Origin of the sequence: Streptomyces anthophorae, from assembly GCF_049310305.1 — a bacterium.
Classification (GTDB): Bacteria; Actinomycetota; Actinomycetes; order Streptomycetales; family Streptomycetaceae; genus Streptomyces.
This window is the reverse complement of record NZ_JBLWQQ010000001.1, coordinates 4,256,051-4,703,698: the sequence shown is the minus strand read 5'-3', so window position 1 is coordinate 4,703,698 and position 447,648 is coordinate 4,256,051. Positions and strand designations below refer to the sequence as shown.

The following is a 447,648-nucleotide window of genomic DNA, read 5'->3' as shown; positions in this document are numbered from 1 at the left end:
GCGAACGACGCCTGGTAGGCGGCGAATTGAGCGCGCTCCTCGTCGACGAGCGCGTGCCCGTCCGCGTACACGTTCTCGAAGATCGCCATGAGGTCCGGGTCCGGCATGGCCCGTACGACATCGCGTACTCGCTTGCCCAACGCCTCGCTCTCGGCGTCGAGTTCCGCGAAGAATCCCTCATCCGTGTCGGTCTGGGACTCCAGGTACGCGCGCAGGCGCAGGATCGGGTCCTTCACCTCCCAGGCCACGCGCTCGTCGTCGGACCGGTACTTGGACGGGTCGTCGGACGTGGTGTGCGCGCCCATGCGGTAGGTGAACGCCTCGATGAGCGCGGGGCCCTCGCCCTGCCGCGCCCGGTCGAGGGCCCAGCGGGTCACGGCGAGGCAGGCCAGCACGTCGTTGCCGTCCACGCGCACGCCGGGGAAGCCGAAGCCCTGTGCGCGCTGGTACAGCGGTACGCGCATCTGGCGCTCGGTGGGCTCGGAGATCGCCCACTGGTTGTTCTGGCAGAAGAACACGACCGGGGCGTTGTAGACGGCCCCGAAGTTGAAGGCCTCCAGGACGTCGCCCTGGCTGGAGGCGCCGTCGCCGAAGTACGCGATCACCGCGCTGTCCACGCCGTCCTTGGCGACGCCCATCGCGTAGCCGGTGGCGTGCAGGGTCTGCGAGCCGATGACGATCGTGTACAGGTGGAAGTTGTTGCTGTTCGGGTCCCAGCCGCCGTGGTTCACGCCGCGGAACATGCCGAGCAGGTTGGTCGGGTCGACCCCGCGGCACCAGGCGACGCCGTGCTCGCGGTAGGTCGGGAAGACGTAGTCGTCCTCGCGGGTGGCCCGCCCGGAGCCGATCTGGGCCGCCTCCTGGCCGAGCAGCGACGCCCACAGGCCCAGCTCGCCCTGGCGCTGGAGGGCCGTGGCCTCGGCGTCGAAGCGGCGGGTGAGGACCATGTCGCGGTACAGGGCGCGCAGCTCGTCGCCGGTGATGTCGGCGACGTACTTGTCGTACTCGGGGTTCTCGACCCGCTCGCCCTCAGGGGTCAGCAGCTGCACCAGGTCGCTCTGCGGCGCGGCGGCCTCGGCGGCCTTCTTGGCCACCCGCTTGGCGGGGGCCTTGGCGGCGGCGGTCTTGCCGGGGGACTTCTTCGCAGACTTCTTCGCAGCGGTCCGCTTGCGCGGCGGCTGTGCCTTCTGCGCTGCGGCAGTGCTGTCGGCACTGTCTACGGTCACGTGTGCTCCTCCGTCGGTCCGGCCCCGGGATTGCCGGATGGCCAGTCGGCTCGGCTCGCCTGATCCGTCCACGCACGGGGTGGGTGCGAGGTGCCGGCGACAGGCGTGACAAATGCTCCGGCAAGCACCCTTCACCCAGCACGTTACCCAGTGGGTCACACATCTGCGAAACCCCATCTGACCTGCGATTTTGCTTGGATTTCCAAGTAGTTCGTTGGTTGGATTTCCTAGTATCGCGAGGGAAGACGAAGCGTCGCAGGTCACAGCTGTGCGACCAGCCCTGAGTCTCAGCCTGGCAGGGGGCCGGAACACCGGCACGTTATCCCGGTCACCCCACGATCATCTAGGGCGCGGTCAAGGTTGATATGTGAGACTGAGGGCGTGCGCGAAGACGGAAAAATCCATGTATTTCTGCTCGACGACCACGAAGTGGTCCGCCGCGGCGTCCATGAGCTGCTGTCGGTCGAGGACGACATCGAGGTGGTCGGAGAGGCCGGAACGGCCGCCGACGCCCTGGTGCGCATCCCCGCGACCCGGCCGGACGTGGCGGTGCTCGACGTGCGCCTGCCGGACGGCAGCGGGGTGGAGGTGTGCCGGGAGATCCGCTCCATGGACGAGTCGGTCAAGTGCCTGATGCTGACGTCGTTCGCGGACGACGAGGCGCTCTTCGACGCGATCATGGCCGGCGCCTCCGGCTACGTCCTTAAGGCGATCCGCGGCAATGAGCTGCTCACCGCCGTACGCGACGTCGCCTCCGGGAAGTCGCTGCTCGACCCGGTCGCCACGGCCCGCGTCCTGGAGCGGCTGCGCGACGGCGGCCGCAAGGACGACGACAAGCTCTCCGGCCTCACCGACCAGGAACGCAAGATCCTCGACCTCATCGGAGAGGGCCTGACGAACCGGGTCATCGGCGAGCGGCTGCACCTCGCCGAGAAGACGATCAAGAACTACGTCTCCAGCCTGCTGTCGAAGCTCGGCATGGAGCGCCGCTCCCAGGCGGCCGCGTACGTGGCCCGTATGCAGGCCGAGAAGCACTGACGGCTCCCCCAGGAGCCCTCCCGAGCCTCCCCTGGTGCCCGCCCGCACAGGACCTATGTCACGCGTCCTGGGGGCGGGCTCCTCTGTTCCGCGGCGGTGCGCACGGCGCACAGTGGTGACATGCCCACCGCTCCGCAGCAGGATCCGCAGGACCAGGACCGCGCCTTCGAGCTGCTCGCCCGCGTGCCCTACGGCCGCGTCGCGACCAGCATGCGCGCCCTGCCCTTCCTCGCCGTCACCCGCCACGTCGTGGCCGACGGCCGCCTGCTGCTGCGCATGCACCGCGGTTTCGGCTACCACGAGGCGTGCATCGGCAGCGTCGTCGCCTACGGGGCGGACAGCCTGGGGCAGGAGCGGCCCGGGGACGAGGGCCAGTGGTCGGTGCAGTGCGTCGGCACCTGCGAGCAGATCGAGCCGACCCCGGCCGAGCTGGAGCTCTTCGGGCCCGCCCCGCGCACCGCGGACGGCGAACCCTTCGACCCGGTCCACCTGTGCGTCGCCCCGCAATTCGTGACGGTGCACGAATTGCGGGGCGGGTCGAGCGATTCAAGCCCGCTCTGAGGACGAGAGCCGGCGGGGTCCGGGGCGGAGCCCCGGGGCGCGGCCGGCGGGTTACTCGCCGCCGGTGGTGTCGCCGCCGGTGTCGCCACCGATGACCCCACCGTCTCCGCCGTCCGGCGGACTGTTCTCGCCACCACCGGGAGTGGTCTGCGTCGGCGTCGGGGTCGGCTTGTTGCTCGTCTGCGTCGGCGACGGGTTCTCGCTGGTCGGCTCGTCCGTCGGCTCCTCCGACTGCGTCGGCGACGGGTTCGTCGTCGTCGGCTGCTGCGACGGCGTGTAGCCGGTGTCGCCGCCCGTGCTCGTGCCCGGCTCCTCCGTCGCGCCCTGCGACGCGTCGTCGTCGGCCGACTTGCTGGGCTCCGAGGACTTCTCGGACTTGGTGGCGCTCGGCGACTTCTTGTTGCCGGGGTCCTTGTCGCTGCCGTCGCCCCCGCTGAGCGCCCAGGCGACGCCCACCGCGATCGCGATGACCGCGAGCACGGCGACGATCCACAGCTTGCCGCGGCCGCCTCCCTTGCCCCCGTTCCCGTTCCCGTCGAAGCCGCCGTCGTCGCCGCCCGGCGGGCGCAGCATCGGCTGCTGGGCCGTGCCGGAGTCGCCGGGGTGCTGCATCGCCGTGGTGGCGGCGACGCCCATCGCGGGCGTGGAGCCGCCCTCGTGCGCGTCGAGGGGGCCGGTGTTCCAGGTGCCGGTGTGGCCACCCTGCTCGTACAGCATCTGGAGCGCGTACTGGACGAGGCCGCGCATCTCCTCGGCCGTCTGGAACCGGTCGTCCGGGTCCTTGGCGAGGGAGCGCATGACGAGCCCGTTCAGCTCCGGCGGCACCTCGTCCAGGACCTCGGAAGGCAGCACGGGGGTGTCCTGGACGTGCTGGTAGACCACGGAGAGCGGGGTCTCACCGGTGAACGGCGGGCGCAGCGCGAGGAGTTCGTAGAGCAGGCAGCCGACGGCGTACAGGTCGGAGCGGTGGTCGACGGCCTTGCCGAGGGCCTGCTCGGGCGAGAGGTACTGCGGGGTGCCCATGACCATGCCGGTCTGCGTCATGGTCGACTGCGCGCCGTGCAGGGCGCGCGCGATGCCGAAGTCCATCACCTTGACCGCGCCGGTGTTGGTGATGATCACGTTCGCGGGCTTGATGTCGCGGTGCACGATGCCGTGCTGGTGCGAGTACGCGAGCGCTTCCAGGACACCCGAGACGATGATCAGGGCCTGTTCGGCGCCCGGCGCCTCGGCGCTGAGCAGGAGGTCGCGGATGGTACGACCCTCGACCAGCTCCATGACGATGTACGGGACGGTGCTCCCGGCGACGACGTCCTCGCCGGAGTCGTAGACCGCCACGACCGCGTGGTGGTTGAGCCCCGCGACCGACTGGGCCTCGCGGGTGAAGCGGGCCTTGGACACCGGGTCCTCGGCAAGGTCGGCACGGAGCAGCTTGACGGCGACGGTGCGCCCGAGGCGTACGTCCTCCGCGGCGAACACCTCCGCCATGCCACCCCGGCCGAGTCTGCCGGTGAGGCGATACCGCCCATCCCCGACGAGCCCGCCGTTACCCCAGTTCTCCGGCGCATCTGACATACCGCCGCCAGTCGCCTCGGGGTCGGACGGGCCCTGAGCGCGCTGCTGCTGTGCCATCAGTCCTCGCCGTCGTTTCTGTCCGTGCTGCCGGATCCATCCATCGGAGTACGCGCGGTTGCGAAATACCGACTCCGTCGGGCCACGCTACAGGCATCGGCCGTGTCGCCGTTCCGAGATGGATCGGACATCCAACCCGTTGCTGTGCAGGCCTTGCAAATCGTGAGCAGCATATTTGTGGGCGCCCGGGGACGATTTCGTGATCACTTGGGGCGATCAGCGCCTGCCGCACGGTGTCCAAGTTCACGCACACGTAGGGGCCCGTCCTGTGACGGGCCCCTACGTGTGTGCCTGTTGAGCTGTGTGTTGACCAGAGGTACGGACCGCCGACCAGCGGTACAGACCACCGCTGCCTAGAGGTACGGACCGCCGGAGCGGCCGCCCGCGCGCGGGTCCTCGCCCTCTTCCTCGCCGCCGCCGACGCCGGGCGGCAGGGCCCGGCGCATCTGCTCGAGCTGGGCGCGGGCCGCCATCTGCTGGGCGAACAGCGTCGTCTGGATCCCGTGGAAGAGGCCCTCGAGCCAGCCCACCAGCTGGGCCTGCGCGATGCGCAGCTCGGCGTCGCTCGGGGTCGCCTCCTCCGTGAAGGGCAGGGAGAGCCGCTCCAGTTCCTCGACGAGTTCGGGGGCGAGTCCGTCCTCCAGCTCCTTGACCGAGCTGGAGTGGATCTCCTTGAGGCGCTGTCGGCTCGCTTCGTCCAGGGGAGCCGCGCGCACTTCTTCGAGCAGCTGCTTGATCATGCTGCCGATGCGCATCACCTTGGCGGGCTGTTCCACCATGTCGGTCACCGGGATCTCGCGGGACTCGTCGCCGCCACCGCCGCCAAGCGCCATGCCGTCCTGGCCCACGACCAGGACCTGCGGGTTCTCCGGCGACTGTTCGTTCCTCGGCATCTCCATGCCGCCATTCTCTCGTACGTCGCTGTCACATCTCGGTGGTGCCCCCGTTCGGAGCTGATCCACCATGCCAGGCGGGCCGAAATCCGGCGTGCCTGTTTTATCCGGCTATGTGAGGCTTGGCACAAGCATCTGGACGAACCGGGAGCGGAAGGGGCTGGGGATGGGGCGGCTTCGCTGGGCGACCGGGCTTCTCTTCTCCGTGGCGCTGTTCCTGGCGGTGCCGGTGGTTCCGGTGCTGCCCGCGGCCCCGTCGTACGCCGCCGAGCCCTCGCCGCACGGCTCCCTCGCGGGCAGCCGCGCGGGCGTGGGCAAGACCCCGCCGGGGCGCGAGCTGCCCACGCCGGACACCACAGGGGCCGTACTGCCCCCGGCCCCCACCGAGCACCCGCCGCCCGTCTCCCAGGAGCCGCGCCCCGAGCGGACCGCCCCCGAGCGGCAGGCCGTGGGCGAGCCCGGGGCCCGGCCCCTGGTGAACGTGCTGCCGCTGGGGGCCGGGCTGCTGCTCACCGGGCTGGGGCTCGGGTTCCTGGCGCTGCGGCTGCGCCGGTGACGCGCGGCGGCTACTCGTTGGTGAGCAGGACCTTGCCGATGTGACCCGACTCCTCCAGGACCCGGTGCCCCTGCGCGGCGTCGCTCATCGGCAGCGTGCGGTCCACGATCGGCCGCACATGGCCGCCCTCGACCAGCGGCCACACGTGCTCGCGCACGGCCGCGACGATCGACGCCTTCTCGGCCTGCGGGCGGGCCCGCAGCGTGGTCGCGGTGATGGCGCCGCGCTTGCCGAGCAGCGTGGCGATGTTCAGCTCGCCCTTCACCCCGCCCTGCATGCCGATGATGGCGAGCCGGCCGCTGGTGGCCAGGGCGTCGACGTTGCGGTTCAGGTACTTGGCGCCCATGTTGTCGAGGATGACGTCGGCGCCCGCCCCGTCCGTGGCGTTCTTGATCTCTTCGACGAAGTCCTGCTCGCGGTAGTTGATGAGGATGTCCGCGCCGAGCTCCGCGCAGAAGTCGAGCTTCTCCTTGGTTCCGGCCGTCACCGCGACCTTGGCGCCGACCGCCTTCGCCAACTGGATCGCCATGGTGCCGATGCCGCTGGAGCCGCCGTGCACCAGGAAGGTCTCGCCCGGCCGCAGGTGGGCGATCATGAAGACGTTGGACCAGACGGTGCAGGTCACCTCGGGCAGCGCGGCGGCCGTGGCCAGCTCGATGCCCTGCGGCACCGGGAGGAGCTGTCCCGCGGGGACGGCGACCTTCTCGGCGTAGCCACCGCCCACGAGCAGCCCGCACACCTCGTCGCCGACCGACCAGCCGGAGACGCCCGCGCCGAGCGCGACGATCCGGCCGGCGCACTCCAGGCCGGGATAGGGGGAGGTGCCGGACGGCGGGTTGTAGAAGCCCTGCCGCTGGAGCAGGTCGGCGCGGTTGACGGCGCTGGAGACCACCTCGACCAGGACCTCGCCCTCGCCGGGTACGGGGTCGGGGACCTCCGTCCAGACGAGCGCCTCGGGTCCGCCGGGTTCCGGGATCGTGATCGCATGCATGGCCGCGAGGCTACTCCCGTGGATCAACCTCGGGGAGGTGGCGGAGCGACCGCGCGCCCCGCGGTTCTCCGCGGGCCCTCAGCTGCGGGGCGTCGGCTTCATGTCCGGCGCCAGCTGGGTGTGGGGCGTGACACGGGTGATCGTGATGAGCCGGTCCGTCAGCTTGAGGGAGCCAACGGCCGAGTCGTCGTAACCGAGCACCCGGTGCCCCCGGATGACGCTGACGACCAGGTCCTCCGTCTCCTTCGGCTGGAGGCCCACCTCGGCCTTGGTGACCGGCCGCTCGACCAGATCGAGGCCGGAGCCCTTCTGGATGAGGTCCTCCATGACCATGCCCGCGTGCGGGCTGAGCACCGACAGGCCGAGCAGCCGGCCCGCCGCACTGGCGCTGGTGATGACGGCGTCGGCGCCGGACTGGCGCAGCAGCGGCGCGTTCTCCTCCTCGCGGACCGCGGCGACGATCTTCGCCCCACGGTTCAGCTGTCGCGCGGTGAGCGTCACCAGGACCGCCGTGTCGTCCCGCTGCGTCGCGATGATGATCTTCCGCGCCCGCTGCACCTCGGCCTGCAAGAGCACCGAGCTGCGCGTGGCGTCGCCCGTCACACCCGCGTATCCATGGGCGTTGGCGCTCTCGACGACCTTGGGGCTGGGGTCGACCACGACGACCTGCTCGGGCTTCAGTCCGCTCGCGCAGACGGTCTCCACGGCGCTGCGGCCCTTGGTCCCGAAGCCGACGACGACAGTGTGGTCACGCAAGGTGGACCTCCAGCGTTTCAGGCGCCATTCCTCCCGCGTCCGCTCGGTGAGGACTTCGAGCGTGGTGCCGACCAGGATGATCAGGAAGAGCACACGCAGCGGCGTGATGACGAAGATATTGGTGAGCCGCGCCGCGTCGCTGACCGGCGTGATGTCGCCGTATCCCGTGGTCGAGAGCGTGACGGTCGCGTAGTAGAACGAGTCGAGCAGGTCGACATGGCCATCGGAGTTGTCGTTGTAGCCGTCTCTGTCGATCCACACGATCAGTGCGGTGACGACGAGCACGGTGAGCGCTATCAGCACGCGCCGGGCCACTTGGAGGAGCGGACGCTCGACGACCTGTCGCGGGAGTTTCACCCGGTAGGTCGCGGTCCGCTCTTCCTCTTGGCGCGCGATGGCGTCATCGCCGGCCAGTTTCACGTGAAACACCCTTCGTTTCCCGCCGGGTTGAGGCCGGGCAGGCCGGGGTTCCAGGACCACGGCAGGTCGAGGATCTCCACCTCCTGGCCTTCCTTGGCGCCGCCGGGCGGGATGACGGCGAGGCCATCGGCGGCCGCGATGCCGCGCAGCATGGCCGGACCGTTGTAGTGCAGCGGCACCGCCCACTCGTGCCCGCTGCCGTCGTCCTGCCTCAGCACGATGGGGATGAGGCGGGTGTCGTGGGGGTGGCCGGGGGCGGCCGCGTGCAGGGGGGCGGTGTACGCGTCCACGTTCCGGCCGCCGTCCTGGGCTTGGCGCTGGGCGGAGCTGTGCGTCTGGTCCTGGGCCCGGCCCGAGAGCACCCGCAGCAGCGGCTCGGCGAGCGTGAGCAGGCCGGAGACGGCGGCCAGCGGGTTGCCGGGGAGGCCGACGAGGTGCTGCCCCTCGTTGAGGCGGGCGAGCAGCATCGGGTGGCCGGGGCGGACGGCGACCCCGTCGACGAGCAGTTCGGCGTCGAGGGCGCGCAGGGTGGGGTGCACGTGGTCGACGGGCCCGGACGCGGTGCCGCCGGTGGTCACGACCAGGTCGGTGCCTGCTTCGCGGACCGCCTTGAGGAGCGCCTTCGCGTCGTCGCCGAGCCTGCGCACGGCGGTCACCTCGACGCCGAGCGCGCGCAGCCAGTGCGGGAGCATCGGGCCGAGCGCGTCCCGGATGAGGCCCTCGCGGGGGAGTCCGGCGGTGAGCAACTCGTCGCCCAGGATCAGGACTTCGACCGTCGGCCGCGGGACGACGGTCAGGGTGTCGTAGCCCGCGGCGGCGGCGAGGCCGAGGACGGCCGGGGTGACGAGGGCGCCCGCGGGCAGCAGCAGGTCGCCGCTGCGGCACTCCTGGCCGCGCGGGCGGATGTCCTGGCCGTGGGCGACCTCGCGCAGCGGATGCAGCTGGCCGCCCCCGTCGATGTGGCCGTGCTCGCTGCGGATGACGGCCGTGGCGTCCGGGGGCACGCGGGCGCCGGTCGCGATCGCCGCGGCCTCGCCGTCGGCCAGCGGGGCGGGCGGCTCGTGCCCGGCGAGCAGCCCTTCGCCGCCCACGGCCCAGGGGCCCGGGCCCGCGACGACCCAGCCGTCCATCGCCGAGGTGTCGAAGGAGGGCAGGTCCGTCAGGGCGGTCAGCGGGGCGGCGAGGACCAGGCCGAGCGCCTGGTCGAGCGGGACGCCTCTCGCTCCGCGGGGGCCGCGTTCGGCCCGTGCGGCGGTGCGCCGGGCGGCGGACCAGGAGGTCGCGGCGTGGCGGGGTTCGGGGCGGGGCGGCGGAGCGGAGGTGCCCGGGGCCGTGGGGGCTTCCGAGGCTTTCGAGGCCTGCGGGGCGGCCGGGTCGGGGTGTCGGCCGCCGGTCCGGGAGCCGGCCCGGTCGTCGCCGGGACGAGGGCCGCCGGGACGGTTGTCGTTCGCCAGGGCGAGCGCCTCGTCCACGTCGACGTCCATCGGGTCGACGCCCGCCGGGGCGGCCTGCGCCGACCGCCCGCTCCGGGCGCTCATCCCGCGTCCGGCGAGGCGGCGTCGCCCGGCTTGGCCTCGGCCCCCTGCTGGAAATCGGCCTCCTGCGCCCAGCGGTTCGCGAGCTCGGCCGCCTTGGCCGCGGCGGACGCCACGGCTTCGGGGCCGCCGCCCGCCTGCGCCGCCGCGTATCCCACGAGGAACGTCGTCAGCGGCGCCGCGGGGCGCGCGACGCCGTGCGCGGCGTCACGGGCGAGGTCGAGCAGGACGCCGGTGTCGACGTCCAGTTCGATACCCAGTTCGTTCTTGGCTGCGGTGATCCATTCGTCAAGCACTCGTCCATGCTCCCTGATACGTGACCGGGCGGCGGCGATGTCGTCCCAGGTGTCGCAGTCGAACGACGCGACGGGGTCGGTGATGCGGGTGAGGCTGAGATTACGGGTGAGCAGACGCAGTGGCAGTCCGTCGAGGTCACCGTGTTCGGCCTTGAGTTCGCCGAGTGCCCGGCGCAGCGCCGCGTACCGGTAGGCGGCGACGAGCGGCTGGTCGCGGCCGTCGCCGTCGGCGAGCAGGGCGCCGTCGGCCGCGTCGCCCTCCAGGGCGTCGAGGAGCCGTCGTACGGTCGGCTCCCCCAGGAACGGCAGATCGGCGGAGAGCACGAGGACGCTCTCCGCCACGGGGCCGCGCGGGGTGTCCAGGCCCCGAACTCCCGCCTCCAGCGCGGCGAGCGGGCCTCCGCCGGGCGGTTCCTCGCGGGCCCAGACGACGGGGCGGTCGGTGTCGCGCGGCTCGGCGACCACCACGGTGGCGCGGGCCCCGGCACACGCGTGCAGGACACGGTCGAGCAGCGCCCGGCCGCCGACCCGGACCCCGGGCTTGTCCGCGCCGCCGAGTCGGCGCGCGCCGCCCCCGGCGAGGACGATGGCGTCGTACGCGTTCATCCCCCGAGTATGGGCGTACGGGCGATCAATGCCACCAGGCGGGCGGGCGAACCTTGCCACCCGCCGCGCCTGGCGCACCGGTCACAGCGTGCGCAGCAGCACCGCCGGGTTCTCGACGCAGTCCGCGACGTACCGCAGGAAGCCGCCCGCCGTGCCGCCGTCGCACACCCGGTGGTCGAAGGTGAGCGAGAGCTGGACGACCTGGCGGACGGCCAACTCCCCCTGGTGCACCCAGGGCTTGGCGGCTATGCGGCCGACGCCGAGCATGGCGGCCTCGGGGTGGTTGATGATCGGGGTGGAGCCGTCGACACCGAACACGCCGTAGTTGTTCAGCGTGAAGGTGCCGCCGGTGAGCTGCGCGGGGGACAGCGTCCCGGACCGCGCGGCCTCGGTGAGCCGGGCGAACTCGGCGCTCAGCGATTCGGCGCCGCGCGTGTGGGCGTCGCGTACGACGGGCACGACCAGGCCCCGGTCGGTCTGCGCGGCGAACCCGAGGTGCACCTCGTCGAGCCGGACGATCTCGCGCCGCTCGGTGTCGACCGTGGCGTTCAGCTCCGGGTAGCGGGCCAGGGCCGCGGTGCAGATGCGGGCGAGGAGCGCGAGCACGGAGATCTTGGGACCCGAGGAGGGGCCGGTCGCGGAATTCATCGCCACGCGTGCGTGCATGAGTTCCGTGGCGTCGGCGTCCACCCAGCAGGTCGCGTCGGGTATCTCGCGACGGCTGCGGGACAGCTTGTCGGCCACGGCGCCGCGAATGCCGCGCAGGGGGGTGCGGTGTTCCTGCCGGGCGGGGGCAGGGGGCTCGGTCGGCGCGGGGGCGGCGGGTGCCTCGGTGACGGCGTTCGCCGCGTTCACGGTGCCCGCCGCGTTCGCCGCCTTCGCCGCCTTCTCCACGTCTCCCCTGAGGATGAGCCCGTCGGGCCCCGACCCGGTCAGCTCTCTGAGGTCCACGCCGCGGTCGCGGGCGAGCTTGCGGACGAGCGGGGAGATCACGGGCACGGGGCCCTGGGCGCGCGGGGCGCTCTCCGGTGCGGCCGGCACGCTGTCCAGCGGCGCGGGCCGCACCCGCCGGCGCCGGGTCGGCGCGGCGGTGGTTCCGTACCCCACCAGCACGTTCCCCGAGCCCTCGGCCTTCTCCGCCTTCTTCGCCTCCTGCGCCTCCTGCGCCTTCTCAGGAGCCTCCTGCCGGGCCTGCGCGGGCTCTTCCGCCGCGGTGGCCGACGACGGCGCGGGGACGTCCGAGAGCGGCACGTCCGAAGGCGACTGCGCGCCCACGGCCACCATCAACAGCGGCGCCCCGACCGGCAGTTCGCTGCCCTCGTCGCCGAAGCGCGCCGTGACCACACCGCCGTACGGGCACGGCACCTCGACCATCGCCTTGGCGGTCTCGACCTCGACGACGGGCTGGTCGACGGCGACGACGTCGCCGACTCCCACCAGCCACTGGACGATCTCCGCCTCGGTGAGCCCCTCCCCGAGGTCGGGCAGCTTGAACTCGAGCACCTGCGCCATTACCCCACCGTCCCTCACTGATCCCATTGCAGCCGCGCCACCGCGTCCAGCACCCGGTCCACTCCGGGCAGATGGTGCCGCTCCAGCATGGGCGGCGGATACGGAATGTCGAAACCGGCCACCCGCAGCACCGGTGCCTCCAAGTGGTGGAAGCAGCGCTCCGTCACGCGCGCGGCGATCTCCCCGCCGGGCCCGCCGAAGCCGCCCGACTCGTGCACGACGACCGCGCGTCCCGTGCGCCGGACGGACTCGGCGACCGTCGCGTCGTCGAACGGCACCAGCGAGCGCAGGTCGACCACTTCAAGATCCCACCCCTCCCCTCGGGCCGCCTCGGCCGCCTCCAGACAGACCGGCACGGACGGGCCGTACGTGAGCAGCGTGGCACTGGTGCCGGGGCGGCGAACCACTGCCGTACCTATCGGAAGAACGTCTTCCGGTGCCTCGGGGTTCCACGAATCCTTGGTCCAGTAAAGGCGCTTGGGCTCCAGGAAGACGACCGGGTCGTCGGAGGCGATGGACTGCCGCAGCAGCCCGTACGCGTCCGCGACCGTGGCCGGCGTGACGACGGTGAGGCCCGGCGTCGCCATGTAGTACGCCTCGGAGGAGTCGCTGTGGTGCTCCACGCCGCCGATCCCGCCGCCGTACGGCACCCGCACGGTGATGGGCAGCGGCATCGCGCCGCGCGTGCGGTTGCGCATCCGCGCGACGTGCGAGATCAGCTGCTCGAAGGCGGGATACGCGAACGCGTCGAACTGCATCTCCACGACGGGCCGCAGGCCGTACATCGCCATGCCCACGGCGGAGCCGAGGATGCCCGCCTCGGCGAGCGGGGTGTCCGTGCAGCGGTCCTCGCCGAACTCCTTCGCGAGCCCGTCGGTGATCCGGAAGACACCGCCCAGGGTGCCCACGTCCTCGCCCATGACGTGCACGGAGGGATCCTCGGCCATGGAGTCGCGCAGCGCGCGGCCGAGGGCCTGCGCCATGGTGGCGGGCTTGGTCTTCGGTGGCCGGGCCACAGTGGTCATGCCTGGCCACCTTCCGCCTCTGCGTCCAGCTCGGCCCGCAACAGGGCCTCCTGCTCTCTCAGTTGGGGTGTCCGCTCGGCGTACACGTCGCCGAACAGGTCCATCGGGTCGAGAGCGGGGTCCTGGTTCATGCGTGCGCGCAGCTCGGCCGCCTGTTCCTCCGCGCCGTCGCGCACGGCCCGGATGCCGTCCTCGTCGATGAGCCCGCGTCCGGTCAGCTCCCGCTCCAGGAGCAGGACCGGGTCGTGCGCGCGCCACATCTCGACCTCGGCCTCGCTGCGGTAGCGGGTCGCGTCGTCGGCGTTCGTGTGCGCGTCCATCCGGTACGTCACGGCCTCGACCAGCGTCGGGCCGCCGCCCCCGCGCGCGCGGGCCACGGCGTCGCCGAGCACCTCGTGCACAGCCGCCGCGTCGTTCCCGTCCACCAGGCGGCCCGGCATCCCGTACCCGACGGCCTTGTGGGCCAGGGACGGTGCCGCGGTCTGCTTGGCCAGCGGCACGGAGATCGCGAACCCGTTGTTCTGCACGAGGAAGACGACCGGGGCCTGCCACACGGCGGCGAAGTTCAGCGCCTCGTGGAAGTCGCCCTCGCTGGTCCCGCCGTCGCCGACCATGGCGAGCGCCACCACATCGTCGCCCTTCAGTTGCGCGGCATGTGCGAGGCCCACGGCGTGCGGCAGCTGTGTCGCGAGCGGGGTGCAGAGCGGCGCGATGCGGTGCTCGCGCGGGTCGTACCCGGTGTGCCAGTCACCGCGCAGCAGCGTGAGGGCCTGGACGGGGTCGAGGCCGCGGGCGACGGCGGCGAGGGTGTCGCGGTAGCTGGGAAAGAGCCAGTCCCGCTCCTCGAGGACCAGCGCCGCGGCGACCTCCGCGGCCTCCTGGCCGGTCGTCGAGGGGTACACGGCGAGCCGGCCCTGCTTGGTCAGCGCGGTCGCCTGCGTGTTGTACCTGCGGCCGCGCACCACCTCCTCGTACAGGCGGCGCAGCAGCTCGGGGTCGACGCGGGCGGCCGCGTCGGTGCCCAGGACCCGGTGGGGCTCGGCATCGGGCAGCAGCGGCGCGGGATCCGTGCGGGGCTGCCAGGCGGGCGGCGGGACGGGCCTGCCCTCGCGCGCGGCCCGCTGGTCCATGACCGTCATGACGACACCTCCTCGTGGGAGCGGCTCGGACGGCGCGTCGGATGTGATGCGCCTCACCTACCGATTGTTCGGTCGACGGCACATTTTGGCTACAGGCACCTCCAGGCTGTGGACAATCGGTTCTCCACAGCCTGAGATGAATGCAGTACGTCCATGGTAAGGAGGCGGGGGCGGATGGCATCTGAACAAATGGCCGAGGGCTCCGGGAGCCCGGTGCCCGACCCCGCGGCCCGCCCGCTGGACGCCATCGACCGGGACATCCTGCACATGCTCCTGAAGGACGGGCGCGCGTCGATACGCTCCGTGGCCGAGCAGGTCCATGTGTCCCGGGCGAACGCCTACGCGCGGATCAACCGCCTCATCGAAGACCGCGTGATCCGCGGTTTCGGCGCCCGCGTCAACCACGAGCGGGCGGGCCAGGGCGCCTCCGCCTACATCACGCTCAAGATCGTCCAGAACACCTGGCGGACCGTGCGCGAGCAGCTGCGCAGACTGCCGGAGGCCTCGCACATCGCGCTGGTCAGCGGCGATTTCGACGTCCTGATCCTGGTGCACACGGAGGACAACAGGGCGCTGCGCGAACTGGTCCTCACCAAGCTCCAGTCCATCCCCGAGGTGCTGAGCACGCGCACGCTGCTGGTCTTCGAGGAGGAAGACCTCGAAGCGAGCGCCCCGGACTCCTGAGAGCCCCGAGGGCGCTCGGGCTCAGCCCGCCTTGCGCAGCCCCTGGAAGACCAGCTCGACGACCGCGTCCGCCACTTCGCGGTCGCCGAGGCCGCCGCCGTCCGGCCGGTACCACTCCACCAGCGAGTTGATCATCCCGAAGACGAGCCGGGTCGCGAGCCGCACCTCGATGTCACCGCGCACGTCCCCGTCGGCCGCGGCCGCCCTGAGCAGCTGGGCGACCTGGTGGTCGAACTCCCTGCGCCGCTCCATCGCCCACCGCTCGGTGTCGGTGTTGCCGCGCACCCGCAACAGGAGCGTCACGTAGGGCAGTTCGCCGGTGAGCACCTCGACCATGCGCCGCGTGACGTACTCCAGGCGCTCGATGGCGCGTCCCTCGCGCGCGGGCTGCTCGTCGAGGATCGCGAAGAGGCCGTCGAGCGCGCGGCTCACGGCGCGGCGCAGCAACTCCTCCTTGCCCGCCACATGGTGGTAGATCGACGACTTGGAGATGCCGGCCGCCTTGGAGAGGTGCTCCATGGACGTGCCGTCGTAGCCGCGCTCGTTGAAGACGGTGACCGCGACCGCGAGCAGGCTGTCGGGCGTGTAGGTGTCGCGGCGCGCACCCGTGTCCCGTCGGGCGGTGGTCATGCGGAGCCCTCCCGCTTCTTGGGGGTGTACGAGTGCCGGAAGAGGGCCAGGGACGGCGCGTGCCGCCCCGAGGGGTCGCGTTCGTGCAACTCCTCGAGCAGCCCGCAGGCCCAGCCGCGGCCGAGCCTGCGGCCCCACTCCAGGGGCCCCAGCGGGTAGTTGACGCCCAGGCGCATCGCGGTGTCGATGTCGCCCTCGGTGGCCACCCCGCGCGCGAGGGCGTCGTGCGCCAGGTCGACGATCCGCGCCACGGTGCGGGCCACGATCATGCCCGGCACGTCGCCGATGACGCTGACCTCCTTGCCGAGCGCCTGGAACAGCCCGACGGCCTCCGCGAGGGTGCGCGGGTCGCCTTCCTGGCAGGTGGCCAGGGCGATGCGGGTGGCCTTGCGGTAGTCGAAGGCGAGGTCGAAGTAGACGACGTCGCGGAACTCGACGGACGTCTGCCCGTCCGCCTGCACGAGCTGACCGCCACTGGGCAGCACGATGCGCGTGCCCTTGTCCTCGTCCTCCTGGACGACCTCGATGCCCGCCTCGCGCATCATCGGGATCAGTTCGCCCGCGGACTCCAGGTCGCCCTCGACCGTCACGCGCGCGGGCGGGCGCGCAGGACCCGCGGTGTGCGGCTCTGGACGCTCGGCGTCCTCCCCGTACGCGTACCAGCCCCGGCCCGACTTGCGGCCCAGGCGGCCGGCCTCCACCAGGCGGCGCTGGGCCAGCGAGGGCCGGAACTTCGCGTCCTGGAAGAAGCCCTCCCACACGGAGCGCGTCACGGCCTCGTTGACGTCCTGCCCGATCAGGTCGGTGAGTTCGAACGGCCCCATTCTGAAGCCGCCGCTCTCGCGCAGCACGGCGTCGATGGTGGCGGGGTCGGCGCCCTGCTCCTCGTAGACCGCGAATGCCTCGGCGTAGAAGGGCCGCGCGATCCGGTTGACCAGGAAGCCGGGGGTGTCCGCACAGGCCACCGGGGTCTTGCCCCAGGCGCGGGCGGTCTCGTACGCGCGCGTGGCCGCGGTGACGTCGGTGGCGGCGCCGGAGACGACCTCCACCAGCGGCATCAGGGGCGCCGGATTGAAGAAGTGCAGCCCCACGAAGCGGCCCGGCCTGCGCAGCGCCCCGCCGATCGCCGTCACGGACAGGGACGAGGTGTTGGTCGCGAGCAGACAGTCCTGCGCGACGACGTCCTCCAGCTCGCGGAACAGCTCCTGCTTGACGTCCAGCCGCTCCAGGACGGCCTCGACGACGAGCGTCGCGGGCGCCAACTCGCCGATGGTCTGAGCGGGTTCGAGCCGGTCCACCGCGGCCGCCCGCTCCCCGGCGGCCATGCGGCCCTTCTCGACGAGCCGGTCCAGGCGCGCGGCGATCGCCTCGGCGGCGCTCCTCGCCCGCCCCGGCACGGCGTCGTACAGCCGGACGGGATGCCCCGCGACCAGGGCGACCTGGGCGATGCCCTGGCCCATGGTGCCGGTGCCCACCACGGCAACGAGCCGGTCATGTGCTGTCATGCACGTGATCCTCCCGCACCCGGCCGGTCCCCGGGGCCCGGGGGCTCACACGGCCGATTCCGTCCGGCATTTCCTCCGGCTTTTCCACAGCTTTTCCGCACCCCCTTGTCCCGACCGATCGTTCGGTTACTCTAACTCTGTTGGTTCGTTCCTGCCCAGCCCAGCCTGCACAGATCCGTCCAGTCCCGCCCAGCTCGCCGGCTCGACGAGGAGCCGCAGCCCAGGAGGAGTTGGTCCCCCATGGCCGCCGCCGAACTCACCGCGCACGACCTGATCGCCAAGCACCGGCCGACGCTCGACCAGGCGCTGGAATCGATTCGTACGCGCGCGTACTGGTCCCCGCACCCGGAGCACCCCAAGGCCTACGGAGAGGGCGGGAGCCTGAGCATGCCCGAGGGCAAGGCCGCCTTCGACGCCCTGCTCGGCACCCGCCTCGACCTCGGCCAGCCCGGTACGGACGATTTCGTGGGCGGCGAAGTGTCGCCGTACGGGATCGAGTTGGGTGTCACGTATCCGCACGCCGACATCGACGTGCAGCTGCCTGCCATGCGCGCGGGCATGCGCGCGTGGCGCGAGGCGGGCGCCGAGGTGCGCGCGGTGACCTGCCTGGAGATCCTGTCCCGGATCAGCGCGCGGACGCACGAGTTCGCGCACGCGGTCATGCACACCAGCGGCCAGGCCTTCATGATGGCGTTCCAGGCGGGCGGCCCGCACGCGCAGGACCGCGGCCTGGAAGCGGTGGCGTACGCGTACGTGGAGCAGGTGCGGACCCCGGACACGGCGGAGTGGTCCAAGCCCCAGGGCAAGCGCGATCCGCTGGTCCTGACCAAGGAGTTCACGCCGGTGGCCCGCGGCGTCTCACTGCTGATCGGCTGCAACACCTTCCCTACGTGGAACGGGTATCCCGGCCTGTTCGCCTCCCTGGCCACCGGCAACCCGGTCCTGGTGAAGCCGCACCCGCGCGCGGTGCTGCCCCTCGCGCTCACCGTGCAGGTGGCCCGCGAGGTCCTCGCCGAGGCGGGCTTCGACCCGAACCTGGTGGCGCTGGCGGCCGAGCGGCCCGGGGAGGGCATCGCCAAGACCCTGGCCGTGCGCCCCGAGGTCAGGATCATCGACTACACGGGGTCCACGGCCTTCGGCGACTGGCTGGAGACGAACGCCCGGCAGGCCCAAGTCTACACGGAGAAGGCCGGCGTCAACACCGTCGTCATCGACTCGACGGACGACTACAAGGGCATGCTGGCGAACCTGGCGTTCTCGCTGTCCCTGTACAGCGGCCAGATGTGCACCACGCCGCAGAACCTCCTGGTGCCGCGCGCGGGCATCGGCACGGACGAGGGCCCGAAGGCGTACGACGAGGTGGTGGCCGACCTCGCGAAGTCGGTCGGCGGCCTGCTCGGCGACGACGCCCGGGCGAACGGACTGCTCGGCGCGCTGGTCAACCCGGACGTGAAGGCACGGCTCGACGCGGCCCCCGGCATCGGCGAAGTCGCCCTGCCCTCAAGGGAGATCAGCAACCCGGACTTCCCGGACGCCGTCGTCCGCACACCGGTGATCGTGAAGCTGGACGGGGCCAAGCCCGACGCGGAGGCCGCCTACATGAGCGAGTGCTTCGGCCCGGTCTCCTTCGCGGTCTCCGTCGACTCGACCGGTGACGCGGTGGACCTCCTGCGGCGCACGGTGCGCGAGAAGGGCGCCATGACGGTCGGCGCGTACACCACCTCCGACGAGGTGGCACAGGCCGTCGAGGACGTCTGCCTGGAGGAGTGCGCGCAGCTCTCGCTCAACCTGACGGGCGGGGTGTACGTGAACCAGACGGCGGCGTTCTCCGACTTCCACGGCTCGGGCGGCAACCCCGCGGCGAACGCGGCGCTGTGCGACGGCGCCTTCGTGGCGAACCGCTTCCGGGTGGTGGAGGTGCGCCGAGAGGCCGCCTAAGGCGCGTTCGTGCTGTGCGCGCTCCAGTGGAAGAGCGTCATGCCGACGCTGGTGGCCAGGTTGTAGCTGGAGACCTGGGGCCGCATCGGCAGCGACACCAAGTGGTCGGCACGCGCGCGCAGTTCGGCGGAGAGGCCGCTGCGCTCGGAACCGAAGGCCAGCAGGGCGTCGTCGGGCAGCTTCAGCCCGCGGATGTCCGCGCCTTCGGGGTCGAGCGCGTACAGCGGCCCGCTCGGCAGCTCCTCGACCGCGAGCCGCTCCACGGCGGTCGCGAAGTGCAGCCCCGCCCCGCCCCGTACGACGGTGGGGTGCCAGGGGTCGAGGTCCCCCGTGGTGACGACCCCGGTGGCGCCGTAGCCGGCGGCCAGGCGGATCACGGCGCCCGCGTTGCCGAGGTTGCGCGGGTTGTCGAGGACGACGACGGGGGTGCCGCGCGCGGGGCGCCCCAGGGCAGCCAGCTGGCCTGCCCGCGCCGGACGCCCGGCGAGCGCGGCGACCCCGGTGGGATGCAGCCGTGGCACGAGGCCGCGCAGCACCTCGCCCGGCACCTCCACGAGGAGCCGCGCCAGGTCCCGTACGACGTCGGGGGCGAGTTCCTCGGCCAGGGCGAGCGCGGCCGCCCGGTCGACGGCGAGCGCCACGGGGACGTCGGCGCCGAAGCGTACGGCGTGCTTGAGGGCGTGGAACCCGTCGAGCAGCACCGCGGAGTCCGCGAGCCGCCGCCAGACGCGCAGGCAGTCCTCGGCGGTCCCCGCGCCCTGTGGGCCCTCGGTCCGCTCGTCCCGCATGCCGTCCGCGCCGTCCGCCGTACTCGTCCCGTTCACGGCAGGAAGCCTACGTGCGCACGGCCGACTGCTCCGCCGCCACCGCTTCGCCGTCGGCCTCCACCAGCGGGCCGGTCGCGGCCGGCGCCTTCGTAGCGGAGAAAACGCGACTACGCGCGCGTGCGACCCAACCGCCGATGCGCACCAAGAAGGACGTCGGCAGGAACACCGCGTCCGCGGCGATCATCGCGAGCGAGAAGAAGGGCAGTCCGAGCACGACGGCGATGACCGCGTGCTCCAGCATCATGAACACCAGCAGGACGTTCTTGAGGCGCCGGTTGAAGACCGTGAACGGGAAGGCGACCTGCACGGCCACGGTCCCGTACGTCACGAGCAGCACCATCGGGCCGAAGGTGGTCAGCAGATCGCCCAGGGCGGGCCAGGGCGAGAAGTAGTCCAGGTGGAGCGGGTAGTAGACCGCGGTGCCGTCCTGCCAGCGACTCCCCTGGATCTTGTACCAGCCCGCGGTCGCGTAGATCAGACACGCCTCGACCATCACCACGAGCAGTCCGGCGTTGTGCATGAGGTTGGCGACGACGTCGCACAGGAGACGGGAATCGCCCTGCGGATCGCGGCGGTTCACGGACCACCACAGCGCCTGTGCCGCCCACATTCCCCAGAAGAACAGCAGCCAGCCGCCGCCGACCTTCCCGGTGAACGTGATCGCGGCGAGGACGAGCCCCATGACCCACCACAGCACGATCCCGAACCGGTCCTCGGCCCCCCGGCGCGCCCTGCGGGCGTCCAGCGACCAGACCTGACCGCACCGGGTGAAGACGAGGTAGATCGACATGAGGTGGATGACGTTGTCGCCGCCGTCCCCGATGAACACGCTGCGGTTTTGCAGGGACAGCACACCGATCATGAAGACGACCGACATGGTGCGGGTCCGCCAGCCCAGCATCAGCAGCGCGGACGACACCACGGCCACTATGTAGACCAGCTCGAACCAGCCCTGCCCGTCGGACCACATGAGCGCGCTGAACGCGTGGTTGTCCGCGGTGAGCTGCTGCGCCATGCCCCAGCTCCACGGCCCGTTCGGGCCGTACATCTCCTGGCGGTGCGGGAACTCGCGCAGCAGGAAGAGCAGCCAGGTCGCGGAGAACCCGATGCGGATCACGGCGCTCTGATACGGGGCGAGCGCGGACGCGGTGATCCACTGGAGGCCGTCGCCCAGCCTCTGCTGCATGCGGTCGATCCGCCCCACGGAAGGTGCGCCGTTCATCGGTCACCGCCCGTCGAGGAGTCGGCAGCGGAGTCCGCCGAGGACTGCGCCCGCACGCGCGTACCGCTGTCGAGCGGCGCGTCGCTGGAGGTGACCGTCCACCACGGCACCTGCCGGTACACCGGCTTCTGGTTCACCTTCTCGTCACTCCACTTCGGGGGCGCGACACTGGTCGTCTTCGAGCGGATCTGGACGCGCTCGACGGCCTCGCCCTTGCCGGCGGCGCCGAGCCGGTCGAGGCGCAGCACGAGGATGCGGCGCAGGTACTGCTCGGACAGGGTGCCGCGCAGCCCGTTGGGCCGGTTCCGCGCGTCGTGGGTGCCCGTGTAGATGTCCCAGGCGCGGCGCAGCTCGTTCTGCTGCGTGTGGCTGGGCAGCAGGTTGCCGTCGATGGCGGCGCCGTCCTGCGCGGACAGTCCGTACCAGCGGGTCGCGCGCAGCTCGCCGTCGGGCGTACGCACCTCGGCGCGGGCCTCCACCGCGATGTTCTGTTGCAGCGGGTTCGGCGCGAACAGCTTCCAGTTCTGCTCGAACTCCGGGTAGACCCACGCGCTGACCAGCGCGCCGTGCTGCTTGCTGAGCGTGTTCGACGGCGCGACGTGCAGGAACACCATGAGGATGTGCACGCAGGTGACGAGCGCGACGCCGATGAGCGCGAGGACGGCGGTCAGCTGATGGCCGGGGGAGAGCGCCGCGATCCCGCGCCGCCCGGACGCCGCGGGCCGGGGCCCACCCGGCTCCGGGGCGGCTTCCGTTTCCGCTGCCTGCGACTCGGGCCGCGGGCCCGACGGCTCGGCCCCTGGCCCCGATGGCTCGGACAGACGGGGTCGCGGCGGAGCCGCTGGCTCCGTCGTGAGCCGGGCGCCCTCGTCCGCGGCGCCTGCTTCTGTCTCCATCGGTACTCCCCGATCCCGATCCGGTTCTGCCGGCGCCTGGTCCGTCCGCCGCTCGGCGCCCCCGCGACGAACCGGTTCCGAGCCGTCGCCGCGCGAGACGACGCACCGGAACCGTACTGGGGAGCGCCCGCACGGCACAGACGTCCGAGGTTATCCACAGGCCGACCGCACAGGGTTGACACCTTACGGCGCCGAGACCCACCATTGAATCCGACGAACCGAACGATCGGTCGGGAGCGCGAAGCCCCCGTCCGAGGTCGGGCACCCAAAGGTCGAGGGGGACCGGGCATGGCGACAGCAACCCCGCACCACCGCGCAGCCGAGGCACGGGCGGACGGCACCGCCGAGCCGGGCGACGCCGCGTTCCAGGCCGCGTTCGACGCGGCGGTGGCGGCGGACGAGCGCATCGAACCCCGCGACTGGATGCCCGACGCCTACCGCGCGACGCTCGTGCGCCAGATCGCCCAGCACGCCCACTCCGAGATCATCGGCATGCAGCCGGAGGCGAACTGGATCACGCGCGCCCCGTCCCTGCGCCGCAAGGCGATCCTGATGGCGAAGGTCCAGGACGAGGCGGGGCACGGCCTCTACCTCTACAGCGCGGCGGAAACCCTCGGCACGGGCCGCGACGAGCTGCTCGACAAGCTGCACAGCGGACGCCAGAAGTACTCCTCGATCTTCAACTACCCGACGCTGACCTGGGCCGACGTGGGAGCGATCGGCTGGCTCGTGGACGGCGCGGCGATCACCAACCAGGTGCCGCTGTGCCGCTGCTCGTACGGTCCGTACGCGCGGGCGATGGTGCGCGTCTGCAAGGAGGAGTCCTTCCACCAGCGCCAGGGGTACGAGCTGCTGCTCGCGCTCAGCCGCGGCACCGAGGCCCAGCACGCGATGGCGCAGGACGCCGTGGACCGCTGGTGGTGGCCCTCCCTGATGATGTTCGGCCCGCCCGACGACGAGTCCGCGCACTCCGCCCAGTCCATGGAGTGGAAGATCAAGCGCCACTCGAACGACGAACTGCGCCAGCGCTTCGTGGACATCTGCGTCCCCCAGGCCGAATCCCTCGGACTCACGCTCCCCGACCCGGAGCTGAAGTGGAACGAGGAGCGCGGGCAGCACGATTTCGGACCGATCGACTGGTCGGAGTTCAAGGCGGTCCTCAAGGGCAACGGCCCGTGCAACGAACAGCGCATCACCCAGCGCAGGCGCGCCCACGAAGAGGGCGCCTGGGTGCGCGAGGCCGCCGCGGCCCACGCGGCCAAGCACTCCCCATCCGGCACGGTGACATCCGGCACGGCGACGCGAGAAGGCAGGGCGGCATGAGCGACACCCCGAACAGCGCCACCGGCGGTGCCTCCGGCACCGCGGACTGGCCCCTGTGGGAGGTCTTCGTGCGCTCCCGCCGCGGCCTCTCCCACACGCACGCCGGCAGCCTGCACGCCCCGGACGCCGAGCTGGCCCTGCGCAACGCGCGGGACCTCTACACCCGCCGCGGCGAGGGCGTCTCCCTGTGGGTCGTGCCGTCCGCCGCGATCACCGCCTCGTCGCCGGACGAGAAGGACCCGTTCTTCGAGCCCGCCGCCGACAAGCCCTACCGGCACCCGACGTTCTACGAGATCCCGGAAGGGGTGAAGCACCTGTGACGCAGCCCGACACGACTCGGCCTCCCGCCCAGGGGACGTCGGACACCGCGTCCGCCGCCCTGGCCCTCGGCGACGACGCCTTGGTGCTCTCGCACCGCCTGGGGGAGTGGGCGGGCCACGCACCGGTCCTCGAAGAGGAGGTCGCCCTCGCGAACATCGCCCTCGACCTGCTCGGCCAGGCCCGCGTCCTGCTGAGCCTGGTGGGCGACGAGGACGAGCTGGCGTACCTGCGCGAGGAGCGCGCCTTTCGCAACGTGCAACTGGTCGAGCAGCCCAACGGGGACTTCGCCCACACCATCGCCCGGCAGCTCTACTTCTCGGCCTACCAGCAGCTCCTCTACGCCGAACTGGCCGGGGCGGACTCCGAGTTCGCTCCCCTGGCCGCCAAGGCGGTCAAGGAGGTCGCCTACCACCAGGACCACGCCCGGCAGTGGACGCTGCGCCTCGGCGACGGCACCGAGGAGAGCCACGGCCGCATGCAGCGCGCGGTCGACGCGCTGTGGCGGTACACGGGCGAGCTGTTCCAGCCGGTCCCCGGCCTGGGCATCGACCCGCAGGACCTGCGGGCGAGGTGGACCACGACCATCACCGGCACTCTGCAAGAGGCGACGCTGACCGTGCCCGAGGGCCCGCAACTCGGCGCCTGGAGCGCGGGAGCCGGCCGGCAGGGCGTGCACACCGAGTCCTTCGGCCGGATGCTCGCCGAGATGCAGCATCTGCACCGCAGCCACCCGGGGGCGTCATGGTGACCACGGCGCACGCCCACCAGGACCCGGCCGAGCGGGAGACGCCGCTCGAAGCCGAACTGTGCCGCCTTGCCGGGTCCGTGCCCGACCCCGAGCTGCCCGTCCTGAACCTGGAGGAACTCGGCGTACTGCGCGCGGTGCACACGCGCGGGCCCGGCCGCGTGGAGGTCGAGCTGAGCCCCACCTACACCGGGTGCCCCGCCATCGAGACCATGTCGGCCGACATCGAGCGGGTGCTGCACGAGCACGGCATCGCCGAGGTCACCGTCCGCCCGGTGCTCTCCCCGGCCTGGTCGACGGACGACATCACGCCCGAAGGCCGCCGCAAGCTGCGGGAGTTCGGCATAGCGCCGCCGCGCACCACACGCGAACCCGCGGGCCCGGTCGCCGTGTCCCTCGGCCCCACCCGGCACACCGCCTCCCGGGCCGCCGCCTCCGAGCCCACCGCGGAGCCTCTCGCCTGCCCGCACTGCGGGTCGACGGAGACCGAACTGCTGAGCCGGTTCTCCTCCACCGCCTGCAAGGCGCTGCGCCGCTGCCTGTCCTGCCGCGAACCCTTCGACCACTTCAAGGAGTTGTGATGGCGAACGAAGGGGGACGGGCCCGCTTCCACCGGCTCCGCGTCGCGGCGGTCGACCGGCTCACCGACGACTCCGTGGCGCTGACGCTCGCCGTGCCGCCAGAGCTGCGCGAGGCCTACCGCTTCACGCCGGGACAGCACCTCGCCCTGCGCCGCACCGTGGACGGAGCGGAGATCCGGCGCACGTACTCGATCTGCTCGACCGCCCCGGCGCACGAGGCACCGAGCAGCCTCCGGGTCGGCGTCCGCCTGGTCGACGAGGGCGCCTTCTCCACGTACGCGCACAAGGAGATCGCCGTCGGGGACGAGCTGGAGGTGATGACCCCGGCCGGCCGCTTCACCCTCGACCCCACGCCCGACACCGCCTCCGCGCACTACGCCGCGGTGGTCGGCGGCAGCGGCATCACACCCGTCCTGTCCATCGCCGGCACCCTCCTGGAGCGGGCGCCGCACGCGCGGTTCTGCCTGATACGCAGCGACCGGACCACCGCGTCGACGATGTTCCTGGAGGAGGTGGCCGACCTGAAGGACCGGTACCCGGACCGGTTCCAGCTGGTCACCGTCCTCTCCCGGGAGGATCAGCAGGCGGGCCTGGCGTCCGGCCGGCTCGACCAGGAGCGGCTCGCGGCGCTGCTGCCCGCACTGCTGCCGGTGGAGCGGGTGGCCGGCTGGTACCTGTGCGGACCGTACGGGCTCGTGCAGGGCGCCGAGCGGGCGCTGCGCGCACTTGGTGTACGGCGCGAGCGCGTCCACGAGGAGATATTCCACGTCGACGACGGCCCCTCGGCCCGGGAGCCGCGGACCACCGCGACCACCGACCCGTCGGCCCCCGCGCACAGCACGGTGACGGCGCAGCTCGACGGCCGTTCGGGCAGCTGGCCCGTCCAGGACGGCGAGTCCCTCTTGGAGACGGTGCTGCGCAACCGGCCGGACGCGCCGTACGCCTGCAAGGGCGGCGTCTGCGGGACCTGCCGCGCGTTCCTGGTCTCCGGCTCGATCCGCATGGACCGGAACTTCGCGCTGGAGGCCGAGGAGACGGAGGCGGGCTATGTGCTGGCCTGCCAGTCGCATCCGACCACGGAGAAGGTGGAGCTGGACTTCGACCGCTGAGCCCGGCACCCCACCGGGCCACCCCACCGGACCACCCGACGGGCCGGCCCACTGGACCACCCCACCGGGCACTGTTCCCTTCTCGTAGAACCTGTTCTATCTTGACGACCCGTCAGATCGCGGCGCGGTACGGCAGGAACGGCAGCAACGGGAGGAAAGGCCAGTGGACTTCACCTTCTCCGAGGAGCAACAGGCGGCCGTCGAGGCGGCACAGGCGGTGTTCGGTCCGGTCGCGCCGGACGGTGTGCCCAGCCCCTCGCTCACCTCGGGCGCGGTCGCCGAGGACTTCGACCGGGCGCTGTGGGCGAAGGCCGCCGACGCCGACCTGCTCAGCCTGCTGGTCGGTCCCGAACACGGCGGAGCGGGGCTCGACGCCATCGCGCTCTGTCTGGTGCTGCGCGAATCGGCGAAGGTACTCGCCCGGATCCCGCTGCTCGAACACAGCGCGGCGGCGACGGTCGTACAGGCCTGCGGTGGAGCGGAGTTGCGGCAGGAGATCCTCCCCCGCGCCGCGCGCGGCGAGCTCGTGCTGACCGTCGCCTCCGCGGGCCGCACCGGACACGACCCGGCCGAACTGGCCGTCACCGCACGCAAGGAGACCGACGCGGGCCCTGAGACCTGGGTGCTCGACGGTGTGCAGACGGCCGTGCCCTGGGCCTTCGGCGCCGACCGGATCCTCGTCCCGGCCCACACCGGCGAGGGCGAAGCGGTGCTCGCGGTGCTCCCCGGGCCGTTCTCCGACGTACCCGGGCTCACGCTCGCCGAGCAGATATCGACGACCGGCGAGCGCCAGGCCGAGCTCCGTCTGGACGGCGTGCGCGTCGAGGCGCGGCACCTCATCGAGGACGCCACGGCCTGGTCCCGGCTGCACGACCTGCTCGCCACCGGCACCTGCGCGCTCGCGCTCGGCCTCGGCGAGGGCGTGCTCAAGATGACCAGTGACTACGCGGGCAAGCGCGAGCAGTTCGGCCACCCCATCGCCACGTTCCAGGCGGTGGCCGTGCAGGCCGCCGACCGCTACATCGACCTGCGCGCCATGGAGGCCACGCTGTGGCAGGCGGCCTGGCGCATCAGCAGTGGAGCGAGCGGCCCGCTACCGGTCGCGGGGGACGTGGCGGTCGCCAAGACCTGGGCATCCGACGGCGTACGCCGCGTCGTGCAGACCGCCCAGCATCTGCACGGCGGCTTCGGCGCGGACACGGACTACCCGCTGCACCGCTATCACGCGTGGGCCAAGCACCTGGAGCTCTCGCTCGGCCCGGCCGCCGCCCACGAGGAGGCACTCGGCGACCTGCTGGCCGCGCACCCCCTGGGCTGATCGGCCCGGAGATCAGCTCTCCGGGCCGATCACGGTCGAGCACGGTCGATCGCCCCGGAGATCGGCCCTCAGGCCACGCCGCCCGGCTGCCCGTTGTCGTCCACGACGGGGCGGCCGGCGGCCTCCCAGGCCTGCATGCCGCCGTCGACGTTCACCGCGTCGACGCCCTGCTGCGTCAGATACATCGTCACCTGGGCGGAGCGCCCGCCGGAGCGGCAGATCACGTTGACCCGGCCGTCCTGCGGCGCCGCCTCGGTCAACTCGCCGTAGCGGGCGACGAATTCGCTCATCGGAATGTGCAGCGCGCCCGCCGCGTGACCCGCCTGCCACTCGTCGTCCTCACGGACGTCGAGGAGGAAGTCCTCTTCCTTGAGCTCGTCGACAGCGACCGTGGGCACACCAGAACCGAAAACCATGCCCCCGACGCTACCCCTCGGCCCCGGGCCCCGGCACCACCGGCCTCAGGAAGAAGCCTCAGGAAGAAGCGGTCAGCCGCTCCAGCTCGGCCTCCTGCTCGGCGACCTGCGCGAGCAGTTTCTCGGCGATCTCGTCGAGCAGGGTGTCCGGATCGTCGGGGGCCATCCGCAGCATCGAGCCGATCGCGCTCTCCTCCAGCTCCTGCGCCACCGCCGTGAGCAGTTCCTTGCGCTGCGCCAGCCACTCGAGGCGGGCGTACAGCTCCTCGCTCTCGGACGGCTGCTGCTCGGCCGGGGCAGGGCCCTTGTCCCACTCCTCGGCCAGCTCGCGCAGCAGCGCCGCGTCACCACGCCCGTACGCCGCGTTCACCCGGGAGATGAACTCGTCGCGCCGCTCCCGCTCCCGGTCGTCCTGCGCCAGGTCCGGGTGCGCCTTGCGGGCCAGCTCGCGGTAGAGCTTGCGGGCCTCCTCGCTGGGCCGCACCCGCTGCGGCGGCCGCACCGGCTGATCGGACAGCATCGCGCTGGCCTCCGGGAACAGCCCGTCCCCGTCCATCCACCCGTGGAACAGCTCCTCGACGCCGGGCATCGGCATCACCCGCGCCCGCGCCTCGTCGGCCTTGCGGCGGTCCTCGGGGTCACCGCTGCGGGCCGCCCGCGCCTCCGCGATCAACGCCTCCAGCTCGTCGAGCCGCGTGTACATCGGCCCGAGCTTCTGGTGGTGCAGCCGCGAGAAGTTCTCCACCTCGACCCGGAAGGTCTCCACGGCGATCTCGAACTCGATCAGCGCCTGCTCGGCAGCGCGCACGGCCCGCTCGAGGCGCTCCTCGGGCCGCTCCGCCGCCTGCTCGGCGCTGCGCTGTTCGGCCCGCTCGCTGAGGCGTTCCTTCAGGCGGTCCTTGAGGCGCTCCCGAGGTTGCTCCTCCGGCTGCCCTGCCACATCGTCGGTCTCCGGGGTCGTCACACGACCAGCGTAGGGCACGGTGTTGACCGCGCCGGAACGGCCGCGGCGGCCCGCTCCTCAGACGCCCGCCTCGGCCGCCACCCGCCCCTCGCGCACGGCCCGCACCAGCTCCCCGTGGTCCGCCTCCGTCCGGTCCGCGTAGGCGACGGCGAACGCGGCCACCGCCTCGTCCAGCTCCTCGTTCTTTCCGCAGTACCCGGCGACGAGCCGCGGGTCGGCGCTGTGCGCGTGGGCGCGGGCGAGCAGGGCGCCCGTCATCCGGGCGTAGTCGTCTATCTGGTCCGCGGCGAGGGCGGCCGGGTCGACACTGCCCTTGCGGTTCCTGAACTGCCGCACCTGGAACGGCCGTTCCTCGACCGTGGTCCAGCCGAGCAGGATGTCGCTGACGACCTGCATGCGCTTCTGCCCGAGCACCACCCGCCGGCCCTCGTGCTCCACGGGCTCCGCCGCGAACCCGGCCGCCGCCAGGTGCGGGAGCAGCGCCGAGGCCCGCGCCTCCTTCACCTGGAGCACGAGCGGCTCGCCCCGGTGGTCGAGGAGCAGCACCACATAGGAGCGGGTGCCGACGCTGCCGGTGCCGACGACGCGGAACGCCACGTCATGGATCGCGTACCGCCCGAGCAGCGGCAGCCGGTCCGCGGACAGGGTGCCCAGATAGGGGCCCAGCGCGCTCGCGACCGCCGCGGCCTCTGCGTCCGGCACCGAGCGCAGCACCGGCGGCGCGTCCACGAACCGCCGCCCGCCGCCTTCCACCTCGACCGTGGACTTGGCCGCGAACCGTCCGCTGGTGTTCCTGCTGGCCTTCTCGGAGACCCGCTCCAGGGTGCCGAGCAGGTCGCGGGCGTTCGCGTGCGAGACGAGCTCCTCGTCGGCGATCGCGTTCCACGCCTCCAGGGTGGGGAGCTTCGCGAGGAGCCGCATGGTGCGCCGGTAGGCGCCGACGGCGTCGTGCGCCGCTTCCTCGCAGGTGTCCTCGTCGGCCCCCGCCTCCCGGCCCGCGAGCACGAGCGAGGTGGCGAGCCGCTTCAGGTCCCATTCCCAGGGGCCGTGCACCGTCTCGTCGAAGTCGTTCAGGTCGATGACGAGGCCGCCGCGCGCGTCCGCGTACAGGCCGAAGTTGGCCGCGTGCGCGTCACCGCAGATCTGGGCGCCGACTCCTGTCACCGGGGTGCGCGCGAGGTCGTACGCCATGAGCCCCGCGGAGCCGCGCAGGAACGCGAACGGGGTGGCGGCCATGCGGCCGACGCGTATCGGGGTGAGCTCGGGGATCCTGCCGAGGTTGGACTCCTCGACGGCCGCAGGACCGTCCGGCCGGTCCGGGTCCGCCGCGAAGTCCCGGTGCGCGCTCCGCGGCACCTTCTCGCGCAGCGCCTTGCCCGCCGCCTTGGGCGAGACGCCCGATTCCCCGGCAGCCGCCGCGAATCCGGGCACCCGCGGCAACCGCCGCGCCCCGGCCTTCTCGGCCTCCGCCGCCCCGCCCTGCCGCGGCACCGCCACGTGCTCCAATCCGCCCACGAGCGACCGCCTCCCCCGTCCCGTACGAACGTCGCGCACGGGGCCCGACCCCGCACGTCGCCTGTCATCGGCACGACCGTACCGCCGGTCCGGAAAACCCGTCAGGGCCTGTGGAAAACCCTCAGCACGTGCACAACTCGATCACTCCGCGGGCCCACCGTCTGCGTCCCCACCGGGTCCCACCAGACCCAGCACACCCCCGGCAGTCCCCTACTTACGGAACTCCTCCGGGCACGTCCCGCCCTCGGCCCCCAGGTACTTCCCGGCCCAGTCCCCGAGCTCCCGCAGCGACGCCTGCAACGCGGCGCCCGCCGCCGAGAGCCGGTAGGAGACCCGCAGCGGCGGCCCTTCGTCGACCTCCCGCACGACGAGACCGGCAGCGCCGAGCTCGGTCAGCCGGTCGGAGAGCATGCGTTCGCTGATGCCGGGGATGGCCCGGCGCAGATCCGCGAAGTGTCTCGGGCCGCTCATCAGGACGGACACGATCAGCCCCGTCCAGCGCTTGCCCAGTAGTCCGAAGACGCGCGTCATGCCGATGTCGACCGTCGAACACCTCTGGGGTTCGTGGGTCACGGCGTCTCCCGCGCACGCCTCGCTCATGTCTTCCCCGTTGCCCACCATGCCTCCAGGGTACTGCGTTCTCGTATGGGGATGAAAAAAAGTAAGCCCCTGTGCTATTACTAGTTACATACTCAATTACCGCGCCCTCAACCCTCGCGGGGCGCCCTCACTCTCACGGGAGAGAACCATGGCCACCCTGCTCCACATCGACTCCTCCGTCTTCGACGGCCAGTCCTCCGCGTCCCGCGCCGTCACGGACGCCTTCCGCAAGGCCTGGCAAGAGCAGCACCCGGAGGGCACCGTCGTCTACCGCGACCTGGCCGCGAACCCGGTGCCGCACATCACCGCCGACGCCCACCTGGCCGGCTTCGTCCCCGCCGACGCCCACACGCCGGAGCAGGCCGCCGCCTTCGCCGAGCGCGTCAAGCTCATCGAGGAGCTGGAGCAGGCGGACGCCGTCCTGATCGGCGCCCCGATGTACAACTTCTCGATCCCCTCCACGCTGAAGGCGTGGCTGGACAACGTGATCCTCATGGGCCGCACCTCGGGCCCCGAGACCCAGTCCGCCAAGGGCACCCCGGTCACCGTCGTCGCCAGCCGCGGCGGCTCCTACGCCCCCGGCACCCCGCGCGAGGGCTTCGAGTACGTGCAGAACTTCCTGGGCGCCGCCCTGCGCGACGGCCTCGGCCTCGACCTGGACTTCATCGTCCCGGAGCTGACCATGGCCCCGCAGAACCCGGCCATGGCCGAGCTCGTCCCGCTCTACGAGGCCTCCCGCACCAAGGCCCTCGCGGACGCCGAGGAGAAGGGCAAGGCGCTCGCCTCCCGCTTCGCCGCCTGAGCACGCGCGCGTACCGAAGCACACGCACGCGAGAGCACACGCACGCGAGCACGCGCGCGTAGTGGCGTGACATAACCCACAGGGCCCCGCGACCGGTCGGTCGCGGGGCCCTGTGGGCATGCGCACCCACCCACGGCAGGCAACGCAAAAGCCCCGCAGATCCGAGGATCTGCGGGGCTTTTCGCTGTGCGCGAGGGGGGATTTGAACCCCCACGTCCCGAAGGACACTGGCACCTGAAGCCAGCGCGTCTGCCGTTCCGCCACTCGCGCAATCGAGTGTGTCTTCCGAACCCTGCGCCCTTGCGGGCCCTGTGCCTTCCGACGAACAAAACATTAGCACGCTGGAGAGGGTGGATTCACATCCGTTCTGGCGGGCCCTCAACGGGCACCCGAGGCCTGGATCGCCCACGGCCCACAGCCGCGTACGGGACACTGTCCGGAGGCCACCTCTACGATCCCCAGACAAGGGGCCCGGTTGAGGGGCTGTGAGCGTCGACACTCATCGAGCAGGCGGACAGGGGGAACCAGCCGATTTCCCGACGCGTGGATACGATCAGTAAGCAGTACCAAGTAGGCAGGACGGCAAAGAAGGAGGAGGTGCCCCATGGGAGTCCTGAAGAAGTTTGAACAGCGCCTGGAGGGGCTGGTCAACGGCACCTTCGCCAAGGTCTTCAAGTCCGAGGTGCAGCCCGTCGAGATCGCAGGCGCGCTTCAGCGCGAGTGCGACAACAACGCCACGATCTGGAACCGGGACCGGACCGTCGTCCCCAACGACTTCATCGTGGAGCTCAGCGCGCCCGACTACGAGCGGCTGAGCCCCTACTCGGGCCAGCTCGGTGACGAGCTGTCCGGCATGGTGCGCGACTACGCGAAGCAGCAGCGCTACAGCTTCATGGGCCCCATCAAGGTGCACCTGGAGAAGGCGGACGACCTGGACACGGGTCTGTACCGGGTACGCAGCCGCACCCTCGCGTCCTCCACCAGCCAGGACAGGCCCCAGCAGCAGCGCCCCACCCCGGCCGCCCGGCCCAACCAGGCACCCGGTGGCTACGGATACCCGCAGCCCGCCGCGGCCCCGCCGATGCCCTCGGCACCGCCGCCGGGCCGTCCGGCGCACGCCCCGCAATCGGCGCCCGCGGCACAAGGACAGCAGCCCGACGCGGGCCCGCTGCCCGGCGCCCGCGTGCGTCACTGGATCGAGATCAATGGCACACGCCACCAGATCTCGCGCGCCACCCTCGTGCTCGGCCGGTCCACCGAGGCCGACGTGCGGATCGACGACCCCGGCGTATCGCGCCGGCACTGCGAGATCCGGACCGGAACGCCCTCGACGATCCAGGATCTCGGATCCACCAACGGCATCGTGGTGGACGGGCAGCACACCACCCGCGCTACGCTCCGCGACGGCTCGCGGATCGTCGTGGGCCAAACCACCATCGTTTACCGGCAAGCCGAAGGGTGAAGCGGGGGCAATGTCAGAGCTGACCCTGACGGTCATGCGGCTGGGTTTCCTGGCCGTTCTGTGGCTGTTCGTGATCGTGGCCGTCCAGGTCATCCGCAGCGACCTGTTCGGTACGCGCGTCACCGCACGCGGCTCGCGCCGTGAGAGCGGGCGCTCGCAACAGGCCGCACGACAGGCCGCCGCTCCTCCGCAGCAGCGGCAACAGCAGCAAGGGGGCGGTGGCCGCCAGCGGCGCGGCGCCCCCTCCAAGCTGGTCGTCTCCGAAGGCACGCTCACCGGTACGACGGTGGCGCTCCAGGGGCAGACGATCACGCTCGGCCGTGCGCACGACAGCACGATCGTGCTCGACGACGACTACGCGTCGAGCCGGCATGCCAGGATCTACCCGGACCGGGACGGCCAGTGGATCGTCGAGGATCTCGGGTCCACCAACGGCACGTATCTCGACCGGACCCGCCTCACGACGCCCCAGCCGATCCCGCTGGGCGCGCCGATCCGCATCGGCAAGACCGTCATCGAGCTGCGGAAGTAGTGCTACGTCATGAATGAGCGCGAGCGGAGCGAGCGGGCCGACGCGGACGTCCGGGGCCTTGCCGGCCCGGACACCGGCGCGCTCCCGACCGGAGGGTGGGCAGTGTGGTTCGACACGACCGGCTGTACCCGGAGTCTGAGCCAGCTGGGCAGGTGCGCATGAGTCTGTCACTGCGCTTCGCCGCCGGATCACACAAAGGCATGATCCGCGAGGGCAACGAGGACTCCGGCTACGCCGGCCCCCGGCTGCTCGCGATCGCCGACGGCATGGGCGGCCAGGCCGCCGGTGAGGTCGCCTCGTCCGAGGTGATCTCCACCATCGTCGCGCTCGACGACGACGTGCCCGGTTCGGACATCCTGACCTCGCTCGGCACCGCCGTGCAGCGGGCCAACGACCAGCTCCGGATGATGGTCGAGGAGGACCCCCAGCTCGAGGGCATGGGGACCACCCTGACCGCACTGCTGTGGACGGGCCAGCGGCTCGGCCTCGTACACGTCGGCGACTCGCGCGCATACCTGCTGCGCGACGGCGTGCTCACGCAGATCACCCAGGACCACACATGGGTGCAGCGCCTCGTCGACGAGGGCCGCATCACCGAAGAGGAAGCCACCACGCACCCGCAGCGCTCGCTGCTCATGCGCGCGCTGGGCAGCGGCGACCACGTCGAGCCCGACCTCTCCATCCGTGAGGTCCGGGCCGGCGACCGGTACCTGATCTGCTCCGACGGCCTGTCCGGCGTCGTCTCCCACCAGACGATGGAGGAGACGCTCGCCAGTTACCAGGGCCCGCAGGAGACGGTCCAGGACCTGATCCAGCTGGCGCTGCGCGGCGGCGGCCCCGACAACATCACCGTGATCGTCGCGGACGTCCTGGACATCGACAGCGGGGACACCCTCGCCGGTCATCTCTCGGACGCACCCGTGATCGTCGGCGCGGTCGCCGAGAACCAGCAGGCGCTGCACGAGGGCAACGCCATGGAGACGCCCGCGGGCCGCGCCGCCGGACTCGGCCGCCAGGCCCCCGGCGGAGCCCACGGCGGTGGCGGCGAGTTCGGCCCGCCCGACAGCGGCGCCGTCGAGGGCTTCTCCTACTCGGACGAGGACTTCGTCAAGCCGCGGCCCCGCCGGAGGTGGCTCAAGAGATCCCTCTACACGGTGCTCGCGCTGGCCGTCATCGGCGGCGGACTCTACGGCGGCTACCGCTGGACGCAGACGCAGTACTACGTCGGCACCAACGAGGAGCACGTTGCGCTGTACCGCGGCATCAGCCAGGACCTCGCCTGGGTGAGCCTGTCCGACGTGGCGAAGGACCACCCGGAGATCCAGCTCAAGTACCTGCCGCCGTACCAGCGCAAGCAGGTCGACGCGACCATCGCGGAAGGCGACCTGGCCGCCGCACAGGACAAGATCCAGGAACTGTCCGCGCAGGCCACCGCATGCGAGAAGCAGGCCGCACGGGACAAGGCCGAGAACGAGAAGAACGCGAAGACCGGCGAGGGCGAAGCGGGCGGAACCTCCACGGGAGGCACGGCGTCCAAGGCGTCGTACCGCACCGCCTCACCCACGCCGACCCCGTCGAAGCCGTCCTCTTCGCCGTCCGGCAAGTCCAAGACCTCTCCCACGCCCACCCCTGGCCCCACTCTCTCCGAGGAAGAGCAGCAGCTGGCCAAGGCGTGCGCACAGCAGTAGAAGCCGTTGGGGGCCTCAGCACGCCATGAGTAGTAACTCCACGACCCATACGTCGACCATTGGAGCGATCGGAGCACCCAGCCGGCGCAACACCGAGCTGGCACTGCTCGTGTTCGCCGTGATCATCCCGGTGTTCGCGTACGCCAATGTCGGCCTCGCCCTCGACGGCGAGGTCCCCGCGGGCCTGCTCGGTTACGGGCTCGGCCTCGGCCTGCTCGCGGGCGTCGCCCACATCGTCGTACGGAAGTTCGCGGCGTACTCGGACCCCCTGATGCTGCCGCTGGCCACACTGCTCAACGGGCTCGGCCTGGTGGTCATCTGGCGGCTCGACCAGTCGAAGCTGTTGCAGTCGATCGACCAGGCGGGCAGCGCCGCGCCCAAGCAGCTGATGTACACGGCCATGGGCATCGCGCTCTTCATCGTCGTCCTGATCTTCCTCAAGGACCACCGCGCCCTCCAGCGCTACACCTACATCTCCATGCTCGGCGCCGTCGTCCTGCTGCTGCTCCCACTGGTTCCGGGCCTCGGCCAGAACATCTACGGCGCCAAGATCTGGATCCACGTCGGCGGCTTCTCCATCCAGCCCGGCGAGTTCGCGAAGATCGTTCTCGCGATCTTCTTCGCCGGCTACCTCATGGTGAAGCGGGACGCCCTGGCGCTCGCCTCGCGCCGCTTCATGGGCCTGTACCTGCCGCGCGGCCGCGACCTCGGACCGATCCTCGTCGTCTGGGGGATCTCGATCCTCATCCTGGTCTTCGAGACGGACCTCGGTACCTCGCTGCTGTTCTTCGGAATGTTCGTCATCATGCTGTACGTCGCCACCGAGCGGACCAGCTGGATCGTCTTCGGTCTGATGATGTCCGCGGTCGGCGCCGTCGGCGTGGCCACGTTCGAACCGCACATCCAGCAGCGCGTCGACGCCTGGCTCGACCCGATGAAGGAGTACATGCTCAGCCGCCAGGGCGTGGCAGGGCACTCCGAGCAGGCGATGCAGGCGCTGTGGGCCTTCGGTTCCGGCGGCACCCTCGGCACCGGCTGGGGCCAGGGCCACTCCGAACTGATCCGCTTCGCCGCGAACTCCGACTTCGTCCTCGCCACCTTCGGCGAGGAGCTGGGCCTCGCCGGCCTGATGGCGATCCTGCTGCTCTACGCACTCATCGTGGAGCGCGGCGTGCGCACCGCGCTCGCCGCCCGCGACCCCTTCGGCAAGCTGCTCGCCGTCGGCCTGTCCGGCGCCTTCGCGCTCCAGGTCTTCGTCGTCGCGGGCGGTGTGATGGGCCTCATCCCGCTGACCGGTATGACGATGCCCTTCCTCGCGTACGGCGGTTCCTCCGTCATCGCCAACTGGGCGCTCATCGGCATCCTGATCCGGATCAGCGACACCGCGCGGCGGCCCGCCCCGAGCCCGACGCCAAGTCCCGACGCCGAGATGACCCAGGTGGTCCGACCGTGAACAAGCCCCTGCGCCGTATCGCGATCTTCTGCGGCCTGCTCATCCTGGGCCTCCTGATCCGGGACAACTGGCTCCAGTACGTGAAGGCCGACTCGCTCGCCTCCGACAAGGAGAACCGCCGCGTCGCCATCGAGCGGTACTCCACGCCACGCGGCGACATCATCGTCGACGGCAAGTCGATCACCGGCTCCAAGGCGACGACCGGCACCGACCTGAAGTACAAGCGGACCTGGAAGGACGGGCCCATGTGGTCGCCCGTCACCGGCTACGCCTCGCAGGTCGTCGGCGCCAGCCAGATCGAGAACCTCGAGGACGGCATCCTCAGCGGCAACGACGACCGCCTCTTCTTCCGCAACACCCTCGACATGATCACGGGCAAGCAGAAGGAGGGCGGCAACGTCGTCACCACCCTCAACGCCGACGCACAGAAGGCCGCCTACGACGGCCTGAAGAACCGCGGCAAGGGTGCCGTCGCCGCCATCGAGCCGTCCACCGGCAAGATCCTCGCGCTCGCGTCCACACCGTCGTACGACCCGTCGGCCTTCGCCGGCAACTCCACCGAAGACGGCAAGACGTTCGCGCAGCTCGACAAGGACAAGGACAAGCCGCTCCTGAACCGCGCGCTGCGCGAGACGTACCCGCCGGGTTCGACGTTCAAGCTGGTGACGGCCGCCGCCGCACTGGAGAGCGGGAACTACGACCCGGACAAGGCAACGGACACCCCGCTGCCGTGGACCATGCCGGGCACCACCACGCCGCTGAAGAACGAGGGCAACATCCCTTGTAAGAACGCGACGCTGCGCAACGCCCTGAAGGTCTCCTGCAACACCGTCTTCGGCAAGATCGGCTCCGACCTCGGCGTCGACGCGATGCGCGAGGAGGCCGACAAGTTCGGCTTCAACAAGGAGCAGTTCATCCCGGTCCGCTCGAACGCGTCGAACTTCGACAAGGACATGAACAAGTCGGAGACCGCGCTCTCCTCGATCGGCCAGTTCAACACCGCCACGACCCCGCTCCAGATGGCGATGGTCGCCTCCGCGGTCGCCAACGACGGCAAGCTCATGGAGCCGTACATGGTCGACGAGCTGAAGGCCCCGAACCTCGACACCATCGAGAAGACGGACCCGAAGGAGATGAGCCGCCCGCTCTCCGAGGAGAACGCGCAGAAGCTCCAGTCGATGATGGAGACGGTCGTCAACGACCCGGGCGGCACCGGCTCCAACGCCAAGATCCCCGGCGTCACCGTCGGCGGCAAGACGGGTACCGCCCAGCACGGCGTCGACAACAGTGAGAAGCCTTACGCCTGGTTCGTCTCCTACGCCAAGACCAGCTCCGGTTCGCCGGTCGCCGTGGCCGTGGTCGTCGAGGACAGCGCCGCCAGCCGTCAGGACATCTCCGGTGGCGGCCTCGCCGCGCCCATCGCGCGAGACGTGATGAAGGCGGTCGTGGACAGCAAGGAGTGACCCGAGAGAACCCGGCTTCACCACCCCTTGTGAGCCCGGTCACTCGCCGTTCACATAGATGCACGTGGCGATACCGGTCCTGTCACGGGTCACGGTGGTGGCCAGGTCACGTTGAGCGAGCCGGGTACCGTATGGCCCGGACAGCACACCGCCCGACCCGAACGGGACGGTCGGGACCGACGGAGAGGGCTGGTAGGTAATGGAAGAGCCGCGTCGCCTCGGCGGCCGGTACGAGCTGGGCCAGGTGCTCGGCCGTGGTGGCATGGCGGAGGTCTATCTCGCCCATGACACCCGGCTCGGCCGCACCGTGGCGGTGAAGACGCTGCGGGTGGACCTCGCGCGCGACCCGTCGTTCCAGGCCCGGTTCCGCCGGGAGGCCCAGTCGGCCGCCTCGCTCAACCATCCCGCGATCGTGGCGGTGTACGACACCGGCGAGGACTACGTCGACAACATCTCCATCCCGTACATCGTGATGGAGTACGTCGACGGCTCCACACTCAGAGAGCTGCTGCACTCCGGCCGCAAGCTGCTGCCGGAGCGCGCCATGGAGATGACCGTCGGCATCCTCCAGGCCCTCGAGTACTCGCACCGCGCGGGCATCGTGCACCGCGACATCAAGCCGGCCAACGTCATGCTGACCCGCACCGGCCAGGTCAAGGTCATGGACTTCGGCATCGCCCGCGCGATGGGCGACGCCGGCATGACGATGACGCAGACCGCCGCCGTCATCGGCACCGCACAGTACCTCTCGCCGGAGCAGGCCAAGGGCGAGCAGGTCGACGCGCGCTCCGACCTGTACTCCACGGGCTGCCTGCTGTACGAGCTGCTCACCGTGCGGCCGCCGTTCGTCGGCGACTCCCCGGTCGCGGTCGCGTACCAGCACGTCCGCGAGGAAGCCCAGGCCCCGTCGGTCTTCGACTCCGAGATCACGCCCGAGATGGACGCCATCGTCCTCAAGGCGCTGACCAAGGACCCCGACTACCGCTACCAGTCGGCCGACGAGATGCGCGCCGACATCGAAGCCTGCCTCGACGGCCGGCCCGTCGCCGCCACCGCCGCCATGGGCGCGGTCGGCTACGGCGGGGGCCACCCCGACGACCAGCAGACCGCGATGCTGCGCCCGCAGAACGGCGCGGGGCAGACGTCGATGCTGCCGCCGACCAACCCGGACGACGGCGGCTTCGGCTACGACGAGCGGGGTGACCGGCGCCGCCAGGGCAAGAACCGCACGTCGACGATCTTCCTCGTCCTCGCGGGCATCCTGGTGCTCGTCGGCGCCATCCTGATCGGCAAGTGGATCTTCGGTGGCGACAGCGTCGGCAACGAATCGTTCAAGGCCCCGAACTTCGTCGGCAAGACGGTCGGCGAGGCCGAGAAGATGGCCGAGAACCGCGACCTCAAGCTGGACTCCAGCAAGTCGGGCCCCTGCGAGGACTACCCCAAGGGCCAGATCTGCTCGCAGGACCCGAAGTCCGGCACCACGGTCGAGAAGAACGACACGGTGACGGTGTCCGTCTCGACGGGCGCGCCCAAGGTCTCCATCCCGGACGTCACGGGCCTCTCCTACGACGAAGCCCGCTCCGAGCTGAAGAGCAAGGGCTTCGAGAACATCAACAGGGAGACCGAGGAGTCCGAGCGGACGCCCGGCACGGTCACCAAGCAGGACCCCTCGAGCGGCAAGGTCGAGAAGGGCACCGAGATCACCCTGACCGTCGCCAAGAAGAAGGCGCTCGTCACCGTCCCGAACGTGGCCGGCGGCAACCTCTCCTGCGACGAGGCCACCCAGCAGCTCAAGGACAGCAACCTCGAAGCGACCTGCACCGAGGAGGAGAGCACCGCGGCCGAGCCCGGCAAGGTCTTCGCCCAGAGCCTCCCCGCGGACAGCCAGGCGGAGCCCGGCTCCACCGTCACGCTGAAGGTCGCCAAGGAAGGCGCGCAGACCCCGGTCCCGAACGTGGTCGGCCAGACGGTCAAGGACGCCAAGAAGATCCTGAACGACGCCGGCTTCAAGAACGTCCAGTTCGCCGACGGCGCCGACCAGGGCGACGACGCCCGGGTCATCACCCAGGACCCGGCGGCCAACACCGCGTCCGACCCCGCCAACACCACGGTCACCCTGACCACGGTCGGCGGCGGCGGAAACGGCAACGGCGGCAACGACAACGGCGGCATCTTCGGCGGCAACCTCGGCGGCTGACGCCCCGCCACCCGCTTACGGCCGGAGCCCCGGCCCCCTCCACGCGAGGGGGCCGGGGCTCCGGCCGTTCGGCATGTGCGGCAATCCGGAGGAACAATCACACGCGGTTGCGAATATCGACCGTATCTTCATATGTCCTGATTCGTTGATCGAGGTGCGGTGGAGTGTCCGAACTCCCCGCGACGAAAGGACACTTGAGGTGATCAACGAATCTGCTCTGCTGGAATCCAAATCCCTGCGTCACAGCGTCCTCGACCGCACGGATGTACTCGACAAGGTCAAGGCCCTGTCGCTGCTGCCGGACGGGATGCATGTGACGACGGCGATGATCGCCGCCTACTTCGGTGTCACCACCGAAGTCATCCGGCAGCTCAAGCGTCGACACCACCAGGAGCTGACCACCAACGGAATGATCACGCTTCAGGGCTCTGAACTGGAAGAATTCAAGCGTGACACCCTGTCACGCTATCCAACGAGTTATCCACAGCCCCGTTCCAGCCTGACCCTCTACTCCCGCCGAGCCGTCCTCAACGTCGCCATGCTCCTGCGCGACAGCGACGTCGCCCGCCAAGTCCGCGCCTACCTCCTCGACATGGAATACCTGGCACGCACCCAACCAGCCGACGCTCAGGACACGGCAGGCAACGACGCGCTCGACGCCCGCATCGACCAACGCATCGACCAACGCATCGCCGACACCCTCGGCAAGACCGTCGTCCCCATGTTCAACGCCCTGATCGAAACCTCCGGCGAACACCGCCGGGAACTGATCGACCTCCGCGCCGGGATCCAGCACGTCGAGCACCGGATCCGCCGCCACCAGGCCCGCCTCCAGAGGCTGGAGGCATCCCTGGCTAGCAGCACCCCCACCGTCACCATGGCGGCCATGGACGCAATGAACGGCTCGGAGTTCGAGGACCACGTCGCCGCCCTGCTCCGCCGCGACGGCTGCACCGATGTCGTCGTCCGAGGCGGCCGTGGAGACCGCGGCGTCGACATCACCGCCGTCACTCCTGATGGCCGCCGTGTCGCCGTCCAGTGCAAGAGGTTCGCCCCCTACCTCTCGGTCACCAGCGCAGACATGCAGAAGTTCATCGGCGGCTCCAAGGTCCTTCGCATCTCCGACGTCTCGCTCTTCGTGGCCACATGCCGCTTCACCACAGAGGCAGTCGACATCGCCGCGGAGACCGGCGTCACGGTCGTACCCCGAGGCCTGCTGGAGGAATGGAGCACAGGAGCTCCACTCACCATCCTGAAGTGATCTCGCCGGACGTCGGCACCGCAGAAGACAAAGGGCCCGAAGCCGCAAGAGCAAGTTGCGGCTTCGGGCCCAGCCCTTATCGGGAGTGACGTCCTGTCACTCCCGCAGCTCCTTCGGCGGCGTCCGGTCCGCGTCCACCTTGTCGACCCGCTCCAGCTCGCCCCACACCACGTACCGGTACGTGGACGTGTAGACCGGCGTGCAGGTCGTCAGGGTGATGTACTTCCCGGGCTTCTTCCTGCCCGACTCCTCGGGGACCTTGTCGAGGACGTCCACGTTGTACTTCGAGGTCTCCGGAAGGATGTCGTAGACCTTGTAGACGTACCAGTCGTCCTTCGTCTCGAAGACGATCGGGTCGCCCTTCTCGATCTTGTCGATGTTGTGGAACTTGGCGCCGTGCCCGTCCCGGTGCGCGGCCAGCGAGAAGTTGCCGTTCTTCCCCGTCGTCGGCAACGTCGCCTTCACCGGGTCCGTGTAGTAGCCGGCGACACCATCGTTGAGGATCTTGGTGTCGGTGCCCTTCTCGACCAGCACCTCACCACCGCTCATCGCGGGCACGTGCAGGAAGCCGATGCCGTTCTTGGTGTCCAGCGCGCCGGGACCGCTGTTGCCCTTCCACTGGTCGCGAATCTTGTCGCCCTGCTTGCCCGCCGCACGATCCGCGACGACGTTGGTCCACCACAGTGAATAGGCGACGAAGAGACCGAGGATCACGCCCGCGGTGATGAGCAGTTCACCGAAGACACTGACAGCGGTCGCGATCTTGCCGCGCCGGGGCGCGGGCGCGGGCGAGGGGTCCTTCGGTGCGGCTTCTTCCCCATGGTCGGTCGTCGCTGCCACTGCGTCATGCCCCGTCTCTGTGCGCCGTACTGCCCGATGCCTGGTGCCCGGTGGTCCCCGGTTATTCGACGAGCGCGTCCGGCTTGCCCTTGCTCCGCGGACGCTCCTCGACCATCTTGCCCCAGACGATCATTCGATACGTACTGGTGAATTCCGGAGTGCACGTCGTCAGAGTGATGTATCGCCCCGGCTTGGTGAATCCGGAGCCGACCGGGATCGGGTTCAGCACGGCCGTGTTCGACGGCATCGTCTGCGGAAGGATGCTCGCCATCTTGTACACGTAGTACTTGTCCTGCGTCTCGACCACGATCGGGTCACCCGGTTCGAGACGGTTGATGAAGCGGAACGGCTCGCCATGGGTGTTGCGGTGCCCGGCGACCGCGAAGTTCCCCTTCTTCGCGTCCGGCATCGCGGTCGGAATGCTGTCCTTGTCGTAGTGCCCGACCATGCCCTTGTCGAGGACCTGCGGCTTGCTGATGCCCTCCGCGATCGGCACCACGACATCCAGCTTCGGAATGTAGAGGATCGCGAAGCCCTGCCCCGGCTCGAACGCGCCGGGCTTGCGCTTCCCGTTGGCCCAGTCGTCCTCAAGGCTGTGCCGGGCACTGCCGGCAATGTCGTGGGCCCTTATGTTCGACCACCACAGCTGGTAGGTGACGAACAACAGCATCAACACCCCGATGCTGATGAAGACTTCACCGACCGCCCGGCTCGCGATCACCCCGGCACCCGGCTTGGCGGCACGCGCCGCGGCCCGCGCCTCGACCCGGGTCAGCGGTTTCCCGTCCGCCCCCGTCTCCGAGCCCTGCTCCTGCTCGCTGGCGGTCGCGGCCGAATGCCGTCCGCCGCCCCGCTTGGCGGCCTTCCTGCGCGCGGCCCGGCCACCGGTGACCGGCGGCGTCCCGGCTATTCGCCGGGTGTCCGCGGTACGCAGGGCGACGGTCTCGTCGTCCCGCACCGGCTCGGGCTCCGGCTCATCCCGTACGGGAGTGTGGACCGGCTCAGGGGCCTGCTCAGGAGTGTGCCGCACGACCGCTGGGGCCACGGGCGCCACGGGCGCCGGCTCCGGGGCCTGCTGCCGCGCGCCGCCGTACCAGTCCTGGGCGTACCCCTGCGGGTCGTACCACTCGGGCTCCGGCTCGATACGGCGCTTCGGCCCCTGCGCCCGCGGCTGCCCCTGCTGAGGCGCCGGCTGCGGTTCCTGCTCCTGCGCTCCCGTCGGCCGGAACCACGGCGACGGATGCTGCCCCGGCAACGGGTCGTTCAGCGGGTCGTCGAGGCGACGCACGGCGTCCTCGAACCCGCCGGCCTCACCGTCCTGCTCGGGGCGCAACGCGGTCACGCCGAGGCCCTGCCCACGACCGGCGCGAGCCCGGCCGATCTGGCCACGGCGCCCGCGTCCCCGCACTCGACGAGCCAATTGGCGAGCATCAGGTGCCCGTGCTCGGTGAGCACCGACTCGGGGTGGAACTGCACACCCTCGACCGGCAGTTCACGGTGGCGCAGGCCCATGATGATGCCGTCCTCGGTGCGCGCCGTGACCTCGAGCTCCTCCGGGACGGTGCCGGGCTCCGCGGCCAGCGAGTGGTAGCGGGTGGCCGTGAACGGGTCGGGGAGGCCCGCGAAGACCCCCTTGCCCTCGTGCCCGACGAGCGAGGTCTTGCCGTGCAGCAGCTCCGGAGCGCGGTCCACGACGCCGCCGTACGCCACCTGCATCGACTGCATCCCGAGACAGACGCCGAAGACCGGCACACCGGTCGCCGCGCAGTGCCGCACCATCTCGATGCAGATACCGGCCTGTTCGGGGGCGCCCGGGCCCGGGCTGAGCAGCACGCCGTCGAAGCCGTCCTGCGCGTGCGAAGTCGTCACCTCGTCGTTGCGCACGACCTCGCACTCGGCACCCAGCTGGTACAGGTACTGGACGAGGTTGAAGACGAAGCTGTCGTAGTTGTCGACGACGAGAATGCGGGTCTTGCTGGTGCTCACTGGCCGTTCACCGTCACATCGTTGAAGGGCAGCAGCGGCTCGGCCCAGGGGAAGACGTACTGGAAGAGGACGTACACGACCGCCAGGACGAGCAGGACGGAGATCCCCGCCCTCACCCAGGTGTTCCCCGGCAGATGCCGCCAGATCCAGCCGTACATGCCGGGCTCCCCTTCCACCGTTCTGCGATTACGGCACCAGACTAACGGCGCAACGCTTTCGGTTTGCCTGCCTCCACAGGCTGAGTGGCATCGAGATGCGCCCAGACGATCAGCCGGTGGCTGTGGCCCCACTCCGGCTCACAGGTCGTCAGCGTCAGATAGCGACCGGGCTCCTTGTAACCGGACTTGCCCGGCACCGGGTCGATCACTCCGACGTCGCTCGGCAGCGTCTTGTACGGCTTGGTGTCGATGACGTACGTGAACCAGGTGGTCCCGTCGGTGAGCACGACCGGGTCGCCCGGCCTGAGCTTCGGGAAGTCCTTGAACGGGTCGCCGTATGTACGCCGATGCCCGGCGACCGCGAAGTTCCCCTTCTCCCCGAGCTGGGCCGTGCCCGCGTAGTGCCCGAGCCCCTTCTTGAGGGTGTCGACCTTCGTGTTCTGGAGCACGGGCTTGTTCCACGTGAAACCGAGCCGCGGGATGTACATCACACCGAAGGGCTTGCCGTCCTTGTACGGGCCCTGCTTCGGCGGCGCCGTACTGGTACCGCCGTCGGGCGCCGCACTGGCCACCGGCCGCTTCGCCCACTGGTCCTGGAGGTCGTCGATCTGACCGCCCATCGCACTGTCGGCCTTCACACCGGTCCAGAACAGCACGTACGCGACGAACAGCACGATCAGGGCGCCGCTGGTGATGCAGACCTCGCTGAATGTCCTGATGACGACACGTACCGACACAGGCCCCCCAGTACGGCGGCTACTCCATGGCTAGTTCACGGGCTTCGCGTAGTGGAGATCCACTGTGCCCGAGTAACCGGGAAGAGTCATCGCCCCGTCGTCCTCGACTTTCCAGCCGAGCCCGTACGCGTTGACGTACAGCATGTAGTTCTGGATCTCGGGCGAGGCCGCGACCGCCTGCTTCAACTTCTCCGGGTCCCCGACCGCGGTGATCTTGTACGGGGGCGAGTAGACGCGGCCCTGGAGGATCAGGGTGTTGCCGACGCAGCGGACGGCGGACGTGGAGATGAGGCGCTGGTCCATGACCTTGATGCCCTTGGCGCCGCCGTGCCACAGGGCGTTCACCACGGCCTGCAGGTCCTGCTGGTGGATGACCAGGTCGTTGGGCTGCGGGTCGGGGTAGCCGGGGAGCTTGGGGGCGGCGTTCGGCGGGGCGTCGTCGAGTGTGACGGAGATCGCCTCACCCTTGACCTTCTTCGTCCCGGACGCCTTCTCCAGGCCGGACAGCTTCTCGTCGTCGGCCTTCGTGGAGCCGTTGTCGCGCTCGGCGAGACGCTCGACGTCGCCGCGGACCCCGCTGTTGACCGCTTCCAGGTCCTTGTTCTTGCGGCTGCGCTCCTGGATGAGATCGGAGAGCTTCAGCAGGGACCCGTCCGTCCGGATATTGGTGCCCTTGGCCGTATTGAAACTGGTGAAGAAGATGAGGCCGGCGAGCGCGAAAACGCCGACGGTGAGCAACCGCACGGGCCGCAGGCGCCCACGAGCGGAACTCTTGGCAGAGTCGGCGGAATTGCTCAACGTACCCTTATCTCCTTCGACGCCACGGAAGCACTACGCTAACGGACGCCCGGAGGAGCACGGGGAATCCCCACAACTTCCCCTTGTACGCTGCTCCGGAGCCAGCCCACGTACTCTGCGCGGCCACGCAGCGCATCGACAGGAGAGACCCTCGTGCCGAAGTCACGTATCCGCAAGAAGGCCGACTACACGCCGCCGACGGCGTCGAAGCAGGCAGCCAATATCAAGCTGACCAACCGCGGCTGGGTGGCACCAGTGATGCTGGCGCTGTTCCTCATCGGGCTCGTCTGGATCGTCGTTTTCTACGTGGCCGACGGCACGCTGCCGATCAAGGCGCTCGGCAACTGGAACATCGTCGTGGGCTTCGGCTTCATCGCCGGCGGCTTCGGCGTCTCCACCCAGTGGAAGTAGCTGTGGCAGTACCTCTGCCCTGAGCTATCCACTGAGTTATCCACAGACTTGGATTGATTTTCCACAGCCGTGGAAAAGGTCGCATGATCTGTGGATAACCCACCGAGCGTTGACGCCGGTGTGACTGCACCAACCCCGCTCGACCACCTGTTCGCCCCTTGTCTCTCCTGGTCAAACCCGGGTTGATGACGAGGGGCACAGCTGTTCCCCACAGGATGCACAAGATCCACCACCCGCTGTGGACAACCTTGCTCAACATCCGTGGACAACCGGGCTCAGGTGAGCTGCGCGGTCCTGACGACGACGGTGACCAGGACGGCGAGCAGAACAAGCGCACAGGCCCCGTACTGCACGAGCGCGCGACGCTCTCGCGGGGCGTGGACCATGGCGTAGCCGACGATCAGGCCGCCGACGAGGCCGCCGATGTGCGCCTGCCAGGCGATGTTGAAGGCCGGGTTGAACGTGAAGATCAGATTGATCACGAGCAGCGCGATGACCGGCCGCAGGTCGTAGTTGAGCCGCCGCATCAGGATCGCCGTCGCACCGAACAGACCGAAGATCGCGCCGGAGGCGCCGAGCGAGGGCTGGTTCTGGGCGGCGAGCAGATAGGTCAGCGCGCTGCCTGCCAGTCCCGAGACGAGGTACAGCGCGATGTAGCGGGCGCGGCCGAGCGCCGCTTCCAGCGGGCCGCCGATCCACCACAGGCTGAGCATGTTGAAGGCGATGTGGACATAGGAGCCGTGCAGGAACATCGCCGTGAGCAGTCGGTACCACTGGCCTTCCGCGACGCCCTCGAGGCCGCCGAGGTCGGGCACCCAGGCGAGGCCGAGCATCTCGAACCGCTCGGTGAACCGGTCGCCGACCGTCATCTGCACCACGAACGCGGCCAGACAGATCCCGAGCAGCACCTTGGTGACCAGGCGCGGGTCGGAGGTGATCGTGCCGCCCGCCATGGTCCTCGGCTGGTTCGCGCTCGGTGCGTGTCCGGTTCCCGAGCCGCTGCGCACGCACTCCGGGCACTGGAATCCGACGGAGGCGCTGACCATGCACTCGGGGCAGATGGGCCGTTCGCAGCGGGTGCAGCTGATGCCGGTCGGGCGGTCCGGGTGCCGGTAGCAGCCGGGCAGGCCCTGGGTGTCCTTCGGTTCCTGCGGGCTGCCGGGCGCCTGGTCCATGGCGGTCGTCCCCTCGGGTCTGTGGTCGAGCGGTCGGATGTGCGTACGTCGTCGTTGCGCGGCCGCGCAGCGCACCGCCCCGCCCCCGTGCCTACGAACTGGCGACGGACGGCGGGGCGCATTGGTTCCCTGTGGGACTACCGGGTCTCTACGGAGACGGTCTCGATCACGACGTCGTCGACCGGCCGGTCGGTGCGCGGGTTGGTCCGCAGGCCGGCGATGGCGTCGACGACCTTCTGGCTGGCCTCGTCGACGACCTCACCGAAGATCGTGTGTTTGTGGGTCAGCCAGTCGGTGGTCTGCACGGTGATGAAGAACTGCGAGCCGTTCGTGCCGGGGCCCGCGTTGGCCATGGCCATCAGATAGGGCTTGTCGAAGGCCAGGTCGGGGTGGAACTCGTCCTCGAACTGGTAGCCGGGGTCGCCCGTGCCGTTGCCCAGCGGGTCGCCGCCCTGGATCATGAAGCCGCCGATGACGCGGTGGAAGATCGTGCCGTCGTAGAGGGGTGCTGTGGACTTCTCCCCGGTCTGCGGGTTGGTCCATTCACGCTCGCCCTTGGCGAGCTCCACGAAGTTCTTGACCGTCTTGGGGGTGTGGTTCGGCAGCAGCCGGACCTCGATGTCGCCCTGGTTGGTCTTGAGAGTGGCGTACAGCTGCTCGGCCACGATCTGCCTTCCGTTGACATGTGTGCCCCCCGATCCTCGCACGGCGCACTCTCGGTGGGCCCGGACGGACTTGTCGGGGTCGTGCGGGGGTTTCAGCAGCAGAAAACCGGTCTACTCGCAGTCGAAGAGGCGCGCCCCGCCACGATCCGTGGCATTGTCGTCGCCAAGTCCCTTTATCAAGCCGTACCAAGCCTTACCACCGCATTGACGCTCCCTGCAGGCATGATCCGCGAAAGGGTGGAAAGGTGAAAAACCTGTACGCCACCGAGGAGGAGGATCCCGTGACCCGCATCGACAGCGTGCGTGCCGCGACCGGCTCGGCGAAGGACAGCGTCCTGCACGCCGCGGAAGTGGTGGCGCCCTACGCCGAGTCGGCGAGGGACCGTGCCACGACGTACGCGCAGGAGGCGCGCGTCGCGCTCGGGCCCAAGGTTTCGCAGGCCGCGCACCAGGCGCGTGCCCAGTACGACACGCATCTCGCTCCGCGCCTCGAGCAGGCGCGGACACATGTCCCGCCGAAGCTCGACCAGGCCGCGCACGACGCGGCGGCCCGCACCCGCGAGGCTGCCCGGCAGGCGGCGGCCTATTCGAAGCCGCGCATCGAGTCCGCGGTCGCCGCGTCCGAGCCGGTACGCAGGGAGGCCGTGGCCCGCGGCAGCGCCGCGTACTCCGGACTGCGCGGCGACGTCTCGCCGAAGGAGATCCGCAAGCTGGTGCGCAAGCACGAGCGCCGGGCGCGCTCCGGCCGTCTCGCCAAGCGTCTCGTCGTGCTCGGCATCCTCGCGGGTGGCGCGTTCGCCGCGTGGAAGTGGTGGGACAAGCAGGCGAACCCGGACTGGCTGGTGGAGCCGCCGGCCGCCACCGAGGTCCCCGACAGCGCCCCGCTGACGTCGGTCGACGGCAGCGGGCGGGACATTCTCGACCCCGAGGTGCAGGCGAAGCAGGCCGAGGCCGATACCTCCGTGGAGGACGAGCACTGAGGTCCGATACGGCGAAAGCCCCTCCGACCAGGGAGAACCTGGTCGGAGGGGCTTTCTGCTGTGGAGCCTAGGGGAGTCGAACCCCTGACATCTGCCATGCAAAGACAGCGCTCTACCAACTGAGCTAAGGCCCCGAAAACGATGCGTCCCACCGGAAGTTTCACGTTCCGGTTCGGCACCGCAGACCAGAGTACCGGGTCACCCCCTGAATCCTGCAAAAAGATTGGGGGTCCCGGCGGGCGACCACTCTCCGTAAGATGCCCCACGTGCTTCGCGGCAGCGAAGGACCGTACTTGGGGAAGCGATGGGGAGACGCAATGGATGCCGCACAGCAGGAAGCCACCGCAAGAGCCAGGGAGCTCCAGCGGAACTGGTACGGGGAGCCGCTGGGGGCGCTCTTCCGTCGGCTGATCGAGGACCTGGGGCTCAATCAGGCCCGCCTCGCGGGAGTGCTCGGGCTTTCCGCCCCCATGCTGTCGCAGCTGATGAGCGGTCAGCGCGCGAAGATCGGCAACCCCGCTGTGGTGCAGCGCGTGCAACTGCTCCAGTCCCTCGCGGGTCAGGTCGCCGACGGCAGCGTCAGTGCGGCCGAGGCCACCGAGCGGATGGACGAGATCAGGAAGTCGCAGGGCGGGTCGGTACTCAGCAACACGGGGCAGGCGTCGAACAGTTCGGGCGCGCCGACCGTGAAGCGCGTGGTGCGTGAGATCCAGTCGCTGCTGCGCTCCGTCTCGGCCGCGAGCGACATCATCGAGGCGGCGGACTCGCTCGCCCCCAGCCATCCCGAACTGGCAGAGTTCCTCCGGGTGTACGGCGCGGGGCGCACCTCCGACGCGGTCGCCCACTACCAGTCGCACCAGAGCTGACCCCGGTCTGGCGCGGCACTGTGTCCGGCTCCGGGAGGGGAGCGACGCACGACGATGGGTGAGGTCTTCGCCGGCCGGTACGAACTGGCCGATCCGATCGGCCGTGGGGGAGTGGGCGCGGTCTGGCGCGCCTGGGACCACCGGCGCCGTCGCTATGTGGCGGCGAAGGTCCTGCAACAGTCCGACGCCCACACTCTGCTGCGCTTCGTGCGCGAGCAGGCGCTGCGCATCGATCACCCGCATGTCCTGGCCCCGGCCAGCTGGGCGGCGGACGACGACAAGGTCCTGTTCACCATGGACCTGGTCGCCGGCGGTTCGCTCGTCCATCTCGTCGCGGACTATGGGCCGCTGCCGCCCCAGTTCGTCTGCGTCCTTCTCGACCAGCTCCTGTCCGGGCTCACCGCCGTGCACGCCGAGGGCGTGGTGCACCGCGACATCAAGCCGGCGAATCTCCTGCTCGAGGCCACCGGTACGGGGTTGCCGCATCTGCGTGTGTCCGATTTCGGCATCGCGATGCGCAAGGGCGAGCCGCGTCTGACGGAGGCGGACTACGTGGTGGGTACTCCGGGGTACTTCGCGCCCGAACAGGAGATGGGCGCGGAACCCGACTTCCCCGCGGACCTGTTCGCCACGGGGCTCGTGGCGCTCCATCTCCTCGAGGGCGCCAGGCCCGACTCCAAGGCGTTGATCGAACACTTCGAGGAACACGGCACCCCGCGGGCTCCGCAGGGCGTGCCGGGGCCGCTGTGGGGCGTTCTCGCCGGGCTGTTGCAGCCGGACCCCGATACGCGGTTCCGCACCGCGACCGGCGCCCGCAAGGCCCTCCTCGCCGCCGCCGAACTCCTCCCGGATCCGGGCCCCGACGACGAGCTGATCGAGGTCTTCGACCAACTCGGCCCCCTTCCCCCGGGCTTCGGCCCCGGCGGCCCTGCGGTACGGGGCCGCCGGGCCCGGCCGGTGAGCGGGGCGGGCACCCCTGCGGCCGGACCCGATGTGCACGAGCAGTCGACGGCAGGGCGGGGCCCCGCCTCCCCGGCTCACGGCCCTGTCCCGACCGGCCAGAGGGCGGCCTCGCCGACCCCGAGCGCGAGCGCGAGCGCAAGCGGGCAGGGAGCGGCCCCGCCGATCCCGAGCACGAGCGCGAGCGGACAAGGAGCGGCCCCGCCGGTCCCGAGCGAGCAGGCAGCGGCCTCGCCGGCCCCCGGGCCTGGAACGGGGACAGTGCCACCGCACGCTCCGCCACCCCCCACCAACTCCCCTCTCCCGCCACGCCCTTCGACCCCACCTGAGCCGCCCTCGGCGCCCCGGGAGGAAACGGCACCGCCCGACCCGTTCCACGAGGGAACGCCACCCGCCGAGAACACGCCGTACCCACTGGGCATGCAGTCCCCCCAGGCCGCGGCGTCCCCCCAGGGCGTGGCATCCCCGGGTTCCCTGGCTCACCGCCAGGGTGCGGAGCTCGGCCCCTGGGCTTCTCCCGGTCCCTCCCGATTCCCTGAGGGAGCGGCCTCGCCCGAGGAGACACCGTTCCCGGGAGCGTCGTTCCCCGATTCCTTGGCTTACCCCGAGGAGACGGCACCCCCCGAGGGCTCGGCTTCCCGTGAGGGAGCGGGGGCCCCCGAGCGCATGGCGTTCCCGGAGGGTGCGGCTCCGCCCGCGCCCCAAGTGCCCCCGGCCCCGCAGGCACCTCCCGTGCCCCAGGCGCCCCCAGTGCCCGAGATGCCGCCTGCGCCGCCGACCGGTCTCACCCCGCCGCCGGTCAGCCGCGCCACGCCACCGGCCGCGCACACGCACACGCGCACCCCGTCGTCGGCCGGGCCCACGCCGCCACCGCTCCACCCGGAACCGACGCCCGCCCGCGAGCCCGTACCCGTACACGCTCCGGAACCGGACCCCGAACGACCGCTTCTCGCCCCTCACCCGTCCGCCCCCTCCCCGCTCGACCCTCCCCAGGCCCGTCACTCTCTGTACGCATCCGGCGACGGAGAAGTTCCCCAGGCCCGGCCAGGACCACCCGCGAGAGTGGCGATCCCGGTGCTGCTCCTGGCTCTGGTCTGTTTCGCGGTGGGCATCTGGGCGCTGACCCGCCCCTGACCGCTCCGGCCGAGCCCGGGGCGCGCGCCCCGCTCACCCCTGTGCCCGCCGCACCTTCCGCACGGCGACCATCCGCCACACCCCCAGCCACAGCACCAGCGCACTCCCGGTCCCGACCCCGGACACCCCCACCACCGTCATCAGGTGGTCCCCCGGCGCGGCGGACGAAGCGACCGCGCCTCCGGAAGCCCCGCCACGGCCACTCGCGGAACCCGCCTCAGAACCCGCCTCAGAACCGGGTCCACCCCCCGAACCCGACCCCGGAGCGGACCTGGAGCCGGACCCGAAGTCCCATTCCGCCCCGCCCTCTCCCCGCTCGGCGGCTGCCAGGTCCTCGGACGTCACCTGGAACTCCCCCGGATCCCGCACATAGTCGGGCGCCTGCTTCGCGTCCCCGTCGACGGCCACCCGCACCGTCATCCCGAGGCCCCCACCCCCGGCCTTCCCCGCCATCGCCGGGTTGAGCGTGACCTTGAGCCAGTACCAGCCGGCGAGCCCCGTGGCCGCCTCGTCCCCGCGCGACAGCAGACGGTTCCCGTACGCGACGGGCGGCAGCGGATCGAGCACGGCCGACGCCTCGCCACCCGTGTACGTCGCGCCCTTCGTCGCCACCGGCGCCCGCGCGGGGTTGTACAGCTCCATGTCGAGCGCCCCCGGGACCGTCCCGCGGGCCCCGTCCCCCGTCGCACCGTCCAACTCGGCACCGAGGGCGAGTTGTTGCCCCCAGTCCACCGGAACCCGGTAGAAGTGGCTCTGCCCCGGCCCGATCCGGTCCTTCCAAGTGCCGGACGTCAGCGCCCTCGCATCGTTGAACCCGGTGCCCCCACTGCGCCGCGCGCCCGCCCCCGAGGGCAGCGCCGCCGGTTCCGAGGGCCAGGACCGCGTTCCCGCGCTCGGGGCGGCGGACACAAGCCCCGGCTCGGTGGCCACCCGCAGTTCGAGCCCCCAGTCCCGTTGACTCGACCCGGCCGCCGCCGTCCGCTCCACGACCACGTAGTACGTCCCCGCCGACTGGCACCGCAGCCCACCGGGACGTACGGGACGCTCGACCGCCGCCGCGACCGGCCGCGGATAGGAGCCGGAGCGGAACGTCGCCCGCTCGGCATCGCACTGATTCCCCTGGCTGTCCCGCAGCGACACCGCGATGCCGTCCGCGGCCGTCGCCTTCACCCCCGAACCCAGCGGCGGCACGGCCACGACGGAGGCGTACGCGGTGGCGGCCCCGTCCAGTTCGACGCGGTAGTAGGCGGTGGCGCCGTCCCCCGCCGCGAGTGAACTCCGGTAGGTCGCGCCCGTCTTGAGCTGCGCCGCCGTCGCACCACTGCGCGCCCCGTCGACGCTCTGAGCGCCCTCGGCGAACTCGTACGGATTTCCGTTCCCCGCCGCCGACGCCGCCCCCGGCAGCGCCAGCACCAAGGCCGCGAACAGCCCCGCCCCGGCAGCGCCTCGCGCCGGGCCCCGACCGCGCCGCCCCTTCCTCAGCCGCCTCAGGAGTCTCCCCATGGACGGCCATCCTGCCGTTCCACTCAGTGCGGTGTCCGGCGTGCGACGGATTCCCGCCACGCAATCGCACAGGTAAAGACGTCCCCTAGGCGTCCCCTAGGCGTCCCGGACAGCACAAAGCCCCGGCCGCTGCTGCGACCGGGGCCCTATGAAGAGACTGTTGTCGATACTCACGAACCCGTGGGCACGGAGTCAGTCGCCTCCGTCCACAGATCCTGCTCGGCGCGATCCGCCTGGATCTGGCGGTACACGAGGAGCCCGCCGATGGCGGCCAGTGCGACCAGGAGAAGCTTCTTCACCGCGCGACCTCGTCTTTCCTTGACGTAGGGGACTTCTGGCGCCCGACTATACACACCGATCGATACCGATCGGTGACCTGGATCCACCTCAACTCGGCCCCTGAGGACAGCAGTAGAAACGGCCCTTTGCGCCCATCCGAGTGGTGTTCATCTGAATATCGACGACCCGCGAGCGTCGGTCCCCCACTCGCGAGTCCCCATCCACATCATGAGGAAAGTACGCAAATCGCCCAACCTGAAAGTGAGGGGCCATGACCAAGCAGAAGGTCATGACGGTGTGGACCGTCATCATCTCGGCATTCATCGCGCTGTTCTCGGCGCTCGGACTCACCTCCCCGGCCACCGCGGCCGCTCCGGCCCAGCAGACGGAGAAGACCCAGACAGCGGCGGTCAGCGCCCCCGTCCCCGCGGCGGCCCGCCCGTACTGGTCGCTCAAGCGGTCCCTGCCACCGACGATGAAGCAGCGGATCCGCGCCGAGGCCCATGGTTCCTCCCCGAGCGTCCGCCACCGTCCGCCGGCCGACACGGAACAGCGCAACGCCGACAGCCACCTGGCGGCCGAGACCCTCGCCACGCAGCTGTAGCCCTCACCACGCAGCAGACGTAGCCGCACAAGAAGTAGACGTAGAAGAAACAGCGGCACAGACGGAACAGCACCACGGACAGACCAGCACCACAGCGAGACCCAGCACCACAGCCAGACCTAGCACCACAGCCAGACCTAGCACCACAGCCAGATCCAGCACCACAGCCAGACCTAGCACCACAGCCAGATCCAGCGCCACAGACAAACCAGCACCACAGCCAGATCCAGCAGCACACGCAGATCCAGCAGCACAGGCAAGCCAGCAGCACAGACAGACCAGCCGGGCGGTCAACCACGCCCGGAGACGGCAACACCGCACAACAGAAGAGCAGGACTGTCGAACGAGGCCCCAGCCATCTCCTACGGCTGCGAGGGCCCATCGGCATGTCCGCACACAGCCCCGCACCGCGAACAGCAGAAGACCCCCAAGCGTTTCCGCTTGAGGGTCCTCATCATGTGGGGCTAACAGGATTTGAACCTGTGGCCTCATCCTTATCAGGGTGGAGCTCAAGGCGAACGATCTTCGCAGGTCACCTGACCTGCGGGTTTCCCCTCCATCTACGCCCCGCTCCCCTGCCCGTACCCTCCCCACCCCGGCACGGCACAGTTGTCCCCTGGGGTAGTTCTGGGGTAGCCACGGGACGGGTCATGCAGCAGGCACCACCTGGAGCCGACGCCGGTTGCCCCTGCTCGGCTTGCCCGGCTTCCCGTCCTCCAGCGCCGCGAGGACCTGGCCCGCGTAGTCCGCGGCCGCGTGCGTATAGATCCACGTCACCTTGCCCCCGCGCTCGTGCCCGAGGATCTCCTGCGCGATCACCTCCGGCACACCGATCGCGTGCAGCCGCGAGGCGTACGCATCCCGGGTGTCCGAGAATACCGGCCACCAGTCGACGCGATCGACGAGCTCCTGGCGGCGGCGCCCCGTTGCCTCGTCCGTCACGGTCGCCTTCACCTTGCGCGTGACCTTGCGCGCGACGCCGGCCGCCTGGATCGCCGCGACCCACAACCGACGGAACGCGGACCGCCGCAGCGGCGCACGGTACGCCTCGCCTCCGGAGCCGTTCCTCTTGGACCCGCGCCGCACCTTGTTGCGTCCGTGGAAGACCAGCTCGTTCTCACACAGCCCGTCGGCCGGATCGGACACGGCCCGGCTCGGGCTGCCCTCTTCGCTCTCCTTCGCCCACAGCTCGCGCAGCACCCGGACCGCGAGCCCGGTCAGCGGCACCGTGCGCAGACCGGCATCACTCTTGGGGTACGCCTTCCGCTTGATCTTGCCGCGCGGCTCGACCAGGACCTCGCGCACGTGCAGGCGCCGGCCCTCGAAGTCGATGCGGCACCACCGCAATCCGGCGAGCTCCTGAAACCGGAGGCCGGTCTCCTGGGCCACGATCAGCAGGGCGTGGAAGTACGCGGGCAGCTTCTGGCGGACGAGCCACAGCTGTGCGTAGGACGGCGGCCGCCGGTCCTCCGGGTGCTTCTTCTTGATAGTCGGCAGCTTCACGCCGTCGGCCGGGTTGAAAGGGAGACGCCGGTCAAGCTTGGCCGCGGTGAGCATCCGGTCCAGGACCTGGAAGCACTTCGTGACCGAGGCCGCGGCGAGCGGCCCCTTGTTCTCGTCGTGCAGAGAGTTGACCCAGGTCTGGATCTCCAGCCACGACAGCTCGAAGAGCCGGTAGCTGCCGAACGCCGGCTCGATGTGGTTACGCCACATCCCGTCGTCGCGGAGCTGCGGCTGCGTCCAGTGCTCGATCCGCATCTCGTTCTTCGTCTGCGTCGGCCACCACAACCGGTGCCACGCGCACAGGGTGATCTCTGCCCTGGCCGGGTCCACCCAGGTCCGCAGGCGCATCTCGGTACGGGTCTGCTCCAGGAAGGCCACGGCCTCTTTGTATGTGGGCTTGGTCTTGCTGCGTCCCCGGCCGGCGGGGTCGGTGTAGCGGGCCTCCCACGACCCGGTGTGTTCCTCGGTCGGGGTCCGGTCACCGGGGAACCGCGTGAGGCAGGTCGGGCAGCCGCAGCGCATCGAGGGGTTGGGTCGGGGGTTGGCCTGGTCAACGGCCGTCTTGCGCACCATGTGGGAGTGCTCCTGATCAGAGAGTCGGCGATGCGCCGGCGTGCTGTGGGACGGGGAGCTCGGGGAGCTCTACGCGCGTACCGCAGAAGCAATGGAGTCCGGCGCTGTGGTCAGGTGCGCCGAGGTCGACTGTCAGGATCGCGTGGAGTTCTCTGATCAGGTCGTGTGGGTGGGTGCCCCGTTGGACGAGGATCGTGATGTCGTCCGGGTCCCAGATGGCGATCTCTGGTAGATCGTCGGCGACGGCGATGCGGATGCACACAGGTTTCCCCCCAGGGATGCGCGATGCACGGCGGAGTGATCCGCTCCGGGAGGACAGCGGTTGCTGAAGGCTACCTGTGTGTGCGGGAGTTGTGGAGGTGATCTGTCATATGCGCGGGGCGAGATTGGATCACACCCCGTGTGTTCCGATTCCTCCCCTCAATTAGGCAACCCTTAGTGGGAGTTGCTAGGCGCGGCTCGCCGCTTCCATGTCCTCGGCGATGCCGATAAGCGAGCGCTGCTGTCTCGCGGAGAGACCGCGGTAGATCTTCAGCAGCCGGGCCTCGCGTTCGGCGTCGGTCGGCCCCGGCACGGGTCGGCCGGCGGACTCGAAGACCTGCTTCGTAGTGACGTCGCCTCCCCAGCCCCGCAGCGTGTCGGCCAGGGCGCGCAGCGGCTCGGGGGCCACGCGGGATGTGCCGCGCGTGCGGTTCATCCACGCGTTGAGTGTCTGGTACTTCACGCCGCTGGCTTCGGCGAGTTCCTTCTGGTTTCTCTGGGTCTCCTCGAGGAGGCGCGCGATAAGGGCCGCCAGGTCCTCGCCTGTGGGGGCGCGGTCCTCGGCGGGGCCGCCCTCGCCGGGGTCGTTCTGGTGGCTAGTCACGTACCGAGCATCGGCTATCTGCATCTACATCCGCAAGTAGATCCAACGAGGTATGACCTGTTGTTGACGGCGCGGGGGCGCATCTACATAACCCCCATGCACCCCGGCTCACCACATCTGCGCCCCTAGGCGACACGCTTGACTCGATATGCATCTACATGCAGACTGTAGATATCGCTGGTCATTCGGACCGGCGGAACCCCTACTCGGCTACGCGCCGGAGGTTTCCCATGCGACGACGTGATCGAGGTGCCCCGCTGCGGGCCGCCATGAAGGCGGCCGGGCTGGACATCCCGGGCCTCGCCGCCAGGACGAAGGAAGTCGACGGCAAGGGCGAGGGTCTGTCCCGCGCACTCGTCGGCTTCCTCGTGGGTGGCGGCAAGAGCGCCCGCGAGGAGTGCAGCGACCGGGCCGCCGAACTGATCGCGGCCGCACTCGACCAGGAGGTCATCGACTTCTTCGAGCCGGTCGTTTTCACGCTCCGAGAATCTACATCTACACAGAGATCGGGATCAGGTGAACCGGCAAAGTCGGACCTCCCCGAGCGGCTGATGAATCAGCGCGAGCTCGCCGAGTTCCTGCGCAAGTCCATGAGCTGGATCGATGCGCAGATCCATGAGGCGAGCGATCGAGGCGAGACCTGGCCCGGCCTGATCTACGTCGGTCGGTCGCGCCGCTTCAACGTGGCCGCCGTGCTCGACGCGATGCGCCGGCAGCGCGCGGCATGACGCGAGAAGGGGCCGCCCGGATGCGACCCGGACGACCCCGCACAACCCACTCCACCCCTACGTCAAAGAGAAGGACAGGCTGTGAAACCACAGGCTAGCCGCAAGATCACACCGCCAACAGCGGCCGAGGTGAAGGTCGTGGCCGCCGCACGTGCCGGTGACCCCGACGCGTTCGCCATCCTCTACAACGAGCACCACGACCGGGTGTTCTCCTACGTGGTCGGGCGCACCCGGAACCGGCAGCTGGCCGAGGACTTGACGCAGGACGTGTTCGTGCGGGCGCTGCGCCGGCTGGAGACGTTCAGCGACCACGGTCACGAGATCGGGGCGTGGCTCTACACGATCGCCCGGAACATCGTGATCGACCACTACAAGGCGAGCCGCACCCGGCACGAGGTGCCGACCGGCGACATGGCGGACGAGGACAGGTTCGTGACCACGGCCGAGGCCGGGGCGCTGCGTCACCTGGACATCGTCGAGGCACGGGAGACGATCAAGGTCGCGATGCGGTCGCTGACGGCCGATCAGCGGGCGTGCGTGCTGGCGCGGTTCTTCGACGAGCTGGAGATCGACGAGGCGGCGGTCGTGCTGGGGCGGAAGCCGGGCGCGGTCAAGACGCTCCAGTACCGGGCCGTCGAGAAGCTGCGTGAGGCCCTCGCCCACGAGGCGGTGGCCGCATGATCAGCATCAGCGCCACGGCGCACCTCAACGCGGACACCCCCATCGAGCTGAAGACCTTCCCGAACGGAATGGGCGGAGCGTTCGTCTCCGTTGAGATCGGATCCCGCGGCGGTTCCGGGCTCGGCCTGTTGGCGTCCGAGGGGCAGGCGGAAGGGCTGCGCCGCCTCGCGCAGGTCGCCCTCGAAGGGGCCGCCGAGCTGGACCGCCTGGCGGAGAACGGCGGCGACGCATGAACAAGAACCTGCCGCACGCGGTGAAGATCGTCCGGGAGGCCATCGCCTCGTCCGGCTCCGACCCGGCCGCCGCCATCGTCCACGCCCTCAACGACGCCCGCCTGCTCGTCGACCCCGAGAAGTCGTTCGGCACCGTCCTCTACAGGACGGCCGCCGGAGTCGCGAAGCGCCGCCCGCTCACCGACCTGGAGAAGCAGGCCGCCGCCTGGGACGCATCGATCCAGCGCGCCGCCGCCCTGGTCGTCCAGATCGAGGGGAAGTTCGGCAGCGAGCCCGGGTTCCAGCGGGTGCGCGCCGACGGCGACCAGGTCACGGTCGGCTACTCGTGCACGGCCATCGAGCAGTGGCACCAGCTCCGCATCTACTTCGGGATCACCGAGGACCACGTTCAGGCGACGGAGTACGCGTTCGTTGGCCGGGGCCACCGTGAGGGTGTCGCCGTGACGGTCGTCGCGTACGACGTGCCGCAGCTCGGCGTCGACGCGGGCGCCGAAGCGCTCCGCCCGTACCGGCATGACGGGGTCGTGTACGACCTGGCGCTGCCGCACCTCGACATCACCGGGGAGACCTGGTTCTTCCACGGGGAGGTGACGGCGGAGGGGATGCCGTTGCTCGCGGTGGACTGCCGGCCGGAGCGCTGCTCGCTCGCGAGCGTCGTCGAGTTCGTCGGCCCGCTGACGCCCGTCAGGGATGCCGCGACGCCCGTCACCGAGGGCGGTGAAGTCGCGTGAACACCCGCGCCGTCAACGTCGCTGCCCGGATCATCCTCACTGCCATCCGGCAGAACCGCGTCCCGGCTGGCATCGCGACCGCGCTCGACAACGCCGGGCTCCTCAATACGCCGGAGCACGCCGCCGAGTTCGTGAGCCTGCGCGAGCGCGTCGCCGAGCTGGACAGCGCGGCCGGGAAGGACACCCCCGCCGGGGACGAGTCCACCCAGGCCGAGTTCTTCCGGGCCGATCGCGAGTACACCACGGGCGACGGCTGGACCGCGCCCGAGGAGACGCTCTTCTTCCGGTGCGCGCACGTCACCACGACGCCGACCGGCGACCGCATCGCCTTCGGGTTCATCCGGTACGGCGACACCACGGAGTGGACGCCGACCGGCCTCGGCACCCGTCAGTGGTTCCACGAGCACGGGTGGCACGTGCGCGGACCGGAGGGGGACGCGCTGTGATCGTCCCCTCGATCACCGCTGTCGCCTTCATCCGCATCGCGAACAGCGAGGACCCCGAGAAGTTCCAGCGCATCGTCATGGTCGACGAGGTCGATGCCGGTCGCGGCGTTGACCTCGCGGCCGTCGCCGACTCCGCGTGGAACACCACCGACCCGGTGCGCCTCGCGGCCGAGCTCGAAGTGCTGGCTGGCCTCCGCCGCATCGGCGCGGCCGCCCACCCGACGAGCTGCTGGTGCGACGCCTGTCGCGTCCGCCGTTCGCTCACCCCGAAGTTCCAAGGGGGTGCGGCCTGATGACCGCGTACAGCGATGCGTTCCGCGCTCTCACCGACGGCCGCGCGCTCCGCCCGGCCGAGGCGTCCCGGCTGCTGGCGGCCGTCCGCGACGAGCACGCGGCCGAGCTCGCCGAGCAGATTCGCAACGAGGCCAAGCGCCGCTGCCAGCCCGCCGACAGCGACTCCCACGCGATCGACCGGCGCAAGAGGCGCCGCTTCGGCGGCATGCAGTCCGCCGCCTCCCTGATCGACCCCGCCCACCGACGGGCCACCCTGCCCGACCAGCGCGACCGGAGTACGTCATGACCTTCACGTTCACGCCCGCTACCCGCGAGCAGGCCCGCGCCCGCATCGGGCTCCAGGGCCCGGCCGGGTCGGGCAAGACCAAGACCGCGTTGCGTATGGCCGAGGGCCTGGCCAAGGGCGGGCCGATCGGGCTCGCCGACACAGAGCGCGGCTCCGCCCTCAAGTACGCCCCCGTGCCCGGCCGCGAGGACCTGGGCGGGCACGAGTTCCTGCACCTGCCGATGGACCGGCACGACCCCCGCGACCTGATCAAGGTGGTGCGCGCCGCCGAGGAGCAGGGCCTGGCCGTGCTGATCGTCGACTCCTGGTCGCACTTCTGGAACGGGCGCGGCGGACTCCTGGAGATCGTCGAGCAGGCCGGGTCGGAGCGCGGCGGGGGCGGCACCTTCGGCGGCTGGCGCACTGGCAATCCGATCGAGCAGGAGATGCTCGACGCGCTGCTGAACTTCCGTGGCCACCTCGTCGTCACCATGCGCACCAAGGGCGATTACGTGATCGAGGGGAAGAAGGTCACGAAGGTCGGCGTGCGCGCCGTGCAGCGCGAGGGCGCCGAGTACGAGCTCGACGTCGTGATGGACATGGTCGAGGGCACGGCCACCGTGACCAAGACCCGATACGAGCTACTCGACGGGCAGGTCATCCACCACCCCGGCGAGGACATCGCGGAGATGATCCTGGAGCAGCTCGGGCAGGGCGTCGACCCGGCGCAGATGATCGTCGACGAGTTGGTGAAGGACGGGCTGACGTACGACCAGGCACTCGCCCTGCACGCCCAGGCCAAGAACCGGGACGTCCTCGGCGCTGAGCGGCCGCACCCGAAGACGGGTGAGGTGACCAAGCTCGGGGAGCTGATCCGGGAGTACGGGCAGGCGGTCAAGCCGAAGGAGCCGACGCCCGTCAGCGCCCCGTCAGCGCCCGCCACTCCGCCGCCCGGCGAAGCGACCCTGGAGGCCGTCGCGCTCGACGCCGCGTCCGCCCGGATCGACGCCCCGGCCCCGTCCGGCGAACGAGTCACGGCGCCGCAGATGCGCATGATGCATGCCCTGTTCACGAAGGTCGGGCTCGGCGACAAGGACGACCGCCAGCAGCGGCTGCACGCGACCGCGCTCATCATCGGCCGCGCCATCGAGTCGGCGAACGACCTGACGGTCGACGAGGCGAAGACCCTGCTCGACACCCTCACCAACTACGGCGACCGGGAGTCGGCGGCCGTCGACTTCGCCGCCATGGTCGAGGGCCTGGAGTCCGATCGCGCCCAGGCCCCCGACCAAGCCGCCGAGCAGAGCGCCGCCTGATCCACCACTGAACCGCGGGCCCCGCCCTGTCCTTCCCCATCGGGGCGGGGCCCGCACTCCCCAGAGAGGAGGTGCGCCCCAGTGGTGAACCCCACCCCAGAACAGACCGAAGCCATCGCCGCGTACGGCGACGGAACGGACCTCGTCCTCCAGGCCGGCGCCGGGTGCGGCAAGTCGAGCACGTTGAAGCTGATCGCCCGCTCGGACCCGCGCGCCCGCATGACGTACGTCGCGTACAACAAGGCGATTGCGGACGACGCGAAGCGCAGCTTCCCGATGTCCGCGCAGTGCAGCACGGCGCATGGGCTGGCCTTCGCCGGGATCGGCCGCCAGTACGCACACCGGCTGTCCGGCCCCCGACAGACCGCGCACCAGGCGGCGCAGGCCCTGAACGTCCCGCGCATCCTGGGATACCCGACAGGCACGCCGTTCGTCCTGAACGACGCGGGCGAGAAGATCGCGTTCCCGTCGAAGAAGATCATGCGGACCGCGCTGGAGACCGTCACCCGCTGGTGCTACTCCGCCGACCCCGAGCCCACCGCCCAGCACGTCCCGCGCCGCACCGGCATGAAGGCCCGCGAGACGATCGAGCAGATCGCCGAGCTCGTGCTGCCCGTGGCCCGCGCCGCATGGGGCGACCTGCGCAAGGCCGACGGAGTGCTGAAGTTCCAGCACGACCACTACCTGAAGATGTGGCAGCTCGGCGGCCCGAAACTGAACACCGACGTCGTGCTCCTCGATGAGGGGCAGGACACGAACGACGTCGTCGTGGACGTGATCCAGCGCCAGGAGCACGCACAGCGCATCGTCGTCGGCGACTCCGCCCAGCAGATCTACGGCTGGCGAGGCGCGAACGATGCGCTCGCCAAGTTCTCGGCGACGGGCGCGCAGGAGCGGATGCTGTCGCAGTCGTTCCGGTTCGGCCCGGCCATCGCCGAGGCAGCGAACGCCTGGCTCTACATCGTGGGCACCGGACTCCGGCTGACCGGCTTCGAGCCCGTCCCGTCCACAGTCGGCCCCGTCGACAACCCGGACGCGGTGCTCTGCCGCACCAACTCCGGTGCGATGCAGGTCGTCGTCGATGCCCTCGGGCGCGGCGTGCCCGTCGCCCTGGTCGGCGGCGGCACCGACATGAAGCGCCTGGCACAGGCCGCAGAAGCGTTGCAGCAAGGACGCGACGTCGACCACCCCGAGCTCGTCGGCTTCCCGTCCTGGGACGCCGTGCGCCAGTACGCCGACGAGGAAGCAGACGGCGCCGACCTCCGCGTCCTGGTCGACCTGATCGACGAGTACGGCACCGCGGCCGTCATCAAGTCGGCTGACGCCCTGGTCGCCGAGGACAAGGCCGAGCTCGTCGTGTCGACCGCGCACCGCAGCAAGGGCCGCGAGTGGGACAGCGTGCTGATCCACTCGGACTTCCGTGCCCCGTCGCCGGACCCGTCCACGGGCCTGGTGACGATCCAGCGGGAGGAGGCCCGGCTGGCGTACGTCGCCGTGACCCGCGCCCGCCTGCTCCTCGATGACCGGGCCCTCGACTGGCGCGACGAGATCAAGGCCGTGGCGTCATGACGGCCGTCATCGCCGTCGGCGGTACGGCGCTGTGGCTGCTCGCGTTCGTCTTCTACCTCGGCGCCCCGCGCCGCCCCATCGTGCGCCCACCGAGCCCGTGGGGGCCGTCGGACTACGACGAGGGCGCGGAGCGGCTACGCGCGTCAATCGCCGGCGCGTACAGGGAGACGACGCCCGGCCCGCCGTCGCAGGACCTCATCACCTGCTGGTCGATCTGGTCCGACCCACCCGGCGGCGACGACGTCCAGGACGACGACCCGGACTAACCCCCGTGGCCTGGCGGATGAGACCGGCCGCCAGGCCACGGCCACAGCACCACTGCACACCGCACTGAGGGAGCGTCATCTGTGGGAACCCGCCTGGTCGTCGAGGTCGTGAACGCGGCTCCGACGACGCTCACACACCGCGAGGCGTGGGTCCTCGCGGTGCTGGCGGGAGACGCCGACGACGACACCCGCACCACACAGTCGAGCGTCGAGGCCACGGAGCTGCTGCGGCAGGCCCGAGTGTCTCGGGCACAGATGTACGCGGTACTGCGGGAGTTGATCAACAAAGGCGTGTTGAAGCGGACAGCGGCCGGACACCGGAACGGTGCCGCGCGGTACGAGCTGCTGCCGCTCGACGCCACCACCCCGGCCCCGGCCCCAGCGCCGAGGGCCCCCATCCGCAAGGCCCCGCGGCCCGCACCGCCGCCGCGCCGCGAGCGCCCCGATGCACGGGCCTCGCCGCCCGACGGGTTCGACGAGTTCTGGGACGCATACCCCCGCAAGGTCGCCAAGGGCAACGCCCGCACCGCGTACGCCAAGGCGATCAAGCGGGGCGCCGACCCGGCCGCGCTCGCGACGGCCGCCGCCCGGCACGCCGCCCAGTGGCGCGCAGCGCACACCGAACCCCGGTTCATCCCGCACCCGGCGACCTGGCTCAACGCAGAGCGCTACGACGACGAGCCCGAACCCCAGCCCGGTCACCAGCAGCCACGGCTCCCCGGCTCTGGCTACCAAGACCCGACCGAGAAGGGCATCTTCTGATGACCACTCCCCACCCGCCCGACGAGTTCGAGCGGACCCTGCCGAACGACCTCGGCGCCGAGCAGGCGTACCTCGGGGCCCTGTGCTACGCCCGTCATGACGCCCGTCGGGTGCACAAGCTGGTCGCCTCCACCGAGTTCTACCGGCCCGCCCACGCGACGATCCACGCAACCGCCGGCCAGCTCCTGGACGAGGGCGAGCCCGTCGACCCGATCACGCTGAACGCAGCGCTCCAGGCGGCCGGAGCCCTGTCGCGGGTGGGCGGTGCTCCGTACGTCTACCAGCTCGCGCAGTCCGTGGGGCTCGCCGGGAACGCCGAGCACTACGCCGAGATCATTCGCGAGCACGCGCAGCGTCGGGCTCTGATCGTGGCCGGGCAGGAGATCACCCAGCGTGCCTTCGACCCGGCGTCGGGCGACCCGAGCGACCTCGCCGAGGAGGCCGTCGCCCTGACGCGCGGCGTACGGGACGCAGGCCGCGCCGCCGACGACACCCCGGTCACGGACATGCACGACTTCCTGACCGTGGTCGACACGTATGACTGGGTGGTGCCGGGCCTGCTGGAGCGCGGCGACCGGCTCATGCTCACGGCCGGGGAGGGCGGCGGTAAGTCCGTGCTCCTGCGGCAGATTGCCGTCGCCGTCGCGGCCGGGGTCAACCCGTTCACCATCGTTCCCTCGGAGTATGGGTCGCAGCGTGTCCTCGTCCTCGACTGCGAGAACTCCGCGCCCCAGTCCCGCCGCCACTACCGGCACCTCATGAACGCGGCGCAGAACGCGCACCAGCCGGTGAAGCGCGGCCAGCTCCATATCGACGTCCGGCCCGAAGGCGTCGACCTCACCCGCGGCTCGGGCCGGTCCTGGTTGATGCGCCGAGTCGAGACGGTGATGCCGGACCTGCTGGTGATCGGCCCGGTCTACCAGCTCCATACCGGGGACCCGTCGTCGGAGGACCATGCCCGCCGCGTCACGACGGCGCTCAACGAGGCCCGTGTCACGGCGAACTGCGCCATGGTCATGGAGGCGCACGCCCCGCACGGGAGCGGGTTCGGGCCGCGCTCGCTCCGCCCGGCTGGCTCGTCGCTGTGGATGCGGTGGCCCGAGTTCGGGTTCGGGCTCCGCCCCGTCGAGGACGAGAAGTCAGCCGAGGAGGACCGGGCCCGGCGCCTGGTGCCGTGGCGCGGCCTGCGGGACGAGCGCGCCTTCCCGCCGTTCCTGCGGCAGGGCCAGCGCGGCGGCTGGCCCTGGGTCCCGTACACACCGATCGATACCGACATCCGCGGCTACTCCTCTACCGGGGCCACCGGGTGAGCGCGTGCCGGGTGTGCGGTCGCCGTCTCCGTTCGGAGAAGTGGGCAGCGCTGGGTGTGGGCCCGGTCTGCGCCCGCGCCACGGGCGTCATCACCCCCGCACCGCCCCACCCGTTCCGCACCGTGACCGCCTCGCCGACGGCCCCCGCGCCGGTTCCCGGCCAGACCACCATCCCAATCCAGCCCACCCTCTGGAGTCGAACATGACCAACCCGAATTCCACCTACCGCGTCCTGCGCCAAGTGCTTGCCGAGCGCGCCCGCCAGGACATCAAGTTCGGCGAACAGAACCACCCCGACGGCACCGGCAACAAGAGCCAGCAGGAGTACGCCGAGTCGGCCCGCAACTGGTGCCAGTCGGCATTCGGCGCTGGCTATGGCACGTGGGCCGACGTGCTCGCCGAGGAAGTCGCGGAAGCCAAGGCCGAACGGGAGCCGTCCCGACTACGCGCCGAACTGGTTCAGGTCGCCGCCGTCGCGGTCGCCTGGATCGAAGCCATCGACCGTCGCACCACCAGCACCAGCACCATGAAGGAGAACTGATCATGTCTCTGCCCTCGATGACGGGCGTCGGACGCCTCGTCGCCGACCCCGAACTCCGCTTCACCGCCAACGGCAAGGCCGTCGCGAACATCCGCCTCGCCTTCAACTCCCGCCGCCTCAACCAGCAGACCCAGCAGTGGGAGGACGGCGACACGTTCTGGGTCAACGGCTCCGCATGGGAGCGGCTCGCCGAGCACGCGACCGAGACCCTTTCCCAGGGGATGGAGGTCGTCGTCACGGGTGAGCTCCGCACCGAGCAGTGGGAGAAGGACGGGCAGAAGAACAGCCGCCCCGCCTTGCTGATCCGGAGCATCGGCCCGAGCCTGGCGTACGCCACGGCGACCGTGACGAAGGCGAACGCGCAGCAGCAGGGCGGCGGGCAGCAGCAGCGGCCGGCCGCGCCCCAAGGGCAGGCGCAGTACCATCAGGGCCCGCCGCAGCAGAACGACCAGTGGGCGACCGGCCCCGGCAGTAACGAGCCCCCGTTCTAATGGCCGCGGTCCTCCGCTTCCCCGGCGGTACCGATGACGTCGCCGAGCTCGTCGAGGCGCTGCTCACTGCCGCCGACGTGAAGGAGACGAAGGCGCCGGAGCTCGCGCTCCGGTGGCGGTGGCTCGCCGACGACATCGGTGATGCCCTCGATCAACTCCCCACACCACAGCAGTAGATCCACCCCGGAGCAGGGGCCCCTCGAAGGGCCCCACCCGGCACCACCTGGAGCCGATCATGTTCCGCATCTTCCGCCGCCCCCGGCCTGCGCCGCCCGGGCCCGAGGCCGCGTACGTCGAGCGTCTCGCCGCCCAGCTCGCCGAGCAGCTGGAGCGCTGGCAGGGGCACGCTGACAGCTACGCGAAGCAGGCCACCGCCGCCGAGCGCTACCGCGACTCCGTCCTTCGCGACCGCGCGCACCTGCTGGCCTGGATCTCCGCCCTCCACCCCGCGACCACCGTCATCACCCCCGCCGCCGAGGGGGACGACGCTGGCTGGCACGTGCTCTACCTCACCGCCGGCGGCTGGCAGATGAGTTGGCACATCGCGCCCGCCGAGGTGCCGCTGTTCGCCCACGTCGAGCGCGTCGAGCCGACCGACCCGCGCGCGCAGTGGGACGGCCACGGCGACACCCAGAAGCACCAGCGAATCCGGCAGCACGTCCGGCTCCTGGCGCTCGAGGACGGGGCGTTGACGCCCGTCACGCCCGAGCAGCGCAGCGCCTGACCGCGCCAGCCCGTCGCCCACCCCGGAGGTACCCATGACCAAGCCCGCTGATCGCTGCGGCGCCCGCCTGCCTCAGCTCATCGCGAACAGTCCTCAGACCGAATGCGTACTGCCGCCCAACCATCAGGGCAGCCACGCTGACGAGAACGACACACGTTGGTGGCCGTCGCTCACCGCGGCCACCGAGCCGCTCGCCGCCGAGTTCGCCGCCTTCGGCCGGGCCATCACCGCCCTCGGTCAACGGGTGGTGCAACGTGCCATCGGTGCACGGCAGGAAGACTTCGCCCTCACCGACCAGCCTCCCGCCGAGTTCGAGCTGCGCGGCACCACGGAGATCCGGGCCATCGCGTATCGCGACGCTGCCGACATCGCGATGAACGAAGCCTCACGCCTGTACGACGACATGGGCCAGGAGGCTGCGGCCGGAGCGCGCGCCGTCGCGGACCGCCTGCGCCGCATGGCCGACGAGGCGCAGCAGGCCGAGCCCGCGCTCGAGCCCGCCGTCACCATGCACGCCTGCCCCGGCCCTGACGACAACGGCATCAGCCCCTGCTGTAACCGGCCGCCGTTCGAGTTCCGCGGCGAGCGCCTCACTCGTGACCTCACCCTCGTCACCTGCGTCGGCGCGCCGAAGGCACAGCAGCCGTGACCGCCAGCCCCACCGACGAGGACGAGCAGCCCTCCACCCACCAGCCGCTCGCCCCGGCCCGCCTCGCCCAGATCAAGGCGATGAAGTTCACGACCGGAATCAACCCGGCCTGCGGCGTCTTCGCCACCGACACCGAGCAAGAGCTGTACTTCCTCGCCGCCCGCTGCTGGAACGCCCTCCAAGAAGTCCTCGCCGACCACGCGCACCTCACCACCGCACACGACGAGGTCACCACCCGCCTCGCCGACTGGGAAGGACACCCCAACTGATGAGTGCAGCCGACGACCTCGACACGATCACCGAACGCTGGTCCGCGTTGGCCGAGGCCGCCGGCACCCGTCCCGTCACCGGCTGGCCCCCGATCATGGGCGTCGCCCGGATCCTCGACGACGAGGAGCGCGAGCAGTACGCGGCCGAGCGCGCGGACTCCGCGCCGGACGCCCCGGGCCCGCGGCCCACCCCCGTGGACGTGGACGTGCTCGACGTGATGAACACGATCGAGCAGGGCCTGTGTACGACGGCGGACTGGCTGGCGTCCCGTGTGCAGCGGCCCGTCATGACGGTGCCGACGGGGCGCGGCTGGTCCGACGAGGCGCACCGCCAGGCCGTGCTCGCCGCAGCCAAGGACGCCGCGGACCCGCGCCGCTGGAAGTACCAGGGGGAGCGGTCAGCACTGTCCGCCGCGAGCTGGCTGGCGCATCGTCTCGCCGAGCGGCCGGGCCCGTTCCGTGCTCTCGACGGCGGCGAGCGCGACGCCGTCGCGAAGGTCGCGGCGATGGGTGCCGAGCTGCTTCGCAAGACGCTCGGCGAGGAGCGCCGCACCGAGCCCGTCCCGCACCCGTGCCCGGGCTGCCGGGGGCAGCTCGTCGTCGCGGGCGGGGACGGTCTGCCGCCCGTCGTCCGCTGCGAGGACTGCGGCCGCTCATGGCGGGAGCGCGGCAATGACGTCGCGTGACCCCACTCACACGCGCCGGGGTTGTACGGGCCCTCGACGTATTTGCCATACGCCGTGCAGGGATAGCCCCATCGAGCACCCACCGCAACGTGCGTTCAAGTTTGAACCACTTCACCCCGCACAGCCCTTCGGGCTGATGCACTCCCATACGCATCACCACGAGCAAACCCCAGGGGGATATGCAATGTCCGACAACAGCCAGCTCGCCCAGACCGGCATCGGCACGGTCGTCATCGGCGGCACCGCCTACTACGTCGGCGGATGGATGATCGCCGCCGCCGCAGCCGCCGTCATCCTCGGCGTCGTCTGCATCCGCCTCGGCTTCCGCCGCAACAGGCGCATCGGCCAGAGGTGACCGGCCGACGCCGCCGCAGGCCGGTGCTGGCAGCCCACCAGCACCGGTCGGGCACCGTCCTCATGGGCATCGTGGTCATGGCACTCGCCGCCGTCTGGGCAGCCCACCACGTCCTCGTCTCCTCCGACTGGGACTCACGCACCACCAGCCGCCTCGGCATGGTGTGGCTGGCCCTGTTCTTCGTGTTCATGGCGCAGACCTTCATGTACCACCTGGAGCGGCCACGCAAGGTGACCGCCCGTCAGCAGCGCCAGCTCGACGAGCTGCACGTCGCGATCCTCGTGCCCGTCTACAACGAGGACCCCGGCTACCTGCGGCTCGGCCTTGAGTCGTTCCTGCGCCAGAGCCGGCTGCCCGACTCCGTGCACGTCGTGGACGACGGGTCGACGAGCTCCGACTACCGCGAGGTGCGCGCCTGGTGGGAGCGGGCCGCCGCCGCGGCCGGCGTCGTTTCGACGTGGCAGCGCGTGCCGAATGGCGGGAAGCGGCACGCCCAGGCCGTGGCCGTCCGCGTCAGCCCGGAGGCGGACATCTACGTCACCTGCGACTCGGACTCGTGCTTCGCGCCGAACGCGCTCGCCGAGGTGATTGCCCCGTTCACGCGGCCGCGCGTGCAGTCCGTCGCCGGGATCGTCATCGCGACCAACAACCGGGCGAACTGGATGGTGCGGATCACCGACTTGTGGTTCACCACGAGCCAGCTCGTCGACCGCTCCGGGCAGTCCGCCGTCGGCGCGGTCATGGTCAACTCCGGTCCCATCGCCGCCTACCGGGCGGCCGTCGTACGGGACAACCTCGGCAGCTACCTGAACGAGACGTTCATGGGCAGGGCGGTGATGTTCTCCGACGACTCGCTGCTCACCCTGTACGCGCAGGAGCGGGGCCTGACCGTGCAGCAGCCGTCGGCGATCTGCTTCACGGCGATGCCGGAGAAGTGGTCGCACTTCTGCCGCATGTACCTGCGGTGGATGCGCGGCTCGACCATCCGCTCGGTGTGGCGGATGCGCTACCTGTCCCCGGCCCGGCCCGCGTTCTGGCTGCACATGCTGCGCTGGTTCCAGATGTTCCTGATCCAGATGGTCATGCTGTGGCTGCTCCTGGTCGAGCCGGTCGCGTACTCCAACCTGCCGCCGGCGTCGATGCTGTGGGTGCCGTTCCTGATCGGGTGGGCGCAGGGCCTGCGCTACCTCGGTGTCATCCGCAGCGATGAGCGGATGCGGTCGCGGGCGGTCACGTGGCTGATGATGCCGTTGGCGATCGTCCTTGCGTGGACGGTGCTGCGGTGGCTGCGCTGGTACGGCGTCGCGACCTGCGCGCGGACCGGGTGGGGCACTCGGCAGAACGGCGCCGAGGTGTCACTCGGCGGGGCGCCTGCCGCTCCCGCCGTCGCGGTGGCCCCGCCCGTGGCGAAGCTGTACGACCCGGACACCGAGGGCACGCTGCAGATTGCGGTGCCGTGGCGGTGAGCGTGGTCAGCCGAGCCAGCCGACGTCGAGGATCTCGATGCCGTCGGTGTGTGCGATGTACGTGATCCAGGCCCGGTCGGTGAACTCGTCGCCGAGGTCCCATGTGCTGGCCTGTGGCCAGGCATCGGGGTCCTCGGCGACCAGGTCGATGAGCGCCAGGACGTGCTCGTGCGCCTGGTCGTCGAGGTCGGTCAGGACCTCGTCGGCTTTCCTCGCGAGGTCGACCCTGTGCCTGTGCATAACGCCCCCTTGTGATCCACAGGGGAGTGAGGTTATGGCCGTAGCACCAAGATCGTTTGCTCCTGTGGATAACTCGCCCCGGGGTGTGGATTGCGAGGTGTCGCCTTGCCTCGGAAATCGAACACGTGCTCTATTGAAAGGACCCTGCTCAGGCACACCAGGAGGTGGGATCGATGGCCCTCACATCACAGCGCTGGGAGCCGGCCGCCGTCCGGCAGGCAGCGATCGAGCGCGCACATCGCGAATGGCTCCTCCAGCACGGCATCGAGCCGAACGTGCGTGAACTCGCCGACGCCGTGGGGGTCTCCCCATCGACCGTCAGCCTCCAGCTCAAGAAGATGCGTGCCCGCGGCATCACCATCCGCACGCGCGGCTGGCGCTCCAGCAGACACTGCCCGCACTGCGGCGGCGACCTGTGATCCACGAGCCGCCCGGCCGCTATCACGTCGCCCTCGACCGCGACGGCGCCCGGATCCTGGACGGCTGGTGGGACAACCCCGACACCGCCGACCGGAAGTTCGACGGACTCAAGGCGCAGCACGAGGAGCACGCAGGCACGCGACTGTTCGTGACCGAATGGCACGGCGGGCGGGAGTGGCCGCTCCGCGAGTGGCCTACTCCTCCGACTGCGAAGGGTGCCGGGTAGCCTGCCGGAGCTGCTTCTCGACGTCGAACCGGTTGAGGGCGGCGTCCCGCGCGTACGCGGTGACTGCGGCCTGCGCCTTCGCCGCGGCATCGAACCAGACCTCACGCTGCTTCGCGAGATCGTCGCCGTCGAGGTGCGCCAGCTTCCGGCCCTCGTCGTCGGCCGCACGCTGCAAGTTGATCAAGTCGTCAGGTAGTTCGATCGCCACAATCGGATCTTAAGCCGCCGAGCTCCGCCCGGCTCGGCGCCCACACCCTGCACCGTGACGCCCGTCAACCCCCCGTCACATCTGGACGAACCCCTCCCGCACCCACCCACGAACGCGCTACCGTTCAAGAGCGGCAGATGCCCCCCGTAGGGCGTCACCCTCCCCAACATGAGGCGAGCCCCGGCAAGGACGATTGCAGCGTCCACCGAGGCTCTGACCACAGGAGAGTGACCCTCCTATGGCTGAGCTGCACACTAGTGCGCCCACGTCACCGCCCAACACCCCAACCCCACGCTGGGTTTCCTGGCTCACCGACTTCGGCCGCCCCATCGTCGCCGCCTGGGTGATGATCATGTGCGCGCCCGGCGAGCACCACCTCGGCCGCCTCGCGGGCTGGTCTGATCACCTCGCCTGGGGCATGGCCGGAGTCCTCGCCGCGTACGCCGGCATCGCCGCGGCCGTCGCGAGCAAGCGCCCCAAGGGAGCGCCCGGCAAGACGTCCGCCGTCGCCGGCGCCTGGCTGTCCCTTGGCACCGCCATGTCCGCACAGCCCGTGTCCCACATGTTCGTGACCGGGCACTGGACTGCCGAGCCGCGCCCGCCCGTGTGGCTGGTGGTCGCCGTGTCGTGCGTCCCGCCGCTGGTCCTCGGCCACCTGCTGCACCTCGCCGCGACCCCGGTCCCGGCCGCCCCGGTGACGCCCGTCGAGGTACCCGTCACAGAGCAGCCCGCAGCGAGCACCGCGACCGCACCCCCGGCGATCACGTACTCGGATCCCCGCTGCGAAGTGATTCGCCCGCTGTACGTCGCGGGCACGCGGCCCGGCACGAAGGCGATGCGCGAGGCCCTGGTCGCCGCGACCGGCGAGACGCCATCGGACGGCGTGATCCGTGGCCAGCTCCGCGCCGAGATCGAGATGCGAGAACCGCACCTGGCGCAGCTCCCACCCGCCCCGGTCGCCATCGCCCCCTGACGTACGCCCGCCCTCGCGCGGCCGCGTACGACCGCGCCCTCATGCTCTGGGGAACCCATGACCGACACCCGCCCCGGCCCCGACGAAGCCGAGCTGTCCATCGCCGACACGCTCCGCAAGATGGGCGTAGGCCCTGACGCCGAAACACCACCGCTCCCGGCCGCTCCCGCGCACCTGCCCGACGGGTTCGAGCCCGCGGCCCCGGCCGACTGGTTCACCGAGCTGTACGGCCCGGACGGAGCATCGCCGATCGAAGCCCCGGCAACCCCTGCGCCGGTCGCGCAGCCGGAGCCCACGCCCGCCCCCGCCCCCGAGCCGGAACCTGAGGCGGAGCCGGAGCCGGAGCCCGAGCCCGAGCCCGAGGACCTCGACCAGGTCGAGGAGCAGCGTGCCCCACGGAAGCGGCTACGTCTCCGCGCGGACAAGGAGCGCGAGGCCAAGTACGCCCATAAGAAGGCCGAGGCCGGGGCGCACCCGGCGGTCGCCGATCCACGCAAGTCTTTGATCGAGGCCATCGACGGCGTGCCACCGCGTATCCGACGCCTCGCCTCCAACGTCGCGGCAGCCAGCCTCGGTTGGTCACTGGGCTGGGTCGACTTCACGGAGGAAGTCGTCGTGTGGATCCACGCGCACGGCCCCACCGACTGGCAGTCGATCTTCTGGTTCTTCGTCGGGTTCGTCTGCCTGAACCTCTACCGGATGTCGCGCAGCTTCCTGTGGCCGCTCTCGTGGTTCGCAACCGTCCCCGCCGCGTCCGCCCTCGCTGGCGTGCTCCTGTACGCCCCTACCGCTTAAGGATCATCGCGTGTTCGGAGACCTTGGCCCCGTCGGCATCGCGCTCGTGCTGACCGCGCTGCTCATCTTCGGCATCCCCGGCGGCGGCAAGCTCAACCCGCTCGGCTGGTGGACGACGCTGCTCGTCGCGATGCTCGCGGCCAGCGCCTACAAGGCGGCGGGCAGCATCTTCACCATCGTTCCGGACGCTGCCGGGACCGTCATCGACTTCCTGCGAAGCCTGATCAAGGGCGCGACCATGCCCGCGCTCACGCTCACCGTGGCGATCTTCATCCTCTACAAGAAGCTGTCCACGAAGCAGCTCGGCATCGTCGCGCTGATCTTCTTCTACCTCGCGCAGGGCGCAGGCGGGAACTGGACCTACCTCGCCGACGCGATCGAGAACGCGCGGATCGGACTTCAGTGATGCACATCAGCCTGCGGAAGAAGCCCGCCCCCGAGCCCGAGGCGGAGCCCGTCGAGGAGACCGAGCCGGACGACGTCGAGGAGCCGGAGCCCGTGGACGACGGCGCGGCCCTCTCCCTGCGGGCCGCCCTGGTAGTCGCCGTGAAGGCATGGTTCGCCTGGTCGAAGAACAAGCTCGGCGCCACCGCCACGTACTGGGGCCACGCGCTCGCCGTGTGGGCCTGCGCCTACTACCGCGGGTGGATCCTCCTCACCGTGCCGGCCGTCTTCCTCCTCGCCGTCGGCCTGTTCATCCCCCGCCCCGCCATCGACCGGTTCACGGCACGCGTCGAGGCCCTCCACACCAACCGCCGGACAGCCGAGCCGGACCCTACCGAGGAGGCGCCGACGGACCCGCTCGTCGCCCTGCTGTGGCACCACATCGGGGACGCCCCCGGGGTGCACCTCAAGACCCTCGTCGAGCGGCTCGCGAAGGGGGCTGCGGAGGCGGGGCAGGAGCCCCCGACCCGGGCCGAAGTTGAGGCCAAACTCGCGGCCCTCCGCATCCCCCTGCGGGCCTCTGTACGGAACACCGCGGAGCGTGTGAATCGGGGAGTGCACCGGGACGACCTCACGGCCGCGCTCGCCGCTTCCCCCGAGCCGACCGGCAGTACCGCCCCCGATGTGTAGCTACCGCCGTAGCTACACCCCTGACCAGCCCTGTAGCAACCCCCGCTACGCCTGTAGCGGCCCGTAGTAGCAGCCCACTTGGAGCCTCCGTGCCGTACCTGTACCGCTGCGCCCAGTGCCGCACCGAGGCGCCCACAAGGCGCGACAACAAGGCGGAAGCGGAAGGCGACCAACAGGCCCACCGCGACGCCGCGCACGGCGGGCACCGGCCCGTCGACGGCGACGGCATCGACCACGTCCACGCAGCCGGCCGCGGCGACGGCTGGCTCCCGAACGGGAGCTGCTTCGCGGTACTCGTGCTGCTCGCCCTGCTCCTCGCGAACTGCTGGGGCCGATGACGAACCACACCAGGGAGATCCACATGAAGACCGTCGGCACCGAGCCGCGTCGCGACAGCCGGACGTGCGGCTACCAGCTGTCCACGAACGGGTGGGACAGCCGTGCCTCGTTCTGCGCCGAGCCGAAAGCGCGCGGCCTCTACTACTGCCAGGTGCACCACGAATGGGTGGCCGCCGACACCGAGGACGGGGTCATCCGCATGGCTCCCGGCAACGTCAAGGGCCGTTGAGCCCAACCCATAAGCCCCGGGGCGGCCGACTGCTGCCAGGCGCCCGACCGCCCCGGTTCCCATCCCGAACACGAGACAGGAGCCCCATCGTGGCATTCCTCCGCCGGTCCGAACCCACAGCGACCGAGACTCTCCGCGCCACCGTCGCCGAGCTGCCGTCCGACCCGCGCGACTGGTCCGACGAGCAGCGGTCCACCCATCACGAGCAGTCCAACCAGGCCATGCGCGAGCAGGCCGCCCAGTCGAGCAACCAGAGCTGAGAGGATCCACCCCATGAGCGAGCGCGTGAACGTGAAGGTGCTGCTGGTCGTCGGCGACCAGGCCGAGATCGTGGCCGACGTCCCGGCCGAGGAGCGAACGGAGCCGGTCCGGTACGCGGCGGCGGAGATCGCGGAGGCGGTCGGCCTGACGGTGCAGGACCTGCCCGGCCTGCGCCTGACGGCCGACGTGTGCGACGATGATCGTCTGAGCGGCTGGCACCTGGCCTGACGCCTGGTCATAGCCCTGATCCCGTCGTGTGATTGGGGCTATTTCCTTCCCCAGAAGTGTTGCCTTTGGATGCACCAGTGGGGCATAATAGAGACCAAGAGGGAAGGGGCCGCGAACCCCGACCCACCACCCACAAGAAGGGAAGCCGAAATGGCCGACTCCAAGGACCTCAACACCGAGGACCTCGCCAAGAAGCTCAGCCTGACCTACCAGGCGCTCGCTCTCTGCTGCGAGCAGCTCCCGCTGCCGATCGCGCTCCCCCGTCGGGGCGCGACCAACGTGGAGGCCGAGCCCGCCGTCCGCCGGGTCGTCGAGCTCGCCGCTGACCAGCCGATGCCCGAGGAGCAGCAGGCGCACCTCTTCACCGCCGCGATCTTCTGGCTCACCGGCCTGGACGTCTTCCGCGTCCTGGTCATGGACGGCTGGAACGAGGTCCGTGCACTCCAGCTGCTCAGCATCCTGACCATGACCCAGGACGCGATCCAGGACCTCGTCGACTGGATCATCGAGCAGATCTAACCCACCCGTCGCCCCCGGCAGCCAGCCGGGGGCGACCCCATTACAAGATCAGAAATAGAACGACCGGCGGCCCCAGGCCGAAGCCCAGACACCCCGAAGGGCGCTCGCGAAAGACCGCCGGTCCCACCCAGCCGAAAGGGCCGGACCACCATGGTAGAGCCGACCGCCGAGGGCGAGACCCTCGCCCAGATCGCCGACCGGTACGGCCGCGCGTACAACACCATCCGCAACAAGTGGGCCCGTCACGACGCGTGGCCCGCCCCGATCGACAAGCGCGGTCGCCACAACGTCTACGACCCCGCCGCCGTCGACCAGGCCGTCCGCAAGCACTTCATCCGGCCCGCCGCCGAGCTACAGCCACGCCGCCTCTACACCGCCCGCGAGATCGAAGAGACGACCGGCGTCACCGCCGCCACGATCCGCGCCGACGTTTCCAAGGGCCGTTGGCCGGCACCTGACGACACCTCGGGGCGCGCGCACCGCTGGTACGGGCAGACCGTCATGACGGCCGTCAACGCCCGTCGGGGCTACCGGCGAAGCACAGAGGCATGAGCGAGGAGCAGCACGCCCCAACCGACGCCATCACTTCTCGAGTTCGCCGCACGCCGCCCTGCCGGTAACCGTAGGCTCCCGCATCCGCCTGACCCAAGGAGCCGTGCAATGGAGTCGATCCGCAACTACCAGGGCGAGGTGCGCCTCTGCGCCTCGTGTGGGCAGCCCTGCTACCTCGGGCCCACCGCCGAGTTCGGCGAGCTGTGGCAGCACTTCCGTGAGCAGTGGGACGGCATCCACTGCGACCGATTCCCGCTCCCGCCGGAAACGATCGAGATCGCCTGGAGCCCGATGTCGTTGCAGGACCTGAAACGCACCTACCCGGACGCCCACCGGAAGGGGCAGCCGGTGGCATCCGCCTGACCTCAGATCAGCTCGCCGGGCAGTCACAGCACACCGGCACGGCCGCATACCCGCCCGATAAACGGGCACCCGGCTCATAGAGCCCCGTCGTGCATTCCCCCGTCGCGACGGGGCTTCGGCATGCCCTGACGATCTCTTTCGGGTGGATCTTCCCGCCCGTTCAGTGTCCCGGAATCCCGGACACTGACGTGACGTAAGTGTCCCGGAAAACCGGACACTGACGCCCTCTCAGTGTCCCGGAAAACCGAACCCTAGACCTTGGTTGAGGGTCCCGAAATCCGGGACACTGAACCCCCTTCAGTGTCCCGGAAAACCGGACACTGAACCCGCCCCAGTGTCCCGAAAACCGGGACACTGAACACCACCCCCACCACACAAACCCGCAGCTCAGCGCACATCAACCGTTCAGTGTCCCGGAATCCGGGACACTGAAAACGCGTGTATGTATGTAGTTAGAAGCTCTTCAAGAACACACACACCGCGCGCAACACGACGTCATTGATCCACTGCGCCCCGCGAACCTGCTACCTTCTGTGCCAAGTCCGGCGTGCCCGGACATAGAAGCCCCGCCACCGCGCGGGGCTCACGCATTTACACGGGAGGTGAGCCCGTGGCCGGTATCCGCAACGGACGCCGCTACCGCCGCCTCTGCGCCACAGTCCGCGCCCAAGGCGACCCCTGCTGGATCTGCGGCCACAACATCGACCTCACCCTCGACCCACGCGACCGCTGGTCCTGGACCCTCGACCACGAGACCCCACTCAGCCGCGGCGGAAGCCTCCTCGACCCCGCCAACGCCCGCTCAGCACACCGGAAGTGCAACAGCGCGCGCGGCAACCGAATGCCCGGCACACAGCCACTCAGAGCCTCGCGAAGATGGTGATGCTGGAATGAGTGAGCCCACCGAGGTAAGGGTGTGCTGTCGCTGGCCTCTGGCTTGCGACGCACCCGGACCGTGCCCCGGATGCCACTGGGCGGGAACAGACCCCGGATGCCGTACCTGCCAAGCACGAGCACGAGCACGAGCGCGAGAACGAGAGAGCCACGACCACCGGAAGCGGTGACCATGCGTTACCACTACCGAACCGAATGCCGCACCGCCGCCGAGTACTGGCTGCGCTTCGCCCTCGCCGAACCCCACGAGTTCGCCTACGTCGTACCCCGCCGCATCGCCTGCCGCCTCCTCGGCCGCCACAACCCCACCTGCGCCGGACGACCAGCACCCCACCCACGGAGGTGGTGACCATGAGGCCAGAGCCGACTGCCACCCTCGCGCAGTGCCCCGACTGCCACGAACCCCTGATCATCCCCGTGCGATACCGGCACGCATCCCGAACCGTCGTAGCGGTTCACCTCGACCTGGCCCAGGCCCGCCAGCACCTGGCCACCCACTCGGCCACGTTCACCACGGACCTACCTCCCACCGTGAGATGACCCCGTGCTCTACGTCGTGACAGGCCCACCCGCCGCAGGCAAGAGCTCATGGATCACAGCACGAGCCAGACCGACGGACATCGTCATCGACCTCGACCGCATCGCCCTCGCCCTCACCGGCCCCGACGCCCCCAGCTGGACCCACACCGACACCCTGCTCCGGGTGGCACACCGTGCACGGTTCGCCGCCATCGACGAAGCGATCAAGCACCGAGACACAGTCGATGTCTACCTGATCCACACCATGCCAAGCACCAAAGCGATCAAGCGCTATCAACGACTCGGGGGGACCATCATCACCGTCGACCCCGGCCGCGAGATCGTCCTCCAACGCATCCGCGACATGCGATCACCCGGACTCCTCGCCACGGCAACCACCTGGTACCGGCGGCGCAGTCGACTGCCCCAGGCCACCGGTCGGCAGTCCTCCCGCGACTGGTGATCACGACGGGGAGGGGGGCCCGAACCCATCGTGAAATTCGGCCGGCGGGCGACCCAAACGCCCTTGGCGCCCTGTTTTGCGCGTGATCATGGTGAAAGATCATTTGGATCTTGGTCTGCTAATTCGGCGAAGCGAACGCTAGCGATTTAGCGAACCCCCACCCCTGTCACACTGCGTCACATGACGCTCCGTCACATCCGGGGGTGATCATGAACGAGCCGAAGACACTCGCGGAGATCGAAGAGCTCGGCGTCGCTCAGCTCGCCCCGGGACTCTCCGAGATCGCCCTGTCGCTCGCCCGGCAGCTCGACGAGTGCGAGGCTCCGACCTCGGCGGCCGTCGTCGCCCGCGAGCTCCGCGCAACCATGCTGGAGCTACGGAAGATCGCCCCGGCGAAGGCCGCGGCCGCCGACCCGGTCGACGAGCTGATGAAGCAGCGGAAGAAGCGCCGCGGTGCCTGAGCGTGACGGGCGCTGGTACGGCGATCAGCGGCCGCGGATCGAGACGGTCCCACCGTTCGTCTCCAGCTCGGGGCAGGAAGCGGTCGAACTCGCGGCCTCCGCCGGCCTGGTCCTCGACCCGTGGCAGCAGCACGTCTTGAACGTCGCCCTCGGTGAGAAGCCCGACGGCGGCTGGTCCGCCTTCGAGGTCGCGGTCAACGTGGCCAGGCAGAACGGCAAGGGCGCGCTCATCGAAGCGAGGGAGCTCGCCGGGCTGTTCCTGCTCGACGAGGCCCTGATCATCCACTCGGCGCACGAGTTCAAGACCGCCATTGAGGCTTTCCGCCGGATCGAGTCGCTGATCGTGAACAGCGACCACCTGCGGAAACGCGTCGCACGCGTGCGGCGCACGACGGGCGAGGAAGCGATCGAGCTGCTGGGTGGGCAGCGGCTCCGCTTCCTCGCCCGCTCCGGTGGCTCTGGCCGCGGGTTCACCGGGAAGACGCTCATCTTCGACGAGGACATGATCCTCGGCGCCGATGCCATGGGCGCCATGCTGCCGACGCTGGCGGCCGTGAAGGATCCCCAGGTCTACTACTTCGGCAGCGCCGGTATCGGGCCGCAGAGCGCCCAGCTGGCGCGGTTGCGGCGGCGCGCCTTGGCGGCGGTCGAGTCGGGCGTACCGGACCCGTCGCTGGCCTATCTGGAGTGGTCCATCAGCCCGCACGTGCGCGAGTGCGCGGCCGGGTGCACCGATCACGACGATCCTGCCGCGCCGGAGTCTGTGGCGCGCGCGAACCCGGCGCTCGGCTACCGGCTGAGTCTGGAGCACACGGAGCGGGAGCGGGCCACGATGAGCGCGGAGATCTATGCCCGTGAGCGGCTCGGTGTGGGCGATTACCCGTCCGAGGAGGGCGAGGCGTGGGCGGTCATCGGGCGGGATGCCTGGGACGCCCTGGAGGACGGCGACAGCAGCCCGCAGGACCCGGTCGCGTTCGCCATCGACGTCACCCCGGAGCGCAGTCACACGAGCATCTGCGTGGCGGGCCCGGCGCAGGGCGGCGGCGTCCACCTGGAGGTCGTCGACAACCGCCCTGGCACTGCGTGGGTAGAGGCGCGGATCGAGGCGCTGACGCGGAAGTGGGGGCCCCGGTGCTGGGTCCTCGACGAGGCATCGCCCGCCGGGTCCCTGCTGCCGGCCATCAAGCGGGCGCTGCGCCGTGCCCTGCTCGAAGAGGGCGCGGAGCTGGACCAGGACGAGGACCTGGAGCAGGACGAGGAGCCGAAGCTGGCCGCGCCGATCGTGGCGCTGAAGGCGCGTCAGTACGCGCAGGCCTGCGGCCAGTTCTACGACGCGGTCGCGGCCGGGCAGGTCGTGCACCTGGGGCAGGCCCCGCTCGCTACGGCGCTAGCGGGCGCCCGTAAGCGCGATCTCGGGGATGCGTGGGCGTGGGCCCGCCGGAGCGTCGGTGTGGACATCACGCCGCTGGTGGGCGTGACGAACGCGAAGTGGGGCCTGGAGGCCGAGATCGAGGAACCGGAAGAGGAGGTTGAGCCGTGGGTCGACTTCGACTGACCCGTGCCGCGCGGGCTCGCGCGGGCGTCATGACGGGCGGCGCGATGGCGGCCGCGGGCGCCGGCCTCGGGCTCGGCCTGGCCGTCGGCTTGGTGGTCGGCGGCGTGTTGCTCGTGGCGTACTGCCTGCTGCTGACGGACGTCGACGGGCGTCATGACGGGGGTGGCCCGTGACGAGCCTGTGGAGGGCCTCCCGCGGCCACACCGAGCAGCGGGACATCAGCAGCATCGACGACTACGCGCTCGCGCTACAGCAGTCCCTCGGCTACAGCGGATGGTCGGCGCTGGGCATCACGCAGACGCAGCCGGGCCAGGCCGCGGAGAAGGCACCCGGGGACCTTCCCGGGTACGCCAAGCTGTTCGCGACGAACCCGATCATCTGGTCGTGCATGACGGCCCGCCAGTTCGTGTTCAGTGCGCCACGGTTCACGTGGCAGCGCCTCAACCAGGGCTCGCCGTCTCAGATGTTCGGGACGACGGAACTGCATCTGCTGGAGAAGCCCTGGCCGGGCGGAACGACGCAGGACCTGCTCTCGCGGGTGATCCAGGACGCCGACCTGTCGGGGAACTCGTACTGGACGCGGGACGGCGACGAGCTCGTGCGGCTGCGCCCGGACTGGACTTTCATCGTCCTGGAGCGCCGCCAGTTCCGAGGCGGGCACCTGGGCTGGCGCAAGCTCGGGTTCGTCTACCAGGAGCCCGGCGAGGAGCCGGTGCCGCTGCTCGCCGACGAGGTCGCGCACTTCGCCCCGGTGCCTGATCCGCTCGCGACGTACCGCGGTATGTCGTGGCTGACCCCGGTGATCCGGGAGACGCAGACCGACGGGCTGATGGCCCGGCATAAGGCCAAGTTCTTGGAGAACGCGGCCACCCCGAACATGGTCGTCCGGCTGGCACGCGAAGTCTCACCCGAGGCGTTCGCGAAGTTCAAGGCCAAGATGGAGACCAACCACCGCGGCGTAGAGAACGCGTACAAGACGCTGTACCTGGGCGGCGGCGCCGACGTGACGGTGGTCGGCTCGGACTTCAAACAGCTCGACTTCGCGACGGTCCAGGGCGCCGGAGAGACCCGGATCGCCGCGGCCGCCGGGGTCCCGCCGATCATCGTCGGCCTGTCCGAGGGCCTGAAGGCCGCGACCTACTCGAACTATGGGCAGGCCCGCCGGCGGTTCGCCGACGGCACGATCCATCCGCTGTGGCAGAACGCGGCCGGCTCGTTCGGCCCGCTCGTGACTCCGCCAGGCGGCGGGAGCTCCGGCGCCGTGCGGCTCTGGTACGACGCCCGCAACGTGCCGTTCCTGCGCGAGGACGCCCGGGACGCGGCCGAGATCCAGGGCGTCGAGTCCCGGACGATCCGGACCTTGGTCGACGCCGGGTACACCCCGGAGTCCGTCATGGCCGCTGTGACCGCCTCGGACTGGTCCCTGCTGGTCCACACCGGAATGTTCTCCGTTCAGCTGCAAAGGCCCGGCGAGACCGGGCGGCCTGCGCTTCCTGCTCCGACCGAAGGGGGCTCCTGATGCCTGCCCTGTCCACCGTGGCGCGAGACCTGGAGAGGTCGGCGCCGTTCCAGCTGGTCCGCGCCGACGGCGAGGAGGAGGGCGACGGACGGACTCTGTCCGGCTACGCGGCTCTCTTCGGCCATTCGACCGAGATCGACTCATGGGAGGGGGCGTTCACGGAGAAGATCCGCAAGGGCGCCTTCAAGAAGACGATCCGCGAGCAGACCCCGGTCATGCAGTTCGACCACGGCCGGCACCCGCTCATCGGCTCCATTCCGATCGGCACCATCGCCGACCTGCGCGAGGACGAGCAGGGCCTGTACGTCGAGGGCCGCCTCACCGACAACTGGCTGATGCAGCCCGTACGGGACGCCATCGCCGAGCAGACCGTGAACGGGATGTCCTTCCGGTTCGAGGTCGTGCGCGAGGAGTGGCGCGACGTCAACGGCAAGCTGGTCAAGCCCGAGGAGGTCTACGACCTGCTCTGGATGCCGGGCGATCGTGGGCCGTTGCAGCGCGAGCTCATCGAGCTGAAGTGCCGTGAGCTCGGCCCGGTCGTCTTCCCGGCCTACGCCGGTACCAGCGTGTCCGTACGGGCCCGGGACGTCGCCGACGGCCTGGCCCTCGACGACGAGATGACGCGCCGGATCCGGCACTCGCTCGCGCGGGACGCCGCCGCACCGTCCGTGCCCGAGGATCCCGAGCTGCGCCGCGAGGTCGCTACCGCGCTGCTCTACCAGCGTTCGGGCGACCCGCTCGGAGGCCGGCAGATCGTTCTCGACCTCGGCGACACCACAGACCCGGAGGGCGTTGCACGCATCGTGCAGCAGGCCATCCGCAGCACCACCAAGGCCGCGCCGCTCCTCGAGGAGCACCCGGCCGACGAACGCACCGAAGGCGCGCCGCTCGATGAGCACCCGCCCACCCCCAGCACTACCGACGCGCCGCCCGCCGCAGGGCACCCGTCGCCGCCCTCTGGCCAGGTCGCCCTCCGCGAGCAGATCCGTGAGATCACCGCGCTGATGGACGAGCGCCTGGCGCACATCGACGACGCAAAGGAGCAGAGCTGATGGAGCTCTCGCACCCGCAGGCGGTGATCCGCCTTCAGGACATCAAGGCCGAGCTGGAGAGGCTCGGCGAGAAGACCGACCTCACGGTCGACGACGAGAAGCAGTTCGACGAGCTGACCCGCGAGTTCGCCGAGGTCGACGCTCACCGCCGGCAGCTGGAGCGCAAGGCCGCGCTGGAGCGCGTCCGCTCCGCGTCGACCGTCACCGAGCGCCGCGCGCCCGCGGCGACCGCGATCCAGGGCGGCACGTCCTACGGCAGCTCGGGCACGTACGACGCTGACCCGATCCTCAACCCCGACTCCGTCGAGGACCGCCGGTTCCGCAACCCGTGGGACCTCGGCGAGATGCGCACCTTCGACCGCTCCCCGGAGCAGGTCGGCCAGGAGCTCCGCGCCCGCGCTCTGTGCGCCGTCGACAAGATGGCCGGAGCCAACGACCGCATCCGGTCCGCGGCCACGGACATCATCGAGGCGTGGGACGACAAGCGCGGCACCATCGCCCGCATGTGCCTGGCGACGTCGTCGCCGGAGTACATGCGCGCCTGGTCCAAGCTCGCGGCCGGCAAGGGACACATGGTGTCCCCCGAGGAGCAGCGCGCCCTTGAGCGCGCGATGTCGCTGACCGACTCGGCGGGCGGCTACCTCGTCCCGTTCCAGCTCGACCCGACCGTCATCATCACGGCGAACGGATCGATCAACCAGATCCGCCAGGTGGCCCGCCAGGTCGTCGCCACGGGCGACGTGTGGAACGGCGTCTCCGCTGGTGCGGTGTCGTGGCGGTGGGCTGCTGAAGGGTCCGAGGCGGGCGACAACGCGCCGACCTTCGTCCAGCCGACGGTCCCCGTCTACAAGGCAGACGGTTTCGTGCCGATCTCCATCGAGGCGATGGACGACGAGGCGAACGCGACCATGGAGGTCGGCCGCCTGCTGGCTTTCGGTAAGGACACGCTGGAGGCCGCGGCGTTCGTCAGCGGCAGCGGAGTGGGGCAGCCGACCGGCATCGTCACCGCGCTGACGGGTACGAGCTCGATCGTGACCAGCACGACCACCGACACGTTCGCGTCCGGTGACGTCTACAAGACCGACACGGCGCTGCCCGGCCGGTACCGGCCGAACGCGTCCTGGCTGGCCAACCGCGGCATCTACAACGCAATCAGGCAGTTCGACTCGTCGGGCGGAACGAACCTGTGGGAGCGCATCGGCGCCGACGTTCCTCCGCAGCTCCTGGGCCGCAGCGCCCTGGAGGCCGAGGACATGGACGGCACGGTCAACGCCACGCAGGAGAACTACGTGACGGTGTACGGCGACTTCAACAACTATGTGATCGCCGACCGCATCGGCATGAGCATCGAGTTCCTGCCGCACCTGGTGGGCGCCAACCGCCGGCCGACCGGTCAGCGCGGCTGGTACGCCTGGTACCGGGTCGGCGCCGACTCGGTCAACGACGGCGCGTTCCGGATGCTCAACGTCACCTGATCCGCCCGCATTTCGGCCGGAGCCTCACACGGGGCTCCGGCCGTTCGCATCCCCCAAGGGAGTCACACCATGAGGCAGAGCCTCTACAACGTGGCGCGGGCCAAGGCGACGCTGGCCATCGCGCTCCGCACCAACGGCACCGTCAACGGCACGGCCGTCGACCTGCACGAGAACAAGGACGCCAGCCGGTCGGCGATGCTCATCGTCCACACCGGCACCATCACGGACGGCACGCACGCCGTGATCCTTCAGGAGTCCGACGACAACTCGGCGTGGGGCACGGTCGCCGCAGCCGACCTCCAGGGGTCGGCGCCGTCGGTCACGTCCACCGACGACGACGCCCTGTTCGAGCTCGGATACAAGGGCTCGAAGCGCTACCTGCGCGCGTCCGTCACCACGTCCGGCGCGACCACGGGCGGCACCCTCGGCGCGACGATCGTCCGCGCCTTCCCCCGCCGCACCCCCATCGCGCACAGCTGAGGAGCCACTGTGAAGCGCTGCACCGAGTCCTTCAGCATCTGGCAGGACGGCGCCCCCGTCGCCTTCACCGCCGGGCAGCTGGTCGACGACAAGCACCCCATCCTCAAGACGCACGGGCACCTCTTCGCCGAGCCTGTGACGTCGCCGCCGGCTGCCCGGCCGCTTCGGGCCACCGAGCAGGCGACCGCCGACCCGGGCGAAGCACGCACCCTGGCCCCGCCCGCTCCTGCGACGACGGGGCCGACGGACGCAGAGCCCGAGGACCAGGGCGACGAGCCGTACGACCCGAGCGCCCACACCGGTCCCGAGGTCATCGAGTATCTGAAGACCGCCGACGCCGACGAGCGCGCCCGCGTCCTGGAGGCCGAGGCCGCCGACCAGAAGCGCAAGGGCGTCATGGCCGCCGCCAAGGCCGAGTAAGGAGGCGTCGGTGCCGTACGACCTCGGCGCGACCGTGCGCCTGATCGCGGAGTGCCGGGACCCCGGCGGCATCCTCGCCACCGCGGCCACCTCCGCCGTCACGGTGACGCTGCCGGACGGGACGACCGCAACGCCGGTCACCACGGAGGTGTCGCCGCTCGGCACCTACCAGGCCGACCTCGTCACCACGGTCGCCGGTCGGCACACGGTGCGCTGGGTGTTCACCGGCCCGGCGCACGCGTACACCGACAGCTTCGACGTACGCGAAGCTGCCCCGCCGGGGCTGCTATCCCTTGAGGACGGCAAGGAGCACCTGAACATCAAGTCGTCGCGGCACGACGCCGAGGTCCGCGAGTGGATCGAGGCGACGACGCGGGCGGTCGAGGTGTTCACGGGCCCGGTCGTCGTCCGCCAGGTCGTCGAGGACCACCGGGTCGGGGCGGCCGCCGAGCTCGCGCTGTGGCAGACGCCGGTCGTCGCGTTGACGGCCGTCGACTCGCTCGCCACGGGCGGCACGGCGTACGCGGTCGAGGACCTCACCTTGGACGCGATGACGGGCGTCATCGCCCGTCACGACCGGGGCCCGCTGTACGGGCCGCTGCGGGTGACGTACGAGGCGGGGCGGAACATCGTCCCGGCGAACATCACCGCCGCAGCGAAGATCATTCTTCAGCATCTGTGGCGCACCCAGCAGGGCCCCGGCCGACCCCAGGTCGGTACGGGCGACTTCGACGTCAGCGAGCCCATCCCCGGGCTGGGCTACGCCATCCCGAACAGGGCCGTGCAGCTGCTGGAGCCGGACCGTCTACCGCCGGGGGTGGGGTGATGACGACCTCTGCTGTTCCCGGCGCCATCACGGCGCTGCTGGAGATCCTGCGGGCCGCGCCCGGCATGACGGGCGTGGACGTCGTCGACGGGCCGCCGCTCGGCGACCAGGCCGACCAGGACCTCGTCGCGGTCGGCTGGTCTCCCAACGGCGACCAGGCCGTCGAGATCGCGCAGAACTTCAACGCGGCCGGCGCCCGCAGCCGGGATGAGGACTTCAGCATCACGGGCTGGATCGACTCGTGGGCCGGCGACCTTGAGGTCGCGGTAGTTCGGGCCCGCGTCTTCGAGCTGCTCGGCGTGATCGAGCAGGCCGTCCGTGCTTCGGGGACGAACCCGACCGCCCCGACCTTGAACGGCGCCGTGCTGTGGGCGCACCTCACGCGCGGGCTGCTGCGGCAGGCGCTGACCGAGCAAGGCGTCAAGGCCAGCTTGGAGTTCACGGTGTCCTGCCGTGCCCGTATCTGATCCACCACCACCCGAGGAGTACCCCATGGCGCGTGTGCGTCTGATCGGGCCCGAGGCCGTTGTCGTCCCTGAGCTGGGCGGCCGGACGGTTGAGCCCGACGAGATCGTTGAAGTTCCCGACGAGCGGTTCGAGGCGTACGTCTGCCAGACGGCGACGTGGGAGCCGGTCGAGGAGCCGAAGCCTGTGGCTGTCACGACCACGGCGAAGAAGGCGGCCAAGCCGCAGAAGGACGAGGTCTGACATGGCGATCGGGTCCGGGCTCGGCGCCCAGCTCAGCATCGGTGCGGAGACGACGTACGGCACGTACGTGGCGCCGTCGAAGCACATCGAGTTCACGAAGGAATCGCTGGTCCTGAAGAAGACCACCGCGCAATCCGCGGGCATCGCGGCCGGGCGCCTGGTGCCGCTGTCGTCGCGGCGCGTGGTCACCCAGCGCGAAGCCAACGGGTCGGTCGACCTCGAGGTCACCAACAAGGGGATGGGCGTCTTGCTCCAGGCACTGATGGGCACGACGGTCACGCCAGTCCAGCAGGGCGCCGGACCGGCGTACCTCCAGACGCACACCCTGGCGGACACCGCGGGCAAGAGCCTCGTGATCCAGAAGGGCGTGCCGCTCACCACAGGATCGGTGACCGACAAGACGTTCGTCGGCTGCAAGGTCACGTCGGCGGAGTTCTCGTGCGAGGTCGGCGGGATGCTCACCGCCAGCTTCGAGTTCGACTGCAAGGACTGCGACGAGACGCAGACGCTGGTCGTCGCGTCGTACGCGTCGATGACCCCGTTCCACTTCGGGCAGATGGCGCTCAAGGCCGGATCGTTCGGCGCAGAGACGGCGCTCGACGGTATCCGCAAGGTGTCCGTGAAGTTCGAGCGCCCGCAGGCGGTGGACAGGTTCTACGCGGGGCAGGCCGGGCTCAAGAAGGAACCCATCTCCAACGACCAAGTGAAGATCACCGGGTCGATCGAGATGGACTACGTCGCGACGACGCTCGACGACCTGCACACGAGCGACGCCGCGACCAGTCTCGTGTGGGAGTTCATCGGCCCCAACATCGCGTCGACCTATTTCGAGACGTTCCGGATCAAGGTCCCGGCGATCCGGGTCGACGAGGCGCCGCCGTCCATCGAAGGCTTCGAGGTCGTCAAGCCCACGATCAGCTTCACGGGCCTGTACGACGGGACGAACCAGACCGCCATCGAATACATCAGCACCGACAGCACCCTGTAGGTGCACGGTGCGCGAGGTACGCATCCTCAACACCGGCAGCCTGCTGGAGCTCCAGAGGCGTCTGCGGGCTGCCGGTAACGAGAACATCCGCTCGTCCATGCAGCGCCGCGTACGCCGCGCCGCCGAGCCGCTGCGCGACGACCTCCAGTCGACGATCCGCAACCTCGACATCCGGTCGGACGGCCGCAAGCCCAACCGCCGCGGCGTCGTACCGCACGGCGGCCCGTCGCCGACCACACGGCCGCTGCGCGCCACCATCGCCGAGGCCATCCGCATCAGCGTGCGCACCACCTCGGGCGGCGCGGGCGCGAAGGTGTGGGTCGACCGGGCGCGGCTGCCCGCCGACCTGAAGAACATGCCGAAGGTCCTCAACGAGGGCCCGCCGCCTGGGCGCATCCGTCACCCGGTCTTCGGCAACCGCAGCCGCTGGGCGAGCCAGTACGTGCAGCCCTATTGGTGGGACAACACGGTGCGGTCCCACACCCCACGTATGGAGCGGGAAGTGCAACGCGTCCTGGACGACGTGCGCCGCCGCCTGACCTGAACTGGAACCCACATGATCATCGAGTTCACGCCCCAGGGCGGCCAGACAGAGATTCTCGACGCGGGCCGTATGCGCGCGTCCGAGGTGCAGATCATCGAGCGCACCGCCGACATGAAGTGGGGCGACGTGCTCAGCGGCATGGAGGACGGCGACATCACGCCCATCCGCGTCGTGGGCTGGGTGCTCAAGAAGCGCAACAACCCGTCGCTGCGGCTGGTGGAGTTCGACCCCTTCGATGACGAGGTGCGCGTGCGCCTGGACGCGAAGGAAGTCCCCCGGTACGCGGCCCTGCTGGTGGCCCGCCTCGGCGATCAGCCTGACGAGCTGGCGGACGCGTTCGACGAGCTGCGTGACGCGGCGTTCGACCGTGAGGCGTGCGAGCTGGCCATCAAGGACGCGACGGCCCCAAAAGTCCCGGCCCCCAGCCCGGAGCCGGAGCCGACGACGGCGGATGGTTCACCGACCGACGGCTGACCTACCTGCCGCTGTTCGGCCTGTACCTGCACTACACCGCACGCGACGTCGACGAGCTGACCCTCGACGACTTCGACTACCTCGCGCGGTGGATCGACCAGCACGAGGCCCGCCTGCGGGCCGCCTCAACTGAATAGCCGCGGGCCGCCGCCCGCCCTGAACGAAGGGGGCGGGCTGTGGCTGAGCGCCTGCGTTTCATCCTCGACGGCGACGACCGCCTGTCCCCGGTCCTCAACCGGGCCGGGGACTCGTCTGCCCGGCTGCACCGCCGCCTGGCCGACGACAGCCAGGCCAGCTCGCGTGCGATGCGCGCGTTCACCCGCGACGCGAACGGGCAACTGCGCGACCTTGAAGGCCGGTTCGTATCCGTCGCCCACGCCTCCCGGCTGATCCAGGACAGCAACGGTAGGTGGAGGGACCTCAACGGAAGGTTCATCGCCGGTTCCACGGCCGCCCAGCGGATGGCCACGGTCACCGCCGGGCTACCGCCCGTACTGCGGCAAGCGGACCAGGCGGCAGCGAGCGTCAACGGTCGGCTGCGGGACTCGAACGGCCGGTTCATCAGCGCAGGCCGTGCCGCCGGTGTGCTCGGCAGCGCGGCCGACGAGGCGTCCTCGGCGCTGGACGAGGGCGGCGGCCTCGGCGGCAAGCTGAAGCTCGTCGCCGGCCTGGCCGGTGCGTCGCTGCTGCCGGCGCTCGGCGCGGTCGTCCCGATGATGCTCGGGGCGGGACTCGCCGCGGGCACCATGAAGTTGGGCTTCGCCGGTGTCGGCGACGCCATGGAGGCCGCGGGCAAGGGCAAGAAGGAGTACGCGGCCGCCCTCAAGAAGCTCTCCCCGGAGGCCCGGTCCTTCACCAAAGAACTCGTCTCGCTGAAGAAGGAGTTCTCGGGCGTCGGCCGGGACGTCCAGAAGGCGATGCTGCCCGGCTTCACCTCTGCGGTGAAGTCGGCGTCTCCGCTGGTCAAGATCCTGGGTCGGAACATGACCGACTTGGGCGGCACGTTCGGCGGCCTCGCCCGCAAGGCCGGCGGAGTCTTCCGCGACTCCGGGTTCCAGCGTGACCTCCAGACGAACCTGACGCTGGGCAAAAGATTCGTCGTCGACCTGGCGACCGGGGTCGGCCGGCTCGGCCGCAGCTTCCTGGATTTCGGCGCGGCGTCGAAGCCGACCTTGACGGCGTTGTCGTCCGGGATCGGCGATCTTCTGGGTAAGGCCCTGCCGGGCATGTTCTCGGGGCTGAAGGTCGGTATCGGCGGCAGCGCGTCGATGCTCAACGGCCTGTTCGACATGCTCAACCGGGTGCTGCCCGCGATCGGCCGGTTCTCGGGCGAGGTCGCGCGCTCGCTGGGGCCGCTGTTCGGGGAGGCATTCCGCAGCGCGGGGCTCTCTCTGTCGGGCGGGCTGGACATCCTGGGCCAGGCCGCGAAGGCGCTGGCACCAGTCTTCAAGGATCTCGGCTTCGGCTTGAAGTCGATCATGCAGATCATGAAGATCGTCGGCCCCGTCGCCCAGGACACCGCGAGTGCGATCGTCGGCAGCCTGCTCCCGTCGTTCTCACGGATCAACGAGGCCCGCGGCCCGCTGCAACGGCTCTCGGATGCGATCGCCGACAACAAGATCGGGATCATGGAGTTCGCCCGCCGGGGCGGCGAGGCAGTCCTGACGTTTGTGCAGGGCGCGGTCCAGGCACTGCCGCAGGTCATCCACGGATTCCGCATCATGTCGACCGGGATCGTCGGCGCGCTCGGCGGCATCCTGCACGGCGCGGCCTCCGCGTTCGGCTGGATCCCTGGTCTCGGCGACAAGCTGAAGACCGCGGACCGCAGGTTCAAGGACTTCAGCACCGCGTACATCACAGGGCTGAAGAGGGCCGAGGACAAGGCCAGCGGGTTCGCCGCCTCGGTCGGTCCGAAGCTGACGGCGGGGAAGCTGAAGCTGAACATCAACAACTGGCAGTCCCAGTTGGAGGAGGCGAAGCGGAAGCTCAAGAGCGTGCCGCCGTCGAAGCGGTCGGCGCTGCTCGCGAAGATCGACGACTTGCAGGCCAAGGTCCGCACGGCCAAGGGCCAGCTTGCGGGGATCAAGGACCGCAAGCCCACTATCCGGGCGTATGACCTGGCGTCTCGCACGGCCCGCAACGTGGTCGCGCAGCTCAACAGGGTCCAGTCGAAGACGGTGACCATCACCGTCCAGAAGCGCATGCAAGCGGGGCTGGACGCCGTCAGCAGGCTGGCCGGGTTCGCCAAGGGCGGCCGCCCCAAGGCAGGTTGGGCGGTGGTCGGTGAAGAGGGTCCCGAGCTGGTCAAGTTCCGTGGCAGCGAGACGGTGTTCAGCAACCCCGACTCGCGCGCCATGGCGGCCGGCGCTCACATGGACTCGCCGACCGGGGTCGGCCTGGCCGCAGGGCAGGGCCTGACGTCGGGACTGCTCGGCTCGATGGGGTCGATCGGCGGGGCCGCGCGCTCGGCGGCCGGCCAGATCATCACGGCGATGAAGGCGGAGCTCCAGATCGCCTCTCCGTCGAAGCGCACCCGGGCGCTCGCCAAGGACGTCGGCAAGGGGCTGATCTCCGGGCTGACCGGGTCCAAGGACAAGATCAAGGCCACGTCCAAGGACTTGGCCAAGGACATCTGGTCCGCGTTCACCGGCAGCAAGGACAACCGCCTGGTCGCGTACGTCAACAAGCACACGAAGACGCTCACCAGCCTGGCCGGGAAGCGCGACTCGATCGCGGCAACGATCAAGCGGGCGAAGGACTTCGCCGAGACCACCCGCGTCGGGGCGAAGCAGTCGGCCAGCTTGGGCGGCATGTTCGAGGGCGAGGAGCAGGTCTCTGCGTCCGGCATCAACTCCAAGTTGCAGCAGCGGCTCGCCAAGATGAAGACGTTCACCTCGTACATCAACACCCTCAAAAAGAGGGGGTTGAACAAAACGATGTTGAGGGAGATTTTGACGATGGGTCCGGAGGAGGGCTACGCCTACGCCTCCGCGCTCGCGGGTGCCTCGTCGAAACTTTTCAAAGACATCAACTCGACGCAGTACAAGGTGAACTCGCAGGCCGAGACCCTGGGCCGCGCGGGCGCCGACGCCCTGTACGACTCGGGCAAGGCCGCGGGGCAGGGCTTCCTCAAGGGGCTGTCCTCGCAGCAGAAGGCCATCGAGAAGCAGATGCTGAAGATCGCCAAGGGGATGCAGAAGGCCCTGCGGCGGGCCCTCGGTATCCGGTCGCCCAGCCGCGTGATGCACGGAGACGGCCGCCACACGATGGCCGGCTACATCGGTGGCATCGATGCGAGCCTGCCCGCACTCCGCCAGTCCATGGGCGCGGTGGCGGACACGGTCTCCGGAATGCGCCCTGCCATCCGTCGGCCTGCGGTCGCGACCGGAGCGGGCGGTGGCATGGTCGTCAACGTCAACATCGCCTCGGCGATGGACCCTGTGGCCGTGGCCCGCGAGGTGCAGAAGGTCATCGTCCGATACGGCCGTGCCCAGGGCACGGCCATCACATTGCAGGCGGGGTGATCGCGTGCCGTTGCTCGTCGAGATGGGATGGGGCGGTCTGATCCTGGCCCCATCCACGATCACGTGGACGGACATCACCCAGTACGTCGACGTGAAGAACCAGGGGGTGGCCATCACCCGGGGCGCGTCCGACGAGCTGTCGGAGACGCAGCCGGGCACGGCGACCCTCACCCTCGACAACTTCGACGGGAGGTTCACGCCGGGCAACAGCGGCTCGCCGTATTACCCGTTCGTGCGGCGCAACGCGCCGATCCGGATCAGCGTGGCGGTGATCCCGCAGCGCACCGGGTCGGCGCCGTACCCGCTGGCCATGCTTGGCGACGACTTCGACGACAACCGGATCGACAGCACGCTGTGGCCCAACAGCTACGGCGGCGCCACCGAGGTCGGCGGCCGCGCCCGCGTGCCGGTGGGGCCCGGCCTGTTCGCCGCGTACCAGACCGCCCGCCAATGGACCTTGGCGAACAGCCGGTTCACGGTGAAGCTCGCCACCCTGCCCGCCGCAGGCGGAAGCTCGAGCGCCGCGGTCAGCATCATGGCCAACTCCACGACCGACGGCACCCGCGCCGGGTTCACGTACAACCCGGTCGCCGGCACCCTCCGCCTGGTCAGCGAGGTCGGCTACTTCGACGCCGGGGCCACGTCGCTCACGTTCAGCGCCATCGACCACATGTGGCTCCGCCTGCGCGAAGCCGCGGGAACCCTGTACTGGGAGACCAGCCGCGACGGCTTCTCGTGGACGACGCGGCGCACCCTGGCCACCCCGGCATGGGTGACCGCACAGCAGGTCCTCGTCGAGATGATCGGCAACCGCACGGGCGGCGTCGGCGACTTCGTCGAGTTCGACCTGGTCGGCGCCACCGTTCGCCCCCGATTCCACGGCACGGTCAATGAGTTCCCGATCGGCTGGGAGGGCCTCTACAGCTCGGTGCAGATCAGCTGCACCGACATGTTCAAGCGGCTCAACAAGATGCCGAGCTTGCGGTCCATGGTCGGCGAGGAGATCCTCGTCGGAAAGCCGCTGCTGTACTACCCGCTCACCGAGGACAGCGCGTCGACGAGCGCGGGCGACCTGTCGGGCAGCGGGCTCGCCGCCCTGCCCATCACCCAGGCCGGCGCCGCGGGCAGTGGCACCCTCGCCCTCGGCAGCGCCGAAGGCCCAGCAGAGACCGGCGAACAGGTGGCCGCGCTCACGCCCGTATCAGCGACCGCCGGCAAGTACCTGACCGCCGACCTGGGCCCGCAGTTGCCCAGCCTCATGGGCAACTATTTGGCGACCGAGGTGTGGATCCAGACCAGCACGGCGAACCGGGCGATCCTCGGTTTCCACCGGCCGGACCTGAGCTATCAGCTGGTGATGTCGCTCAACTCGTCCGGCGCCCTCCAATTCGAGATGATCAGCGACGGGTTCACCACGACGCTCACACCGTCCGGGCCGTCCAATCTGGCGGACGGCGCGTGGCACCACATCGCGTACGACGAGTACTCCCACACCCTGCGCATCGACGGTGTGGTCACCGACAGCTCGGTGTTCGCGGTGTCGGTCCGCGACATGCGCATGCTGCACGTCGGCGGCTACCGGGGCGCCCGCCTGTGGAACGGCAACATCGGCCACGTCGCCTGTTTCACCGCCGACTCCGTGTCGTTCGGGCCGAGCCAGGCCACCCGCTACGACGCCGGGACGACCGGGCACGTGGGCGAGGCCGCGGACACCCGCATGCTGCGCCTGTCCTACTACGCCGGGCTCCTGGACATCACGGTGGCGGGCAGCACCCACGACCCGATGGCCAGTCAAGGCCCTGCGGGCAGCACCGTGATGGCCCGCATGCGGGAGGTCGAATCCACCGAATCCGGCCGGGTGTTCGCCGACCGAGACTGGTACGGACTGACCTATCAATCCCGTGACGTCAGGTACAACCCGTCGCCAGCCGCGGAGACCTTCACGGTCGACTACGCCGACCTCGAACCCGGTATCTCCCTGGCGGACGACGACCAGAAGATGGTCAACATGGTCACCTCCACCAGGCCCAACGGCGCAACACAGCGGGTCACCGCCTCCTCGTCGATCCTGGCGTTCGGCGAGTACCCGCAGGACCTGAACATGCTGAAGACCTCGGACAACTCGGTGCTGGACGCCGCGTACTGGCTGGTGTCCCGCTACGCCAACCCGATGCCCGAGCTGCGCGAGGTGCCGATCGAGGCGTACACGCTGTCGTACTACGTGGACATCTTGGACGCGGAGATCGGCTCGTACTTCTCCGTCTACAACCTGCCGAGCCAGGCGCCGTCACCTTCGATGCGGGTCACGGTCGAGGGCTACAACGAGGTCATCAAGCACAACTCGCACGTGATCACGTTCCACACCTCGGCGTCGGCGACCGACTCGGTGTGGGTCCTCGACGATCCGGTCTACGGGGTGCTCGGCTCCACGACCCGCCTCGCTTACTGACAGGAGCAGTCCCGTGGCCATCGCCGTTGTGCGCGCCGAGAACTACTACGTGCCGCCGCCGCCCATGCCCGCCGACGCCTGGGCGGGCACGCCGCTCGCCGAGCTGGTCTACGTGTGGACCGAGTACCGGCTGAGCCGCCGCGTCACCATGCCGGACGGCGTCCTCGATGGAGAGCCCGCGCTGTACGCGCGCGTGGACGCCAACCGGTGGCTGGTGCAGTGCGTGTGCGGGTCTGCCGACATCGTCTCCCCGGCTGACCCTCGGTGGGCGTGCGTCACCTGCGGCTACGGCTGGGTGCCCATCGTCGTGCCCGCCGCCGAGGAGGTCACGGCGATCGAGGCCGAGCTGCTCAAGCAGCCCCGCCCGAACCGCCGCTTTTGGTGGCACCCCGACGACCCGGCCAACCCGAGCCGGCCGACCGAGGCCCCGGTCCCACCGGTCGAACCGGGCGAGGCCGAACAGGAGGTGCCACAGTGACGTTCGCTCCCCGCACGTGGACGACCGGCGAGGTCGTGACGGCCGCGATGATGAACACCGAGGTGCGCGATCAGTTCAACTCGTTCTTCGGCGCCTGGTCCTCGTACACACCCACCTGGCAAGCCGAGGGCGGGGCCAATCCGACGCTCGGCAACGGCACGATCGTGGGCCGCTACCTGAAGATCGGCCGCACCGTGGACTGGGTCGTGCAACTCACCTGGGGATCTACGACCGCAGCGGGCGGGGGCGGCGGCGCAGAGAACTGGGCGATCGGCCTGCCCGCAGTGCCAGCCTCCGGGTTTACGCAGCGCATCATCCTGGTCGACGCGTTCGACACGTCCAGCTCGCTGCACTACAGCGCCACCGCCATCTACAGCACCACCCTGGGGGGCTGCTTCAAAACGATGGTGTCCAACCGCGCCGACAACACAGGCATCTGGGACTCCGTCCTCCCGTTCACGTGGGCCGCCGGCGACATCCTGTACGCGTCCGGCCGGTACGAAGCTGCCAGCTGAGCCGCCCCGGCTCGCCCGACCTCAAGGAGCCCGCCATGGCCACCGTCTGCAAGCTGTACCGCAACGAGAAGCCGCTGCTCATCCCGCCCAACGAGTGGACGCTGCTCACGTTCGAGAAGGCGCTGAGCAACGACCGGAAGATGGCCACCAACCTCTCGCTGATCACGCCTCCCCAGGACGCCGATTTCCTGTGGGCGCGCAACCTCCGTTGGGGAGCCATCACGCTTCCCGCCGGCGACTGCCGGCCGCGTCAGGTCATGTCCAGGTTCATCCGCGACCCGCACGGCAAGCCCGACGACACCGGCGCCGACGACCGGCTCGCGACGCCGGGCCGGACTTGGCAGACCGTGGCCTGGCCGTTCAAGGGCCAGGCGGGCATGCCGGTGGGCGTCGAGGTGTGGCACGACCACCACGAGGCGTGGGCCCTCGAACATGCCCAGTTCGTCGGCGAGACCAGCGACTACTAGACCGACCCATCCTCTGAGCCCCGCGCCTCTGGCCGGGGCCTTTCCCATGTCTGGAGACCTCATGGCAGCAGAGATCCACCCAGCCACCCAGGCTGTACTCCGGCACTTCAGCTACGACCACTTGCCCGCTCACCTCCAGGAGGTGAGCAAGCCGTTCCACGATCTCGCCCACGACCTGGCCGGGAAGCTGTCCGGGCCGGAGCTCACGACCGCACTCGGCCACCTCTTCGACGCGAAGAACTGGGCGGTCGTCGCCGGATTGCAGTGCCTTCAGGGGGTGGACGGCTGATGGCGTCTCCACTGTCCGCAGCCCGCTTCATTAAAGCTCTGCGCGACGAGGGCCTGGTCGTCGTCGAGGTCGGTGACTGGGAGCACCACAACCGTGCGGGGCACGGAGCTTGGGGCCCGCTGAACGGCGTGATGATCCATCACACCGTGACGTCCGGTAGTTCCCGCACCGTGGCCATCTGCCGCGACGGTCACAGCAACCTCCCCGGGCCGCTGTGCCATGGCGTCATCACGAAGGACGGCCGCGTGCATCTCGTCGGCTACGGCCGGGCGAACCATGCGGGCCTTGGCGATGACGACGTCCTGCGCGCCGTCATCAACGAGACCGAGCTGCCCGGCGACAACGAGGCCAACACCGACGGCAACGCCCGCTTCTACGGCTTCGAGTGCGAGAACCTCGGCAACGGTGACGACCCGTGGCCCGCCGCGCAGTTGCTCGCGATCGAGAAGGCCGCGGCCGCGCTCTGTCGGGCGCACGGCTGGAGCGCGCGCTCGGTGATCGGGCACCTGGAGTGGCAGCCGGGGAAGGTTGACCCCAAGGGCTTCACGATGGCGTCGATGCGGTCGCGGATCGCGAAGCGCCTCGGGACGGCGGCGCCGTCCGAGCCGCTGCCCGAGCCGAAGCGTCCGGTCGTCGACCTGTCGCAGCTCTCCGCTGCGGCCCGCTCGAACCCGAAGGCCAAGGGCCAGCCGGTCACGTACGCGGGTGTCCGCACAGTCGAGGCCGCGCTGGTCGACGAGGGCCTGCTCTCGAAGACGTACAGCGACGGCCACTACGGCACAACCACGGTGACCGCGTACGCCGCGTGGCAGCGCCGCTGCGGCTACTCCGGCGCGGCCGCCGACGGCATCCCAGGCAGGACCACGCTTGCCCGTCTCGGGGCGAAGCACGGCTTCGACGTGAAGGAGTAGCCCATGTTCACCGTCTCTTTCTGGAAAGCAACTGGCGAGCGTGCCGTACGCACAGGGGCTCAGGTCCTCGTCGGCTCGCTCGGCCTGGACCAGCTCGGCATCATTCACGCGAACTGGAGCGAGGGCCTGGCGCTCGCGGCCGGCGCCGCGGTGCTCGCCGTGCTCACGGCCGTGGCCACGCCCAACGGTCCCGGGATCACGGAGAGAATCGAGTGACGCCTCCAGAGTCGACGCAGGTCGCGGTGGAACTGGAGCGGCTGCGCGGTGCCGTGGACACGGGGTTCGCCACGCTCAACGGCCGCCTGGACGTCGCGTTGCAGAGGACCGACCAGACGGAGAAGGACATCAGCGACCTGGAGCAGCGCTTGTCCGCGCTGGAGCGGGCGCGGTGGCCGCTGCCATCGGTGGCCGCACTCGTCAGCGTCCTCGCCCTCGGGATCGCCATCTACGAAGCCCTCGGGAAGTGACATCTGCGCCCTGTCCCGCCCCCGTGGCGGGGCAGGGCGCGCACGGGCGGGCCGCGAATCGCTCACACCCCGGGCGCGCCCTTGGCGTGACCAGCTCAGAGGATGCCCCCCAGGAGATCAAGGTCGCCTGCCGCTCCGGCCTCGTCTGCCGTCTTCGCCCCCAGGTCGGCGAGGTGGCCATCGAGGTCATTGACGTTCGCCGGGTGCGCACCGATCAGGCCGCTGGGCTGAGGCGGCTTGGGGCCATCGATCGGCCCGGCGTCGGCGCTGGCAGCGGTGGCGCCAGCGAACACGGCGGTCATGGTGAGCGCGGCAGCAGCCAGCACGGTGCGACGAGACATGGGCTTCCTCTTGGGGAGACAGCAGTTGATCAACCAGCTAAAGAGCAAGCGCTGGCAGGCGTAACGGGTAGCTGACGAACATCACGCACACGGACGGCCCCCCCCTCTCGCCTTCGGGCGGGAGGGGGCTTTCGTCATGCCCTGTCGAGCAGCTGCTTCGCCTCGCGCAGCGCCACGTCCCAGGGGTACGCCTTCGGCTTGCCGCTGCCGGGCGGATTCGGCGTGAACCCGCCTTCGCCGTACAGCATGGTGACGCCCTGTTCCCGCAGCTCAGAAATGCTTCTGTCCAGGGCGCGGTGCTGGGCATAGGCCGCGTTCACGCACGGCATCGCCACGGTCGGGATGCCTTTGCCGATCCCTTCGGCAACGACGCCCACGACGAACGACGACGTGAACCCCGCCGCCCAGCAGTTGATCGAGTTGAAGGTGGCCGGGGCGAACAGGATCACGTCGGCCTTCGGCCACACGTCGGGCTCGCCGGGCAGCTTGTACTCGCTGCGCACCGGGTGCCCTGTCAACGCCGCCAGTCCGTCCAGGCTCTCGTCGATCCAGCGTGCCGCCGTGGGCGTCAGTCCCAGGCAGACGTCCCACCCGTCGGCCTGCGCTGTCTCGATGACCTTCGCGACGTCGAACACGGGCGGTGCCGCCGACGCGAACAGGTACAGGGTCGAGGTCATGCCCTCACCCAACCTGCGCGGTTGATCTCACGCAACCGCCCCCGTCCTGACGGAGCGGGGGCGATCGCCGGTCCAGCGCCATGGAGCGCGGGTACCGTTCCAAGTGGTGAGCCAGGAACGGAGTTCCAGTATGCCCGGAGACGACCATGCAGGCGCCAGGATCGCGGAGCAGCGCAAGCTCGCAGGATTCACCCAGCGCGGGTTTTCGCTACGCATCCCGTACTCGTACAGCTATCTGCACCAAGTCGAGCGCGGCCACAAGTCCGCCACCCCCGACTTCATAGCGACGTGCGCCAAGGCACTGCACATCGACGTCACAGCCTTGACGGGACAGCCGTACATGACCGAGCTCCAACAAGACCGGCTCGCCGGACTCATCCGCCCAATCCGAGAGTCCCTTGACCTGTACGACCTCGGCGCCGACCCCGACCTCGTCACACGAGGACCCGTTGAACTCGTGCAGGACGCCGACGCGTTGTGCCAGCACGTGCGCGCCGCGCGGCTCAACGCCGCGGCCGAAGCCCTGCCCCGGCTGATCGCCGAGCTCACCACCGCCGCACACCGCCATCCCTCGACGGAGCTGTGGCGCGCCCTCGCGTCGGCGTACCGCACCGCCCACGACGTCGCCGTGAAGCTCGGCTTCCTCGACCTGTCGACGATCGCTCTCGACCGGATGGACTGGGCCGCCCGGCACGCCTCCGACCCTCTGCTCGCCGCGGTCCGGCAGTACATGCGCGGCCTGGTGTATTTCCGCGAGGGCGAGCACACCATCGGCCTGCGCCTGGTCGCCGCCGGCCACGATGTCTTGGGCCAGGCGGAGCCGACCGCCGAGGCGCTCGCCGTCGAGGGCCAGCTGCACTTGGGCGCGACGGTCATCGCCGCGCGTGCCCGCGACGCCGCCACAGTGGAGCTCCACCTTGAAGAAGCTCGGGCCATTGCCGGGCGGACCGGCGATGCGAGCGAGGTGCACTGGTTGTCCTTCGGGCCGGCCAATGTGGCGGTGCACGAAATTTCCGCGCTCGGCGAGCTGCGGAAGTACGGGCAGGCCGTGGAGAAGGCGCGGCACGTGACGCTGCCCACGACCTGGGCGACTTCTCGCCGGGCGCACTTCCTCATCGACCGGGCCCGCTCGCAGATGGAGACGGGACGGTGCGACGCCGCGCTGAAGTCCCTGCTCCAGGCCCGCGAGGTCGCGCCGCAGCAGACGCGCTACCACCCCGGTGCGCGCGAGACGATCCAGGGACTCGTGCACCAGCAGCGCCGCACGCCGGACACCCTCGGGCACATGGCCGCCTGGGTCGGCCTGTGACTGTCACACGGGCTGTCACCGAAGAGTGACAGTTAGCCCCTTCGCTGATCACCAACCTGGTCTCAAGGACCAAACGCGATGACAGCAGGGGGACCAAGTGGAAGCCCAGGCGCCGAACGTATCGGCAAGCCGTGCCCCGTCGGCCGAGGAGCCCATCGACTACCGGCTCGTGCGTGACGTGGCCCGCCAGGTCGAGGAGCTGGTGCTGGCCGAGACGAACCGCGCCGACCTCGACCAGGAGGTGGCGCTGCTGACGGAGCTGGTGCAGCGCATGGTTCGGGAGGACTACCCCAACGCCCTGCCCCGGACGTCGGTGGTGTTCCGGTCGGCGTACCGGGTGCTGGAATCTCCGACCAATCCGACCAGCGCCGACAGCGACTACCTCGTGTACGCGCACGTGAAGAACCTCGGGCGCGCGGCCGGCGCTCTCGCCGACGTCCTCAACCCGCCCAACACGGTGCTGGGATTCGTGGCCCGCCCTGGTCTGCCGCCCGAGCGGCGCACATCCCCCTGAGTTCCCGTCGCGCGTCTTTCCCCTGCATGGATCGGGACGCGCGGCGGGTCTGGCGGGTGCCTCGGTGATATAGCCCGCCTTCCCCTGGCCTGGCCGTGACCAGCACCTCGGGCCAGGGAAGGGGGCGGTCCTGCACGTCGGGCCGCCCCTGCAAGTCCCCGTCGCCCTAGACCCCGGTGACGGAAGCGGCGGCCGCCCAGCCTCCCCGCCGGGCGGCCGCCATACGCAGAGGAGAGAACCTGTGAGTACACCTGGTGAACCGCCTCCCACGCCCGGCCCGCCGAACGAACCGCCCATACGGTCCGTACCGGCCATGGCGCGCATGCTCATACCCGACGCGGTGTTCGCGAGCTGCCGCGGCACGGTGATGGACGCCAACCCGGACATGGCCGAGGAGATGGCTGGCCGGATCGTCGAGGAGGCGATCAAGTTCGTGGCCGCGTGCGCGAAGAACCCGGACACGGGGCTCGCGCCGTCGCGGATCGTGGACGAGGGGTGGCACGCGCTGCTGCTGCACTCTGCCGCGTACGCCGAGCTGTGCGAGCAGCTCGGCGGCGGGATGGTGCATCACTATCCGGGCTATGACCCCACGAACTACGACCCGGCGATCCTGAACCGTACGCGGGCGACGATCGGCGTCCTGGGGTGGGAGCCGGACGCGGAGCTGTGGTCGGCGCCGTCGGACGAGACGCTCGTGTCGGTGGCGGCGCAGTGCCAGCACGCGCCTGAGTGCACGATCCGGCCCATGCCGCAGCCCGAGCCGCCCGTACGCCCGTAGGCTGACGGCGGAGGTGACACATGGCCGAGTGGACTGATCCCCGGTACGCGGAGCTGGTCGCAGAGTGGAAGCGCTCGCAGCAGCCGACCTCGCGTGCCCCGGAGCCGAAGCCCGTCCGAGGCTTCGTCCTCCCGAAGAAGGGCTGATGTCAGGGCGCCCGGCCCGTGCCGGGCGCCGCAGCCCGGTCTCTGTCGCTACCGCCGCACGAGATGCGGGGGCAGTGTGATGCGCGTCCGCTGTTCCCGCAACGTGCTCGGCGAATCTGGCTGAGCACAGGCGCCCCGCCCTTCGTATGAAGGGCGGGGCGTTTTACTGTGTGCAGACGCCCCCCGCCGACTCAATCGGCGGGGGGCGCCCTTCCGGCCGGGGGCCTCCCGAGCACCCCGACCGGGCCTTGCTTGGGGCTACGCGTCAGACGGAACCGGGGGAATGGGAGTCCGTCTCCCCACCTTCGAGACTAGCGACGCCGTGCCCTGTCCACAGGCGCTCCAGGTTCTGTGCACAGGACATCAACAAGGTGATCACATCAGGCGGCGTCCTCGCGGGCGCGCTCGCTGCCCCACCAGGCCATCAGCTGGTACATGGTCACGCCGCCGCGTGCCTCGCGGAGTTCGGCGAGTTCCTTGGCGACGGTGCGGCGGGCGAGCCCGAGGCGCGGGCCGACCTGGTCCTGGGTGGCGCCGTAGTACAGGGCGTCGAGGATCTCCCGCTGCCGGGCGGTGACGACTTCCTGGCCCTCGCGGTCGACGACGTCGCGCCACGGTGTTGCCCGGTCCCAGAACGCGCCGTAGATCATGCGGCCCCAGGCGACGGAGCCGAGGTCGGTGATGTGGACACCGGAGTCGGGGGCGTCGTTCTCGTCGAGGCAGTTGTCGACGAACAGGTGCCGGCGGTCGACGAGGATCATGCGGGGGAAGCGGCCGGGCAGGGCGCGGACTTCGGCGCCGGCTTCGGCGATGGCGCGGATGTGCTCGCCGGTCTGCGGGTGGAGGACGGCGACGGTGTTGTAGAGGCAGCGGATGTGGACGCCGCGGTCCAGGGTTTCGAGGACGCGCTTCGTGCCGAGGCGGACGTTCTCGGGGTCGCGGTCGGCGGGTTCGCCGGGCTGTGCGGTGAATGCCTCGATGCTGGCCTGGCTGGAGACTTCGCCGATCCGCTGGTTCATCTGGGTCAGGGTGAACAGGAACTCGGAGGCGGGGCCGCCGTTCCAGCGGTTCGGGTTGAAGTGGGCGCTCAGCCGGGCGATGTCGGGGAGTTGCTCGATCTTCCCGACGGTGGCGACGAGCTCGGTCAGGGCTCCGGTCAGCAGGCGTTGGACGGCGCCGCGCGGGTCGTGCGGGATGTGCTGGTCCGGGTTGCTGGGTGACGGGCTGATGAGCCCGAGCTGGACGAGGCGGTCGACGGCGGGGCCGTCCACGTCCTCGCCGTAGGCGATCCGGCGGTAGGCGTCTGCCTCGTGCTCGCCGAAGGTTGGTTGCTGTGTGTCCATGGTTCCCCCCGTTGTGCATGTTCGTGCGGGTGCATGAACGTGCGAGGGGCTAATCCTGGATTGCGTGGGGTGTGCGTGGCAATGTTCTCCATGCAACCACTTACCGGATGCGCGTTCGATTTTATGTCGCGTCCAGCGAAAGGTCAGCCCATGACGAAGTTCCGCCTCACCATCGCAGCCGCCGCACTCGCCGCCGCGGGCCTGCTCGGCGGAGCCTCCGTGGCCGCCGCCGACGAGCCCGCCCCCGCGGCTCCCGCCACCTCGGAGGTGCCGGCGAGCACGCCTGCGGCGGACGCCGCCGCAGCGGTACCGAACGACCTCGCCTGGGGCTGACCCCCGCCACCCCATAGACCCCGGCCCGACCAGCTCGGGAGGCGATGTCGGCCGGACACACACCGAGCCCCCTGCCGCAGCATTCGGCAGGGGGCTCGGTGCTGCCCAGACAGTAGACCGGACGCTCAGGTTCCGGCAGTCGCAGCTTCTGACATCAGTTGGCGTCTACCTGACATCGGCTCCGACCAGGAAGTTACGGGGTAGTACCGGGATAACAAGATCAACAAATGTAGACGGCCGGTAGATTCTGAGAATCTACCGGCCGCCTGACCTGGCGTCATGCCACTGTGGGGCTAACAGGATTTGAACCTGTGGCCTCATCCTTATCAGGGATGCGCTCTAACCAACTGAGCTATAGCCCCGCCGCGCTCTGCGGTGTGTGTCCCGCGCGCTGACTCCTGAAGATTAGCGCACTGGGGGGCCAGTCCCAAAATCGATAGTCCTGGCCCGCCCACCAGCGGGTCTTGCAGGCCTCAGGGAGCCGGGGGAACGGTCACTCGTCCTCTGCGAGCGTGAGCTCGACGCCGCCGACGAAGCCGGCGGAGAGGTTGTAGATGAACGCGCCGAGCGTCGCCAGGGCCGTGGCCAGGACGACGTCGATGACGGCGATGACCGTCGTGAACATCAGGACGCGCGGCAGCGACAGGAACGACTGCAGGTCGAAGCCGTTGGACTCGTTCGAGCCCGTGGCCTCGGAGATCGTGCCGCCGACCGTGGAGAAGACACCCATGGCGTCCATGACCATCCACAGCACGGCGGCCGCGATGATCGTGCAGATGCCGAGCGCGATGGACAGCAGGAAGCTGACCTTCATCACCGACCACGGGTCCGCCTTGGCGACCCGCAGACGGGCCTTGCGCGTACGCGGGGTGGTGCGCGCCCCGGTGCGCGGCCTGCGGGCCCCGTCCGGTGAGTTCTGGTACGCCTGCGGCGGGTGATACGGCTGGGCCGGCTGCTGCGGCCTCTCGCCCGGCAGGGCACCGCTGCCACCGGCCGCGTACTGCTGGGTCTGCGGACCTCGGGTGTCCGTCACAGTTCCCCCCTGGGATCCATGAGACTCGTTCGAGTCGGTCGAGTCGGTTGAGCCTTTGACGTCATCGACGTCGTGAGCGGAGCCACGGCCGCTCTCGGTTTCCGTACCGGTGGATGTCCCGGTAGAGCCTGCGCCCGTGGCTCCGCTCACGATGACTCACTCCTCGCGCTACTCGGCCGAGGACTGTCCGCCCTCGTCCGTTCCGACGGCCGTCTCTCCCGCGGTGGAATCGTCGGTCTCGGCGCCGTCCGCGTCCTGCGGTACGTCGCCGTCGACTTCCTCCGCCTCACGGCCGGCCTCGGCGTTACGTGCGATGCCGACGACGGCATCGCGCTTGCCCAGGTTGATCAGTTGGACGCCCATGGTGTCACGGCCCGTCTCCCTGACCTCGTTGACTCGCGTACGAATCACACCGCCGGACAGCGTGATGGCGAGGATCTCGTCGGTCTCCTCGGTCACCAGGGCGCCGACGAGCTCGCCGCGGTCCTCCACGATCCTGGCGGCCTTGATACCGAGGCCACCACGACCCTGGACGCGGTACTCGTCGACGTTGGTCCGCTTCGCGTACCCACCGTCGGTGGCGGTGAAGACGAACGTACCGGCACGCACGACATTCATCGAGAGCAGTTCGTCTCCCTCGCGGAAGCTCATGCCCTTGACGCCGGACGTGGCACGCCCCATGGGACGCAGTGCGTCGTCCGTGGCGGTGAACCGGATGGACTGCGCCTTCTTACTGATGAGCAGCAGGTCGTCCTCGGAGGAGACCAGCTCGGCACCGATCAGCTCGTCGTCCGAACCGTCCGCCGTCTCGCGGAGGTTGATGGCGATGACGCCACCGGAGCGCGGCGAGTCGTAGTCCTTCAGAGGCGTCTTCTTGACGAGGCCCGCCTTCGTGGCGAGGACCAGGTAGGGCACCGCGTCGTAGTCGCGGATCGCGAGGATCTCGGCGATCGACTCGTCCGGCTGGAAGGCGAGCAGGTTCGCGACGTGCTGACCACGCGCGTCACGGCCGGCGTCCGGGAGTTCGTACGCCTTCGCTCGGTAGACGCGTCCCTTGTTGGTGAAGAACAGCAGCCAGTGGTGCGTCGTCGACACGAAGAAGTGGTCGACGATGTCGTCTTCCTTGAGCTTCGTGCCGCGCACGCCCTTGCCGCCGCGCTTCTGGGAGCGGTAGTCGTCGGTCTTGGTGCGCTTGACGTACCCGCCACGCGAAATGGTGACGACGATGTCCTCTTCGGCGATGAGGTCCTCGACGGACATGTCGCCTTCGAAGGGCACCAGCTTGGTGCGGCGGTCGTCGCCGAACTTGTCGACGATCTGCTGCAACTCCGAGCTGACGATCTGCCGCTGCCGCTCGGGCGAGGCCAGGATCGCGTTGTACTCGTTGATCTTCTGCTGGAGCTCGTCGTGCTCCTGGACGATCTTCTGGCGCTCCAGGGCGGCCAGTCGGCGCAGCTGCATCTCGAGGATGGCGTTCGCCTGGATCTCGTCGATCTCCAGGAGCTCCATGAGGCCCCCGCGCGCGACGTCGACGGTGTCACTGCGCCGGATGAGCGCGATGACCTCGTCGATGGCGTCCAGGGCCTTCAGGAGGCCGCGCAGGATGTGGGCACGCTCCTCCGCCTTGCGCAGCCGGAACTTCGTCCGGCGGACGATGACCTCGATCTGGTGCGTCACCCAGTGGCGGATGAACGCGTCGAGCGAGAGCGTGCGCGGCACACCGTCGACGAGCGCCAGCATGTTGGCGCCGAAGTTCGTCTGAAGGTCCGTGTGCTTGTACAGGTTGTTCAGGACGACCTTGGCGACCGAGTCCCGCTTCAGGACGATGACCAGGCGCTGGCCGGTACGGGACGACGTCTCGTCGCGGACGTCCGCGATGCCGCCGACCTTGCCGTCCTTCACGAGGTCGGCGATCTTCTGGGCGAGGTTGTCCGGGTTGACCTGGTAGGGCAGCTCCGTGACGACCAGGCACTGGCGGTTCTGGATCTCCTCGACCGCGACGACCGCGCGCATCGTGATGGAGCCACGGCCGGTGCGGTAGGCCTCCTCGATGCCCTTGCGGCCCACCACGAGGGCGCCGCTCGGGAAGTCGGGGCCCTTGATGCGCTCGATGAGGGCGTCCAGGAGCTCCTCGTGCGAGGCCTCCGGGTTCTCCAGGTACCACTGGGCGCCGGCCGCGACCTCGCGCAGGTTGTGCGGCGGGATGTTGGTGGCCATGCCGACCGCGATACCGGCCGAGCCGTTGACCAGCAGGTTCGGGAAGCGGGCCGGCAGGACGGTCGGCTCCTGGGAGCGGCCGTCGTAGTTGTCCGTGAAGTCGACGGTCTCCTCGTCGATGTCACGGACCATCTCCATGGACAGCGGCGCCATCTTGCACTCGGTGTAGCGCATGGCGGCGGCGGGGTCGTTGCCCGGAGAGCCGAAGTTTCCGTTGGAGTCCACCAGCGGCATGCGCATCGACCACGGCTGGGCCAGGCGGACCAGGGCGTCGTAGATCGAGGAGTCGCCGTGCGGGTGGTAGTTGCCCATGACGTCGCCGACGACGCGGGCGCACTTGTAGAAGCCCTTCTCGGGCCGGTAGCCGCCGTCGTACATGGCGTACAGGACGCGGCGGTGGACGGGCTTGAGGCCGTCGCGTACGTCGGGCAGCGCGCGGGACACGATGACGGACATCGCGTAGTCCAGGTAGGAGCGCTGCATCTCCGTCTCGAGCCCGACGGGCTCGATCCGCATCGCGATGGCGCTGCCGTCCTCGTTCTCCTCGGGCGGCGGCGTGGGGGTGTTCTCGTCGGCCATTGCTGGTCAAGATCCTTTCTGTGCGGTCAGCTGAGACCGACTCAGATGTCGAGGAAGCGGACGTCCTTGGCGTTTCGCTGGATGAACGAGCGCCGGGCCTCGACGTCCTCGCCCATGAGGACCGAGAACAGGTCGTCGGCCTGGGCGGCGTCGTCGAGCGTGACCTGGCCGAGCACGCGGTGCTCCTGGTCCATGGTCGTGACGCGCAGCTCCTCGGCGTTCATCTCACCGAGACCCTTGAAGCGCTGGACCGAGTCGTCCTTGATGCGCTTGCCGGCCTGCCGGCCCATCTCGATCAGGGCGTCGCGCTCACGGTCCGAGTACGCGTACTCGAAGTCGTCACGGCCCCACTTGATCTTGTAGAGCGGCGGGCGCGACAGGAAGACGTGACCGGCTTCGACGAGCGGACGCATGAAGCGGAACAGGAAGGTCAGCAGCAGCGTGTTGATGTGCTGGCCGTCGACGTCGGCGTCCGCCATCAGGATGATCTTGTGATAGCGGAGCTTCTCGATGTCGAAGTCCTCATGGACTCCGGTGCCGAAGGCCGAGATCAGCGCCTGGATCTCCTGGTTGTGCAGGATCTTGTCGATGCGCGCCTTCTCGACGTTCAGGATCTTGCCTCGGATCGGCAGGATGGCCTGGTACATCGGGTCACGGCCGGACTTGGCCGAGCCGCCGGCGGAGTCACCCTCGACGATGAAGATCTCGCACTTGGTGGGGTCGTTCGACTGGCAGTCGGAGAGCTTGCCCGGCAGGGACGCGGTCTCCAGGAGGCCCTTGCGACGGGTCAGGTCGCGGGCCTTGCGGGCCGCCACGCGCGCGGTGGCCGCCTGGATGGCCTTGCGGATGATGTCCGTGGCCTCGACGGGGTTGCGGTCGAGCCAGTCCTGGAGGTGCTCGTAGACGACCTTCTGGACGAAGGTCTTCGCCTCGGTGTTGCCCAGCTTGGTCTTCGTCTGGCCCTCGAACTGCGGCTCACTCAGCTTGATCGAGATGATCGCCGTCAGACCCTCGCGGATGTCGTCGCCCGTGAGGTTGTCGTCCTTCTCGCGCAGCAGCTTCTTGTCGCGCGCGTACCGGTTGATGAGGCCGGTCATCGCGGCGCGGAAACCCTCTTCGTGGGTGCCGCCCTCGTGCGTGTGGATCACGTTGGCGAAGGAGTAGACGCCCTCGCTGTAGCTGGTGTTCCACTGCATCGCGACCTCGATGGAAAGGAGCTTCTCCTTGTCCTCGGCCTCGATGTCGATCACGGAGGGGTGAACGACCTCTCCCTTGCGGGAGTTCAGGTACTTCACGAAGTCGACGATGCCGCCTTCGTAGTGGTACGACACCGAACGCGGCTCGAAGGCGGTGTCGTCGCCCGCCTCGTTCGTGTCCGCGCCGGCCGTCGCCTTCGCGATGTCGCGCTCGTCCGTGAGGTTGATCCGCAGGCCCTTGTTGAGGAAGGCCATCTCCTGGAAGCGCCGCGACAGCGTCTCGAAGGAGTACTCGGTGGTCTCGAAGATGTCGCCGTCGGCCCAGAAGGTGACCGAGGTGCCGGTCTCGTCCGTGGCCTCGTGCTTGGCGAGCGGGGCCGTCGGGACGCCGGCCTTGTACTCCTGCGTCCAGCGGTAGCCCTCGGTCTTGATCTCGACCGAGACCTTCGTGGACAGCGCGTTGACGACGGAGACGCCCACGCCGTGCAGACCACCGGAGACGGCGTAGCCGCCGCCTCCGAACTTGCCGCCCGCGTGCAGGACGGTGAGCACGACCTCGACCGCGGGCTTTCCCTCGGAAGGGATGATGCCCACGGGGATGCCACGGCCGTTGTCGACGACGCGGACGCCGCCGTCGGGCAGGATCGTGACGTCGATCGTGTCCGCGTGGCCTGCCAGGGCCTCGTCGACGGAGTTGTCCACGACCTCCTGCACCATGTGGTGAAGGCCACGCTCACCGGTCGAGCCGATGTACATGCCGGGTCGCTTGCGGACCGCGTCCAGCCCTTCGAGGACGGTGATCGCACTGGCGTCGTACGAGGCCTCTGTGGCCCCGCCGTGCTCTTCGGCGTCGGTGGACGGGATGTTCTCGTTGGGGTTGCCGGAATCGGCCACGAAGCGCCCTTTCTGGCACAGCACAAGCCAAGCTCCCGGTTGGTGGCCGGAGCGGCTGCGGCGTGTTTGTTCGGTAAGCCCTGATCAGCGTTGCTCGGTGCGTCCCACAAGTGGGGCGGGATTGTCTCCCAGTGTACCGGTAGCTCGGACATAGATGGGGGTTTGGCGGTGCCTGAGTCCTCATGTGCCGCCCTCAACCGGGATCGTCCGACTCCCCCTATGCGGAGCGGGGCTCCAAGAGGCTCACAGCGGCACTCAGCGCTTCGGGGTGTGAACCACCAGCTACGGCGGCCGATCGGTCACCCGTAGGTGTCGCCGGGACCCGTGCTTCCGGGGGCTCGCAAGGGGCCGTAGCGGCGGGGGCCGCCCCCGGGATTCTTGATGTCGATGCGCCGCACTGCGCCGTGCCCGAGATCCTCGTTCAACCGCCTGACCAGCTGCGGAGCCAGCATCCGCACCTGCGTCGCCCAGGCCGTCGAATCGCACTGCACCACCAGGACCCGCTCGTCCTCGTCGTACGTCTGCGGAACACAGTGCTTGGCGAGGTCCTCGCCGACGATCTGCGGCCAGCGCCCCATGACACCGCCGACCGCGGCCGGCGTCTCCCAGCCGCGCTCCGTGATCAGCCGGTTGATGGCGGGGCCGAGCCCCATCGGGTCCCGCCCGTCGGAGCGCGCCCCGGACCGCAGTCCGCCGCCGCGCCGCGCCTGCTTCTTCTGCTGCACGGAGTCACCACGCGCGCGTGCCGCCTCTTTCGCAGCACGGAGGGCGACGCGCGCCAGGTCGACACCAGAAGGCTCGGGATCGCCTTTTGGTTCCCGCGGACCCTTCGCACCTTCGGGGGATTCTCCGGCGCTCACAGCCGCTCCACCGTGCCGTCCGACACCGCGTAGCGGGTGCCCGCGAGTATCCCCGGTACGTCGTCGTCGACGGCGGCCGTGACCAGAACCTGCTCACCGGGCGCCACGAGCTCCGCCAGGCGCTCCCTGCGGCGCGCATCCAGCTCGGCGAAGACGTCGTCGAGGACGAGCACCGGCTCGTTCCCCTCGGCCCGCAGCAGGTCGTACGAGGCCAGGCGCAGCGCCAGCGCGTACGACCAGGACTCGCCGTGGCTCGCGTAGCCCTTGGCGGGCAGTTGGCCGAGCTTGAGGACCAGTTCGTCGCGGTGCGGGCCGACGAGCGTGACGCCCCGCTCGATCTCCTGCTTGCGCGCCCCTTCGAGGGCGGCGAGGAGCTGCTCGTAGAGCTCCTCGCGCGCGTGCCCGACGATTTCGGGGGACGAGGGCTTGTACTCCAGGGCGATCGGCCCGCCGCCCGGCGCCAGCTGCTCGTACGCCTTGTCGGCCAGCGGCTGCAACGTCGCGACCAGGTCGAGCCGCTGCGCGAGCAGCTCCGCGCCCGCGCGCGCGATGTGCTGGTCCCACACGTCGAGCGTGGACAGGTCCATGGAGCGCCCGCCGTGCCGCCGCGCGAGCGCCGCGGTCTTCAGGAGCGTGTTGCGCTGCTTCAGAACGCGGTCGTAATCGGAGCGCACGCCCGCCATCCGGGGCGAGCGCGCGGTGACCAGCTCGTCGAGGAAGCGCCGGCGCTCGCCGGGATCGCCCTTCACCAGGGCCAGGTCCTCGGGCGCGAACAGCACCGTCCGGACGATCCCCAGCACGTCACGCGGCTTGACCTGCGAGGACCTGTTGATCCTCGCGCGGTTCGCCTTGCCCGGGTTCAGCTCCAGCTCGACGAGCTGCTGGCGCTCGCCCTGCCGTACCTGCGCCCGGATCACGGCGCGCTCGGCGCCCATGCGCACCAGCGGGGCGTCCGAGGAGACACGGTGGCTGCCGAGCGTGGCCAGGTAGCCGACGGCCTCGACGATGTTCGTCTTGCCCTGTCCGTTCGGGCCCACGAACGCGGTGACGCCCGGGTCGAGTGCGACCTCGGCCCGGGCGTACGAGCGGAAGTCGGCCAGCGACAGATGCGTGACGTGCATGGTCGTGGGCCGACCTCCCCCAGAGTTCTGAACAGCGGTTTTCTACAGGTGTCGCTTACTTGGACTCGACGGCGTGGCCGCCGAACTGGTTGCGCAGCGCCGCGATCATCTTCATCTGCGGCGAGTCCTCCTGGCGGGAGGAGAAGCGGGCGAACAGCGACGCGGTGATCGCGGGCAGCGGCACCGAGTTGTCGATCGCGGCCTCGACCGTCCAGCGGCCCTCACCGGAGTCGGCGGCGTAACCGCGCAACTTGTCGAGGTGCTGGTCCTCGTCGAGGGCGTTGACGGCGAGGTCGAGCAGCCAGGAGCGGATGACCGTGCCCTCCTGCCAGGAGCGGAAGACCTCGCGGACGTTGTCCACGGAGTCGACCTTCTCCAGGAGCTCCCAGCCCTCGGCGTAGGCCTGCATCATGGCGTACTCGATGCCGTTGTGGACCATCTTGGAGAAGTGCCCGGCACCGACCTTGCCCGCGTGGACGTAGCCGAAGTCGCCCTCGGGCTTGAGCGCGTCGAAGACCGGCTTGACCTTCGCGACGTTCTCCTCCGAGCCGCCGACCATCAGCGCGTAGCCGTTCTCCAGGCCCCACACGCCGCCGGAGACGCCCGCGTCGACGAAGCCGATGCCCTTGGCCGCCAGCTCCTCGGCGTGCTTCTCGTCGTCCGTCCAGCGCGAGTTGCCACCGTCCACGACGATGTCTCCCTCGGAGAGCAGCTCCCCGAGCTCGTCGATCGTGGACTGGGTCGCGGCACCGGCCGGGACCATCACCCACACCACACGCGGGCCCTTGAGCTTGCCCACAAGCTCCTTGAGGCTGTGGACGTCCGCGAGGTCCGGATTGCGGTCGTAGCCGAAGACGGTGTGGCCGGCGCGGCGGATGCGCTCGCGCATGTTGCCGCCCATCTTGCCGAGGCCGACGAGACCGAACTCCATCAGTGGTTCCTTACGTTGCGACGAGGCGTGAGGTGGTGCGGGGCGGTACGGACCACGCGTGCGTGGTGTCCCGTACCTGCGTCCGAGCCTAAACCCGGACGCTCCCGCACACCTGTGGGCATAGCCGCTCGGGCGAACCCGGGCGGCCCGCCCCTCAAGCTCCTCAGCCGGAGAGCCGCACCGGCATGATCAGGTACTTGTACGCGTCGTCCGCCTCGGCGTCCACGGCCGGCTTGCCCGAGAGCAGCGCGGGCTTGGTGGACGTCGTGAACGACAGCTGGGCGACCGGGGAGTCGATCGCGCTCAGACCGTCGAGCAGGAAGGTCGGGTTGAAGGCGATCGAGATGTCGTCGCCGTCCAGGTTGGCGTCCACCCTTTCCACAGCCTGTGCGTCGTCGCTGGAGCCGGCCTCCAGGATGAGCACGCCCTGCTCGAAGCTGAGCCGCACCGGGGTGTTGCGCTCGGCGACGAGGGCCACGCGCTTGACGGCCTCCACGAAGGGGGCGGTCTCGATGACGGCCACGGAGTTGAACTCCGTCGGGAACAGCGTGCGGTACTTCGGCAGGTCGCCCTCGAGAAGACGGGTGGTGGTGCGGCGGCCCGCGCCCTCGAAGCCGATGAGGCCCTCGCCCGCGCCGGAGCCGGCGAGCGCCAGCGTGACCGTGTCACCGCTCGTGAGCGCCTTGGCGGTGTCCAGGAGTGTCTTGGCGGGCACCAGGGCGACCGCGGAGGCCTCCGGGTCCTCCGGCTTCCACAGGAACTCGCGGACGGCGAAGCGGTAGCGGTCGGTGGACGCCAGCGTCACCGTGTCGCCCTCGATCTCGATGCGCACACCGGTGAGGACGGGCAGCGTGTCGTCACGGCCGGCCGCGATGGCCACCTGGGAGGCGGCAGCGGCGAAGACCTCACCCGGGACGGTGCCCGTGGCGGTCGGCATCTGCGGCAGCGCCGGGTACTCCTCCACAGGAAGCGTGTGGAGTGTGAATCGCGAGGAGCCGCAGACGACGGTCGCTCGTACACCGTCTGTGGAGATCTCCACCGGACGGTTGGGCAGAGCGCGGCAGATGTCGGCGAGCAGGCGACCGGAGACGAGCACCGTGCCTTCCTCGTCGATCTCCGCGTCCACCGATACGCGTGCCGAGACTTCGTAGTCGAAGCTCGACAGGCTGAGTGCGCCCTCCTCGGCCTTCAGGAGAAGGCCGGCGAGGACGGGCGCAGGCGGTCGTGCCGGAAGGCTGCGCGCCGCCCAGGCCACCGCCTCCGCGAGTACGTCGCGTTCCACCCGGATCTTCACTTAAGCCGCCTCCTGCAGTTGCTGGCTGCTCTCGCCCTGCTTGGTCTTCGGTCTTCGGTCTGCCATCTGCGTCGGCAGACGTGGTGTCGCTCGGCCCACTGCTGGGGAGAACACCGGGGACCAGTCTGACGCACGGCACTGACAGTCGTTGCCTGCCTCGGTCAAGTCGTGCCGGACCGAGGGCGAGGTGCCGAGAGCGAGTTGTGCACAGCCCCCGCTTCGAGACGAATTCCCAGCTCTTACTAGTTGGTCTTAGTAGTAGGGGCTGTGGAAAGCGTGGATAACCTCTAAAGCGCAGGTCAGAGGCGGTTTTTTGTCCACCGGGCCTGTGGGCCGGAGCGGTGGACAACCGGCCTCCGCTGTGGACGGCGGAAAGTTCTGCACACTCGATGCACAGGCTGGGGTGACTTCTCCCCAGCGCCGTCCCCAGCTTTACCCAGGTTCTCCCCAGCCCAACCGACCACCTTGGTGTGACGCCTTTCACTCGCGGAGATGAGATGGCGCGTTGCGTTGCCGAACAGTGGACAGCCGTGTGGAGAAGCTCTTGATCGCTGTGCACAACGGTCGCGAGCCTGTGGGTTGCCAGTGGACAACGTCATGCACAGCCTGTGGAGAAAAAATCTCTCCACAGGCTGTGGAGAGAACTTTTCCACGAATCCACAGCCGCCTGACCTGGTGTGATGCCCTGCCGTCGTGGAGTGCTGTGGATGCAGTCTGGACAACTTCCCGGTCCCCAGGGTGTGGATCGCAAAAACCTGCCAGATCTGTGGAGAACACCCGTAACGCGGCGGGGAATCGAACACCGGTTGAGCGCGAGGTGTCTTCGAAGCGGTGGCCGACCCGGCTGCGACCCCGCCCCGAAGGCACGGAAAAGGGCGCTCCGGGAGTCGTTCCCGAAGCGCCCTGCGGGTCGTAACCGGGCTGCTGTCAGCCGTTCTTGATGCGGTTGGTGAGCTCGGTGACCTGGTTGTAGATGGAGCGGCGCTCGGCCATCAGCGCGCGGATCTTGCGGTCCGCGTGCATCACGGTCGTGTGGTCGCGGCCGCCGAACTGGGCGCCGATCTTCGGCAGCGAGAGGTCGGTCAGCTCACGGCACAGGTACATCGCGATCTGCCGGGCCGTCACCAGGACGCGGCTGCGGGAAGATCCGCAGAGGTCCTCCACGGTGAGACCGAAGTAGTCCGCGGTCGCCGCCATGATGGCCGAGGCCGTGATCTCGGGAGCGGCGTCCTCGCCACCGGGGATCAGGTCCTTGAGGACGATCTCCGTAAGTCCCAGGTCCACGGGCTGTCGATTGAGTGACGCGAACGCCGTGACGCGGATCAACGCCCCTTCCAGCTCACGGATGTTGCGCGAGATGCGGGAGGCGATGAACTCGAGCACTTCCGGAGGCGCGTTGAGCTGCTCCTGCACCGCCTTCTTACGAAGGATGGCGATACGGGTCTCGAGCTCCGGCGGCTGGACGTCCGTGATCAGGCCCCACTCGAACCGGTTGCGCAGCCGGTCCTCCAGCGTCACCAGCTGCTTGGGCGGCCGGTCACTGGACAGCACGATCTGCTTGTTCGCGTTGTGGAGCGTGTTGAAGGTGTGGAAGAACTCCTCCTGCGTCGACTCCTTGTCCGCGAGGAACTGGATGTCGTCGACGAGCAGGATGTCCATCTCGCGGTACCGCTTGCGGAAGGAGTCGCCCTTGCCGTCGCGGATCGAGTTGATGAACTCGTTGGTGAACTCCTCGGAGCTCACGTACCGCACACGCGTACCCGGGTACAGGCTGCGCGCGTAGTGCCCGATGGCGTGCAGCAGGTGCGTCTTGCCGAGGCCCGACTCCCCATAGATGAACAGGGGGTTGTACGCCTTGGCGGGTGCTTCGGCGACGGCGACCGCGGCCGCGTGCGCGAAGCGGTTCGACGCGCCGATCACGAACGTGTCGAAGAGGTATTTGGGATTCAGGCGTGCCGTCGGTTCACCGGGGCCGGTCGCCGGCGCGGGCTGGGCCGCCAGGGGGCCGGGCGCTCCACTGGGCACGCCACGGTTGCCGTGCCCGCCGGGGCCGTGCCCGCCGTCCTGGGGAGGACGGCCGCCCATCGCGGGCTTGCCGGGCTCACGGCGCTGCGGCCGCTCACGCGAAGGCTCGTAGGAACCGCGCTCCTCATAGGACGACCGCTCTTCATAAGAAGAGCGGTCCTCGTAGGAGCGGTCTTCATAAGGTCGGTCTTCGTAAGAAGAGCGGTCCTCGTAGGAGGAACGGTCCTCATAAGAGGGGCGGTCCTCATAGGAGGGGCGCCCGTCCCCCTTCTGCTCGTACGGGGGGCGCTCCTGCTGTTGGTCGTAGCGGCCGCGCTCCTGCTCGTACGACTGCTGCTGGTCGTACGACTGCTGCTGGTCGTAGGGCGACCTTTCCTGCTGCCGGTAGTCGTGCTGCGGCTGCTGTGTGGGCGCCGCGTACGGGTCCCGCTCAGGGAAGCCGAGCCGGGGCTGCTGCCAGTTGTACTCGTCCTGCTGCGGACGCGGCCAGGCGCCCGGCTCGGGGCGCTGGTAGTCCGGGTAGGCGGGCCGGGCGGTCGGAAGCTGGTCGGGGCGGGGGGCCGGGGGCTGTTCGGTCCGCGGGCCCTGGCCGTGCTCGTCGGCGCCGCGGCGCTCGTAGCCCTCGTACGCCGGCGGGGGCGTGGGCGCGGGGGCGGGCGGCTCGCCCACGGAGTCGTCGACGGTGATCGCGATCCGGATGGGGCGGCCGCACTCGCGGCTGAGGGTCTCGCTGACGACCGGGGCCAGCCGGCCCTCGAGTACGCCCTTGGCGAATTCGTTCGGCACGGCGAGCAGCGCGGTGTCGGCGACGAGTGCCAACGGCTGACAGCGCCGGATCCAGTGCTCGTCCTTCGTCTCGACGCCCTGCCCGCGGCCTTCCCCGAGGAGTTGCTCCAGAACTCGTGGCCACACTGCGGCAAGATCGGCAGGTACGTCAGCCACAGGGCACGCTCTCTCGCTGGTCCCACGAACGTGTGATTCCTGGGACGGATCGGGAAGAAAATCGGGTGGGGCGGTGAGAAGGGAACGAATCGGAGTTCAGCCACGGTAGTCAGCGCGACCGCTGCGGTTCAAGTTGTTGTCCCCAGCCTGTGGACAGTGTCCCCCGCATGACGTCGGTTTGACCGGATGGCGTAGCCGCGCGTACCGTGACCAGGTCGAGTTGTCGATGGCTGCTGCCGCCTGCCTCCGATGGGCAAGGTCACGATCCACAGTTCTTGCGGACCGTGTAGCGGTGCACTCGGGCGTATTCGCGAGCTACTCGTGGGCGCACGGTGACAGCCAGGCGATGTCCCGCCACCACACGTTTTTCAGGAGCCCCCGAGTGAGCAAGCGCACCTTCCAGCCGAACAACCGTCGTCGTGCCAAGACCCACGGCTTCCGCCTTCGCATGCGGACCCGCGCCGGTCGTGCGATTCTCGCCAACCGTCGTGGCAAGGGTCGCGCCAGCCTGTCCGCCTGATCTCGTAATCAGGTCATGACGTGCTGCCTACCGAGTATCGGCTGAGGCGGCGCGAAGACTTCGCGACCGCGGTACGCCGGGGACGTCGGGCCGGACGCCCGCTTCTCGTCGTTCACCTACGTAGCGGTTCAACGGACCCGCACGCGCCCAGGGAGACTCTCTCCCCGCCGCGTGCGGGTTTCGTCGTGAGCAAGGCCGTGGGTGGCGCCGTCGTACGGAACGCGGTGAAGCGCAGACTTCGGCACCTCATGCGAGACCGGGTGGCTTTGTTGCCCCCAGGTAGCCTGGTAGTCGTACGTGCGTTGCCCGGAGCGGGCGACGCGACCCACGCACAGCTGGCCCGAGACCTGGATGCCGCCCTTCAGCGGTTGCTGGGAGGGGGCGCGCGATGAAGTACCCACTGCTTGCCTTGATCAAGATCTACCAGTGGACCATCAGTCCATTGCTGGGTCCGGTGTGCAAGTACTACCCGTCGTGCTCCCACTACGGCTTCACCGCCATCGACCGGCACGGGGCGGTCAAGGGAACAGCGCTCACCGCCTGGCGGATCCTTCGGTGCAATCCGTGGTCGCTGGGCGGGGTCGACTATGTTCCGCCACGCAAGCGTCCGCGCTGGCACGAGATGCTGCGCGAGGCATGGCGCGGGGACAAAAAAACGGCCCCCGCCGTTGAGGGCGACAGCCCCTCTGCACAGGACAATAAGTCCGGAGCGACTTCGCCCAACGCCCAAGGAGCCTGATCAGGGACATGATTTCCGATATCGTCAACGCTGTATCAGGCGTTTTCGCGTTCCTCACGACCCCGGTGTCGTGGGTCATCGTCCAGTTCCACACGGTCTACGGGGCGATCTTCGGCCCTGATACCGGCTGGGCCTGGGGCCTGTCGATCGTGTCCCTGGTGGTCCTGATCCGGATCTGCCTGATCCCGCTCTTCGTGAAGCAGATCAAGTCGACCCGGAACATGCAGCTGCTCCAGCCTCAGATGAAGGCGATCCAGGAGCGCTACAAGAACGACAAGCAGCGTCAGTCCGAAGAGATGATGAAGCTGTACAAGGAGACGGGTACCAACCCGCTCTCCTCGTGCCTTCCGATTCTCGTGCAGTCGCCGTTCTTCTTCGCCCTGTACCACGTGCTCGCGGCCATCGCCGAGGGCAAGACCATCGGCGTCATCAACCAGTCGCTCCTGGACAGCGCCCAGAAGGCGCACATCTTCGGTGCTCCGCTGGCCGCCAAGTTCACGGACAGCGCCGCCGAGGTCCAGGCCATGGGCGCGTCGCTGACCGACGTCCGCGTGGTCACCGCGGTCATGATCATCATGATGTCGGCGTCGCAGTTCTACACGCAGCGCCAGCTGATGACGAAGAACGTCGACCTGACGGTGAAGACGCCGTTCATGCAGCAGCAGAAGATGCTGATGTACGTCTTCCCGCTGATCTTCCTCTTCATGGGCATCAACTTCCCCGTCGGTGTCCTCGTCTACTGGCTGACCACCAACGTGTGGACCATGGGCCAGCAGATGTACGTGATCAGCCGGAACCCCACGCCGGGCTCCAAGGCCCAGGCGAAGATGCTCGAGGGTCTGCAGAAGCACGTCGTCGAGCACAGCGCCACGAGGAACAAGCGCGAGCGGAACATCGTCAAGGCGATCGTCGCCAAGGGCCGCGACCGCAACGAGTACGAGCGCAAGTTCATCAACGGGCTGAGCAAGGCCGGCCTCGCGGCCCAGGCCGACGGCACCGTGGCCAAGGGCTCCGCTACGGAGGAGCTGGACGAGGACGGTCTGCCGAAGGGCACCCCGAAGCGCCAGCAGCCCAAGCGTCAGTCCAAGTCTCAGCGCCAGTCCGGTGGCTCGACGGCGAAGGACGACTCCTCCTCCGAGGGGAAGACCTCGCTGGAGAAGCAGGACGAGCCGGAGGACGCGAAGCCGCAGTCCAAGGCCAAGCAGTCCGGTGGCGCCAAGCCCGCGGGCGGCTCGCAGCAGCGCAGCAAGGCCAAGTCCGGGCAGCGCAAGGGCGGCCCGCAGCGGCCGAAGTCCCCGTCCAAGAAGTAAGACCTCGACGTAAGACGTTGGCGCAAGCCTTGACGCAAGAAGGAGCCCATCCCGTGACGGAAGGCACCACCGCCGCTGCTGAGGCTGGCGACACCCTGACCCGCCTCGAGCAGGAGGGTGAGATCGCCGCGGACTACCTTGAGGGTCTGCTGGACATCGCCGACCTCGACGGCGACATCGACATGGACGTGGAGGCCGACCGGGCCGCCGTATCCATCGTCAGCGACGTGAGCAGCCGCGATCTTCAGAAGCTGGTCGGCCGCGACGGGGAGGTCCTCGAGGCGCTCCAGGAGCTGACCCGCCTCGCGGTGCACCGGGAGACCGGGGACCGCAGCCGCCTGATGCTGGACATCGCCGGCTACCGCGCGAAGAAGCGCGCCGAGCTCAGCGAGCAGGGCGCCAAGGCCGCGGCCGAGGTGAAGAGCACCGGCGAGCCGGTCAAGATGAACCCGATGACGCCCTTCGAGCGCAAGGTCGTGCACGACGCCATCAAGGCGGCCGGCCTGCGCAGTGAGTCCGAGGGCGAGGAGCCGCAGCGCTTCGTCGTCGTGCTTCCTGCCTGATCGGCAGCACACGTCGCCTTCCGGCCCCGTCTGTTTCGCAGGCGGGGCCGATCTTTGTCAGCCTGTTAGTCAGCCACTTACTGCGGTAGAGCGGTACGGAAGGACGGTTCCCGTGACGGAGGCAGCAGAACTCCCCCCGGCCCCGGAGCAGGCCCGGGCGGTATTCGGGGAGCGCTTCCCGGACGCGGTCCGGTACGCGGAGCTTCTCGCTGACGCGGGAGTACAGCGCGGCCTCATCGGCCCTCGCGAGGTGCCGCGTCTGTGGGAGCGGCACATCCTGAACTGTGCCGTGCTCTCCGAGGTGGTCCCCGAAGGCGTCACCGTGTGCGACGTCGGTTCGGGTGCGGGTCTGCCGGGCATTCCGCTCGCTCTCGTCCGCCCCGACCTCAAGATCACTCTGCTGGAGCCGTTGCTCCGTCGTACGACCTTCCTGACGGAGGTCGTCGAGCTGCTCGGGCTCGACCATGTGACCGTCGTGCGGGGGCGGGCCGAGGAGGTCCTCGGCAAGCTGACTCCCGTGCATGTGGTCACCGCTCGCGCCGTGGCCCCGCTGGACCGGCTGGCCGCGTGGGGCGTTCCGTTGCTCCGGCCGTACGGGGAGATGCTGGCGCTCAAGGGCGACACGGCGGAGGAAGAGCTCAAGAGCGCGGCCACCGCCCTGAGCAAGCTCGGCGCGGTGGAGACATCGGTGCTGCACGTCGGCGAGGGCGTCGTGGACCCCCTGTCGACCGTCGTGCGCGTAGAGGTCGGGGAGAGCCCCGGCGGTGTGCGTTTCGCGGCGAAGCGCGCCAAGGCGGCTCGCACGGGACGTGCCCGGCGCAGGCGCTGACGACCCGCAGTACTCCAGAAAAGCTGTCAAACGTACCCATCTCGGGGTGTCGCGCGGGAGCGCATCGCGCTGCGGTGCATCGTGTTTCACGTGAAACGTCGCTCACTGCTGCAGGGCATCATCAGTCGTGGCCGCGCGGCGGCCGCTCCCCGCGACCGGAAACCCCTCGGGTCCCTCGATACGGACACGGAGTTGTCCACAGAGGGGGATTCGTCCACAGAAGCACGGGCCTCGCTGGTTCTCGACCCCGAAGGCATGGGAGGCTCTGTTCATTGCGAGCCTGAAGTCGAGGAGAGTGAATCCTTGCGGTCCGACGCCAACATCGCGGGACCGATGACCGATCCGGTCCCCGGTCCCCGTACCGAATCGGTGGGAGAGGATGTTTCACGTGAAACGCCGCCCCCGATGGACGACACACCCATCGGTCGTGCTGCCCAACTGGCAGTAGAAGCTCTTGGTCGTGCGGGCGAGGGCCTGCCACGACCTGAGCAGACCCGCGTCATGGTGGTGGCCAACCAGAAGGGCGGGGTCGGTAAGACCACGACAACGGTCAACCTTGCCGCCTCACTTGCGCTGCACGGCGCGCGCGTCCTGGTGGTGGACCTGGACCCGCAGGGCAACGCCTCAACGGCTCTGGGCGTCGACCACCACTCCGAAGTGCCCTCCGTCTACGACGTGTTGGTCGACAGCAGGCCGCTCTCCGAAGTCGTCCAGCCTGTCCCCGACGTGGAAGGCCTCTTCTGCGCACCGGCCACCATCGATCTCGCCGGTGCGGAGATCGAGCTGGTCTCTCTGGTCGCGCGGGAGAGCCGACTGCAGCGCGCCATCCAGGCGTACGAGCAGCCGCTGGACTACATCCTCATTGACTGCCCGCCGTCGCTCGGCCTTCTGACGATCAACGCCATGGTCGCCGGGGCGGAAGTACTGATTCCGATCCAGTGCGAGTACTACGCACTGGAGGGCCTCGGACAGCTTCTACGGAATGTGGATCTCGTGCGTGGGCACCTCAACCCCGCCCTGCACGTGTCTACGATCCTGCTCACGATGTACGACGGGCGGACTCGGCTGGCGTCCCAGGTCGCAGACGAAGTCCGCAACCACTTCGCCGGCGAGGTCCTTCGGACGAGCATTCCGCGCTCGGTGCGTATTTCGGAGGCCCCGAGCTATGGGCAGACCGTGTTGACCTACGATCCAGGGTCGAGCGGGGCACTCTCCTACCTCGAAGCGGCACGAGAGATGGCGCTTCGCGGAGTCGGGATTCACTACGAGGCCCCGAATGCCCACACGGGCACTCAACTTGACCAGCAGAGTACGTCGGAGGGGATTCAGTGAGCGATCGACGGAGGGGACTTGGCCGAGGACTCGGCGCGCTGATCCCGGCTGCCCCCACACCAGAGAAGACGGGCCCGGCCACTCAGGCGGGAGGGGCGTCGACGTCTCCTGCCTCGGTGCCGGTGCTGACGACCGAGCGTGGAGTGGCGGCCGCCAAGGTGGCCGCGCTGTCGCAGCCGCCTGTTTCACGGGAAACCGAGGAGTCGGCGGACACGGCAGCTGACGCCTTCGAGCGTCCCGCGGGGGCGCACTTCGCCGAGCTGCCGATCGACACCATCACGCCCAACCCGCGCCAGCCGCGTGAGGTGTTCGACGAGGACGCTCTCGCCGAGCTCGTCACGTCCATCAAGGAAGTCGGCCTGCTGCAGCCTGTCGTCGTGCGACAGGTGGGGGCCGGCAACTACGAGCTCATCATGGGCGAGCGGCGCTGGAGGGCCTGTCGCGAGGCAGGGCTCGAGCGCATCCCGGCCATCGTGCGTGCCACGGACGACGAGAAGCTCCTTCTCGACGCGCTCCTGGAGAACCTGCACCGTGCGCAGCTGAACCCGCTGGAAGAGGCTGCCGCCTACGACCAGCTGCTCAAGGACTTCAACTGCACGCACGACCAGCTGGCCGACCGGATCGGCCGGTCCCGCCCGCAGGTGTCCAACACGCTGCGCCTGCTGAAGCTTTCGCCGGCCGTCCAGCGCCGGGTGGCTGCGGGTGTGCTGTCGGCAGGGCATGCGCGTGCGCTGCTCTCCGTCGAGGACTCCGAGGAGCAGGACCGGCTGGCCCACCGCATCGTCGCCGAGGGGCTCTCGGTGCGGGCCGTCGAGGAGATCGTGACCCTCATGGGCTCGGGTCCCAAGAGCAACGCACGGGCCAAGGGGCCGCGGGCCGGCACCCGGGTCTCCCCGGCACTGAGCGATCTCGCCACGCGGCTCTCGGACCGCTTCGAGACGCGGGTGAAGGTCGACCTGGGGCAGAAGAAGGGCAAGATCGTCGTCGAATTCGCCTCGATGGACGACCTGTCGCGCATCCTTGGCTCCCTCGCTCCCGGCGAGGGACCCGTGCTCCAGAACGGTCTCCCCGAGGAGACGGACGGCGACGAACAGGACTGATCGCCGCCCTCGATGAACAGAGAGCGGGTCGTGTTCCGGTGTGTACCGGAACACGACCCGCTCTTTGCTTGTCTACGGTATCGAGCGCATCGCAACGTGGTTACGATGCGACGGGAAGAGCGCATCCGCCCGGCGGCACCTCATACAGGAGGCGGGTCATGCGATCGGTGAGTCGCACCGGACTGATGACCGCAGGTCTCGGCCTGGGAGCGGTCGGCGGGTTCGTCGGCAGCCTGCTCAGGGAACGGAGCGCTCTGACGGCCGCCCGCGCAGCGGCGGGCGAAGGAAGCGAGGAACTGCCTTCATGGGGCGTCGGCTCGTACCGCTCACGCTGGACAACCTCCCGGACCTCCCCAATCGATGCCGTTCATGTGTCTTCTGGGAGCTGGACCCGGTCAGTGGCCAGGCCGCGGTAAAGGCGGGTACGCCCGAGCTGGAGAAGGAAGCGTGGATCTCCGCAGTCCTGCTGGAGTGGGGCTCCTGCGGACGCGTCGTCTACGTGGATGACGTTCCGGTCGGGTTCGTGCTCTACGCGCCCCCCGCCTACGTCCCGCGGTCCACTGCCTTCCCGACGAGTCCGGTGTCGCCCGACGCCGTTCAGCTCATGACGGCCTGGATCTCTCCCGACTATCAGGGACAGGGACTGGGTCGAGTCATCGTGCAGACCGTTGCGAAGGATCTGCTGCGCAGAGGCTTCAAGGCGATCGAGGCCTTTGGGGATGCTCAGTGGAACGGGCCTGCCTGTCTGCTTCCCGCGGACCATCTGCTGGCGGTCGGGTTCAAGACCGTGCGGCCCCACCCCTCGTATCCGCGGCTGCGTCTGGAACTGCGGACGACGCTGTCCTGGAAGGAAGACGTCGAGATGGCCCTGGACAGGCTTCTGGGAGCCGTACAGAAGGAACCGGCACTCCGGCCGCTGTGACCGACCGATGGACCCGCAGAACGGAAACGGGCCGACCCGGAGGGGTCGGCCCGTTCGTGTTTCACGTGAAACAACGACCGCCGTCTGTGAAACGGCGTCGCGTGACTATTCGGCGATGAAGTCCTCGAGGTCGCGCACGATGGCGGCCTTGGGCTTGGCACCGACGATGGTCTTGGCGACCTCGCCACCCTGGTACACGTTCAGGGTCGGGATCGACATGACGCCGTACTTGGCGGCCGTGCCCGGGTTCTCGTCGATGTTGAGCTTGACGACCTCGATCTTGTCACCGTGCTCGGCGGCGATGGCCTCGAGCGACGGCGCGATCTGGCGGCACGGACCGCACCAGGCGGCCCAGAAGTCGACCAGGACGGGCTTGTCGCTCTTCAGGACTGCCTCGTCGAAGGTGTCGTCCGTGACGTTCTTCAGGTTGCCGGCCACAGCAGGCTCCTCATTTCTTGGGGGTATTACGGGAGTGGAAGTTCGGGTCAGACGGTGGCGGTCTGGGTCTTCTCCGGCTCGGCGGCCTCGCCGTCGGAGAGCGAGGCCAGGAAGCGCTCGGCGTCCAGAGCGGCGGAGCAGCCGGTGCCGGCCGCCGTGATGGCCTGCCGGTAGGTGTGGTCCACGACGTCGCCGGCGCCGAAGACACCGGTGAGGTTCGTGCGGGTCGAGGGCGCCTCGACCTTCAGGTAGCCCTCGTCGTCCAGCTCGAGCTGGCCCTTGAAGAGCTCCGTGCGCGGGTCGTGGCCGATCGCGATGAACAGGCCGGTGACCGGGAGTTCGGAGGTCTCGCCCGTCTTCAGGTTGCGCAGCGTCAGGCCCTCGAGCTTCGGGTCGCCCTTGATCTCGGCGACCTCGCTGTCCCAGATGAACTTGATCTTCGGGTCGGCGAAGGCGCGCTCCTGCATCGCCTTCGAGGCGCGCAGGGTGTCGCGGCGGTGCACGATGGTCACGGACTTGGCGAAGCGCGAAAGGAAGGTGGCCTCCTCCATCGCGGTGTCGCCGCCGCCGATGACGGCGATGTCCTGGCCCTTGAAGAAGAAGCCGTCACAGGTCGCGCACCAGGAGACGCCGCGGCCGGAGAGCGCGTCCTCGTTCGGGAGGCCGAGCTTGCGGTGCTGCGAGCCGGTGGTGACGATGACGGCCTTCGCTCGGTGGACGGTGCCCGCGGTGTCCGTCACGGTCTTGATCTCGCCGCTCAGGTCGACGGCCACGACATCGTCGGGGACGAGCTCGGCGCCGAAGCGCTCGGCCTGGCCGCGCATGTTGTCCATGAGCTCGGGGCCCATGATGCCGTCCTGGAAACCGGGGAAGTTCTCCACGTCGGTCGTGTTCATCAGCGCGCCACCAGCGGTGACGGCGCCCTCGAACACGAGCGGCTTCAGCGACGCGCGCGCGGTGTAGAGCGCCGCCGTGTAGCCGGCGGGCCCGGAGCCGATGATGATCACGTTACGGACGTCGCTCACGGCTTGATTCCTCGTCTCTGCGGGACTGCTGCGTACTGCCAGGGGAGGCCATTCGGAGGACTCTCACCCCACCCAACGGATCCTACGGGGCATGCATTCCCGACGTGCCCGGCCACACCTAGCGAGTGCTCTTGGACATTCCGGAGCCGTGGTCGTAATCGTGCTTGTACAGCAGCGTGCCGGCTGAGGACGAGGACGAGCCGACACAGGAGGAATCGATGATGAAGGCCGTGACCTGGTGGGCCGGATCGGTCTTGTGGGGCAGCACGACGAGGTAGGCCTTCTTCCCTTCGTACGTGCCGGTCTCCGCGGCGAGGGGGTCCTCGTTCTGGTGGGTTCCGAGCTGGACGCAGGGGGGCACCGCGACGGCGCCCTTCTTCATCGGAGTCTTCGTCCCCTGCGTGCTGGGTCCCACTCCTTCCGTGCCGAATGTCGAGGATCCGAGCAGCGTCGTGACCTTCGTCTCCAACGTGTCCTTGGCGAAGGTCGAGGCGTTGGAGCTCTTTCCTGCGACAGGTGTGCCGCCCTCGTCGTTCTGGATGAGCAGGGCCCCCACACCGATCGCGGTGACTGTCAGTACGGCCCCGAGAACGGCACCGGTGCGCCTTCGACTGCCACGTGTCTTGCGGCCCGGGCCGGTGGCCCCGTGCGGATGTCCGGCAGGGCGGTCGGTCGCAGTCGATGTTTCACGTGAAACGGGCTCCGTTTCACGGCCGCCTTCGAAGGCCAGGGCGGCGTCGATCCGGCTGGCGATCTCCTCCGGCATACGCGGCGGAGCCGACACGGCGCCGAGCGTTCCCCGGATCTCCTCCAGGGACGCGAGGACATCGGCGCAGAGCGGGCAGCCGTCGAGGTGCTGCTGGACATCGGTCGAACGGGTGGGAGGCAGCAGTCCCTCGGCGAGGTCGGAGATCTCGGTGACCTCCGGGTGCTCTGCCGTGTCGGTCGTGGATGTCACGCTCGCCCACCTCCGCCCTTCACCGCAGCCGAATCGCCGGGTCCTGTCTCGTCGCGAGGTCCCGCTGCGGGTGGGACGGATGTCCCCTGCGCCCGGTTCCTTCCCAGGGTCGGGTTCTCGCCAGCTTGCTGATCTCCGACGTCGTTGCGGAGATGGGTCAGCAGGGGAAGCAGTTTGGCTCGGCCGCGCGCGCAGCGGCTCTTGACCGTGCCGGTCGGCACGTCGAGGATCTGTGCGGCCTCGGCGACCGGGTACCCCTGCATGTCGACGAGGACGAGGGCCGCCCGCTGCTCGCTGGGCAGGACCGAGAGCGCCTCCAGGAGCTGCCGGTGCAGATCGCCCCGCTCGACGGGGGCCTCCGCGGACTCGTGCGGCTCCAGGAGCTGGTCCAGGCGGTCGGCGTCGTCCACGGGCGCCGTCTTGCGTGAGGCCATCTTGCGGGCCCGGTCCAGGCACGCGTTGACCGTGATGCGGTGCAACCAGGTCGTCACCGCGGACTGGCCGCGGAAGGTGTGGGCGGCGCGATAGGCCGAGACCAGTGCGTCCTGCACCGCGTCGGCGGCCTCCTCCCGGTCCCCCAGGGTCCGCAGGGCCACGGCCCAGAGGCGGTCGCGGTGACGTCGGACGAGCTCACCAAAGGCGTCCTTGTCACCCGCGACATGACGGGCGAGGAGGTCCTGATCGTTTACTTCGCCATAGACGTCGTCCACTGTCGAACCCCCTCCCCGTGGTGAGCCGAACCCGTCAGCCGGTGAACTCCACGTCGGTGATGCCCTGCTTGAAGCCCGCGCTGCTGTAGCCATCCTGGCCTGCGTGGGGCAGGGCGGTCAGCCAGACGAGCAGATAGCGCGTCTTGACCGGGTGATCGGCCGTGATCTTGGCGGAGGTGGTCTTCGAGTCCGTCTTGGAACCGATCTGCTTCAGGCCGGACACCGAGCCCGGCTCGAGGGACGGAGAGGCGTACAGGGAGACCGTGGTGTGGTCGCCGCCGTATCGGAGCCCTATCGAGGCGGCCGACACCTTCTTGGCGGAGCCGAGGTCGTAGACGATGCCGACACCGGGCTTGATGACCATCTTCGGGCCGTCGACGAAGGACTTGGTCCGCCAGTACGTCGACTTGCTGTCGTCGTACGTCTTGTCGACTTCACCCGGGGCCTGGGCGCCGCCTTCGGCGACGAACTCCTTGGCGCTGTCGATGGAGAGCGGCTTCACGTGCTGCTTGCCGCCGCCCTTGTCGCTGTCGTCCGAGGTGTCCGTGGACCCGGAGGTGCCCGGGTTGCCACGGTCCATGAGGGCGTCGGCGAGCTGCCAGCTGCCCAGGCCGAGGGCCGCGATGAGCAGCGCGGAGACGGCCCACTTGAGGGCCTTGCCGGTACGGCTTTGCAGCGGGGGCGGCGGCGTCGGGACGGGCCGGGTGACGTGCGGGGCGGAGCGGCCGTAGTTTCCCTGCTGGTACGTGGTCCGCTGGTACTCCGGCGGCGCCGTGAAGGCGGGCTCCGGCGGCCGGATCTTGGGCATCTCGCCGATGGCCTTCACCAGGTCCTCCGGCGTGGTGCACGGCGGCTCCTGACGGGACGCGGTCGCCCCGTCGTTGGCCAGCGCGCGCATGGAGAGCTCCGCCAGACCGCGGTGGACGCCTGCGCGCACCTGGTCCGGAGCGATGAGACCGACGCCCTTGGGCAGCCCGGACAGGCCGTAGGCGTCGTCCTCGTACGGCCAGCGCTGGGTGAGCGAGGCGTACAGGAGCGCACCGATGGCCTCGGCGTCGGCGCGCTGCGGGGTGTCGCAGGTGATGCCGCGCAGCGCCGCGTTCACGGCGAGGCCGCGGATGCGCCACTGCCCGGTGGAGGTGCGCAGTACGGCGCTCGGTGTGAGGCGCAGGTGGGCGAGGCCCTCACGGTGGGCGGCGGCCATGGCGTGGGAGACCTGGCTGACCATCTGGTACGCGTCGTGCGCCTCGAGGGGGCCGAGGGCGAGCAGCGCGGTCAGCTCCGTCGCGTCGGGCAGCCACTCGTGGACGACGTAGACGAGATCGTTCTCCTCGACCGCGTCCAGCACCTGCACGAAGCGGGGGTCGCCCAGAAGGGCGGACGAGCGGGCGGCGGCGAGCACCGAGCGGCCCCGAGGGTGATCGGCGGGCAGGATGTGCACGCCGACGGCGCGACGGAGTTTCTCGTCCATCGCACGCCAGCTGCTGAAACCGTCCAGACGGGTGACGCACTCCTCGAGCCGGTAGCGTCTGGCGAGCTTGTGGCCGCTGTGCAACTCGGGCGGCGACGCGGCGCCGGGGCTCAGATGAGTCCCCGTCTCCGCGGTGTCCACGGCCTCCTCGCGCTCCGGCGCGTCCTGCTCCCCGGTATCGGCCACCCCGTCGGCCGTGGCCTGCTCCGCCTTGTCCGCCTTGGCGGTCAGCGGTTCATCACCGCTGTTGTCGGCCACGTCGACGGCAGCCGTGCTCCGTTCCGCCACCGTCGTTCCTGCCTCCCCATCCGTTGCGCTCACTCCGACGCCAAAGCCAATTGTGCCCACAGTCCGGCGCTATGCACGACACGCGATGGCTGCCGATGGTTGCACGCGCTTCCGGCCGACTCAGCGGCCGAGACGGCCTCGAACCATACCGACCAGCGAATTCAGTTCTTCGATCCTCATCTTTCGGGCTGCCACGTAGAAGACTCCGAGCAGCGCCACACTGCCCACGACCAGCGCCGCGATCGAGCCGAGCACGCCGTGGCCGAGTGCTTGCGTGACCGCGTACCCGATTCCGCCGCCGATCACCGTCGCCGGCAGCGACGCGAGGCAGAGCCGCGCGTAGGTGCGGACGACGTGCGCGCCGTCCAGGTCGCCGCCGAGCCGGTTGCGCAGCCGCCGCCAGGCCACACCGACGCCGATCGCGTACGCGATGCCGTAGGAGAGTGCCATGCCGACGACGGCCCACTGGGCGGGCAGGATCAGGTAGCAGATGCCCGCTGCGGCGGCGTTGACCGCGGCCACGATGACCGTGTTGTAGAAGGGCGTGCGGGTGTCCTCGTAGGCGTAGAAGCCGCGCAGCACGACGTACTGCACGGAGTACGGAATGAGGCCGATGCCGAACGCCATCAGGATGTAGCCCATGGACTGGGCGGACTCGACGCCGCTGGAGCCGAAGAGCAGGGTGCACATCGGGACGCCGAGCGCCACGAACATGAACGAGATCGGGACGATCGCCACGGCCGAGGTGCGCAGGCCGGAGGAGATGTCGTCGCGTACCGCGCCCGGGTCGCCGTCGTGGGCGGAGCGCGAGATGCGCGGCAGCAGGGCGGCCATGACGGAGACCGTGATGATCGCCTGCGGCATGCCCCAGATGAGCTGGGCGTTCGAGTAGCCCATGATGCCGGTGCCGTCGACCGGGGACGCCTCGCCCGCCGCGGTGGCGAGCTGGGTGACGACGAGTACGCCCGCCTGGTTGGCGAGGACGAACAGGACGGTCCACTTGGCGAGCTTCACGGCCTTGCCGAGGCCGTGGCCCTTCCAGTCGAAGCGCAGGCGGAAGCGGAAGCCGGTCTCGCGCAGGTACGGGATCATCGCGAGCGACTGCACGACGAGGCCGAGCAGGGTGCCGATGCCGAGGAGGCGGATGCCCTCGTCGGGGATGGTCGTGACGCCCATCTGCGATTCGGCCGCGGTCCCGTAGACCCAGATGAACGTGCCGAACGTGAAGATCATGACGATGTTGTTGAGGACCGGGGTCCACATCATCGCGCCGAACTTCCCGCGGGCGTTCAGGATCTGACCCATCACCACGTGGATGCCCATGAAGAAGATCGTGGGCAGGCAGTAGCGGGCGAAGGCGACGCCGACGCTGTTGGCGTCCGCGTTGCCGGCGACCGTGTTGGACATCAGGTGGATCAGCAGGGGCGCCGCGAAGACGACGACCGCCGTGATGGCGGCGAGCGCCACCATCACCAGCGTGAGCAGACGGTTGGCGAAGGCCTCGCCGCCGTCCTCGTCCTCCTTCATCGCGCGCACCAGCTGTGGCACGAACACCGAGTTCAGGCCGCCGCCGACGGTGAGGATGTAGATCATCGTGGGCAGCGTGTACGCCACGGACCAGGTGTCACCGAGCAGTCCGGCGCCCAGCGCCGCGGTGATCACCATGGTGCGGACGAAGCCGGTGAGGCGGGAGACCAGCGTGCCCGCCGCCATCACCGCGCTCGACTTCAAGAGGCTGGAGGCGCGGCCGCCCTTCTTCGCCGCGGGCGCCGGTGCGGCGGTGTTGGCCGGTGGCGGCGGGGGCTGCGGAGGGCCGAGCTGCGTGGTCGGGTTGTCGACGGGCTCGGCCGACGGGCGGCCCCCGCTGTGACCGGGCTGCTGGTCGCGGTACAGGTGCGCGAAGGCGTCCGGTTCGTGGCTCTCCTCCGCGGAGTGCGTCACCAGGTCGTCGACGCCCACGAACTGCGTCGTACGGGCGTCGTCGCCGTACGGCAGATGCTGCGTGGGGCCCGCCGGCTCCGGCGCGGGCGTCTGCGCCCACACGCGGGGGTCGGGCTGGTGCTGCTGCGCGGGCGGCGGCGCGTACAAGGGCTGCGGAGCCTGCTGCGTGCCCGGGGGCGGCGGAGGGTGCGCGGCGCGGTCGTACAGCGCCTCGGTCACCGGGTCCTGGGCGGTCAGGTCGTGCGCCCGGTACGGATCCTGCTCGTACGCGTCCTGAAGGTACGCGTCCTGCGGATACGCGTCGGGGGCAGGCTGCGGCGGCGGCACCTGCCCCTCGGGCTGCGGTGAACCGGCGTACGGCTGACCATCGCCCGAGGCAGAGCCGCCCGAGCCGTGGCCACGCTCACCGTCGTACGGCGCGTTCATGGTTACCCCACCTCATCGTCCCCGGCCCAGCGGCCCCGACATCGCTCAACGGTCCACTCTCTCACCCGTGCCCGACGGGTCCGTGCTTTCCGGAGCGGTGTCAGCCGTCGGGTCACTCGGCTGCTGCGGAACGTCTGCCCGTGCGGAGGCGGTCGAGTCGCCTTCCGGCTCGTCGCTCTCTTCGTCGTCCGCGGCCGCGGAGTCGCCCTCAGGGGCGTCCTTGTCGGGCTGCGCGGCGACGGCGCGCTTGCGCTGCTGGTACATCCGGTACCCGGCCAGGACGAGCAGCAGGACGCCGCCGGCGATGACGAGCATCACGGTCGGGGTGACCTCGGTGACGTCGACCTTGAAGGCGAGCGGTTCGCCGTAGGGCGCGCCGTCCTGCGTGTACAGCTGGGCGTGCACCGTGATCGGGCCCGTCGCCTTGGCCGTGGTCGTGAACTTCACGGACTGGCTGTGTCCGCTGGCGATCTTCACTTCCTGGTCCTGGAAGTTGTCGCCGCCGATCTTGAGGCGGGTGCCGTTGCCCGAGGTGAGGCGCAGCGTCAGATGGTCGACGTCCTGCCACAGGTTGTTCTGCACCGACACCGGGATCGTCGCGCTGCGTCCGGAGAGCTTCACCTCGGACTTGTCGATCAGCGCGACCTGTTCGGTGAGGCCCGACAGATACGAGGAGACGCCGTCGCGGAACTTCCCGGAAGTGTCCGACTCCGCACGCCACGACGTGGACATCTCCCGGTCCATCGCGCGGCCGAACGGTGTCACCACGCGGGACTGGTCGGTGAGGACGACCTTGAAGTTCTCGAGGTCGCGCTGGGTCGCCTGGATCTGCTCGAAGGCCGACTGCGGCAGCTCCTGCTTACGCAGCGACGCGGGGTACGCGTTCGGGACGCGCGTGGTGGCGGCGGGGTCGGGCTTCGCCTTCGCCGCGGCCGACAAGCTCTGGGGCTGCGACCACGTGCTGTCCTGCAGCGCGTGCAGCGCCTTGGCCATGGTCTGGGCCTGGCTCGCGGTGGGCATGCGCTGCGGGGCCACGACAACGCTGCGCTGTTTGTCCGTCTGCTTGTTCAGCATCAGCGACTGCGCGAGGAACTCCTGCACGGCGAGCGTGGAGCTCTCGGCTCCCGTCATGTCGCCCTGGAAAGCGGTCGACAGGCGGCCGTCGGCGACCACGGCCGAGGCGCCGCCGCCGATCGGGCGGGCGGCGGACGGCGTGTACGCCAGCCCGGCGGTCTCCGGGAAGTGGTCGCTGCGCGCGATGATCTTGTCGGCGCCGGCGGACGTGGCGACCTTGACGATGTCCCGGTCGACGGCGCCTTCCGCGGGCCACGCGTACGAGGTGTCCGGCTTGGTGTGCAGGATCGTCTGCACGGTCAGGGCGGCGGCGTCCGTGGCGTCCTTGAGGTGGCCGAGGGAGCCGGTGACCTTCGTGCCCGTGTGCGCGAGCGACGCCAGATCCGGGTCGGCGAACGGGAGCGTGACCACCTTCTGGCCCTGCACCGCGGTCTCCAGGTCGCTCAGCCACTGCTTGGCGTCCGCCTGGTTCCTGCCCGGCCTGAGCTTTCCGCCGGGCCCCTTGACCTTGTACGGCTCCGTCATGGCGTCGACCGATGCCAGCAGATCCGGGTCGATCACCCACGTCACGTCGAGTTCGCTGCCGAGGGCCAGCATCTGCTGGAGGCGGCCGCCCGGGCCGATCTGCTTCGCGAGGTCGTTGTCGTCGAAGACCGGCGTCTGCTGTTCGTTCGCGCCCGTCTCGGCGGTGAGATGGGAATCGGAGATCAGCGGCCACAGCGCCGTCGTCTTCGTGCTCGTGTCGGCACCGCTCGGCTGCCAGGGCAGGAAGGTCCGCTGGATGCCGAGCGTCTGCTGGTACGGCTGCGCGGCGGTCTGTCCCATCAGGGCGACGCTGAGCTGGTAGACGCCGTCGGAGCCGAGGCGCAGCGCCTTGACCGGGACCGACAGCGTGAAGTCCTGCGCGACGCCGGGCGCCAGCTTGGCGAACTTCTTGCCGTACTTGCCGGAGATCTCGCGGCCGTCCGCGGCGCCGCCCGTGCCGTTCTTCGCGGCCTCGTCGACAGCCGTGCGGCCGCTGTAGGACGTGCCGACCCGCAGGCCCACGTGGGCGCCGGTGACCGTCTGCTTGCCCTTGTTCGTCACCGAGCCGGTGACCGTGACGGTGTCGCCGTCCGTCGGCGCGCTGGGCGACAGGGAGTTCACGGCCACGTCGACCGTGCTGGTCCCGGTGGCGCTCGATGCGGCGGTGGCCGGGGTGGCGGCGCTGGCCGGGGTCGCGGCGGGCAGCAGTGGCAGCGACGCCAGGAGCGGTGCAGCCGCGAGCAGGGCCCCGGTGCGCCGCAGCAGTCGCCGTGCAGGTGAGGGACTCACCGTTGGGAAGTCTGCCGCCTCGGCCACGTGGTCGTCCGTCCCTCGTCGTCGTCGGTGGTCGCAGATGTGTCCACGCATGGTAACGAGGAGCGCTGTGGCTGAGTGCCACGGTCTGCCCGGCTTGATCGTGGGGGCAAGAGTAGGGGGCCGCCGGTGTGCTCCTGTCGCGGGCCCGGCAAACGGTTCGGTCGGGGCCGCCCGGGCCACGTACCCTGTCCTGTTGTGCCGAACGCCAATGAAGACAACCCCAGCACCCTGAGCCAGGTACAGCAGCGAGCGGTCAGCGAACTGCTGCGGGTCTCGCCTGTCGCAGACGATCTCGCCCGCCGGTTCCAGGAGGCCGGGTTCTCCCTTGCCCTGGTCGGTGGTTCGGTGCGGGACGCACTGCTCGGCCGGCTCGGCAACGACCTGGACTTCACCACTGACGCGCGCCCCGAGGACGTACTGAAGATCGTCCGCCCGTGGGCCGATGCGGTGTGGGAGGTCGGGATCGCGTTCGGCACCGTCGGTTGCCAGAAGGACGGCTACCAGGTCGAGGTCACGACCTACCGCTCGGAGGCGTACGACCGCACGTCGCGCAAGCCCGAGGTGTCGTACGGCGACTCCATCGAAGAGGACCTGGTCCGCCGGGACTTCACCGTCAACGCCATGGCCGTCGCGCTCCCCGAGAAGGAATTCATCGATCCGTACGGCGGCATCAGCGACCTGTCCGAGCGGATGCTGCGCACGCCCGGCACTCCTGAGGACTCCTTCTCCGACGACCCGCTGCGGATGATGCGCGCCGCCCGCTTCGCCGCTCAGCTCGACTTCGAGGTCGCCCCCGAGGTCGTCGCGGCCATGAAGGCCATGGCAAGCCGTATCGAGATCGTCTCCGCGGAGCGAGTACGTGACGAGCTCAACAAGCTGATCCTGTCCGCGCACCCGCGCAAGGGCCTGACGCTGCTCGTCGAGACCGGTCTGGCCGATTCCGTACTGCCCGAACTGCCGGCGCTGCGTCTTGAGCGTGATGAGCACCACAGGCACAAGGACGTCTACGACCACACGCTGATCGTGCTCGAGCAGGCGATGGCGCTGGAGACCGAAGGCCCCGATCTGACGCTGCGCCTCGCCGCGCTGCTCCACGACATCGGGAAGCCGCGCACGCGCCGCTTCGAGAAGGACGGCCGCGTCTCCTTCCACCACCACGAGGTGGTCGGCGCCAAGATGACGAAGAAGCGCATGACCGCGCTCAAGTACTCCAATGAGCTGGTGAAGGACGTCTCGCGCCTCGTCGAGCTGCACCTGCGCTTCCACGGCTATGGCACCGGCGAGTGGACGGATTCCGCCGTACGTCGTTATGTAAGGGACGCCGGGCCGCTCCTCGGTCGGCTGCACAAGCTGACCCGTTCCGACTGCACGACGCGCAACAAGAGGAAGGCCAACGCGCTTTCGCGCGCGTACGACGGCCTTGAGGAGCGCATCGAGCGGCTTCAGGAGCAGGAGGAGCTGGACTCGATCCGGCCAGATCTTGACGGAAACCAGATCATGGAGATCCTCGGCGTCAGCCCGGGCCCCGTGATCGGGCAGGCGTACAAGTTCCTGCTCGAGCTGCGCCTCGAGAACGGGCCGATGGGGTACGACGCGGCCGTGTCGGCGCTCAAGGAGTGGTGGGCGGACAGCTCTCAGGACTGAGACGTTCGGAACGCGTCGGGCTCTGTTTCACGTGAAACAGAGCCCGACGCGTATCTGAGGACGCGCTGTTCGGGGACACGCTGTTCGGGGACGCGCTGTTTCACGTGAAACGGCGCCGTCCACGCAGTGTCAGGGCGGTCGCTCCGTAGAGGACCGACACCAGGACCACGAGAGGGACCGAGCGGCCGTCCGGCGGCAACATCAGCGCGGCGACTCCGGCCGCGCCGACGAACGAGACGTTGACCAGCACGTCGTAGACGGAGAAGGTCCGGCCGCGGAAGCCGTCCTCGATGGAGGACTGCACGACCGTGTCGGTGGCGATCTTCGCGCCTTGTGTGGTCAGGCCGAGGACGAACGCGGCCACCACGATCGGCGCGGGCTCGAAGGTGAGCCCCAGGGCGAGTTCCAGTACGGATGCGGCGCCTGCACAGAGGACGATCCACCCGGCCGCGCCGAGCCGTCCCACGGCCGCCGGGGTGATGGCCGCCGCGACGAAGAAGCCGGCCCCCGAGACACCCATGGCGAGGCCGAGCAGGGCCAGCCCCTGGGACTCCGTGGATGACCATGCGTATCGGCACAGCATGAGCACCATGACGAGCAGGGCGCCGTAGCAGAACCGCATCACGGTCATCGCGGCGAGAGCGCGTGCGGCCGACGGGCGCGAGGCAAGGTGACGGACGCCGGCGGCGAGGTCCCGGGCGGTGCCGGTCACCGCGGCTCCCAGGCGCGGCTGGATCAACTCCGGATCGGGGCCGAGGAGCTGGGCGTCCATGCGCAGCGAAGCGAGCGCAGCGCACAGGTACAGCAATGCCCCGATGAGCACGACCGCTGCATCCGAGTCGTCGGCGATCAGCCGTACGCCAAAGGCGAGGCCTCCGCCCAAGGTTGCCGCGAGGGTCCCCGCGGTCGGTGAGAGGGAGTTGGCCATGACGAGGCGCTCGGCGTCCACGACACGGGGCAGTGCGGCCGAGAGCCCAGCCAGAACGAAGCGGTTGATCGCGGTGACGCAGAGCGCGGACGCATAGAAGAGCCAGTCCGGGGCGTGGCTGAGCATGAGGGCGGCCGTCACGGAGGCCAGCAGCACCCGCAGCAGGTTGCCGTAGAGGAAAACCTGGCGACGGCGCCAACGGTCGAGGAGGACGCCGGCGAACGGACCTACAAGGGAGTACGGGAGGAGCAGTACGGCCATGGCCGAAGCGATCGCGGTGGGCGTTGTCTGTTTCTCCGGCGAGAACACCACGTAGGTGGCGAGGGCCACCTGGTACACGCCGTCCGCGCCCTGGGAGAGCAGCCGCAACGTCAACAAACGCCGAAAATCTTGCAGGCGCAGGAGTACGCGCAGGTCGCGGACGACAGCCATGGTGCACAGCCTCACATATGAGGCGGGCCCCCGGCTCGCACAATGTGTGCGAGCCGGGGGCCTCAACAGCCTTCAGGGGGTGGGTGTTTCACGTGAAACACCCGGACCGCCCTTCAGGACAAGGTCAGCGCTCGACCTCACCCTTGATGAACTTCTCGACGTTGTCGTAGGCCTCGTCGTCGAAGTACTGCACCGGCGGGGACTTCATGAAGTACGAGGACGCGGAGAGGATCGGGCCGCCGATGCCACGGTCCTTGGCGATCTTCGCGGCGCGCAGGGCGTCGATGATGACACCCGCGGAGTTCGGGGAGTCCCAGACCTCGAGCTTGTACTCCAGGTTCAGCGGGACCTCGCCGAAGGCGCGGCCTTCGAGGCGGACGTACGCCCACTTGCGGTCGTCGAGCCACGCGACGTAGTCGGACGGGCCGATGTGGACGTTGTTCTCGCCCAGCTCGCGGTCGCGGATCTGCGAGGTGACGGCCTGCGTCTTCGAGATCTTCTTCGACTCGAGGCGGTCGCGCTCCAGCATGTTCTTGAAGTCCATGTTGCCGCCGACGTTGAGCTGCATCGTGCGCTCGAGGCGGACACCGCGGTCTTCGAAGAGCTTCGCCATCACACGGTGCGTGATGGTCGCGCCGACCTGCGACTTGATGTCGTCGCCGACGATCGGGACGCCGGCCTCGGTGAACTTGTCCGCCCACTCCTTGGTGCCGGCGATGAAGACCGGGAGGGCGTTGACGAACGCGACCTTGGCGTCGATGGCGCACTGGGCGTAGAACTTCGCCGCGTCGTCGGAGCCGACGGGCAGGTAGCAGACGAGGACGTCGACCTGCTGGTCCTTGAGGACCTGGACGACGTCGACCGGGGCCTCGGGGGACTCCTCGATCGTCTCGCGGTAGTAGCGGCCCAGGCCGTCGAGCGTGTGGCCGCGCTGGACCTCGACACCCTTGTTCGGCACATCGGCGATCTTGATGGTGTTGTTCTCGGAGGCGCCGATGGCGTCCGCGAGGTCCAGGCCGACCTTCTTCGCGTCGACGTCGAACGCGGCGACGAACTCGACGTCACCGACGTGGTAGTCGCCGAACTGTACGTGCATCAGGCCCGGGACCTTGGTCTCCGGGTCGGCGTCCTTGTAGAACTCGACGCCCTGCACCAGCGAGGCGGCGCAGTTGCCCACGCCGACGATGGCTACGCGAACCGAACCCATTCCGGTTGCTCCCTGTGTGTACTCGGTGAAGTCCTGACCGGACTTCACGTGGCGGTGTCGTCGGACGGATCCGGCCGGGTACTGTCCCGGTGCCGGGGCAGGCCGCCCGTCTCTCCAGATGTGTCCTGCTGAGCCGCGTCCCCCGGGCCGGAGCCTCGTTGGTCGCGGCCCGCGCGCTCGCTCTCGATGAGCTCGTTCAGCCAGCGCACTTCGCGCTCCACGGACTCCATGCCGTGCCGCTGCAGCTCGAGCGTGTAGTCGTCCAAGCGCTCGCGGGTGCGGGCGAAGGAGATGCGCATCTTCTCGAGGCGCTCCTCCAGACGGCTGCGACGGCCCTCGAGGACGCGCATGCGCACGTCCCGCGACGTCTGCCCGAAGAAGGCGAAGCGCGCGGCGAAGTGCTCGTCCTCGTATGCATCGGGGCCGGTCTGCGAGAGCAGGTCCTCGAAGTGCTCCTTACCTTCCGCCGTCAATCGATAGACGATCTTGGCGCGACGCCCTGCGAGTGGAGCCGCGGGGGTGTCGTCGGGTCCTGACCCCGGCTCCTCGATCAACCAGCCGTTGGCGACCAGCGTCTTGAGGCAGGGGTACAGCGTCCCGTAGCTGAAGGCTCGGAAGATTCCGAGTGAAGTGTTGAGTCGCTTGCGCAGCTCGTAGCCGTGCATCGGGGACTCGCGGAGCAGTCCGAGTACGGCGAATTCGAGGATGCCTGAACGTCGGCTCATCGTCCGCCCCCTCTCTGCCGCGGTCCCTTGGATCGACTCTTTATGCCGAGCTGATGTATCGACTCGATACATCCCGACGATAGAACTGCTCTTCGGCTGCGGCAAGTGCGATCACGGTGAACGGCGTCACATCACCGATTCGTAGGAATCGAGTTGCCTGATTTGGGGTGAAGTTCGGCCCTAGGAGGGTTTTGACGGTGCGTAGTCTGTCCGCCATGCAGACCACCGGGAACCAAGTGACGCCTGTGAGCGTCGTCGTCCCTGGTGTAGTGCGGGTGAGTGCCGAGAGGGGCGCATCCGTACTCCGGGGGGACCGGAAACCCGACGCCGTTTCCAGGCGCGCGACCTCGCGCCTGCCCGAGGAGTAGTCGTTCGATGAGCGAGCACCGTCGCAAACCGCCGCAGCCGCAGGGCGGTGGGCGCGCCGCGGCCCGTCGCGGAGCATCCGGAGCACCATCGGGCCGCCGTGCGGCCCCGCGTGGAGGTTCCGCCTCACCCTCCGCTTCCTATGACCCCCCGAGTTCGACGGGCCCGTCCGGGAGCCCGGAAGGGGACCGCCCCTGGGGAGGTCGAGCCGAAGCCCGTAGGGCCGCCCAGCGCGGCGGCCGGCGCAGGTCGGCCGAAGGCGCCGGAGGCGGTGGCGGCCGCCGCGGTGGCGGCGGCGGTGCCGCCGGCGGCGCGTACGGCGCGGGGCGCGGCGGACCTGAGAAGAAGAGGTTCGTCGACTACCCGCGCGCCTACAAGCACGGCTGGCGCCGCTGGGTGCCGTCCTGGCGCCTGGTGACCGGTATGTGCGTCGGCCTGTTCGGCAGCATGATGGTCGCGGCCGGCATCGCGTACGCGCTGGTGGGCGTGCCCGACCCGGCAAAGACGGCGACGGCGCAGAACAACGTCTACTACTGGTCCAACGGCAAGCAGATGGTCGCGACCGGTGGTGAGACGAACCGCCAGATCATCAAGTACGAGGACATCCCGAAGTCCATGCGCTACGCCGTCATGTCGGCGGAGAACAAGACGTTCGAGACGGACAAGGGCGTCGACCCGATGGGTATCGCCCGTGCCGTGTTCAACATGGCCAAGGGCGGCGAGACCCAGGGCGGCTCGACCATCACCCAGCAGTACGTGAAGAACGCGATGCTGGACGACCAGTCGCAGACGGTGGCCCGAAAGCTCAAGGAGCTGTTCGTCTCCATAAAGGTCGGCCGGACCGTCGACAAGGACGACGTCATGGCCGGCTACCTGAACTCGGCGTACTACGGGCGCGGCGCCTACGGAATCCAGGCCGCTGCCCGTGCCTACTTCGGCAAGGACGCCACGAAGCTCAACGAGAGCCAGACCGCGTTCCTCGCGGCCGTGCTGAAGGGCTCGACCTACTACGACCCGGCGGGCTCGCCCGGCATCGACCCGGTCAACGCGACGCCGCAGAAGAACCGCGAGCGCGCCACGAAGCGCTGGGCGTGGATCCTCGACGAGGAGACGAAGGACGGGCGGCTGAGCCAGAGCCGCCGGGCCCAGTTCAAGACCTTCCCCAAGCTGGAGAGCCCGCGCTCCAACGCGCAGCTCGGCGGTCAGACCGGCTATCTCGTCGACCTCGCCAAGTCGAACGCCGTCAAGAACAGCAACGGCAAGATCACCGAGGACGACCTGCAAAAGGGCGGCTACGAGATCCACACCACGTTCAACGAGAGCAAGGTGAAGAAGCTCGAGGACGCCGTGAAGAAGGTCCGCAAGGAGAACCTCCAGAAGAACCGCAAGGTCAACGGGAAGTACGTGGACCGGCACGTTCAGTTCGGTGGTGCCTCCGTCAGCCCCAAGACCGGCGCGATCGAGGCCATCTACGGCGGTGAGGACGCCACGAAGCACTTCACCAACAACGCAGATGTCACCGGCGCCCAGGTCGGTTCCACCTTCAAGCCCTTCGTCCTCGCGGCTGCCTTCAAGTACGGCGTCAGGGACCCGGAAGGGCCCGAGGTCCAGGACGCGAGCCAGCGCAGGATCGCCTCTCCCAAGAGCCTGTACAGCGGCAAGAACGGGCTCAAGATCAAGGACTGGAAGGGCGACATCTGGACGAACGAGAAGGGCAAGCAGTGGAACCAGACCAACGACGGTAAGCAGTCGTACAACAAGCCCAGCTACCAGATCGATCTGCGCGAGGCCATGCGCGAGTCCGTGAACTCGGCCTATGTGCAGCTGGGCATGGATGTGGGTCTGGACAAGGTGCGTGCGTCCGCCAAGAGCGCGGGCATCCTGGACGACAGCTTCGCCGACTCCAACTACCCCTCGTTCTCCCTCGGTACCTCCGACCCGAGCGCGATCCGCATGGCGGGCGCCTATGGCACGTTCGCGACCAGTGGCCAGCAGAACGATCCGTACTCGGTGACGTCCGTCGACCGTGAGGGTGAGAACGTCTTCCGGCACGACCCCAAGCCGAAGCGTGCCTTCGACACGAAGGTCGCCGACAACGTGACCGATGTCCTCAAGACCGTCGTCGACAAGGGCACGGGTACGGCGGCGCGGCTGCCGGGCCGCGACGTGGCCGGCAAGACCGGTACCACCGACGGCAACAAGTCGGCCTGGTTCGTGGGCTACACCAAGCAGCTGTCCACCGCGATCACGATGTACCGGATGGACGACAACGAGAAGTCCCAGAACCGCAAGTTCCTGGAGATGTACGGCACCGGTGGTCAGGAGAAGATCCACGGTGCGTCGTTCCCGTCCGAGATCTGGCACGACTACATGGCGCAGGCTCTGAAGGGCCAGCCGAACGAGCCGTTCCCGACGCCGGAGCCCATCGGAGAGCTCGTGGGCGCGACCCCGAGTCCCACGCCGACCCCGTCGGCCACGGTGACTCCGTCGGAGACCGCCTCGCCGTCCCCGTCGACCAGCGAGAGCTCGTCGCCGTCCCCGTCGCCGACGGAGACGTGCAGCAACTGGGACTGGGCCTGCAAGAACGAGAACGGTGGGACCACCGGGGGCACGGACACCGGAGGCGCGACCGACGGCGGTGCGTCGTCGACGCCGACCGACGGGAGTACCGACAATTCCGGAGGGCCGGGCAACGGCAATGGAGGTGGCCTCTTCGGAGGCCCGGACAAGTAGCCGACCTGGCCGCAACGCACCGTGTTTCACGTGAAACGCTGTGTGTTTCACGGAAGTCGAGGGCCGTCACACCCATCGGGTGTGGCGGCCCTCGCCCCGTTCTCAGGCTCGTACGGCAGGATGTGCCGCATGCCCAGTGCAGAGACGACGAGCACGAATCCGCAGCAGCCGGAGCCTGAGCAGGTACGGCCGACCAAAGAGGACGAGGTCGCGGCCGCCGGTGCCGAGTTGATCGGCGGGCCGATCGGGCGACGGGCCCTGCTCGGGGCCTCCTGGTGGACGCCGGTGCGGGTGATCGTGCTCGTCATGCTCGGCATGTTCGCGCTCGGCATGGTCCAGAAGTTCCCCTGCTACGACGGCGCCTGGTTCTACGGCGCCAGCTCCCAGTACACCCACGCCTGCTACTCGGACATCCCGCACCTCTACCAGGGGCGCGGCTTCGCCGACGGCCTCGTGCCGTACTTCGACAAGCTCTCCGGCGACATGGACTACCTCGAGTACCCGGTGCTCACCGGCGTGTTCATGGAGGTCGCCGCGTGGCTGACGCCCGGCAGCGGCTCCATCCAGCACCAGGAGCAGGTGTACTGGATGGTCAACGCCGGGATACTGATGATCTGCGCCGCGGTGATCGCCGTGTGCGTCACCCGCACCCACCGCAGGCGCCCCTGGGACGGCCTGTTCGTCGCCCTGGCGCCGGCCTTCGCGCTGACCGCCACCATCAACTGGGACCTCTTCGCGGTGGCGCTCACGGCGGCCGCGATGCTGATGTGGTCGAGGGGCAGGACCTTCGCGTTCGGCGTGCTGCTCGGGCTCGCGACGGCCGCCAAGCTGTATCCGGTGCTGCTGCTCGGGCCGCTCTTCGTACTGTGCTGGCGGGCAGGCAGGTGGCGGGAGTTCGGCAGGGCGACCCTTGGCGCCGCCGTCTCGTGGCTGGCCGTGAACCTGCCGGTGATGATGCTCGCGCCCGAGGGCTGGTCGAAGTTCTACACGTTCAGCCAGGAGCGCGGAGTCGACTTCGGATCCTTCTGGCTGATCATCTCGCAGCACCGGGACACGCCGCTCGACACCAATGTCGTCAACACCCTGGCCACGACGCTGATGATCCTCGCCTGCCTGGGCGTCGCGGCGCTGACGCTCACCGCACCGCGTCGGCCGCGCTTCTCACAGCTCGCGTTCCTGGTGGTCGCGGCCTTCATCCTCACCAACAAGGTCTACTCGCCGCAGTACGTCCTGTGGCTGATCCCGCTCGCCGCGCTCGCGCGCCCCAAGTGGCGGGACTTCCTGATCTGGCAGGCGTGCGAGGTCGCGTACTTCCTGGGGATCTGGCTGTACCTCGCGTACACGACGAGCGGGGACAAGCATCAGGGGCTGCCCGAGGACGGATACCAACTGGTCGTCGCGGCACACCTGCTGGGCACGCTCTACCTCTGCGCGGTCATCGTGCGGGACATCTGGCTGCCCGATCGGGACGTGGTGCGCCGCTCCGGTGAGGACGACCCCACGGGCGGCGTGCTGGACGGCGCCAAGGACGTCTTCGTACTGGGGCAGGCCGCTCGTCCGCGGCGGCACCGGCACGCCGCCCAGGTCACGGAGGGGCCGCCGGCGGTCGACTGGGGCCGGGCGCCGGAGAGTTCGCTTTGAGCGACCCCGCTCGCTGAGGACGACGAAAAGCGGGTCGGGCCCCATGAGGGGCCCGACCCGCTTTTCGTATGTCCTGCGGAGCGACGTGCTCAGCGATCCACGATCCGGTCGAACTGCGTGGTGGTGTGCCGCAGATGGGCCACCAGCTCCTCGCCGACCTGCGGCTCGGGGGCGTCGGACGGCACGAAGAGGATCGACACCTGCATGTGCGGCGGCTCGGCGAACCAGCGCTGCTTGCCCGCCCAGACGAACGGCGCGAGATTCCTGTTCACCGTCGCCAGACCGGCCCGTGCGACGCCCTTGGCGCGCGGCATGACGCCGTGCACGGCCTTCGGGGCCTCCAGGCCCACACCGTGCGACGTACCGCCCGCCACGACCACCAGCCAGCCGTCGGAAGGGGCCTTCTGCTGGCGGTAGCCGAACCGGTCCCCCTTCGCCACGCGCGTGACGTCCAGGACGGCGCCGCGGTACTCGGTCGCCTCGTGGTCGCCCAGCCACAGCCGCGTACCGATGCGCGCGCGGAAGCGGGTCTGCGGGAACTGCTGCTGAAGGCGCGCCAGTTCGTCGGCCTTCAGGTGGCTGACGAACATGGTGTGCAGCGGAAGGCGGGCCGCGCGCAGCCGGTCCATCCAGCCGATGACCTCCTCGACGGCGTCCGTGCCGTCGGTGCGGTCGAGCGGCAGGTGGATCGCGAAGCCCTCGAGACGTACGTCCTGTATGGCGTGTGCGAGCTGCGGCAGGTCCTGCTCGGTGACGCCGTGCCGCTTCATCGAGGACATGACCTCGATGACCACGCGGGCGCCGACGAGGCCGTGCACGCCGTCCACGGAGGAGACGGAGCGGATGACGCGGTCGGGCAGCGGAACGGGCTCCTCGCCGCGCCGGAACGGCGTCAGGACCAGCAGGTCACCGCTGAACCAGTCCTTGATACGGGCGGCCTCGTACGTGGTCCCGACGGCGAGGACGTCGGTGCCGAAGCGGGTCGCCTCCTCCGCGAGCCGCTCATGGCCGAAGCCATAGCCATTGCCCTTGCAGACGGGGACGAGACCCGGGAACTGCTCGAGCACCTGCTTGTGGTGTGCCCGCCAGCGCGCGGTGTCGACGTAGAGCGTGAGCGCCATGGCCGGTCCCGGAACCTTTCCGTGGGGAGTACGTAGCTACGTGAATTGTGCCGGGTGCTCAGCGCCGCGACATGTAGATGTCGAGCGCCTTGTGCAGCAGCTTGTTGAGCGGGAAGTCCCACTCGCCCAGGTATTCGGCGGCCTGGCCGCCGGTGCCGACCTTGAACTGGATCAGGCCGAAGAGGTGATCGGTCTCGTCCAGCGAGTCGGAGATGCCGCGCAGGTCGTAGACCGTGGCGCCGAGCGCGTAGGCGTCGCGCAGCATCCGCCACTGCATGGCGTTGGACGGGCGCACCTCGCGGCCGATGTTGTCGGAGGCGCCGTAGGAGTACCAGACGTGCCCGCCGACGACGAGCATCGTGGCCGCCGCGAGGTTCACGCCGTTGTGCCGCGCGAAGTAGAGCCGCATCCGGTTGGGGTCCTCGGTGTTGAGGGCCGTCCACATGCGCTGGAAGTACGACAGCGGGCGCGGCCGGAAGTGGTCGCGCACGGCCGTGATCTCGTACAGGCGCTGCCACTCGGCGAGGTCCTGGTAGCCGCCCTGGACGACCTCGACACCGGCCTTCTCGGCCTTCTTGATGTTGCGCCGCCACAGCTGGTTGAACTGCTTGTGCACCTCTTCGAGGGAGCGGTTCGCGAGCGGCACCTGGAAGACGTAGCGCGGCTGTACGTCGCCGAAGCCCGCGCCGCCGTCCTCGCCCTGCTGCCAGCCCATGCGGCGGAGCTTGTCGGCGACCTCGAAGGCGCGCGGCTCGATGTGATCGGCCTCGATGTCACGCAGGCGCTTCACGTCCGCGTCCTGGATGCCCTTCTTGATGGAGGGCGCGTCCCAGCGGCGGATGATGACCGGCGGGCCCATCTTCACGGAGAAGGCGCCCTGCTGCTTCAGATGCGCGAGCATCGGGCGCAGCCACTCTTCGAGGTTCGGGGCGTACCAATTGATGACCGGGCCCTCGGGCAGGTACGCGAGGTAGCGCTTGATCTTGGGCAGCTGGCGGTACAGCACCAGGCCCGCACCGACCATCTCGCCGGTGCGCTCGTCGAACCAGCCCAGGTGCTCGGAGCGCCACTCCGCCTTCACGTCTGCCCATGCGGGGACCTGCATGTGGCTGGCCGACGGCAGGCTCTGGATGTACGCCAGATGCTGCTCTCGGCTGATGGTCCTCAGGGTCAGGCTCATTCGGGGCGCTCCTCGGGCTGGTGTGTCCCCATGGGTACAGGGGCTCCGGCTCTCGCGCCGAAGCCTACTGCGCCCTGTGAGCGCCCCGACCGGCCGTATGGGAGGTCGGTGGTGAAGGTGGCCCCTCGGGGGCCTTCGAGGCGGCCCGCCTCAGCCGATGACCCCGCCGAAGAGGCCTCCGTGGGCCATGCCGATGAAGAAGCCGATGGCCGACGCACCCAGGCCCAGGATCAGGCCGAATCGTTCCCGGGTCGTCTCGGAGACGAACTGGCCGTAGGCCCCGGTCAGGATGCCGGCGAGCCCCGCCCAGGAGCTGAGGAGATGGAGGCCGGGCCAGAGCGAGGTGATGATCGCGATCGCTCCGAGCACCACGGTCACCCCGAGCAGGGTGTCCGGCAGCGGGTGGGGCTTGCCGTCCGTGGCGAAAAGGGAAGAGGAAGCGGTGCTGTTCGGTCGCATTACTTGTGCCATGGGGCACCTCCTGCGGAAGCGGCGCACGGTAGCGCCGTACACACCCGATGTGTACAGATTGCGGTCTTCGACTGCCGGATTTCAACCGGAAGCAGAGGTGCGGGTAGTCTGTACGGTCTGCACCGGTGTCTGTTCACGCCCCCGACCAGGGGCTCACTCCACTGACCAGCGCGGATCCGCTCGGCGGGACCCGATTGTCAGTGGTGGCCGATACCGTTGCTCACGCATAACAACCCTCCTGCCACGGAACGACCGTGGCCGCTGAGTCCAAAGGAGGTGGGTTCCACATGCGTCACTACGAGGTGATGGTCATCCTCGACCCCGATCTGGAGGAGCGCGCTGTCGCCCCCCTGATCGAGAACTTCATGTCTGTTGTCCGTGAGGGCAACGGCAAGGTGGAGAAGGTCGACACCTGGGGCCGTCGTCGGCTCTCGTACGAGATCAAGAAGAAGCCCGAGGGCATCTACTCGGTCATCGACCTGCAGGCCGAGCCTGCGGTCGTCAAGGAGCTCGACCGCCAGATGAACCTGAACGAGTCGGTCCTCCGGACCAAGGTCCTCCGTCCCGAGACCCACTGAACCTCCTAGTTCAGCGGCACTCGGGATTCGAGTAGCAGCAAGCAGCCAGCAGCAAACCCGCCGAGAGGTTCCCCCATGGCAGGCGAGACCGTTATCACCGTCGTCGGAAACCTGACCGACGACCCCGAGCTGCGCTTCACCCCGTCCGGCGCGGCCGTCGCGAACTTCACGATCGCGTCGACGCCCCGGACGTTCGACCGTCAGACCAATGAGTGGAAGGACGGCGATGCGCTGTTCCTCCGCGCGTCGATCTGGCGTCAGGCCGCGGAGAACGTCGCCGAGTCGCTGACGCGCGGTATGCGCGTCGTCGCTCAGGGACGTCTGCGGCAGCGTTCGTACGAGACCCAGCAGGGCGAGAAGCGGACGGTCGTGGAGCTCGAGGTCGACGAAATCGGCCCCTCGCTGCGCTACGCCACCGCCAAGGTCACCAAGACCCCCGGTGGCGGTCGTGGCGGCCAGGGTGGCGGCGGCTTCGGCGGCGGCCAGGGTGGCGGCGGCGGTGGCGGCTGGGGCGGCGGCCCCGGCGGCCAGCAGGGCGGTCAGGGAGGTGGCCAGGGCGGAGCCCCGGCCAACGACCCCTGGGCGACCGGTGCGCCGGCCGGTGGCGGCCAGCAGGGCGGCGGCGGTGGCGGCTGGGGCGGAAGCTCCGGCGGCTCCGGCGGCGGCTACTCGGACGAGCCCCCCTTCTAGGGATCACTCCCTGTCGGGGCTGGGCTCGCACCCCACACTTCTTGATCACACAGGAGAAACACCATGGCGAAGCCGCCTGTGCGCAAGCCTAAGAAGAAGGTCTGCGCTTTCTGCAAGGACAAGGTCACGTACGTGGACTACAAGGACACGAACATGCTGCGGAAGTTCATTTCCGACCGCGGCAAGATCCGTGCCCGCCGCGTGACCGGCAACTGCACGCAGCACCAGCGTGACGTCGCCACGGCCGTGAAGAACAGCCGTGAGATGGCGCTGCTGCCCTACACGTCCACCGCGCGATAAGGAAAGGGTGACCGAAACATGAAGATCATCCTGACCCACGAGGTCACTGGCCTCGGCACCGCCGGCGAGGTCGTCGACGTCAAGGACGGGTACGCCCGTAACTACCTGATCCCGCGGAAGTTCGCGATCCGCTGGACCAAGGGTGGCGAGCAGGACGTGGCGCAGATCCGCCGCGCCCGCAAGATCCACGAGATCGCCACCATCGAGCAGGCCAACGAGATCAAGGCCAAGCTCGAGGGCACCGCGGTCCGTCTGGCCGTCCGCTCCGGCGACGCCGGTCGTCTCTTCGGTTCCGTCACCCCGGCCGACATCGCTTCGGCGATCGAGGCTGCCGGTGGTCCGAAGGTCGACAAGCGTCGTGTCGAGCTGGGCTCGCCGATCAAGTCGCTCGGTGGCCACGAGGCCTCCGTGCGTCTGCACCCTGAGGTTGCCGCCAAGGTCAACATCGAGGTCGTCTCTGCCTGAGCTCTGCTCTGAGCAGTGCTGAAGCACATGTGGGGCCGCACCCTTCGGGGTGCGGCCCCACACGCTTGCCGACTGCGTTTCACGTGAAACGGTCGTCTTTCGCGGGTGCGCCGTTTCACGTGAAACGGCGCATTACAAGTCAGCGCGTCGCGCCCGTCACGGCCCAGCGTCCCGAGCGGTAGCGGATCCAGAGCGTGATCATGCGGACCGTCATCATCAGTGCCATCGCGCCCCAGACCGCGGTGAGGCCGCCGCCAAAGACGGGGACCAGCAGCGCCACAGGCGTGAACACGGCGAGCGTGACCAGCATGGCCCAGGCCAGATACGGCCCGTCGCCCGCGCCCATGAGGACACCGTCCAGGACGTAGACGATCCCGCAAATGGGCTGGGACAGGGCCACGACGATGAGGGCGGGCAGGGCGGCGTCCTGTACGAGCTGATCGCTCGTGAACAGTGGGACGAACAGCGGCCTGGTGGCGACGATCAGTACGCCAAGGACGACTCCTGCGGCGATCCCCCACTCCACCATCCGACGGCACACGGCTCGTGCGCCCGGAGCGTCGTCCGCGCCGAGGTAGCGGCCGATGATCGCCTGGCCCGCGATGGCGATGGCGTCGAGGGCGAAAGCGGTCAGGCTCCACAGGGACAGGATGATCTGGTGCGCGGCCACATCGGCATCGCCGAGCCGTGCCGCGACGGCCGTCGCGATCATCAGGATCGCCCGGAGCGAGATCGTACGGACGAGAAGCGGCGCGCCCGCCTGGGCGCAGGCCCTGATACCGGCCGCGTCCGGACGCAGGGAAGCGCCATGGCGGCGGGCGCCTCGGACCACGACGACGAGATAGACGACCGCCATGCCGACCTGGGCGATGACGGTGCCCCAGGCCGAACCTGCGATGCCCAGGCCTGCGCCGTAGACGAGCGCGGCGTTCAGCCCGGCGTTGGCGATGAAGCCGGCGACCGCCACGTAGAGCGGGGTCTTGGTGTTCTGTAGTCCGCGCAGCACGCCGGTGGCGGCGAGGACGATGAGCATCGGGGGAATGCCGAGCGAGGAAATGCGCAGGTACGTGATCGCGTAGGGCGTCGCGGTGTCGGAGGCGCCGAAGAGTTCGACCAGCGACGGAGCCGTGGGGAGCGTGACCGCGACGACGACGGCGCCGAGGAAAAGGGCGAGCCAGATGCCGTCCATGCCCTGCTGGATGGCGGACTTCAGATCGCCGGAGCCGACGCGGCGGGCCACCGCCGCGGTGGTCGCATAGGCGAGGAAGACGAAGATGCTGACCGCGGTCTGGAGCAGGGCCGAGGCGACGGCAAGTCCGGCGAGCTGAGAGGTGCCGAGATGGCCGACGATGGCGCTGTCGACCATGAGGAAAAGCGGCTCAGCGACGAGTGCGCCGAAGGCGGGAACGGCGAGGGCGACGATCTCTCGGTCGTGCCGGCGTCGGGCGGCCTTGGGTGTCGCGGGAGCCTGTGTCATGGGCACCAATCTAATCTTCCACAGGTAAGAGATGCAATGCGAGAGTGACCCTTACTTGTGGAGGTCTTCCGCGTGTCGCGCGGCGGGGTTGGCGGAGATCTTGGGCCGACTGGGAAAGTTTTTCTTCTGCACAGCCGGTGGATGGGAAAACCGCAGGTCAGGTCATGTGTATGGAATAGCCTGAGGGCTTGTTCACAGCCCTGTCCACCGTGTCGTGCACAGGTTTTGCCAGGTTCTCCACAGCGAGGGGCCCGTCATCCACACCGCCTGTGGATAACCAGATTGGCTGACGGTGCCCACGGGCCTACCGTGGTGCGGCGCCCACCGTGTCCCGCGAGCTCGGAAACCTCACAAAACCGACGCGTCAGAAGCGGAGTTGGGCCTCTTATTTGTCAGTGTCGTGCCGTAGGAATGAGGGGTACGGCGAGGTCCGCTCGGCGGACGGGAGGAGGCGGCCCGGTGAGTATCTCCGAGCCTTTGGACGACCCCTGGGCCGACGACGGTCCCAGTGATCGCCTGCCCCCTTCCCGGCCGTTCCGGGGCGGTGGCCGAGGCCAGGGCGACCAGCACGAGCGCGGCAGCGAGGGCGGCGGCTGGGACGAGGGACCCGCCACGTTCGAGCGCGTTCCGCCGCAGGATCTTGATGCCGAGCAGTCCGTGCTCGGCGGCATGCTCCTGTCGAAGGACGCGATCGCGGACGTCGTCGAGGTCATCAAGGGCGCCGACTTCTACAAGCCGGCCCACGAAACGATCTTTCAGGCGATCCTCGACGTCTACGCCAAGGGCGAGCCCGCCGACCCGATCACCATCGCCGCGGAGCTGACCAAGCGCGGCGAGATCAACAAGGTGGGTGGCGCATCGTATCTGCACACCCTCGTGCAGACGGTCCCGACGGCGGCGAACGCGGAGTACTACGCGGAGATCGTCCACGAGCGCGCCGTACTGCGCCGTCTGGTCGAGGCCGGCACGCGGATCACGCAGATGGGATACGCGGGCGACGACGACGTCGACGAGATCGTCAACAGGGCGCAGGCCGAGGTCTACGCGGTCACCGAGCAGCGCACCAGCGAGGACTACCTCCCGCTCGGCGACATCATGGAGGGCGCGCTCGACGAGATCGAGGCGATCGGTTCGCGCAGCGGCGAGATGACCGGTGTGCCGACCGGCTTCACCGACTTCGACTCGCTCACCAACGGTCTGCACCCGGGCCAGATGATCGTCATCGCGGCCCGCCCCGCCATGGGTAAGTCGACGCTGGCGCTGGACTTCGCGCGTGCCGCGTCGATCAAGAACAACCTGCCCAGCGTCATCTTCTCCCTCGAAATGGGGCGCAACGAGATCGCGATGCGTCTGCTGTCGGCCGAGGCACGCGTGGCCCTGCACCACATGCGCTCCGGCACGATGACGGACGAGGACTGGACGCGGCTCGCGCGCCGGATGCCCGAGGTCTCGGCCGCGCCGCTGTACATCGACGACTCCCCGAACCTGTCGATGATGGAGATCCGCGCGAAGTGCCGTCGGCTCAAGCAGCGCAACGACATCAAGCTCGTGATCATCGACTACCTGCAGCTGATGCAGGCCGGTGGCTCCAAGCGCTCCGAGAGCCGTCAGCAGGAGGTCTCGGACATGTCCCGAAACCTGAAGCTGCTGGCCAAGGAGCTGGAGCTGCCGGTGATCGCGCTCTCCCAGCTGAACCGTGGCCCCGAGCAGCGCACGGACAAGAAGCCGCAGGTCTCCGACCTGCGTGAGTCCGGCTCCATCGAGCAGGACGCCGACATGGTCATCCTCCTGCACCGCGAGGACGCGTACGAGAAGGAGTCGCCGCGCGCGGGCGAGGCGGACATCATCGTCGGCAAGCACCGTAACGGTCCGACGGCCACGATCACCGTCGCCTTCCAGGGCCACTACTCGCGCTTCGTGGACATGGCCCAGACCTGATCAGAGGCGACCGGCGGGCGAGGATCAGCCTCCGGTGAAAACCGCTCGACGCCGGTGGGCGGCCGGGGTGGACTGGGCTCATGACGACATCCCCGGAAGAGTTGTTGCCCACCACGCGCCGCGCGCTCCTGCACCGCGTAGCCGTTGCCCAGAGCGAGGGGCGGGCGCCTTCATTGGTGGCCGCCGTCGCGCGGGACGGTGAGCTGGTGTGGACCGGGTCGCGTACCTCGGTGGACGGCCATGGGCCGGACGAGCACGTGCAGTACCGGATCGGTTCGATCACCAAGACGTTCACGGCCGTGCTGGTGATGCGGTTGCGTGACGAAGGGCTGCTGGATCTGGCGGACCCGCTGGAGAAGCACCTGTCGGGCACCGGTGTCGGCACGGTCACCATCGCCGAACTGCTCGCCCACACCGGCGGGTTGGCGGCCGAGACGCCGGGGGAATGGTGGGAGCGGAGCCCCGCGAGCCTGCGCCCGACTCTCGCGGACGTCCTCGGCGAACAGCCCTTCCGGCACCCCGTCGGGCGCCGCCACCACTACTCCAACCCCGGCTATACGCTCCTGGGCGCACTGGTCGAGGCGGTGCGAGGAGTGTCCTGGGAGAAGGCGCTGCGCGACGAGATCCTCGAACCCCTGGGGCTGACCCGCACCAGCGTCCAGCCACAGCAACCGCACGCCGGGGGCTGGGCCGTGCACCCGTACGCGGACGTGCTGCTTCCAGAGCCGAGTGAGGATCTGGGCCTGATGGCCCCCGCGGGTCAACTGTGGTCCACGGCAAGGGACTTGGCCGTCTTCGCGTCCTTCCTTGCGGTCGGGGACGACCGGGTGCTGAGTGCGGAATCGGTCCGGGAGATGCGGACCCCCGCCGCGCCGACGGTGCCGGGCGACTGGGAGGCCTCGTACGGGTTCGGCGTGCAGGTGGTGAGGGGCGGCGGCCTCACCCTGGCCGGACACACTGGCTCGCTGCCGGGGTTCGTGGCAGGTCTGTGGCTGTGCGAGGAGGAGGGGCTCGTGGCGGTCGCCCTCGCGAACTGCACCTCCGGGGTTCCTGTGGCGACGCTTGCCGCCGAGCTGCTGGCGACCGTCGCGGAGGCCGAACCGAGGTTGCCCGAACCGTGGCGGCCGCTCCCCGAGGTGGATGCGTCCGAACTGGAGCTGGTGGGGCCCTGGTACTGGGGGACTCAGGCCGTGGTGCTGCGCCTGGCGGCAGACGGTGGAGTGGAGCTGGGGCCGGCGGCCGAGGGCGGACGACGTTCCCGGTTCCGGTCGAACGGCGACGGCACCTGGACCGGGCTCGACGACTACTACGCGGGAGAACTGCTCCGGGCCGTCCGGCGGGACGACGGGACGGTGAGCCACCTCGACCTCGGGTCCTTCGTCTTCACGCGGGAGCCGTACCCGGCGGACGGGCCGGTGCCCGGCGGGGTGGACCCGGAGGGGTGGCGGGGCATTCCGCGGTGATGCGCAGCGAGGTCGGTCGGCTGTTTCACGTGAAACAGCCGACCGATGGGCCCTTCGCTCACAGCTGTAGCTTGAAGCCCAGATGCGAGCCCACGAAGCCGAGGCGCTCATAGAAGCGGTGGGCGTCGGTGCGTGTGGCATCGGAGGTCAGCTGCACCAACTGGCAGCCCTGGCGCCGGGATTCCTCGACGGCCCACTCGATGAGCTGCGTACCGAGGCCGCTGCCGCGCTCGTCCGTGTGGATGCGGACGCCTTCGATGATCGAGCGGGTGGAGCCCTTCCGGGAGAGCCCGGGGATGATGCTGAGTTGCAGCGTGCCGACGACGCTGGCCCCGCGCACGGCGACGACAAGGTGCTGATGGGCGTCGGCCGTCAGTCGTGCGTGCGCGGCGAGATACGGCGCGAGGTCCTCCGGTGACTCCCGCTGGGCGCCCAGCGGGTCGTCCGCCAGCATGGCGACGATCTGCGGAATGTCCTCGGCCGCGGCCGGCCTGATCTCAAGATCTCCCATGGACCGCAGCCTATGCGGGGCCTCCCGCCGACGGTGTGCCGCCCGGTCAGGCGACGGTGTGGAGCCCTTCGACCGCCTTGACCAGGGGGGCGAGCTCAGGGTTCTCGGCCGCGGCGTCGAGGGCCTCCCGCAATGCCGCGGAGTTCGTGGGCCGCGCCTCTTCGAGGAGCTCGAAGCCGGCGTCGGAGACGTTCGTGTAGATGCCCCGTCGGTCGGTCGGGCACAGGTAGCGCAGCAGCAGGCCGCGCTCCTCGAGCCGGGTGACCAGCCGCGTGGTCGCGCTCTGGCTCAGGACGACGGCATCGGCCACCTGCTTCATTTGCAGGTGCCCGCCCTCTCCGTCGTGCTGGCGGCTGAGGACGTCGAGGAGCGAGTACTCGCGCACGCTCAGCCCGTGTCGGGCCTGTAGCGCGCGCTCGATGTGGGACTCGATCCTGCCGTGCAGCAGGGAGAGTGCGCACCAGCCCTGGGAGAGGGCGGTCAGTGCGGGATCTGTGGCGGTCATGGCTACGTGGTTCCTCCGTCTCGGAGCGGCTCGCTTCCAGGGTAGTCGATGCGTGGGGGTTGCCCGCGTTTGCAATTAACCAGCGTCTGCAATTATTGTGAGGTCTCGTAAAGCGCACCCGCAACAGTCTGGAAGGGACCCCTTCAATGCCTCTCGCGCTTCTCGCCCTCGCGATCGGGGCCTTCGGGATCGGGACCACGGAATTCGTGATCATGGGGTTGCTCCCAGAGGTCGCGGGTGACTTCGGCGTCTCCATCCCGACGGCCGGATATCTGGTCACGGGCTACGCACTCGGCGTCATGTTCGGCGCCCCGCTGATGACCGCCCTGGGACAGCGCATCCCGCGCAAGCGGATGCTGATGCTGCTCCTCGGCTTCTTCATCGTCGGCAACCTGCTCTCCGCCGTCGCGCCCGTCTTCGCCGTCATGCTGATCGGCCGCGTGGTCGCCTCGCTCGCCCACGGCGCGTTCTTCGGCATCGGCTCGGTCGTCGCGGCCGAACTCGTGGCACCGCAGAAGAAGGCCGGAGCGATCGCCATGATGTTCACGGGCCTGACCGTCGCCAACGTCGTCGGTGTCCCGCTCGGCACGTTCATCGGCCAGACCGCCGGCTGGCGCGTCACCTTCACGGTCGTCGCCGCGCTCGGCGTCATCGGCCTCGTCGGTATCGCCAAGCTCGTACCCGACCTGCCCAAGCCGGAAGGCGTGCGGCTCCGTCACGAACTGGCCGCCTTCAAGAACGTGCAGGTCGTGCTCGCCATGGCGATGACCGTGCTCGGCTTCGGCGGCGTCTTCGCGGCCATCACCTACATCGCGCCGATGATGACGCATGTCGCCGGCTTCGCGGACGGCTCCGTCACCTGGCTCATGGTCCTCTTCGGCCTCGGCATGGTGGCAGGCAACCTCACGGGAGGAAAGTTCGCCGACCGTGCCCTGATGCCCATGCTGTACGTGTCGCTGGGGGCGCTCGCCCTCGTACTCGCCCTGTTCACGGTCACCGCGCACAACCAGGTGCTGTCCGCGATCTCCATCGTGCTGATCGGTGCGTTCGGCTTCGCGACCGTGCCGCCGCTGCAAAAGCGCGTCCTCGACCAGGCGTCCGGTGCCCCGACGCTCGCCTCGGCCGTCAACATCGGCGCCTTCAACCTCGGCAACGCCCTCTCCGCCTGGCTCGGCGGCATGGTGATCGCCGCGGGCCTCGGCTACACCTCCCCGAACTGGGTCGGCGCCGTGCTCGCCGCGGCCGCTCTCGTCCTGGCCGTGCTGTCCGCGGCCCTGGAGCGCCGCTCGCCCGCTCCTAGCCGGATCGTCGCGGCCGCCGAGCAGCCGCGCACCGAGCCGGCCCACCACTGACCCGAACCCCCGGACGGCGGGGACGACGACGCCCCCGCCCCACAGCAGCACCCCGCAAGGAGCACCACCTCATGAGCACCACCGCCATCGCCCCGCTCAGCACGCAGGACGCCGAGACCCTGGTCTCCGCCGCTCGCCTCGCAGCAGAGGCGGCCGGAGTCACCGTCAGCGTCACCGTCCTCGACGCGGGCGGGCACCTCCTGGCCTTCCGCCGCGACGACCGCGCCGTCCTCATCTCCGGTGAGACCAGCACGCGCAAGGCGTACACCGCGCTCCAGCTGAACGCCCCCACCGCCGACCTCGTCGACCTGGTCAAGCCCGAGGGGCCCTTCCACACCCTGCCCACCGCGCTGGACCGCCCGCTGCTGTTCATCGCAGGCGGCCTGCCGGTCCACCGCGACGGCCGACTCATCGGCGCCATCGGCGTCGGCGGCGGCGCCCCCGAGCAGGACCACGGCTTCGCCACCGCGGCTGTGGAGGCCCTCGCGTAACAGCGCGAGTACGCGCCCCGTCCGCCCCAAGTCGCCGCAGAACAGCGGCACTTGGGGCGTAGGTGTGTTCAGCCCGCGGCCACGGTCAGCGGTGCGAAGCGGCGGGTCCAGTCACCGGGCAGATCCGAAGCCCCGTAGTTCATCACCGCGTTGAGGCCGACGGACTCGAGCCCGCGCCCCTTGAGCCACGCCAGCAGCTCCTCGTGGCGCACGTCGATATCGGTGCGCAGCGGCCGGTCCGTGCCCGCGGCGAGCGAGGCCACGAGGGCCTGTGCCGTCGCGGTGTCACGAGCGACGAGAGGGCCGACGACATGGGTGTCCTCGTTGGGCCAGGCGGCCGCAAAGCCGATGAGCCCACCACCGGCGCCGCCGTCCCGGCCGTCCACGGCCACCCGCAACTGGTCCGCGAATGCCGGGAGTCGCGTGATGACATGCGTACGGTCCGGGCCGAAGACCTCGGCGTCCAGGCGGAGGATCGCAGTGAGGTCCTCCGCGGTGGCCGCGCGTGTGGTGACGTCGGGCAGGGCCCCGCCCGCGGCGAAGCGGCCGCGCACCATCTCCGCCCGCCCAGTGACCTTGAAGCCCAACTCCTCGTAGAGCGGCTGCCCGTACGGCGTCGCGTGGAGCGTGAGCGGGGTCGTGCCCGCCCGCTCGACGACGTGGCGCATCAGGCGCCTGCCGACCCCCTGCCGCGCGTGCCGTTCAGCGACCAGGACCATGCCGATCGCCCCGAGTTCGGGTCGCTCCCGGGGGCCGTACTCGGTCACCACACAGGCGCTGACCAGACCGCCGTCGGGGTCGTCGATGCCCAAGCCGGTACCGGCGGAGAGCAGCAGCCGCCACTTGTGTTCCTCACGGGGCCAGCCCCGGTCCTCGGACAGGTCGGCGCACGCGAGGACATCGCGGAGGGTGAGGCGGCGGATGGGCAGGCCGGAGAGGGAAGGTGTCGACACGCAGGTCAGGCTGTCGGACTTCACCCCGTGGCGTCCACCGCTTTGTGGAGAGTGCCCTGGTGCTTTCGGCCACGCGGGAGTTTCACGTGAAACATCGCGGCGGGGCCTCACCCGCCCACCCTCGACGGCGTCTGGCGCGTGAATTGGCGCGCCGAGACCGGTAATTGAGGAATTTACGAAGTGGCCGGTGTTCGCTTAATCCGCAGTTATGCCGGTAGGGGGTTGTCGACTTCGCGGCGGCCGGTATCGTCGGGTCCGGATCGCGCCGGGTGGCCGAAGAAGGCCGAGGGGAAGCCCGTGGTGCGCGCAGGCCCACGCAGCCTAACGGGACGGAGAGATCGAAGACCTGCACTTTCCGCTTTGCGTTCTGGGCAATGGCACCGGGTGGCATGCTGCGACGAGGGGACTGCGGACAATGTCACACTCTTGGCTTACTTGTCAGTAGCCGTCCGGAATGCAGTGTTCAATGTGGACTGCATTGTCGTCGAGGCACGCGGGGGAAAGCCCACAGTTTCCGGGCGCGGAACAGCTCGGGAGTACGTTGACCGACCGAAATATGTTCGAGGCGAGGCACAGCATGGACGCTCCGACCACTACGCCGTCGGCCGGTTCCGGTTCTGACGGTTCGGACGGTGGGGGCGGCTGGTTCACACCGCGCACGGCCCCGGCCCCGCAACCGCCGACCACCGGATCCGGACAGGACGCGACGCAGGAGGAGCACCGAATACCGGAGCCGCGTCAGGCGCCGCCCGGGCAGCAGACGCAGCAGCCCACTCCGCCGCGCGCCGCCGAGACGCCCGGCCCCGTGGCCGCCCCCGCGCGCCCCGCTCCCGCGCAGGCGTCCCCCGACGCGATCCTCGTCCGCCGCACCATGGAAGAGGTCGGCCCCGTCGCCGACCGGGTCACCTCGTACTTCTACGCCCTGCTCTTCGTGCGCCACCCCGAGCTGCGCCCGCTCTTCCCCGCGGCGATGGACACCCAGCGCGACCGGCTCCTCAAGGCGCTGCTGACCGCCGCCGAGCACATAGACAACAAGCCCGTCCTGGTGGCGTACCTGAAGAACTTGGGCCGCGGACACCGCAAGTACGGCACGCAGGCCGACCACTACCCAGCCGTCGGCGAGTGCCTGATCGCCGCGCTCACCCAGTACGCGACGACCACGTGGGACGCGGAGACCGAGGCCGCCTGGGTCCGTACGTACACGACGATCTCCCAGGTCATGATCGACGCGGCGGCCGAGGACGAGCTGAAGGCGCCGGCCTGGTGGATGGCCGAGGTCGTCTCGCACGATCTGCGCACCCCCGACGTCGCCGTCGTGACCGTGCGGCCCGATCAGCCCTACCCGTTCCTGGCCGGGCAGTACACGACGCTGGAGACGCCCTGGTGGCCGCGGATCTGGCGGCACTACTCGTTCGCCTCCGCGCCCCGCTCGGACGGGCTGCTCTCGTTCCACGTGAAGGCCGTCCCGGCGGGCTGGGTGTCCAACGCCCTGGTGCACCGGGCCCGCCCCGGCGACGTACTGCGCCTCGGCCCGCCCGCGGGCTCCATGACCGTCGACCACACCACCGACAGTGGGCTGCTCTGCCTGGGCGGCGGCACGGGCATCGCGCCCATCAAGGCGCTCGTCGAGGACGTGGCCGAGCACGGGCACCAGCGCTCGGTCGAGGTGTTCTACGGCGCCCGCACCAACCACGACCTGTACGACATCGACACGATGCTGCGCCTCTCACAGAGCCACGCGTGGCTCTCGGTGCGTCCCATCGTCGACCAGCAGGCCCACCTCCAGCTGCCGGACGCGGTGCGCGAGTACGGCCCCTGGAACGAGTACGACGCGTATCTCTCCGGGCCTCCCGGCATGATCCGCAGCAGCATCGACGCCTTGCGGCGCAGCGGTGTCCCCGGCAGCCGGATCCGGCACGACTCGGTCGAGGACCTGGTCGCGGCGGCGGACTGAGCGCCGCCACCGGGGCCCGGTGACGAGCGGCGTCAGCCCAGATCGGGCGCGTGCATCGCCCGTACGCCCTCGATGTTGCCGTCCAGGTAGTGCCGCAGCGAGAGCGGCACCAGATGGACCGAGGCGATGCCGACGCGGGTGAACGGCACCCGCACGATCTCGTAGCCGCCGCACGGGTCCTCGATCTCGGGCCCGTGCCGCTGGTCGGTGTCCATCGACTCCAGTCGGCAGACGAAGAAGTGCTGGACCTTCACGCCGGTCGCGCCGCCGTCCTCGCCGATGTGCTCGACGGTGTCCACGAAGCAGGGCACCACGTCGACGATCTTGGCGCCGAGTTCCTCGTGCACCTCGCGATGGAGGGCGTCCACGACGGTCGTGTCCTCCGGCTCGACCCCGCCACCGGGAGTCACCCAGTACGGATCGACGCCGGGCTTGGTCCGCTTGATCAGGATCAGGTTGTCGCCATCCAGCAGGACGGCGCGTGCGGTGCGCTTGACCACGGGTCGGACGGTCATGGGAGAAATGTGGCCCGGCTGGTTCCACGTGAAACATCCCGCATCGCTCGGCGCCCCGATCACGACCAGTCGACGGCAGCACGCAGTAGCCACTCGTGCGCCCGCGCGATGTGCGGCATGGCCAGTGTGCCGGTGCGCACCACCAGGAAGTACGTGCGCAGCGGTGGCACGGGTGGGTCGAGCAGCGCGACGATCTCCCCGCGCTCCAGGTTCTCCTCGCAGAGATAGCGCGGCAGAACGGCGAGGCCGGCGCCCGCCATCACACAGGCCAGCACCGCACGCAGATCCGGTACGACGACCGTGCCGGAGACGGCGGGCCGGGAATCGAAGACCGCGGCCCAGTAGCGGCTGACCAGGGGCAACGACTCGTGCACCTCGACCACGGGGAACTTCTCCAGCGACGGTGCCGCGTCCGGATGCAGCATGCCGCGGCCGATCCGGGCGGCCAGGCGAGGCGCGGCGGCCAGGACGTGCTCCTCGTCGCAGAGCGGAGTCGCCGTGAGCAGGGCGCCGCGTGGACGGGCCGTCGCGATGGCCAGATCGTGATGCCCCGCAGCGAGTCCCTCCAGGGTTTCCTCGGCCGTGCCGAAGCTCGCCCGTAACGCGATGCTCTGTCCGTCGTCCCGGGTCAGGGCCGTCAGCGCGGGCAGGGCGCGCTCCGCGGTGAACTCGGGAGGCCCCGCCAGGTGCAGGGTGCGTACGGCGGACTCCTCGTCGAGACCGGCCTCGGCGATCTCCACGAGGGCGTCGAGATGCGGGGCCGCCTTGTGGGCCAGCTCGTCGCCGATCGTCGTGGCGGTCACACCGCGCGCCTGGCGCAGGAAGAGCGGACGCCCCAGCTGCCGCTCCAGCGTGCGGATCTGGGAGGTGACGGCCGGCTGGGACAGGCCGAGCAGAGCGGCGGCGCGCGTGAACGAACCGGCGCGGTGCACCGTCACAAAGGTGCGCAGCAACGCGAGATCCATCGCGGCACGCCTCCCTCCCCAACCCCCGGCGCGCCCAACTATAAATAAGTCGATAGGTCTCTGTCGCTACCGTGATTGGACACTGACACAGAGTCAACTAGCCTTGTTCGCGCGGTTCTTCGCGCGTTGAGAGCCGGGACGGTCCGAGCCACGAGGGGGGAGGCTCGGACCGTCCGTTGTGCGTAGCGCGGTACTAGCCGACCGGCGGCATCACCGGTCGTGGGCCTCGTCCAGCGCCCGCAGCACGTCCGCCACCAGGTCCTCGGTGGTCTCGGCGCCCGCGGAGAAGCGGATGAAGCCCTCGGCGACGGCGTCCCCGCCCCAGCGTCCGCGCCGCTCGGCGGTGGACCGTACGCCGCCGAAACTCGTCGCGTCGTCCACCAGGGTCAGGGCGTCGAGGAACCGCTCGGCCCGTGCGCGCGAGGCCAGTTCGAAGGAGACCACGCAGCCGAACCGCCGCATCTGCCGCGCGGCGACGGCATGGGACGGATCGCCGGGCAGACCGGGGTGGCGCACCCCGGAGACGTCCGCCCGCTCGAGCAGGGCGTGCGCCACGGCCAGCGCGTTGGCGCTCTGCCGCTCGGCGCGCAGTTCGAGCGTGGCGAGGGACCGGTGCGCGAGCCAGGCCTCCATCGGCCCCGGAATCGCCCCGACGATCTTGCGCCAGCGTTTCACCGAGGCGATCGACTCGGCGTCGGCGCACGCGACGTAGCCGAGCAGGAGGTCGCCGTGGCCCGTGAGCTGCTTGGTGGCACTGGCCACCGCGAAGTCGGCGCCGAGCTCAAGGGGGCGCTGCCCGAGCGGCGTCGCGAGCGTGTTGTCCACGGCGACGAGCGCCCCGCGTGCGTGGGCGGCGTCGGCGAGGCGCCGGACGTCACAGACGTCGAGGCCGGGGTTGGACGGCGTCTCCAGCCACAGCAGGCGCGCCCCGTCGAGCACGTCGAGCTGCGCGTCACCGCCGGTCGGCGCGGTGCGCACCTCGATCCCGTACGCCGTGAGCTGCTCGCGGACGAGGGGGAAGACCTGGTACCCGTCGGCCGGCAGAACCACCGTGTCGCCCGCGCGCAGCTGCGAGAAGAGGACCGCGGAGATCGCGGCCATGCCGGAGGCGAAGGCCAGCGTCTCCACGCCGGAGCGCCCGGGAGCCTCCAACTCGCTGATGGCGCGCTCGAGATGCGTCCACGTCGGGTTCTCGTCGCGGCCGTACGCATAGGGCCCCGACACATCGCCGGGCAGATGGAAGTGTGCGGCGAACACCGGCCCCGGCAGGGTCGGTTCGTTCTTGACCGGTTCGGGAAGACCGGCCCGGACCGCCCTCGTACCGTCTCCCGGCTCCTGTGCCGAAGGCTCCGTCATGCGCCCCGTCCCTCCACTGCCTCGCGTACGGAGGCGAGAAGGCCCTCGGACGCCGCCTCGACCAGCTTCAGACACTCCTCGAAGCCGCCCAGACCGCCGTAGTACGGGTCGGGGACGTCCAGGTCCGAGGGATCGGCCCCGGAGTCGTAGGACCGCAGCAGGTGCACCTTCTCGGCGTCCTCGGGCGTCGACGCCAGGCGGCGCAGGGCGCGCAGATGTCCGTGGTCGAGCGCGACGACCAGGTCGAGGCGCGCGAACCACTCGCCGTGGAACCGGCGGGCCGTGTGCTCGGCGGTGTAGCCGTTCTCGGTGAGGACGCGGACGGTGCGCGGGTCGGCGCCGTCGCCCTCGTGCCAGCCGTCCGTCCCCGCGCTGTCGATCTCGACGAGGCCGTCGAGCCCCGCCTCCTCGACGCGGGCGCGGAAGACGTGCTCGGCCATCGGCGAGCGGCAGATGTTGCCGGTGCAGACGAAACAGACGCGGTAGGTCATTCTCGGCCGCTCTCAGTCCTTGCCTTCGGGCAGTACGACGTTCAGCGCCCAGGAGACGATCGACACGATCAGGCCACCGAGGATCGCGGTCCAGAGGCCGTCGACGTGGAAGCTCAGATCCACCTGATCGGCCAGCCACGAGGTCAGCAGCAGCATCAGGGCGTTCACGATCAGCGTGATCAGGCCGAGCGTGAGGATGAACAGCGGGAAGGTCAGGAGTTTCACGACCGGCTTCACGATCACGTTGACCAGGCCGAAGATGAGGGCGACGAGGATCAGCGTGCCGACCTTTTTGCCGGTGCTGTCGCCGGTGAGAATGATCTTGTCGAGCACCCAGACCGCGACGGCCAGGGCTCCCGCGTTGGCGATCGTCTTGACTAGGAAATTCTTCATGTGTCTGATCGTTGCAGACATGACTGGTGACAGGGGTGGGCGAGAAGGATGAAGGCGTTCCGGCTGGATGAGCTCGAGGCGGAGAGAGCCGCCAATGACGGGGCGTATCTGCAGTTTCTGCGGGAGCGAAACATGTCGGTCGGGCTGTACGCGCTCGACGCGGGCACCCAGGACCCCCAGCAGCCGCACAGCCAGGACGAGGTCTACCTCGTGGTGAGCGGCCGCGGTTCCATCACGGTCGGCATGGAGACGACCCAGGTCGGCCGGGGCAGCGTCGTGTACGTGCCGGCCGGTGTCGCACACAAGTTCCACCACATCAGTGAGGACCTGCGCGTCCTTGTCGTCTTCTCGCCCCCGGAAGGCTGAGGCACCGCCTCGGGGTTCCCTAGGGGTCGGGTCAGGGGAGGACAAGGGATCGGAAGGGCCCGTGCGGGCCTTTGACGTGCCAGCATCGAATCAGAAGCTCGAAGCGCAAGCATCGAGGCAGAGTCCGGAAGAGACAACACCGGAAGAGACAACGAAGGAGCGATGGCAGTGCGAGAGATATTCGCGGACATGCCGTGGTGGGTGAAGTGGGTCGCGGTGCCGGTCATCGCCATCGTCGTGTTCGGCGGTCTGATCGCCAGCGTCGTCGGCTTCGTGATCGGCCTGCTGTTCAAGGTGCTCGTGTTCGCCGCACTGGTGGGTGGACTCATCTACGTAGTGCGGAAGTTCATGGTCGGTTCGTCGTCGCGGAGCCGCGACTGGTGAAGCCGGGCGCACTTGTGTGCGGATCCCGGTCGTTGCGTCGCGCTACCTTTCGCACGACCGGGGGAAGTTTCCTTGCGCGGCGGGCACCAATCGGTGGCCAAGGGTTAGAGTCCGGAATTCGATGGCTTTAGCCCCCTGCGAGCCTCGAACACGCGGGGGTCCCCCACGCGCATCGGGAGTGAACCTTGGCCACGGTCGATACCGCACCCGCCGCCCCGCAGACACTCATCGGCTCCGTACAGCGAGCCATGCGACTGCTCGAGGCGGTCGCTTCCCATGACGACGGGGCGCCGGCCAAGCAGCTCGCGCGGGAAGCCGGCCTCGCCCTTCCCACCGCGTACCACCTCCTGCGCACGCTGGCTCATGAGGGATATCTCCGCCGGGAAAACGGCGTCTTCGTTTTCGGTGACGCCGCCGAGCGTTTGAGCAGCAGCGGAGCGCAGCAGAATCGTCGCAGCATGATCACCGACGCGCTGCGGCACTGGCGCGACACCATCGGCGTCCCGGTCTATTTCGCGGTCTACCGCGACGGCGAGATCGAGCTCGTCGCCGTCGCCGACACCCCCGGCAACCCGGCAGTCGAGGAGTGGGCCGACTTCCGGGAGACCGGCCACGCCCACGCCATCGGTCAGTGTCTGCTCTCCCAGCTCGACGAGGCGGCCCGCAGGGACCACCTCGACCGCTATCCCGCGCAGTCCATCACTCCGTACTCGGTGCGTGACGACCGCGCGCTGCTGCGGAAGCTGAGTCGGGTGGGCCGCATGGAGCCGGTCGTCGAACGCCAGGAGTACGCGCTGGGCACGGCCTGCGCCGCGTTCCCCCTGACGATCGGGTCTACCGCGGCAACGTTGGCCATTTCTCTCCCTTCCCATCAGGCGGAGAAACTGCTGCCCACGGCCCGCCGGTTGCAGCACGAGATCGGCAGGCTGGTAGGAACACTCGCCTTCTCTATCAGCATTTGAAAACTCACTCCTTGTAATCCTGTGTGTACGTTGAGCAAGATGCCAGCAGTGTCAGGGAGATAAATCCTGGCCAATCGACGGCAAGTTGACGGGGTAGGCGATGCGCGAGTCGGTACAAGCAGTTCAAGCAGAGGTCATGATGAGCTTCCTCGTCTCCGAGGAGCTCTCATTCCGCATTCCGGTGGAGCTCCGGTACGAGTCCACCGATCCGTATGCCGTGCGGCTGACCTTCCATCTTCCCGGAGACGCGCCTGTGACCTGGGCGTTCGGCCGGGAGCTCCTCGTCGACGGGGTCAACGGGGCAACGGGTGAAGGAGACGTACAGGTCACACCGGTGGAGCGGGTGGGCGGCGCGGTCGGCGAGATGCCGGGAGAGGTGCACATCAGGCTCCAGGTCGGCGCGGACCAGGCCTTGTTCCGGGCCGGAGTCGCACCGCTCGTCGCGTTCCTCGACCGGACGGACAAGCTCGTCCCGCTCGGCCAGGAGGAATCGGGCGCGGACTTCGAGTCCGACCTCGACGAGGCCCTCGACCGGATCCTCGCCGAGGAGCAGAGCGCGGGCTGACTCCCCATCGGCCCGCACGACGGCAGACGGCGACACCAGACGGTTTGTACGACACAGGAACGGACGTAACGCTTCAGCAGCGCGGTGCACCCGAGCAGTTCCGCGCTTTTCAGCGTTTACGCCGCCGGCCTCCGCCACCGCGGCCAGGAGCGGGAGCGGCCTTCACGGGCCCCCGCTTCTCCGGGCGGTCGGCGGAGACCACGAGCGCGGCCAGTGCGGTGGTCACCGGCACCGAGGCGACGAGGCCGATCGAGCCGACCAGCGTGCGCACGATCTCCTCGGCCACCAGCTCGCTGTTGGCCACGTCGGCGACGCTGCTCTGCGCGATCGAGAAGAGCAGCAGCAGCGGCAGCGCGGCGCCCGCGTAGGCCAGGACGAGCGTGTTGACGACGGACGCGATGTGGTCGCGCCCGATACGGATGGCCGCCCGGTACAGGGCGCGCCGGCCCAGCGTCGGGTTCGCCTCGTGCAGTTCCCACACGGCAGAGGTCTGGGTGACCGTCACATCGTCGAGCACGCCGAGCGAGCCGATGATGACGCCGGCGAGCAGCAGACCGCTCATGTCGATGTCCGGGTACAGGCCGTGGATCAGCCCCGTGCTGTCGTCGGTGTTGCCCGTCAGGGCCGCCCAGCCGATGAACAGCGAGCCCAACAGGCCGATCAGCAGCAGCGAGACGAGGGTGCCGAGCACGGCGACGGAGGTTCTGGCCGTCAGGCCGTGACACATGTAGAGCGCGATCAGCATGATGGCGCTGGCGCCGACGACCGCGACGACGAGGGGGTTCGATCCCTGGAGAATCGCGGGCAGGATGAAGAAGGTCAGCACCATAAAGCTGATCGCGAGCGCGACCAGTGCCATGACGCCGCGCATCCGGCCCACCACGACCACGGCCAGGGCGAAGATTCCGGCCAGCAGCATCATCGGAACCTTGCGGTTCACATCGGTGACCGAGTACTGCAACTCCTTCGGTGCGTCGGGCGCATAGGCGGCGATCACCTTCTGGCCCTCGTGCAACTGCCGCGGTGAATCCGGCTGGACGACCTCGGTGAACGTACGGCCCTTGTCCTTGCCGCTGTCGATCCGGATCGTCGCGTTCTCGCAGGTGCCACTGGACTTCTGCTTGCCGGTCGTGCCCTGCTGCGCCGTGGGGTCCCCGGTGGGGCTCTGCCCCTGGGCGTGCACGGACGAGCAGTCGACCTTCTCGACCCGGGTGACCGTGGCCTGCTGCGTCTGCCGGTCGAAGCCGACCCCGCTGCGCTCGTGCGGGGGCGCGCCGCCCGGCCAGAGCACCACGAGACCCACGACGACCGCGACCGAGAACGGGATCAGGACGGCCGCGATCACTTTGCGCAGATGCCGCGAGACAGGTGCCGCTGGACCATGGCTGTGGGAGTGCCCGTGCGGCGGGTGGGACGGCGGAGCTGGGGGCTGCTGGCTGGTGGTCACCGCCAGATCATCGCAAGAACGGAGGGGGCCCTCTGGTCAACGCGGCGTACGTCACGTTAGCGTGGAGGCGCTTTTGCCATCGCGGGAGCTCGGAGCACCGGGCTGAGAGGGCGCTGACCTTCGTCCCAGCGCGTTTCACGTGAAACAGCGTGGAACGGCGTGACCAGGGGACGGATATCGCTGCGTCGACCGCTGAACCTGTTACCGGGTAATGCCGGCGTAGGGAGTAGGTCTCATGACCACAACGGACGCACACACGCCTGCCTCCAGCTCGACCGAGGAGGCCGGCCAGTCCATCGGCTGGCACAAGGGGTACATCAGGGGCTCGCGCCCCGACCTCCAGGTGCCGGTCCGTCAGGTGCACCTCACCAATGGGCAGTCGGTGACGCTGTACGACACCTCAGGTCCGTACACCGACCCGACCGTCGACACCGATGTCCGCCGCGGCCTCGCGCCGCTGCGGGAGAACTGGATCATCACCCGCGGCGACACCGAGGAGTACGCGGGCCGCCCCGTCCGTCCCGAGGACGACGGCATCAAGCACACGTCGCCGCGCGGCGGCCTGCGCAACCTCGACGCGGTCTTCCCCGGCCGCCCGCGTCAGCCTCGCCGAGGCCGCGACGGTCGGGCCGTGACCCAACTCGCGTACGCCCGCCGGGGGGAGATCACCCCGGAGATGGAGTACGTGGCCATCCGGGAGAACGTCGCGCCGGAGGTCGTGCGCGAGGAGATCGCGGCGGGCCGGGCCGTGCTGCCCGCCAACGTCAACCACCCGGAGATCGAGCCGATGATCATCGGCAAGCGATTCCTGGTGAAGGTCAACGCCAATATCGGCAACTCGGCCGTGACGAGCTCCATCGAGGAGGAGGTGGACAAGATGACCTGGGCGACCAAGTGGGGCGCCGACACGGTCATGGACCTCTCCACCGGCCGCAACATCCACACCACGCGCGAGTGGCTGCTGCGCAACTCCCCCGTGCCGATCGGCACCGTGCCGCTCTACCAGGCCCTCGAAAAGGTCGACGGCAAGGCCGAGGAGCTGTCCTGGGAGATCTACCGGGACACCATCATCGAGCAGGCCGAGCAGGGCGTGGACTACATGACGGTCCACGCGGGCGTCCGCCTCCCGTACGTCCCGCTGACCGCCGACCGCAAGACCGGCATCGTCTCGCGCGGCGGCTCGATCATGGCCGCGTGGTGCCTCGCGCACCACAAGGAGAGCTTCCTCTACGAGAACTTCGAGGAGCTCTGCGAGATCCTCGCGGCGTACGACGTCACGTACTCGCTCGGCGACGGCCTGCGCCCCGGCTCCATCGCGGACGCCAACGACGAGGCGCAGTTCGCGGAGCTGAGGACGCTCGGCGAGTTGAACTCCATCGCCAAGCGCCACAACGTGCAGACGATGATCGAGGGCCCGGGCCACGTCCCGATGCACAAGATCAAGGAGAACATCGACCTCCAGCAGGAGATCTGCGAGGAGGCGCCGTTCTACACGCTCGGCCCGCTGACCACCGACGTCGCCCCGGCGTACGACCACATCACGTCCGGGATCGGCGCCGCGATGATCGCCTGGTGGGGCACGGCGATGCTCTGCTACGTCACGCCGAAGGAGCACCTGGGACTGCCCAACCGCGACGACGTGAAGACCGGTGTCATCACGTACAAGATCGCGGCGCATGCGGCGGACCTCGCCAAGGGGCACCCGGACGCGCAGGCCTGGGACGACGCGCTCTCCGACGCCCGCTTCGAGTTCCGTTGGGAGGACCAGTTCAATCTGGCCCTCGACCCGGACACGGCGCGGGAGTTCCACGACGAGACGCTGCCGGCGGAGCCCGCGAAGACGGCGCACTTCTGCTCGATGTGCGGGCCGAAGTTCTGCTCGATGAAGATCTCGCAGGACATCCGCCGCGAACACGGCAGCACGTCCTCGGAGATCGAGGAGGGCATGGAGCAGAAGTCCAAGGAGTTCGCGCAGGCCGGCAACCGCGTGTATCTGCCGATCGCCGACTGACGGCATGCGCGCATGACGGTGAGGCCCCTCGTGCCCGAGGGGCCTCGTCGTCGAACGGCCCGTGACCGCCGGAGGGTCAGTCCGGCTGGTGGTCCGGGCCGCCGAAGTCCGGGCTGGAGAAGTCCGGGCTCGAATAGCCGGCGCGCTGGCCCGTGGCCGTGCCGCCGCCGTCGGGGCTGCTGAACCCCGGCCTGTTGTAGCCGAGGTGCGGCATGCGCCCGCCGGAGCCGCCGCGGCCCCCGAGCTGCGAGCCGCCGCCCGTCGACGGATCCGCCAGGGCGTCCCGCAGGAACGGCAGGATGCCCCGGTCCAGGAGCGCGACGCGCCAGGCTTCCCTGGCCTGCTTCACTTCCTCGCTGGCCTCGCCGTGCGTGCTCGCCTGGAGCGACGTCGAGCCGTTGCGCAACGCCGCGAGCAGCAGGCAGACGGCCGCGACGAGAATGCTCGCCGCGGTGATCGCGCCGAAGACCCAGCCGAAGGTGCGCAGGGTCCTGGCGAAGGCCGGTACCGGGTTGAGCATGCTCAGGACGTAGCCGACGATCAGGAAGATCACGGCCGCGGTCCCGGCAAGGACCGGGGCGAGCACGACGGCGACCGCGGCGACGCCCGGTCCCGTGCTCTCCCCGCTGGAGTTGCCTCCTTCGCGTAGCGGACGCAGGAGCCGCGGTGTGGAGCGCAGTTCCTCGCGGATCTTGACGTAGCGCTGGTACTCGTCGGCGGCCGCCGTGTTGATCAGTGCGGCGGCGCCGAGCGCCATCGTGCGCAGCTGTTCGGGGTTGAGCCGCTGGCCCACGGCGGCGAGTTCAGGCCGATTCGGTGCGGTACGCAGCGCGTCATCGAGGAGCCGCTCGAACTCGGGACGGTCCTCGTTCAGCAAATGCGGAGCGCTGTTCATGTGCATCCCCCGATGCTCCGTAGGGCTTGGTGGCCCGCATGGGTGCGAGCCGTCGGGCAGAAACGGAGGGGAGCCTGCTACGGATAAGCCGATGGTAGAGCTGTCACGGCACGCGGTGACAGGGGGTTTCCGGAAATTGGCCCGGCGGCCGGTCGGATCCTCCGCTTTCGCGCCTGCCCCGCGAAATCTCAGACATCCATGGGGAGTTGCTGGACGAGCAGCTTTCCGGCCATGGTCACGCCGCCGTCCATGGCGATGGCCAGGCCGTTCGCGTACACGTGCGGCCCTTCGACGGGGGGCCTGCTGTCCTCGCTGTCCCCGTCCTCACCACCGACCTCACCGAGCAGATACGGGATCGGGCTGTGGCCGTGCACGATGCGCGAGCCGCCATAGGCGTCGAGCAGCTGTCGCACGGCGCCGGGACCCGATTCCTCGTCCTTGAACGCGAACCGCTTGGTGAACTTGCGGAACAGGTCCCAGCACTCGTCCGCGTCATTGCGCGTGAGGGTCTCGCGCACCGTGTCGTTGACGGCCTCGATGGAGTCGCCGTAGTCGAGATACGCGGTGGTGTCCGAGTGCGTGAGCAGGTGGTCGTCCTCGATCTCGATCGCGTCGAGCCGGGACATCCACTGAAGATGCACGTCCTGGAGGCGGTCCATGTCGGCCTTCTGCCCGCCGTTGAGCAACCAGGCCGCCTGGAACGTGGCCGTGCCGGCCCCCGAGTTCACGGGCGTGTCGCCGAACCGCTTCGCGCCGAGCAGCAGCAGCTCGTGGTTGCCCATGAGCGCCTTGCAGTAGCCGCCCGCGGCCGCCGCCTCCGCGGACAGCCGCATGACGAGATCGATGACGCCGATCCCGTCGGGCCCGCGGTCGGTGAAGTCGCCGAGGAACCAGAGGCGGGCGGTGCCCGCCGCCCAGTTGCCCTCGGCGTCGATCAGGCCCTTCTCGTGGAGCGCGGCGACCAGCTCGTCGAGATAGCCGTGCACATCGCCGACGACGTACAGCGGGCCGAGGCCCTCGTCCCCCGTGGGCGCGGGCTGCGGCGACTCGACCTGGACGGTGTCGCCCCGGTTGATGACCGGCAGATCGCGCTCCGTCGGCGTGTAGCCCTCGGGATACGGCTCGGGAATCTCGGCGTCGGGCGCGGGGACGTCGGGGTCCGTCGGCTGTACGTTCGCCGGTACGTCATGGACGTACGCGGGAACACGGAAGTCGCGCAGCGTCTCCGTGCCCGCTGCGGTTCCCGGACCGGCCCCCTGAGTCATCGACCCCTCCACCACCATTGCGCCGCCTGTGCACCGTATCGGACTGCCTGGTCGCAGCGGCCCGCGGTGTCGTGCGCCCATCATAGGAATGCGGCTCGCGCTGTGTGATGCACCAGGGGTGGTGAATCGGTGACGGGCGGCTGATCGCCGTGCATTTCTCCCGAATTGGTGTGGACTTTTCTCTTCGGAGGAGTCGATGGAGGGGGCGGCCGGGGCTCTCAGCTCTGTCCCGGAGAGCGCGGAGGACTGACCGTGGTGCGGTGCGGGCGCCGCTGGGACGAGGTCCGCACGATGAGATCGGTCGGCATCACCTGCTCGACCGGCTGGTCGGACTCGACGCCTTCGATGGCGTCGATGAGGAGCTGCACGACGGATGTTCCGATCCGCCGCGGTTTGAGCGAGAGGGTGGTGATGGGCGGTTCCGTGTTCGCGTAGACATTCGACTCGCTGCAACAGACCAGCAGCAGGTCGTCCGGGACGCGCAGCCCGTAGCGGCGTGCGGCGGCGAGCAGATCGGTCCCGTTGGGATCGAAGAGGCCGTAGACCGCGTCGGGGCGGTCGGGCCGGGCGAGCAGCCGGTCGGCGGCGACGGCCCCCGCGCAGGGGTCGTGCGCGGGGTACGACTCGTAGACCGGTTCCTGTCCGATCCGCTCGCACCAGCGCAGATACGCCGAGGTGGAGAGGTGTGTGTACGTGTCGGTGGTGGTGCCGGTAAGGAGGCCGATGCGGCGGGCGCCGGACTCGGCGAGGTGGTCGAGGATGCCGAGCACGGCGGCCTCGTGGTCGTTGTCGACCCAGGCGGTCACGGGCAGGGTGCCCGCGGGACGTCCGTCGGAGACGACGGGCAGGCCCTGGCGGACCAGCTCGGTGACGACCGGATCATGGTCGGAGGGGTCGATGACGACGGTGCCGTCGAGTGCGACGTTCGACCACACGTCGTGGCGTGAGGTGGCGGGCAGGATGACGAGGGCGTACCCGCGGGCGAGCGCGGCGGAGGTGGCGGCGCGGGCCATCTCCGCGAAGTACGCGAATTCTGTGAAGGTGAAAGGTTCATCCCCGTACGTCGTCACGGTCAGGCCGATGAGGCCCGATTTCCCGGTACGGAGCGTGCGAGCGGCCGCGGAGGGGCGATAGCCCAACCGGTCGGCGACCTCGCGAACGTGGCGTCGGGTGGCGTCCGGGAGCCGGCCCTTACCGTTGAGCGCATCGGACACAGTCGTGATCGAGACCCCGGCGGCTGCGGCAACGTCTCTGATGCCTGCCCGGCCCGGCCGGGTGCCCCTGCGGGTCGTCTCTGCCCGGCTCACCTGGTGCTTCCCTGCTGCTGTCATGGCGAGCCGATAGTAGGGCTCATTCGGCTGCATGGTGGGGGAGCATATGCAGGCGTTGACAGGCACGTTTCTGCAAGGTGATTACCCATCATCAACCTTTAAAATAAAGGGAGTTGAAGGTTCTGACTATGACACATCGCTTGTCGTCGCGCATGGGCCTGCCAAGTCGGCGATGTTGCGAGTAGGTCTCAACTCACCTTCACGGGTGATGCGCGCCACGGCGCGAGCCACCGGCGCGCGCCAGGGCAAGGAGCGCTCCCCCCTCTCCGCACGCCTCGCGGAGGGCCGGGACCCGGGGCATTGGGGAGCGCGGCGAATCCTCTTAAGGTGAGCAGTATTGGAACGGTGCCCACAAGGAGGACTGCGGTGAGCGAGATCAACCCCAAGCTGCGTGCGGAGCTGGCGGGGATCCCTGCCTACAAGCCCGGGAAGCCGGCCGCTGCCGGGGGGCCGGTGGCGTACAAGCTGTCCTCCAACGAGAATCCGTATCCTCCGCTGCCCGGGGTGATGGAGCAGGCGATCGCGGCCGCCGGGTCCTTCAACCGCTACCCGGACATGGCGTGCACCGGCCTGATGAACGAGCTGTCCGAGCGTTTCGGTGTGCCCGTCAGTCATCTGGCCACGGGCACCGGCTCGGTCGGCGTCGCGCAGCAGCTGCTCCAGGCGACCTCGGGCCCTGGCGACGAGGTCATCTACGCCTGGCGGTCCTTCGAGGCGTACCCGATCATCACGCAGATCAGCGGCGCGAAGTCGGTGCAGGTGCCGCTCACGCCGGACGAGGACCACGACCTCGACGCCATGATCGACGCGATCACGGACCGCACGCGCCTCATCTTCGTCTGCAACCCCAACAATCCCACGGGCAATGCCATCCGCCGGGCCGAGCTCGAGCGGTTCCTCGACCGGGTGCCCTCCGATGTCCTGGTGGTCCTCGACGAGGCGTACCGCGAGTTCATCCGCGACCCCGAGGTGCCGGACGGCGTCGAGATCTACCGGGACCGGCCGAACGTGGCGGTGCTGCGGACCTTCTCGAAGGCCTACGGGCTCGCGGGCCTGCGAGTGGGCTTCGCCATCGCGCACGAGCCGGTCGCCGCGGCGCTGCGCAAGACGGCGGTCCCCTTCGGTGTGAGCCAGCTCGCGCAGGACGCGGCGGTCGCCTCGCTGCGCGCGGAGGACGAGCTGCTCGGCCGGGTCGGCTCGTTGGTGGCCGAGCGCACGCGGGTCGTCGAAGGGCTGCGGGCGCAGGGCTGGACGGTGCCCGAGACGCAGGCCAACTTCGTGTGGCTGCGGCTGGGGGAGAAGACGCTGGACTTCGCGGCGGCCTGTGAGCGGGCCGGCGTGGTCGTACGACCGTTCGCGGGCGAGGGTGTGCGCACCACGATCGCGGAGACCGAGGCCAACGACATCTTCCTGCGGACGGCCGAGGAGTTCCGCAAGGAGCTGTAGGGCGGCGCGCGTTGGCGCGCGGATCGTAGTGACAGGGGTCTCCCGGATTAACGGGGGACCCCCCTTCGTATGCCGACCACCAGTACGACATAATGCTTGTGAATGTGAACGCGTTCACAAGCGTGTCCCGGTTCCTCCCGGGATTTGTGGGATTAAAGGGGCAAACTGCCGCTGTGACCACGGCGATGTAAGGAGAAGACGCAGTGGACCCGACAACGGTCGCCCTCGCGCCGGAGACCCTGGCGCGATGGCAGTTCGGCATCACCACCGTCTACCACTTCCTGTTCGTCCCACTGACGATCTCCCTCGCCGCGCTCACGGCGGGCCTGGAGACGGCATGGGTGCGTACGGGCAAGGAGAAGTACTTCCATGCCACGAAGTTCTGGGGGAAGCTTTTCCTGATCAATATCGCGATCGGTGTGGCGACCGGTCTCGTGCAGGAGTTCCAGTTCGGCATGAACTGGTCGGACTACTCGAAGTTCGTCGGTGACGTCTTCGGCGCCCCGCTCGCGATGGAGGCGCTGATCGCCTTCTTCTTCGAGTCCACCTTCATCGGGCTGTGGATCTTCGGCTGGGACAAGCTGCCGAAGAAGCTCCACTGCGCCTGCATGTGGATGGTGTCCATCGGCACCCTGGCCTCCGCCTACTTCATCCTGGCGGCCAACTCCTGGATGCAGCACCCGGTCGGCTACGAGATCGACAAGCAGACCGGGGTGGCCCGGCTCAACGACGTCTGGCACGTTCTCTTCCAGAACACCGCGGTCGTCCAGTTCGCGCACACCGTCTCCTCCGCCTTCCTGACCGGCGGAGCCTTCATGATCGGCATCGCCAGCTTCCTGCTCTGGAAGATCAAGAAGCAGAAGGACGCCGGCGAGCAGGTCGACCGCAAGCGCACCATCACGCTGCGCAGCTCGCTGCGAATCGGCCTGGTCACCACGATGATCGCGGGTGTTCTGGTCGCGCTCTCCGGCGACCAGCTGGCCAAGGTGATGTTCAAGCAGCAGCCGATGAAGATGGCGGCGGCCGAGGCCCTGTGGGACACCGAATGCCCGGCGCCGTTCTCGGTCTTCGCGGTCGGTGACGTGACGCAGGGGCGCAACTCCGTCGAAATAGAGCTTCCGGGCCTGCTGTCCTTCCTGGCCGACAGCAACTTCACCAGCTGCGTCCCGGGCATCCACGAGACCGCCAAGGCCGAGGCCGAGAAGTACGGCGGCCAGCCCGAGGACTACATCCCCAACATCTTCGTCACCTTCTGGGGCTTCCGCCTGATGATCGGCATCGGGCTCACCGCTGCCGTCGCCGCGGGCGCCGGGTTCTGGCTGACGCGGAAGAAGCGATGGCTGCTGCCCGAGCATCGAAGGGGTGAGGACGAAATCCCCAAGCTGATGCTCACCAACAAGAAGGAGCTCGGCCCGACCGTCACGAAGTGGGGCTGGCGGGTCGGCATGGCCTCGCTGATCTTCCCCTTCATCGCCAACTCCATCGGCTGGATCTTCACCGAGATGGGCCGTCAGCCCTGGGCCGTCTTCGGCCTGTTCAAGACCGCCGACTCGGTCTCCCCCGGTGTCAGCCAGACCGAGATGGCGATCTCGCTGAGCGCGCTGACCCTGCTGTACGCGGTGCTGTTCTGGATCAACGTACGGCTGATGAAGAAGTACGCCGTCAAGGGTCCGGACACGGACGAGGAACCGCCCACCAAGGACCCGAAGCTACGCGGTCCTTCGGGGGACGACTCCGATGACGACGACGCCGACAAGCCACTGACCTTCGCGTACTGAGAGGAGAGACGCCATGGGCCTCAACGACTTCTGGTTCCTTCTGATCGCCGTTCTGTGGACCGGCTATTTCTTCCTCGAAGGCTTTGACTTCGGGGTCGGCATCCTGACGCGGCTGCTCGCGCGCGACAGGACCGAGCGGCGCGTGCTGATCAACATCATCGGCCCGGTGTGGGACGGCAACGAGGTCTGGCTGCTGACCGCGGCCGGTGCCATGTTCGCTGCGTTCCCCATCTGGTACGCGACGTTCTTCAGCGCCTTCTACCTGCTGCTCGTGATCGCACTGCTGCTGCTGATCGTGCGGGTGCTGTCCTTCGAGTACCGGCACCAGCGGCCCGAGGAGAGCTGGCAGCGCAACTGGGAGCTGGTGCTCTTCGTCAGCTCGCTGCTGCTGCCGTTCCTGTGGGGCGTGATGTTCGCCAACATGGTGCACGGTGTGCCGATCAACTCCCACCAGGACTTCGCCGGGTCGTTCGGCGACCTGCTGACCTGGTGGGGACTGCTCGGCGGGCTTGCCTTCACCGCCGTGTGCACGCTGCACGGCGCCGTGTTCACCGCGCTGAAGACCGAGGGCGACATCCGGGTGCGGGCGCGTGCGCTCGCGACGAAGGCGGGGGTGGCCACCGTGCTGCTGGGCGGCGGCTTCCTCGCCTGGATCCAGGTCGAGCGCGGGACGGTGTGGACCGCGGTGGCCTTCGCCGTGGCGGTCGTCGGGCTGCTCGGGACGCTCGTGATGAACGCCAAGGGGCGCGAGGGCTGGGCCTTCAGCTTCAACGGAATCGCGATCGCGGCCGTGGTGGCGGCGATCTTCCTGGCCCTGGTGCCGAACGTCATGCCGTCCTCGCTCAACGACGCGTGGAACCTGACGATCGACAACACGTCCTCGGGTCCGTACACGCTGAAGGTGATGACCTGGGTCGCCGGGATCATGACGCCACTGGTCCTGCTCTACCAGGGCTGGACCTACTGGGTGTTCCGCAAGCGGCTCAGCACGAGCCACATTCCTGCCGGCGCGCACTAGCGCCTTCGCCCGTCAGCGTTCGCCTGCGTTCGTCTACGTGAGGGTGTGTTTCACGTGAAACCGATCGACCAGCGTCTGTTCCGGTACGGCCGGGCCTCGCGCCTCTTCCTGATCGCGGTGGTGGCCCTGGGCGCCGCCGGGGCGGGCCTGGTCATCGCGCAGGCGATGCTCATCGCCGAGATCGTGGTGGGCGCGTTCCAGCACGGCCTCGACGTGGCCGGACTGCGATCGCCGCTGCTGTTGCTGGTGGCGGTCGCGGCCGGGCGCGGGCTCGTGTCCTGGCTGACCGAGCTGGCCGCGCACCGGGCGAGCGCGGCGGTCAAGTCGGAGCTGCGCAGGCGGCTGCTGGAGCGGGCCGCGCTGCTCGGCCCGGGGTGGTTGAGCGGGCAGCGCACCGGGTCCCTCGTGGCGCTCGCGACGCGCGGCGTGGACGCCCTCGACGACTACTTCTCCCGCTATCTGCCGCAGTTGGGGCTCGCGGTGGTGGTCCCGGTGGCGGTGCTCGCCCGCGTCGTCACCGAGGACTGGGTGTCGGCGGCGATCATCGCCGGCACCCTGCCCCTCATCCCGATCTTCATGATGCTGATCGGCTGGGCGACCCAGTCCCAAATGGACCGCCAGTGGCGGCTGCTCTCCCGGCTCTCGGGCCACTTCCTGGATGTCGTCGCGGGACTGCCGACCCTGAAGGTGTTCGGCCGCGCCAAGGCGCAGGCCGAGTCCATTCGCAAGATCACAGGCGAGTACCGCAGGGCGACGATGCGCACCCTGCGGATCGCCTTCCTCTCGTCGTTCGCGCTGGAACTGCTGGCGACGCTGTCGGTCGCGCTCGTCGCCGTGACCATCGGCATGCGGCTCGTGCACGGCGAGATGGACCTGTACATCGGGCTCGTCATCCTGGTGCTCGCACCCGAGGCCTATCTGCCGCTGCGGCAGGTGGGCGCGCAGTACCACGCGGCGGCCGAGGGGCTCGCCGCGGCGGAGGAGATCTTCGCGGTTCTGGAGACGCCGCTGCCCGAGGACGGCACGAGGGACGTCCCCGAGGCCGGCGGAATCGCCTTGGAGGGCGTCTCTGTTCGCTACGAAGGTCGGTCCTCGGAGGCCGTCTCCGATGTCTCCTTCAAGGTCTCCGAGGGCGAGACCGTGGCCCTCGTCGGGCCGAGCGGAGCCGGCAAGTCGACGCTGGTCAGTGCCCTGCTGGGTTTCGTACGCCCCTGTGGTGGGCGGATCTCCGTCGGCGGTGTCGACCTCGCCGAGCTGTCGCGCGAGGCGTGGCACGCGCGCGTGGCGTGGGTTCCGCAGCGGCCGCAGCTGTATGCCGGGTCGATCGCGGACAACGTACGGCTCGCGCGGCCGGAGGCCGATGACGCCGCGGTGCTCGCCGCTCTGCGGGAGGCCGGGGCGCTGGAGTTCGTCGAGGCGCTGCCCGAGGGCATGGCGAGCGTGCTCGGGGAGGACGGCGCCGGGCTCTCGGCCGGGCAGCGGCAGCGGCTCGCGCTGGCGCGGGCGTTCCTCGCGGACCGGCCGGTCGTGCTGCTCGACGAGCCCACGGCCGCGCTCGACGGAGAGACCGAGGCCGGCATCGTCGACGCGGTGCGCAGGCTCGCCGTGGGGCGGACCGTGCTGCTCGTCGTGCACCGTCCCGCGCTGCTCGCCGTGGCGGACCGGGTCGTACGGATCGAGGTGCCCGGCCCGGTGCCGGCGCAGACGCGTGGCGCCGCACAAGGGATCCCGTCCGCGCAGGCCCTCACCGATGCCGTCGAAACCGCCCCGGCGGAGGTGCGCGGCGACGCGCCCGTGGACCGGCGGAACGTGCTCGCACGGCTGCGCGACGCCGCCAGGCCGCGCCGCTCCCGGCTCGCCCTCGCCCTGCTGCTCGGCGCGCTCGCGCTCGGCAGCGCGGTCGGCCTGATGGCGACGTCCGGGTGGCTGATCTCGCGGGCCTCGCAGATGCCGCCGGTGCTCTACCTGATGGTCGCGGTGACGGCCACGCGCGCGTTCGGCATCGGGCGGGCCATCTTCCGGTACCTGGAGCGGCTCGTGTCGCACGACGCGGTGCTGCGGATGCTGGCCGACACCAGGGTCGCCGTGTACCGGCGCCTGGAGCGGCTCGCCCCCGCGGGGCTGCGCACGACGCGGCGCGGCGACCTGCTCTCACGGCTCGTCGCGGACGTGGACGCGTTGCAGGACTACTGGCTGCGCTGGCTGCTGCCCGCTTCGGCCGCCGCGCTCGTGGGCGTGGGCTCCGTGGCGTTCACCGCATGGCTGCTGCCCGCCGCGGGCGCCGTGCTCGCCGTGGGACTGCTGCTCGCCGGGGTCGCGGTGCCGCTGCTGTCCGGCGCGGTGTCGCGGCGTGCCGAGCGGCGGCTTGCCCCCGCGCGCGGGGCGCTCGCCACGAAGGCGGCCGAACTGCTCACCGGCACCGCCGAACTGACGGTCTCCGGGGCCCTGCCGCGACGCACCAAGGAGGCCGCGGAAGCCGACTCCGTGCTGACGCGGATCGCCTCGCGCGCGGCCACCGCGACCGCGCTCGGCGACGGGCTCACCGCGCTGATCACCGGCCTGACCGTGGCGGCCGCCGCGCTCGTCGGCATCCAGGGCGTGCGCTCGGGCCAGCTCCACGGGGTGTCGCTCGCGGTCGTCGTCCTGACACCGCTCGCCGCCTTCGAGGCGGTGCTCGGCCTGCCGCTCGCCGTGCAGCACCGCCAGCGCGTCCGCAAGAGCGCCGAGCGGGTCTACGAGGTGCTGGACGCGCCGGAACCCGTACGGGAGCCCGAGCGGCCCGCACAGGCGCCGCGGGACCCCTTCCCGCTCGCCGTGCGCGGCCTCACCGCCCGCTACGAGGGCCAGGAGCGGGACGCGCTCGCCGGCCTCGACCTGACGCTGGAGCGGGGCCGCCGCGTCGCCGTCGTCGGACCGTCGGGGTCGGGCAAGACGACCCTCGCCCAAGTGCTGCTGCGCTTCCTCGACGCGAACGCCGGGACGTACACGCTCGGCGGTGTCGACGCGGCGGCCCTCGACGGTGACGCGGTCCGGCGGCTCGTCGGGCTGTGCGCCCAGGACGCGCACCTCTTCGACAGCAGCCTCCGCGAGAACCTGCTGCTCGCCAAGAAGGACGCCACCGAGGACGAGCTGTGGGCGGTGCTCGGCCGCGTACGTCTCCGGGAGTGGGCGCAGGCGCTGCCGGACGGGCTCGACACCCTGGTGGGTGAGCACGCCGCACGTCTGTCGGGCGGCCAGCGGCAGCGGCTCGCGCTCGCCCGCGCGCTGCTCGCCGACTTCCCCGTCCTCGTACTCGACGAGCCCGCCGAGCACCTCGACCTGGAGACGGCGGACGCGCTCACCGCGGACCTCCTCGACGTCACACGGGGACGGACGACGGTGTTGATCACGCACCGGCTCGCCGGCATCGAGGCCGTGGACGAGGTGCTCGTGCTCGACGGCGGGCGGGTCGTCCAGCGCGGTCCGTACGCCGAGCTCGTCGCGGTCGACGGGCCGCTTAGGGAGCTGCGGCTTCGGGAGGGAGCGGCGGAGGCGCTGGCCGGTGCGGAGGGCTGAGGACTCGGTCCGGCCCGTCCGCCCAGCCGACTCGACTCGTCCGTCCCGCCCGCTTCGGCTGCTCCGCCCACCCGGATCCCGACTTTCCTCGTTAATTGGTACTAATTAGGCTCGTCGCATGGCAGCACCCACGGATCCCGGCGCCCCGCCTCCCGCCGAGCCCGCAGCGGCCTCCCTGGAGGCGGCGACGCAGGCGACCCGCAGCCTTCACGGTCTGTCGGCCGAGCTGACCGCCCGGCTGCCGCAGCTCCTGGAAGCGATGCGCTCCGTGGGCACGGGCCTCGAACTGCACACCACGCTCGACCGGATCTGCGAGACGGCCGCCGAACTGACCGACGCCAAGTACGCCGCGATCGGCGTCGTCGACGAGGACGGCGACGGGCTCTCGGACTTCGTCTACTCCGGGGTCGACGCGGAGACCGCGCGGCGCATCGGGCGGCTGCCCGACGGCCACAGGGGACTGCTCGGCGCGCTCATCCACGACCCCGTGACCCTGCGCCTCGCGAACCTGGCGGACGACCCGCGCTCCTGCGGCTTTCCCGCGAACCATCCGCCGATGCACACGTTTCTCGGCCTCCCCATCCGCGTGCAGGGCGAGATCTTCGGAAACCTCTACCTCACGGAGAAGCACGGCGGCGGCGAGTTCGACGACGGCGACCTGAACATGGTCCGGGTGCTCGCCACGGAGGCGGGCATCGCCATCGGCAACGCGCGCCTCTACGAAGCGGCCAAGCAGCGCGAGCGGTGGATCGACGGCTCGGTGGCGGTGACCACCGCGCTCCTTTCCGGCGGTGACGCGGACGACGCGCTCCAGGTGGTCGCCGAACAGTCCCGGCACCTCTCGGACTCGGCGGCCGGCATCGTGATGCTGCCCGCGGAGGACGGCGGCATGGAGATCGTCGCCGTCGACTCGGACGAGCCCTCCGGCGTGCTCGGCGTGATCGTGCCTCCGGAGAGCGAGGTCATCTCCGAACTGCTCGAAGGACACGCCGTGTTCGTCGACGACGCCGCCACCGACCCTCGCATGCTGACCGGCCTCGCGCGTGACTACGGTCCTTCCATGATGCTGCCCCTCCAGAGCGGCGGGCGGGTCCTGGGCACGCTGGTGATGACCCGCGCGCGCGGGGCGCGTCCTTTCAGCGAGGCGGAGCGCACCCTGGCCACCCAGTTCGCCTCCCAGGCCGCGCTCGCCCTGGTGACGGCGGAGGCGCAGCGCGACCGGGAGCGCCTCGCCGTCCTGGAGGACCGCGACCGGATCGCGCGGGATCTGCACGACCTCGTCATCCAGCGCCTCTTCGCCACCGGGATGATGCTGGAGACCGCCCAGCGCCGCTCCGTGGTGCCCGAGGTGCAGACGGGCGTCGGCAAGGCGGTCGACGAGCTCGACACCACGATCCAGGAGATCCGCACCGCGATCTTCGCGCTCCAGCAGGGGCCGACCGAGGCGCCGTCGGGTCTGCGCACCAAGGTGCTCCGTGAGATCAACATGGCCGCCGTGCCGCTCGGGTTCAAGCCCTCGCACCGCTTCCTCGGACCCGTCGACACGGTCGTCGGGGAGCTCACCGGCAAGCACCTCATCGCGGCGCTGCGCGAAGCCCTCTCGAACGCGTTCCGGCACGCGGAGGCGGACCGTATCGACGTCGTCGTGGATGCCACCGTGCTGCTCCCCGACGGGCAGCAGGGCGTCCGTCTGACGGTCGCGGACGACGGTGTGGGCATCAAGGAGGGCGGGCGGCGCAGCGGCCTGAAGAACCTCCAGAAGCGGGCCGAGTCGCTCGGCGGCGCCAGTTGGCACGGGCCGGGGCTCGACGGGGACGGTACGACGGTGGTGTGGCAGGCGCCCTACTGAGGATCGCGTGCGCCGGATGATCACCCGGCCTGGTTGATCACCCGGCCCGGTTGATCGCTCGGCCTGGTTGATCACCTGGCCCGGTTGATCGCCCGCCCCGGTTTGGCGGTACGTTCCTGCGCCGTACGGGGCACCCGTTCCCTCGGCCGTACCAGCTCCACAGGAAGCCCGGCGTGCGGCGGTCGACGATCCGATGCATGCGTCATCGACCCCGCCGCACCGCCACATCGCTCGTCCTCCCGGTGCTGCTGTGCGCCCTCGTGGCCCTCGGTGGCCCGCCCACGGTCTCCCAGGGTGCGGAGGGCCCCGAGGCGAGCGCGGACGTCGCGCGCCTCTACGAAGAGGCGTCCACGGCGACGCAGCGCTACGAAGCGGGCCGCGAGGCCGCCTCCGCACAGAAGGCGAGAGCGCGGTCGATGGAACGGCTGCTCGTGCGGGAGCGGCGGCAGATCTCCGCGCTGCACGGGGACCTCGGCCGGATCGCCCGTGCCCAGTACCGCAGCGGCGGCGACATCCCGATCACGGCGCAGATGCTGCTCGCCGGGAACCCCGAGAAGCTGATGCACGGTCAACGTGCGGTGTGGCAGGCCGACCTGGCGCTCAACAACGCCGTGGACAAGAGCAGACGCGCCGAGCGGCGGCTCGCGGACGGGCAGCGCAGGGCGGCGGACGCGTGGCGCTCATTGAAGGCGCGCAACGCACGACTCGTCCTTCTTAAGAAGGGCATCGAAAGCAAGCTCGAAGCGGCGCGCTGGCAGCTCCAGGGGCAGGCGGACACATCGGTCGCCGCCGGGAAGTGCAGGGGTGCCGTACGCCTCAAGGAGCCGAAAAACTCAACCACGCGCGCGTGGCTGCCTCCTGTGAAGAAGTACGAGCTGTCCGCGGGCTTCGACAGCGCGGGCGAGCGCTGGTCGCACCGGCACACCGGACAGGACTTCGCGGTCGACATCGGCACGCCGGTGCGCTCCGCGGGCGCGGGCCGCGTGGTGAGTGTGTCCTGCGGCGGTGCCTTCGGCATCGAGATCGTCGTGCGGCACCCCGGCGGCTACTACACGCAGTACGCGCATCTCGCCGCGGTCACCGTCGACCAGGGGCAGAAGGTCCGCGCGGGGCAGTGGATCGGCCAGTCGGGCACCACCGGCAACTCGACGGGGCCGCACCTCCACTTCGAGGTGCGGCTCACGCCGTATCTGGGGTCCGGGGTGGACCCGGTGAAGTGGTTCGCCGAGCGCCACGTGAAGCTGTAGGCGCCGTGCGGCTACCGGGCGGGGGCGTGCGCGGCCAGGATGTCCTCGATGACGCGGGCGACGCCGTCCTCGTTGTTGGTCGCGGTGCGGCCGGTCGCCGAGGCGAGCACCTCGGGGTGCGCGTTCCCCATCGCGTACGACGTGCCCGCCCAGGCGAGCATCTCCATGTCGTTGGGCATGTCCCCGACGGCGACCACCTCGGCGGGTGCGATGCCGCGCTCCGCGCAGCACATGGCGAGCGTGCTCGCCTTGGAGACGCCGGGTCCGCTGATCTCCAGGAGCGCGCTCGGGCTCGACCGGGTGATGGCCGCCCGGTCGCCCACGCCCGCGCGGGCCAGCGAAAGGAACGAGTCGGGGTCGAGCTCGGGGTGGTACGCGAGGAGCTTGAGCACCGGCTGGTCCGCGACGTCCGCGCCCTCGAAGTCGGCGGTCAGCAGCTTCTCCGCGGGGGCGACGGTCTCCCCGGGGTCCAGGTGCAGCGGCGGGTACGTCGGCTCGTGGTGCAGGCCGCCGGTGCGCTCGACGGCGAACGTGGTGCCGGGGGCGGTCGCCCGCAGGATGCGGACGACGTCGAGCGCGTCCGGGACCGTCAGCTCGCGGATCTTGACGAAGCGGTGCTCGCCCGCGCCGCCGTGCAGGTCCACGACGGCGGCGCCGTTCCCGCAGATGGCCAGGCCGTGGCCGTGCACATGGTCGCTGACGACATCCATCCAGCGGGCCGGGCGGCCCGTCACGAAGAAGACCTCGATGCCGGCCTGCTCCGCGGCGGCGAGCGCGGCGACCGTACGCGGCGAAACGGTCTTGTCGTCGTGCAGCAACGTTCCGTCGAGGTCGGTGGCGATCAGCCGGGGCGAGGGGGCGGAGGGGGCCGGAGTCCGGGGCCCGGGAGTCGGTGAGGTCACCGACCCATGGTCGCGCATATGCGTGCACGGGCGTGCTGCGGGGCGCACAGATGAGTACGCAGCCGGCTCATGCGTCCCGCCCGGATCCCGGTGTGACGGCGTCCGTTTCAGTCGAGTCAGTCGAGTCAGTCGAGTTGGGCCAGGGCCTCCGTGGCGATCGACTCGAAGGTCTTCTGATCGGCCGCGAACGCGGTGTCGGGGATCGGCCAGTGCAGGACGAGCTCGGTGAAGCCCAGCTCCCGGTGCCTGCCCGCGAAGTCCACGAAGGCGTCGACGGAGGTGAGGGGGCGGGTGCGGTCCGGGGTGAATCCGGTGAGCAGGATCTTGTCCGGTTCGTCCGCGTCACGGCCGATGGCCTCGCACGCGGCGGCCAGCTTCGAGACCTGCCTGCGAATGGCCTGAATCGATTCCTCCGGAGTGCCCGTCTCGTACAGCTTCGGATCGCCGGTGGTCACCCACGCCTGCCCGTGCCGCGCGGCGAGCCTCAGGCCGCGCGGCCCCGTCGCGGCCACCGCGAACGGCAGCCGGGGGCTCTGGACGCAGCCCGGGATGTTCTGGGCGCCGACGTCACCGCCCGCCGAGTAGAAGGTCCCGTCGTACGAGACCGTGTCCTCGGTGAGCAGCCGGTCGAGCAGCGGAACGAACTCCGCGAAACGGTCCGCCCGCTCGCGCGGCGTCCACGGTTCCTGCCCGCTGTGGGCGAGGGCGCTCGCGTCGAAGCCCGTGCCGCCCGCCCCGATTCCGAGCGTGATCCGGCCACCGGAGATGTCGTCGAGCGAGAGCAGCTCCTTGGCGAGCGTGACGGGATGCCGGAAGTTCGGCGAGGTCACGAGGGTGCCCAGACGGATCCGCTCGGTGGCGGTCGCCGCCGCCGTCAGCGTCGGGACCGCCCCGAACCACGGTCCGTCCCGGAACGGCACGCGCCAGGACAGGTGGTCGTACGTGTACGCGGTGTGGAAGCCCAGCTCCTCCGCGCGCAGCCAGGCCTCGCGGGCGCCCTCGTGCCAGCGCCGGTACGGCAGGATCACGGTGCTCAGGCGCAGCGGGCGAGGGGACGTGGCGGGAGCGTTCTCGTTCATACCTGCGAGCGTAAGCGGATCGCTCTCACATCTCGCCCGGAGCTCTCCCGGCCTCTCTCGACCGGCCCTCGGATTCCCTTCTCGGATTCCGTTGCCGGCCCCCTCTCGGAGCCCCGTCGGAGTCCCGCCGGCGCCCCGTCGGAGCCTCCTCGGATTCCTCTCGGTTTCCTTTTGGGCGGCCTCGATTTCTCCCGGATTCAATCCAGAAATTTTGGCCCGCATGTTTGATCCACAGCCAAGTCCAGTTATCCACAGGCCAGTTGGCGATTCTGTGGACAACTCTCAGGTGGTAGAACCCTTTTGGTCAACTTCGGTCGTATTGCTGCTGTTTGAGGTCAATGCGTCCAATGTCCTTGTCTGTACCTCGCGTTCGGCGGCCGCAGCGACGAACGTCGAGACGTGCTCCGGGCCAACAAGGCTGCGTACGGCTCGTATTGTCGACGCGGGTATCGCGACGGGCTGCGGCTCGTCCAGCACTTCCGCGGGGGTGCCCTCGGCGAGGTGGTGGCGCAGGTGCCGGGTGGCGAACATCCGCATCGCGCGGGCCAGTTCGGCGTCCACGGACTGCTGCGCGAGCGGCCGGAGACGTCGCACGAGCGACGCGGCTTCGGCCGCTTCCGCGTCCGTCGGCGGCAGCGGGCCGAGATAGCGCGCGAAGACGTGCTCGGTGGTGAACTCCAGGAAACGCGCCGCTATATGTTCGACGTGCCCCCTCAACTCCCTTAGATGTTCGGAAATCGCGGACAGCGGTACGCCCGCCGCGTGCAACTCAGCTGCCACGGCCAGTTCTTGAGGGCTCGGGACGAGGAACTCGTCGTCCCGCCCGGGTACGCGCTCGAGCACGCCGAGTTTGACCGCGTCCAGCACGGCGGCCTCGTCGGGGTCGCCGCCGAACCTCTCGTCCAGCTCCGCGCGCGTGATGCGCCCCGCCCGCTCGTCCGTCCACGGGCCGTCCACCTCCGCGACCAGACCGAGCACGCCGCCCAGGCCGCGCCCCGCGTCCCACGCCTCCAGGAGCTCCTTGATGGACGCCAGGGTGTAGCCGCGGTCCAACAGGTCGGCGATCTGGCGCAGCCTGGCCAGATGCGTGTCCGTGTAGACATTGGCCCGCCCGCGCCGCTCGGGCCGCGGCAGCAGCCCACGGTCCTGGTAGGCGCGGATCGTGCGCACCGTGGCCCCGCTGTGGTGGGCCAGGTCCTCGATCCGGTACTCGGCGCCCGGCCGTGCCGCCGCGTCGCCCGTACTCACAGCGGTGGCTCCATCCGTGCGACCGCGCGCAGGGCTTTGGGCGTGAAGCGGGACATGAGGTGGGCGCCGCGGGCCTCCGGGGTGACCGGGACGACCGCCTTGTCGTGCACGACGACGCCCAGGATCGCGCTCGCGACCTTCTCCGGCGGGTAGTTGCGCAGGCCGTACAGGCGCGAGGACTTCTTCTGGCGGCGCTTCTCCTCCTCGGCGTCCACCCCGGCGAAGTGGGCCGTCGCCGTGATGTTCGTGTTCACCAGGCCGGGGCAGATCGCGGAGACCCCGATGCCCTGATCGGCCAGCTCGGCGCGCAGGCACTCGCTGAGCATCAGGACGGCTGCCTTGGAGGTCGAGTACGCGGGAAGCGCCTTCGAGGGCTGGTACGCCGCCGCGGACGCGGTGTTCACGATGTGGCCGCCCTGACCGCGCTCCGCCATCTGCTTGCCGAACAGGCGGCAGCCGTGGATGACGCCCCACAGATTGACGTCGAGGACCCTCTTCCAGTCCTCCGGGGTGGTGTCGAAGAACGAGCCGGACAGGCCGATCCCCGCGTTGTTCACCAGGACGTCGACCACGCCGTACTCGGCGGCGACCTTCTCGGCGAGCTTCTCCATGGCCTGCTCGTCGGTGACGTCCACGGTCTCGCACCAGGCCTCGGGGGCGCCGATGAGCCGGGCCAGCTCGGCGGTCCGCGCGGCGCTCTCGGCGTCCCGGTCGACGGCGACCACGCGCGCGCCGGCCTCCGCGAAGGCGAACACGGTGGCCCGCCCGATGCCGCTGCCCGCACCGGTCACCAGGACCAGCTGACCCGCGAACCGGTCCGCGTGCTTGCCCTCGGGCGCGGGGCGCTGCGCGGGGACCCCGGCCTCCTGCCCCTCGTTCGCGGTGACGAACTCGGTGATCCAGGAGCTGAGCTGATCGGGCCTGGTGCGCGGAACCCAGTGCTTGGCGGGCAGTACGCGGCGCGTCAGCTGGGGCGCCCACAGCTCCAGCCGGTCGTACAGCTTCGGCGACAGGAAGGCGTCCCCGAGCGGCGTGATGAGCTGCACGGGCGCGTGCGCGTACGCGTCCTCGCGCGGGCGGCGCAGCCGCGCCCTCACGTTGTCCCGGTACAGCCAGGCCCCGCGGGCGGCGTCCGAGGGCAGCGACTTCGTCGGGTAGTCGCCGGCCGGGACCCGCTCGACGCGCTCCAGGATCTTCGGCCAGCGCTTGCCGAGCGGACCGCGCCAGGCGAGCTCGGGCAGCACCGGCGTGTGCAGCATGTACACGTACCAGGACTTGGCGCCCTGGCCGAGCAGCTGGCCCACCTTGGCCGGCGTCGGCCGCTTCATGCGCTGCTTGATCCAGTGCCCGAAGTGGTCGAGGGACGGGCCCGACATCGATGTGAAGGACGCGATGCGGCCCTGGGTGCGCTTGACCGTGACGAACTCCCACGACTGCACCGAACCCCAGTCGTGCCCCACCAGGTGCACCGGCCGGTCCGGGCTCACCGCATCGACGACCGCCAGGAAGTCGTCCGTCAGTTTCTCCAGGGTGAAGCCGCCGCGCAGCGGCTGCGGCGCCGTCGACCGGCCGTGGCCGCGTACGTCGTAGAGCACCACGTGGAAGTGGTCCGCGAGGCGCGCGGCGACCTCCGACCACACCTCCTTGGAGTCCGGATAGCCGTGCACGAGCACCACCGTCGGCCGCTCGGCCCCGCCGGGCTCCCCCAGTTCGACGACGCACAGCTCGATCCCGCCCGTGCGCACCCGGCGCTCACGCGCGCCGTCGATTTTCATCAGGTCCGTCATCAGATGCCCTCCGCCCAGCGCCGCACGTGCGGCAGATCGTCGTCCAGCCAAAAGGCGCTCTCCTGCGGGTCCTTGGAGTCCGTGACCACGAGGAGCTCCTCGAACTTGGCGCCCGTGCCCCGGAATCCGAGGTGGGGCTCGACCGCCCACAGCCCCGGCTGCGGTGGATGGTCGGAGAACTTGTACGGCGACCACAGCGGCGACCAGCCGTCCCGGTGCCCGTGCAGCGCGTCGCTCGCCAGGCCCTTCAGGGACTGGGTGCCGAAGCCGAACAGGGTGGGGTTGATCCGCCGCTGCTTGACCCGGTCGACCTTGTGCGCGATCACGCCGAAGGGATACGCCCGGTGCCGGTTCGCATAGCCCTGGCGGACCATCAACCGCTCCACGTCCTCGTAGATCTCCCGCAGGGAGCGGCGCTCGCGCACCTCGCGCAGGAGCAGCTCGCGGTGCGCCTCGAGGTCCGAAAGCAGCTTGTCGTGCACGGGGTTGAGGCCGAGGCAGCCCGAGTAGCCGATGTCCGCGGTGTATCCCTGGTGGACCGGTGCCATGTCGAGGATGAAGGGCATCCCCGCCTCCAGCTTCCGGTTCGTCGGGAAGAATTGCAGCGGTACGCGGAAGTTCACGAACGCCGTGCGGTCCCCGAACCAGGCGAAGGGCAGATGGAACCAGTCCTTCACCCCGCGCTCGCGCAGCCACTCCCGCTGCATCCGCGCCGCCTCGCGCTCGGTCACACCCGGCTTGAGCTGCGCCGCGACCGATTCCGCGCATGCGTACGCGAGCCTCTGTACTTCTCTGAACCCCCGCAGTTCCGCCGAGAGTTCACGTACCACCGCTGAGGTCATGCCACCGTCCGTCCCGGTCGCGGCCGCCCCGGTTCGTGACCGGGACGTCGCCGTACGCGTTCGTAACTTGACATTGATGAATGTGACAATGCTCGGCGGCGACGTCAAGGGGTGTGCACGGTCTGCTCGGGTCTACTCAGGGAGGACCCCTAGGGCCCCGTAATACTCAGGTCTCATACGAGGTCGACCCCACGGTCTGACGAATTGGTGTGGCCTGCGCCACTACGGTCGAACCGTGACTGTGATCGCGACCGAAAGCCTGAGCAAGCGGTTCCCCAAGGTGACCGCGCTTGACCGGCTGACCATGGACATCGGGCCCGGTGTGACCGGACTCGTCGGGGCCAATGGAGCCGGCAAGTCCACCATGATCAAGATTCTTCTTGGTCTGTCCCCCGCATCGGAGGGCCGCGCCGAAGTGCTCGGGCTCGACGTCGCGACCAAGGGGGGTGAGATCCGCGAGCGGGTCGGGTACATGCCGGAGCACGACTGCCTGCCGCCCGACGTCTCGGCCACCGAGTTCGTCGTGCACATGGCGCGCATGTCGGGCCTGCCGCCCACCGCCGCGCGCGAGCGCACGGCGGACACGCTGCGCCACGTCGGCCTGTACGAGGAGCGCTACCGCCCCATCGGTGGCTACTCGACGGGCATGAAGCAGCGCGTGAAGCTGGCCCAGGCGCTCGTGCACGACCCGCAGCTGGTGTTCCTGGACGAGCCGACGAACGGCCTGGACCCGGTCGGCCGTGACGACATGCTGGGCCTGATCCGGCGCGTGCACACCGACTTCGGCATCTCCGTCCTCGTCACCTCGCACCTGCTCGGCGAGCTGGAGCGCACCTGCGACCACGTCGTCATCATCGACGGCGGCAAGCTGCTGCGCTCCAGCTCCACCACGGACTTCACGCAGGCCACGGCGACGCTGGCGATCGAGGTCACCGACAGCGACGACCACCCGGACGGCACCAAGGCGCTCCGCGAGGCCTTCGCGCAGCGCGGCATCGAGACCAGCACGGGCGGTGAGCTGCCCGGCGCCGGGCACACGGTCCTCATCACGGCGCAGGGCGAGGAGACGTACGACGTCGTGCGCGATGTCGTCGCGGACCTCGGCCTCGGCCTGGTCCGGATGGAACAGCGCAGGCACCAGATCGCGGAGGTCTTCCGCCCCGAGGCCGAGCAGCAGCCGGAGCAGGACTCCGAGCGCGCCGCCGCCTGGGCGGCCACCGCCGCGTCGCAGCAGACGGGAGGCGCGGAGCGATGACCACCGAGCCCAGCGCTGTGGACCGCACGTCCACCCAGATCCACAACATCGGCTACCGCCACTACGACGGCCCGCGCCTGGGTCGCGCGTATGCCCGCCGCTCGCTCTTCTCGCAGACCCTGCGCGGTGCCTACGGACTCGGCCGCTCGGCCAAGTCCAAGGTGCTGCCGATGCTGCTCTTCATCGTGATGTGCGTCCCGGCGCTGATCATGGTCGCGGTGGCCGTCGCCACGAAGGCGAAGGACCTGCCCGTCGACTACACGCGCTACGCGGTCATCCTCCAGGCGGTGATCGGCCTCTACGTGGCATCCGCGGCGCCGAACGCGGTCTCCCTGGATCTGCGCTTCAAGTCGATCCCGCTCTACTTCTCCCGCCCCATCGAGCGCGTCGACTACGTGGTCGCGAAGTGCGCCGCCATGGCATCGGCCCTGTTCATCCTCACGGCCGCGCCGCTGATCGTGCTCTACGTAGGCTCTCTGCTCGCCAAGCTGGACTTCACGGAGCAGACCAAGGGATTCGCCCAAGGACTGGTATCCGTGGCGCTGTTGTCGCTGCTCTTCGCCGGGATCGGCCTCGTCGTCTCCGCCGTCACCCCGCGCCGCGGGTTCGGCATCGCCGCCGTCATCGCCGTCCTGACCATCTCCTACGGCGCGGTGTCCACGGTCCAGGCGATCGCCGACGCCCAGGACAACGGCGGCGCGGTGACCTGGCTCGGCCTCTTCTCGCCGATCACGCTCATCGACGGAGTGCAGACCGCGTTCCTCGGAGCGAGCTCTTCCTTCCCCGGGGCCCACGGGCCCTCGGCAGGCCAGGGCCTCGTCTTCCTGCTCGTCGTCCTCGGGCTCATCGCCGGCTCCTACGGGCTGCTGATGCGCCGCTACCGGAAGGTCGGACTGTGACCGCGATCAACATCGACCACGTCTCACGCTGGTTCGGCAACGTGGTCGCCGTCAACGACGTCACCATGAACATCGGCCCCGGCGTCACCGGCCTGCTGGGTCCGAACGGAGCGGGGAAGTCCACGCTCATCAACATGATGGGCGGCTTCCTCGCCCCCTCGAACGGCTCGGTGACCCTCGACGGACAGCCGATCTGGCGCAACGAACAGATCTACCGGCACATCGGCATCGTCCCCGAGCGCGAGGGGATGTACGACTTCCTCACGGGCCGCGAATTCGTCGTCGCCAACGCCGAGTTGCACGGCCTCGGCAAGAAGGCCGCCGCGGAGGCGCTGGCCACGGTCGAGATGGAGTACGCGCAGGACCGCAAGATCTCGACGTACTCCAAGGGCATGCGCCAGCGCGTGAAGATGGCCTCCGCGCTCGTCCACACGCCCTCGGTGCTGCTGCTCGACGAGCCGTTCAACGGCATGGACCCGCGCCAGCGCATGCAGCTCATGGACCTCCTTCGGCGCATGGGGGACGAGGGGCGCACGGTCCTGTTCTCCTCGCACATCCTCGAAGAGGTCGAGCAGCTCGCCTCCCACATCGAGGTGATCGTCGCGGGCCGGCACGCCGCGAGCGGCGACTTCCGCAAGATCCGCCGCCTGATGACCGACCGCCCGCACCGCTATCTGATCCGCTCCAGCGACGACCGCGCCCTGGCCGCCGTACTGATCGCGGACCCGTCCACGGCGGGCATCGAGGTCGACCTGAAGGAGGGCGCGCTGCACGTCCAGGCCGTCGACTTCGGCCGGTTCACGACGCTGCTGCCGAAGGTCGCGCAGGCGCACGGCATCCGGCTGCTCACGGTCTCGCCGTCCGACGAGTCCCTCGAGTCCGTCTTCTCGTATCTGGTCGCGGCGTAGGAGGCCCTGATGTACGACCCCACTGTCGCCCGACTCACCTACCGGGCACTGCTCGGCAGGCGCCGGGCCCTCATCCTCTTCGCGCTGCCCGTACTGCTGGTCGTGATCTCCGCGCTCGTGCGCGGGCTCACGGGGGCCGACGACCAGACCGCGTCCGACCTGCTCGGCGGCTTCGCGCTCGCCACGATGGTGCCGCTGATCGGTGTCATCGCGGGGACCGGGGCCATCGGCCCGGAGATCGACGACGGGTCCGTGGTCTACCTGCTGTCGAAGCCGCTCAAGCGGCCCACGATCATCTTCACCAAGCTGATCGTGGCGATCGGCGTGACCATGGTGTTCTCCGCCGTCCCGACGCTCATCGCGGGCTTCATCCTGAACGGGAACGGGCAGCAGATCGCCGTCGCCTACACGATCGCCGCCCTGGTCGCCTCGATCGCCTATGCGGCGATCTTCCTCCTGCTCGGCACGATCACCCGGCACGCGGTCGTCTTCGGCCTCGTCTACGCCCTCGTGTGGGAGGCCCTCTTCGGGTCCCTGGTCTCCGGGGCGCGCACGCTCAGCGTGCAGCAGTGGTCCCTCGCGGTCGCCCAGAAGGTGGCCGGCGGCGACCTCGTCACCTCGGACGTGGGGCTGCCGCTCGCGACGGTCCTCCTGGTCGTGGTGACGGTCCTGGCGACCTGGTACGCCGGGCAGAAGCTGCGGACCCTGAAGCTGGCCGGGGAGGAGTAGCTCTTGACGCCGGTTTCACCCTCCCGCCAGCACACTGGTGGGAGGGTGAAAGGACGGAACATGGCAGGCGAACCGAAGAACGACGACGCCCGGGACGACGTGGTCCTGGACACCGACTTCATCCGCGCCGCCGAGGCGACCGAACCGTCCGCGCGGGCCCGGATGCTCGCCGAGCGGTGGCGCGACGGCGGGCCCGAGCCCCAGCCGTGGCGTTCGGACGAGCCGCCCGCGGGGTGGTTCTTCAGCAAGGTACGACGTCGCGGGTGGCGCCGCCGCCGCTGATTAATTCGGTGGCGTCGAACTCCGCCGCGCGGCACAGTAGTTGAGTCAGCACGCCGACCGTGGCGTCCGAGGACCGGGAGAGGAGCGCGGCGATGTCGTTCAGTCCGTCGAGCTCCCGGCAGGGCGGCCCGAGGCAGGCTCCGGAGTAGTCATCGCACTCCGTCGAGCCCGTCACGGAGGCCGCCCGGGGCGGCCGCTTCGAGCGCGTGTCCTTCTTCCGTGGCACGCGGGCCGCCCACCCATCGCATCGAGGGCCGGCCCCGGTTCAACCGGGACCGGCCCTCGATGCGTGCGGGCACATCAAGCCGCGAGCAAGCGCTCCAGCACCACGGCGATCCCGTCGTCCTCGTTCGACGACGTCACCTCGTTGGCCACCGACTTCAGCTCGTCGTGGGCGTTCGACATCGCCACGCCGTGGGCCGCCCAGCCGAACATCGGGATGTCGTTGGGCATGTCGCCGAAGGCGATCGTGTCGACGGCCTTCGCACCCAGGCGACGGGCCGCCAGCGAAAGCCCCGTGGCCTTGGACAGGCCGAGCGGGAGCAGCTCCACGATGCCCTCGCCCGCCATCGTGACGCTCACCAGGCCGCCGGCGGCGGTGCGCGCGACCTCCGCCAGCTGGTCGTCGGTCAGGCCCGGGTGCTGCACGTACACCTTGTTGAGCGGCTGCGCCCACAGCTCCGCGAGCTCGGTGAACGGGACGACCGGAAGCGGACCGTCCTGCACCTGGTAGCCGGGGCCGACGATGACCTCGCCCTCGATGCCGTCGCGGCTCGCGGCGAGCGCCAGCGGACCGATCTCGGCCTCGATCTTGGCGAGCGCGATCCCCGCCAGCTGCCGGTCGAGCGTCACCGAGGTGAGCAGCCGGTGCTCCCCCGCGTGATAGACCTGCGCGCCCTGGCCGCACACCGCGAGGCCCTCGTAGCCGAGGTCGTCGAGGATGTGCCGGGTCCAGGGCACGGCCCTGCCGGTCACGATGATGTGCGCGGCGCCCGCCGCGGTGGCCGCGGTGAGCGCCTCACGCGTGCGCTCGGAGACCGTGTCGTCGGAACGCAGCAACGTTCCGTCGAGATCGGTCGCCACGAGCTTGTACGGAAAGGCAGGGGCGAGGGGAGCGGGGTGGCTCACTTGGCGTTCGGCTCCAGGCTGTCGGGCTGTTCAGGCCGCGCGGGCCCGTCGGGCCGCTCAGTCTGCGATTACTTGGGGTCCAGGGTGGTGCGTCCCCCAAGGTAGGGGCGGAGCATCTCCGGAACCCGCACCGAGCCGTCGGCCTGCTGGTGATTCTCCAGGATCGCGACGATCGTGCGCGGGACGGCGCACAGCGTGCCGTTCAGCGTCGCGAGCGGCTGCGTCTTCTTGCCGTCCCGCATCCGGATCGACAGGCGGCGCGCCTGGAACCCGTCGCAGTTCGAGGCCGAGGTCAGCTCGCGGTACTTGCCCTGGGTCGGGATCCAGGCCTCGCAGTCGAACTTGCGCGAGGCGGAGGAGCCGAGGTCACCGGTGGCGACGTCGATCACCTGGAAGGGCAGCTCGAGGCCGGTCAGCCACTGCTTCTCCCACTCCAGGAGGCGCTGGTGCTCGTTCTGCGCGTCCTCCGGGTCGACGTACGAGAACATCTCGACCTTGTCGAACTGGTGCACACGGAAGATGCCGCGGGTGTCCTTGCCGTACGTGCCGGCCTCGCGGCGGAAGCACGGGGAGAAACCGGCGTAGCGCAGCGGCAGCTGGTCGCGCTCCACGATCTCGTCCATGTGGTACGCGGCGAGCGGGACCTCGGAGGTGCCGACCAGGTAGTAGTCGTCCTTCTCCAGGTGGTACACGTTCTCCGCGGCCTGGCCGAGGAAGCCCGTGCCCTCCATGGCGCGCGGGCGCACCAGGGCCGGGGTCAGCATCGGCGTGAAGCCGGCCTCGGTGGCCTGCGCGATCGCCGCGTTGACGAGCGCGAGCTCGAGGAGCGCGCCGACGCCCGTCAGGTAGTAGAAGCGCGAGCCGGAGACCTTCGCGCCGCGCTCGACGTCGATGGCGCCGAGCGCCTCGCCGAGCTCCAGGTGGTCCTTGGGCTCGAAGCCCTCGGCACCGAAGTCGCGGATCGTGCCGTGCGTCTCCAGGACGACGAAGTCCTCCTCGCCGCCGCGCGGGACGTCGGGGTGCACGATGTTGCCCAGCTGGAGGGCCAGGCGCTGCGTCTCCTCCTCGGCCTCGCGCTGCTCGGCCTCGGCGGCCTTGACGGCGGCGGAGAGCTCGCCCGTCTTCTTGAGGAGTTCCTGCTTCTCCTCGGGCGTGGCCTTGGGGATCAGCTTGCCGAGCGACTTCTGCTCGGAACGGAGTTCGTCGAAGCGGAGCCCGGACGACCTGCGCCGCTCATCGGCGGACAGGACGGAGTCGACGAGCGCGACGTCCTCTCCACGGGCGCGCTGGGAGGCGCGAACACGGTCGGGGTCCTCACGGAGCAGGCGAAGGTCAATCACCCCTCAAGGCTACCGTTGCCCGCTTCCGGCCAACGACCCGATATCCGTTGCACTCCCTTATGCCCTATTTGCCGGAATGTGAATTAAGGGTGGAGCGCGGCTGGAAAAGATCCACATCGGGCCTGCGGGGTGCGTCAAGGAAAGCCGCCGCTTTCCCTTGAAAGGGGCAGATGCGGCACTTCGCCTTGACCTGATCCCCTTGTCGCGGACGGGAGTTGGGGCCCGCTGTCCACAGCGACGCACAGGCCGGAAAAGTTATCCACAGGCTGTGGGAATGATCTGTGGATCCCGGAGGAGATCATTCCGAAAGCCACATGCGTAACGAAGAATTCCCCTCTCAAACCGCGCGCAAGCTCACTTTCGGGTGGAAATGCTTCACTCCAAAGAGTTGATCACGACAAATGCCTGGACGAAGGGTGACCTGCCGGGCTGTGGACGCATCTGGGGGCTGTGGGCCGATTTGTCGACCAACCGGCACCTTCCTGTCGACTTGTCCCCAGGTCGAGAAGGCGCCCTGTGGATAACTTCTGTGGATGAAGAAAATCCGCTGGTAGGACCGGGTGTCCAGACAAAAAGGAGCCGGATCCGGCGGTGGACAACTCGGATCCGGCAGGGGTGTGCGGCCGGCTACGGCCGAGGCGTCAGAACCGGCCGTCCTGGCAGCGCGCCAGCCAGTCCGACGCCGCCACGAACTCGCCGTCCGAGGTCCCCGAGCGCGGCGGGCGCACCTCCTCGACGGCGACGCCCGCCCGCGGATACGAGCCGAGGTAGCGCACCTCCGGGCAGGCCCGCTTCAGCCCCATCAGTGCCTCCGCCACCCGGCGGTCCGTGATGTGCCCCTCCGCGTCGATCGCGAAGCAGTAGTCGCCGATGCCCGTGCCGGTGGGCCGGGACTGCAACAGCACCAGGTTGACCCCGCGGATGGCGAACTCCTGGAGCAGTTCCATCAGCCCACCGGGGTGGTCGTCGCGCTGCCAGATGACGACGGAGGTCTTGTCCGCGCCGGTGGGTGCCGCGGGCCGGGCCGGCCTGCCGACCAGGACGAAGCGGGTCTGCGCGTTCTCCGCGTCGTGGATCTCGGTGACCAGCGGCACGAGCCCGTACTTCTCGGCCGCGAACTCGCCCGCGAACGCGGCGTCGTAGCGCCCTTCCTGCACGAGGCGCGCGCCGTCGGCGTTCGAGGCCGCGGACTCCCAGGTCACGTCCTCGGCCAGGTGGCCCTTCATCCAGTTGCGAACCTGCGGCTGGGCGGCCGGGTGCGCGGTGACCGTCTTGATGTCGGAGATCTGGGTGCCGGGGCGCACCAGGAGGGCGAAGGTGATGTCGAGCAGCACCTCGCGGTAGATCATCAGCGGCTCGCCGGCGACCAGCTCGTCGAGGGTCGTGGTGATGCCGCCCTCGACGGAGTTCTCGATCGGCACGAACGCGGCCTCGGCCTCGCCGTTGCGGACGGCGTCGAGCGCCGCGGGCACGGACACGACGGGGACGAGTTCCCGGGTGGCCGTCTCCGGGAGCGTGCGCAGGGCGACTTCGGTGAAGGTGCCCTCGGGGCCGAGATACGCGTAGCTGGCTGGCATGGGCTCACCCTAATGCGCCGTACGGGGCCGGGCCCCGGGTGCGTCACGTGCCACCGGGGCCGGCGGCGGCCCCACCCGGATCGGCGGTGGTCCTACCCGGGACCGGCGGCGGTCCCACCCGGGACCGCTCACCCCTCCAGCAACGCCTGCCCCACATAGCCGCCCTTTTCGGCGCCGCCCGGCACCGCGAAGAGCCCGCTCGCCTCGTGCCGGATGAACTTCGACAGGGCGTCGCCGCGGTCGAGCTTGCGCTGCACCGGCACGAAGCCGCGCAGCGGGTCCGCCTGCCAGCAGATGAAGAGCAGGCCCGCGTCCGGGGCGCCGTCCTCGTCGTAGCCGTCGTGGTACGAGAACGGGCGGCGCAGCAGCGCGGAGCCGCCGTTCTGGTCGGGCCGGGTGATCCGGGCGTGCGCGTTGAGCGGGATGACGAGGTCGCCGCTCGCGTCCGTCTTCTCCAGGTCCGGCTCGGTGGTCTCCTTGCCGCCGGTCAGCGGGGCGCCGTTCGATTTCTTGCGCCCGATGACATGTTCCTGCGCCGCCGTCGACAGCTTCTCCCAGTCGTCGAGGAGCATCCGGATCCGGCGCACGACGACGTACGAGCCGCCGGCCATCCACGCGGGGGACTGCGCGGAGCCCCCGTCCGGCACGAAGATCCGCTTGTTGAAGTCCTTGTCGGCGGGCTTCGGGTTGCCCGTGCCGTCGACCTGGCCCATCAGGTTGCGGACCGTCATCGGGTGGGCGGTGGCGCCCGGCGAGCGGTTGAAGCCGTTCATCTGCCAGCGCAGCTTGGCCGCGCCGCCCGTGTCCTTCTGGATCGCGCGCAGCGCGTGGAAGGCGACGAGCGAGTCGTTGGCGCCGATCTGCACCCACAGGTCGCCGTTGCTGCGCGCCTTGTCGAGGTGGTCGGAGTAGAAGTCCGGCAGCGGGTCGAGGGCGGCGGGGCGCTGCTTCTCCAGTCCCGTACGGGAGAAGAAGCCGTGTCCGAAGCCGAAGGTGATCGTCAGCGAGGAGGGGCCCGCGTCCCGGGCCACATCCGTGTCGTCCGAGGCCGAGGGCTCGCCCGCCATCAGCCGCTCGGCCGTGGCCGACCAGCGGCGCAGCAGGGCCGCCGCCTCCTTGCGCCCGGCGCCCGCCGCCAGGTCGAACGCGACGAGATGGCCGCGGGACTGCATCGCGGTGGTGATGCCGGGCTGATGTTTCCCGTGAAACATCACCTCGTCGGCCCCGATCGTGGTCAACGTGGCCTGCGGCTCGGGGGAGTTCGAGGACGCCACGGCGTACCCCGCGCCCGCGCCGACGGCGCCGAGGGCGACGCCGGTGGCACCCGCCGTCCCGATCAGGCGGCGGCGCGAGATGCCCGCGGCCTGCGGGGAGGATCCGGTGCCGCGCTTGGACCCGGCCGTGTCGGTCGTGTCAGTCGTGTCGTCCATGGGGCTGGTCAGCCGATCTTCGCGTTCTTGGTGATGGTGATCTGGTCGATGTCCGAGGTGCGCACGGTCAGCGCGACCTTCCAGTCGCCCGCCACGGGGAGCTGCACACCGCTCGCCGTCCAGTGTCCTGTGGCGATGTGGTCGGGCACGACGGGCAGCGGCCCGATCTTCTTCGCCTCCTGGGTGAGGGCGATCTTCACCTCGGGGACGTCGAAGGCCTTGCCGTTCGGCCGCTCCACGTAGAGGTGCATCTCGTTGTTGCCGGTGCGTCCGGGGTCCATCTCCAGGAGGGCGGTGCCCTTGCCGTCCGCGCCGCCGGTGTCGAACGGCAGCTTCAGGGAGAGCGGTCCGGTCTGGGCCTGCGCGGCCGAGGTGGCGGACTTGGCCTCTTCCTCGGTGCGGCCGGGCTCGGTGGATGTCAGCACGGTGGTGACGGCGAGCAGGACGACCGCGATGCCCGCCTCGACGAGCACCGAGCGGCGCAGCCCGAAGCGGTGCGGATCGGCGTCGCGCACCCGCTTCTCGCGCGCGTTCGCCATCGCGGCGCGCTGTCGGGCGAGCTGGGCGGCGCGCTCGGGGTCCGTGCCCTTTCCTCCGGCGGCCACGGAGACCGGCTCCTTCTCCTCCGAGACCTCGGGTGCGTGCTCCCGCGCCGGTGCGGCGGCCACGGTCTCGGTGAGCTGCCCCGTCCACTTACGGGAGATCCAGGCGACGCCGACGAGCACGGCGACGAGCCCGACCTTCACCATCAGGAGCTGCCCGTACGTCGTCCCGGTCAGCGCCGACCAGGAGCCGACCTGGCGCCACGACTGGTAGAGCCCGGTCGCGACGAGGACGAGGACGCTGCAAAAGGCGACCCGGGAGAAGCGGCGCACGGCCGAGCCCTCGATCGTCGGCACCCGGTACAGGGCGACGAGCAGCGTGGTCAGCCCGCCGAGCCAGGCAGCGACGGCCAGCAGGTGCAGCACGTCGACGGGCATCGCGAGGCCCGCCTGGAGGCCGGTCGAGGCGTGCTCGGCCATGGCCCAGGTGGCGGCGAGCCCGGCCGCGACGACGCCGCCGCCGACGGAGAGCCCGAAGGTGAGGTCGTTCCGCTCGTTGGCCGCGGTGTCCCCTTCGCCCTCACCGGGCTCCTCGTTCTTCTTCGCGTACGCCCCGAAGAGCACCGCGATGAAGAGGGCCGCGGCCGCGAGCAGCAGCAGCCGGGACGTGAGCGCGGCGCCGGTCTTGGTCTGAAGGACCTGGCCGAGCAGCGCCATGTCGAAGATGTCGCCGACCTTCCCGGACCCGGTGTACGAGCCGCGCATCAGCAGCATGGCCAGGGTGGCGGCGGTGAGCGCGATCCAGGCGCCGACCACGACGCGCTGCACCGGCCTGCTGCCCGCGCCGCGCCGCCAGCATCCGAGCACGAACGCGGCGCCGCCCACGAGCAGCGCGAAGCCCGCGTACGAGACGTAGCGGGCGACGTCGTAGATCCCGCCGACGACGCCCCCGCCCGCGTTCTGGTCGGTCACCACCGCGGAGGTCTTGGAGGGCGCGCCGACGGAGAACGTGTAGGCGCCGGCGACGGGGTGGCTGTCGGCGGAGACGACCTGGTAGGCGATGGTGAACGTGCCGTCGGGCAGGCCGGAGTGCAGCCCCACCGCGTAGGTCGTGCCGCCGGGGTGGGTGATCTTGCCGTCGTCGACGCGCTTGCCCGCGGGGTCGAGCACGCGGACCGCGCCGTCGGAGATCGCGACGCTCTCGGAGAAGGTGAGCGACACCTTCTTCGGCGCCGAGTCGACCACCGCTCCTTGCTTGGGATCGCTCCCGGTCAGGGCGGCGTGCGCGGACGCGGGTGCGCCGCCGGCCAGGAGCGCGCCGGTCACGGCGAGGAAGAGCAGCACCAGCTGCCAGGTGCGGGGAGCGATGGTCTTCACGTACGAGTCAGCCCCTTCAGTGCGAAGCGTGCGACGGGTTGTAGGTGGCGACCTTCACCGGGAAGGAGACCTTGACGGTCCCGGACTTGGCGAAGTGCAGCTGTACCGACACCTTGTCGCCCTCCGCGGGCTTGCGCTTCAGGTTCTCGAACATGAGGTGGTTGCCGCCGCGTTCGAAGTCGAGCTCGCCGTTCGCGGGCACGGCGAAGGACTTCTGCTCCTTCATCACGCCGCCCTTGGTGGTGTGCAGGGTGACCTTCTGGGAGATGCCGCTGCTCACGGACGTGAGGGTGTCGGCGGCGCCCTTGTTGTGCACGGTGAAGAACCCGGCCGCCATGTCGCCGGAGGCGGGCGCGGGGATGAACGCGCCCTCGACCTTCAGGTCGGGCTTGTCGGCGGCCTCGGAGCCGGAGCCGCAGGCGGTCAGGGCGAGCCCCGCCGCGAGCGTGACGGCGCCGAGTGCGAGGGGTGCGCGCCTCACGGCTTCTCCCCCTTGATGATCTTGGGGAGGTCCTTGGTGTAGTCGTCGACGGTGGCGTCCTCGCCGTACAGCACGTAACCGGCGTCGTTCTTCGGCGAGAAGGCGATGACCTGGGTGCCGTGCATCGACACGAGCTTGCCCTTCTTGTCCTTCTGCGTCGGCTCGATGGAGATGCCGAGCGTGCGGGCGCTGCCCTGGATGGTGGCGAAGTCGCCGGTCAGGCCGATGAAGTCGGAGTCCTGCGCCTTGAGCCACTTGCCGAGCACGGACGGGGTGTCGCGGTCCGGGTCGGTGGTGACGAAGACGACCTGGAGCTTGTCCTGCTCGGCCTTGGGCAGCGACTTCTTGGCGACGGCGATGTTGCTCATCGTCAGCGGGCAGACGTCGGGGCAGTGCGTGTAGCCGAAGTAGATCAGCGTCGGCTTGTTCTTGGTCTGCTCGCGCAGGTCGAACTTCTTGCCGTGGGTGTCGGTGAGGACCAGGTCCGGCTTCTTGAAGGGCTTGTCGAGGACCGTCGCGGCCTTCTGCGAGCTGCCCGAGTCGGATGACACCTCGGCGACCGGCTTGCCGCTGTCGTCGCCGCTGCCGCAGGCGGACAGGGCGAAGGTCGCGACCGTGACCAGGCCGACCGCGGCCAGCAGGCTCTTCCTGTTGAACGTCGTGTTCTTGCGGGGGTTGCGCATAGAAAAATGTCCCAGATGTGAGGTGGCCGGCGAGCGCCGGGGCCGCTCACCGCGACCCCGGCACCCACCGAAGGTGGCTCAGCTGTTGGTACGCCGACGGCCCGCCGTGACGCCGAACGCCACACCGGCGGCGCCGATGACGATGCCGACGATGCCGAGGGTGCGTGCGGTGGTGTCGCTGCCGGAACCGCCGGAATCCGTGGTCGCGGCCGCGGCCTCCTTCTTGGCGCCGTCGTCGGAGGCGCCCGAGGCACCGTGCCCGTCGTCGGCCGCGGCGGAGAGCTCAAGGGTGGGCGCCGGGTTCTCCGGCTCCTCCTGGCCCTTCTGCTGCGGCTCGATCCAGCGCACGACCTCCTTGTTGTCGTAACTCTGGATCGCCTTGAAGACGAGCTGGTCGGTGTCGGTCGGCAGCTGGCCGATGGACACCGGGAACTTCTGGAAGTAGCCGGGCTGCACGCCCTTGTCCTTCTCCGAACCGGTCGCGGTCCAGGTGACCTTGGAGACGGCCTCGGTGATCTTCTCGCCGTGCATCTCCATCGGCTTGTCGAGCTTCGTCTTGGTGACGTCGGCCTTCCAGCCGGGCACGGGCTCGGGCATCACCGAGGCGAGCGGGTGCTCGGTCGGGAAGTTGACCTCGACCTTGGTGGTCGCGGCATCGTCGCGCTCGTTGGGCACCTTGAAGTCGACGACGGCGTAGTCGCCCTTGGCGGCCTCGCCCTCCGGCTGCACGCTCACGTGCGCGAAGGCGGGGGCGGACACGAGGACGACGGAGGAGACGGCGGCGGCACCGACGAGAGCGGCGCGGGACATCTTCTTCATGACAGGGAGAACTCCACGTTCAGCGGGATTCAGCGAAAGGTGAGGGGGCGCGACCGCGGAACGCCGCACTACGTGGGCGGCGAAGAAGCGGGTGCGCGCGCGTGCCGCACGGCACGGCTCACCCCCGCAGTACGGGGTGGAGTACGCGTGCCGTTCAGGCAGCGAGAAGGAACGTGTCGGCCGCGGGTGGCCCGCGCCTGCTCACCGAGTGCTGGAGTGCCGCCGCCCGCAGCGCCGGTGGTTCGGCGAACCCGGCACGAGCGGCGCACGGCAGCGCGCTCGCACCCTGGAGCCCGGCCTTGAGCGCGCGTACGAGGCCGAGGGCGGCCCGCAACGAACGGATGGGAGCCGCGAGGGCGACGCTCTGCGCGGAGAGCCGCGAGAGCCGGGCGATGCGGCTCAGCGCGAGGTCGCCGTGGCGCAGCAGCCAGCCGGCGCCGGCCGCGGCGAGCAGGTGCCCGAGCAGCATCGGCAGGGACGGCAGCAGCGACATCGTGGAGTCGGCGGCGCCCGCCATGTGGTGCGATTCGCCGGACGGCACGCGCGCGTTGTCGAGGATCCGCCGGGCCTGCGCCGGGCTGAGCGTCGACGCGCCCGCCCCGCACATGAGCCGCGCGGCCCGCTCGACCGCCGAGGGCCGGCCCGAAGCGACGGCCGTGTTCATGGCGTGCTGCTGGCCGAGGCCGAAGAGGCTGTGCAGCGCGATCTGTCCGGCCCCCAGCGTGGCGGCGATGCCCGGCAGCGACCGCTCGCGTCCCGTCAGCGGCAGGGCCACACAGAAGACGGCGAGGAAGCCGAGCGACAGCGTCCACAGCGGGACGGTGGCCGTCGAACCGAGGACGTGCCCCGCCGCGGACAGCATGACGCAGACCGCGGCGAACACCGCGGCCCTGAGCAGCCGGAGATCGGCCGCGCTGCGCGCCTGGCGCTCGTGGGGGGCAGACATGGCGGCCTCATCATCGCACTGGCTTCACACGCTCCATACGGCAGGTCCGCAAGGTCGGGAATCTCCCGTACACCGATGACCCCCGTATGCGCGTGGGCCGTATGGGCGTCATCACGTCAACTGAGCGATTGCGCCGGGCCGGTGGTGGCAATACGTATCGGTATGTCGAGTCGCGGCCGGGAGGCGGGAGCATGAGCATCTGGTGGTCCCTCCAACTGCGGCGCGACGCCGCGAGCGTGCCGCTCGCCCGGCGCCTCCTCATGGGCACCATGGAGACCGCGGGCGTCGACCCCGATGTCTCCTACGACCTGTCGGTCGCGCTCAGCGAGGCGTGTGCGAACGCCGTGGAGCACGGCGGCACGGCGACGAGCGAGGCGTCGGACGCGTTCCGGGTCACCGCGTACCTGGACGGCGAGCTGTGCCGCATCGAAGTGGCCGACACGGGCCCCGGCTTCACCGCGGCCGGCGGCCGCGCGGCGGTGGCGGTCCGCCCGGCGCCCGACTACGCGGAGCACGGCCGCGGCCTGTGCCTGATCCAGGAACTCGCCGACCATGTGCACTTCGTGAACAGACCCGGCAGGGGCGGCGCCGTGGTCAGCTTCGACAAGATCCTCAAGTGGCGGAAGGACGCGCCGCTGATGGCGGTGTGAGCCCGTTCTTCGCACCCGTTCTTCGCAACAGGGAGAGCTTTTACGCGACAAGGAGGGCCGCACCATCGGGTGCGGCCCTCCTTGTCGCGTTTTTCGGTGCTCAGCCCTTCAGGCGGGCCATCCACGCCTCGACCTCGTCGGCCTTGCGGGGCAGACCGGCCGACAGGTTCTTGTTGCCGTCCTCGGTGACGAGGATGTCGTCCTCGATGCGGACGCCGATGCCGCGGTACTCCTCCGGCACGGTCAGGTCGTCGGCCTGGAAGTACAGACCGGGCTCGACCGTGAGCACCATGCCGGGCTCAAGGGTGCCGTTCACGTACGCCTCCGTGCGCGCGACGGCGCAGTCGTGGACGTCCATGCCGAGCATGTGACCGGTACCGTGCAGGGTCCAGCGGCGCTGGAGCCCCAGCTCCAGGACGCGCTCGACCGGGCCCTCGACCAGGCCCCACTCGACGAGCTTCTCGGCGAGCACCCGCTGCGCGGCGTCGTGGAAGTCCCGGAACTTGCCGCCCGGCTTCACGGCCGCGATACCGGCCTCCTGGGCCTCGTACACGGCGTCGTAGATCTTGCGCTGGAGCTCGCTGTACGTGCCGTTGATGGGCAGCGTGCGCGTGACGTCGGCGGTGTAGTACGTGTGCGTCTCCACGCCGGCGTCGAGCAGGAGCAGGTCGCCGGAGCGGACGGCGCCGTCGTTGCGGACCCAGTGCAGGGTGCAGGCGTGCGGGCCCGCGGCGCAGATGGAGCCGTAGCCGATGTCGTTGCCCTCCACGCGTGCGCGCAGGAAGAACGTGCCCTCGATGTAGCGCTCGGAGGTGGCCTCGGCCTTGTCGAGCACCTTCACGACGTCCTCGAAGCCGCGCACGGTCGAGTCGACGGCCTTCTGGAGCTCGCCGATCTCGAACGCGTCCTTCACGACGCGCGCCTCGGAGAGGAAGACCTTCAGCTCCTCGTCGCGCTCGGCGGTGACCTTGTCGGTCAGGGCGGCCTCGACGCCGGCGTCGTAGCCGCGCACGACGCGCGTGGGGCCGGTGACCTCGCTCAGCTTGTCGGTGAGCTCGCGCACGTCGGACGCGGGGATGCCGTAGTGCTTCTCGGCCTCGGTCAGGGAGTGGCGGCGGCCGACCCACAGCTCGCCCTGGCCGTCGAGCCAGAACTCACCGTTCTCTCGGTTGGAGCGCGGCAGCAGGTAGAGCGTCGCGTCGTGGCCGCCGGACTTCGGCTCCATGACGAGGACGCCGTCCTCCGTCTGGTTGCCGGTCAGGTAGGCGTACTCGACCGAGGCGCGGAACGCGTACTCCGTGTCGTTCGAGCGGGTCTTGAGGTTGCCCGCGGGCACCACGAGGCGCTCGCCCGGGAAGCGGGCGGACAGGGCGGCACGGCGGGCGGCGGTCTCGGCGGCCTGTGCGATCGGCCGCAGGTCGTGCAGCTCGGTGTCGGCCCAGCCGGACTTCATGTTCTCGGCGAGCTCGTCGGACACGCCCGGGTAGAGGCCGTTCTTGCGCTGCTTGATGGGCTCCTCGGCCTCGGCGGCCTCCGGACCCGCTGCGGTAGCGGCATCTTCAATACAGCCCGGGTTGAGCTCCTCCGACACGGTTCCTCCTCGACGCGGCGGGCCCGGTGAAATGCCCTGGATGCGGCAGTGGACCCACTCCATCGTACGAGCGTACGGAAGGGGGTCCAGGGCCGGAGGGCCTGTTACGCACCGCGCCCCTGAGGTCACTCGAAGCGCGCCGCGAGCAGCACCACGTCCTCCTCGCTCTCGACCGCGTCGAGGCCGTCCGGGAGCACCGACCGCAGCACGTGGTCGGCGATCGCCCCGGGGTCGTCACGGATCGCTCTGGGCACCCCGGCGGCGGCCGCGTGCAGCCGGGCGAACGCGCGGTCCATGGGGTCGCCGGTGCGGCGCAGCAGGCCGTCCGTGTACAGCAGCACGGTCTCGCCCGGCTCGGGGGTGATCTCGACGCTCGGCGCCTCCCAGCAGGCGAGCATCCCCAGCGGCGCGGAGAGCGTCGTCTCGGCGTACTCGGTGCGCCGCGCGCCGATCACCAGGGGCGGGCTGTGCCCGGCGCCCGCGAGGACGATCTTGCGCTGGGCGGGCTCGCAGTAGGCGAAGAGGGCGGTCGCGCTGCGCGCCGGCTCGGTCAGGCGCAACAGGAGCTCCAGATCGGACAGGACCGCCACCGGGTCCTCCCCCTCCATGACCGCGTACGCCCGCAGGGAGGCGCGCAGCCGGCCCATCGCGGCGACCGCGCTCGCGCCGGAGCCGCTGACCGAGCCGACCGCGAGCCCGAGCGCCCCCTCGGGCAGCGGCAGCGCGTCGTACCAGTCGCCGCCGCCGCGCGGCCCTGTGCGGTGCCGGGCGGCGAGCTGCACCCCGGCGACCCGGGGCAGGCGCGGCGGCAGCAGCTCGTCGGCGACGGTGCGTGACCACGCGCGCGTGCGCTCCAGCTCCAGGAGGCGGGCGAGGTGTTCGGTGGCGTAGCGCGTGTACAGGCCGATGAGGTGGCGCTGGCGCTCGACGGGCTCGGCCGGTTCGTCGTAGAGCCAGACCGCGGCGCCGAGCCGGCCGGCCGCCTCGGTGGCGAGCGGCATCGTGTAGCTGGCGGCGTAGCCCAGGCGCGCGGCGACCTCGCGGTGGCGCGGGTCGAGTCCGTCATCGGCGAGCAGATCGGCGTGCGCCTCGGGCTCGGCGGACAGCCCGTCGAGGATCCGCCCGTACGAGGTGGAGCCGCGCGGCACCGTCTCGATGTGCCCGAGGTCGGGCCTGGACAGGCCGAGGCCGACGGTGGTGTCGGGGCCGCGCCCGTCGCCCGGTTCCAGGACGACGAGTCCGCGCCGGGCGCCCACCAGGGCGGCTCCGGCGCGCAGCAGTTCGTGCAGTGCGTCCTCGAGTGCGGCCGTGCGCGCCAGACGTTCCGTGAGTTCGTGCAGCGTCGTGAGATCGGAGACCCACCCCGCGAGCCGGTCCTGGATCACGGCTCCGGGGGCCACGGGGGCGGGTGTGACCTGCGACACGGGGGAAGCGGGCGCGGTACTGGGGGCTGGAGAGGGAACCTGTCCAGGAGGGGAATCGATTCCGGCCACTTTCGGCAGGCGCGGGGTTGTCATGGCTTCCGGCTTTCCGACCGGTGCATATTGCTCGTTAGCATCGCAAACCCCCATGTCATTCTGCGCCGCTAGCAATGCCTCCACATGTACACGGACTCGTTGGGGGATGTCCAGCATTGTCCGACCGGGAATCCTGGTGTCTGTCGTGGTCAAACGGCATTCGAGGAAAAACGATCTTTGTTCTCATATGTGATCCCGCTCCGATCCCGAGCCGATCCTGATCGTTCGAAGATGGCCAAAAACTGCCTGGGGGAAGCGCTCATTGCGGTCGACTGGCATTGTTCAGCTGTGGTCGACAGAGCGTCATGACGGCCGTGATGGGTACGTAGTCGGTGAAGACCAGGGGCAGTTGGGATCCGTCCGGAACCTGGTGACGGAACCGGGCGTCATAACCATCGGCGACCGTGTCCCATCCTCCCGCGGCGGCGGCGGCGAGAAATACGCGGGACGGCAAACGCCAGGCGCCGCCACCCCACGCCAGGCTTTTAAAGCACACAGCAGGCGCTCGGACTATAGGGGTTCAACCCTGCCTCGGGCCGGTGGTTCCGGCTGGGGTGTGGCGCTCCAACACGTACGCGCAGTGACTGATCGACACATGGTGTGATGTGGCCCATAGCGTTCTCTTCGGTCTACGGAAAGGAACGAGCGCTCATGCGCGAGATCCTCGGAAGGCGACGCAGGCTCCTGTCCAGGCGTGACAACGGGAAGTCTGACCTGATCAGCGCGGCCCTCACGTTCGCGACAGCGTGGCAGTGGCCGGTCCTCCCGGGCATAGGGCTCGAAGCGGGAGGCCGTCGTGACGGCGTCCGCTGCGCCTGCCCCGACCCGGAGTGCACGGTGCCCGGCGCGCACCCCTTCGACCCGGGGCTGCTCGCCGCGACGACCGATGAGCGCATGGTCCGCTGGTGGTGGACCAACCGCCCCGAAGCGCCGATCGTGCTCGCCACCGGTGCCCCGTCCGGTACCTCGGAGGGGCGCGCGCCCTGCGCGGTGAGCCTCCCGGCCGTCGCGGGCGCCCGCGCGCTCGCCGCGTTCGAGCGCAGGGACGTGCGGCTCGGCCCGGTGATCGCGACGCCGGAGCGGCTCGCGATCCTCGTGGCGCCGTACTCGATGGAGCAGCTCGGCGAGCTCCTGTACGCGCAGGACTTCGTGCCCGGCTCGCTGCGCTTCCACGGGGAGGGCGGATATCTCGCCCTGCCGCCGTCGATCTCGGGTGCGGGACAGGTGCGTTGGGAGCGTGCGCCGCTGCCCGGTTCCGCGGCCCCGTGGGTGCCGGATGTGGAGGCCGTGGTCGGCACGGTGGTCGACGCCCTCACCCGTACGGGTGTGAGTGCGCCCGAGTTGTAGCGGAATCCGGCGCGCGGCGGGCCGGTGGCCGGGGTGCGCGCCGATATCTTCGGCGCATGCCTGCCGCGCCACGCTCCCCCCAGCTCCCGGACGAGACCGAGCGGGAGCGGCCGCACGCGCGACTGCGGCTGTTCGGTCTGCTCGCCGTGGTGGTTCTCACGGCGGCGCTGCCGCTGGCGGGCGCGTCCGCGGGCCCCGTGGGCGACGGGCCCACGCGGCAGCCGGCCACCGAGACCAAGGCCGCGGAGGCCGACGCCACCAAGGCGGACGCCACCGAAGCCGACGTCTCCGATGACGCCGACCCGTCGAACGGCACGTCGAGTGGCGAGTCGGACGACAGCGCGAGCGGCGACAGCAGGGACGAGAACCCGGCCGGGCGGGAGGCCGGAAAGCCCTCCCTGCTGACGGGTCTCGGCCTGACCACCGAGGCCCACTGCGGTCCCCAAGTGTCCGCCCCGGACGGCATCGAGGCGCAGACCTGTGTGCTCGTCCAGGGTCACGACACCTGGGCGCGTACCTATTACCGCAACGCGACGGGCTCGGATCTGGCCGCCGTACTGACCCTGATGGCACCCGGTGGACGCACGGTGCAGCTGCACTGTGCCGTGGGTGCGGAGGACGAACCGGGGATGTGCGAGACACCGCGGGGACGTACGCGGGGGGAACCCGGCCAGTACACGGCGGTGGCGGAGTACGCGAAGGGCCGGGAAGGCCCGCTGCTGCTGCGCTCCGGAAGCAACTCGGCGCCGTAGCACGGGGGTTGAGGCCCGGCGGCTGCTGAGCAGACATGGAAGCGCCCGGTTGCTGGCGACGGGGGATGCACCAGCAACCGGGCTACTTGAACGGTAACAAGAGATCGCCGGTTAGCAAATTCGAACTCTTCTATTCGGACATGGATTTACCTGCAACTACCGGGAGTTGTGACCCGGCTCACCTCGCGGTTCGAGAGGTTTTCCCGTCCTGGTGGGCTGACTGGTCGGTCAGCCCACCAGAAGCTGTGAATCAGCTGAGCGTCACCTGTCGGTTGGTGAGCCCGCCGCGCGCGCGACGCTCGTCCGGGGTCAGCGGTGCGTCCGTGGCCAGCGCGCCGGCCAGTCGCTCGGCGAACTCGGCGGCCGGCTTCTCGATGTCCTCCGCCCGCACCGAGCTGGGCAGGTCCCAGACCGGAACGGTCAGGCCGTGCGCCCGGAAGGAGCCCACCAGGCGGGTGCCCTCGCCGAGCGACGACGTGCCGGCCGCGTGCAGCCGCGCCAGCGCGTCGAGCAGCTTCTCCTCCGCGTGCGGCATGACCCACCTGAGGTGGTTCTTCTCCGGCGTCTCGCACCAGTAGGCGCTGTCCACGCCGGTCAGCTTCACGGTGGGGATCGCCGCGGCGTTGGCCCGCTCCAGGGAGGCGGCGACCTCGCCCGACGCGTTCTCGGAGTCCGGCACCCAGAATTCGAAGCCCGTGTGCACGATGGGCTCGAAAGTGCCCTCCGGGGCGAGCACGTCCTGAAGGCGCGGACCGTCGGCCGGCGCGCGGCGGGTCTGCACCGGGTTGCCCGGCTCCGTGGTCAGCGCGCGCAGCAGCGTGTCGGCCAGGTCGCGGCTGATGTCCCCGGAAGGCGTCTCGTTCTGAAGGCCGAGCAGGACCGAGCCGTCGTCGCGGCGCAGCGCGGGCCAGGCCATGGGCAGCACGGTGGCGAGGGTCACCGAGGGGACGCCCTCGGGGAGCCCGTCCTTCAGGGTCAGCTCGACCGTAGCCGCGGGCACCAGCTCGCGCAGCGCGACCCAGTCGCCCTCGCCGGGCAGGCCCTCGAAGGGGCGCTGCACCAGCTCGGTCACCGCGTGCGCGGCGACCCGGCCGTGGCAGGCCTTGTAGCGGCGACCGCTGCCGCAGGGGCAGGGTTCGCGGGCACCGACGACGGGGACCTCGCCTGCGGTGACGTGCGGCTTGCCCTTGGTCTGCGGGCGCTTCTTGGCCATCTTGGGTGTCTCCCGGATACGGCTCTCGTACGTACGGCGGCGAGCCTAGCCGCTCGTACTGACAAGAGGGGGATTCAGCCCAACTGGCCGCGCCCGGCCGGTTTTCAGCCCAGCTCGTCGAAGGCGTCGGGGAAGCCCAGGTCCGCCAGGTCCCCGACGGGTGGTGAGGCGACCCGCGAGGCGAAGTCGTCCCCGCGCTGCGCCATGGCCTCCGCGTGGACGTCCTTGTGGACGATCACCCAGACGGTGACCTCGCCGCGCATGCCGTCGCGTACGCCCCAGTCGTCGGCGAGCGCCGTGATGATGTTGAGCCCGCGGCCGCCGTGCGCCGTGATCGAGGGTGTGGCCGGAATCGGGCGGGTGGGCCCGCCGCCGTCCGTCACCTCGACCGCGAGGCAGCCGCGGTCGTCGACCCGCCAGGCGGCGCGTACGTCACCGTCGCCGGCCAGGTCGTCGCCGAGCGGCCGGCCGTGCCGGCACGCATTGCTGAGCAGTTCGGAAAGGATGAGAACCGCATCGTCGATGACCGTTTCCGGTACGCCGCTCATGCGCAGTTGTTCACGCATGCGACGCCTTGCCGCGCCCACGCCCGCAGGGCCATGGGGTACGGCCATGCTCGACGACGCGGGCACCTCCTGTGCCACCACCAACGCCACCCCCGAGACCTCCTTTGCCCCACGCCACGGTGTGAATGCCCCAATGGAATGGACCGGAAACCGGCCATCCCGCTTCCGGTGACGCACTCGTGACGATCGAATACGGTCCGAACGCGCCGGGGCACACCCTGTGACGGCGTTGGGGAAAGGTGGCCGGATTCCGCCTCAGGACCTGCCGAGGTGGCGCAGCACCGCCGCGGGCCGATTGGTGATGATCGCGTCGACGCCCAGGCTCGCGCAGAGGTCGATGTCCTCGGGCTCGTCCACGGTCCAGACGTGGATCTGGTGACCCGCGCGCGCGAGCTTGTCGACGTACGCGGGGTGGTTGCGCACGATCCGGATGCTGGGGGCCGCGATGTGCACGCCCCTGGGGAGGCGTCCTTCGCGGTGGCGGGGCGAGACGAACTGCATCAGGTAGACCGTCGGCAGCGTCGGGGAGGCCTCCTGGACGCGTGCCAGGGAGCGCGCGGAAAAGCTCATCACGCGCACGCGCGAGGGTTCGTCGGGCACCGGGGCGTCCAGGCCGAACCGCTTGAGCAGGAGCAGCAGCCGCTCCTCCACCTGCCCCGCCCACCTGGTGGGGTGCTTGGTCTCGACCGCCAGCTCCACCCGGCGTCCCGCGTCGGTGACCAGCTCGAGCAGGCGCTCCAGCGTCAGGACGGAGGTGTCGGAGGTGTCGGCCGCGCTGCCCGTCCAGTCGGGGACCTCGTCCTGGCCCTTCCAGGAGCCGAAATCGAGGGCGGCGAGCTCCGCGAGCTCCAGTGTGGAGACGGCTCCGCGGCCGTTCGACGTACGGTTGACGCGGCGGTCGTGCACGCATACGAGATGACCGTCGGCCGTCAGCCGCACATCGCATTCGAGGGCGTCCGCGCCGTCCTCGATCGCCTTCTTGTAGGCGGCCAATGTGTGTTCGGGGGCGTCCTGGGAGGCACCGCGGTGGGCCACGACCTGAATGCGCTGCTGTTGTGCGAGGGTCACCGCGTCATGGTGCCACCGCGCGGCGCAGGACCAGGAAAACTTCGGCCCAGCGGATGCGTCCGTTTTGCCGGACGTAAAGGATGGCAGGGGACGCACAGGATCGTCTTACGGTGGCCTGACGTCCCGTGGGAAAGGCTGACGGCGTACAACAGCACAAGTGGACCGTGACAGGACCATGCCGGGTCGGTGGCGCGCGTGACAGCCGCCGGCCCCGGGCATCCAGACAGGACGGATCGGCGACGACAGCCGTGGATCGAGGAGAGAAAGCTGTGAGCACCGAGAACGAGGGCACCGAGGTACCGCCGGCCCCGTCCGCACCTCCCGTGCCGGTGGACGCTCCCGCTGCTCCCGCCGCGTCGGCGGCATCCTCCCAGGGTGCCGCGTCCGGTGCGCCGGGTGCGGCGGGACCCGCCCACGGCGGCGACTGGCCGCCCCCGCCGCCCGCCATGCCGGCCTACGCGTCGGGCGGTGGCGGCGGAGGCTGGGGCGCCTCGTACCAGCAGCAGGAGCCCAAGCCGGGCGGCCGGCGCGGTGGCCTGGTCGCCGGGATCATCGCGGCGGCACTGGTCGCGGGCGCGGTCGGCGGTGGCGTGGGCTACTGGGCGGCCGAGCGGGGCGACGGATCGAGCACGGGCTCGACGACCGTCTCCGCCTCCAACCCGGCCGACCTCAAGCGCGACAAGGGCACCGTCGCGGGCATAGCCGCCAAGGCGCTGCCCAGCACGGTCACGATCGAGGCCGAGGGCAACAACGGCGAGGGCGGCACCGGCACGGGCTTCGTGTACGACAAGCAGGGCCACATCCTCACCAACAACCACGTGGTGGCGGAGGCGGCCGACGGCGGCAAGCTGTCGGCGACGTTCTCGAACGGCAAGAAGTACGACGCCGAGGTGATCGGCAAGGCGCAGGGCTACGACGTGGCGGTCATCAAGCTCAAGAACGCGCCGGACGACCTGAAGCCGCTCACGCTCGGAAACTCCGACAAGGTCGCGGTCGGCGACTCGACCATCGCGATCGGCGCGCCCTTCGGCCTGTCGAACACGGTGACGACGGGCATCGTCTCCGCCAAGGACCGCCCGGTGGCCTCCAGCGACGGCACCGGCAGCAGCAAGGCCTCGTACATGAGCGCCCTCCAGACCGACGCGTCGATCAACCCGGGCAACTCCGGCGGCCCGCTGCTGGACGGCAACGGGAACGTGATCGGCATCAACTCCGCCATCCAGTCCGCCTCCAGCGGCGGCATGGGCGGCGGTTCGGGCCAGTCCGGCTCGATCGGTCTCGGCTTCGCCATTCCGATCAACCAGGCCAACATGGTCGCCCAGCAGCTCATCAAGACCGGGCAGCCGGTCTACCCGGTGATCGGGGCCTCCGTCTCCCTCGAGGAGGGCACCGGCGGCGCGAAGATCACCGAGCAGGGCGCGGGCGGCTCCGCGGCCGTCACGCCGAACGGGCCGGCGGACAAGGCGGGCCTCAAGCCCGGCGACGTCATCACCAAGCTCGACGAGCAGCCCATCGACTCGGGGCCGACCCTGATCGGCCAGATCTGGACGCACAAGCCGGGCGACTCCGTGAAGCTCACCTACACGCGCGACGGCAAGGAGCACACGGTCGACGTGACCCTGGGCGAGCGCAAGGGCGACAGCTGACCGAGCCCGCGACCCGACCCGCTAGGCTGGTCCCGCGCCGCGACGGTCCTCAAGACCGCTGCGGCGCGGGGTGGGTTGCCCGAGCGGCCTAAGGGAACGGTCTTGAAAACCGTCGAGGCGAGAGCCTCCGTGGGTTCAAATCCCACACCCACCGCACAGTTGGGTGAGCCCCCGACCGGGATCCCGGTCGGGGGCTCACTCGCGTTCGGGAGCGCTACGGACCTGCCGTGAGGCGCGCCGCCGAGGCGATCGTGGAGCGGGCCTCCCGTTCGGTCAGGCCGGTGTGCACCGCCGCGTCGGCCAGGGCGTCCGCGAGGGTGTCGCCGACGCCGTTCTCGTACGCCCGGCAGGCCGCCCAGAAGAGCCGGGTGTTGCGCTGGCCCTCATGGGCGCTGAGAACGAACTGGACGAGGCCCAGACCGTGTTGACCGGGGCGGCCCGTCATGGGGTGGTGAGCGCGCGGCGGGGGCGTGAGCAGGCGCAGGAGCGCCGGTGGGCAGGGCGCGGGCGGCAGGTGCCCGGTGCCAGGGACCGTGCTGTAGACGCCGTGCTCGGTGCGCGAGCCGGGCCCCACGAGGTAGCCGCCGGCGCCCCGGATGTCGATGCCGGGGGCGAGGCGGCCCGCGGAATTGGGCACGACGGCGTCCGGCGGGCCGGAGAGCCACAGGTGCCGGCCGCCGCTCGGGGTGGCCACGACCACCGTGTCGGGGATCGTGAAGAGATGCCGTAAGGCCAGCTCACGCAGGGAGGCGGAGGCGTCGGTGCCGGACTTGGTGTCCAGGTCGACGCCGATGAGGTGGTGCGGGGCCAGGCCGCACGCGATGCCGTAGCCGGTCGCCCTGGGAGCGGCGGCGAAGAGCGCGCGGATACGGCGCGGATCGGTCGACGCGTCGTACACGCCGTGCCCCGGAAGGCCGCATTCACCGTGGCAGCGCGGGGCCGTGGGCGGGTCGCCGCGGTGCGGTGAGGGCAGCGCCGGGAGCTTGGTCCTGGCCAGGGGGATGACGGCGAGCCCGCGCTCGGCGGCGGACAGGGCGTGCGCGAGGGCCAGGGTCGCGAGGGACGGGTGGGGTGGGCAGTGGGGCGGGTGCCGGTCCATGGTGGCCATGCCCTCATTTTCGTACGCATGTTCGAAGAAGGGAAGTGGGGCCGGTCATCCGAGGGAAGCATTTACCAAAAATGTGCTGAAACGCTTCGTCGTTTGGGCTGCTTGGGCAGGGCTGGTCCCGAGGTGGCGCACTCCGGCCTGAGCTGGGGTTTTCCGGGCGTGAAGAGGGTTTATCGACATGTCCTCACGCTTGCGAGCGAATCGCGGCTTCCGGGGTGGTTCGCCGGGGATTCGGTGGGCAATTCTGATCTCGCGACGTCGTGAACTTCGCCGGGGCGGTCGGCCAACTGCCTTGGTACATCCCGTACTTGATGGGCGGCCGGACCTCGTCCGAGCGCCCGGAGCGTACTTCCTGTCCTGGAGGAATAGACATGGCTTCCATCCGTACTGCCCGCGCCATCGCCGCCGTCGCCGCCCTGCCCCTTGCGGCAGCCCTCTTCTCCGGAGTGGCGATGGCCGACAACGGCTCGTTCGCGGACAACGGATCGAACGCGGGGGTGGCGACCGTCAGCGGCAGTGGTGTCGGTGACGACAACTACGGCAACTCGTCGACCACGCAGCAGCAGGCGGTCGGCAACGGCGCCTCGAACCAGAACAACGAGGCTCAGGTGAACGGGTCCGGATTCACGGCGATCGACCAGTCGAACGTGAACGTGAACTTCACCGAGCTCTGGTAAGCCACCGGCTCCTGCGCTGCGGGGGTCTTCCGTGGGGTGCGACAGTCTGCGCGGCGGTGCTTCGGCGCCGCCGCGCAGGCGCGTGTGCCGGGGGCCGCGCCCTGCGCGTCCGGGCGATGGTGTGCGTGACGGGGCGGTGGCGTGCGTACCTGGGCGGTGGCGTGCTGATCTCTTGACACCCATCGGTATCTGACGGACAGTCAGAAACCCTTGTCGGTACGAGGCCAGTCCTGGAGGGCAGCCGCCGTGCACCTCGCCCCCACCGAGCGCCAGCGCGAGCTGCGCGCTCAACTGAGAGAGAGATTCCGTACGTTGATGCCGAGTGGCCCACCGGCGGCCGACGACCCGGCCGGTCAGCGCCGGCTGCTGCGTGCCATCGGGGCCGAGGGCCTCCTCGGGCTCGGCTGGCCCGCCGAGTACGGCGGCCAGGGCCGCGGCGCCGACGAGCAGTTCGTGTTCTTCGACGAGGCGTACCGGGCCGGCGCGCCGGTCTCCATGGTCACGTTGAACACCGTCGGCCCGACGCTCATGAAGTACGGCACCGAGGAGCAGAAGGCCTACTTCCTGCCCCGGATCCTCACGGGCGACCTGGTCTTCGCGATCGGCTACAGCGAGCCGTCGGCGGGCACGGACCTCGCGTCTCTGCGCACGCGCGCGGTGCGCGACGAAGCGAGCGGCGACTGGGTGATCGACGGGCAGAAGGTGTTCACGTCGAACGCGCAGAACGCCGACTGGATCTGGCTCGCCTGCCGGACCGACCCCGAGGCGCCCAAGCACAAGGGCATCTCGATCATCCTCGTGCCGACCGACGCGCCCGGTTTCTCGTGGACCCCGATCGACACCGTCGGCGGCCTGACCACGACGGCCACGTACTACGACGGGATCCGGGTCCCCGGCTCGAACCTCGTCGGCGAGGAGAACGCCGGCTGGGGGCTGATCACCAACCAGCTCAATCACGAGCGGGTCGCCCTCGCCGCGATCGGGATGCAGGCCGAGGACTTCTACGTACGGGTGGCCGACGCCGCCCGTACCCCCGATCCGGTGACCGGCGAGCGCCGTGTTGACACCCCTTGGGTCCGATCTCAACTCGCCGAAGCGCATGCCCGCCTGGCGGCAACGCGCCTGCTCAACTGGCGTTTGGTGGGGGATGTCGGGGCGGGCCGACTGGCCCCCGGGGACGCCAGCGGCGTGAAGTTCGCGGGAACGGAATCCGCGGTCGAGACGTATCGAATATGTCAGCAGATCGCGGGCGACGCCGGGTGGGTGCGGGCCGGTTCGCCGGGTGCGTTCGGTGCGGCGGGGGGTGGTGCGGCGGGCGTGGGCGAGGGCGAGTTGGAGCGGATGAACCGCGCGGCGCAGATCAACACCTTCGGTGGCGGGGTGAGCGAGGTGCAGCGCGAGATCGTGGCGACGATGCGGCTCGGGATGCGGAGGGGGAAGCGGTGAGTGCGGGAGTTGCGGGGCAGGAGTTCATGGGGCACGAGCCCTTGGCGTACGAGAAGCTGAAGGCCTTCGAGGGACGGGTGGCGGCCACCGAGGCCGAGGGCCTGGACCCGGTGAACGCACCGATGATCCGGCACTGGTGCGAGGCCATGGGCGACAGGAACCCCGCCTACGAGGGGCCGAACGCGATCGCGCCGCCGACCATGTTGCAGGCCTGGACGATGGCCGGGCTGACCAGCTACGAGGGGCGCTCACCCGCCCACGACGAGCTGTTCGGGCTGCTCGACGGGGCGGGGTACACCTCGGTCGTCGCCACCGACTGCGAGCAGGAGTATCTGCGGCCGCTGCGGCCCGGTGACGCGATCACGTACGACTCGGTGATCGAGTCGGTTTCACCGCTGAAGACGACGAAGCTGGGTACGGGGCACTTCATCACGACGCGGATGAACGTCCGGGTGGGCGAGGAGCTCGCTGGGACGCACCGGTTCCGCATCCTGAAGTACACGCCGGCCAAGCGGAGTTCGAGCGGCGGGGCGGCGAGGAGCGGGGCGGCGAAGAAGGACGGGAACCGGCGGCCGCGCCCCGTCGTCAACCGGGACAACGCGGGCTTCTGGGAGGGCGTCGCCGCGCACCGGCTGCTCATCCAGCGCTGTCGCGCATGTGGGACGCTGCGTTTTCCCTGGCTGCCGGGGTGCAACGCATGCGGCGGGCAGGAGTGGGACACCGTCGAGGCGAGCGGCGAGGGCACCGTCTACAGCTACGTGGTGATGCACCATCCGCCCTTCCCTGCATTCGATCCGCCGTACGCGGTGGGGCTCATCGAGCTGGCCGAGGGCGTGCGCATGGTGAGCAACGTCGTGGGGGTGCCGAGCGACAAGGTGCGCATCGGGATGCCCGTACGCCTCGAATTCCTCACGGTGGACGACGAGTTGGAGCTGCCCGTCTTCCGCGTCGTCGAGGGGGCCTGACATGGACTTCACCCCTACCCCGGAGCAGGAGGCGGCGCGTGATCTCGCCGCGCGGATCTTCGGCGACCTGGCCACACCGGAGCGGCTCGCGGGCCTCGGTGGCGGCACGGACGGCGAGCTCTGGAAGGAGCTGGGCGCGGCGGGCCTCGTGGGCGCGGTGGAGGAGACCGGACTGCTCGGGCTCGCCCTGATGCTGGAGGAGCAGGGCCGGACGACGGCGCAGGTGCCGTTCGCCGCGAGCTGTGTGTACGGCCTCCTGGCGGTGGCGGCGCACGGCACGGACGAGCAGCGGGAGCGGCTGCTGCCGGGGCTCCGGGACGGTTCGGCCGTGGCGGCGGGGGCGTTTCCCGCGCGCGGTGGGATCGTGGTGGACACCCTGCCGGACGGGCGGGCGCGGCTCACCGGGGCCGTGCCGTGGGTGCCGTGGCTGCGGGACGCGACGCACGTCCTGGTGGCGGTCCGGGGCGAAAGCGGAAGCGGAAGCACTGTCCACAGCCTGTGGACAGTGCGCGCGGAGGACGCCGGGTGCGAGCCTGTCGAACTGACCGCGCCCTGGTCCGCGGGGCGGCTCGTGCTCGACGGCGTGCCGGCCGAGCGGATCGGCGGGCCAGAGGCCTACGCGGACGTGCTCGCGGCCGCGCGGACCGCCTTCGCCGGGTTGCAGGCCGGGGTCTGCGCCGGATCGCTCGACCGGGCCGTGGAGCACACGAACGAGCGGGAGCAGTTCGGCAGGCCGCTCGCCGCCAAGCAGGGTGTCCAACTCCGGGCCGCGGAGGCGTACATGGACATTGAGGCGATCCGGGTGACCACGTACGAGGCGGCCTGGCGGCGCGACGCCGGGCTCGATCACGAGAGCCATGCGCTGACCGCGGCCTGGTGGGCGTCGGAGGCGGGCAAGCGGGTCGTGCACACGGGCCAGCATCTGCACGGCGGCATGGGCGCCGACCTGGACCACCCGGTGCACCGGCACTTCCTGTGGGGCCGGCAGCTGGACGGATATCTGGGATGCGGCGCCGAACTCCTGGCGGAGCTGGGCGAGGTGATCGCGTCAGGAGCAGGAGCAGGAGCAGGAGCAGGAGCAGGAGCAGGAGCAGGAGCGGGAGCGGGCGCGGGCGACGAAGGGGAGGCCGCATGAAGGCCGGAGAAGAGCTCACGATGCGGGCCGGGGACGAGCTGGAGCCCTTGACGATCCCGATCACCCGGACGCTGATCGTCTCCGGGGCCATCGCGTCGCGCGACTACCAAGATGTGCACCACGACGTGGAGTTGGCGCACCAGAAGGGCTCCCCCGACATCTTCATGAACATCCTGACGACGAACGGTCTTGTGGGGCGCTACATCACCGACCACTTCGGCCCGAACGCCGTCCTGCGCAAGGTCGCGATACGCCTCGGCGCACCCAACTATCCGGGCGACACCATGGTGTTGAGCGGCACGATCACCGAGGTGGCGGGTGACACGGCGCAGGTGAAGGTCGTCGGCAGGAACGGCATCGGCAGCCACGTCACCGGCACAGTGACGGTCGTCGTCCCCGAGGGGAGCGCGGCATGAGCGTGCGCGGCAAGGACAGGCTCGGCGGAAAGGCCGCGATCGTCGGCATCGGCGCCACGGAGTTCTCCAAGGACTCGGGACGCAGCGAGCTGAAGCTCGCGGTGGAGGCGGTGCACGCGGCGCTCGACGACGCGGGCCTGTCCCCGTCCGACGTCGACGGCCTGGTCACCTTCACCATGGACACCAACCCGGAGATCACCGTGGCGCAGGCCGCGGGCATGGGGGAGCTCTCCTTCTTCTCCCGGGTGCACTACGGGGGCGGCGCGGCCTGCGGCACCGTGCAGCAGGCGGCCCTCGCGGTGGCGAGCGGCGTGGCCGACGTCGTGGTCTGCTACCGCGCCTTCAACGAACGCTCGGGCAGACGCTTCGGCTCGGGCGTGCAGCACAGGGAGCCCTCGGCGGAGGGCGCGGCGCTCGGCTGGAACCTGCCGTTCGGGCTGCTCACCCCGGCGTCCTGGGTGGCGATGGCGGCGCAGCGCTATCTGCACACGTACGGTCTGACCCCCGAGGCGTTCGGCCATGTCGCGGTCACCGACCGCAAGTACGCGGCGACGAACCCGGCGGCGTACTTCTACGAGAAGCCGATCACGCTCGCCGACCACGCGGAGTCGCGCTGGATCGTCGACCCGCTGCGGCTGCTCGACTGCTGCCAGGAGACGGACGGCGGGCAGGCGATCGTCGTCACCAGCGTGGAGCGGGCCCGCGATCTGCCGAACCCGCCCGCGGTGATCCGGGCCGCGGCGCAGGGGGCGGGCCGCGCGCAGGAGCAGATGACGAGCTTCTACCGGGACGACCTGACGGGCCTGCCGGAGATGAGCGTCGTGGCGCGGCAGTTGTGGCGCACGGCGGGCCTCGGGCCGGACGACATCGACGTGGGCATCCTCTACGACCACTTCACGCCGTTCGTGCTCATGCAGCTGGAGGAGTTCGGCTTCTGCAAGCCGGGCGAGGCCGCCGGACTCGTGGCGGAGGAGAGGCTGCCGCTCAACACCCATGGGGGACAATTGGGCGAGGCGTATCTGCACGGGATGAACGGCATAGCGGAAGGCGTGCGGCAGGTGCGGGGCACGGCGGTGAACCAGATACCGGGCGCGGCGACCACGCTGGTCACGGCGGGCACCGGGGTCCCCACCTCAGGGCTGATCCTGGGATCGGACGGCTGACGGAGGCGTCCGCCCCCGCTCCCGGGCGCGGTGGAGTCAGGGCCGTCCCCCAGGGGACCTCACCCCTGACTCCACCTTCAGGAGGTGGGGCCAGCACCCGTCGTACAACCTGAGGCGGACGCCGCTTCGGGACCTCCGGCCGATCCCCGGGAGTAGGGGGCGCTCATAGCGTGGAGCCATGACCGCAACCCTGGCGCCTGTCCGCACCAGCGCACCCGAGGCCACGCCGCGCACCGCCTCGGTGGCGCGCCCGGCAGCCACCGCGTCCTCGGCGTATCCGTCGTTCGCGTCGTACGTCCGGGCCCGCCAGCCCGTGCTGCTGCGCACCGCCCGGTCGTTGACGTCGAACCCGTGCGACGCCGAGGACCTGTTGCAGACCGCGCTCGCGAAGACGTACGTCGCGTGGGACCGGATCGAGGACCACCGGGCGCTCGACGGCTATGTGCGCAGGGCCCTGCTGAACACCCGGACCTCGCAGTGGCGCAAGCGCAAGGTCGACGAGTTCGTCTGCGACGAGCTGCCGGAGCACCGGGAGACGCCCACCGGGGACCCCGCCGAGCAGCAGGTGCTGCACGACGCGATGTGGCGCGCCATCACGAAGCTGCCCGCGCGGCAGCGGGCGATGGTGGTCCTGCGCTACTACGAGGACCTGAGCGAGGCCCAGACGGCGCAGGTGCTCGGAGTCTCCATCGGCACGGTGAAGAGCGCGGTGTCGCGGGCGCTCGGCAAGCTCCGCGAGGACCCGGAACTGCGGCACACGGCGTGACCAGCGGTGCTTTCCGGGTCATTCAGTGATCGATCATTCCCGGAAGTAGTGACATACCGAGCGGTATGCAGTGAGAATCGGCGGAACCCTACTGCTCCGTAGCGCCCACCGGGAGGACGCCGTGCTGAGCACGATGCAGGACGTACCGCTGACCGTGACCCGCATTCTGCAACACGGCGCGCGGGTGCACGGTTCGTCCCAGATCACCACGTGGACCGGCGAGGCCGAGCCGCACCGCCGCAGCTTCCGCGAAGCCGCCGAGCGCGCCCACCGACTCGCCAACGCGCTGCGCGACGAGCTCGGCGTGCGCGAGGACGACCGGGTCGCGACCCTCATGTGGAACAGCGCAGGTGAAACACTCACCGTGTGACCTGCGGAAATACGCGAAAGGGCCCGGTCATCCGCCACGGGGGAAGCGGACGACCGGGCCCGGTCGCGTGCGGCCTACGCCGCGTGGTTCTTCGGGGGGATCACGAAACCGCGCACCGGGCGACCGCCGGCGGGCAGCGTGGCCGAGTAGTCGCCGCGGTCGATCAGGGCGTCGAGCACGTTCGCCGTGATGTCCTCGCGCAGCTCCGGTTCCGGCCGGTCGTAGATCCGCCACTCGCCGGCCGGGTTGTCCGGGTCGGCGGGCGCGGCCACTCCGGGCCGGTCCATCTCGCTGAGCATGCGCGCTACGCGGCGGGCCTCATCCTCGTTCATCGTGTCTCCCCTCGGCGGTTCCGTCTCGAGGCTACGCGCCCGCGGCCACGGCGACCGGCGGTTGCGGAGTCGGCATCGGGCGGATAGCGCACTCGGGCGCGTGCTGGCACTTCGCGGCGACGGCGATCCCGTCGTCGGTCGGCGCGGTCCACAGGTCCGGGTCGACGCTGTACCCGGCGCGTTCGATCATCGCGCGCGTGCGCTCGAGGATCTGCGGGTCGTAGTTCGTCGGGTCATACCCGGGGTGGTGGTGCACGAAGCGGCCGAAACGCGCGCACAGGTCGGCGTACAGCGAGGTGTGCAGAATCAGCGCGTGCCACCCCTCGTCGACGACGCGCGAGGGCGCCATCGGCACGTCGTACTGTGCGCCGGCGGCGACGAACTTCGCGGCCTCGCCCACGATGCGGCAGGCGAGCGAATCGCTCATCGTCGGGTTGTTGTCCCGCACGGTGACCAGTACGCGGCTCATCTGGTCGTTGGTGAGTAGCTTGGTGGTGTCCACTGTTCTCCCTTGGTTGTGGGTTCGGTGGTCACCGCCCCCCGGGGAGTCTTGGCAGGCACCCGGGGGGCGGGGTCTCATTGAGCCGGTGATCCGGCGATCGCCAGTGCCACGACGGCGACGCACGATGCGGCCACGGTCGCGGCGTACAGCGGCCCGGCGAACTGGGCGGCCTTCTCGCGCAGCGTCATGTCTGGTCGTCCTCTTCGCGCTTGCGCTGCTCGCGCTCGGCCGCTCGACGCTGCGCCCGGTTGCCGTTCGGGTCCGGCACGGCGGCGCTGGGACGGCGGGTCACGCTGCGCCGCAGCTGCGCGCGGTTCTTCTTGCGGGTCATCGTCCCCCTACGGGTGATGTGGTCAGGATGAGTGCGGCGAGGAGTCCGCCGGCGCAGACGGCCGGCGCGATGGCCTCGAGGCGGGGAAGGGTCGGGCGCCGTGCGGCGTCCTCGAGGTCGAGCTCGTCGGCGTGCGTGCGGCACGCGTACAGGCGGCCCGTGATGGGGCCGGATCCCGGTTCGCCGTTCGGGCCGGCCACGCTTCCGCCGGAGGTCTCGAACACGAGGACTGTTCCGGCGCGGTGGCATCGAACGCAGCGGCTCACTGCTCGACACCCGCGCGGTACTCGGCGTCGCCCGGGTGCTGCTCGATGACAACGGCGATCAGGGCGCCGCGGAGCACACCGGGATGCGTGAGCAGCCGGTCGCGGGGCGCGCGGATCCAGTACGGGCCGGGTCCGCCGGTGCGCCCGCGGGGCGGGATCTCGACGTAACACGTCGTGCTGTAGGTGTCGACGCCCGGCACCGGTACCCACGATGCGGCGGACCCGGGCGGCAGGAGCCAGTACAGGTCACCGCTGTACGGGTCGCGGATGACGGCGCCCGACTCGTCGCCGAGCGCGGCGAGGGCGGGGCGGGCGAGGTGCGAGGGCGCGCGTACCGCGTCCCATGCGATCCCGGCCGGCTGCATCTGCGAATCGGTGCCGTTCGGCGGTATCCACGGCACGGCGGGCGGGGCTGCTCCGGTCGCGGCTGCTGCGATGTTGGCGCGGCGAGCGCGGTCCTGCGGAGTTCTGTTGGCTGTCGGCACGGGTACCCCCGGCGCGTAGGTGACTGGTAGTCACTGAACGTAGACGCGCCGGAGGTTGGGCGGTATGGCACTTTCCGGGGCCGAGCAACGGAAGTGCCACCGAGCGTTACTAGGCGGGTACGCCGATCGCGTCGGCGAGGTCGCGCATTTCCGGGGTGAGGGTGCGGCGTCGACCAATGATCCGGCCCATGATGTCGCGGGCGTACCGCTGCTGCGGGAGCCATTCCGGCTGATCGCCGCGGATCCGTTGCAGTACCTCGATGGCGTCGCCGTACTGGCGCATGCGGGCGTGCGCGTTCGCCACGTCGAGCAGGTGCCGGGCGCGGTTGCTGCCGGTCGTCATGCCTTGCGGCATGTGGGCGGCGAGCTTGAGCACGTTGTCGGGCCGGTCGGTTACCGATGCGTGCTCGACGCGGTGCTGAGCGACCGTCACGGGGCCGAACGTGCGCAGTGTGTCGACTCCGGCCACGTCTTCGCGGCCGACGGCGACGGCGGCCGAGCGTGCAAGGCGCAGTGCGTCGGCGGCCTCGCCCGGGCGGTTGTCGCGCACCGCGGCGCCGGCGGTGCGTAGCAGCATCCATCCCCATGCGGCGAGCTCGCCCGACGTGGCGCGGGACATGCGCGGTTCGGTGTCGTCGGCCCAACGGGCGGCGAGCTCGCGCGCTTCGGCGAGGCGGCCCATGCGGAGCAACAACCAACAGTGCGTGTTGATGGTGGCGGCGCCGTCGAGGCGGTCGCCGGCGGTGTCGAGGGCGCGCTCGAGGGCGGCCGTCGCGGCCTCGTACTGGCGGGTCTGGGTGAGGAGCCATCCGGCGAGCTGCAACACGCGGACCTGTACGGCGCGGGCGCGGGGGCCGTTGTCGGTGAGGGCGTCGGCGTCGCGCAGTAGCGGCGGGAGGATCGCGGCGAGGCCGGCGAGGTCGACGGCGGCGAACAGGGGCTCGGCGGCGTCGAGGGCGGCGGCGACTCCGGCCGTGGTGGGTTCGTCCTCGAGGCGGTCGGCCGGCGGGGCGAGTAGTGCGGCCCGCACGTGTGCCCACTGGTCGACGGTGACGGGGTCGGCGTGGTCGGCGTCGCGGTGCAGTAGGCGGCCGGTGGGCACGCGGAGTGCGTAGGCGAGGCGCCGTGCGGTCTCCATGCGGGTATCGCGGTACTCGCCCTGCTCCAGCTTCCGCACCAGGGACAGGGAAACGCCCGCGGACGTGGCGAGGTCGCGTTGCGTCATGCCGCACCGTTTGCGGATCTCGCGCATGCGCTCGCCGATGTGCGTGTCGGTGTGCTCGGGCATACTGGGTGCTCCGTTCTCGAACTCGACACTCGGAACGGTACGCCCGCCGACGCGTTGACGGGTAGTTCACGGCCTCCGCTGGGTGACGGCGGGGGCCGTTGCCCGTGAACGCACAGAACGCCCCCCGCACGGCCACGTGAGGCCGTGCGGGGGGCGTTGTGCTGCTACTTGGTGGCGAACTGGTAGAGGGTGAGGCACAGGCCGGCGAGGGCGACCAGCGCGGCCAGGGACGGCAGGGGCCACCGGGAGCGTTCGAGGGCATCGAGGCGGGCCGTGTCGCGCTTCTGTCGTTCGGTCTCGCCGCGCTCGACGGTGTCGAGGCGGCCGTCGTGGTCGTCGAGTCGCCGCGTGTTGTCCTTGATCGCCTCGTCGCTCTGGTCGTGCCGCTGGACGAGTAGCGCGAGGGCGCCGTCGGTGCGGGTGAATCCGACCTCGATCGTGCGGCGAATCCGCTCGAGCTCGAGGGCGACGGCGGCCGGATCGGATGGGGTCGGGACGGTCACGCGTTACCGCCCCCGGTGTCCGGCTCGGGGTCCTTGCGGAGCCACGCGGGCAGGAACCGTTGCACGGTCGGGCTGTTCATCGCTCGCGTGATGCCGGCGGCGACGGCGAGGGCGAGGCCGTATCCGGCGGCCGTCTCGGGCACGCCGAGCGTGGGAAGCAGGACCGGGAGGGCGGCGGCGAGGCCGACGACGGTCTGTACGACGGTCCGCAGAGTGCGGCGGGTGGAGTCCTTCACGGGGGGATCCGTTCGTTCGGGGGTGGTGCCCGCCCTCGAGGTCGAGGGCGGGCCGGGCGGGTGGCTACGCGGCCACCTGGAAGCCGTGCCGGCGGCCGAGCGTCGAGAGGGAAGCGCGGCCGGGGATGCCGTCGGCCGCGGCGCCGGAGTAGCCGCAACGGCGCTGCCAACGGGAGTAGGCGGAAACGGTCTTGGTGCCGAAATGGCCGTCGACGTACTTCCGCTCGAGCAGACCCTCGGCGGCGAGGGCGTCCTCGACGACGCGGGCGCCCTCGTACGAAACGGGGGTGCCGTGCTTGGCGGGGTCGCGGGTCGCCGCGGCTCGCAGCTGGGACAGATCGACCGTCTTCGCCTTGGCCTTGTGGCGGCCGGGCAGGGTGCCGAGCAGCTTCCGGAGACTGGTTTCACCGGGCACGCCGTCGGCGTCGCGGCCGTGGTAGCCGAGCGCGAGTTGCCAGTCGCGGTAGTTGAGCGTGTCGGCGTCGGTCCAGTGCGGGCCCGGGCCCTGCTTGTAGTGGTCGCCGTGGCCGCGCTTGACCAGCGCGCGGCCGACGGCCGTCACGTGGTCGCCCTCGGCGCCGTAGCCGTAGGACAGGCCGTTGATGGTCGTCCGGTAGCGGGCCGGCGCGGTGTCGACGGCCGGCTCGTCGTCGTCGGCCTGCTGCTCGGCGGCCGGCGGCGGGGTGTCGTCGGGGTCGTCGTCGAGCAGCTGCGCGACGCGGTCGCGGATGCGGTGCATGGTGAGGGCCGGCCCGCCGCGCTTGCCGATCGGGCCGCGCGGGTCGACCTTGCCGGGCTGCCACTCGAGGTGTCCGATCACGGACTCGGCGCCCCAGCCGTGCGCGCGGCAGATGCCGGCGGCGGTGCGGGCGATCGCCTCGACCTGTACCTCGGGCCACGGGTCGCGGTTGTCGCCCATGTTGATGCACTCGAACCCGTAGAACCTGCTGTTCCCGTCGGTGTTCGCCTCGTTGTCCGGGGACAGGGGGCGCTCGGCGATCACGTCGTCGAGTACGTCGTCGTCTCCGGCGCCGGCGTGGTTCGCGCGGCCGTATCCGACCAGATGCACGGTGCCGGCCTTGTCGATCACGCCGTGACACAGGGGCCCGGGCAGGGCGCTGTGTCCGTCGCGGCACAGGGCGACGCTGCTCGCGGTGCCGCGGGTCACGGTGTGGTGGATCATCACGCCGTTGAGCGGTCCCCAACCGGTGCCGCGGTTGCCGCGGTTGTGGGTGCGCCACTTGCCGACCTCGACGACGCGCACGCCCTCGCCGCGGATGGCGGACAGGAACCGTGAGGCGGACAGGGGGTTTGCCATGGGTGGTGTCTCCTGACATGCGAAACGCCCCGCGGCGCGGTGCCGGGGGCGGGCGGAATGGGGGGCGGCGCGGTGTGCGCGGGGGCTACGCGAGGGCGGCCCAAAACCGGATCGGATCCGTCTCGAGGTCCGTCGCGGGGGTGAAACCTCCGGGCCACGCGCCCATACCGGAGATCAGGCCGAACGGCCGTACGTCGTTGAGCGTGGTTACCGGGGTGGCCGCGGATGAGTCTGCGACCACCATCACGGGCGCGTTGGCGCTGTTGCCGATCTCGAACCGAAAGCACACGTAGTAGATGCCGGGCGCGAGGGTGACCGGTGCGGACAGGGGCACGGTGACGGTCTGCCCGCCGGCGTTGTGAACGTCGATCATCTTCGACGTGTTCGCCATGTCGCCGACCTCGGCGACCGGGGCGCCGTCTCGGTCGAAGATGCCGGCGTTGCTGCCTGCGTCGAGGCCGGTCCCCTCGTAGCCGAGCACGTGCCACACCAGGGAGGACACGGTGACCTGTTCGCGGACGGGGACGGCCGTGACGCGGAACGATCCGGAGCTCGGCGTACGCCCGCCGGGCGCGGCGGCGGCCGGGTCGAACGCCCATGCCACCATGCCGAGATCGGCCGGGGTGAAGCCGTAGGCGGGAAGCTGCTCGGCCGGGACCTTGCCCGCGGTGTCGAGCTCGGCGACTCCGTCCGGGGCGCCCCGCGTGGCGGTGGCGAGGGCGCCAACGTCGCCGGCCGCGAGGACGACGGCGCCCGTCTGCCCGTTCACGGACTCGACGGCGCCGGCGGTGGCGGGAAGCTGCTCGGCCGGAACCTTGCCCGTGCCGTCGAGCTGCGCCACGCCGCCGGGTGCGCCCGGCGCGGTGTCGGGGACGGCGCCCACATCGGCCGCGGCGAGCTGCACGTCGGCCGTGGACTGGCCGTTGACCGACTGGACGACGCCCGGGTCGCCCTGCGGTCCCTGGGGGCCCTCGACGCCCTGCACACCCTGTACGCCCTGCACACCTTGCGGGCCCTGCGGGCCCTGCTCGCCGACCAGTGAGGCGAGCCATTCCTCGACCGTGCCGGCGAACCCTGCCTCGACGGCGACCTCGTACGCGGAGTCGCCGCGCACGGCGACGTACGTCGGGGTCGTCGGGTCGGTCGGCGCGATATCCGCGATGTCGACGGCCGGCGACTCGGCCGGCAAGAGGACTTGATACACGCGGTTCTGCGCAACGCCTGTGAACTGCTCGGCCACGCTGTAGGACCAGCCGGCAGGGTTCATGCCCGGGGCGTCGGTGGCCGGTAGCTCGACCTCGAATGCGCCGGACGCGTCGAGCGGGACCGTCACGGGCCCGCCGACAATCACGTCGTACTCAGGGAAGGTGATCAGGGCCGGCGCCCGGAACACGATCTGACCAGTCAAGGCCCGGCCGTCCGGGGTCAGAAACCGTCCGGTCACGGTCACGGTCGGAATGCCCTCGGGCAGCGGCATGCGGGGTTACCTCCTGGTGCGGGCGCGGTACGGCGGGGTTGGGGTCGGGGCCCGGCTGCGGGACGGCGCCGCCGCTCTCCGGGTCGGGGGTCGGGGCGGGCGCGGTCACGGTGCCTCCTCGGGAGCGAAGGTGTTCCGGGTGTAGACGCCGAGACAGTTCGTGCGGATCGAACCCGTGCCGGATCGCACGTTGTGCTTCAACCGGTAGTTGACGTGCTCCATGAACTTGCCGCGCACGGGAACGGTGATCTCGTGGAACTCCCACCCGTTCGAGGTGTTCGCGACCCATGAGTCGATCACGCCGTCGTTGTCCTCGAACTGCACGTCGGCCGTGACGCCCGACGGGGTGTACGTCTCGAACGACGCGTATAGAACGGCGTTCATCAGCCGCGTTGCGCCGGTCCATGCCGTTGTCTGCGCGGTGTTGCTGGTCGACAGGCCGGCGGTGGGCTGCATGGGGATCGGGATGGACGGCCGGCCGAGAAACCGGTCGGAGTAGGCGTCATCCATCACGAGAATGCGGTCGGTCTGCTCGGTGTCGCGCATCCACATGCGGATCATCTGTGCGTCGCTGAGCACGTCGTCGCCGACGGTGAGGGCGGCCGTGCCGTCCTCGCGGCCCATGCCGACGCCCCAGTCGCCTTCGGGCGTCTGGCCGACGACGAACGTACGGATACCGCCCGGGGTCTTGGCGATCAGCTGTCCGCCCTCGCCGATCACTACGTCGCCGCTCAAAATCTGGTTGAGCGCGGGCCGGATCTGCGCCCGGCCGCGCAGCTGTCGTACCTCGCGCTCGAGGGCGGCGAGGCGGTCGAGTACGTCCTGTGGCACGTACGGCACGGTTAGGGGACCTCCAAGAACAGGCGGGCCGTTTCGGGGCGGCCTCGTTCGGGCGGGGTGATGGTCATTCCGACGACGCGGTACCGGGAGTCGAGCGTGGTCGGGTGCCACAGGTCGCGGATGCGTAGGCGCACGGTGGAGCCGAGCAGGGCGGGCGTGACGTTCCCGCCGAGCAACACGGTTACGTCGGGGATCTGCACCGGTGTGCGCGAGGCGTTCCAGTCGGCGCGGGCGTGCGCGTCGAGCGTGTCCTGTTGCTCAACGGTGGTGTAGTCGCTCGAGCCGTCGAGGCGGGGCCAGCCGGCCGCTATGTCCTCGTCGGCGACCAGCACGGGCGAGGTGAGCGGGAAGCTGTCCGCGGCCTGGTTGGTGTTCACGGACGCGCCGCGGGTCTGCCACGCGTTCGCCTTCAACGTGGCGTCGGTGGGCCAGGAGTAGGACAGCACGGGCCCGGGGTGGTCGAGGACTATCTCGGCCGCGCCGGTGCGGATCACGGGGTGTCCGAGCTGGAGCCGCTTCACGCGCCGGCCGTCGTTGTCGCGGAACGATGCGACGCGCCACTCGAAACCGCGCTCGAGGGCGGCGAGGTCGTCGAGTAGTTCGCCGATGCTGTGCAAGTCGTAGCGCAGAAACGTACGGTCGCGCGGCACGCCCGAGAGGGTGTTGTCGTAGGTGAGGCCGATGTTCCCGCCCGGGGTGGCCTGTGCGTAGTCGACCAGCTCGCGCACGATGTCGAATTGGTCGACCTGCGTCGCGGTGAGGGTGTCGTACAGCAGGCGGCGGTACAGGTAGCTTTCCCAGCCGCCGGCCTGTACCTGTGCGCCGAGAAACCCGCGGGAGTCGGACGCGAGGTTGAGCGTCCACAGGATCCCGCCCCACCAGATTTCGCGCCCGCGCTCCACCCACAGGCCGGTACGACCGGGCACCAGCGCGCGGCGGGCCCGGTCGGCGATCGCCCGGTTCGGGATCGGCACAGTGCCGGTGAGCCGGCCCGTTTTGCCGATGTAGTCGTCGAGGCTGACGCCCTGTACGGGCAGGGCGTCGAGCACGGTGTCGGATCGCAGATCGCAGAACAGGAGCCGGTACGGCGGCGCGGTTGCCACAGGCACGCCCCCTTACTGCACGAACGTGCCGGAAACCCGCAGGTTGTCGCCGGTCTTAAGGGTGGTGTTCGTGTTCCATGTCCGCAGCGTCATCACGCCGGAGGTGTTGACGTACACGGCGCCGTCGGCGTAGCCGGTCGAGGCGACGCACTCGAGGCCGTCGTCGACGGGGCGCCATCCTGCGGGCAGGGTGCCGAGCGTCTGATCTCCGAGGTTGGTGTCGGCGACCAGATCCGCGCCGGACCGCGTCAGGTACGCCGTGAAGCTGACGACGCCGGCGCGGCGGCGGGCGTAGTAGCTTCCGACCGTCCAGCCGGACGCGACCTGTACGCCGCTGGTCGTCGTCTCCGCCGGCAGCGTCGGCGCCCGGTAGGTCTGCCACTCGCCGTCGGCCGCGGACCAGCGGCACAGCGTGCCGTCAATGTCGGCGTACTGGCCGTCGTAGGCGCCCGCGTCCGAGGACATGCCGCGCGGGATGATCCCGCCGGCCGCGACGGTGTACCGGCGCCGGTCGGCGAGGGCCGATTCCCAGTCGATCCCGCCCACGCCCGCGGACGTGCCCGCGGGAACGGTCACGTCCCACAGCGGCAGGCATGCCGGCTCGAGCGTCGGAGCGGCCGGGGTGTCAGACGGGGTGCCGTCGACGACCTCGAGGGCGGCGAGGTTCTGCCCGTAGGTGTCGAACAGGGCGTCGTACACGCGCAGTACGACGGTGTCGATTCGGTCGAGCAGGGCGTCGCCGTCGGCGAACGTGAGGACTTCCGGGGCGTCGAGGGCGACCGGGTAGGCGCCCTGCGCCAACGTGCCCTGTGTCTGCCCGCGGCCGACGCCCACCTGTAGGGACATGGCGCCGGCGCCGGTGGCGGCGAACGGGTCGCCGCCGGGCAGCACTCCGGGGCGGGTGCCGAGCTCGCCGTCGGGGAGCATCGTCCCGACCGGGGCGAGGCGGGTGTCTTCGCGGGTCTGTCCGGGGTTGCCGGATCCGCCGGGCAGCAGCCATGCAGCGCGCACGGTCACGGGCGGTGCCTCCTTACCAGTAGGCCGGGCGATAGCGCACGGTCGCCGAAGCGGCGGGGTCGGATGATCCGGGCGCGGCCCGGAAGGTGAGGTCAGATGTGCCGGGCGCGAGCGTGAACGTTTGCTCGGGCACGCTGCGCGCGGTCGCGGTGTATATCCGCGACGCGGTCGAGTTGAGTACGACCGTGCCGGCGCGGGTGTCGACGGTGAGCACGTCGCCGGCGGCGAGGGGTAGGTCGTACTCGAGCACGTCGCCGGTCGCGAGGTTCGTCAACGCCGGCCGCAGCACGGGCCCGCGGAAGACGATCACGGGGTGTGTCGCAGCGTCGCCACTGTTGGACACGGACAGGGCGCCGGTACTGCCCGGGGCGCCGAAGGTGAGCGGCCACTCGAGGGGGAAGGCGAGGCCCGGTTCGGGCGCCGGCAGGTTCGCCGACACGGTGCGCTCGGTGAGCTCATACCGGCGCGGGTCGCTCGCCTCGAACTCGACCGCGCCGCCGGTGATCGTGCCCAGCCGGTAGCCCTTGCCGGCCGGTACCGCGCGGCGCGTCGCCCTCGCCCACGCGAGCAGCGGCCCGCGCTCGTCCAGCCACGCGACGAACGGCAGCTCGTCGACTGCCGGCACGGTGCCGCGGTTGAGCGCGCCGACTACCGCGCCGATGGACGCCCGCGGGGCGCGCACGATCAACCCGTCGAGGCCGATCGTGCGCGCCTGTGCGAGCAGCGCGCCCGGGTACGCGCCGTGCCCGTCCGCGCGCGGGACGGTGCCGGAGTCGAGGGCGGGGAGGTCTTCCCAACCGGTGATCCGTTGCCACCGGTAGGGGGTGCCGGGGCCGAACAACAGGTCGCCGTACTGCACGTGCCCGGGCCGGGTCACCAGGGAGCCGACAGCCACCGTTCACCCCCTCGCTTTGGCGAGCCATTCCAGCGCCCGCGCGTTGTCATCCGGTGATCCGTTCTCCGCGGCATGCCAGTGCTCGACGGCGACCAGCGGCCCGCCACCTGCGGCGCCACCGAACGGCGCCGCCCCGTACGCGCCCGCGCCGGCGAGGGCCGGCGCGAACGAGGGGAGCGCCGGCGGTTGCACGAGGGTGCGCATCGCGCGGTCTACCGCGCCGGCGCCGCCCTCGATGCCCTTGACGACGCCCGCGGGAATCCAGCGGCCCACATCGCGCGCCATGACCTTGGACGGCGAGGCGATCCCGAGCGCTTTCGCGATCGGGCCCGGGATCAGGTTCTTTGCCCAGCTGGTCAGCGTGGAGCGGAGCCAACTCCCCATGCCCTTGATGCCGTTCCACAGGCCGCGCACCACATCGCGACCCTTGCCGTACAGCAGGGAACCGAGGTTGCCGATCGCCGACGCGATGCGGCCCGGTAGGCCGCGCATCCACGAGATAGCCGCACTCGCCTTGCTGATGATCGAGGAGCGGAAGCGGAGCAGGGCGGACACGGCCTGTGCGGCCAGCCGGCCCGCGAGGGGCGCGAGCGCGGAGTACGCCCGCCCGGGGAGTCCCTTGATCCAGTCGACCGCGGCAGAGATGCCCTTGCCGACCCACTCGCCGAGCTTGTCCGCGGCCTTGCCGATCAGCTCGGCCGCCTTGCCGACGGCCTGTTTCGCCAGCTCCCACGCCTTGCCGAAGTCGCCATGCAGCAGGGCAACGATTGCTTGAATGACCGGCACGACAACGCCCGTGATCACGGCGGCGAGGCCGTTCGCGAGGATGCCCGCGAGCTTGCCGACCAGACCGATAAGCGGCGTGATGATCGGCATAAGGGCGTTGAGTGCGCCGATCAGCAGCTCGCCGATAGCGGGCAGCAGCGGGGCGAGGGCGACCAGGATTTGCCCGAACGCTGCGCCCATGGTGGCGAGCGAGGGGGCGAGGGCGGTGATCAGCTGCGCGAGGATCGGCAACACGGCCTGTGCGAGCTCGCCGAGCGTGCCGGCGAGGGGCGCGATCAGGCCGGGCAGCTGGTCGAGGATCGGCGCGAGGGCGCTTGCGAGTGCCTGTACCAGCAGCATCACGACGGGCGCGGCCTGTGCGATGACGTTACTGATCGTCTCGAGTACGGGCGTGAGGGCCGGCAGGACGGATGCGACCAGCTTCCCGACAACGGGCAGAATCGGCGATACGGCGTCGATCAGCTCGCCGAACGCGTCCGCGGCGGCGGCGAGGATCGGGCCGAGTGCGTCGATGATCGGCTCGAGTCCGTGCCCGAGCGCGGTCACCAGCCGCGCCAGGGGCGGGCCGAGCGAGGCCAGAGCAGGGCCGAGCGCGTCGGCCAACGTCGAGATGAGCGGCGCGAGGGCGCCGCCGAGTGCGGCGAGGACCGGCCCGCCGGCTTCCGCGAGGGCGCCGATCAGCTCGCCCAGTGAGGGCAGGATCTCGCCGACCGCGCCGAGCAGGCCGCCGAGTCCTTCCGCGGCGCCGCCGGCGCCGGACGCGACGCCCTCGAAGAATCCGCCGAGCCCGTCGCCGACCGCGCCGAGTCCCTGCGACAGAGCGTCGATGACGGGGCCCGCGGCCTCGACCGCGGCCACGAGTCCGGGCATGGCACCGGTGGCGAGGCCACCGATTCCCGCGACGAGAGGTTCGATCAGCGGAGCAACGCCCTTGAACAGGTCGCCGATCTGCGGGGCGAGGTCATCGAAGATGCCCGACAGCTGGTCGGCCGCCGCGGTGAACGGCTTCACCAGCGGTTGCGCGAGCTCGGCCGTCTGGCTCTTGACGTGCTCGGCCATGTCCGAGAACGCGCCCTTTACCTGCTCGTTCTCGGCGAGCACCTTCGCGCCGAGTCCGATCACAGCCAACGGCACGGCGGCGAGGGAGCCGGCCGCGACCAACGACGCACCCGACAGGGCCATCGTCGAGGTCTTCGCGGCGCCGAGCAGGGGCCCGATACCCGCGAGGGACCGCTCGGCCCGTTCCGCCCCGCCGGCGACGCCCTCGCCGAGCGCACCGCCCATCTCCGCGCCGGCCACGGCGAACCTTCCGCGCATGTCCCGTAGCCGGCCGTCGGCGTCCCGCTGTAGACCCTGCATCGCGGATTCCGTGCGAGCTACGCCCCGTTGCGCCCCCGAGTCGTCGAGGTCGATATATCCAGTGAGCTCGCCGATTGTGAGCGCCACGGGGCCACCCCCCTTATTCAGTTGTCGAGCGGGATTACCGCCCGGTGAGGCGGCGAATTTCGTCGGAATCCGTCACCATGCGCGGCGTGTTCCGCCACGCTTGCGCGAAACGGGATTCGCTGGGAAGTCCGGCCAGCCGCACCAGGAATGCACGCGTCGTCAGCGTCGCGATTCCTCCGGCCGAGAGGCCGTATTCGCGGGCGAGGTCAGATTCGACTGCGCCCCAATTCGCGATTACCGCTTGCCAGAACTCCGCGGCTTCTTGCTGGCGTTGCCCTTGCCTCCCTTGGGCTTGGCCGGCCGCGGTGCCGCTTTTCCCGCCTTGGCCTGCTCGCGCTCGTCGTACAGTTCGGCCGCGCGCTGCATGCTGACGCTGTCCGGCTCGGCGACATTCGCCGTCGCCCACAGAAGGACGATGCCGAGCTTCCGGTCGGACATGCCGCGCTCGGTCCAGTGGTCGACCGCGTCCGGACCGAACAGGGCGCCGAGCAGCCGCCGAACGTCCTCCGGCCGGCTGGAGTGCTGCACGCGGTGCAGCTGGAGCGCGAACAGGGCGGGAAGCGTGCCGGGCAGGGTGTAGGTGCGCCCGAACAGGCGCAGCGGGATTCCCTGCGGTTCCGGCTCGGCCTGCTCGGCGAAGAACGCGTCAAAGTCGGCGACCTCGCCGCCGGCCGGGTCCTGCTCGAGCTGGTCGTCGTCGAGGTTGGTCACGGAGTCACCGCCTCGACGGTCGGGGCGCCGCAGCGGGTGAACGTGCAGCCCCACGACGTTTTCGCGTTGGTCTCGCCGCCGCGCTCGCCGGGCGTGACGGTGCACTCCCACACGGTCCATTCGGTCTGCGAGGTGTGCCGGTACCGCATCCGGCCGCGGGACTCCTCGCCGAACTTGTACGCCCATGTGGCGTCGATGTAGTCCTGTCCCGGGTCGCGGGTACCGGACGTGGCGGTGTACTGGCCGGAAAGCTCGATGGTCGCTCCGCGCTGCATCACGTCCTGTTCGTAATACCCGTCGGAGTCGAAATCGGTCGTGTCGGCGGTCTCTTCGTTCTCGCCGGGATTCTCATTCCAGCTGGTGAGATTCCCGACGCGAACGAAATCGTCGGGGGTGTCGGTCTCGACCTCGAATTCCCAGCCGCGCGCGTCAATGGGGCGTCCCATGGGCGTGCCTCCTTACTCGGTTCGGTGCTTCGTCGGGGCCGACACGGTGAGGTCAAAGTTCACGACGTGTTCGTGTCGGCCGGATGAGTCGCGGCCCATCGGGGCCGGCGTGCCGCGCGCGGCGGCGAGGACAAGCCACGTGCCGTCGGCGAGGTCGACGCCCGCGGCGCCGTTCAACTCGCCGTAGATGGCGTGGCATCGGGTGCGCGAGGGGCGCGGGTCGGGCCCGCCCCGCACGCGGACCTGTAGCCGTACCTCGTCGTAGGCGTTGCGGGTGTCCTGCTCGCCGCCGTCGTAGAGCCACAGGCCGACCGCGGCATCGGGGGCCGGCGGCATGTCCTCGAGGAACAGGTCGCCGCTCACCCCTTCGGGGTCGTAGGTGGCGTGGCCGTTGTCGGCGAGCAGGCGGGCGAGGCCGTCGAGCAGGTCAGCCACGGAGCGACCTCCGCAGCTGCGCCGCGATGATCGCGGCCACCGTGCCGGCCTCCTCGGTGAGGGGGCCCTCGAGGTACTTCGCGGTGCGGCCCGGATCGTGCCGGTAGTTCAACTCCTCGTGCTGCCGGACGGCGTACGGGGTGTCGTAGGCGACCGCGGCGTCGAGGCTGGACTCGTCGACCGTGGCCGTGCCGGACCGCTCGAGGGTGGCCTCTTCGATCGGGACGCGTTTCCGCGACTCGGTGAGGACGTGCTCGGCGCTCAGGCGTAGGCCGCGCACGGCTCCGGCGCGGGTGCCGCGCAGTGCGGCGGCGCCGTTCCATCGCAGTCGGGTTCGCTGCGTCACTCGCAACTCACCTCCGTTGACGCGGGCACCGGGAGTCCCGGCGCGGTGTGCGACGCGATGTGCAGTGCGGTGGTGGTGCGGCCGTTCGGCAGGGTCACGCGTGATCCGGCCGGGCAGTCCAGATCCGGGCGGGCGATCACGGTCGCCGTCGAGGTGACCTCTCGGCCCTCGCGGTTGCGGACGGTGCGCACGGTCTCGGCGACCAGCGCGGGCACGCCCTCGACCGCGGGCCCGTACCGCGGCCCGTACGCGGAGTCGCCGAGATACGGCTCGACGGTGATCCGGTGCCGCAGCATCCATCCGGGTGCGGCGGTCACCAGATCACCCCCGGGAGCAGGCCGGCCCGCTTGAGCGCGCGGTGTGCGCGCGGGGCGAGGTCCACATCGCCGGCGGCCTGCGGGCCCTGCTTGCGCCCCGACAGGGACACGGGCCCGATGCTGACGGCGTCCCACTGGCCGGCCGCCCCGGTGCCGTCGTCGCCGGTCGCCTGCTGGTACTCGACCTGCGCACAGGTCGCGTCGGCGAGGGCGGCCACGACGGCCGGGTCGGTCGGCATGCCCGCGGTGTCGGTGTCGTACACGGCGCTGAGTAGGGCGTCGTCTACGTCCTCCGACGCGCGGGCGAGCAGGCGGTCGGCGTCCGGCGGGGCCGGCTGCCCGGTCCACGCCGTGAGTTGTTCGGGTGTGGCGTAGACGCGGGGCACCGGTCATCCCCCCTTGCTGCTCGACTTGCTGCGGGACGACGAACGCCCCGCCGGCTTGCTCGGCGGGGCGTCCTGGTTGGTGTCCGACTCGGTGTCGGACGGGGGCGAGCTGGCCGACTTGGTGTCGGCCTGCCCGCCGGTGTGGTGGCGGCGCAGCATCACGGCGCGGCCCTCCCTTCGGGTCAGCTGGCGGCGAGGGTGCCGACGCACACGCCCTTGTCGTCGAGGCGCTTCACCGCGTAGTGCACGTTCGTGGTGATCACGGTCGTGCGCTTGAGAATGTCGCGGTCGGTCTCGACGATGGGCCGGCGCTTGTACAGGGCGCCGAGACTGTTCGTCTTCAGGAACATGAACGTCTTCGCGGCGATCCGGTTCGTGATGAACACGGGCACGCCCGCGATCTGGCCGACCTGCCCGGTACGAACGGGGGTGTCGCCGCCGAGCTTGGACGCGTCGATGAACTGCGAGTCGTTCCACAGGTCGGCCTGCTGCGCGCTGTTGATGAACAGGCCGGCGAACTCCGACGGCTCGAACTCGTCGCCGAACGGCGCGAGGGCGTCGACCAGCACGGGCCACGACAGGGCGGTCGTGCCGGCCGGCGCGGTGAAGGTGTACGGCGTGCCGCCACCCTGCGCGGACTCGTCGGCCTGCGCCTGCGCGATGAGCGCGGCGTCGACCTTCCGGGCGGCGAGGATGCCGAACTGACGCTGTGCCTCGTCGCGCGGGTCGCCGAGTCCGGTCAACAGGGCCTTGTCGGTGATCTCGACGGCCTTACCGGCCTCCTTGATGGTGGCCGAGCTCGAGCTCTGCCCCATGACTTCGGTGTCCATGGCGACGCCCTCGGCGAGGTCGTCGAGCTCGGACAGGGCGCCCCACTTGGGGAAGTTGATCGAGTCGCCCGGCTGACCGACGAGAGTGTCGTCGGTGAGGACGGCGCCCGATCCCATGACGCGCACGGCGCCGGTGAAACGGGCCTGGGACATGTCGGCCCAGACCTCGGGAACGATCAGGTCGGCGGCGGTGGTGTCGGCCACGATGGGCCCTCCTTGCTACTGGGTACCGGCGAGGCGCCGGTATGTGTCGGGGTCGGTCTGCATCAGCTCGGCCCGCTGCCGGTAGTTCATGGCGGCGAACTGCTGCGGGGTGACGCCCGCGTTCGGCGGGCCGGTGAACTCGCTACCGCTGCGGGCCGGTCCGGCCGGCTGCTGCTCGGCGGCGAGCTTGGGGTTATCGGCGACGGCCTGCTCGACCGCGGCGCGCACGGCGGCCGTGTCGCTGGGGTCGAGGTCGGCGATCGCGGCGGCGAACGAACGGGAGTCGAGCAGGGCGTCGGGGTCGCCTCCGGCGTCCCGCGCGGTCCGGTACACGGCGAGCTCGACGGCGGTCGTGCGGGCCTTGGCCTGCTCGGCCTCGAGCTGCTGCGTCAACTCCTCGGGGGTGGCCTGCTGGCCGGCCTTGCTCGGGTCGAGGATGCCGAGCAGCTGCTGTGTGAGGTCCTGGCGGGCCTCGTCCGCGGCGCGCTGCTTCGCGGTGGTCCGGGTCTTCCCGGCCTCCTTGCGGGCGTCGGCGAGCTCCCGCTCGAGGCGGGCGATCGTGTCGGCGGGGTCCTGTCCGCCGTCGTCGGCGCCCTGCTGCTGGCCGTTGGGCGGCGCGGTGGGCTTCGGCGCGGTGCCGGCCGGGTCCTGCCCGGTTCCCGGTGCGCCCTGCCCTGCCTGCGGGTCGCCCTGCTGGCCGGTGCCGTTGGTGCCGGTGCCGTTGTCGTCGCTCATGGGGTCGCCCTCCTGGGGCTGGTCGGCCCGCTCCTGGCGGGCGTGTGGGCATAGCAGTGAGGGCCCGCACCTGGCGGGCCCTCCGGGGTGTTGCTGGTCTGTGTGGCGCTACTCGGCGCGGTCGCGGGCGGCGGCCTCGCGGCGGGCGCGGGCGTAGCCGCGTACCCACGCCGAGCGCAGTAGCGAGCTGCGCGGGTGCGGGCAGACGGTCGGCGGGTCGCCGCGGCGGCCGGCCTCGGCGCCCGCGGTGATCGCACGGGTGATGTCCTCGCGCGCTCCCATGGGCCCGCCCCCCTATCGTCGGGATGAGTGCACGGCCTCGTTGTACTCGGCCTGCTTCGCCCATCGTTGCGTCTGGCCGGTTGCCTTGGTGATGAACTCCGCTTGAGTGAAGCGGCCGTTCGTCGACCACCACTCTTTCAGTTCCTCGGATGCGCGCGCGTACGCGATGCGCGCCGGCCCGCGGAACAGGCTCGCGGGGTCGACTCCCTCGGCCTCGGCCTTCTTGCTGAGCAGGTAGCCGCGGCAATCCTCCTCCGCCTTGAGCCACTGCATGTAGACGTACTCGTCGTACATCTCGCGTGCCTGGCGGCGCGTGATGCGCGGGCCTTCGTCCTCCTCGGCCTGCTCCGCCGGCGGGGTGTCGACGGCCTGCTCGCCCTGGTGCTGCTCGCCGTCGTCGGCGGGCGGCTCCCACGCTCCCCACTCCTCGTCGGTGCGGGTGCTCCACTCCTCGGGGGCCGGCAGGGGGCCGAGCACTGCGTCGATAGCGGCGCGGTCCTCGAGCACGTTGTCGGCCGCGTCGCCGGTGTCGGCCGGCTCCGGGAGGTACGGGGGCGGCTCGCGGCGGTCCATCTCCGCGGCGATCCGGCCGAGCTCGCCGGCGTTCGCGTACTGCATGCACCATGCGAGCTCGTCCTCGCTGAGCGGCGCGAGGTCGTCGAGCAGGTTCCCGCCGGGGAACAGGCGGGCGAGCAGGTCGCGGCGGCCCGCTTCGGCGGCGAGCAGGGCGAGGGTTTCCGGGCCCGCCCCGCGGGCGCGCGCGGCGAGGTCGTGATCGGACAGGCCGACCAGCTCGGGCGCAACGCCCGGCAGGCGGCCGGCGAGGTCGCGGCGGTCCATCTCCGCCATGACCCGCAGTGCGTCGGCGTCCTCGAGGTGCGCGTACGCGCGGGCGAGCTCGGTGTCGTTGAACTCGAGCAGGCTCTCGGCGTCCCGTACGCGGGCGAGTAGCTGCTCGCGGTCGCGGCGGTCGGCTTCGGCCTCGACGCGGGCGAGGGCGCGGTCGTCGAGCAGGTTCGATCGGGCGGCGGCGGCGAGCTGGTCGTCGCTCATCTCGGCCGGGGTCTGCTCGTCGCCGGACCACAGGCGGGCGGCGTCGACCTGCTCGGCGGTCGCCTCGCGGCGCGGTGCGGGCAGGTTGGATGCGCCCGGCTGCTCGCGGTGCCGCAACCGGCGCAAGTCGGGGTGTGCGGCGAGGTGGTCGCGCATGGCGCCCTGCCACTGCCGAACCTTCCGCCGGGCGGCGGTCTTCGCCTCCGGGGTGACGGCGGACGCTTCACGGCGCTTGTACTTCCTGATGTGCCGCTCGACGGCGCGCTGTCGCTGCCCTGCCTCGTACCCGTCCGGGTCGCTCTCGGCGGTCTCGGTGCGGGTGAGGCCGGGCGTGTAGGCGGACACGCTGTGTCGGCAATTCGGGTGCTGGAACCCTGCGAGGCGGGCCTCGTCGAGGCTGCCGGCGACCCGTACCGGGATCATGCGGCCGTCCTCGATGGCGTGCTCGACCTCGACCGTGCGCTCGCCGGCCGGGCCCTCGATCGCCAATACGCGGCCCTCCCATGGGCGGCACAGCGGGCACTCACGCGGCGCGTCGGAGACGATGACCAGCTCGAGGCCGGCCTCGGACAGGGTGCGCATGTGCGCTTCCGTGGCGGCCCGTCCGACGGCTGTCCGTACTGCCATCTCCGCATAGCTGGTCAGCTGCCAACGGCGGCCGGCGCGGTCGACGAACGCCCGGATCCCCTCATCGGCAAACCGGCGCATCGCGTCCTGTGTGGCCTGCCGGCGGGTGCCGGTGCCGAGCAGGGGCGTTGCCGTGACCTCCGAGACGATGCGACGAAATCCGTCGACGACGGCCCGCAGAATCGAGCGGTGCGTCGCGGTGACCACGTCGACGGTTTCCTGTGCGAGGCGGTCGACGGCCTGCGCGTTGGGGGTGATGTTGTCGACCAGCGCGCGGGCCCGGTCCGACAGGGCGCCGAGCTCGGCGACCGCGGCGCGGTGCCCGCGGTTGTAGGACTCGGCGACCACGTCGAATACCTCGAGCTGCACGGCCTTGCCAAGCTCGTCGACGACGCCCTGTGAGGCGCGCCGTAGGGCCTGCACGGCGGCGAGCTTCCGCTCGGCCCACCCTGGGGCGTCGAGGCCGTCGGCGAGCTGCCGAGCGATGATGCCCAACAGGCGCGACTCGGCGTCGGCGTACAGGTCACGGGTGCGCTCGGCCAACGGCTCAACCATGCCCGGGTGTATGGGCATTCGTGCGCTCCCTCCTGCTGACCTGTGCTCAACTTGTGCTCATGCAGAAAAGATGGGGCGAAGAGGTCAAGGTCGGGACGCGCGTCCGTCTCCGCAACCGGTACGAGACGCCACCGCAGATACGCGAGGGCAAGATCGTTGACAAGTCGTGGGGGCGGGACCGTGGAAAGCCGATCTACTGGTTCAGCGTCGAATTCGACGGCGTCGACGGACAGTGGGTGTTCGGACCGGGAGAGGTAGGGGCGCCGCCCCGCAACGCCTGACCTACCCGGTGTGAGCGATCGGCCGGGGCTCCGGTCGCTCACACCGGGAAGGATCCGACCGGGTCGGGTGCGGCGGCGCCGGTCTCCGCGAGGATCGCGGCGACCTCCGCATCGGCGGTCGGGTCGTCCCACTCCGGATGAAGGATCTTCACCTTCGTGCGGGTCGATACGGCGCCGGCGCGGTTGAGTAGGTCGAGGGTGGTCGCCGTCTGCTGCTCGGACTCCGCGACTCCGTCGCCGAACTCCACGCGCGGGCGCTCGGGCGTGATGCCGCTCGCGAACTGGACGGCGTCAAGCTGCAACATCACGTGCAGCATGTCGGCGAGGGCGTGCCGGGCGTACCCGGCCTTCTTCTTCCGGGTCACCATCGACCGCTGATCGCGGCTGTCGACCTCCGTCGCGGTGACGGCCTCGCCGCGGCCCTCGAGTCCGAACTGTTGGGCGTTGTAGCCGGCGGTTTGTACGGCCTGCCGTACGGTCGCCTCGGCGGTGGCCTGGTGCTCGGCGACCCTGATGTCGAACTGGTTCAACGTGATGCCGGCGCCCTCGTTGGGCGGCATCTTGAGTGAGTGCCACACTTCGCGGTCGTCGTCGAACGATGCGCCGGCGCCCGGGCCCTCACTGCGTAGGTAACCGTCGGGCACGATCAGCCGCGCGCGGGCGAGGCGAATGTCGCGCATCCAGCTTGACCACGTCTCGTCGAGGGCGTCGAACATGTCGTGTAGTCCCTGGTAGTCGCTGCGCCCGATGGGGCTCGAGCGCTGCAACCGGTTGGGGAGCATGTTCGGCACGTACGCGGCGGTGAGGTCGCGGATCCCGGTGGTGATGCTGACGCCGTCCGGGTCGAGGCCGTCGACCAGCTCGGCAGTGTCGGGGTGCTCGACCAGCGGCACGGCGCGCCCGATGTTGTCGGCCGTCCCCTCGTACAGGGCGTGCACGATGCGGCCGGCCTCGTGGCGCTCGACGTGCCGCCACACGGTGTGTTCGTTGCTGCCCTCGAGCTCGCGCCAGAAGTTGACGGCGCGCAGCATGCCGAATCGGAACTCGGGGATCGCGGCGTCGGGCTGCATGACGGTGAGCAGGGGACGCGGCGCAAGCTCGCGGTCCCACATCACGCGCAGAAACACACCGGACAGGGCGGCGGCCTGCTCGGCGGCGCCGAGCAACGTCTGTTGTACGCGGCCCTCCTCGAGCAGCTGCTCGAGCCGTTCCTGTGCGGCCTCGTTCTCGACGCGGATCGTCGGCATGTCCGCGAACAACAGGTCGGCGGACGTGCGGGCAATGTCGCCGGGCAGGGGCACGTGTAGGCGGTGCTCTCGGCGGCCGGGGCGGTGCTGCTCGCTGCGCCGTCCCCACAGGCGCCGGCGCTCGGCCGGGCGCGGGTGGTGGCCGTAGACGCGGGCGAGGCGGGCGGCGTCGCCGCTGTACCACGCATCGTCGACGCGCATCTCGGCATAGTGGCGTGACCAGTTCGGCGGCGGCCACGCGGCGCCGTTCTCGGGCAGGCTCATTCGGTCGCCTCCTTCGGCGCGGTGAGTAGGTGGCGCCACTCGTGCGCCGTCGAGTGCACGACGTACCGCAACGCGTCCGCGCTGTGGTCGTCGACCTTGAGCGGGGCGTCTTCCCCGCGTTCGGTGGCTTTCGGATCCCAGCTGTAGCCGGGCATCTCGTCGAGCAGGCCGGCACATGAGCGGTGCACCAACAGGCGGCCGGCGGCGAGCATGCTCGACACGCTGCGGATCCCGTCGGCGACTTCGTTCGAGGCGCGGGCGAGGCCGGGGTATCCGTCGGCCCACATCTGCGTACTGAACGACGCTGCGCTCGGGTCAATGAACGTCCACTCGGGAGTGACGCCCTCGGGCGCGGCGCGGTCGTTGGGGTGGCGCCATGCGGTGAGCCACTTCCGTACGGCGGCGCTGTACTGCGCGTCGGTCATGCTGCGGTGCGCGGCGCGGGCGTCGTGCCGCCACTCGCCGCACACGTACAGGCGGCCGTCGACGCCCTCGCCGAGTAGCAGGGCGGCGAACGGGTTCGTCGTGCCGTAGTCGATTCCGCACCAGTAGCGGCGCATCTCCGGCAGGGTGTCGACGACGTGCGTCGCCTCGTCCCACATGTCGTAGATGGCGCCCTCGGCGACTACCCACGCGCCGTCGATCATGCGGCGGCGCCACAGGCCGACGTACTCGGCGGTGAGGTCTGCGACGTACTCGGCGCTCAACGACGGGTTGTCGGCGAGTCGGAAATGCCACTGCCTGAGATTCAGCTCGCCGGCGCGGTCGAGATATCCCGTCTTGAGCCAGTGCCGCGGGCTGTCGGGGTTCGTGGTGGCGTACAGGCGCGCCCCGGGCACGGACAGGCGGGCGAGTAGCTGCGTCCAGAACCCTTCCGGCATGAGCGTTGCCTCGTCGACGTACGCGAGTTGCGCCGTGAGGCCACGTAGCCGGCCCTCGGCGCGGGTGTCGGCGGCGCCGATCAGGTGGACGGTGCGGCCGAGAATCGTCGCGGTCGTCGCCCCGCGGGTGTGGTGCACGTGCCGGGCGAGGGGGCCGAACAGGGACTCGTCGAGCAGGGGCTCGAACACGTTCCGCTCGATGGTCTGCAAGCTGCGCCCGCACACGATGATGAGTCCGGACGGGCCGGCGGTCGCGACGGCGATCACGAACGCCAGTAGCGAGGCGATCGTCTTCCCGCTTCGCACGCTGCCGTGCCACAGGTTGATACGGGCGCGGGCGCGGCCGATGCTGCGCAGCTGCTTACGGGACAGGGGCAACCGGTCGAGGTCGAGCACCAGCTCACCCCCCGTCGGCGCCCCCGTCGTCGTCGGCGTCATCGCCGGCCGCGAGGGTCAACGCCTCGCCGAGCGTGCCGAGCATCGAACGCACCTGCTCGGCGCCCTCTCCGCCGGACGCGGGGGCGAGCTTGAGCGACTTCTCGATCGCGATTCCGGTCGCGGCGAGGATCTGCCGTTGGTCTCCGAAGGTGGGGCGCTCGAGGTTGGTCTCGGCCCACACGTTGTCTTTGCCTCCGAACGCTCCGATCGTGCACGGGGCGAAGAGTTGCGCGCGCAGCTTCGCGGCGTCGTCGTGCAGCTGCTCGGCGAGCTGGGCGCGGCGGGCGGCGAGGTCTGCGCGGCGTACCTCGGTGGCGACGGCGACCTCGCCGGCGCGGTCGAAGGTGAGGGGCGGCTCGCACTCGCGGGCGATCTTCGACACGGTCGAGGGGGACCGGCTGAGGGTGCGGGCGATCTCGTTGCGGGTCTTGCCGGCGGCGTGCAGCTCGCGTACGCGCTTGCGGTCCTTGGCGGTGATGGGGCGGCCCATGGGTCACCCCCTGTCGGCGTGGTCGGGTGGACATGCGAAACGCCCCGCCGCGGTGTGCGACGGGGCGTGGTGCGCTCGCCCGTGTCCGGGCATGCGAAGGACGGGCCCAACTCTAGATCACGGAACGGTAACGCCGCAACGCGTGATCATCCGCCGGTGCGCCGCGGTTGTCACTGGGCGGGCGGCATGGCGCCGGCGTACCCGTCGGGGACGTGCGTCACGGTGAGGCGGCGCCGGCGGGCGGCGAGGAACACAGGCGTCCACAGGCCGATCGTGCACACCAACATCGTGCAGTGAAAGGCGAGTGCAACCCATCCCATTTTCCGCCGGGTCTTGATCTTGGGCATGCTGCGCGCTCCTCGAGTGAGTGTGTACGGGGGGTGTGCCTACTGTGACGATTCGGCACCCTCGACGGTTGCGGGCAACTTCCGCATGACTTGGGCCCGTTCGCGTCGTGCGCGGGGCGTCATGCGCGCGGCCCGTCGTGCGTCCGGTCGCCGGGCGCGCCGTTCGGTGTCGTGCGGGCAGGGTGCGCCCTTCGTCGTGCGACCGCCCGGCGGCGTCGTGCGCGGTGCCGGGCGGTCGTCGTGCGGGCTGCGCTACGCGGTGGCGTCGGGCGCGGCCGGGACCTCGCCGACGTGCGGGTATGACGTGTGACGCGGGTCGGGTACCTGCTCGGGCGTGCCGTCGGGCAGCGCGTAGCGCACGGACAGGATGCGGGGCGCGGTGCCGTCGGGTACGTCGCCGTAGTCCCATGCGCGGCGGTAGGCGTCGGCGAGCAGGCGTACGGCGCGTCGTACGGGGTCGGCTGCTTCGCCGTGCGCGCGCATGACGACGGCGAGGTCGTCGCGCATGTCGTCGTGCGTCACACGGACGGACAGGGAGCGTCCGACGGCGGGCGGGGTGGGCGTCGGGCGCTGGGTAGGCTTGGCGTTGCTCATGGTGGGGGTTGCTCCCATCGTGTGTAGTCGGGCCCGTACGGCGGTGAGGTCGCCTGTGCGGGCCCGCGTCGTGTCTGGCTACTGCTGGCCGTCGGTGGCGCGCTGCTCGCGGAGGATGCCGTATACGCGCGACGGGGTGAGGCCGACCTCGTCGGCGATCTGTGGTGGCTTCATGCCGCGGTCGCGGGCGGCCTTGATGGCGCGCGGTGTGGCGGCGACGGCGGCCTCGGCGGCGAGGCGCAGAGTGCGAATGTCGGCGAGGTCGAACTCGGCGGCGAGGTCGTCGAGCAGGGCGTCGAGGTCGCCGTCTTCGGCGCGCTGGGTGCTTCGGTAGGTGCGGGCGACGCTCCGTAGGTTCTTGCGGCTGAGGGTGTCGCCCCCGGGCACGTCGGCCCGGGCGCGGTCCGCGTAGTCGTCGAGCAGGCTAACGACGGCCCGCAGCATGCCGGCTTGAATCATGGGTGCCTGCTCCGCGGTGTCGACCAGCTGCTCGCGGAATCCGTCGAGGGTCGGCTCTGCGGGACGGGGGGCGTCCGAGTCGTCATCGTCTCGCCGCTGCTCGTTGTTCATGTGCTGCTGCTCCCTGTCGGGTCGGGGCCCGCCCCCGGATGGTGGGGGCGGGCCGGTTGGGTGGGTCAGAACGGGGGCTCGCCGTCGAGGTCGACGACGCGGTCGGATGCCTCGAGGGCCCGGGCGTACTCGGCGTCGCGCGCGGCGGCGCGGCGGGCGCGCTCGAGCGGGGTCGGCCGCGGGCGGGGGCGGCATGCGTCGTGCCAGTCGGTACCGGTGGGGATGCGGTAGCCGCACCCCTGGCACCGTGTGGCGGTGCGTGCGTCGGGGTGGGCGTGGGGGCCGTGCCAGCACTTGACGACGGCAACGGCCTTGCTGCCGGTCGCGCGCAGCACGTCGGCGCGGTCGTCGGCCTCCTTGCGGGACATGCCGCACATGGCGAGTCCCTGCCAGTCGCCGCGGATCATCACGCGGTGCTCGACGGCCCACAGGTGCGCGGGCTCGAGCTCGGCCGGCCGCGGCTGGGCGGGTGCGAACAGGGCGGGGTACGTGCGGGCGAGGTAGGCGTCGACGGACACGCGGGTGACTTCCGGGGCGACGGTGTCGGCGCGGTCGAGGGCGACCTCGACGACGGTCGGGGCGGCGGCGCGGTCGTCGAACAATGCGCCCTGCTCGACGGTCGGCTCGAGGGCGAACAGGCCGTCGTCGGCCTGCTGGCCGATCCACTCGCCGCGCCACGTGCCGTCGGTGAGCTCGGCCTCGGTGACCAACTGTGCGGCGTACAGGGCTTCGGCCTCGGCGACGGTGTCGACGGCGGCGCCGGCCTGCTCGGCGTACTCGACGGCGTCGGCGGCGCGGGCGGTGGCGCGGAAGTGGGCGGCTTCCTGCTCCTCGACGGCGTCGAGGTGCTGATCGGCCTGCTCGGTGGCGAGGGCGTAGCCGCGGGTGCGGGCGATCTCTTCGGCGCGGTCGACGCTCGCGGCGTACTTCCCGTCGTCGAGGGTGCGAGGGTCGCCGGTGATGGTGTGCAGCTCGCCGTGTTCGGTGGTGAGGGCGGCCGGCCACGCGCTACGGAGGAAACCGACGACGTGCTCGGCCTCGATGATCAGTACGTCGCCGTCGTGGATGTCGTCGCGGCACTGCGTCATGTTGTACGCCTCGCCGGTGCTGTCGAATCGGTGCTCGAGGATGGCGGGGGCGTGGCCGGCGCGCTGGATCCACAGGCGGGCGGCGTCGACCTGGGCGCGGGTGTAGGCGCCGCGAATGCTGAGGATGTGCTCGGCGTGGCGGCTGATGAAGTGCAGGGGGCGGGTGTTGGCGGGGGTGATGACCAGCGTTCGGCCGCGTCCGCGGTGGCCGGCGGCGAGGGCGGCGGCGGTCTCGTCGTCGCCGATGAACTGGTCGGCGAGGTGATCGGCGAGGGCTCCGGGAATCGTGATGTTCATAGGGGGTTGCTCCCTGTGTCGTTGTGGTGCCGGGTGAGGTCCGGCGTCCCGTCCGGGTGAGGTCCGGCGGGAACGCCACTGTAGCCGTTTGTGTAACCGCTTCACAAGTGGTTCGAGGGAAGGGGCGCCGAATCGCCTCGACGCCCCCCCTGTCACCCCTCGCCCCGGGGGCCGCTACTCCTCCCGCCGGCGTGCCTCGAGCGCGACGAACAGGCCGACCAGATCGGCGCCCCGCCACACGCGCCGGCCGCGCTCGTCGACCAGCACAGGCGCCCCGCACGCCCGCCCGGTCGCGCACGTCACGGCCGGCTCACCCCCTGCCCGGGTCCGCCCCGTGAGGGGGCCCGCGCACCAGGGGCACGGATCGTCGAGGGTCGTCGTCCGCCCGTCACGGCCGAGCGCGCGCTCGAGGTGCCGGCGGGCGCGGGCCGCGGTGCCGGCGGCGTGGTCGAGCAGGCGCACCGGTACGGGACGGAACAGGTCGCCGTCGAGGTCTTCGCCGAGTATCCGGCCCTCGATCCACACGGCGGCCCAATGCAGCCCGTACGCGCGCGACCCTGGTTCGCTCTGGCCGGCGTAGTGCCACCGTGCCGGGTTGTCGCGGTCGCGGGCGTCGACGGCGGCGACGCTGCGCCCGCTGCGGTGCGGCTTAGGCACGCGCCGTACAGGGCGCTGCACCTGCTCGGCGAGCTGGTCGGCGAGGTCGAACAGGTCACGCTCGACCGCGAGGGCGGCGTCGAGGGCGTCGAGGTTCAACGGGGCGGGGTGCTCTCGCAGGATGAGCGGCAACCGTCCGACGCGGGCCGCGGCCGGCTGCTCCCCCTCCTCGTCGTCGACGTGGTCGCCGGCGGCGAGCTGGTCGAGGAATCCGCGGCACTCGCGCGGCGGCCACTCGGCGGCCGGCGGGCGCTCGATCGCGGCGAGCAGGTCGCCCCACTGCTCGCGCACGGCGGCGAGGTCGTCGGCGGCGCGGCGCGCGGCGGTCGAGGTGGCGAGGGTCGTCGTCATGCTGGGCTGCTCCTGGGCTACTTGCGGTGGTTGTTGGCGGGCGGGTCGTACGGGGACTGCCACGCGGGGCGGTCGCGCGGCGGGGCGAGGGCGTAGTCGTCGCGGCTGGCGGTGCGGGCCTTCTCGACGGCGGCGGCGATCGTGGCGAGCTGCTTCGCTGCGTGCTCGAGGGCGGGCCGGATCGCCTCGACGTAGGCGCACAGGGCGCGGTGCAGCTGCTCGACGGCGGCGCGCAGCTGCACCGGGTCGACCGGCGGCCGGGGCGGTGAGGGGTTGCTCATGGGCTGCTGCTCCTGGTGCTCGAGGGCGGGCGCCCCGCGCGGTGTGGCGGGGCGCCCGGGCGGTCACGGGGCGAGGGCGTAGCCGTTCGGTTCGTCGGCCTGCGGCTCGAGGGCCTGCTCGGCGGCGAGGGCGCGGTCGCGCCACATGCGCAACTGCGCGGCGAGGTTCTGCACGTTGGTCGGGTCGCCGCCGCACTGGCGGATGCCTTCGCGGATGGTGGCGACCTCGGACTCGAGGCCGCGGATCGTGGCATCGGCGCCCTCGCGTGCGCGGGCGAGGGCCCGCGTCGTGCCGGTGAGGGACTTCCGCGAGGCGTCGGCGTTGGCCTGCTCGTCGCGGACGTACTCGGCGAGTAGGGCGGCCTCGGCGCGGCTGAGTACGCCACGCTGCGCGCGGGCGAGCAGCACGTCGAGGGCGGCGCGCCGGTCGTTGCGGGCGTGGTGCTGCGGCTTGGGGGCGCGCTTGCGCTGGGGGCTCACTGCTGCTGCTCCTGGTGTGCGGTGCGGGCGGCGTCGGCGATCGTGTGCAGGCGCGCGATGAACGCCTCGAGCTGGTCGAGGGGGACGGATGAGCCGCGGGGGTCGGTGCGGAAGTACACGCCCGGGCCCTGCTCGGGGATGACGGCGACGGATGCGAGCAGGCGGTCGCCGTCAACGTCGGCGCCGTGCCATGTCGGGCGGCCGTCGGGGTCGGTGCGGTACTGCTCGGGGTCGGGCTGGTCGTCGTCGACGGGGCGCCAGACGGTGAGGGCGCGCTCGACGTGGCCGGCGGCGCGGCTGGTGCCCGTTGGGGTGCCGTCGTCGTCGTGCTCGGCAAGGTGGTTGCGCCAGAACGAGACGCGGGCGCGGGCGGCTCCGACGGTTCCGTACGGGCCCTCGTGCCACGTTGCCGAACGGCCGTCGGTGCTGGTGCTGGTGACGACGGCGCGGAACACGTCGCGGCCGTCGGCTCCGATGTTGCGGGCCATCAGGGGCGGTCCTTCCGGGCGAGGCGGGCGAGGTGCTTGTCGGCGCGGCGCCGTGCCGCCCTGCGGGTGAGGGCGGCACGGGCGCGGGCGAGGAACTTCACGGGCGGGCCTGCGGGGCGATCGCCTCGGGGCTGTCGGCCGGCCACGCCCAATCGCCGGCGTCGTGTCCGTCGGTCGTGTCGTGTCCGGGCTCCTCGGCGCACTGCCACCACGCGCCGTCGGGGTCCGGGAACATCGCGGGGCACGTCTCGTCGTCGGGCGCGGGCGGCGGGGGGAGGATGCCGACGGCGGCGAGGGTGGCGTCGATCGTGTCCGTGATCGTCTCGGTGCCGGCGCGGTAGGCGCGGCTGTTGCCGAGCGTGCGGCGGGCGGCGAGGTAGAGCTCGTGGTACTCGTCCTCGTCGAGCACGCGGCGCGGCTGGGTGCCGTCGTCGAGTACGTCGGCGTAGGCGTCGAGGATGCCGGCGGCCTTGCCCATGCCCGGGCCGGTCTCGTGGTCGTACGACGGGCTGCCGTGCTCGCCCTGCTCGGTGCGGAGCATGGTTGCGAGCTCGCGGGCATGGCGGGCGAGGCGGACGGCCTCGGCCGGGGCGGCCGTCTGCTGCTCCTCGACGGCGAGGCCGGCGGCGACGTGGTCGAGCAGGGCGTCGAGTCCGTCCGGGCGCGCGGGGCGCGCGGCCTGCTCGGCGGCGGCCTCCTCCGGGGTGATCGGGGTGTCTCCCTCGGCGACCGCGGCGCGGTCGAACTCGTCGGCGGTCTGGCGCAGTGCGTAGGCGGCGGCGGCCTTGCTCATGCCGTGCGCGCCGGCCTCGACGGTGATCCGGTCCCCGTCGGGTGTCTCGCCCGCGGGCCGGATGACGACGTACGCGAGGGCGTCGCGGCCGTCGACGGCGGCGAGGCGCGTCTCGGGCTGTTCGGGGGTCTGGCTCATGGGGTGGTGCTCCTGTCTCGGTGAGGTCGAGCGGGTGAGTCCTCGCGCGCGCGGCGCGGGCCGCGACCGGACTCGGCGCCCGGTCGCGGCGCGGGGTTAGAACGGGGGCTCGTCGCTGTATCCGCCCTGTGTGGCCCATGGGTCGCCCTGGGGCTGGTTGGGGCCGTAGCCGTTGTTCTGGGGCGGCTGGGGGGCGTTCCATCCGCCCTGTGTGCCCTGCTGGGCGCCCCTGCCGGTGGTCTTGGTGACGGCGGCGGTCGCGTTGCGCAAGCTGGGGGCGACCTCTTCGGCGGTGATCTCGTACGAACTGCGCTTGTTGCCCTCGCGGTCCTCGTACTGGCGCTGCTGGAGGCGGCCGACGATGACGACGCGGGCGCCCTTCTGGATGGACTCGGCGACGTTCTCGCCGAGCTGGCGCCATGCGGATACGCCGAGAAACAGGGGGTCGCCGTCCTTCCACTCGTTCGCCTGCTTGTCGAAGTGGCGGGGCGTCGAGGCGACTCGGAAGTTCGCGACGGCGGCGCCGGACGGGGTGAACCTGAGCTCGGGGTCGTTCACGACGTTGCCAACCATCGTGATCGTGGTCTCGCCTGCCATGGGTTACGCGGCCTGCCTCTCGGGGGTCGGTGTGGTGGTGAGGTGGGCGACGGTGGCGAGCTGCTGCTCGCGGGTCGCCGCTCGGCGGGCGCGGGTCTGTTCGCGCTTGCATGTGCGGCACTTGCGGGTGCCGTTGGTGGCGACGTAGGTGTTCGCGTCGTCGTAGGGGTGGCCGGCCGGGCACGTGGTGACGGCGGCGCGGCGGGCGACGTGGTTCGTGCTGCGGAGGATGTTCACGCGGTGCGTGACGGGCTCGAGGTGGGAGCGGCGGACGCATGCGCGGTTGCGGCATCGGTGGTCGATCTCGAGGCCGGCGGGGATCGGCCGGCCGTCGGCGAACTCGACGGCGAATCGGTGGGCCTTGACGGTGCGTCCGGCGACGTAGAACGTCCCGTACCCCTTGTCGTTGGTGCCGCCGTCCCACAGGTGGCAACGGCCGTGCACTCCGCGGATGAGTGGGAGGGGGCCGGCGGTGTTCACCTTGGCGGCGAACCGTTCTGCGGGGGTCGGGCGAGGCATCGGGGGTGTACCTCCGGGGCTGGATGTTCGGGGGGGTCGTTCGGGATGTTCTTTCGGTGCAGACATGGTGTCTGTCTGGACAGAAAGATAGCGCATCCGGGGGCGCGGCGGTATCCGGCACGCCCCCGGGGGCCCGGTGCTACGCGGCCTGCTGCGGGGCGAGCTCGTCCTCGAGCGTGGCGAGGGTCCAGCCCTGCGCCTCGAGTTCGTCGGCGACCAGCTGCGCCACGTCTTCGGCGTCCTCGAGGCCGTTCCCGTGGGCGACCTCGACGGCGGCGCGGATGGTGGCGAGGGCGGCGGGGATCATCGCTGCGCCCCGGTGATGTGCCGGGCGCGCTGCCGGTTCTCCGGTCGCACGATGGCCGGCGCGGTCATCAGCTGGCGGGCGTGAACGGTCGCCTCGGCGGCGAGGCGGTGCCGGCGGCGCTGCTCGGCTTCGGCGGTGCGGGCCTGCTCCTCGAGGTGCCGGCGGGCGCGGGCGGCGCGTTCGCGCTCGGCCTCCTCGGCAGCGGCGCGGGCGGCCTGCTGGGCGGGCCCGTCGACCTCGTACAGGGTGCGCCACTGGCCGTGTGCGCGGTGCTCCTCGACGATGACGTACGCGCCCTGCTCGGCCATTTCGCGCGCGATGCGGCGGGCGGCCTTGCGGTCCGGGGTGCCCTTGACGGCGGGCCGGTCCGGTCGGGCGTTCCAAGAGCCGGTGACGCGGTATCCGCGGGTGTTCTTCGTGGTGTCGTTGCGGCCGGTCGCCTTGCGGCGGTGCGGGGCCTTGCCGGGGTGCTTGGTGTGGCGGTTCATGCGCTCTGCTCCTGCGGGGTGTTGTGGCGGGCGGTGGCGTCCTCGACGCGCGAGGGGTGCGCGGTGGCGCGCTGGCGGGCGCCGTTCTTCCCGCTGCGGCACGGCTGGCCGGTCCGGGCCCTGCACCATCCGCACGGCACGTCGAGGGGGTCGGGCCGGTTCTCGAGCGCAAGGGCTTCCCGGGCGGCGCGGCGCGGCCGGCAGTAGGCGAGCTCGTCGGCGACGCTGCGCGGCATGTAGCTGCCGAGCGCGGCGAGGCGCTGCGCGACCCTGGGATCGGGCCCGCCGGTGAGCTCGCGATACGTCGTCGCGGTCGCGGCGCCGGTGGCGACGGCATGCCGGGCGCCGAGCAGTTCGGCGCGGTACGCCTCGGGGTCGTCGGGGTCCGCGGCCGGTACGGCGTCGGTGTGGCGCCCGAGTACGTCCGCCTTGAACGCGTGCCACGGGCGGGACACGTCGGCCGGCTTGATCGGGTACGGGCTGCTCGCGATGTGGTGGCGTACGACCTGCGAGGCGTCCCAGTGCCGGCCGTTGGGGTGCTGCGCGGTGGCGGGCACGTCGGCGAGCAGGTCGGCCCACTGGTCGAGGGTGTCGGCGGCGGCGTGCTGGTCGGTCGGGGCGCTGCGCGGGTCGAGGCGCACCGCGTAGGCGAGCAGGGCGGCGACTTCCTGTCGGTTCACTGGGCGGGCTCCTGGGGACTGGTGGCGAGGGCGGCGGCGAACATGTCGGCGGCGGCGGCGACTCGGCCGCGGCGCGGCTGTGCGGCGGCGAGGGGGATCACGTTCGTGCCGGGGCCGAACGCTGGTGCCGGGGCGGTGGTGCCGGGCGCCGGCGCGGGCGGGAGGTCGCGCCACGCACGCAGGAAGTACCGGGCGTGGCTGACCTCTCGGCGCTGCGCGGCGCGGGCGGCGTGGGCGGCGAGCATGTCCGCACCGCTGCGCTTGATCAGGGCGTCGAGGGTGAACCACTCGGTAGGGGTGAGGTCCCATCGGACGACGGCGCCGGCGGCGGTGATCTGGTCGACCAGAGGGCGGGCGAACTCGGGGATCGCGGCGGTAGTGCCGCGCGGGTCTACACGCTCCCTCCCTCCTTCACTCACTCCCTCTATGGGTGCGTGATGGGGTCCGACTTTCCGACCACAAGTGGTCGCAGATTCGGACCACAAACCGTTCTCGGCTTCCTGGGCTTGTGGTTCGAGATCGCGACCACTGCCGGGGGCGTCTGTGGTCGCAGATTCGGACCGCTGACCGTTTGTGGTCGTGTTCTCGAACGGGGCGTCGGGGGCCGGTGGCGGTACGGGATTGCGACCGGTAGCGGGGGAGTCGGGGCGGGCGTAGTCGACCGCTCCGGGCAAGCGGTAGAGGGCGGCGCGGCTGCCCGCGGCCTGCTCGGCGACGACCAGTTCGCCGGACGCGAGGGCCTTGTCGACCGCGGCGAGGACGGTCGAGCGGGCGGCGGCGAGGCGGCCGGCGAGCTCTGTCGTCCCCATGCGGGCGGTGGCGTCTGGGCCGGTGGTCTTGTCGGCGACGGCGAGCAGCACGAGGCGGGCGTTTCCGCGCGCGCGGGCGTGTGCCCACACCCAGTGCATAGCGTCGAGGGTCACGGCTGGTGGTTCTCCGATCGTGCTGGGCGCCCGGGGCGAGGGGCGTCGGTGGCCGGCCTCGCCCCGGGGCGGATCACTGGGCGGCGAGGCGGTGGTACGGGTGGGTGCGGGCCGGCTGGTGCTCGGCGCACCGCGGGCCGCACACGTACGGCCGGGTCGGGACGGCGCGGCACGCGGGGTTGCCGTGCTCGCACGGGCGCGGGCGGTGTTGGGCGGCTGCGGGCGGTGCGGCGGCGGTTGTCACGCGGTCACCCGCGCCCGGTGGTCGTCGAGGATGAGGCGGCCGATGTGCTCGCCGGCGGCGGGGATGACGGCGTTTCCGTAAGCGGCAAGCTGGTCCACCTGGGCGGGAATCCCATCAACCAACCGACCCACTCGGGGTTCGGCTTCAAGCCACTTACGCGCTGATTCCCCGCGCGCAGATGCAGGAAGGCCAAGTAGTCCTCGAGCTGCCAGCGGTGATCGCCGCTCTCCGCCCTCGTCCACGCGACTCCGTGCGTCCCCATAGACGCCCGGGGCGTAGGCCACGAGGTAGACCCGTTCACGCGCTGCCTGGGGGGCGCCGAACTGCGGCGCAGATAGCACTGCCCATTCCGCATCGAACCCGAGCTCGGCCAGGTCACCGAGCATCCATCCGAAGGCGTCGGCATCTCGAACAAGGCTGGCGACGTTCTCCACGACGACGTATCGCGGTCGTACTCGGCGCACCACGGCAGCCATGGCAGGCCACATCCAACGTCCGTCGGCGGTACCGAGTCGCTTTCCCGCAAGGCTGAATGGCTGGCACGGGTAGCCACCGGCGACAACGTCGACGTGAGGGCGGCGCGCGCTGCTCCACCAATCGGGGGCGGTGCAAACGTCGTCATGGCGGGGGACCTCCGGCCAGTGGTGTGCCAGCACGCGCCGGCAGAAGGGATTCATTTCGACCTGCCCGACGACGAACATTCCGGCTCGCTCGAGGCCGAGCTCGAGGCCGCCGATACCGGAGAACAGGGACAGGATGTTGAGCGCGTCGGCCTGGTCGAGATCGAGCTGTCCGGCCACGGGCGGGGCCGGTGGGCCCTCGATGGCGCGCGCCACGCGGTCGAGTGCGGAGGGGATGGGGGTCGTCAACGGGGTTGCTCCGTTCCGGGAGGTGGGCCCGCCCCGGTGAGGCGAGGCGGGCCGTACAGGGGTGGCTACGGGCGGCGGTGCCGGGCGCGGTCGCGGCGCTGCTCGGCGTGCCACAGGGCGGCGAGGCGGGTCTCGATGGCCCATGCGCCTACGGCGAGGGCGGCGACGGACGCGAGGGCACAGGCGGCGGCGAGCATCACGCGGCGCCCTCCTCGCCCGCGGTGATGGCGGCGAGCTGGTCGGCGAGGGTGCCGTCGCGCCACGCGGCGGCGGTCGCCTCCTTGCCTCCCTTGCGCCACGTGATCCCGTGCGTGCGGGCGCGCGTGGGCTTGATGACGACGCCCGGCACGTCGTGCACTTCGCCGGTCGTCTTGTCGGCGACCTTCGTCGCGCCGGCGGCCTCCATCTCGCCGAGCAGTTCGGCGAGCTTCCACGGCTTGACCGTGCGCACGATGCGCGTCTCGGTCCACTGCTCGTCGGGCCACTGCTCGCGGATCCAGCGGGCGAGGGCGTCCTCGTCGGTGACGACCGGCCCGGTTTCGCCCTTGCGCAGTCCGATCGTGGCGACGGTCGGCCCGCCCGGAAGCTCGGCGGCGATCCGCTCGACTCCGTCGCGCTCGGCCGCGGCGTCGAGCGCGGCCTGTGTCCGCTTGCGCACGTCCTTCTGTGCGGCGGCGACGCGCTCGGCGAGCAGCTTCAACACGGCGGCCTGCGTGGCGAGGTCGCGCAGCGATTCGCCCTGCTGCTCGGCCGCGGGGGCCTGCTCGGCGGTGGTGGTGTCGGTGGTGCTCACGCGGCGGCTCCCTGGGCGGCGTCGAGCAGGTCGTCGCGCATGCTGCGCAGCTGCGCGGGCGTGGCCTGCTTGGGTGCGGTGGAGAATCGGGCGGCGAACGCGTCGTCGGCCTCGCGCTGGTTGGCCAGTCCGGCGGCCTGTGCGGCCTGGTACATCTCGTCGAGCGCGGCGGCGTGGTCCTGCTCGGCCTCGGACTGCTGCGGCTGCTCGACGGCGCGCGGCCCGGACTGCTGCGGCTGCTGCTGTGCGGCCTGTGCGCGCTCGGCGGCGACCGCGTCGAGCTGGGCGAGGTAGTCGGCCGGGGCGCCGGCCTCGACGGCGGCGGCGCGCACCTTGTCGAACTGCTCGCGGTTGGTGGCCTGTCGGGCGGCGGCGAGGTAGTCGGGCCGCTGCTGCTGGGCCTGCTGCGGCGGCGCGGTCTCCCATGGGCCCGCCTCGGCGCGGTTGCTGCGGCGCGGTTGCTGCTGGCGCTGCTGGCGGCGCGGCTGCTGCTGTGCGCGCTCCTCGGCCGGTTCGGGGTTGTGGCGGTCGCCGTCGTCGATGCTGCGGCCGTCCACAGGCAGCATGAACAGGGTGAACAACAGGTACTTGAGCGCGGCTGACTGGGCCTTGTTGGTGCTCTTGTCGGCGTAGTCGAACGCCTCGCCCGGAACGTCGGCGACCAGACAGTCACCCGCGGGCCCGTAGACGCGGTACCGCATCGTGATCACGGTCCGCGTCATCTTCCCGTTGGTCTGCTGCTTGTGCTGCGCGATGCTCGGCAGGATGAACAGGCCGTGTGTGCGCATCGGGCCCGCCATGGTCGACATCACGTCGTCGATGCCGCGGAAGCTGTAGTTCTGCTGTTCGTTGCGCTGGTTCTTGCCGACGGGCATCGCGTCCTTCATGACGGCGTTGACGACGGCGAACACGCGCGGGGCGTCCTGGGGGGCGCCGGCGGGTGCGGGCTCGTAGGTGACCTCGACGGCGGCGAGGGTGTCGGGCTGGGGGGTGACGGCGGGCGAGGTGTCGCTCATGCGGGGTGTCCGATCGTGCGGGGGCGGGCGGCGAGGGCGGGGCGGGCGTCGAGCTCGGCGAGCAGGGCGCCCCGGGATCCGTCGGCCGTGGCGGCCCGCATGGCGCACTCGTGGTGCGGCGCGGTGGCGTCGACGGCGGCGAGGTCGAGGGCGAGCACGTTCGCCGCGTGGGCGGCGAGCAGGCGCGCGAGGGTGTCGGGGTTCTGGGCGTAGGCGAGGGCGACCTCGTCGAGGTCGAGCTCGACCAGCGCGGCCGGGGCGGTCACTGGCCGGCCTCGAGCTCGGCGGGGCCCGTCGGGGCGGCGAGGGCGAGCAGGCGGCCGGTGGGCACGTCGTATGCGTGCATCCGGCCGTGCCAGTCGGCGCCCGGGAACTCGGCGCGCAGCACGTCGCGGGCGGTGCGATGCGCGGCGCGGTCGGCGTCGACGGGCCGGCCGTCGCGGTCGTCGAGCGTGACCAGCGTCTTAGGTGTGTCGTCGAGCGTGACGGGTGTGGTGCGCACGACGGCGGTAGTCGGGGCGACCTCGGCGAGGCGGGCCGCGACGCGGGCCGTACGGGCGGCGTCGGGGCTGGTCGCGGTAGTCTCGGGATTCACGTCCGGTGCCTTTCTGTGGCGGTCGTGGTGGGCCGTTCCGGGTCGCATCCGGGGCGGCCCGAGTGCGTTTCAGGCCGCGGCGCGGTGCGGGGCGGCGGGGCGCTGCTGGCGCTCGAGGCGGCGGCATGCGCGCTCGATCTCGAGGGGCAGGCGGCCGGCGGCGCGGTCGCGGTCGCGGCGGGCGCGGGCCTTGTCGAGCTCTCGGCGGGCGTCGGCGAACGCCTGCTCGCGGGGGATCACCTGGGCGCCGTTCATGCCGCGGCCTCGAGGGGCGCGTCGGCGAGCTTGAGCAGGCGCGAGGCGGGGAGTCCGTACACGTCCTCGACGGCGGCGGCCACGCGGGCACTTGGGGCGGTCTTGCCGGTCCACAGACGCCATGCGGTGACAGGTGCAACTTTCAGCCGGGTTGCGATGTCTGTGTAGTGGGCATCCCCCTTGTCCCGGGCGACTGCCTGCAACAGGGCGCGGTCGTACATGGCCGTTCCTTTCTGGCCAGACAGCTTGTCTGCCGAGACAGAAAGTATCAGCTACCTTTCAGAAGTGAAAGTTACCGCAGGTAGCATCCGGTACTAAGCCGTTGACAGCGTGCGAGGTGGGGAGCAGAATCGAGCACACGTTCGATCATGAAAGCGCAGGTCAGGGGCGTCTAGGGGGCGAAGGAGGCGTCACGATGCAGTACCGCACTGTGTCCGGATCCGCATGTGTCGCGCGAGACAGTAACGCGCTACATTTCACCCATGAAAAACAGGAAGCAGGAAGCGGGAGACGACCGCGCCGCACGCTTCGCCGCGTGGCTGCATGACCAGCTCACTACACGCGGCTACGACCTCTCCGGCCCCCGGAGCGGCGGGAAAAGCGCGTTTGCATCAGCGTCGGGCATCAGCCCGTCCACAGTCGGCCGCCTACTACGCGGCGACCACGTCACCGACACGCGCGTACTCGCCCTGCTCGCCGAGAACCTACGGGTACCCCTCGGCGAAGTCCTGGTGCGTGCCGGCGTGCTCAACGAGGGGGAGCTCAGGGCCGTACAGAACCCGACGGAGGGCCCACGCAACATCACACCCGAGCAGGCCGCCGACGAGCTCGGCATCAGGGACGACCAGGCACGCCGCCTGTTCGTCTCGATGACTCACACCTTGCAGCGTCAGCCACCCCCCGACGAAGGCGAGGGCAACCTCGCAGAGCACTAACCAGCACGGAGGCACCAGTGATCGGCCGCAACTTCCCGACCCTCGCCCTTGGCGCGCTCATCGTCGGTGTCACCGCCGGCATGCTCGGCCTGCTGTTCGACAACGAGGGCGACCTCACGCGTGCTGGCATTCTGATCGTGCTTGCAGCCATCCCACCGTTCACTATCTGGCAGTCCCAGCGCGCACACCGCAACTCGGCCGACCAGCTCGCCGACGCACACGAGGCCGGCTACCGCCTCGCCCTCGAACACGTCGCCCGCGGCCTGCTCGACCAGCACACCGCGCCGCCCGACGACGGCGAACGCATCCTGCACGACAACGACGGAACGGCCGACCGCAGCAACCGCGCCGGCCTCACCCTCGCCCCCTTCCCGGGGCAGTGCGAGCACGTCGACGAACGCCCGGCAAGCAACGTCCGGGAACTGCACCCACACAGCAAACCGTCCGACCTCACCGAACGGAACGCATTGTGACTACAGGCCAAGCACCGGCCACCTTCCAAGCCACACCGAAAGACGACGACGGCGAACCCTGGCTCGCCTACATCCGCGTATCCACGTGGAAAGAGGAGAAGATCAGCCCCGAGCTACAACGGGACGCGATCACCCAATGGGCCCGTCGCACCGGCCGTCGCATCGTCGGGTGGGTCGAAGACCTCGACGTGTCCGGCCGCCACTTCAAGCGCAAGATCATGCGATGCATTGAGCGCGTGGAGGCCGGCGAGGCGCACGGCGTCGCCGTCTGGCGATACTCCCGATTCGGCCGCGACCGCATCGGGAACGCGGTCAACCTCGCACGACTGCAACAAGCCGGCGGCGAGCTCGAATCCGCGACGGAACCCGTCGACGCCTCGACGGCGATCGGCCGGTTCCAACGCGGGATGATCCTCGAGTTCGGGGCGTTCGAGTCCGACCGCGCCGGCGAGCAGTGGCGAGAGACGCACAACCACCGAAAGTACAAGCTGCACCTACCCGCACAGGGCCGGAAGCGATTCGGGTACGTCTGGCACCGACGTTACGACCCGAGCACGGGCAAGCTGCAACAGGAGAAGTACGAAGCCGACGACCAGCTCGGCCCGGTCGTCGCCGACCTGTACCGCGACTACGTCGACGGCGACGGATTCGGCGTGTTGTGCGGACGACTCAACCGCGCCGGCCACCGCACCACGCAGGGAAGCATGTGGAGCACGGAAACCCTCAGCCGATTTATGGACAGTGGCTTTGCCGCCGGCCTGCTCACCGTGCACAACCCGGAGTGCCGTTGCCGGAAGACCGACGGCACGTGCAAGAACCACGTCCACATTCAGGGCGCACAAGAGGAACTGATCGAGTTCGACCTATGGGAGGCGTACCAGCAACGCCGCAAGGTGGTGCGGGAGACGACGCCGCGGTCCCGGGCGGGAATCTACGAGCTCACCGGGTTGTGCAAGTGCGCGGGATGCCGCCTCGGCACCAGCCTGAACGCGCAACGGAAGGACGGCGCGAACGTGCCCGGTTACGCCTACCGGTGCAGCCAGCGGGCCAAGAGCGGCGCGACCGCGTGCGAGGGCGTATTCGTCAAGCGGACCACCGTCGAGGCCGCGGTACTCGCGTGGCTCGAGCGGGAAGCCGCGGCCGGCATCGACAACGCACCGCCGGGCGAGCTCACCCCCGAACGGAACCTCGCCGACGAACAGGCAGCGAACATGCGCGCCCGCGCGCGTGCACAGGCGGAAGTCGACAAGCAGCGGCAAGCACTCGCGCGACTCCGCGCCGAGCACGCGGCCAGCCCGGAGGACTGGGGACCAGGGGAGTACGAGGAAGCCGCCGACGTGGTCCGGCGCAAGCGCGCCGACGCACAGGCCCTACTCGACAGCATCCCGGAAGCCGCGCCGCTACCGGACCGCGCCGAGTTCGTACCGCTGGTCGTCGGCACCCTCGAGGAGTGGCCAACCCTCGACACCCGCGGGCGGAACATGATCCTCCGGAAGCTCATCCGTCGCGTGGCGCTCATCCGGCACGGCGTCGGCGCCGCGAACGTCGAGATTCAGATTCACCCCCTGTGGCAGCCGGACCCGTGGGAGGAGCCGCACCACGCTACCGAGAGGTAGTGACATACCGCGCGGTACGGGGCCACAATCGCCGAACGCCACAACCGCGGGAGGTCTCGTGCAGTCGACCATGCAAGACGTGCCACTACTGGTAAGCCGCATCCTCGAGCACGGCCGGACGGTGCACGGGCAATCGACGGTCACCACCTGGACCGGTGAACCCGGCGGGCCCCAACGACGCACCTTCGCCGAGATCGGCAACCGGGCCGCGCAGCTCGCCCACGCACTACGCGATGACCTCGGCGTGACGCCCGGCAGTGTTTTGGGAACGCTGATGTGGAACAACGCGGAGCACGTCGAGGCGTACTTCGCCGTGCCCTGCATGGGCGCGGTCCTGCACACGCTCAACCTGCGGCTGCCCGCCGAACAGCTGGCGTGGATCGTGAACCATGCCGCCGACAAGGTCGTCATCGTCAACGGCTCGCTGCTCCCGATGATCGCCCCGCTGCTCTCGAAGCTGCCGACGGTCGAGCACCTCGTGGTGTCCGGGCCCGGCGACCGCTCCGTGCTCGACGGTGCCTCCGCGCAGGTGCACGAGTACGAGGAGCTGATCGCGGACCGGCCGACCACGTACGACTGGCCCGAGCTCGACGAACGCCGGGCCGCCGCCATGTGCTACACCTCGGGCACCACGGGCGACCCCAAGGGCGTCGTCTACTCGCACCGCTCCATCTACCTGCACTCCATGCAGGTCAACATGACGCAGTCGATGGGCCTCACGGACGCCGACACCTCGCTCGTCGTCGTCCCCCAGTTCCACGTCAACGCCTGGGGCCTGCCGCACGCCACGTTCATGACCGGCGTGAACATGCTGATGCCGGACCGCTTCCTTCAGCCCGCGCCGCTCGCCGAGATGATCGAGTCCGAGCACCCCACGCACGCCGCGGCCGTCCCCACCATCTGGCAGGGCCTGCTCGCCGAGCTCACCGCGAAGCCGCGCGACGTCTCCACGCTCACGCAGGTCACCATCGGCGGCGCGGCCTGTCCGCCCTCGCTGATGAAGGCGTTCGACGACCTGGGCATGCGGGTCTGTCACGCCTGGGGCATGACGGAGACGTCCCCGCTCGGCACGGTCGCCAAGCCCCCGGCCAACGCCGAGCCGGGCAGCGAGCTGGAGCTCGCGTACCGGCTCACGCAGGGCCGCTTCCCGGCCGGCGTCGAGGGGAGGCTCACCGGCCCCGGCGGCGAGGAGCTGCCCTGGGACGGCGAGTCCGCGGGCGAGCTGGAGGTCCGCGGGCCGTGGATCGCGGGCGCGTACTACGGAGGCTCCGACGGCGAACCGCTGCGCCCCGAGGACAAGTTCAGCGAGGACGGCTGGCTGAAGACCGGCGACGTCGGCACCATCAGCCCCGACGGCTTCCTCACGCTGACCGACCGCGCCAAGGACGTCATCAAGTCCGGCGGCGAGTGGATCTCCAGCGTCGACCTGGAGAACGCGCTGATGTCCCATCCGGACGTCGCCGAGGCCGCGGTCGTCGCCGTACCCGACGACAAGTGGGGCGAACGGCCGCTCGCGACCGTCGTGCTGAAGGAGGGGGCGAGCGCCGACTTCGAGACGCTGCGCTCCTTCCTCGCCGAGAAGGTCGCCAAGTGGCAGCTGCCGGAGCGCTGGACGATCATCCCCGCGGTCCCGAAGACCAGCGTCGGCAAGTTCGACAAGAAGGTGCTGCGCAAGCAGTACGCCGAGGGAGACCTGGACGTCACCAGGCTGTGACGGCCTGTTTCACGTGAAACGGGGGCGGCCCGAAAGGGCCGCCCCCGTACGTGTGTTGAGGCTCAGGCTTCGAGGCTCAGGGCCCGAGACTCAGAATCCGAGACTCAGAATCCGAGGCTCAGTTCGTGCCGATCTTCGCCAGTACGTCCACGATCCGGCCCTGCACCTCGGCGCTCGTCGAACGCTCCGCCAGGAACAGCACCGACTCCCCCGCCGCGAGCCGCGGCAGCTCGGCGTGGTCGACGGCGGCGGTGTAGACGACGAGCGGCGTGCGGTTCAACTGCCCGTTCGCCCGCAGCCAGTCGATGATTCCGGCCTGGCGACGCCGCACCTGGAGCAGGTCCATCACGACGAGGTTCGGGTGCAGCTCGGAGGCGATGGCCACCGCGTCCGCGTCGTTCGCGGCCCGCTCGACCTGCATCCCGCGCCGCTCCAGGGTCGCGGTCAGGGCGAGCGCGATCTCCTCGTGCTCCTCGATCAGCAGCACCCGCGGCGGGTGCTGCTCGCTGTCCCGAGGGGCGAGCGCCTTCAGCAGCACGGCCGGGTCGGCGCCGTACGCGGCGTCGCGCGAGGCCTGACCGAGGCCCGCGGTCACCAGGACCGGCACCTCGGCCGCGACGGCCGCCTGGCGCAGCGACTGCAACGCGGTCCGCGTGATCGGCCCGGTCAGCGGGTCCACGAACAGCGCGGCGGGGAACGCCGCGATCTGCGCGTCGACCTCCTCACGGGAGTGCACGGTCACCGGGCGGTAGCCGCGGTCGCTCAGCGCCTGCTGCGTCGCCACGTCCGGCGCGGGCCAGACGAGGAGGCGGCGCGGGTTGTCGAGCGGCTCGGGCGGCAACTCGTCGTCCATCGGCATCGGCTGCGGCCGGTTGGCGACCTCGACGGCGCCACCGGGGCCGTCCAGCGGCTCCGGGCCCTCGACGCCGTCCTGCTCGGGGGCGCCGATCGCGTAGGCACGGCCACCGCCCTCGGAAGCGTTCGGCGAGAGGAGCGGCTGCGGGTGCGGCCGGGCCTGCGTGCCCTGCGGGGGCGTGCCTTGAGCGGTGTCCTGGGGCGGGGTGCCCGGCGCCGGGGGCTGCGCGGTGCTGCCGGTGTCCGGCTGCTCCTTGCGGGCGTCCTGGGCGTTCTCCTGGCGGCTTTCCTGGCGGTTCTCCTGGCGATTGGACAGCTTGCGCCGCCGTCCGGAACCGCCGAGCGTGCCGGAGCCGCCGAACGTCCCCGAACCGCCCTGCGTCTGCCCCTGGGCCGGGGCCTGCTGCGGCGCGGTGCTCGGCCGCGGCGGGGCCTGCGGCGGAAGCGGCTGGGGAGCAGGCGGCTGCGGACGGCGCTGCTGCGCGGCGACCTGGCGCCCGAACGGCACGCCCTGCCCCAGCGTCCGCACGCTGAAGGCACGCCCCTGCGTCGAGCTTGTGTCACCGGACGGGGCCTGGTCCTGAGCCTGGGGCTGCGGGGCCTCGGCGGGCAGCGGCTGGGCGGCGGGGGCCGGAGTGCTGTCGGCCGGGGCCGCCGGGGCGCCCTCCGGTTCGTCGTCCGGGTCGCTCTCCGGCTGGGGCTTCGGCTGGGCCTCCGCCTGCGGGCTCGGCTGCGGCGCGGGCTGAGGCACCGCCTGGTTCGCGGCCTGGCCCTGGCCCTGGCCCTGAGCCAGAGCCCGGTCCTGGTTCGCCGCCACGTCCTCAGGTTCGCTGCCCGGCGTGTTCTCCGGCGGCAGCGTGGCGCCGGCGCCACCCGCCGTGGACGTGCCCTGCGCGGGCGTGGGCTGTGCCGGATGCGGCTGCGGCGGCGTGTGGTCCTCGGCCGGGTGCGCCCCGGCGGTGTCGTGCCGGTGCGCCTCGTCCGGCAACGGGAGGGGCTGCGGCTGCGGTGCGGGGGCCTGCGGGGCGGCGGCCTGTGCGGCCTGAGCCTCCTTCGGTAGGTCACCGGGGGCGGGCTGTGCAGCGGCGGGCTGCTGCGCCTCGGTCGACGCATCGGCCTGGATCCCGGGCTGCGCCACGGGCCGTACTTCGGTCTCGGGCAGGGCCTGCGGAGTGCGGTCGGCCTCGGCGGGCGGCAGCGCGAACACCTCGCGCGGACCCGCCTGCTGAGTCCTCGCCCGCTGCCCACCCGCGGGAGCATCCTGCGCGTTCTGCGTGCCCTGCGTGCCCTGTGCGCCCTGTGCGCCCTGTGCGCTCTGCGGAGCCTGGGCGCCCTGCGCGTCCTGCGCGTCCTGTGTCGGCTGCGCGCTGCCGAGCGCGCGCCGCGCCCGCCGCCCGGAGGGCTGCGCGGCACCGGCCAACTCCAGCTCGCCCTGAGCCGGTTCGGCGCCCTGCTCACGGTCGGGCGCGGACCCGGAGGGCAGCGCGGGCAGCGCCGCCTGCTCCTGACGCCCGGCGCGCCGGGCCCTGCGCCCGCCCGGCGCGGGCACGCCCTGCGGCGGCACCGTTTCGCCCAAGGACGGGGAACTCGACTCGTGTTCGGCCGAGGTCACCACGGCGCCCTGGGCGGCGGCCTCCTCCGGGGCGGGGCGTCCGCGCCTGCGGCCCGTACCGCTGGAGGGAGCCGATGCCGGCGGCTCGCCGCCCGACACGCTGCTCTCCAGGAACGCGTCCGTGGAGGGCCCGGCGGCCCGCCGCGCCCTGCGGCGCCTGCTGCCGCCACCGGTGGCCTGAGCGGGAAGATTCGGGTTCGCCTCGGCGGAGACCTCGTGGGGCTCCGTGGCCTCGGAGGCCTCGACGGAGACATTGGCAGGCACGCCGTCGGCAGCCCCGTCGGGCCCCGCTTCCTGCCCGGGAAGACCGGCGCCGGGAACGCCCCCGGCGTCGGGGACGGCTGCGACGTCAGGAACGGCTGCGGCGTCGGGAACGACTCCCGCTGGGGGAACGACCCCGGCCCCGGCCCCCGTCCCGATCGGCACTTCGAGGACGTACGCGCTGCCGCTCATCCCCGGCATCTCGTGCGTCTGGAGCACTCCGCCGTGCGCCCGCACGATGCCGTGCACGATCGGCTCGTGCACCGGGTCGCCGCCCGAGTAGGGACCGCGGACCTCGATGCGTACGTTCGCGCCCCGCTGCGCGGCGGCCACGACGACGGTCGAGTCGACGTACCCGGAGCCGGCGGGCGTCCGGGCGTTGCCGGTCGCGTCGATCCCGGCGACGTCGGCGATCAGATGCGCGAGCGCGGTCGCGAGCCGGCCCGCGTCCACCTCGGCCTCGATCGGCGGCGCGTGCACGGCGAACTGCACCCGGCCCGGCCCGATCAGCTCGACGGCCCCGTCGACACCCGCGGCCACGACGGCGTCGAACATGACGTTCGTCCGGGAGAGCAGCGAACCGCCCTCGTCCAAGGTCTGATAGGCGAGCACGTTGTCGACGAGGGTCGTCATCCGCGAGTACCCGGCGGCCAGGTGGTGCAGCACCTGGTTGGCCTCGGGCCACAGCTGGCCCGCGTCGTCGGCGGCGAGCTGGCTCAGCTCGCGCCGCAGCTCGTCCAACGGCCCGCGCAGCGACTGCCCGAGCACGGCGAGCAGCTGCGTGTGCCGCGCGGCCAGGGCCTCGTAACGGTCCTTCTCGCGCTCCGCGAGCGCGGCGCCCCGCTCCTTCTCGGCGGACAGCTCCTCGGCGTGCTGCTCGCGGACGGCGGCGAGTTCACCGGTCAGCTCCTCACGCACGGACGTGAGCTCGGAGCCCAGCTCCTCACGCACCCGCTCCAGTTCGGCGGCGCTCTCGTCCGTGACGCGCCGCAGCTCGGCGGCGCTCTCCTCGGTGACCCGCTGGAGCTCCGCGGCGCGCTCCTCGCGCTCCTTCTCGGCGGCCTCGTCGCGCCGGGCGATCTCCTCGGCGTGCTCGGCGGCCAGCTTCTCGACGGAGCTGCGGTCGGCGAACGTCATGACGGCGCCGACCAGTTGGTCCCCGTCGCGCACCGGGGCCGTCGTCATGTCGACGGGCACCTTGGCGCCGTCCTTGGCCCACAGCACCTGGCCGCGCACCCGGTGCTTGCGCCCGGAGCGCAGCGTGTCGGCGAGCGGGGACTCCTCGTACGGGAACGGTTCGCCGTCCGGACGCGAGTGCAGGATGAGCGGGTGCAGTTCCTGGCCGCCCAGGTCGCTGGCCCGGAAGCCGAGGATCTGCGCGGCGGCGGGGTTGACGAGCACGATGCGCCCGTCGGTGTCGGTGCCGACGACGCCCTCGGACGCGGCGCGCAGGATCATCTCGGTCTGCCGCTGCGAACGGGCGAGCTCGGCCTCGGTGTCGACGGCCCCCGACAGATCCCGCACGACCAGCATGAGCAGCTCGGAGCCGCTGTAGCTCTGGCCGCCACTGGTGCCGTACGGATCCACCGCGTCCCGCGCGCCGTCGGAGAGGTTCGCGGAGGTCACCTCGACGGGGAACTCGCTGGAGTCGGTACGCCGCGCGGTCATCCGCGTCGGCTTGGTCCGCCCGCGTTCGTCGGTCACGGTGTCGGGCCGGCGCATGGAGCCGGGGATCAGCCGCGAGTCGAACTCGGGCAGGAGGTCGAGCAGGCCGCGCCCCACAAGTGCCGTGCCCGGAGCCTCGAAGGACTCCAGGGCGATGGAGTTGGCGTTGACCACGGTTCCGTTGGTGTTGACGAGCAACAACCCGTCCGGAAGCGCGTCAAGTATGGCTGCGAGGCGAGCAGCGCCTCGGGATGGCCTGCTGCTCACGACGACGGTTCCTCCCTGATTACTGCGACTTGCCGACCGCGCGGACCATCCTGCCTCGTGGTCCGCGGCGTATCACGGGAGGGAGTCTACGGGCAGTGGTTGGACAAGAGGCGCCGGATGCGACGGAGCCCACGTAGAGGATGTGGGGATCCGGGGCGGGCCGAGTCACGAGCCTGTGACCACGGGACCGAGGGTCACGGCCCGGTCGCAGGCAGCACGGGCTCCAACTGCTGCCACCGGGAGATCTCGCAGCCGTTGCTCAGCGCGTAGGAGGAGTCGACGACGCGACCGTGCCAGTTCCCCGTGACGCGGGCGGTGGCCGGGCCCCCGTACTGCATGGTGCAGCGCGCGTCGCCTGCGACGGGAGCGAACGGGTCGACGCCCTCGGCCTCCAGCTCGTCGAGCCGCCCGCAGGCCGCGCCGGGATCCGAGTGCGTCCCGCCGGCGGGCGAGCAGTCCAGCTCGTACGTCCCGTCGCTGCCGTTGTCCGAGTCGGTGACGGTGATGGTCAGGTGGTCGAGCCCGGGCCCGAACCCGAACCCGCTGCCCGCGTCCGCGTGCGCGGCGGCGGGGGTGGCCGCGAGGAGGGCGAGCGGGGCGACGACGGTCGCGACGGAGCCGAGCATTCGTGAAGAGATGCGCATGAACATGTCGTGCTCAACGCCCGTACCCACCCCGACGTTGCGCCCGACACCCCAGGCTTTGCCCTGTGGCCTGCCCTCCTAGTACCGTGGGGGGCGATTGGTGAGGCGGCGCTCCGCTGTGTCATCATCTGCACGCACCCAATCGCGTCCGCGCGAGAGGGGACTGCGCTGGAGGCGTCGCCTAGTCCGGTCTATGGCGCCGCACTGCTAATGCGGTTTGGGGTTTACCCCCCATCGAGGGTTCAAATCCCTCCGCCTCCGCAGCAAGATCCGAAGCCCCGGTCCACCAGGACCGGGGCTTCGGTGCTTCCCGGGTGTCGCCGCGCACCACCCCGGAGTGCGTTTTCGCAGGTCAGAAGGGGTGGGGCAATCGGATTTCACATGGCGGCGGCAGTCATGTAATGTTCTTCTTGTCGCCGGGACGGGCCGAAAGGCCGGGAACGGAGACAACAAAAAAAGAAAAAACAAGCACTCGTAGCTTAACGGATAGAGCATCTGACTACGGATCAGAAGGTTGCAGGTTCGAATCCTGCCGAGTGCACACAGGTAAGAGGCCCGGACGAAAGTCCGGGCCTCTTGCGTTTCCGGGTGTACAGCACGGAAGTACAGCAACCGTGCCGACCGATCTTTCAGCCGGTGCCACCCATTGCGCCCGACAGCTTGTCGAGCGCCGAGCGGACCGCTTCCTCACTCGCCTCCGCGTAGACCTCCATCGTCATGGCGATCTGCGAGTGCCGCAGGATGCGCTGGGCGACCTTCGGGTGGACCTTCAGCGCAACCAGGAGCGAGCTGCACGTGTGCCGGGTGTTCCGCAGCGGGATTACACGCAGGCCCGCGCGCCGAGCACGAAGGGCGAACATCCGGGTCAGGTTCCCCGGCTCGATCGGCGTCCCGTACTTCGTCGTGAAGATCAGGCCGCGAGTGTCCTGCCAGGCGTCACCGGCCGCCTTACGGTCTCCGGTCTGCTGAGCGCGACGCATGCGCAGCGCCTTCACGCACACCTCGGGCAGCGGCAGGAAGTCGTCCGAGTCCTCGGTCTTGGTCTCGCGGTGCAGGATCTGGCGACCGGCGCGCTGGATCTGGTGGTCCACGTACAGCTCGCCGTTCTCGAAGTCGACGGACTTCCACGTCAGGCCCAGGACCTCACCCCGGCGCAGCCCGAGGCAGAGCACCAGCATCCACGCGGCGAATAGGTGGTCGTCCCGGTCTGCGGCGTCGGCGAGGAAACGGCCGGCCTCCGCGACGGACCACGGCTTGATCCGGCGGCGACGAGGCTTCGGCACCTTCACGAGCGAGGCGACGTTCTTGCTGATCTCCTCCTCAGCGACCGCATGGGTCAGCGCGGCCCGCAGGGCGTCGCGGGAGGCCTGGATGATGCGGCGCGACGGGTACGCCTCGCAGCAGTCCCCGACCGCACAGCACCTCTGGCGAGAAGCCGGGCGCTTCGCATCCTTGTCCTGCGCGCAGCACTGGCAGACAGTCGCCAACTTGGCCAGCCACTCCCGCACATCGCGGACGGTCAGCCGGTCCAGCCGCTTCGCACCCAGATACGGGTTGATGTAGAGCCGCGCGTAGCCCTCGTACGAGACGTACGACAGCGGGGCGAGGTTCGGCTTCACGATCGAGTCGAGCCAGTACGAGAGGAAGACGGAGACCGTGCGGTGCCGAGTGGCGACGGGCCCCTTCTTCGACTCCGCGTGGAGGTTGAGCCACTTGTCGTGGACCTCGTCGCGCGTCTTTCCGTAGGCGTACTTGCGGGCGCGCTTGCCGTCGGGCTTGGTGACCCAGACGTAGGCCGCGAAGCCGTTCTTGTACGGGTAGATCGAGCCCTCACCGTTTCCGCGCTTGCCGCTCATGCTGCCTCCCCTTCGGCCTGGCGGGCGAGCCGCTCGATGTACTCGTCGACGTAGCGCGGGAGGATGCGCCGGTTGCGGCCGTCCTTAATGGAGCGGATCTCCCCGGTGAGCACCAGCATCTTGGTCTTGGAGAGGCCGTAGCCGAGCATCTCGGCGACCTCTGCGGTCGTGTACCACTTCCGGTGGATCACTGCTGTAGTCATGCTGCGGCTCCTTCCAGGGAGAGCTGTTCTTGCAGGGCTTCGCGTGCTGTCTCACGGTTGAGTTGGAGGCCGCGGGCGATGGTGGCGGCCAGGGCGGATTCGCCGGGGGTGTGGCCGTGGCCCGCGTACTGCCAGTCGGCCAGGACCAGGACCGTGTCCGGTTCGAAGTCCGGGGTGCCGAGGGCTTCGCGTTCCTGGGCGGCGCGGAAGTCGGCGCGGGCCTGGCGGAGTTCGCCGAGGGTGGTCGAGTAGCGGCGGGACTTCGAGGAGAAGTGGCCCCGGAAGCCGAGCATGTGGGCCCAGGCCCAGAGGCGGCGGTCCGGGTAGAGCGGGTCGAGGTGCTTGCACGCCTCGATCAGGCGGCGGGTGTGGTCGGGGACCTGGTGGCGGTCGAGTTCGGAGAGTTCGCCGATGCGGCGGTCGAGGGTGCCAGTGGTCTCGGCGGCCTTGGTGGCGTACTTGGCGACGTAGGCGGCGACGGCCTGTTCGGTGATGTCGGAGCCGTCGCCGAAGGCCTTGACCGGGCGGACGTCGAGTTGGGTGCCCCAGCGGAAGGTGCGGGCTGGTTCGTCCTCGGTGGCCGGGACTGAGACGGACGTGTAGCTGTGGGAGGCGGCGGCCTGGATCGCGTCGGCGAGGAGGGTGACCGTGGCCCAGGAGGGCGGCGGGGTCTCGGGGCCTTCCGGGCCGTCGATGCGGATCACCGCGTGGAAGTGCAGGGCGCCGCGCTTCTGGAACTCGGCGACCTTGCCGTACGAGAGCCGGGCGGACTCCTTGAGTTCGCGCTGGGTGACTCCGGCGCGGGCGGCGATCTCGCGGCGCAGGCGGGTCGTGAAGCGCATCCACAGGTCGCCCGCGTGGTTGTTGAAGAGGACGGCGGCGGCGTAGTCGTACGTCGTCGGGTCGAGCGCCGTGCCGAGGGCGGGATCGTCGGACGCGTGGTGAGCGCCGCAGCGGCAGGTGCCGGAGTCGGGGCGGTTGTGGACCGGGCCGAAGGACGGGGCTGTGAGCGTGGCGAAGACGCGGGGGTGGTCGCGGACCGTGGAGGGGATGTCGCGGCGGTCGTCTCCGGCCAGGCCCGCGCGGATGAGGTGGTAGGTGTCGCCCGCGTACGTGAAGGCGCAGGACGGGCAGCGGGAGGCGCGGCGGTTGCCGCAGGCGAGGCGGAGTCGGCCGCCCGGCTCGGTCTCGGTGGAGTAGTGGTGCAGGGTCTCGCCGGTGGTCTTGTCCTTGGTCAGCGTCCAGCCGGTGAGGTGGATGGGGTCGGAGCAGCCGCCGGTGCGCTGGACCTGGTCCTGCCAGCGGTCGAAGTCGGCGGCCGAAGCCACCCTCAGCAGGTCGCCGAGGGTGGTCGGGTCGAGGAGCGTGTCAGGCACGGGCGCCCTCCTGCGCGGTGCGGGTGCGGAGGACAACGAAGCCGGTGCCGTCGCAGGCCGGGCAGTCGGCGGTGATGGTGCGCAGGTGGCCGTGCCGGTCGCGGCCGCCGAGGGTGATGGCGACGGAGGCGAAGCCGTCGCAGGCGGTGCAGATCCGGGACGGGCGGCGGGTGCGGTGCGTCATGCTGGGGGTTCCTTCCGGTTCTTGGATCGGTTGGGGACGGCTCCCGGGCGGTGGAGACTTGGCGGTTTCAGGCCGCCCGGGGCCGGTCAGCGGCGTTTGTGCTCGGAGTTCATGAGCGAGCGGATGACGAGCGCGGTGATGGCGGTCGATCCGGCGGTGATGGCGACGGCCAGGAGCAGCGAGACCAGGACGGTGCCGAGGACCAGGACGACGCCCGTGCCGCCAACGACGAGGGTGATCAGGGCGCCGGGCGTGAGCTGGACCGTGGGGCGGGTCGAGGCCGGAGGCTGGGGCGCCACCGGGGCGGGCTGAGACTGCGTGATCGCCGTGGGCTCGACGACGGCGGGCGGGGTTACCTGGCCGGTCGGGACGGGCATGGACGGGACCTTGGGGCGCAGCATCGGGACGTACTCCCTTCCGTGGACGGTTACTTGACGGCGGTGTCGATGACCGGGGCGAGGACGCTGTCGGCGAGGAGGTAGCCGCCCAGGAGCAGGAGGGCGACGAGCCACCAGGGCGGGCGCATGAGCTTGATGCCGACCAGGCCGACGCAGGCGACGAAGAACCAGAGCGGGACGTCCATGGCGGTCTCCTCAGCGGACGCGGCAGCGGTGGGTGCGGGCGGCGAGCTGGGCGGCGGACTGGCTGGAGTAGTCCGAGGACCAGCCGCAGCGGTCGGCCGTGCACACGGCGGCGTGCTTGGTCTGGCCGTGGCGGTCGCGGTGAGTTCCGACCTGGACCGGGCCGATCTGCATCACCGAGTGGAAGTGGTCGCGGGCGGGCATGGTGGCTCTCCTTTCGGGTCAGGTGAGTTGGGCGGCGATGGCGTCGGCCAGCTGGGGCGGGACGCCGAGGCGGGAGCGCAGGGTGTCGGGGTCGATGGCGGTGCCGGTGTTCGCCTGGTGGGCTTCGGCGACCTTGCGGGCGTGGGCGACGAGGGCGGCCGGGACGGCGGGGGCCGGGTCCGTGCGCGGCACGTCTATGCGCGGCGCATTCGCGGGTTCCGTAGCGGCCGTGAGCGCCGAGGCTTCCTCGACGGCCGGAGGCTCTACGGGCTCCGGGGCCGGGGGCGTCGGTCGCTCGATTTCCGGCTCGGGCTCGGGTGCCGGCCGAACGGTTTCCCGCTCGACTTCGGCGGGCGCGGCCGTGGCCGTGTGGGCCAGGAGCGTGCCGCCGAGGAAGGCGATCGCGGGCCATCCGGCGACTCCGATCCGGAGCCAGGCGGGCGGGTGGTCGACGTCGAGGAGTCCGGCGGTGGCGACGTTGGCGCCGAGCGAGGCGAACAGCGCGACGGCGAACCAGGACCAGGCGAGCCGGGAGCGGCGGTCGCCCCGGAGCCGACGCCAGGCGGCCACCAGGAGCAGGTCGACGCTGACCGGGTAGGCCCAGGCCTTCCAGCCGTCTTGTCCGGCAGCGGCGGCCAGGTCGTGGAGGTGGGCGAAGGAGAGGGCTCCGGCGATGACGGCCTGGACGAGGACGGCGTCCGGGCGAAGCGTGGTGCGGGCCGTCACCGGTCAGCCCTCCGAGGCGTCGTCGCTGCCGTCGTACGGCATGGGCGGCAGGACTCCGATCGGCAGGGACAGGGCGAGCGCGGGGGCGATGACCTCGACGAACGCGGCGTCGGTCTCGTAGCGGCGCTCGTACAGGTCCAGTGCGCCGAGGAGGGCGGCGGTGCGGGCGAAGTCCTCGTTGGCGTCCATGGGGTGCCTCCTGTTTTGGGCATGGGCGGGGTAGGGGCGTGGCGCGGGGCGGTCGCGCCGACCGTGGAGCGAGGGGGAGTCAGGCCGTGACCGTGGCGGCCTTGGTGAGCGACACGGAGGACCGGGCGGGCGCGGGCACGGCGGGCCGGAAGGCGGCGAGTGCGGGCAGGTCCGGCGTGCGGTCGGCGTGGGCGTTGCAGAGGTTCACGGCGGCGCGCAGCGACGTGTGCGGGGCGCGGATGCGGGCCCAGCCGCCGGTCGAGTCACCGGCCACGGCGACGCCGGGGGTGTCGGGTGAGATCTGGATGGCGGCGATCACGGCGTCCGGGGAGATGTCGCCGAAGGCCATGTTGGCGCTGGTCTCGTCGTTGACGCGGTGGGCGGTACGGCCGGTGAGCTGGGCGCGGAGCATCGTGATGCCCTTGCCGAGTTCGGAGCCGAAGCGCTGTCCGCAGATCTCCAGGTAGATCCCGGCGGCGCGGCCGAGCTGGGCGAGGCGGACGAGGGCCGTGACGATGCGGTCGCGGCGCTTCTCCTCGTCCTTGCTGGCGTACAGGGCGAGTTCGGCGACCTCGTCGACCAGGACGACGACCGGGGTCGGGCGCAGTTCGGCGGGCAGGTCCCAGATGTCGGCGGCGATCTCCGCGTCCGGGACGCCGACGCTGATGCGCTGTTCGGCGCGGATGAGCTGGTAGACCTCCTGCATGTGGTCGACGAGCGCGTCGAGGAGTTCGAGCGCGGTGTCCGGGTCGTCGGCGAGCGCGGAGAATCGGCGGGCGAGCGGGAAGAGCTCCACGCCCTGCTTGCAGTCGATGCCGACCAGGGCGACGTCGAGCGGGGCGAGGCCGCACACGAGGTTGCGCTGGTAGACGGACTTGCCGGACTCGGTGGCGCCGAGGGTGAGGCCGTGCGGAACGGCCCGGTAGTCGCGGTAGTGGATCGAGCCGTCCTCGCGCAGCGCGACCGGGACACGTAGCGGCGACGAACCGGCGGCGGTGCTGGGCGCGGGCATCTGCACCCGCTTGAGCACGTCATAGCCGGTCATGCGCAACTCGACGACGCCAGCGCGGAGTTCACGGGAAGTGACGCCGTGCATCCCGAAGGAGTGGCGCAGCCGGTCCGTGGCGGCGGAGAAGTCGAAGGCGTCCTGTCCGGGGCGGAGCTTGAGGCGCAGGACGAGGCCGGTCCGGGTGGGCCGCAGCCGCAGGATGCGCGGCGAGCGGGACTCGGGAAGAGGCCGGTTGGCCAGTCGGGCGAGGGCGAGGCGCCAGCGCGAGGGCGGGACCGTGAGCCCGCAGGCCTCCATCACGGAGGCGTAGCGGACCAGGAGCCGCAGCGACGCGAGGACGGCGCCGAAGCAGACCCAGTACCAGGCGGGGCGCCGCCACCGCAGAAGACCTGCGACGGCGGCCACCACCAGGAGCACGACGATGAACTCGCCCATGATCAGGCCGCCTTGGTCTTGGCCGCAGAGGCGGCGAGCGAGGTGACGGCGACGGCGCGGAAGGCGATGCCGTGCCGCTTCTGCCCGTTGAACTCGTTCTCCCACGGGCGGGCGATCAGGCCGGTGAGCGCGACGGGCGTACCCATCGTCAGCTCCTCAGAGACGCCAGTCTCGGGGACCGTGACGGACAGGATCTCCACCTGGTCGTTGGCCGCGAACATCACGTCCACGGTCATCAGCTTGCCGCCGGTCTCGACGTCCAGGGCGACCTCACCGGTCTTGCGGTCCTTGACCTTGACCTGCGGGGTCTTGGCGACCATCACGGTGGCGGCGGTGGTGTCGACGGGGATCTGACGCACAGAGATCACTCCTATGTAGGGGCTGGACTCCGTCACTCATGTACATGAGTGACATGAAGAAGAGTGCAACACTCCTATACATGAGTCAACCCGCCGCGACAGAAAAGTCACGACGGGCTGCGGATCAGTGAGGGTGCGTCAGTCAGCGGCGGGGATCCGGTACTCGAAAACGAACTGGTCAGCGGCCATGAGGGTGTCGCAGACCTCGACCACGCGGCCTTCGGTCGTACGGGCCTCACGAATCAGATGGATCACCGGGGAGCCGGGGCTCAGCGCCAGTTCGGACGCCTCCGCCTTGGAGGCCGGACGCCCTTGCAGCGTCTCGACGAACTCCGCGAACTCGTGCCCGTGGTCTTCGAGTCGGGCGTAGATGCCACCGCCGCCCGGGTTCTCGGCGAACAGCTCGGGGATGTCCTTCACGACGTCCCACGGGAGGTACGAGGAAGCCGTCTCGACCGGGGTGCCGTTGCGGAAGTAGAGACGTCGGCGGGCGAGGACCTGGGTGCCGGCCGGAACGCCGAGACGTTCGGCAGCATCCTCCGGGGCCTCCATGGGGCCGATGTAGAGCACGCTCACTTTCGCCGTGGCGCCGGACTGTGCGGACTCGGCGAGGTAGGCAGCTTTGCCGCCCTGGCGGTGCGAACGCCGGAAACGATCGGAGGAGCGCAGCCGTACCGGCGGCCGGTCCTTCACCATCGAGCCCTTGCCGTGCCGGGTCTCCACGAGCCCACTGGCCCGGACCTCGACCATGGCCTTGCGGATCGTGCCGCCCGAAACGCCGTAGCGCTCGACCAGCTCCGACTCACTGGGCACCAGCTCACCAGGCTTGATGACCCCTGCCCTGATCTGCTGAACAAGATCCTCAGCGATCCGCACGTATTGAGGGACGGACCTCCCCTCTCCCACTGCAGTTCCCATAGTCCTTTTCTTCCTCCTATGCTCCTGTACATGAGTAACAGCGCCCAGGAAGGCCAGTCAACGCCACTGCACTCCGTGTCCGTAGCCGGAGTGGTGGTCCGCGATGACGGCCGACTGCTGGCCATCCGCCGAGCGGACAACGGCACGTGGGAGCTACCCGGCGGCGTGCTCGAACTCGAGGAGACACCGGAGGCGGGCGTACGCCGGGAGGTCTGGGAAGAGACCGGCATCCACATCGAGGTGGACGAACTGACCGGCGTCTACAAGAACACCAGCCGAGGCGTCGTCGCTTTGGTGTTCCGCTGCAAGCCCGCGGGCGGCGAGGAGCGCACGTCGGACGAGTCCACGGCCGTGGAATGGCTGACGCCTGACGAGGTCAGCGAGTTCATGTCCGAGGTCTACTCGATCCGGCTCCTGGATGCCCTGGACGGGGCAGGTCCTCACGTTCGAAGCCATGACGGCAAGCGGCTGACGCCAGCGCGATAGAACTTTCCCTACTTCATCAAGTCCGGCTGCGCTCCGCTCCGCCGGGCGCGCTTCCCGGCTCCGCTGCCCTTCGCGCTCATGCCTTCGGCCCGCGCTACGGGCGCTGCGCCGACGCGCGCCCACATGGATGGGGGCCGGGGTTTGAAGCGGGTTTCTGCGCTGCTCAACTCGTCTTCAAAGACGATGCCTCCGGCGGGGGATCGGCCGGCACCGGGAGCCGGGGGAAACGCTGCCGGGTGCGGGGCCGTGGGTGGTTGCGAGTGCTCCCATCCCGTCCACCGTCGACCCAGGCAAAGCCGAGCAGACGTGGCCCCTGGTGTCCAGGTCGTTCGTACAGTGGCGCGCTCCACCTGGACACCAGGGGCCACGCCCGCTCCACTGCGTGTGGGTCGACGGCGGACGGGATGGGAGCTGGGGTTGAGTGGTGGGCTGGGTCGGGCGGTAGAGCGCCTGTGTCGCATGTTCATGGGCGGGGACACAAGCGCTCTACCAACATCGGCCGCTAGCTGCGGTGCTGCCACCAGATGAGGGCCAAGGTCCCGAACCCACTCAGGCTCGCCTTGACCGCGACCCTCGTAACCTCATCCGAGGCCGTCTGCAGCAGTCGCCTAACTTCACGCTTCGCAGACCGTTCATGCAGGTCACGAGATATACGACGACGGGAGCGGGCGAGCCTGGCGGTCTTCGACGCAGGCCGCTGACACTGCTCGCGCCTACACTTCCTCTTGCTGGGAATGTTGACCTCCACTGGTTGATGATCCCAACGGTGTGAGCGGCCTCCTGCTGAACCCAGGGGGCCGCTGCCGTTTCCAGCAGAGACCGATGGCCGCGGGGACTAGTCTGCGGCACGACACTGACACCACTGGGCCGCTGGGGGGCGAGCCGTGTCGCACTGCCGACTGCGCCGGTCCTTGTTTCACGTGAAACCTCAAGTCAGCGCCGCTTCGGGCCACTTGAGGCTCCTTGGCGATGCGGCTCGGCGAGCAGAACAGCGGGTCGCCGAGCATGATGTCCATCTGCTTCTTCGCCGCTGATGTGCCCCATCTCGACGTCTCGGCGAAGTACTTGAAGTGCCCGGTGTACGCGACGACCAACAGATGCAGGCAGTCGTTGACCAAGTAGAACTTCCTCCAGGACTTGATCCCGTCGACTAGGAGGATGTCCATCTCCCGGTACAACTGGACGTCCATCTCGCAGTACCCCTTGCAGAGCCATTCGTCCTTGCCGTGGCGGATGAAGTCGGCGCCCTTCGTGATGAGCTCCTTGTGGCGCCGTACTGCACACGCGTTTCCTCATCTGGGTGTAGCCCTCGATCTCGGGCAGCGCACCTACGCTCCTGGCCGACCTGACAGGTCGTTCGTACAGTGGCGCTCTCCACCTGGACGCCAGTAGTCACGCCCCTGCGTGCCGATCTTCTACAGCGAGAGGTTGGCGAGTTCGGAACTCCTCCTGCGTCGACTCCTTGTCCGCGAGGAACTGGATGTCGTCGACGAGCAGGATGTCCATCTCGCGGTACCGCTTGCGGAAGGAGTCGCCCTTGCCGTCGCGGATCGAGTTGATGAACTCGTTGGTGAACTCCTCGGAGCTCACGTACTCCACGCCCGATAGTGCACCTTTGCGCAGAATCGACCGGTTGGGAAAGTCGGACTCTGTCCCTCGGCGTTGCCCAGGCTCGACCAGATGAAGGTGAGGTCACGGCGTGGCAGTGTTTGGAGCGAGGAACCTGTCGAATCGATTCCAGCCGTGTTCTATTTCTTTGCCAGGCAGAAGGAGATGTGGCTCCTCATCAGCGGATTCTTTCCAGGGAGCTGCTTTTGCAAGATCAGAAATGGTGTCTGAGGGGAGGCTTCTAGCCGTGAGCTTGGCCAAAAACTGATTCTGGCGTTGGCGTGCTGAAGTCTCCTGGAACGAAGAAAGCCCGCCCAACCACACAGGCTTCCCGGCGCGCGTGGTTGAGCGGGCATCGACTCCAAGAGGAGGCGTTCCTATGAGTCTGGCCGGTGCACACCCGCTCGTGTCAAATCCGAGCTGGCAGCCTTTCGTGATTTTGATCATCGTGATTCTGGTGATCTCATCCGCACCCGTAGCCCAGGTTGTTGGCGCATACGCGGATGCTGTGTCCGTGGTGGCCGTCGTGGCAGGAGCCTGCGGTACAGCAACGAAGTACCGCAACCACAGTGGCCGCTCGCTCCTGCCAGCGGCCTCGTAGCAACGAATCGTGGCCGGTATGACCGCCTACAACCGATCCACATAGAGCTACGGATCAGAAGGTTGCAGGTTCGAATCCTGCCGAGTGCACACTGACAAGAGGCCCCGGAGCAATCCGGGGCCTCTTGCGTTTTCCGGGTGTTGTCAGTGCCGTGCGTCATCCTGGCTCGTATGACGTGGTGGTGCACCGGAATGCGGTGGCGTGGGGGCGGGCCGGTCTTCGGGTGGGTGGGGGACGGCGGGGGCGAGCGGGAGAGCGGGGTGCGGTTCGGGGAGAGCGTCGCGTTTCGGGTCGGTGGGGAGCGGCGGTGTCTCGGGGTGTGGCGGGGAGGGCGGTGGACCGTCTGCCCGGGGCGGGACGACGTGCCGGTGCGGGGGACGCGGGCGCAGTGTGCCGAATGTGCCGGGATCGACCGGGCGCGGTCCGTGGCCGCGGACACCATCGCCGATGATCCGCGGCCGTACCACGTGTATTTGGCGTGGTTCGGGGACGGGCTCGTGAAGGTGGGGATCACGGGGACCCGGAGGGGAAGCGACCGGCTGCTCGAGCAGGGGGCCGTCGCCTTTACGTGGTTGGGGCGCGGGCCCTTGATGGCGGCGCGGCGGGCCGAGGAGCTGCTGCGGGTGGCGCTCGGAGTGCCGGACCGGATTCCGTACGAGCGCAAGCGCGCCGTGCGGGGCGGGCTGCCGGGGGTGGCGGAGCGGGGCGCCGAACTGGCGCGGGCGCACGGTGTCGCGGCGGGGCTCGACGGCTGGCCCGAATCCCTGGAGCGGTTGCCGTGCCGGGTGGTGGATCACGGGGAGGTCTTCGGGCTCGCGGGGATCGACCGTGTCGATGCCGTCGTGAGCGGGCTCGCGGAAGGGGCCGTCGTGGAGGGGAAGGTCGTCGCCGCGGCCGGGCCCGATCTGCATCTGGTGGAGGGGGACGACGGGCGGCGGCTGGTCGTGGACGCGCGGGTGCTGGCCGGGTGGCCGTTGGAGCGCGCGCCGGAGAGGGCCGGCGGCGCGGGGCCCGAGGTGCGGGAGGTGCCGGCGGTGCAGGGCGGGCTGTTCTGAGAGGCCCTGCCGTTCGGCCGAATCCCTTTCCTCGCGCACGGGAACGAGAGATCGTACGGACATGAGTGATCACGCCGATGTGGCTGACGGGGCGGCGGCGCCCCGGCCGTTGCCCGCCTTCGAGCCGCCCTACTACGTCGTGGTGTTCAGCTCCGTGCGGACCCCGGGGGACCGCGGGTATGGGGAGGCGGCCGACCGGATGGACGAGCTGGTCAAGGAGATCCCGGGATACCTGGGGCACGAGTCCGCGCGCAGCCCCGGCGGGCTCGGCATCACCGTCTCGTACTTCCGCGACTCCGCCGCCATCGAGCAGTGGCGCTCCGTCGGTGAGCACCGCGCCGTGCAGAAGCAGGGCCGCGCCGAGTGGTACGAGCGGTACACGGTGCATGTCGCGAAGGTCGAGCGCAGCCAGGGGTTCGAGCGTGAGTGACGTGGGCGGGACGTCCCGCGAGGCCGACCGGGTCGCCGCGTTTCTCGACCGGTACCGGCTCCCCGGCCTCGTCGACGTGCACACGCACTTCATGCCCGAGCGCGTGCTCCGCAAGGTGTGGGCGTACTTCGACTCCGCCGGGCCGCTCGTCGGGACCGAGTGGCCGATCACGTACCGCGAGGAGGAGAGCGAGCGGCTGGCCCGGCTGCGGGAGTTCCGCGTCGAGGCCTTCACGTCGATGCTGTACCCGCACAAGGCGGGCATGGCGCGCTGGCTGAACGAGTGGGCGGCCGGGTTCGCCGCCCGTACGCCCGACTGTCTGCACACCGCCACCTTCTTCCCCGAGCCGGGCGCCGAGACGTATGTGCGCGAGGCGCTGGATGCGGGGGCGCGGGTGTTCAAGGCGCATGTGCAGGTGGGGGCCTACGACCCGAACGATCCGCTGCTCGATCCCGTGTGGGGGCTGCTCGCCGAGGCCGGGACGCCGATCGTGACGCACTGCGGCTCCGGGCCCGCGCCCGGAAAGCACACCGGGCCCGAGCCCATCGCCCGGCTGCTCGCCCGGCATCCGCGGCTGCCGCTGGTGGTCGCGCACATGGGGATGCCCGAGTACACGGACTTCCTCGCGCTCGCCGAGCGGTATGCGCGGGTGCGGCTCGACACCACCATGGCGTTCACCGACTTCGTCGAGCGGCACAACCCGTTCCCCAGGGACGAGTTGGGGCGGCTCGCCGATCTTGGGGACCGGGTGCTCCTCGGCAGCGACTTCCCGAACATCCCGTACCCGTACATCCACCAGCTGGAGGCCATCGAGCGGCTCGGGCTCGGGGACGACTGGGTGCGGGCCGTGTGCAGGGAGAACGCCGCAGCGCTGTTCGGGATCGGCTGAGACCCAGGAGGCTCAAGAAGCCCGGGAGACCCCCAGCGCACTCACGGGTTTCTCAGAGTTTTCACAGGTTCGAGAAAGGGTGCTCTCAGAGGCGCATCGCAGGCTTGTGCCATGACCGCGACCTCGCCCCAGGGGCGTACCGAACTGCTGAGGCCGGACGGAAGCCCCGTCCGAGTGCTTGTCGTGGACGACGAGCAGTCCATCACCGAGCTGTTGTCCATGGCCCTGCGCTACGAGGGCTGGCAGATCCGCACCGCGAGCGACGGGGCCGGAGCCGTGCAGACCGCGCGCGAGTTCCGGCCCGACGCCGTCGTGCTCGACATGATGCTGCCGGACATGGACGGGCTCAGCGTCCTCGGCCGGATGCGCCGCGAGCTGCCGGAGATCCCTGTGCTCTTCCTGACCGCGAAGGACGCCGTCGAGGACCGGATCGCGGGGCTCACGGCGGGCGGCGACGACTACGTCACCAAGCCGTTCAGCCTCGAAGAGGTCGTCGCGCGGCTTCGCGGGCTGATCCGCAGGACCGGCGCCGCCGACCGGCGCAGCGAGTCCGTGCTCGTCGTCGGCGATCTGATGCTGGACGAGGACAGCCACGAGGTGTCGCGCGGCGGGGACAACATCCACCTCACCGCCACCGAGTTCGAGCTGCTCCGCTTCCTCATGCGCAACCCGCGCCGCGTGCTCAGCAAGGCGCAGATCCTCGACCGCGTGTGGAGCTACGACTTCGGCGGGCAGGCCAACGTCGTCGAGCTGTACATCTCCTACCTGCGGCGCAAGATCGACGCCGGGCGCGAGCCGATGATCCACACCCGGCGCGGTGCCGGCTACCTGATCAAACCGGCGATGGCCGCCACCGCGGCGTCGTGAAGCGCAGGGGCCGGCCTCAGACGCTCCGCACCCGGCTCGTCGTCACGGCCGTCGCGCTGATGGCCGTGGTGGCGTCCGTGATCGGTGTCGTGTCCGCGGTCTCGCTGCACTCGTACCTGTACGAGGAGCTCGACAAGCAGGTGGGTGGCATAGCGATGCGGGCGAGCGGGCCGAAGGGCGACTTTCCCGGGGCCGGCCCCATGGGACAGAAGGACTTCGGTGACCTGGCGTTCGTGACCCTGGGCTCCCCCGAGGGGACCCTCGGCGCCGAGGTCGACGGCGGCCGGGCCACCGACGGCAGGGTCAGCGTCGAGGCGACGAACGCCGAGGGCGGCAGGCAGCTGCGGACCGACGGCCTGTCCCGGTCCGTGCTCGACGCCCTGGAGGACGTCCCCCAGAACGACGACAGGTCCATGCACACCGTCGACCTGCCCGGCCTCGGCAGCTACCGCGTCAAGTACGTCTCCGGATCCGACGGCGACTTCTACGTGGGCCGCCCCACCGCCCAGGTCGACTCCACCGTCAACAAGCTCATCGTCACCGAGCTGCTCGTCGCCGCCGCGGCCCTCGTGGCGGCCGGAGCGGCCGGGGCGATCATGGTCGGCGTCAATCTGCGACCGCTGCGCCGCGTCGCCGCGACCGCGACCCGGGTCTCCGAACTTCCCTTGCACAGCGGCGAGGTGACCCTTTACGAACGCGTCCCGGAGTCCGAGGCCGATCCGCGGACCGAGGTCGGCCAGGTCGGCGCCGCGCTCAACCGGATGCTCGACCATGTGCACGGCGCCCTCGAATCCCGTCAGCAGAGCGAGATGCGGGTGCGCCAGTTCGTCGCGGACGCCAGCCATGAGCTGCGTACGCCGCTGGCCTCCATCCGCGGCTACGCCGAGCTGACCAGGCGCGGCCGTGAGAAGCCGGGCCCCGACACCCGGCACGCGCTCGGCCGCATCGAGTCCGAGGCGGACCGGATGACCGGGCTCGTCGAGGACCTGCTGCTGCTCGCCCGGCTCGACGCCGGAAGACCGCTGTCGTACGAGCCGACGGATCTGTCGCCGCTCGTCGTCGACGCGCTCAGCGATGCCCGCGCCGCGGGCCAGGGGCACGACTGGCGCCTGGAACTCCCCGACGAACCGGCCACCGTGCTCGCCGACTCCGCGCGGCTGCACCAGGTCCTGGTCAATCTGCTGGCGAACGCCCGGACGCACACGCCGGCGGGTACGACGGTCACCGCCCGCGTGCACCGGCACGGCCCCTGGGTCTGCCTCGACGTGCGGGACGACGGGCCGGGCATCCCCGCGGAGTTGCTGCCGCACGTCTTCGAGCGGTTCGCGCGCGGTGACTCGTCGCGGTCCCGCAAGGCGGGGTCCACGGGGCTGGGGCTCGCCATCGTGCAAGCCGTTGCGGCGGCGCACGGGGGGTCGGTGACGGTCGAGAGTGTGGTCGGGCGCACGGTTTTTACCGTGCATCTGCCGGCCCACGCGGCCGTGGCGGCCAGCCGTGCCGACGTCTCGGGGCTCCGCCCCGGACCCCGCGCCTCAATCTCCCCCAGCTAACGCTGGGAGGTGCCCCCTGCGGGGCTTGATTTGGTCGCCCGACACTCACAGCCGGAGCAAAGCCTCACCACACAGCCCTAACAGGGCGGTTGGTGAATGTCGGTGGCATGCGAACCGACTCTTCTCCGGGCATCGAACCCACCCCTTCCGCGAGCTCCGTCTCCGCGAGGTTCGGGACGCTGCCGGCGCGGGAGCACCTCCCTGCCGGCCGCGGCGATGTGCCGGTCCTGGACGTTGTCATCCCCGTCTACAACGAGGAGAAGGACCTCGGTGAGTGCGTGCGCAGGCTGCACGACCACCTGGTCCGCACCTTCCCCTACCCCTTCCGCATCACCGTCGCGGACAACGCGTCCACCGACAGCACGCCCGAGGTGGCGCACGAACTGGCCGCCGAACTGCCGGAGGCCGAGTACTTCCGCCTCGACCTGAAGGGCCGCGGGCGCGCCCTGCGCACCGTGTGGTCGGCGTCCGACGCGCCGGTCCTCGCGTACATGGACGTGGACCTGTCCACCGACCTGAACGCCCTCCTGCCGCTGGTGGCGCCGCTGATCTCCGGCCACTCCGACCTCGCGATCGGCTCCCGGCTCGCCCGCGCGAGCCGGGTCGTGCGCGGCACGAAGCGCGAGTTCATCTCGCGCACCTACAACCTGATCCTGCGCGGCTCCCTGCAAGCCCGCTTCTCCGATGCCCAGTGCGGGTTCAAGGCGATCCGGCGCGATGTCGCGCAGGTGCTGCTGCCGCTGGTCGAGGACACCGGCTGGTTCTTCGACACCGAGATGCTGGTGCTCGCGGAACGGGCCGGGCTGCGCATCCACGAGGTGCCCGTCGACTGGGTCGACGATCCGGACTCGACCGTGCACATCGTCAAGACCGCGACCGACGACCTCAAGGGCGTCTGGCGCGTCGGCAGGGCGCTCGCCACCGGCTCGCTCCCCCTCGACCGGCTCGTGCGCCCCTTCGGCGACGACCCGCGCGACCGTGAACTCACCGACGTACCCAAGGGCCTGGCCCGTCAGCTGCTCGGCTTCTGCGTCGTCGGCGCCCTGTCGACGCTGCTGTTCCTGCTGCTGTACTCCGGCTTCCGTACGTTCTCGGGGGCGCAGCTCGCCAACGCGGCCGCCCTGTTCGTCTCGGCCATCGCCAACACCGCCGCCAACCGGCGCCTCACCTTCGGGGTGCGCGGCCGGGACAAGGCCGTGCGCCATCAGGCCCAGGGCATCGTCGTCTTCGGCATCGGGTGGGCCCTGACCAGCGGCTCGCTCGCCGCCCTCGACACGGCGTCCGGCAGCCCCTCGCACTCCACCGAGCTGATCGTCCTGATCGCGGCCAACCTCGCGGCGACGATCCTGCGCTTCCTGCTCTTCAGGGCGTGGGTGTTCAACGACCAGCGCCACGAGACCGACTCCGGGACCCAGCGATGACCACAGACGTCCGACCTGCGCACGACGTCGCCGCCGAGACCGTTCCGGTGGCGCCGTCCGAAAGGCCCGAGAACCCGCGCTGGGCCCGCCCGGCCTTCCTCGGCATGCTCCTCGTGATCGCGGCCGCCTACTTCTGGAACCTGTCCGCGTCCGGGTACGCCAACTCCTTCTACTCGGCGGCCGCCCAGGCGGGCAGCGAGAGCTGGAAGGCGTTCTTCTTCGGCTCGTCCGACGCGGCGAACGCGATCACCGTCGACAAGCCGCCGGCCGCGCTGTGGCCGATGGGCCTGTCGGTGCGCCTCTTCGGCCTCAACTCGTGGGCGATCCTCGCCCCGCAGGTCCTGATGGCCGTGGCCACCGCGGGGGTGCTGTACGGGGCGGTGCGCCGCCGGTTCGGCGCCGTCGCGGGCCTGATCGCCATGGTGGTGCTCGCGACGACCCCGGTCGCCGCGCTGATGTTCCGCTTCAACAACCCGGACGCGCTGCTCGCGCTCCTGATGACCGTCACGGTCCACTGCGTTCTTCGCGCCATGGAGCACGGCCGCACGAAGTGGCTGATCTGGGCGGGCGTCGCCGTCGGCCTCGCCTTCCTCACCAAGACGCTTCAGGCGTTCCTGGTCCTGCCGCCGCTGGCGGTGCTGTACGCGGTGTTCGCGCCGGTACGGGTCCGCAGGCGGTTCGGTCAACTGGCGCTCTCCGCCGTGGCGATGGTCGTCGCGGGCGGCTGGTGGGTGGCGATCGTCGAGCTGTGGCCCGCGTCCTCGCGGCCGTACATCGGTGGCTCCCAGAACAACTCGTTCCTTGAACTGACCTTCGGCTACAACGGGCTGGGCCGCATCAACGGCGACGAGACCGGTTCGGTCGGCGGCGGTGGTGGCGGCATGGGCGGCGGCACCGGGCAGTGGGGCGAGACCGGTCTCACCCGGATGTTCAACTCCGAGATCGGCAGCCAGATCTCGTGGCTGATCCCCGCCGCGCTGATCCTGTTCGTCGCGGGTGTGATCCTGACGTGGAAGGCCCGGCGCACGGACCTGAAGCGCGCCGCGTTCCTCGCGTGGGGCAGCTGCCTGCTGATGACCGGCCTGGTCTTCAGCTTCATGGCGGGCATCTTCCACCAGTACTACACGGTGGCCCTGGCCCCGTATCTCGCGGCCGTGATCGGCATGGGCGCGGTCGCGCTGTGGGAGCGGCGGACGCGGGTGGCCTGGTCGGTGACGCTGGGCGCGGCGGTCGTGGCCTCGGCGGTGTGGGCGTACGTGCTGCTCGGCCGGACCTCGGACTATCTGCCGTGGCTGCGGTGGGCCGTGCTCGTCGGCGGCCTCGTGGCGGGCGTGGGCCTCGCGCTCGCGGGGCGGCTGAACCGTCGACTGGCGCTCGGTGCGGCGGGGTTGGGCCTCGTCGCCTCGCTGGCGGCGCCGACCGCGTACACCGTCTCGACGCTGAACACCGGGCACACCGGGTCGATCGTGACGGCGGGTCCCTCCGGGGCGAGCATGATGGGCGGCCCCGGTGGAGGCGGCGGCAAGGGCGGCTTCCCGGGCGGCGGGATGCCGGGCCAGAAGGGCCAGAAGGGCCAGAGGGGCCAGGGCGGCCAGACCGGTCAGGGCGGCAACATGCCGCAGCCCCCACCGGGCGGCGGCAACTCCAAGGGCGGCTTCCCCGGCGGCGGCATGCCGGGCATGCCCGGCCAGAACCAGAAGGCCGGAAGCAAAGCCGGAAGCAAAGCCGGCGGCAAGGCCGGAAGCAAGTTCGGAGGCGGTGGCGGCGGCATGGGCGGCCTCCTCAACGGCGCCCAGGTCAGCGGCAAGGCCAAGAAGCTCCTCCAGCAGAACGCCGATGACTACACCTGGGTCGCGGCCACGATCGGCTCGCAGAACCAGGCGAGCTACCAGCTGGCCACCGGCGAACCGGTGATGGCGATCGGCGGCTTCAACGGCACCGACCCGTCCCCGACGCTCGCCCAGTTCAAGCAGTACGTCGAGGACGGCAGGATCCACTACTTCGTCGGCAGCGGATCCAGCGGCGGCGGCATGGGCGGCTCCGGCTCCGGCAGCTCGTCGAAGATCACGAAGTGGGTCGAGGCCAACTTCAAGAAGGTGACGGTCGGCGGCAGCACGTTCTACGACCTGTCGCAGCCTTCGCAGGCCGACTGAAAAGCGGTTGTACGGCGTACAGGAAACCCTCTACGGTGTACGGGACGCATCCGTCCTGTACACCGTAAAGGAGTACCCATGGCGCCCACGGCCGACCCGGCCATCGAGGCACCGCAGTCCGCGTCCGGCGGCCACCCCCAGCGCTGGCTCATCCTCGGTGTCATCTGCCTCGCCCAGCTGACCGTGCTGCTCGACAACACCGTGCTGAACGTCGCGATCCCCTCCCTCACCCGGGAGCTGGGGGCCTCGACGTCCGACATCCAGTGGGTGATCAGCGCCTACTCGCTCGTCCAGTCGGGCCTGCTGCTCACCGCGGGCAGCAGCTCCGACCGCTACGGCCGCAAGAAGATGCTCGCGGCCGGACTCGCGATCTTCGGCGTGGGCTCGCTCGTCGCCGGACTCGCCGGGACCACCGGCCAGTTGATCGCCGCGCGGGCCGGCATGGGCGTCGGCGGCGCGCTGCTCATGACCTCGACGCTCGCGGTCGTCGTCCAGATCTTCGACGACGCCGAACGCGTGAAGGCGATCGGCCTGTGGGCCACCGTCAACTCGCTCGGCTTCGCCGTCGGTCCGCTGCTCGGCGGCGTGATGCTCGACCACTTCTGGTGGGGCTCGATCTTCCTCATCAACATCCCGGTCGCGGTCATCGGCCTGATCGCCGTCGTCGCGCTGGTCCCCGAGTCGAAGAACCCGCAGGGCGACCGCCCCGACCTGCTCGGCGCGCTGCTCTCGACGATCGGCATGACCGGCATCGTCTACGCGATCATCTCGGGCCCCGACGACGGCTGGACGTCCACGACCACGCTGACCTCGGCCGCGATCGGGGTCCTCTTCCTGGCCGTGTTCGTGGCGTGGGAGCTGCGGATCCCGTATCCGATGCTCGACATGCACTTCTTCCGCAACCAGAAGTTCACGGGCGCGGTCACCGGCGCGATCCTCGTCGCGTTCGGTATGGGCGGCTCGCTGTTCCTGCTCACCCAGCACCTCCAGTTCGTGCTCGGGTACGGGCCGTTGGAGGCCGGGCTGCACACCGCGCCGCTCGCGCTCACCGTCGTCGCGCTCAACCTGACCGGCGTCGGCGCGCGGCTCCTGCCGAAGATGGGCACGCCGCTCGTCATCGCGACGGGCATGACGTGCATGGCGGCGGGGCTCGCGGCGATCGCCCTGCTCGGCGGGGACGGCTACGGCGGCATGCTGCTCGGCCTGGTGGTCATGGGCGCGGGCATCGCCTTCGCCATGCCGGCCATGGCCAACGCCATCATGAGCGCGATCCCGCCGGAGAAGGCGGGCGTGGGCGCAGGCGTCAACGGCACGCTCGCGGAGTTCGGCAACGGGCTCGGGGTCGCGGTGCTCGGTGCGGTCCTCAACGCCCGGTTCGGCGCGCTCGTCGCGGTGTCCGCGGCCTCCTTCCCCGCGGCGCTCGCGGCGGCGGGCTCGGCGGGCGAACGGGCCCGGATCAGCGACGCCTTCGCCTCCGGCCTGGAGACCAGCCAACTGGTCGGCGCGGTCGCCGTGCTCGCGGGCGGCCTGCTCGCCGCGGCGTTGCTGCGCAGGGCGGAACGGGCAGAATCAGCAGCGGTGACTTCCGCTTAGCATCGGTGCGGGCGGGGAGCGGTGCTGTGCGCAGGCCCGCCCCGCCCGCGTACGAGGAACCCCTGGGAAGGAACGCCATGGCGAAGGCAGCGCGGATGAGTGTCTGGCTCGAGGACACGGACGGCGCCGCGGAGCCCAGGCCCAGAGCGTCGCGCGGCCGTCGTGCCGAGCAGCCCAGCGGGCTCGACCGGGAGCGGATCACCGAGGCGACGGTGCGGCTCCTGGACGGGGAGGGCCTCGCCAAGTTCTCCATGCGACGCCTCGCGAGCGAACTGGGCGTCACCGCGATGTCCGTCTACTGGTACGTCGACACCAAGGACGACCTCCTCGAACTCGCCCTCGACCAGGCCTTCGGCGAGCTGGAGATCCCGGACACGGACGCGGACGAGCTGTCGGACTGGCAGACGCAGCTGCGCGAACTGGCCGCCACGTACCGCACGCTGCTGGTCCGCCATCCGTGGATCTCGCCGCTCGTCGGCAACTTCCTCAACGTCGGCCCGAAGTCGCTGCTGTTCTCGCGCGCGGTGCAGCGGGTGATCGCCCGCACCGGCCTCTCGCTGCCCCAGCAGCGTGGCGCCGTCGCCTCCGTCTTCCAGTTCGTCTACGGCTACGGCACGGTCGAGGGCCACTTCCGGCAGCGCTGCGCAGAGGTGGGTCTCACGCAGGACGAGTACTTCCACAAGGCGATGGCGGCGTTCTCCGTCCCGGAGGAGATGGCGGACGACTTCCGGCACGCCGAGCGGATGATGGAGGCGGTGGAGGAGGGCGGCGACGTGGACGCGATGCGCGACATGGACTTCCGGGTCGCCCTGGACCTCCAGATCGCGGGCATCGAATCCCTGGTGGCCCAACGGCGTTGACGCCTCGGGGCTCCGCCCCGGACCCCGCTGCTCAATCGCCGCAGGGGCTTGATTTGGTCGACCAGATCAAGCCCCGCCGGCGATTGAGGCGCGGGGTCCGGGGCAGAGCCCCGAGGCCGTAACGCCGGTACGGGTCAAGCGAGTCGCGCCGGGAACCCACCCGTGGCAACCGGCCCCCACTTCTCCGGCGTCACACGAATGATCGACTTCCCCTGCTTCACCATCGCCTCGCGGTACTCGTCCCAGTCCGGATGCTCCCCCGAAATGCACCGGAAGTACTCGACGAGCGCCTCGACGGAGTCGGGCGAGTCGATGACCTCCGCCGAACCGTCGACCTGCACCCACGGCCCGTTCCACTCGTCGCTGAGCACGACGAGGCTGACCCGCGGATCCCGCTTCGCGTTCCGCGTCTTGGCCCGCTCCGGGTACGTGGAAACAACAATCCGCCCGTCGCCGTCGACCCCGCAGGTCAGAGGTGAGGCCTGCGGGGACCCGTCGGCGCGGGCGGTGATGAGGAGGGCGCGATGCCGGGGTCGTACGAAATCGAGCAACTCGTCGAGTGAGACACGGGTGTTGGTCGCGATGTTCGGAGCCATGCTTCGCACCCTAACCCCGGCCACCGACACCCGAGGGCGTCACATCTGCGGCAGCGCGTCGCCCTGTACGGCCTGGATGTCGAGCTCGACCTTCAGCGTCGCGCCGATCGCCGCGATGCCGGCCTGCACGACCTGGTTGTAGTTCATCGCGAAGTCCTCGCGCTTCAGCTCGGCCGTCGCCTTGAACGCCGCGCGGGTGCCGCCCCACGGGTCGGCGCCGGTGCCCAGGTAGCTGAGGTCCAGGTCGACCTGGCGCGCCACACCGTGCAGGCTCAGCTCGCCGTGCACGGTCCAGCGGTCGGTGCCCGCGGGGTCGATGGAGGTCGACCGGTAGGTGATCTCCGGGTACGTCTCGACGTCCAGGAAGTCCGGGGACTTCAGGTGGCCGTCGCGCATGCCGTTTCCGGTGTCGATGGACGACGCGTTGATGACGGCCTCGACCCGCGACTTCTCGACGTCCTGCGCTATGTCGATGCGCGCCGAGAAGTCGGTGAACCGGCCGTGCACGGACGTGATGCCCAGGTGCTGCGCCGTCGCCGCGATCGTCGAGTGCATCGGGTCGACCGTCCAGGGCCCGGGCGGCGGCAGCTCGGCCCCGCCCTGCCGGTGCAGCACGATGCTGCCCACGTCGGCCCGGCCGCTCGCCGTCACCATCGCGGTGGAGGCGGCCGGGGCATAGCCGACGGCGGTCACGATCACCGTGTAGGGACCGGGCGCAAGGGTGGCCGGGTCGTGCACGGCGCCCTCGTCATCGGCCTCGGCCCGCAGCACCTGCGAACCGGTCATGTCGGTCACCGTGACGACGGCGTGCGGCAGGGCCCACCCGTCCCGCGTGCGGATCCGCGCGCTCAGTCCCATGCTTTTGCTCTCCTAGCTCAAGTTCATACGTACGTAGGGAGGCTGGTCATTGCTCCCCCTACGTGGACGGGCCCCGGTCGGCATGCGTCACGGCCGTCCCCTGCCGTTTGGCGACGCCGCCGGGTCCGGGGCCCATTCTCACAACCGGGCCTGTGTGATCCGCGTCCGCTCAAAGCGCGAACCACACCTTCAGGTGGCCCGGGGTCTTTGAGGCCTCCTCTGACGGATCTTGCTGGAGTCGTGGGCCCTGGCACGCACATCTGCTGCGTTGTCGTCGGTTGCCAACGCTCCGCGTTGACGCCCTCCTCCGCCTTGCAGCTGCACGCACCAGCACCCACTCGCCGGAACCGGCCATGTCGGCCTCCCGTATCCAGCCCGACCCGTCAGAGAAGCCCTACTCGCCGGGGTGGGCGAGTTCGATGTCGTGGCCGTCGACGCCGCTGCCGTTCACGCTGAGGCCGGTGGCCACCGGCGGGTAGCCGGTCGCGATCACGGTGTACTCGCCGCCGTCCAGGTCGGTGAAGGCGTACGCGCCGTCCTCACCGGTGGTGGCGGTGGCGACCACGTTGCCCGCGGCGTCCACCAGCGTGACCCGCGCGTCGTTCAGCGCACGGCCCGCGGCCCGGACGGTGCCCTGGACCTGGGAGCCGGAGTGCAGGTCGATCTCGACGCGGGTGACGCCGGAGCCGGTGACCTCGACGGGCAGCGCGGTGGGGCGGTGCCCCGGCGCGTTCACGGCGATGGTGACCGGGCCGGGAACCAGCTCGGCGAAGGTGAACTCGCCGCCCGGGCCCGACTGACCCGTGGCGAGCACGTCGCCGCGGACGTCGGTGACGATGACCATGGCTCCGGCGACCGGCTCCTTGGTCTCGCTGGCCCGCACCACACCGGTGAGGCCGCTCGTCCCGCTGAGCAGGATGTCGTAGGTGACCGACTCCTCGCCCACCAGGACGGTGGAGGCCTGCGGCTGGTAGCCGTCGGCCGAGGCGATCAGGACGTAACTGCCGGCGCCGGGGGCGTCGACGCTGTACGAGCCGTCGCCCTGGGCCACGGCGCGGCCCAGCTGACGGCCGCCGAGGGAGATCAGGGTGACCGCGGCGCGCGGCACCGGGGCGGACTCGGCGCCGCGGACGAAACCGCGGACCGGGGTGCCGCCGCCGACGGGCGCGTCGCCACCGGCGGAGGCGACAGTGGCCAGCCGCTGGGTCTGGGTGTCGGCCGCGGGCTCACCCGCACCGACCAGGCTCGGCACCTGCTCCGGCGTGGGGGCCGGGGAAGCGGCCGCGGCCTGGGCGGCCGGGGCGGCGGCGGGCGTCGAATCGCCCTGCGCGGCCTGTTCGAGGGCTCCGGTCGTACGCAGGGGAACCTCCTTGATGAAGATGGTGAAGATGAACGCCAGGAACGCGACCGGCGCGGCGTACAGGAAGATGTCGGCGATGCCGCTTCCGTACGCGGCCTCCAGCCAGTTGCGGATCGGGCCGGGCAGCACGGACATGTCCGGCAGCGAACCGCCGGCCATCGCCTTGCCGGCCGCCTGCTGCTCCTGCGGGCTGAGCGAACCGATGGTGTCGGTGGCGTGGTGGCTGATGCGCGTGGTCATCACGGAGCCGAGCGCCGAGACGCCGATCGTGCCGCCGAGGGACCGGAAGAAGGTCACCATCGAGGAGGCGGAACCGAGGTCCTGGGGGGCGACCTGGTTCTGCGTGCTCAGCACGAGGTTCTGCATCATCATGCCGACGCCGAGACCGAGCAGCGCCATCCAGATGGCGACGCGCCAGTACGGGGTGTCGTACTCGATGGTGCCGAGCAGACCCAGACCCGCGGTCAGGAACAGACCGCCGGCGACGAGCCAGGCCTTCCACTTGCCGGTCCGGGTGATGATCTGGCCGGAGACGGTGGAGGAGATGAAGAGTCCACCGATCATCGGGATCGTCATGACGCCCGACATCGTGGGCGTCTTGCCGCGCGCCAGCTGGAAGTACTGCGAGAAGTACACGGTGCCCGCGAACATCGCGACACCGACGAACAGCGAGGCGACCGAGGCCAGCGTGATGGTGCGGTTCTTGAAGAGGCGCAGCGGGATGATCGGCTCGCTGGCCTTGGACTCGACGAGCGTGAAGATCAGGGCGAGCACGATCGCGCCGCCGACCATCGTGTACGTCTGCCACGACAGCCAGTCGTACTTGTCGTCGGCGAAGGTGACCCAGACGAGCAGCAGGCAGACCGAGGCGGTGATGAAGAAGGCGCCGGCCCAGTCGACCTTGACCTTCCGCTTGAGCACCGGCAGGTGCAGCGTCTTCTGGAGCACGATCAGGGCGATCAGCGCGAAGGGCACACCGACGAAGAGGCAGTAGCGCCAGCCGAGCCAGTCGGTGTCGGTGATGACGCCGCCGAGCAGCGGACCGCCGACGGTCGCGACGGCGAACGTGGCGCCGAGGTAACCGGAGTAACGCCCGCGCTCACGCGGGGAGATCATGGCGGCCATGATGATCTGCGCCAGGGCGGACAGACCACCGGCGCCGATGCCCTGGATGGCACGGGCGGTGATCAGCATGCCCGGGTTCTGCGCGAGGCCGGCGACGACCGAACCCACCACGTAGACGACCAGGGCTATCTGGACCAGGGCCTTCTTGCTGAACAGGTCCGCCATCTTGCCCCACAGGGGCGTGGTGGCGGTCATGGCGAGCAGCGAGGCCGTGACGACCCAGGTGTACGCGGACTGGCCACCGCCCAGATCGCCGATGATCTTCGGCAGGGCGTTGGTGACGATCGTCGACGAGACGATGGCGGCGAACATGCCGAGCAGCAGTCCCGACAGCGCCTCCATGACCTGCCGGTGCGACATGGGAGCGCCCGCTTCGGGGGCGGCCCCAGAATGCTTGGGATGGCTGCCCCGCACACCGGACGGTGTGGTTGTTGCCATGGGATTCCTTTTCTTACGTATTACGCGGGTGTACGGGTGGTGGTCTGAGCGGTCGACTCGGTGGTCGGCTCAGTGGCGGCCTGCGGAACCGTCGCTCGGGACCCCGTCGTGCGGCAGTCACCGAAGCTGTCGCGCAGTCGCGTCATGAGGGCGATCAACTGATCGACCTCGTCGTCGGACCAGTCGCTCAGCCGGTCGGCGAGCAGTTGGGTGCTCCGTTCATTGAGCACCTCCATCTGCTTCGAGCCTTTTTCGGTGAGGCTGAGGATGCGCGAACGCTTGTCAGCGGGGTCGGGATGGCGCTCGATCCAACCGCGGTCCGCGACGTGTGCCACGTGCCGGCTGGCCACGGACACGTCCACGGCGAGCAGCTCGGCCATGCGGCTCATCCGCATGTCGCCGTAGCGCTTGAGCAGCGTGAGAACCGCGGCCGAACCGGTCGGGCAGTCGTGCGGAAGGATCCGCGCCATGTCCCTCTTGACGGCTCCGAAGGCGCTCATCTGTCGCGCCAGCTCGTCGTAGTGACGTTGTGCGGCCACGGCACCTCCTGACCAGAAGATCTTTATTTGTTGCTTAGGGCAACCATAGAAGCAGTTGGTTGCCACAGGCAAACGAAAGAGGGTGTTCGCGGATAAAATCGCGGCAAAGATCGAGTGCAAATCAGTAAAGCCGCAGCTCAAGCGGCGTGCGCTGGGACTGTGGCGCCCTTCGCGGCAATTCGCTAGGGTCCTGCCCCATGGCTAACAACCCCCAAGGCCCCGGCCCCCAGGGCAATAACGACCCCGCGGGCAACACCCAGATGTTCCGTGCCTTCGTCGACGAGCAGCCGCCCGCGCGCCAGCAGGCCGCCGCCGCGAAGTCCGGACCCGGCGTCGGCCTGATCATCGGCATCGTGCTCGCGGTCGTCGTGGTGGCGGGCGTGGCCTGGCTGGCGCTCAAGTAGCGGTCGAGCAGCGCTCAAGCAGCCGCTTCCCGGAGGCGGTTCACTTCCAGTCGACGTCGACGTCCTTGGTCTCGAGCCGCATGCCGAGCGGGACGCGCCACGAGTCGACGCACACGGTCCACGTCTTCCGCTTCTTCTCCCCGGCCCCGATGGGTACGGGGAGCTTCTTCTTGACGTCGATGGTCGCCCAGTCGATCCCCAGGGCGCCCATCACGTGCGTCTCGAAGGTCGCGGTGCCCGAACGCACCGCGCTGCCACCGGAGTTGTGCAGGGCCAGCGTCACGTCCTGACACCAGCGCTTGTCCGCCTTCTTGTACTCCGGGTCGCCGACCTTGAGCGCGGCGGGGCCCGAGGGGGACGGGGAGGGGGCGGCGCCCTGGCCGGCGTCGGCGTCCCCGGAGCCCCGGGCGCTGTCTGAGCCGTCTGAGCCGTCTGAGCCGCCGGAGGGCTTCTCCGTGGCGGACGGTGTGCCGCTGTCGCCGGGGGCGGCCGCGTCGGGGAGGTCGTCGGCCGCGGGGAGGCCGCCCGCGTCCGCATCGTTCCCGGTTCCGCCCGCCTTGCCCGACGAGCCCTTCCCCGGTGCGTCCGGGGCGCCGGGGGCGTCCGGCTCGGGGGAGTCCAGCGGTGCGAGCTCCACCTTGCCGGTGGGCGCGACCCGCTCGCCCGGCTGCATGGGCGCCGCTCCCGCCGCGCCCACGGCCACGTACGCATCGGGCCCGTCGCCACCGTCCAGGGCGACGACGGCGCCCGCGCTCACGCACACCGCGGCGACCGAAGCGGCACCGACGGCGAGCTTCCTGTGACCGAGCAACCAAGTCCGCAGCATCGCGCCAGTGTGTCTGACGCTCCGTCAAATCGGAACCCCGTGGGCCCGGTTGAAGGATCAGCCGCAGTCCGTCAGTCGGCGATCAGGCCCTCCCGCAGCTGCGACAGCGTCCGCGTGAGCAGCCGGGACACGTGCATCTGCGAGATGCCGACCTCCTCGCCGATCTGCGACTGCGTCATGTTCGCGAAGAACCGGAGCATGATGATCTGGCGCTCGCGCGGCGGCAGCTTGGCGAGCAGCGGCTTGAGCGACTCGCGGTACTCGACGCCCTCAAGGGCCGTGTCCTCGTAGCCGAGGCGGTCCGCGAGGGAGCCCTCGCCGCCGTCGTCCTCGGGTGCGGGCGAGTCCAGGGAGGACGCGGTGTACGCGTTGCCCACCGCGAGGCCGTCGACCACGTCCTCCTCGGAGACGCCGAGCACGGCGGCGAGCTCCGGGACGGTCGGCGAGCGGTCCAGCTTCTGCGCGAGCTCGTCACTGGCCTTGGTGAGGGCGAGGCGCAGCTCCTGGAGCCGGCGCGGTACCCGCACCGACCACGAGGTGTCCCGGAAGAAGCGCTTGATCTCACCGACCACCGTCGGCATCGCGAACGTCGGGAACTCCACGCCGCGTTCGCAGTCGAAACGGTCGATCGCCTTGATCAGACCGATCGTGCCGACCTGGACGATGTCCTCCATCGGCTCGTTGCGACTGCGGAAGCGGGCCGCCGCGTACCGCACCAGCGGCAGGTTCAGCTCGATCAGGGTGTCGCGGACGTACGCCCGCTCGGGGCTGTGCTCGTCGAGCGTGGCAAGACGCAGGAACAGGGAGCGGGACAGGGTGCGGGTGTCGATGGCCCCGCTCGCCCGGGGCGCCACGGGCACCTCGGGGCTCTCGGCGGCCTGGGCCGGAACCGAAACGGGAACAGGAGCGTCGATCAGCGCGGCAGGCGTCTGCTCGCTCAGGTCATCGGTCGCGGCGGGCGCGCCGGGCGTGAGCGTGAGCACCTTCGAGCTGCCCTGGTCTGCGGACATGCCACCCCCTTGAGGTCGCGGACGGTCGCGGCGGACGCTCCCGTCAGGTAAGAGCGCAGCCTCCACCTGAATACCGGACGAGGGGCTGCGCCAAACGCCGTTCCAGCAGAATGTCACATGTCGGCAACACGCTGTAGTGACATGTCGACATGTAAGGGATGGAACGGTGCAGGAAGCAAGGGGTGTGGCGCGAGGTGGCGCGGTTTCCGGCGGGAAATGCGCCCCGCGCCTTGTCTACCCGTTCGAGCTAGGCTTCGATCCTGTTTGCGGACCGAAGTCGAGCGAAGCTGCGGGCGAGGAGCCTTGACACGTGCATCTGTGAGACCCCGAGTTCCGCGCTGATCTGAGATTGCGTCAGATTGCTGTAGTAGCGGAGCAAAAGGATGCGCTGCTCCCGCTCGGGCAGCTGTACGAGGAGGTGCCGTACGAGGTCGCGGTGCTCGACGCCGTCCAGCTCCGGGTCCTCGTAGCCGAGCCGGTCGAGCAGGCCCGGCATCCCGTCGCCCTCCTGCGCCGCTTCCAGGGACGTCGCGTGGTACGAGCGGCCCGCCTCGATGCAGGCGAGCACCTCGTCCTCGCCGATCCGCAGCCGCTCGGCGATCTCGGCGGTGGTCGGGGAGCGCCCGAAGGCGGTCGTCAGGTCCTCGGTCGCGCTGTTCACCTGGACCCACAGCTCGTGGAGGCGGCGCGGTACGTGCACGGTGCGGACGTTGTCGCGGAAGTACCGCTTGATCTCGCCGACGACCGTGGGCATCGCGAAGGTCGGGAACTGGACGCCGCGGTCCGGGTCGAAGCGGTCGATGGCGTTGATGAGCCCGATCGTGCCGACCTGGACGACGTCCTCCATCGGCTCGTTGCGGCTGCGGAAGCGGGCCGCCGCGTAGCGCACCAGCGGCAGGTTCGCCTCGATCAGGGCGCCGCGCACCCGGGAGTGCTCGGGGCTGCCCGGCGGGAGGTCCTTGATCTGGGCGAAGAGGACCTGGGTCAGCGCGCGGGCGTCGGCGCCGCGGCTCTTCGCGGGCGCGGGCGGTGCCTCGGGCGCGGGCGGTGCTTCTTGAGGCGCAGTACTGGCCGGCACGGTCAACTCCACCTCTGTTTCCGTCAACTCATCGGTCAAAAGCGGTCATAGCATCACAAGACATGTGCACTGTGTGCAAGCACCGCATAACTCCGTGTTGAAGGCCCAGTTGGGGGCATGAGAGGGGGTTCGGGACGCCGAGGAGCCCCTCACCGTTCCGGTGAGGGGCTCCTCGAACGTGTGACGGTCCGGAGAGTTCGCTCAGAACTCGTAGTCCGCGATCACCCACGTGGCGAACTCGCGCCACAGCGCGACGCCCTCCTGGTGGGCGGGGTGCTCGATGTACCGCTTCAGGGCGTCGGTGTCCTCGACGGCCGAGTTGATCGCGAAGTCGTAGGCGATCGGCCGGTCGGTGATGTTCCAGTCGCACTCCCAGAACGTCAGCTCGGGGATCTTCTCGCCCAGCGCGCGGAAGGCGGCGACGCCCTCGGCCACGCGCGGTTCGTCACGGCTCACACCGTCGTTGAGCTTGAAGAGGACCAGATGGCGGATCACGGGTGCTCCCTGGGAGTGCTGACGGGCGGCTTGCGGCTACTTCCCGCCGTTGACGACCCAGGTCATGAAGTCGCCTATGGACTGGGCGGCGGACGATACGCCTTCGAAGCCTATCTGGACGTAGTCGGCGGCCTTGGAGGGATCCGTGATGATCACGTAGAGCACGAAGACCACCCCGACGAAGAGCGCGACCTTCTTCGACTGCACCACGTTGCCTCCCCGTACCCGTGTCTGAATCCCCGCCAGGCCCCTGTCGGCCGGCGGCGAGTCTAACGCGGACGATCACCGACGCGACCTTTAAGGACCAACGGCCTGCGGTTATGGGTCCTTTGCCGACGTCGCGCACCCCCGCAAAGGGGCAGGATTGGTGATGAGCCCGGAGGGTCTGGCAGGAATCCGAAGGGCAGGGACGGCACCCCGACTGCGGGGTCCGCGCCGCAGCTTCCCCCCGAAGCAGCGCGGACTACGGGAGTCCGTCCTCATCGGGGGGAGTGGTTTGTCCCCCCGATGCCACTCCCCCCGACCCGGCACGACGTGAAGGCCCCGACACCTATCGACAGGTATCGGGGCTTTTCCGTGCCCACCCCTTCACTCACCGTTCCGTGGGAGGACCATGGGGTCGCCCACACGACGAGTGCAGGGAGGTACATCCCCATGGCCAACCAGACACAGGCCCTCGGAAGGGGAGTCACCACAGGCGCGGAGGGCTTCTGGTACATCCTCGGGTGCATCTCGTTCGGGGCCGCCTACTTCGCGAAGATCCCCTCGAAGAAGGCCCTGAGCGAGTACGGGCTCTGCGAGATGACCAGCGCCGAGAAGTTCTGGTACGTGGTGCAGAACATCTGCTTCGGCTCCGGCTATCTGGCCAAGGTCCCCGTGAAGAAGGCCCTGTCCGAGGTCCGGTTCGCGGAGGGCGGGCCCTCGCGGGTCGGCTGAGCCGGAGACAAGCGCCAGAGACAAGCGAAGGGGCGGATCCTTGTCGGATCCGCCCCTTCGAACGGCGGTAGCGGTGGGATTTGAACCCACGGTGAGTTTCCCCACACTCGCTTTCGAGGCGAGCTCCTTCGGCCGCTCGGACACGCTACCGAGAGGAACTCTAGCCCATGGTGGGCCGTGGTCCGAAATCCGTATCTCTGAAGAATCGGGTGAGCTGTGTCGCACACTCGTCGGCCAGCACTTCGGAGATCACTTCGGGCCTGTGGTTGAGCCGCCGGTCGCGGATCACGTCCCACAGCGAACCCGCCGCCCCCGCCTTCTCGTCGCGGGCCCCGTACACGACCCGGTCGACGCGGGACTGCACGAGCGCGCCCGCGCACATGGTGCACGGCTCCAGGGTGACGACGAGCGTGCAGCCGGTCAGCCGCCACTCTCCCGACTCCTGTGCGGCCCGCCGCAGCGCCAGGACTTCGGCGTGCGCCGTCGGATCCCCCGTCAGCTCCCGCTCGTTGTGCGCCCGCGCGAGCACGGTGGTCCCGTCCGGCGCCAGCACGACGGCGCCGACGGGCACGTCACCGCCCGCCGCGGCGAGCCCGGCCTCGGCCAGGGCCTGCCGCATCGGCGGCTTCCAGGGGTCTCGTACGGGATCGGGGACGGGAGCGGAGTCGGAGGGTGTCACGGCGAGGAATCTATCCCCGCTGCGGTCAGCGCACCGTCTCGAGGACCTCCGATGCGCCCAGGGCGTCGGCGATCTCGCTCAGCGCGTCCGCCCCGTCGAGGGTGAGCAGATCCTTCTCGGTGACGCCCAGGTCGGCCAGGACTCCGCTGTCGCCGAGCGGACCCGGCGGCACCACCTCGCCCACGACCTCCTCCTCGTCGTCGGACACCTCCTCGCCGTCCGGTTCGCCGTCCTCCGTCCCGTCCAGGTCCAGGGCGTCCAGGTCGTCGACGGCGTCCGAACCGTTCGGAGCCTTGCCGAGCAGTTCGTCGGTGAGCAGGATCTCGCCGTAGCTGCTGCGGGCGGCAGCGGCCGCGTCGGAGACGTAGATGCGAGGGTCCTCCTCGCCGTCGATGCGTACGACGCCGAACCAGGCGTCCTCTTGTTCGATGTAGACGAGGATCGTGTCGTCCTCGGCGCCGGCCTCGGCCGCCGCCTCGCGGGCCAGGTCGGACAGGTCCGACAGGGTCTCCACGTCGTCGAGCTCTGTGTCGCTCGCTTCCCACCCGTCTTCGGTGCGCGCGAGCAGTGCGGCGAAGTACACCGTGACTCTCCCACTGGTCTCAGGTGTGCCGGTCGGGAATCCCCCCGGCGGGGTTCTTGGAGGCGGGGAGTGCAGTTCAAGCCCCGCCCACTCGGAATCGTGGCAGAAAGTCCGGCTCCAAGAGAGGTCTTCCGCGCGCTGTGTTCGCGGCGCGTCTTCCGCGAGGTCCCGCGAGAGGCGGATCAGGAGCGGACCGACGGGCTCCATCACCAGCGAAACGTGCGCATCCGCATCTGCTGTCGCATCCGCGCGGCCCGGGCGCGGCGCGGCTGGACCCTGGCACGCAGCTCCCGCGCCTCCGTCAGCTCCCGCAGGAACACGGCCCGCCTGCGCCTGCGCTCGGCGTCGCTCTCCTCGTCGGTACCGGCCCCGGCAGCCTCCGGCTCCCGCTCGGGCCGCTCCCGGCTCTTCTCGTCCGCCATCGCCACACCACCCCAGTCCGCCCAGTCGGCGCCAGTCGGCGAGTCCCCTCCACCTTCCCTCCGTACCCGCCATTGATGCCACCGCGCGGGGGAGCCGCGGCCCTGTGGCCCGGTTACTGTTGAGGACATGCGGATCCACGTCGTCGACCACCCTTTGGTGGCGCACAAGCTCACCACGCTGCGCGACCAGCGCACCGACTCCCCGACCTTCCGGCGCCTGGCCGACGAGCTGGTCACCCTGCTCGCCTACGAGGCGACCCGGGACGTGCGCACCGAGCAGGTCGACATCGACACCCCCGTCTCGCGGACGACCGGCGTCAAGCTGTCGCACCCGCGCCCGCTGGTGGTGCCGATCCTGCGCGCGGGCCTCGGCATGCTCGACGGCATGGTGCGCCTCCTGCCGACCGCCGAGGTGGGCTTCCTCGGCATGGTGCGCAACGAGGAGACGTTGCAGCCGGCGACGTACGCGACGCGGATGCCGGACGACCTCTCCGGGCGCCAGGTGTACGTCCTGGACCCGATGCTGGCCACGGGCGGCACGCTCGTCGCGGCGATCCAGGAACTGATCAAGCGCGGTGCCGACGACGTCACGGCCGTGGTGCTGCTCGCCGCCCCCGAGGGCGTCGAGATCATGGAGCGCGAGCTGGCCGGCACGCCGGTCACCGTCGTGACGGCCTCGGTCGACGAGCGGCTCAACGAGAACGGGTACATCGTCCCGGGCCTCGGCGACGCCGGGGACCGGATGTACGGGGTCGCCGAGTAGCCGACGCCGTACGGTACGGGAACGGAAAAAGCCGCGGACGGACGTCCGCGGCTTTTCGCTTTCCGGCCCCCGGGGTCAGCAGCCCGCGCCGGAGGCGGACGGCTTCGGCTTCGGGTGGTTCAGCGCCGACAGCGCCTTGTCCGCGGCCGGCTTCTTCGTGAGCTTCTTGAAGCCGGAACCGATGATCAGGTCGACCTCGGCCGGTTTCGTGCGCTTGTCCGCCTTCAGTTCGGCGCCGGTCAGCTGCGTGCCGAGGACGGGCAGCGCGGCCTCGGTGGCCGCCGAGGCGCCGAGCAGTATGCCGGGGCCCTTGACCTTCTTGTCGTACGCCTTCGTGGCGTTGCCCACGTCACCGATCTTGAAGCCGCGCTTCTTCAGCTCGTCCGCGGTGTCCTTGGCCAGGCCACCGCGGGCCGTGGCGTTCAGTACGTTCACGGTGATCTGGGAGGGCTTCGGCAGCTTCTGGGCCGCCTTGCCGGGAGAGGGCGAGGCACTCGGCTTCTTCTCGCACGCGCCGGACTTCGCCCCCGCCGCGCTGGCCTTGTCACCCCCCGTGAAGACGTCGACCAGCTGGAACGAGCCCCAGCCGATCAGCCCGATCGCGGCGACGGACGCGACGACCGCGAGCACGATCCTGTTGCGCGGGCGCCCGCGCCGCATGCGGGGGTATTTGTCCCCTGTGATGCGGTACTTGCCGCCCATGCCGGGTGGAGTGAGCATGCTCATGGGCGCAGCGTAATCCTGTGCGGCGACGATGCCTATTAAATGATCACGGTCAGTCGCTCAGTCCAACCCAAAAGGGCCAATACGGTCCTGAGGCGGCGTCAGTCGCGGGGTGCGGTCAGCCGAGCTCGAGCACGCGCGCGTGCAGCACCTGGCGCTGCTGGAGCGCGGCGCGCACGGCGCGGTGCAGCCCGTCCTCCAGGTAGAGATCGCCCTGCCACTTCACGACGTGCGCGAAGAGGTCGCCGTAGAACGTCGAGTCCTCCGCGAGCAGGGTCTCCAGATCGAGCTGGCCCTTGGTCGTCACCAGCTGATCGAGGCGGACCGGGCGCGGCGCGACGTCCGCCCACTGCCGGGTGCTTTCCCGGCCGTGGTCGGGGTACGGCCGGCCGTTTCCGATGCGCTTGAAGATCACACGGAAAGCCTACCGGGCGAGGCTCTCCGGGCGCAGCCATGGGGACCCGGTACACAGCCGGGAAATACCGTGCGGAACCGGTTCCAACCGGGTCCAGTCGCGTCACCCACAGGGGCCTGAAATGAGTGGCGACGGGGGTGAGTTGACGGAAAGCGGGCGTGCTTGTGGCTCTTCCGGGGTAGCCGCGCGCGCCCCGTTGACGGGCGGTTCCCCGCGTCCCGTGCGGGGCGCGGGGAACGGGTCTCAGCGGCGGTTCTTCCTGCCCGGCGTCCGCCGGTCCCGCGCGGTGGGCGGGGGTGTCTTCTCCGTGGCGGCGCGTTCGCCGCGTGCGGCCTCCGCGCGCATCAGGGCGCGCAGAAGCGCGTAAGGGTCCTTGGGCATGTGAGTGCTGCCGTCCTCTGTGAAGTCGTGCGTGTGTACGAACGGGTCCGGTGGGGCGGACCCGTCAGCAGCGCAGGACGACGGTGCGCAGGGCGCGGCGGGACGGCGGCGCGGGGTGCGCCGTGGTGTCGGGGCGCGCGGCCAGGACGGGACGCGGCGGGACGTACGGGGGCGGTGTGGTGAGGAGCCGGACGGGATGGCCCGTCGGCAGCCGGAGGGCCTCCTCGGAGGCGTCCCTGGACCCCTCGCCCGGCTCGCAGGAGGAGGAGACGGCGGCGGGCGGCGGCGCCGAGGCCCCGGCGGGTGCGGCGGCGAGCGGGGCGCACAGCAGAGCGAGCAGCACCACGAGCGCGCGCACCAGGCCCCGGGCACGGTGGCCCGGGGCGGCGGCGGACGCGGCGACGCTCATGCCCCGTCATCTGCCCACCACTGGCCACGACGTGATCCGTGAAGCCGCAGATCCGCCCTCATGGGCTACTGGGACTCGCACGCGGCTGACGAATCCAGCCCCGCCGGCGATTGAGGCGCGGGGGCCGGGGCAGAGCCCCGAGACGCCCACCACGGCTCCGCGGCCCCGCTACTTGGCGGACTTCGCCGCCTTCTCCGCCTTCGCCGCGGCCTTCATCTCCTGCTTGTGCGCACGCACCTTCGTGAGGGACTCGGGGCCCGTGATGTCGGCCACCGAGCGGAACGCCTTCGGTTCGCCGTACGCGCCCGCCGCCTCGCGCCAGCCCGTCGGCCGCACGCCGAGCTGCTTGCCGAGCAGGGCCAGGAAGATCTGGGCCTTCTGCTTGCCGAAGCCGGGCAGCTCGTTCAGGCGCCGCAGCACCTCCTTGCCGGTGTCGACGCCCTCCCACACCGCGGCCGCGTCCCCGTCGTAGTGGTCGACGAGGTACTGGCACAGCTGCTGCACCCGCTTGGCCATGGAGCCGGGATAGCGGTGCACGGCCGGCTTCTCGGAGAGCAGGGCGGCGAAGGCCTCGGGGTCCTGGGCGGCGATCTCGTACGCGTCGAGGTCGTCGACGTTCAGGCGCGTGGCGATGGTGCGCGGGCCCGCGAACGCCCACTCCATGGGCACCTGCTGGTCGAGCAGCATCCCGACGAGCGCGGCGAGCGGGCTGCGGCCGAGGAGTTCGTCGGCGGCGGGCTCCTGGGCGAGGTGGAGGGTCACGTCCATACGGCTCATACGTCGATGATCGCGCCGCGCCGTCCCGGTCGCCACGCCGGGGTCCCGACCCGGAGGTGCCCGGCGCAGCCACGATCGGGCGCCATCGCGTCGCATAGGGAACGCCGTCCGCGGTAACCCTGACGTCATGACTCCCACGACACCCGCCCCGTTCGATCTCGGGGCCCTCGCCGACGAGCACCTGACGGCTGCCCGCAAGGCCGAGCACGGCCGCAGCGCCGTGCTCCTGGTCAAGGAGGACCCGCTGCTGCGCCAGAGCGTCATCGCGCTGACCGAGGGCAGCAACCTGGAGGAGCACAACGCCCCGCCCGCGGCCACCCTCCAGGTGCTGCGCGGCCGCGTCCGGCTCACCGCGGTCTCCGGTGACATCACCCTCGCGCAGGGCCAACTGCACGCCATCCCCCAGGAGAAGCACGGTCTCGTCGCGCTCACGGACGCGGCCGTGCTGTTGACGGCGGTCACCGCCTGACCTGATCGTGTTCCCGTCGCTCCGGGACCCACCGGGTCCGCGGGCCGGGTACTGCGCAAAGGAGTGCGGGCATGCCGTCGTACGAGGAAGTCTTCCGAGCGAGCACCGAGGACCCCGAGGGCTTCTGGCTCACGGCGGCCGCGGCGATCGACTGGGACACGCCCCCGACCAGGGCCCTGGACTCCTCGCGGGCCCCCTTCCACCGCTGGTTCCCCGACGGTGAGCTGAACGTCTGCCACAACGCGCTCGACCGCCATGTCGCGGCGGGCCGCGGAGCCCAGCCCGCACTCGTGTACGACTCCCCGGTGACCGGCACCAAGCGCACGTACACCTACGAGGAGCTGACCGGCCAGGTCGCCCGGTTCGCCGGTGTGCTGACCGGCCTCGGCGTGACCCGCGGCGACCGGGTCGTCCTCTATATGCCGATGGTTCCGGAGGCCGTCGTCGCGATGCTCGCCTGCGCGCGGATCGGGGCCGTGCACTCGGTCGTCTTCGGTGGCTTCGCGGCGAACGAGTTGGCGGTGCGGATCGACGACGCGGCACCGAAGGCCGTCGTGTCGGCGTCCTGCGGCATCGAGGGCTCGCGGGTGATCCCGTACAAGCCGCTCCTCGACCAGGCCGTGGAGCTCTCGCGGCACAAGCCGGACGCCTGCGTGATCCTGCAACGCCCGGAGGGGCCCGGCGAACTGACGCCGGGCCGGGACGTCGACTGGGCGGAGGCGATGCGGGACGCGCACCCCGCGCCCTGCGTCCCGATGGCGGCGACGGACCCCCTGTACATCCTCTACACGTCCGGAACGACCGGAAAGCCCAAGGGAGTCGTCCGCGACTGCGGCGGCTACGCGGTGGCGCTGCGCTGGTCCATGGAGGCCGTGTACGACGTGGGCCCCGGCGAGACCATGTTCACCGCCTCCGACGTGGGCTGGGTCGTCGGCCACTCGTACATCGTGTACGCCCCGCTCCTGGCCGGCGCCACGACCGTCCTCTACGAGGGGAAGCCGGTCGGCACCCCGGACGCGGGACAGTTCTGGCGGGTGGCGGCGGAGCACGGCGTGAAGACGCTGTTCACGGCGCCGACGGCGTTCCGGGCGATCAAGAAGGTCGATCCGGAAGGGGAGTTCACGCGCGCGTACGACCTCAGTGCGCTCACGTACCTGTTCCTCGCCGGGGAGCGGCTCGACCCGGAGACGTACCACTGGGCGAGCGAGCTGCTCGGCATCCCGGTGATCGACCACTGGTGGCAGACCGAGACGGGCTGGCCGATCGTCGCGAACCCGGTGGGCATCGAGGCCGCGCCGGTCAAGGCGGGCTCCCCGACGTTCCCGCTGCCGGGATGGGACGTGCGCGTCGTGAACGGGGACGGCAAGCCGGTGCCGCCCGGCGAGGACGGCGCGATCGTGGTCCGCCTCCCCATGCCGCCCGGTTCGCTGCCCACCCTCTGGAACGACGACGAGCGCTTCGTCTCCTCGTACCTCTCGGCGTTCGACGGCTACTACCTGACCGGCGACGGCGGACACGTGGACGAGGACGGCTACGTGTTCGTGATGGGGCGCACGGACGACGTCATCAACGTCGCGGGACACCGCCTGTCGACGGGCGGCATGGAGGAGGTCCTCGCCTCGCACCCGGACGTGGCGGAGTGCGCCGTCATCGGGGTGGTGGACTCCCTCAAGGGCCAGGTCCCGCGCGGCTTCGTGGTCCTGAAGGCGGGCGTCTCCTCGGACCCCGCGGTGGTCGAGGCGGAACTCGTCCAGCTCGTACGGGACCGGATCGGGGCGGTCGCGGCCCTGAAGGAGGTCGCCGTGGTGGCGGCCCTGCCCAAGACCCGCTCCGGCAAGATCCTGCGCCGCACGATGCGCGGCATCGCCGACGGCCTGGACGAACCAGTGCCGTCGACGGTGGACGACGCAGCCGTCCTGGACGCGCTGCGCCCGGTCCTCACACGGGGGTCAGCGGCGCGCGCCGAGCAGTGAGCGGATCGCGACGCGGTCGAGGTTCGTCAGCGCGCGCACCAGCTGCGGTGTCAGGAAGACGAGCACGAACCCGATGGCCGAGACCGCGGCGATCTGGGCGGGCGACTCCACGTAGTACGCGTGGTGCACGCCCGCGTCGGTCGTGAAGTCGTAGATCCGGTAGCCGGGCCAGTCCAGGTAGCGGTGGAAGACCCAGGAGTAGGTGGGGAAGAGCGCGACGACCCACCCGGTGACCAGGAACGTGAAGGACAGGACGAAGGTCAGCACCCGCCACGGGAACATCACCGTGTGGAAGAGCAGCGCCTTCCACCCGGCGGCGTCGGCGAGCCGGCCGCGCAGGCCGGGCGCGGGGGCCGCGGGGGCCGCCACGTCCAGTCCGAGCAGGCTCCGCGCCCGGCCCCGCTCGGCCGCACCGAGACCGCGCGCTCCGGCCAGCGCCGCCGCGAGGACCGGGAGACCGACCCACACGACGAGCGTGCTCACGCCCAGGGCGAACATCGTCACGGCGAAGACGAACCCGGCGATCGCGACGGGGAGCGACGTGATCGTGTGCCCGATCTCGCGATGGGTGGCACCGGAGAACGGAGCGCGCCAGAACCCCGGGCGGACGTACGGGCGGGCCGGGGCCCGCGGCGCGGTCGGGGTGGTGCTCGCGTAGGACAGCGTGGTCGAGGTCATGCCACAAGCCTCGCGATTCGACGGCTCCGGCGACATGGGGCTGCGGGGTGTCTTGGGGGTGGGGTTATCCCCAGCTCCACGGATCCAGGCCGCCGCGAAACGACGAAGGGCCCCACCGCCGAAACGGTGGGGCCCTTCGCCTGCCCTGACGGGCGGGTGCGGAGGATACGAGATTCGAACTCGTGAGGGGTTGCCCCCAACACGCTTTCCAAGCGTGCGCCCTAGGCCACTAGGCGAATCCTCCGCCGCAAACAATACAAGACGCTGAAGGGTGCTCGCGACCACGTTGATGATCAAGGTAGGCGACGGATCGGTCGACCGATCCGTCACCGATCCGTCGACCGATCAGAGGGCGGACCTCCGGGTTCTTTCCACGGGTGGGGATCGGGTACTGTTGGCGTCAGCCCCTCACGTGGCGCTATCTGACTGAACTCCCCCAGGGCCGGAAGGCAGCAAGGGTAAGTCGGCTCTGGCGGGTGCGTGGGGGGCGTTTACGTTTCCGGGGTGGCCGGCGATACCCGTGGGCGGGTCCGGTTGTCAGTGCGCGCCTATAACCTCGTATGCGTGTCGTCTCTCGCGCTCTACCGCCGTTACCGCCCGGAGTCGTTCGCCGAGGTCATCGGGCAGGAACATGTAACCGACCCGTTGCAGCAGGCGCTGCGGAACAACCGGGTCAATCACGCGTACCTGTTCTCGGGCCCGCGCGGCTGCGGCAAGACGACCAGCGCGCGCATCCTGGCCCGCTGTCTCAACTGCGAGCAGGGCCCCACCCCGAATCCGTGCGGGGAGTGCCAGTCCTGCCAGGACCTCGCGCGCAACGGCCCGGGTTCGATCGACGTCATCGAGATCGACGCCGCTTCGCACGGTGGTGTGGACGACGCCCGTGATCTGCGGGAGAAGGCCTTCTTCGGCCCGGCGAGCAGCCGCTACAAGATCTACATCATCGACGAGGCCCACATGGTCACGTCGGCGGGCTTCAACGCGCTGCTGAAGGTCGTCGAGGAGCCGCCGGAGCACCTCAAGTTCATCTTCGCGACCACCGAGCCCGAGAAGGTCATCGGGACGATCCGCTCCAGGACCCACCACTACCCGTTCCGGCTCGTGCCGCCGGGGACGCTGCGCGACTACCTGGGCGAGGTGTGCGGCAAGGAGGACATGGCCGTCGAGGAGGGCGTGCTGCCGCTCGTCGTCCGGGCCGGCGCGGGCTCCGTGCGTGACTCCATGTCCGTCATGGACCAGCTGCTCGCCGGCGCGGGCGACGACGGTGTGACGTATGCCATGGCGACCGGCCTGCTCGGTTACACCGACGGCTCGCTGCTCGACTCGGTCGTCGAGGCGTTCGCCACCGGTGACGGAGCCGCGGCCTTCGAGGTCGTGGACCGGGTCATCGAGGGCGGCAACGACCCGCGGCGCTTCGTGGCCGACCTGTTGGAGCGGCTGCGGGACCTCTTGATCCTGGCCGCCGTTCCGGACGCCGCGGAGAAGGGGCTCATCGACGCGCCGGCCGATGTCGTGGAGCGGATGCAGGCGCAGGCGAGCACCTTCGGCGCCGCCGAGCTCAGCCGGGCCGCCGATCTCGTCAATCAGGGCCTGACCGAGCTGCGCGGCGCCAACGCCCCGCGGCTCCAGCTGGAGCTGATCTGCGCGCGCGTGCTGCTGCCCGCGGCGTACGACGACGAACGTTCGGTCATGGCCCGCCTCGACCGCATCGAGCGCGGCGGAGTCTTCACGCCCGGCGGGCAGGGTCCCGCGCCGTCCATGGCGTACGTTCCCGGGCCCGATGCCCATGCCGCCGCCCCGCCGCAGGCGCCCGTGCCGCCCGTCGAGCCGGGCGGTGGGCCCGCGGCGGCCCGGGCCGCGGTGCGCGGGGGCGGCCCCGCGGCTGCTCCCGGTGCGGCTCCGGCTCCGCAGGCTCCCGCCGTTCCTCCGGCGCCGGTCGCTCCGCAGGCCCAGGCCCAGGCCCAGGCTCCCGCGCCTGCTCCCGCCCCGCCCGCGGAGGCCAAGGCGGCCCCGGCCGCCCCGGGCTCCTGGCCCACCGCCGCCCAGGCGGGAGGCGGCGGCGCACGCAAGCCCGGCGGCTGGCCCACGGCCGCGGCCGCGGGCTCCGGCCAGCCGCCCGCCCCGGCCGCCCCGCAGGCATCGGCCCCGGCCCCGGCTCCCACCCCGCAGCAGTCGGCGCCCGCCCCGGCCCCCGCGCCCGTCGCACCGGCCCCGGTCGGCGGCCCCGACCCCAGGACGCTCTGGCCGAACATCCTGGAGGCGGTCAAGAACAAGCGCCGCTTCACCTGGATCCTGCTCAGCCAGAACGCGCAGGTCACAGGCTTCGACGGCACCACGCTCCAGCTCGGCTTCGTGAACGCGGGCGCCCGTGACAACTTCGCGAGCAGCGGCAGCGAGGACGTACTGAAGGCGGCGCTGTCCGAGCAGTTCGGGGCGAACTGGAAGATCGACGCCGTCGTCGACACCTCGGGCGGAGGCGGCGCACCCCCGCCGCCCGGCCCCGCCGGTGGCTACGGAGGCGGCGGGTACGCCCCCGCGCCCGCCCCGGCACCGGCGCCCGCTCCGGCCCCCGCGCCCGCGGCCCGGCCGTCCCAGTCGTCCGCTCCGCAGGCCGCCCCGCCCAGCGCCGAGCCCGCCGCCCCGGCCCCCGCTCCCCAGGAGCCGCCCCGCCGCTCGGTGTCGGTGGAGGACGACATCCCGGAGGACGACGACCCGGACCTGGACGAGAAGTCCCTGTCGGGCCACGACCTGATCGTCCGGGAACTGGGCGCGACGGTGGTCGAGGAGTTCACGAACGAGTAGCGCGCCACGGGCCCGCACCCGTGGGGAGCCTGGAGAAACCTACGAAGCTCCGCCCGCCCCGCCTTGGGTAGCCCGTACAAGACCACCCCGGTCGGGCGGATAGGCTGACCGGCGTGAAGGTCCTCGTCATCGGCAGCGGCGCCCGCGAACACGCCCTGTGCCGCTCAATGTCCCTCGACCCCGACGTCACCGCCCTGCACTGTGCTCCCGGCAACGCAGGCATCGCCGAGGTCGCCGAGCTGCACGCGGTCGACGCCCTCGACGGCGCGGCGGTCACCGCCCTCGCCCAGGAGCTGGAGGCCGACCTCGTCGTCGTCGGACCCGAGGCGCCCCTGGTCGCCGGTGTCGCCGACGCGGTCCGCGCCGCCGGCATCCCCGTCTTCGGCCCGTCCGGTGAGGCCGCCCAGCTGGAGGGCTCCAAGGCGTTCGCCAAGGACGTCATGGCCGGCGCCGGCGTGCCCACCGCCCGCTCGTACGTGTGCACCAACGCGGCCGAGATCGACGAGGCGCTCGACGCGTTCGGCGCCCCGTACGTCGTGAAGGACGACGGCCTCGCCGCGGGCAAGGGCGTCGTCGTGACCGAGGACATCGAGGAGGCCCGCGCCCACGCGAAGGCCTGCGAGCGGGTCGTCATCGAGGAGTTCCTCGACGGCCCCGAGGTCTCCCTCTTCGCGATCACCGACGGCACCACCGTCGTGCCGCTCCAGCCCGCCCAGGACTTCAAGCGCGCGCTCGACGACGACGAGGGCCCCAACACGGGCGGCATGGGCGCCTATTCGCCGCTCCCGTGGGCCGACCCGAAGCTGGTCGGAGAAGTCCTCGACACGGTGCTCCAGCCGACGGTCGACGAGATGAAGCGCCGCGGCACCCCGTTCTCGGGCCTGCTCTACGCCGGTCTCGCGATCACCAGCCGCGGCGTCCGCGTCATCGAGTTCAACGCCCGCTTCGGCGACCCCGAGACCCAGGTCGTCCTGGCCCGCCTCAGGACGCCGCTCGCCGGTGTCCTGCTGGCGTCGGCCAACGGCACGCTCGCGGACCTCGAGCCGCTGCGCTGGAGCGAGGACGCGGCCGTGACCGTCGTCATCGCCTCGCACAACTACCCCGGCACCCCGCGCACCGGCGACCCGATCACCGGACTCGACGAGGTGGCGGCGCAGGACGCCCCGAACGCGTACGTGCTGCACGCCGGCACCAAGCACGACGGCGGGAGCGGCGCGGTCGTCAGCGCGGGCGGCCGCGTGCTGTCCGTCACCGCGGTCGGCGGCGACCTGACGCAGGCCCGCGAGCGCGCGTACGCCGCCGTGGACCGCATCGGCCTCGACGGCTCGCAGCACCGCACGGACATCGCCGCGAAGGCGGCTTCCGGCCACTGACGGCGACCGGTTCCGGGCGGGCCACACCCTCGCCTGCCCGGCGCCCGATGTCACCCACCTCTACCCAAAGCCATTCCATCGAGTGACCGCTGGCCCAACCGGCTGACGAGGCCGGAACCCCCAACTAGGGTGCGGCGCACGGAGTTAAGGCACCCGTGCGAGCCGCGCAGAACCAGACGGACCACCGGCATTGCGATGTCAGTGGCGGGTGCCATTGTGGGGGAGTGAGCAACGCCACCAGAGCTCTGCCGTGGGTCTCGGCCCCCGGCTGGGCACAAGGCAAGGGCAGCAGGGGGTGACATCGGTCGTGTCCGGTACGGGTGTGGAGATGGGTGCGCAGAGCGCGCGCTCCCGAGCCCTCGCCGTGCTGCGCATCCGCAGCAGGGCGACGGCCGTGGCGCTGCTTCCCGCAGCCGCCTCCGTGGTGCTGCTCGCGGGCGGCAGCACGGGCCATCTGACGGGCGGGGGCTGGGACGTCGCGCGCGGCGTCGTCAGCGCGATCGCCCTCGTCGTCCTGCTCGCGGCCGCGGCCGTCGCCCTCGTCGTGGCGCGCGCCCGCCCGGCCGTCAGCCCGACGATCCCGATCGTCGAGAAGACCGCCCCCGACCTGTACCGGCTGGTGCGCGACCTGGCGGACCGGCTCGACGTTCCGGCGCCCTCGGCGATAGCGCTCACCCCGGACTGCGACAGCTGGCTCGAGGACCGTACGCATCCGGCGCACGGCCCGCCCGCGCGCCGGGGCCCGGGCGAGTCCGGCTCCGGTGATCCCAAGGCCCCCGTCGCGCCCGTCCTCGTCATCGGCTCCCCCTTCCTGTGGTGGATGCGGGTGGGCGAGCTGCGCGCCGTCCTCGCCCCGGTCGTCGCCGGTACGGGCCCTTCGGCACACCCCGACATAGCGGCGGCCCGGCGCTTCATCCGCGGGCTCGACGCGGCGGTGGCGGTCTCCTCCTCCGGCAGCCGCGGACCGGTGGCCCGCGCCGTGCTCGGCGGTGTCGGCCGGGTCGCCCGGCTGATGCTGACCGGCTGCCGGGTGCACGCCGCCGAGATGGAGCGCGGCGTCGCCGCGGCCGCGGCGGAGCGTGCCCAGGCGGTGGACTACGGCCTGCGGATCGTCGCCCAGGAGCAGGTCGGCCTGGCGTACGCGGGCTGGGACCGGCTGCTCACGAGGGTCGCGCTGCCGGCCTGGCGGATGGGCCGCTGGCCGGCCCGGCTCGACGCGGGCGTGGTCGCGGCGCTGACCGAGTTGTCCCGGCGGGACCGCCTCGCGGCGCAGGACGGGAGCTTCGCCTCGCGGCTCGGCGAGCGGCCCGCGTGCGATCTGCTCGAGGAGCCCGGGACCGTCGACGAGGCGGCGTCGCTGCTCGCCGCGCGCCTGTTCCACGGTGGTCCGGCCGAGCGGGGGCCGGACTGGGCGCCGGTGGACTGGCAGGAGTATCCGGACGAGGTCGTGGACCGGAAGTGGCGGACGGAAGCGGCTCGGTTGCACCGGGTGCTGGACTCGTTGGGCGTCGGGGCCCCCTCCGAAGGGCCGGAGGGGCCGACGTTGGCCCGGGTCCTGGATCACCTTTCGGCGGCGCCGACCTCAGGCTCCGTCGCGGATCGCCCGTCCGGGCCCACGCCTCGGGGCGCCGCCCCGGACCCCGCTGCCGAATCGTCGCAGGCGCTCAATGGGCAGGCACCCACCGCCGAGGGGCTTGAAACGCCCGCACCCGGCGCCGAGAAGCTCGACGAGGCCGTAGTCGGCGCCGACCGGGACGGGACCTCCCTCGACGCCCTCGACGCTCTCTCCGCCACCCTCGCCGCCGAGGTGGCCCGGGAGGAGAGTGCACGGCCGGTGTCGTCGGGGCCGCCCGCCGGGCAGGGGAGCCCGGACGGGGCCCTGTGGGACGAGGGCGCACTGCCGCTGTTCCCGCTGCAACCGCCGCGCAGCGGGCGGGAGTTGCTGGCCGACCACGTCACCGCGATGGTCTGCTGCGCCGCCGTGGACACGGCGGGCGCTGCTCCCGGCCTGGACTGGCTGGACGGCCCCTCGCTGCTGGTCGACGGGGAGCGGACGGCCGACCTGTCGCCCCGCGTGCTGAGCCTGGTGGAGGACGGTGACGTGGAGCCGCTCAAGGACTGGCTGACCCGCCGGGGCGTGCGCGCGGAGAAGCCGGTGCGCCTCGTGTGAGGCGCCTGCCCCTCGCCGTCCGCCCGCCCGCCTTCCCAACTCCCGGAAATCCGGAGGGAATCGTTCCACTCTCGTCAATTCGCGACGAACGGTGACGGAGTGCGTGCGTAATGTGATGTGCTGGGACCGGTCGCGGACATGACCGCGGGTGAGGGCTCGGGGGAGCGAGGGAGGGGAGCGCGCATGGGGCCGGACAGGGAGGGAAACCCGAAGGACCTGGCGAGCAAGGACATTCCCCCACCCCGCGCGCGTACGCCCCGCTGGGAGTCGGGCGCGCTGGCGCATGCGGTGACGGACCCGTTCGGACAAGGACCGCTCCCCTGGCTGCGCGGAAGTGAGCACTATTTCGACGACACCGGACATGTCGTTCCCTGGTACGCCGACCATGTCCCGCGGTCCGGCGGACGCGACATCCCGGCCCCGCGCACCAGCGGCCCCCGCACCGCCGACGACGTGCACCGCCAGATCAAGGGCTTCGCCTCGACGGGCGCGGCGGCCCCCGGCGAGGCGATCGACTTCCACATCACGGTGGACCCCCCGCAGGAATTCACCGTGGACGTCTACCGCATCGGCCACTACGGGGGCGACGGCGCCCGCAAGATCACCACGAGCCCGCGCCTGTCCGGCATCGTCCAGCCGCCCCCGCTGACCGCGGACCGCACGGTCTCCTGCCACCACTGGTGGTTGTCATGGCGGCTGCACATCCCGTCGTACTGGAACGTCGGCGCGTACGTCGCCGTCCTCACGACGCTCGACGGGTACCGCTCGCACATCCCCTTCACGGTCCGCGACGCCGAGCCCGCCGATCTGCTGCTCCTGCTCCCGGACATCACCTGGCAGGCGTACAACCTCTACCCGGAGGACGGGCGGACGGGCGCCAGCCTGTACCACGCGTGGGACGAGGAGGGCCGGCTGCTCGGCGAGAGCGAGGCCGCGATCACGGTCTCCTTCGACCGCCCGTACGCGGGCGCGGGCCTGCCCCTGCACGTGGGGCACGCCTACGACTTCATCCGCTGGGCGGAGCGGTACGGATACGACCTCGCGTACGCCGACGCCCGCGATCTGCACGCGGGCCGCATCGACCCGACCCGCTACCGGGGCCTGGTCTTCCCGGGGCACGACGAGTACTGGTCGGCGAACATGCGCCGCACGACCGAGCTGGCCCGGGAGAACGGGACCTCGCTCGTCTTCCTCTCGGCCAACACCATGTACTGGCAGGTGGATCTCGGCCCGTCCCCGTCCGGCGTACCGGACCGGCTGCTCACCTGCCGCAAGCGCAGGGGCCCAGGAAAGCCCACGCTGTGGCGGGAGATCGACAAGCCGGAGCAGCAGCTGATGGGCATCCAGTACGCGGGCCGGGTCCCCGACCCGCACCCGCTGATCGTGCGGAACGCGGACCACTGGCTGTGGGAGGCGACCGGCGCGCACGAGGGGGACGAGATAGAGGGGCTGGTCGCCGGAGAGGCCGACCGGTACTTCCCGCGCACCTCGCTGCCCGAGCACCAGGACCGTGTCCTGCTCGCCCACTCCCCGTACCGCGACAGCGACAAGGCCCGCAGGCACCAGGAGACATCGTTGTACCGGTCGCCGTCCGGGGCGCTGGTCTTCGCGTCCGGGACGTTCGCCTGGTCCCCGGCCCTGGACCGCCCCGGCCACGTCGACCCCCGGATCCAGCGGGCGACGGCGAACCTCCTCGACCGCATCTGCAAACGCGACTGACGAGACCGAGCCCACAGCGCGCCACCTCGCCCCGTGGCCAAAACCCGCCCCCACGTACGGGAGAATCGGGGTACTCGTACAGACCCACGGGGAGGAACCATGTCCGGATTCGTCGAAAAGCCCGAGCCTGTTCAGGTGCCGGGCCTGGTGCATCTCCACACCGGCAAGGTGCGGGACCTGTACCGGAACGAGGCGGGCGACCTCGTCATGGTCGCCACCGACCGCATCTCCGCCTACGACTGGGTGCTGCCCACGCCGATCCCGGACAAGGGCAAGGTCCTCACGCAGCTGTCGCTGTGGTGGTTCGAGCAGCTCCAGGACCTGATCCCGAACCACGTCGTCTCGCAGGAGCTGCCCGAGGGCGCCCCCGCCGACTGGGCGGGCCGCACCCTCGTCTGCAAGAGCCTCGAGATGGTCCCGGTCGAGGCCGTGGCCCGCGGCTACCTCACCGGTTCGGGCCTCGTCGAGTACAACGAGTCGCGCACGGTCTGCGGCCTCGCCCTCCCCGAGGGCCTGGAGGACGGCTCCGAGCTGCCCGCCCCGATCTTCACGCCCGCCACGAAGGCCGAGGTCGGCGAGCACGACGAGAACGTCAGCTACGAGGAGGTGGCCCGCCAGGTCGGCGCGGAGACCGCCGCCGCGCTGCGCCAGGCCACCCTCTCCGTCTACAGCCGGGCCCGGGACATCGCGCGTGAGCGCGGCATCGTCCTCGCGGACACCAAGTTCGAGTTCGGCTTCGACAAGGACGGCGAGCTGATCCTCGCCGACGAGGTGCTGACCCCGGACTCCTCGCGCTTCTGGCCGGCCGACCAGTGGCAGCCGGGCCGCGCCCAGCCGAGCTACGACAAGCAGTTCGTGCGGGACTGGCTGACCTCGCCGGCCTCCGGCTGGGACCGCAAGAGCGAGCAGCCGCCGCCCGCGCTCCCCGACGAGGTCGTCACCGCGACCCGCGCCAAGTACATCGAGGCGTACGAGCTGCTGACGGGCACGCCCTGGAACGCGTAGCGGACACGTAGCGACGAGCAACGAGAAAGGCCCCCGGTCCGAGGACCGGGGGCCTTTCCTTCTGGAGCGAACGACGAGGTTCGAACTCGCGACCTCAACCTTGGCAAGGTTGCGCTCTACCAACTGAGCTACGTTCGCAAGCGCCGCTTGCGCGGTGCCGCTGCGCCGTGGCGCGACGCCAACTATACCCAACCTCGCTCGCGTGCGAGACGCACGGCCGCGTGCCGGTTCTCGACGCCGAGCTTCGAGACGGCCGACGACAGATAGTTCCGGACCGTCCCCTGGGACAGCGCGGCCCGCTCGGCGATCTCCGATACGGGTGCGCCGTCGGCCGCGAGTTCGAGGACCTCGGCCTCGCGCGCGGTCAGCGGCGAGTCCCCCGCGGAGATCGCGTCGGCGGCCAACTCCGGGTCCACATAACGGTTTCCGGCGTGCACGGTGCGGATGATCTCCGCGAGCCGCTGCGCGCTCACGGTCTTCGGTACGAAGCCGCGCACGCCCGCCGCGAGGGCCCGCTTCAGGTGCCCGGGACGCCCGTGGCCGGTCACGATCATGGTGCGGCAGCCGGGCAGTTCGTCCCGGATCGATGTGGCCACACTCACACCGTCGGCGCCCGGCATCTGAAGATCGAGCACGGCGACGTCCGGTCGGTGCGCCCGCGCCATGGCGAGCGCCTCGGGCCCGGTGGCCGCCTCGGCGACGACGACCAGGTCGTCCTCAAGGGCGAGCAGCGCGGCGAGCGCCCCCCGGATGAGGTGCTCGTCGTCGGCCAGCAGTACGTGCACGGTCATCGGACGCCCTCCGCGGACTGCTCCCGCACCTTGGCCGAACCCACTGCCTCCACCGGCACCTTCGCCACCACCCGGAACACTCCGGCCCGCACTTCCCCCGCCTCCAACTCCCCGTCCACAGCGGCCAACCGCTCCCGCAGCCCCGCGAGCCCGGACCCCTGCCCGCTCCCGGGCCCGGCCCCCGCCCCGTCGTTCTCCACCGTCAGCACGACCTCTTCCGTCCCGGTCACAAGCGCCACCCGGCAGGCCTTCGCGTCGCCGTGCCGCAGCACGTTCGTCGTGGCCTCCCGCACCACCCAGCCGAGCGCGGACTGCACGTCGCCCGGCAGGCCGGCCGCGGACCCCGTGACCGTGCACGTGATCCCGGCGGCGCTCAACACGCCCTGCGCACCGGCCAGTTCGACGCCGAGGTCGACCTCGCGGTACCCGCGTACGACCTCGCGGACCTCCTTCTGCGACTCCTGCGCGATGCGCTGCACCTCGGTCATCTGCGCGACGGCGTCCTCGGTCCGCCCGCGCCGCGCGAGCTGCACCGCGAGCTCGCTCTTGAGCGCGACGACGGACAGGTTGCGCCCCATCACATCGTGCAGATCCCGCCCGAACCGCAACCGCTCCTCGGCGACGGCGAGCAGGGCCTTGGTCTCGCGGGCCTCGTGCAGGTCCCACATGCCCTTCAGCGACCACCCCGAGGGGCGCATCGTGGTCACGCCCCACAGTCCGCCGAACAGCACGCCGATCGCCGAGATGACGATCAGCTTCGGTTCACCGGACAGCCAGAGCCCCACGCCCGTGGCGCAGGTCAGGGCCAGGGTTGCGAGCAGGGCGGTGCGGCGCCGCGCGGTGACGAGGCTGAGCGCCCCGAAGTAGGGCAGCAGCGCCGAGCCGAGGGCGAGTACGAAGAGCGGAAAGTCGCCGGGGGCGAGGAACGTTGCCAGGGCGATCAGCGTCCCCGTCGCGGCCACCATCAGCACGGCGCCGATCACGAACGCGCTCCGCTTGAAGGAGGCGCGGCCCAAATAGACATCGAGGCCACGCGCCGCCAGCCGGATGTTCCAGACCCCCTGGGCCGTCGCCAGGACGCAGGCCGCGACGATCAGCGCCACGGGGGCGGCGGCGCGGACGGGCTCGGTCACCGACAGGGCGACCTGCGACAGCAGCATCAGCCACATGAGCACGAAGACGGTGACGCGTGTGTACAGCTCGATCCGGACGATGTCGCTCTTGTCGTGCCAGCCCGGAATCCGTCGGTGGCGCGTCCACCACTGCCTTGCCCGCACCGCTACACCCCTCGTCTCAACGCCGCGGCTCCCACCGGAACCGCTTCTGCACAGCAAACACCGCGACCAGAATCCAGGCCACCGCGATGGCGATCGCCTTCACGGCCTCCCCGCCGGACAGGCTCCCGCTCCAGCCGCCCCGCACAAGGGTGAGCGCCGACGTCAGCGGCAGCAGCTCGCAGACAGCCGCCATCTTGTCCGGAAGGATCTCCAGCGGTACGACGGCGCCGGAGCCGATCATCGACACGAGCAGCATCGGCATCGCGGCGACCTGGGCGCTCTCCACGCTGCGGCTGAAGACCGTGGTGAGCGCGGCGAGCGCGACGCACAGCGGGATGCCCAACAGCACGCCGAGCACCACGAGTTGAGGAGCCTCGGGTGCCCCCGCGTCCAGCGCGAACGTGCACACCACGGCCACCGCCGTGCACTGCACGAGCCCGATCACGACGGACGGCACCGCGGCCCCGCTGAGGATCTCCAGATCGCGCAGCTCCCCGGTGCGCAGCCGCTTGAGGACGAGCTCCTCGCGCCGCGACGCGTACACGCTCACGAGCGAGCTGTACACGGCGAACAGCAGCGAGAACGCGATCGCCGAGGAGATCATCACGGTGCCGAGGTTGAGTCCCGCGCCCTTCAGATCGCCCTTGTCCATCGTCCGGGAGACGCTGAAGGGCAGCACGAGCGGCACGAACACCGCCGTGAACAGCACGCCCTTGCTCCGCCCGATGAGCGTGAACTCGGCCCGCGCGAGCGCCTTGAACCGCCCCGCGGAGGTGGTCCGCGCCGCCGTGCCCGTGCCCGTGGCTGTCGCCGTACCCGTGCTCATACCGCCATCTCCTTCTCCCGGTCCGGCTCCCCCGCGGAGCCCTTGGCGTCCTGCGCGATCCGCAGGAACGCCTCCTCCAGCGAGGCGCCGCGGACGTCGAGCCGCCGCAGTTCGACGCCCGCGTCCCTGGCCCACACGAGCACCCCGGTGGCGGCCCGTTGAAGGTCCTCGGTGCGTAGCCGGACCAGCCGGCCCTCGATGTCGTGCGCGTCGACGCCGAGCGAGCCCAGCGGCGGCAGGTCGCCCACGAAGTACCCCTCGGGCAGTTCGAAGGAGATGTGCGAGGGCTGAGAGGCGACGACCTCGTCGACGCGGCCCTCGGCGGCGATCCGCCCCTCGTGCAGGATCGCGAGCCGGTCGGCCAGCTCCTCGGCCTCTTCGAGGTAGTGCGTGGTCAGCAGCACGGTGGTGCCCTCGGCGCGCAGGCTGCGCACCAACTCCCAGGTGTCGCGGCGCCCTTCGGCGTCCAGGCCGGTGGTCGGTTCGTCGAGGAAGAGCACCTCGGGCCGCCCGAGCAGCGCGAGCGCGAGGTCGAGCCGCCGCTTCTCGCCGCCGGACAGCTGCTTGACGCGCACCTTCCCGCGCTTGCCGAGCCCCACCGCGTCCAGGGCCTCGCCGATCGGCCGGGCGCCGCTCGTGCACCCGGCCCACATCCGTACGGTCTCGGTGACGGTCAGCTCGCTGGGGAAGCCGCCGTCCTGAAGCATCACCCCGATCCGCGGGCGCACCCGGTCCCGCTCGGTGTACGGGTCGTGCCCGAGTACCCGCACCCGGCCACCGGCGGGGGCCGCGAGTCCTTCGATGAGTTCGACCGTGGAGGTCTTTCCGGCGCCGTTCGTGCCGAGGAGGGCGAAGAGCTCGCCGCGGCCCACGGAGAAGCTGACTCCGCGCACCGCCTCGAAGGAACCCTTGGTGCTGTCCCCGTACACGCGGCGCAGATCAGTGACGTCGATCACGCGCTCGTTGCTGGTCATGGGTCCAGCGTTCCGCCCGGGACGGGAGTGCGGCAGTGCGCGCTGTCATCGGCTCCCATGACAAATGTCAGAGGGCGGCCGGGAACGCCGAAGACCCCGGTCCAAGAGGACCGGGGCCTTCGATCTCTGAGCGAACGACGAGGTTCGAACTCGCGACCTCAACCTTGGCAAGGTTGCGCTCTACCAACTGAGCTACGTTCGCACTGCTTGCATCAGCCTACCGTACTCACCGAAGTGCTCGGTACACGATGCGGAGCGGGTGACAGGAATTGCACACTGCGCCTTCCCCCTGGAAGGGGGATGTTCTACTACTGAACTACACCCGCATGTACTCCGTGAGGTCCGGCCCTGCGGCCTCGCCCCTCGGCGTGCTCCAGACTTTAGCCGACTGCCCGGGGTGCAGCGCAAGTCCGGTCGCCGAGGGGGTCCGTACGGCGGGCGGGCAGGCTCAGTTGGCCTCGGCGAAGGCCTCGTAGACCCGCTTCGGGATGCGGCCGCGCGGCGGCACGTCGAAGTGGTTCGAGCGGGCCCAGGCGCGCACGGCCGCCGGGTCGGGGCCGACCTCGGTGCGCTTGTAGGCCTTGCCGGTCCTGCTGGACCGCTTGCGGCCCGCCTCCACGTAGGGGGCCAGCGCTTCGCGCAGTTGATGGGCGTTCGCCTTATTGAGGTCGATCTCGTACGACGAACCGTCGAGACCGAATGCGACCGTTTCCGCCGCTTCCCCGCCGTCGATGTCGTCAAAGAGGGTGACCACGACACGCTGCGCCACGAATATCGGTCCCTTCGTCCAGCATCCCGCTTTGACGTGCGGTGATGCAGACAGGTTTGCTGTTACCAATTCCTTTTTACCCTGTCGGGCATTGCAATGGGAAGACCATTTAAAAGTCTCGGTGTGTCCCGCGGGGTGGTTATCCGGAGTCTTTCCCTTAATTTTCCGTGGGGATCTCATGTCGTTGCCATAACGTGATCCGCATCTCGTAGCTTCCTACTGTCTACGCGAGTAGAAAATTTGGGCAGGTACGCTGAACGGACCAGCTCAACCCACACACCGGGAGTGCCAGTGGCACGCGTCGTAGTCGACGTCATGCTCAAGCCGGAGATCCTCGACCCCCAGGGCCAGGCGGTGCAGCGTGCGCTGCCGCGCCTCGGTTTCGACGGCATCTCCGACGTACGTCAGGGAAAGCGTTTCGAGCTCGAAGTGGACGGGCCGGTGGATGACGCCGCTCTTGCCCGTATCCATGAGCTGGCGGAAACCTTCCTCGCCAACACCGTGATCGAAAACTTCACCGTCAAGGTGGAAGAGCCCGCGGTGGGAGCCGAAAAGTGACCGCTCGTATTGGCGTCGTCACCTTTCCCGGTTCCCTGGATGATCGCGACACCCAGCGCGCGATCCGGCTCGCCGGCGCGGAGCCGGTCGCGCTCTGGCACAAGGACAAGGACCTGAAGCAGGTCGACGCGGTCGTCCTGCCCGGTGGTTTCTCCTACGGCGATTACCTGCGCGCGGGCGCCATTTCGCGTTTCTCGCCCGTCATGGAGACGCTGATCGACCAGGCGAAGGCGGGCCTCCCGGTCCTCGGGATCTGCAACGGTTTCCAGGTCCTCACCGAGGCCCACCTGCTCCCCGGCGCCATGCTCGGCAACGACCACCTGCACTTCATCTGCCGCGACCAGAAGCTGCGGGTGGAGAACGCGAACACCGCCTGGACCGCCGACTACGAGGCGGGCCAGGAGATCCACATCCCGCTGAAGAACATGGACGGCCGCTACGTGGCCGACGAGCGCACGCTCGACATGTTGGAGGCGGAGGGTCGCGTCGCCTTCCGGTACGTGGACTACAACCCCAACGGCTCGCTCCGTGACATCGCGGGCATCACGAACGAGGCGGGCAACGTCGTCGGTCTGATGCCGCACCCGGAGCACGCCGTCGAGCCCCTCATCGGGTCCGGCCGCACCGACGGCCTCCCGTTCTTCACCTCGATCCTCAAGAAGCTGGTCGCCGCCTCATGAGCCTCGACACCACCGAGAACGCCGCGAAGACCCCCGACGTCGAGCTGCCCTGGGCCGAACTCGGCCTGAAGAAGGACGAGTACGAGCGGGTCGTGGAGATCCTCGGCCGCCGTCCCACCGGCGCCGAGCTCGCCATGTACTCGGTCATGTGGTCCGAGCACTGCTCGTACAAGTCCTCCAAGGTCCACCTGCGCCAGTTCGGCGAGAAGGCCCCGCAGTCCGACGCGCTGCTCGTCGGCATCGGCGAGAACGCCGGCGTCGTCGACGTGGGCAACGGCTACGCCGTGACCTTCAAGGTCGAGTCGCACAACCACCCGTCGTACGTCGAGCCCTACCAGGGCGCGGCCACCGGTGTCGGCGGCATCGTCCGCGACATCATCGCGATGGGCGCCCGCCCGGTCGCGGTCGTGGACCCGCTGCGCATGGGCGCGGCCGACCACCCCGACACGAAGCGCGTGCTGCCCGGCGTCGTCGCCGGCATCGGCGGCTACGGCAACTGCCTGGGCCTGCCGAACATCGGCGGCGAGCTCGTCTTCGACGCCTGCTACCAGGGCAACCCGCTGGTCAACGCCGGTGCCATCGGCGTCATGCGGCACGAGGACATCCACCTCGCGAAGGCGTCCGGCGCGGGCAACAAGGTCATCATGTACGGCGCCCGCACGGGCGGCGACGGCATCGGTGGCGCCTCCATCCTGGCCTCCGAGACCTTCGACGACGCGAAGCCGTCGAAGCGTCCCGCCGTGCAGGTCGGCGACCCCTTCCAGGAGAAGCTCCTCATCGAGTGCACCCTGGAGGCCTTCGCCGAGAAGCTCGTCGTCGGCATCCAGGACCTCGGCGCGGCCGGTATCTCCTGCGCCACCTCCGAGCTGGCGTCGAACGGCTCGGGCGGTATGCGCGTCGAGCTGGACGACGTACCGCTGCGCGACTCCACGCTCTCTCCTGAGGAGATCCTCATGAGCGAGTCGCAGGAGCGCATGTGCGCCGTGGTCGAGCCCGAGAAGGTCGACCGCTTCCTGGAGATCTGCGAGAAGTGGGACGTCATCGCCACCGTCATCGGTGAGGTGACCGACGGCGACCGCCTGGAGATCTTCTGGCACGGCGAGAAGATCGTCGACGTCGACCCGCGCACGGTCGCGCACGACGGCCCGGTCTACGAGCGCCCGCTCGCCCGCCCTGACTGGCAGGACGCGCTCCAGGCCGACGACGCGGGCAAGCTGCCGCGCCCGGCCAACGCGGAAGAGCTCAAGGACCAGGTCCTCAAGCTCGTCTCCTCGCCGAACCAGGCGTCGAAGAAGTGGGTCACCCAGCAGTACGACCACTTCGTGCAGGGCAACACCGTGCTCGCGCAGCCCGAGGACTCGGGCATGATCCGCATCGACGAGGAGACCGGCCTCGGCGTCGCCATCGCGACCGACGGCAACGGCCGCTTCGCGAAGCTCGACCCGTACACGGGCGCGCAGCTCGCGCTGGCGGAGGCGTACCGCAACGTCGCCACCACCGGTGCGAAGCCCCTCGCCGTCTCCGACTGCCTGAACTTCGGTTCGCCCGAGGACCCGGCCGTCATGTGGCAGTTCGCCGAGGCCATCCGCGGTCTCGCGGACGGCTGCCAGCAGCTCGGCACCCCGGTGACCGGCGGCAACGTCTCGCTCTACAACCAGACGGGCGAGGCGGCGATCCACCCGACGCCGGTCGTGGCCGTGCTCGGTGTCATCGACGACGTCACCCGCCGCACCCCGGTCGCCTTCCAGGAAGAGGGCCAGCTCCTCTACCTGCTCGGTGACACCCACGAGGAGTTCGGCGGCTCGGCCTGGTCGCAGGTCGTGCACGACCACCTCGGCGGCCTGCCGCCCAAGGTCGACCTGGAGCGCGAGCGGCTGCTCGGCGAGATCCTCATCTCGGCCTCCCGCGACGGCATGATCGACGCCGCGCACGACCTGTCCGACGGCGGCCTGATCCAGGCCGTGATCGAGTCGGCGCTGCTCGGGGGGAAGGGCGCGCGCCTGATCGTCCCCGAGGGCCTCGACGCGTTCACGTTCCTCTTCTCGGAGTCGGCGGGCCGCGCGGTCGTGTCGATCCCGCGCAGCGAGGAGCTCCGCTTCAACGACATGTGCGGGGCGCGCGGTCTGCCCGTCACCCGCATCGGTGTCGTCGACGGCGACTCGGTCGACGTCCAGGGCGAGTTCGCGCTCTCCCTCGACGAGCTGCGTGCCGCGCACGAGGGCACGTTCGCCGGCATCTTCGGCTGACGAGATCCGACGAAGGCCGACGAGCGCCGACGTACAGCGAGAAGCCCCCGCCCTGTAGGGCGGGGGCTTCCGCCGGTCATAGGCTCGTCCCCATGCCACCGGCCAAGAGAAAGCCCCGCACGTACAACTTCGACAAGACCCGCACCGCCGTCCGGACCCAGTTCGACGCCGTACGCAAGGGCGTCGAGGCGCTCACGCCCGAGCAGCTCGCCGCGCCGACGCGGCTCGGGGACTGGACCGTGCGGGAGCTCGCCGCGCACATCACGATGGCGTCGAGCGCCGTCGCGCGCGGGCTCGCGGCGGCCGGCCAGGACAAGGCCGAACTCAGGCCGCAGGACTGGCCGATGACGTCGGCCCCGTACGCCGAGGACATCGACGCGTACGTGCACGCTCTCGCGGCCGACAACGACCTCGCGACGCTGTACGCCGAGGCGGCGCAGGGCCTCGAACGCGCCCTCGCCGAGCACGACGGCGAGGCGCCCGTCGCCAACCGCACCGGCCACATGAAACTCGCGGACTACCTGGTCACCCGCACCGTCGAGCTGATCGTCCACACCGACGACCTGAACGCCGCGGTGCCGGGTCTCGACATCCCGTACGACCGCCAGGCCCTGGCCGCCTGCACCCGCGTCCTCGCCGACGCCCTCGCCACCAAGGCACCGGGCGCCTCCACCGAAGTACGGATCCCGCCGTTCGCCGTCGTCCAGTGCGTGGAGGGCCCCCGGCACACCCGTGGCACCCCGCCGAACGTCGTGGAGACCGACCCGCTCACCTGGATCCGGCTCGCCACGGGACGGCTGCCGTGGGCCACGGCGGTGGACGAGGCCCTGGTGAGCGCGAGCGGGGAGCGGGCCGATCTGGCGGGACTGCTGCCGATCATGGCGTGATGCGCACGGGACGCGCGGCGGGCCGGAACCGGAACGCGGACCGCCACGTCCCATTGCCATGCTCACGCTACGTACAACCCGTACACGTGCCCTGATCAGCACCGCGGCCCTCCCGCTCGCCGCGCTGGCCACCGTCACCGCCTGCGGGGACCAGAAGGCCGGCTCGACGAGCGCCGGCGGGGCCCCGATCACCGGCGTCCGCTGGTCCGTGCAGAGCATGACCGTGGACGGGCGCACCACCAAGGCGCCCGGCAGCGCGTACCTCGAGTTCGTCTCGGACGAGCGGGTGCGCGGCAACTACGGCTGCAACCACTTCGACGCGGAGGCCGCGGTCACCGGCGACAGCGTCGACCTCGGCAAGGCGAAGCGGACGATGATGCTCTGCGAGGACAAGGGCGTGGCCGCGTTCGAGAAGAACCTGGCCCGCGTCCTCGCCGCGAAGAACACCGTCAAGGCCGAGGGCGACAAGCAGGACCGGCTGACCCTCACGGGGGAGAACGGCGACACCGTCACCCTCGCCAAGCAGCGCGACGCCGAGCTGGTCGGCACCAAGTGGAAGGTCACGGGCCTGACCGCCGACGGCACCAGCAGCTCCCTGCCGAAGGCCGCGCGGGGCAGGGCAGGCCTCGTCTTCGACAAGGACGGCCATGCCAGCGCCCGCCTCGGCTGCAACAGCGCCCGTACCAAGGCCACCGTCAAGGACGGCCACATCACCTTCGGGCCGCTGAGCACCACCCGCATGGGCTGCATCGGAGCGGCCGGCGAGGTCGAGCAGGCGATGCTCAAGGTCCTGAAGAACAAGGTCAGTTACGACATCCAGGGCGATTCGCTCACCCTGAGGAAGCCCGACGGCAGCGGCATCGGCCTCACCGCCGCCGACGGGTGACCCGGACGGGCGGACCGGGACCTCAGGACGGATACGGCAGCAGCTGCGCGTCCGTCTTCTCCCACACCGCCTTCAACTCGGCCAGCAGCTTCGGCTCGGCGGCCGCCCGGTCCGCCTGCTCGCGCCGGTCGGCCGCCAGGTTGAACAGCTGGTCGGCGCCGCCGCTGCCCCGGTAGTACTTCCAGTCGCCGCGCCGCACGGCCCGCTCCCCGCGCACCCGCCAGAACAGCTCGCGCTGCGCCAACTCCTCGCCGCGCAGCAGATAGCCCGCGAGGCTGGTGCCGTCGAGCGGGTACGCCTTGTCGGGGCGGGCCCCGCCGATCTCCAGGAGCGTCGCGGTCCAGTCGGGGGTGAACACCGGCTCGTGGCTGACCTGCCCGCCGTCGATCCGGGCGGGCCAGCGCACGATCGTCGGGACGCGGATGCCGCCCTCCTGGAGGGACGACTTGTTGCCGGACAGCGGCCAGTTGTAGGAGAAGCGCTCACCGCCGTTGTCCGAGGCGAAGAAGACCAGCGTGTCCTGCTCCTGCCCGGACTCCTTCAGGGCCCGCAGCACCTGCCCGACCGAGCGGTCCAGGTCCTGGACCATCTCCGTGTACTTCTCGACCGATCCGCCGTCGTCGTGGAAGAGCGCCCGCTTGTCGCCCGCCTTGATCCGCCGGACGACCTCGGCGCTCGCCTCCTCGTCCCCTTCGGCGATCCACGGCCAGTGCGGGGTCGTGAAGTTCAGGTTGAGCAGCCACGGCTTGTCGCCGTGGTCCCGCCGCACGTACTCGCTCGCCCGCTCGGTCAGGATCCGCGTGTAGTAGCGCAGGTCCTTGTACTCGGCGTCGCCCTCCTTCACCTCGCCCTCGTAGAGGTCGTACTCGCCGCCGAGGCCCAGCTTCGAGTAGTACTCCAGCGCCCCGCCGAAGTTCCCGAAGAACTCGTCCCAGCCAGACTTGGTGGGCGAGTAGTCCGGCAGATAGCCGCAGTGCCACTTGCCGATCAGGGCCGTCGCGTAGCCGGCGCCGCGCAGCAGCGAGGCGAGCGTGGGGTGGTTCGGGTCGAGCCCCACGGACCGGTCGGCGATCGGCTCGGCGAGACCGCCCTTCGTACGGCCCGGATAGCGGCCGGTGTAGAGGCTGAACCGGGTCGGGGAGCAGGTCGCGGAGCCGCTGTACGCGTCCGTGAACCGGACGCCCTGCCGTGCGAGCCGGTCCAGGTTCGGCGTCTTGATGTGCGGGGCGCCGTACGAGGAGAGGTCGGCCCAGCCGAGGTCGTCGCCCAGGATGAAGAGGATGTTGGGCCGCCGCGACCCGCGCCCGGAGGCGGCCCGGAAGGGCCTCTCACGGGGCTCGGCCGCCTGCGCGGGCCGGGACGTGGCCGCCCCGACTCCGGCGGCGGCGACGGTGGCGACGGCGGCACCGCCGAGGGCGCGACGGGACAGGCGAGAGGCATGCGAAGGCATGGGGTCTCCGAGGTGATGGGCCGCCGAAGCGGCACGCGAAAGCCGCGCCTCAGCAGGGCGCGGGAATGCGGGAATGAGCGGCTCCGGCACACGGGCGGAAGCCGCCGGCCGACGGCGTACGGACGTCAGACGGACGTCGTACGGGCGTCAGGGCAGGGGAAGGTCAATCACGCACAGAGACAGATCGCGCTCGCGACACGGACCAGGTCGACGTGGCGGCGCTCCACAAGGGTGACCGCGTGGTCACGGAGTGGCTGCATGGGCAGGGACTCTGCCGAGACTGACGTACACCTGTCAACCACTGGTCCGTACTGCGGACGCAGCGATGAGTTGAGTCACATCCGCCCCGGTCAACCCGCGTAGCCCCGGTCCCCAATTCGGACCACTGCGGGATCACGACTACACTCGAAGACGTGCCACGTGGTGACGGTCGACTCAATCACGACCTGCTCCCCGGCGAGAAAGGCCCCCAGGACGCTTGTGGCGTCTTCGGTGTCTGGGCTCCGGGTGAAGAGGTCGCAAAGCTCACTTACTTCGGGCTCTACGCCCTCCAACACAGGGGTCAGGAATCCGCGGGAATCGCGGTCAGCAATGGCTCCCAGATCCTCGTCTTCAAGGACATGGGACTCGTCTCCCAGGTCTTCGACGAGACATCCCTAGGGTCCCTCCAAGGTCATATCGCGGTCGGTCACGCCCGCTACTCGACCACCGGGGCCTCCGTATGGGAGAACGCCCAGCCGACGTTCCGTGCCACCGCGCACGGCTCGATCGCCCTCGGGCACAACGGCAACCTGGTCAACACGGCGGAACTCGCCGAGCTGGTCGCCGAGCTCCCCAAGGAGAACGGGCGCGCGACCCAGGTCGCGGCCACCAACGACACCGACCTGGTGACGGCCCTGCTCGCGGGGCAGGTCGACGAGGACGGCAAGCCGCTGACCGTGGAAGATGCGGCCGCCAAGGTGCTGCCCCAGGTCAAGGGCGCCTTCTCGCTCGTCTTCATGGACGAGAACACCCTGTACGCGGGGCGTGACCCGCAGGGCATCCGCCCGCTGGTCCTCGGCCGCCTGGAGCGCGGCTGGGTCGTCGCGTCGGAGACCGCCGCGCTCGACATCTGCGGCGCCAGCTTCGTCCGCGAGATCGAGCCGGGCGAGTTCGTCGCCATCGACGAGAACGGCCTGCGAACCTCCCGTTTCGCCGAAGCAAAGCCGAAGGGTTGCGTCTTCGAGTACGTGTACCTGGCCCGTCCGGACACGGACATCGCGGGCCGGAACGTGTACCTCTCCCGTGTGGAGATGGGCCGCAGGCTCGCCAAGGAGGCTCCGGCCGACGCCGACCTCGTCATAGCCACTCCGGAATCCGGAACCCCGGCAGCGGTCGGCTACGCGGAGGCCTCCGGCATCCCGTTCGGCAACGGCCTGGTGAAGAACGCCTACGTCGGCCGCACCTTCATCCAGCCCTCCCAGACGATCCGCCAGCTCGGCATCCGTCTGAAGCTGAACCCGCTCAAGGAAGTCATCAAGGGCAAGCGACTGGTCGTCGTCGACGACTCGATCGTGCGCGGCAACACGCAGCGCGCCCTGGTCCGCATGCTCCGCGAGGCCGGCGCGGCCGAGATCCACGTCCGGATCTCCTCGCCGCCCATCAAGTGGCCCTGCTTCTTCGGCATCGACTTCGCGACCCGCGCGGAGCTGATCGCCAACGGCATGACGGTCGAGGAGATCGGCACCTCGCTCGGGGTCGACTCGCTCTCGTACATCTCCATCGACGGCATGATCGAGGCGACCACCATCGCCAAGCCGAACCTCTGCCGGGCCTGCTTCGACGGCGAGTACCCGATGGACCTTCCCGACCCGGAGCTCCTCGGCAAGCAGCTCCTGGAGACGGAACTGGCCGCAGGTCCTGCGTCCACGGCTGCGTCCGACGCGATCCGTCGCCCGTAGACCCCGTACACCCAAGCGAAAGATCCCAGGCAATGTCTGAGACCACTGGTGCCAGCTACGCGTCCGCGGGCGTCGACATCGAAGCCGGCGACCGCGCCGTCGAGCTGATGAAGGAGTGGGTGAAGAAGACGCAGCGCCCCGAGGTCCTCGGCGGCCTCGGCGGCTTCGCCGGCCTCTTCGACGCCTCTGCCCTGAAGAAGTACGAGCGTCCGCTGCTCGCCTCCGCTACCGACGGTGTCGGCACGAAGGTCGACATCGCCCGGCAGCTGGGCCGCTACGACACGATCGGCCACGACCTCGTCGCGATGGTCATGGACGACATCGTGGTGTGCGGCGCCGAACCGCTCTTCATGACCGACTACATCTGCGTGGGCAAGGTCCACCCGGAGCGGGTCGCCGGCATCGTGAAGGGCATCGCCGAGGGCTGTGTCCTCGCGGGCTGCGCCCTCGTCGGCGGCGAGACGGCGGAGCACCCGGGCCTGCTCGGCCCGGACGACTTCGACGTCGCGGGCGCCGGCACGGGCGTCGTGGAGCACGACGACCTGCTGGGCCCGGATCGCATCCGTAAGGGTGACGCGGTGATCGCCATGGCGTCCTCCGGTCTTCACTCGAACGGGTACTCGCTGGTCCGCCACGTCCTCCTGGAGCGCGCGGGGATGGACCTGGGCGAGCACGTCGAGGAACTCGGCCGCACGCTCGGCGAGGAGCTCCTGGAGCCGACGAAGATCTACTCCCTGGACTGCCTCTCGCTCATCAGCACCACCGAGGTCCACGCCTTCAGCCACATCACGGGCGGCGGCCTCGCGGCGAACCTGGCCCGCGTGATCCCGGACGGCCTGCACGCCACCGTGGACCGCTCCACGTGGACCCCGGACCCGATCTTCGACCTGGTCGGAAAGAAGGGTCAGGTCGAGCGCCTGGAGCTGGAGAAGACGCTGAACATGGGCGTCGGCATGATGGCGATCGTGCCGCAGGAGTCGGTGGAGGTCGCCCTCGCGACCCTGGCCGACCGCGGCGTGGACTCCTGGGTCGCCGGCGAGATCGTCGAGCGCGGAGAGCACGGCACGGGCGCCGAACTCACGGGTGACTACGCGAAGTAGTCCCCGTGGGGGCGCCCGCCCCTTGCGCGGACAGCACAAAACCCGGTCCGGCGTGGTGGCCACCCCGGACCGGGTGAAGTGCAGCGACCGCGAAGCCGCTGACGTGTTACGAGGTCAAGCGCCGCGGCGCTGTGACGAAGGACCGGACTGGCCGTCCTCGTCCTCGTCCTCGTCGTACGCATCCGCGTAGCGGGCGTACGGGTCGTCTTCCTCGTCGTCATCCTCGAAAGGCTCGCCGTTCGGCGGCTGATTCGATACCGGATCCGACGTGGATGCGCCTAGCTCGTTGGCCAGACGCGACAGGTCAGTCCCGCCGCTGTTGTACTTCAGCTGGCGGGCGACCTTCGTCTGCTTGGCCTTGGCCCGGCCGCGCCCCATGGCTCGACCCCCTCGGTGATGGGGCTTCATGGCCCCAGAGTCTTGACACGCGTACATGATCTGGAACGGACTCCCCGCAGGGAGACCGGTCCGTAGGGCTTCCACGGTACCTGAGCCCACGCCCATACGGTACGTCGCCCGCAGGACGCGCGTGTGCGCAGGACCAGCCAGGAGCCCTTTCCTCGCTGGTCAGCTGCGATTTTAACCTCTTCCCGAGGAGCGACCCGCCGAGGGGCGTGATGCTCGTTACCCAAGGGCCTGCATCAGCCCCGTCCGCGTGCCTCCGCCATCCGCTGCTCGGCGATCCTGTCGGCCGCCGCGGCCGGCGGAATCCCATCGGTCTTCGCACGAGCAAAGATGGAAAGAGTCGTGTCGAAGATCTTCGCGGCCTTGCCCTTGCACCGGTCGAAGTCGAAGCCGTGCAGCTCGTCGGCGACCTGGATGACGCCGCCCGCGTTGACCACATAGTCCGGTGCGTAGAGGATCCCGCGGTCCGCGAGGTCCTTCTCGACGCCCGGGTGCGCGAGCTGGTTGTTGGCCGCGCCGCACACCACCTTCGCGGTCAGTACCGGCACGCTGTCGTCGTTCAGCGCCCCGCCCAGGGCGCAGGGCGCGTAGATGTCGAGCCCCTCCACGCGGATCAGGGCCTCGGTGTCGGCCGCGACCGCGACCTCGGGGTGCCGGTCGGTGATCTGCCGCACGGACTCCTCGCGGACATCGGTCACCACGACCTCGGCGCCGTCCGCCAGGAGGTGCTCGACGAGATGGTGGCCGACCTTGCCCACACCGGCGACGCCGACCTTGCGGCCGCGCAGCGTGGGGTCGCCCCACAGGTGCTGGGCGCTGGCCCGCATGCCCTGGAAGACGCCGAAGGCGGTGAGCACCGAGGAGTCGCCGGCGCCGCCGTTCTCGGGGGAGCGGCCGGTGGTCCAGCGGCACTCGCGGGCCACGACGTCCATGTCGGCGACGTACGTGCCGACGTCGCACGCGGTGACGTAGCGGCCACCGAGCGAGGCGACGAACCGGCCGTAGGCGAGGAGCAGCGCCTCGCTCTTGATCGTCGCCGGATCGCCGATGATCACGGCCTTGCCGCCGCCGTGGTCGAGCCCGGCCAGGGCGTTCTTGTAGGACATGCCGCGGGCGAGGTTCAGCGCGTCGGCGACCGCCGCCTCCTCGGAGGCGTACGGATAGAAGCGCGTGCCGCCGAGGGCCGGGCCCAGGGCGGTGTCGTGCAGGGCGATGACGGCCTTGAGGCCGCTGGCCCGGTCCTGGCAGAGGACGACCTGTTCGTGGCCGCCCTGTTCCGAGTGGAAGAGCGTGTGCAGGACGCCTGGGGCGCCGGAGGTGTCAGAGGTGGTGACAGCGTCGCCGGTCACATCGGTCACTGTGGTGACTCCCAAGTACATAGCGGCGGTTGGGCGGAATCCCGTGCGGGTGGCGGGCCTTCCGTCGGTGCTTGTGGGCAAGAGATTAGAGCGTGCGCGGGCCCGCCACGGGCGCAGTGCCAAGGATCACCCTCGCGCGTCCGCGGGGGGCGCAAGCAGGCCCGAATCCCGCCGCGTCGCCACGTGGGACGATTTGCAGTGTTTTCCAGCCGGTGGGCGGGGGAGGGAGCAGCCGTGCCCAAGGTGTCCTCGGTGTCTGTCCCGTACGCGGCCTATCTGCGCGTGTACGAACCCCTCGCAGCCTTCCCGCAGCCGGAGCGCGGCCATTGGGAGCGCTACGCGAAACGCGAGAGCCTCCCCTCCTATCAGGATGAATTGCGCCGTTCTTTGGCCGATCTGTTGCCCACGCCACCGGTGCCCGTGCCGGTGCACGAGAGCGACGACGCGTTCGTGATCGTGATCGACGGGGTGGTGTGCGTGTGCCCCTGGCGCACCCGGCTGCGCGGCTGGCAGGCCCTGGACGAGCTGCCGGGCGAGCTGCCGCCCACGGTCCTGGACGCGGCGATCCCCCCGGTGGTGCGCCGGCAGTCGGCCGCCGATTACGACCGCTGGCTGGAGCGCAATCCGGACGCAAGGCCCTGGATCCGGACGTCCACGTGGCAGGTGCCGATCAACTGGTTCGTGCTCGTGTCGGACGACGAGCGCGAGTACGAGCAGAAGAGCGACGAGGGCGGGACGCAGGGCGTCGGCGTCCCGCGGCTGCGCTACCGCACGCCGATGGTGCAGGCCAGGCGCCGGGTCGCGCGGGGTCTGAAGACGCTGAAGGACTCGATCGAGGAAGGCCCCCTGATCGACGGCCTGGTAGATGTGGGGCGCTGGCTCGAGGAGTTCCACCCCCGTTCGTACGTCGAGCTCGACTACGGCGGGCTCGTGCACGCACTGCCGCAGGACTTCCTCGAGGAGGACCACTCGGCGGCGGATGTCGCCGAGGGCATCGAGGCGCTGCGCGTCGGTGACGAGGACGGCGCAGGAGAGGCGTACGCGAGGCTTGTGGAACGCTGGCGGTCGGCGCGCGACCGGCAGTTCGCGAACTGAACCCCCAAGTGAGGCCGCTCACACCGGCCTTCGGGACCTACGTCCCGATCCGGGCGTTTGCCTCAAGCGTGACGGACGGCACTTACGGGGACCTTGCGCCCATCACCCCTCCTCGTGCCAAAATAGGACAAGGAGTCCGGGGAGGGCTCCTTCCGTCCAACTAAGTCCAACCATGGACGGATTACTCAGCATTGCACTGCCGCTGGGGGGTCTGATGGCTCCTGATCGCTCTGTGACTGATCGTCACTGTGGCGTGACTGTCCGCTATGGCACGGTCCATCGGCATCCGTCGCTGATGAACACCTGGGAGGGCAATTCCATCGGTTTGGCCGACGTGGCTGGACGGATGGTGTAGTTGTAGTGCCGAGGACAAGCCGTTCGTCCTATAACCGACTCGACTCGCGTCCGCCATTTCGGGCAACGCGGGTCAAGGTGCAGAATTTAGAGGAATGAACCGAGAAGGTTCGGTTCTCCGAGGAGGCCGCTCATGACCGCTCGCACCCCTGATGCCGAGCCGCTGCTGACCCCGGCTGAGGTCGCCACGATGTTCCGCGTCGACCCCAAGACGGTCACGCGCTGGGCGAAGGCTGGCAAGCTCACGTCGATTCGTACGCTCGGCGGACACCGCCGCTACCGCGAGGCCGAGGTCCGCGCACTGCTTGCGGGCATCCCGCAGCAGCGCAGCGAGGCCTGAGGCACCGCATAACGCAGCAATACGGGCGTTTCAGGTCCCCCAACCTGTCGCGCGCCCACCCATAGCTCCACTCGACGCGGGTCCTGCCCCAACAGGACTCCTTCTTATGAAGACCGCCGAGGCGTCATCTCAACAGCCTCATGGAAGCGTCACTCGATCGCGCTGGACTCCGCCGGGTCCAGCGCGATCTTTTTTGTGCGCGCGGGCCGGCCTGCGGTGGGGGTTCCTGTGCACCCCTGTGGCCACCTGTCGGGGGTAGTGCAATTGCACATATTAAATTGAGCCGTTGTAGGAAGGGGGTAAGAAACGGTGTTTCCAAAACAACTTCGGTGACACCCGTCACACACCCTGTCGCTTGTTGCAGGTGACACCCTTGCGCTATTGGGGCTCTCGGGGCCGCTGTGCGCTCCTGCCGTGTCGTCGACTCTCCCCAGGCTCCCACCAGTTGACGCCTCGCAGGGTCGCCTTTGGTCACCCCTTCGAGGGTCTTTCGTCCCTGCCGACCCCACGGGCGCTCCCACGGCGCTCCAGAGGCCTTCCTGGCGGGCCCCTGAGCGGCCGCGAGGGTGACGGGTGCTCAACGGGCCGGGCCGGGCGCCCTCGTGGCGTCCTGGCGATGGCCGTGCAGGGCCGTGCACGGCCGCGCATCCCCTGGGAACGAAAGAACCCCCGCACCGTACGGTGCGGGGGTTCTTCTTTACTGCGGTCCTGACGGGATTTGAACCCGCGGCCTCCACCTTGACAGGGTGGCGAGCACTCCAAACTGCTCCACAGGACCAGGTTTTCGCTGCGCTGTACTGCGTTGCGCTGCGAGACAGGACTCTACAGCAGCGCAGGCCGTGCGGTCGAACTCACCCTGCGCGGTCGCCCGGTCACGGAACCTGGGCGTCGATCGCCTTCACGATCCGCTTGTCCGAGACCGGGTACGCCGTGCCCAGCGCGTGGGCGAAATAGCTGACCCGCAGCTCCTCGATCATCCAGCGGATGTCGAGCACCTCCTGCGGCACGGGCCGCCCCTGCGGCATCTGCTCAAGGAGCCACAGGTACTCGTCCCGCATCTCGTGGACCTTCTCCATGCGGGTGGTGTCCCGCTGGACGTTGGTCGGCATCTGCTGGAGCCGGCGGTCGGCCGCGACGAGATAGCGCATCAGGTCGGGCAGCCGCCGCAGCCCGGTGGCCGTGACGAAGCCCGGCTTCACCAGCTCGTTCAACTGGGTGCGCACGTCCTGGAGGTTGGGCAGCAGCACCGCGCTCTTCGTGGACTTCAGGCGCCGCTCGCAGGCCTGCCAGGCCGCCAGGACCTGCTGCACCTGCCCGACCGCCTTCACCGTGGTGTCGACGATCTCCGCGCGCACCTTGTCGTAGAGCTTGCGGTACGACTCCTCGTCCCAGGCGGGCCCGCCGAAGTCGCCCATGAGCTTGTCCGCCGCGGCCATCGCGCAGTCGTCGAAGAGCGCCTGGACCGAGCCGTGCGGGTTCGCGGACAGGGCGAGCTTCTGCGCGTTGCTCAGCTTGTCCGAGGCGAACTTGCCGGGGTTCACCGGGATGTTGCGCAGGATGAGCCGGCGCGTGCCCTTCCACATCGCCTGCGCCTGCTCGGCCTCGCTGTCGAAGAGGCGTACGGAGACGGTGTCGCCGTCGTCGACCAGGGCCGGGTAGGCCTTCACGGGCTGGCCCGCGCGGCGGGTCTCGAAGACCTTCGACAGCGTGCCGACGGTCCAGTCGGTGAGGCCCTTGCGCTCCACGGACGGCCCGCCGGAGCGCTCCGCGGTGGCCTTGGCCGCCTGCGAGATCGCCTGCCGGGCCTTCGGCTTCAGCCGGAGCTTGAGCGCCTCCAGGTCCTTGTCCTCGGCGAGCTTGCGGCGCCGCTCGTCGACGATCCGGAAGGTGACCTTCAGATGGTCCGGTACGCGGCTCAGGTCGAAGTCGTCCGGCGAGACCGGGACGCCGACCATCTGCTGCAACTCGCGCGCGAGCGTGACCGGCAGGGCCTCCTGCAACGGCACCGCACGGTCCAGGAACGCCTTCGCGTAGTTCGGCGCGGGCACGTAGTTGCGCCGGATCGGCTTGGGGAGGGAGCGGATCAGCTCGATCACCACGTCCTCGCGCAGGCCGGGGATCTGCCAGTCGAAGCCCTCGTCGGTGACCTGGTTGAGCACCTGGAGCGGAATGTGGACGGTCACGCCGTCCGCGTCCGCGCCCGGCTCGAACTGGTACGTCACCCGGAACTTGAGGCCGCCCTGGCGCCAGCTGTCCGGGTAGTCGTCCTTCGTGACTGCTTCCGCGGACTCGCGGATCAGCATCGAGCGCTCGAAGTCGAGGAGTTCGGGCTCCTCGCGCTTCTTCTGCTTCCACCAGGAGTCGAAGTGGGCGCCGGACACGACGTGTTCGGGGACCCGATGGTCGTAGAAGTCGAAGAGGGTGTCGTCGTCGACCACGATGTCGCGGCGCCGGGCCCGGTGCTCCAACTCCTCGACCTCGGTGAGGAGTTTGCGGTTGTCGGCGAAGAACTTGTGGTGCGTGCGCCAGTCGCCCTCGACCAGGGCGTTGCGGATGAACAGCTCGCGGCTGATCTCGGCGTCGATCCGCCCGTAGTTCACCTTGCGCTGGGCGACGAGCGGGACGCCGTACAGCGTGACCTTCTCGTACGCCATCACGGCCGCCTGATCCTTCTCCCAGTGCGGCTCGCTGTACGTGCGCTTCAGCAGGTGCTCGGCGAGCGGCTCGACCCACTCGGGCTCGATCTTCGCGTTGACGCGCGCCCACAGGCGGCTGGTCTCCACGAGCTCCGCGGACATCACGAACCGCGGGGGCTTCTTGAAGAGGGCCGAGCCGGGGAAGATCGCGAACTTGGCGTTGCGGGCGCCGACGTACTCATTGCGCCCGCGGTCGCGGCCGGCCTGTTTGGGGTCCTTGGCCTGCGACTCCTTGGTCTCCTTCACATCTTTCATGCCGATGTGCGAAAGCAAACCGGAAAGAAGTGAGACGTGGATGGAGTCGGCCGCCGCGGGGGTGTCGGCGTCGCCCAGATGGATGCCCATCTGCTTCGCGACCGTCCGCAGTTGCGTGTAGATGTCCTGCCACTCACGGATGCGCAGGAAGTTCAGGTACTCGCGCTTGCACATGCGGCGGAACGCGGAGGAGCCCAGTTCCTTCTGCTGCTCGCGCACGTACCGCCAGAGGTTCAGGAACGCGAGGAAATCGCTCGTCTCGTCCTTGAAGCGGGCGTGCTGCTGGTCGGCCTGCGCCTGCTTGTCGGAGGGGCGCTCGCGCGGGTCCTGGATGGAGAGCGCCGCGGCGATCACCATGACCTCGCGCACGCAGCCGTTCTTGTCGGCCTCCAGGACCATGCGGGCCAGGCGCGGGTCGACGGGGAGCTGGGCGAGCTTGCGGCCCTGCTCCGTGAGCCGCTTGCGTACGTCCTTCTGGGTGGGGTCCAACGCGCCCAGTTCTTGGAGGAGTTGGACGCCGTCGCGGATGTTGCGGTGGTCCGGCGGGTCGATGAACGGGAACTTCTCGATCTCGCCGAGCCCCGCCGAGGTCATCTGGAGGATGACGGAGGCCAGGTTCGTCCGGAGGATCTCCGCGTCCGTGAACTCCGGGCGGGCGAGGAAGTCGTCCTCGGAGTAGAGGCGGATGCAGATGCCGTCGGACGTACGGCCGCAGCGGCCCTTGCGCTGGTTGGCGCTCGCCTGGCTGACCGGCTCGATGGGCAGCCGCTGCACCTTCGTACGGTGCGAATAGCGCGAGATGCGGGCCGTGCCCGGGTCGATCACGTACTTGATGCCGGGGACCGTCAGGGAGGTCTCCGCGACGTTCGTGGCGAGCACGATGCGGCGGACCGTTCCCGCACCGGGTCGCTGGAAGACGCGGTGCTGCTCGGCGTGCGAGAGCCGCGCGTACAGCGGCAGGACCTCGGTGAACTTGTACTTCTTCTTCTCCAGCGCGTCCGCCGTGTCGCGGATCTCGCGCTCCCCGGAGAGGAAGACCAGGACATCGCCGGGGCCCTCCTTCTGGAGCTCCTCGACGGCGTCCGTGATCGCGGTGATCTGGTCGCGGTCGGCGTCGTCGCCCGCCTCCTCCAGGAGCGGGCGGTACCGCACCTCCACCGGATACGTACGGCCGCTGACCTCGACGATCGGGGCGTCCCCGAAGTGCCGCGAGAAGCGCTCGGGGTCGATGGTCGCGGAGGTGATGACGACCTTGAGGTCCGGGCGCTTCGGCAGCAGCTGCGCCAGATAGCCGAGCAGGAAGTCGATGTTCAGGGACCGCTCGTGGGCCTCGTCGATGATGATCGTGTCGTACGCGCGCAGCTCGCGGTCCGTCTGGATCTCGGCGAGCAGGATGCCGTCCGTCATCAGCTTGACGAAGGTGCCGTCCTGGTCGACCTGGTCCGTGAACCGGACCTTCCAGCCGACCGCCTCGCCCAGCGGCGTGTGCAGCTCGTCGGCGACGCGCTCGGCGACCGTGCGGGCGGCGATGCGGCGGGGCTGGGTGTGCCCGATCATGCCGCGCACCCCGCGGCCGAGCTCCAGGCAGATCTTCGGGATCTGCGTGGTCTTTCCCGATCCGGTCTCACCGGCGACGATCACGACCTGGTGGTCGCGGATCGCGTCGGCGATCTCGTCCTTCTTCTGGCTGACCGGGAGCTGCTCGGGATACGTGACGTCGAGGGCCGCGCGGCGCTCGCGGCGGGTGTCCGTACGGACGGCGGCCTTCTCGGCCTCCGCTCCGATCTCCGCGACGACGGCGGCACGCGCCTCCGGCTTACGGATCTTGCGGGCGCCTTCGAGCCTGCGCCCGAGGCGGTGCGCATCGCGCAGGGACAGCTCGGAGATCCGCCGCGCTACGGCGGCGAACTGATCGGCGGCGGGGGCAGGCTGCGTAGACATACGTCCTCAAGGATCTCACCTCGGGGAAATGTGTGGCGACCGGTTTTGCGGGCGGTGCCCCGGGGCGGCCGGGGCCCGCGTCCGGATGTAGAGCGCCGACGCGTGGCTTAACGTGCGGATATGTCGCACTTGCCCGATGAGCCGGAACCGGCGCACGACGAGCCCGAACCGGAGAAGGAGCCCGCGCACCCGCCGCACGGCGCGCACGGCCGCCCGCCGAGCGGGCCCGAGCGCTGGAGCGGCTTCAAGCAGTCGCCCTTCTTCCCGGCGACCGTGCTCGTCCTCATCCTGGCCGCGGCGGCCGCCCTCTTCGCCGGCTCGTACACGTACTCCATGGCGAACCCGACGCCGCACCACATCCCGACCGGCGTCACCGGCGAGCACGACGCCGCGCGGAGCAGCGCGTTCGTCGGGGCGATGGAGAAGGCCCTCGACGCCCAGCTCGACCTCAAGGTGTACGACTCACCGAAGAAGGCCCGCGAGGCGCTCGACGCCCAGAAGATCTACGCGGTGTTCGACGTGCGGGCCAACGGGGCCCGCGTCCGCCTCGACGTCTCCGGAGCCTCCGGCGTCACCGTCGCCCAGGTCTTCACCGAGGCGGCGCCCCCGGTCAGCAAGGCGACCGGCATCCCCGTGACCGTGAAGGACGTGAACCCGTTGCAGGGCGGCGACCCGCGCGGCCTCACGATCTTCTACATCACGCTCGCCGCGGTGATCATCGGCTTCGTCGGCGCCATTCAGCTCAGCGTGCACGCGCGCGGACTCAACCCCGCCGAGCGGATCGCCTTCACGGTCGCCTACGCGCTCCTCGGCGGCTTCGCCATCGCGGCGGTCGCGGACTGGGGGCTCGGCGCGGTGGACCTGCCCTTCGTCGAGTCCTGGCTGATCCTCGCGCTGACGATGTTCACCTGCGGCATGGTCTTCACGATGTTCAACACGTTCTTCCACCGCTGGGCGATGATCCCGACCTGGGGCCTGCTCGTGCTGCTCGGCAACCCGGCGTCCGGCGGCGCGGTCGCACCCCCGCTGCTCCCCACGTTCATCGGCCGCCTCGGCCAGTGGCTGCCGCCGGGCGCCTCGTACAACGCCCAGCACACGGCGGTCTACTTCCAGGGCAACCAGCACGTCTTCCCGTTCCTGGTGCTCGCCGGCTGGTCCGTGGTCTCCTGCGCCCTCTTCTGGTTCTGGCGCCACCGCCACCCCGGCGGCCGTGGAACCGGTCCGCTGCACGCGGCGCCGGTCTGACCGGGGAGAGTGCGGCGGCACAGGGAGAACACCGGCCCGGGAAACGCAATAGGCCCCGTCCGAAGACGGGGCCTAGTTCCTGTGGCTGGGGCCGGGATCGAACCGGCGACCTATCGCTTTTCAGGCGATCGCTCGTACCAACTGAGCTACCCAGCCACGAAGTCCACGAGGAACTTCAGCGGTCCTGACGGGATTTGAACCCGCGGCCTCCACCTTGACAGGGTGGCGAGCACTCCAAACTGCTCCACAGGACCTTGCTGTTGTGCGAGACAAGCGAGAGCAAGTGTCTCACACGGTTGTGCGTGCCCCCAACGGGATTCGAACCCGTGCTACCGCCTTGAAAGGGCGGCGTCCTAGGCCGCTAGACGATGAGGGCTATCGGCCCGCCTGCGCGCTTTGCAGCGCGTCGGGGACGTGAGAAGCATATGGGATGCAGGGAGCTATCGCCAAAACGGTTTACGGGGAGCTCTCCCCAGGGCTCGGCGAGGGGGTCGCACCGGGCTGGTTCTCCTGCGGCAGATGGCGGCTGACCTCCGCCTTCGTCAGGCCGAGACCGCCCAGCCGGATCTCGTCCCAGGCCTGTAGACGCCTGCTGTCCCGGTCCAGGTAGAGGACCGAGGCCTCGACCGGATCGGGCTTGCCGTCGTCGACCGCGCGCAGGCCGCTGCCGCCGGTCGAGCCCTCGACGCGCAGCCGGGTGCCGAGCGGGAGCACCTCCATCTCCTGGTGGTGGATGTGCCCCGCAAGGACCAGCGGCACCTCACCGTCCACCTCGCGGGCCGCGGCCGGCTCATGGGCGAGCGCGATGTCGACCGGGGTGCCCGCCGCCCGCTGGTCGCGCAGCGCCGACGCCAGCCGGACGCCCGCGAGCCGCTCGGCCGGATCGCCCTGCGCCTTCACCGCGCGGTCCGGGGTGTACTGCGGGTCGCCCGTCCCGGCGAAGCGCAGGCCCGCGACCGTGACGGCCTTCCCGTCGTCGAGGACGCGGACGTTCTTGAAGCGCTTCCGGTCGGAGAGGTACTTCTGCGTCGCGTTCTTCGAGTCGTGGTTGCCGCGGATCCAGACGTAGGGCGCCTTCAGGTGCTTGATCGGGTCGAGGAACGCGTTCTCCGCCTTCGAGCCGTGGTCCATCGTGTCGCCGGTGTCGACGATCACGGAGATCCGGTACTGCTCCACCAGCGAGGCGATGATCTTCCACGACGCCGGGTTCAGGTGGATGTCCGACACGTGCAGGACCCGGATCGTCGAGGGGTCCGGCTGGTACGTGGGGAGCGTGGACGTCGCGTCGTAGAGCTTGGTGACGTTCGTGACCAGGAGCGCCAACTCCTTTTGGTACACGTCGAACTCGGTCACGATCGAGCGGGCGCTGCCGACCACGGACGGCGCCGAGGAGAGCAGCCCCGAGAACTTCGGCTCCAGGACGGACTCCGGGTTCCACGTCGCGTACGCCGTGCCGCCGGAGGCCGCGAGGAGGGTGAGCGCCAGGCCGCCGGCGGCCAGCGCGCGGCGCGGGCGGCGGTAGACCACGAGGCCGAGCGTCGTGGCGCCGGCGACCACCGCCACGCAGGAGCGCAGGGCCAGGTCGACCGTGCCGTGCTCGACGTCGCGAGCGACCTCGTCCTGGAGTCCGGAGAACCGCTCGGGGTGGTCGACGAGGACCTGGGCGCGGGCCGGATCGATGCGGTCCACGTCGACGTCGAGGCGGATCGGCGCCGTGTGCGAGTGCAGTTCAAGGGCGCCGAGCGGCGACACGTTGATCTTCGTACCGCCCGAGAACGACGGGCGCAGCGTCATCTTCGTGTCCATGGGCCCCACCGGCGTCCGCACGCTGCCGACGATCAGCAGCCCCAGCCAGGCGCCGAGCAGCACGACGGCGACCAGGCCGAGGGCGCGCACATACGGGTGCGGCGGATGGACCAGTTGCAGGACCGGGCCGGGGTGCCGGTCACGGTAGTGACGCAGGAGGGCAGCGGGGGCGGTGCGAAAGCCCCGGATGCGGCGGCGGACTCCACGTATGGCGGCGGCTGGCGAGCGGGCCATTGCTCCCGTATGCCCAAGTGCACGGGTGGATATGCGGGTTGTACCGGACAATGGCCGTGTGCTGGAGATGACGCGCGAGACGTTCGAGGAACTGGTCGCCGAGGCGCTCGACCGGATCCCGCCCGAGCTGACCCGACTCATGGACAACGTGGCGGTGTTCGTGGAGGACGAACCCCCCGCCGAGGACCCCGACCTGCTCGGGCTCTACGAAGGGACGCCGCTGACCGAGCGGGGCGAGTGGTACGCGGGGGTGCTGCCGGACCGGATCACCATCTACCGGGGGCCGACGCTGCGGATGTGCGGGTCCAGGGAGGACGTGGTCACGGAGACCGAGGTGACCGTGGTGCACGAGATCGCACACCACTTCGGGATCGACGACGCGCGGCTGCACGCGCTCGGATACGGCTGAGGCGCGTGGCACACGGGTGAGGCACGGGTGAGGCCCCCGCGCTGATTGTGGGGGCTTTGTGCGGTGCTCGCGCGGCGCGTGTCCTCGTGCGGGCGACAGGAGTTGGGGACGGTACCCCCCCCCATGGTGACCCCGTCTCGTGCACCGGAGGTGCTCGCCCGTGCGCCAGTTGTCCGTATCGCCACGCGCCCTGTCGCTCAGTGCGCTCCGTCTGGGCCGGCTGGCCGCGACGACGGTGGCCGTCGCCGCGGCCGCCGGCTGCATGAGCGTGGGCGCCGACGGCACGGGCGCGGCCACCCACTCCCCGCCGCAGCGGGGCTCCGGCGCCGCGCCCGACGGCGGCAACGCGGTCCCGGACGGCGGGGCGGACGTGGGGGCGCGCGTCGGCGACGCCTCGGAGATGCCCTCGCGGCGGCCCGCCTCGCCCGAGGTCCAGGACACGCCCTCCTCCGCCTCCCCCACGCGGACGAAGGCCTCCGCCCCGGGCCCGACACCCGCCTCGCCGTCCCGCAGCGTGCCGCAGCGGCCCTCGCAGCGGCCGACGTCCCCCAGCGCGACGACCACCCCCTCGCCCACGAAGTCGTCCCCCGCCCCCTCCACGTCGCCGCCGACCGCCGAGCCCTCGTCCTCGGCGCACGAGGAGACCGCGTCGGAGCGGGCCAGTGAACCGCGACCGCAGGCGGGGGACCCGGCCTAGGGCCCTTCTGACGGATCCTGCTGGGGTCGCGGGCCCTGGCACGCGCATCTGCGGCGTTGTCGTCGGTTGCCAACTTCCCCAAGCTCTCGGCTTCGCTCGAGCAGGGGAGGCCCCATTCGCGTTGACGCCCTCCTCCGCCTTGCAGCTGCACGCACCAGAACCCACTCGGGAAGCCGAATGACACGGCCTCCGGGGTCCAGCCTGACCCGTCAGAAGGACCCTAGGGCGAGTCCGGCCCGGAGGGCCTGGTCGTCGTGTGATCGGGGTCTCAACGACCCGGTTTGCCTCGGGGGGTGGAGGGTGCGTATGGTGGTAGATCGTTTGATCCCATTTGCCCGGCGCCGTCAAGAGAGCGCCGCGTGGCGCGTACTCTCCCTTGCCGTGGCTGGACCGCATTGAGGCGGTCGATTTGCTGAATTGCGAATACACGGAGTTGCGGGCGCGTGCCGAGACTCCGGAAGGTTTCGCATTTCGCATGTCCATTTCCACTGAGAACATCGCCGACCAGGCCGTCGAGAACGACATCGACACGGACACGGTCGACATCATCGAGAACGACGAGCCCACCATCACGTTCGCCGATCTCGGTCTCCCCGAGCCGGTCGTGCGCAAGCTCGCGCAGAACGGTGTGACCACCCCCTTCCCGATCCAGGCCGCGACCATCCCGGACGCCCTGGCAGGCAAGGACATCCTCGGCCGCGGCCGCACCGGCTCCGGCAAGACCCTCTCGTTCGGTCTGCCGACGATGGCCCGCCTGGCCGGCGCCCGCAGCGAGAAGCACAAGCCGCGCGCCGTCATCCTCACCCCGACCCGCGAGCTCGCGATGCAGGTCGCGGACGCGCTCCAGCCCTACGGCGACCAGGTCGGCCTCAAGATGAAGGTCGTCTGCGGCGGTACGTCGATGGGCAACCAGATCTACGCCCTGGAGCGCGGCGTCGACATCCTCGTCGCCACCCCGGGCCGCCTGCGCGACCTCATCAACCGCGGCGCCTGCGACCTGAGCAACATCGAGGTCGCCGTCCTCGACGAGGCCGACCAGATGTCCGACCTGGGCTTCCTGCCCGAGGTCACCGAGCTGCTCGACCAGGTTCCGGCCGGCGGCCAGCGCATGCTCTTCTCCGCCACCATGGAGAACGAGATCAAGACGCTCGTCACCCGCTACCTGAACGACCCGGTCTCGCACGAGGTCGACAGCGCCCAGGGCAACGTCACGACGATGTCGCACCACATCCTCGTCGTGAAGCCCAAGGACAAGGCCCCGGTCACCGCGGCCATCGCCGCCCGCAAGGGCCGCACCATCATCTTCGTCCGCACCCAGCTGGGCGCCGACCGCATCGCCGAGCAGCTCCGCGACGCCGGTGTGAAGTCCGACGCGCTGCACGGCGGCATGACGCAGGGCGCCCGTACCCGCGTCCTCGAGGACTTCAAGAAGGGCTACGTCAACGCCCTCGTCGCCACCGACGTCGCCGCCCGCGGCATCCACGTCGACGACATCGACCTGGTCCTGAACGTGGACCCGGCCGGCGACCACAAGGACTACCTGCACCGCGCGGGCCGCACCGCGCGTGCCGGCCGCACCGGCACGGTCGTCTCCCTGTCGCTGCCGCACCAGCGCCGCCAGATCTTCCGCCTCATGGAGGACGCGGGCGTCGACGCCGGGCGTCACATCATCCAGGGCGGCGCCGCCTTCGACCCGGAGGTCGCCGAGATCACCGGCGCCCGCTCCATGACCGAGGTCGAGGCCGAGTCCGCGGGCAACGCCGCGCAGCAGGCCGAGCGCGAGGTCACCGACCTGACCAAGCAGCTGGAGCGCGCCACCCGTCGCGCCGCCGAGCTGCGCGAGCAGGCCGACCGCCTCACCGCCCGCGCCGCCCGTGACCGCGGCGAGGACGAGGAGGGCGTGGCCGCCGCCGTCACCGCCGCCCAGGAGGCCGCCGCCGAGCAGGCCGCCAAGGCCGCCGCTGCCGCCGAGGAGGCGGAGCGCCAGGAGCGCGCCGAGCGTTCCTCCTACGAGTCGCGTCCGCGCCGCGACGAGCGGGGCAACTTCGAGCGCCGCGACAACCGCGGTGGCGACCGTGGCGGTTTCCGCGGTGGCGACCGTGGTGGCGACAAGGGCGGCTTCCGCCGCGACGACCGTCGTGACGGTGACAAGGGCGGCTTCCGCCGGGACAACGACCGTGGTGGCCGCTCCTTCGAGCGCCGCGACAACGACCGTGGCGGCCGTTCTTTCGAGCGTCGTGACGACCGGGGCGGCGACCGTGGCGGCTTCCGCCGGGACGACCGTGGCGGCGACAAGGGCGGCTTCCGCCGCGACGACCGCCGGGACAACGACCGTGGCGGCCGTTCTTTCGAGCGTCGTGACGACCGCGGTGGCGACCGTGGCGGCTTCCGCCGGGACAACGACCGCGGCGGCTTCAACCGCGACGACCGTGGCGGCCGTCCCTTCGAGCGCCGTGACAACGACCGTGGCGGCTTCCGCCGCGACGACCGTCCCTCGGGCCACCGGGGCAGCGACCGTCCGTTCAACCGCGACCGCCAGGGCGACCGCCCCTCCTCCGGCGGCCACCGTCCCTACGGCCGCCGTGACGACCACCGCGGCGCCGGCACCGGCTCCTCCTTCGGCCGCCGCGACGACAAGCCGCGCTGGAAGCGCAACGGCTGACCGTTCCTGACGCGACAGGGCCGCGGCCCCACTCCCTCACGGGGGTGGGGCCGCGGCCTTTTCCGTACCGGGCACCGGAGTTGGGCCTTGATCGGCCGCATGTCGCGCCCCCGGCGAGGGAATCGCTGGGGGCATGACAAGTGATGCCAGCAGAGCCACTGACGCGCAGCAGTCGGCCGTGGCCGCGGGCTCCGACGAGGAGCGCCTCGCCCAGCTCGGCTACACGCAGGTCCTCGCCCGCCGCATGTCGGCCTTCTCCAACTACGCCGTCTCCTTCACGATCATCTCGGTCCTCTCGGGCTGTCTGACGCTCTATCTGTTCGGCATGAACACGGGCGGGCCCGTCCTCATCACCTGGGGCTGGGTCGGGGTCGGCCTGATGACCCTCTTCGTGGGCCTGGCGATGGCCGAGATCTGCTCGGCGTATCCGACGTCGGCGGGGCTGTACTTCTGGGCGTACCGGCTCGCGCCGGAGCGCAGCGCGGCGGCGTGGGCGTGGTTCACGGGATGGTTCAACGTCCTGGGTCAGGTGGCCGTGACCGCCGGTATCGACTTCGGTGCGGCGTCCTTCCTCGGGGCGTACCTGAACCTCCAGTTCGGCTTCGAGGTGACGCCGGGCCGGACGATCCTGCTCTTCGCCGGGATCCTGCTGCTGCACGGACTCCTCAACACCTTCGGCGTCCGCATCGTCGCCTTCCTCAACAGCGTCAGCGTGTGGTGGCACGTGCTGGGCGTCGCGGTGATCGTCGGCGCGCTCGCCTTCGCGCCGGACAGCCACCAGTCGGCGTCCTTCGTCTTCGGCGAGTTCGTGAACAACACGGGCTGGGGGAGCGGTCTGTACGTCGTGCTGATCGGGCTGCTGATGGCGCAGTACACCTTCACCGGGTACGACGCGTCGGCGCACATGACGGAGGAGACGCACGACGCGTCCACGGCGGGCCCGAAGGGGATCGTCCGCTCGATCTGGACGTCGTGGATCGCCGGCTTCGTCCTCCTGCTCGGCTTCACCTTCGCGATCCAGTCGTACGACGGCGCGCTGAACTCGCCGACCGGCGCGCCGCCCGCCCAGATCCTCCTGGACGCCCTCGGAGCGACGGCCGGGAAGCTGCTGCTCCTGGTGGTGATCGGCGCCCAGCTGTTCTGCGGAATGGCGTCCGTGACGGCCAACTCCCGCATGATCTACGCGTTCTCGCGCGACGGGGCGCTGCCGTTCTCCCGCGTGTGGCACACGGTGAGCCCGCGCACCCGCACCCCCGTCGCGGCGGTCTGGCTCGCGGCGGCGGGGGCCCTGGTCCTCGGCCTGCCGTACCTGATCAACGTCACCGCGTACGCGGCCGTGACGTCCATCGCCGTCATCGGCCTCTACATCGCGTACGTCATCCCGACACTGCTGCGGCTGCGCAAGGGCGACGCCTTCGAGCGGGGGCCGTGGCACCTGGGCCGCTGGTCGACGGTGATCGGTGTGGTGGCGGTGGCCTGGGTCGTCGTGATCACGGTCCTCTTCATGCTGCCGCAGGTCTCCCCGGTCACCTGGGAGACCTTCAACTACGCCCCGATCGCTGTGCTGGTGGTCCTCGGTTTCGCGGGCACGTGGTGGGGGGTGTCGGCTCGGCACTGGTTCCTGCGCTGACGCTCCGCCCGGCGCGCGGGACCCGGGATGCCGATACCCGATCGGCCTCCCGGCGACGGCGGGCTATGCTCGGGGGTGCGTCGGCTCAGGTCGGCGTGTGGACCCTTAGCTCAATTGGCAGAGCAGTGGACTTTTAATCCATTGGTTGTGGGTTCGAGTCCCACAGGGTCTACGGAAAGTAGGCGGGGTGCACCCCCTATGACCTGCTATTTGGCGCCCGGGTCGGCTTCGGTCGGCTCGGGCGCTTCTTCGTTCCGGAGCCATGGCGCCCGCGCCGCGTCCGGTCCGGGGTGTCGCCGAGGGCCGCGTGGAGCTGGTGCTCGCAGGCAGGCGGGTCGCCAGGAATTCCCGCACCCCGGCCCGGTCGTGCCCGATGGAGTGCCAGAGGGCGTCGGCCGTGCCGAGCAGCCGGGCGGCGGCCGGTTCGACGGCCAGGGGGATGCCCTCGAGGCGCGCGCAGATCGCGGCGACGGCGGCACCGTCCCGCTCCGCGAGCGCCACCCGGGGCGACGCTTCCACCGCGCGCAGGGTGAACAGCGGCTCCGCGTCGGCGGCCGACGAAGGACGTGGTCTCGGAGGGCAGATTGCCCTTCGTCCTGTCGTACCGGGAGTTTTCCATGTGGCTCTGTCTCCTCCGGTGCGCCGGTCGCCGTCCACCGGTCGGCCCGGGGCCGGTGGGCTCAGGGGCGGCGGTGTTCCAGGAGCAGCAGGAGGGCGTCGTCGGTCAGGCGGCCGCCGGTGTGGCGGAGCAGGTCGCTTTCGATGCGGGTCAGGTAGGTGCCGGGGTCCTCGGCGGGGTGGCAGGCCGCGCGCTCGGCCAGGGGGAATTCGAGGCCGAGCGGGCTGCGGGCCTCGGTGACCCCGTCGGTGTAGAAGAGCAGGCGGTCGCCGGGGGCGAACGGCATGGTGTGCGTGGCGAGATGGGCGTCGGCCAGGTCGAGGAGGCCGAGGGGCGGTGCGGGCGTCAGTACGTTGGTGAAGACGGCCGAGGAGCCGCGGATCAGCAGTGGGGGCGGGTGGCCGCAGCAGAGCAGTTCGGCCCGGGCGTCGGCGCCGACGGTGCCCAGGATGGCGGTGACGTACTGCTCCGGGTGCGGTGAGCGGCCGATGAGCGAGTGGAGCCGGTGCGCGATGCCGCTCAGGGTGGGTTCCTCGGGGGCGAGCAGCCGCCAGGCGCGAAGGACCGCGGCGGCGGTGCCGCGGGCCGCCTCGCCGTGGCCCATGACGTCACCGATGATCAGCCGGGTCCCGTCGGCGGTGGGGGCGACGCCGAAGATGTCCCCGCCGGAGCCGGTGGCCGGTGAGACGTGCCGGGCGATCAGTCGCAGTGGCCCGGAGGCCACGGTGACGGGGTGCTGCGTGAGTTGACCGGTGCGGCTGTGACCTGCGCTGTGCGGCATGCGGGGTCCCGTCGTGGTGCGTGAACCCATGAGCGTAATTGGGCGATGACCGCCCGTGTGCCCGATGAGGTGAATGCCTCTACCTACATCTTCTTGTCGAAAGCTTTCTTCTCGAATCACCGCATCCGCGGGGGCCCGAAGTGCCGAAGTGACGTGGCGCTAGGGCCCTTCTGACGGATCTTGCTGGGGGCGCCGAATGGCACGGCCTCCGGGGTCCAGCCTGATCCGTCAGAAGGGCCCTAGACGCCGGGATCGGGCTGTGGGGCGAGGTGGCCGGTCTCGCCGACCAGGCTGGCGATCTGGGCCCGGGAGGAGAAGCCGAGCTTGGTCAGGATGTGCTCGACGTGCGCGTCGGCGGTGCGCTTGGAGATGACGAGGCGCTGCGCGATCTGACGGTTCGACAGGCCCTCGGCGACCAGCGCGGCGACCTCGCGCTCCCGGCGGGTCAGCACGCCGAGCGGGGTGACCTGTTCGTCGGGCTCGACCGCGGGCACGGGCGGCTCGTCGCCGGTGGCGCGGGCGATCACCTGGTCGACCGGGGCGATGGCGCCGGCCCGGAACGCCGAGTCGTAGGCGCTGTCGCCGAGGGCCCGGCGGGCCTGTGCCTCGGCCGCGTACTGGAACTCCTGGAGCATGGTGACGCCGAACATCGGGGCCGCCCCGCACTCGCGGTAGAGGCCGGCGATGGCGCCCAGCAGCCAGGCCGCCCGCCCGCACTGCTCGGGGTCCTCGGCGGCGATCCAGGCCAGCGGTTCGAGGCAGTGCGCGATGCAGAGGCGGTCCCCCAGGTCGTACTTGCAGTGGGCCCCCACGCGGGCGAGCCGGGCGCACTCCTCGCGCTCGCCCATCAGCCACAGGGCGACCGCCTTGTGGCAGGCGGCCCAGCCCCGGTTCCAGCGTTCCTCGGTGCCCGCCATGGACAGCGTCGTGTCGTAGTGCGCGCAGGCGGTCTCCAGATCGCCCAGCATCATGTGCAGGAAGCCCAGGTGGTACGCGTACATGAGGATGCCGACCCGGTCGTCGAGCGCGCGCAGCGTGATGTGGGCGGCCTCGTACAGCTCGACCGCGGCCTCGGGGTGTCCCATCGCCATGTGGACGCAGCCGAGGATGGCCTGCGCGTGGGCGTGCAGCCGCTCGTCCCCGAGCCGTACGGCGATGTCGCAGGCCTCGCCCAGCATCAGCGGCAGCTGCGGGGAGTGGTCGCCCTGGATGGCGGCGTACCAGCCCGCGTAGCGCAGGGCCATCGAGCGCTCGGCGACCGGCTCGGGCACGAGGTCGAGGCCCTTGTGCAGCCAGTACCGCCCCTCCGACAGGCGTGAGGCGCAGAACCAGAACGCCCACAGGGTGGTGGCCAGCGTCAGGCCGGTGTGCGCCTCCTGCGGTGAGGAGTAGGAGAACTCCAGCGCCACCCGCAGATTGGCGCGCTCGCGCAGCAGCCGGTGGAAGCGCGGCAGCTGCTCGTCGCCCGCCCATTCGGCCTCGAACCAGCGGGCCAGTTCCAGGTAGTGGTCGCGGTGGCGGACCCGCAGGGCGTGCCCGTCCGCGCGCTCGGCCAGCCGCTCGGCGCCGTACTCGCGCAGGGTGTCGAGCAGTCGGTAGCGGACCCCGTCCGTGTCGTCGGCGCGCAGCACCACCGACTTGTCGACGAGCCCGATCAGGTGCTCGACGATCTCGTCGGCGGGCAGGACGTCGTCGGAGCAGATGTCCTCCACGGACGGCAGGTCGAAATCGCCGGCGAACAGTGAGAGGCGGGCCCACAGCAGCCGTTCCTGCGGCGAGCACAGCTCGTGGCTCCAGTCGATGGCCGTGCGCAGCGTCTTGTGCCGCGGCAGGGCCACCTTGCTGCCGCCGGTGAGCACCCGGAAGCGGCTGCTGAGCCGGTCCACGATCTGCGCGAGCGACAGGGCGCGCAGCCGCACCGCGGCGAGCTCGATGGCCAGCGGGATGCCGTCGAGCCGCCGGCACAGGGCGGCGACGGCCTTCCGGTTGTCGTCGTTCAGCGTGAACCCGGGCACCACGGCGGCCGCGCGGTCGGCGAAGAGCCGCATGGCGTCGGTGTCGGTCCGCGGGTCGTCCGCGGCGGCGGGCAGGGCGAGCGGCACGACGGGGAAGGCGTGCTCGCCGGGTACGTCGAGGGGTTCCCGGCTGGTCGCCAGGATCCGTACCGACGGTGCGCTGCGCAGCAGGATGTCGGCGAGCATTCCGCAGGCGTCGACGATGTGCTCGCAGGTGTCGAGCACCAGCAGCAGTTCGCGGTCCTCCAGATGGTCCACGAGGACGTCGAGCTGCGAGCGGTTGGGCTGTTCCGGCAGGCCGAGCGCCGTGGACACGGAGTGCGCGAGGAGATCGGGGTCGGTCAGCGACGACAGCTCCACCATGCAGACGCCGTCGGGCAGTTCCTTCGCGAGGCGGGCGGCGACGCGCAGCGCGGTCCTGGTCTTGCCGACGCCGCCGGGTCCGAGAAAGGTCACCAGGCGTACCCGGCCCAGGAGTTGGGTGGCCGTCGCGATCTCCTCGGTGCGGCCGACGAAGCTCGTCACCTCGACGGGCAGATCACCGGGGCGCCGCTCGGCCTTCACTTCGATCGCCTCTTCCCGGTGGGAGCGGGTCGTAAGAGAAGAGCAGCACCGTAGTCCGCGGGGCGCGGAACCGGTGGCCGTAGTCCGAAAGCGTCCGAAAGAGTCGGGAAGAGTCCGAATCCGGTGGGAAGCTCGGCAAGAAGCGACAAGAAGGGCGGCGGAAGAGGCCGGTGCCTGCCGCACACGACCGGCGCAACAGATCCTGCGCCCACCGCCTCCACGCGTCAGGCTGCGGATGAGCGAGTCCGGCCCCCTGTCTGCCGGACGACAGGGGGCCGGACCCACTCGTCCGGTGATCCGACCGGAGGTGTTGCATGGCAGCGGGCGCACGGACGCGACGCGTTCTTCTGGGGTGTCTCGTCCCCCTGCTGGTGGTGGCCGCGGCCGCGTGCGGCGGGACCACGAGGACCGACTCCGACGTGGGCGCGCACCCCGAGCACCGGCCCTCCGGCGGCCCCTTCGCACACCCCGGCGTTCTGGTCGGCAAGGACCAACTGGCCGCGGTCCGCGACCACGTGGCCCGTAAACAGGAGCCGTGGATCTCCGCGTACAAGGAGATGAGCACCAGCAAGTACGCCGACCTCGACTACGAGGCCAAGCCGTACGCGACTGTGGAGTGCCCCTTCGACGCCGAGGCCGGACAGGGCTGCGTCGAGGAGCGCGAGGACGCCATCGCCGCCTATACGCAGGCACTGCTGTGGAACATCACCCGCGACAAGGCGCACGCCGCCAAGGCCGTCGAGATCATGAACGCCTGGTCGGACAAGGTCACCGGCCACTCCGCGGACAACGCGGGGCTCCAGGCCGCCTGGGCCGGCACGTCCTGGGCGAAGGCCGGCGAGCTGATGCAGTACACGTACAAGGACTGGCCGGACGGGCAGGAGCTGAAGTTCCAGCGGATGCTGCGCGAGGCCTATCTGCCCGAAGTGCGCGGCGGATCCGCCGACTTCAACGGCAACTGGGACCTGGTGATGGCCGACGCGACCATGAGCATGGGCGTCTACCTGAACGACCAGCACGCCTTCGACCAGGCCGTCGGGCACTTCAGGGCCCGCGTCCCCGCGTACTTCTATCTGTCCTCCGACGGGAAGCTGCCGGTGAAGCCGAAGGGCAGCGGCATCGACTCCCCGAAGGAACTGCGGACGTACTGGTTCGGGCAGAGGACCTTCAAGGACGGGCTCGCCCAGGAGACCTGCCGCAACTTCAAGCACGCCAGCTACTCGCTCGCCGCCACCTCCCACATGGCCGAGACCGCCTGGCACCAGGGCGTCGACCTGTACGGGGAGGTGAAGGACCGGCTCGCGGCCGCGCTCGAACTGCACTCCAAGTACCAGTTGGGCGCCAAGGCCCCGTCCTGGCTGTGCGGCGGGAAGGTGCAGCGGGACATGGGGCCCGACACGGAGGTGGGTCTCCAGCACCTTCAGGGGCGGCTGAAGATGGACCTCCCGCAGACCGAGAAGCTCACCGAGAAGCAGCGCCCCGAGGGGACGGACGACCTGTTCGTGGCGTGGGAGACGCTCACGCACGCCGCCGCGTGAGCGGTCACGCGAAGCGATTCGCGTTCACTCCCCCTGATGGCGTAGAGTTGTGAACACAACGGCGCGGGGTGGAGCAGCTCGGTAGCTCGCTGGGCTCATAACCCAGAGGTCGCAGGTTCAAATCCTGTCCCCGCTACTGAAGAACAGAGGCCGGAATCTCATTGAGATTCCGGCCTCTGTTCATTTTGTGTCTCCGCCCGGTCGCCCCTGTTGCGCCCGTCACGTTCCCCACCCGTACGGCCCACCCCTGCTCGCCTCCGCGCCCCCGTGCAGGAACTCTTGGTGAGACGCCGGAAGCTGGCAGGGAGCGGCAGGAGACGAGTGGTGGGGCAGCGAACAGGAGGCACCGGCGGGAGACGGAGGAGGCACGGCTCCGACACCGTGGGCACCCGCCTCTTCCTGCGACTGCTGCCCCTGTTTCTCGTCCTCGGCGGCGCGGTCTACGAGTACGTCACCCCCAGCGGCTTCCCCGGCGCCCCTCTGTTCAGCGCGGCGCCGCTGGTGGCCGCCCCGTTCTTCTCGCTCGGCGCGACGGCCCTGGTCGGCGCGGTGTCGATCGGCGCGATCGTCGCGGTGCACCTGCGCTTCACGGACCACCTCGACTCCGTGTTCGTCACCGAGATAGTCACCGTGGCCACGGTCTGCCTGCTGGCCTGTGTGCTCAACCGGATCGTGTACCGCAGCTACGAGCAGCTGGCCTCCGCCCGCGAGATCGCCCAGGCCGCGCAGCTGGCGGTGCTGCCCGAGCCGGCCCGGCGGCTCGGCGGCCTCACCATCGCGGCGCGCTACGAGGCGGCGCAGGCCGACGCGTTCATCGGCGGTGACCTGTACGCGGTGCAGGACACCCCGCACGGCATCCGGATCATCGTCGGTGACGTGCGCGGCAAGGGGCTCGGCGCGGTCGCGGCGGTCGCCGTCGTCATCGGGGCGTTCCGGGAGGCCGCCGAGCAGGAGGGCTCCCTGGAGGCGGTCGCCCAGCGCCTGGAGCGGGCCCTGGCCCGTGAGGGCGGCCGGCGCCGCGGCATCGACGACTTCGAGGGCTTCACCACCGCGGTGCTCGTCGAGATCCCGCACGGCGTCGAGCTCGTCCGCGTCCTCAACCGCGGCCACCCCAGCCCGCTGATGCTGCTCGGCGACGGCGCCGTGCGCGAGGTGAGCCCGTGCCAGGCGGCGCTGCCGCTCGGCATGAGCGAACTCGGCAGCTGGCCCGACCGGGCCGTCGAGACGGCGTTCCCGTCCGCGGCCACGCTGCTGCTCTACACCGACGGGCTCTCCGAGGCGCGCGACGCGAGCGGCCGGTTCTACGATCCGGCGGCGCGGCTGTCCGGCCGCCTCTTCCCGGGGCCCGAGGAACTGCTCGCGGCCCTCGCCGCCGAGGTGCGCGCGCACACCGGCAACGGGACGACGGACGACATGGCGCTGCTCGCCGTGCGGCGGACCTGAGGTCCTTGATCGTTTGTTACCCGAGGTAGCCGACCGTAGTCGAACGGCGTCGCTCCGCATAACAATTGACGTACCGTCAGAAGGTTGAGTTCGTTGAATGTGGGGACGGTGTGACGCCAACTCGCCCTGATTCGCCCGCCGGTGTCACGAAAAGTCCTGGCCAGAGTCGTGAACGATCAGTGGGAAGCGCTTGGAATTACTGTCTGCTGTCTATTAACGTTCGATAACGCAGCGCGGTCGTCCCAGCCGTCACAAGAGATGGCTCCGTGCGCACACGCCTAATCCCGCAAGGGAGCCGGGGAACCACCAACTTGGGGTGAATCGGACACCTTTGGTGTTCGTAGGAGACCTTCCTGCTCCGAACCCGTCAGCTAACCCGGTAGGCGAGAAGGAAGGAAAGGAGAGCGCCCCCGTGGCGTCGAACCGGCCTGCCCCCGACTTCTTCTACGGCCCCGAAGACGACTTCGGCGTCGAGCAGGAGACCTGGGAGGAGTGGAATCCCACCGAGGAGTCCCTCGCTCCCGTCCGCGGCAGGCATCGCGTAGCCCGCCGCCGTGGTGGATTCGCCCGCAGCTCCACTGTTCTCGGCGTCGGCGTGGTCGCCGCCGTCGGTGCGGGCGGCATCGCCACCGCACAGGGCGGCAAGCCGCCGGTCCACATCTCGATGCCCGACCTCTCCGCGGTCAAGGACTCGCTGCCCGAGGCCAAGTCGCTGCCGGGCGTGGGCTCGCTGATATCCGACGGTTCGGACTCCGGTTCCGACTCCGGCGCCGCGGCCTCCCCGCTGAGCGGCGCCGGAATCACCCAGGCCGAGGCCGCCGAAGGACGGACCGGCGCCGGCGAGGCGCTGCGGGCCCGCATCATGCAGCAGGCCGAGACGCAGCAGGACGCGGCCGACGCCTCCGCGAAGCAGGCCGCCGAAGAAGCCGCCGCCAAGCAGGCGGCCGAGGAGGCCGCCGCCAAGCAGGACGCGGCCAAGGCCAAGGAGATCGCCGCGCAGAAGAAGGCCGAGGAGGAGGCCCGCCGCAAGGCCGAGGCCGAGCGCCTGCGCAAGCTGGCCGCCAGCTTCAAGCTCCCGGTCGCCTCGTACACGCTCTCCGGCACCTTCGGTCAGCCCGGCTCCATGTGGTCCTCCGGGTACCACACGGGCCTCGACTTCGCCGCCTCCACCGGCACGCCGATCCGCGCCATCCACGGCGGCACGGTCACGGAGGCCGGCTGGGCGGGCGCGTACGGCTACCGCACGGTGCTCACGCTCGACGACGGCACCGAACTGTGGTTCTGCCACCAGTCCTCGCTCAATGTCAGCGCGGGCCAGAAGGTCTCCACCGGCGATGTCATCGGCCGCGTGGGCGCCACGGGCAATGTCACCGGGCCGCACCTCCACCTGGAGGTCCACCCCGACGGGCAGTCCACCGGTGTCGACCCGGCGACCTGGCTGCGCGACAAGGGCCTCACCCCCTGAGAACGCGTGAACCCCGGCGGTCCTGGCGCTGACCCCCCGACGCCAGGACCGCCGGTTTGCCCGTTCTTGGGGCAATTTCCGGCGGGATCGTGGAATACCGTATTCCGTGCGGGCGTTGAGACGGAGCATGACTTCCTCCTCTCCCTCGCTGCGCAAGCTCGGCACCTCCGACCTCGAGGTCTTCCCGCTCTCCCTGGGCGGCAACGTGTTCGGCTGGACCGCCGACGAGGCCACGTCCTTCGAGGTGCTCGACGCGTACGTCGCCGCGGGCGGCAACTTCATCGACACCGCCGATGTGTACTCGGCCTGGGTGGACGGCAACCGGGGCGGTGAGTCGGAGACCGTCATCGGCAAGTGGCTCGCCTCGCGCGGGCGCCGCGACGACGTCGTCATCGCCACCAAGGGCAGCCAGCACCCCGAGTTCCAGGGCCTGTCCGCCGCCAACATCAAGGCCGCGGCCGACGCCTCCCTGAAGCGCCTGGGCACGGACCACATCGACCTGTACTACACGCACTACGACAAGCCCGAGGTCCCGGTCGAGGAGATCATCGGCGCCCTCGACGAGCTGGTGAAGGCGGGCAAGGTGCGGCACATCGCCGCGTCGAACATCTCCGCCGAGCGCCTCCAGGAGTCCCTCGACTTCTCCGACCGCGAGGGCCTCGCCCGTTACGTCGCGCTCCAGCCGCACTACAACCTCGTCTCGCGCGACACGTACGAGGGCGAACTCCAGGACGTCGCCGCCCGCGCGGGCCTCGGGGCCGTGCCCTACTACGCGCTCGCGTCCGGCTTCCTGACCGGGAAGTACCGGCCGGGCGTCGCCGTCGACAGCGCGCGGGCCGCCGGTGCGGGCAAGCACCTGGAGACCGAGCGCGGGCGCAACGTGCTGACCGCCCTCGACGAGATCGCGCAGGCCCACGACGCCGAGATCGCCACGGTCGCCCTCGCCTGGCTCGCCGCGCAGCCCACCGTGACGGCGCCGATCGCGTCCGCGCGGATCGTCGAGCAGCTCCCGGCGCTGCTCGCGGTGGCGGACGTGGAGCTGACGCGGGCGGAGCTCGACCGGCTGACGGCGGCCTCCGCGTGAGCCCTCGGCAGGACCGTCCTCAGTACCGGTAGGGGTTGTAGTTGTACGCGGGGTACGCGGGGCCCTGCGCCAAGGGGCCCGCGTACACCGGGGGCAGCCACATCGGCGCCGCGATCTGGGAGCCGTACGCGAGCGCCGGGCGCGCGTAGGCGCGCCGCGCCCACAGCGCTTCGAGGAGCTCCCGCTCCCGTGCGACGAAGTCCGCGCCGGCCCTGCCGCGGCGGCCGCGGTGGCGCAGCAGCGCGAGGGACGTCGCGAAGTCCTCGTACTCGACGACCGCCGTCGCGGCCGCCCGGCCGCCGTAGTGAGTGGCGAAGTCGCGGGCCAGGCGCCGCGCCTTGAGCGAGCCGAGCGCGAACGGCTCCGGCGGGGCGAGCCAGCCCGCGGCGACGTAGGCGGGCAGCTCCTGGCGGACGGTGCGCAGCTCGCGCTGGCGCACGTACACCGCGAGCCAGGTGAGCACGCCGAACACCGGCACCATGAACGCGGCGTACACCGCGAAGAATCCGTACTCGCCGAACGAGGACGAGCCGTTCCAGAAGGCGTGCATGCCCATCGCGGCGAGCAGCCCCGCGAGCGGGAGCAGCATCCGGCGTAGTCGGCCGCGGCCGGGCGCCATGGCGGCGGCGATGCCGAAACCGATGCCGGTGAGGACCGTGAACAACGGGTGCGCGAACGGGGACATCACGACGCGCACGAAGAAGGTGGCGGCGGTGACCGAGGCCAGGCCGGTACCCGTGCCGGAGAGCTGGTCGGTGCCGAAGGCGTTGCCGAGATAGAGGATGTTCTCGGTGAACGCGAAGCCGGTCGCGGTGACCCCGGCGATGACGACGCCGTCGACGATTCCGGTGAAGTCGCGTCTGCGGAACAGGAAGACGAGCAGCACGGCCGCCGCCTTCGCGGACTCCTCGACGATCGGGGCTATGACGGTGGCGCCGAGGGTGTCGGCGCTCGATGGGTCGGCGGTCGCGGTCTCTATCCAGCGGGTCGCGAAGCTGTTGGCGACGATCGCTATCAGCGCCGCCGCGCACGCGCCCCACGCGAAGGAGAAGATCAGGTTCCGCCAGGGGCCCGGCTGTACGCGGTCCAGCCAGCGGAACGCGGATATGAGGAGGGGGACGGGCAGCACCGCGAGCCCGAGCCCGACCAGGAACCCCTCCGTGCCGGTCTGCTCGCGGACCAGGGCGAGGATCACGACCCCGGAGATCGCGAGCAGCGTCGCCAGCGCCGTGGCCCGCACCCCCTTCCGCTCCCACCAGCGGGGATGCGGAACCGCACCGTGGGGGACCACGCCGCTCGGGTGTGCGCCGAGGACGTCGCCCTGCCGGTGCGGATGGACGGGATACGAGGCCACCAATTGACCCTAACGAGGGATGTGCCGCGCCGCGACGGGGCCGAGAGGATCCGGCCCGGGCCCGGCCCCGCAGCTACCGGCGCCGGAACAGCAGGTCGTGGACCACGTGGCTCTTGTCGAGGCCCTTGCCCTCGAAGCGGGTCAGCGGGCGGAACGCGGGGCGGGGCGCGTAGCCGCCGTCCGCGATGGTGTTCTCGTAGTCGGGGTGGGCGGTGAGGACCTCGAGCATCTGCTCCGCGTAGTCCTCCCAGTCGGTCGCGCAGTGCACGAGCGCGCCCGGCTTGAGCGGCCCCGCCACAAGGGACAGGAAATCGGCCTGGATCAGTCGCCGCTTGTTGTGGCGCTTCTTGGGCCAGGGGTCGGGGAAATAGACGCGCAGCCCGTCGAGGCAGTCGTCCGGGAGCATGTCGCGCAGCAGCACGATCGCGTCGCCGTTCGCCACCCGTACGTTGTCGGTGCCCGCGCGCTCCGCCAGGTTCAGCAGATTGCCCTGGCCCGGCGTGTGCACGTCGACCGCGAGGATGCCGGTCGTCGGATCGTCCTGTGCCATCTGCGCCGTGGCCTCGCCCATGCCGAAGCCGATCTCCAGGACGACGCGCTCGACACCGGGGAACAGCTCAGCGAGGTCGAGCCGGCGCTGTCCGTCGATGTCCAGGCCCCACTTGGGCCACAGCCGCTGCAAGGCGTCGGCCTGCGCGTCGGTGACCCGGCCGCGGCGCGGCTGAAAGCTGCGGATGCGGTGCTCGTAGTGCGACTGCGCGGGGTCGGGCCGCGGCCCATCGGGGAACCGCGGCTCGTTGGGGCGGGCGGTGGACACGGGGGTTTCAGACGACTCAGACACAGTGGAACCAATTTTACGGGCGCCCACGAGCGCTTCGCTTCCGGCGGGTGTCGGCCAATTAAGCCCCTGCGGCGATTGAGCAGCGGGGTCCGGGGCAGAGCCCCGCGACCGCAACCACGGCGCAGGCCTCACAACAACGCGAGGACCCGCCGCGCAATCTCCCGCCCAATCGGCAGCGACGCCGTCGCCGCGGGAGACGGCGCGTTCAGAACATGCACCGCCCGCACCCCCTCCCGAATCAAGAAGTCGTCCACAAGCGTCCCGTCCCGCAGCACCGCCTGCGCCCGCACCCCCGCCGCCACCGGCACCATGTCCTGCGCGGTGACCGCCGGCACGAGCCTGCGCACCGCCTTGGTGAACGCCGACTTCGACAGCGACCGGTGCACCTCACCCGCCCCGTACCGCCAGTGGCTGCGCGCCATCCGCCACGCCCCGGGCCACGCCAGCGTGCCGCCCACCTCGCGGGGCCGGACGACCCCCCACCCGTAGCCCTCGCGCGCGAGGGCCGGCACCGCGTTGGGACCCACGTGCACCCCGCCGTCGATCCCCCGCGTCAGATGGACCCCGAGGAACGGGAACGCCGGATCCGGCACGGGGTAGACGAGCCCGCGCACCAGGTCCGGGCGGCCGAGCTCGAAGTACTCGCCACGGAACGGCACGATGCGCATCTCCGGGTCGTCCCCGGTCAGCCGCGCCACCTCGTCGCAGCGCAGCCCCGCGCAGTTGACGAGCACGCGCCCGCGCACCACGTCACCGGCTCTCGTCCGCACGGCGACACCCCGGTCCGCGCGGCGGTCGACCTGCACGACGTCCGCCCCGTACCGGATCTCGGCCCCGGACGCCTCGGCGAACCGCTCGGCGACCGCGCGGTAGTCGACGATCCCCGTCGTCCCCACGTGGATCGCGGCGAGGCCGCGGACCTCCGGCTCGTACTCCTGGATCTGCGCGGAGCCGAGCTCGCGCACCGGTATCCCGTTCTCCCTGCCGCGCTGGACGAGGGCGTGCAGACGGGGCAGCTCGTCCCGCTCGGTGGCGACGATCAGCTTTCCGGTGACCTCGTGCGCGATCCCGTACTCCGCGCAGAACTTGACCATCTCGGCGGCGCCGCGCACCGCGAACCGCGCCTTGAGCGAGCCGGGCCGGTAGTAGATCCCGCTGTGGATGACCCCGCTGTTCCGCCCCGTCTGATGCCGGGCCGGCCCCTCCTCCTTCTCCAGGACGACGACCCGGGTCCCCGGCGCCGCCCGCGAGACGGCGTACGCGGTGGAGAGCCCGACGATCCCCCCGCCAACCACCAGCACGTCCCCGTCATACCCAGCCGCCCCCACGGGCCTCACCTCCACTCCCGACACACCCAGCATCTTGCCCGACCCCACTGACAATTCATGCGGGCAGCCTCGGGCCCACGCGGACCGCGCGGCCTACGCGGGCGCCATCAGCAACGGCCGGGCCCGCTCCCGCAGCTCCACCACCCGCGGCTCGTCCCCGTACGGCTCGAGCCGGTGCAGCAGGTCCTTCACGTACTCCGTGGTCCGCGCGGACGAGATCCGCCCGGCCACTTCGAGTGCCCGGGTGCCCTGCTCGCATGCGGCGTCGAGGTTCCCCGACTCCAGCTCGGCCACCGCCGACACCACGAGACGCAGCCCGTGCGAGCGCACGAACTCCTCGGTGGGCTTCGACAGCGCCTGCTCCGTGAAGCGCCGCACCTGGCGGGGCGCCTTCAGGTCGCGGTAGCACTCGGCCGCGTCCGCCGCGAACCGGTCGTAGGAGTAGAAGCCGAGCCACGAAGGGTCGGTGTCGCCGTCACGGGCCCGCTCAAGCCAGCCCTCGGCGGCCCGCAGCGCGCCCCCGGCCGCGTGCCCGTCACCGGTGCGCGCGTGCGCGCGTGCCTCGATGAGCCGGAAGAAGCTCATGGTCCTGGCCGTCGCGAGCCCCCGGTTGCGCTCGATGGCGGCCTGCGCGAGGTCGACGCCCTCGTCACCGAACCCGCGGTAGGTGGCCTGAAGCGACATGGAGGCGAGGACGTAACCGCCCAGCGGCACGTCCGCCGCCGCGCGCGCGAGCCGGAGCGCCTGGATGTAATAGCGCTGCGCCGCCTCCTGTTGCCCCGTGTCGAACGCCATCCACCCGGCCAGGCGCGTCAGTTCGGCCGCCGCCCCGAACAGCGAGCGCCCCACCTCGTCCGAGTACGAGCCGAGCAGCAGCGGCGCCGCCTCCACCCGGAGGCACTCGGGCACCATCGACGAACGCCAGTCCCCACCCCCGTACTTGGAGTCCCAGCGCCGCGCGTCCTCCGCGGCCTCACGCAGCTTCTGCACGTCGCTGTGGCCGACCTTCTGCGGTGCGCCGTCCTCCACGTGGTGCGCCTCCCGGGCCACCGAGGAGTCGGCCGGGGTTATCAGCCACCGGGACGCGGGCGTCGCGTACGCGCTCACCGCGAAGGAACCGGCCAGCGACTGCCAGATCCCGCCGCTGCCCGCCCGCCGCCCGGCGAGGTCGAGCCGGTACAGCTCCGTCGCGGACTTCACCGCCTGCCGCACGTCGCGCGGGAAGGCGAGGCCCACCTCGGGCGCGGGATCCGCGTCGGCCAGGCCGATCTCGTGCAGCGGCACGGGCCGGCCGAGCTTCTGGCCGATCGCGGCGGCGATGAGGTGCGGGGCGGCGCCCTGCGGCACCATGCCCTTCGACACCCAGCGCGCCACCGACGTCTTGTCGTAGCGCAGCGTCAAACCCCGTTGTGAACCCAGGTCGTTGACGCGGCGGGCGAGTCCTGCGTTGCTGATTCCCGCGAGGGCGAGAACGGCGCCGAGCTTTTCGTTCGGCCCGCGTTGCTCCCTGGACATGAGCCACCCCTCGACACAGACGGCTGCCGCGCCGGGCACCACGCCGACTTTTTCGGCCTGGCATAACCGCGCGGCATTCGTACACACAGCGTAGTTCGCCGCATCCCAAGCGTTAAGGGTCGTCATTCCGGATGGCGGGATTGTTGTCCGTACTGAAGTACGGCGCAGGCCACGCCGTGTGACCGTGTGCTCCGGGCGTGGTGCCGTGCGCCCGTGCGTGCGCTCTTACCCGGGCGAGGGGGCGGCGGTTGCATGGGACCTGCGTGGGTCGGCCCGCTGTACTGGATCCAGTGGGCTGGGGGACACCGCCGCCTACATCCCCGCGGGCGGCGGACCGGTCCGGGAGGTGATGTGCGCCTCCCGGACTGTGCGTTGCGCGCTGTGGCCGAAGCGGGGTGTTCAGCTCCGGCCAACGGCGGCCGATTTGGCCGAATCCCGCCCCTGTCATCCGGACTCGCCCGGGTCGTACCACGGTTCAACCACGGCTCAAATGGGGCGCATTAGGGGGAGCGTACGCCACTTCCCGCTCGCTCCTTCCCTTCGCCGTGTCCCCTCTTTGGGGCCGCCTTCGTGGCAGCATGGGGACCCCTTGTGTTGTCCACAGCCTGTGGAGGCGGCGATGCGCTGGTTGGTGGGGTGGAGCAGTGCCGCCTCCGGGCCCGTTGCGCTCGGTTCCGCGGGCGCCATGGGGTCCGAGGGCGAAACGGTACATCCGGTCGGCTCCCAACTCCTGTGGGGCGACCCGGATCCGCTGTGGGCGGTCGGCGACTGGCGCGCCGACGAAGTGCGCATCGTGAAGGCCGACGACCAGACACGGATCGCGGTCCTCGGCGTCTGCGGGGCGTCCGACGAGCAATTGCGGGTGGGCCTGTTCGCCGCGCGCGGCGGCGCCCTGCGCCACCTCACGGCCTGGCCCGGCAGCTACACGGCGGTCGTCCAAGTGGGCCGCCGCGTCACGGTGGTGGGCGACCTCGCGGGCGCGCGCCCCGTGTTCCACACCCCCTGGGCGGGCGGTACCGCGTACGCGACGGCGGCGCTCCCGCTCGCCGACCTCATCGAAGCCAACCTGGACGTGGGGCACTTGGCGGCGCTCCTCGCCGCGCCGGACGTCCCGGAGGCGCTGCACGACTCGACGCCGTACCAGGGCGTGCACCGCATCCCGCCCGGCCACGCGCTGATCCTGCGCACCGGGTCCCGCGAGATCGCCGGCTACGAACCGGTGGCCTCGCTCGCCGTGGGCGTGGGCGCCGTCGACCCGGAGCGCGCGGTGGACGACGTGCGCGACGCCCTCGTCGAGGCGGTAAGGACCCGGCTCGCGGCGCCCCGGCACGTGCCGGGCACCGACCTGGATCCCGGGCCCGTGCCCGGCATGGGCCCCGCCGAGCGGCGGGCCGCCCGCGGCATGCCCGTGCCCGGCATCGGCGCCGACGTCTCCGGGGGGCCGGCGTCCGGCACCCTCGCCCTCCTCGCGGCGGGCCTGCCCGGCATGCCCGGCACGGTCCTCGGGCACGGCACGGGCGCGGGCGAGCGCCTCCTGGCGGTCACCTTCAATGACCGCTCGTCGCGCGTGGACCAGCACGAGGCCGAGCTGGAGAGGGCCGGGGCGCTCGCCGCGAACCCGCGCCTCCACCACGTAGTGGTGGCGGCAGGCGAAGAGGCGCTCCCGTACGCCGAGTTGGACGGACCGCTCACCGACGAGCCGAGCCCGACCCTCATCACGGCCGCCCGCCACCGCGCCCGCCTCGTCTCCGGCAGCGCCGACCACTTCACCGGCTACGGGGCCCGGCAGGTCCTGGACGCCCACCCGGCGCGTCTCGCCGACCTGCTGATGGACCGGCGCAGGCGCCACATGCTGCGCCCCGTCGCGGCGCTCACCAAGGCGGACGGCTCCTTCACCGTCCCGGCGCGCGTCTACGGAGCGGCCAGGAAGCTCGCCCGTACGCCCTACAGGGCGGGCCTCGAAGGGCTCGCCAGCCGGCTCCTCCAGCAGGACTTCGAGGAGCCGGGCGGCGCCGTCGGCGCCTCCCTCGCCGCCCTCGCGTGGGCCAGACCGGGGCCGGCCGCGCGCTGGCTGACCGGTGAGGCACTCGCTGAAGTATCGGTTCGCCTCCACGACGGAAAGACCCGCCCGGGACCGGGCCCCGGACAGCGCCCCGGAGAGTTCCGCGCCCGCGCGAGCCTCGCCCGGCACGCGGCGGACCTGCGCATCCTCGAACAGGCCGCCGAGGTCCGCTTCCAGCGCCTGCACGCCCCCTTCCTCGACAACCAGGTCGTCCGCGCCTGCCGCGCCCTGCCCGAGGCGATGCGCGTCCAGCCGGGGGCCCGCGCCGAGATCCTGCGCCGGGTCCTCGAGGGCGCGGGCGTCAGTGAACTCCCGCCCGGCTGGGGAGCGCCCTCCCACGCCTCGTCGTCCGCCGCGACCCGCGCCGGGCTCCGCCTCGCCGCGGACCAGCTGATCGGCCTCTTCGACACGCCGCTGCTCGCGCAGACGGGCCTGATCGAGGGCCGCGTCGTCCGCAAGGCCCTGCGCTCCGCCGCCGACGGCGAACCGCTGCCGCTCGACGGCCTGGCCGACCTGGTCGCCCTCGAACTGTGGCTGCGCCGCCTCCTCGCCCGCCGCGGCACCTGCTGGACCGGCACCCCCGCACGCGCGCGTGCGGTGCCGACGGGGAGCGTCGTCCCGGAGCGCGCCCTGGGAGCGGGACCGAGATAGCGGGGTCGAGGTAGCGCGGGGCCGACGGCCGCGAGCGGCGCCGGGCCGCGCCGGGGAAAAGGCTGGGCCCTCCTGCCGCGCAGCGGCGACAATGCCTCAGTGCAGTACAAGATCCTGGGCACCACACAGGCATACGACGACGAGGGCACACCCGTGCCCGTGGGCGGACCGCGGCTGCGGGCCCTGCTCACGTCCCTGGCCCTGCACGCCCCGCACACCGCCCCCACCGACGCGCTCATCGACGACGTCTGGGCCGACGACCCGCCCGCCGACGCCCCGGCCGCCCTCCAGGCCCTGGTCGGCCGGCTCCGCCGCACCCTCGGCAAGGAGGCGGTCACCTCCGAGACCGGCGGCTACCGCCTCGCCGCGGCCCGCCCGGACATCGACCTGTACGTCTTCGAGCGCCTGGCCCGCGAGGGCGCCGCCGCCCTCGCGGCGAACGCCCCGGAGACCGCCGCCCGCACGCTGCGGGACGCGCTCGCCCTGTGGCGCGGCCCGGCCCTCGTCGACCTCCCCGACCACACGGCCGCCACCCGCCACGAGACCCGCCGCCAGGACGCCGTCCGCGCGCGCGTGGAGGCGGACCTGCGCCTGGGCCGCGCCGCCGACCTCGTACCCGAGCTGCGGGAGCTCACCACCGCACACCCGTACGACGAGCCGCTGCACGCCCTTTTGATCCGTGCGCTGCGTGACGCGGGGCGTGGGGCGGATGCGCTGGCCGCTTATGAGGAGGTGCGTCGTGTGCTGGCGGACGGCCTGGGGGCGGATCCTGGGCCGGAACTCGTCGCTTTGCACGTGGAGTTGCTCAACGCCCCCGCCCCGAGAGCGCACCCGGGGGTGACGCCTCGGGACTCTGCCCCGACCCCCGCTGCTCAATCGCCGCAGGGGCTCAGATTTCCTCCGGCCAGAACCGGCAATCTCCGCCCCCGCCTGAACTCGTTCGTCGGGCGGGAACCCGAACTCGACGCCATCCGTTCCCACTTGCGAGGAGCACGCCTGGTCACGCTCACGGGCCCGGGCGGCTCCGGCAAGACCCGCCTTGCGGAGGAGGCCGCGGCGCCGCTCTCGAACGCCTGGCTGGTCGAGCTGGCGCCGCTCGACGATCCGGGGGCGGTGCCCGGCGCGGTGGTCAGCGCACTGGACCTGCGCGAGACGGTCCTGATGACGAACGAGCTGTCGGCCCCGCAGACCGATCCGACCAACCTCCTCGTAGAGCACTGCGCCCACCGCAGCCTGCTCCTGATCCTTGACAACTGCGAGCACGTCATCGGAGCGGCGGCCCAGCTCGCCGAGACCCTCCTCACGCGCTGCCCCGGCCTCACGATCCTCGCCACCAGCCGCGAACCCCTCGGCGTACCGGGGGAGTCCGTGCGCCCCGTCGAGCCGCTGCCCCCGGACCCCGCCCACCGCCTGTTCGCCGAACGGGCCGCCGCGGTCCGCCCCGGCTTCGACCCCAGCCAGGACCGGACGGCCATCGCCGAGATCTGCCGCCGCCTCGACGGGCTGCCGCTCGCCATCGAGCTGGCCGCGGCCCGCCTCAGACTGCTCACACCCCGCCAGATCGCGGACCGGCTCGACGACCGCTTCCGCCTGCTGACCGGCGGCAGTCGCACGGTACTTCCCCGCCAGCAGACCCTCCGCGCGGTCGTCGACTGGTCCTGGGACCTGCTCGACACGCGGGAGCGCGACACCCTGTGCGAGCTGTCGGTGTTCGCCGGCGGCTGGGACCTGGAGGCGGCGGAGGCCGTGTGCTCCAGCGGCGAGGTCGCCGATGTCATCGGCTCGCTCCTGGACAAGTCCCTGCTCGTCGCCGCGCCCCACCAGGAGCAGCGCGCCGCCGGCATGCGCTACCGAATGCTGGAGACCATCCACGAGTACGCCACCGAGCGCGCCGCGCAGGCTCCCGAGCTCCTGGCGCGGGCCGAGCGGCGGCACACCGCCCAGCTGCGCGCGCTGGTCGAGGCGGCCGACCCCAAGCTGCGCACCGCCGAGCAACTCCCGTGGATCCAGCGCCTGGAGGCGGACCTGGACAACATCCGCGCGGCGCTGAACCGCGTCACCTCCGGCCCCGGCCCCGCCGATCTGGAGTCCGCGATCGCCCTGGCGCTGCACATGGGCTGGTTCTGGTGGCTGCGCAACTACCGCCACGAGGGGTCGAACTGGGTCGAGCGCATCATGAAGATGCTGCCGGACGGTGTGCTCCCCGAGGACACCGAGGACCCGATGTACTGGCCGCAGATGAATCTGCGGCTGCTCTCCCTGTTCCTGCTCTCCGAGATCTACCCGCAGAGCGCGGTCGCGGACGAGGAGCAGCGCGCGTACGCGCTGCGCGTGCAGTCCGTCTTCGCCCCGCCCAACCCGCAGGGGGCCCGCTTCCCCGGCATCATCTGGCCGTTCACGCTGTTCCTGCTCGACGGCCGCGACGTGCGCGCCGACCTGGACGCCGCCGTCGCCAACTGCCGCCGCTTCGGCGGCGACTGGGAGCTCGGCGTCACCCTGATGTTCCGCGCGCACATGGCGGTCGACATGCCGGGCAACATGAGCGGTGTCGACGACGACCTCGCCGAGCTGCGGGACCTGAGCCGCAGAGTGGGCGACCGCTGGATGCGGGCCCAGGTGTGCAGCGCGGCCGGCGAGGCCGCCATGGGGCGCGGCCGGTTCGAGGATGCCAAGGTCGAGTACGAGGAGGCGCTGCTGCTCGCCTACGAAGTGGGGGCGTACGCCGAGTCGCCGTTCCTCATGGCGCGCCTCGCGGAGATCGCCCTGCGCGCGGGCGACCGGGACACCGCGCAGAAGACGCTCGACATGGCGACCGCCGAGGCGGAGCGGTACGGGGTGGTGGACAGCGCGGCCTTCGCCCGGCTGCTGAGGGCCCACCTCGCCCTGTCGGAAGGCGACGTGGCCCGCGCGCGCGAGCACTGCGACGCTTCGCGCGCGGTGGCCGAGGGCGGCACCCCGCCGCCGCAGTTCGTCGCGGCCCTCGGCGTGGTCGACGCGCGTGTCACCGCGGCCGAGTCGGGTCCCGGGGCCGGCCTCGCGAAGGTGGTCCGCCTGCTGCGCGACGAGGTGCTGGGGCAGACGGCGGAGTCGGTGACCGCGGGCCTCGTCGACGTCGGAGCCGAACTGCACGCGCGCGCGGGCGACACGGCGCGCGCCGTGCGCCTGTTCGCGGCCGCCGACGTGATGCGCGCCGGTCTGCCGAGGTCGATGCCGGAGCGCGCGGAGTACGAGGACGCGGAGTCCCGCGCGCGGGCCGAGCTCGGCGACGCGAGGTACGAGGCCGAGCGCGCGGCGGGCGCCGCGCTCACGCAGGAGGGCCTGCTCGCGGACATGGCGGGCGGGCCCTGACCGGCTGCGGCACCCCGCGTCCGGTCAGGTGCAGGTGAAGCGGGACTCCGCCCAGTCGGCGACCGCCACCGAGTCGGCCGGGCTCTTCGGCTCGGTGACCAGCCGGATCGACTTCGCCCCCGACACGTTCACATGCACCGGCACCGCCGACTGGCGGCCCTTGACCACGGACGAACTCCAGGCCCGCGCCCCGTCGACGTAGACGGAGAACCGGACGGCGCCGAGGCCGAGCGTCATGTCGTCGACCCCGGCGAAGGCGTCGTACGTCGAGCAGCTGCGGTTGAGGTCGATGGTGACGGAGGACTCGGAGTGCACCGAGACGCCCTTTGCGTACTGCTTGCCGGCGATCGACATGCCGTAGCGCTGCCACACCCAGCTGCTCTCGCCGAGGCGGATCTCCGGCTGCGAGCCGTCCCCGGTGGTGTCGTACCGCAGCTCGTTCACCGGATAGACGGCCGGGGCGGGCGGCGGCGGCTTCGGGGTCGGCTTGGGCGGCGTGGGCTTGGGGGCCGGCGGCTTCGGCTTCGGCTTCGGCTTCGGAGGCGTCGGCTTGGGCGTGGGCTTCGGGGTCGGCTTGGGGGAGGGCTTCGGCGGGGGCGGCGTCGGCTTGGGGGCCGGCGGCTTCGGCTCCGGCTGCGGCGGCTTCGGCTCGGGCTTCGGCTTCTTCGGCTCGATCGGCTGCGAGGCGGGCGGCGGCGCCTTCTCGCGCGCCTCCGGCTTCGGCTTCGGGTCGCCGGTGAGTGCCATCGCCAGTGCGACGGCGGTTCCCGCGGCCACCACTCCGGCCGCGATCCCCGCCTTCGCGGGCGCCCCGAGGCCTTCGGAGGCCGCTCCGCCGGCGGCGCCACCGCTCGTGGAGCCGCCGCCCGTCGCCGCGGCCGCACCGGCCCCGGCCGCGCCCGCCGCACTCGCGGCGCCGCCGCCGATGAACGCCGCCGCCTTCGCGTACCCGGCGGCGCCGAACCAGCCGATGACCGCGATCGGTACGACACCGGGGATGCCGCTGGCGACTTCCTTGATCTGGCCGGCCGCGAGCCGGCACTTGGCGCACTCGTCCATGTGCTTGCGCAGGCCGCGCTCCGCCCGGGTGCGCAGGCTGCCGCGCGCGTAGGCGCCGAGCCGGTCCGCGTAGCGTGCGCACTCCTCGGACTGGGTGAGCGTGGTCGAGACATGGGCCTGGAGGTAGGCCTCCTTCAGGCCTTCGCGGGCGCGCTTGGCGAGCACGCGCGTGCCGTTGGCGTCGAGCCCGAAGAGCGTGGCCACCTCGCTGGGCGACTCCTCCTCGACCTCCGTGTGCCACAGCACGGCCTGCCAGCGCTCGGGCAGTGAGCGGAAGGCCTGCATGGCCATCGACTGCTCGGCCTCGTGCATCGCGCGGACGTCGGCGCCCAGGTCGAGCGTGTCGTCGTCGCTGGCCTCCAGCGAGCGGGCGTCCTGCGTGGCGAACACGGCGAAGTCGTCGACGAGGTGCTCGCGCTTCGCCGACTTCGTCCAGCCCGCGGCGACGCGGCGCACCGTGGTCAGCAGATAGGCGCGCACCGCGTGCTCGGGCCCGCTGCCGCTGCGCACCGCCTGGAGGGTGCGGGCGAAGACCTCGGCCGTGAGGTCGTCCGCGGTGTGCCCGTCGCGGCAGCAGGTGCGGGCGTAGCGGCGCACGGCGGCGGAGTGGCGGCGGTACAGCTCTTCGTAGGCGCCGTCGTCGCCCGCGCGCATGCGGCCGATCAGGTCGGCATCGGAGGACGGCGCAGGAGCGTCGCCCTCGACAACGCCGGAGCCGCTCTCGCGCTGAGGCGGCACGGACGTCTGCATGTCCGGCTGCTCCGCGGGCGTACGCCCCGGACCGCCCTGACTGGGTACCTGCCGCGAGGGCGGGCTCCCGGCGCTGGTACCGCCGCCCTCGGGCCGCTGCTCGTCCCGCCCGTCAACGCTCATTGCGGAATGCCCCCGACCGCCCACTCTGACCCGATCACCGGGAAAGAGTGCCACACGCACGGGCCCCCGAAGTGGTTGCTGCACGGCAACCACTCATCCGTGGAGATTTCGCGTGCGCGATCCCTAAGGATCACCCGTTCGGGGAAGCCTCAACCGCCCTGCCGTAAACGAGAGTTGACCGCGAGTGACGACGTCGTCGACTCGCGGTGACTCCCTCGGTTCGGTGAGGATCCGAGTGCTCACGCCGGCCGCGAGCGCAGCCCCTCGAGCAGGATGTCGAGCAGTCGCGCCGAGGCCGCCTCCTGCTGCACGGCGTCCGGAAGCGACGGGGCCGCCGTCGCGATGACAAGCAGCACGTCCGACACGGTCACGTCGGCGCGCAGCTCACCGGCCTCCCGGGCGCGGTCCACGAGCCGGCCCACGACATCGAGGAGCGTCGCGGCACCCGCGTCGTCGGCGGGCAGGCCCTCGCCGCCGACCGCGGGCTGCTGCTCGACGAGCCGCAGCTCCGGTGTCGCCGCCCGCTGCTCGGGAACGCGCGGCTCACCGCGCACGCCCTCATCGGAGTCGGCGACCCCGACCCGCAGCACCTGCGGAGGCAGCAGCCGGCCCGCGCCCGAGGCGACCGAGGTCCGCAGGAAGCGCGAGAGCGCCGACCACGGCTCGTCCTCCTGACCGAGCGCCGTGCGCGCCTGGTCGGTCAGCCGAGCGGTCTCCTCCTCGGCGATCCGCCGCACCAGTACGTCCTTGCTGGGAAAGCGCCGGTACACCGTGCCCACCCCGACGCGGGCGCGTCGCGCCACGTCCTCCATGGGTGCCCCGTACCCCAGCTCGCCGAAGACCTCCCTGGCCGCTCGCAGCACATGCTCGAGATTGCGCTGTGCGTCCACACGCAGCGGAGTGGAGCGCGAACTGTCGCCCGCCCCCCGCCCGTTGGCCCCCGCGGCCGCTCCCGAGGGCGCGACGGCAGAGGCTGAGGTCCAATGAGAGTCCTGAATGTGCATATGTGTTCCCCCGGTAATGACGTCTCCCCCCGGAGACACTCCCCGCCATTGTCTGTCGGAGCCGGAGGAACAGACAGCGATTTCCGGGACGCTTCCCGATCGCCCGCGTATCCCCCCAGACACCCCGACAGGAGACGAACATAGTTGAGCCGGGAGCGATTCAGAAGAGGCAGGTTCCGCACCGGGTGCCCCTCGAAAGGAGTATGTGCCGGATTTCGCCATGACGGCCCCACCGCCCTCCGCCCCGGTCCACGGCCCCGCTCCGGACCCTGACCTGGGCACCTCTCGCGCGCGCGGGCCGAACGCCGGTCCACAAGGGGTACTTCTGGTCGTCATACAAATGGTCGGGACTGTGGACAAACGCATGGGCCCGATGCGTCATGGGAGGGTGAGGGAACCTGCGCGCATTCTTGTAGTCGGCGGCGGATACGTCGGGATGTACACGGCCCTGCGGCTCCAGAAGAAGCTCAAACAGGAGCTCAAGAGCGGTGCCGTGGAGATCGTCGTGATCACCCCCGACCCGTACATGACCTATCAGCCATTCCTGCCGGAGGCGGCCGCCGGCTCGATCTCGCCGCGCCATGTCGTCGTCCCGCTGCGCCGCGCGCTCGACCAGTGCCAGGTGATCGTCGGAGAGGCGCAGTCCATCGACCACGCCAAGCGCACGGCCACGTACACGACGCTCGCCAGCGACGAGGAGGGCACGGGCGCGGCCGCCCTCACCTACGACGAACTGGTCCTCGCGCCCGGCTCGGTCTCCCGCACGCTCCCGGTCCCCGGGCTCGCCGACTTCGGCATCGGGTTCAAGACCGTCGAGGAGGCCATCGGCCTGCGCAACCACGTCATCGAGCAGCTCGACATCGCCTCCTCCACACGCGACCCGGCGATCCGCGACGCGGCGCTGACCTTCGTCTTCGTAGGAGGCGGGTACGCGGGCGTGGAGGCGCTCGGCGAACTGGAGGACATGGCCCGGTACGCGGCGAAGTACTACCACAACGTCAAGGCCGAGGACCTGAAGTGGATCCTGGTGGAGGCTTCCGACCGGATCCTGCCCGAAGTGGGCCCGGAGATGGGCCAGTACACGATCCGCGAACTGCGCGGCCGCAACATCGACGTACGCCTGGAGACCCGGCTCGAATCCTGCGAGCACCGCGTAGCGGTGCTCAGCGACGGCTCCCGCTTCCCCACCCGCACGGTCGTGTGGACGGCCGGCGTCAAGCCGAGCCCGCTGCTCGCCGCCACGGACCTGCCGCGGAACGAGCGCGGACGCCTCAAGTGCACCGCCACGCTCGCCGTCGACGGCGCCCCGCACGCGTGGGGCGCGGGCGACGCCGCGGCCGTCCCGGACGTCACGGCGCCCGGCAAGGAGTGCGCGCCCAACGCCCAGCACGCGGTGCGCCAGGCCCGCACCCTCGGCGACAACATCGCGGCATCCGTACGCGGTGAGCCGCTCACCGAATACGAGCACTCCTACGCGGGTTCGGTGGCCTCCCTCGGACTCCACAAGGGCGTCGCGCACGTCTACGGCCGCAAACTGAAGGGCTACCCTGCCTGGTTCATGCACCGCGTCTACCACCTCAGCAGGGTGCCCACCGTGAACCGCAAGGCCCGCGTCCTGACCGAATGGACGCTCTCCGGTCTGTTCAAGCGAGAGATCGTCTCGCTGGGCTCGCTGGAACAGCCCCGCGCCGAGTTCGAACTCGCGGCCGGAGCGGTCCCTCCTACGGACCCATCTGGCGGACCCTCCCGCGACACCCCGCAAGGACCTCCGGAAAACCCGAAGGGGTCGCCCTGAGCGCGCTGTTGACGCCCCTGACCGAGCACCGGTGACCGGAGCGCGGAACTCCCGCTCCCGGACCGGCGTCTGACGTTTGTCAGTACGGTCGGCCAGACTGGTCCACGACCCCGGGCGGGCTCCTCGCCCACCCTCGAACCCACGAGGCTTTTCCCCTGTGAACTTCACGCGCTGGAGCGCCCGGCTCCCCGGAACGCAGCGCCGCGCCGCGGCGCGGGCCGACCACGGCGGACCTCAGCGGGCCGACGGCGCGGTCCCCGCCGCCCGCGCCGAGCCCCTGTCGGCGGAGGCGCCCGGCGAGGCGGGCGGAGTCGACGAGCTGCCCGTACGCGAGGTCCTCGACCGCATCCCCGCCCTCGTCGCCCTGGTGCACGGCCCCGAGCACCGCATCGCGTACGTCAACGACGCCTACGTCGCGGCCTTCGGCGAGCGCACCGCGGGCGAGCCCGCCCACGAGGCGCTGCCCGAGCTCGACGAGCTGAGCCTGCTCCCGTTCCTCGACCAGGTGCTGCGCAGCGGCAAGCCCCGCACGGTCAAGTCCCGCAAGACGTCCGGCGGCCGCTCGTACACCGTCACCTGCACCCCGCTGGAGACGGCGGAGGGCCCCGGTGTGCTGATCTTCGCGGCCGACGTCACGGACCACGCGGAGGCCGCGGAGCGCCTGCGCACCAGCGAGCGCGAACAGCGCGAGACCGCGGTCACGCTCCAACGCTCGCTGCTGCCCCAGGAGTTGGAGGAACCCGACGACCTGCGGATCGCGGCGACCTACCAGCCCGGCGGCACCGAGGCCGCGGTCGGCGGCGACTGGTACGACGTGATCACCCTCGGCGGCGGCCGCACGGCCCTGGTGATCGGCGACGTCATGGGCCGCGGCGTCCGGGCGGCCGCGGTGATGGGCCAGCTCCGCACGGCGGTCCGCGCCTACGCGCGCCTGGACCTCCCGCCGCACGAGGTCCTGCAACTGCTCGACGGCCTGGCTACGGAGATCGACCCGCACCAGATCGCCACCTGCGTCTACGCCGTCCACGACCCGAACGAGGGCCGCCTCGTCTACGCGTCCGCCGGCCACCTGCCGATCCTCGTACGCGACGAGAACGGCACGATCCACCGCGCCGACGAGCCCACGGGCCCGCCGCTCGGCACCGGCGGCTGGCTGCACGCCTCGGGCTCGGTGCCGCTCGGCGCGGGCTCCACGGCGGTCATGTACACCGACGGCCTGGTGGAGCGGCGCGACGAGGACATCGACGAGGGAGTGGCATCGCTGGAGAACGCCCTGGCGGGCGCGACCGGCACGCCCCAGGTGGTCTGCGACCGACTGATCCGGGCGGCCGGCGTCACGGCCGATCACGACGACGACGTCGCGGTCCTGGTCCTCCAGCACCCGGCCCGCAAGGGCACCGAGGGCGAGCGCTTCCGCAACGCGGCACTGGAACTGCTCGGCGGCGTGGAGGCGGCACCACGCGCGCGTGCCTTCGCGTCCGGCGTCCTCACCAGCTGGCGCTTCGCCGACGAACTGCACGACCTGGGGGTCCTCGCGGCCAGCGAACTCGTCGCCAACTCCCTCCAGCACGGCACCCCGCCCATGCGCCTGCGGCTGCGCCGCACGGACCGCCGCCTGATCATCGAGGTGACCGACGGGGACGACCACCTGCCGCGCCGCCGCCGGGCGGAACCGGCGGACGAGGCGGGCCGCGGCATCGCGATCGTCGCCTCGATCGCCTCGAACTGGGGCTCGCGGCGCACGCCGGGCGGCGGCAAGGCGGTGTGGTGCGAGTTCGTACTGCCGGAAGGCTCGGGCTGAGGGCCCTACGCCTCCGCTGTGGCCGGCTCCGGCGCGCTGCGCATGACCACGCGCGTGCCGGCCAGCGACGGCTGGTCCTGCACCGGCGTGAGCCGCTTGCCGAGCCGCAGCGCCAGCACGGTGATGGCCAGCGAGAACAGCACGAACGTCACGATGTACGGACCGTGCAGCGCGGCGCCCATCGGCCCGCCCACGGCGGGCCCGACCGCCAGCGCGAGCTGCTTCACCAGCGCGAAGGCCGAGTTGTACGAGCCGACCATGCCGGCCGGAGCGAGATCGGCGACGAGCGGCGCCACGGTCGGCGACAGCATCGCCTCACCGAGGCCGAACAGCGCGTACGTGGAGATGAACGCGGCGGTCGCCATCGCCTGGCTCCCGTGCCCGATCCCCGCGTACCCGGCCGCCAGCCACGCGACGGTCCAGATGAGGCCCACCGCGGCGATCACCCGCGAGCGCTTGCGGCGCTCGACGAGCTTGAGCACGGCGAACTGGGCGACCACGATCATCGCCGTGTTGGCGGCGAGCGCGATCCCGAGCGTGGACGCCGAGATACCGGCCGCCTCGACGCCGTAGGCACTGAGACCCGACTCGAACTGCCCGTAGCAGGCGAAGAACAGCACGAACCCGAGCACGCACAGCTGCACCATCGCCCGGTTCCCGAGCAGCGCCCGCATGCCGCCCTTGCCCTCGCCCTTCGGCACGGCCTCGCCGAGCGTGGGCGAGTGCGGCATCCGCACCGTCAGCACGATCCCGGCGAGCACCAGGAACATCACGGCCTCGATGGAGAAGAGCAGCAGGAAGCTGTCCGGCCTGGTCTCGTCGACGATCTGGCCGCCGATGAGACCGCCGATGCCGAGGCCCAGGTTCTGGAGGAAGAACTGTGTCGCGAACGAACGGGTGCGCGTCTCCGGAGCGGAGCACCACACGATCATGGTCGCGAGCGCCGGCTGGAGCACCGCGGTCCCGGCCCCCAGCACCGCGGCGGCCACGATGGCGGCCGGTTCATACGTGGCGAACCCGAGGCCGACCGCTCCCACGGACGCCACGACCGAGGCCGCGACGAGGACGGGCAGCGGACCGCGCCGGTCGATGGCACGACCGGTGAAGGGCAGGACGACCAGGGCGGCCATGGCGAACGCGGCAAGGACGATGCCCGCCGCACTGGCACCAAGACCTCGCACCTCCGCCACGTACACGTAGAGGAACGGAACCGTGAAGCCGATCCCGAACGCGCTCAGCGCGCTGCCCACCTGAATCCGGCGCATCGCCGCGCCCATCGCCCTGGTCACTTTCACCTGCCCTTTCACTGGCCCGGCCGCCGGCCGGGTCTTAGCACTGAAGACTTAGAAGCTAAAGTTCGAAGCTAAAGAGTACACACGCAAGGACTTCAACGCCAATCACTCCCGTGCCATACTTCGCGCCATGGCGGACACCCAAGGCGCGCCGGCTGCCGAACCGACGCTCGAAGAGCAGATCGCCGCGTATCAGCGCGAGTTCCACGCCCTCGACCCCCAGGTCGAGCAGATCGTCTCGGCGCTCGGCAGACTCAACCGCCGCATGAACGTGGCGTACGGACGCCAGACCGCGGAGATCGGGATCAGCAACACCGACTGGGAGGTCCTCAAGGCCCTCGTCCTCTCGGGCACCCCGTACCGCCTGGGCCCCGGCGACCTCGCCAAGCGCCTCGGCCTGACCCCCGCCGCGATGACCCACCGCATCGACCGCATGGTCCAGGAGGGCCTGGTCACCCGGGACCGCGACGAGAACAACCGCGTCCGCGTCATCGTGGAGCTGACCGCGGAGGGCCGCGAGAAGTGGCTGGAGGCGATGCGCCTCGCCACGGTCTTCGAGGAGGACCTGCTCCAGGACCTCAACGCGAAGGAGCGCGGAGCCCTCGGCGAGGTCCTCACGCGTCTTCTACGTCGCGTGGAGGACGCCCAGCCGGACGCCGGCGGGCGCCTCAACGACCTCGACTGAAGTGGGCCACAGGGGAGGGTTGACACGGCCTTCCCCGATCCGTAAGGTACCTCGGGTTGCCACGGGGCCGTAACGGTTCTGCGGCGGCACATCCGCCGCTCAAGCGGCACCCAACCTCAGCACGATCTCCCAACCGGGATTCTATTCGGCGTGCCCGAATTCAATTCCGAACCCCCGATTCGCTCGGGGGCCGGGAATCCGCTAATGTTTGGGACGTCGGAACGGCCCAACAGCCGGGAAGACGAGCCCCCCTGACTGGGAATCAGGCCCGAAAGGATCTGATAGAGTCGGACTCGCCGGAAAGCCGAAAGGCTGGAAAGCGAAGCGGAACCGAGGAAAACGGGCCGGGAAACGGTCTGATAGAGTCGGAAACGCAAAACAGCAAGAACAAAAGCAAGACCCGAAGGGAAGCGCCCGGAGGAAAGCCCGAGAGGGTGAGTACAAAGGAAGCGTCCGTTCCTTGAGAACTCAACAGCGTGCCAAAAATCAACGCCAAAATTTGTTGATACCCCGTCTCCAGCATCCGCTGGGACGAGGTTCCTTTGAAAAGTCCTGCCGGCCATTGGCTGGCAGGCGCACAGCGAGGACGCTGTGAACGGTCGGATTATTCCTCCGACCGTTCCGCTCTCGTGTGTGTCACCGGGATATCCCGGAAACATTCACGGAGAGTTTGATCCTGGCTCAGGACGAACGCTGGCGGCGTGCTTAACACATGCAAGTCGAACGATGAAGCCCTTCGGGGTGGATTAGTGGCGAACGGGTGAGTAACACGTGGGCAATCTGCCCTTCACTCTGGGACAAGCCTTGGAAACGAGGTCTAATACCGGATAACACTCCCATTCTCCTGGATGGGGGTTAAAAGCTCCGGCGGTGAAGGATGAGCCCGCGGCCTATCAGCTTGTTGGTGAGGTAATGGCTCACCAAGGCGACGACGGGTAGCCGGCCTGAGAGGGCGACCGGCCACACTGGGACTGAGACACGGCCCAGACTCCTACGGGAGGCAGCAGTGGGGAATATTGCACAATGGGCGAAAGCCTGATGCAGCGACGCCGCGTGAGGGATGACGGCCTTCGGGTTGTAAACCTCTTTCAGCAGGGAAGAAGCGAAAGTGACGGTACCTGCAGAAGAAGCGCCGGCTAACTACGTGCCAGCAGCCGCGGTAATACGTAGGGCGCAAGCGTTGTCCGGAATTATTGGGCGTAAAGAGCTCGTAGGCGGCTTGTCACGTCGATTGTGAAAGCTCGGGGCTTAACCCCGAGTCTGCAGTCGATACGGGCTAGCTAGAGTGTGGTAGGGGAGATCGGAATTCCTGGTGTAGCGGTGAAATGCGCAGATATCAGGAGGAACACCGGTGGCGAAGGCGGATCTCTGGGCCATTACTGACGCTGAGGAGCGAAAGCGTGGGGAGCGAACAGGATTAGATACCCTGGTAGTCCACGCCGTAAACGGTGGGCACTAGGTGTGGGCAACATTCCACGTTGTCCGCGCCGCAGCTAACGCATTAAGTGCCCCGCCTGGGGAGTACGGCCGCAAGGCTAAAACTCAAAGGAATTGACGGGGGCCCGCACAAGCAGCGGAGCATGTGGCTTAATTCGACGCAACGCGAAGAACCTTACCAAGGCTTGACATACACCGGAAACGTCTGGAGACAGGCGCCCCCTTGTGGTCGGTGTACAGGTGGTGCATGGCTGTCGTCAGCTCGTGTCGTGAGATGTTGGGTTAAGTCCCGCAACGAGCGCAACCCTTGTTCTGTGTTGCCAGCATGCCCTTCGGGGTGATGGGGACTCACAGGAGACCGCCGGGGTCAACTCGGAGGAAGGTGGGGACGACGTCAAGTCATCATGCCCCTTATGTCTTGGGCTGCACACGTGCTACAATGGCCGATACAATGAGCTGCGATACCGCAAGGTGGAGCGAATCTCAAAAAGTCGGTCTCAGTTCGGATTGGGGTCTGCAACTCGACCCCATGAAGTTGGAGTTGCTAGTAATCGCAGATCAGCATTGCTGCGGTGAATACGTTCCCGGGCCTTGTACACACCGCCCGTCACGTCACGAAAGTCGGTAACACCCGAAGCCGGTGGCCCAACCCCTTGTGGGAGGGAGCTGTCGAAGGTGGGACTGGCGATTGGGACGAAGTCGTAACAAGGTAGCCGTACCGGAAGGTGCGGCTGGATCACCTCCTTTCTAAGGAGCACTTCTTACCGAGTCCTTCGGGGCGCGGTCAGAGGCCATTACGTCGGCACACGTTCGACGGTGGTTGCTCATGGGTGGAACGTTGATTATTCGGCACACTTGACCTGCTCTGGTCGCAAGTACTGCTTCGGCGTGGAAAGCGAGATGGACGGGCGAGGGTGTCGGGCACGCTGTTGGGTGTCTGAAGGTACGGCCGTGATGGTCGCCTTCAGTGCCGGCCCCAGTGCACTCGAACTCAAGGGTTCGGGGTGATGGGTGGTTGGTCGTTGTTTGAGAACTGCACAGTGGACGCGAGCATCTGTGGCCAAGTTTTTAAGGGCGCACGGTGGATGCCTTGGCACCAGGAACCGATGAAGGACGTGGGAGGCCACGATAGTCCCCGGGGAGTCGTCAACCAGGCTTTGATCCGGGGGTTTCCGAATGGGGAAACCCGGCAGTCGTCATGGGCTGTCACCCGCTGCTGAATATATAGGCAGTGTGGAGGGAACGCGGGGAAGTGAAACATCTCAGTACCCGCAGGAAGAGAAAACAACCGTGATTCCGGGAGTAGTGGCGAGCGAAACCGGATGAGGCCAAACCGTATACGTGTGAGACCCGGCAGGGGTTGCGTGTGCGGGGTTGTGGGATCTCTCTTTTACGGTCTGCCGGCCGTGAGACGAGTAAGAAACCGTTGATGTAGACGAAGGACATGCGAAAGGTCCGGCGTAGAGGGTAAGACCCCCGTAGTCGAAACGTCAGCGGCTCGTTTGAGAGACACCCAAGTAGCACGGGGCCCGAGAAATCCTGTGTGAATCTGGCGGGACCACCCGTTAAGCCTAAATATTCCCTGGTGACCGATAGCGGATAGTACCGTGAGGGAATGGTGAAAAGTACCGCGGGAGCGGAGTGAAATAGTACCTGAAACCGTGTGCCTACAAGCCGTGGGAGCGTCGCGCAAGGAACTTGTTCCTTGCGTCGTGACTGCGTGCCTTTTGAAGAATGAGCCTGCGAGTTTGCGGTGTGTTGCGAGGTTAACCCGTGTGGGGAAGCCGTAGCGAAAGCGAGTCCGAACAGGGCGACATAGTAGCGCGCTCAAGACCCGAAGCGGAGTGATCTAGCCATGGGCAGGTTGAAGCGGAGGTAAGACTTCGTGGAGGACCGAACCCACCAGGGTTGAAAACCTGGGGGATGACCTGTGGTTAGGGGTGAAAGGCCAATCAAACTCCGTGATAGCTGGTTCTCCCCGAAATGCATTTAGGTGCAGCGTCGTGTGTTTCTTGCCGGAGGTAGAGCACTGGATAGGCGATGGGCCCTACCGGGTTACTGACCTTAGCCAAACTCCGAATGCCGGTAAGTGAGAGCACGGCAGTGAGACTGTGGGGGATAAGCTCCATGGTCGAGAGGGAAACAGCCCAGAGCATCGACTAAGGCCCCTAAGCGTACGCTAAGTGGGAAAGGATGTGGAGTCGCAGAGACAACCAGGAGGTTGGCTTAGAAGCAGCCACCCTTGAAAGAGTGCGTAATAGCTCACTGGTCAAGTGATTCCGCGCCGACAATGTAGCGGGGCTCAAGCGTACCGCCGAAGTCGTGTCATTGCAGCTATAGGGCCAACGCCCGCTGTGATGGGTAGGGGAGCGTCGTGTGCCGGGTGAAGCAGCACCGGAAGGTAGTTGTGGACGGTTCACGAGTGAGAATGCAGGCATGAGTAGCGATACACACGTGAGAAACGTGTGCGCCGATTGACTAAGGGTTCCTGGGTCAAGCTGATCTGCCCAGGGTAAGTCGGGACCTAAGGCGAGGCCGACAGGCGTAGTCGATGGATAACCGGTTGATATTCCGGTACCCGCTGTGACGCGAAAGACATCGAATCCAGTGATGCTAAGGCCGTGAAGCCGTTCCGGACCCTTCGGGGAATGGAAAGTGGTGGAGCCGCCGGCCCAAGCTGGTAGTAGGTGAGCGATGGGGTGACGCAGGAAGGTAGTCCAGCCCGGGCGATGGTAGTCCCGGGGTAAGGGTGTAGGCCGTGCGGTAGGTAAATCCGTCGCACACAAGGCTGAGACCTGATGCCGAGCCGATTGTGGTGAAGTGGATGATCCTATGCTGTCGAGAAAAGCCTCTAGCGAGTTTCATGGCGGCCCGTACCCTAAACCGACTCAGGTGGTCAGGTAGAGAATACCGAGGCGTTCGGGTGAACTATGGTTAAGGAACTCGGCAAAATGCCCCCGTAACTTCGGGAGAAGGGGGGCCATTCCTGGTGATGAGTCTTGCACTCTGAGCTGGGGGTGGCCGCAGAGACCAGCGAGAAGCGACTGTTTACTAAAAACACAGGTCCGTGCGAAGCCGTAAGGCGATGTATACGGACTGACGCCTGCCCGGTGCTGGAACGTTAAGGGGACCGGTTAGTCACATTTCGGTGTGGCGAAGCTGAGAACTTAAGCGCCAGTAAACGGCGGTGGTAACTATAACCATCCTAAGGTAGCGAAATTCCTTGTCGGGTAAGTTCCGACCTGCACGAATGGCGTAACGACTTCTCGACTGTCTCAACCATAGGCCCGGTGAAATTGCACTACGAGTAAAGATGCTCGTTTCGCGCAGAAGGACGGAAAGACCCCGGGACCTTTACTACAGTTTGATATTGGTGTTCGGTTCGGCTTGTGTAGGATAGGTGGGAGACTTTGAACTCGGTACGCCAGTATCGAGGGAGTCGTCGTTGAAATACCACTCTGGTCGTGCTGGATGTCTAACCTGGGTCCGTGATCCGGATCAGGGACAGTGTCTGATGGGTAGTTTAACTGGGGCGGTTGCCTCCCAAAGGGTAACGGAGGCGCCCAAAGGTTCCCTCAGCCTGGTTGGTAATCAGGTGTTGAGTGTAAGTGCACAAGGGAGCTTGACTGTGAGACCGACGGGTCGAGCAGGGACGAAAGTCGGGACTAGTGATCCGGCGGTGGCTTGTGGAAGCGCCGTCGCTCAACGGATAAAAGGTACCCCGGGGATAACAGGCTGATCTTCCCCAAGAGTCCATATCGACGGGATGGTTTGGCACCTCGATGTCGGCTCGTCGCATCCTGGGGCTGGAGTCGGTCCCAAGGGTTGGGCTGTTCGCCCATTAAAGCGGTACGCGAGCTGGGTTTAGAACGTCGTGAGACAGTTCGGTCCCTATCCTCTGTGCGCGTAGGAATATTGAGAAGGGCTGTCCCTAGTACGAGAGGACCGGGACGGACGAACCTCTGGTGTGCCAGTTGTCCTGCCAAGGGCATGGCTGGTTGGCTACGTTCGGAAAGGATAACCGCTGAAAGCATCTAAGCGGGAAGCCTGCTTCGAGATGAGTATTCCCACCCCCTTTGAGGGGTTAAGGCTCCCAGTAGACGACTGGGTTGATAGGCCAGATCTGGAAGCACCGCAAGGTGTGGAGGTGACTGGTACTAATAGGCCGAGGGCTTGTCCTCAGTTGCTCGCGTCCACTGTGTTGGTTCTGAAACCACGAACAACCGTCGTAGCCATGTGCCACGGCTCCGGTTGACAGTTTCATAGTGTTTCGGTGGTCATAGCGTGAGGGAAACGCCCGGTTACATTCCGAACCCGGAAGCTAAGCCTCACAGCGCCGATGGTACTGCAGGGGGGACCCTGTGGGAGAGTAGGACGCCGCCGAACTATTTTTAGAGAAAAGCCCCGTGCCATTGGCACGGGGCTTTTCTGCGTTATGCGGGTTCCACAAGTTTCGCGTCGTACGCCACGATCACTGCCTGCACCCTGTCCCGCGCTCCCGTCTTCGCGAGGATGCGGGACACGTGCGTCTTCACCGTCGATTCGGCGAGGTGCAGGCGCTCTGCGACCTCGGCGTTGCTCCAGCCCTGGGCGATGACCGTCAGGATCTCGCGTTCGCGGTCCGTCAGGGAGGCGATGCGAGGATCGGGGGCCGGGGGAGTGCCCGCGGCGGCCGGGAGATGCTGCACGTACGCGTCGAGAAGGCGGCGGGTGAGGCTGGGGGCGACGATCGCGTCGCCGGCGGCCACCGCTCGGATGCCCGCGAGGAGTTCTTCCGGGAGCGCGTCCTTGATGAGGAAGCCGGAGGCGCCCGCGCGCAGGCCCGCGTACGCGTACTCGTCCATGTCGAACGTCGTGAGGATGAGGATGCGGGGGCCGTCCGCCGCACCGTTCGCCGCGGGCTTCGCGATGATGCGGCGGGTGGCCTCGATGCCGTCCATGCCGGGCATGCGGATGTCCATCAGGACCACGTCGGGGGCGAGCTCGGCCGCGAGGCGGACCGCCTCCGTGCCCGTGCCGGCCTCGCCCACGATGCGCAGGTCGTCCTGGCTCTCCAGGAGCATGCGGAAGCCGAAGCGCTGCATGGGCTGGTCGTCGACGATGAGGACGGTCGTCACGGAGTGGGCCCTTCCGGGGACGGGGACGGGATCGGGAGCGGAATGCGGAGGCGTACCCGCCAGCCGCCGGCCGGTCGTGGGCCGGCCTCAAGTATGCCTCGGTAGAGGGCGGTTCGCTCCCGCATGCCCGCGAGGCCGCGGCCGGTCCCGGGGCTGTCGGCGACGGAGCCGCGGCCGGTGTCCGTGACGATCACGGTCACCGCGTCGGCCGCGTACGAGACGAGCAGCTCGGAGGTGGCCGAGGGGCCGCCGTGCTTCAGGGTGTTGGTGAGGGCCTCCTGGACCACGCGGTACACCGTGAGTTCCAGGCCCGCGGGCAGCGGCACCGGTTCGCCCTCGACCTTCCTGAGGACCGGGAGCCCTGCCGAACGTACGCCGTCGATCAGGGAGTCGAGGTCGTCGAGTGCGGGGGCGGGGGACAGCTCCGCCGTCGGTGAGGGGGCTTCCTCGCCCAGTACGTCGAGGAGGCGGCGGAGTTCCGCGAGGGCGTTGCGGCTGGTGGTGGCGATGGCGGTGAGGGCCTGGCCCGCGCGTTCCGGGTTGCGGGCGGCGGCGTAGGAGCCGCCGTCGGCGAGGCCGGTGATGACGGAGAGGTTGTGGCCGATGATGTCGTGCATCTCGCGGGCGATGCGGGCGCGTTCGGCGGAGGCCGCCAGCTGGGCCTGCTGGTCCCGCTCGACCTCGAGTTGGCGGGCCCGGTCGACGAGGGCCCGCGTGTAGTCCTGGCGGGAGCGGACCGCGAGGCCCGCGAGGCCGACCAGCGCGAGGGACCACAGCTGCGGCACGATCAGTTCGTCCCAACTGCCGTGCGGGAAGCGGAAGAAGCTCACCAGCATGGGCAGTACGGTCAGGGCGGCCGCGGCGCCGAGTGTCCGCAGGGACTGCCGCAGCGCGATGTTGAACACGACGACGAACTGGGCGAAGGCGATCTGGAGCCAGGCCCCCGTCCAGTTGCTGACGAGGGCCGTCGCCACCATCACCGCGAGTGCGGGGAGCGGGTGGCGGCGGCGCCACAGCAGCGGAACGGACAGACCGAGGCTCACCAGCAGCACCAGCCACTCCGCGACCCGGGGGTCCGCGGCTGTGGTGCGCCAGCCGCCCGCGCCGTCGGTGAGGGCGGCCGTCACGAAGAGCAGCGTCACCAGGACGTCCCACACCAGCGGGTGGCGCCTGTCGTAGGCGCGCACCCGCTGTGTGCTGCGGTGCAGGAACTGGCTCGTACGGGGCTGCGGCGGGGTCACGTGGTCATCCTGGTCATACGTCGCGGCGCTTGAGAAGCAGCCCGGCCGCGGTGAGGACGACGGCGGCCCACACGACGAGGGAGAGGAGCCCGGTGCCGGGGGCGTTGTGGTCCGCGACCGGGATGATCGAGCCGAGGGACTCCGCCGACTTGGACGGGAAGTACTTCACGGCGCTCTGCACGGCGTCGTTGCTGATCATCTGGAGCACCTCGGGCAGGATCATGACGCCGCCGACGAACGCGCCGATCGCGGCCGGTACGGAGCGGCAGAGCGCGCCGAGGCCGAGGGCGATGAGGCTGAGCAGCGTGATGCCCGCGGCGTTGCCCGCGAGGGCGCCGAGGACGCCGGAGTCCGTGAGGGACAGGGCCTTGTCGCTGTCGGAGAGCCAGATCTGGGCGAGCAGGAACGTGACGAGGTTCGTGACGAAGGTGACCGTGAAGGCGAGGGCCGTGAAGACGCCGGCCTTGGCCCACAGGACCGGCAGTCTGCGCGGGACCGCCGCCATCGTGGCGCGGACCAGGCCCGTCGAGTACTCGCTCGCCGTGATCAGGATGCCGAGGACGGCGACGCAGATCTGGGACATCTGGCTGCCGAAGAGCGTGAAGACGATCGTGTCGATGTTCGCGTCGTCGCCGTCGTAGGTCGAACCCATCATCAGGCCGACGGAGACGACGAGGACGACGGAGAGGCCCAGGGTCCACCAAGTGGAGCGCAGGGTGCGGAGCTTGTGCCATTCGGCGTGCACGATGCGGGCCGGGGTCAGCGCGTAGGAGGTGGCCGCGAGGGGTGTGGTGGTCGTCGTGGTCATGCTGCTGCTCCTGCCGAGGGCCGCGAGGGCTGTGTGGCCGCCTGGTATTCGACGGCGTCGTGGGTGAGGTCCATGAACGCCTGCTCCAACGAGGCGGTCTGCGGGGTGAGTTCGAAGAGGGGGAGGCCGCTCGCGGCGGCGATCCTGCCGATGTCGGGGGCGTCGAGGCCGCGGACGTGGAGGGTGTCGGGCGTCGCGCCGTCCGGGAGGTCGATGGCGATGTCGGCGGAGGCCAGGAGGGTGCGCAGGCGGTCCGCCTCGGGCGTCACCACCTTCACGTAGGCCGCTCCTGATTCGCGTACGAGGTCGGTGACCGTCGTGTCCGCGAGGAGGCGGCCGCGGCCGATCACGACCAGGTGCTCGGCCGTCAGGGCCATCTCCGACATGAGGTGGGAGGAGACCAGGACCGTGCGGCCCTGTTGGGCGAGGGACTTGAGGAGGGTGCGGATCCACAGGACGCCCTCGGGGTCGAGGCCGTTGACCGGCTCGTCGAGGATGATCGTGGCCGGGTCGCCGAGGAGCGCCGCCGCGATGCCGAGGCGCTGGCCCATGCCGAGGGAGAAGCCCTTGACCCGCTTGTGCGCCACCTCGGTGAGGCCCGCGAGGTCGAGCACGTGCTCGACGCGGGAGCGCGGGATGCCGTGCGTCAGCGCGAGCGACATGAGGTGGTGGAAGGCGGTGCGCCCTGGGTGGACGGCCTTCGCCTCCAGGAGGGCGCCGACCTCGGTGAGCGGGGCCGGGTGGGTGGCGTAGGCGCGGCCGCCGATGGTGGCGCGTCCCGCGGTCGGGGTGTCGAGGCCGAGCAGCATGCGCATGGTCGTGGACTTGCCCGCGCCGTTGGGGCCGAGGAAGCCGGTGACCGTGCCGGGCTCGACCGTGAAGGTGAGGTCGTCGACGACTGTCTTGTCGCCGTAGCGTTTGGTGAGGCCGTGGGATCGGATCGTCATGTGAGTACGGTGCCGTGGGCGGGCCCCCGCGGGCGTCGGACCGGGGCATCGAGCTGCGGGAATGCCGTAGTACCGGGGTACTACGGGCCCTTAGGGTGCGGCGCATGGACTACGTGATCAGACCCGTGCGGGCCGACGAGTGGCGTGCCGCGAAGGAGCTGCGGCTCGCGGCGCTGCGGGATCCGGCGGCGCCGCTCGCGTTCCTGGAGACGTACGAGGAGGCGGCGGCGCAGCCGGACGAGTTCTGGCGGGGGCGGGCCGAGCGGGCCGCGCACGGGACGACGGCCCTGCAATTCGTGGCGGAGAACCCCGAGGGCGGGCGCTGGGACGGCAACGTGGTGGTGCTCGTGGAGGAGGCGGGCGCCCTGGACTTCTTCGGGCAGCCCGTCGAGCGGCGGCAGGCGCAGCTCGTCGCGGTCTTCGTACGGCCGGAGGCGCGGGGGAGCGGCCTCGCGGGGGCGCTGTTCTCCGCGGCCGTGGAGTGGGCGTTCGGCCTTGAGGGTGTGGAGCGGGTGCGGCTGTACGTCCATGAGGACAACCGGCGGGCCGAGGCGTTCTACCGGAGGTTCGGCTTCGTCCGCACGGGAGGGGCCGTCCCGAATCCGGGCGACCCCTCCAAGGTGGACCGCGAGATGGAGCTCAAGAGGCGTCAGCCGTAAGGGTGTTCCGCCCTGGCCGTGCGCAGGGCGCGGGCCCACCAGGTCAGCTGGTCGAGCATGACCTTGGCGGCGCCGGCCGCGCCCTGCTCGTCGTGGGCCGGTCCGTCCTCGGTGAAGAGGCCGCCGTGGGCCTTGTGGAAGCTGACGCCGTCGCGGATCGTCGCGCAGTGCAACTCGGCGAAGACCAGGCGGAGTTGTTCCACGGCGCGCAGGCCGCCGCCCACGCCGCCGTACGAGACGAAGCCGACGGGCTTGGCCTTCCACTCGTCGCGGTGCAGGTCGATGAAGTGCTTCAGGTGGGCCGGGAAGCTGTGGTTGTACTCGGGGGTGATCACCACGTAGGCGTCGGCCGCGTCCACGCGGGCGGAGAGCTCCGCTTGGGCCGGGGTGGGGGTGTGGCCCCAGTCGGGGTGGGTGTCGGGGAGGTCGAGGTCGGTCAGGTCGATGACGTCGTAGTGGGTTTCGGGGGCGTGGCGTGCGGCCTGGGTCGTGAACCAGGTGCTCACCGTGGGGGCGAGGCGGCCGTCGCGGGTCGACCCGACGATTACGCCCACTCGGAGCGGGGTGGTGGTTGTGGTCTCGGTCATGGTTCGGTCCTCCGTGGTCAGGTTGTCTCGGTTCACGTCGTGGTTTCGTTGCGCTGCGACGGGGGCTGTGCCCACCCGTTCCGCCGTGCGGAACGCCTGCCCACAGCGGGAGCTGAACGCCTGCCCGCAGCGGGGGCGGAAGGCCTGCCCGCAGCGGGGGGCAGGAGTCGGGTCACGGTGAGTGCCAGTGCTGTCATCAGGGCTGTGATCGTCCAGAGCGTCACCTGCCACGCCTCCGTGAATTCCTGGGCGTGGCCGCCCGTGCCTGCCGTAATGGCTGCCGCCAGGTCCGGCGAGCCCACCCGGGGCTCCAGGGATGCCAGGAGGAGGGCGCCGAAGACGGTGAGCATGATGGCGCCCGTGCCGCCGCGGACCGTGTTGAGGAAGCCGGAGGCCATGCCGACCTCGGACGGGGCGACCATCGACATGGCCTGGGCGTCGATGATGCCGATGGAGAGGCCCTGGCCCGCGCCGATGGTGAGCAGGGGGCCCGCGAGTTCCAGGACGCCTATGCCCGGGTGGAGCGTCGTCAGCCACGCGTTGCCGGCTGCCAGCAGGAGCAGCGACAGCACCAGGAGCCGGCGGGCGGGCACGCCCCGGTTCACGAGACGGGCGCCGAGCGGGGGCAGGGCCAGGATCGGCACCGTCATCAGCAGGAGCGTGAGGCCGGCCGCACGGGCCGTCGTGCCGTTCGCGCCCTGGAGGTAGGTCGGCAGGAAGGTGAGGACGCCCGTCGTGCCCGCGCCGAGCCCGAAGGAACCGACCGCCCAGCCGAGGAACGCCGGGTTCCGGGCGAGGCGCAGATCGAGGATCGGGCGGCCCTCGCCGGTGCGGACGAGGCGGCGTTCGACGCGTACGAAGGTGACGAGGAGGGTGAGGGACAGGGCGGCCGGGACGAGGGTCGGCGGCGCCGTCCAGCCGGACTTGGAGCCCTGCGTGATCGCGTAGAGGGCCAGCGCCAGACCCGCGATGAAGGTGGCCGCGCCCGCCTTGTCGACGCGTGGGCTCGTGTCCACCCTGGACTCCGGCATGAGGCGGGTGCCGAGGACGATGACGGCGCCCACGGCCACGTACGACAGGAAGGTGGCACGCCAGCCGACCGCGTCCACGAGCCATCCGGAGAACGTCGGGCCGAAGGCCAGGCCGAGGCCCGCCGTGGTGCCCAGCGAGGCGAAGACGCGGGTGCGGGCGGGGCCCGTGAACGTCGCGGCGAGCAGCGAGCCGCCGCTGGCCATCACGCCCGCGGCGCCGATGCCGGACAGGATCCGGGCGGCGTCGAGGAGCAGGACGTTCTGGGCGAGGGCCGAGGCGAGGGTGCCCGCGGTGTAGAGCGCGGCGCCCGCAGTGAGGATCCGGCGGCGCCCGTAGAGGTCGCCGAGCGAGCCCGCGACCAGCATGAACGAGGACGCGGCGAGGAAGTAGCCGACGACCACCCACTGGAGCGCGGCGCCCGTGGCGTCGAGGTCGGCGCCGATGCGCGGGAGCGCGACCGTGGTGCCGGACATGGCCATCGGCAGCGTGAGCATGCCGAGGAGGACGACGAGGAGAGTGAACGTGGAGCGGCTGCCGCCGACTTCGCGGGCCGCCGAAGCCTGGGGTTCGGTTGCCATGCCGGTAAAGTACAACCACGGTTGTAAGAAGTGCAACCGTCGTTGTACCTAGGTCTCTGTGCCTAGGCTGGGCGAGGACGGCGGAGGACGGAGCGGCATGACACAGGAGTCGGAGCGCGCACCGCGCAAGGGCACGGTCGAGAAGCGGCAGGCGCTGCTGCGCGGGGCGCGGACGGTCTTCGGGCGCGAGGGCTACACGCGCGCCGGGATCGACGAGATCGCGGCGGAGGCCGGGGTCTCGACGCGCACGCTCTACAACCACTTCGGCGGCAAGGAGAACCTCTTCCGAGAGGTGCTGCTGGACAGCGCCGCCAATGTGACGGCCGCTCATGTCGCCCTGATCGAGCGGCACTTGGCCAAGGTGACGGACGTGGAGGCGGACCTGCTCGCGCTCGCCCGCGAGTGGATGGGTCGGCGCGGCGACCACGAGCCGCACATGCTGCTCGTGCGGCACATCATCTCCGAGGGCTCGCACCTGCCCGTCGACGTCATCGAGGAGTGGCAGCGGATCGGCCCGCGGGGGACGGCGGGAGCGGTGCGCGCGGCGCTGCTCCGGCTCGGCGAGCAGGGGCACCTGGCGGTGGACGAGGACAACGCGGCGGAGGCCGCGCGGCACTTCCTGCTGCTGATCCCCGGGGCGGTCACGGTCGATACGTTCTTCGGGGTGGTGCCGATCTCCGCCGACGAGGTCGACGCCCGTGTGCGCAGCGGGCTCGCGGTGTTCCTGAAGCTGTACGGGCGTTAGGGTCCTTCTGACGGATCAGGCTGGACCCCGGAGGCCGTGCCATTCGGCTCCGCGAGTGGGGCCTGGTGCGTGCAGATGCAAGGCGGAGGAGGGCGTCAACGCGGAGCGTTGGCAACCGACGACAACGCCGCAGATGCGCGTGCCAGGGCCCGCGACCCCAGCAAGATCCGTCAGAAGGACCCTAGGCCCTAGCCGAGCGGGAGTTCGGCGTCCGGCCAGCGGGTGCGGCCCTGTTCCCTTGACCGGAGCAGGGCCAGGGTGATCAGGCCCCGGTCCGCTCCGGTGGCCAGCAGCTCCGGCAGCTGGGGAAGCGGAGCCACCGCCGCGACGTCGTCGAGGACGAACGTCATTGGTGGGTCGAGCCGGCCGGCAGGTGACCGTTCGGCCACGCGGCGGCCGTGCTCGACCACGCTCGAGGCGAGGGCCGTGAGCAGGGGCATCGCGCCGGGCTGCCCCTTCGGGTCCTCGATGGGTTCACCGACCACATACAGCGTGCCCCCTTCGTTCACGAAGGAATCCAGAGTGAGCGCATCCGTTCGGTTGGGCGTGCAGGCCTCACGGATGTGCACCGAGAACAGTGAGGACAGGGCGCGGGCGGTCAACTCCTGAGCCATGTCGCGGCGTTCGGGGTGCGAGGTGAGGGCCGCCTCGAGTTCGCCCGCGGTGCCCGCGGCCGCCTTCGGGTTCGTACGGAGGATGCGTACGGCGTCCTGGACCTGGGTGCCCTGGGCCCAGCGGTGGACGTGGCGGAACGGTTTGCCGTCGACGGCCGCGGCGTGCAGATAGCTGCGCAGCAGGGTGTCGGCGACCTCGGCGAGGGCCGAGTCCAGCTTCGCCGTGGGCCTTATGGGGGCGAGCAGGGCCGTGGCGCGCTGGGCGGCGGTCTCCTTGTCGTTGCAGCCGGCGGCCGGGTTCCAGTGCATGCGGGCGGGGGTGTCGCAGCGGTGGGTGGGGTCGTAGAGGAGGACGGGGCCGAGTTTGGCGCGGGCGTCCTTGGTCTCCGACCAGACCTCCGGTGACGACGTGATCACGAGGACCGGGCCCTCGGCGTCCTGGATGGCCTCCATGGCGAGGGGGTGGCGGTCGGCCGGGGGGCCGAGGTGGACGGGTCCGCGTTGGGCGGGAACGGGTGTGGGTGCGGGTACCGGTTCCGTTGCGGGTACCGGGGTCGCGGCCTCGGGGCTCTGCCCCGGACCCCGCGCCTCAATCGCCGGCGGGGCTTGAAATACCGGCACTTCGCGCTCGACAGCCGGAGGGGCTTGTTTTGCCGACGCCTCCGGTGCGACGCGCTGCTTCCTGACCGCCCGCCACCGGGCGAACGTTCCCGCCACGAAGACCGTGAGGACCACCAGGACCATCAACTGGCCGATGACCAGGCCCCAGACGAGGCCGTAGCCGGAGAGCTCGGCGGCGGGGGTGCCCGGCCAGGCGCCGGGGATGTCGTGCGGGCGGGTGATCAAGGAGCGCAGGGCCAGCGGCGTATGGCCGAACGTCACGCCGGTCGGCCACGCGCCCTTCGCGAAGAGCCCCGCGAGGCCCGTCGCCGTCCACACCAGGATCGTCATGCCCAGCAGAAACGCCAGGATCCCGACCAGCAGCCCGTCGGGCACACCGCCCCGGCCGCGCCCCTCCCGGTAGTCCCGCTCCATCCGGCGCCCCCGCTCGTCCCGCATTCCCGTCATGCCACCGTTCTCACGCCACCGTGGACTCGGAGCCGCCCAGGCGCTGTTCCACGAACGCGGCCGCCCGCTCCTCGGCCTCCAGCTCGGCCGCGTACAGCGCGTCGTCCACGAGCGGCTCGGCGGACGCCTCCGTCATGGCCCGGTCGGTGAAGACCAGGGGGCGTTCGGTCTCGGTGATCAGGTGTTTGACCACCTGGACGTTGCCGTTGACGTCCCAGACGGCGATGCCGGGGGAGAGCGTCGGGATGATCTCGACCGCCCACCGGGGCAGTCCGAGGACCCGGCCCGTGGCTCTCGCCTCGTCCGCCTTCTGGGCGTAGATCGTCCTCGTGGACGCCATCTTCAGGATCGCCGCCGCTTCCTTGGCGGCCGCGCCGTCGACCACGTCGCTCAGGTGGTGGACGACCGCCACGAAGGACAGGCCGAGGCGGCGTCCGAACTTCAGCAGGCGCTGGAAGAGCTGGGCCACGAAGGGGCTGTTGATGATGTGCCAGGCCTCCTCGACCAGGAAGATGCGCTTCTTCCGGTCGGGGCGGATCCAGGTGTGCTCCAGCCACACGCCCACGATCGCCATCAGGATCGGCATCGCGATCGAGTTCCGGTCGATGTGGGACAGGTCGAAGACGATCAGCGGGGCGTCGAGGTCGATGCCGACGGTCGTCGGGCCGTCGAACATGCCGCGCAGGTCGCCGTCGACGAGCCGGTCGATGACGAGGGCCACGTCGAGACCCCAGGCCCGGACGTCCTCGATGGCCACGTTCATGGCCTCCGCCGACTCCGGTTCCGGGTGGCGGAGCTGCTCGACGATGTCGGTCAGGACCGGCTGCCGCTCCACGACCGTCTCGTTCACGTACGCGTGCGCGACCTTCAGCGCGAAGCCGGAGCGCTCGTCGAGGCCGTGGCCGAGCGCGACTTCGATGATGGTGCGCAGCAGCGCGAGCTGGCCCGTCGTGGTGATCGCCGGGTCGAGCGGGTTGAGCCGGATCCCCATGTCCAGGGCAGCCGTCGGGTCGAGCCGGATGGGAGTTATGCCCAGCTCCTCGGCGATGAGGTTCCATTCGCCGACGCCGTCCTCGCCCTGTGCGTCGAGGACGACGACCTGGCGGTCCTTGAACCTCAACTGCCGCAGTACGTACGTCTTCTCCAGCGCCGACTTGCCGTTGCCGGACTCGCCGAGGACGAGCCAGTGGGGGGCCGGGAGCTGCTGACCGTAGAGCTGGAAGGGGTCGTAGATGTAGCCCTTGCCGGAGTACACCTCACGCCCGATGATCACGCCGGAGTCGCCGAGGCCGGGCGCGGCCGTCGGCAGATAGACGGCCTGCGCCTGCCCCGTCGACGTACGCACCGGAAGCCGGGTCGTCTCCACCTTCCCGAACAGGAACGCGGTGAAGGCATCGGTGAGAGCGGACAGCGGATCCCGCATAGTGCAGCGCCTACCTTCCGGCCGTGTCGGCGGACATCAGGAACATCGGGACCATCGGGGTCATCGGCGGATGCCGGTGGCGAACGGCAGGGTGTTCACGAACGCCCGGTGGTGCTCGCGGTCGCACCACTCCAGCTTCAGGTACGACTTGCCCGCCGAGGCGCGGATGGTGCGCTTGTCGCGGGCGAGCGCGTCGGGATTGCGGGAGGAGACCGTGATGTAGCCGACGAGATTGACGCCGGCCGCGCCGCTCGCCAGGTCCTCGCCGCGCTGGTCGAGGCGGCCGTGGGCGGCGATGTCGCGGGGGTCGACGGTCCGGTTCATCTTGGCGGCGCGGGACGCCTCCGCCTCGTCGTTCGTCTTCTCGGTCAGCATCCGCTCGATGGCGATCTCGGTGGGTTCGAGGTCCATCGTCACGGCGACGGTCCGGATGACGTCCGGGGTGTGGACGAGGAGAGGGGCCAGGAAGTTCACGCCCACCGGCGTCATCGGCCACTCCTTCACCCACGCCGTGGCGTGGCACCAGGGCGCGCGCGTCGCCGACTCGCGCGTCTTGGCCTGGAGGTACGTCGGCTCCATGGCGTCCAGCTCGGCCGGCCAGGCGTTCCGCTTCGACATCGCCTGGATGTGGTCGATGGGGTGGTCGGGGTCGTACATGGAGTGGATGAGGGAGGCGAGACGGCCCTGGCCGAGCGGCTGTCGCACGCGGATGTCCGCCTCCTGCAACCGCGAGCAGATGTCGGTGAGTTCGCGCGCCATGACGACGGCGAGCCCGGCGTCCCTGTCGACCTTCTTGCCGCCCTTGGGGCGGGTGGCGCGGGCCATCGCGTTGGCCTCGGCGGCCAGGTCGCGGGTGTAGTGCATGCAGGCCACGAGGTACGCGCGGTGCTGCTCACTGCTCGTCGACACCATCGACTGGAGCTGGTCGTACGACTTCTGGAGCCAGCCCAGCGAGCGGTCGTCGCCGCGCACGGCGACGTCCTTGGCATGCGCGTCGGGGTCGGCGGGGAGGGTGCGGGCCAGCATCTGGAGCCGGGTCACGAACCCGTCGCCGTTCGCGACGTGCTTGAGCAGCGTCCCGAACCGGTCGACGAGCGCCTCCTGGTCCTCCGAGTCGCGCAGGCCCACGCCGGGACCCTCGATCTCGATGGCGGCGGTGACGGTGCGCCGGTCCGCGTGCAGCAGCACCGCGATCTCGTCGGGCCCGAACGGCGCGGCCAGCCACGTGAGTCTGCCGATGCCGGGGGGCGGGCCGATCTCGACCTCACGCCCGTCGAGCCGGGTGCCGGCCTCCATGGTGGAGGAACGGTAGGCGGTGCCGCGCTTGAGGGAGCGCTTGTAACTGCGGTTGATCTCGAACCACTTGTAGAAGGTGCGGCCCTTGTACGGGACGTAGACCGCGGCCAGCCCGAGCATCGGGAAGCCGGTGAGCAGCACGATGCGCAGCGACAGCACGGGGACGAGCAGTCCGCACATCATGCCGAGGAACGCGCCCACGACGATCATCGCGATCTCGCCGGACTCACGGTTCTTGCCGACGATCGCGTTCGGCCGGGCTCGGCCGATCAGATATGTACGGCGGGGCGTGACCGGAGGGGACACGTGGGACTGGGTCGTCAACGCCCTGCACCTCCTTGCCAGTTGCCGTTCTTGCCGGTGGTACCGCTGTTGCTCCCGCGGTCATTGCTCGCGTGCGGGGTCTTCGACGGGCTCGTACGGGGCGGGGGTGCGGCGGAGGGGACAGTTCCGCCGCCTCCCCCTGATGCGGCCGGGCGCGAGCTGTGCGCGGCCACGCCGCCGGACGCGGGATTGGCGGGACGGGCCTGGGATGCTCCGCCCCCGCCCGAACCCCCGCCGTCCTGACGGCTGCTGTGGGTCTTGATGCCCTGCGAGACGAGCGCGGCGGGCGAGGACATGACGGCGGCCGCCTTGCCCTCGGCGCCCTGCATGAGCCGGTTCTTGCGCACGTTGGCCATCTCGTCGCCGAAGCCGGGCACGAAGCGGTAGATCATGCCGCTCGCGAAGATGGCGAGCAGCACGATGGCGAGGCCGGAGACGACCGCGGAGAGGGAGTCGGGGCTCTTGCCGCCGCTGGACAGCGCGCCGGCGAGACCCAGCACGATCACGATGACCGGCTTCACGAGGATGACCGCGATCATGATGCCGACCCAGCGGCGGACGTGGCCCCACAGGTTCTTGTCCACGAGCCCCGCGTAGACGACGACGCCGAGCAGCGCGCCCACGTAGAGCAGGACGGCGCGCAGATACAGCTCCAGGTAGAGCACGCCCGCCGCGAGGATGGACACGAGCGACACGACGATCAGCATGATCGGCCCGCCGCCGATGTCGTCGCCCTTCTTCAGGGCCTCGGAAAACGTCCCGAAGAACGCGTCCGTCTGATTGCCCGTCGCCTTCGCCAGTACGTCGCTGACCCCGTCGGCGGCCGACACCACCGTGTAGAGGATCAGCGGGGTGAAGGCCGACGCGAGCACGGTGAGCCAGAGGAATCCCACGGCCTCCGTGATCGCGGTCATCAGCGGGACGCCGCGGACGGCGCGCTTGGCGACGGCGAGCAGCCACAGCACGAGGGTGAGGATCGTCGACGCGGCGAACACCACGGCGTACTGCTGGAGGAATTTGGGGTTGGTGAAGTCGACGTTGGCCGTCTTCTGCACGGCGTCGCTGAGCTGGTCGACGGTCCACGAGGCGGCTTCGGCGCAGCCCTTGGCGAGGCTGGACAGGGGGTCGAGCGGGTTGGAGACGTCGGGCGTCCCGCCACCACCTCCGGTGGCGCCGGACTTCTTGTCGCCGCGTTCGCAATAGTCCTTGGCGCGCCCGACGATCAGGTCGCAGGGGTTGCTGGACGGCTCGGGTGCGGCGAACGCACGGGTGGCCGTCAGGACGGCCGCGGCCTGTACGGCCGTGACGAGACCGGTGAGCTTGAGCGCACGGCGTGGGTTACCGGGCATACGAGAACCCTCCGTACTCCTCGATGGCCTTGCTGATGTCGTCGGAGTTGGAGGCGCGGTCGTCGCCGGGGACAGGCGTGGGACCGTTCTTCTGCGAGTCGGAGGTGATCTTCCAGTCGCCGTCGGTCCACTGCAACTGGAAGGTCCACGTCTGCCACGACGTGGCGACCGGGTTGGTCGAGCGCGTGCCGGAGATGCCGAGGAGCCCCATGTACCAGACCGACACCTTGGCGGTGTCGTCCTCGTACCGGAGCGTCTTGGTGCCGATCGGAATGGTGCGGGAGACGAAGGTGCTGCCCTTGGGCGCGTTCCCGTCCGCGTCGAGGCCCAGCTTGGTCAGGAACTCCGTGGAGTACGCCTCGTCCATCGGGCCCTTGAGCTTGGCGGCCGCCGCGGACGTGTAGAGCTCGTCCACGATTCCGTGCCGCCGGTCGGCGTTGAACATGCCGTCGCCCCCGAGCCGCACCGCATAGTTCGCGGCAGCCGATTGCGCGCCCTGTTCGTCGTGGGCGAAGCCGGATGCGACCGGTTTCGTCCCGGAGGGAGCCGTGGGGGCCGCCGCCGGCTTCGTGCCGGAGGAATCGGACCCGGACCCGCCGGAGGCGTCCCCGCCGCGGTTCGCGAACGCGATCGCCGCGATGAGCAGCACCACGACGCCGACCACGGTCACCAGTGACCGGGACGGCGACCGCCCCGGTCTGCGGGCGCCGGAGCTCTCCGGGAGCCGCGTCCGGGTCTGCCCGGAACCCCCGTAGAGCTCGTCGTCCTGTGGACCGTCAGGACTCATTGCGCGCACGCCCCCTCAACCTTTCGCCGAACCACCGCATACGACGGTAGCCGTGCTGGTTTCCGCGCGGGCGCGGTGTGGTGACTCGACATCAGGGAGACGCAACCTCAGCGGGGAGCTAGACGGCCATGCCGTACACGATGGTGAACAGCGTGCCTAGTGAGCCGATGATGAACACCCCGGTCAGGCCCGCGATGATGAGGCCCTTGCCTTGTTCGGCGCTGAAGGTGTCGCGCAGGGCCGTGGCCCCGATCCGTTGCTTGGCGGCGCCCCAGATCGCGATGCCGAGGCACAGCAGGATGGCGACCGCCATCACGACCTCGATCATCACGCGTGCCTCGTTGCCCAGGCTCCCGAACGGGCCCCAGTCCGGGGCGATCCCGCCGATGATGGTGGAGATGTCGCCCTTTTCGGCTGCCAGCAGCATGTGTAACTCACCGCCCCATGTGGGTAGTTCTGTCGCCTCTGACGCAGCGCAGAGGTCAGACCCATTCTTGCCCAGATTGGCTCCGATGCCTGCACACTTGGCGCCATTCCTTGGCCGAGTTCCTACGGTCCCATGCCTGAGGGACCGCCCGGGAGGGACGGTTCCGGATGCGAAGGAACGTACGGTTACTCTGTGTATCATGCCTGGTCACGCCGGGCAATGAAGGCTGGTCGCGGATAGTTCGGCACAGTCGCCGACGGGGTGGCCCGCCCGCCCGTAAACTGAGCGCTCGTGTGTCCGGCCGCGGGTCGTGCCCGGACTCCCCCGTGGCGAAGGGCGGTTGACGGTGCGTAAGGCGTGGATGCTCGCGGGCTCGGCCGCCGCCGGGGGGACGGCGTTCGTGGCACTGCTCGTCTTCGGGACGTACATGGCGGCGGGGAGCCTGAGCAGCGGGGTCGGCAAGGGGGCCGTGGGGCTCGCGAAGGGGGCCGTGCCCGCCGCGTATCAGCCACTCGTACAGAAGTGGGGCAATCTGTGCCCCGCCATCAACCCGGCGCTGCTCGCGGCGCAGCTGTACCAGGAGAGCGGGTTCAATCCGAAGGCGACGTCGCCGGCGAAGGCCTACGGCATCGCGCAGTTCATCAGCGGGACCTGGGCCGCGCACGGCGTCGACGGGGACGGTGACGGGGACAAGGACATCTGGGACCCGAACGACGCGATCCCGTCCGCCGCCTCGTACGACTGCAAGCTCGCCTCGTACGTGAAGGACGCGCCGGGCGACAAGACGAAGAACATGCTCGCCGCCTACAACGCGGGCTCCTACGCCGTCATCAAGTACGGCGGCGTCCCGCCGTACCGCGAGACGCAGAACTACGTGAAGGTCATCACGACGCTCGAGAAGTCCTTCGCGAAGCCCGTCGGGCGCGTGCAGCCCTCGCAGCAGGCGGCGGCGGCCATCTACTTCGCGCAGAAGAAGCTCGGCACCCCTTACCTGTGGGGCGGGAATGGCACGGCGGACCAAGATGGCCGATTTGATTGCTCGGGGCTGACCAAGGCCGCGTACGAGACGGTGGACATCGAGCTGCCGCGCGTGGCCAACGATCAGTACAACGCGGGGCCGCATCCGAAGCGGGACGAGCTGCTTCCCGGGGACCTCGTGTTCTTCTCCAAGGACCTCGGCAACAGCCGTGCCATTCACCACGTGGGCCTTTACGTGGGCGGCGGGTACATGATCGACGCGCCGCGGACCGGCGCCGTCATCCGCTTCGACCCCATCGACACCGCCGAGTACTTCGGCGCGACCCGGGTCACGGAGGACGGCGCGAAGGCGCTGCCGAGCGGATCGCCGGAGGTCTGAGTCCGGCGCTCCGGCCGCCGGGTTGGCTGGAACTCTCTGTTAGGTCATGGCCCTGAGCTGCGGGTTTGTGTTTCTCTTCGATAACGTCTGGGTGATCGTTCGGTGGATTGCGGAACGTAGAGGGTGGGACCGTGCGTTCCTCTACCTGAATCGAAAACAACCACGGGGGTGGCTGAAGACGAAGGGGCCGCTGAACTATGGCTGGACTCGTGGCACTCGAAGCGCCCGGGACATCCGGATCCAACCCCGACGTCACGCTGCTCTACGACATCAACGGCCTGGCCGATGACGCTCCGCGCTGGTTCGACCGGACCATGGAGTTCGTCGGCGAGTACGGGATCCTGATCGCGCTCGTGCTCGTCGTGCTGTGCTGCTGGTGGGGCGCGAGGAAGCGCGGAGCGCTCGACGACGCGGCGTCCGCCGTGGCCGCCGTGGTGTGGGCGCCGCTCGCCGCCGGTGTCGCCGTCCTCGTGAACGTGCCGATCCGGTCCTTCGTCGAGCGGCCGCGGCCCTTCATGGACCACGACGGACTCGAGGTCCTGGTCAAGGGCAAGACCGACTTCTCGTTCGTCAGCGACCACGCGACGCTCGCGATGGCCATCGGGGCGGCGCTCTTCATCGCCCACCGCAAGCTCGGGCTCGCCGCCATAGGGCTCGCCGTGCTCGAAGGGTTCTGCCGGGTCTTCATGGGCGTGCACTACCCGACGGACGTCGTCGGCGGGTTCGCGCTCGGCACGGCCGTCGCGCTGCTCCTCTCGCCGCTCGCCTCGGCGCTGCTCACGCCGCTGACGCGGGCGATCGGGCGGGCGTCCGGCCGGGTGTCCCGGCTCGTGTGGGCGCCCGGCGCGGTGGCGTCGGCGGTGGAGCTCTCCGGCGCCGGCGACCCGGCGGAACAGCCGGAGGAGCGCGACCTCGCGGCGTAGCCGCTGTAAATCAAGCCCCGCCGGCGATTGAGGCGCGGGGTCCGGGGCAGAGCCCCGTGGCGTGGGCCCGGTGCGGGCCTCCAGCTACAGCGCCTGCGGGAACGTGAAGAAGCCCGACGGATCGTACTGGCGCTTCACCTTGGCCAGCCGAGGCGCCGCAGGCCCGTAGTACGCCTGCTTCCAGTTCTTCAGGGCCGGGTCCGCGTAGTTCTGGTACGCCGCGCCCGATGCGTACGGGCGCATCGACCTGTGGGCCGAGGCCAGCCAGTCGCGGGCCGCCGAGCCCGACGTGTTCGGCTGCCACGACACGATGTACTGCGCGAGCATCCTGGAGCGGCGGTGCACGAACGCCGTCGCCGTCGGGTCCACGCGGTTGATCGCCCCGCCGAGCGCCGTGAGCGCCACCGAGCCGGCGCCGGACGTCACGTTCTCGAGCTGCTTCAGGAGCGTGCGCGCGCCCGCGTCCGAGAGGTTCCGGTCGAAGAAGTCGGAGGCCGCCGCGTAGGTCTCGCGCTGCAACGCGCCCTGCTCGGAGCGGCCCGGCGCGGCGCCCGGCAGATGGCACTGGGCGTCCTCCTCGAAGGCCGTGCAGCCCGCGTACACCTCCATCGACTCCTCGTACGAACGGCGCTTGAGGGAGACCGAGGTGGCCGGCCCCGGGCCGCCGGGGCCGTCGGCGAGGCGGTCGACCGCGTTCTGGAGCTCGGTGTACGAGCCGAGGGAGAACGCCGCGACCGAGACCGTCGGGTTGCCGCCGCGCGCGCCCGCGATGTGCAGCGAGGACCAGATCTCGTCGGCCTGGTCGGGGCCCCACTTCTGCCAGGCCTTGAGCACCGTCGCCGCCTTCGACCAGGGCCAGCTCATGTACGCGGAGACGGCCTGCGGCGCGGGGTGGGTCTTGAAGCGGAGCTCCGTCACGACGCCGAACTGGCCGTTGCCCGCGCCCCGCAGCGCCCAGAAGAGGTCCTTGTGCGAGCTGGCGTCGGCGGTCAGTTCCTTGCCGTCGGCCGTGACGACCGTGGCCTGCGTCAGGCTGTCGCAGGTGAGGCCGTAGGCCCGCGAGACGACGCCGTGGCCGCCGCCGAGCGTGAGGCCCGAGACGCCGACGGTGGGGCAGGAGCCCGCCGGTATCGTGACGCCCTTGGCCGCCAGCGAGCGGTAGACGTCGATGAGCTTCGCGCCCGCGCCGACCACCGCCTGCGAGCCCGACGCGCGGACGGACTTCATCCGGGAGACGTCGAGTATCAGGTGGCCGTCGCCGGAGGACCAACCTCCGTAGGAGTGGCCGCCGTTGCGTATCGAGAGCGGGACCTTGTGCGCGCGGGCGTACGCGAGGGTCGTGCGGATGTCGTCGGGCCCCGCGACGTACGCGACGGCACGCGGCTTCAACGCGTCGAAGCGGGTGTTGTAGAGCTGGCGGGCCGCCGCCCAGGAGGACTCCCCGGGGCGTACGAGGGAGCCGTCGAGGTCCTTGGCGAGACCGGCCAGGTTCGCCGCGGCCCGCACCGTGCTGGACGCGCTCGCGCTGGTGGAGCGGACCGGGGCGGAGGAGGCGGACGAGGACATGGCGGTCCCGCCCGTGGAGCCGGAACCGGCACCGGATCCCGAGCCGGAGCAGGCGCTCGACGCGCCGCCCGCCATGACTGCCGCGGCCGATGCCGTGATGAACGTGCGGCGTTCCATGCGGTTGTCTCCTTCGGCCACCTGTTCGCTTCCCGAGGTACGAGACGTCATCCGGGAGTCGTGGGTTCCGTCAGGAGTTCGGGCCCGTCGAGCCGAGATGGTCGTCCGCGTCCGAACGGGCCTTGCTCCGGGCCCTCCTGGCCGGTCCCCGCCAGCCGCAGGTGCAGCGGGCCAGACAGAAACGTCCCTGTTCCACGACGGTGGTCGTATGCGCGTGCTGCTGTTGTGCCACGCGGTCACGGTAGCGACTCCATGTAAACCCCCCGTTCGCGTGACGGTCGACCCTACTCGTCGTTAACCCCGACGACAGGGGCCGCACACGCACGGAGAGGCTTGGGGGCGGACCAGCGATGGTGGTGCAGCACGGGAGCGCGGCCGCTTCGGCGCGGGCGGCGGTGGCGGCTGTCGCGGTCGCGTCGGTGGTGGCGGGCGTCGGCGGGTGCGGTGGTGGCGCCGCGGGCGGGGAGCGGAACGCGGACCCGACGCAGACGGTGCGCGGGGCGGCCGACCGGCTGGTCCGCGAGGGCAGTTCACAGGCGCGTACGTCGATGGAGATGGCCAGCGGCGGGACCCGCGTCACCATCCACGGCGAGGGCGTCTACGACTACCGCGAGGGCGTCGGCGAGCTGCGGGTGCGGCTCCCGCAGGACGCGGCGGGCGACGAGGAGCACCGGCCGATCACCGAACTGCTCGCGCCCGGCGCCCTGTACATGAAGAACCGGGGCGCCGGCGTCCCCGCGGACAAGTGGGTCCGCGTCGACGTCACGGCGTTGACGGACGGGAACCTGGTCACCGGCGGCGCCACCGATCCGCTCGCGGCGGCCGAACTGCTGCGCGGCGCGCGGAATGTGACGGAGCGGGGCGAGACCGACATCGCGGGCGTGCGCACCCGGCACTACAAGGGGGACGTGCGGCTGAGCGCCGCCGCGAAGGCCGCCTCCGCGGCGCAGAAGGGGGCGCTCGCGGCGGCGGCGAAAGGGTTCCGCAAGGGGCGGGTGCCGTTCGACGTCTACGTCGACGACGAGGGGCTGATCCGCAAGGTCGTGCACCGGTTCAGCTTCGCGAACGGGCAGCCGTCGAAGGACGTGGCCGTGACGTCGACGACTCTGTACCGGGCGTTCGGGAAGCCGGTGAAGGTGCGGCTTCCCGCCAAGGGGGACATCTTCGCGGGGAAGGTCGCCGAACCCGGACCGTAGGTCCGCCGCCCGGACCGTGGGCCCGCCGCCCGGTCCGCGGCCCGTCGCGTCGCCCCGCTCGTCGTCCTTCTCGTCGCTCGTCCGTAGGCCTGTCGGGGGCCGGAAATGGTTCTTCCGTGCCATGCGCGGGGCGTGAGCCGGTCCCTACTCTAGGAAGTCGGCCATTGCGGCCATCGGCTGTTGGTCACGCGGCAGGAAGAGGTGATGAACGTGGCTCCCGTGGGTGGTACGGCGGTTCAGGACCACGTCGCCCTCGCCGAGATCGAGCTGTGCGGTGAGTTGATCATCGCGGCGTCCGCCGTCTCCGAGGGGCGGCTCAGCGTGGACCGGATCGACGAGGTGCTGCGGGTCGCCGAGGTCTTGCCCGGCGGGCCGGAGGGCGACCGGGACTGAACGGGAAGAACGAAGAGGGTGGGGACGCCGGATCCGGCGTCCCCACCCTCACGTATGGCGCGTGTGGCGCGTGTGCGAAATCTCAGGTGCGCAGCAGGCGCGCGATCGCCTTCGTGGCCTCTTCGACCTTCTCGTCGATCTCGTCCCCGCCCTTGAGGGCGGCGTCGGCGACGCAGTGCCGCAGGTGCTCCTCCAGGAGCTGGAGCGCGAAGGACTGCAAGCCCTTCGTGGAGGCCGACACCTGCGTGAGTATGTCGATGCAGTAGACGTCCTCGTCCACCATCCGTTGCAGGCCGCGGATCTGGCCCTCGATCCGGCGCAGCCGCTTGAGGTGCTCTTCCTTCTGATGGTGGTACCCGTGGATGCCGCGGTCGTGGTCGGTCACGATCTCGGCCTTGTCCGGCACAGCAGGCTTTTCCGTCTGTGTCGCGTCAGTCGTCATCGCGTCCGTCCTCCCGTGGTCGTATACCCCCTGTGGGTATATGGTACCGGATTTCCCTGGGATCGTTCCGGTTCGTCCCGGCTCGAGCGGGCCCAGTGCTGATCACTGTGCCCGATGGGCGACACTGGTGTAACGCCGGTTAGCCGTGGCCGGATGATGCGCCTAGCATCAGCCTGACCGAATCCAAAGCACCCCGAGGACCCCACGTGCGCTTTCGTCTGACCCCCAGGGAGACGAGCTTCTACGACATGTTCGCCGCGTCCGCGGACAACATCGTCACGGGCTCGAAGCTCCTGATGGAACTGCTCGGTGCGGATTCCTCCGCCCGGGCCGAGATCGCGGAGCGGATGCGGGCAGCCGAACACGCCGGTGACGACGCCACCCACGCGATCTTCCACCAGCTCAACTCCTCGTTCATCACGCCGTTCGACCGCGAGGACATCTACAACCTCGCGTCGTCCCTCGACGACATCATGGACTTCATGGAGGAGGCCGTCGACCTGGTCGTCCTGTACCAGGTCGAGGAGCTTCCCAAGGGTGTGGAGCAGCAGATCGAGGTCCTCAGCCGAGCCGCCGAGCTCACCGCCGAGGCCATGCCGAACCTGCGCACCATGGACAACCTCACCGAGTACTGGATCGAGGTCAACCGCCTGGAGAACCAGGCCGACCAGATCCACCGCAAGCTGCTCGCACAGCTCTTCAACGGCAAGTACGACGCCATGGAAGTGCTGAAGCTCAAGCAGATCGTCGATGTGCTGGAAGAGGCGGCCGACGCCTTCGAGCACGTGGCCAACACGGTGGAGACCATCGCCGTGAAGGAGTCCTGACCGGCTCATGGACACCTTCTCCCTGATCGTGACGATCGGCGTCGCGCTTGGATTCACGTATACGAACGGTTTCCACGACTCCGCGAACGCCATTGCCACTTCTGTCTCCACGCGTGCCCTGACGCCCCGTGCGGCGCTCGCCATGGCCGCGGTGATGAACCTCGCCGGTGCCTTCCTCGGCAGCGGTGTCGCCAAGACGGTGAGTGAGGGGATCATCGCGACCCCGGTCGGCGACAAGGGGATGGGAATCCTCTTCGCCGCGCTCGCGGGCGCGATCGTCTGGAACCTCATCACCTGGTACTTCGGGCTTCCCTCGTCCTCCTCGCACGCCCTGTTCGGTGGAATGGTGGGTGCCGCCCTCGCGGGCGGGACCACCGTCTACTGGTCCGGGGTGTGGGAGAAGATCGTCATCCCGATGTTCACCTCGCCCGTGATCGGGCTCGTCGTCGGCTACCTGGTGATGACCCTCATCATGTGGCTGTTCCGGCGCTCCAACCCGCACAAGGCCAAGCGCGGCTTCCGTATCGCGCAGACCGTCTCCGCCGCCGGCATGGCGCTCGGGCACGGTCTCCAGGACGCGCAGAAGACCATGGGCATCGTGGTCATGGCGCTCGTCATCGGCGGCCACGAGTCCTTCGAGGACCCGATTCCGGTCTGGGTCAAGATCGTGTGTGCCGTGATGCTGTCGCTCGGTACGTACGCCGGTGGCTGGCGGATCATGCGCACGCTCGGGCGCAAGATCATCGAGCTGGACCCGCCGCAGGGCTTCGCGGCCGAGACCACGGGTGCGTCGATCATGTTCGGTTCGGCGTTCCTGTTCCACGCGCCGATCTCGACGACGCACGTCATCACCTCGGCGATCATGGGCGTGGGCGCCACGAAGCGCGTGAATGCGGTTCGGTGGGGCGTCGCCAAGAACATCATCCTGGGGTGGTTCATCACGATGCCGGCCGCCGCGCTTGTCGCTGCCGCTGCGTACGGGGTGGTCTGGCTGGCGTTCGGCTAGGTGGCCGGTCCGCCGTGGCTGAGGTCGCGGGGCTCCGCCCCGGGCCCCGCTGCTCAATCGCCGCAGGGGCTTGATCGTGCCCCCGTCACATGAAAGGGCCCGCCCCGAGAGGGGCGGGCCCTTTCTGGTCCCCGTGGTGGCACCGCCATGCAGCACCACGGGGCGTCGGGGGAGTCGGGTCAGCCGAAGCGGCCCGAGATGTAGTCCTCCGTGGCCTGGACGGACGGGTTGGAGAAGATGCGCTCCGTCTCGTCGATCTCGACGAGCTTGCCGGGCTGGCCGACCGCCGCGAGGTTGAAGAACGCGGTGCGGTCCGAGACACGGGCCGCCTGCTGCATGTTGTGCGTCACGATGACGATCGTGAAGCGCTCCTTCAGCTCCCCGATCAGGTCCTCGATCGCGAGGGTGGAGATCGGGTCGAGCGCCGAGCAGGGCTCGTCCATGAGCAGCACGTCCGGCTCGACCGCGATGGCGCGGGCGATGCACAGGCGCTGCTGCTGACCACCGGAGAGGCCCGAGCCGGGCTTGTTCAGGCGGTCCTTGACCTCGTTCCAGAGGTTGGCGCCCTTCAGGGACTTCTCGACGACGTCGGCGAGCTCCGACTTCTTGTACTTGCCGTTGAGCTTCAGGCCCGCCGCCACGTTGTCGAAGATCGACATCGTGGGGAAGGGGTTGGGGCGCTGGAACACCATGCCGACGGTGCGGCGCACGGCCACCGGGTCGATGTGGGAGCCGTACAGGTCCTCGTCGTCCAGGAGCACCTTGCCCTCGACGCGGCCGCCGGGGGTGACCTCGTGCATCCGGTTGAGGGTGCGCAGGAACGTCGACTTGCCGCAGCCGGACGGGCCGATGAAGGCCGTCACCGAACGGGGCTCGACGGTCATCGAGATGTCTTCGATCGCCTTGTGGGCGCTGTAGTAGGCGGTAAGTCCGCTTACGTCGATTCGCTTGGCCATGACTGCTTCACTACTTCCGATACGTCGCTGAGTTGGGGTGGGCCGCGTCAGCGACCGGCCTTCGGGGCCTTCCAGCGGGCTACGCCGCGGGCCGCGAGGTTGAGGATCATGATGAAGGCGATGAGCACCAGGGCCGCGGCCCAGGCGCGGTCGTACGCCGCCTGGCTGCCGCCGCTGCTCGCGTACTGCTGGTAGATGTACAGCGGCAGCGAGGCCTGCGGGCCTTCGAACGGGTTGCCGTTGATCAGCGGGTTGCCGAAGACGAGCAGCAGGACCGGGGCCGTCTCGCCCGCGATACGGGCGATGGCCAGCATCACACCGGTCGTGATGCCGCCGATCGACGTCGGCAGGACGACCTTGAGGATCGTGCGCCACTTCGGTACGCCGAGGGCGAGGGAGGCCTCGCGCAGCTCGTTCGGGACGAGCTTGAGCATCTCCTCGGTGGAGCGGACCACGACCGGGATCATCAGGATGGCCAGGGCCATCGAGCCGGCGAAGCCGGAGAAGCCGAAGCCGAGGATCAGGATCCAGAAGGACAGGATGAACAGGCCGGCGACGATCGACGGGATGCCGGTCATGACATCCACGAAGAACGTGACCGCCTTCGCCAGCTTCCCGCGCCCGTACTCGACCAGGTAGATCGCCGTGAGGATGCCGATCGGCACCGAGATCACGGTGGCGATGCCGACCTGTTCGAGGGTGCCGAGGATGGCGTGGTAGATGCCGCCGCCCGGCTGGTACGAGGTGATGAAGCCCATCGAGTGGGACAGGAAGTACGGGTCCAGGACCTTGATGCCGCGCGCGATCGTCTCGTAGACGAGGGACGCGAGGGGGACCACGGCGAGGATGAAGGCGACCCACACGACGCTGGTCGCGAGGCGGTCCTTGGCCTGCCGGCGGCCCTCGACCTTGGCGGCGAGGCCGTACGAGACGAGGACGAACAGGAGGGCCGCGAGCAGCCCCCACTGGACGCGGCTGGTCAGGCCGGCGCCGAGGCCGATGGCGCAGCCCGCGGCGATCGAACCGACGGCGATGGCCCAGGGGGCCCAGCGGGGCAGGCGCGCGGCGCTCAGCGTGCTCGGCGGCTTCGGCGCGGCCGGCTTCTGGGCGGGAACGGTTGCGTTGCTCATGCGTTGGCCCCCGAGTACTCCTTGCGGCGGGCGATGATCAGGCGGGCCGCGCCGTTGACCAACAGGGTGATGACGAAGAGGACCAGGCCCGAGGCGATGAGGGCGTCGCGGCCCTGGTCGTTGGCCTCGGAGAACTTCGCGGCGATGTTCTGCGCGAAGGTGCCGCCGCCCGGGTCGAGCAGGCTGGTGTGGATCAGGAAGTCCGGGGAGAGGACCGTGGCGACGGCCATCGTCTCGCCGAGCGCGCGGCCGAGGCCCAGCATCGAGGCGGAGATGACGCCGGAGCGGCCGAAGGGGATCACCGACATCCGGATGACCTCCCAGCGGGTCGCGCCGAGCGCGAGGGCCGCCTCCTGGTGCATCTGGGGCGCCTGCCGGAAGACCTCACGGGAGACGTTGGTGATGATCGGCAGGATCATGATGGCCAGCAGGATGCCGACGGTGAGCAGGGTGCGCGGGGCGCCGCCCTGGTAGTCGAGGACCCCGGTCCAGCCGAAGTAGTCGTCGAGCCAGTGGAACAGCCCGGTCATGTGCGGCACGAGGAAGAGCGCGCCCCACAGGCCGTAGACGATCGACGGCACGGCGGCCAGCAGGTCGATGACGTAGGCGATGACGCCGCTCAGCTTCTTCGGCGCGTAGTGCGTCAGGAAGAGCGCGATGCCGACGGCGATGGGCACGGCGATCACCATGGCGATGATCGAGGTGACGATCGTGCCGAAGGCGAGGACGGCGATGCCGAAGACGGGCGGGCTCGCGGTCGCGTTCCACTCGAAGGTCGTGAGGAAGTTGCCCTCGTTCTTCGAGAGGACCAGCGAGGCGCGGTAGGTCAGGAAGACCGCGATCGCGGCCATGATCACCAGGAGCAGGATGCCCGAGCCGCGCGAGAGGCCGAGGAAGATCCGGTCTCCGGGGCGGGTGGCGCCGCGGGCGGCGCGCTTCTGCTCGGCGGGCGAGGGGCGATCGGTGGGCGCCGGTGGGGGCGCCGGTGCTTGCGTGGTTATGTCCATGGGGTTCTCCGGTCTGCGAAGTCCCGGCCCGATCCGGGGGATTGCGGGACTTCTGGCGGCGGTGCACCGGACGGTGCGGGCCGCTCCGAGGAGCGGCCCGCACACTGGGTCAGCTGATGCTCGCGACGGTCTCGCGGACCTTCTTGTTGATCTCGGTGGGGATCGGGGCGTAGCCCAGGTCCGAGAGGGCCGCCTGGCCGTCCTCGGACGCGGTGTAGTTCAGGAAGGACTTGGTGGCGGCCAGGCTCTCCGCCTTGTTGCCCTTGTCGCAGACGATCTCGTACGTGACCAGGGTGATCGGGTACGCGCCCGCGGCCTGGGTCTTGTAGTTGAGGTCCAGGGCGAGGTCCTTGCCGGTGCCCACGACCTTGGCGTCGGCGATCGCCTTCGAGGCGTTCTCCGTGGTGGCCTTGACGGGCTGGTCGGCGCCGGTGTCGATGTCGACGGTCTTCACGCCGTCCTTGGCGTAGGAGAGCTCGACGTACGTGATGGCGCCGTCGGTCTGCTTCACCTGCTGGGCGAGGCCGGAGGAGCCCTGCGCGGACTGGCCGCCCTTGGCCTGCCAGGCCTTGCCGCCCTCGTACTTCCAGTCGCTCGGGGCGGCGGACTTGAGGTACTTGGTGAAGTTGTCCGTGGTGCCGGACTCGTCGGAGCGGTGGAACGCCTGGATCTTGGTGGACGGCAGCTTGGCGTCCGGGTTCAGCTTCTTGATCGCCGGGTCGTTCCACTTGGTGATCTTCGAGTCGAAGATCTGGGCCAGCGTCTTGGCGTCGAGCGTCAGGTTGTCGACGCCCTGGACGTTGAACGCGACGGCGATCGGGCCGCCGACCATCGGCAGGTCGATGCCCTGACCGCCCTTGCAGACCTTCTTCGAGGCGGCGACCTCTTCGGGCTTGAGCGCCGAGTCGGAACCGGCGAAGGCGACCTGGCCCTGGTTGAAGGCGGTCACACCGGCGCCCGAGCCGTCGGGCTTGTAGTTGAGCTGTACGTCGGAGCAGGCCTGGGAGTAGGCCTGGCGCCAGGCGTCTATGGCGTTGGCCTGGGCGGACGAGCCGATGCCGAGGAGCTGGCCCTTGGCGTCGTCGCACTTGATGTTGCCCGCCTTGGCCGGGGCGCTGCTGCCGCCCGAGCCGCCGCTGGTGTCGTCGGAGCCGCACGCCGTGAGGGCCAGGGCGCCGGAGACGGCGAGAGCGCCGAGGGAGAGGGCGCGGAGCCGGTTCTTGCGCTGAAGCTTCACTTTCGGATGTTCCTTCCAGGAGCCGCCGGCCTTCTCTGTCTCTGTGGCGGCGTGCGATGTCTGCGGGTGGTTTCAGTCGAGCGGCGGGGCGTCCCCGGGTGCCGGGGACTCACCGCGTAAGGCTGAAATTAGGCAGATCAGGTGAAGCGGCCGATGGCCGAGAGTGAACGCCGGGTGAACCTAAGCGGGCGGTGCGGTTAGGTCACGGTACGGCTACGGAACGTGATCGTCAGGTGGTGTGGAGGGCGTCGAGGAGCGCGTCGACGAGTACGCGGTCCCTGGGCTGGGTGAGGCGGGCGCGGGCCTCGGGGGGTGTGAGCCAGGCGATGCGGTCGACCTCGCGGTTCGGCGTGAAGGTGCCGGAGGTCGCCTCCGCGGCCCAGTAACTCACCTGCTTGGGGCGGCCGTTCGCGAGGTAGCGGACGGTGGGGAGCGTGGCGCCGAGTGCGCAGTCGTGGCCGGTTTCCTCGCGCACCTCGCGCAGGGCGCCGGCCGCGGCCTCCTCGCCGCGCTTGAGCTTGCCCTTCGGGTGCGACCAGTCGTCGTACTTGGGCCGGTGGACCAGGCAGATCTCAACTCCCCGGCCCTCGTGGGGAGTCGCCGGGCGGCGCCACAGGACGCAGCCTGCCGCGAGGACCGTTCCGGGGTCGTCCTGCTGCACGGTCATGGGGTGCCCACCGCCTGTCGTTGCCATGCCTGTCCGAACGCGATCCTGGCGGCCGCGACCTCGTGGCGCTGATCGGCGTGGAGCACGCCGAGGGCGTACGCGGTCGTGGGCGCGATACGCGGGGTGCGGGCCGCGTGGGCCGCCGCGGCGGCCGCCTCGGCGGCGTCCCTGTGGGCGTTCAGGGCGTCGGCCGCGTCGAGGAGTCGTACGTCCCCGGGGGAGCCCTGCACCACTTCGCGGGCGTAGCGGTGCAGGCGGAGCAGGAGGCGTACGTGGTGCCAGGAGGCGTCGGCGTCCGCGTTGTAGGGGTGGCTGGTGTCGTGGAGGGCGGTGGCGGCCTCGGTGAGGCGGGACTCGGCCTCCGCGGCGAGCTTCTCCAGCTCGGTGTCGGCGGTCGTGAGGGGGACGTCGCTGGCGAGCACGGCGACGTTGTCCGCGACCGCGTGGAAGCGGGCGGAGCCGAGGGCCTGGAGGGCGGTGCTGTGGGCCCTCGTCCGGGCGAGGGTGAGCTGGCGCTCCAGCAGGGCGGATGCCTTGGCGGCCCCGAGGGCGAGGGTCTCCCGCTCCGGGGCGGGAGCAGGGGCCGGGGCCGACGTGTCGGCGCGCGGCGCCGGGGGCCGCCTTGCCCACCCTCGCGGCGGGTGGGCATTCTCAAGCCCCTGCGGCGATTGAGCAGCGGGGTCCGGGGCGGAGCCCCGTGGCGTGGGAGCGGGAGGCATCGACAAGGTGTGCAGGGCGGAAGTCAACCGGTCCAGGCGGGACGCGTACGCGTGTTCGCGGGCCAACGTCCCCGACAACCACGCCAGTTCGGGCCGAAGCGCATCCGACCACTCCGTGTCGAGCAGCGGCCGGAAGGTGTGCAACGTGCCGCTGATCCGGCGCGCGGCCCGCCGCAGCGCACGGGCGGCCTCCGCCGTGTCGCCCGCCGCCCCGCTCTCGCGGTGCTGCCGCAGCGAGCGCAGGAACTCGGTGGCCCGGGACCGCAGATAGCACCCCAGGACATCGACGTCGTTCCTGTTCAGCGGCTCGCTGGACTCAAGGTGTCGCTGTGCCACGCCGGCGCCTCCGGGCGTCTATGAGCATCTCCTGTACGTTGCGCAGGGGGCGCCCGGCCGGATCCTGCGAGTCGATCGCGTGCCGGGTCCAGTTGCCGTCCGCGCCCAGGTGCCAAGAGGCGGTGGCGTCGGACATCCCCGTTTCGAGCAGTCGGTTGAGCGCCGCGCGATGGGCCGGGTCCTCCACGCGGACCAGGGCCTCGATGCGGCGGTCGAGATTGCGGTGCATCATGTCGGCGCTGCCGATCCAGACCTCCGGCTCGCCCGCGTTGCCGAAGGCGAAGACGCGGGAGTGCTCCAGGAAGCGGCCGAGGACCGAGCGGACCCGGATGTTCTCGGACAGGCCCGCGACTCCGGGGCGCACGGCACAGATGCCGCGCACCCAGATGTCGACGGGGACGCCCGCCTGCGAGGCCCGGTAGAGCGCGTCGATGACCGCCTCGTCGACCATCGAGTTGACCTTGATGCGGACGTACGCGGGGCGGCCCGCACGGTGGTGCTGGACCTCCTTCTCGATCCGCGTGATCAGGCCCGTACGAAGGGACTTGGGGGCGACGAGGAGGCGGCGGTAGGTCTCGCGCCGCGAGTAGCCGGACAGCCGGTTGAAGAGGTCGGAGAGGTCGGCCCCGACTTCCTGATTGGCCGTCAGCAGCCCCAGGTCCTCGTACAGACGGGCCGTCTTGGGGTGGTAGTTGCCCGTGCCGACATGGCTGTACCTGACCAGCTGGTCGCCCTCCTGGCGGACGACGAGCGACAGCTTGCAGTGCGTCTTCAGGCCGACGAGGCCGTAGACGACATGGCAGCCGGACTCCTCCAGCTTGCGGGCCCACTTGATGTTGGCCTGCTCGTCGAAGCGGGCCTTGATCTCGACCAGGACCAGCACCTGCTTGCCGGCCTCGGCTGCCTCTATCAGCGCGTCCACGATCGGTGAGTCGCCCGAGGTCCGGTACAGCGTCTGCTTGATGGCGAGCACGTCCGGGTCCGCCGCGGCCTGTTCGAGGAAGGCCTGCACGGAGGTGGAGAACGAGTCGTACGGGTGGTGGAGCAGCACGTCGTGGCTGCGCAGCGCGGCGAAGATGTCGGGGGCCGAGGAGGATTCCACCTCGGCGAGGTCGCGGTGGGTGCCGGCCACGAACTTGGGGTACTTCAGCTCGGGGCGGTCGATGCCGGCGATGGAGAAGAGGCCGGTGAGGTCCAGGGGGCCGGGCAGCGGGTAGACCTCGGCCTCACTGATCTTCAGCTCCTTCACGAGGAGGCTGAGTATCTCCGAGTCGATGGTCTCCTCGACCTCGAGGCGCACCGGCGGCCCGAAGCGGCGCCGCATCAGCTCCTTCTCCAGGGCCTGGAGCAGGTTCTCGGCGTCGTCCTCCTCCACCTCGAGGTCCTCGTTCCGGGTCAGCCGGAACATGTGGTGCTCCTCGACCTTCATGCCGGGGAACAGCTCGCCCAGGTGCCGGGGCGCGGCGATGACGTCCTCGATGGGGACGTAGCGCTGGGGCGAGGCCTCCAGGAAGCGGGACAGGAGCGGCGGAACCTTTACCCGGGCGAAGTGGCGGTGGCCGGAGACCGGGTTCGAGACGACGACCGCGAGGTTGAGGGAGAGCCCCGAGATGTACGGGAAGGGGTGCGCGGGGTCGACGGCGAGCGGGGTGAGCACCGGGAAGATCTGCTGCATGAACAGGGTGTAGAGCCGGGCCTGCTCCTTCTCCGTGAGCTCGTTCCAGCGCACGACGTGGATGCCCTCGTCGGCGAGCGCCGGGGCCACCTCGTCCTGGTAGCAGGCGGCGTGTCGGGCCATGAGCTCGCGGGACCGGTTCCAGATCAGTTCGAGCACTTCACGGGGCTGGAGGCCGGAGGCCGAACGGGTGGCGACGCCGGTCGCGATGCGGCGCTTCAGGCCCGCCACCCGGACCATGAAGAACTCGTCCAGGTTCGAGGCGAAGATCGCCAGGAAGTTCGCGCGCTCCAGGAGGGGCGTGGTGGGGTCCTCGGCGAGCTCCAGGACCCGCTCGTTGAACGCGAGCCAGCTGCGTTCGCGGTCCAGGAAGCGGCCCTGCGGGAGCTCAGCGCCCTCCTGGTTCGCGTAGTCCTCCTCGTAGTCGTCCGGATCCGCGTCGATGTCGGCGACGATCCCGGCGAGCTTGGCGGCCGTCCGGTCGTAATCGCCGCCGGCCACGGGGTGCGGCCGGTGCGCGGCGAGTGAGCCCACGGACGGCTGGGGCTGCGCGGCCGAGGGGGCCGGAGCAGTGTCGGTCGTCTGGTCCTGTGCGGCGTTCGGCTGACTCATGGCCCCATTCTTCCGCGTGGACGCCGTCCGGGGCGCGCCGACGGCGTCGGCGGGCGCGGGTGCGAGCGTGAGGCTGCCGCGACGGGCGGGCTCGGCGGGTTCGGGGGCGGGGGGCTGCATTCCGTGAGCGTCGCAAGTCCGTCTGAATCGACGGTTACGGCGACATGACGTACGGGCTATGGCCGTGCGGCCCGCCGGGGGTTCGGCGGGTGGGCGGGGTCGATGTCGTTGCCCTGGGGGCGGCGCCGGGGGGTTCGACCGGGGGCGGGGTTGGCGCCCGTGGCCGTGGTTGCGGCGGTCCGGGGGCGGCGTGGGGGTGTGCGGAGGGTGGCGGGGGCGGCGGGTGTGGGCGGGGGCGTGGTGCCGGGCGTCATTGTCGCGCGGGGCCGGGGTGGGCGTGTGCCGGGGTGGGGGTCCTGGTGGTGGGTACGTGGGCCGGCTGGGCCGGGGCCCGGTCGTTGGTGCGTGGGCCTGCTGCGGCGGGGCCCGGTCATCTCCCACCCGCCCGCCCCCTCCGGGGGCTTCGGCCCGTCCGGGGTGGGGGCCGGGGCCCGGACGCCGGGGGCCCGGACGCCGGTGCGCGGCGCCGTCCCCTCGCCGGTTGCGCGGGTGCCGGGTCATCTCCCTCCCGCCCGCCCCCTCCGGGGGCTTCGGCCCGTCCGGGGCCGGTGCCCGGGGCCGTGTCGGGGTGGCCAGGCGTCTGCGGCCGGCGCCCATGGTGGGGCGGCGCACGCACCCGCGTCCTGGCGGGGAGGAAGTCGACCCGGATCGAGCCCGTCCGGCGATTGAGGACGAGCCCGGAGGGCGAACGGGGGCGCGGCCCCGTGGCTCCGCCATCGTGCGGGGATGCACGGTCCCGGGCCGAAGGTGACGGTGGCCGGGCCTGGGCGCAGATCCCCGAAACGGCCTGGCTGTCCCCGGTGGCCCGGTGGCCCGGTGGCCCGGTGGTGCGGTGGCCCGGTGGTGCGGTGGCCCGGTGGTGCGGCGGTGCGGTGGCCCGGTGGTGCGGCGGTGCGCGGCAGCCGGGACGCGAGGGCTCTGCCCCAGTCCGCAGCGGGGCCGGGGCGGCGATTGGTGCGTGGCCCCAGGTGCGGCCACGGTGCGGGCCGCAAGCCCGTTCCCGGGGGCGCATCGGGCCAGAGCCCCCGGAGGGGGCGGGCGGGTGGGAGATGAGCGGGCTTCGGGGCCGGGGCCCCGCGGCCGCAGCGGCCGATGCCGCCCCGGCAGACGCCCTACCGGGCACCCGCCCTGGCTCACCCGGGCCCTACCGAGCATCCGCCAGACGCCCACCGGGCATCCGCCCTGGCTCACCCAGACGCCCACCGGGCACCCGCCCTGGCTCACCCAGACGCCCACCGGGCACCCGCCCTGGCTCACCCGGGCCCCACCGGGCATCCGCCCTGGCCCACCCGGGCCCAACCGGCCACCGGGTCCCGGCCCACCCGGCCCCCACCGCCCACCGGGCCCCGCCCCACCCGCCGGTGGGCCAAGCCGGGCCGGCGGCCCGGACCACCCCACCCGCCTCCCGAAGGGAAACCGTTACCGTGCCCTGCGCCTCAGCAGGAAGAAGGCCGTTGCCGTCGCCGCGCCGGTGAGGGCGAGGATCAGGCAGGTTTCCATGAGCTGGAGGGGCCAGAAGTGGGACGGCGGGTGGCCCTCGCGGTAGAAGCCCGTGACGTCGTGCGCCGTGAGGCACGCGCGGTCGTCCACGCACAGGGGGTCGGAGATACGGGCCCCGGAGGCGGTCACCGCGCCTTCGGAGACCAGGGACCCGGCGAAGTACTGGTAGCCCTCGTTCACGTCCCCGGTCACCGTCACCGTGGGCCACAGCCGGTCGCGGACCGCGTCGAGCGCGCCGATCACCGCGGCCGTGGCGATCAGCGAGTACGTCGCCGCGGGCAGCGTACGGCGCGTCAGGAGCGCCACCATCGCGCCGATGGCCAGGCCGAGCAGCGGCAGCGTCACGGCCGTGGGGCCGAGGGCGTTGTAGAGCTGCGTCGACCCGTACCAGCGGTGGTCCGAGAGCCCCGGGGCCGCGGAGGCGACGAGGCGGCGCAGCAGCATCAGGATCGTGGTGCCGACGACGAGGAAGGCCGCGGGCAGCGCCAGCTTCGCGGCCAGCCAGCGCACCGGGGTCACGGACTGCGTCCACGCCAACTCCGCGGTCCCCCTGCTCAGTTCGCGTCCGATGAGCAGGCCGCCCGCGAACACGGAGACCGCCACGGGCACCACCGTGATCAGGTTGTCGGTGAGGGTGAGGAGGTATTGGTACGCGTCCGCGGTCGCGCCCTTCGCGGTGCAGCCGTTCGCGGTGGCCGGGTTGCAGTGTCCCGTGATGTCGAGCCCGGCCGTGCCGGGGCCCCACAGCCACAGGAGCAGCGCCGCCGTCACCGCGACGTAGGCGATCCACAGCCGGCCGGCGATGCGGTGCAGCCGCAGCACCGTCCAGGACAGGCCCGAGGGGAAGGTGGTGGTGGCGGCGCTCATGCGGTGGCCTCCTTCGCGAGCGGAGCGTTCGGCGGCTCCGGCCGGAACCGGCGCAGCACGAGGAACGCGGCGACGACGGCCAGCGCGGTGAGCCCCAGCAGGACGCCGGTCTCGGCGAGCTGGCGCGGCCAGAAGTCGGGGGACGGGAGGTAGTGGCGGGTGAAGCCGGTGATGTCGTGCTTGTCGAGGCAGTGCTGGGTCATGCAGCCGGGGTCGCGGATCTCCGCCCCCGTCGACGTGATCGCCTTGCTGTGCACGGGGATCTCCGGCTGCTGGTAACGGCCCTGGAGCGGCCAGGAGTTGGAGCGGAAGGCGCCCACCAGGTACGTCACGATCCCGGCGACGAACACCGCCGGCAGCGTGCGGCGCAGCACCAGCGCGGCCAGTACCCCGATGGCCAGGCCGAACAGGGCGTTCGCCACCGTCGCGGGGCCGATGGAGAAGTTGAAGTCGCGCGGGCCGATGCCGGCGACCAGCAGATGGTTCCGGCCGTCCCACACCAGGCGGTAGAGGATGACGACGAGCGTCGTGCCGACGGTGACGAGCAGCGCGGGCACGGCCAGCTTGGCGGCCAGCCAGCGGGCGGGGGAGACGGACTGGGTCCACGCCAACTGGGCGGTGCCCTGCTCCAGTTCACGGGCGATCAGCGGTCCCGCCGCGAAGACGGCGATGGCGCACGCCGCGATCCGGGCCAGCGACAGGGGGTCGTAGAAGAGGGTGTCGAAGCTGGTGCCGATGAAGGGGAGGAAGGCGGAGAGCCCCTCCCACGCGTTGTCCTGCGCTCCGCTGTAGCCGAACTTGTCGAACGCCGCCTGGACGTCCGAGGAGCCGGGGCCCCACAGCCACAGCAGCAGGCCGAGGCTGACGGCCACGTAGCCGACCCAGACCCACAGCGCGCCGCGGTGCAGTCGCAGGACCGTCCACACCAGGCCGTCGGCCCCGGGCTTCGTGCGGCGCACGGCGTCGGACTTGTCGAGCGTCGGGGTGCTCATGCGGTGACCTCCGTACGACGGGGGGCCGTGGTGCCCGGCGTGAGCAGGGGCGGTGCTTCGGGGGAGCGGAGGTGGGCCAGGAGCAGCTCCTCCAGGGAGGGCTCCTGGACCTGCCAGCCCTCGCCGACCGGGCCGTCCCTGCGGATCAGGGCGGTGACGCCGCGGCCGGAGGGGCGGGACTCGACCACCGTGTGCGGGGCGAGGTCGCCGCGGCCCGTGACCAGGCTGTGGGCGCCGATCAGGTCGTCGATGCCGCCGCCGAGCCGGATCCGGCCGCCGCCGAGCAGCAGCAGGTGGTCGCAGGCGTCGGCCAGTTCGGTCACGATGTGCGAGGACATCAGGACGGTCGTGCCGTGCTCGGCCGCGTCCGCCATCAGGGTGCCCATCATCTCGTGCCGCGCCAGCGGGTCGAGGTCGGCCATCGGCTCGTCGAGCAGCATCAGCTCGGGGCGCTTGCCGAGGGCGAGGGCGAGCGCGACGCGGGTGCGCTGGCCGCCGGAGAGCGAGCGGACCTTCGCCTTCGGGTCGAGCTCGCCCTGCTCGACGATCTTCGACGCGTACGCGGCGTCCCAGCGCTCGGGGTTGAGCGCGGCGCCCACCCGCAGGGTGTCCGCGACGGACAGCTGGGGGTACAGGGGCTTGCTCTGGGCGAGGTGGGAGACCTTCGCGCGGTGCGTGCCGGGGGCGGCGCCGAGCACGGAGATGCTGCCCGAGGTGGGACGCGACAGGCCGGCCGCGATGGTCAGCAGTGTCGACTTGCCCGCTCCGTTGGGCCCGACGAGCGCGCTGATCCGGCCAGCGGGCAGCCGGAACGAACAGTCGTCCAGGGCCGCCGCAGCGCGCCGTCCGTAGCGCTTGACGAGGCCGTTCGCCTCGATGGCCGTGGTCATGAAGTCCCCTTGGGTCTGGTGCCGAAGTGCGCCTCCAGGGCGCTGCCGAACAGGGCCTCGACGTCCTCGCGGTCGAGGCCCGCCTCCTTCGCCCGGCCGGTCCACTCGTCGAGTTCGGCTCGCAGTCGTGAGTCGGCGGTGCCGGAGCCGAGCGTCGCGCGGACGAACGTGCCGAGCCCGCGGCGGGCCTCGACGAGTCCGGAGCGCTCCAGCTCCCGGTATGCCTTCAGCACGGTGTTCGGATTGATCGCCGTCGCCTCGACGACCTCGCGCGCCGTGGGCAGCTTGTCCCCGGGCTCGAGCAGGCCGAGCCGCAGTGCGTGCTCGGTCTGGTGGACGATCTGGAGGTAGGTGGCGACACCGGTGTGGCGGTCGATGCGGAATTCGATGACCGGTTCCTGTGCCACGGTGTACCCCCTTTCACTAATCAAGTAGTGAAAGGGTGATGCAAGAGAGGGGGCGGCGTCAAGCGACGCCGCCCCCTCGTCTCCGTACCGACCCGTAAAACCCCAGGTCAGAGGTGTTTTGAAGTCGAGAAACTCAGGACTCGGTCCGGTACATCAGGTCCGTCTCGTACGTAGTGAAACCCAGTCGCTCGTACACGCTCACCGCCGCCTTGTTGTCGGCGTCGACGTAGAGCATCGCGGTCGGGAGGCCGGCCGCCGCCAGGTGGCGCAGGCCCGTCGCCGTCAGCGCCTTGCCGAGGCCGCCGCCCTGGCCCGCGGGCGCCACCCCGACGACGTACACCTCGCCGAGCCGCTCCTGCGCGTGCACCTTCGTCCAGTGGAAGCCGACCAGCTCGTCGCCCCGGAAGGCCAGGAAGAAGCCCGCCGGGTCGAACCACGGCTCGGCCTTGCGGTCGTCCAGGTCGCGCTGGGTCAGGGAGCCCTGCTCGGGGTGGTGGGCGAACGCCGCCGCGTTCACCGCGAGCCACGCCGCGTCGTCCTGGCCGGGCACGAACGTACGGATCCGGACGCCCGCGGGCAGCACCGGCTCCGCGAGGTCGAGGTTCTCCAACGGGCGCCGCATCTGGCGGAGTTCACGGAACAGGGTCAGTCCGAGCACCTGCGCGAGGTGCCGTGCGGCGCTGTGTCCGCCGTGTGCCCACACCCGCAGCCGCTTCCCGGAGGCGGCGAGCAGCGCGCTGCCCAGGGCCCGTCCGTGGCCGTGGCCGCGGTGTGCCGGGTGTACGACCAGTTCGGCGGCCGGGGCCTCGACGGGGTCGGTGTCCTCCAGTTGTGCGTAACCGGCCAGTTCGTCGCCGACGCTGAGCAGCAGGTGCCGTACGCCCTCCCGCTCGCCTCCCCGCAGTTGCAGCCGGCCCTGCTCGGAGACGGCCTGCTGGCCGTCGGTGCGGGCGGCCTCGGTGAGCAGGTCGAGCACGGTGGTGGCCTGGGCGGCGGACAGGGTGGTGACGGTGTCGATCCGGCGGGGATCGTGGGTGGTGGGGGCGGGGTCCGTGGTCATGGATACGAGGGTACGGCGGGGCTCCGCCCGGGGCGGGTGCCTGTTGCGCGGTACCGGCGTCGACGCCTCGGGGCTCTGCCCCGGGCCCCGCTGCTCAATCGCCGCAGGGGCTTGAAATGCGGGTATCCGTGCTCGTGTCGCGGGTGCTTGTTGTGCGGTGCCGGGGTCGACGCCTCGGGGCTCTGCCCCGGGCCCCGCTGCTCAATCGCCGCAGGGGCTTGAAATGCGGATATCCGTGCTCGTGTCGCGGGTGCCTGTTGCGCGGTACCGGGGTCGACGCCTCGGGGCTCTGCCCCGGGCCCCGCTGCTCAATCGCCGCAGGGGCTTGAAATGCGGATATCCGTGCTTGCGCCCGCAGGGGCTTGGAGTGCCGCAAGGGGTTGAAGGGTGGGTGGTCGTGATCGCGTCGTGTGGGGTGGTTACCAGGGATTAACCCGCAACCCCCTGTCACGCTACGCGCGTTGACCATATGCTGCCCGGCATTCGCAGTGACCGGCGTCCGTCGCAGGGACTGGCGTCGCGTCGCACGGCATCCCCAGGGGGAACCACATGCATCCAACGACCAGGAGACCGGGGCGCCGTCTGCGCGCGGCCCTCGCGGGCGCCGCCACCCTCGTCACCGCCGGGGCGCTCATGGCCGCGCTGCCCGCCGGGGCGGCGTCGCAGGAGGACACGGCGAGCGGCGGGCGCTACCAGGACGTGCAGCTGCTGTCGTTCAATGACTTTCACGGGAACCTGGAGCCGCCGGCCGGGTCCTCCGGGCAGGTCACCGAGGACCAGGCCGACGGCACCACGAAGAAGATCGACGCGGGCGGGGTCGAGTACCTGGCGAACTCCCTGCGCACGGCCCGCAAGGGGCACCCGTACAGCGTCACCGCCGCCGCGGGCGACCTGATCGGCGCGAGCCCGCTGCTGTCGGGACTGTTCCACGACGAGCCGACCGTCGAGGCCATGAACAAGCTGGACCTGGACGTGACCTCGGTCGGGAATCATGAATTCGACGAGGGTTCCGGGGAGTTGGCGCGGTTGCAGAACGGGGGCTGCCATCCCAAGGACGGGTGTTACGAGGACGGGCGCACCTTCGAAGGCGCCGACTACCCGTACCTCGCCGCGAACGTCACCGACGAGAAGACCGGGAAGCCGGTCCTCGCGCCCTACTGGGTGTGGAAGCACAAGGGCGTGAAGGTCGGCTTCATCGGCGTCACCCTCGAAGGCACCCCGGACATCGTGTCGGCGGACGGCGTCAAGGGGCTGAAGTTCCACGACGAGATCGAGACCGTCGACAAGTACGCGAAGATCCTCGACAAGCAGGGCGTGAAGTCCATCGTCGCGCTGATCCACGAGGGCGGCGTCCCGGCCTCGGGCTCGTACAACTACGACTGCGACTCGCCGAGTGGCGGCAGCGGCGTCTCCGGGCCGATCGTCGACATCGCCAAGGGCATCACGCCGAAGGTCGACGCCCTGGTCACCGGGCACACCCACAACGCGTACGCGTGCACGATCCCGGACCCCTCGGGCAAGCCGAGGATGGTCACCTCCGCGTCCTCGTACGGGAAGCTCTACACGGACACGACGCTGACGTACGACCGTGCCACCAAGGACATCGTGCGCACGGCGGTGAAGTCGCCGACCTCCGCCAACCACGTCGTCACGCGCACGCAGCCGAAGGCCGCCGACATGACCGCGCTGATCGGGCGGTGGAACAAGCTGGCCGCGCCGATCTCCAGCCGGGCCGTCGGTTACATCTCGGCCGATCTGCCCGGCCGGGGCGCCACCTCGCCGGAGTCCCCGCTCGGCGACCTGATCGCGGACGCGCAGCTTGCGCACGCCAAGTCCCTTGATCCGAAGGCGAGTCTGGCGCTGATGAACCCGGGCGGCGTCCGTTCCGACCTGGTGTTCAAGGCGAGTGGCAGCGAGGGCGACGGGGTGGTGACGTACGGGGAGGCGTTCGCCGTGCAGCCGTTCAGCAACACCGTCAATCTGGCCGACCTGACCGGCGAGCAGCTCGTCACCGCGCTCAAGCAGCAGGTCAGTGGCCCGAACGCGGCCTCGCCGAAGATCCTTCAGCCCTCGGCGGGACTCACGTACACGCTCGACATGACCAAGTCGGGCGCCGACCGCGTCGTCACCGACTCGATCAGGCTGAACGGGGCGGCCATCGACCCGGCGGCCACCTACCGCGTCGCGATGAACTCCTTCCTCGCGGGCGGCGGCGACGGCTTCGCGGCGCTCGGTTCGGGCAAGAACCCGCTGGTCGGAAGCGATGACCTCAAGGCGCTCAACGACTATCTGACGGCCAACTCCTCGGCCTCGAACCCGATCGCACCGCCGAAGGCGGACCGGATCACGATCGTGAAGTGACCCCTGGGGCGACACGCTCGACGCGCAAATAAAAGGGGCAAAAGGTTCTAATCGTATAAATTCTCCCCGAGAATGTGCCGTCCCGGGGAGCCCTGTATGAGATTCCAAGGCCATCGCGGTTGCCGACTGCCCTGGCGGGGCTCCGCTGTGCGGGCCCTGCTGGGCGCGCTCGCGCTGGCGCTCATGGGCTCCACGGCGGCCGCCGGTGCCCCGGCCGACGTCCCCGCGCCCGCCGCGGGGACGTCCGTCGTCACCGTGAAGACCGGCGGAGACCGCGACGGCGACGCCACCGTGGCCCCGCTCGCCGGGGTCCGGCTCGCCCTCTACGCGAGCGAGAGCGCGACCACTCCGGTCTCCGGGGCCTGGGCGCAGTGCACCTCCGACGGAGACGGCGACTGCAACTTCGTCGTGCCGGACACCGCGAGCGGCGGCGCGAACGAGGGCAAGCGGTTCTGGGTGCGGCAGGTCGAGGACGGCGTACCGCCGGGCTGGTACACGAACCCCACGCTGCGCACGGGCAACGGCAGCGGCTCCGACTCCGTGGAATCGACGTACCAGTTCCGGACCCCCGCCCTCGCGGACGGCCGGACGTACTCCTCCACGAGCGACTTCATGGCGAGCACGGACTACTCGACGAGCCCGTACGTCGCGTCCGGGGGCGTGTGGCAGCAGTCCCGTACGAACCCGGAGATGCCCGAGTCGTGCGGCCTCGACATCGCTGTGGTCCTTGACCTGTCCGCCTCCGTGGGCAGTGCGCTGCCGCAGCTCAAGTCCGCCACCGACAAGCTGACCGACACGCTCACCGGTACGCCGTCGCGGCTCTCGCTCTTCTCCTTCGACCGCAACTCGCCGAGCACCGGCACCAGCAACCACCCGGCTCTCATGCCGGTGTCCACGCAGGCCGGGGCCGACTCCTTCAAGAACCTCTACAAGGACTGGGGCCTCGGCTCCGGAACCAACTGGGACCAGGGCCTCAACGCGGTCGCCCAGGCGGCCCCGAAGTACGACATGGTCGTCGTGCTCACCGACGGCAACCCGACCCGCTTCAGCAAGCCCTACAAGGGCGACGGTTCGCACACCCACTTCGCCGACGTCGAGGGCGGCATCTTCGCCGCGAACGCCGTCAAGGCGCAGGGCTCGCGCGTCGTCGCCGTCGGTGTCGGCAAGGGCGTCGAGGGCGTCTCCGGGCGCAACCTGCGGGCGATCTCCGGCCAGGAGGCGTTCACCGGCTCGAACCCCACGACCGCCGACTACTACCAGACCGACGACTTCGCGGCGGCCGGCGAGGCGCTGCACAACATGGCCCTGACGCACTGCGACGGCACCCTGTCGGTGATCAAGCAGATCGTGCCGCCGGGCAATACGGGCGAGGACGTGTCCGGCGCCGAACCTGCGGGCCCCGGCTGGCAGTTCGACGCCTCGTCGACGACCCCGGGGATGGGCAACCTGCCGGACACCCAGCTCACGGAGGACGACGGCACGGGCGGAGTCGTCTTCCACCCGACGTATCCGAGCGGCACCACCGACGCGGACATCGACGTCGCCGAGACCCAGCAGCCGAACCACACGCTCGTCACCCAGGGCGGGCAGAACGCGGTGTGCACCAATCTCGACGACGGCCGGAAGGTGGACGTCGTGAACACGGGGACGGCGGCGGCGCCCGCGTTCACCGTGAACGTGCCGAGCCTCGCCGCCGTCAGCTGTGTCGTCTACAACCGTCCCGATCAGGCGGCGGACGTGACCGTCGACAAACGGTGGGTGATCGACGGCAAGGAGTACGGGCACGCCGACAGACCCGACGGCTTCGACGCCGCGCTGAACCTCACGGGCCCGTCCGGCGCGGGCGCGAGCCCGCAGGACTGGGGCGCCGCGCGCGAGGGCTACCACGTCGGGGACACCGCCACCTTCGACGAGACCCCCGAGCTGCCGGACTCCTGCCGGCTCCAGGAGAGCCACGTCGTCGAGGCCAACGGGGCCGCCGTCGACGAGGCCGTGCCCTACGACGGGGAACTCACGCGGGAGCACAACGCGTTCACCGTGGAGAACAAGGTCGTCTGCGAGTCCCGGCTGACCCTGGTCAAGAAGGTGGTGAACAGCCACGGCGGCACCGCGGCCCCCGGCGACTGGACGCTCGGGGCGAACGGGCCGAGCGAGCTGTCCGGCACCTCGGGCGCGGACGAGGTGACGGACGCGCGGGTCGAGTCGGGCACCTACACGCTCTCCGAGTCCGGCGGCCCCGAGGACTACGACGCCGGGGACTGGGCCTGCGAGGGGCCCGAGGGTGCGCTGCCGGTGTCCGACGAGAAGGTGACGGTCGGCGCGGGGTCCTCGGTGACCTGCACGATCACCAATACCGACCGGGCGGGCACGACGCCGACCCCCACGCCGACGGCACCGCCCACCGGGCACCCGACACCGGCTCCGGAACCGACACATCCGCCGGGCGGCGGTGGCGAGTTGGCCGACACCGGCGGGACGGGCCCGCTGTGGGCGGCCCTGGCGGCCGCGCTGCTGGTGGCGGCGGGTACGGCCCTGGCGGCCAGGCGGCTGCGCCGCTGACGGCGGACCGGAACGCGATCGTCAAACTGCCGAAACGGAGCGTGCGTTGGGGTGGCCTACGGTGGCCCTGCGGGTGAACAGTGGGCCACCCCACACCTGTGAAGGTTATTTGTGCAATCCGTGGGGGTGTGTGATGAAATCGGCCGATGCGTACCCCCCACCGCATGGACGACGAGCCCATATCCAACGACCGTACGGCGTTTGACGATTGGTTTGATGACGGCGCGGAGGATTTGGTTCCACCGGACGACGATCAGTGGTCCCCACCGGACCACCGGCGCGCCGGACGGCGCAGGCGCCGGAGCCGCCTCGCCGGGCTCTCCCTCGCGCTGAAGGGCCTGATCGCCGTCGTGGTCCTGTGCGGTTTCCTGGCCATGGCCGACCGCTGGGCGGTGCTCTACGCGGAGAACAAGGCCGCGGAACAGATCAAGAAGCAGATGAAGCTGACCGCCGCGCCCGAGGTGGAGATCGGCGGCTTCCCGTTCCTCACCCAGCTCGCCGACCGCCGCATCGGCGAGATGAAGGTGACGGTCCCCGACGTCGCCGCCGACCGCGTCACCCTCGCCAAGGTCTCCGCGACCGCGCACAACGTACGCATCAAGGGCTCTGGCCTCACCGACATCAGCGGCGCCTACGCCGACCAGATGAACGGCCAGGTGCTGCTCAGCTTCGCCGACATGAACCGTGAGCTGGGCGCGTCCCAGGTCACGTTCAGCGGACACGGCAAGAACAAGGTGCTCGCGCGCGGCACCCTGCCCGTCGCCGGGCACGACGTGAAGGTGCGGGCGGACGCGAACATCCAGCGGCTCGGCGCGTCCGGGATCTCCACCGACATCGACAACATGAGCCTCGCCATCGGCGACCTCGCCACCTACCGCCCCGGCACCCGCGCCTCCGAGGGCCTGCACCTCACGCGCCAGTCCGTGGACAAGCTCACCCAGCAGGTCGACAAGGCGCGCCGGCTGCTCTCCGTGCCCGCCGTGGTGAAGCGGCTCGGGGTGCCGGACAGCGCGGTGCAGCAGGCGCTGAACAGCGACGCGAAGCTGCGCGAGCTGACCGGGACGCCGCGCTTCGTGAAGCAGCTGATGGGCACGAACCTGATCGACATCGCGCTCGCCCACCCCGAGATCCTGAAGAGGATCGGTCTCGACCCCGCGCTGCTCGACGGCCTCACCCGCCTCACCCGGCCCGAGCTCGCCGACCGGCTCTCCCTCGCCTTCCGGGTGCCGCAGCTGCCCGGAGACTCCGGGTACGTACGGCTCCAGGACGTGACCGTGGAGAAGGAGGGCATCCGGGTCGACCTGTCGGGCGGCGGGCTCTCGGTCGGCAAGTGAGCCGGGCCGGCGCCCGTTACGGGATCTCCGGCGGCGGGGTCGGCGCGCCCGGCAGCGACAGCGTCGCCAGAGTGCCGCCGCCGTCCGCGGCCGACAGGCCCACGTGCCCGCCGCTGGCCTCGACCGTGCGCGCCACGATCGACAGGCCGAGGCCGGAGCCCGGCAGGGCGCGCGCGGTCGGCGAGCGCCAGAACCGGTCGAAGACGTAAGGGAGTTCATCGTCCGGGATGCCGGGGCCGTGGTCCCGCACGGTGAGCGTGCCGCGCATCAGCCGGACCTCGACGCGGCCCTTCTCCGGGCTGAACTTCACGGCGTTGTCCAGCAGGTTCACGACCGCCCGCTCAAGGGCCGCCGGTTCCGCCCGTACGTACCAGGGGGCCAGCTCCGCGTCGAAGGTCAGCTCGGGGCCGCGGAGCCGGGCGCGCTCGATGGCGCTGCGCACGGTGTCGTGCAGCGAGACCACCTTCAACGGCCCTTCGGCCCCGGTCAGTCCCGTACGCGACAGTTCCTGAAGGTCGCCGATGAGCGCGGCCAGCTCCGTCATCTGCGCCTTCACCGAGGCCATCAGCGCCTTGCGGTCCTCCGCGGGGATGGAGCGGCCGGTCTCCTCGATCCGGGTGAGCAGCTCGATGTTGGTACGCATCGAGGTCAGCGGCGTCCGCAGCTCATGACCCGCGTCGGCGATGAGCTGCTGCTGGAGTTCGCGGGACGAGGCGAGGGACGCGGTCATCGAGTTGAACGACTCCGACAGGCGCGCGATCTCGTCGTCGCCCTCGACCGGGATCCGTACGGTGAGGTCCTCGGTCCTGGCCACGTGCTCGACGGTCTCGGTGAGCTGGTCGACGGGGCGCAGGCCGGTCCGGGCGATCCACAGCCCCGCGGCCGTCGAGCCGACGACGCCGACGCCGCCGACGAGGAGGAGGAGCCAGGCCAGCGTGGTCAGCGGCTTGGTGATCTCGTCGAGGGGCGTGGCGACGGAGGCGGCGACGCCGGGGAGGCGGGTGTCGTCCTGGACGATCGGGACGGTGAGGACCCGCATGGCCTGGCCCTTGACGTCGTCCGTGGTGTGCACCGAACTGTCCGAGGTGCCCGCCGCGACCCTCCGGTCGGAGGGCTGAACGGGGATCCGGGGGTCGCCCTGCGAGGTGCAGGCCTTGCCGTCGGACTGGATGATCTGGATCGTCGGGCCCGGGAAGTTGTGCTGGGCCGAGGAGTCGCCGGACTGGCAGCCCGCGAGGACGTAGTCCATCTGTTCGCGCTTGATGGAGTGGGCCTGCTGCACCAGGTCGTTGTCCAGCTGCGCGTACAGCTGCTTCATCGTGACGAACCAGCAGGTCACCGCCACCGCGGCGACCGCGGCCGCCACCGCGACGGCCACCAGGAGCGCGATCCGCGACCTCAACGGCAGCGTCCGCAGCCGGCGTACGAGCTTGCTCACTCGGCCGCTCCGCCGGACCGCAGCACATAGCCCACGCCCCGCACCGTGTGCACGAGGCGCGGTTCGCCGCCCGCCTCGGTCTTGCGCCGCAGGTACATCACGTAGACGTCCAGGGAGTTGGACGACGGCTCGAAGTCGAAGCCCCAGACGGCCTTGAGGATCTGCTCGCGGGTGAGGACCTGGCGGGGGTGCGCGAGGAACATCTCCAGGAGCGTGTACTCGGTGCGGGTCAGCTCGACCGGACGGCCGCCGCGGGTGACCTCGCGGGTCGTGAGGTCCATGCGCAGGTCGGCGAAGGAGAGGGCGTCGGAGTCGGCGGCGTCGTCGCCGGCGGCCGCGTACGAGCTGCGGCGCAGCAGGGCCCGTACGCGGGCGAACAGTTCGTCGAGCTCGAACGGCTTGACCAGGTAGTCGTCCGCGCCCGCGTCGAGGCCGGTGACGCGGTCGCCGACGGTGTCGCGGGCGGTGAGCATGAGGATCGGCGTGGTGGAGCCGGTGGCGCGCATCCGTCGGGCCGCGGTCAGGCCGTCCATGCGGGGCATCTGGATGTCGAGGACGACCAGGTCGGGGCGGTACGAGGCGACCTTCTCCAGGGCGTCGGCGCCGTCGACCGCGACCTCGGTGGCGTAGCCCTCGAAGGCGAGGGAACGCTGGAGTGCCTCCAGTACCGCGGGCTCGTCGTCGACGATGAGAATGCGCTGCGGTTCGCCTTCGGCGGGGCTCATGGTCCGGGGCTTCCTGTCGGTCGATTACGGGTGGTCGGTCGGCGCCTCTCAGCGTCGCACGCCCACCCGGTGTGTGCGTTCCAGGTCGGGGCCGGCGTCAGCTGTTGGTGCGGCCGGAGCGCAAGGTGTCCAGGTCGGCCTTCACCGTGTTGATCGGGATGGCGAAGCCGAGACCCACGCTGCCGTTGCTGGACGACGAGGTGGAGGAGTCGGAAGCGGACGAGTACATCGCCGAGTTGATGCCGATGATGTTGCCGTTCATGTCGATGAGCGCGCCGCCGGAGTTGCCGGGGTTGAGGGACGCGTCGGTCTGGATCGCCTTGTACGTCGTCTTGGACGAGCCGGTGTTGCCGTTGAACTCCTGGCCGCCGAACTCGAACGGCCACTCGCCGCTGCCGCCGCTGCCCTGCTGTTGCTGCTGGCCCTCGTCGGTGGAGACGGTGACATCGCGCTGGAGCGCGGAGACGATGCCGCTGGTCACCGTGCCGGTCAGGCCCTCGGGCGAGCCGATCGCGACGACGTCGTCGCCGACCTTGACGCCCTCGGAGTCGCCGAGCGTCGCGGCCTTGAGGCCGGAGGCGTTCTTCAGCTTGATGAGCGCGAGGTCCTTCTTCGCGTCGGTGCCGACGACGTCCGCCGTGTACGTCTTGCCGTCGCTCGTCGAGACCTTGACGGAGGAGGCGCCGGACACGACGTGGTTGTTGGTGACGATCTCGCCGTCACTCGTGATGATCACGCCGGAGCCGGTCGAGGAACCGGAGCCGAGCGTCGCGTTGATCTCGACTATCGAGGGGCTGACGGCCTCGGCGACCCCGGACACGGTGCCCTTCTTGCTGCTCGGCACCACCGTGGTGCTGGTCGAGGACGAGGCCGTGGCGGAGCCGGTGAGCTCCTGGATGCCGTACGCCGTGCCGCCACCGACGACTGCCGCCGCGATCGCCACCGCCGTGATCAGCCCGGCGGGGCCCCGCAGCCGCTTCTTCCGCGGGCTGCCGTGCTGCGGCTGCTCGTGCTGGAACTGCTCCTGCTGCGGGTGCTCGTACCGCGGTTGCTCGTGCGTCTGCTCGGAGAGCACCACGCCCGGCAGGTACGGGGGCTGCGGAGGGTAGGCCTGGGGGTCGTCGCCGCTTCGGCGGTAGGTGTCGGTCATGGCACCCAGCCTGTGGCGCGTTCATGAGAGCAGGCTGAGGGTGTCCTGAGAGTCCCGGCAGAACCCTGTTTGCCCGAAGTAAAGACGGCCCGGCGGAGCCTACTCGCAGCCGCAGGACTGCCGGACGACCAGCCGCGAGGGGAACAGCTTCAGCCGCTCGCGCCGCGACCCGGCCACCCGCAGCGAGTCGTCGAGGACGAGGTCCACGGCGGCCCGCGCCATCGCGGGACGGTCCGAGGCGACGGTCGTCAGCGGCGGATCGGTGAGCCCCGCCTCCTTCACGTCGTCGAACCCGGCCACCGCCAGCTCGCCCGGCACGTCGATGCGCAGCTCGCGCGCGGCCCGCAGCACACCGATGGCCTGGTCGTCCGTGGAGCAGAAGATCGCGGGCGGCCGGTCGGGCCCGGCCAGCAGGCCGAGCGCCACCTGGTACGCGTCGTACCGGTTGTACGGGGCCTCGAAGAGCCGGCCCTCGATGGGCCGCCCCGCCTCCTTCATGGCGCGGCGCCAGCCCTCGACGTGGTCGGAGACCGGGTCACCGACGGACGGGGTGTCCGCGGTGCCGCCCAGACAGGCGACGTACTCGTGCCCGTGCTCCAGGAGGTGCCGGGTGGCGAGCTGGGCGCCGCCCACGTCGTCGGTCACGACCGCGACGTCGTCGATCGCCTCGGGCCGCTCGTGCAGCAGGACGACGCGGGCGTCCCAGGCCTCGATCTCGTTCGCCGCCAGGTCGTTGAAACCGTGGCTGACGAGGATCAGGCCCGAGACCCGCATGCCGAGGAAGGCGCGGACGTAGTGGACCTCACGGTCGGGCACGTAGTCCGAATTGCCGACCAGGACCATTTTCCCGCGCTCGGACGCCGCCTGTTCGACGGCGTGCGTCATCTCCGCGAAGAACGGCTGGCGCGCGTCCGGCACGATCATGCCTATAAGGTCGGTCCGCCGCGAGGCCATGGCCTGGGCGACCCGGTCGGGCCGGTACCCCAGCTCCTTGATCGCGGCGAGTACCCGCTCGCGCGTGGCCGGGGCGACCGGCCGGGGTCCGTTGTTGATCACGTAGGACACGACGGCGGTCGAGGTACCCGCCAGTCGCGCCACATCGTCCCGAGTCACCTTGGCCACGCGCGGAGTCTACGCGGATGGACCACCCTCTGGGCAGGGCGTGAGCCGCACGGCTACCGGCGTACGGGAGCCGGCCGGCCCACTCCTTCCACGGCGGACGGGAGCTTGTCCGTGTTTCCCGCGTTATCCGCCTTGTTCGCGCCCGCGGCCCGCTGCTCGGCCTCCTGTTCCGCCTGCTTCTCGGCCCGCGCCTCGGCGTTCTTCTCCGCCTTCTTCTCCGGCTTCTCCGGGGTGACGAAGCGGTAGCCCACGTTGCGCACGGTGCCGATCAACGACTCGTGCTCGGGCCCGAGCTTCGCGCGCAGACGCCGTACGTGCACGTCCACGGTCCGGGTGCCGCCGAAGTAGTCGTAGCCCCAGACCTCCTGGAGCAGCTGGGCGCGCGTGAACACACGGCCCGGGTGCTGCGCCAGGTACTTCAGGAGCTCGAACTCCTTGAAGGTCAGGTCGAGGACCCGGCCCTTGAGCTTCGCGCTGTACGTCGCCTCGTCCACCGACAGATCGCCGTTGCGGATCTCCATCGGGGAGTCGTCGGTGACGATCTGCTGCCGGCCCATGGCGAGCCGGAGCCGGGCCTCGACCTCGGCGGGGCCCGCGGTGTCCAGGAGCACGTCGTCGATGCCCCAGTCGGCGGTGACGGCCGCGAGGCCGCCCTCCGTCACGACGAGCACCAGCGGACAGCCGGGCCCCGTCGAGCGGAGCAGCTGACAGAGGCTGCGGACCTGCGGAAGGTCACGGCGCCCGTCGATGAGGATGACATCGGCGCCGGGGGTGTCGACGAGTGCGGGTCCCTCCGCGGGAGCCACTCGCACGTTGTGCAGGAGCAGGCCGAGAGCGGGAAGCACCTCCGTCGACGGCTGGAGGGCATTGGTGAGGAGCAGAAGAGAGCTCATCGGTCCCCACCTGCCCTGGGGGTCGTCATACGTTCGTGCACGGTTCGCTCGCCCATAACGTCTGGTTCCTCCTCGGTCCCTGCGAGGACGTTTGCGGCACTGCTTCGTACGTTGGCCGGAACCCCGCGCCCCGGGGTCCTGACCTGGTGTTCTGTGCGTGTTTTCGGGGCGTCGTATACAACGCTCCAGAAAGCACAAAAGGACCCGGGGGCTGCATTGCCCGAGTCCTCTTCCCAGCACAATAGCCCACATGAGTCGGGGTCCGGCAGGTGACGAGCGTGGATCTTCTGTGTGGCCGATCACCGAACGGAGACGGCGCGTGATGCTCCGGACACGTGACGGGGTCGCCGTCGAGGCGGCCTACGAGCCCGGTCCTGGCGGCCCGGACACTCCGGCGATCGTGCTGGCGCACGGCTTCACCGGCGATCTGGAGCGGCCCCACGTGCGGCGCGCCGCGGCGGTGTTCGCGCAGCGTGCGGCCGTGGTCACGTTCTCGTTCCGGGGGCACGGGCGCTCCGGCGGGCGGTCCACGGTGGGCGACAAGGAAGTGCTCGATCTCGCGGCGGCCGTCGCATGGGCGCGTTCGCTCGGGCACGCGCGGGTGGTGACGGTCGGCTTCTCCATGGGTGGATCCGTGGTGCTGCGGCAGGCCGCGCTGCACAGGGGGCGCACGGAAGCGCACGTTGACGGGGTCGTCGCGGTGAGCGCCCCCGCCCGGTGGTTCTACCGCGGCACGGCCCCCATGCGGCGGGTGCACTGGGCGGTGACCCGGCCCGCAGGGCGCCTCGTCAGCCGCTTCGGGCTGCGCACGCGGATCCACCCGTACGACTGGGACCCGGTCCCGCTCTCCCCGGTCGAGTCGGTCCCGCTGCTCGCGCCGACCCCGCTGCTCGTGGTGCACGGCGACCGCGACCCGTACTTTCCCGTCGACCATCCCCGGATGCTGGTGGCGGCCTCCGACGGGGCGGCGGAGCTGTGGCTCGAGCCGGGCATGGGCCACGCCGAGAACGCGGCGAGCGACGAGCTGATCGAGCGGATCGGGGCGTGGGTCGCGCGCACGCTTGGCGCACAATAGGACGCCGCACCGCGCAGCGGGGCGGGACCGAGAGAGGAGTCGGAATGGCGCAGGGCACGATCCGCTTCTGGGCCGCGGCCAAGGCCGCCGCCGGCGTCGCGGAGGAGCCGTACGAGGCGGAGACGCTGGCCGCGGCGCTGGAAGCGGTGCGCACGCGGCACCCCGGCGATCTCGTCCGGGTGCTCCAGCGCTCCTCGTTCCTGGTCGACGGGGACCCGGTCGGGACCCGCGGCCATGAGACGGTACGGCTTGCCGAGGGCGGCACGGTCGAGGTGCTCCCGCCGTTCGCAGGAGGATGACACCCCGATGAGCAACAACCAGCAGTACCCGTATCAGTACGACGCGCAGTACGACGCTTATACGCAGCCGCAGCAGCCGGTTCCGCAGCAGGCCTATGGCTACGATGCGGCGCCGCAGCAGCAGTGGTCGTACGAGGGCGTCCCTCAGGCTCCTGAGGCGCCCACGCCACGGGGCTCCGCCCCGGACCCCGCTGGCTCCCGTCCCAGCGCGGGGCTTGATGTGCCCACCCATGCTCAATCGCCGCAGGGGCTGGATCGTCGGGCTCAACGGCGCTCGCCGATCATCGAGCCCGGGCTCCAGCCCGCCGCGCTCACCGCCGTGCTCGGGCTTCTGCTCGCCGGTGGGGCCGCCATCGGGTCGTACGCGCTGCTCGTACCGCTCGTGCTGCTGCAAGCGGTCACGGCCGCCGGCTGGTTCCGGCTCAACGGGATGTGGCCCGCCCGCCAGGGCATCGCGCTGGCGTTCATGGGCGGCGTCGTCGCGGACATCGCGCTGCTCGTCGCGGGCCGCGACAACGGCCCCGCCGCGATCCTCGGCACGCTCGGCGTCTGGGTGCTGCTCACCCTCGTCCTCCAGCTGCGCTCGCACGCCGACCCGGACGAGCGGATGTACGGCCTGATGGCGACGGTCGCCTCCGCGGCGCTCGCGATCGTGGCGGCCGGGCACCTGGCGGCCGAGCCCGACGCGGTGACGGTCGGCGGGGTGGCCGTGGCGGTCGCGATCCTGGCCCGGGCGCTGCCGCTGCCGACCGTCGCGTCCGTGATCGTCGCGCTGCTCGCGGGCACCGGTGCGGGCATCGCGGCCGGCGGCGTCACGGACTTCGGCACGGGCGGTGCCCTGCTCGGCCTCGGCGCGGGCGCCTGCGCCGTCATCGGCCACCGCGTCGCGTCGTACGACTTCCCGTCCCGGTTCGTGCACATGACGGCGGGCGTGGCGCTTCCGCTGGCCGCGGCGGCTCCGGCGGTGTGGTTGCTGGGCCGCGCGCTCGGTTAGGCCCGTCCGGCGTTGCGGTCCCGGGGCTCTGCCCCGGACCCCGCGGGCTCTCGTCCAAGAGCGGGGCTTGATCTACCGACGGTCGCGTACCCTCCGGCCCATGCGCGCACTGCGAATACTGCTCATATTTGTCGTCGTGGTCGGCGGCCTCTTCGTGGCGGCCGACCGGGTCGCGGTCCACTTCGCCGAGAGCAAGGCCGCCGACAAGATCCGCACGAGCGAGGGGCTCGGGCAGACCCCCGACGTGTCGATCAACGGCTTCCCGTTCCTGACCCAGGTCGCGGGCGGCACCCTCGACGACGTCGAGCTCGGCATCCAGGACTTCGAGGCGAAGAGCGGCAAGAGCGACGGCGAAGCCATCCGCGTCGCCGACCTCAAGGCCGAGATGCGGGGCGTGAAGTTCGACAGCAGCTACAGCTCCGCCACCGCCGAATCGGCCACCGGCACCGCCCGTATCGACTACGCCGAACTCCTCAAGGCCGTGAAGAAGCAGGGCCCGGCCCAGGTCGCCCCCGGCATCACCGCGTGGATCGACGGGCTCGCGTACGGCGGCGACCACAAGGTCAAGGTCACGGTCGCGGTCAAGACCCCGCTCGGCACGGTGCGGCCCACGGTGCGCAGCACGGTCGACGTCAGCGGCGGCCAGGTCTCCGCGCACGCCGACAGCCTGCCGGACATCGGGGCGCTCAAGCCGGCGGAGGGCCCGATCAGGGACGTCATCGACTTCAAGCAGGCGCTCGACGACCTGCCGGCCGGGATCAAGCTCGACCGGGTGCAGGCCGTCGACCAGGGCATCGAGATCACTGTGAAGGGTTCGAACCTCGACCTGGTCGGGTAGGCCGGAACGGGCGCCGATACGGGCCGCGGACGGCGTTGGTCCGAACTGCGAGACGACGGCGTCCGCAGAGCAGATGTCGACGGGCGCCCGGCGGTGCGGCGGCGGGCCCGGGCCCACCCGGAGGCGCGATCGTTCCCACATTCCGGACGATCTCGTCTCACCATCCGACACGCCGGTGACACGGCCGCCGGTACGTCCTTACGATCGGACCCATGAAGCGACAGGCGGATCTCACGAAGCGGCGGGCAGTAGACCTGTGCCGCGTCGCCGCCATGCTCTGTCGCGCCGCCTGAGCGGGACGGCACAACTCCCGCTTTTCCCGGACCCCTCGAGGCCTACGACTCGGGGTCCCCGTGCAGTGACGCACACCCCTTTCGCATACCCCCGCAACTGCCCCGGAGGAATCAGCATGAGCCGCAGCGACGTCCTGGTAGACGCCGACTGGGTCGAGGCCAACCTCGACAACGAGAACGTGGCGATCGTCGAGGTCGACGAGGACACGTCCGCGTACGACAAGAACCACATCAAGAACGCGATCCGGATCGACTGGACCAAGGACCTCCAGGACCCGGTCCGCCGTGACTTCATCGACCAGGCCGGCTTCGAGGAGCTGCTGTCGAAGAAGGGCATCGGCAACGACACGACCGTGGTCCTCTACGGCGGCAACAACAACTGGTTCGCCTCCTACGCGTTCTGGTACTTCAAGCTCTACGGCCACCAGGACGTGAAGCTCCTCGACGGCGGCCGCAAGAAGTGGGAGCTCGACTCCCGCGACCTGGTCGACGGCTCGCAGGTCCCGAACCGCCCGGCCACGCAGTACAAGGCCAAGCCGCAGGACACGTCGATCCGCGCCTTCCGCGACGACGTCGTGAACGCGATCGGCAACAAGAACCTCGTCGACGTGCGCTCGCCCGACGAGTTCTCCGGCAAGCTGCTCGCCCCGGCCCACCTCCCGCAGGAGCAGTCGCAGCGTCCGGGCCACGTCCCGTCCGCCCGCAACATCCCGTGGTCGAAGAACGCCAACGACGACGGCACCTTCAAGTCGGACGAAGAGCTCAAGGCCCTCTACGAGGACGAGCAGGTCGACCTGTCCAAGGACACCGTCGCGTACTGCCGCATCGGTGAGCGCTCCGCGCTCACCTGGTTCGTGCTGCACGAGCTGCTCGGCCAGGAGAACGTCAAGAACTACGACGGCTCGTGGACCGAGTACGGCTCCCTCGTCGGCGTGCCGATCGAGCTCGGCGCCAACAAGTAATCAACCGCCTTAACTTCCAAGGAGAGCAGTATGTGCGGAGCGAAGGCCGGCGGCCCCGACGCCTCGACGATCAAGCCCGGTGAGACCACCATCCAGGGCCAGGTGACCAAGGACGGCGAGCCCGTCACCGGTTACGTGCGCCTCCTGGACTCGACCGGCGAGTTCACCGCCGAGGTCCCCACCTCGGCCACGGGCCAGTTCCGCTTCTACGCGGCCGAGGGCACGTGGACCCTGCGCGCCCTGGTCCCCGGCGGCCAGGCCGACCGTACGGTCGTCGCCCAGACCGGCGGGCTCGCCGAGGTCGCGATCGCCGTCTGAGCGGTCACACACGACGGCTGAAGGGCCGCACCCCGCCTGGGTTGGACGCCACTGGTACGGGTGCGGTCCTTCGGCATGTTTCCGGGGCCCGCGCGGGCTTACGCTGAAGGTATGTACGCGCGGCGAAAGCACGTCTACTTCGCCATGATGGGCGTCTGCATCGGCCTGTTCGTGCTGGCCTGGGGCGTCGTGCGGCTCTGGTCCGTGCCGGCCGCCGTCGCCATGTGCGTCGTCGCCATGGTGATCCCGCCGGTCGCCGCCATCGTCGCCAACCGGCGAGGCCCCGAGGACCGCTGGTGGGACGACCCCTCCGGCGATCCGAAGTCCGACGAGTGGTGGGACGAACTGGACGGCAAGAAGCGTCGCCCCTGACACCCGCCCCCGCCACCCGCTGTGGCCGACCTCGCCGAGAGCTCCGGTGCCCGGACGACTACAGTGGGGTCCGGCTCTGTTATCCGCATACGTTCCGCTCACCGAGGAGCAATCCCGTGCTTGAGGCCTTCTTCTCCACCCTTCTCGTCCTGGTCTGCGTCGGCGTCGTCGCCTTCGCGGGTCTGACCGTGAAGAAGCTGTACCAGGGCCAGCGCTGACCCCCCACTGAGAGACGTCTGAACCGCTCATGATCCAGATCCCGTCCGACCTGAACCCCAAGCTCGTCCCCCTTGCCTTCCTGCTGGGCACCTGGGAGGGCGCGGGCGTCCACGACTTCCCCGGTTCCGAGAAGTGCAACTTCGGCCAGGAGGTCTCCTTCACCCACGACGGCCGGGACTTCCTCGAGTACCAGTCGCACACCTGGGTGCTCGACGAAAAGGGCGAGAAGGTCCGCCCCCTGGAATCGGAGTCCGGTTTCTGGCGGATCGACGACGAGCGCAAGGTCGAGGTCGTCATGGTCCGCGACGACGGTGTCGTCGAGGTCTGGTACGGCGAGCTCGCCGACCAGAAGCCGCAGATCGACATCGCCACGGACGCGGTGGCCCGCACGGCGGCCTCCGGCCCGTACAGCGGCGGCAAGCGCCTCTACGGCTACGTGAAGAGCGACCTGATGTGGGTCGGCGAGAAGCAGACCCCCGAGGTCCCGCTGCGCCCCTACATGTCGGCCCAGCTCAAGAAGGTCGTCTCCCCGGAGGAGGTCGCCGACATGGCGCGCAACCTGCCGGACATGCCGGACGACGGCATCGCCTTCTTCAAGTAGGCCGGAACCGCTTGCCTCAAGTGGTTCTAGACTCGTGGGTGTGGTGAGCACCGACTGGAAGAGCGATCTGAGGCAGCGCGGCTACCGGCTGACGCCGCAGCGTCAGCTTGTCCTGGAAGCCGTGGACGCCCTCGAGCACGCGACCCCCGACGACATCTTGTGCGAAGTGCGCAGGACGGCGTCGGGGGTCAACATTTCTACGGTCTACCGGACCCTGGAGCTCCTGGAGGAGCTCGGGCTCGTCTCGCACGCCCATCTCGGGCACGGAGCACCCACGTACCACCTCGCCGACCGGCACCACCACATCCACATGGTGTGCCGGGACTGTACGAACGTGATCGAGGCGGACGTGGACGTCGCGGCGGAGTTCACCGCCAAGCTGCGCGAGACCTTCGGTTTCGACACCGACCTCAAGCACTTCGCGATCTTCGGACGCTGCGAGAACTGCGCGGCGGACAAGGCGCCGACGCAGGAATAAGCGCGTCCTTCCACTCGTCGTAGTGTGTGTGACCATGCAGCGACATTCAACGAACAGCCCTCTGCTGACCCTGCCAGGAGCCGTCCCCGGCGAGGGCGTGGACGAAGGCGTCGCCGCGCACTACGGCGACCTGTTCCGCGAGCAGCGTGCCCTCGCCGACGGGACGGGCGTCGTCGACCTCTCGCACCGCGGCGTGATCACGGTCACCGGTGACGACCGGCTGGGCTGGCTGCACCTGCTGCTCACCCAGCACATGGAGCAGCTGGAGCCGGGCCGGGCGACCGAGGCCCTGATCCTCTCCGCCAACGGACACATCGAGCACGCCCTGTACCTCGTCGACGACGGCACGACGACGTGGGCGCACGTCGAGCCGGGCACGCAGGAGGCCCTCCTCGCGTACCTGGAGTCGATGAAGTTCTTCTACCGGGTCGAGGCAGCCGACCGGACGGACGAGTTCGCCGTCGTGCATCTGCCGGCCGGTTCGATCGCGCCGGTGCCGGACGGGGCGGCGGTGCGCGAGACGCCGCACGGCCGCGATCTGTTCCTGCCGCGCGCCGGCCTGGAGTCGTACGTGGAGGAGAACGGTCCGGCGGTCGGCCTGCTCGCGTACGAGGCGCTGCGCGTCGAGCAGCACCGGCCGCGCTTCGGCTTCGAGACGGACCACCGCACGATCCCGCACGAGCTGGGCTGGATCGGCTCGGCCGTGCACCTTCAGAAGGGCTGCTACCGGGGGCAGGAGACCGTCGCCCGCGTGCAGAACCTGGGCAAGCCGCCGCGCCGTCTCGTCTTTCTGCACCTGGACGGCAGCGAGGTGCACCTGCCGCCGCACGGCGCCGAGGTGCGGCTGGCCGCCGACGGGCCCGAGGGCCGGAAGATCGGCTTCGTGACGACGTCGGTGCGCCACCACGAGCTGGGCCCGATCGCGCTCGCGGTCATCAAGCGGAACGTGCCGGCCGACGCGGAGCTCCTCGCGGAGGCCACGGCGGCGTCGCAGGAAGTCGTCGTCGAACCGTAGTTCCATGGCCCCGTCGGGTGGGCTACATCTCCAGCAGCACCGTGAACGGGCCGTCGTTCGTCAGGGACACCCGCATCTGTGCCCCGAACCGGCCCGTCGCCACGGTGGCGCCGAGCGCCCGCAGCTGCGCCACCACCTCGTCGACCAGCGGCTCGGCGACCGGTCCTGGCGCCGCGGCGTTCCAGGTGGGGCGGCGGCCCTTGCGGGCGTCCCCGTAGAGCGTGAACTGGCTGATCACGAGGAGCGGCGCGTCGATGTCGCTGCACGACTTCTCGTCGGCGAGCATCCGCACCGACCAGAGTTTGCGGGCCAGTTGGGCCGCCTTCTCCTTGGTGTCCTCGTGCGTGACCCCGACGAGGACGCACAGCCCCTCGCCCTTGATCTCGCCGACGACCTCGTCCTCCACGACGACGCTCGCGCCGTCCACCCTCTGCACCACTGCTCGCATACGGCCATCATGCCGTGCGCCGATTTTCGTGCCCCCCAAGGGGTTTGAACATGCTCCCCAACCCCCCATCCGGGGCGGATCTGGGGCACTCGGGCCCTAAGCGGCCATGGGGAGTGGCACCATGCTGAGACGCGGTGCGTCGGTGGCGTGCGGCGCGGTCCGGTCGAGGGGACGGTAAGCAGACCATGGATACCCATGCCATGAGCCACACAACGAGTACGGGGCTGCCCGGGCAGCCCGTATCGCTGACGCACAAGGAGCGGGTGGCGCCGCTGTCCCGCCCGCCGGCCCAGCGCACCGACAGCCCCGAGCTGCCGGCCGTGCCCGCCCCGGACCTGTCGGCCCTGCGCCTGCCGGAGCTGCGCACGCTGCGCCGCGACTCCCAGCAGAACGAGGCGGACCTGAGCTACGTACGACGCCTGCTCCAGGGCCGGATCGACATCCTGCGGGCCGAGCTGGACCGGCGGAAGGACCCCGAGGGCCCGGTCGTGGACCGGCTCTCGGAGATCCTCCGGGACCAGCCGACGCGGCAGCGCTCCTCCGCCCGGCACGTCACGGTCGGCATCCCGCACAGCGAGGAGTCCCGGCGCCTCGCCCAGGAGATGCTCGCCGAGGTGGAGCTCTCCGACCTGGCGGCCCGCACGGACGCCGAACTGCACACGGCGATGGGCCGCCTGGTCCGCTACGAGCAGCAGGTCTCGCGCCGCCGCCACCAGTTGCAGGGCACGGCGGACGATTGCAGCGCGGAGATCGCCCGCCGCTACCGCGCGGGCGAGGCCCAGGTGGACGACCTCTTGGGCGGCAACTGAGCCCAATCAAGCCCATCCGGCATTGAGGCGCGGGCCGGGTAGCCGAGGCAAATCAAGCCCCGCCGGCGATTGAGGCGCGGGGTCCGGGGCGGAGCCCCGTGCGGTGCCGCGTACGCCTCACGGGTCCCGGGCGGAGCCCCGTGCGGTGCCGCGTACGCCTCACGCGCCCCGGGCGGAGCCCCACCGCGGCGCGGGAAGAATCGGGGCGACACACACGTCCGCCCCCACCTAGCGTGACCGCATGAATAACCCGGCCCCCGCCCCCACCCCCGCCGCGAGCGCAGCGCCCACCGTACGGGCCGTGACCGAGGACGAGTTGCCCGACTGGTGCCGCGCCCTCAACACCGGTTTCCTCCGCCCACCGACCACCTCCCCGCAGACGGTCGCCAAACGCCGCGCCCACTTCGACCTCACCCGCACCCGCGCCGCCTTCGCCCCCGCCGGAGGCACCGGCACCCGGCAGGTCGCCACGTTCCGCTCCTTCGCGCAGGAGCTCACCGTCCCGGGCGGCGCCACCGTCCCCACGGACGCGATCACCAACGTCACCGTCAGCCCCACCCACCGCCGTCGCGGCCTGCTCAGCCGCATGATGGCGGCGGATCTCGCCGAGGCGAAGGAGCGCGGCGACGTCGCGGCGACGCTGATCGCGGCGGAGTACCCGATCTACGGCCGGTTCGGGTTCGGCCCGGCCGCCACCGCCACCGTGTGGGAGGTCGACGTGCCGCGGGCCGGCCTCGACCCGCGCTGGTCGGGCCCGGACGACGGCGGCCGCGTGGACCTGGCGGACCCGGAGGAGGTGCGCAAGGTCGGTCCGGAGCTGCACGAGCGGCTGCGCGCCCGCGTCGCGGGTGTGGTGTCGCGGGACGAGCACTGGTGGGAGTACAACACCGGCCTGTGGCCGACCCTCGAGGACCCGTGGACGGAGCCGTTCCACGCGGTGTACCGCAATGCGCGCGGCGAGGTGGAGGGCCTGGTCGCGTACCGGGCCGACCCCCACTGGGGCGACGGCAAGCAGCCGCAGAACACGGCGCAGGTGCAGCAGTTGATCGCCGTCACGACGGCCGCCGAGCGCGCCCTGTGGACGTATGTCTGCTCCGTGGACTGGATCACCACGGTGCGCTCCGGGCTTCGCGCCCCCGACGACCTGCTGCCGCACCTGCTGCCCGACCCGCGCGCCGCCCGCGTCGTGACGCAGGCCGACTTCCTGTGGGTGCGGATCCTGGACGTGGCCCGGGCCCTGGAGGCGCGCTCGTACGAGACGAGCGGGGAGTTCGCGTTCGAGGTGCTCGACCCCGCGGGCCTCGCGGGCGGGCGGTTCACGCTGACGGCGGCGCCCGGCGGGGCGGTCTGTTCGCCGGGCGCCGCCTCCCCGCAACTCACGGTCGACGTACGCGAGTTGGGGGCGCTGTGGCTGGGCGACGAGTCCGCGGTGCGGCTCGCGGCCCTGGGACGGCTCGTGGAGCACGAGGCGGGCGCCGCCGCCGGGTTCGGCGCCCTGCTGCGTACGGCGCGGCGGCCGTGGTGTCCCGACGTGTTCTGAGCCGCGGCCCCGCGCGCGTACGGACGTTCTGACCGACCGGGCTCCCGGCTCCCCTCCGGAAGGGAGCCCGGTCAGCCGCTCTGGGCGAGCAGCATGACGAGGACGACGGCCCCGATGCCGCTGATCACGGTGTTCTTGGCCTTGAGGCCGACGGAGAGAACGATGAAGGCGATGATGCCCATCGGCCCGTACTTCCACTGGATGAGCTGCTCGAACCCGATGGCGAGTGCGGCGACGACGATGGCGAAGAGCGGCATTGTCCTACCTCCTTCAGGACCAGTGGTCCTCGTGGTCACCAACTTCAGGTCCCCCGACCATGTCCGGGAAGTTGGCCACCAACTCAAAGGTAGTTATCTCCATTGAAGAGCGGCTCATAACCACCTTCACGTCAACTCCCCAAAGATGGCGGGAAGTTGTACGGTTTGGTTGTGAGTGGGGAGCATGCAGCCGTCAACGGACGGCCCAGGTCACAGCGGGCACGACCCACGTACCGCGAAGTGGCCGACGCGCTGCGCGACCGGATCACCTCCGGTCGCCTGAGTCCCGGCCAACGGATGCCTACACAGGCACAGTTGGCGGGCGAGTTCGGTGTGGAGCGCTCCGCCGTACGCCAGGCGCTGCGCATTCTTCAGACCGAGCAACTGTTGGTGAACGCCTCGAAGGGCAGCCCGCCCACGGTCGCGCGGCAGCCGCGGCCCGGCGCGCTCGGCCCCGAGGCGCCGCCGCAGCCGACCATGGTGGGGCTCGCCCCGCGCATCGCCGCGGCCTTCGAGCAGGCCGACGTGGAGATCGACGCGCTGTGCCTGACGGCGGTCTCCCTGACGCTCGCGATGGGCGAGCCGCTGCGCCTCATCCACGAGGGCCGCACGAAACCGGCCAGGGTGCGCGTGCGGGTGCTGCTGCCGAGCCGGAACATCGACCTCGCGTTTCCCGCGCCCGCGCCACCGCCGGCCGCCGCGCCCGTGTCGCGGGCGGCGGAGGCCCTGCGGGAGGAGGAGGCGGTGGGCGACTGGCTGCGGCGCGACTGGCTGGCGCAGCGCAACGCGCAGGGGCAGGTGCTGCGCCACAACCTGCTGGCCCTGCGCACCACGCACAGCATGGACGTCGCCGTGGAGTTCCGCGCGCTGCCGTTCACGCCCCCGGTCAAGCTCTACCTGCTCAACAGCAACGAGGCGCTGTTCGCGTACTACACGCTGTCCAGACGCGGCGAGCAGATCGACCACGAGCGGGTGGACGTGTACGACGCCGAGGGCGTGCAGCAGATGCTCTTCGCGTTCGAGCACGGGGCGGGGCTGCGCGACACGACGTTCGTGGAGCAGTCCCACCTGTGGTTCAACGGCCTGTGGAACACGATCAGCCAGGACCTGACGCTCAGTTCGTGAGGGCGGGCCCGGCCACCGTGAGGGCGAGCAGGACGCCGCCCATGGAACTGCAGGTGGCGTTCCTGGCCTTGGCGCCGATGGCGAGCAGGAGCAGTCCTGCGAGTCCCGCCGGACCGTAGTGCCACTGCGCGAGCTGCTCGAAGGTGATCACGACCACCGCGGAGAGGAGGCTCAGAACGGACATGGTGGTTCCCCCTGCTTCGGCGTTGCTTCGCTGATGGGCCTTACCTGGTCTCCTTCGCTGCCACCATTGGCCACCTTCCTCCAAGTTGGCGACCAACTGCACTGGAGTTGTCCCCACTTGGTCGTGGTATATAAACAGGAGGGCGACAACTCTTGCCAAATCAAGGTGAGTTGTGCCGTTTGGCGGTGACCCAGGGAATCAGGGGAGCAGGGCGTGGCGGACATGGCAGACGTGACACTGAACGGCAGGAGAAGGCTCACGGCCCAGGAGATCGCCGACCGGCTCCGCGAGCGCATCAGGGAGGGTGCGCTCCGGCCGGGCGACCAACTGCCCACGCAGGCCACGCTCGCCGACGAGTTCGGCGTCGAGCGCGGCACGGTCCGTCAGGCGCTCCAGCTCCTGGAGACGGACGGCCTGCTGAGCAAGCGCAGCAAGGGCAGCCCCCCGCGCATCGCCCCGGGAACCGCCGCCCGCGACGAGCCGCAGCCCTCCATGGTCGCCCTCGCCCCTCGCCTGGTCGAGGCCTTCCACGCCCCCCACGTCCGTATCGACGCGGTCTGCATGACCTCGGAGACCCTGATGCTGGCCCTCGGCGAGCCGCTGCGCCACATCCACGAGGGCCGGATCCGCCCCGAGTCCCTCGACGTACGCATCCTGCTGCCCAGCCGCGACATCGACCTCGCCTTCCCCGTGCCGGTCCCGGACGACAGCGACGGCGTCGACCACGAGGAGTCGGTCGCGGTGCACAACCGCTGGCTCGCCACGCGCAACGCGCAGGGCCAGGTGCTGCGCCACAACCTGCGCTCCCTGCGCTCCTCGCACGACATCGACGTGCGGGTGACCTTCCGCGCCCTCCCGTTCACCCCGCCGGTCAAGCTCTATCTGCTGAACCAGTCCGAGGCGCTCCTGTCGTACTACATGGTCACGCGGCGCGAGGAGGAGATCGACAACGACACCAAGCTGGAGATGTTCTCCGCCACCGGCACCCAGGCGCTGCTCTTCTCCTTCGAGGAGCGGGCGGGCCACCGGGACCGGACCTTCGTGGAGGAGTCGCAGAAGTGGTTCGACGCCCTATGGGAAACCATCACGTCCGACCTGACACTCTCCTAGTGACTTCAGAGACGACGAAGCAGACTGTTCCGGTGGCAGAAGAGACCGAATCAAGCCGGGAAACGACCGAAGCGGGTGACGCCCGCGAGTCGGGCACCCTCGCCGAGCTGATCGCGGGCGCCCGCCATGTCCTCTTCGACTTCGACGGGCCGATCTGCCGGCTGTTCGCGGGCCGCCCCGCGTCGGGGATCGCGCGCCAGCAGGTGGAGTGGCTGGACGCGCAGGGGCTCGGCGACGTGCTGACGGACGAGGAACGCGCCGACGTGGACCCGCACGCGGCCCTGCGCCGCCTCGGCGGGGCGCGGCCGGACAGCGACCTGGTCCAGGAGATGGAGAGCCGGCTCACCGAACAGGAGCTGCGCGCCGTCGCCTCGGCCTGGCCCACTCAGCACGCGGACCCGCTGATCCGCACCTGGACCGCGGTCGGCACGCGCCTCGCCATCACCACCAACAACTCGGCCGAAGCGGCCCGCCGCTACATCGCGGGCCGCGGCCTGTCCGGCTGCTTCGAACCGCACATCTACGGCCGCACCAGCGATCTGGCACGCCTCAAACCGGACCCGTACTGCCTCAACCGCGCCATGTCGGCGATGGGGGCGGCGCCCGGGTCCACGCTGATGATCGGCGACGCGGTGACGGACCTGGTGGCCGCGCGGGAGGCGGGCGTCGCGTTTCTGGGCTACGCGCGTCATGCCCGCAAGGAGAGTGTGCTGCGGGAGGCGGGGGCGCGGCAGGTGATCGGCTCCCTGGAGCCGATCATCGACATCCTGCTGGGTCGCGGCTGACCTGCGACTCCCTCATCCCTTCCCGCACAGCGGGTGGAGTTGGCAGCCAACTGCCGTAGAGTTGTACGGACTTGGTCAAGGGGGTGAGGGGAGATCGTCGTGGCGAACGTTGATACGGAGAACGCCCCCAGACCGACCGCCGAAGACATCGCAGGCACCCTGCGGCAGCGGATCGTCGGCGGCGACCTCAGGCCCGGCGAGCGCCTCCCGACGCAGGCCGCGCTCGCCCGTGAATTCGGAGTGGAACGCGGCACGGTCCGCAACGCGCTCCAACTCCTGCGTGTGGACGGCCTGTTGGCCAACCTGGGCAAGGGCAGCCCACCCACGGTGTCCCGCCCGAAGGAGCAGCCGTCCCTCGGCGCGCAGACGGCACGGAGCATCCTCGGCCCACGCCTGGTGGCGGCGTTCGAGGCGCCGCACGTGTACGTGGACGTGGCGAGCCTGACCGGGGAGACGCTGGTGACGGCGCTGGGGGAGCCCCTGGGAAAGGTGTACGAGGGGGTGCTGCGGCCGGAGTCGGTGCGGGTGCGGATGGTGGTGCCGGGCCCGGGCAAGGACGTCGACTACCCCGCGCCCGTGGCCGGCTGGGGATCCGACGAAAAGCTCGACGAGGCGGTGCGGCGGCGCGGCCGGATCCAGTGGGCCTCGCAGCGCATGGTGCTGGACAACGCCTTCAGGGGGCTGCGCGACCACGGCATCGACGCGAGCTTCGAGTTCCGCTTCGTCTCCGGCGTGCCGACCAGGAAGGTGTACCTCCTGAACCGGCAGGAGGTGCTGGTCGGGCACTACATTCCGGGGCGGTTCGAGCGGGAGATCGACGACTACGAGGGCGGGGACACGGTGGAGCTCGTGGACGTGGAGGGCTTCGAAACGGAGATGTTCCCCTTCGCCCGCTCCACCGGCGAGGACCAGGCGGCTTTCGTGGACGGCGAACAGGCGATGTTCGACGGCTTGTGGGAGCACGTGGCGCGGCGCGGGCGGGGTTGAGTCGGACTTGACTCGGGCCTGACTCAGGCCTGACTCAGGCCTGAGTCAAGGCGAGGAACACCAGGGCGGCCCCGGCCAGCCCCCAGGCCGTCGACTTCCGCTCGGCCGACAGGAGCAGGGTGAGGGCGGCGAGGGCCAAGAGCCCGAGGCCCCCGTACTCGGACTGGACGAACAGCTCCAGACCGTAGCCGAGCACGGTCGCCAGCAACTGCGGCATCGGATTCACGGGGTCCCACCCTTCAACTGTCGGCCAACCAGTCCAATTGGACTGTTGGACTTGGATTGGTCTTCCCCGGCCCGACAGATCGTTAATCAATGCCCGGGAAAGGCGCGGAAGTTGACTGAATCCGGTGTGCGGTTGGGCTGACGGAGGTACTTTCTTCCCGTGACGAGCAGCCGGAGCGGAGCCAGCGGCGGCAAAGAGGTCTTCCGTGTCGTGGAGGAGCTGCGCGCGCGGATGGCCGGCGG

445 protein-coding genes, 17 tRNA genes, 3 rRNA genes, 1 other RNA gene, 4 pseudogenes and 1 riboswitch (2 of these 471 only partly in view) are annotated in these 447,648 nt (G+C 70.4%); of the genes and pseudogenes, 223 read left to right on the top strand and 247 right to left on the bottom strand.

All coding sequences use genetic code 11. The features are described 5' to 3' along the window. Nucleotides 1–1,226, bottom strand: the 5' portion of a protein-coding gene (gene pdhA, locus ACNYS0_RS21460) for a pyruvate dehydrogenase (acetyl-transferring) E1 component subunit alpha (RefSeq protein WP_422475898.1). 19 nt of this gene lie to the left of the window's left edge; 1,226 of the gene's 1,245 nt are visible here — the first part of the coding sequence; its start codon is at nt 1,224–1,226; its stop codon lies beyond the left edge, outside the window. A gap of 381 nt (nt 1,227–1,607) precedes the next feature. Here pdhA (ACNYS0_RS21460) and ACNYS0_RS21455 point away from each other — a divergent pair, with 381 nt between their 5' ends. Both ACNYS0_RS21455 and ACNYS0_RS21450 read left to right on the top strand, forming a co-directional pair. Continuing rightward, entirely contained in the window at nt 1,608–2,264 is a 657-nt protein-coding gene (locus tag ACNYS0_RS21455; RefSeq protein ID WP_399228983.1) for a response regulator, read from the top strand. Nucleotides 2,265–2,384: 120 nt separating this feature from the next. After that, a complete protein-coding gene (locus ACNYS0_RS21450; RefSeq protein WP_422475896.1) occupies nt 2,385–2,825 on the top strand; it encodes a pyridoxamine 5'-phosphate oxidase family protein in 441 nt (146 codons plus the stop codon). A gap of 51 nt (nt 2,826–2,876) precedes the next feature. On the opposite strand, the gene ACNYS0_RS21445 is transcribed toward ACNYS0_RS21450, so the two are convergent. Together ACNYS0_RS21445 and ACNYS0_RS21440 are read right to left on the bottom strand one after the other, a co-directional pair. Beyond that, nucleotides 2,877–4,457 (bottom strand): protein kinase domain-containing protein, encoded by a 1,581-nt coding sequence (locus ACNYS0_RS21445; protein WP_422475894.1) that lies wholly within the window; start codon nt 4,455–4,457, stop codon nt 2,877–2,879. Nucleotides 4,458–4,810: 353 nt separating this feature from the next. Next, the gene (locus ACNYS0_RS21440) at nt 4,811–5,356 is read right to left on the bottom strand and encodes a bacterial proteasome activator family protein (RefSeq protein WP_326024017.1); all 546 of its coding nucleotides are present in this window, start codon (nt 5,354–5,356) and stop codon (nt 4,811–4,813) included. A gap of 160 nt (nt 5,357–5,516) precedes the next feature. On the opposite strand from ACNYS0_RS21440, the gene ACNYS0_RS21435 reads away from it, so the two are divergent. Beyond that, nucleotides 5,517–5,906 carry a hypothetical protein gene (locus ACNYS0_RS21435; protein WP_422475892.1) on the top strand — a complete coding sequence of 130 codons (390 nt, stop codon included), beginning with the start codon at nt 5,517–5,519 and terminating at the stop codon, nt 5,904–5,906. Between the two features lie 10 nt (nt 5,907–5,916). Here ACNYS0_RS21435 and ACNYS0_RS21430 read toward each other — a convergent pair whose 3' ends face one another. The 7 genes from ACNYS0_RS21430 to pdhA (ACNYS0_RS21400) form a co-directional block, all read right to left on the bottom strand. Next, entirely contained in the window at nt 5,917–6,897 is a 981-nt protein-coding gene (locus ACNYS0_RS21430) for an NAD(P)H-quinone oxidoreductase (RefSeq protein WP_422475890.1), read from the bottom strand. Nucleotides 6,898–6,975: 78 nt separating this feature from the next. Further along, entirely contained in the window at nt 6,976–8,073 is a 1,098-nt protein-coding gene (locus ACNYS0_RS21425; RefSeq protein WP_422475888.1) for a potassium channel family protein, read from the bottom strand. Continuing rightward, a complete protein-coding gene (locus ACNYS0_RS21420) occupies nt 8,070–9,611 on the bottom strand; it encodes a molybdopterin molybdotransferase MoeA (protein ID WP_422475886.1) in 1,542 nt (513 codons plus the stop codon). The genes ACNYS0_RS21425 and ACNYS0_RS21420 overlap by 4 nt, the downstream gene beginning before the upstream one ends. Beyond that, nucleotides 9,608–10,510, bottom strand: a complete 903-nt coding sequence (locus ACNYS0_RS21415; protein WP_422475884.1) for an NTP transferase domain-containing protein — start codon at nt 10,508–10,510, stop codon at nt 9,608–9,610. Before ACNYS0_RS21415 ends, ACNYS0_RS21420 begins: the two co-directional genes overlap by 4 nt. 81 nt (nt 10,511–10,591) lie before the next feature. Then, nucleotides 10,592–12,022 (bottom strand): dihydrolipoamide acetyltransferase family protein, encoded by a 1,431-nt coding sequence (locus ACNYS0_RS21410; protein ID WP_422475882.1) that lies wholly within the window; start codon nt 12,020–12,022, stop codon nt 10,592–10,594. Nucleotides 12,023–12,036: 14 nt separating this feature from the next. After that, nucleotides 12,037–13,047, bottom strand: coding sequence for an alpha-ketoacid dehydrogenase subunit beta (locus ACNYS0_RS21405; protein ID WP_422408319.1), 1,011 nt, complete (start codon nt 13,045–13,047; stop codon nt 12,037–12,039). Further along, on the bottom strand, nt 13,044–14,186 hold the full coding sequence (pdhA, locus tag ACNYS0_RS21400) for a pyruvate dehydrogenase (acetyl-transferring) E1 component subunit alpha (protein ID WP_422475880.1): 1,143 nt from the start codon (nt 14,184–14,186) through the stop codon (nt 13,044–13,046). Before pdhA (ACNYS0_RS21400) ends, ACNYS0_RS21405 begins: the two co-directional genes overlap by 4 nt. Before the next feature lie 174 nt (nt 14,187–14,360). Between pdhA (ACNYS0_RS21400) and ACNYS0_RS21395 the strand changes: the two genes are divergently transcribed. Next, a complete protein-coding gene (locus ACNYS0_RS21395) occupies nt 14,361–14,870 on the top strand; it encodes an Lrp/AsnC family transcriptional regulator (RefSeq protein ID WP_422475879.1) in 510 nt (169 codons plus the stop codon). Nucleotides 14,871–14,891: 21 nt separating this feature from the next. On the opposite strand, the gene ACNYS0_RS21390 is transcribed toward ACNYS0_RS21395, so the two are convergent. Together ACNYS0_RS21390 and ACNYS0_RS21385 are read right to left on the bottom strand one after the other, a co-directional pair. Further along, complete coding sequence (locus ACNYS0_RS21390) at nt 14,892–15,500, bottom strand: TetR/AcrR family transcriptional regulator (RefSeq protein WP_422475877.1); 609 nt, start codon at nt 15,498–15,500, stop codon at nt 14,892–14,894. After that, nucleotides 15,497–17,005 carry a 3-hydroxyacyl-CoA dehydrogenase gene (locus tag ACNYS0_RS21385; protein ID WP_422475876.1) on the bottom strand — a complete coding sequence of 503 codons (1,509 nt, stop codon included), beginning with the start codon at nt 17,003–17,005 and terminating at the stop codon, nt 15,497–15,499. The genes ACNYS0_RS21390 and ACNYS0_RS21385 overlap by 4 nt, the downstream gene beginning before the upstream one ends. Before the next feature lie 240 nt (nt 17,006–17,245). Between ACNYS0_RS21385 and paaN the strand changes: the two genes are divergently transcribed. Then, on the top strand, nt 17,246–18,943 hold the full coding sequence (gene paaN / locus ACNYS0_RS21380) for a phenylacetic acid degradation protein PaaN (protein WP_422475874.1): 1,698 nt from the start codon (nt 17,246–17,248) through the stop codon (nt 18,941–18,943). Here paaN and ACNYS0_RS21375 read toward each other — a convergent pair. Genes ACNYS0_RS21375 through ACNYS0_RS21365 form a run of 3 tightly spaced genes read right to left on the bottom strand, consistent with a single transcriptional unit; the run spans nt 18,940 to nt 21,888 of the window. Then, a complete protein-coding gene (locus tag ACNYS0_RS21375) occupies nt 18,940–19,731 on the bottom strand; it encodes a TrmH family RNA methyltransferase (protein ID WP_422482746.1) in 792 nt (263 codons plus the stop codon). The genes paaN and ACNYS0_RS21375 overlap by 4 nt on opposite strands. Nucleotides 19,732–19,777: 46 nt before the next feature. After that, entirely contained in the window at nt 19,778–20,956 is a 1,179-nt protein-coding gene (locus ACNYS0_RS21370) for an HTTM domain-containing protein (protein ID WP_422475872.1), read from the bottom strand. A gap of 32 nt (nt 20,957–20,988) precedes the next feature. Then, a complete protein-coding gene (locus ACNYS0_RS21365) occupies nt 20,989–21,888 on the bottom strand; it encodes a DUF5819 family protein (RefSeq protein ID WP_422475870.1) in 900 nt (299 codons plus the stop codon). A gap of 288 nt (nt 21,889–22,176) precedes the next feature. Between ACNYS0_RS21365 and paaA the strand changes: the two genes are divergently transcribed. The 6 genes from paaA (at nt 22,177) to ACNYS0_RS21335 (ending at nt 27,285) form a co-directional block, all read left to right on the top strand. Next, nucleotides 22,177–23,211 (top strand): 1,2-phenylacetyl-CoA epoxidase subunit PaaA, encoded by a 1,035-nt coding sequence (gene paaA, locus ACNYS0_RS21360; protein ID WP_422475868.1) that lies wholly within the window; start codon nt 22,177–22,179, stop codon nt 23,209–23,211. Further along, nucleotides 23,208–23,531: a 1,2-phenylacetyl-CoA epoxidase subunit PaaB gene (gene paaB, locus ACNYS0_RS21355; protein WP_422475866.1), complete on the top strand. Its 324-nt coding sequence runs from the start codon at nt 23,208–23,210 to the stop codon at nt 23,529–23,531. Before paaA ends, paaB begins: the two co-directional genes overlap by 4 nt. Further along, nucleotides 23,528–24,280: a 1,2-phenylacetyl-CoA epoxidase subunit PaaC gene (gene paaC, locus ACNYS0_RS21350; protein WP_422475864.1), complete on the top strand. Its 753-nt coding sequence runs from the start codon at nt 23,528–23,530 to the stop codon at nt 24,278–24,280. Before paaB ends, paaC begins: the two co-directional genes overlap by 4 nt. Further along, the gene (gene paaD, locus ACNYS0_RS21345; RefSeq protein ID WP_422475862.1) at nt 24,274–24,858 is read left to right on the top strand and encodes a 1,2-phenylacetyl-CoA epoxidase subunit PaaD; all 585 of its coding nucleotides are present in this window, start codon (nt 24,274–24,276) and stop codon (nt 24,856–24,858) included. The genes paaC and paaD overlap by 7 nt, the downstream gene beginning before the upstream one ends. Then, nucleotides 24,858–25,967, top strand: a complete 1,110-nt coding sequence (gene paaE, locus ACNYS0_RS21340; RefSeq protein WP_422475860.1) for a 1,2-phenylacetyl-CoA epoxidase subunit PaaE — start codon at nt 24,858–24,860, stop codon at nt 25,965–25,967. The genes paaD and paaE overlap by 1 nt, the downstream gene beginning before the upstream one ends. A 163-nt stretch (nt 25,968–26,130) precedes the next feature. After that, on the top strand, nt 26,131–27,285 hold the full coding sequence (locus tag ACNYS0_RS21335; protein ID WP_422475858.1) for an acyl-CoA dehydrogenase family protein: 1,155 nt from the start codon (nt 26,131–26,133) through the stop codon (nt 27,283–27,285). A gap of 68 nt (nt 27,286–27,353) precedes the next feature. On the opposite strand, the gene ACNYS0_RS21330 is transcribed toward ACNYS0_RS21335, so the two are convergent. The 4 genes from ACNYS0_RS21330 to ACNYS0_RS21315 form a co-directional block, all read right to left on the bottom strand. Beyond that, entirely contained in the window at nt 27,354–27,683 is a 330-nt protein-coding gene (locus ACNYS0_RS21330) for a rhodanese-like domain-containing protein (protein WP_422482745.1), read from the bottom strand. Nucleotides 27,684–27,759: 76 nt separating this feature from the next. Next, nucleotides 27,760–28,593 (bottom strand): hypothetical protein, encoded by an 834-nt coding sequence (locus ACNYS0_RS21325; protein ID WP_422482744.1) that lies wholly within the window; start codon nt 28,591–28,593, stop codon nt 27,760–27,762. 129 nt (nt 28,594–28,722) lie between these two features. Beyond that, nucleotides 28,723–30,171, bottom strand: coding sequence for a DUF2252 domain-containing protein (locus ACNYS0_RS21320; RefSeq protein WP_422482743.1), 1,449 nt, complete (start codon nt 30,169–30,171; stop codon nt 28,723–28,725). 219 nt (nt 30,172–30,390) lie between these two features. After that, entirely contained in the window at nt 30,391–30,780 is a 390-nt protein-coding gene (locus ACNYS0_RS21315) for a winged helix-turn-helix transcriptional regulator (protein ID WP_422482742.1), read from the bottom strand. 148 nt (nt 30,781–30,928) lie between these two features. On the opposite strand from ACNYS0_RS21315, the gene ACNYS0_RS21310 reads away from it, so the two are divergent. Continuing rightward, the gene (locus ACNYS0_RS21310) at nt 30,929–31,582 is read left to right on the top strand and encodes an FMN-dependent NADH-azoreductase (protein WP_422475856.1); all 654 of its coding nucleotides are present in this window, start codon (nt 30,929–30,931) and stop codon (nt 31,580–31,582) included. A gap of 187 nt (nt 31,583–31,769) precedes the next feature. Here ACNYS0_RS21310 and ACNYS0_RS21305 read toward each other — a convergent pair. Then, nucleotides 31,770–31,852, bottom strand: a tRNA-Leu gene (locus ACNYS0_RS21305). Nucleotides 31,853–32,186: 334 nt separating this feature from the next. Between ACNYS0_RS21305 and ACNYS0_RS21300 the strand changes: the two genes are divergently transcribed. The 7 genes from ACNYS0_RS21300 (at nt 32,187) to ACNYS0_RS21270 (ending at nt 41,638) form a co-directional block, all read left to right on the top strand. Then, complete coding sequence (locus tag ACNYS0_RS21300; protein ID WP_422475854.1) at nt 32,187–33,044, top strand: FhaA domain-containing protein; 858 nt, start codon at nt 32,187–32,189, stop codon at nt 33,042–33,044. Between the two features lie 10 nt (nt 33,045–33,054). Then, complete coding sequence (locus ACNYS0_RS21295; RefSeq protein WP_385759148.1) at nt 33,055–33,576, top strand: FHA domain-containing protein FhaB/FipA; 522 nt, start codon at nt 33,055–33,057, stop codon at nt 33,574–33,576. 158 nt (nt 33,577–33,734) lie between these two features. After that, nucleotides 33,735–35,264, top strand: a complete 1,530-nt coding sequence (locus tag ACNYS0_RS21290; RefSeq protein WP_422475852.1) for a Stp1/IreP family PP2C-type Ser/Thr phosphatase — start codon at nt 33,735–33,737, stop codon at nt 35,262–35,264. Between the two features lie 25 nt (nt 35,265–35,289). Beyond that, nucleotides 35,290–36,717 carry an FtsW/RodA/SpoVE family cell cycle protein gene (locus ACNYS0_RS21285; protein WP_422475850.1) on the top strand — a complete coding sequence of 476 codons (1,428 nt, stop codon included), beginning with the start codon at nt 35,290–35,292 and terminating at the stop codon, nt 36,715–36,717. After that, the gene (locus ACNYS0_RS21280; RefSeq protein WP_422475848.1) at nt 36,714–38,180 is read left to right on the top strand and encodes a peptidoglycan D,D-transpeptidase FtsI family protein; all 1,467 of its coding nucleotides are present in this window, start codon (nt 36,714–36,716) and stop codon (nt 38,178–38,180) included. Before ACNYS0_RS21285 ends, ACNYS0_RS21280 begins: the two co-directional genes overlap by 4 nt. 199 nt (nt 38,181–38,379) lie before the next feature. Beyond that, nucleotides 38,380–40,377 (top strand): Stk1 family PASTA domain-containing Ser/Thr kinase, encoded by a 1,998-nt coding sequence (gene pknB / locus ACNYS0_RS21275; RefSeq protein ID WP_422475846.1) that lies wholly within the window; start codon nt 38,380–38,382, stop codon nt 40,375–40,377. Between the two features lie 199 nt (nt 40,378–40,576). Beyond that, nucleotides 40,577–41,638 (top strand): restriction endonuclease, encoded by a 1,062-nt coding sequence (locus ACNYS0_RS21270; protein ID WP_422475844.1) that lies wholly within the window; start codon nt 40,577–40,579, stop codon nt 41,636–41,638. 96 nt (nt 41,639–41,734) lie between these two features. On the opposite strand, the gene ACNYS0_RS21265 is transcribed toward ACNYS0_RS21270, so the two are convergent. The 6 genes from ACNYS0_RS21265 to ACNYS0_RS21240 all read right to left on the bottom strand — a co-directional run bounded on the left by ACNYS0_RS21265 (nt 41,735) and on the right by ACNYS0_RS21240 (nt 46,157). Further along, entirely contained in the window at nt 41,735–42,478 is a 744-nt protein-coding gene (locus ACNYS0_RS21265) for a class E sortase (RefSeq protein ID WP_422475842.1), read from the bottom strand. A 61-nt stretch (nt 42,479–42,539) separates the two neighbouring features. After that, a complete protein-coding gene (locus ACNYS0_RS21260) occupies nt 42,540–43,820 on the bottom strand; it encodes a class E sortase (RefSeq protein ID WP_422475840.1) in 1,281 nt (426 codons plus the stop codon). Next, nucleotides 43,817–44,464 carry an aminodeoxychorismate/anthranilate synthase component II gene (locus tag ACNYS0_RS21255; RefSeq protein ID WP_422475839.1) on the bottom strand — a complete coding sequence of 216 codons (648 nt, stop codon included), beginning with the start codon at nt 44,462–44,464 and terminating at the stop codon, nt 43,817–43,819. Before ACNYS0_RS21255 ends, ACNYS0_RS21260 begins: the two co-directional genes overlap by 4 nt. Beyond that, nucleotides 44,461–44,622: a hypothetical protein gene (locus ACNYS0_RS21250; protein ID WP_306322671.1), complete on the bottom strand. Its 162-nt coding sequence runs from the start codon at nt 44,620–44,622 to the stop codon at nt 44,461–44,463. The genes ACNYS0_RS21255 and ACNYS0_RS21250 overlap by 4 nt, the downstream gene beginning before the upstream one ends. Before the next feature lie 41 nt (nt 44,623–44,663). Further along, nucleotides 44,664–45,359 (bottom strand): class E sortase, encoded by a 696-nt coding sequence (locus ACNYS0_RS21245; protein ID WP_422475837.1) that lies wholly within the window; start codon nt 45,357–45,359, stop codon nt 44,664–44,666. A gap of 30 nt (nt 45,360–45,389) precedes the next feature. Continuing rightward, the gene (locus tag ACNYS0_RS21240) at nt 45,390–46,157 is read right to left on the bottom strand and encodes a DUF881 domain-containing protein (protein ID WP_422475836.1); all 768 of its coding nucleotides are present in this window, start codon (nt 46,155–46,157) and stop codon (nt 45,390–45,392) included. 153 nt (nt 46,158–46,310) lie between these two features. Between ACNYS0_RS21240 and crgA the strand changes: the two genes are divergently transcribed. Beyond that, nucleotides 46,311–46,568: a cell division protein CrgA gene (gene crgA, locus ACNYS0_RS21235; RefSeq protein WP_385759110.1), complete on the top strand. Its 258-nt coding sequence runs from the start codon at nt 46,311–46,313 to the stop codon at nt 46,566–46,568. Between the two features lie 275 nt (nt 46,569–46,843). Here the strand turns inward: crgA and ACNYS0_RS21230 are convergent, their stop codons facing one another. After that, a complete protein-coding gene (locus ACNYS0_RS21230) occupies nt 46,844–47,743 on the bottom strand; it encodes a rhomboid family intramembrane serine protease (RefSeq protein WP_422475834.1) in 900 nt (299 codons plus the stop codon). Between the two features lie 137 nt (nt 47,744–47,880). Then, entirely contained in the window at nt 47,881–48,408 is a 528-nt protein-coding gene (locus ACNYS0_RS21225; RefSeq protein ID WP_422475832.1) for a peptidylprolyl isomerase, read from the bottom strand. A 281-nt stretch (nt 48,409–48,689) separates the two neighbouring features. Here ACNYS0_RS21225 and ACNYS0_RS21220 point away from each other — a divergent pair, with 281 nt between their 5' ends. Beyond that, on the top strand, nt 48,690–49,388 hold the full coding sequence (locus ACNYS0_RS21220) for a DUF5324 family protein (RefSeq protein WP_422482741.1): 699 nt from the start codon (nt 48,690–48,692) through the stop codon (nt 49,386–49,388). A gap of 61 nt (nt 49,389–49,449) precedes the next feature. Here ACNYS0_RS21220 and ACNYS0_RS21215 read toward each other — a convergent pair. Beyond that, nucleotides 49,450–49,522: transfer RNA gene (locus ACNYS0_RS21215), tRNA-Ala, on the bottom strand. Nucleotides 49,523–49,705: 183 nt separating this feature from the next. On the opposite strand from ACNYS0_RS21215, the gene ACNYS0_RS21210 reads away from it, so the two are divergent. Together ACNYS0_RS21210 and ACNYS0_RS21205 are read left to right on the top strand one after the other, a co-directional pair. Then, nucleotides 49,706–50,254, top strand: coding sequence for a helix-turn-helix domain-containing protein (locus tag ACNYS0_RS21210; protein ID WP_422408346.1), 549 nt, complete (start codon nt 49,706–49,708; stop codon nt 50,252–50,254). 54 nt (nt 50,255–50,308) lie between these two features. Further along, nucleotides 50,309–52,348: a protein kinase domain-containing protein gene (locus ACNYS0_RS21205; RefSeq protein WP_422475830.1), complete on the top strand. Its 2,040-nt coding sequence runs from the start codon at nt 50,309–50,311 to the stop codon at nt 52,346–52,348. 33 nt (nt 52,349–52,381) lie between these two features. Here the strand turns inward: ACNYS0_RS21205 and ACNYS0_RS21200 are convergent, their stop codons facing one another. Both ACNYS0_RS21200 and ACNYS0_RS21195 read right to left on the bottom strand, forming a co-directional pair. Next, on the bottom strand, nt 52,382–53,851 hold the full coding sequence (locus ACNYS0_RS21200) for a hypothetical protein (protein WP_422475828.1): 1,470 nt from the start codon (nt 53,849–53,851) through the stop codon (nt 52,382–52,384). A 170-nt stretch (nt 53,852–54,021) separates the two neighbouring features. Next, nucleotides 54,022–54,150 (bottom strand): DLW-39 family protein, encoded by a 129-nt coding sequence (locus ACNYS0_RS21195; RefSeq protein ID WP_003999697.1) that lies wholly within the window; start codon nt 54,148–54,150, stop codon nt 54,022–54,024. A gap of 251 nt (nt 54,151–54,401) precedes the next feature. On the opposite strand from ACNYS0_RS21195, the gene ACNYS0_RS21190 reads away from it, so the two are divergent. After that, nucleotides 54,402–54,734: a DUF6344 domain-containing protein gene (locus ACNYS0_RS21190; RefSeq protein ID WP_422475826.1), complete on the top strand. Its 333-nt coding sequence runs from the start codon at nt 54,402–54,404 to the stop codon at nt 54,732–54,734. Between the two features lie 648 nt (nt 54,735–55,382). Here the strand turns inward: ACNYS0_RS21190 and ACNYS0_RS21185 are convergent. From ACNYS0_RS21185 to ACNYS0_RS21175, 3 genes are all read right to left on the bottom strand, one after another. Further along, nucleotides 55,383–56,810, bottom strand: a complete 1,428-nt coding sequence (locus ACNYS0_RS21185) for a tyrosine-type recombinase/integrase (RefSeq protein ID WP_422475824.1) — start codon at nt 56,808–56,810, stop codon at nt 55,383–55,385. Nucleotides 56,811–57,258: 448 nt separating this feature from the next. Next, a complete protein-coding gene (locus ACNYS0_RS21180; protein ID WP_422475822.1) occupies nt 57,259–57,675 on the bottom strand; it encodes a helix-turn-helix domain-containing protein in 417 nt (138 codons plus the stop codon). Nucleotides 57,676–57,800: 125 nt separating this feature from the next. Next, a complete protein-coding gene (locus ACNYS0_RS21175) occupies nt 57,801–58,118 on the bottom strand; it encodes an acyl-CoA thioesterase domain-containing protein (RefSeq protein ID WP_422482740.1) in 318 nt (105 codons plus the stop codon). A gap of 423 nt (nt 58,119–58,541) precedes the next feature. Between ACNYS0_RS21175 and ACNYS0_RS21170 the strand changes: the two genes are divergently transcribed. From ACNYS0_RS21170 to ACNYS0_RS21075, 20 genes are all read left to right on the top strand, one after another. Continuing rightward, nucleotides 58,542–59,084, top strand: coding sequence for an RNA polymerase sigma factor (locus ACNYS0_RS21170; protein ID WP_422475820.1), 543 nt, complete (start codon nt 58,542–58,544; stop codon nt 59,082–59,084). Then, nucleotides 59,081–59,317, top strand: a complete 237-nt coding sequence (locus ACNYS0_RS21165) for a hypothetical protein (protein ID WP_422475818.1) — start codon at nt 59,081–59,083, stop codon at nt 59,315–59,317. The genes ACNYS0_RS21170 and ACNYS0_RS21165 overlap by 4 nt, the downstream gene beginning before the upstream one ends. Further along, entirely contained in the window at nt 59,314–60,048 is a 735-nt protein-coding gene (locus ACNYS0_RS21160) for a BN159_2729 family protein (RefSeq protein WP_422475816.1), read from the top strand. Before ACNYS0_RS21165 ends, ACNYS0_RS21160 begins: the two co-directional genes overlap by 4 nt. Further along, the gene (locus ACNYS0_RS21155; protein WP_422475814.1) at nt 60,045–60,494 is read left to right on the top strand and encodes a hypothetical protein; all 450 of its coding nucleotides are present in this window, start codon (nt 60,045–60,047) and stop codon (nt 60,492–60,494) included. The genes ACNYS0_RS21160 and ACNYS0_RS21155 overlap by 4 nt, the downstream gene beginning before the upstream one ends. Beyond that, entirely contained in the window at nt 60,491–60,787 is a 297-nt protein-coding gene (locus ACNYS0_RS21150; protein WP_422475813.1) for a hypothetical protein, read from the top strand. Before ACNYS0_RS21155 ends, ACNYS0_RS21150 begins: the two co-directional genes overlap by 4 nt. Further along, nucleotides 60,787–61,074, top strand: a complete 288-nt coding sequence (locus tag ACNYS0_RS21145; protein WP_422475811.1) for a hypothetical protein — start codon at nt 60,787–60,789, stop codon at nt 61,072–61,074. Before ACNYS0_RS21150 ends, ACNYS0_RS21145 begins: the two co-directional genes overlap by 1 nt. Continuing rightward, complete coding sequence (locus ACNYS0_RS21140) at nt 61,071–62,369, top strand: AAA family ATPase (protein WP_422475809.1); 1,299 nt, start codon at nt 61,071–61,073, stop codon at nt 62,367–62,369. Before ACNYS0_RS21145 ends, ACNYS0_RS21140 begins: the two co-directional genes overlap by 4 nt. Before the next feature lie 84 nt (nt 62,370–62,453). Further along, entirely contained in the window at nt 62,454–63,938 is a 1,485-nt protein-coding gene (locus ACNYS0_RS21135; RefSeq protein ID WP_422475807.1) for a UvrD-helicase domain-containing protein, read from the top strand. Continuing rightward, on the top strand, nt 63,935–64,204 hold the full coding sequence (locus ACNYS0_RS21130) for a hypothetical protein (RefSeq protein WP_422475805.1): 270 nt from the start codon (nt 63,935–63,937) through the stop codon (nt 64,202–64,204). The genes ACNYS0_RS21135 and ACNYS0_RS21130 overlap by 4 nt, the downstream gene beginning before the upstream one ends. Nucleotides 64,205–64,285: 81 nt before the next feature. Further along, on the top strand, nt 64,286–64,966 hold the full coding sequence (locus ACNYS0_RS21125; protein ID WP_422475803.1) for a hypothetical protein: 681 nt from the start codon (nt 64,286–64,288) through the stop codon (nt 64,964–64,966). Next, nucleotides 64,966–66,276 carry an AAA family ATPase gene (locus ACNYS0_RS21120; RefSeq protein ID WP_422475801.1) on the top strand — a complete coding sequence of 437 codons (1,311 nt, stop codon included), beginning with the start codon at nt 64,966–64,968 and terminating at the stop codon, nt 66,274–66,276. The genes ACNYS0_RS21125 and ACNYS0_RS21120 overlap by 1 nt, the downstream gene beginning before the upstream one ends. A gap of 202 nt (nt 66,277–66,478) precedes the next feature. Further along, a complete protein-coding gene (locus ACNYS0_RS21115) occupies nt 66,479–66,817 on the top strand; it encodes a hypothetical protein (RefSeq protein WP_422475799.1) in 339 nt (112 codons plus the stop codon). Between the two features lie 2 nt (nt 66,818–66,819). Then, nucleotides 66,820–67,308, top strand: a complete 489-nt coding sequence (gene ssb / locus ACNYS0_RS21110) for a single-stranded DNA-binding protein (RefSeq protein WP_422475798.1) — start codon at nt 66,820–66,822, stop codon at nt 67,306–67,308. After that, the gene (locus tag ACNYS0_RS21105) at nt 67,308–67,484 is read left to right on the top strand and encodes a hypothetical protein (protein ID WP_422475796.1); all 177 of its coding nucleotides are present in this window, start codon (nt 67,308–67,310) and stop codon (nt 67,482–67,484) included. Before ssb ends, ACNYS0_RS21105 begins: the two co-directional genes overlap by 1 nt. Before the next feature lie 59 nt (nt 67,485–67,543). Then, nucleotides 67,544–68,032 (top strand): hypothetical protein, encoded by a 489-nt coding sequence (locus ACNYS0_RS21100; protein WP_422475795.1) that lies wholly within the window; start codon nt 67,544–67,546, stop codon nt 68,030–68,032. A 34-nt stretch (nt 68,033–68,066) separates the two neighbouring features. Further along, the gene (locus ACNYS0_RS21095) at nt 68,067–68,681 is read left to right on the top strand and encodes a hypothetical protein (RefSeq protein ID WP_422475793.1); all 615 of its coding nucleotides are present in this window, start codon (nt 68,067–68,069) and stop codon (nt 68,679–68,681) included. Then, nucleotides 68,678–68,950, top strand: coding sequence for a hypothetical protein (locus tag ACNYS0_RS21090; RefSeq protein WP_422475791.1), 273 nt, complete (start codon nt 68,678–68,680; stop codon nt 68,948–68,950). The genes ACNYS0_RS21095 and ACNYS0_RS21090 overlap by 4 nt, the downstream gene beginning before the upstream one ends. Further along, complete coding sequence (locus tag ACNYS0_RS21085) at nt 68,950–69,636, top strand: hypothetical protein (RefSeq protein ID WP_422475789.1); 687 nt, start codon at nt 68,950–68,952, stop codon at nt 69,634–69,636. Before ACNYS0_RS21090 ends, ACNYS0_RS21085 begins: the two co-directional genes overlap by 1 nt. Nucleotides 69,637–69,820: 184 nt before the next feature. Then, complete coding sequence (locus ACNYS0_RS21080) at nt 69,821–69,991, top strand: hypothetical protein (protein ID WP_422475787.1); 171 nt, start codon at nt 69,821–69,823, stop codon at nt 69,989–69,991. Next, nucleotides 69,988–71,457 (top strand): glycosyltransferase family 2 protein, encoded by a 1,470-nt coding sequence (locus tag ACNYS0_RS21075; protein ID WP_422475785.1) that lies wholly within the window; start codon nt 69,988–69,990, stop codon nt 71,455–71,457. The genes ACNYS0_RS21080 and ACNYS0_RS21075 overlap by 4 nt, the downstream gene beginning before the upstream one ends. Nucleotides 71,458–71,463: 6 nt before the next feature. Here the strand turns inward: ACNYS0_RS21075 and ACNYS0_RS21070 are convergent, their stop codons facing one another. Beyond that, nucleotides 71,464–71,697 carry a hypothetical protein gene (locus tag ACNYS0_RS21070; RefSeq protein WP_422475783.1) on the bottom strand — a complete coding sequence of 78 codons (234 nt, stop codon included), beginning with the start codon at nt 71,695–71,697 and terminating at the stop codon, nt 71,464–71,466. Between the two features lie 173 nt (nt 71,698–71,870). Between ACNYS0_RS21070 and ACNYS0_RS21065 the strand changes: the two genes are divergently transcribed. Both ACNYS0_RS21065 and ACNYS0_RS21060 read left to right on the top strand, forming a co-directional pair. Further along, nucleotides 71,871–72,116: a LexA family protein gene (locus ACNYS0_RS21065; RefSeq protein ID WP_422475781.1), complete on the top strand. Its 246-nt coding sequence runs from the start codon at nt 71,871–71,873 to the stop codon at nt 72,114–72,116. Next, the gene (locus ACNYS0_RS21060; protein ID WP_422475779.1) at nt 72,113–72,343 is read left to right on the top strand and encodes a hypothetical protein; all 231 of its coding nucleotides are present in this window, start codon (nt 72,113–72,115) and stop codon (nt 72,341–72,343) included. The genes ACNYS0_RS21065 and ACNYS0_RS21060 overlap by 4 nt, the downstream gene beginning before the upstream one ends. On the opposite strand, the gene ACNYS0_RS21055 is transcribed toward ACNYS0_RS21060, so the two are convergent. Continuing rightward, on the bottom strand, nt 72,312–72,551 hold the full coding sequence (locus tag ACNYS0_RS21055; RefSeq protein ID WP_422475777.1) for a hypothetical protein: 240 nt from the start codon (nt 72,549–72,551) through the stop codon (nt 72,312–72,314). The genes ACNYS0_RS21060 and ACNYS0_RS21055 overlap by 32 nt on opposite strands. Before the next feature lie 238 nt (nt 72,552–72,789). On the opposite strand from ACNYS0_RS21055, the gene ACNYS0_RS21050 reads away from it, so the two are divergent. The 37 genes from ACNYS0_RS21050 to ACNYS0_RS20870 all read left to right on the top strand — a co-directional run bounded on the left by ACNYS0_RS21050 (nt 72,790) and on the right by ACNYS0_RS20870 (nt 99,362). Next, nucleotides 72,790–73,524 (top strand): hypothetical protein, encoded by a 735-nt coding sequence (locus ACNYS0_RS21050; protein WP_422475775.1) that lies wholly within the window; start codon nt 72,790–72,792, stop codon nt 73,522–73,524. A 57-nt stretch (nt 73,525–73,581) separates the two neighbouring features. Then, nucleotides 73,582–74,319 carry a hypothetical protein gene (locus tag ACNYS0_RS21045; protein ID WP_422475773.1) on the top strand — a complete coding sequence of 246 codons (738 nt, stop codon included), beginning with the start codon at nt 73,582–73,584 and terminating at the stop codon, nt 74,317–74,319. Between the two features lie 10 nt (nt 74,320–74,329). Further along, entirely contained in the window at nt 74,330–74,725 is a 396-nt protein-coding gene (locus ACNYS0_RS21040; RefSeq protein ID WP_422475771.1) for a hypothetical protein, read from the top strand. Next, complete coding sequence (locus ACNYS0_RS21035) at nt 74,725–75,393, top strand: hypothetical protein (protein ID WP_422475769.1); 669 nt, start codon at nt 74,725–74,727, stop codon at nt 75,391–75,393. The genes ACNYS0_RS21040 and ACNYS0_RS21035 overlap by 1 nt, the downstream gene beginning before the upstream one ends. A gap of 89 nt (nt 75,394–75,482) precedes the next feature. After that, nucleotides 75,483–75,731: a hypothetical protein gene (locus ACNYS0_RS21030; protein WP_422475767.1), complete on the top strand. Its 249-nt coding sequence runs from the start codon at nt 75,483–75,485 to the stop codon at nt 75,729–75,731. Beyond that, nucleotides 75,728–75,961, top strand: a complete 234-nt coding sequence (locus ACNYS0_RS21025; protein ID WP_422475765.1) for a hypothetical protein — start codon at nt 75,728–75,730, stop codon at nt 75,959–75,961. The genes ACNYS0_RS21030 and ACNYS0_RS21025 overlap by 4 nt, the downstream gene beginning before the upstream one ends. Nucleotides 75,962–76,050: 89 nt before the next feature. Next, entirely contained in the window at nt 76,051–76,221 is a 171-nt protein-coding gene (locus ACNYS0_RS21020; RefSeq protein WP_422475763.1) for a hypothetical protein, read from the top strand. A gap of 13 nt (nt 76,222–76,234) precedes the next feature. Further along, entirely contained in the window at nt 76,235–76,450 is a 216-nt protein-coding gene (locus tag ACNYS0_RS21015; RefSeq protein ID WP_422475761.1) for a hypothetical protein, read from the top strand. Between the two features lie 150 nt (nt 76,451–76,600). Further along, entirely contained in the window at nt 76,601–76,969 is a 369-nt protein-coding gene (locus tag ACNYS0_RS21010) for a hypothetical protein (protein ID WP_422475759.1), read from the top strand. Nucleotides 76,970–77,119: 150 nt separating this feature from the next. Continuing rightward, nucleotides 77,120–77,521 carry a helix-turn-helix transcriptional regulator gene (locus ACNYS0_RS21005; RefSeq protein WP_422475757.1) on the top strand — a complete coding sequence of 134 codons (402 nt, stop codon included), beginning with the start codon at nt 77,120–77,122 and terminating at the stop codon, nt 77,519–77,521. 108 nt (nt 77,522–77,629) lie between these two features. Continuing rightward, entirely contained in the window at nt 77,630–77,884 is a 255-nt protein-coding gene (locus ACNYS0_RS21000; protein ID WP_422475755.1) for a hypothetical protein, read from the top strand. 547 nt (nt 77,885–78,431) lie between these two features. Then, on the top strand, nt 78,432–78,767 hold the full coding sequence (locus tag ACNYS0_RS20995) for an HNH endonuclease (protein WP_422475753.1): 336 nt from the start codon (nt 78,432–78,434) through the stop codon (nt 78,765–78,767). Between the two features lie 183 nt (nt 78,768–78,950). Further along, nucleotides 78,951–79,127, top strand: coding sequence for a hypothetical protein (locus ACNYS0_RS20990; RefSeq protein ID WP_422475751.1), 177 nt, complete (start codon nt 78,951–78,953; stop codon nt 79,125–79,127). 195 nt (nt 79,128–79,322) lie between these two features. Beyond that, a complete protein-coding gene (locus ACNYS0_RS20985; protein WP_422475749.1) occupies nt 79,323–79,760 on the top strand; it encodes a hypothetical protein in 438 nt (145 codons plus the stop codon). A gap of 209 nt (nt 79,761–79,969) precedes the next feature. Beyond that, nucleotides 79,970–80,221, top strand: coding sequence for a hypothetical protein (locus ACNYS0_RS20980; RefSeq protein ID WP_422475747.1), 252 nt, complete (start codon nt 79,970–79,972; stop codon nt 80,219–80,221). Beyond that, complete coding sequence (locus tag ACNYS0_RS20975) at nt 80,214–81,776, top strand: terminase (RefSeq protein WP_422475745.1); 1,563 nt, start codon at nt 80,214–80,216, stop codon at nt 81,774–81,776. Before ACNYS0_RS20980 ends, ACNYS0_RS20975 begins: the two co-directional genes overlap by 8 nt. Further along, the gene (locus tag ACNYS0_RS20970; RefSeq protein WP_422475743.1) at nt 81,758–81,949 is read left to right on the top strand and encodes a hypothetical protein; all 192 of its coding nucleotides are present in this window, start codon (nt 81,758–81,760) and stop codon (nt 81,947–81,949) included. Before ACNYS0_RS20975 ends, ACNYS0_RS20970 begins: the two co-directional genes overlap by 19 nt. Beyond that, a complete protein-coding gene (locus tag ACNYS0_RS20965; protein WP_422475742.1) occupies nt 81,946–83,295 on the top strand; it encodes a phage portal protein in 1,350 nt (449 codons plus the stop codon). Before ACNYS0_RS20970 ends, ACNYS0_RS20965 begins: the two co-directional genes overlap by 4 nt. Continuing rightward, nucleotides 83,295–84,347, top strand: a complete 1,053-nt coding sequence (locus ACNYS0_RS20960; protein WP_422475740.1) for an HK97 family phage prohead protease — start codon at nt 83,295–83,297, stop codon at nt 84,345–84,347. Before ACNYS0_RS20965 ends, ACNYS0_RS20960 begins: the two co-directional genes overlap by 1 nt. Then, entirely contained in the window at nt 84,347–85,822 is a 1,476-nt protein-coding gene (locus ACNYS0_RS20955) for a phage major capsid protein (RefSeq protein ID WP_422475738.1), read from the top strand. Before ACNYS0_RS20960 ends, ACNYS0_RS20955 begins: the two co-directional genes overlap by 1 nt. Nucleotides 85,823–85,891: 69 nt before the next feature. Beyond that, complete coding sequence (locus ACNYS0_RS20950) at nt 85,892–86,302, top strand: hypothetical protein (protein ID WP_422475736.1); 411 nt, start codon at nt 85,892–85,894, stop codon at nt 86,300–86,302. Nucleotides 86,303–86,311: 9 nt separating this feature from the next. Then, nucleotides 86,312–86,722, top strand: a complete 411-nt coding sequence (locus tag ACNYS0_RS20945; RefSeq protein WP_422475734.1) for a hypothetical protein — start codon at nt 86,312–86,314, stop codon at nt 86,720–86,722. Between the two features lie 10 nt (nt 86,723–86,732). Beyond that, entirely contained in the window at nt 86,733–87,548 is an 816-nt protein-coding gene (locus ACNYS0_RS20940; RefSeq protein ID WP_422475732.1) for a head-tail connector protein, read from the top strand. Continuing rightward, on the top strand, nt 87,548–88,015 hold the full coding sequence (locus ACNYS0_RS20935; RefSeq protein WP_422475731.1) for a hypothetical protein: 468 nt from the start codon (nt 87,548–87,550) through the stop codon (nt 88,013–88,015). The genes ACNYS0_RS20940 and ACNYS0_RS20935 overlap by 1 nt, the downstream gene beginning before the upstream one ends. A 25-nt stretch (nt 88,016–88,040) precedes the next feature. Further along, nucleotides 88,041–88,256 carry a hypothetical protein gene (locus ACNYS0_RS20930; protein WP_422475729.1) on the top strand — a complete coding sequence of 72 codons (216 nt, stop codon included), beginning with the start codon at nt 88,041–88,043 and terminating at the stop codon, nt 88,254–88,256. A gap of 1 nt (nt 88,257) precedes the next feature. Then, nucleotides 88,258–89,244: a phage tail tube protein gene (locus ACNYS0_RS20925; RefSeq protein ID WP_422475727.1), complete on the top strand. Its 987-nt coding sequence runs from the start codon at nt 88,258–88,260 to the stop codon at nt 89,242–89,244. A 7-nt stretch (nt 89,245–89,251) separates the two neighbouring features. Next, nucleotides 89,252–89,788: a hypothetical protein gene (locus ACNYS0_RS20920; RefSeq protein ID WP_422475725.1), complete on the top strand. Its 537-nt coding sequence runs from the start codon at nt 89,252–89,254 to the stop codon at nt 89,786–89,788. Nucleotides 89,789–89,800: 12 nt separating this feature from the next. Next, on the top strand, nt 89,801–90,262 hold the full coding sequence (locus ACNYS0_RS20915; RefSeq protein WP_422475724.1) for a hypothetical protein: 462 nt from the start codon (nt 89,801–89,803) through the stop codon (nt 90,260–90,262). Between the two features lie 176 nt (nt 90,263–90,438). Continuing rightward, complete coding sequence (locus ACNYS0_RS20910; protein ID WP_422475722.1) at nt 90,439–93,786, top strand: phage tail family protein; 3,348 nt, start codon at nt 90,439–90,441, stop codon at nt 93,784–93,786. Between the two features lie 4 nt (nt 93,787–93,790). After that, entirely contained in the window at nt 93,791–96,235 is a 2,445-nt protein-coding gene (locus tag ACNYS0_RS20905; protein WP_422475720.1) for a hypothetical protein, read from the top strand. Nucleotides 96,236–96,248: 13 nt separating this feature from the next. Then, entirely contained in the window at nt 96,249–96,713 is a 465-nt protein-coding gene (locus tag ACNYS0_RS20900) for a hypothetical protein (RefSeq protein WP_422475718.1), read from the top strand. Further along, nucleotides 96,710–97,228: a hypothetical protein gene (locus ACNYS0_RS20895; RefSeq protein ID WP_422475716.1), complete on the top strand. Its 519-nt coding sequence runs from the start codon at nt 96,710–96,712 to the stop codon at nt 97,226–97,228. The genes ACNYS0_RS20900 and ACNYS0_RS20895 overlap by 4 nt, the downstream gene beginning before the upstream one ends. Before the next feature lie 35 nt (nt 97,229–97,263). Further along, nucleotides 97,264–97,695: a hypothetical protein gene (locus ACNYS0_RS20890; RefSeq protein WP_422475714.1), complete on the top strand. Its 432-nt coding sequence runs from the start codon at nt 97,264–97,266 to the stop codon at nt 97,693–97,695. 61 nt (nt 97,696–97,756) lie between these two features. Beyond that, the gene (locus ACNYS0_RS20885; RefSeq protein WP_422475712.1) at nt 97,757–97,984 is read left to right on the top strand and encodes a hypothetical protein; all 228 of its coding nucleotides are present in this window, start codon (nt 97,757–97,759) and stop codon (nt 97,982–97,984) included. Beyond that, a complete protein-coding gene (locus ACNYS0_RS20880; protein WP_422475710.1) occupies nt 97,984–98,895 on the top strand; it encodes an N-acetylmuramoyl-L-alanine amidase in 912 nt (303 codons plus the stop codon). Before ACNYS0_RS20885 ends, ACNYS0_RS20880 begins: the two co-directional genes overlap by 1 nt. A gap of 3 nt (nt 98,896–98,898) precedes the next feature. Further along, nucleotides 98,899–99,111 carry a holin gene (locus tag ACNYS0_RS20875; protein ID WP_422475708.1) on the top strand — a complete coding sequence of 71 codons (213 nt, stop codon included), beginning with the start codon at nt 98,899–98,901 and terminating at the stop codon, nt 99,109–99,111. Next, nucleotides 99,108–99,362 carry a hypothetical protein gene (locus ACNYS0_RS20870; RefSeq protein WP_422475706.1) on the top strand — a complete coding sequence of 85 codons (255 nt, stop codon included), beginning with the start codon at nt 99,108–99,110 and terminating at the stop codon, nt 99,360–99,362. Before ACNYS0_RS20875 ends, ACNYS0_RS20870 begins: the two co-directional genes overlap by 4 nt. Nucleotides 99,363–99,457: 95 nt before the next feature. Here the strand turns inward: ACNYS0_RS20870 and ACNYS0_RS20865 are convergent, their stop codons facing one another. Then, nucleotides 99,458–99,703: a hypothetical protein gene (locus tag ACNYS0_RS20865; RefSeq protein WP_422475704.1), complete on the bottom strand. Its 246-nt coding sequence runs from the start codon at nt 99,701–99,703 to the stop codon at nt 99,458–99,460. Nucleotides 99,704–99,837: 134 nt separating this feature from the next. Beyond that, on the bottom strand, nt 99,838–100,380 hold the full coding sequence (locus tag ACNYS0_RS20860) for a flavoprotein (protein ID WP_422475702.1): 543 nt from the start codon (nt 100,378–100,380) through the stop codon (nt 99,838–99,840). A gap of 130 nt (nt 100,381–100,510) precedes the next feature. Here ACNYS0_RS20860 and ACNYS0_RS20855 point away from each other — a divergent pair, with 130 nt between their 5' ends. The 4 genes from ACNYS0_RS20855 (at nt 100,511) to ACNYS0_RS20840 (ending at nt 103,127) form a co-directional block, all read left to right on the top strand. Beyond that, complete coding sequence (locus ACNYS0_RS20855) at nt 100,511–101,689, top strand: helix-turn-helix domain-containing protein (RefSeq protein ID WP_422475700.1); 1,179 nt, start codon at nt 100,511–100,513, stop codon at nt 101,687–101,689. Nucleotides 101,690–101,786: 97 nt separating this feature from the next. Then, the gene (locus tag ACNYS0_RS20850; protein ID WP_422475698.1) at nt 101,787–102,203 is read left to right on the top strand and encodes a hypothetical protein; all 417 of its coding nucleotides are present in this window, start codon (nt 101,787–101,789) and stop codon (nt 102,201–102,203) included. Nucleotides 102,204–102,516: 313 nt separating this feature from the next. Further along, the gene (locus ACNYS0_RS20845) at nt 102,517–102,981 is read left to right on the top strand and encodes a glycine-rich domain-containing protein (protein WP_422475696.1); all 465 of its coding nucleotides are present in this window, start codon (nt 102,517–102,519) and stop codon (nt 102,979–102,981) included. A gap of 20 nt (nt 102,982–103,001) precedes the next feature. Further along, on the top strand, nt 103,002–103,127 hold the full coding sequence (locus ACNYS0_RS20840) for a hypothetical protein (RefSeq protein WP_422475694.1): 126 nt from the start codon (nt 103,002–103,004) through the stop codon (nt 103,125–103,127). A 380-nt stretch (nt 103,128–103,507) separates the two neighbouring features. On the opposite strand, the gene ACNYS0_RS20835 is transcribed toward ACNYS0_RS20840, so the two are convergent. Then, nucleotides 103,508–104,470, bottom strand: coding sequence for a hypothetical protein (locus ACNYS0_RS20835; RefSeq protein ID WP_422475692.1), 963 nt, complete (start codon nt 104,468–104,470; stop codon nt 103,508–103,510). A 150-nt stretch (nt 104,471–104,620) separates the two neighbouring features. Between ACNYS0_RS20835 and ACNYS0_RS20830 the strand changes: the two genes are divergently transcribed. Further along, nucleotides 104,621–104,803: a hypothetical protein gene (locus ACNYS0_RS20830; RefSeq protein ID WP_422475690.1), complete on the top strand. Its 183-nt coding sequence runs from the start codon at nt 104,621–104,623 to the stop codon at nt 104,801–104,803. Between the two features lie 288 nt (nt 104,804–105,091). Here ACNYS0_RS20830 and ACNYS0_RS20825 read toward each other — a convergent pair. From ACNYS0_RS20825 to dnaA, 9 genes are all read right to left on the bottom strand, one after another. After that, a tRNA-Ile gene (locus ACNYS0_RS20825) sits at nt 105,092–105,165 on the bottom strand. A gap of 131 nt (nt 105,166–105,296) precedes the next feature. Beyond that, entirely contained in the window at nt 105,297–105,986 is a 690-nt protein-coding gene (locus ACNYS0_RS20820; protein ID WP_422475688.1) for a DUF3566 domain-containing protein, read from the bottom strand. Between the two features lie 18 nt (nt 105,987–106,004). After that, nucleotides 106,005–108,632 carry a DNA gyrase subunit A gene (gene gyrA / locus ACNYS0_RS20815; RefSeq protein ID WP_422475686.1) on the bottom strand — a complete coding sequence of 876 codons (2,628 nt, stop codon included), beginning with the start codon at nt 108,630–108,632 and terminating at the stop codon, nt 106,005–106,007. A 41-nt stretch (nt 108,633–108,673) separates the two neighbouring features. Beyond that, nucleotides 108,674–110,722, bottom strand: coding sequence for a DNA topoisomerase (ATP-hydrolyzing) subunit B (gyrB, locus tag ACNYS0_RS20810; RefSeq protein WP_422475684.1), 2,049 nt, complete (start codon nt 110,720–110,722; stop codon nt 108,674–108,676). A gap of 299 nt (nt 110,723–111,021) precedes the next feature. Beyond that, the gene (locus ACNYS0_RS20805) at nt 111,022–111,582 is read right to left on the bottom strand and encodes a DciA family protein (protein ID WP_422475682.1); all 561 of its coding nucleotides are present in this window, start codon (nt 111,580–111,582) and stop codon (nt 111,022–111,024) included. Continuing rightward, nucleotides 111,579–112,703 (bottom strand): DNA replication/repair protein RecF, encoded by a 1,125-nt coding sequence (gene recF, locus ACNYS0_RS20800; protein ID WP_422408354.1) that lies wholly within the window; start codon nt 112,701–112,703, stop codon nt 111,579–111,581. The genes ACNYS0_RS20805 and recF overlap by 4 nt, the downstream gene beginning before the upstream one ends. A 55-nt stretch (nt 112,704–112,758) precedes the next feature. After that, complete coding sequence (gene gnd, locus ACNYS0_RS20795; RefSeq protein ID WP_422475680.1) at nt 112,759–113,634, bottom strand: phosphogluconate dehydrogenase (NAD(+)-dependent, decarboxylating); 876 nt, start codon at nt 113,632–113,634, stop codon at nt 112,759–112,761. A gap of 163 nt (nt 113,635–113,797) precedes the next feature. After that, the gene (gene dnaN, locus ACNYS0_RS20790; protein WP_326018482.1) at nt 113,798–114,928 is read right to left on the bottom strand and encodes a DNA polymerase III subunit beta; all 1,131 of its coding nucleotides are present in this window, start codon (nt 114,926–114,928) and stop codon (nt 113,798–113,800) included. A 927-nt stretch (nt 114,929–115,855) separates the two neighbouring features. After that, nucleotides 115,856–117,895 carry a chromosomal replication initiator protein DnaA gene (dnaA, locus tag ACNYS0_RS20785; RefSeq protein WP_422475678.1) on the bottom strand — a complete coding sequence of 680 codons (2,040 nt, stop codon included), beginning with the start codon at nt 117,893–117,895 and terminating at the stop codon, nt 115,856–115,858. A 382-nt stretch (nt 117,896–118,277) separates the two neighbouring features. On the opposite strand from dnaA, the gene rpmH reads away from it, so the two are divergent. The 9 genes from rpmH (at nt 118,278) to ACNYS0_RS20740 (ending at nt 125,210) form a co-directional block, all read left to right on the top strand. Further along, complete coding sequence (gene rpmH / locus ACNYS0_RS20780; RefSeq protein ID WP_006381191.1) at nt 118,278–118,415, top strand: 50S ribosomal protein L34; 138 nt, start codon at nt 118,278–118,280, stop codon at nt 118,413–118,415. Nucleotides 118,416–118,435: 20 nt separating this feature from the next. Then, nucleotides 118,436–118,807, top strand: a complete 372-nt coding sequence (gene rnpA / locus ACNYS0_RS20775) for a ribonuclease P protein component (protein ID WP_351332263.1) — start codon at nt 118,436–118,438, stop codon at nt 118,805–118,807. Continuing rightward, nucleotides 118,804–119,154 carry a membrane protein insertion efficiency factor YidD gene (yidD, locus tag ACNYS0_RS20770; RefSeq protein WP_266711973.1) on the top strand — a complete coding sequence of 117 codons (351 nt, stop codon included), beginning with the start codon at nt 118,804–118,806 and terminating at the stop codon, nt 119,152–119,154. Before rnpA ends, yidD begins: the two co-directional genes overlap by 4 nt. Nucleotides 119,155–119,162: 8 nt before the next feature. Then, a complete protein-coding gene (yidC, locus tag ACNYS0_RS20765) occupies nt 119,163–120,464 on the top strand; it encodes a membrane protein insertase YidC (protein WP_422475676.1) in 1,302 nt (433 codons plus the stop codon). Between the two features lie 53 nt (nt 120,465–120,517). Beyond that, entirely contained in the window at nt 120,518–121,027 is a 510-nt protein-coding gene (locus ACNYS0_RS20760) for a Jag family protein (protein ID WP_422408360.1), read from the top strand. A gap of 112 nt (nt 121,028–121,139) precedes the next feature. Further along, on the top strand, nt 121,140–121,856 hold the full coding sequence (rsmG, locus tag ACNYS0_RS20755) for a 16S rRNA (guanine(527)-N(7))-methyltransferase RsmG (RefSeq protein WP_385759055.1): 717 nt from the start codon (nt 121,140–121,142) through the stop codon (nt 121,854–121,856). 255 nt (nt 121,857–122,111) lie between these two features. After that, nucleotides 122,112–123,188, top strand: coding sequence for an AAA family ATPase (locus tag ACNYS0_RS20750; protein WP_422482739.1), 1,077 nt, complete (start codon nt 122,112–122,114; stop codon nt 123,186–123,188). Further along, the gene (locus tag ACNYS0_RS20745) at nt 123,185–124,288 is read left to right on the top strand and encodes a ParB/RepB/Spo0J family partition protein (RefSeq protein WP_422475674.1); all 1,104 of its coding nucleotides are present in this window, start codon (nt 123,185–123,187) and stop codon (nt 124,286–124,288) included. The genes ACNYS0_RS20750 and ACNYS0_RS20745 overlap by 4 nt, the downstream gene beginning before the upstream one ends. A gap of 304 nt (nt 124,289–124,592) precedes the next feature. Then, a complete protein-coding gene (locus ACNYS0_RS20740) occupies nt 124,593–125,210 on the top strand; it encodes a GNAT family N-acetyltransferase (RefSeq protein WP_422475672.1) in 618 nt (205 codons plus the stop codon). A 105-nt stretch (nt 125,211–125,315) separates the two neighbouring features. Here ACNYS0_RS20740 and trxA read toward each other — a convergent pair whose 3' ends face one another. From trxA to ACNYS0_RS20705, 7 genes are all read right to left on the bottom strand, one after another. Next, complete coding sequence (gene trxA, locus ACNYS0_RS20735) at nt 125,316–125,648, bottom strand: thioredoxin (protein ID WP_306322698.1); 333 nt, start codon at nt 125,646–125,648, stop codon at nt 125,316–125,318. Between the two features lie 47 nt (nt 125,649–125,695). Beyond that, nucleotides 125,696–126,673 carry a thioredoxin-disulfide reductase gene (gene trxB, locus ACNYS0_RS20730; RefSeq protein ID WP_422475670.1) on the bottom strand — a complete coding sequence of 326 codons (978 nt, stop codon included), beginning with the start codon at nt 126,671–126,673 and terminating at the stop codon, nt 125,696–125,698. A gap of 118 nt (nt 126,674–126,791) precedes the next feature. Next, entirely contained in the window at nt 126,792–127,631 is an 840-nt protein-coding gene (locus ACNYS0_RS20725; protein ID WP_422475668.1) for an anti-sigma factor family protein, read from the bottom strand. Next, nucleotides 127,628–128,341 (bottom strand): RNA polymerase sigma factor SigM, encoded by a 714-nt coding sequence (gene sigM / locus ACNYS0_RS20720; protein WP_422475666.1) that lies wholly within the window; start codon nt 128,339–128,341, stop codon nt 127,628–127,630. Before sigM ends, ACNYS0_RS20725 begins: the two co-directional genes overlap by 4 nt. Nucleotides 128,342–128,375: 34 nt before the next feature. Continuing rightward, complete coding sequence (locus ACNYS0_RS20715; RefSeq protein WP_422475665.1) at nt 128,376–130,100, bottom strand: protein kinase family protein; 1,725 nt, start codon at nt 130,098–130,100, stop codon at nt 128,376–128,378. Between the two features lie 120 nt (nt 130,101–130,220). Then, complete coding sequence (gene murJ, locus ACNYS0_RS20710) at nt 130,221–132,467, bottom strand: murein biosynthesis integral membrane protein MurJ (RefSeq protein ID WP_422475663.1); 2,247 nt, start codon at nt 132,465–132,467, stop codon at nt 130,221–130,223. 45 nt (nt 132,468–132,512) lie between these two features. Continuing rightward, nucleotides 132,513–134,882 (bottom strand): DUF6049 family protein, encoded by a 2,370-nt coding sequence (locus ACNYS0_RS20705; RefSeq protein WP_422475661.1) that lies wholly within the window; start codon nt 134,880–134,882, stop codon nt 132,513–132,515. Nucleotides 134,883–135,077: 195 nt separating this feature from the next. Between ACNYS0_RS20705 and ACNYS0_RS20700 the strand changes: the two genes are divergently transcribed. Further along, nucleotides 135,078–136,526, top strand: coding sequence for a CCA tRNA nucleotidyltransferase (locus ACNYS0_RS20700; protein WP_422475660.1), 1,449 nt, complete (start codon nt 135,078–135,080; stop codon nt 136,524–136,526). Between the two features lie 100 nt (nt 136,527–136,626). On the opposite strand, the gene ACNYS0_RS20695 is transcribed toward ACNYS0_RS20700, so the two are convergent. The 3 genes from ACNYS0_RS20695 to ACNYS0_RS20685 form a co-directional block, all read right to left on the bottom strand. Beyond that, on the bottom strand, nt 136,627–137,886 hold the full coding sequence (locus ACNYS0_RS20695) for an MFS transporter (protein ID WP_422475658.1): 1,260 nt from the start codon (nt 137,884–137,886) through the stop codon (nt 136,627–136,629). Between the two features lie 124 nt (nt 137,887–138,010). Beyond that, nucleotides 138,011–139,093, bottom strand: coding sequence for an inositol-3-phosphate synthase (locus ACNYS0_RS20690; RefSeq protein WP_422475656.1), 1,083 nt, complete (start codon nt 139,091–139,093; stop codon nt 138,011–138,013). Between the two features lie 44 nt (nt 139,094–139,137). Beyond that, nucleotides 139,138–139,818 carry a PadR family transcriptional regulator gene (locus ACNYS0_RS20685; protein WP_326018514.1) on the bottom strand — a complete coding sequence of 227 codons (681 nt, stop codon included), beginning with the start codon at nt 139,816–139,818 and terminating at the stop codon, nt 139,138–139,140. A 375-nt stretch (nt 139,819–140,193) separates the two neighbouring features. Here ACNYS0_RS20685 and ACNYS0_RS20680 point away from each other — a divergent pair, with 375 nt between their 5' ends. Beyond that, nucleotides 140,194–142,917, top strand: coding sequence for a transglycosylase domain-containing protein (locus ACNYS0_RS20680; protein ID WP_422475655.1), 2,724 nt, complete (start codon nt 140,194–140,196; stop codon nt 142,915–142,917). 129 nt (nt 142,918–143,046) lie between these two features. Next, complete coding sequence (locus ACNYS0_RS20675; RefSeq protein WP_422475654.1) at nt 143,047–144,558, top strand: glycosyltransferase family 87 protein; 1,512 nt, start codon at nt 143,047–143,049, stop codon at nt 144,556–144,558. Nucleotides 144,559–144,647: 89 nt separating this feature from the next. Here ACNYS0_RS20675 and ACNYS0_RS20670 read toward each other — a convergent pair whose 3' ends face one another. The 3 genes from ACNYS0_RS20670 to ACNYS0_RS20660 all read right to left on the bottom strand — a co-directional run bounded on the left by ACNYS0_RS20670 (nt 144,648) and on the right by ACNYS0_RS20660 (nt 147,330). Continuing rightward, on the bottom strand, nt 144,648–145,679 hold the full coding sequence (locus tag ACNYS0_RS20670) for an alanine racemase (RefSeq protein WP_385759010.1): 1,032 nt from the start codon (nt 145,677–145,679) through the stop codon (nt 144,648–144,650). Between the two features lie 58 nt (nt 145,680–145,737). After that, complete coding sequence (gene femX / locus ACNYS0_RS20665; RefSeq protein WP_422408373.1) at nt 145,738–146,859, bottom strand: peptidoglycan bridge formation glycyltransferase FemX; 1,122 nt, start codon at nt 146,857–146,859, stop codon at nt 145,738–145,740. A gap of 150 nt (nt 146,860–147,009) precedes the next feature. Beyond that, nucleotides 147,010–147,330, bottom strand: coding sequence for a hypothetical protein (locus tag ACNYS0_RS20660; RefSeq protein WP_422475652.1), 321 nt, complete (start codon nt 147,328–147,330; stop codon nt 147,010–147,012). Between the two features lie 287 nt (nt 147,331–147,617). Here ACNYS0_RS20660 and rpsF point away from each other — a divergent pair, with 287 nt between their 5' ends. From rpsF to rplI, 4 genes are all read left to right on the top strand, one after another. Beyond that, nucleotides 147,618–147,908 (top strand): 30S ribosomal protein S6, encoded by a 291-nt coding sequence (gene rpsF / locus ACNYS0_RS20655; protein ID WP_164559357.1) that lies wholly within the window; start codon nt 147,618–147,620, stop codon nt 147,906–147,908. Nucleotides 147,909–147,983: 75 nt separating this feature from the next. Continuing rightward, complete coding sequence (locus tag ACNYS0_RS20650; protein ID WP_422475650.1) at nt 147,984–148,598, top strand: single-stranded DNA-binding protein; 615 nt, start codon at nt 147,984–147,986, stop codon at nt 148,596–148,598. A 63-nt stretch (nt 148,599–148,661) separates the two neighbouring features. After that, complete coding sequence (gene rpsR / locus ACNYS0_RS20645; RefSeq protein WP_003949403.1) at nt 148,662–148,898, top strand: 30S ribosomal protein S18; 237 nt, start codon at nt 148,662–148,664, stop codon at nt 148,896–148,898. 18 nt (nt 148,899–148,916) lie between these two features. Then, nucleotides 148,917–149,363 (top strand): 50S ribosomal protein L9, encoded by a 447-nt coding sequence (gene rplI / locus ACNYS0_RS20640; protein ID WP_399228850.1) that lies wholly within the window; start codon nt 148,917–148,919, stop codon nt 149,361–149,363. Nucleotides 149,364–149,502: 139 nt separating this feature from the next. Here the strand turns inward: rplI and ACNYS0_RS20635 are convergent, their stop codons facing one another. Next, nucleotides 149,503–150,840 (bottom strand): MATE family efflux transporter, encoded by a 1,338-nt coding sequence (locus ACNYS0_RS20635; protein WP_422475649.1) that lies wholly within the window; start codon nt 150,838–150,840, stop codon nt 149,503–149,505. Between the two features lie 459 nt (nt 150,841–151,299). Here ACNYS0_RS20635 and dnaB point away from each other — a divergent pair, with 459 nt between their 5' ends. Together dnaB and ACNYS0_RS20625 are read left to right on the top strand one after the other, a co-directional pair. Further along, nucleotides 151,300–152,778, top strand: a complete 1,479-nt coding sequence (dnaB, locus tag ACNYS0_RS20630; protein WP_422475648.1) for a replicative DNA helicase — start codon at nt 151,300–151,302, stop codon at nt 152,776–152,778. Between the two features lie 80 nt (nt 152,779–152,858). Continuing rightward, nucleotides 152,859–154,241, top strand: coding sequence for a serine hydrolase domain-containing protein (locus tag ACNYS0_RS20625; protein ID WP_422475646.1), 1,383 nt, complete (start codon nt 152,859–152,861; stop codon nt 154,239–154,241). A gap of 58 nt (nt 154,242–154,299) precedes the next feature. On the opposite strand, the gene ACNYS0_RS20620 is transcribed toward ACNYS0_RS20625, so the two are convergent. Both ACNYS0_RS20620 and ACNYS0_RS20615 read right to left on the bottom strand, forming a co-directional pair. Further along, the gene (locus tag ACNYS0_RS20620; RefSeq protein WP_422475644.1) at nt 154,300–154,752 is read right to left on the bottom strand and encodes a GNAT family N-acetyltransferase; all 453 of its coding nucleotides are present in this window, start codon (nt 154,750–154,752) and stop codon (nt 154,300–154,302) included. A gap of 46 nt (nt 154,753–154,798) precedes the next feature. Continuing rightward, the gene (locus ACNYS0_RS20615) at nt 154,799–155,257 is read right to left on the bottom strand and encodes a MarR family winged helix-turn-helix transcriptional regulator (RefSeq protein ID WP_422408384.1); all 459 of its coding nucleotides are present in this window, start codon (nt 155,255–155,257) and stop codon (nt 154,799–154,801) included. A gap of 146 nt (nt 155,258–155,403) precedes the next feature. Between ACNYS0_RS20615 and ACNYS0_RS20610 the strand changes: the two genes are divergently transcribed. Both ACNYS0_RS20610 and ACNYS0_RS20605 read left to right on the top strand, forming a co-directional pair. Next, nucleotides 155,404–156,609 (top strand): MFS transporter, encoded by a 1,206-nt coding sequence (locus ACNYS0_RS20610; RefSeq protein ID WP_422475642.1) that lies wholly within the window; start codon nt 155,404–155,406, stop codon nt 156,607–156,609. Nucleotides 156,610–156,680: 71 nt separating this feature from the next. Next, nucleotides 156,681–157,100 (top strand): GlcG/HbpS family heme-binding protein, encoded by a 420-nt coding sequence (locus ACNYS0_RS20605; protein WP_422475641.1) that lies wholly within the window; start codon nt 156,681–156,683, stop codon nt 157,098–157,100. A 68-nt stretch (nt 157,101–157,168) separates the two neighbouring features. On the opposite strand, the gene ACNYS0_RS20600 is transcribed toward ACNYS0_RS20605, so the two are convergent. Continuing rightward, nucleotides 157,169–158,053, bottom strand: coding sequence for a GNAT family N-acetyltransferase (locus ACNYS0_RS20600; RefSeq protein WP_422475639.1), 885 nt, complete (start codon nt 158,051–158,053; stop codon nt 157,169–157,171). Nucleotides 158,054–158,630: 577 nt separating this feature from the next. Between ACNYS0_RS20600 and ACNYS0_RS20595 the strand changes: the two genes are divergently transcribed. Next, nucleotides 158,631–160,007, top strand: a complete 1,377-nt coding sequence (locus tag ACNYS0_RS20595; RefSeq protein WP_422475637.1) for a globin domain-containing protein — start codon at nt 158,631–158,633, stop codon at nt 160,005–160,007. 32 nt (nt 160,008–160,039) lie between these two features. On the opposite strand, the gene ACNYS0_RS20590 is transcribed toward ACNYS0_RS20595, so the two are convergent. From ACNYS0_RS20590 to ACNYS0_RS20570, 5 genes are all read right to left on the bottom strand, one after another. Further along, a complete protein-coding gene (locus tag ACNYS0_RS20590; RefSeq protein WP_385758972.1) occupies nt 160,040–160,522 on the bottom strand; it encodes an NUDIX domain-containing protein in 483 nt (160 codons plus the stop codon). A gap of 59 nt (nt 160,523–160,581) precedes the next feature. Continuing rightward, complete coding sequence (locus ACNYS0_RS20585; RefSeq protein ID WP_422475635.1) at nt 160,582–161,487, bottom strand: LysR family transcriptional regulator; 906 nt, start codon at nt 161,485–161,487, stop codon at nt 160,582–160,584. A gap of 210 nt (nt 161,488–161,697) precedes the next feature. Further along, on the bottom strand, nt 161,698–162,843 hold the full coding sequence (locus tag ACNYS0_RS20580; protein WP_422475633.1) for a cystathionine gamma-lyase: 1,146 nt from the start codon (nt 162,841–162,843) through the stop codon (nt 161,698–161,700). After that, nucleotides 162,840–163,334 carry a low molecular weight protein-tyrosine-phosphatase gene (locus ACNYS0_RS20575; protein ID WP_422475631.1) on the bottom strand — a complete coding sequence of 165 codons (495 nt, stop codon included), beginning with the start codon at nt 163,332–163,334 and terminating at the stop codon, nt 162,840–162,842. Before ACNYS0_RS20575 ends, ACNYS0_RS20580 begins: the two co-directional genes overlap by 4 nt. Before the next feature lie 12 nt (nt 163,335–163,346). Continuing rightward, complete coding sequence (locus ACNYS0_RS20570; RefSeq protein ID WP_422475628.1) at nt 163,347–163,727, bottom strand: phage holin family protein; 381 nt, start codon at nt 163,725–163,727, stop codon at nt 163,347–163,349. Between the two features lie 48 nt (nt 163,728–163,775). Between ACNYS0_RS20570 and ACNYS0_RS20565 the strand changes: the two genes are divergently transcribed. The 4 genes from ACNYS0_RS20565 to ACNYS0_RS20550 all read left to right on the top strand — a co-directional run bounded on the left by ACNYS0_RS20565 (nt 163,776) and on the right by ACNYS0_RS20550 (nt 166,004). Beyond that, nucleotides 163,776–164,093, top strand: a complete 318-nt coding sequence (locus tag ACNYS0_RS20565) for a cupin domain-containing protein (protein WP_422408393.1) — start codon at nt 163,776–163,778, stop codon at nt 164,091–164,093. A 168-nt stretch (nt 164,094–164,261) separates the two neighbouring features. Continuing rightward, entirely contained in the window at nt 164,262–164,477 is a 216-nt protein-coding gene (locus ACNYS0_RS20560; protein ID WP_266718729.1) for a DUF5326 family protein, read from the top strand. Between the two features lie 185 nt (nt 164,478–164,662). Beyond that, nucleotides 164,663–165,439 (top strand): IclR family transcriptional regulator, encoded by a 777-nt coding sequence (locus ACNYS0_RS20555; RefSeq protein WP_422475626.1) that lies wholly within the window; start codon nt 164,663–164,665, stop codon nt 165,437–165,439. Nucleotides 165,440–165,539: 100 nt separating this feature from the next. Further along, the gene (locus tag ACNYS0_RS20550) at nt 165,540–166,004 is read left to right on the top strand and encodes an SsgA family sporulation/cell division regulator (RefSeq protein WP_422475624.1); all 465 of its coding nucleotides are present in this window, start codon (nt 165,540–165,542) and stop codon (nt 166,002–166,004) included. Nucleotides 166,005–166,113: 109 nt separating this feature from the next. Here the strand turns inward: ACNYS0_RS20550 and ACNYS0_RS20545 are convergent, their stop codons facing one another. Next, nucleotides 166,114–167,451, bottom strand: coding sequence for a YibE/F family protein (locus ACNYS0_RS20545; protein WP_422475622.1), 1,338 nt, complete (start codon nt 167,449–167,451; stop codon nt 166,114–166,116). 235 nt (nt 167,452–167,686) lie between these two features. Between ACNYS0_RS20545 and thiC the strand changes: the two genes are divergently transcribed. After that, nucleotides 167,687–169,462, top strand: a complete 1,776-nt coding sequence (thiC, locus tag ACNYS0_RS20540; RefSeq protein ID WP_422475620.1) for a phosphomethylpyrimidine synthase ThiC — start codon at nt 167,687–167,689, stop codon at nt 169,460–169,462. Nucleotides 169,463–169,538: 76 nt separating this feature from the next. On the opposite strand, the gene ACNYS0_RS20535 is transcribed toward thiC, so the two are convergent. From ACNYS0_RS20535 to ACNYS0_RS20525, 3 genes are all read right to left on the bottom strand, one after another. After that, complete coding sequence (locus ACNYS0_RS20535; RefSeq protein ID WP_422475618.1) at nt 169,539–170,363, bottom strand: hypothetical protein; 825 nt, start codon at nt 170,361–170,363, stop codon at nt 169,539–169,541. A gap of 182 nt (nt 170,364–170,545) precedes the next feature. Continuing rightward, a complete protein-coding gene (locus ACNYS0_RS20530) occupies nt 170,546–171,622 on the bottom strand; it encodes a metallophosphoesterase (protein ID WP_422475616.1) in 1,077 nt (358 codons plus the stop codon). 218 nt (nt 171,623–171,840) lie between these two features. Further along, a complete protein-coding gene (locus tag ACNYS0_RS20525; RefSeq protein ID WP_399228813.1) occupies nt 171,841–172,953 on the bottom strand; it encodes a LacI family DNA-binding transcriptional regulator in 1,113 nt (370 codons plus the stop codon). Between the two features lie 366 nt (nt 172,954–173,319). Between ACNYS0_RS20525 and hisC the strand changes: the two genes are divergently transcribed. From hisC to ACNYS0_RS20495, 6 genes are all read left to right on the top strand, one after another. Next, complete coding sequence (gene hisC, locus ACNYS0_RS20520; protein ID WP_422475614.1) at nt 173,320–174,399, top strand: histidinol-phosphate transaminase; 1,080 nt, start codon at nt 173,320–173,322, stop codon at nt 174,397–174,399. 203 nt (nt 174,400–174,602) lie between these two features. Continuing rightward, on the top strand, nt 174,603–176,177 hold the full coding sequence (locus tag ACNYS0_RS20515) for a cytochrome ubiquinol oxidase subunit I (RefSeq protein WP_422475612.1): 1,575 nt from the start codon (nt 174,603–174,605) through the stop codon (nt 176,175–176,177). Nucleotides 176,178–176,190: 13 nt separating this feature from the next. Further along, nucleotides 176,191–177,195, top strand: coding sequence for a cytochrome d ubiquinol oxidase subunit II (gene cydB / locus ACNYS0_RS20510; protein ID WP_422475610.1), 1,005 nt, complete (start codon nt 176,191–176,193; stop codon nt 177,193–177,195). Nucleotides 177,196–177,249: 54 nt separating this feature from the next. Beyond that, a complete protein-coding gene (gene cydD, locus ACNYS0_RS20505; RefSeq protein WP_422475609.1) occupies nt 177,250–180,750 on the top strand; it encodes a thiol reductant ABC exporter subunit CydD in 3,501 nt (1,166 codons plus the stop codon). Nucleotides 180,751–180,868: 118 nt separating this feature from the next. Further along, nucleotides 180,869–182,599 (top strand): GAF domain-containing sensor histidine kinase, encoded by a 1,731-nt coding sequence (locus ACNYS0_RS20500; RefSeq protein WP_422475607.1) that lies wholly within the window; start codon nt 180,869–180,871, stop codon nt 182,597–182,599. 197 nt (nt 182,600–182,796) lie between these two features. Beyond that, nucleotides 182,797–183,846 carry a M23 family metallopeptidase gene (locus ACNYS0_RS20495; RefSeq protein ID WP_422475605.1) on the top strand — a complete coding sequence of 350 codons (1,050 nt, stop codon included), beginning with the start codon at nt 182,797–182,799 and terminating at the stop codon, nt 183,844–183,846. 11 nt (nt 183,847–183,857) lie between these two features. Here ACNYS0_RS20495 and ACNYS0_RS20490 read toward each other — a convergent pair whose 3' ends face one another. The 5 genes from ACNYS0_RS20490 to ACNYS0_RS20470 all read right to left on the bottom strand — a co-directional run bounded on the left by ACNYS0_RS20490 (nt 183,858) and on the right by ACNYS0_RS20470 (nt 189,704). Beyond that, on the bottom strand, nt 183,858–184,766 hold the full coding sequence (locus ACNYS0_RS20490) for an HAD hydrolase family protein (protein ID WP_422475603.1): 909 nt from the start codon (nt 184,764–184,766) through the stop codon (nt 183,858–183,860). 107 nt (nt 184,767–184,873) lie between these two features. After that, nucleotides 184,874–185,827, bottom strand: a complete 954-nt coding sequence (locus ACNYS0_RS20485; RefSeq protein ID WP_422475601.1) for an LLM class flavin-dependent oxidoreductase — start codon at nt 185,825–185,827, stop codon at nt 184,874–184,876. A 282-nt stretch (nt 185,828–186,109) separates the two neighbouring features. After that, complete coding sequence (locus tag ACNYS0_RS20480; RefSeq protein ID WP_422475599.1) at nt 186,110–187,075, bottom strand: MerR family transcriptional regulator; 966 nt, start codon at nt 187,073–187,075, stop codon at nt 186,110–186,112. Beyond that, on the bottom strand, nt 187,072–188,850 hold the full coding sequence (locus ACNYS0_RS20475) for an SDR family oxidoreductase (RefSeq protein WP_422482738.1): 1,779 nt from the start codon (nt 188,848–188,850) through the stop codon (nt 187,072–187,074). Before ACNYS0_RS20475 ends, ACNYS0_RS20480 begins: the two co-directional genes overlap by 4 nt. 11 nt (nt 188,851–188,861) lie before the next feature. Continuing rightward, the gene (locus ACNYS0_RS20470; RefSeq protein WP_422475597.1) at nt 188,862–189,704 is read right to left on the bottom strand and encodes a M24 family metallopeptidase; all 843 of its coding nucleotides are present in this window, start codon (nt 189,702–189,704) and stop codon (nt 188,862–188,864) included. 241 nt (nt 189,705–189,945) lie between these two features. Here ACNYS0_RS20470 and ACNYS0_RS20465 point away from each other — a divergent pair, with 241 nt between their 5' ends. The 5 genes from ACNYS0_RS20465 to ACNYS0_RS20445 are packed head-to-tail and all read left to right on the top strand — an operon-like array spanning nt 189,946 to nt 193,777. Beyond that, nucleotides 189,946–190,959: an ABC transporter ATP-binding protein gene (locus ACNYS0_RS20465; protein WP_422482737.1), complete on the top strand. Its 1,014-nt coding sequence runs from the start codon at nt 189,946–189,948 to the stop codon at nt 190,957–190,959. Then, nucleotides 190,956–191,858: an ABC transporter permease subunit gene (locus tag ACNYS0_RS20460; RefSeq protein WP_422475595.1), complete on the top strand. Its 903-nt coding sequence runs from the start codon at nt 190,956–190,958 to the stop codon at nt 191,856–191,858. The genes ACNYS0_RS20465 and ACNYS0_RS20460 overlap by 4 nt, the downstream gene beginning before the upstream one ends. Continuing rightward, on the top strand, nt 191,855–192,766 hold the full coding sequence (locus ACNYS0_RS20455; protein WP_422475593.1) for an ABC transporter ATP-binding protein: 912 nt from the start codon (nt 191,855–191,857) through the stop codon (nt 192,764–192,766). The genes ACNYS0_RS20460 and ACNYS0_RS20455 overlap by 4 nt, the downstream gene beginning before the upstream one ends. A 9-nt stretch (nt 192,767–192,775) precedes the next feature. Further along, on the top strand, nt 192,776–193,495 hold the full coding sequence (locus ACNYS0_RS20450; RefSeq protein ID WP_399228787.1) for an ABC transporter permease: 720 nt from the start codon (nt 192,776–192,778) through the stop codon (nt 193,493–193,495). Between the two features lie 60 nt (nt 193,496–193,555). Continuing rightward, nucleotides 193,556–193,777 (top strand): SGM_3592 family protein, encoded by a 222-nt coding sequence (locus tag ACNYS0_RS20445; RefSeq protein ID WP_422475591.1) that lies wholly within the window; start codon nt 193,556–193,558, stop codon nt 193,775–193,777. Here ACNYS0_RS20445 and ACNYS0_RS20440 read toward each other — a convergent pair. The 10 genes from ACNYS0_RS20440 to ACNYS0_RS20395 all read right to left on the bottom strand — a co-directional run bounded on the left by ACNYS0_RS20440 (nt 193,737) and on the right by ACNYS0_RS20395 (nt 204,100). Continuing rightward, the gene (locus ACNYS0_RS20440; RefSeq protein WP_422475589.1) at nt 193,737–194,003 is read right to left on the bottom strand and encodes a hypothetical protein; all 267 of its coding nucleotides are present in this window, start codon (nt 194,001–194,003) and stop codon (nt 193,737–193,739) included. The genes ACNYS0_RS20445 and ACNYS0_RS20440 overlap by 41 nt on opposite strands. Nucleotides 194,004–194,077: 74 nt before the next feature. Next, nucleotides 194,078–194,905 carry an HAD family hydrolase gene (locus tag ACNYS0_RS20435; RefSeq protein ID WP_422475587.1) on the bottom strand — a complete coding sequence of 276 codons (828 nt, stop codon included), beginning with the start codon at nt 194,903–194,905 and terminating at the stop codon, nt 194,078–194,080. A gap of 68 nt (nt 194,906–194,973) precedes the next feature. Beyond that, nucleotides 194,974–196,245: a serine--tRNA ligase gene (serS, locus tag ACNYS0_RS20430; protein WP_422408413.1), complete on the bottom strand. Its 1,272-nt coding sequence runs from the start codon at nt 196,243–196,245 to the stop codon at nt 194,974–194,976. Nucleotides 196,246–196,886: 641 nt separating this feature from the next. Continuing rightward, nucleotides 196,887–197,822, bottom strand: coding sequence for a prephenate dehydratase (gene pheA, locus ACNYS0_RS20425; RefSeq protein WP_422475586.1), 936 nt, complete (start codon nt 197,820–197,822; stop codon nt 196,887–196,889). A gap of 128 nt (nt 197,823–197,950) precedes the next feature. Beyond that, nucleotides 197,951–199,252: an iron uptake transporter deferrochelatase/peroxidase subunit gene (efeB, locus tag ACNYS0_RS20420; protein WP_422475584.1), complete on the bottom strand. Its 1,302-nt coding sequence runs from the start codon at nt 199,250–199,252 to the stop codon at nt 197,951–197,953. A gap of 8 nt (nt 199,253–199,260) precedes the next feature. Beyond that, nucleotides 199,261–201,171 (bottom strand): copper resistance CopC/CopD family protein, encoded by a 1,911-nt coding sequence (locus ACNYS0_RS20415; protein ID WP_422475582.1) that lies wholly within the window; start codon nt 201,169–201,171, stop codon nt 199,261–199,263. Nucleotides 201,172–201,187: 16 nt separating this feature from the next. Beyond that, nucleotides 201,188–201,652, bottom strand: a complete 465-nt coding sequence (locus tag ACNYS0_RS20410; protein ID WP_422475580.1) for a copper chaperone PCu(A)C — start codon at nt 201,650–201,652, stop codon at nt 201,188–201,190. After that, nucleotides 201,649–202,335, bottom strand: a complete 687-nt coding sequence (locus ACNYS0_RS20405; protein WP_422408418.1) for an SCO family protein — start codon at nt 202,333–202,335, stop codon at nt 201,649–201,651. The genes ACNYS0_RS20410 and ACNYS0_RS20405 overlap by 4 nt, the downstream gene beginning before the upstream one ends. 78 nt (nt 202,336–202,413) lie before the next feature. Continuing rightward, the gene (locus ACNYS0_RS20400; RefSeq protein WP_422475578.1) at nt 202,414–203,154 is read right to left on the bottom strand and encodes a YcnI family copper-binding membrane protein; all 741 of its coding nucleotides are present in this window, start codon (nt 203,152–203,154) and stop codon (nt 202,414–202,416) included. 154 nt (nt 203,155–203,308) lie between these two features. Beyond that, on the bottom strand, nt 203,309–204,100 hold the full coding sequence (locus tag ACNYS0_RS20395; protein ID WP_422475576.1) for a hypothetical protein: 792 nt from the start codon (nt 204,098–204,100) through the stop codon (nt 203,309–203,311). A 191-nt stretch (nt 204,101–204,291) separates the two neighbouring features. On the opposite strand from ACNYS0_RS20395, the gene ACNYS0_RS20390 reads away from it, so the two are divergent. Then, nucleotides 204,292–204,750, top strand: coding sequence for an ATP-binding protein (locus tag ACNYS0_RS20390; RefSeq protein ID WP_422475574.1), 459 nt, complete (start codon nt 204,292–204,294; stop codon nt 204,748–204,750). 100 nt (nt 204,751–204,850) lie between these two features. Here ACNYS0_RS20390 and ACNYS0_RS20385 read toward each other — a convergent pair whose 3' ends face one another. Continuing rightward, nucleotides 204,851–206,341, bottom strand: coding sequence for an aminopeptidase P family protein (locus ACNYS0_RS20385; RefSeq protein WP_422475572.1), 1,491 nt, complete (start codon nt 206,339–206,341; stop codon nt 204,851–204,853). Between the two features lie 125 nt (nt 206,342–206,466). After that, a complete protein-coding gene (locus ACNYS0_RS20380) occupies nt 206,467–207,975 on the bottom strand; it encodes a PP2C family protein-serine/threonine phosphatase (protein WP_422475570.1) in 1,509 nt (502 codons plus the stop codon). A 534-nt stretch (nt 207,976–208,509) separates the two neighbouring features. Here ACNYS0_RS20380 and ACNYS0_RS20375 point away from each other — a divergent pair. Both ACNYS0_RS20375 and ACNYS0_RS20370 read left to right on the top strand, forming a co-directional pair. After that, entirely contained in the window at nt 208,510–209,205 is a 696-nt protein-coding gene (locus tag ACNYS0_RS20375; protein WP_422475568.1) for a bifunctional DNA primase/polymerase, read from the top strand. A 56-nt stretch (nt 209,206–209,261) separates the two neighbouring features. Then, on the top strand, nt 209,262–209,957 hold the full coding sequence (locus ACNYS0_RS20370; protein WP_422475566.1) for a hypothetical protein: 696 nt from the start codon (nt 209,262–209,264) through the stop codon (nt 209,955–209,957). Between the two features lie 250 nt (nt 209,958–210,207). Here ACNYS0_RS20370 and ACNYS0_RS20365 read toward each other — a convergent pair whose 3' ends face one another. From ACNYS0_RS20365 to ACNYS0_RS20355, 3 genes are all read right to left on the bottom strand, one after another. Continuing rightward, nucleotides 210,208–211,170, bottom strand: a complete 963-nt coding sequence (locus ACNYS0_RS20365) for a DUF5926 family protein (protein ID WP_422475564.1) — start codon at nt 211,168–211,170, stop codon at nt 210,208–210,210. Nucleotides 211,171–211,274: 104 nt separating this feature from the next. Then, the gene (locus ACNYS0_RS20360) at nt 211,275–211,913 is read right to left on the bottom strand and encodes an ATP-binding protein (protein WP_422475562.1); all 639 of its coding nucleotides are present in this window, start codon (nt 211,911–211,913) and stop codon (nt 211,275–211,277) included. A 78-nt stretch (nt 211,914–211,991) separates the two neighbouring features. Beyond that, a complete protein-coding gene (locus tag ACNYS0_RS20355) occupies nt 211,992–212,804 on the bottom strand; it encodes a glycerophosphodiester phosphodiesterase (protein WP_422475560.1) in 813 nt (270 codons plus the stop codon). Nucleotides 212,805–213,073: 269 nt separating this feature from the next. On the opposite strand from ACNYS0_RS20355, the gene ACNYS0_RS20350 reads away from it, so the two are divergent. Further along, the gene (locus tag ACNYS0_RS20350) at nt 213,074–214,450 is read left to right on the top strand and encodes a S1C family serine protease (protein WP_422475558.1); all 1,377 of its coding nucleotides are present in this window, start codon (nt 213,074–213,076) and stop codon (nt 214,448–214,450) included. Nucleotides 214,451–214,519: 69 nt separating this feature from the next. After that, nucleotides 214,520–214,604: transfer RNA gene (locus ACNYS0_RS20345), tRNA-Ser, on the top strand. A gap of 60 nt (nt 214,605–214,664) precedes the next feature. Here ACNYS0_RS20345 and ACNYS0_RS20340 read toward each other — a convergent pair. After that, nucleotides 214,665–215,558: a bifunctional DNA primase/polymerase gene (locus ACNYS0_RS20340; RefSeq protein ID WP_422475556.1), complete on the bottom strand. Its 894-nt coding sequence runs from the start codon at nt 215,556–215,558 to the stop codon at nt 214,665–214,667. Nucleotides 215,559–215,929: 371 nt separating this feature from the next. On the opposite strand from ACNYS0_RS20340, the gene ACNYS0_RS20335 reads away from it, so the two are divergent. From ACNYS0_RS20335 to ACNYS0_RS20300, 8 genes and pseudogenes are all read left to right on the top strand, one after another. Then, complete coding sequence (locus ACNYS0_RS20335; RefSeq protein ID WP_385758845.1) at nt 215,930–216,235, top strand: hypothetical protein; 306 nt, start codon at nt 215,930–215,932, stop codon at nt 216,233–216,235. A gap of 246 nt (nt 216,236–216,481) precedes the next feature. Further along, nucleotides 216,482–217,681: an acyl-CoA dehydrogenase family protein gene (locus tag ACNYS0_RS20330; protein WP_422475554.1), complete on the top strand. Its 1,200-nt coding sequence runs from the start codon at nt 216,482–216,484 to the stop codon at nt 217,679–217,681. A gap of 26 nt (nt 217,682–217,707) precedes the next feature. Continuing rightward, complete coding sequence (locus ACNYS0_RS20325; protein WP_422482736.1) at nt 217,708–218,646, top strand: bifunctional MaoC family dehydratase N-terminal/OB-fold nucleic acid binding domain-containing protein; 939 nt, start codon at nt 217,708–217,710, stop codon at nt 218,644–218,646. A 1-nt stretch (nt 218,647) separates the two neighbouring features. Further along, nucleotides 218,648–219,781, top strand: coding sequence for an acyl-CoA dehydrogenase family protein (locus ACNYS0_RS20320; RefSeq protein WP_422475552.1), 1,134 nt, complete (start codon nt 218,648–218,650; stop codon nt 219,779–219,781). 20 nt (nt 219,782–219,801) lie between these two features. Continuing rightward, nucleotides 219,802–220,197 carry a MaoC family dehydratase gene (locus tag ACNYS0_RS20315; RefSeq protein WP_422482735.1) on the top strand — a complete coding sequence of 132 codons (396 nt, stop codon included), beginning with the start codon at nt 219,802–219,804 and terminating at the stop codon, nt 220,195–220,197. Then, nucleotides 220,194–221,360, top strand: a complete 1,167-nt coding sequence (locus ACNYS0_RS20310; protein WP_422475550.1) for a lipid-transfer protein — start codon at nt 220,194–220,196, stop codon at nt 221,358–221,360. Before ACNYS0_RS20315 ends, ACNYS0_RS20310 begins: the two co-directional genes overlap by 4 nt. Before the next feature lie 178 nt (nt 221,361–221,538). Beyond that, nucleotides 221,539–222,126 carry a SigE family RNA polymerase sigma factor gene (locus tag ACNYS0_RS20305; protein WP_422475548.1) on the top strand — a complete coding sequence of 196 codons (588 nt, stop codon included), beginning with the start codon at nt 221,539–221,541 and terminating at the stop codon, nt 222,124–222,126. 121 nt (nt 222,127–222,247) lie between these two features. Then, nucleotides 222,248–222,475 (top strand): annotated as a pseudogene (locus tag ACNYS0_RS20300) (AMP-binding protein); the annotation flags it as partial. 95 nt (nt 222,476–222,570) lie between these two features. Here ACNYS0_RS20300 and ACNYS0_RS20295 read toward each other — a convergent pair. From ACNYS0_RS20295 to ACNYS0_RS20170, 26 genes and pseudogenes are all read right to left on the bottom strand, one after another. Further along, nucleotides 222,571–222,828: a hypothetical protein gene (locus tag ACNYS0_RS20295; RefSeq protein WP_422475546.1), complete on the bottom strand. Its 258-nt coding sequence runs from the start codon at nt 222,826–222,828 to the stop codon at nt 222,571–222,573. A gap of 31 nt (nt 222,829–222,859) precedes the next feature. Then, complete coding sequence (locus tag ACNYS0_RS20290; RefSeq protein WP_422475544.1) at nt 222,860–223,330, bottom strand: glycine-rich domain-containing protein; 471 nt, start codon at nt 223,328–223,330, stop codon at nt 222,860–222,862. A 184-nt stretch (nt 223,331–223,514) separates the two neighbouring features. After that, nucleotides 223,515–223,661 (bottom strand): hypothetical protein, encoded by a 147-nt coding sequence (locus ACNYS0_RS20285; RefSeq protein ID WP_422475542.1) that lies wholly within the window; start codon nt 223,659–223,661, stop codon nt 223,515–223,517. Beyond that, nucleotides 223,658–223,885, bottom strand: a complete 228-nt coding sequence (locus ACNYS0_RS20280) for a hypothetical protein (RefSeq protein ID WP_422475541.1) — start codon at nt 223,883–223,885, stop codon at nt 223,658–223,660. Before ACNYS0_RS20280 ends, ACNYS0_RS20285 begins: the two co-directional genes overlap by 4 nt. 38 nt (nt 223,886–223,923) lie before the next feature. Then, nucleotides 223,924–224,412, bottom strand: a complete 489-nt coding sequence (locus ACNYS0_RS20275; RefSeq protein ID WP_422475539.1) for a hypothetical protein — start codon at nt 224,410–224,412, stop codon at nt 223,924–223,926. Between the two features lie 109 nt (nt 224,413–224,521). After that, a complete protein-coding gene (locus ACNYS0_RS20270; protein ID WP_422475537.1) occupies nt 224,522–225,700 on the bottom strand; it encodes a helix-turn-helix domain-containing protein in 1,179 nt (392 codons plus the stop codon). Between the two features lie 164 nt (nt 225,701–225,864). Next, nucleotides 225,865–226,203 (bottom strand): hypothetical protein, encoded by a 339-nt coding sequence (locus ACNYS0_RS20265; RefSeq protein WP_422475535.1) that lies wholly within the window; start codon nt 226,201–226,203, stop codon nt 225,865–225,867. Beyond that, the gene (locus ACNYS0_RS20260; protein ID WP_422475534.1) at nt 226,200–226,439 is read right to left on the bottom strand and encodes a hypothetical protein; all 240 of its coding nucleotides are present in this window, start codon (nt 226,437–226,439) and stop codon (nt 226,200–226,202) included. The genes ACNYS0_RS20265 and ACNYS0_RS20260 overlap by 4 nt, the downstream gene beginning before the upstream one ends. A 385-nt stretch (nt 226,440–226,824) precedes the next feature. Continuing rightward, nucleotides 226,825–227,757, bottom strand: a pseudogene (locus ACNYS0_RS20255) (peptidoglycan-binding protein); the annotation flags it as partial. 85 nt (nt 227,758–227,842) lie between these two features. Further along, nucleotides 227,843–229,234 (bottom strand): hypothetical protein, encoded by a 1,392-nt coding sequence (locus ACNYS0_RS20250; protein ID WP_422475532.1) that lies wholly within the window; start codon nt 229,232–229,234, stop codon nt 227,843–227,845. Between the two features lie 105 nt (nt 229,235–229,339). Continuing rightward, a complete protein-coding gene (locus ACNYS0_RS20245) occupies nt 229,340–230,065 on the bottom strand; it encodes a hypothetical protein (protein WP_422475530.1) in 726 nt (241 codons plus the stop codon). Between the two features lie 11 nt (nt 230,066–230,076). Beyond that, complete coding sequence (locus ACNYS0_RS20240; RefSeq protein WP_422482734.1) at nt 230,077–231,177, bottom strand: hypothetical protein; 1,101 nt, start codon at nt 231,175–231,177, stop codon at nt 230,077–230,079. 12 nt (nt 231,178–231,189) lie between these two features. Next, a complete protein-coding gene (locus tag ACNYS0_RS20235; protein WP_422475528.1) occupies nt 231,190–232,194 on the bottom strand; it encodes a hypothetical protein in 1,005 nt (334 codons plus the stop codon). Nucleotides 232,195–232,207: 13 nt separating this feature from the next. After that, a complete protein-coding gene (locus ACNYS0_RS20230; protein ID WP_422475526.1) occupies nt 232,208–233,089 on the bottom strand; it encodes a phage distal tail protein in 882 nt (293 codons plus the stop codon). Nucleotides 233,090–233,092: 3 nt separating this feature from the next. Continuing rightward, a complete protein-coding gene (locus tag ACNYS0_RS20225) occupies nt 233,093–235,321 on the bottom strand; it encodes a phage tail protein (protein ID WP_422475524.1) in 2,229 nt (742 codons plus the stop codon). A 234-nt stretch (nt 235,322–235,555) separates the two neighbouring features. Further along, complete coding sequence (locus ACNYS0_RS20220; protein ID WP_422475522.1) at nt 235,556–236,032, bottom strand: hypothetical protein; 477 nt, start codon at nt 236,030–236,032, stop codon at nt 235,556–235,558. Continuing rightward, nucleotides 236,029–236,478, bottom strand: coding sequence for a phage tail tube protein (locus ACNYS0_RS20215; RefSeq protein ID WP_422475521.1), 450 nt, complete (start codon nt 236,476–236,478; stop codon nt 236,029–236,031). Before ACNYS0_RS20215 ends, ACNYS0_RS20220 begins: the two co-directional genes overlap by 4 nt. A 12-nt stretch (nt 236,479–236,490) precedes the next feature. Continuing rightward, nucleotides 236,491–236,913: a minor capsid protein gene (locus ACNYS0_RS20210; RefSeq protein ID WP_422475519.1), complete on the bottom strand. Its 423-nt coding sequence runs from the start codon at nt 236,911–236,913 to the stop codon at nt 236,491–236,493. After that, the gene (locus ACNYS0_RS20205) at nt 236,906–237,259 is read right to left on the bottom strand and encodes a hypothetical protein (RefSeq protein ID WP_422475517.1); all 354 of its coding nucleotides are present in this window, start codon (nt 237,257–237,259) and stop codon (nt 236,906–236,908) included. Before ACNYS0_RS20205 ends, ACNYS0_RS20210 begins: the two co-directional genes overlap by 8 nt. Next, nucleotides 237,256–237,576 (bottom strand): hypothetical protein, encoded by a 321-nt coding sequence (locus ACNYS0_RS20200; RefSeq protein ID WP_422475516.1) that lies wholly within the window; start codon nt 237,574–237,576, stop codon nt 237,256–237,258. Before ACNYS0_RS20200 ends, ACNYS0_RS20205 begins: the two co-directional genes overlap by 4 nt. After that, nucleotides 237,573–237,962: a hypothetical protein gene (locus ACNYS0_RS20195; protein WP_422475514.1), complete on the bottom strand. Its 390-nt coding sequence runs from the start codon at nt 237,960–237,962 to the stop codon at nt 237,573–237,575. Before ACNYS0_RS20195 ends, ACNYS0_RS20200 begins: the two co-directional genes overlap by 4 nt. Nucleotides 237,963–237,965: 3 nt before the next feature. After that, on the bottom strand, nt 237,966–238,124 hold the full coding sequence (locus tag ACNYS0_RS20190; protein WP_422475512.1) for a hypothetical protein: 159 nt from the start codon (nt 238,122–238,124) through the stop codon (nt 237,966–237,968). Between the two features lie 20 nt (nt 238,125–238,144). After that, the gene (locus tag ACNYS0_RS20185) at nt 238,145–238,996 is read right to left on the bottom strand and encodes a N4-gp56 family major capsid protein (RefSeq protein ID WP_422475510.1); all 852 of its coding nucleotides are present in this window, start codon (nt 238,994–238,996) and stop codon (nt 238,145–238,147) included. A 15-nt stretch (nt 238,997–239,011) separates the two neighbouring features. Then, nucleotides 239,012–239,731, bottom strand: a complete 720-nt coding sequence (locus ACNYS0_RS20180) for a GatB/YqeY domain-containing protein (protein ID WP_422475509.1) — start codon at nt 239,729–239,731, stop codon at nt 239,012–239,014. A 108-nt stretch (nt 239,732–239,839) separates the two neighbouring features. Continuing rightward, nucleotides 239,840–240,013: an Rmf/CrpP fold protein gene (locus ACNYS0_RS20175; RefSeq protein WP_422475507.1), complete on the bottom strand. Its 174-nt coding sequence runs from the start codon at nt 240,011–240,013 to the stop codon at nt 239,840–239,842. 12 nt (nt 240,014–240,025) lie between these two features. Continuing rightward, the gene (locus tag ACNYS0_RS20170) at nt 240,026–242,248 is read right to left on the bottom strand and encodes a phage minor capsid protein (protein ID WP_422475505.1); all 2,223 of its coding nucleotides are present in this window, start codon (nt 242,246–242,248) and stop codon (nt 240,026–240,028) included. A 59-nt stretch (nt 242,249–242,307) separates the two neighbouring features. On the opposite strand from ACNYS0_RS20170, the gene ACNYS0_RS20165 reads away from it, so the two are divergent. Further along, on the top strand, nt 242,308–242,529 hold the full coding sequence (locus tag ACNYS0_RS20165) for a hypothetical protein (RefSeq protein WP_422475503.1): 222 nt from the start codon (nt 242,308–242,310) through the stop codon (nt 242,527–242,529). Nucleotides 242,530–242,567: 38 nt separating this feature from the next. On the opposite strand, the gene ACNYS0_RS20160 is transcribed toward ACNYS0_RS20165, so the two are convergent. The 27 genes from ACNYS0_RS20160 to ACNYS0_RS20030 all read right to left on the bottom strand — a co-directional run bounded on the left by ACNYS0_RS20160 (nt 242,568) and on the right by ACNYS0_RS20030 (nt 259,440). Further along, nucleotides 242,568–244,040, bottom strand: a complete 1,473-nt coding sequence (locus ACNYS0_RS20160; protein ID WP_422475501.1) for a phage portal protein — start codon at nt 244,038–244,040, stop codon at nt 242,568–242,570. Next, nucleotides 244,037–245,359, bottom strand: coding sequence for a PBSX family phage terminase large subunit (locus ACNYS0_RS20155; RefSeq protein WP_422475499.1), 1,323 nt, complete (start codon nt 245,357–245,359; stop codon nt 244,037–244,039). Before ACNYS0_RS20155 ends, ACNYS0_RS20160 begins: the two co-directional genes overlap by 4 nt. Continuing rightward, nucleotides 245,322–245,849, bottom strand: a complete 528-nt coding sequence (locus tag ACNYS0_RS20150; RefSeq protein WP_422475497.1) for a helix-turn-helix domain-containing protein — start codon at nt 245,847–245,849, stop codon at nt 245,322–245,324. The genes ACNYS0_RS20155 and ACNYS0_RS20150 overlap by 38 nt, the downstream gene beginning before the upstream one ends. Nucleotides 245,850–246,019: 170 nt before the next feature. After that, nucleotides 246,020–246,196, bottom strand: a complete 177-nt coding sequence (locus ACNYS0_RS20145; protein WP_422475495.1) for a hypothetical protein — start codon at nt 246,194–246,196, stop codon at nt 246,020–246,022. Between the two features lie 252 nt (nt 246,197–246,448). Beyond that, complete coding sequence (locus ACNYS0_RS20140) at nt 246,449–246,790, bottom strand: hypothetical protein (protein WP_422475493.1); 342 nt, start codon at nt 246,788–246,790, stop codon at nt 246,449–246,451. A gap of 78 nt (nt 246,791–246,868) precedes the next feature. Continuing rightward, a complete protein-coding gene (locus ACNYS0_RS20135; RefSeq protein ID WP_422475491.1) occupies nt 246,869–247,360 on the bottom strand; it encodes a hypothetical protein in 492 nt (163 codons plus the stop codon). 65 nt (nt 247,361–247,425) lie between these two features. Then, complete coding sequence (locus ACNYS0_RS20130) at nt 247,426–248,745, bottom strand: hypothetical protein (protein ID WP_422475490.1); 1,320 nt, start codon at nt 248,743–248,745, stop codon at nt 247,426–247,428. A 174-nt stretch (nt 248,746–248,919) separates the two neighbouring features. Next, nucleotides 248,920–249,753 carry a hypothetical protein gene (locus tag ACNYS0_RS20125; RefSeq protein WP_422475488.1) on the bottom strand — a complete coding sequence of 278 codons (834 nt, stop codon included), beginning with the start codon at nt 249,751–249,753 and terminating at the stop codon, nt 248,920–248,922. A 17-nt stretch (nt 249,754–249,770) separates the two neighbouring features. Continuing rightward, nucleotides 249,771–250,034 carry a hypothetical protein gene (locus tag ACNYS0_RS20120; protein ID WP_422475486.1) on the bottom strand — a complete coding sequence of 88 codons (264 nt, stop codon included), beginning with the start codon at nt 250,032–250,034 and terminating at the stop codon, nt 249,771–249,773. 63 nt (nt 250,035–250,097) lie between these two features. Beyond that, nucleotides 250,098–250,514, bottom strand: a complete 417-nt coding sequence (locus tag ACNYS0_RS20115; protein ID WP_422475484.1) for a hypothetical protein — start codon at nt 250,512–250,514, stop codon at nt 250,098–250,100. After that, complete coding sequence (locus ACNYS0_RS20110; RefSeq protein ID WP_422475482.1) at nt 250,511–251,002, bottom strand: hypothetical protein; 492 nt, start codon at nt 251,000–251,002, stop codon at nt 250,511–250,513. Before ACNYS0_RS20110 ends, ACNYS0_RS20115 begins: the two co-directional genes overlap by 4 nt. A 97-nt stretch (nt 251,003–251,099) precedes the next feature. Further along, entirely contained in the window at nt 251,100–251,933 is an 834-nt protein-coding gene (locus ACNYS0_RS20105; RefSeq protein WP_422475480.1) for a hypothetical protein, read from the bottom strand. A 96-nt stretch (nt 251,934–252,029) separates the two neighbouring features. Beyond that, nucleotides 252,030–252,530: a single-stranded DNA-binding protein gene (locus tag ACNYS0_RS20100; protein ID WP_422475478.1), complete on the bottom strand. Its 501-nt coding sequence runs from the start codon at nt 252,528–252,530 to the stop codon at nt 252,030–252,032. 3 nt (nt 252,531–252,533) lie between these two features. Then, entirely contained in the window at nt 252,534–253,049 is a 516-nt protein-coding gene (locus tag ACNYS0_RS20095) for an HNH endonuclease signature motif containing protein (protein ID WP_422475477.1), read from the bottom strand. A gap of 139 nt (nt 253,050–253,188) precedes the next feature. After that, on the bottom strand, nt 253,189–253,356 hold the full coding sequence (locus tag ACNYS0_RS20090) for a hypothetical protein (RefSeq protein ID WP_422475475.1): 168 nt from the start codon (nt 253,354–253,356) through the stop codon (nt 253,189–253,191). Beyond that, nucleotides 253,353–253,844 (bottom strand): hypothetical protein, encoded by a 492-nt coding sequence (locus ACNYS0_RS20085; RefSeq protein ID WP_422475473.1) that lies wholly within the window; start codon nt 253,842–253,844, stop codon nt 253,353–253,355. The genes ACNYS0_RS20090 and ACNYS0_RS20085 overlap by 4 nt, the downstream gene beginning before the upstream one ends. Beyond that, entirely contained in the window at nt 253,841–254,524 is a 684-nt protein-coding gene (locus ACNYS0_RS20080) for a zinc finger domain-containing protein (RefSeq protein ID WP_422475471.1), read from the bottom strand. The genes ACNYS0_RS20085 and ACNYS0_RS20080 overlap by 4 nt, the downstream gene beginning before the upstream one ends. After that, nucleotides 254,521–255,447, bottom strand: a complete 927-nt coding sequence (locus ACNYS0_RS20075; RefSeq protein WP_422475469.1) for a hypothetical protein — start codon at nt 255,445–255,447, stop codon at nt 254,521–254,523. The genes ACNYS0_RS20080 and ACNYS0_RS20075 overlap by 4 nt, the downstream gene beginning before the upstream one ends. A gap of 73 nt (nt 255,448–255,520) precedes the next feature. Then, entirely contained in the window at nt 255,521–255,691 is a 171-nt protein-coding gene (locus tag ACNYS0_RS20070; protein ID WP_422475467.1) for a hypothetical protein, read from the bottom strand. Beyond that, nucleotides 255,688–256,560: a DNA cytosine methyltransferase gene (locus tag ACNYS0_RS20065; protein ID WP_422475465.1), complete on the bottom strand. Its 873-nt coding sequence runs from the start codon at nt 256,558–256,560 to the stop codon at nt 255,688–255,690. Before ACNYS0_RS20065 ends, ACNYS0_RS20070 begins: the two co-directional genes overlap by 4 nt. Nucleotides 256,561–256,625: 65 nt before the next feature. Further along, the gene (locus ACNYS0_RS20060) at nt 256,626–256,760 is read right to left on the bottom strand and encodes a hypothetical protein (RefSeq protein ID WP_422475463.1); all 135 of its coding nucleotides are present in this window, start codon (nt 256,758–256,760) and stop codon (nt 256,626–256,628) included. Further along, nucleotides 256,757–257,353, bottom strand: a complete 597-nt coding sequence (locus ACNYS0_RS20055) for a hypothetical protein (protein WP_422475461.1) — start codon at nt 257,351–257,353, stop codon at nt 256,757–256,759. Before ACNYS0_RS20055 ends, ACNYS0_RS20060 begins: the two co-directional genes overlap by 4 nt. Continuing rightward, nucleotides 257,350–258,369 carry an ERF family protein gene (locus ACNYS0_RS20050; RefSeq protein ID WP_422475459.1) on the bottom strand — a complete coding sequence of 340 codons (1,020 nt, stop codon included), beginning with the start codon at nt 258,367–258,369 and terminating at the stop codon, nt 257,350–257,352. The genes ACNYS0_RS20055 and ACNYS0_RS20050 overlap by 4 nt, the downstream gene beginning before the upstream one ends. Beyond that, complete coding sequence (locus tag ACNYS0_RS20045; RefSeq protein WP_422475457.1) at nt 258,366–258,635, bottom strand: hypothetical protein; 270 nt, start codon at nt 258,633–258,635, stop codon at nt 258,366–258,368. Before ACNYS0_RS20045 ends, ACNYS0_RS20050 begins: the two co-directional genes overlap by 4 nt. Next, entirely contained in the window at nt 258,632–258,964 is a 333-nt protein-coding gene (locus ACNYS0_RS20040) for a hypothetical protein (RefSeq protein ID WP_422475455.1), read from the bottom strand. The genes ACNYS0_RS20045 and ACNYS0_RS20040 overlap by 4 nt, the downstream gene beginning before the upstream one ends. Before the next feature lie 69 nt (nt 258,965–259,033). After that, entirely contained in the window at nt 259,034–259,219 is a 186-nt protein-coding gene (locus ACNYS0_RS20035; RefSeq protein ID WP_422475453.1) for a hypothetical protein, read from the bottom strand. Further along, nucleotides 259,216–259,440, bottom strand: a complete 225-nt coding sequence (locus tag ACNYS0_RS20030; protein ID WP_422475451.1) for an XRE family transcriptional regulator — start codon at nt 259,438–259,440, stop codon at nt 259,216–259,218. Before ACNYS0_RS20030 ends, ACNYS0_RS20035 begins: the two co-directional genes overlap by 4 nt. A gap of 261 nt (nt 259,441–259,701) precedes the next feature. On the opposite strand from ACNYS0_RS20030, the gene ACNYS0_RS20025 reads away from it, so the two are divergent. The 4 genes from ACNYS0_RS20025 to ACNYS0_RS20010 are packed head-to-tail and all read left to right on the top strand — an operon-like array spanning nt 259,702 to nt 263,957. After that, nucleotides 259,702–260,154, top strand: coding sequence for a helix-turn-helix domain-containing protein (locus tag ACNYS0_RS20025; protein ID WP_422475449.1), 453 nt, complete (start codon nt 259,702–259,704; stop codon nt 260,152–260,154). 17 nt (nt 260,155–260,171) lie between these two features. After that, the gene (locus ACNYS0_RS20020) at nt 260,172–260,627 is read left to right on the top strand and encodes a hypothetical protein (RefSeq protein WP_422475447.1); all 456 of its coding nucleotides are present in this window, start codon (nt 260,172–260,174) and stop codon (nt 260,625–260,627) included. Continuing rightward, the gene (locus ACNYS0_RS20015) at nt 260,624–262,243 is read left to right on the top strand and encodes a recombinase family protein (RefSeq protein ID WP_422475445.1); all 1,620 of its coding nucleotides are present in this window, start codon (nt 260,624–260,626) and stop codon (nt 262,241–262,243) included. Before ACNYS0_RS20020 ends, ACNYS0_RS20015 begins: the two co-directional genes overlap by 4 nt. Before the next feature lie 58 nt (nt 262,244–262,301). After that, nucleotides 262,302–263,957 (top strand): long-chain fatty acid--CoA ligase, encoded by a 1,656-nt coding sequence (locus ACNYS0_RS20010; RefSeq protein WP_422475443.1) that lies wholly within the window; start codon nt 262,302–262,304, stop codon nt 263,955–263,957. A 118-nt stretch (nt 263,958–264,075) separates the two neighbouring features. On the opposite strand, the gene ACNYS0_RS20005 is transcribed toward ACNYS0_RS20010, so the two are convergent. Together ACNYS0_RS20005 and ACNYS0_RS20000 are read right to left on the bottom strand one after the other, a co-directional pair. Further along, nucleotides 264,076–268,617 (bottom strand): PAS domain-containing protein, encoded by a 4,542-nt coding sequence (locus ACNYS0_RS20005; RefSeq protein WP_422475441.1) that lies wholly within the window; start codon nt 268,615–268,617, stop codon nt 264,076–264,078. A gap of 194 nt (nt 268,618–268,811) precedes the next feature. Further along, entirely contained in the window at nt 268,812–269,261 is a 450-nt protein-coding gene (locus tag ACNYS0_RS20000; protein WP_422475439.1) for an SSI family serine proteinase inhibitor, read from the bottom strand. 170 nt (nt 269,262–269,431) lie between these two features. Here ACNYS0_RS20000 and ACNYS0_RS19995 point away from each other — a divergent pair. Together ACNYS0_RS19995 and ACNYS0_RS19990 are read left to right on the top strand one after the other, a co-directional pair. After that, nucleotides 269,432–269,522 (top strand) — tRNA-Ser (locus ACNYS0_RS19995). Nucleotides 269,523–269,729: 207 nt separating this feature from the next. Beyond that, a tRNA-Arg gene (locus ACNYS0_RS19990) sits at nt 269,730–269,802 on the top strand. An 88-nt stretch (nt 269,803–269,890) separates the two neighbouring features. Here ACNYS0_RS19990 and ACNYS0_RS19985 read toward each other — a convergent pair. From ACNYS0_RS19985 to ACNYS0_RS19930, 12 genes are all read right to left on the bottom strand, one after another. Further along, nucleotides 269,891–271,117: a tyrosine-type recombinase/integrase gene (locus ACNYS0_RS19985; RefSeq protein WP_422475437.1), complete on the bottom strand. Its 1,227-nt coding sequence runs from the start codon at nt 271,115–271,117 to the stop codon at nt 269,891–269,893. Then, on the bottom strand, nt 271,114–271,320 hold the full coding sequence (locus tag ACNYS0_RS19980; RefSeq protein WP_422475435.1) for a helix-turn-helix domain-containing protein: 207 nt from the start codon (nt 271,318–271,320) through the stop codon (nt 271,114–271,116). The genes ACNYS0_RS19985 and ACNYS0_RS19980 overlap by 4 nt, the downstream gene beginning before the upstream one ends. Then, nucleotides 271,317–272,696 (bottom strand): replication initiator protein RepSA, encoded by a 1,380-nt coding sequence (repSA, locus tag ACNYS0_RS19975; protein WP_422475433.1) that lies wholly within the window; start codon nt 272,694–272,696, stop codon nt 271,317–271,319. The genes ACNYS0_RS19980 and repSA overlap by 4 nt, the downstream gene beginning before the upstream one ends. Beyond that, the gene (locus tag ACNYS0_RS19970) at nt 272,689–272,880 is read right to left on the bottom strand and encodes a hypothetical protein (protein WP_422475431.1); all 192 of its coding nucleotides are present in this window, start codon (nt 272,878–272,880) and stop codon (nt 272,689–272,691) included. The genes repSA and ACNYS0_RS19970 overlap by 8 nt, the downstream gene beginning before the upstream one ends. 86 nt (nt 272,881–272,966) lie before the next feature. Continuing rightward, nucleotides 272,967–273,281 (bottom strand): SpdD-like protein, encoded by a 315-nt coding sequence (locus tag ACNYS0_RS19965; RefSeq protein WP_422475429.1) that lies wholly within the window; start codon nt 273,279–273,281, stop codon nt 272,967–272,969. A gap of 26 nt (nt 273,282–273,307) precedes the next feature. Further along, complete coding sequence (locus ACNYS0_RS19960) at nt 273,308–273,463, bottom strand: hypothetical protein (RefSeq protein WP_328633431.1); 156 nt, start codon at nt 273,461–273,463, stop codon at nt 273,308–273,310. A 10-nt stretch (nt 273,464–273,473) separates the two neighbouring features. Next, nucleotides 273,474–273,665 carry a mobile element transfer protein gene (locus ACNYS0_RS19955; RefSeq protein WP_422475426.1) on the bottom strand — a complete coding sequence of 64 codons (192 nt, stop codon included), beginning with the start codon at nt 273,663–273,665 and terminating at the stop codon, nt 273,474–273,476. An 18-nt stretch (nt 273,666–273,683) separates the two neighbouring features. Beyond that, nucleotides 273,684–274,391: a DUF2637 domain-containing protein gene (locus ACNYS0_RS19950; protein ID WP_422475424.1), complete on the bottom strand. Its 708-nt coding sequence runs from the start codon at nt 274,389–274,391 to the stop codon at nt 273,684–273,686. Between the two features lie 3 nt (nt 274,392–274,394). Next, nucleotides 274,395–274,580 carry a hypothetical protein gene (locus ACNYS0_RS19945; protein WP_422475422.1) on the bottom strand — a complete coding sequence of 62 codons (186 nt, stop codon included), beginning with the start codon at nt 274,578–274,580 and terminating at the stop codon, nt 274,395–274,397. 79 nt (nt 274,581–274,659) lie between these two features. Then, nucleotides 274,660–276,024, bottom strand: coding sequence for an FtsK/SpoIIIE domain-containing protein (locus ACNYS0_RS19940; protein ID WP_422475420.1), 1,365 nt, complete (start codon nt 276,022–276,024; stop codon nt 274,660–274,662). 2 nt (nt 276,025–276,026) lie between these two features. Continuing rightward, nucleotides 276,027–276,383: an SCO3933 family regulatory protein gene (locus ACNYS0_RS19935; protein ID WP_422475418.1), complete on the bottom strand. Its 357-nt coding sequence runs from the start codon at nt 276,381–276,383 to the stop codon at nt 276,027–276,029. A gap of 138 nt (nt 276,384–276,521) precedes the next feature. Beyond that, entirely contained in the window at nt 276,522–277,301 is a 780-nt protein-coding gene (locus ACNYS0_RS19930) for a GntR family transcriptional regulator (RefSeq protein ID WP_422475416.1), read from the bottom strand. An 18-nt stretch (nt 277,302–277,319) separates the two neighbouring features. On the opposite strand from ACNYS0_RS19930, the gene ACNYS0_RS19925 reads away from it, so the two are divergent. Continuing rightward, a complete protein-coding gene (locus ACNYS0_RS19925; RefSeq protein WP_422475415.1) occupies nt 277,320–277,787 on the top strand; it encodes an NUDIX hydrolase in 468 nt (155 codons plus the stop codon). A 713-nt stretch (nt 277,788–278,500) separates the two neighbouring features. Here ACNYS0_RS19925 and ACNYS0_RS19920 read toward each other — a convergent pair. Both ACNYS0_RS19920 and ACNYS0_RS19915 read right to left on the bottom strand, forming a co-directional pair. Continuing rightward, nucleotides 278,501–278,977 carry a hypothetical protein gene (locus ACNYS0_RS19920; protein WP_422475413.1) on the bottom strand — a complete coding sequence of 159 codons (477 nt, stop codon included), beginning with the start codon at nt 278,975–278,977 and terminating at the stop codon, nt 278,501–278,503. A 250-nt stretch (nt 278,978–279,227) separates the two neighbouring features. Next, nucleotides 279,228–279,386: pseudogene (locus tag ACNYS0_RS19915) on the bottom strand (DnaA ATPase domain-containing protein); the annotation flags it as partial. Between the two features lie 780 nt (nt 279,387–280,166). Between ACNYS0_RS19915 and ACNYS0_RS19910 the strand changes: the two are divergent. The 9 genes from ACNYS0_RS19910 (at nt 280,167) to ACNYS0_RS19870 (ending at nt 290,814) form a co-directional block, all read left to right on the top strand. Next, complete coding sequence (locus tag ACNYS0_RS19910; protein ID WP_422475411.1) at nt 280,167–281,051, top strand: DUF2797 domain-containing protein; 885 nt, start codon at nt 280,167–280,169, stop codon at nt 281,049–281,051. A gap of 61 nt (nt 281,052–281,112) precedes the next feature. Further along, nucleotides 281,113–281,481: an antibiotic biosynthesis monooxygenase family protein gene (locus tag ACNYS0_RS19905; protein WP_422475409.1), complete on the top strand. Its 369-nt coding sequence runs from the start codon at nt 281,113–281,115 to the stop codon at nt 281,479–281,481. Further along, nucleotides 281,438–282,370, top strand: a complete 933-nt coding sequence (locus tag ACNYS0_RS19900; RefSeq protein WP_422475407.1) for an amidohydrolase family protein — start codon at nt 281,438–281,440, stop codon at nt 282,368–282,370. Before ACNYS0_RS19905 ends, ACNYS0_RS19900 begins: the two co-directional genes overlap by 44 nt. Before the next feature lie 111 nt (nt 282,371–282,481). Further along, a complete protein-coding gene (locus ACNYS0_RS19895; RefSeq protein ID WP_422408441.1) occupies nt 282,482–283,237 on the top strand; it encodes a response regulator transcription factor in 756 nt (251 codons plus the stop codon). Between the two features lie 59 nt (nt 283,238–283,296). After that, entirely contained in the window at nt 283,297–284,787 is a 1,491-nt protein-coding gene (locus tag ACNYS0_RS19890) for a HAMP domain-containing sensor histidine kinase (RefSeq protein WP_422482733.1), read from the top strand. A 107-nt stretch (nt 284,788–284,894) separates the two neighbouring features. Next, nucleotides 284,895–286,208 (top strand): bifunctional glycosyltransferase family 2/GtrA family protein, encoded by a 1,314-nt coding sequence (locus ACNYS0_RS19885; RefSeq protein ID WP_422475405.1) that lies wholly within the window; start codon nt 284,895–284,897, stop codon nt 286,206–286,208. Next, complete coding sequence (locus ACNYS0_RS19880; RefSeq protein ID WP_422475403.1) at nt 286,205–288,361, top strand: ArnT family glycosyltransferase; 2,157 nt, start codon at nt 286,205–286,207, stop codon at nt 288,359–288,361. The genes ACNYS0_RS19885 and ACNYS0_RS19880 overlap by 4 nt, the downstream gene beginning before the upstream one ends. A 78-nt stretch (nt 288,362–288,439) precedes the next feature. Further along, entirely contained in the window at nt 288,440–289,954 is a 1,515-nt protein-coding gene (locus tag ACNYS0_RS19875; protein ID WP_422475401.1) for an MFS transporter, read from the top strand. A gap of 77 nt (nt 289,955–290,031) precedes the next feature. Further along, complete coding sequence (locus ACNYS0_RS19870) at nt 290,032–290,814, top strand: TetR/AcrR family transcriptional regulator (RefSeq protein WP_422475399.1); 783 nt, start codon at nt 290,032–290,034, stop codon at nt 290,812–290,814. Nucleotides 290,815–290,948: 134 nt separating this feature from the next. Here ACNYS0_RS19870 and ACNYS0_RS19865 read toward each other — a convergent pair whose 3' ends face one another. From ACNYS0_RS19865 to ACNYS0_RS19850, 4 genes are all read right to left on the bottom strand, one after another. Next, a complete protein-coding gene (locus tag ACNYS0_RS19865) occupies nt 290,949–291,410 on the bottom strand; it encodes a PPOX class F420-dependent oxidoreductase (RefSeq protein ID WP_385758766.1) in 462 nt (153 codons plus the stop codon). A 39-nt stretch (nt 291,411–291,449) separates the two neighbouring features. After that, entirely contained in the window at nt 291,450–292,268 is an 819-nt protein-coding gene (locus tag ACNYS0_RS19860) for a YceI family protein (protein WP_422475397.1), read from the bottom strand. 394 nt (nt 292,269–292,662) lie between these two features. Then, nucleotides 292,663–295,113, bottom strand: coding sequence for an MFS transporter (locus tag ACNYS0_RS19855; protein ID WP_461858673.1), 2,451 nt, complete (start codon nt 295,111–295,113; stop codon nt 292,663–292,665). 98 nt (nt 295,114–295,211) lie between these two features. After that, the gene (locus ACNYS0_RS19850; RefSeq protein WP_422475393.1) at nt 295,212–295,730 is read right to left on the bottom strand and encodes a MarR family winged helix-turn-helix transcriptional regulator; all 519 of its coding nucleotides are present in this window, start codon (nt 295,728–295,730) and stop codon (nt 295,212–295,214) included. A 197-nt stretch (nt 295,731–295,927) separates the two neighbouring features. On the opposite strand from ACNYS0_RS19850, the gene ACNYS0_RS19845 reads away from it, so the two are divergent. Continuing rightward, complete coding sequence (locus tag ACNYS0_RS19845) at nt 295,928–296,134, top strand: hypothetical protein (RefSeq protein ID WP_422475391.1); 207 nt, start codon at nt 295,928–295,930, stop codon at nt 296,132–296,134. Nucleotides 296,135–296,174: 40 nt separating this feature from the next. Here the strand turns inward: ACNYS0_RS19845 and ACNYS0_RS19840 are convergent, their stop codons facing one another. The 5 genes from ACNYS0_RS19840 to ACNYS0_RS19820 all read right to left on the bottom strand — a co-directional run bounded on the left by ACNYS0_RS19840 (nt 296,175) and on the right by ACNYS0_RS19820 (nt 299,753). Continuing rightward, nucleotides 296,175–296,960 (bottom strand): hypothetical protein, encoded by a 786-nt coding sequence (locus ACNYS0_RS19840; RefSeq protein ID WP_422475389.1) that lies wholly within the window; start codon nt 296,958–296,960, stop codon nt 296,175–296,177. Between the two features lie 71 nt (nt 296,961–297,031). After that, nucleotides 297,032–297,970, bottom strand: a complete 939-nt coding sequence (locus ACNYS0_RS19835; RefSeq protein WP_422475387.1) for an RNA polymerase sigma factor SigF — start codon at nt 297,968–297,970, stop codon at nt 297,032–297,034. A 247-nt stretch (nt 297,971–298,217) separates the two neighbouring features. After that, on the bottom strand, nt 298,218–299,087 hold the full coding sequence (locus ACNYS0_RS19830; RefSeq protein ID WP_422475385.1) for an RNA polymerase sigma factor SigF: 870 nt from the start codon (nt 299,085–299,087) through the stop codon (nt 298,218–298,220). A 162-nt stretch (nt 299,088–299,249) separates the two neighbouring features. Beyond that, on the bottom strand, nt 299,250–299,543 hold the full coding sequence (locus ACNYS0_RS19825) for a Dabb family protein (RefSeq protein ID WP_422408457.1): 294 nt from the start codon (nt 299,541–299,543) through the stop codon (nt 299,250–299,252). A 36-nt stretch (nt 299,544–299,579) separates the two neighbouring features. Then, on the bottom strand, nt 299,580–299,753 hold the full coding sequence (locus ACNYS0_RS19820) for a hypothetical protein (protein ID WP_385758742.1): 174 nt from the start codon (nt 299,751–299,753) through the stop codon (nt 299,580–299,582). A 444-nt stretch (nt 299,754–300,197) separates the two neighbouring features. Between ACNYS0_RS19820 and ACNYS0_RS19815 the strand changes: the two genes are divergently transcribed. Beyond that, the gene (locus tag ACNYS0_RS19815) at nt 300,198–300,479 is read left to right on the top strand and encodes a hypothetical protein (protein ID WP_422475383.1); all 282 of its coding nucleotides are present in this window, start codon (nt 300,198–300,200) and stop codon (nt 300,477–300,479) included. A 65-nt stretch (nt 300,480–300,544) separates the two neighbouring features. Here ACNYS0_RS19815 and ACNYS0_RS19810 read toward each other — a convergent pair. The 4 genes from ACNYS0_RS19810 to ACNYS0_RS19795 all read right to left on the bottom strand — a co-directional run bounded on the left by ACNYS0_RS19810 (nt 300,545) and on the right by ACNYS0_RS19795 (nt 302,163). Next, a tRNA-Ser gene (locus ACNYS0_RS19810) sits at nt 300,545–300,629 on the bottom strand. Nucleotides 300,630–300,639: 10 nt separating this feature from the next. Continuing rightward, nucleotides 300,640–301,098: a tRNA adenosine(34) deaminase TadA gene (gene tadA / locus ACNYS0_RS19805; RefSeq protein ID WP_422411534.1), complete on the bottom strand. Its 459-nt coding sequence runs from the start codon at nt 301,096–301,098 to the stop codon at nt 300,640–300,642. An 85-nt stretch (nt 301,099–301,183) separates the two neighbouring features. Next, entirely contained in the window at nt 301,184–301,741 is a 558-nt protein-coding gene (locus ACNYS0_RS19800) for a tRNA adenosine deaminase-associated protein (protein WP_422475381.1), read from the bottom strand. A 206-nt stretch (nt 301,742–301,947) separates the two neighbouring features. Further along, the gene (locus ACNYS0_RS19795; protein ID WP_422408460.1) at nt 301,948–302,163 is read right to left on the bottom strand and encodes a hypothetical protein; all 216 of its coding nucleotides are present in this window, start codon (nt 302,161–302,163) and stop codon (nt 301,948–301,950) included. 127 nt (nt 302,164–302,290) lie between these two features. Between ACNYS0_RS19795 and upp the strand changes: the two genes are divergently transcribed. After that, nucleotides 302,291–302,926, top strand: a complete 636-nt coding sequence (gene upp / locus ACNYS0_RS19790) for a uracil phosphoribosyltransferase (RefSeq protein ID WP_385758731.1) — start codon at nt 302,291–302,293, stop codon at nt 302,924–302,926. 75 nt (nt 302,927–303,001) lie between these two features. Here upp and ACNYS0_RS19785 read toward each other — a convergent pair whose 3' ends face one another. From ACNYS0_RS19785 to ACNYS0_RS19765, 5 genes are all read right to left on the bottom strand, one after another. Next, a complete protein-coding gene (locus ACNYS0_RS19785) occupies nt 303,002–303,652 on the bottom strand; it encodes a LytR C-terminal domain-containing protein (RefSeq protein ID WP_422475379.1) in 651 nt (216 codons plus the stop codon). A 115-nt stretch (nt 303,653–303,767) separates the two neighbouring features. Then, nucleotides 303,768–304,064, bottom strand: a complete 297-nt coding sequence (locus ACNYS0_RS19780) for a type II toxin-antitoxin system VapB family antitoxin (RefSeq protein WP_003955420.1) — start codon at nt 304,062–304,064, stop codon at nt 303,768–303,770. A 243-nt stretch (nt 304,065–304,307) separates the two neighbouring features. Further along, a complete protein-coding gene (locus ACNYS0_RS19775) occupies nt 304,308–304,445 on the bottom strand; it encodes a hypothetical protein (protein ID WP_422408462.1) in 138 nt (45 codons plus the stop codon). Nucleotides 304,446–304,509: 64 nt separating this feature from the next. Then, nucleotides 304,510–304,854 carry a hypothetical protein gene (locus ACNYS0_RS19770; RefSeq protein WP_422475377.1) on the bottom strand — a complete coding sequence of 115 codons (345 nt, stop codon included), beginning with the start codon at nt 304,852–304,854 and terminating at the stop codon, nt 304,510–304,512. 168 nt (nt 304,855–305,022) lie between these two features. Continuing rightward, a complete protein-coding gene (locus tag ACNYS0_RS19765; protein WP_422482732.1) occupies nt 305,023–305,622 on the bottom strand; it encodes an HhH-GPD-type base excision DNA repair protein in 600 nt (199 codons plus the stop codon). Nucleotides 305,623–305,758: 136 nt separating this feature from the next. Between ACNYS0_RS19765 and ACNYS0_RS19760 the strand changes: the two genes are divergently transcribed. Both ACNYS0_RS19760 and ACNYS0_RS19755 read left to right on the top strand, forming a co-directional pair. Next, the gene (locus ACNYS0_RS19760) at nt 305,759–306,100 is read left to right on the top strand and encodes a cupin domain-containing protein (protein WP_422475375.1); all 342 of its coding nucleotides are present in this window, start codon (nt 305,759–305,761) and stop codon (nt 306,098–306,100) included. 68 nt (nt 306,101–306,168) lie between these two features. After that, nucleotides 306,169–308,073, top strand: a pseudogene (locus ACNYS0_RS19755) (propionyl-CoA synthetase); the annotation flags it as partial. Here ACNYS0_RS19755 and ACNYS0_RS19750 read toward each other — a convergent pair. Together ACNYS0_RS19750 and ACNYS0_RS19745 are read right to left on the bottom strand one after the other, a co-directional pair. Beyond that, on the bottom strand, nt 308,050–308,751 hold the full coding sequence (locus ACNYS0_RS19750; RefSeq protein ID WP_422475373.1) for a sensor domain-containing protein: 702 nt from the start codon (nt 308,749–308,751) through the stop codon (nt 308,050–308,052). The pseudogene ACNYS0_RS19755 and the gene ACNYS0_RS19750 overlap by 24 nt on opposite strands. A gap of 159 nt (nt 308,752–308,910) precedes the next feature. Next, nucleotides 308,911–308,995 (bottom strand) — tRNA-Ser (locus ACNYS0_RS19745). Between the two features lie 156 nt (nt 308,996–309,151). Between ACNYS0_RS19745 and ffs the strand changes: the two genes are divergently transcribed. From ffs to ACNYS0_RS19715, 6 genes are all read left to right on the top strand, one after another. After that, nucleotides 309,152–309,246: signal recognition particle sRNA small type (gene ffs / locus ACNYS0_RS19740), an RNA gene on the top strand. 69 nt (nt 309,247–309,315) lie between these two features. Beyond that, entirely contained in the window at nt 309,316–311,553 is a 2,238-nt protein-coding gene (locus ACNYS0_RS19735; protein WP_422475371.1) for a DNA polymerase III subunit gamma and tau, read from the top strand. A 113-nt stretch (nt 311,554–311,666) separates the two neighbouring features. Further along, the gene (purD, locus tag ACNYS0_RS19730) at nt 311,667–312,926 is read left to right on the top strand and encodes a phosphoribosylamine--glycine ligase (protein ID WP_422475369.1); all 1,260 of its coding nucleotides are present in this window, start codon (nt 311,667–311,669) and stop codon (nt 312,924–312,926) included. A gap of 328 nt (nt 312,927–313,254) precedes the next feature. After that, on the top strand, nt 313,255–315,096 hold the full coding sequence (locus ACNYS0_RS19725; RefSeq protein ID WP_422482731.1) for a hypothetical protein: 1,842 nt from the start codon (nt 313,255–313,257) through the stop codon (nt 315,094–315,096). Between the two features lie 183 nt (nt 315,097–315,279). Next, nucleotides 315,280–316,815, top strand: a complete 1,536-nt coding sequence (locus ACNYS0_RS19720) for a N,N-dimethylformamidase beta subunit family domain-containing protein (RefSeq protein WP_422475367.1) — start codon at nt 315,280–315,282, stop codon at nt 316,813–316,815. A gap of 99 nt (nt 316,816–316,914) precedes the next feature. Then, nucleotides 316,915–317,820: a phosphoribosylaminoimidazolesuccinocarboxamide synthase gene (locus ACNYS0_RS19715; RefSeq protein ID WP_422475365.1), complete on the top strand. Its 906-nt coding sequence runs from the start codon at nt 316,915–316,917 to the stop codon at nt 317,818–317,820. Between the two features lie 62 nt (nt 317,821–317,882). Here ACNYS0_RS19715 and ACNYS0_RS19710 read toward each other — a convergent pair. The 8 genes from ACNYS0_RS19710 to ACNYS0_RS19675 form a co-directional block, all read right to left on the bottom strand. Then, a tRNA-Gly gene (locus tag ACNYS0_RS19710) sits at nt 317,883–317,958 on the bottom strand. A gap of 44 nt (nt 317,959–318,002) precedes the next feature. After that, complete coding sequence (locus tag ACNYS0_RS19705) at nt 318,003–318,611, bottom strand: response regulator (RefSeq protein WP_422475363.1); 609 nt, start codon at nt 318,609–318,611, stop codon at nt 318,003–318,005. Continuing rightward, nucleotides 318,608–319,888 (bottom strand): sensor histidine kinase, encoded by a 1,281-nt coding sequence (locus ACNYS0_RS19700; protein WP_422475361.1) that lies wholly within the window; start codon nt 319,886–319,888, stop codon nt 318,608–318,610. Before ACNYS0_RS19700 ends, ACNYS0_RS19705 begins: the two co-directional genes overlap by 4 nt. Nucleotides 319,889–319,904: 16 nt before the next feature. Continuing rightward, nucleotides 319,905–320,714, bottom strand: a complete 810-nt coding sequence (locus tag ACNYS0_RS19695) for an ABC transporter permease (protein WP_422475359.1) — start codon at nt 320,712–320,714, stop codon at nt 319,905–319,907. Beyond that, nucleotides 320,711–321,688, bottom strand: a complete 978-nt coding sequence (locus tag ACNYS0_RS19690) for an ABC transporter ATP-binding protein (protein ID WP_422475357.1) — start codon at nt 321,686–321,688, stop codon at nt 320,711–320,713. Before ACNYS0_RS19690 ends, ACNYS0_RS19695 begins: the two co-directional genes overlap by 4 nt. Nucleotides 321,689–321,817: 129 nt before the next feature. Further along, nucleotides 321,818–321,890: transfer RNA gene (locus ACNYS0_RS19685), tRNA-Gly, on the bottom strand. A 52-nt stretch (nt 321,891–321,942) separates the two neighbouring features. Further along, nucleotides 321,943–322,014: transfer RNA gene (locus tag ACNYS0_RS19680), tRNA-Gly, on the bottom strand. Nucleotides 322,015–322,136: 122 nt separating this feature from the next. Beyond that, entirely contained in the window at nt 322,137–322,457 is a 321-nt protein-coding gene (locus tag ACNYS0_RS19675) for a histone-like nucleoid-structuring protein Lsr2 (protein ID WP_422475355.1), read from the bottom strand. A 285-nt stretch (nt 322,458–322,742) separates the two neighbouring features. Between ACNYS0_RS19675 and purS the strand changes: the two genes are divergently transcribed. The 5 genes from purS to ACNYS0_RS19650 all read left to right on the top strand — a co-directional run bounded on the left by purS (nt 322,743) and on the right by ACNYS0_RS19650 (nt 327,714). Then, on the top strand, nt 322,743–323,015 hold the full coding sequence (purS, locus tag ACNYS0_RS19670) for a phosphoribosylformylglycinamidine synthase subunit PurS (protein WP_266712288.1): 273 nt from the start codon (nt 322,743–322,745) through the stop codon (nt 323,013–323,015). Then, the gene (gene purQ, locus ACNYS0_RS19665; protein ID WP_422475353.1) at nt 323,012–323,695 is read left to right on the top strand and encodes a phosphoribosylformylglycinamidine synthase subunit PurQ; all 684 of its coding nucleotides are present in this window, start codon (nt 323,012–323,014) and stop codon (nt 323,693–323,695) included. The genes purS and purQ overlap by 4 nt, the downstream gene beginning before the upstream one ends. Then, nucleotides 323,692–325,941: a phosphoribosylformylglycinamidine synthase subunit PurL gene (gene purL / locus ACNYS0_RS19660; RefSeq protein ID WP_422475351.1), complete on the top strand. Its 2,250-nt coding sequence runs from the start codon at nt 323,692–323,694 to the stop codon at nt 325,939–325,941. The genes purQ and purL overlap by 4 nt, the downstream gene beginning before the upstream one ends. A gap of 92 nt (nt 325,942–326,033) precedes the next feature. After that, nucleotides 326,034–326,828, top strand: a complete 795-nt coding sequence (locus ACNYS0_RS19655) for a maleylpyruvate isomerase family mycothiol-dependent enzyme (protein WP_422475350.1) — start codon at nt 326,034–326,036, stop codon at nt 326,826–326,828. Nucleotides 326,829–326,886: 58 nt separating this feature from the next. Then, a complete protein-coding gene (locus ACNYS0_RS19650) occupies nt 326,887–327,714 on the top strand; it encodes an META domain-containing protein (protein WP_422475348.1) in 828 nt (275 codons plus the stop codon). A 22-nt stretch (nt 327,715–327,736) separates the two neighbouring features. On the opposite strand, the gene ACNYS0_RS19645 is transcribed toward ACNYS0_RS19650, so the two are convergent. Continuing rightward, nucleotides 327,737–329,164, bottom strand: a complete 1,428-nt coding sequence (locus ACNYS0_RS19645) for a sulfatase family protein (RefSeq protein WP_422475346.1) — start codon at nt 329,162–329,164, stop codon at nt 327,737–327,739. 167 nt (nt 329,165–329,331) lie between these two features. Next, a complete protein-coding gene (locus ACNYS0_RS19640) occupies nt 329,332–329,424 on the bottom strand; it encodes a putative leader peptide (protein ID WP_385767594.1) in 93 nt (30 codons plus the stop codon). A gap of 153 nt (nt 329,425–329,577) precedes the next feature. Between ACNYS0_RS19640 and purF the strand changes: the two genes are divergently transcribed. Together purF and purM are read left to right on the top strand one after the other, a co-directional pair. Continuing rightward, on the top strand, nt 329,578–331,104 hold the full coding sequence (gene purF, locus ACNYS0_RS19635; RefSeq protein WP_422475344.1) for an amidophosphoribosyltransferase: 1,527 nt from the start codon (nt 329,578–329,580) through the stop codon (nt 331,102–331,104). Nucleotides 331,105–331,136: 32 nt separating this feature from the next. Next, complete coding sequence (gene purM, locus ACNYS0_RS19630; RefSeq protein WP_422475342.1) at nt 331,137–332,204, top strand: phosphoribosylformylglycinamidine cyclo-ligase; 1,068 nt, start codon at nt 331,137–331,139, stop codon at nt 332,202–332,204. 114 nt (nt 332,205–332,318) lie between these two features. Here the strand turns inward: purM and ACNYS0_RS19625 are convergent, their stop codons facing one another. Together ACNYS0_RS19625 and ACNYS0_RS19620 are read right to left on the bottom strand one after the other, a co-directional pair. Then, a complete protein-coding gene (locus ACNYS0_RS19625) occupies nt 332,319–332,582 on the bottom strand; it encodes a DUF3073 domain-containing protein (RefSeq protein ID WP_422408506.1) in 264 nt (87 codons plus the stop codon). A 263-nt stretch (nt 332,583–332,845) separates the two neighbouring features. Next, complete coding sequence (locus ACNYS0_RS19620) at nt 332,846–333,988, bottom strand: Leu/Phe/Val dehydrogenase (protein WP_422475340.1); 1,143 nt, start codon at nt 333,986–333,988, stop codon at nt 332,846–332,848. A 213-nt stretch (nt 333,989–334,201) separates the two neighbouring features. Between ACNYS0_RS19620 and ACNYS0_RS19615 the strand changes: the two genes are divergently transcribed. Further along, complete coding sequence (locus tag ACNYS0_RS19615; RefSeq protein ID WP_422475338.1) at nt 334,202–335,062, top strand: DUF8083 family protein; 861 nt, start codon at nt 334,202–334,204, stop codon at nt 335,060–335,062. A gap of 487 nt (nt 335,063–335,549) precedes the next feature. Continuing rightward, entirely contained in the window at nt 335,550–335,756 is a 207-nt protein-coding gene (gene bldC, locus ACNYS0_RS19610) for a developmental transcriptional regulator BldC (RefSeq protein WP_003949541.1), read from the top strand. Between the two features lie 703 nt (nt 335,757–336,459). Here bldC and ACNYS0_RS19605 read toward each other — a convergent pair. Both ACNYS0_RS19605 and hrpA read right to left on the bottom strand, forming a co-directional pair. Continuing rightward, nucleotides 336,460–336,534: transfer RNA gene (locus ACNYS0_RS19605), tRNA-Asp, on the bottom strand. A gap of 94 nt (nt 336,535–336,628) precedes the next feature. Then, a complete protein-coding gene (gene hrpA / locus ACNYS0_RS19600; RefSeq protein WP_422475336.1) occupies nt 336,629–340,648 on the bottom strand; it encodes an ATP-dependent RNA helicase HrpA in 4,020 nt (1,339 codons plus the stop codon). Nucleotides 340,649–340,777: 129 nt separating this feature from the next. On the opposite strand from hrpA, the gene ACNYS0_RS19595 reads away from it, so the two are divergent. Then, nucleotides 340,778–341,893: an ABC transporter permease gene (locus ACNYS0_RS19595; protein ID WP_422482730.1), complete on the top strand. Its 1,116-nt coding sequence runs from the start codon at nt 340,778–340,780 to the stop codon at nt 341,891–341,893. 82 nt (nt 341,894–341,975) lie between these two features. Here the strand turns inward: ACNYS0_RS19595 and ACNYS0_RS19590 are convergent. From ACNYS0_RS19590 to ACNYS0_RS19575, 4 genes are all read right to left on the bottom strand, one after another. Further along, a tRNA-Phe gene (locus tag ACNYS0_RS19590) sits at nt 341,976–342,049 on the bottom strand. Between the two features lie 23 nt (nt 342,050–342,072). Further along, nucleotides 342,073–342,147, bottom strand: a tRNA-Asp gene (locus ACNYS0_RS19585). Between the two features lie 49 nt (nt 342,148–342,196). After that, nucleotides 342,197–342,269, bottom strand: a tRNA-Glu gene (locus ACNYS0_RS19580). A gap of 80 nt (nt 342,270–342,349) precedes the next feature. Next, complete coding sequence (locus ACNYS0_RS19575; protein ID WP_422475334.1) at nt 342,350–343,933, bottom strand: metallophosphoesterase family protein; 1,584 nt, start codon at nt 343,931–343,933, stop codon at nt 342,350–342,352. A 58-nt stretch (nt 343,934–343,991) separates the two neighbouring features. On the opposite strand from ACNYS0_RS19575, the gene ACNYS0_RS19570 reads away from it, so the two are divergent. The 5 genes from ACNYS0_RS19570 (at nt 343,992) to ACNYS0_RS19550 (ending at nt 349,503) form a co-directional block, all read left to right on the top strand. Then, on the top strand, nt 343,992–344,342 hold the full coding sequence (locus ACNYS0_RS19570) for a metallopeptidase family protein (RefSeq protein WP_422475332.1): 351 nt from the start codon (nt 343,992–343,994) through the stop codon (nt 344,340–344,342). A gap of 160 nt (nt 344,343–344,502) precedes the next feature. Beyond that, the gene (locus ACNYS0_RS19565) at nt 344,503–345,039 is read left to right on the top strand and encodes a hypothetical protein (RefSeq protein ID WP_422475330.1); all 537 of its coding nucleotides are present in this window, start codon (nt 344,503–344,505) and stop codon (nt 345,037–345,039) included. Nucleotides 345,040–345,514: 475 nt separating this feature from the next. Further along, nucleotides 345,515–347,701: a DEAD/DEAH box helicase gene (locus ACNYS0_RS19560; protein WP_422475328.1), complete on the top strand. Its 2,187-nt coding sequence runs from the start codon at nt 345,515–345,517 to the stop codon at nt 347,699–347,701. Between the two features lie 133 nt (nt 347,702–347,834). Beyond that, the gene (locus ACNYS0_RS19555) at nt 347,835–349,331 is read left to right on the top strand and encodes an amino acid permease (protein ID WP_422475326.1); all 1,497 of its coding nucleotides are present in this window, start codon (nt 347,835–347,837) and stop codon (nt 349,329–349,331) included. Nucleotides 349,332–349,430: 99 nt separating this feature from the next. After that, nucleotides 349,431–349,503: transfer RNA gene (locus ACNYS0_RS19550), tRNA-Lys, on the top strand. A gap of 508 nt (nt 349,504–350,011) precedes the next feature. Here ACNYS0_RS19550 and ACNYS0_RS19545 read toward each other — a convergent pair. Together ACNYS0_RS19545 and ACNYS0_RS19540 are read right to left on the bottom strand one after the other, a co-directional pair. Beyond that, nucleotides 350,012–350,731 carry a PP2C family protein-serine/threonine phosphatase gene (locus ACNYS0_RS19545; RefSeq protein WP_422475324.1) on the bottom strand — a complete coding sequence of 240 codons (720 nt, stop codon included), beginning with the start codon at nt 350,729–350,731 and terminating at the stop codon, nt 350,012–350,014. Between the two features lie 239 nt (nt 350,732–350,970). After that, nucleotides 350,971–353,310 carry a LuxR C-terminal-related transcriptional regulator gene (locus tag ACNYS0_RS19540; protein ID WP_422475322.1) on the bottom strand — a complete coding sequence of 780 codons (2,340 nt, stop codon included), beginning with the start codon at nt 353,308–353,310 and terminating at the stop codon, nt 350,971–350,973. 314 nt (nt 353,311–353,624) lie between these two features. Here ACNYS0_RS19540 and ACNYS0_RS19535 point away from each other — a divergent pair, with 314 nt between their 5' ends. The 5 genes from ACNYS0_RS19535 to ACNYS0_RS19515 all read left to right on the top strand — a co-directional run bounded on the left by ACNYS0_RS19535 (nt 353,625) and on the right by ACNYS0_RS19515 (nt 358,840). After that, nucleotides 353,625–354,848 (top strand): alginate lyase family protein, encoded by a 1,224-nt coding sequence (locus tag ACNYS0_RS19535; RefSeq protein ID WP_422475320.1) that lies wholly within the window; start codon nt 353,625–353,627, stop codon nt 354,846–354,848. A 62-nt stretch (nt 354,849–354,910) separates the two neighbouring features. Continuing rightward, nucleotides 354,911–354,984 (top strand) — tRNA-Met (locus ACNYS0_RS19530). Nucleotides 354,985–355,172: 188 nt separating this feature from the next. Then, nucleotides 355,173–356,291, top strand: a complete 1,119-nt coding sequence (locus ACNYS0_RS19525; RefSeq protein ID WP_422475318.1) for a PP2C family protein-serine/threonine phosphatase — start codon at nt 355,173–355,175, stop codon at nt 356,289–356,291. A 265-nt stretch (nt 356,292–356,556) separates the two neighbouring features. Further along, a riboswitch (cyclic di-AMP (ydaO/yuaA leader) is annotated at nt 356,557–356,692 on the top strand. An 11-nt stretch (nt 356,693–356,703) separates the two neighbouring features. Further along, entirely contained in the window at nt 356,704–357,756 is a 1,053-nt protein-coding gene (locus ACNYS0_RS19520) for a M23 family metallopeptidase (RefSeq protein WP_422475316.1), read from the top strand. A 127-nt stretch (nt 357,757–357,883) separates the two neighbouring features. Further along, the gene (locus ACNYS0_RS19515; RefSeq protein ID WP_422475314.1) at nt 357,884–358,840 is read left to right on the top strand and encodes an aldo/keto reductase; all 957 of its coding nucleotides are present in this window, start codon (nt 357,884–357,886) and stop codon (nt 358,838–358,840) included. 19 nt (nt 358,841–358,859) lie between these two features. On the opposite strand, the gene ACNYS0_RS19510 is transcribed toward ACNYS0_RS19515, so the two are convergent. From ACNYS0_RS19510 to ACNYS0_RS19495, 4 genes are all read right to left on the bottom strand, one after another. Continuing rightward, nucleotides 358,860–360,194: a PrsW family intramembrane metalloprotease gene (locus tag ACNYS0_RS19510; protein ID WP_422475312.1), complete on the bottom strand. Its 1,335-nt coding sequence runs from the start codon at nt 360,192–360,194 to the stop codon at nt 358,860–358,862. A gap of 73 nt (nt 360,195–360,267) precedes the next feature. Further along, entirely contained in the window at nt 360,268–361,035 is a 768-nt protein-coding gene (gene trmB / locus ACNYS0_RS19505) for a tRNA (guanosine(46)-N7)-methyltransferase TrmB (RefSeq protein ID WP_422475310.1), read from the bottom strand. 128 nt (nt 361,036–361,163) lie between these two features. Beyond that, the gene (gene lhgO / locus ACNYS0_RS19500; RefSeq protein ID WP_422482729.1) at nt 361,164–362,396 is read right to left on the bottom strand and encodes an L-2-hydroxyglutarate oxidase; all 1,233 of its coding nucleotides are present in this window, start codon (nt 362,394–362,396) and stop codon (nt 361,164–361,166) included. A 60-nt stretch (nt 362,397–362,456) separates the two neighbouring features. Next, on the bottom strand, nt 362,457–363,878 hold the full coding sequence (locus ACNYS0_RS19495) for an NsdA family TPR-like regulatory protein (protein WP_422408545.1): 1,422 nt from the start codon (nt 363,876–363,878) through the stop codon (nt 362,457–362,459). A 619-nt stretch (nt 363,879–364,497) separates the two neighbouring features. Here ACNYS0_RS19495 and ACNYS0_RS19490 point away from each other — a divergent pair. Then, on the top strand, nt 364,498–366,591 hold the full coding sequence (locus ACNYS0_RS19490; RefSeq protein ID WP_422475308.1) for an asparagine synthase-related protein: 2,094 nt from the start codon (nt 364,498–364,500) through the stop codon (nt 366,589–366,591). 99 nt (nt 366,592–366,690) lie between these two features. Next, nucleotides 366,691–369,939, top strand: a complete 3,249-nt coding sequence (locus ACNYS0_RS19485) for an ATP-binding protein (protein WP_422475306.1) — start codon at nt 366,691–366,693, stop codon at nt 369,937–369,939. A 24-nt stretch (nt 369,940–369,963) separates the two neighbouring features. Here the strand turns inward: ACNYS0_RS19485 and ACNYS0_RS19480 are convergent, their stop codons facing one another. Then, nucleotides 369,964–371,871, bottom strand: coding sequence for a sigma-70 family RNA polymerase sigma factor (locus ACNYS0_RS19480; protein ID WP_422475304.1), 1,908 nt, complete (start codon nt 371,869–371,871; stop codon nt 369,964–369,966). Nucleotides 371,872–372,110: 239 nt separating this feature from the next. After that, nucleotides 372,111–372,875 carry a TetR/AcrR family transcriptional regulator gene (locus ACNYS0_RS19475; RefSeq protein ID WP_422475303.1) on the bottom strand — a complete coding sequence of 255 codons (765 nt, stop codon included), beginning with the start codon at nt 372,873–372,875 and terminating at the stop codon, nt 372,111–372,113. A 373-nt stretch (nt 372,876–373,248) separates the two neighbouring features. On the opposite strand from ACNYS0_RS19475, the gene ACNYS0_RS19470 reads away from it, so the two are divergent. Then, the gene (locus ACNYS0_RS19470) at nt 373,249–374,670 is read left to right on the top strand and encodes an NAD(P)/FAD-dependent oxidoreductase (RefSeq protein WP_422482728.1); all 1,422 of its coding nucleotides are present in this window, start codon (nt 373,249–373,251) and stop codon (nt 374,668–374,670) included. A gap of 157 nt (nt 374,671–374,827) precedes the next feature. Next, a complete protein-coding gene (locus ACNYS0_RS19465) occupies nt 374,828–376,471 on the top strand; it encodes an ATP-binding SpoIIE family protein phosphatase (protein WP_422475301.1) in 1,644 nt (547 codons plus the stop codon). Nucleotides 376,472–376,476: 5 nt separating this feature from the next. On the opposite strand, the gene ACNYS0_RS19460 is transcribed toward ACNYS0_RS19465, so the two are convergent. Further along, nucleotides 376,477–377,748 (bottom strand): MFS transporter, encoded by a 1,272-nt coding sequence (locus ACNYS0_RS19460; protein WP_422482727.1) that lies wholly within the window; start codon nt 377,746–377,748, stop codon nt 376,477–376,479. A gap of 145 nt (nt 377,749–377,893) precedes the next feature. On the opposite strand from ACNYS0_RS19460, the gene ACNYS0_RS19455 reads away from it, so the two are divergent. The 4 genes from ACNYS0_RS19455 (at nt 377,894) to rrf (ending at nt 384,271) form a co-directional block, all read left to right on the top strand. Next, a complete protein-coding gene (locus ACNYS0_RS19455; protein ID WP_422475299.1) occupies nt 377,894–378,448 on the top strand; it encodes a MarR family winged helix-turn-helix transcriptional regulator in 555 nt (184 codons plus the stop codon). A gap of 658 nt (nt 378,449–379,106) precedes the next feature. Then, a 16S ribosomal RNA gene (locus tag ACNYS0_RS19450) occupies nt 379,107–380,632 on the top strand. Nucleotides 380,633–380,943: 311 nt separating this feature from the next. After that, nucleotides 380,944–384,066, top strand: a 23S ribosomal RNA gene (locus ACNYS0_RS19445). 88 nt (nt 384,067–384,154) lie between these two features. Further along, nucleotides 384,155–384,271, top strand: a 5S ribosomal RNA gene (rrf, locus tag ACNYS0_RS19440). The 16S, 23S and 5S rRNA genes sit together here, the layout of an rRNA operon. 47 nt (nt 384,272–384,318) lie before the next feature. On the opposite strand, the gene ACNYS0_RS19435 is transcribed toward rrf, so the two are convergent. Genes ACNYS0_RS19435 through ACNYS0_RS19420 form a run of 4 tightly spaced genes read right to left on the bottom strand, consistent with a single transcriptional unit; the run spans nt 384,319 to nt 387,998 of the window. Beyond that, nucleotides 384,319–385,002: a response regulator gene (locus ACNYS0_RS19435; RefSeq protein ID WP_422475297.1), complete on the bottom strand. Its 684-nt coding sequence runs from the start codon at nt 385,000–385,002 to the stop codon at nt 384,319–384,321. Beyond that, the gene (locus tag ACNYS0_RS19430) at nt 384,999–386,243 is read right to left on the bottom strand and encodes a sensor histidine kinase (protein WP_422475296.1); all 1,245 of its coding nucleotides are present in this window, start codon (nt 386,241–386,243) and stop codon (nt 384,999–385,001) included. Before ACNYS0_RS19430 ends, ACNYS0_RS19435 begins: the two co-directional genes overlap by 4 nt. Before the next feature lie 13 nt (nt 386,244–386,256). Continuing rightward, nucleotides 386,257–387,051 carry an ABC transporter permease gene (locus ACNYS0_RS19425; RefSeq protein ID WP_422475294.1) on the bottom strand — a complete coding sequence of 265 codons (795 nt, stop codon included), beginning with the start codon at nt 387,049–387,051 and terminating at the stop codon, nt 386,257–386,259. Next, a complete protein-coding gene (locus ACNYS0_RS19420) occupies nt 387,048–387,998 on the bottom strand; it encodes an ABC transporter ATP-binding protein (protein WP_422475292.1) in 951 nt (316 codons plus the stop codon). The genes ACNYS0_RS19425 and ACNYS0_RS19420 overlap by 4 nt, the downstream gene beginning before the upstream one ends. 104 nt (nt 387,999–388,102) lie before the next feature. Here ACNYS0_RS19420 and ACNYS0_RS19415 point away from each other — a divergent pair, with 104 nt between their 5' ends. Then, complete coding sequence (locus tag ACNYS0_RS19415) at nt 388,103–388,657, top strand: GNAT family N-acetyltransferase (RefSeq protein WP_422475290.1); 555 nt, start codon at nt 388,103–388,105, stop codon at nt 388,655–388,657. Here ACNYS0_RS19415 and ACNYS0_RS19410 read toward each other — a convergent pair. Further along, on the bottom strand, nt 388,648–389,244 hold the full coding sequence (locus tag ACNYS0_RS19410) for an NADPH-dependent FMN reductase (RefSeq protein ID WP_422475288.1): 597 nt from the start codon (nt 389,242–389,244) through the stop codon (nt 388,648–388,650). The two genes, ACNYS0_RS19415 and ACNYS0_RS19410, sit on opposite strands and share 10 nt — an antisense overlap. Nucleotides 389,245–389,276: 32 nt before the next feature. Continuing rightward, entirely contained in the window at nt 389,277–390,854 is a 1,578-nt protein-coding gene (locus tag ACNYS0_RS19405) for an MFS transporter (protein ID WP_422475286.1), read from the bottom strand. Nucleotides 390,855–390,951: 97 nt separating this feature from the next. Between ACNYS0_RS19405 and ACNYS0_RS19400 the strand changes: the two genes are divergently transcribed. Beyond that, the gene (locus tag ACNYS0_RS19400) at nt 390,952–391,599 is read left to right on the top strand and encodes a TetR/AcrR family transcriptional regulator (protein WP_422475284.1); all 648 of its coding nucleotides are present in this window, start codon (nt 390,952–390,954) and stop codon (nt 391,597–391,599) included. A 188-nt stretch (nt 391,600–391,787) separates the two neighbouring features. Here the strand turns inward: ACNYS0_RS19400 and ACNYS0_RS19395 are convergent, their stop codons facing one another. The 6 genes from ACNYS0_RS19395 to ACNYS0_RS19370 all read right to left on the bottom strand — a co-directional run bounded on the left by ACNYS0_RS19395 (nt 391,788) and on the right by ACNYS0_RS19370 (nt 398,887). Continuing rightward, nucleotides 391,788–393,272 carry a type IV secretory system conjugative DNA transfer family protein gene (locus ACNYS0_RS19395; protein ID WP_422482726.1) on the bottom strand — a complete coding sequence of 495 codons (1,485 nt, stop codon included), beginning with the start codon at nt 393,270–393,272 and terminating at the stop codon, nt 391,788–391,790. Nucleotides 393,273–393,291: 19 nt separating this feature from the next. Further along, nucleotides 393,292–394,704, bottom strand: coding sequence for an ATP-binding protein (locus tag ACNYS0_RS19390; protein ID WP_422475282.1), 1,413 nt, complete (start codon nt 394,702–394,704; stop codon nt 393,292–393,294). Between the two features lie 60 nt (nt 394,705–394,764). Continuing rightward, a complete protein-coding gene (locus tag ACNYS0_RS19385; RefSeq protein ID WP_422475280.1) occupies nt 394,765–396,324 on the bottom strand; it encodes an SCO6880 family protein in 1,560 nt (519 codons plus the stop codon). Next, complete coding sequence (locus ACNYS0_RS19380) at nt 396,321–397,673, bottom strand: hypothetical protein (RefSeq protein WP_422475278.1); 1,353 nt, start codon at nt 397,671–397,673, stop codon at nt 396,321–396,323. The genes ACNYS0_RS19385 and ACNYS0_RS19380 overlap by 4 nt, the downstream gene beginning before the upstream one ends. After that, nucleotides 397,663–398,460, bottom strand: coding sequence for a DUF8175 domain-containg protein (locus ACNYS0_RS19375; protein ID WP_422475276.1), 798 nt, complete (start codon nt 398,458–398,460; stop codon nt 397,663–397,665). The genes ACNYS0_RS19380 and ACNYS0_RS19375 overlap by 11 nt, the downstream gene beginning before the upstream one ends. Nucleotides 398,461–398,578: 118 nt before the next feature. Further along, nucleotides 398,579–398,887, bottom strand: coding sequence for a hypothetical protein (locus tag ACNYS0_RS19370; RefSeq protein ID WP_327662290.1), 309 nt, complete (start codon nt 398,885–398,887; stop codon nt 398,579–398,581). 340 nt (nt 398,888–399,227) lie between these two features. Between ACNYS0_RS19370 and ACNYS0_RS19365 the strand changes: the two genes are divergently transcribed. Together ACNYS0_RS19365 and ACNYS0_RS19360 are read left to right on the top strand one after the other, a co-directional pair. Next, complete coding sequence (locus tag ACNYS0_RS19365) at nt 399,228–400,244, top strand: C40 family peptidase (RefSeq protein ID WP_422475274.1); 1,017 nt, start codon at nt 399,228–399,230, stop codon at nt 400,242–400,244. Between the two features lie 197 nt (nt 400,245–400,441). Further along, a complete protein-coding gene (locus ACNYS0_RS19360; protein ID WP_422475272.1) occupies nt 400,442–401,167 on the top strand; it encodes a phosphatase PAP2 family protein in 726 nt (241 codons plus the stop codon). A gap of 84 nt (nt 401,168–401,251) precedes the next feature. Here the strand turns inward: ACNYS0_RS19360 and ACNYS0_RS19355 are convergent, their stop codons facing one another. Together ACNYS0_RS19355 and ACNYS0_RS19350 are read right to left on the bottom strand one after the other, a co-directional pair. Continuing rightward, nucleotides 401,252–402,850, bottom strand: a complete 1,599-nt coding sequence (locus tag ACNYS0_RS19355; protein ID WP_422475270.1) for an FAD-binding oxidoreductase — start codon at nt 402,848–402,850, stop codon at nt 401,252–401,254. Between the two features lie 70 nt (nt 402,851–402,920). After that, nucleotides 402,921–403,082: a hypothetical protein gene (locus ACNYS0_RS19350; protein ID WP_422475268.1), complete on the bottom strand. Its 162-nt coding sequence runs from the start codon at nt 403,080–403,082 to the stop codon at nt 402,921–402,923. Between the two features lie 118 nt (nt 403,083–403,200). Here ACNYS0_RS19350 and ACNYS0_RS19345 point away from each other — a divergent pair, with 118 nt between their 5' ends. Together ACNYS0_RS19345 and ACNYS0_RS19340 are read left to right on the top strand one after the other, a co-directional pair. Then, nucleotides 403,201–404,046 (top strand): SCO4651 family lipoprotein, encoded by an 846-nt coding sequence (locus ACNYS0_RS19345; protein WP_422475266.1) that lies wholly within the window; start codon nt 403,201–403,203, stop codon nt 404,044–404,046. Nucleotides 404,047–404,250: 204 nt separating this feature from the next. Further along, entirely contained in the window at nt 404,251–404,439 is a 189-nt protein-coding gene (locus ACNYS0_RS19340; RefSeq protein ID WP_422408569.1) for a hypothetical protein, read from the top strand. Nucleotides 404,440–404,521: 82 nt separating this feature from the next. On the opposite strand, the gene ACNYS0_RS19335 is transcribed toward ACNYS0_RS19340, so the two are convergent. Further along, complete coding sequence (locus ACNYS0_RS19335; RefSeq protein ID WP_385766221.1) at nt 404,522–404,881, bottom strand: metal-sensitive transcriptional regulator; 360 nt, start codon at nt 404,879–404,881, stop codon at nt 404,522–404,524. 206 nt (nt 404,882–405,087) lie between these two features. Here ACNYS0_RS19335 and ACNYS0_RS19330 point away from each other — a divergent pair, with 206 nt between their 5' ends. Further along, nucleotides 405,088–405,708, top strand: a complete 621-nt coding sequence (locus ACNYS0_RS19330; protein ID WP_266712456.1) for a DUF47 domain-containing protein — start codon at nt 405,088–405,090, stop codon at nt 405,706–405,708. A gap of 7 nt (nt 405,709–405,715) precedes the next feature. Beyond that, a complete protein-coding gene (locus ACNYS0_RS19325) occupies nt 405,716–406,714 on the top strand; it encodes an inorganic phosphate transporter (protein WP_422475264.1) in 999 nt (332 codons plus the stop codon). A 179-nt stretch (nt 406,715–406,893) separates the two neighbouring features. Here ACNYS0_RS19325 and pstB read toward each other — a convergent pair whose 3' ends face one another. The 12 genes from pstB to mshD all read right to left on the bottom strand — a co-directional run bounded on the left by pstB (nt 406,894) and on the right by mshD (nt 420,889). Further along, nucleotides 406,894–407,670, bottom strand: a complete 777-nt coding sequence (pstB, locus tag ACNYS0_RS19320) for a phosphate ABC transporter ATP-binding protein PstB (RefSeq protein WP_422408571.1) — start codon at nt 407,668–407,670, stop codon at nt 406,894–406,896. 47 nt (nt 407,671–407,717) lie between these two features. Continuing rightward, nucleotides 407,718–408,800, bottom strand: coding sequence for a phosphate ABC transporter permease PstA (gene pstA, locus ACNYS0_RS19315; RefSeq protein WP_422475263.1), 1,083 nt, complete (start codon nt 408,798–408,800; stop codon nt 407,718–407,720). Next, the gene (gene pstC / locus ACNYS0_RS19310) at nt 408,797–409,807 is read right to left on the bottom strand and encodes a phosphate ABC transporter permease subunit PstC (protein WP_422475261.1); all 1,011 of its coding nucleotides are present in this window, start codon (nt 409,805–409,807) and stop codon (nt 408,797–408,799) included. The genes pstA and pstC overlap by 4 nt, the downstream gene beginning before the upstream one ends. A gap of 109 nt (nt 409,808–409,916) precedes the next feature. Beyond that, nucleotides 409,917–411,044, bottom strand: a complete 1,128-nt coding sequence (gene pstS / locus ACNYS0_RS19305; protein ID WP_422475259.1) for a phosphate ABC transporter substrate-binding protein PstS — start codon at nt 411,042–411,044, stop codon at nt 409,917–409,919. Nucleotides 411,045–411,273: 229 nt separating this feature from the next. Beyond that, a complete protein-coding gene (locus ACNYS0_RS19300) occupies nt 411,274–411,711 on the bottom strand; it encodes an NUDIX hydrolase (RefSeq protein WP_422475257.1) in 438 nt (145 codons plus the stop codon). After that, entirely contained in the window at nt 411,708–412,766 is a 1,059-nt protein-coding gene (locus ACNYS0_RS19295) for a CHAD domain-containing protein (protein ID WP_422475256.1), read from the bottom strand. The genes ACNYS0_RS19300 and ACNYS0_RS19295 overlap by 4 nt, the downstream gene beginning before the upstream one ends. Continuing rightward, the gene (locus ACNYS0_RS19290; protein WP_422475254.1) at nt 412,747–415,173 is read right to left on the bottom strand and encodes an RNA degradosome polyphosphate kinase; all 2,427 of its coding nucleotides are present in this window, start codon (nt 415,171–415,173) and stop codon (nt 412,747–412,749) included. Before ACNYS0_RS19290 ends, ACNYS0_RS19295 begins: the two co-directional genes overlap by 20 nt. Nucleotides 415,174–416,592: 1,419 nt before the next feature. After that, nucleotides 416,593–417,540: an ABC transporter permease gene (locus ACNYS0_RS19285; RefSeq protein ID WP_422475252.1), complete on the bottom strand. Its 948-nt coding sequence runs from the start codon at nt 417,538–417,540 to the stop codon at nt 416,593–416,595. Then, nucleotides 417,537–418,532: a hypothetical protein gene (locus tag ACNYS0_RS19280; protein ID WP_422475250.1), complete on the bottom strand. Its 996-nt coding sequence runs from the start codon at nt 418,530–418,532 to the stop codon at nt 417,537–417,539. Before ACNYS0_RS19280 ends, ACNYS0_RS19285 begins: the two co-directional genes overlap by 4 nt. Continuing rightward, nucleotides 418,529–419,422, bottom strand: a complete 894-nt coding sequence (locus tag ACNYS0_RS19275) for an ABC transporter ATP-binding protein (protein WP_422475248.1) — start codon at nt 419,420–419,422, stop codon at nt 418,529–418,531. Before ACNYS0_RS19275 ends, ACNYS0_RS19280 begins: the two co-directional genes overlap by 4 nt. Then, on the bottom strand, nt 419,419–419,829 hold the full coding sequence (locus tag ACNYS0_RS19270) for a GntR family transcriptional regulator (protein ID WP_422475246.1): 411 nt from the start codon (nt 419,827–419,829) through the stop codon (nt 419,419–419,421). The genes ACNYS0_RS19275 and ACNYS0_RS19270 overlap by 4 nt, the downstream gene beginning before the upstream one ends. Nucleotides 419,830–419,962: 133 nt before the next feature. Further along, nucleotides 419,963–420,889 (bottom strand): mycothiol synthase, encoded by a 927-nt coding sequence (mshD, locus tag ACNYS0_RS19265; RefSeq protein WP_422475244.1) that lies wholly within the window; start codon nt 420,887–420,889, stop codon nt 419,963–419,965. 549 nt (nt 420,890–421,438) lie between these two features. Here mshD and ACNYS0_RS19260 point away from each other — a divergent pair. The 3 genes from ACNYS0_RS19260 (at nt 421,439) to ACNYS0_RS19250 (ending at nt 427,143) form a co-directional block, all read left to right on the top strand. Further along, nucleotides 421,439–423,250, top strand: coding sequence for a bifunctional metallophosphatase/5'-nucleotidase (locus ACNYS0_RS19260; RefSeq protein WP_422475243.1), 1,812 nt, complete (start codon nt 421,439–421,441; stop codon nt 423,248–423,250). Nucleotides 423,251–423,346: 96 nt separating this feature from the next. Beyond that, complete coding sequence (locus ACNYS0_RS19255) at nt 423,347–425,809, top strand: hypothetical protein (RefSeq protein WP_422475241.1); 2,463 nt, start codon at nt 423,347–423,349, stop codon at nt 425,807–425,809. 146 nt (nt 425,810–425,955) lie between these two features. Then, nucleotides 425,956–427,143, top strand: coding sequence for an LmeA family phospholipid-binding protein (locus ACNYS0_RS19250; RefSeq protein ID WP_422475239.1), 1,188 nt, complete (start codon nt 425,956–425,958; stop codon nt 427,141–427,143). A gap of 16 nt (nt 427,144–427,159) precedes the next feature. On the opposite strand, the gene ACNYS0_RS19245 is transcribed toward ACNYS0_RS19250, so the two are convergent. From ACNYS0_RS19245 to ACNYS0_RS19225, 5 genes are all read right to left on the bottom strand, one after another. Further along, nucleotides 427,160–428,581, bottom strand: a complete 1,422-nt coding sequence (locus ACNYS0_RS19245; RefSeq protein WP_422475237.1) for a sensor histidine kinase — start codon at nt 428,579–428,581, stop codon at nt 427,160–427,162. Further along, nucleotides 428,578–429,306, bottom strand: coding sequence for a response regulator transcription factor (locus ACNYS0_RS19240; protein ID WP_422475235.1), 729 nt, complete (start codon nt 429,304–429,306; stop codon nt 428,578–428,580). Before ACNYS0_RS19240 ends, ACNYS0_RS19245 begins: the two co-directional genes overlap by 4 nt. A 97-nt stretch (nt 429,307–429,403) precedes the next feature. Beyond that, nucleotides 429,404–430,456: a S1C family serine protease gene (locus tag ACNYS0_RS19235; RefSeq protein ID WP_422475233.1), complete on the bottom strand. Its 1,053-nt coding sequence runs from the start codon at nt 430,454–430,456 to the stop codon at nt 429,404–429,406. A gap of 99 nt (nt 430,457–430,555) precedes the next feature. Further along, a complete protein-coding gene (locus ACNYS0_RS19230; protein WP_422475231.1) occupies nt 430,556–431,578 on the bottom strand; it encodes a LacI family DNA-binding transcriptional regulator in 1,023 nt (340 codons plus the stop codon). Nucleotides 431,579–431,631: 53 nt separating this feature from the next. Further along, the gene (locus tag ACNYS0_RS19225) at nt 431,632–432,471 is read right to left on the bottom strand and encodes a response regulator transcription factor (protein ID WP_422408590.1); all 840 of its coding nucleotides are present in this window, start codon (nt 432,469–432,471) and stop codon (nt 431,632–431,634) included. Between the two features lie 250 nt (nt 432,472–432,721). On the opposite strand from ACNYS0_RS19225, the gene ACNYS0_RS19220 reads away from it, so the two are divergent. The 11 genes from ACNYS0_RS19220 (at nt 432,722) to ygfZ (ending at nt 439,935) form a co-directional block, all read left to right on the top strand. Then, entirely contained in the window at nt 432,722–433,546 is an 825-nt protein-coding gene (locus ACNYS0_RS19220) for an alpha/beta hydrolase (protein ID WP_422475229.1), read from the top strand. A gap of 44 nt (nt 433,547–433,590) precedes the next feature. Then, a complete protein-coding gene (locus ACNYS0_RS19215; protein ID WP_399234010.1) occupies nt 433,591–433,845 on the top strand; it encodes a MoaD/ThiS family protein in 255 nt (84 codons plus the stop codon). After that, complete coding sequence (locus tag ACNYS0_RS19210; RefSeq protein WP_422475227.1) at nt 433,781–434,839, top strand: hypothetical protein; 1,059 nt, start codon at nt 433,781–433,783, stop codon at nt 434,837–434,839. Before ACNYS0_RS19215 ends, ACNYS0_RS19210 begins: the two co-directional genes overlap by 65 nt. 100 nt (nt 434,840–434,939) lie before the next feature. Further along, complete coding sequence (locus ACNYS0_RS19205; protein ID WP_422475225.1) at nt 434,940–435,677, top strand: LmeA family phospholipid-binding protein; 738 nt, start codon at nt 434,940–434,942, stop codon at nt 435,675–435,677. Nucleotides 435,678–435,889: 212 nt separating this feature from the next. Continuing rightward, nucleotides 435,890–435,970 (top strand): putative leader peptide, encoded by an 81-nt coding sequence (locus ACNYS0_RS19200; RefSeq protein WP_352133573.1) that lies wholly within the window; start codon nt 435,890–435,892, stop codon nt 435,968–435,970. Nucleotides 435,971–436,086: 116 nt separating this feature from the next. Further along, the gene (locus tag ACNYS0_RS19195) at nt 436,087–436,932 is read left to right on the top strand and encodes a sulfurtransferase (RefSeq protein ID WP_422408593.1); all 846 of its coding nucleotides are present in this window, start codon (nt 436,087–436,089) and stop codon (nt 436,930–436,932) included. A 30-nt stretch (nt 436,933–436,962) separates the two neighbouring features. Beyond that, nucleotides 436,963–437,250, top strand: a complete 288-nt coding sequence (locus ACNYS0_RS19190; RefSeq protein WP_266712503.1) for a DUF1416 domain-containing protein — start codon at nt 436,963–436,965, stop codon at nt 437,248–437,250. A 111-nt stretch (nt 437,251–437,361) separates the two neighbouring features. Continuing rightward, a complete protein-coding gene (locus tag ACNYS0_RS19185; protein ID WP_422408594.1) occupies nt 437,362–437,622 on the top strand; it encodes a DUF3099 domain-containing protein in 261 nt (86 codons plus the stop codon). Between the two features lie 247 nt (nt 437,623–437,869). Next, nucleotides 437,870–438,442, top strand: a complete 573-nt coding sequence (locus ACNYS0_RS19180) for a heme-binding beta-barrel domain-containing protein (RefSeq protein WP_422475223.1) — start codon at nt 437,870–437,872, stop codon at nt 438,440–438,442. 40 nt (nt 438,443–438,482) lie between these two features. Next, entirely contained in the window at nt 438,483–438,920 is a 438-nt protein-coding gene (locus ACNYS0_RS19175; protein ID WP_422475221.1) for a Fur family transcriptional regulator, read from the top strand. A gap of 34 nt (nt 438,921–438,954) precedes the next feature. Further along, nucleotides 438,955–439,935 carry a CAF17-like 4Fe-4S cluster assembly/insertion protein YgfZ gene (ygfZ, locus tag ACNYS0_RS19170; protein WP_422475220.1) on the top strand — a complete coding sequence of 327 codons (981 nt, stop codon included), beginning with the start codon at nt 438,955–438,957 and terminating at the stop codon, nt 439,933–439,935. 22 nt (nt 439,936–439,957) lie between these two features. Here ygfZ and dtd read toward each other — a convergent pair whose 3' ends face one another. Beyond that, nucleotides 439,958–440,383 (bottom strand): D-aminoacyl-tRNA deacylase, encoded by a 426-nt coding sequence (gene dtd, locus ACNYS0_RS19165; protein ID WP_326775119.1) that lies wholly within the window; start codon nt 440,381–440,383, stop codon nt 439,958–439,960. A 200-nt stretch (nt 440,384–440,583) separates the two neighbouring features. On the opposite strand from dtd, the gene ACNYS0_RS19160 reads away from it, so the two are divergent. Then, nucleotides 440,584–441,192, top strand: a complete 609-nt coding sequence (locus tag ACNYS0_RS19160) for an RsiG family protein (protein WP_422475219.1) — start codon at nt 440,584–440,586, stop codon at nt 441,190–441,192. A 241-nt stretch (nt 441,193–441,433) separates the two neighbouring features. Next, nucleotides 441,434–442,732, top strand: coding sequence for a GNAT family N-acetyltransferase (locus ACNYS0_RS19155; RefSeq protein ID WP_422475217.1), 1,299 nt, complete (start codon nt 441,434–441,436; stop codon nt 442,730–442,732). A gap of 71 nt (nt 442,733–442,803) precedes the next feature. Here ACNYS0_RS19155 and ACNYS0_RS19150 read toward each other — a convergent pair whose 3' ends face one another. Next, entirely contained in the window at nt 442,804–442,989 is a 186-nt protein-coding gene (locus ACNYS0_RS19150) for a hypothetical protein (RefSeq protein WP_356375748.1), read from the bottom strand. Between the two features lie 165 nt (nt 442,990–443,154). Here ACNYS0_RS19150 and ACNYS0_RS19145 point away from each other — a divergent pair, with 165 nt between their 5' ends. Further along, complete coding sequence (locus tag ACNYS0_RS19145) at nt 443,155–444,114, top strand: winged helix-turn-helix domain-containing protein (RefSeq protein ID WP_422475215.1); 960 nt, start codon at nt 443,155–443,157, stop codon at nt 444,112–444,114. On the opposite strand, the gene ACNYS0_RS19140 is transcribed toward ACNYS0_RS19145, so the two are convergent. Beyond that, nucleotides 444,104–444,298 carry a hypothetical protein gene (locus ACNYS0_RS19140; RefSeq protein WP_422408600.1) on the bottom strand — a complete coding sequence of 65 codons (195 nt, stop codon included), beginning with the start codon at nt 444,296–444,298 and terminating at the stop codon, nt 444,104–444,106. The genes ACNYS0_RS19145 and ACNYS0_RS19140 overlap by 11 nt on opposite strands. Nucleotides 444,299–444,520: 222 nt before the next feature. Here ACNYS0_RS19140 and ACNYS0_RS19135 point away from each other — a divergent pair, with 222 nt between their 5' ends. From ACNYS0_RS19135 to ACNYS0_RS19125, 3 genes are all read left to right on the top strand, one after another. Then, complete coding sequence (locus ACNYS0_RS19135) at nt 444,521–445,408, top strand: GntR family transcriptional regulator (protein WP_422482725.1); 888 nt, start codon at nt 444,521–444,523, stop codon at nt 445,406–445,408. Further along, nucleotides 445,357–446,193: an HAD family hydrolase gene (locus tag ACNYS0_RS19130; protein WP_422475213.1), complete on the top strand. Its 837-nt coding sequence runs from the start codon at nt 445,357–445,359 to the stop codon at nt 446,191–446,193. Before ACNYS0_RS19135 ends, ACNYS0_RS19130 begins: the two co-directional genes overlap by 52 nt. A gap of 99 nt (nt 446,194–446,292) precedes the next feature. After that, entirely contained in the window at nt 446,293–447,180 is an 888-nt protein-coding gene (locus ACNYS0_RS19125; protein WP_422475211.1) for a winged helix-turn-helix domain-containing protein, read from the top strand. A 34-nt stretch (nt 447,181–447,214) separates the two neighbouring features. Here the strand turns inward: ACNYS0_RS19125 and ACNYS0_RS19120 are convergent, their stop codons facing one another. Then, entirely contained in the window at nt 447,215–447,406 is a 192-nt protein-coding gene (locus ACNYS0_RS19120) for a hypothetical protein (protein ID WP_422475209.1), read from the bottom strand. 159 nt (nt 447,407–447,565) lie between these two features. On the opposite strand from ACNYS0_RS19120, the gene ACNYS0_RS19115 reads away from it, so the two are divergent. Further along, nucleotides 447,566–447,648 carry the 5' portion of a GntR family transcriptional regulator gene (locus ACNYS0_RS19115; RefSeq protein WP_422475207.1) on the top strand. 796 nt of this gene lie beyond the right edge of the window, so the window shows 83 of its 879 coding nt (coding positions 1–83); it begins with the start codon at nt 447,566–447,568; its stop codon lies off the right edge, out of view.

Coding starts and splice junctions, on each gene's coding strand:
- ACNYS0_RS20460 (WP_422475595.1), top strand. CDS start 190,956: ATGACCACCGAGCCCAGCGCTGTGGACCGCACGTCCACCCAGATCCAC.
- ACNYS0_RS19190 (WP_266712503.1), top strand. CDS start 436,963: ATGTGCGGAGCGAAGGCCGGCGGCCCCGACGCCTCGACGATCAAGCCC.
- ACNYS0_RS19640 (WP_385767594.1), bottom strand. CDS start 329,424: ATGCAGCCACTCCGTGACCACGCGGTCACCCTTGTGGAGCGCCGCCAC.
- ACNYS0_RS19425 (WP_422475294.1), bottom strand. CDS start 387,051: ATGACCACGACGACCACCACACCCCTCGCGGCCACCTCCTACGCGCTG.
- ACNYS0_RS19370 (WP_327662290.1), bottom strand. CDS start 398,887: ATGCTGCTGGCAGCCGAAAAGGGCGACATCTCCACCATCATCGGCGGG.
- ACNYS0_RS20955 (WP_422475738.1), top strand. CDS start 84,347: ATGGAGCTCTCGCACCCGCAGGCGGTGATCCGCCTTCAGGACATCAAG.
- ACNYS0_RS21315 (WP_422482742.1), bottom strand. CDS start 30,780: ATGAGCGAGGCGTGCGCGGGAGACGCCGTGACCCACGAACCCCAGAGG.
- ACNYS0_RS19645 (WP_422475346.1), bottom strand. CDS start 329,164: ATGCCTTCGCATGCCTCTCGCCTGTCCCGTCGCGCCCTCGGCGGTGCC.
- ACNYS0_RS20835 (WP_422475692.1), bottom strand. CDS start 104,470: ATGGACACACAGCAACCAACCTTCGGCGAGCACGAGGCAGACGCCTAC.
- lhgO (WP_422482729.1), bottom strand. CDS start 362,396: ATGCTGGGTGTGTCGGGAGTGGAGGTGAGGCCCGTGGGGGCGGCTGGG.
- ACNYS0_RS20915 (WP_422475724.1), top strand. CDS start 89,801: ATGATCATCGAGTTCACGCCCCAGGGCGGCCAGACAGAGATTCTCGAC.
- ACNYS0_RS20830 (WP_422475690.1), top strand. CDS start 104,621: ATGACGAAGTTCCGCCTCACCATCGCAGCCGCCGCACTCGCCGCCGCG.
- ACNYS0_RS20125 (WP_422475488.1), bottom strand. CDS start 249,753: ATGACGACGACCCTCGCCACCTCGACCGCCGCGCGCCGCGCCGCCGAC.
- purM (WP_422475342.1), top strand. CDS start 331,137: ATGTCTGAGACCACTGGTGCCAGCTACGCGTCCGCGGGCGTCGACATC.
- ACNYS0_RS20475 (WP_422482738.1), bottom strand. CDS start 188,850: ATGAAAATCGACGGCGCGCGTGAGCGCCGGGTGCGCACGGGCGGGATC.
- ACNYS0_RS19885 (WP_422475405.1), top strand. CDS start 284,895: ATGCGAACCGACTCTTCTCCGGGCATCGAACCCACCCCTTCCGCGAGC.
- rpsF (WP_164559357.1), top strand. CDS start 147,618: ATGCGTCACTACGAGGTGATGGTCATCCTCGACCCCGATCTGGAGGAG.
- ACNYS0_RS19135 (WP_422482725.1), top strand. CDS start 444,521: ATGGCAGACGTGACACTGAACGGCAGGAGAAGGCTCACGGCCCAGGAG.
- ACNYS0_RS20180 (WP_422475509.1), bottom strand. CDS start 239,731: ATGAGCGACGACAACGGCACCGGCACCAACGGCACCGGCCAGCAGGGC.
- ACNYS0_RS19750 (WP_422475373.1), bottom strand. CDS start 308,751: ATGACCTCGACCACGCTGTCCTACGCGAGCACCACCCCGACCGCGCCG.
- ACNYS0_RS20160 (WP_422475501.1), bottom strand. CDS start 244,040: ATGAGCCTGCCCGAGAACGGCGCCGCGTGGCCGCCGCCGAACTGGTCA.
- ACNYS0_RS19300 (WP_422475257.1), bottom strand. CDS start 411,711: ATGACCGTGCAGCAGGACGACCCCGGAACGGTCCTCGCGGCAGGCTGC.
- rplI (WP_399228850.1), top strand. CDS start 148,917: ATGAAGATCATCCTGACCCACGAGGTCACTGGCCTCGGCACCGCCGGC.
- ACNYS0_RS20215 (WP_422475521.1), bottom strand. CDS start 236,478: ATGGGACGCCCCATTGACGCGCGCGGCTGGGAATTCGAGGTCGAGACC.
- hrpA (WP_422475336.1), bottom strand. CDS start 340,648: ATGTCTACGCAGCCTGCCCCCGCCGCCGATCAGTTCGCCGCCGTAGCG.
- ACNYS0_RS19415 (WP_422475290.1), top strand. CDS start 388,103: ATGGACTACGTGATCAGACCCGTGCGGGCCGACGAGTGGCGTGCCGCG.
- ACNYS0_RS20935 (WP_422475731.1), top strand. CDS start 87,548: ATGACGACCTCTGCTGTTCCCGGCGCCATCACGGCGCTGCTGGAGATC.
- ACNYS0_RS19865 (WP_385758766.1), bottom strand. CDS start 291,410: ATGGCTCCGAACATCGCGACCAACACCCGTGTCTCACTCGACGAGTTG.
- ACNYS0_RS19470 (WP_422482728.1), top strand. CDS start 373,249: ATGCGTCATGGGAGGGTGAGGGAACCTGCGCGCATTCTTGTAGTCGGC.
- ACNYS0_RS21185 (WP_422475824.1), bottom strand. CDS start 56,810: ATGGTGCGCAAGACGGCCGTTGACCAGGCCAACCCCCGACCCAACCCC.
- ACNYS0_RS19875 (WP_422475401.1), top strand. CDS start 288,440: ATGGCGCCCACGGCCGACCCGGCCATCGAGGCACCGCAGTCCGCGTCC.
- ACNYS0_RS19985 (WP_422475437.1), bottom strand. CDS start 271,117: ATGAGCGGCAAGCGCGGAAACGGTGAGGGCTCGATCTACCCGTACAAG.
- ACNYS0_RS19650 (WP_422475348.1), top strand. CDS start 326,887: ATGCTCACGCTACGTACAACCCGTACACGTGCCCTGATCAGCACCGCG.
- ACNYS0_RS21140 (WP_422475809.1), top strand. CDS start 61,071: ATGACCTTCACGTTCACGCCCGCTACCCGCGAGCAGGCCCGCGCCCGC.
- ACNYS0_RS19460 (WP_422482727.1), bottom strand. CDS start 377,748: ATGGGCGCGGCGATGCGCCGGATTCAGGTGGGCAGCGCGCTGAGCGCG.
- ACNYS0_RS20495 (WP_422475605.1), top strand. CDS start 182,797: ATGCGTCATCGACCCCGCCGCACCGCCACATCGCTCGTCCTCCCGGTG.
- ACNYS0_RS20695 (WP_422475658.1), bottom strand. CDS start 137,886: ATGGCTGTCGTCCGCGACCTGCGCGTACTCCTGCGCCTGCAAGATTTT.
- ACNYS0_RS19395 (WP_422482726.1), bottom strand. CDS start 393,272: ATGCGGGACGAGCGGGGGCGCCGGATGGAGCGGGACTACCGGGAGGGG.
- ACNYS0_RS19655 (WP_422475350.1), top strand. CDS start 326,034: ATGCCACCGGCCAAGAGAAAGCCCCGCACGTACAACTTCGACAAGACC.
- cydB (WP_422475610.1), top strand. CDS start 176,191: ATGGGCCTCAACGACTTCTGGTTCCTTCTGATCGCCGTTCTGTGGACC.
- ACNYS0_RS21100 (WP_422475795.1), top strand. CDS start 67,544: ATGTTCCGCATCTTCCGCCGCCCCCGGCCTGCGCCGCCCGGGCCCGAG.
- gnd (WP_422475680.1), bottom strand. CDS start 113,634: ATGGAGTTCGGTCTCGTCGGCCTCGGCAAGATGGGCGGCAACATGCGC.
- ACNYS0_RS21080 (WP_422475787.1), top strand. CDS start 69,821: ATGTCCGACAACAGCCAGCTCGCCCAGACCGGCATCGGCACGGTCGTC.
- ACNYS0_RS19575 (WP_422475334.1), bottom strand. CDS start 343,933: ATGGCCCGCTCGCCAGCCGCCGCCATACGTGGAGTCCGCCGCCGCATC.
- ACNYS0_RS20585 (WP_422475635.1), bottom strand. CDS start 161,487: ATGGATCTCGCGTTGCTGCGCACCTTTGTGACGGTGCACCGCGCCGGT.
- ACNYS0_RS19255 (WP_422475241.1), top strand. CDS start 423,347: ATGAGATTCCAAGGCCATCGCGGTTGCCGACTGCCCTGGCGGGGCTCC.
- ACNYS0_RS19855 (WP_461858673.1), bottom strand. CDS start 295,113: ATGTCGCACCGGCAGGTCATGGAGGCGCTGTCGGGACTGCTGCTCGGC.
- ACNYS0_RS19420 (WP_422475292.1), bottom strand. CDS start 387,998: ATGACGATCCGATCCCACGGCCTCACCAAACGCTACGGCGACAAGACA.
- ACNYS0_RS19970 (WP_422475431.1), bottom strand. CDS start 272,880: ATGACGCACCGCACCCGCCGCCCGTCCCGGATCTGCACCGCCTGCGAC.
- pdhA (WP_422475880.1), bottom strand. CDS start 14,186: ATGACGGTCATGGACCAGCGGGCCGCGCGCGAGGGCAGGCCCGTCCCG.
- ACNYS0_RS20375 (WP_422475568.1), top strand. CDS start 208,510: ATGCGCGAGATCCTCGGAAGGCGACGCAGGCTCCTGTCCAGGCGTGAC.
- ACNYS0_RS19220 (WP_422475229.1), top strand. CDS start 432,722: ATGAGTCGGGGTCCGGCAGGTGACGAGCGTGGATCTTCTGTGTGGCCG.
- ACNYS0_RS20880 (WP_422475710.1), top strand. CDS start 97,984: ATGGCGTCTCCACTGTCCGCAGCCCGCTTCATTAAAGCTCTGCGCGAC.
- ACNYS0_RS20595 (WP_422475637.1), top strand. CDS start 158,631: ATGGACGCTCCGACCACTACGCCGTCGGCCGGTTCCGGTTCTGACGGT.
- ACNYS0_RS19480 (WP_422475304.1), bottom strand. CDS start 371,871: ATGAGCGTTGACGGGCGGGACGAGCAGCGGCCCGAGGGCGGCGGTACC.
- ACNYS0_RS21160 (WP_422475816.1), top strand. CDS start 59,314: ATGAACAAGAACCTGCCGCACGCGGTGAAGATCGTCCGGGAGGCCATC.
- ACNYS0_RS20490 (WP_422475603.1), bottom strand. CDS start 184,766: ATGCGCGACCATGGGTCGGTGACCTCACCGACTCCCGGGCCCCGGACT.
- ACNYS0_RS19775 (WP_422408462.1), bottom strand. CDS start 304,445: ATGCCCAAGGACCCTTACGCGCTTCTGCGCGCCCTGATGCGCGCGGAG.
- ACNYS0_RS19890 (WP_422482733.1), top strand. CDS start 283,297: ATGGCCGTGGTGGCGTCCGTGATCGGTGTCGTGTCCGCGGTCTCGCTG.
- ACNYS0_RS19260 (WP_422475243.1), top strand. CDS start 421,439: ATGCATCCAACGACCAGGAGACCGGGGCGCCGTCTGCGCGCGGCCCTC.
- ACNYS0_RS20145 (WP_422475495.1), bottom strand. CDS start 246,196: ATGCCCAAGATCAAGACCCGGCGGAAAATGGGATGGGTTGCACTCGCC.
- femX (WP_422408373.1), bottom strand. CDS start 146,859: ATGAGCCTGACCCTGAGGACCATCAGCCGAGAGCAGCATCTGGCGTAC.
- ACNYS0_RS20470 (WP_422475597.1), bottom strand. CDS start 189,704: ATGACCTCAGCGGTGGTACGTGAACTCTCGGCGGAACTGCGGGGGTTC.
- ACNYS0_RS20575 (WP_422475631.1), bottom strand. CDS start 163,334: ATGACCTACCGCGTCTGTTTCGTCTGCACCGGCAACATCTGCCGCTCG.
- paaA (WP_422475868.1), top strand. CDS start 22,177: ATGGCGACAGCAACCCCGCACCACCGCGCAGCCGAGGCACGGGCGGAC.
- ACNYS0_RS20635 (WP_422475649.1), bottom strand. CDS start 150,840: ATGACACAGGCTCCCGCGACACCCAAGGCCGCCCGACGCCGGCACGAC.
- ACNYS0_RS20315 (WP_422482735.1), top strand. CDS start 219,802: ATGCGGGCCGGGGACGAGCTGGAGCCCTTGACGATCCCGATCACCCGG.
- ACNYS0_RS19405 (WP_422475286.1), bottom strand. CDS start 390,854: ATGGCAACCGAACCCCAGGCTTCGGCGGCCCGCGAAGTCGGCGGCAGC.
- ACNYS0_RS19835 (WP_422475387.1), bottom strand. CDS start 297,970: ATGTCCGCAGACCAGGGCAGCTCGAAGGTGCTCACGCTCACGCCCGGC.
- thiC (WP_422475620.1), top strand. CDS start 167,687: ATGACCACAACGGACGCACACACGCCTGCCTCCAGCTCGACCGAGGAG.
- ACNYS0_RS20170 (WP_422475505.1), bottom strand. CDS start 242,248: ATGGTTGAGCCGTTGGCCGAGCGCACCCGTGACCTGTACGCCGACGCC.
- ACNYS0_RS20930 (WP_422475729.1), top strand. CDS start 88,041: ATGGCGCGTGTGCGTCTGATCGGGCCCGAGGCCGTTGTCGTCCCTGAG.
- ACNYS0_RS20030 (WP_422475451.1), bottom strand. CDS start 259,440: ATGTACGACCGCGCCCTGTTGCAGGCAGTCGCCCGGGACAAGGGGGAT.
- ACNYS0_RS20925 (WP_422475727.1), top strand. CDS start 88,258: ATGGCGATCGGGTCCGGGCTCGGCGCCCAGCTCAGCATCGGTGCGGAG.
- murJ (WP_422475663.1), bottom strand. CDS start 132,467: ATGAACGCGCCGTACGACGGTGAGCGTGGCCACGGCTCGGGCGGCTCT.
- ACNYS0_RS20395 (WP_422475576.1), bottom strand. CDS start 204,100: ATGTCTGCCCCCCACGAGCGCCAGGCGCGCAGCGCGGCCGATCTCCGG.
- upp (WP_385758731.1), top strand. CDS start 302,291: ATGCGGATCCACGTCGTCGACCACCCTTTGGTGGCGCACAAGCTCACC.
- ACNYS0_RS19930 (WP_422475416.1), bottom strand. CDS start 277,301: ATGGGAACTGCAGTGGGAGAGGGGAGGTCCGTCCCTCAATACGTGCGG.
- ACNYS0_RS20845 (WP_422475696.1), top strand. CDS start 102,517: ATGGCGCGCATGCTCATACCCGACGCGGTGTTCGCGAGCTGCCGCGGC.
- ACNYS0_RS21390 (WP_422475877.1), bottom strand. CDS start 15,500: ATGACCACCGCCCGACGGGACACGGGTGCGCGCCGCGACACCTACACG.
- ACNYS0_RS20270 (WP_422475537.1), bottom strand. CDS start 225,700: ATGCCCGAGCACACCGACACGCACATCGGCGAGCGCATGCGCGAGATC.
- paaN (WP_422475874.1), top strand. CDS start 17,246: ATGGCCGCCGCCGAACTCACCGCGCACGACCTGATCGCCAAGCACCGG.
- ACNYS0_RS21205 (WP_422475830.1), top strand. CDS start 50,309: ATGGGTGAGGTCTTCGCCGGCCGGTACGAACTGGCCGATCCGATCGGC.
- ACNYS0_RS20130 (WP_422475490.1), bottom strand. CDS start 248,745: ATGAACATCACGATTCCCGGAGCCCTCGCCGATCACCTCGCCGACCAG.
- ACNYS0_RS20000 (WP_422475439.1), bottom strand. CDS start 269,261: ATGCGCATCTCTTCACGAATGCTCGGCTCCGTCGCGACCGTCGTCGCC.
- ACNYS0_RS21130 (WP_422475805.1), top strand. CDS start 63,935: ATGACGGCCGTCATCGCCGTCGGCGGTACGGCGCTGTGGCTGCTCGCG.
- ACNYS0_RS19920 (WP_422475413.1), bottom strand. CDS start 278,977: ATGGACGTCCAGTTGTACCGGGAGATGGACATCCTCCTAGTCGACGGG.
- ACNYS0_RS19375 (WP_422475276.1), bottom strand. CDS start 398,460: ATGAGTCCTGACGGTCCACAGGACGACGAGCTCTACGGGGGTTCCGGG.
- ACNYS0_RS21290 (WP_422475852.1), top strand. CDS start 33,735: ATGAGTCTGTCACTGCGCTTCGCCGCCGGATCACACAAAGGCATGATC.
- ACNYS0_RS20025 (WP_422475449.1), top strand. CDS start 259,702: ATGAAAAACAGGAAGCAGGAAGCGGGAGACGACCGCGCCGCACGCTTC.
- ACNYS0_RS19205 (WP_422475225.1), top strand. CDS start 434,940: ATGCGCGCACTGCGAATACTGCTCATATTTGTCGTCGTGGTCGGCGGC.
- ACNYS0_RS20340 (WP_422475556.1), bottom strand. CDS start 215,558: ATGGCCACCATGGACCGGCACCCGCCCCACTGCCCACCCCACCCGTCC.
- ACNYS0_RS19455 (WP_422475299.1), top strand. CDS start 377,894: ATGGCGGACACCCAAGGCGCGCCGGCTGCCGAACCGACGCTCGAAGAG.
- ACNYS0_RS20740 (WP_422475672.1), top strand. CDS start 124,593: ATGGGGCGTCGGCTCGTACCGCTCACGCTGGACAACCTCCCGGACCTC.
- ACNYS0_RS19900 (WP_422475407.1), top strand. CDS start 281,438: ATGTCGCGAAGGTCGAGCGCAGCCAGGGGTTCGAGCGTGAGTGACGTG.
- ACNYS0_RS20050 (WP_422475459.1), bottom strand. CDS start 258,369: ATGAGCGACACCTCGCCCGCCGTCACCCCCCAGCCCGACACCCTCGCC.
- ACNYS0_RS20135 (WP_422475491.1), bottom strand. CDS start 247,360: ATGAACAACGAGCAGCGGCGAGACGATGACGACTCGGACGCCCCCCGT.
- ACNYS0_RS20310 (WP_422475550.1), top strand. CDS start 220,194: ATGAGCGTGCGCGGCAAGGACAGGCTCGGCGGAAAGGCCGCGATCGTC.
- ACNYS0_RS19390 (WP_422475282.1), bottom strand. CDS start 394,704: ATGCGGGATCCGCTGTCCGCTCTCACCGATGCCTTCACCGCGTTCCTG.
- ACNYS0_RS20485 (WP_422475601.1), bottom strand. CDS start 185,827: ATGAACGAGAACGCTCCCGCCACGTCCCCTCGCCCGCTGCGCCTGAGC.
- ACNYS0_RS20105 (WP_422475480.1), bottom strand. CDS start 251,933: ATGAGCCAGACCCCCGAACAGCCCGAGACGCGCCTCGCCGCCGTCGAC.
- ACNYS0_RS19880 (WP_422475403.1), top strand. CDS start 286,205: ATGACCACAGACGTCCGACCTGCGCACGACGTCGCCGCCGAGACCGTT.
- ACNYS0_RS19625 (WP_422408506.1), bottom strand. CDS start 332,582: ATGGGGCGCGGCCGGGCCAAGGCCAAGCAGACGAAGGTCGCCCGCCAG.
- ACNYS0_RS21395 (WP_422475879.1), top strand. CDS start 14,361: ATGGCATCTGAACAAATGGCCGAGGGCTCCGGGAGCCCGGTGCCCGAC.
- ACNYS0_RS21085 (WP_422475789.1), top strand. CDS start 68,950: ATGAGTGCAGCCGACGACCTCGACACGATCACCGAACGCTGGTCCGCG.
- ACNYS0_RS19960 (WP_328633431.1), bottom strand. CDS start 273,463: ATGGACGTCCCGCTCTGGTTCTTCGTCGCCTGCGTCGGCCTGGTCGGC.
- ACNYS0_RS21365 (WP_422475870.1), bottom strand. CDS start 21,888: ATGGAGACAGAAGCAGGCGCCGCGGACGAGGGCGCCCGGCTCACGACG.
- efeB (WP_422475584.1), bottom strand. CDS start 199,252: ATGGACGACACGACTGACACGACCGACACGGCCGGGTCCAAGCGCGGC.
- ACNYS0_RS19535 (WP_422475320.1), top strand. CDS start 353,625: ATGGCAGCGGGCGCACGGACGCGACGCGTTCTTCTGGGGTGTCTCGTC.
- ACNYS0_RS20120 (WP_422475486.1), bottom strand. CDS start 250,034: ATGAGCAACCCCTCACCGCCCCGGCCGCCGGTCGACCCGGTGCAGCTG.
- ACNYS0_RS19955 (WP_422475426.1), bottom strand. CDS start 273,665: ATGCCCGCCCGCGACCACTTCCACTCGGTGATGCAGATCGGCCCGGTC.
- ACNYS0_RS21410 (WP_422475882.1), bottom strand. CDS start 12,022: ATGGCGCAGGTGCTCGAGTTCAAGCTGCCCGACCTCGGGGAGGGGCTC.
- ACNYS0_RS21430 (WP_422475890.1), bottom strand. CDS start 6,897: ATGCATGCGATCACGATCCCGGAACCCGGCGGACCCGAGGCGCTCGTC.
- ACNYS0_RS19185 (WP_422408594.1), top strand. CDS start 437,362: ATGTACGCGCGGCGAAAGCACGTCTACTTCGCCATGATGGGCGTCTGC.
- ACNYS0_RS21285 (WP_422475850.1), top strand. CDS start 35,290: ATGAGTAGTAACTCCACGACCCATACGTCGACCATTGGAGCGATCGGA.
- ACNYS0_RS19235 (WP_422475233.1), bottom strand. CDS start 430,456: ATGACCGACACCTACCGCCGAAGCGGCGACGACCCCCAGGCCTACCCT.
- ACNYS0_RS19495 (WP_422408545.1), bottom strand. CDS start 363,878: ATGTCCAGGGAGCAACGCGGGCCGAACGAAAAGCTCGGCGCCGTTCTC.
- ACNYS0_RS20335 (WP_385758845.1), top strand. CDS start 215,930: ATGGCTTCCATCCGTACTGCCCGCGCCATCGCCGCCGTCGCCGCCCTG.
- pheA (WP_422475586.1), bottom strand. CDS start 197,822: ATGCCAGCCAGCTACGCGTATCTCGGCCCCGAGGGCACCTTCACCGAA.
- ACNYS0_RS20990 (WP_422475751.1), top strand. CDS start 78,951: ATGCGTTACCACTACCGAACCGAATGCCGCACCGCCGCCGAGTACTGG.
- ACNYS0_RS19240 (WP_422475235.1), bottom strand. CDS start 429,306: ATGAGCCCCGCCGAAGGCGAACCGCAGCGCATTCTCATCGTCGACGAC.
- ACNYS0_RS20680 (WP_422475655.1), top strand. CDS start 140,194: ATGAGCGAGCACCGTCGCAAACCGCCGCAGCCGCAGGGCGGTGGGCGC.
- rpsR (WP_003949403.1), top strand. CDS start 148,662: ATGGCGAAGCCGCCTGTGCGCAAGCCTAAGAAGAAGGTCTGCGCTTTC.
- ACNYS0_RS19690 (WP_422475357.1), bottom strand. CDS start 321,688: ATGACCAGCAACGAGCGCGTGATCGACGTCACTGATCTGCGCCGCGTG.
- ACNYS0_RS20500 (WP_422475607.1), top strand. CDS start 180,869: ATGGCAGCACCCACGGATCCCGGCGCCCCGCCTCCCGCCGAGCCCGCA.
- ACNYS0_RS19335 (WP_385766221.1), bottom strand. CDS start 404,881: ATGACGACTGACGCGACACAGACGGAAAAGCCTGCTGTGCCGGACAAG.
- ACNYS0_RS20855 (WP_422475700.1), top strand. CDS start 100,511: ATGCCCGGAGACGACCATGCAGGCGCCAGGATCGCGGAGCAGCGCAAG.
- paaB (WP_422475866.1), top strand. CDS start 23,208: ATGAGCGACACCCCGAACAGCGCCACCGGCGGTGCCTCCGGCACCGCG.
- ACNYS0_RS19200 (WP_352133573.1), top strand. CDS start 435,890: ATGAAGCGACAGGCGGATCTCACGAAGCGGCGGGCAGTAGACCTGTGC.
- ACNYS0_RS19940 (WP_422475420.1), bottom strand. CDS start 276,024: ATGGGCGAGTTCATCGTCGTGCTCCTGGTGGTGGCCGCCGTCGCAGGT.
- ACNYS0_RS21440 (WP_326024017.1), bottom strand. CDS start 5,356: ATGGAGATGCCGAGGAACGAACAGTCGCCGGAGAACCCGCAGGTCCTG.
- ACNYS0_RS20865 (WP_422475704.1), bottom strand. CDS start 99,703: ATGTCTCGTCGCACCGTGCTGGCTGCTGCCGCGCTCACCATGACCGCC.
- pstA (WP_422475263.1), bottom strand. CDS start 408,800: ATGAGCAACGCAACCGTTCCCGCCCAGAAGCCGGCCGCGCCGAAGCCG.
- purL (WP_422475351.1), top strand. CDS start 323,692: ATGAGCCTCGACACCACCGAGAACGCCGCGAAGACCCCCGACGTCGAG.
- ACNYS0_RS19210 (WP_422475227.1), top strand. CDS start 433,781: ATGAGACGGTACGGCTTGCCGAGGGCGGCACGGTCGAGGTGCTCCCGC.
- ACNYS0_RS21045 (WP_422475773.1), top strand. CDS start 73,582: ATGACCGACACCCGCCCCGGCCCCGACGAAGCCGAGCTGTCCATCGCC.
- yidD (WP_266711973.1), top strand. CDS start 118,804: ATGAAGTACCCACTGCTTGCCTTGATCAAGATCTACCAGTGGACCATC.
- ACNYS0_RS21115 (WP_422475799.1), top strand. CDS start 66,479: ATGACCAACCCGAATTCCACCTACCGCGTCCTGCGCCAAGTGCTTGCC.
- dtd (WP_326775119.1), bottom strand. CDS start 440,383: ATGCGAGCAGTGGTGCAGAGGGTGGACGGCGCGAGCGTCGTCGTGGAG.
- pstC (WP_422475261.1), bottom strand. CDS start 409,807: ATGGACATAACCACGCAAGCACCGGCGCCCCCACCGGCGCCCACCGAT.
- ACNYS0_RS19280 (WP_422475250.1), bottom strand. CDS start 418,532: ATGAGCACCCCGACGCTCGACAAGTCCGACGCCGTGCGCCGCACGAAG.
- ACNYS0_RS20890 (WP_422475714.1), top strand. CDS start 97,264: ATGGCCACCGTCTGCAAGCTGTACCGCAACGAGAAGCCGCTGCTCATC.
- ACNYS0_RS19895 (WP_422408441.1), top strand. CDS start 282,482: ATGACCGCGACCTCGCCCCAGGGGCGTACCGAACTGCTGAGGCCGGAC.
- ACNYS0_RS21435 (WP_422475892.1), top strand. CDS start 5,517: ATGGGGCGGCTTCGCTGGGCGACCGGGCTTCTCTTCTCCGTGGCGCTG.
- ACNYS0_RS21190 (WP_422475826.1), top strand. CDS start 54,402: ATGACCAAGCAGAAGGTCATGACGGTGTGGACCGTCATCATCTCGGCA.
- ACNYS0_RS19765 (WP_422482732.1), bottom strand. CDS start 305,622: ATGGACGTGACCCTCCACCTCGCCCAGGAGCCCGCCGCCGACGAACTC.
- ACNYS0_RS20155 (WP_422475499.1), bottom strand. CDS start 245,359: ATGACGCCGACGACGACGGGGGCGCCGACGGGGGGTGAGCTGGTGCTC.
- tadA (WP_422411534.1), bottom strand. CDS start 301,098: ATGCGGCAGGCCCTGGCCGAGGCCGGGCTCGCCGCGGCGGGCGGTGAC.
- ACNYS0_RS19715 (WP_422475365.1), top strand. CDS start 316,915: ATGTCCGGATTCGTCGAAAAGCCCGAGCCTGTTCAGGTGCCGGGCCTG.
- ACNYS0_RS19275 (WP_422475248.1), bottom strand. CDS start 419,422: ATGACCACGGCCATCGAGGCGAACGGCCTCGTCAAGCGCTACGGACGG.
- ACNYS0_RS21375 (WP_422482746.1), bottom strand. CDS start 19,731: ATGCGGGACGAGCGGACCGAGGGCCCACAGGGCGCGGGGACCGCCGAG.
- ACNYS0_RS20150 (WP_422475497.1), bottom strand. CDS start 245,849: ATGGGCCGCCCCATCACCGCCAAGGACCGCAAGCGCGTACGCGAGCTG.
- ACNYS0_RS21105 (WP_422475796.1), top strand. CDS start 67,308: ATGGCCGCGGTCCTCCGCTTCCCCGGCGGTACCGATGACGTCGCCGAG.
- ACNYS0_RS20405 (WP_422408418.1), bottom strand. CDS start 202,335: ATGCGCAACCCCCGCAAGAACACGACGTTCAACAGGAAGAGCCTGCTG.
- ACNYS0_RS19340 (WP_422408569.1), top strand. CDS start 404,251: ATGAACGTGGCTCCCGTGGGTGGTACGGCGGTTCAGGACCACGTCGCC.
- ACNYS0_RS20525 (WP_399228813.1), bottom strand. CDS start 172,953: ATGACAGCAGCAGGGAAGCACCAGGTGAGCCGGGCAGAGACGACCCGC.
- ACNYS0_RS21295 (WP_385759148.1), top strand. CDS start 33,055: ATGTCAGAGCTGACCCTGACGGTCATGCGGCTGGGTTTCCTGGCCGTT.
- paaD (WP_422475862.1), top strand. CDS start 24,274: ATGGTGACCACGGCGCACGCCCACCAGGACCCGGCCGAGCGGGAGACG.
- ACNYS0_RS19560 (WP_422475328.1), top strand. CDS start 345,515: ATGTCCATTTCCACTGAGAACATCGCCGACCAGGCCGTCGAGAACGAC.
- ACNYS0_RS20445 (WP_422475591.1), top strand. CDS start 193,556: ATGGCAGGCGAACCGAAGAACGACGACGCCCGGGACGACGTGGTCCTG.
- ACNYS0_RS20840 (WP_422475694.1), top strand. CDS start 103,002: ATGGCCGAGTGGACTGATCCCCGGTACGCGGAGCTGGTCGCAGAGTGG.
- ACNYS0_RS19545 (WP_422475324.1), bottom strand. CDS start 350,731: ATGCCGCACAGCGCAGGTCACAGCCGCACCGGTCAACTCACGCAGCAC.
- ACNYS0_RS20110 (WP_422475482.1), bottom strand. CDS start 251,002: ATGGCCCGCAACATCGGAGCCGACGGCCGCGACGTGTTCCGCGCCGTC.
- ACNYS0_RS21200 (WP_422475828.1), bottom strand. CDS start 53,851: ATGGGGAGACTCCTGAGGCGGCTGAGGAAGGGGCGGCGCGGTCGGGGC.
- ACNYS0_RS20250 (WP_422475532.1), bottom strand. CDS start 229,234: ATGCCGCTGCCCGAGGGCATTCCGACCGTGACCGTGACCGGACGGTTT.
- ACNYS0_RS20035 (WP_422475453.1), bottom strand. CDS start 259,219: ATGAACGGCGCCCAGGTGATCCCCCGCGAGCAGGCGTTCGCCGACGCC.
- ACNYS0_RS21025 (WP_422475765.1), top strand. CDS start 75,728: ATGACGAACCACACCAGGGAGATCCACATGAAGACCGTCGGCACCGAG.
- ACNYS0_RS20305 (WP_422475548.1), top strand. CDS start 221,539: ATGACCGCAACCCTGGCGCCTGTCCGCACCAGCGCACCCGAGGCCACG.
- ACNYS0_RS19325 (WP_422475264.1), top strand. CDS start 405,716: ATGGACACCTTCTCCCTGATCGTGACGATCGGCGTCGCGCTTGGATTC.
- ACNYS0_RS19845 (WP_422475391.1), top strand. CDS start 295,928: ATGGCTAACAACCCCCAAGGCCCCGGCCCCCAGGGCAATAACGACCCC.
- ACNYS0_RS21370 (WP_422475872.1), bottom strand. CDS start 20,956: ATGCAGCAGAGGCTGGGCGACGGCCTCCAGTGGATCACCGCGTCCGCG.
- ACNYS0_RS19725 (WP_422482731.1), top strand. CDS start 313,255: ATGGGTGCGCAGAGCGCGCGCTCCCGAGCCCTCGCCGTGCTGCGCATC.
- ACNYS0_RS19140 (WP_422408600.1), bottom strand. CDS start 444,298: ATGTCCGTTCTGAGCCTCCTCTCCGCGGTGGTCGTGATCACCTTCGAG.
- gyrA (WP_422475686.1), bottom strand. CDS start 108,632: ATGGCCGACGAGAACACCCCCACGCCGCCGCCCGAGGAGAACGAGGAC.
- ACNYS0_RS21385 (WP_422475876.1), bottom strand. CDS start 17,005: ATGACAGCACATGACCGGCTCGTTGCCGTGGTGGGCACCGGCACCATG.
- mshD (WP_422475244.1), bottom strand. CDS start 420,889: ATGACCACGGACCCCGCCCCCACCACCCACGATCCCCGCCGGATCGAC.
- ACNYS0_RS20295 (WP_422475546.1), bottom strand. CDS start 222,828: ATGAACGAGGATGAGGCCCGCCGCGTAGCGCGCATGCTCAGCGAGATG.
- yidC (WP_422475676.1), top strand. CDS start 119,163: ATGATTTCCGATATCGTCAACGCTGTATCAGGCGTTTTCGCGTTCCTC.
- ACNYS0_RS20565 (WP_422408393.1), top strand. CDS start 163,776: ATGAAGGCGTTCCGGCTGGATGAGCTCGAGGCGGAGAGAGCCGCCAAT.
- ACNYS0_RS21310 (WP_422475856.1), top strand. CDS start 30,929: ATGGCCACCCTGCTCCACATCGACTCCTCCGTCTTCGACGGCCAGTCC.
- ACNYS0_RS20325 (WP_422482736.1), top strand. CDS start 217,708: ATGGGGCACGAGCCCTTGGCGTACGAGAAGCTGAAGGCCTTCGAGGGA.
- ACNYS0_RS21445 (WP_422475894.1), bottom strand. CDS start 4,457: ATGGCACAGCAGCAGCGCGCTCAGGGCCCGTCCGACCCCGAGGCGACT.
- ACNYS0_RS21165 (WP_422475818.1), top strand. CDS start 59,081: ATGATCAGCATCAGCGCCACGGCGCACCTCAACGCGGACACCCCCATC.
- ACNYS0_RS20085 (WP_422475473.1), bottom strand. CDS start 253,844: ATGAACCGCCACACCAAGCACCCCGGCAAGGCCCCGCACCGCCGCAAG.
- ACNYS0_RS19760 (WP_422475375.1), top strand. CDS start 305,759: ATGACTCCCACGACACCCGCCCCGTTCGATCTCGGGGCCCTCGCCGAC.
- ACNYS0_RS20875 (WP_422475708.1), top strand. CDS start 98,899: ATGTTCACCGTCTCTTTCTGGAAAGCAACTGGCGAGCGTGCCGTACGC.
- ACNYS0_RS20090 (WP_422475475.1), bottom strand. CDS start 253,356: ATGATCCCCGCCGCCCTCGCCACCATCCGCGCCGCCGTCGAGGTCGCC.
- ACNYS0_RS21015 (WP_422475761.1), top strand. CDS start 76,235: ATGAGCGAGCGCGTGAACGTGAAGGTGCTGCTGGTCGTCGGCGACCAG.
- ACNYS0_RS19290 (WP_422475254.1), bottom strand. CDS start 415,173: ATGCAGCCCCCCGCCCCCGAACCCGCCGAGCCCGCCCGTCGCGGCAGC.
- ACNYS0_RS21420 (WP_422475886.1), bottom strand. CDS start 9,611: ATGAGCGCCCGGAGCGGGCGGTCGGCGCAGGCCGCCCCGGCGGGCGTC.
- ACNYS0_RS21005 (WP_422475757.1), top strand. CDS start 77,120: ATGGTAGAGCCGACCGCCGAGGGCGAGACCCTCGCCCAGATCGCCGAC.
- ACNYS0_RS20550 (WP_422475624.1), top strand. CDS start 165,540: ATGCGCGAGTCGGTACAAGCAGTTCAAGCAGAGGTCATGATGAGCTTC.
- ACNYS0_RS19515 (WP_422475314.1), top strand. CDS start 357,884: ATGACTTCCTCCTCTCCCTCGCTGCGCAAGCTCGGCACCTCCGACCTC.
- ACNYS0_RS19355 (WP_422475270.1), bottom strand. CDS start 402,850: ATGGAACGCCGCACGTTCATCACGGCATCGGCCGCGGCAGTCATGGCG.
- ACNYS0_RS19180 (WP_422475223.1), top strand. CDS start 437,870: ATGATCCAGATCCCGTCCGACCTGAACCCCAAGCTCGTCCCCCTTGCC.
- ACNYS0_RS20885 (WP_422475712.1), top strand. CDS start 97,757: ATGGCAGCAGAGATCCACCCAGCCACCCAGGCTGTACTCCGGCACTTC.
- ACNYS0_RS20625 (WP_422475646.1), top strand. CDS start 152,859: ATGACGACATCCCCGGAAGAGTTGTTGCCCACCACGCGCCGCGCGCTC.
- ACNYS0_RS21210 (WP_422408346.1), top strand. CDS start 49,706: ATGGATGCCGCACAGCAGGAAGCCACCGCAAGAGCCAGGGAGCTCCAG.
- ACNYS0_RS20100 (WP_422475478.1), bottom strand. CDS start 252,530: ATGGCAGGCGAGACCACGATCACGATGGTTGGCAACGTCGTGAACGAC.
- ACNYS0_RS20610 (WP_422475642.1), top strand. CDS start 155,404: ATGCCTCTCGCGCTTCTCGCCCTCGCGATCGGGGCCTTCGGGATCGGG.
- ACNYS0_RS19215 (WP_399234010.1), top strand. CDS start 433,591: ATGGCGCAGGGCACGATCCGCTTCTGGGCCGCGGCCAAGGCCGCCGCC.
- ACNYS0_RS20650 (WP_422475650.1), top strand. CDS start 147,984: ATGGCAGGCGAGACCGTTATCACCGTCGTCGGAAACCTGACCGACGAC.
- ACNYS0_RS19815 (WP_422475383.1), top strand. CDS start 300,198: ATGGCCAACCAGACACAGGCCCTCGGAAGGGGAGTCACCACAGGCGCG.
- ACNYS0_RS19980 (WP_422475435.1), bottom strand. CDS start 271,320: ATGACTACAGCAGTGATCCACCGGAAGTGGTACACGACCGCAGAGGTC.
- ACNYS0_RS20140 (WP_422475493.1), bottom strand. CDS start 246,790: ATGAGCAACGCCAAGCCTACCCAGCGCCCGACGCCCACCCCGCCCGCC.
- ACNYS0_RS19840 (WP_422475389.1), bottom strand. CDS start 296,960: ATGCTGCGGACTTGGTTGCTCGGTCACAGGAAGCTCGCCGTCGGTGCC.
- ssb (WP_422475798.1), top strand. CDS start 66,820: ATGTCTCTGCCCTCGATGACGGGCGTCGGACGCCTCGTCGCCGACCCC.
- ACNYS0_RS20615 (WP_422408384.1), bottom strand. CDS start 155,257: ATGACCGCCACAGATCCCGCACTGACCGCCCTCTCCCAGGGCTGGTGC.
- ACNYS0_RS19795 (WP_422408460.1), bottom strand. CDS start 302,163: ATGGCGGACGAGAAGAGCCGGGAGCGGCCCGAGCGGGAGCCGGAGGCT.
- ACNYS0_RS19770 (WP_422475377.1), bottom strand. CDS start 304,854: ATGAGCGTCGCCGCGTCCGCCGCCGCCCCGGGCCACCGTGCCCGGGGC.
- ACNYS0_RS20620 (WP_422475644.1), bottom strand. CDS start 154,752: ATGGGAGATCTTGAGATCAGGCCGGCCGCGGCCGAGGACATTCCGCAG.
- ACNYS0_RS20670 (WP_385759010.1), bottom strand. CDS start 145,679: ATGGCGCTCACGCTCTACGTCGACACCGCGCGCTGGCGGGCACACCAC.
- ACNYS0_RS19925 (WP_422475415.1), top strand. CDS start 277,320: ATGCTCCTGTACATGAGTAACAGCGCCCAGGAAGGCCAGTCAACGCCA.
- ACNYS0_RS20365 (WP_422475564.1), bottom strand. CDS start 211,170: ATGGCCAAGAAGCGCCCGCAGACCAAGGGCAAGCCGCACGTCACCGCA.
- ACNYS0_RS20175 (WP_422475507.1), bottom strand. CDS start 240,013: ATGGGAGCGCGCGAGGACATCACCCGTGCGATCACCGCGGGCGCCGAG.
- paaE (WP_422475860.1), top strand. CDS start 24,858: ATGGCGAACGAAGGGGGACGGGCCCGCTTCCACCGGCTCCGCGTCGCG.
- ACNYS0_RS20980 (WP_422475747.1), top strand. CDS start 79,970: ATGAACGAGCCGAAGACACTCGCGGAGATCGAAGAGCTCGGCGTCGCT.
- ACNYS0_RS20095 (WP_422475477.1), bottom strand. CDS start 253,049: ATGCCTCGCCCGACCCCCGCAGAACGGTTCGCCGCCAAGGTGAACACC.
- ACNYS0_RS20675 (WP_422475654.1), top strand. CDS start 143,047: ATGCCCAGTGCAGAGACGACGAGCACGAATCCGCAGCAGCCGGAGCCT.
- ACNYS0_RS19150 (WP_356375748.1), bottom strand. CDS start 442,989: ATGCCGCTCTTCGCCATCGTCGTCGCCGCACTCGCCATCGGGTTCGAG.
- ACNYS0_RS20165 (WP_422475503.1), top strand. CDS start 242,308: ATGCAGAAAAGATGGGGCGAAGAGGTCAAGGTCGGGACGCGCGTCCGT.
- ACNYS0_RS19380 (WP_422475278.1), bottom strand. CDS start 397,673: ATGCCCGGTAACCCACGCCGTGCGCTCAAGCTCACCGGTCTCGTCACG.
- ACNYS0_RS20535 (WP_422475618.1), bottom strand. CDS start 170,363: ATGCACATGAACAGCGCTCCGCATTTGCTGAACGAGGACCGTCCCGAG.
- ACNYS0_RS20690 (WP_422475656.1), bottom strand. CDS start 139,093: ATGGGTTCGGTTCGCGTAGCCATCGTCGGCGTGGGCAACTGCGCCGCC.
- ACNYS0_RS19475 (WP_422475303.1), bottom strand. CDS start 372,875: ATGCACATTCAGGACTCTCATTGGACCTCAGCCTCTGCCGTCGCGCCC.
- pknB (WP_422475846.1), top strand. CDS start 38,380: ATGGAAGAGCCGCGTCGCCTCGGCGGCCGGTACGAGCTGGGCCAGGTG.
- ACNYS0_RS21250 (WP_306322671.1), bottom strand. CDS start 44,622: ATGTACGGCTGGATCTGGCGGCATCTGCCGGGGAACACCTGGGTGAGG.
- ACNYS0_RS20590 (WP_385758972.1), bottom strand. CDS start 160,522: ATGACCGTCCGACCCGTGGTCAAGCGCACCGCACGCGCCGTCCTGCTG.
- ACNYS0_RS20860 (WP_422475702.1), bottom strand. CDS start 100,380: ATGACCTCGACCCTGTACCTGTTCGCGTCGGCGGCACCGCCCGTGTTC.
- ACNYS0_RS21450 (WP_422475896.1), top strand. CDS start 2,385: ATGCCCACCGCTCCGCAGCAGGATCCGCAGGACCAGGACCGCGCCTTC.
- ACNYS0_RS20960 (WP_422475740.1), top strand. CDS start 83,295: ATGCCTGCCCTGTCCACCGTGGCGCGAGACCTGGAGAGGTCGGCGCCG.
- ACNYS0_RS19705 (WP_422475363.1), bottom strand. CDS start 318,611: ATGACCGTGCACGTACTGCTGGCCGACGACGAGCACCTCATCCGGGGG.
- ACNYS0_RS19400 (WP_422475284.1), top strand. CDS start 390,952: ATGACACAGGAGTCGGAGCGCGCACCGCGCAAGGGCACGGTCGAGAAG.
- ACNYS0_RS21070 (WP_422475783.1), bottom strand. CDS start 71,697: ATGCACAGGCACAGGGTCGACCTCGCGAGGAAAGCCGACGAGGTCCTG.
- ACNYS0_RS19945 (WP_422475422.1), bottom strand. CDS start 274,580: ATGGACGCCAACGAGGACTTCGCCCGCACCGCCGCCCTCCTCGGCGCA.
- ACNYS0_RS19965 (WP_422475429.1), bottom strand. CDS start 273,281: ATGCTGCGCCCCAAGGTCCCGTCCATGCCCGTCCCGACCGGCCAGGTA.
- ACNYS0_RS20380 (WP_422475570.1), bottom strand. CDS start 207,975: ATGCTGGACATCCCCCAACGAGTCCGTGTACATGTGGAGGCATTGCTA.
- ACNYS0_RS19360 (WP_422475272.1), top strand. CDS start 400,442: ATGGCTGGACTCGTGGCACTCGAAGCGCCCGGGACATCCGGATCCAAC.
- ACNYS0_RS19870 (WP_422475399.1), top strand. CDS start 290,032: ATGGCGAAGGCAGCGCGGATGAGTGTCTGGCTCGAGGACACGGACGGC.
- ACNYS0_RS19490 (WP_422475308.1), top strand. CDS start 364,498: ATGCGCTGGTTGGTGGGGTGGAGCAGTGCCGCCTCCGGGCCCGTTGCG.
- ACNYS0_RS20320 (WP_422475552.1), top strand. CDS start 218,648: ATGGACTTCACCCCTACCCCGGAGCAGGAGGCGGCGCGTGATCTCGCC.
- ACNYS0_RS20750 (WP_422482739.1), top strand. CDS start 122,112: ATGGGAGGCTCTGTTCATTGCGAGCCTGAAGTCGAGGAGAGTGAATCC.
- ACNYS0_RS19285 (WP_422475252.1), bottom strand. CDS start 417,540: ATGAGCGCCGCCACCACCACCTTCCCCTCGGGCCTGTCCTGGACGGTG.
- ACNYS0_RS19225 (WP_422408590.1), bottom strand. CDS start 432,471: ATGAGCTCTCTTCTGCTCCTCACCAATGCCCTCCAGCCGTCGACGGAG.
- ACNYS0_RS21405 (WP_422408319.1), bottom strand. CDS start 13,047: ATGACCACTGTGGCCCGGCCACCGAAGACCAAGCCCGCCACCATGGCG.
- ACNYS0_RS20605 (WP_422475641.1), top strand. CDS start 156,681: ATGAGCACCACCGCCATCGCCCCGCTCAGCACGCAGGACGCCGAGACC.
- ACNYS0_RS19785 (WP_422475379.1), bottom strand. CDS start 303,652: ATGAGCATGCTCACTCCACCCGGCATGGGCGGCAAGTACCGCATCACA.
- ACNYS0_RS21000 (WP_422475755.1), top strand. CDS start 77,630: ATGGAGTCGATCCGCAACTACCAGGGCGAGGTGCGCCTCTGCGCCTCG.
- ACNYS0_RS19555 (WP_422475326.1), top strand. CDS start 347,835: ATGACAAGTGATGCCAGCAGAGCCACTGACGCGCAGCAGTCGGCCGTG.
- ACNYS0_RS21035 (WP_422475769.1), top strand. CDS start 74,725: ATGCACATCAGCCTGCGGAAGAAGCCCGCCCCCGAGCCCGAGGCGGAG.
- ACNYS0_RS20390 (WP_422475574.1), top strand. CDS start 204,292: ATGAGCATCTGGTGGTCCCTCCAACTGCGGCGCGACGCCGCGAGCGTG.
- ACNYS0_RS19410 (WP_422475288.1), bottom strand. CDS start 389,244: ATGACCGAGACCACAACCACCACCCCGCTCCGAGTGGGCGTAATCGTC.
- ACNYS0_RS21230 (WP_422475834.1), bottom strand. CDS start 47,743: ATGGACCAGGCGCCCGGCAGCCCGCAGGAACCGAAGGACACCCAGGGC.
- ACNYS0_RS20530 (WP_422475616.1), bottom strand. CDS start 171,622: ATGACTCAGGGGGCCGGTCCGGGAACCGCAGCGGGCACGGAGACGCTG.
- ACNYS0_RS19720 (WP_422475367.1), top strand. CDS start 315,280: ATGGGGCCGGACAGGGAGGGAAACCCGAAGGACCTGGCGAGCAAGGAC.
- ACNYS0_RS21145 (WP_422475811.1), top strand. CDS start 60,787: ATGACCGCGTACAGCGATGCGTTCCGCGCTCTCACCGACGGCCGCGCG.
- ACNYS0_RS19695 (WP_422475359.1), bottom strand. CDS start 320,714: ATGAGCACGGGTACGGCGACAGCCACGGGCACGGGCACGGCGGCGCGG.
- ACNYS0_RS19155 (WP_422475217.1), top strand. CDS start 441,434: ATGAATAACCCGGCCCCCGCCCCCACCCCCGCCGCGAGCGCAGCGCCC.
- ACNYS0_RS20400 (WP_422475578.1), bottom strand. CDS start 203,154: ATGAAGAAGATGTCCCGCGCCGCTCTCGTCGGTGCCGCCGCCGTCTCC.
- ACNYS0_RS21065 (WP_422475781.1), top strand. CDS start 71,871: ATGGCCCTCACATCACAGCGCTGGGAGCCGGCCGCCGTCCGGCAGGCA.
- bldC (WP_003949541.1), top strand. CDS start 335,550: ATGACCGCTCGCACCCCTGATGCCGAGCCGCTGCTGACCCCGGCTGAG.
- ACNYS0_RS20285 (WP_422475542.1), bottom strand. CDS start 223,661: ATGACCCGCAAGAAGAACCGCGCGCAGCTGCGGCGCAGCGTGACCCGC.
- ACNYS0_RS19860 (WP_422475397.1), bottom strand. CDS start 292,268: ATGGGACTGAGCGCGCGGATCCGCACGCGGGACGGGTGGGCCCTGCCG.
- recF (WP_422408354.1), bottom strand. CDS start 112,703: ATGCACGTCACGCATCTGTCGCTGGCCGACTTCCGCTCGTACGCCCGG.
- ACNYS0_RS19345 (WP_422475266.1), top strand. CDS start 403,201: ATGGTGGTGCAGCACGGGAGCGCGGCCGCTTCGGCGCGGGCGGCGGTG.
- ACNYS0_RS21050 (WP_422475775.1), top strand. CDS start 72,790: ATGGCTGAGCTGCACACTAGTGCGCCCACGTCACCGCCCAACACCCCA.
- ACNYS0_RS21120 (WP_422475801.1), top strand. CDS start 64,966: ATGACCACTCCCCACCCGCCCGACGAGTTCGAGCGGACCCTGCCGAAC.
- ACNYS0_RS20580 (WP_422475633.1), bottom strand. CDS start 162,843: ATGACGGAGCCTTCGGCACAGGAGCCGGGAGACGGTACGAGGGCGGTC.
- ACNYS0_RS19160 (WP_422475219.1), top strand. CDS start 440,584: ATGAGCCACACAACGAGTACGGGGCTGCCCGGGCAGCCCGTATCGCTG.
- pstB (WP_422408571.1), bottom strand. CDS start 407,670: ATGGCCAAGCGAATCGACGTAAGCGGACTTACCGCCTACTACAGCGCC.
- ACNYS0_RS19910 (WP_422475411.1), top strand. CDS start 280,167: ATGACGTGGTGGTGCACCGGAATGCGGTGGCGTGGGGGCGGGCCGGTC.
- ACNYS0_RS21415 (WP_422475884.1), bottom strand. CDS start 10,510: ATGAACGCGTACGACGCCATCGTCCTCGCCGGGGGCGGCGCGCGCCGA.
- ACNYS0_RS20570 (WP_422475628.1), bottom strand. CDS start 163,727: ATGAAGAATTTCCTAGTCAAGACGATCGCCAACGCGGGAGCCCTGGCC.
- ACNYS0_RS21300 (WP_422475854.1), top strand. CDS start 32,187: ATGGGAGTCCTGAAGAAGTTTGAACAGCGCCTGGAGGGGCTGGTCAAC.
- ACNYS0_RS20950 (WP_422475736.1), top strand. CDS start 85,892: ATGAGGCAGAGCCTCTACAACGTGGCGCGGGCCAAGGCGACGCTGGCC.
- ACNYS0_RS20685 (WP_326018514.1), bottom strand. CDS start 139,818: ATGAGCCGACGTTCAGGCATCCTCGAATTCGCCGTACTCGGACTGCTC.
- ACNYS0_RS20370 (WP_422475566.1), top strand. CDS start 209,262: ATGCCTGCCGCGCCACGCTCCCCCCAGCTCCCGGACGAGACCGAGCGG.
- ygfZ (WP_422475220.1), top strand. CDS start 438,955: ATGCAGCGACATTCAACGAACAGCCCTCTGCTGACCCTGCCAGGAGCC.
- ACNYS0_RS21010 (WP_422475759.1), top strand. CDS start 76,601: ATGGCCGACTCCAAGGACCTCAACACCGAGGACCTCGCCAAGAAGCTC.
- ACNYS0_RS20660 (WP_422475652.1), bottom strand. CDS start 147,330: ATGGCACAAGTAATGCGACCGAACAGCACCGCTTCCTCTTCCCTTTTC.
- ACNYS0_RS20450 (WP_399228787.1), top strand. CDS start 192,776: ATGTACGACCCCACTGTCGCCCGACTCACCTACCGGGCACTGCTCGGC.
- ACNYS0_RS21095 (WP_422475793.1), top strand. CDS start 68,067: ATGACCAAGCCCGCTGATCGCTGCGGCGCCCGCCTGCCTCAGCTCATC.
- ACNYS0_RS19195 (WP_422408593.1), top strand. CDS start 436,087: ATGAGCCGCAGCGACGTCCTGGTAGACGCCGACTGGGTCGAGGCCAAC.
- ACNYS0_RS19250 (WP_422475239.1), top strand. CDS start 425,956: ATGCGTACCCCCCACCGCATGGACGACGAGCCCATATCCAACGACCGT.
- ACNYS0_RS19620 (WP_422475340.1), bottom strand. CDS start 333,988: ATGTACTTGGGAGTCACCACAGTGACCGATGTGACCGGCGACGCTGTC.
- ACNYS0_RS19905 (WP_422475409.1), top strand. CDS start 281,113: ATGAGTGATCACGCCGATGTGGCTGACGGGGCGGCGGCGCCCCGGCCG.